The sequence below is a fragment of the Streptomyces coacervatus genome, assembly GCF_029223485.1.
Taxonomy (GTDB): Bacteria; Actinomycetota; Actinomycetes; order Streptomycetales; family Streptomycetaceae; genus Streptomyces; species Streptomyces coacervatus.
Map to the genome: position 1 here is coordinate 1 of NZ_JARHTP010000007.1, position 461,373 is coordinate 461,373.

Below are 461,373 nucleotides of genomic sequence, written 5' to 3' on the forward strand. Positions count from 1 at the left end.
CAGGCTGAACGGCACGCAGCATTCGCCGGCTGGCTGCACACCTACAATCACCACCGCGGACACACCGCGCTGAAGGGCCAGCCACCCGCCAGCCGCGTTCCTAACCTCTCAGGGCAATACACCTAGCCCGCCCGGCCCGCCTGACCGTGCTCGATCTGCTCGGCTGGCCGCAGCACCGGGTGCGGGTCGCCTTCGAGTGCCGCACCAGCGGCGTCCAGCACCACACGTTCGCCGGGCCGCTCCTGTACGACGTGCTGTCCGACGCGGGCCCCGGCTTCGACCCCGTCCGCCGCAAGGACCGGCTGCGCTTCCTGATCGCCGTGAGCGGCACGGACGGTCATCACACGCTGCTGACCTGGGCCGAGATCGACCCCGACTTCGCCCACGCGCCCGTGCTGCTCGCGGCCTCCATCGACGACACCCCCCTCGACCGGGCCGGACCGCAGCTGGCGCTGCCGCAGGACCGGTGCGGGGCCCGCTACATCAGCGGGATCCGGGCAATCCGGGTGGACGGGGGCTACCCGCGTCCCGAAGCCTGAGCCACACCAGGTCCCGCCGTGCCGGACCGACGCGTGCGTGTGATCTATCGCCTGGCCTGGGTCACCCGCCACAGCCTGCGGGGCAGTTCGCCCTCCTCGAAGGCGTGCACCCCGTGCAGATGCCAGCCCTTGGCCAGGTCGTGGATCAGGTCCGCGTCGAAGAAGTGCACGGCGAAACCGCCGTGTTCGTAGATGTTGTCGCCGTGGGAGACACCGGCGCCGAAGTGCGCGTCTCCCGTGTGCCGGACCGTGTAGACGAGGAGCCCGCCGGGGCGCAGCACCCGGGCGGCCTCGTCGACGACGGCCCGGATCTCCCGTGTCGACAACGCCATGCACAGCAGCATGTGCGCGAACACGGCATCCACGCAGCCGTCGGGCAGCGGCAGCGGATCGCGTACGTCGTGCACGGTGGCCGTGACCCGGTCCGCAAGGCCGGACTCCCTTGCCGCGGCGGTGAGTTGGCCGAGGGCGGTGGCGCTGAAGTCGGTGGCGTGCACGGTGAAGCCCTCGCGGGCGAAGAACAGCGCGTCCCGGCCATGCCCGGCACCGAGTTCGAGGACCGTGCGGGCACCGGCGGCGCGGAAGTCGGCGGCAGCGTCCCGGGCGGCCTCGGAGGGCTGCGTGCCGTACATCCGCGGATGCGCGGCGTAGGTCGCCTGCCAGTGTGCGCGCTGGGTGTCGGCGATGCCGGGGTCGTCCTGGCGTTCCTGATCACGCATGGTCGCCTCGTCGGTCCGTGAGTGCGGCGGGGGGATTTGTGAGTACGGCGGGGTGGGAGGGGCCGGCGGGGACACCGGCCCCTCCCACGGGGTGTCAGCCCTTGCCGAGGAGCTTGTTCATCTCCGTGATCTCGGCGGTCTGCGCGGTGACGATGCCGTCGGCCATGGAGGTCGCGGGGCCGTAGGAGCCCTTTGCCTTCTCCGTCCCGGCCATCTCCACGGCACCCTTGTGGTGCTCGATCATCATCGTCAGGAACATGGTGTCGAAGTCCGCGCCGGACGCCTTCGCCAACTTGGCCATGTCCTTGCTGTCCATCATTCCGGACATGCCCGAGTGGGCCGAGTGGTCCATGCCGGGCATGCCGGGCATGGCCGAGGGCACGGACCGGCCCCAGGACTTCAGCCATCCGCTCATGGTCCGGATCTCCGGATCCTGCGCCTTCTCGATACGCGAGGCGAGATCCTTGACCTTGGCGGACGAGGCCCGGCCGGTAGCCAGCTTCGCCATCTCCAGGGCCTGCTGGTGGTGCGGGATCATGCCCTGCGCGAAGGCCACGTCCTGCGCGTTGTGAGCGGCGGCGCCCGACGAGGCCGACGACGAGGCGGAAGCGTGGCCGTCGTGGCCGCCGCTGCCGCTGTCACTGCTGCCACCGCAGGCGGTGAGGACGAGTGCGGCGGCGACGGCGGTGGCCGTGAGACCGGCCCGACGGACCATGGACATACGGGTGTTGCGCATGCTGGAACTCCTGCTGTGCTGCGGAAAAAAGGGATCTGGACGTGCCGAGGCGCACCGCGCGCGTACAGATGGGCGCGGTGCCGCGTGGTGTCTAGATCCGCAGGAGCTGTAGTTCCGCCAGGGAGGGCGGCGCGCGCGCACCGTCCGGGGCCGCGCCCGCGTACGGGCAGGGGACATCGGAGGGTACGGGCACTGCCACCGGGTCCGCGACGAGCGCGGGCAGCGTGGGCCCGCCGCTCAACGCCCCCGACACACAGGTCTGGTCGGCGTGCTGGACATGGCCGCCGCCGCAGTCGGAGCCCGCGCAGTCGTCGTGCACGGCGACCGCAGCCGTCATGTGCCGGGCAGAGGAATGTTCGAGGACGGCCCCGCCGGGAGCCAGACCGTGCATGGCCAGCACCCCGGCCAGCAGCCCGAGCGCCAACCAGAAGGGGTGCGCCCTGAAGGGGCGCGGGGAACTGCGCGACCAGCCACGACGGCGCAGCAGACGACAGGCGGCCCATCGCGCCCCCGCGGCGGAACCGCAATTCGGCCCAGCCGGCGGAGCGCTCAGCACCCGCCACCGCACGGAAGGCGGCGGCGCATCGCGATGCTGTGCGGCGGCTGTCACGGCGCCCATGTTACGCAGCCCGTTCCGCGGGCCGGCCTGTGGACTTGGGGATCCGCAGGGCGGGGCCGTCCCGGCGCATGGCAGGATCGGGCGCCATGACGGCGTCTCCTTCGGTACGCGGGCTGCGCGCGGCGGTGTTCGCCGCGTTGTGCGTGCTGCTCGCCGCCGGAGGGCACGCACTGGCGACCGGGGCGGCGCCGCCCGTGTGGGTGCAGGCCTCAGGGTTCGTGCCGGTCTTCGGGGCCGGATATCTGCTGGGCGCCCGGGAGCGTTCGCTGGCCGCGATCGGCGCGGGGACGCTCCTGGCCCAGGGCGGGCTGCACCTCGCCTTCGACGCCGTACGGCCGCACAGCATGATGCTCATGCAGGGCATGTACGGCATGCATGCCATGAGCATGGGGCACTCCCACGCCCTGACCCCGCACGCCACCGCCGCCCATGTCGGGGCGGCCGTCGTGCTGACCTGGTGGCTGCGGCGCGGTGAGGCCGCGCTGTGGTCGCTGCTGCGCCGGACCGCCACGCTCGTACCGGGCCTCGCGGCCTGGTGGCAGGTGCGCGGCGGCGCGTGGGGCGTGCCGGCCGCGCCGGACGCCGTACGTCCGTGTGCCGACGGCCCGCGGCCGCTGCGGCGACTGCTGCTGCGGCACGCGGTGCAGCGGCGCGGTCCGCCGCCGGGGATGTCGTACGCGATCTGACCTCGACATCCCTTCCTCAGTACGGAGATCCGCCCACCCATGTCCACTGCACGCACCGCCCTGCGCCGCGTCGGCGTCGTCACCGCCCTGTCCGCCGCCGGTGTCCTGACCGCCGCGGCCAGCGCCTCCGCGCACGTCACCGTCCACCCCGAGAGCTATGCGAAGGGCGCCACGGACGGTGTCCTCACCTTCCGTGTCCCCAACGAGGAGGACACGGCCACCACCACCAAGGTGCAGGTCTTCCTGCCCACCGACCACCCCGTCCTCGGTGTGCTCGTCTCGCCGCCGCAGGACGGCTGGACGGCGAAGGTCACGAACACCAAGCTGAAGACGCCGGTCAAGACGGACGACGGCACCATCACCGACGCCGTCTCCGAGATCACCTGGACCGGCGGGAAGATCGGCGCAGGCCAGTACCAGGACTTCAACGTCGCCTTCGGTCAACTGCCCGACAACACCGACCAGTTGACCTTCAAGACCCTGCAGACGTACTCCGACGGCAAGACCGTCCGCTGGATCGAGGAGGCCCAGTCCGGCGGGGGCGAGCCGGAGAACCCCGCACCGGTCCTCAAGCTCACCGCCAAGGGCGCCGAGGGCGGCAGCGCCCCGACCTCGGCGGCGGCACCCGAGAATGCCGGCAGCTCCACGTCGAGCGCGTCCGGCAGCGACTCCACCGCCCGCGGGCTCGGTGTCGCCGGTCTGATCGTGGGCGTACTGGGCCTGGCAGCGGCGGCGTTCGCGCTCGTGCGGGGCCGTTCCAACAAGGCTGAGTAGCCCCGTAGTTCAGTAGCCGACCGTGCTGCGGCGGCCCTCTCGCCGCCGCAGCCCTCCTATGGCCCTACGGCCCCTCGGACTCCCCGGACTCCTTCGCGAGCTCCGGCAGCAGACCGCACATCGCCTCGTGCTGGTCCGGGCCCATGACGTGGGTCAGGGCCCGGGTGACGGTCGAGGCAAGGGTGCTCGAGGCCTCCTCCAGGAGGCGGCGGGCCTTGTCGGTGAGGGCGACCTCGATGCCCCGCTTGTCACCGCAGACCGACTTGCGGGTGACCAGCCCGGCGTGCTGGAGACAGGCGATCTGGTACGTGAGCCGGGTCTTGGGGCGGCCGAGGAGTTCCGCGACACGCGTCATGCGCAGGCCCGCCCTGGGCTGCTCGGCGAGCAGGCACAGGATCAGGAACTCGTCGTGCGAGACGTCCAGCCGCTCCTTCACGACCGAGCGCAGCTCCTGCTCCACCGCCCCCATGGCCGCCAGCATCACCATCCAGGCCCGCAGCTCCTTGGGCAGCAGTCCGCCGCCCTGTGCGGACGGGCATTCGGGCAGGTCGGCGGGGTGCTCCTCGGGGTCGGCCATGGTGTCGAGTCTACCCGTTGTCCAATTTTGGATCGGATGGTTGTCCAGATTTGGATAATAGGCTAGCGTGAAGTCATCCAAATTTGAAGCACTCTGAATGGCGCTGCATCACGGTGCATCGCTGGTCCCCCGAAATTCCCCGCTCACTGGAGAAGACCATGACCGTCGCCGTCGAAACCGGTGTCTGGCAGCTCGACGCCGCCGCTTCCACCGTCGCCCTGCGCCACAAGACGATGTGGGGCCTCGTCACTGTCAAGGGCACCTTCGGTGCCGTCGGCGGACAGGGGGAGGTGCGGGACGACGGCTCCGCCGCCGGCACCCTGACCCTGGACACCGCCACCCTGGACACCAAGAACAAGAAGCGGGACGAGCACCTGCGCTCCGCCGACTTCTTCGATGTCGCGAACCACCCCGAGATCACCTTCGCGGTCCGCAGCGCGAAGGCCGGGGCCGGCGACACCGTCGAGGTCTCCGGTCAGCTGACCGTGCGCGGCATCAGCCGTCCGCAGACCCTCACCGCGCGCCTGGCCGGCGCGGACGCCGACGCGCTCACCCTGGACACGGAGTTCACCGTGGACCGCGCCGAGTTCGGCCTGGGCTGGAACCAGATGGGCATGATCCGCGGCCTGACCACGGTCGACGCCTCGCTCCGCTTTGTGCGTACGGCGGCCTGACCTCCGTCAGCGGGACCGGCCGCCGGCGCTGTCCACCCGGAGGTGGACTTTCATGGTGGACAGCGTTTGCGGGGTCGGCGTGAACACCCGCAACCGGAGCAGGGCTTTCGGCCCCGGCAGCGGGAACCTCCCCTTGACCGGCCGGATCACATAGCTGGCCGTGGTGTGCGCGGGCAGGGTGGCCGGTCCCTTCAGGGTCGTCCAGTACTGGCGCAGGCCCTGCCCGACGGTGAGCATGAAGTGCGGTTCGAGGGCGCTGCCGTCCGTGTTGGTGACCCGCAGGGTCAGCCCGGTGAGGACGTTCGCGTCCTTCGCCGACCGGTGCACGGCGGCGATCTCCGTCCTGAGCGGCGGCTTCCCGGTCACCGCCACGACGGCGCTCACCAGCGCCGGGACGACCATCAGCGCGGCCGTCGCGACCAGCGCCGGACGCCGGTACCGGCCGGTCAGCAGGCGCGGGCGCGGCTGCCAGGCCCGCGCGAACTCGGACGGGGGCGCGGTGATCGCGGCCGCCAGCCACAGCGGGGTCATCATCAGGTAGTACCCGTCCTGGGACCGGGTCGCCAGATAGAAGGCGCACCAGGGCAGCACGGTCGCCGCCGGTCCCAGCCGGCGCATGAACAGGATCAGCAGTCCGAGCAGGGCCGCGGCCAGCAGCATGCTGGCGTGTCCGTACCAGTCGAGCCGGTCGCTGCCGTTCGTGTAGTACAGGGACACGCCCACCAGGCCCTGTCCGTGCAGCGTCGCCCCTTGGATCAGCGGCAGCGCGATGCCGGTGATCCAGGTGCCCGGCTCGCTCACGATGAAGTACGTGTTGATCAGCAGCCACACGGTCGCGGCGATGCCGACGATCCGCGCCACCACCAGCGCGGCGGCCCGTCCGCCCAGCTCGCCCCGGCGCACCGCGTAGACCCCGGCCAGCAGGAACGGCGCCAGGAACCACGGCAGCTGCTGCGCCGCACACGCGGCACCCAGACACGCGGCCCGCGCCACACCGGCCGCCCCGAGCCGCCCGCCCAGCCCGATCCGCGGCCAGCGCACCACCACCGGGATGAGCAGGGCAAGACCGGTGATCGCCGGATAGCCCTCGCGGGCGTACGTCGGCAGGAAGGAGAAGCCGAGGCACGCCATGGTCGCCGCCGAGCGCCACTGCACGGGCAGCATCCGCCACAGCACGACGGTGCCGACGATCAGCGCACCCGTGCTCACGGCCGTCGCCGGGGCGCCGCCGTGGCCGAGGAACAGCAGCGGTGCGGTGAGCAGCGGGGCGAGCGGGGGATAGCCGTACGTGTAGTCGTAGCCGCCGTCGAACGTCGTGGTGAGGGCGATGCCCTTCTTGAAGAGCCAGGGCCACGGCTGCCCGTAGACGTGATGGCCCCCGGTCAGCTCCTTGGCGGCCTGGGTGGTCAGCACCGCCTCGTCGGACCCTCCGTGGTTCATGGCCCACGCGCACAGGGCGAGGACCACGGCGATCACCAGGACGACCGCGTCGAGCCGCACCAGCGAGCGGGCCCGGCGCACGACGAGCGCCAGCACGCCGCTCACCAGGATCGCGGCGTAGCAGACCGAGATGACCACGGCCACGGCCGGACGGTGGGACTCCGCCTGGGTCCAGATCGTGCGGGTGCCGATGAAGAGACTGATATCGGCGAGCAAGGTCAGGACGCGGTGCCACTGCGCGGGCTGTTCCGGGAGGGCGGACACCGCCGACTGCGTCCGCCGACCGGGTGCCACCTGCTGTGTTTCTGCCAAGTGCACGTCATCGGACGGTAGTCGCGCCCGGTGAGCGGCATGTGACCGGAGGTGAAGAGTCCGGTGTGAGCCGGGTAAGACCTTTTTGCGCGGCCCGTCAGGATGCCCGGTTCGGTCGCGGACCGTGTCGCTATTAGGCCGAACGGGTGACTTGGCGTAAGAATTGGCCGGTGCAGGAAATGAGTGCGAGTCAGTTCGGGGGGAGCCGGTGAACAGCCACGACGTCACCGATGAACAGTGGGAGGGGCTCGCCCAGGTCGTGCCGCTGCGGGGACGCGACGCCTGGCCGTCCGCGGTGGACCATCGCTCGCTCCCGGACGCGGTGACGGAGACCCGCCGCCGTTTCGTGGTCCTCAGGGTCAATGTCTTCGCCGACGCCCGCGAGGTCGCCCAGACCCTGATGGCCGGCGTCCCCGTCCTGCTCGACCTGAGCAGCGCGGAGAGCGAGGTCGCCAAGCGCGTCCTCGACTTCAGCACCGGAGTCGTCTTCGGCCTCGGGAGCGGTATGCACCGCGTCGACCGCAATGTCTTCCTGCTGACCCCGGCGGACACCGAGGTCACCGACCTCGTGGAGAGCGCCGGAGTGTCCGGCAACTGAGCCCGTCCCCCGATCGTAGGAAGCTCCCGACGCCGTAACGGTTCACCTCCCGGGCGGAGCCCTACGGTCCGGACATGACCGTGTCATCCGTACCGCCCGAGTTGTGCTCCCCGATCCGCACCCCCGCGGACCGTCCACGCCCGGACCTGCCCTGTGTCACCGAGCTGCGGCTGTCCGCCTTTGCCGGACACCGGCGGGCCGGGTTCGCGCTCGGGCCGGTCACCCTCTTCGCCGGGAGCAGCGGCTGCGGGAAGACGAGTGCGTTGCGCGCGTACGAGGCGCTGGCCCGGCTCGGCGGTGGCGCCGAGGTGGGGGAGGTGTTTCCCGACGCGCGTGACTGTGTGCCGCAGCGGGCGCGGCCCGATGCGCAGCGGCGGCGCGGCTTCCGCATCGGCTGTACGGCCGACGGGCCCGAGGGGCCGGTCCGGCTCGACGTCGCGGTGCAGGCCGAGCCCGAACTGCGCATCGTGGGCGAGCGGCTGACCGCGGGCGGGCTGGTGCTGCTGGAGACCGCCCTGCGCGACCCCTCCCGCCGCACCGTGCAGGCCGCCTGGCACACCGCGGGTTCGGCACCCGTCACGCGGGCCCCGCTGCCCGACGACCGGCTCGGCACCGCGCTGCTGCCGCTGCGCGTGGCCGGCAAGACCGACGGACAGCGCCGGGTGCTCGCCGCCGCCGAACAGATGGTCGTCGCCCTGCGGTCCGTCTTCGCCTGCGATCCGCGCCCCGGCCGGATGCGTCCCCCCGCGCCGCTCGGCTCCGGCCTGCTCCTCGGCGGCTGCGACAACCTCGCCGACGTCCTGTGGCGCACCCGCGCCGAGTGCGGACGACGGCATGCCCAGCTCGTCGACGCCGTACGCGCCGGATGCGCGGGGCCGGTGGCCGACGTGCTCGCCGAACCGCTGGGCGACGGCACCGTCCATGCACTGCTCGACCGCGGCGACGGTTTCCGGACGGCTCTGCGGCGCCTGGGCGACGGCGAGTTGAGATACGTCGCCCTCGCCCTGGTCCTGCTGACCGGGCCGGGCGTCCTGGAAGTGGATGCCGCCGGAGAGGTGCCCGCGGCGATGCAGACGCTCACCGTCCTCGCCGACGGCTTCGACCGTTCACTGGACCCACGGCAGCGACGGGAACTGCTGCGGCTGGCCCTGCGGACGGGCGGACGCGGCCACATCCGCGTCGTGGCCGCGGTCAGCGACGCGTCCTGGGCCGCCGGGGCGGACGGCGTGGACGGGGCGGAGTCGGTCACGGTGGTACACCTGGAGACGTGACCGATCATCTCGACGTGGCGAAGCTGCAGCGCAGGCTGGCCGACTTCGCCGCCGCCCGCAACTGGCAGCAGTACCACACCCCCAAGAACCTCGTCGCCGCGCTGAGCGTGGAGGCCTCCGAACTCGTCGAGATCTTCCAGTGGTTGACGCCCGAGGAGTCGGCCCGGGTCATGGACGACCCGGACACCGCGCACCGCGTGACGGACGAAGTCGCCGACGTACTCGCCTACTTGCTGCAGCTGTGCGGGGTCCTGGACATCGACCCCCTGGCGGCGCTGGACGCAAAGATCGACCGCAACGAGCGGAGGTTCCCGGCGTCGTAGGGAGTGGTTCAGTCCACTTTCACTCTCCGCAGTCAAATTCCAGCCTGAAATCGATTTGTTGTCCACAGATTTCGGTCTTCCTCTGGCTTTTCGTCCCGCACGCCCTCACTCTGGGTAGTGGACAACGGAGTTCGGGCGGACGTGCGGGCAGCGCGTCGTGACAGACGGGGGCAGCGGCATGGACGCTGTGCGGCTCATAGTGACGAGCAGGCGTGCCCTTTTAGGGAGCGGTGGCGCTCCGGAGACCATGACCGAGGTGTGGCAGGCGCAGGCCCTGGCGCAGGCGATAGGCAGCCGCCTCGCGGTCTCCGGCCCGCCCGAACTGCGCGGCGAGGCACTGGGGTTGACGGAGCTGGCGGGCCGCGGCTGCGGTGTCCTGGACACCCCGCACCTCGCCACCGAGGACCTGCGCGCGGCCCAGCTCACCGACCTGGGCGACGCCCGCCAGGCCCTCCTCTGCCTGGGCGGCCTCCTGGGCGAGGTGGGCATCGCCCTCGTGGGACTCGCCTGCGCCGCGGACGACGAGAGCACCTACTGGCAGTGCATGGAGGCCATCGACGCGGCGGACGAGTCCAGAGACCGCGTACGGGAGATGCTGCGCAGACTTGCGGACCGGGAGGAGGTGATACCCGAGCGGGAGGCGGGCTAGGACCCTCAGCCGGCCTCGCTCTCCTCCACACCCCGTCCCGCAGACTGCAGATCCGCATCCAGTGCCGACAGGTCCGCGTTCAGCGCCGCCATCAGCTCCTCCATCTGCTGCAGCAAACCCTTCGGCCGGCCGGCACCCCCCTGCTGGGGAACGGACTCTTCGGACATGACGGCCTCCTCGGCCCCAGGCCCCTCGGGGAGGCCGAACGGGTGACATCCCGGCGACGACCGCCGGCGCGGGCGCCGGGCGGTCCGGCTCCGCACGAGCCAACGACCACCACCACAGCGGGTCACTGGCGGGGGTACGCCCCATGCCCGGCGTCGACGGATTTTCACCCGACCGTGGACGGGAGTGCCCGGAGGGACCGGTGGGGTTGACCGGCACCCTGGCGTGCAGGATGGATGCATGGATCTTCGCATCTTCACCGAGCCCCAGCAGGGGGCCTCCTACGACACGTTGCTCGCCGTGGCAAAGGCCACCGAAGACCTTGCCTTCGACGCCTTCTTCCGCTCCGACCACTATCTCCGCATGGGTTCCGTGGACGGCCTCCCCGGCCCCACCGACGCCTGGATCACCCTCGCCGGCCTGACCCGCGAGACCAAGCGCATCCGCCTGGGCACCCTGATGACCGCCGGCACCTTCCGCCTCCCCGGCGTGCTCGCCATCCAGGTCGCGCAGGTCGACCAGATGTCCGGCGGCCGCGTCGAGCTGGGCCTCGGCGCCGGCTGGTTCGAGGAGGAGCACAAGGCGTACGGCATCCCGTTCCCGAAGGAGAAGATCGGCCGCCTGGAGGAGCAGCTCGAGATCGTCACGGGCCTGTGGCAGACCAAGGTCGGCGACACCTTCGACTTCCACGGCAAGTACTACGACCTCACCGACTCGCCCGCGCTGCCCAAGCCCGCCCAGGAGAAGATCCCGGTCCTGATCGGCGGCCACGGCGCGACCCGCACCCCCCGGCTGGCCGCTCGGTACGCCGACGAGTTCAACATGCCGTTCGCCTCGATCGAGGACAGCGAGCGCCAGTTCGCCCGGGTCCGCGCCGCCGCGGAGGAGGCCGGCCGGTCCGACGACCTCATCTGTTCCAACGCCCTGGTCGTCTGTGTCGGCAAGGATGAGCAGGAGGTCGCCCGCCGTGCCGCCGCCATCGGCCGCGAGGTCGACGAGCTCAGGGCCAACGGCCTGGCGGGCACCCCGTCCGAGGTCGTCGACAAGATCGGCCGCTATGCGGAGATCGGCGCCCGCCGCCTCTACCTCCAGGTCCTCGACCTCACCGACCTCGACCACCTGGAGCTGATCTCCGCCCAGGTCCAGTCCCAGCTGTCGTAGCTGCCGTAGCTGTCGTAGCAAGAGACAGTCGTCAGAGCCGTAGCAATAAACAAAGGCGCCGTTCGACCCCCATATGCAAAGGTGAGACGGTCGTCCTGAAGGCCCCCAGGATCACCATCCTGGGGGCCTTCGCGCGTACGTCACCGCACTCGTCCACCCAGCCGGAGAGGCCCTCCGCATGTTCCTGACCAACAGCCTGACTTGTCTGTCGATGGGGCTTTGAGCTGGTCTCTTGTCCTCGGTGGGGCTCCTTTTCGGATCGGGACACTTCCCGCTTCTGCCTGGGGGTTCCCTGAAGTTCCCGCGCGAGTGTGCACGGGTTGTGCACTGGGGCGAGGCATCCGCCGGCTGGTCGGGGCCGGTGTGAGTCGGCCTGCGGGCGGCCGGAAGCCGGTGCCTCCAGGAGCTGGTCGGTGGGCGCGATGGGTGATCTGATCGACCCTCACCAGGAGCTTGCCCCAAGCCGGCGTGTCGATCTTGATGTGTGGATCCGTCCGCTGTGCGCTCTCGTGGTTGCAGGGGTTGCCGCGTACGCGTCGTATGTCCATCAGCGGAAGTTCGCGCTGCAGGGCGGAGCGGACGAGGTGAGCGCTTCGTTGTGGCCGCTCTCAGTGGACGGTCTCTTGCTGCTGGCTACAGTCGGCTTGTTGAAGCCGTCCGGACCGTGCACACGCCGAGCGCGGGGCGCTGTGTGGTCGGCCTTTCTCTTGGGGATCGGGGTATCGCTGGCTGCGAACATTGCGGCTGCCCCGGCTCTGGAGTGGAAGCCGGTGCTGGTCGCCGGATGGCCTCCGGTGGCTCTGCTGCTGTCGGTCGAACTGCTGGTGCACCGCCCGGTCGATCAGGTGGATGACGAGGTGGGGCAGGCACGAGAGGAGGGCGGCGATCCGAATGGTGACGATCCTCTGCTTGCCAGGGCTCGGATGATCGATGCCCGGCATCGGCGTCTGCATCAGCGCCCTGTCTCGGCTGAGACCTTGCGGCAGCAGCTGCATGTTGGCGCCGGTCGGTCGAGACGGTTGGCCGCTCTTGTGACGGGGAGCCAAAGCCAGGGCAATGATGCTGACGAGCTTCGTGATCCGGTGGACGGATAGAACGGACAGAGCTGACACCGCCCGAGTGACCGGAGTTGGAAACAGCGCCGGGACCGGGAAAGCGGGCTTCCAGTTTTCTTGGCGCTCGATGTCGTGCCCCGATGCGGGCCGCCTTTTCTCGGCGACGGCCGAACGCAGCCGCCGCCGACACCTCCTTGGGGATCTGGGCGATATTGCAGGATCACCATGACAGGCAGCGGCTCTGCGACGCAGCAGTCACATGTCGGCAGAACTGCACAGGTTCGAGTCCCCGGTGGGGCGCCGACAGTGGCGTCTGTACGGCCCCGGAATGGGCCGTGAGCTGGTTGTTTCCGGGATGGTGGCGGTGCCGCGGCAGTGGAGCCGTCGCCGTGGGGGTGGTTCTCGGTGAGCGCCTGGAGCAGGGGGCACGCACCGGGTCTCCGGATGTTCCTGATGTGTCGCCGGAGACCGTCGGCGGCGGTGTCGGGTTGAGCTGTGGATGGGGCGTGGTTGCGCCTGGTGGTGGCGACGGTAGCCGGGTCCGCACTTTTAGAACCCCCAACGAAATGATCTTCGAGGAGGTTGGATCACTCCGGGACTGATGAACCGGGGGTGCGGGGTGGCGCGGCCGGAGCCGTGGGAAGTCGACGACGAGCTATGGGCGGTGATCGAGCCGCTGCTGCCCAAGGTGGAGCGTCGGACCCGGCACCCGGGACGCAAGCGGCATCCGGACCGGCTCGTCTTCCAGGGCATTCTGTTTGTCCTGCACACAGGGATCTCGTGGGAGCATCTGCCGCAGGAACTCGGCTTCGGCTCGGGCATGACCTGCTGGCGCCGCCTGGCCGAGTGGTCCGAGGCCGGGGTGTGGCCCCGGCTGCACGAGGTCCTCCTTGCCAAGCTCCGCAGCGCGAACGCCCTGGGCTTCTCCCGGGCGGCGGTCGACGGCTCCCACATCCGGGCCTTAAGGGGGGCAAGACGGGCCGAAGCCCTGTTGACCGGGGCAGAACCGGTAGCAAACACCATTTGATCACCGATGCGACTGGCATCCCGCTTGCGATCACGCTGACCGGCGGCAACCGCAACGATGTCACCCAGCTCATCCCGCTACTCGAAGCGGTGCCGCCGGTGGGTGACCGCGGCTACGACCATGACAAGTACCGCCGCCTGGTCTGGGATCTCGGGGTGAAGCCGCTGATCGCCCGCCGCGGCACCGAGCACGGCTCCGGTCTGGGCACCCAACGCTGGGTCGTAGAGCGTGCATTCGCCCACCTGCACTGGTTCCGCCGTCTACGGATCCGTTGGGAGATCCGCGACGACATCCACGAAGCCTTCCTGACCCTGGGATGTGCACTGATCTGCTGGCGACGTCTGCGCTCACGCTGTTGACCGGTCTAGCGTGTAGGAGGCGGAGACTGCGGGTCAGGAGTGCATGCTGCTTCCTGGGCTGCCATAACCTCATCGCCGTACTCGAAGGCCCATGCGCCGACGACGTCGATGGGCGCCAGCAAGGTCCGACCCAGAGATGTGAGTTGGTACTCGACCCGTGATGGTGCGTCGGGGTCTGCCTGACGGTCGACCAGTCCGTTGGACTGCAGCCGGCGCAGAGTCTCGGTGAGGACCTTGGAACTGATGCCCCCGATCCGCTCCCGTAATTCGACCGGGCGCCTGGGACCGTCGCGCAGTGCCCAGAGCACCACGGCGTTCCAGGTGTTGGAGAGCAAGTCGAAGGCGAGGCGGGCGCGGCAGTCGGCAAGGAAGGCATCGGTCGTCACGTACCAAATGGTGCCCGAACGGCCTTCTAGCGTCGGTGTGAACGGTCGAAGCAGGCACGGAGAGGGACCACGTGATGAGAATCGGCGTACTGGGAACGGGCAACATGGCCGACGCGCTCGCCATCCACTGGGTGCGGGCCGGGCACGACGTGACCATCGGGGGACGGGACGTACACAAGGCGGAGCGGCTCGCGACGCGCATCGGAGGCAGCGCGAAGCCTGCCAGTCTGCGCGCAGCGGCCGAGTTCGGACAGGTGGTGCTGGCCGCGTTGCCCTTCGGGGCGGGAGTAGAAGTGGCACGGGACCTGCACGCGGCCCTGGAGGGCAAGGTGCTGCTCGACTGCTCCAACCCGGTCGGGCCGGGCTTCCGGCTGCTGACGGAGGGAGGCCCATCAGCCGCGCAGCAACTGGCTGCGGCGGCACCGGGAGCCCACGTGATCAAGGCTTTCAACCTCTGCCACGAGGACGTGTGGCGCATGCGGCCGCCCGTCTTCGACGGGCGACCACTGGCCGTTCCGGTCTGCGGAGACGACGAGACTGCCCTCGCGCGTGTGCGTGAGTTGGTACGGGACGTGGGCTGTGCAGCCGTGGCTGGCGGCGGTCTCGAACGTGCGGGACTCCTGGAAGCGACCGCCGCGCTGTTCATCGCGCTATGGGTCGGCGAGGGAGCGGATGCCCAGGCAATCGCCCCTCCTCTGGCATACGCGGCCGGACCGAGCCACCAGGAAGGGGACGCCGTGCCGCCCGCCCAAACTCAAGGCCCGCCTGGAAAACGGCGTACCGGCGGCTCGTCCGGCTGGCGGAGCTTGTCGGCCCGGAAGCGGTGATGGGCGGTACCGACTGCGGGTTCGCGCAGGGAGCGTTCATCCGCCGCGTCCATCCCTCGATCCAGTGGGCGAAGCTCGCGGCGCTGGTCGAGGGCGCGCGTATCGCCTCGGAGCGGCTGGGATGACCGAGGGCCGCCGTGACTACAGATCCTCGGGCACGAGTTCGAAAGCCGGATGGCCAGTCAGGGGCCGGACCATCCGCAAGCGGAGGTCGGTGGTGAGCGGGGCGTCGGTGCGGTAGGCGGGGACCAGGGCGACGTTCAGCGCGCCCAGGTGCGCGCTGACGAACGGCACTGCGAAGAGGCGGGTTTGCGGCGTTGCGTTCGATGAAGCGAGCCGCGACAAGGGCCTGCGTGGCTCCGGCACAGGTCGCGATCAAGCTCGCGTGCGCATCCTCTGGAGGGCGGCATCGATCTTGTCATCGGTGAGATCGGGCAGACCGAAGCCGGGCAGTTCGGTGTCGCTCAAGGGGACCATCCACGCTACGGGGACGCTGTTCTTGGTGACGGTGGCGGTCTCGCCGCGGGCCGCTGCGGTGGGGATCTGGGAGGAGCGCCGACCGGCCCGTTGCGGCCGTTCCCTGTACGCCATGGCGCACTTCGTACAGGGATCCGCGCCTCGCGCTCCTGCCATGTACGCCTTCACAAATCCATAAGCCGCGGCAAGCGTAGTCGGAAGGGGCCGTGATCCGGCTTCCACTGCGTGAACACGTTGGCCAGGAGGTCGGCATGAGTGCCGTGCAGCCGATGATGTTGCGGCGGGGCACCGCCGCGGTCCGTATGTTCCTGTTCCCCGCGATCGGATCCGGGGCGGCGGCCTATGGACCGTTGGCCGCGGCACTCCCCGCCGATGTGACGGCGTACGGCTTCGACGAACTGCCCGGCGGCACGGTCGCCGAGCGCGCCGCCGGATATCTGGCCGCGCTCCGGCAGCTGGCGTCGGGCGGCCCCTACGTGCTTGCCGGTTGGTCGTTCGGCGGGTTCCTGGCCTGGGAGGTCGCCGCACAGTTGCAACGCGAGGGCGCCCGGGTCGAGTTGGTCGCGGTGATCGACTCGGCCTGGTTGAACGAGGACGGCGGCCGGCTGCCGATGGTGTCGGTGGCCCAGGACTTCGGCTGGCTGCTGTCCCTGGCGGGCGCCGACGGCGAGCGCCGGGCCACGTTGCCCTATCGCCGCCTGGCCGGCATGGCGCCCGCCGCCCAACTGGAGCTGGTGGTCAGGGCGCTTGACGAGCAGGGGTTCTGGAATCCCGAGGCGGCGGCGAAGCTGGACGGCGGGCTGCGGGAGTTCTTCGTGGGGACGAGTGCGCTGCGGGGGCACCGGCCGGGGCCGTATCGGGGACCGTTCCTGCTGTTCCGGGCCACCGACCAGCGCCTCGTGGTGGCCGACGCCCGGTTCCGGCTGTCCGAGCCGGCGCTCGGCTGGCAGCGGTACGCCGATCCGCCGCCGACCGTGGTGCCGCTTCCCGGGAGCCACTTCACGATGCTGTCCGAGCCCTCGCTGTCGATCATCGCCCGGCACCTCGGCGAACGGATCGGAGCACTGGTATGAGCGAGCCGCTGGCCGTCGTCGGGGTGGCTTGCCGGATGCCCGGTGGGATCAACGACCTGAACAGCCTCTGGAATGCCCTGTTGCAACGCCGGGACCTGGTCGGGCGTATCCCCGCGGACCGGTTCGACACCACCCGGCACATCGACCCGGACCCAGCCAGACCCGGCCGCAGCTACGTCGACGCAGGCGGGTTCCTCGACGACATCGTCGGCTTCGACGCCGAACACTTCGGGATTTCACCGCGTGAGGCCGGGCGAATGGACCCGCAGCAGCGGATCATGCTGGAGCTGACCGCCGAGGCCCTGGACGACGCCGCCATCGATCCGGCGACGCTGGCCGGTTCGGACACCGGGGTGTTCGTGGGCCTGTCCAACACCGAGTACTGGCAGATGCAGCACGCCGACCCGGACTCCATCACCGCGTACACCAACCTGGGCGGCCTGATCTGCGTGGTCCCGAACCGGATCTCGTACGCCTTCGACCTGCACGGGCCGAGCCTGGCCGTCGACACCGCCTGCTCGTCGTCGCTGGTCGCCCTGCACCAGGCGGCCGACCATCTGCGCACCGGCCGCGGCCGGGTGGCGCTGGCGGGCGCGGTGAACGTGCTGCTGTCGCCCTACACCTTCGTCGGGTTCGCCAAGGCGTCGATGCTGTCCCCGACGGGCCGCTGCCACGCGTTCTCCGACCGCGCCGACGGATACGTGCGGTCCGAGGGCGCGGGACTCGTCGTACTGAAACGGTTGTCCGACGCGCTCGCCGACGGCGACCGGGTGCACGCCGTGCTGTGGGGGAGCGGCACCAACAGCGACGGCCGGACCGCCGGGATGTCCCTGCCGAGCCCGGCCGCCCAGGAGGCGCTGCTGCGTCAGGTGCACCGGGACTTCGCTGTCGGCCCGGACGAACTGGTCTACTTCGAGGCCCACGGCACCGGCACCGCCGTCGGAGACCCCGTCGAATGCGCCGCGATTGGCGGCGCGATCGGGACTCGCCGGCGCGAGCCGCTCCCCGTGGGGAGCGTCAAGACCAACGTGGGGCACCTGGAGGCCGCTGCGGGGATGGCCGGGCTGATGAAGGCCCTGCTGGTGCTGCGCCACGGAGTGATTCCCGCCTCGCTGCACGGCACGCCGCACAACCCCGGGATCGACTTCGCCGGGCTCGGCCTGACGCCCGTCGACGAGCACCGCCCGCTCGCACCGACCGGCCGGTCGCTGGTCGGCATCAGCGCCTACGGCTTCGGCGGGACCAACGCCCATGCCGTGCTCGGCGCCGCCCCGGCGCAGCCCCCGAGCACGCCCGCGACCGGTCCGGTGCCGATCATGGTGTCCGCGCGCACCGAGACCGCCCTGCGCTCGGCCGCCAAAGCCCTGGCCGAGCGTGCCGAAGCCGCCGAGGACGGCTATGACCTGGCCTGGACCACGACCCGGCGCCGGGGCAGACACGCCCTGCGCGCCGCCGCATTCACCGGCGACTCCCTCACCGAGGCCACCCCTACGCGGGCCGTGTCCGACGGGCGGATCGCCTTCGTGTTCGCCGGCAACGGCTCCCAGTACGCCCGCATGGGCACCGACCTGTATGCCGCCGAGCCCGTCTTCGCCGCGGCCCTGGACGCGGTGGACGCCGAGCTGGCCGGTCTGCTGGGGTGGTCGGTGGTGGAGGAACTGCATGCGCCGCCGCCCTCGTCCCGGCTGGCCGCGACCGAGGTGGCCCAGCCCTGTCTGTTCGCCGTCCAGGTCGGCCTGGTCGAGCTGCTGGCGGACAAAGGGGTGCGGCCGGACGCCGTATGCGGCCACAGCGTCGGCGAGATCGCCGCGGCGTACGTGGCGGGGGCGCTCGACCTGGCGCAGGCGGCACGGCTGGTATGGGCCCGCAGCAGCGCCCAGGCACGGACGGTCGGTACCGGCATGATGGCGGCGGTCGGTCTCGGCGCCGCCGACGCGGAGGCGGCCCTGGCGCCGTTCGCGGGCCGGCTGGAGATCGCCGGGGTCAACAGCGATCGTGATGTGACGGTGGCCGGCGAGTTCGCCGCGTTGGACGAGTTCGGCCTGGCGATGATCGAACGGGGCGTGTTCTTCCGGCCGTTGGCGCTCGACTACGCCTTCCACAGCCACCTGATGGACCCCGCCGAGGCGTCGCTGAAGGTCGAACTCGGCGGACTGAGCCCTGTCATGACCAGGCTGCCCTTCGTCTCCACGGTCACCTGCACCGAGATCGCCGGACCGGAACTGGACGCCGGCTACTGGTGGCGCAACCTGCGGCACCCGGTGCAGTTTGCGGCCGCCGTCAAGACCCTGGTCGGGCAGGGCTTCGGCACCTTCCTGGAGATCGGCCCGCAGCCGATCCTGCGTCACTACCTGAAGAGCATGGTCGACGGAGTTGTGTTCGACACCGCGCACCGGGACGAGCCCGGCCCGGCCCGGCTGCGGGCCGCCGTCGCCGGCCTCATCGCCTGCGGCGCCAAGGTCGACACCGATCGGCACTTCCCGTCACCCGGCCGGGTGACAGATCTGCCCATCTACCCCTGGCAGCGGCAACGGCACTGGAACGGCGGCCCGCGCTGCTGGGACGGCGGGGTACGCGACCATCCGCTGCTCGGCGACCGGACCGACAAAGCCACGCCCACCTGGCAGGGCACCCTCGAACCCGGCCAGGCATCGTGGCTCGCCGACCATGTGGTGGACGGCACCGTCCTCATGCCCGGCGCGGCCTATGTGGAGATGGCCCTGACCGCGGCGGAACGCGCTCTCGACGCTCCGGTCGACCTGCACGCGCTGCACATCCTCGCGCCGCTGTCGCTCGACGGTCGGCCGCCGCGCCTGGACGTCTCCTGCCGCGAGGAGGACGGCGTGGTGCGCGTCGCGGCCCGGGGCGAGGGCGCGGCGGACTGGCGGACCGTCGCGCGCTGCCGGGCCCACCGCCGCGTGGCCGACCCGCCCGCCGACCTCGACCTCGGCATCGCGTCCACGGCGCCCGTGGACCCGTACCTGCGGCTGGCCGAGGTTGGCCTCACCTACGGGGCCGCGTTCCGCGTGCTCACCGGGGTCTGTGTCGGCGACGGCGAGGTACTGGCCACGTATGTCACCGACCTTCCCCTGGACGGCTACCGGGTGCACCCGGTGATCCTGGACGGGGCCTTGCAGGCGGCACTCATGCTGCCCGCAGTGCAAGCCGCCTTCCTGCCTGTCGCGGTCGAGGAAGTCCGGTACTGGCGGTCGCCGGGCGCCACCGGGCACGCCCGGGTCCGGCTGCGGTCGCTGACCGAGCGGGAGCTGTGCGCGGACATCGTGATCACCGGTTCCGACGGTGCCGTCGCGGTCGAGCTGAACGGGTTCCGGGCCCGGCGGCTGGACCGCGCCGGGTGGCCGATCACCCGGCTGGTCACCGAACTGCGGGCCGCGCCGCTGCCGGAGCCGGCGCCTCCCTCGCCGTATCCCGACCTGGCCCTGCCGGAGACGACGGCACCGGCCGACGCCGCGACGGTGGACGCCACTCCGGCGCTGACCGGCCACTTCACCGTGCGGGCGATCCGTGAACTACTGCCCGGCGCAACGGAGTTCACGATGGCCGACCTGGCGGCCGCGGGCGTCCGGAACGGCCGATTCCCTTTTCTGCGTGCACTGCTGAACCTCACCGTCGAGCTGGGGCACGCTGAGCGGGCCGGGGACGGGTGGCGGCTGACCGGCACCGACGGCTTGGACTTCGACACCGCGCTGCGTCAACACTCTGGCAGCGTGGCCCAGTTGACGCTGGTGGGACGCGCCGGACGCCACCTGCCCGCGCTGCTGTGCGGGGATGCCGACCCGGTCGAGCTGTTCTTCGCCGAGACCTCCCTGGAGACGGTACGACACCTCTACGACCTGGACCCCATCAGCGCGACCGCCAACCGCCGTGCCCGCGAGGTGGTCGGTGCCCTGACCGCTCGGTGGCCGGCGGACGGCCCGCTGCGCGTGCTGGAGATCGGCGCGGGCACCGGCGGGCTCACCGGCGCACTGCTGCCCGTACTGCCGCGCGAGCGCACCCGGTATACCTTCACCGACGTGTCCGACGCCTTCTTCGCCAAGGCGGCCGACCGGTTCACCGCCTACGACTTTGTCGAGCACCGGCGACTGGACATCGACTGCGACCCGGCCGAACAGGGCTTCGTTCCAGGCGGATACGACCTGGTCGTGGCCGCCAACTCCCTGCACGCCACACCCGATCTGCGCCGCTCCCTGCGCCACGTGGCCGAACTGCTCGCCGACGGCGGCCACCTGCTGATGCTCGAATCGGAGGACCTGCGCACCAAGTTGTTGCCCTGGGGGCTGTTCGACGACTACTGGACTTTCACCGACACCGACCTGCGCACCGGTGCAGTCCTGCAGGGGCCCCGGTGGCGGACCCTGCTCGCCGAATGCGGCTTCGGCGACATGGCTGTCCCGCACACCGACGGCGACCTGACCCTCACCCTCGCCCGGCGAACCGACGCACCCCTGCCATGCGACGCCGCCCTGCCGGCTCCCACGCAGCCGTGGCTGGTCCTGCTGGAAGAACCGGGCGAGGAGACCCTGGCCGCGGAACTGGCGGTCCTCCTCGGCGGGCAGGTCGTCCGCACGCCGGACCAGTGCGCCCGGGAAGGGGCCGCCATTGTGCTGCTGTTCGCCGACCGGACGGACGACGACCCGGTCGACGTCACCGTGGACCGGGTCACGTTGCTCCAGCGGATCGTGGCCGCCCAGGGTGCCACCGCCCTCGCTCTCGTCACCCGTCCGACCGGAATCCATCCCGCCCCCGACGAGCCGTCCACGCCCGTCGACGCCGCGATGTGGGCCGCGCTGCGCGGCCTGCGTGCCGAGGGCACCGACCTGAGGCTGCGCAAGATCTCCCTGGCCCGCGGTGACGACACCGCGACCCGCCTCGCCCGCGAACTCCTCACCGGGACCACGGAGGACGAGGTGGTGCTCACCCGGGCCGGCCGGTTCGTGCCCCGGCTCGTCCCGCCGCGCCCCGCCACCCGCCGGCCCCCGGCCGGGTACACGGTACGGCTGACCGACCCGGGACCGGCCCACCGGCTGGACTGGGTGGAGATGCCCGTCCCCACCCCTGGCCCCGGCCAGCTGCTGGTCGAGGTCCGGGCCACCGGCCTGAACTACCGGGACGTGCTGCAGACGTCCGGGATCGTCACCGACGAGATGGTCGAGGGCGGCCTCGCCGGAGCGGCCCTCGGGCTGGAGTTCGCCGGCGTGGTCGCCGAATCCGGCGCCGGAGTCAACGGATTCCGGCCCGGCGACCGGGTCTTCGGCTATGCCTCGGCATGCCTGTCCTCCCACGTCCTGGCCCCGGCCGGACTGCTCGCCCGCATCCCCGAGGGCATGAGCTGTGCGGCTGCCGCCACCCTGCCGGTCTGCTACCTGGTCGCCGGATATCTCGACCCGATCGGGCCGGGACGGACCGTGCTCGTGCACGCCGCGGCAGGGGCGACCGGCCTCGCCGCCGTACAGCACGCACAGGCGCGCGGTGCCGCCGTCATCGCCACCGCAGGCACTCCGGAGAAACGCGACTTCCTCCATCTGATCGGCGTGGAGCACGTACTGGACTCGCGCAGCCTCGCCTTCGCCGACCAGGTCCGTCGCCTCACGGGCGGCCGGGGCGTGGACGTCGTACTCAACTCCCTGGCCGGCGAGGCCATCCCGCTGGGCCTGGGCCTCCTCGCTCCCGGCGGCCGGTTCATCGAGATCGGCAAACGCGACCTGTACGCCGACCACTCCATCCCGCTGCGGCCCTTCCGCAACAACGTCACCTTCACCGGGATCCACCTCGACCAACTCGCGCTGCTGTTTCCCGAAGAGACCGCGCGCCGCTTCGCCGACCTGGCCGACCGGGCCCGGGCCGGCGTGTACCCGGCGCTGCCGTACCGCACCTTCCCGGCCGACCGGATCGCGGAGGCGTTCACTGTGCTCCGGCACTCCCGCCACCTCGGCAAGATCGTCATCACCTTCGAGGAGCCGCCCCCGGTCGTCACCGCATCCTCGCTCCCGAGGCTGGACCCGGACGGCACCTACCTGGTCACCGGCGGCACGTCGGGGCTCGGCGCGGCGAGCGTGGACTGGCTCGCCGAACGCGGTGCGCGGCACATCGCCCTGCTCGGCCGCCGCACGGTCACAGCACCGGACCACCCGTCCGCGACGATCACCACCTATGCCGCCGACGTCTCCGACGAAGCCGCGCTGCGGCAGGTCATCATCGGCATCGACGCCACAGGTCACGCACTGCGGGGTGTCGTACACGCCGCCAACACACTGGCGGACGGACTGCTGGCCAATCTCACACCAGACAGGATCAGGGCCGGACTCGCGGCCAAACTCGGCGGCGCCGCGGTCCTGCACCGCCTGACCGCCGGACGCGACCTGAACCTGTTCGTCACCTTCTCCTCCATCAACGGCGTGTACGGCTACATCGGCCAGGTGTCCTACGCGGCCGCCAACGTCTACCTGGACGCACTCGCCCGCCACCGCGCCGCCGCCGGTCTGCCCGCCCTGTCGGTCGCGCTCGGCGGAATCGGCGACACCGGCATCCTCGCCCGCGACGCGAGGGCCGCCGAACTGCTCGCCAACCACGGCGTCGGGCCGATGTCGGCACGGGAGGTCTTCGCGACCCTGGACGAACTGCTCACCCGCGACGTTCCGGCGTCCGTGGCCGCCCGCCAGGACTGGACCGCCGGGGCACCGCACCACCTCCGCAACACCCCGCGACTGCGCTCGCTGCTGCCCGAACCGGACAGGCCGGACACCCCGGGCCCGGACAGCGCCGACGCGGAAGACGTCGAGGGCGCCCTCGCCGCACTGATCGCGCACATCCTGCACACCTCCGTGGACCAGCTCGACCACGACCGCGCCCTGCCGGCGCTCGGCGTCGACTCGCTCATGGCCACGGAGATCTCCGAAGGCATCCGGCGCCGGTTCGACGTCGAGATTCCGACCATGCGCATCATCGGCGGCGCCACCATCACCGAACTCGCCCGCACCTTCCGCGCACCCTGAGAGAGGAATCCACCATGACACACAGCCGTGGCGCCAAGCTGGTCGCCCAGTTCGCCGGCCAGGAAATGGAGGACCGGGTCCGGCAGATGTTCGCCGACGTGGCCCCCGACTTCATCGACCACGTCGTCGCCTTCGGGTTCGGGGAGATCTACGCACGCCCCGGACTGGAGCCGGTCGAACGCCAGATCGCCGCGATCGCGGCACTCACCGCGATCGACAACGGATGGAGCCTGCGCAATCACATCGAGATCGGCCTGCGCGTGGGCATGCCTCCCGAGCAGGTCGTCGCCGTGCTCATGCAGACCATTCCGTACGTCGGCTTCCCCAAGGCCGCCGAAGCCCTGCTCCTCGCCCGCCGCATCTTCGACGAACAGGGCCTTCTGCCGGTACCCGCGGCCGACCCGGGGGACTGACTCTCCGCGAGATCACGGACGGGCTGCCGGGGCGGGTCGTCATCGCATCGGCTGGAGCGTGCAGGTCCCGGCCCGGAAGGCCAGCGAGCGCGACCAGGCGCAGATCGCCGCCTGGAAGGACGAGCGGTGGCTTGTCATCAGAAGCCGTATTCATACCGGTCATCGAGCTTGGGGATCGAACAAGGATCTTGGTCGGATGATCTCGGGCTGGGTGGGCTACAAGCTGGGGGAGACATAGGTATGACACCCGCTGTTGTCACAGTAGGTATGGATCTCGGTCTCGGACGGGGGGACGGTGACGGTTTCTCCCGTGTCGCCTTTCACCTTGACAGGGACCGGCAGGTGGTTGGTCACGGTGGTGCTGCCTGACGTGGAAACCGATGTCCCGGGGGGAGGTGTCGGGGTGACGCAGAACTCCCCGGCGGACGAAGCGACTTCGACCTGGAGGCAAGTGGCGGCATGCGCCGGAGCACCGGTGCATGCCACCCCTGTGACGCTGAGGGCGAGGGCGGCTACGCAAGCGATGCGCCGGGAGAGCCTGATGGGTCGGTGGGCCATTGGGAATCCCCTTTTCTGGCGTTGTCAGGTTGAGGAGCAGTGAGCCTTTTCCAACCTCAGTTTGAGGCGCTGATGTGGAGGGTGAGGACGGCCTGGACGAGGGCTGTGATGTGGGTGTTGCTGCACCGCGGGTTGCGCAGGAATGGCGCCTCCCAGCCCCCACCTCGTCCAGGACCAGGCACCACCACAGAACCGAGGTTGGTTAATCGGACTACCCGACCTCGATTTCAAGCCACTGTGACACCGGTGCGTCATCACGAGGAAGAGGCGCGCGACCGTGTGAATCGGGGGCGCTCGAAGCGCGCAGCAGAGCGCTCCACAACACCAACCCGCTCACGACCCTTTGCGTCAATCGCAACTCCCAGCGACCAAGAACCCGGTGTCGCCGCCCCGCAATCGCCCGACGGGGAACCCGCTTCAACCCGGTTGTCGGCGTACGGAATTACGGCCTGGGGGAAAATTTAGGTCGGGATGTGCTGCCTCGCGGTTGGGCTGGTGTGTGATCGGAAGCCGCATCTCTATCGATCACGAGGACGGTTCTGATCGAACAGGGTCGCTGGTCGGGTGATCTTGGCTGGGTGGAGGCATGAGGACAGGGCCCCTTGGTAGCCCGGGTTTGCGACCACTCGAGTGCCAGGAGGCCCTGTTGATCCAGTCTTGCGCGACTGCCCTTGCCCCGTCCAACTCCCGCGTGTCGTCGTGTGATTGCGTCGCTCACCGGTTCGGGAACGCGGCCGACCGTCCGAACAGGGTGCGGCGGTATCCGTCGGACGTGACGGATGCGGAGTGGGCGGCCGTACGTGACGCGCTGCCGGTGCCGGCCTGGCTGGAGGGCCGGGGCGGCCAGCCGGAGGGCTACTGCCACCGGCAGATGCTCGACGCGGTCTTCTACGTCACCGACAACGGCGTTAAGTGGCGCTCCGTTCCTGCCGACTTCCCCGCATGGGACCGCGTCTACGCCTTCTTCCGCAGATGGCGCAAGGACGGCCTGGTCAAGGAGCTGCACGACCGGCTGCGCGGCCAGGTCCGCGAGGCCGCGGGACGCGACCGCGAGCCGACCGCGGCGATCATCGACTCGCAGTCGGTCAAGGCGGCCGCCTCGGTGCCCGCCAGCTCACGCGGTTACGACGGCGGGAAGAAAATCAACGGCAGGCGTCGGCACGTCAACACGGACAGCCTCGGCCTGCTGCTGATGGTGCTCGTGACCGCCGGGAACGTCACCGACCGCCAGGCCGCGGGCCTGCTGCTACCTCAACTGCGGGCACAATTCCGCAAGATCACGTTGATCTGGGCCGACAGCGGCTACACCGGCCGCCTGGTCACGTGGGCGAAGGAGAAGCTGCAGCTCACCCTCCAGATCGTCAAGCGGAGCGATGACATGACCGGGTTCGTGGTGCTGCCGAGACGGTGGGTGGTGGAGCGCAGTCTGGGGTGGTTGATGCGCTCACGCCGCCTGGTGCACGCCTACGATACCCAGCCCGCCAGCAGCGAGGCGTTCATCTACTTCTCGGCGAGCATGCTGATGGCCCGCCGCCTGGCCCGCACCGCCACCAACAGGGCCGTCAACTCCCCGCGTCAGGATCAGACGACGCCCGCGGCATGAACCGGCCCGACGGCGACGCCATCAAACACTCCCGCTCGACCAGCCGTTTCGCCCTTGACCGCACTCCCTCGATCTTCGCCGGCACCAACTCCAGCCCCAGCCGGCCGGTCAGCTCCTTCGCCGACACCCCCTCGCTGCCGGCCGGTTCGCCCTCCACCAGCTCGATGAGCTGCCGGTGGTCCGCCGCGAGCGCCTCTGCGGGCGTCCCCGGGCGCCATCGCGGAACGATCGAGCCCGCGACCGGGCCCGTATTCGCCTTCATAGCCGTCTCGGCCGCCGCCTGGCGCCGGGCATCCACCGCCTCGTCCGGAGCGGCCAGGGCCTCGGCGAGTTCCGCACGGGCGATCACTCGGCGCTCCAACACACCCTCCGCTACGGCGAGTTCGGCAAGAACCCGCTCGGCTTCCGCGAGAAGCTCCTCCGTCCGCACCCGGGCAGCCGTCTCCCGCTCCTCCAACAGCCCCATCACCGATGTCATCGGTCATCTCCGCATCGCCGAGAACGAACTGATCGCCCCCACCCTCCCGCAACGACACCGGAACTATGCCTGACCAGCGGAAACTCAGCGATCACATCCGGAAAGACAACGGCTTCTCAACACAGGCCTGCATCCTGTCTCCGAGCGGGGTGCGCCTGTTGCTGGTCTTCTGGTGGCCTGCCCTGTGGTGGTCGGATCGGCACGCTGGTTGGGGGGATCGTCCGAGGTGCGGGGCCGGATACGCTGGCGGGGTGATCGAGAATCTTCCTCCCTGTCCGAAGTGCTCTTGTGAGTACACCTACGAGATGAACGCCCTGGTGGTGTGCCCCGAGTGCGGCCATGAGTGGGTTCCCGCCGAAGCCGGTGCCGAGGGTGGCGATGGTGCAGGGGAGCGTGTCATCAAGGACGCCGTGGGCAATGTGCTGCAGGACGGTGACGCGGTGGTTGTCACCAAGGCGCTCAAGGTCAAGGGGAGTCCCTCGGGGATCAAGGCCGGGACCAAGGTGCGCAACATCCGGCTGGTCGACGGGGTCGACGGCCATGACATCGACTGCAAGGTCGACGGTTTCGGGGCGATGCAGCTCAAGTCCAGCGTGGTCAAGAAGGCCTGAGCTGCGGCTGATACCCCCCTCCTCGGAGGGGTTGCCCGGGCGGCAGTCGGATGCCGAATTGCAAAATTTCGCAATTGGTTAGATGCTGTGTTGGCTGTGCTCGCAGGTAGCCGCGGGCACAGCCTTTCGTGTCCGCCCCCGGGGTGGGGTTCGCAGGGGAAGCCGAGGGGCCGTGTCCGTTCCGCTGTACCAGGCCAAGGCCGAGTTCTTCCGGATGCTGGGGCATCCCGTACGGATACGGGTGCTGGAGCTGCTGCAGGACGGGCCGATGCCGGTGCGGGACCTGCTCACGGCCATCGAGGTGGAGCCCTCCAGCCTGTCGCAGCAGCTGGCGGTGTTGCGCCGCTCGGGCATCGTCAGCTCCCGGCGTGAGGGCTCGACCGTGGTCTATGCCCTCGCGAGCGGAGATGTCGCCGACCTGATGGGGGCCGCCCGCCGGATCCTGACCGAGATGCTGTCCGGGCAAAACGAGCTCCTGGCCGAGCTGCGGGAAGCCGAGGTAGCTGCGCGATGACTTCCCCGTTCACCTGGTTCTGGGGCCGGATCGTCGGTCTGCTGCCTGGCCGTACCGATCTGACAGAGATGCGCCGGGATCCGCGCCGGGACCTCCTCGCGGGGCTGACCGTGGCGATCGTCGCGCTTCCGCTCGCCCTCGGCTTCGGCGTCTCTTCCGGGCTGGGCGCCGAGGCGGGTCTGGCGACCGCCGTCGTCGCGGGGGCGCTCGCCGCGGTGTTCGGCGGTTCGAATCTGCAGGTGTCCGGGCCAACCGGCGCGATGACCGTGGTGCTGGTGCCCATCGTCGCGGAGCACGGGCCGTCCGGGGTGCTCACTGTGGGGCTGATGGCGGGCGTGATGCTCGTCGCGCTCGCTCTCCTCAGGGCCGGCAAGTACATGCAGTACGTGCCCGCGCCCGTCGTCGAGGGCTTCACCCTCGGCATCGCCTGTGTGATCGGCCTGCAGCAGATCCCGAACGCCCTCGGGGTGCCCAAGCCCGAGGGCGATCGCGTGCTGGTGGTGACCTGGCGGGCGGTCGAGGAGTTCGCCAAGGCGCCGAACTGGACGGCCGTCGGTTTCGCGCTCGCGGTGGCTGTGGTCATGCTGGCCGGTGCCCGCTGGCGGCCCACCGTCCCGTTCTCGATCCTCGCGGTGATCGCGGCCACCGTGGTGGCGCAGGTCGCGGGCCTGGACGCCGCCAAGCCGATCGGCGATCTGCCGTCCGGGCTCCCGGCCCCCTCGCTGTCCTTCCTCGATCCCGGGGCGCTCGGCTCCCTGTTGGCCCCGGCTGTCGCGGTGGCGGCGCTGGCCGCCCTGGAGTCGCTGCTTTCGGCCTCGGTCGCCGACGGCATGACCGTGGGCCAGAAGCACGATCCGGACCGCGAGCTGTTCGGGCAAGGTCTGGCTAACATCGCGGCCCCGCTGTTCGGCGGGGTGCCCGCAACCGGTGCCATCGCGCGTACGGCGGTCAACGTCCGTACCGGGGCCGGATCCCGGCTGGCCGCGCTCACCCACGCCGCGATCCTCGCGGTGATCGTCTTCGCCGCCGCTCCCCTCGTCTCCAAGATCCCGCTCGCCGCGCTGGCCGGTGTGCTGCTGGCCACCGCGATCCGCATGGTCGAGGTCGGCTCGCTGCGGGCCATGGCCCGAGCGACCCGCTCGGACGCGTTGATCCTCGTCCTGACCGCCGTCGCGACCCTCGCGCTCGATCTCGTGTACGCCGTGATGATCGGCCTGGTGGTCGCGGGCGCGCTCGCCCTGCGCGCCGTCGCCAAGCAGGCCCGCCTGGACCAGGTACCGCTGGATCGCGGTGATCACAGTGCCGAGGAGCACGCGCTGCTCGCGGAACACATCGTTGCTTACCGCATCGACGGGCCGCTGTTCTTCGCAGCCGCCCACCGTTTCCTGCTGGAGCTGGCCGAGGTCGCCGACGTGCGCGTCGTCATCCTGCGCATGTCCCGGGTGACGACCATCGACGCCACCGGTGCCCTTGTCCTGAAGGACGTGGTGGAGAAGCTCAACCGGCGCGGCATCGTCGTGATGACCTCCGGGATACGCGCAGGTCAGCGCCAGGTCCTGGACTCGGTCGGCGCGCTGGAACTGCTGCGCCTGGAAGGGCGCGAGTACGCCACCACGCCCGAGGCGATCCAGGGTGCCCGCACCTACCTGGAGTGCGCCGGAGTCATGCCGCCGCTGCCCGCCCGGACCGCCCGGTCCATCAGCGAGGAAACAGAGGAATCCGTCGGATGAGCACGTCACCCGCAGTCCTGCGCATGGTCGAGGTCTCCGGTGCAGAGGCCCTGTGGCTGCTGGAGGGCAGCGCGCTGGGGCGGCTGGTGTACACCCAGCGGGAGTTGACCGTCATCCGGCCCGGCCGGCACACCTGGGAGTACGGGCGGCTGGTGGTGCGCACGCCTGCGCCGGCGGCCGCGGTTCCCGCGACGGCGACGTATCACGTGGACGAGGTCCGCGCGGCGAGCGGCACCGGCTGGAGCGTCACGGTCGCCGGGCCGGTCGACGTGATCACCGATCCCGACGAGGCCGCCCATTACCAGCGCACCCTCACCGGTTGGACCCACGGTCCGCACGACACCGTGCTGCGCCTGCACCCCAAGACGGTGAGCGGATTCCGTCTCGCCCGCGCGGAGCCGTGATGAGTTCTCGACTCGCCGCTTTGCCCCACCGGCATGTGCTGACCCTGCCCGCCATGCCGTCCGCGGTCCGAACAGCCCGGGAGACTGCCGAGCAGGCCCTGGCCGAGTGGGGCATCAGCCCGCGCCATCCCGCCATCGGCCCGGCGCTGCTGATCCTCAGCGAGCTGGTTACGAACAGCGTCCGGCATGCCGCGGTGGTCTCCCCGCAGGTGACCGTCATCTATGCGGCGAGCAAGGACTGTCTTGCGTTCGGCGTGCACGACCGCCACCCCTTCCAGCCGGCGCTGTACGGCGCGGTCACCGACGCCGGGACGGGCGGCCTGGCCACCGTCATGGAGCTCACGCTGGGCCTGGGCGGCAACGCGGTGGTCCGGGGCGACGCCGACGGCCAGGGCAAGAGCATCTGGATCATCCTTCCCCTTCGAGCCGACAGGCTGACCGCGCAAGGAAGTTGAGCATCATGACGATCGAGTGGCGCTACACCGTCGAGCAGGACCTCGGCATCCTGTCCGTCTCCGGATACCTCGGGCCGGACGCTGTCCGCCGCTTCGCCGGTGCGGTCGGCTGGGTGGTGGGACGCGGGAGCGGTCCGGTCATCGTCGACCTGACCGAGCTGCGCAGCTGGTCGGCCGAGGGCCAGTTGGCGATCACCGAGGCCGTGCGGCGTCTCGCCGCAGCGGGCCGCAGCCTGGAGCTGGCCGCGATCCCCGCCGACGGCTCCCTCGTCCCCCGGGGGGACTGCCCACCCATCCCCGTGCACGCCGACCTGGCCGGCGCGCTCGCGGCACACAGCAGTCGGCACGGTGAGCCGCCGGCGGGCCGCCACCAGTGGCGCACGACAGGGTGGCCGGGCGGAGACGACGCGGGCGAGTGACCCCGCGGGGTTCAGCCGGGGGCGAAGGCACCGTCGCTGTCCCGCACAGGTACGAGGGTGCAGGTGTCCTCTTCCGTGGCGATGGCCACGTCTTCGACGAAGCCTGTCGCAGCGAGTTCGCGGCCGGAGGCGCTGGCGGCGATGGCGCGTGTGAGGTCGGCGGTGCCTTCGTAGGCCGCTTTCGCGGCGGCTGCCTCGGCGGACAGGCCCCCCGCACCCTGGTGGTGCAGCTCGGAGATGAGGGCGCCGGCGCCGAGCAGGTCTTCCAGCGCGGGGCGCAGGCTGCCATCCGGCCATCGCTCGCCCGCGGCAATCACGTCCACCGGGTGTTCGGGCGTGCCGTAGCCGTGGGCGGTGAGCCAGTTGCCGACCGCGGTGATGTTGCGCAGGCAGGCGGCGACCACCCGCACGCCGGGCGGAGCTGCGGCCGCGATGGCCGCGCCGCTCGGGGACGGCAGCACCAGCCGTGCCACGAACCGGGCGCGGCGCAGGTGGGCCGGGGAGATCGACCAGGGGCTGTCGGGCGTGACGGCGTGGCGCGCGACGGCCAGCCGCGCACCCGATTGCCGCGCGTACACGGCGGCGGCCTTCTCCGAGGCCCGTTCGGCCGTGGTGGCGGGGCTGGCCGGCAGCCAGAAGGGAAGGACCCGGATACCCGTCTCGACGGCGACGCTCACCGCCGTGCTGAAGGACAGCACATCGACGACGACCAGACAGGTCGCCTCCGCGGCGAGGCGGCCCGCTCCGGCCAGCCCCCACTCGAATCGGATCCCGCTGCCGGGCTGGACGGCCCAGTCACCCATGACCCAACCCTCCCGTGCGGACCCGCGTGCCGTGCGGGGCTCAGCCCCGGTCACCGTCCGACGCGGACCTGGCACTCCGGCCGCCGAAGGACAGTTTCAGCATCCGGGCCCCACCGCACCGCGGGCACTGCCCGTCCGGGCCGACGGCGGTGGGCCGGCACTTGAGGCGGCAGGCCGGGCACTTGAACCAGGCGACGGCCGCGCCACGCAGCGGAATGATTCTCACGCAAGCCTCCCTCACATCACGTATGGACTTGCTAATCTTAGCAATTGTTGAGGTCGTCACCGCTGATTTCGGGCGGTTCGGTTCTCGTGCGCGGATTCGGCATGGCCACTGCCGCGGGCGAGGATGGGCCGCATGTGTTTGACGAGTGGGTGGATGCGATGCGCCGAGGACCGGCCAATACGGCCGTGCTGCTCCGCCGGGGAGGGGACGGCACGATGAGTACGCCGCTGTATCAACTGAAGGCCGAGTTCTTCAAGACGCTCGGCCACCCGGCCCGCATCCGGGTCCTGGAGCTGCTGAGCGAGCGCGAGCACGCGGTCGCGGAGATGCTGCCCGAGGTGGGCATCGAGCCCGCGCACCTGTCCCAGCAGCTGGCCGTGCTGCGCCGCGCGAACCTCGTCGTGACCCGCAAGGAGGGCTCGACGGTGTACTACTCGCTGACGAGCCCGCACGTGGCCGAGCTCCTGCGGGTCGCGCGGACCATCCTGTCCGGAGTGCTCACCGGGCAGGCCGAACTCCTCGCCGATCTGCAGGCTGCCCAGACGCAGGCGAAACCGCCGTCGTAACGACGGCCCTCGATCGGCGGCCGCCTCTTGGGAGTTGACAGCGCTCCGTGGTGCGGGGGCGGCCGCCTTCACCCTCGTAGCGACGTAACTCCGGTCGCAGGTGGCCTGTTGGACACCCGCGGACAAGACCTCACCGTGTCAGGGAGGGTTCATGGGCCTGTTGCGCAAGATCCGGGACACAGGGCGGGTGGCCGAGCCCGCCCCGCCCAGGCCGGAGGGTGACGTCCTGCCCAAGGCACGGGAGTTCGGCGGTTCGGTGCAGGTGCGGTGCATCGACGCCGGGTCCTGCAACGGCTGCGAGATCGAGATCGCGGCGGCCTTCAACCCGGTCTACGACGCCGAGCGCTACGGCGCCCGCCTGGTGGCCTCGCCCCGGCATGCGGACGTCGCCCTGGTGACCGGCCCGGTGACCCGCAACATGGCCGAGCCACTGCGCCGCACCATCGCCGCGATGCCCGAGCCGCGCCTGGTGGTGGCGGTCGGCGACTGCGCGATCAACTGCGGGGAGTTCGCTGGCGGCTACGGCGTCGAGGGTGCGGTCTCCGATGTCGTACCGGTGGATCTGACGGTGCCCGGCTGCCCGCCGCGGCCGGACGAGATCATCGCGGCGCTGAGGAGAGTGACCGGGCGGTGAGCGTGATCCCGGCCGCCCTCGCGACGGCCACCGCGTTGGGCGTGGCGGGCGCTGTGGCCGGGCTGGTGCTGCCGCAGCGGGTGCGCAGCGCGGTGGTGGGTGTGCTGACGGCGGGTGTGGGGGTGGCCGGTGGTACGGCAGGTGTGGCTGCACTGGGCGGAAGCCGCTGGGCGGCCGAGGTGCCCGGGCTGCTCCCGCTCGCCGGGACACATCTGGCGGTGGACGCGCTGTCCGGACTGTTCATGGCGGTGGCCGGGGCCGTGGTGGCGGCGGTGGCGGTCTACGGCGTCGGCTATGTGGCCGGGCATGGATCGCATGGGGCGCATGGCCTCGGCTCGCGGGGCGCGCAGGCACTGCTGCCGTTGTTCGCGCTGAGTCTGCTGCTGGTACCGGCGGCGGCCTCGGTCTCGACGTTCCTGCTGCTGTGGGAGCTGATGGCGCTCACCTCGCTGCTCCTCGTCCTGGCTGAGCACCGCGCCCGGCCCGCGGTGCGGGAGGCGGCGGTCTGGTACGCGGTCATGACGCACCTGGGGCTCGTGCTGCTGCTGGCGGGCCTGATGGTGTATGCCGCGCAGGCCGGGGGAGAGACCTTCGCCGCCCTGCGTGCGGGAACTGCGGGGATCTCGCCGACCGTGCGCGGGCTGGTCTTCGTGCTGACGGCGGTGGCGTTCACGTCGAAGGCGGGGCTGGTGCCGCTGCACGCCTGGCTGCCGCGTGCGCATCCCGAATCGCCCAGCGCGGTGTCGGCGTTGATGAGCGCGGCCATGGTCAACCTGGGTGTCTACGGGCTGGTGCGGGTCGGGTTCGATCTGCTGGGCGGGGGACCGGCCTGGTGGTGGCTGCTGGTGATGGCCATGGGCGGCCTGTCGGCGGTGTACGGGATCCTGCAGGCCGCGATGGCTTCCGACCTCAAACGGCTGCTGGCGTACTCGACATCCGAGAACATGGGGCTGGTCGTGCTCGGCGTGGGTGCGGCCGGGCTGTTCGCGCATGCCGGTGACAAGGCGCTGGCCGGGCTGGCGCTGGCGGCCGCGCTGCTGCACGTCGTCAATCACTCCGCTTTCAAGGCCCTGCTGTTCACGGGCGCGGGTTCGGTGCTGCGCGCCACCGGGGAGCGGAACCTGGATCTGCTGGGCGGGCTGCGGGCCCGGATGCCGGTCACCGCGGGGCTGTTCGCGGTCGGCGCGCTGGGCGCGGTGGCGCTGCCGCCGGGCAACGGGTTCATCAGCGAGTGGCTGCTGCTGCAGTCGATGATCCACGGGCTGGCCGTACCTGGTGTGACCATGGCGATCGTGCTGCCGCTGGCGGTGGCGGTGATCGCCCTGTCCGCAGGGCTTGCGGCGGCGGTGTTCGTCAAGGCACTCGGCGTGGGCTTCTTCGCCCGGCCCCGTGCCGTAGGAGCCGCGGCGGCGAAGGAGTCGCCCCCGCTCATGTTGGCTGGGATGGGACTGCTCGCGGCCGGGTGCGCCACGCTGGCCCTGGTGCCGGGGCTGCTGGGCGAGGGCCTGGACCGCGCGGTGGCAGCGGTCGGGTTCGCCGGGACGCAGCCGGTGTCCGGCGGCGGTCTGCAGGTCCGCCTGCACGATGTGTCCGCCCAGCTCTCCCCGCTGTGGGTGGTGGCAGCGTTGATGGTGGCGCTGGTCATGGTCACCGCCACGGCAGGCTGGGCGGCGCGGCGCCGACAGCGCCGCACCCAGGCGAGGTTGTGGGACTGCGGCGGAGGAGCGCCGACGCCGCGCATGGCCTATACGGCGACCTCGTTCGCCGAGCCACTGCAGCGGGTCTTCGACGACGTGCTCGCCCCCGAGCAGGACGTGGACGTCACGCCGGTGCGCGAGTCGGCGTATCTCGTCGAGCGGGTGAAGTTCCGCAACCGGGTGCCCGACCGCATCGAACACCGTCTGTACCGGCCAGTCCTCGGCTTCCTCGCTACCGCCGGGCAGTCGGCGCGGCGGCTGGCGGGCGGCAGCGTGCACGCCTACCTGGGCTACGGCTTCTTCGGGCTGGTCACTCTGCTTCTGGTGCTGGTGGTGGGCTGGTGAACACGGTCGGATACACGGCGATCGCCCTCCAGGTGGGCGCGGTGGCGGCCGGCGCGCCCCTGCTGACCGGTCTGATGCGGCAGACCCGAGCCCTGCTGGAGGGCCGGGCCGGCGCCGGGCTGCTGCAGCCGTGGCGGGACATGCGCAAGCTGCTGCGCAAAGAGCCGATCACCCCGGTGGGCACCGGGCCCGCCTTCCGGTGGGCGCCACCGCTCCTGGTTGCCACCTCGCTGGTCCTGGCCGTGCTGGTGCCGCTGGTGTCCACGGTCACGCCGGTCCACGCACGAGCGGATTTGATCGTGGTGGTGGCGCTGCTGGCGCTCGGCACCCTGGCGCTGGCGCTCGCGGGGCTGGACACCGGCACCGCGTTCGGCGGTATGGGTGCCTCCCGGGAGATGACCATCGCCGCGCTGGTCGAACCGACCATTCTGATGTCAGTGTTCGCGCTGTCGATACCGGCCGGGTCCACCAATTTGCCCGTCATCGTGGCCGGAGCAGTGGACCAGCCGGCCCGGCTGACCTCCCCGGCAGGTCTGCTGGCGATCGCCGCGCTTTCGGTCGCGGTCCTGGCCGAGAGCGGCCGGCTGCCGGTGGACAACCCCTCCACCCACCTGGAGCTGACCATGGTCCACGAGGCCATGGTCCTCGAATACGCCGGCCCCGACCTGGCCCTGGTCGAGTTCGGCGCGCAGCTGCGGCTGGCCGTGCTGCTGGGGCTGCTGGCTTCGCTGTTCGCCCCGTGGGGCATCGCCACCAGCGCCTCGCTCACGGCCGTCCTGCTCGCCCTGCTGCTGGTCGTCCTCAAAGTGGCGCTGCTCGGGATGGCGCTGGCGGCGGCCGAGGTCTTCTGGGCCAAGCTGCGGCTCTTCCGCGTGCCCGAACTCCTCGCCGGATCCTTCCTGCTGGCCCTCCTTGCGGTCACCGCCTCCTACTTCCTTGGCGGTGAGCGATGAACAACAGCCTGTTCACCCAGCTGCTCGATCTCGCCTGCGGGGCGTTCCTGCTGGCCGCCGTGGTGGTGCTGTGGCGCCGCGAACTCGCCGCGATCGTACGGCTCTTCGCCCTGCAGGGACTCGCGCTTGCCGCCATCGCCCTGCTGCTCGGACTGCACGAGGACCGCTGGGACCTGATCGTGGTGGCCGCCGGGATCGGCGCCCTGCGGGCGAGCCTGCTGCCGTACCTGATCCGCCGCGCCCTGGACGCACTCGTCGCCGACCGGACCCGGGACCAGGACGGGGCGCGGGCGTACACATACAGCGAGGAGGTACGCGAGACGGAGCCGCTGGTGAACGTGGCCGCCTCGCTGCTGACCGCCGCCGCGCTCACGCTGCTCGCCTACGCGGTCGCCCGCCCCCTGGTCGAACTGGATCCGACACCCGCCACCCGCGCGCTGCCGGTCGGCCTGGCCGTCGTGCTGATCGGCTTCTTCGTGCTGGTGACCCGGCGCCGGGCGCTGGCCCAGGTGGTGGGGTTCCTGCTGCTGGACAACGGCATCACCGCGACCGCCTTCCTGGCCGCCTCCGGGGTGCCGTTGATCGTCGAACTCGGCGTCTCCTTCGACGTGCTGCTCGCCGTCCTGGTGCTGCAGCTGCTCACTGCGCGGGTGCGGGAGGCGTTCGGCACCACCGACATCGACGACCTGCGGGAGCTGCACGACTGATGAGCCCGACTGCTTTCGCGTTCCTCCTCACTGCGCCCGCCGCCGTGCCGCTGGCAGTGGCCGGCGCGTACGCACTGGCCGCCCCGCGCACCCGCCCGACCGCCAAAGCATTCGTCGCGGAGCTCACCGGGGCCCGGCAGCGCGCGTCGGCACAGGGCTCTGTCCTGGTGGCGGAAGCCCCCGAGCCCGACCAGGTGTCCGCGAGGCATGGGCAGGACTGGGCCGGGCTCGTCTCGCCCGCTGTGATCCTCACGTGCGGGAGCCTGCTGGCGGCGGACGTCGTCGACGACGGCCCGAAGGCCGTGTACTCCGGACTGCTGCGCGCGGACGCGCTGACTGCGTGGATGCTGCTGGTGGTCGGCGCCGTCGCGTTGATTGCCTGTGGCTCCGCGCCTGCGTATCTGGCGGGTGAGCGGGCCGCGGGACGGGCAAGCGTCCGGACCGTGTGGCGCTACCACGTCCTCGTCCAGGCGTTCCTGTCCGCGATGTGCCTGGCGGTGGTGACCGCCAACCTCGGCGTGCTGTGGGTCGCGATCGAGGCCACCACCATCGTCACCGCCTTCCTCGTCGGCCACCGCCGAACCCGTACCTCGGTGGAGGCGGCCTGGAAGTACGTGGTGATCTGCTCGGCCGGCATCGCGCTCGCCTTCCTCGGCACGGTGCTCATCTACTACGCGGCCCGGCAGGCCGGCATCGCCGAGGCGTGGGCCCTGGACTGGCCCACCCTCGTCGCCCACGCTGACCGGCTCGACCCGGCGGTCACCCGGCTCGGCATCACCCTCATCGTCCTCGGCTACGGCGCCAAGGCGGGCCTGATCCCATTGCATGCCTGGCTGCCCGACGCCCACAGCCAGGCCCCGGCGCCGATCTCGGCGCTGATGTCCGGCGTCCTGCTGTCCGTGGCCTTCGCCGCGCTCCTGCGCTACCGGGTCATCGCGGATGCCGCCCTCGGCCCGGACTTCACCCGCGTCCTGCTGGCCGGCATCGCGCTGCTCACCCTCACGATCGCGGCCGGACTGCTGCTGGCCCAGCGCGACTACAAACGGATGCTGGCCTACTCCAGCATGGAACACATGAGCCTGATCGCCCTGGCCGCGGCGATCGGCAGCCCGCTCGCCCTGTCCGCAGCCCTGCTCCACATCGCGGGCCACGGGCTCGCCAAGGCCACCGCGTTCTGCGCCTCCGGACAGATCCTGCACCTGCGGGGCACTTCGAAGATCGGCCGGGTGCGCGGGCTGCTGGCCCAAGTGCCGTGGCTGGGTGCCCTGTTCGGGCTCGCGATAGTGGGGCTGCTGGGCTTCCCACCGTTCAGCCTGTTCGCCTCCGAACTGGGCATCGCCCGCGCCGGATTCGCCGCCGACGGCGGCCTGGGCTGGGTGATGGCCGCCGCCCTGCTCCTGGTCCTGATCGCCTTTGCCGCGCTCGCCACCCGCGCCACGCACATGCTGCTGGGGCCAGCCCCCGACGCGGAAACGGCCCAGGCGGAAAGCCCGTCCGCACTGTGGCCCCTCGTGATGGGCCTGGCGGCCTGCACCGCCCTCGGCATCGCCACTGGCCCACTGGGCGATCTGCTCACCCAGGCCGCTACTGTCCTGGAAAGGGCCTGACCGATGCGCACCGTGCACGACGTCCACACCGCCGAACTGCCCAAGCGGGCCGAGACGCTGCTGCGCGACGGACACCGCCTGGCGCTGGTCGCCGCCCACCACGACGCCGACGCCGTCCGCCTCGTCTACCTCTTCGTCTCCGGGCCGCCCGACACCCGCATCGAACTCCACGTACGCCTGGACCCGGTCCGGCCCGAGGTGCCAAGCCTCGCTCATCTGTCCTTCCCCGCCGGGCGGTTCGAGCGCGAGATGCACGACCTGCACGGCATCGTGCCCCTCGACCACCCACTGCCCCGCCGCCTGGTACGCCACTTCCACTGGCCCAAGGGCTGGTACCCGATGCACCCCGACGCCGGGGACCCGCCCGCCTTCGGCGAACAGGAAGGGCCTTACCCCTTCCTGGAGGTCACCGGCGACGGCGTCTACGAGATCCCCGTCGGCCCGGTCCACGCCGGGCTCATCGAACCCGGCCACTTCCGCTTCTCCGTCGTCGGCGAGACCATCCTCAAACTCAAGGCCCGCCTCTGGTTCGTCCACAAGGGCATCGAGAGACTCTTCCAGGGCCGCTCGGTGGCGGCCGGACTCCCGCTGGCCGAGCGCATCAGCGGCGACACCGCCGTCGGCCACGCCCTCGCGTACTGCCTGGCCGTCGAGGAGGCCATCGGCACGGCGGTGCCCGAACAGGCCCAGTGCGCCCGCGCCCTGCTGCTCGAACTCGAACGCCTCCACAACCACGTCGCCGACCTCGGCATGCTCTGCAACGACGTCGGATACGGCATCCTCAACGCCCACGCCCAGCGCATCCGCGAACAACTCCTGCGCCTCAACCACACGGTGACCGGACACAGGCTGCTGCGCGGCGGCGTCGTCCCCGGCGGCAGCGCCCTGCACACCCTCCCCGGCCGTACCCGGCTGGAGGCCATCGGCGAGGACATCCGCGAGATCGTGCGGCTGGCGCTTCGCCACTCCACCGTTCATGACCGCTTCACCGGCACCGCGATCCTGCGCACCGAGGCCGCCCGGGACATCGGCTGCCTCGGCTACGTCGCCCGCGCCAGCGGCCTTGCCCAGGACGCCCGCATTGCCCACCCCCACACCCCACACGGGCACCCCGCGAACGTCCCCATGCACACCGGCGGTGACGTCCTGGCCCGCTTCCTGGTCCGCGCCGAGGAGATCGACGCCTCCCTGGCGCTGATCCGTCAGCTGCGCGACTGCGTCGCCACCGGCGCCGTCCTCGGGCCCCCACCCGCTGCGGGGGCAGGCCCGGGCAGCGGGGTCGGCCTGGTCGAGGGCTGGCGCGGCACCATCGCCACCCGCGTCGAACTCGCCGCCGACGGCACCCTCACGCGGGTCAAGCCTGTCGACCCGTCCTTCTTCAACTGGCCTGCGCTGCCGGTCGCCCTGAACGACACGATCGTCCCGGACTTCCCGCTGACCAACAAGAGCTTCAATCTCTCCTACGCCGGCAACGACCTGTAGACGCCTCAGATGTCTCCTTTCACCAGGGCGTGCAGGTGCTGGTCGTGCCACCCGTCCTCGTGCAGCAGCGCGCTGCGCTGGGTGCCCTCGAAGGAGAAGCCGGCCTTCTGAGCCACGCGGCAGGACGCCGGGTTCGCGGTCGAGTGGCACAGGCGCAGGCGGTGCAGGCCCAGGTCTTCAAGGGCCCACCGGCTGAGGCGCTTCGTCGCATCGACGACGACACCGCCGCCGCGGGCGGCGGGCAGCACCCAGTAGACGATCTCGGCGTGGCCGTCGTCGAGGTCGATGTCGCCCCAGCCGATCAGGCCCACGGCCTTGCCTCCGTCCGCTCCGGCGATGGCCCAGATCGCGGCCTGCTCGGCCCGCCAGCGTTCGTGCATGCGCTCGATCCTTTGGTGCGCGTGCGCCGCCGATTTCACGATCAGGCGGTTCCACTTCCGGATGGCCGGATCCTGGCCGGCGGTCACCAGGACGTCGGCGTCCCGAGTGTGCCACGGGCGCAACTCCAGCCCCTTGGACAGGCCGAGCACAGGCTGGGGGATCCGGGCCATCCGGCCAGCGGGAACGACGGGGGGTATGGGTGAGAACGAAGCCATTCCGAGATCCTGCCAGGGCCGTGGGGACGTACGAAAACCGTTATCTGGTGCATCAAAGGCGAGCCAGCTCTCAAGCCGCCGACTGCGCACCCAGGGGCCGTTTCATCAGGAGCCCGTGTCGCCGCCCACGAGCCGGTACCCGGTCACGATGTCGGCCCTGATCCGCACCACGTGCTCCATCTCCGTATCGACCCAGGGCGTGAGCGCCGTCCGGTAGCGGGCGAGCTTGGCGGGGTCCGAGACGGGACTGGCGGCACCGGTGACGACCACGCTCCAGCCGGTGCGGGTGGCCGGGTCGAGGTCGTCGGCCTCGTAGGCCACCACCTCCGACCGGACCGCCCGGCCCAGCAGCGCGGCCCCGGTGTGCGTGCGGATGACGATGTCCCCGTTCGCCTCCACGAGATGGTTGACCGGGCGGATCGCGGGCAGCGCCTGGTGGGAGAACACAACCCGCCCCAGCGGCGCCTCGGCCAACAGTTTCAGCGCCTCGTCCCGGCCCAGCTCGACCATCCGAACCCGCGGCGGCGTACCAGCTGTCATGACGGCACCTCTCCGAACCCCGACACCCGCTCGGCGCCGTTCGGCCACAGCACCTCGACGTCGATGCCGTGGCTGCGTGCGTAGGCCACCAGGTGAGCGGTGGTGTCCTGGCCGTTGAAGGCGGTGCCGTCCCAGATGGCCACCACCCGGGCGCAGGCCCGCAGCAGCCGTTCGTCGGCGCGGACGCAGGCGTCCCGGTCCGCCGGGTCGTACTCCACCAGCCGCACCTGCCGCGACAACAGCAGCAATTCCCCGGCCGCCCGCCGATCCCGCTCCCGCAGCAGCGCGGGCACCCGGTTCAACGTGGGCACCACCGCCACCAGCGCCAGCCCGGCCTGCTGCGCGGCCCGCCCGAACGCCAACGGCAGCCCCTGCCCGACCCGCACCAGACCCATCCGCCCGGCCTCGGCGCACCGGGCCAGCCGCGCGCCGAGCTCCTCCTCCAGCAGGGCCAGGGTCCATGGCGCGAGATCCGCGTGCCCCACAACAGCGATCAACCTCGGCAGTCCTTTCTCCCCACCTATGCCAGTCACGGCAACTAGCCAATTGATGAAGTCTTCAAGCGCCGTCCAGGGTTTCGGCCGGGCGAGAGGCATGGGCGGCCGCGGGAGAGCAACGGTCGCCCACTGGCTCCGTTGATCCACAGCTTCACCGATGAATCGGTGGTCCCATAGGGGCTGTTCGGCCCCAGTACGAGGCCGGTCAGCCTTTATGTATGGCCGACGGGCCCCTCGGCTTCCCGGTCACTTGTGCGCGTGCTCGCCGAGGTAGAAGAGCAGCCACACGAATCCGGCGAACAGATGGGTGCCGAAGATGTAGAAGCCCGCCCGGATCGCGACGCCACGCTCGATCCGCCACTCCCGGTCCTTGACCTTCCGTTCGCTCTTCCCGCCCGCAGGCTCATTGGCTGCCTGGTCTACCACCGCGTTGTCTCCTTGTCTTACGAGGGCATTCCTACGACGGCATGCGGAACCGGACGAGGACGACCTTGCCGTCATGGTCGATGGCCGGTTCTGCGCTGACGTAGCCGTCGTACTCGGCGGCCAGCTCGGCCACCAGCTGCAGCCCGGCCCCCATCGCGTCCGGTTCGAGGCTGGGCAGGTGTGGCTCGGCGTCGGCGACGCTGATGACCAGCTGCCCCGCGCCGACCGTTATGCCCACGTCGGCGACCGGGGACCGTGACGCGTGCCGCAGCACGTTCACCACCAGCTCGCTGACCACCAGCAAAACGGCGTCGGCGAACGCAGAACCCGGCACCACGCCGACCTCACCGAAGCGTCCGGCCACCGCCACGCGGGCCCGCCGCACCGCCTCCGGTCCCACCGGTACCGAGACGATGTGGCGCCGCACCGGCGACGGCACGTGCTCTATCACCGCCGCGGAGCGGCCTCGCCGCCACGGCGGCCGGAACGGGTGCCCGCCCATCACCGCGCCGACTCCGTGGCGCGCAACTCGTCCAGGAGCTCCTGTCGGCCGGCCAGCAGCACGGAGAGGATCCGGCGGGCCGCGGCCAGCAGTTCGGCCACGTCCCCGCCCGCCAGCTCGTACACCACGGTGGAGCCGGTACGGGTGGCGGTCACGATGCCGGAGCGGCGCAGCACCGCCAGCTGCTGCGACAGGTTCGACGGCTCGACCTCGATCGCGGCCAGCAGGTCGCGCACTGGCTTCGGCCCGTCCTGCAGCAGCTCCAGCACTCTTATCCGCACCGGATGCCCGAGCATGCGGAAGAACTCCGCCTTCGCCTCGTACAGCGGAACCGGCATGCCGCTCACTCCTCGTCCGCCCCTGCAACCGTGACATCGAGCCCGTGCCGGCGGGCGAACCGCACCGCGTCGTCCAGCTCGTCCTGCGCCGCGGCCACGGCGTACGGGTCGTCCGCCGCCACAGCGGCCGCCAGCCCGGCCCGGGCCGCCCGCACCCGCGCCAGCAGCGCCTCGACGACCTCGCCCACCCCGACCTCCATACCTTGGACCATCTGTCGACCACCGCAACTAACCAATTGAAGAACTCTTCAAGAGTACGCTCCGCGTCCGTCGGGATCCGGCGCGGGCAGGTGGGACGGCGCGTTTCAGGCCGACTCGCCGTCCGCCGAAACAGCAGGGGTCGTACAGGGGGCGATGCGCCGCGCGCCGGCCGGCCACAGCACCTCGACCGCGACCTTGCGGTTGTGGGCGTACGTCACCAGATGTGCCACGTCCAGCCAGTGGTCGGCCCGGGACCCGTCCCAGACCGCGACCAAGCCCCGGCAGGATTCGATGATCTGTTCGTCGACGGCGGCGCACGCGACAGGATCGCGGGGGTCGAACTCCACCAGCCGTGCGTGCTCGGCCGCCGTCAACAGCTGCCCCGCGGCCACACGATCCGGCTCCGGCAGGGCCGCCGGCAGCGCTCCAGCCGTCGGAACCACGACCAGCAGCGACCCGCCCGCCCGGTGGACGGCCCGCCCGAACACCAGCGGCAGCCCCGCGGCGGCCCGGACCACGCCTATCAGGCCGTGCGGCTCCAGGCGCCGCAGCACGGCGGGGAGCTCGGCCTCCACGAGCCCCCACGACTCCGCCGTGAGATCACCATGGCCGACCACACCGAACATCGCCTCACCGCTCACCTGTCTGCTTCCTGTCCCGTGGCGTCGTCTCCGGCGCAGGGCGCGGCCGGGCAGGGCCGTATCCGCAGCCGGAGACCGCTCCGTCCGGCCCACGCGACCAGCGCTCCGGTCTCGGCGGCATCCGCCGTGTGGGGGGCGTGGTCACCGTCGGGGTGCAGGAAGGTGATCTCGAAACGCATCTGCGGTGCTCCTGCCATTCCCATGTCGTACGTCTCACAGCCGCCAGGGCAGCCGGAAACGGGCCACCACGGTCTTGCCCCGCCCCCACGATGCAGGCTCCACGCTCACCTCGCCGTCGAAGTAGGCCGTCATCTCCGCCACGGTGCGCAGTCCCCCTCCGACGGACGCCCCAGCCAGGTCGACCGTGTGAGGGTCCTGGTCTCCCACCACCACCACCAGCTGCCCGGCGCCCGTCGACACCGTCACGGTCGCGCTCGGCGAATGGGGTGCGGCGTGCCGTACGGCATTGGTCATCAGCTCGCTGACTACCAGCAGCGCCGCATCCGCCAGCAGCGATCCGGGCGCCAGCCCGAACAGGGTCAACACCTCAGCCGTGCTGATCCGTGCCGCCCGTACGGAGGCCGGCGCCGTGGGCAGGATCAGGGTGCGCCGCTGGACGTGTGGGCGCGTCCCCACCCCGGTCTGCTCGCGGGTGCTGTGCCCGCGTATCACGGCGACGCCTCGCTCTCGCGCAGCTCCTCCAGCAGCTCCCGCCGGCTGCTCAGTAGATCGGACAGGATCCGCCGCGCCGCACCCATCAGTTCCGTCACGTCCCCGCCCGCGAGCGCGTACACGACTCTGGAGCCGTCACGCGTCGCCGTGACGATGCCCGACCGGCGCAGCACCGCCAGCTGCTGCGACAGGCTGGAGGACTCGATCTCGATGGCGGCCAGCAGGTCGCGCACCGGCTTTGGCCCGCCCTGCAACAGCTCCAGCACCTGGATCCGCACGGGATGGCCCAGCATCCGGAAGAGCTCCGCCTTCGCCTGGTACAGGGGAACGCTCACCCCGATCACCCCGATCACCCCGATCACCCCGCACATCCCGCGCCCGCCCCGGCGCCCGGCTCGATGCCGTGCTCACAAGCCAGCCGCAGCATGTCCTCCAACTCTCCGGACTCCACGGCCACCGCAAAGGCGTCCCGAGCCAGGTGCGCGACCTCAAGACCGTCCTGCGCCCCGCGTACCCGCTCCAGAACTGCCTCGGCGAACCCGCTCACCCCAAACCTCCGCGCGCTCTGGACTACCTAACGATCAACGCAACTAACTAATTGAAGAACTCTTCAATTGTAGTCCAGGGCGGGAGAGCACCATTTCGCGCTGCACAGGGGGCGGGGGGTTTGCGGGGCAGGTTCGCTGGTCGAGGAGTTGGAAGCCGCCCTAGTTCCTGCTCAGCGTGCGGGTCACCCCGGCCACCACGGCGGTCGTCAGCATCCAGCCGATCGCGATCAGTGCATAGGCCATCCCTTGCAGCACTCCGCCGGACCAGTGCCATGCATCGCACTGACCGAGTCCGCCGATGGGGATCAGGAAGTCGAGCGTGTAGACGACGGCGTTGAACGGCGGCCCATCGCCCGGCCTGTTCGGACTCGGGGTGTGTGCGCCGAAGGCGCCCGTGCCCAGCAGGGTCAGGACGACGTGTCAGGCACCGGCCAGCCAGGGGCGATAGCCGTAGCCGACGGCTGCGTCGAGCAGATACCCCAGGTACGGCTCCACGGGCGCAGCGAGCGGCGTCGGTGGCGCTGTTCTTCCAAGAGGATCCGGCGTGCCTCGTTGTCGTGGCCGCTTCCGCGGTAGTGGGCCGCCAGTTGTTCGTACGATTGTGGCGAGTTGCCGGGATTGCGGCGGATCCATGCCAGTCTTCCCTTCACCGTGTCCGACTCGGAGCGGATCGAGTCGTAGGTGAAGCCCTCCAGTCGTATCTCGTCCGCCCAGCTGCGGGCGTCGTCCTGGACCCAGGCGGCGTGCGCGCTGCGCAGATCGAGCGCGCCGGCGGGTGGGGCCGCGAAGCGCAGGTCGAGATCCTGGGTGTGCAGTCCGGGCGCGACCAGCGACTGGGGAGTGCCGGTGAGGGCGGCCTCCTCGAAGGAGAGCAGATCGGTGATCTGCGCCCCGCGCAGGTGGACACTCTCGTCGGTCGTGAACCCCATTTTGTTCGTGGCATTCCTCACCCTTGCATGAGTCACGATCACCTCCTGGGCGCCGTGGCGTTGCCGCCGTCCGCTCAGGAGTCCCGTTGTCGCGCCCCAGCGGCGGTATTTCGGGCATACCTCGCCGCGTGCGTGGCATGAGCGCATTGTCGTGTTTCTGGTCTGGCAGTCCCGTAGTTCGCCGCGAGGATGCCCGCCGTGCGGGCGGGGGTGGGGCAGGGCGCTGCGGGTGGGGCCGGAGGTCCGGGATAGGGCGCGAGAAGAGTCGGTCCAACTCAACGGACGGAGATGCTCGTTCAGGCCGGCGCAGTGGTCGACGTCTCGTCCTGTGATCGGGGCGTAGTCGGCACGAACCGTGGATAGGGTGCAGACGTGGCCGAGATCGAACTGAGCGTGGACAACGGTGCGCAGGACTGTGTCGTCGCCCAGGTGACTGGTGACATGGACTACGTGAGCGCGTCCACCTTCCGGCCCCGCGTCCACGAGTTGTTCGACGGCGACCGGCGGTTGGTGCTGGACCTGTCGGGGGTGGACTTCTTCGACTCCGCGGGCCTGAACGAGCTCCTGGCGCTGCACCGCCGGGCCGCCGAGGGGGGCGGTTCACTGGCGCTGGCGAACGTGCCCGGCATGGTGCGCGGCCTGTTGTCGCTGACCGGTACGGATGCCGTTCTGGACGTGCATGCCACCGTCGGCGAGGCCGTGGCCGGGCGGCGGAAGGCTGAGGACGCAGACGGCGTGAGCCCCGGCAGATGATCGCACTCCGGTCGTCAGTGGCCCACACCGTTGCTGCATCGACCGGGCAGGAGCGTTTCTGCGCCAGGTGCGCTTTGTTGGGCTGGGCATGGAACCAGACGAGACGGCGTACCGGCTCGCCGCGTTCCAGCCGGACCGCCGGGCGCGTACCGGCTGGTGGTTAACACTCCCGCGCTGGATCCGTTGGCCCGCTGCCGGATGGCGGATCGGCAGGATGGCGCCGTTGGCCGCAGCGCGAGCCGTGATGGGGACGGCAGCCGGAGGGGCGGTCGCGGGGGACTGTGGGTGATGGCCGCAGCCCAGTGACGGCGGTGGCGTTCAACGAGCCGCCGTGCGTTGCTTGCCGCTCTGAACCGTCGGGCTAGTCAGCCCCGCCGAACGCTCGGATTTCTTCGGCCTCCTGGGCAGAGAGCTCGCGGGGGACCGCGCCGCGGGCGAGTTTCTCGCTCTGCACGTGGTGGCGGATGTCGTCGACGATCTCGGGGTTGGCCAGGGTGGTGACGTCGCCGACGTCCGTGAAGTTGGAGATCCCGGCGATCACCCGACGCATGATCTTCCCGGAGCGGGTCTTGGGCATGTCGGGGACGATCCACACGCCGGCGGGCCGGGCGATCTTCCCGATCTCGCGGTCGATGGCGGCGGCCACCTTGCGTTCGATCTCCGGGCCCGGCGTCTGGCCGGGTTTGAGGGCGACGTACATCTCCACCGCGCGGCCGCGCAACTCGTCCATCACCGGTACGGCGGCGGCCTCCGCCACCTCCTCGACGGTCAGGGCCGCGGATTCGAGTTCCTTGGTGCCGAGCCGGTGGCCGGAGACGTTGATGACGTCGTCGATGCGGCCCAGGATGCGGAAGTAGCCGTCGGCGGCCTGCACCGCGCCGTCCCCGCACAGGAACGGCCAGTCGTGCCAGTCGGTGCTGTGCTCGTCATGGCAGTAGCGGCGGTAGTAGATGTCGACGAAGCGTTCCGGCTGGCCCCAGACGGTCTGCAGCACGCCGGGCCAGGGGTTGCGGATGCAGATGTTGCCCGCCCTGCCGCTGCCGGCCTCGACCGGTGCGCCCTCGTCGTCGTAGATCACCGGGTAGATGCCCAGCGCGCCCGGCCCGCAGCTGCCCGGCTTCATCGGCTGCAGCGCCGGCAGGGTGGTGCCCAGGAAGCCGCCGGTCTCCGTCATCCACCAGGTGTCGACGACGACCGCCTCGCCCTTGCCGACCTCGTCGTGGTACCAGCGCCAGACCTCCGGCTCGATCGGCTCGCCCACCGTCGTCATGTGCTTGAAGCGGTAGTCGTACTTGGCCGGCTCGTCCGGGCCCAGCTTGCGCAGCATGCGGATGGTGGTCGGCGCGGTGTGGAAGATGTTCACCCCGAGCCGCTCGGCGATGCGCCAGCAGCGTCCGGCGTCCGGGTGGCTGGGCACGCCCTCGAACAGCACGCTGGTCGCGCCCAGGGCCAAGGGGCCGTAGACGATGTACGAGTGCCCGGTGATCCAGCCGATGTCGGCGGCGCACCAGTAGGTGTCGGTGGGGTGGATGTCCTGGTAGTACTTCGAGGTCCCGGCCACGTAGGCGAGGTAGCCGCCGGTGGAGTGCTGGCAGCCCTTGGGCCGGCCCGTGGTCCCGCTGGTGTACATCAGGAACAGCGGCGCCTCGGCCGGCATCGACACCGGCTCCACCTGCTGTCCTCGGTAGTGCGGCAGCAGCTCGTCGACGAAGAAGTCCCGGCCCTCGGCCATGATGCTGTCGGAGGCGTACGTCCCGGCGTGGCGGCGCCAGACGAGCACCTTGTCGACCTCCTGGCCGAGCTTGGCCGCGGCGGCCACGGCCTCGTCGGCCTTGACTTTGTGGTCGACCAGGGTGCCGCCCCGGTAGTAGCCGTCCATGGTCACCAGCACGCGGCTGCCCGAGTCGGCGATCCGGTCGCCGCACGCGGCACCGGAAAAGCCGCCGAACACCTCGGAGTGGATGGCGCCCAGACGGGCGCAGGCCAGCATCGCGACCGGCAGCTCGACGACCATCGGCAGATGGAAGGTGACCCGGTCACCGGTTTTCACCCCGGCGAAGTCCCGCAGCAGGGCGGCGAATTCGTTCACCCGCCGGTACAGCTCCTGATAGGTGATCGCCTGTGGATCGGCCTCCTCCGGCTCCGGCACCCAGATGAACGCGGCCTGGTTGCGGCTGCCCGCCAGGTGCCGGTCGACGCAGTTGTAGCAGGCGTTGAGGCGGCCGCCGACGAACCACTTCCAGAACGGCGGATCGCTGGTGTCCAGCGTGGTGTGCCAGTAGGCGTCCCAGCTGAGCAGGTCGGCGTACTCCTTGAAACACTCGGGGAAGTACTCCTCGGCGAACCGTTCGAGAACGGCCGGGTCGCCCACGTTCGCTTGCGCGACGAATTTCGCCGGCGGCCGGTAGTACTCCTCCTCCCGCCAGTGGACCGCGATCTGCGCCTCCGACAACTGGGGTTCGGATTCGTGTGCCATCGACCTGTCCTCTCTGGAATGACCCTGGCCGCCAGGGGCGCTCAGGCCGCCCGTCAGGTGTCCGCCAGCAGCCGCGCGCAGACGCAGAATTCCCGCAGATCCGCGCCGCAGGCGCACTGGCGGACGAAGGCGGGCACGTCACCCCGCCGCAGCGACTCCCGGCACAGTTCGTCGGTCAGCTCCAGCGCACGCAGCGCCACCACACCCAGCCTGCTGACCGGGCCCGTCTCCGCCTCGCGCCGCAGCCGCGCGAGCTCCCGTACGACCCCCGGATCGGCGCCCGACGCCTGAAGCTGCGCCAGGAGCACGGACGTCTCACCGACGAGGTACTGCTGCGTCAATCCGATCACCGCCCAACCGGCGAGCAGGACCACAGCCCCATTCTCCCGCTCCGGCTCGCCCTCCGGCCAGCCTTCGCGGGCATCCAGACGGGGTGCCGGACACCGATCGACTTTACGAACCCATTACGAGCCCAAAAGGTCGCGTCCCTCGACCGTCTGTGACGCCGTGATCGGCCCGAGCCACGAGCGCCATGCGTCGGCGGACTGGGAACCGAAGGCTCGGCTCAACCGGCGTCGCGGGCTTCGATAGCCTGCGGCCGTGCCTGATGCTTCATTGAAGTTCCTGATCGACGCCGATCACGGGCAGTTCTACGTCCAAGACCTTGAGTCGTACGACGCCTGGATGGCCGAACACGCGATGGACCCGGACCTGCCGCCGGTCGGCTGGACTGACGAAGCAGTCCACATCCATCGCATCGGGGTGGAACCGCACTCGATCTCCGTCGGCACCGCCCGGGACGACATGGTCGAGTCGCTGATCACGGTTCACACGTCCGCGCCGATGACGGAGCCGACGGCCGAGCACATCGTGGAGGCCGACCTGGATGCCCCGACGGGCCAGCTCGCCGTGTCCAGCCCGGGAGTCCACCCGGATGACGGACCGGGCATGACGGTTCCTGGCGGGCTGCTGCGCGCCCGGGTCTCCTACGTCCCATCGGAGCCACTGGCTGTCGACACCAACGGAGGCCCCGGTGAGCACTTTCTCTATCGCATCGACCTATGGCCGACAGACCAGGCTCGCGGCTTCGTCATCCTGAAACAGGGGCCAAATCCCTGGGCTGGATAGGTCCTGCCGCCGTCGACTATGCCGAGCAGAACGGCCTCCGCACATCTCACAACCAGGCGCGCTGACATCCTTTCTGAAGGGGGCGGTCAAGGAGACGCCGACCTGGGGCGCGGTGAGGGCTGATGGCTACGGAAAGGGGCCGCAGAACCTCCCGGTGCGCTGGCGGGCCGCCGCGCTGTGAACCCAGTCCGATGCCGCCTCTCAGCTCAGCTCCGGCCTGTGCCCTCGACAGCGGTATGTCTCATCCCTTGATTCCAAGTCCCTTGGTTCCAGAGGGTGGTTAAGGTTGCGTCCATGTCAGGAGCGGATCGCAGTGCGGCTCCACACGTGTCGGATGACGTCTCGGACGTCGTCGTGGTGGAGGGCCGTGCCCAGTCCTACCGAGGCAATGTCCATGAAGAGCTCAAAGTGGTCCTCGTGCTCGACTCCGGCTTCACTGTGCGCCGGCGCGGCACGATCTTCCGGGCGGCCCCGGGTCAGTTGGTCGCTCTCCATGCCGATGACGCGCATTCGGGGGGCCCGGACGGCTCCGGGCCCGCGCGCTGGCTCATCATGTGCGTGGCGCCGTCGTTGATCGCGGAGGTCGCCGCGCCGGACGCGGTGCGGTTCGGGGATCCGGTGATCCGGGACGACGGGGGCCTCGCGGACAGTTTCCGGGCCGTGCACGGGTCCCTGTACGAGCCGTCCGGGCGGTCCGGTTCGGCGCTGACGCGGGAGACGGGGGTCCTGGACTTCGTCGCGGCGCTTGCCCGGCACGCCCCCGAGGCCGCGGGCGGGGACGAAGTGACGGGGGCGGCGCGCCGGGCCCCCGAGACCGTACGCGAGTACTTGCGGGCCCATCTCGCCCGCAATGTGACGCTCGACGAGCTGAGTCTGGTGGCGGGCGTGAGCAAGTACCGGCTCGTGCGGGTCTGTACGGCGTGGTTCGGGCTGCCGCCGCACAAGCTGCATCTGCGTCTGCGGCTCGACAGGGCAAGGGAGTTGCTCCGGTGCGGCAGTGCGATCGCCGAGGCTGCGTATGCGACGGGTTTCCATGATCAGTCGCACCTGACGCGGGTGTTCGCCTCGGCGTACGGCGTGACCCCGGCCGTGTACCAGGCGACGTTTAGTGGCACGGCGTGGACGGGCCGGGCGCCGCGCTGACGTGGGCGGGGCAAGAACGTGCAATACGGCGGACTACCGCCGCTCCTAGTTTTCCTCTTGGGCCGAGGACGCGCCTCGGCACGATGGAAGGGGATTGCACGTGCCGATCGAGAAGGTCGAATTCGACAGTGGCGGTTACCGGCTCGTGGGTGACCTGCATCTGCCCGAACCGGGCGCCGAGCGCGGTGCGGTCGTGCTGACGGGCCCGTTCGCCGGGGTGAAGGAGCAGGTGGTCGGCTATTACGCGGCGCGGTTCGCCGAGCGAGGCCATGTGGCCCTGGCGTTCGACCATCGCAACTGGGGCGACAGCGAGGGCACGGTGCGCCAGCACGAGGACGCCACCGCGAAGGTCGCGGACCTGCGCAGCGCCGTCGGGTTCCTGGCCGGCCGGCCCGAGGTCGACCCGGAGAAGATCACGGTGTGCGGGGTGTGCCTGGGCGGGATCTACTCCGTGCAGCTCGCCGCGTTCGACCCCCGTATCAAGGCGGTGGCGCTGATCGCGGCCGCGTACAACAACCCCACGTTGATCCGTGAGCGGTTCGGGGCGGACAACTTCGCTGCGCTGATGGGGCAGTTCGCGCAGATCGCGCAGGACCAGGCGGACACCGGGGAGGTCGCGTACTGGCCCGCGGTCAACCCCGAGGGCATGCCCGCGGGCAACCCCGGCCCGGAGCCGTTCGCGTACTACGGCACCGAGCGCGGCGCCCGCCCCGGCTGGGAGAACCGGTGCACCGCGCTGTCGGTGCTGCAGGAGCTGACATTGGACGTGGACGCGTATCTGCCGCTGGTCTCCCAGCCGCTGCTGATCGTGCACGGCCGCGGCGACCAGGCCGTCCCGCTGACCGACGCGGAAGCCGCCTTCGCCGCGGCGCCCGAGCCCAAGGAGCTTCTGGTCCTGGACACGAGCAATCACATCGACCTGTACGACGACGACACCCACGTCGTGCCGGCCGTCGACCGCGCCGTTTCCTTCTTCGACGGGAACCTGTGATGCGATACCGACTGCTGGGCCGCACCGGGCTGCGGGTCTCCGAAGCGTTCCTGGGCACGATGACGTTCGGTGAGGACTGGGGATGGGGCGCTGCCGTGGAGGAGTGCCGGGCGATGTTCAGCGCCTACGCGGAGGCCGGCGGGAACGTGATCGACACGGCCAACCGGTACACCGAGGGCAGCAGCGAACGCATCGTCGGTGAACTGCTGGGCTCCGAGCGCGACCGCTTCGTGCTGTCCACGAAGTACACACTGACCATGGACGGCACCGACGCCAACGCGAGCGGCAACCACCGCAAGAACCTGGCCCGTTCGGTGGAGGCGAGTCTGCGGCGCCTCGGCACCGACTACATCGATCTGCTGTGGGTGCACATCTGGGACCCCAACACGCCCATCGAGGAGACGATGCGGGCCCTGGACGACCTTGTACGGGCGGGCAAGGTGCTGTATGTCGGCATCTCCGATGCCCCGGCGTGGTTGATCTCCCGTGCCCAGACCATGGCCGAGCTCCGCGGCTGGACGCCGTTCGCCGGGCTGCAGCTCCCCTACAGCCTGGTCAAGCGCGACATCGAGCGTGAACTGCTGCCCATGGCCGCGAACTTGGACCTGTCGGTGGCCGCGTGGTCGCCTCTGGCCGGTGGTCTCCTGTCCGGCAAGTTCACCCGGCCCGGCACCGACGGCCCCTCGCGGGTGGACCGCGCCAGCGTCTCCGAACGCGACTTGACGATCGCGCGGGCCGTGGACGAGGTGGCCGATGAGCTCGGCGTGTCCTCCTCGCAGGTCGCCATCGCCTGGACCAGGGCGCACCGGCCGTGGATCCACCCAATCCTCGGGGCCCGTAACCCGGCCCAGCTGAGCGACAATCTCGCGGCGATCGACGTGGAACTGCCCGAGGACTCGGTCGCCCGCCTCGACAAGGCGAGCGCGATCGAGCTGGGTTTCCCGATGGACTTCATCCTGGATACGACCGGCGACTTCGTGTACGGGCCCAGCGGGCGGCAGACCGACGGTCGTCGCGGACAGTACTGACAGGCCGCGAGGCCACTGTGCCAAGCCCCCCGGTTACAACCAGGGGGCCACACGCATGAGCTTGTCCGGGTTGAGGACGGCGAAGATGCCGTGGATCAGGCCGTCCTCCCGGATGTCGAGCGCGACGAGCTGACGGCTGCCGTCGACCTCGGTCCACACTGCGGGCGAGCCGTCGTTCACCCCGACCAGCCGTGTCTCGCCCAGGCCGTATCGGGCGAGAAGACCCGCCAGGAACGCCAGGACGTTCACGCGGCCCTCGACCGGTCGCAGCGCGGCGCGGACCCTGCCGCCGCCGTCGTTCCAGCCGGGCTCAGTCTTCGGCAATCCGCACCGTCAGGGTGCTGCGGAGCTACCCCTGTCGGATCAGATGACGATCGGCTTGCGGTAGCGGACGTACTCGCTCTGGCGCCGGAACCCTACGCTCTCGTAGAGGTCGTAGGATCGGTGTGGATTCGCGGTCCCGGTGTACAACCGGGCGGTCTTCGCACCGTGCTCGCGAAGACATCGCATCCCGTCCAGCAGCAGGGCCCGCCCAAGACCCAGACGCCGTGACTCTGCCCGGACGCTCAGTTCTTCGACTTCGCCCACAGTGGGATCGTGCCGACGGATGGAGCACAGGGCTGTCCCGGCCATACTTTCCCCATCCCAAGCAGCCCGCCAGCAGGTCGGGTCGGCAGTGGCGAGGAAGCCCTCGAACGTCCACCTCTGGGTGAAGGCGGCATCTGCATACGAATCGACGACCGTCTTCCAGGCCGCGCGGTAGCTGCTCGGATCGACCGCACCGATTCGGATGCCGGCCGGCAACGGCTTTTCGTCGGGGCGCTGTCGGAGATCGGCCAGTTCCAGCTCTACCAGGCTGAAGACACGCCGGTATCCAGTTTCGAGCAGCAGCGCCGTTGCCTCCTGTTCGGAGGCCATGGCATTCGCGCCGATCACGGCCGTCTGTGCGGTTCCGTGCTGCTGCACGAGCCGGCGGATTCGGCTTTCTGCCCAGTTGAGCATGGCCGAGTCGGTGCCCTGGCCACGGTGCTCGGGCAGCAGGTAGCCGCGGTGCAGGTACAGCCACGTCCCGTCCCGCTCCTGCCACCACCTGATCGTCACGTAGCCGACGACGCCACCGTTGTGCTCCACCAAGACCTGGTTCTGGGATGGGTCGTCGAGCTTGGCGGAGGCTTCGGCGATCTCGGCTGCCGTCGGCAGTCCTTCCACAACCGAGCGGGCGTCGGTCCGATCCCGCTGTGCACAGCCCAGCCGCACAGCGGCCATCGCGTCATGGTCGTCGTGGCCGCGATACGGCCGGAAGACGTAGCCAGGCAACCGTTCCCACGGTGCAAGGCCGCTGCCACTGTTCACGTCCACATCAAGACCCCCCGTTACGTTGAATATGCGGTGTCATCGATCACGGAAGCGTAGGCCGTGCCGATCAGACGGCAGAACTCGTTTTCCGCAACATGACCGTTCGCGGGGACTACCAGAAGCGGGTGGGCCGGTTGCTGCTCGGCCCGTGGACGCTCTCCACCAATTCGGACCTGATGTGGAATCCGGACCGACAGCCCCTCGGGGCGAGGATCGCGCACTGGTACAACACCAGGCTCTTCCGTGTCGCGGTGAGGGACGCGGCGGTCTGGTCGAGGTTCGTGCGGGTGGTGAACATGGTGGCGTCCCCCGCCGTGCTGTTCCATCCCACCGTGGCCCTCAAGGTCCTGTCCACCGCGTTCACCCTGAGGGACTGACCCCTCACACGAGGCCGACGGCGTACCGGCCGGTCTGCGGGTACCAGGCATGGTCGCCCGCCAGCCAGTCCTTGAGACTGTCCGCGTAGGCCGCGATCGACCGGTACGCGTCCGGGCCGAACTCGTCGGCCAGCTTCGGCAGTTCCTCCCGTGCGAGCCGGTCGAAGCAGTCCAGCCGGGCGTTCATCAGATCGCCCACGGTGTCCACCGCGGTCTGCAGTGAGCAGCGCAGGAAGTGCTGGAACACGGGGACGGCGTTGTTGCGCTCCCCTTCCAGTTCCGTCTCCTTGCGGTGGGAGTAGAGGTCGTTGCGCAGGTCCACGTTGTCGGCGAATGCCTCGATGAGCGCCAGCACCGTTGGATGGGTGAGCAGTTCCGCCGGAAGGTCCCGCCCGCGGGAGTGCAGGGGCAGGACGGTGGAGAGCGGGGTGCCGGCGGTGCGGCGGCGCATCTGGACGTACTCGACCGGGTCGGGGACACGGCCGTGCAGGGTGTTGGCCAGTTCCCACAGGTTGGCAGCGGCGAAGTCGAGGGCCGCATCCCGCAGCCGGCGGCACAGCATGGCCGGCAGTGTGGGCTTGGAGCGGGCCCACACGTTGGCGAGCGCGCGCTCCACTGGGTGCCCGGGCGTCGACGCGGGGGTGGAGTCCATCGGCATACAGGCTGCAAGGCGGGCCACGAATCGCTGTGCGCCCGGCTCGTCGGCGGCCGCCTTGTAGGTCAGGAAGTGGTCGTCGACGGCGAAGGCCCAGACGTTCCAGTCGCCGACCAGCAGCAGCTCTTCGCGGGGCAGGCGCGGCTGGGTGAGTGCGGTGAACAGCGCCAGTTCCAGGACGTCGAAGTGCTCCCGGCTCCAGACTCCGCCCGGCCCGGTCAGGCCCGTCTGCCTGGCCCACATCGCGGCCCGCTCGCGGGCGGCAGCCACATACGGGTTGAGCTGGGCGGGATACGGCATGGCGAACACCGGCGGGTGCGGCAACCCTTGCAGGTCGGCAGGAGGACGTGACGGGACAGCACACGCGGAGGCGCCGATGCCTCCGGGCAGGCCAGTGGAGACACCCGGCACTGCCGGGTGGCGCGAGATCATGTCGATGGAACCTCTCCCTTGCGATGACCGCCAGCTTGTCGGAGGTCCTCCCGCTGGTAGGCGGCCGCCGGGCCGGTTCACCCAACCGGAGGACCATGCGGCGTCGGCATACCGGTCGAGGCACGCACAACCGCTGTCGGCAGCAAACTTTGAGTGGCTGAGACGACTACCGGCAGGGTTCAGCAGGAACTGGGCGACCTGACGGCGGGAGACGGCAGACGGCCGTCGTCCACCCCGACGCATCCGAGTTTCGTCTAGGGGTACCAGCTGTCCCGCCATGCCGGGTGGAGTTCGTAGGGCAGGGCCATGGCTTTGAGGACCGCGAAGACAAGGCTTGACTCCAGGGGCCAGACAAGGCCGCACTGACGCTCGCGTTCGAGCTGCTGCTCGTATCGGCGCAGGATGCCTTCGCTGACGCGGACGGCGGCGAGCAGCGACGCGGGGCACGGGCAGGCGCATCCCGCTGACCGCATGGGAGTCACGGAGCAGGGGCAGGCCAGCTCGTGGAACAGGTGGGCGTCGTGCGCGTCCTCGTCCAGGCGGGCGTGGAGAAAGCCCACCAGTTCATCCAAGGATGAGACGTGCATGAGACCTCCCTGGGTTCTTCTGCCCGCCGATCCGGGCAGTCAACACCCCCTGCCAGTAGGCCACTTGCTCTTTGCCCTTCCAGCGTTGCCACTCCCGTGACAATCACGCTCCAGCCCGCAGGGGCGCGGGGCCGATCACGTCGGCCTCGTAGGTGTGGCTAGGGCGGTCTTCAGCGGACCGCGCTGTTCTGAACCCGCGTGCGCCGTACGGCGAGGTCGAGCTCAACATGACCAGCAGGCTCATCCTCGGCGGATGCTGACCCCGTGCGATCCGAGAGCCATCGATTCCTTTTTGCGGTGGCCGGGATCTACATGGTGAGAGGCGCGGCCCGCCCGACGTGCCGGTCGGTCTCTCTCATGTACGCCGAGAAAGAAAGGCTGATCGCCGATGAGCATTCCCGCGACCATGCGTGCGCTGCAGCAGACCTCCCTCAACGGACCGCAGGACATGTGCCTGATCACCGACGCGCCGGTGCCCGTCCCCGGCCAGGGCGAGGTCCTGATCCGGGTCACCGCCGCCGGGGTCAACTTCGCCGACATTTCGAAGGCCCGCGGCACGTTCCTGGACGGCCCGCGGTCACCGTACCTGGCGGGTTTCGAGGCCGCCGGTGAGGTCGTTGCGGTGGGCGAGGCGGTGACCGGACCGCAACCGGGGGCCCGCGTGGTCGGCGTCGGAACCGGCGCTTTCGCCGAGTACATGGTCCTGCCCGCTGCTGCGGCGGTGCCGGTGCCTTCGGGCTGGACGGAGCAGCAGGCGCTGGGTCTGGTCGTGAACTGGCCCACTGCCCTGGCTGCGCTCAAGCCTTTGGGCGGCATTGCTGCCGGGCAGGTTGTGCTGATCCACGCCGCGGCGGGCGGGACCGGTCAGGCTGCGGTGAGAATAGCCAAGCACTACGGTGCGACGGTCATCGCTACCGCCTCGCCGGGCAAGCACGAGACAGTGCGGGCACTGGGAGCCGACCACGTCCTGGACTCTCTCGGCGGCGACCTCGCCGCCGAGGTGACGGAGCTGACCGGGGGTTCCGGCGTCGATGTGGTTTTGGAGTCGGCCGGCGGCGCCACCTTCGCCGCCAGCCTGGCCGCGGCCAGGCGGGTCACCGGCCGTGTCGTCGTCTACGGCGTGGCGGGCGGCGAAGCCCCGATCACCAACTGGGAGTTGGTGTACAAGCACCAGGTCCACCTCATCGGCCTGAACATCGGCGTGCTGATCCAGGCCGCGCCGCAGATCTTTGGCGAGCTGATGGGTGAGCTGTCCGCGCTGATCGCGGCCGGCGTGCTCGCTCCCAGCCGGCCCACCGTGTACGAACTGGCCGACGGCCCGAAAGCGCTAATGGAGCTGGAAGCCAGGGCCACCGTCGGCAAGCTGGCCCTGCTGCCCTGAGGACCCCCCCAGTGCCGAGCCGGTGGTGCGCACACCGGATGTTCCCATGACAGGAGTTGGAACAGATGACCGCAACCGTGGATCCGGCCGCCAAGCCGAGGGCGCGATTCGTCGTGATGTACGACGTCCCCTCCGACGTCGACGCGTTCGAACGGCACTACAACGACGTCCACATTCCGTTGGCGAAGCAGTATCCGGGCCTGCGCCGTTACACGCGCAGTCATGAGCCGGCAGCCGTGATCGGCGAGCCGTGCTACATGGTTGTGATGCTGGACTGGGACGATTTGGCTGCGCTGGAAGCCGCGCTCGGGTCCGAGACCGGCCGGCGCACCGCCGAGGATGCCGCGGTGAACCTGGCCCGCTACGCAACCTTCCGCGGCATGATCCTGCAGCTCGACGAGGTCTGATCGTGGCCGCCGCCTCTGCGAGAGGGTGCCGCGTCGTCGATCGTGGCTGCGGCGGGGCCTGGTGCTGTCGGCGGCGTCGGCCCGTGGACCACGCCTCGACGTGCTGCCGTACTAGGCTCGCGGCGTGACATCGCATCTGCGGGCGGCACCGAATCAAGACCGGTTCACCGCCGAGACTGAGCGGTTTCGCCGGGAGCTGTTGGCGCACTGCTACCGCATGGTCGGCTCGGCGCACGACGCCGAGGATCTGGTGCAGGAGACCTATCTGCGGGCGTGGCGGTCCTACTCCGGATTCGAGGGCCGCGCGTCGATTCGGTCCTGGCTCTACAAGATCGCCACCAACGTCTGCCTGAGGGCGTTGAAGCCGCGCCCGATCCGGCTGCTGCCCTCAGGTCTGGCAGGACCGTACGACGGACCTGATCGCCCGCCGAGTACCGTTGCGCCGGGCGAGGCATCGTGGCTCGAACCCCTGCCGGATGCCTGGATCGCCCCGCCCGCCGACGATCCGGCCGCGGTGGTGGTCGAACGCGAGTCGGTGCGGCTGGCGCTCATCGCCAGCCTGCAGCACCTGCCCGCCCGCCAACGCGCGATCCTCATCCTGCGCGAGGTGCTGGCGTTCTCGACGATAGAGACCGCGGAGATCCTCGACACCACCACGGCGGCAGTCAAGAGCGGTCTGCAGCGCGCCCGCGCCCGGCTGGACGAACTGGAGCCGGAGCCCGAGGAACTGCTCGAACCGACCGACCAACGGGCACGCGCGCTGCTCACCGCCTACATCGCGGCCTTCGAACGCTCCGACGCCGGCCTGCTGGAACAGGTGCTGCGCACCGACGCCACGCTGGAGGCGACGCCATTCCGCGACTGGCAGGCGGGCCGGGCGATGTGCATCCGCATGCTCGACGCGTACGTGGTGGGTACACCGGGCGACTGGCGGATGATCGCCACCACAGCCAACGGCCAACCCGCCGCCGTCGTGTACCGCCGGGATGCAGACGGCGCGCTCCAAGCCGACGGCGTCGTGGTGCTGGCCCCCACCGCCACCGGCGTCTCCCGCGTGATCAAGTTCCACGATCCCACACTGGTCGCGACGTTCGGCTTCCCGGACGTACTCGCGCACTGACCCACCAACGGATACAGCCAGAGCCAGCCTGCTCGAACTCCAGGCGTTTCGCATCGGCGTCGGCAAGTTCCCGCAACTGCTCGGCCGGAGTACGAATCCGGCTGTTCAGGCGACGCTCCGTGCTCCGTGCTCGGTGCTCCGGGCGGGGCCGACCGCGTACACGGTGCGCTCCGGCCGATTCCCGCGGCGCCGTTCTCTTGCGGAACGGCCCAGCCCTCCGCGACGCCGACCGCGATTACGTTGTCGTTCCACATTCGTGGAAGCGGAACGACTCCGCCCCAGCACACCGCGAGGAGAACGACCTGCGCGAACCGACCAGCCAAATGTCGGCTGGTTCACCGTCGCCAGAGCGAGCCGTGCAGGGACCAACACGGCGCCCGTTATCTGACCGAGCGTCACCATGTTCCGCTGAGTGATGCGGCGTACGCGGTCTCAACCCACAGTGCTCCGACGAAATCGAACGCCACGATGGCCCTCCGCGACCGCTCCCCAAATCTGTGCCAGAGCCCGCTGACGTCCGCCCTAGCCACCCTGGAGCTCACCTCCCGCCTGTACCCCAGGCAGACCCACGGGTCGGCGTTGTCGTACGCGTTGAACGAGGGCCTGCGCACGCTGTACCCCTTCACCACGCCCAGCATCGGATGAGCAGATCTGGCTTCGTTCACCTCAAGCAGCAGCGTTTGTCCATCGGTTTGAGCGTCGGTGGGCGGTCTGCGGGGCCGTGAATGTTCGCGAGAAATGACGTCACTTCGTGGGACGGCCCGCAGCCCGTGAGGGCGGCGGGCCGTCGAGGCGGGGCCTGCAGGTGTCAGAACCCGTCTTTGAACCCTTGATCAGGGCGCATCAGCTGAACGGCTGGTCGTTGAGTGGCCGGCCGGCCTTTTCAGCCGGCCCCGAGTGGGCCCTTGCGTCACCTTCGCCAGAACAGGTGGTGCGTCACGCCGCTCGGGCTGGGCACGACCTCCAGGTGGAACCGGTCGAGCAGTTCATCGGGGGACTCCCAGAGTCGTAGTCCGGACCCGAGCTTTACCGGCGAGACCGCCACGTGCATGGTGTCGACGAGGTCGGCGTCGAGGAACTGCCGGATGGTGGTGACCCCGCCGCCGAGCCTGACGTCCTTGCCCTGCGCCGCTTCCCGCGCCCGTTCGAGGACCGTGGACGGGTCGCCGTCGACGAAGTGGAACGTGGTGTCGCAGAGCGTGAACGAAGGACGCGTGTGGTGGGTCATGACGAACACCGGCGTGCGGAACGGGGGCTCCTTCCCCCACCAGCCGCGCCACTCATGGTCCTGCCAGGGCCCGCGCTGGGGCCCGAACTTGTTGCGGCCCATGATCTCGGCACCGATGTTGCGTGCGAAGTCCCGCGTGAAGTAGTCGTCCAGGCCCCGGCTCCCGCCGGGATCCGTGCGCATGGGCCAGCTCGCCGTGGCTCCGGCCCAGGCGAACAGCCTCTCGGGATGGTCGTGGCCGAACGGCCGCTCGAGACTCTGGTGCTCACCGGCACCGATCCCATCGCTCGAGACGTTGAAGTTCATCACTCTCAGCAGTTGATCCACGTGTTTCCTCGTCAGGTCCTGTCGCGTCATCGTGTGGCGAGGCGCCGCACATCATGACGTCGAACGGGACGCGGCCGGATCGACAGCGGCCCGCAACTTTTATCAATGCGCGGATGAGTCTGTTTCTGAACCCCCAAAGCACGCGCTGGGGGGATATCCCCACTCCGATCCTGGGGTTCGCCGGATCGCACCCCGTGAGGGGCGAAACTAGCGTTCAGTCATGAGTTCGATTCTGCGAAAGCACCTCGCCATGGCACTTGGTGTCGCTACGCTGCTCACCGCCTGCGCGGCCACCACCGGCGCCAAGCCCGCCGGACCCTCCCCCGTGGAGCGGTTGCGCCAGGACGCCGAGGCGATCCACGTCCTCGGTATCAGCGGTGTGCAAGTCCGCGTGATCGCACCTGACGGTCGGCAGTCGGTCGCCACCAGCGGCACCGCCGACCTGGACACCGGCCGCCCTGTCCCTTCCAACGGCTACTTCCGCATGGCCAGCACGTCCAAGACGCTGGTCGCCACCGTGGTCCTCCAACTGGAGGCCGAGGGCAGGCTGTCCCTTCACGACACGGTCGACCACTGGCTGCCGGGAGTGGTGCAGAGTAAGGGCAACGATGGCAGCCGGGTCACCATCCGCCAACTGCTCCAGCACACCAGCGGCATCCCTGACGGCCTGCCCGGATACACCACGCCCAAGGAGTACTACCAGCAGCGCCACGACGTCTACGGCCCCGAGCAGCTGGTTGCCCGCGCCGTGGCCCACGCGCCGGACTTCCCGCCCGGCAAGGGCTGGGCGTACTCCAACACCGGCTACGTCCTGCTCGGCCTGATCATCCAGAAGGCCACCGGTCACCCCGCCCACCAGGAGATCGAAGACCGCATCCTGCGCCCGCTCGGCCTCGACCAGACCCGGTGGATGGGCACCTCGCCCACCCTGCCCCAGCCGCACGCCCAGGGCTACCAGCTCTTCGGCCCCGGTTCCCGGGTGGACGTCACCGACCAGATACCGGTGGACCACGAGAGCCTTTCGTGGGTCACGACCACGCGGGACGAGAACGTCTTCCTCCGCGCGCTGCTCGCGGGCCGCCTGCTACCTACGCGGCAGCTGGCCGAGATGAAGCAGACGGTTCCCGTGAACGCGGAGGTCCAACAGCTGTGGCCCGGCGGCCGTTACGGGCTCGGCCTGGTCGAACGCCCCCTGAGCTGCGGAGGAACCTACTGGAGCCACGAGGGCGGGGATGGTGGCTACATCACCCTCAACGGCGTCACCAACGACGCCAGGCGCAGTGCCGTGGTCTCCATGTCCGAGGCACGCGGCGACACCCCGGAGCACATACTGGACCAAGAGAAAGCGGCCAGCTCCCTGATCGACCACGCACTGTGCGCCGAGGGCCACGGCACCCCGTGAGCGGAGGCCGTCGTCGCGGTGGCCAATGGGCAGTGAGCTCGGCGCAACGCTTGCTTGTGCCGCAGATCTGTGTTGCCCCCTCGCCCTCCCACGGCCCCTTTCGGGCCCACCTCTCAGCCGGCCTTGGCTGGCTCCTCCACCCGGGCCCGGGTGGAGGCGAGCCTGTAGGAGGGATCCCGCCCAGCACCCGCAGCGCGTGCACGTGGCCTTCGGAGAAGGCTTCCTGGCCGGCAGAGGCCAACACCCGGTGGACGGCCTTGCCCGAATACGACAGGCGGAAGGAGAACAGGTAGTAGGTCACCAGCTCGCCGGCGAGCCGCACGGCCACGTCGCCGAAGTCGACCTCCGCCCCCATCCCGGGCGGATGGGTCTGCGGGACGAACGCCTCGATGGGCGCCTTGCCCGCCTCCACCGCGATCTGCGGCTTCCGGTCGGCGAGATAGCGCCTGACCATCGGATACGACACGTTCGCGCCGTGCTCCTCGACCAGCCGGTGGAAGATCCTCGTGACCGTGTGCCGCTTCTTACGCGGCGCGTCCAGGTCTGCCCGCAGGATCCCGTCGATCACCGCCTTGTAGGGATCCAGCGCCGACGGCCGCGGCGGCAGCGGCTTTGGTGGGCGACAGCGTGCTGGTGGCCACCGAGGCCGACTCGCTGTACGCGCTCGATCTGCGCACCGGACGGGTCCGATGGCACACCACAGTCGGCACGCCCGTGCCGCTGTCCCAGTTGCCGTGCGGCAACATCGACCCGCTGGGCATCACGGGCACGCCGGTCTACGATCCGGCGACCGGCCTGGTCTTTGCCGTCGCCGAGGTGACCGGCCCGGCGCACCTGCTGCTCGGGGTGGACGCGCGCACAGGGAAGGTGCGAGTGCGCCGCTCGGTCGACCCGCCTGGAGCCGACCCACGGGCGCATCAGCAGCGGGCCGCGCTGGCCCTGTCGCGGGGGCGGGTGTACATCGCGTACGGCGGTCTGCTGGGCGACTGCGGCGACTACCACGGGTGGGTCGTCGCCTCGCGCACCGACGGCAGCGGGCCGCTGACGGTCTATCGGGTCCCGACCACCCGGGAGGGCGGCATCTGGAGCCCCTCCGGGCCTGCCGTCGACGACCAGGGGCGGCTGTACGTCGCGGTCGGCAACGGCGCGGCGACCTCCGGCGCATGGGACCACAGCGACGCGGTACTGCGCCTGTCGCCCGGGCTGCACCTGCAGGACGGCTTCGCCCCCACCCAGTGGGCCGAGGACAATGCAGCCGACGCCGACCTGGGCTCAATGGGCCCGGTGCTGCTGCCCGGCGGGCTGGTCTTCGTCGCCGGCAAGAGCGGCCACGGATACCTGCTGCACGCCGACGACTTCGGCGGCATCGGCGGCCAGGCGGCCGACGGGCAGGTGTGCGAAGCCTACGGCGGGGCGGCCGCGGTCGGTTCCACCCTGTACGTGCCCTGTCCCGGCGGGCTGCGCCAGGTCCGCGTCGACCCCGGCCCCCGGCTTGGCCTCGGCTGGCGGGCACCGGCCGCGGCGACCGGCTCCCCGGCGGCGGGCGGCCGCACCGTATACAGCCTGGACCCGCGCGGCACCCTGTACGCGCTGGATGCCGACCGGGGCACGGTGCGGGCCACCGCGCCTGTGGGGGAGACCTCCCGGTTCGCCACGCCGACTCTGGCCGGCGGGTTGGTGCTGGTCGGCACTCTGACCGGCGTGACCGCGGTATCCCCGCATCCGTAGCAGGTGGGGACGACGGGCGTCATCCCGGGCAGGTCCATCCAAGCAGTCGGCTCCGGACGCGCCGGGACGGCAACTCCCGTTGGGAAAAGAGTCGCTGAACAACGACCCGGAAAATGCGGCCACTTGGGCAAAGGACTCGCTTGCGGAGGCATGAAACCGCGGCTGGTCTTCTGTTGTTAACCTCGCAGGATCTACCCGCATAGACCGCCAGTGTGTTGTCATGCACACACTCGCCCGGGCGACTGTCGGGCCGAACTCGCGGGAGCCCCTCATGCGCCTGAATCGCCGCCTTGCCGCCAGCACCGCCGCCCTCGCCCTCGCAGCCGCCGGACTCGTCCTCGGCACTGGCACCGCCCACGCCGCAAGTTGCAGCCAGTCCTATCTTCCGCTGCAGGACGCCGCCTGCCAGCCCGGCGCCCTCAACTCCGCGGTCACCCAGTCCACGATCAACTCGACGATCTGCGTGTCCGGTTACAGCAGCTCGATCCGCCCGTCGACCAGCTACACCAACGCCCTGAAGGTGCAGCAGATCGCGGAGTACGGCTACAGCGACACCTCCACCGCCGACTACGAGGAAGACCACCTCATACCGCTCTCACTCGGCGGCGCCCCCAAGAGCGCCCAGAACCTGTGGCCCGAGCCCCGTTACGACGTGGGCGGCTACGCCGCGACCGACAAGGACACCGTCGAGTACAAGCTCTACAAGGCGGTCTGTGCAGGAACGATAAAGCTCGCTCCGGCGCAGAACGCCATCGCCACCGACTGGACAACCGCACTGCAGGCAGTCGGCCCCAGCTGATCGCGCCACCGGACCCGAGGATGATGGTGAGGGTCCCCGCTTAAGATGCAGTCGTGGGCAATGCCACGAGGGCGTAGGAATCGCTGTTGATGCAGACGCCGGCTGAGGTGTTGTAGAGCACGCCGTCGTGCCAGTAAGGCCACGCACCGACACCCATGTTCTGGTCCACCTCTTCCGGATACTCGACGGCTGTCGCCATCGCGCCATCCCTGGGGTGTTGAGCGACGCTGAAGATGTGCATGAAGGCAGCGTGCTGGTTGTCGACAGAGTGGTGTGAAACCACCCCGGCGGCCGCCAGGCCGCCGGGGCCTTCATGGTCACGGTGTCGCTTTCGTCGTCGCTCTGCCGCGTGCGTCTCGGTGATGGCGAGGCGGGTGGAGGACTCGTCGGCGAACGCAGCGATGAGGGACTGCAGGGCGATGTTGTTGACCGAGCAGGCATGCCTGGCTGGTGACGTGGGATCAGGTCGACGGCGTCGCCGGAGAACAGCGGGTCCGAGCGGCCCGCGATCGTCAGGTGGTGCTTGATGTAGCTGGCGGTCTCCCGAGCCGATCGACCGGCCGGTGGACAGCACGAGCTCGACCGCGTCCCGCTTGAATTCCTCGGGATACCGGGCAGCACCCGCCTGGACATCTCCTCCTCGGACCCTACGATCCGATCTTCAAGAGATGTCAACAAACGGAGGCAAACCCCAGTCAGGCCCTACCCCCGGCACGGCGGCATGATCCCGCACCCCGTGGCGCCCGGGGATGTCAGGGCTGCGGTGGTGGGGCGATGCCCTGGCTCAACGCCTCCAGGGCCCGGGCCTGCTGTGCTTCCACTTCCAGCGCGGCGATGGAGCCGTCGGCGAAGTGGAGATCCACCCGGTTCGAGAGCGGGGTGTGCCTGATGACGACTTGCTCGAGCTTTCCCGGTGGGATCTCGCACAACTGCCGGGCCTCCCTCAGCTGCGTCCCGGGCGGGACCTTGCCGAAGAGCGGCACCTTCTTGGTGGACACGGTGCACATCAAGAGGACCCGGCGGTCCGTGAAGACCATCAAGGCTTTCTCGTTGTCGTAATCGTTGCGGCCCTCGGGCCTGGTCCGCACGGCGATCGCGAACTGGCCAGCCAGGCTCGCCCACCCTCCGGCGAGCCCGGCGCCGCGCACCGCACGCCGGATCCTGCGGGTGATCCCGAAGTCCAGGAACTCCACGGCGTCCGCCGCCGATGCGGCGCCCTCGAAGGTGCCGTCCAGCGCCCCGAGCATGCCGGTTGGCTGTTTGCCTGGCCGCACTTTGCGGGGCAGGGGGCGGGGGATCAGATCGCCCATTGTGCTCTTCTCGGTAACGTCTCGTGACGGTTCGTGATCTCCGTTCAGGTGGTGACTCCGGTTTCCAGCTGGAGCAGGACGAGGGCCGCGCGGGCGATCCAGGTGATGCTGCCGGGGTCGAGGCTGCCCCGGCGCAGGGCCTTGAAGGTAACCTTGAGCGGGGCGTTGGCGCGTTCGGCGACGCCGTGGATGGCGCGGATGACCCTGTTGAACGTCTTCTGCCTGGTGGTGAGTTCGCGGCCCTGGGGCTTCTTGACTGGGTGGCGGAAGCCGGGGCTGGCGTTTTCGTAGCCCAGGTCGGTCAGGGTGGGAATGTCCAGGATGGCCGCGAGCCGGTTGAGCGCGGCGATCAGCCCGTGGGCGCGGGCGCAGGTGGTGTCGTGCTCCCGGCCGGGGCGGACGGGCGAGACCCAGATCGGCCAGCCGTCGGGGGTGGAGATGACCTGGACGTTGCCGCGGTGGTGCTTGTGTTTTCCGGACCAGCAGAGGTCGGCTTTGTTGGGGCAGGGTGCGGCAACGCGGTCGGTGCGGATGACGGTGCCGTCGAGGTTGAGGTGGCTGTATCCGGCGGCAGCGGCACGTTCCAGCGCGGTGGACAGGTCCGGGGCTTGATCGGCGAGCAGGGTCAGCCCCTCGTGGAGGGAGCGATATCCGGTTGTCCCGGGCGAGTTGGGGCAGGCGTGTGCCGTCGGTGAACCATCGCAGCACGAGCACGGCCTGCTTGAAGACGCCCAGGGACCGGGTGTTCTTGCGGGTTCCGAGCTGGTCGCGATGCCCGCACAGGAGCCGGGCCAGGGTTTCGGCGGTCTCCCTGCGGACATCGAGTACGGCGGTATAGGCGATGCTGGAGGGCACGTGGAGCCTCTGGTTGTACGGAACTTGATCTTGGCGGACCTGTTCCTACCAGGGGCTTCCAGTCTGTCTGACGCCAGGTCACCCCACGAAGCGCCAACCCCACACGACCGTGGGGCGTGAGTGAAACTATCGCTTTATCCTACCTCGGACCGCGAGTATAGCGAAGCCAAGAAGAATCGGCTCACTAAGACGAGAAGCCATCTCGGCGTAAGTGCCGGTGGTCGTTAGATCTTGATTTGATGAGCGGAAGATCACTGAATTTGTCACTACACGTAGGCTTGCTTCAAAGCGCTTGGTGGATATTCGTTCTAATACCGGTCCGGTCGGATTGGTGGGGGCTGGCGAGCTTGTTATCAAGCGAACTTCTTTCCCTGTAATCTTCCCGATTGACTCCGAATTCGGGGTGTTGGCTGGTAACCCCCAGAACATCATTGCTAGCAATGTTCCTGTCATTGCTAGTACCAGCCATACGAGGGCGCGAGTCGCTCGCAGTCCGTAGCCTGACAAGGCCCAATAGATGGTAAGTAGGCTGCGCTCGGCAAAGAGGCGCTCACGATCCTTGCGACGCATCTCCATCTCGCCATAATAGAAATCGGCTGCGTCTGGCTCATTCTTGCTATCTTCAAATGACTTGCGCAATTGGCGATAGGCGGGTGCCAATGTTCGTGGTCCGACATCGTCAGCTCCTGGAATGGCCCCATTCCAGCCCGGTGCCGCAGACGGTTGGCTCGCGCGCCACTTATGCTCCTCGGCAAGCGTTTGGCGCGGCGTAAACCGCCGTGGAGGCCAACCGGTTGTAGGAGGAACCACGCTGAAGGTGCAGTTACCTTCCAGGCGTACCTGATCAAGATGTACAGTCCCTGTTAGCAGACACTGGGATAGATCTACATCGGCAAGAACCAGGTGGGCTGCATCGACACCATGTAGTGTTGCTATGCGTGCCGTAGCAGTGCCACAGTTGGCTAAGAGCGCCTCATTGACCTCCGATCCGCTTGGTAGAGAGAAAGGCGCACGCTCTGTCGAAAGACTCAGTGGATATTCGAAGACTGCCTGAGTAAAATCCACTCTCGCGTAACGCAGTTTGATGGCGGCCCTTGATGACCAAAGTGTCCATCTGCAGACTAGGTCCCGACCTGCGATCATGACCGTTACAGGGCGCCCGAATATTGCTTTTGACAGTGTCATTCGTTTTGCGCAGACCATAGGCCCGAAATTCGTTACCTTGGCAAATAAGACCTCTGTGAAATTTACATCACCATGGAATACGGTTGCGGTAAAGTTGGCATCCCCTTCGAAAATTGCCTTCTCTGTAAAATCTGCATCAGCGTAGAAGGTGGTCGAGTCGAAATCAGCAAGTCCTTTAAAGGTTGCCAGGCCGAATCGCGCTTGGACGTTGAAGTCCACTAATCCGAAGCTTGCATAGCCGAGAAAGGTGGCTGAGCCAAACCAGGCGCCGCGCCCATCGGCCCCTGTGGGTCCTCTATCGCCTTCCTCGCCGAAGACGGCCGTGCCGAAATGAGCATCTCCCTTGAAGACAGTCGAGCTGAAAGAGGTCTCTCTGCCGAAGACAGTTCCAACAAACCCGGCGTAGTCATCAAATCTGACCGATCCGAAGTCGGCCTTACCGTTGAATATTGCGCCGCTGAAGTTGGCTTCACTGCGGAAGATGGCCGAGGCGAAGCTTACGTCACCATCGAAATCTACGTCACTGAAGTCGACCTTACCGAAGATAGGGCGACTGTTACCAGGAGCCATCAACTTGTCCATGATGCTTGTGAGGAGCGACTGGCTAAGTGTGATACCTCGTAGATCCAAGGCGCTGTTGGGATGGAGGCTGGCGAAATATTGATCGCGTTCGGCGCTGTTGAGATGGACGAGGCACGTGGTGCGAGAGCCCACGCGTTGACCGTGACAATCGCTCGACGGATCTCCACTTGCTGGATGGTCGCAGTACGATCGGCCTGGTGATGCTGGATCGGGAGCCATAACAGAAAGGATACTGTGACACTGCCGAGCGGTTGCAGCTATTTGTAGATCGCGTATAAAATCCTAGATCTTGATCTATTCATTAATGGGAAATGCGTCGACTCCCCTGCTGGCCTGCAGCGACTTGATATTCTATGGATTGCGGAACTCCCGCCATCGCGGCACAGCAGTGAGGTCTTCTTGACAGCGCGACGGTTGCGGTGTGTGAGGTCGTGTGGGGTTGGCGCTTCGTGGGGTGACCTGGCGTCAGACAGACTGGAAGCCCCTGGTAGGAACAGGTCCGCCAAGATCAAGTTCCGTACAACCAGAGGCTCCACGTGCCCTCCAGCATCGCCTATACCGCCGTACTCGATGTCCGCAGGGAGACCGCCGAAACCCTGGCCCGGCTCCTGTGCGGGCATCGCGACCAGCTCGGAACCCGCAAGAACACCCGGTCCCTGGGCGTCTTCAAGCAGGCCGTGCTCTTGTTGAGCGAAGGGATGAACTGCGCGCTGTCCGCGGCCTGCCCCGCAGTCAGGACGAACGCCAAGGGGCGGCACAGGAGGTCAGGGGGCGGGGCGTGTGCCGGGCGGGATGGGATCACAGGCCGTTCTTGTCGAGGATCTTCATCAGGTTCGGCCTGCGCTTGAGCTCGGCGCGCAGTGCCGTAAGCCAGCGGGAAAACTCCTCGGGGGTGCCGAGCCGTTCGTGGCAGGCGCGGATGCTGCGCAGCAGCCGGGCGACCTCGTGGTACGCCTTATCGCCGGTCGACTGCTTCAGCGGCTTGAGCAGGCGCAGGTAGACGCCGAGCGCATCGGCCGGGCGGTGGTCCCTCATCCGGTCGGCCAGGGTGAGCAGTTGGCGGTCGTCGGCGCGTCCCGCCGCGGCCTCCCAGGCGGCGTCGACCTCGCCCTCGTCGAGCAGAACGTCGACGAGTATGCAGGCCGGATGCCCGAGCCCGGGGACGAAGCCGCCGCGGCTCCCGTCTGCTCGCAGCAGCGCCAGTGCGGCCTCGCGCTCGTCCTCCCAGCAGCCGCAGGTCCGCGCCGCCGACCGCAGTGACCGGTAGGACGCCAGGGAGCGCCGGGACCGGAAGCGGTCGCGGCGTACGGCGAGGGCGTCGTTCAGCCGCCCGGCCCGCACGTAACGGGAGCAGACCCATTCCAGCAGCTGGTGGTCCAGGTCGCGTCGCTTCCCGGCGGCCCGTAGACCGCGCTCGGCCCACTCCAGGGCGTCCCCAGCGCGGCCGGCCTCGTCCAGTTCCCGCGCGATCCGCAGGTGGGTGGCGCCGTCCGGGGCGAGATCGGCGGCGTAGGCGGCGATCAGCGCGTCTACGTCGCCCCGCGCCTTCAGCAGCCGCTCCCTCAAACGTACCGCCTCGTCGGTGGGGTCACGCCGCCATGCCTCGGTGGCCAGGTCCAGCGCCCGAGTCATGCCGGCCGGGCCGAGGACGTCGCGGTAGTCGACCGGGTCGGCCCGTTTCACATTCCCGACCGGGCCCAGCAGGTGCCCGACGAGCCAGCGCGCTGTCGGCTCCGGGTCCGGGCGGGCCGTCCGGCACGCCCGCAGGTGCACCGCCAAGAGATCGTGCAGGGACGGGATAGGTCCCTCCGCCCCGCTCGCCAGATCGTAGACCTCGCCCAGCCGCCACAGCGCCCACCGGGCCCCGTCGACCGCCTCCGCCGCCCGGCCCACCGCGATCAGCGCGCGCAGGACCGTCACCGCCCGGGCTATCCGCCGTTCGTACGCTTCGGCCTCGTCGTGATCGGTGTACCCACCACGGGCAAACGCCCCGGGATCGAGCAGCCCTTTGACCCGGTCACGGACCTCCGTACGGTCGGCCCGCGCGACCTCGGCCCGCAGCAGCAGGCGGCCGCGCAGGTCGGGGTCGGCAGCCGCCTCCTCGCCCAGCAGCGCGAGCAGGGCGTCCCGGTCCAGCGACTCCAGCCAGGGCGTCAACCGGTCCTGCCGAGCGGGCCGCACGGCGGCAGGGCGCGGCGCCGGGACCGCGTCCGCGGACAGATCCGGCGCAGCCGGGGCGGTCTGCCGCAGGGCCGCCAGGCCCACCGCGACACAGTGCTTGCAGAAGCGGCCGTCGGCTCCGTACGGGCAGTCGCATGACCCCGCCACCCCCGCCTGCCGCGTGACCACAAGCTCGACACGGTACGTCTCCCGGCCCGGCACGGTGGCGCGGATCGTGCCGTCGCCGATGTCCAGGCCGCTCACCGCGCCCACGTAATCCTCACCGCGGCCGAAGGACATCGGTCCCGCCGCGTCCCTCAAGGCGCCCTCGTCGAAACCCAGTTGGATGCTCGAAATCCGCGCCACCCGTCCATTCAAACCGATTCCGACGCCCCGGCGGAGCGGTTCGTGCCCCCGGACCGGCTCACTCGTCGGTGCCCGCCCCCAGGGTAAGCGGCATGGACACTTTGATACGTAAGCCGCGGTGCTGCTGGCACTTCGGCCAGACGCGCCGGAACTGCACGAGGAGGCGCCGGCGCCCTTGCAGGACGCCCACATGGCGTTCCGAGCTGCACCAGGAGAGACACGTGCTGGTGGCCGGGTCGCTGCTCGGCGGGGACAACTGATCGGAAAGAAACAGAGGGCCGTGTCGAATATGCGGGTAATTTCCGGCCTCTTGTAGCGCCAGGGCACTTCGCGTGTGAGGAGCTGACCATGCCGCAGCCGGATCATCCGGATGATCAAGAAGGGGCGCGTTGGCTGACCGACGTCGTGGTCGACGTCATCGTTCGCTACACCCAGCCGCGTGAACGCGTGCTCGTACTGATCTCACATACCGACAGGTTCCGCCAAGTCCGTCTGACCGCGCTGAAAAGCGCCGCCGAGTCCGCCTCCCGACTCGGCAGGACCGTGGAGACGCGTACGGTCGGTCCCGCGTGGCTCTCCTCGGCTCCTCGTGCCAAGGAGCCGACCGAGCCTGAGTCCGTGTGCGGACTGACGTACCCGCCTTCCAACTCGGAGCCACCGGACGCAGTCGCCCATCGGACTCTCGCGCAAGGAACAGACTCCGAGAGGACCGGCCCCAAGTCCTTCGGCACAGTGATCGCTTGTCTGGATTCACGGTCGGCCGACTGGGTTGAGCACATCCCTTGGAACGAGTTGCTTGGGCCGGCCGGGCTTATCGCCTTCATCACGTACAGTCACCGCGGCGGGGGCGGCCCGACGGATCTCGTCGGGCTCGTGACGGGTGTGGCCCGTCGCCTCGGGCTGATGCAGCTCGACGAGATCGTGCTGTCCAACGCACCCCATGAGGAAGGACATGGAGACGGTTCCGGGCTGGCAGGCGGTCGTGGAACAGAGACGGCTCGGGAAGCCGGCACCTCTGAAGGCGGCTGCCAGCAAAGCCTCGATTCCAGTGGGATCGTTCCTCTGGGACAAGTACGAGGGGCACATGGCACGGTGGCGAGCACCGCTGTCGGGGGTGGCACTGCGGAAGCGGGAACGCCGAGGCTCGCCACCCATCCCCACGGAATTCGCCCAGTTGGTCACCTTGAACAAGATCTGGAGGCCGGTGGGCAGCTCGCTGGCCTACGCCTTCGACCGTGCGAAGGAGAAGGTCCGGGCGCGGGGGATCGCCATGCCGGAGGACGCGACGTTCAGGGATCTGCGGCACTTCGTCGACGCAGTGCTCATCTCCTCAGGGGTGGAGCCACGCAAGGTCCAAGCCCGCATGCGGCATGCCCATCTGTCCGAGACGCTCGACACCTACGGCTACCTGGTCTGGCAGGTGGACTGGGAGAACGCTCCAGCCTCCTTTGAAGAGCTCTACGGCATTCCGGCGCCCCCGGGACTGCCAGAGGCCGCATTGGTGCCGCGTGCCGAGCGACTGCGAGCGAGCGAAAAACCCTGAGTGTCCTCGAGGCATTCGCTGTACGTTGATCGGGCGCGCCGGACAAGCGGCGCTCCCGTGGCCGACTGACCGTAGCGCAGCGCCGCTACTGCGTTGAGAAGGGGCCAGGAGCCGTGATCACAAAGGCGCGATCGTCACTTGCCATGGCTCATCAGCAATCTGCGCATGTGCACTCGTTGTGCACCGCGATTCCGGGCAGGGCGAGTATCCGCAGTTCAGAACCCATCTCGAGGTTTCCTCACCATGTTCCTGACCATCACCACCACCGGCACCCCCGAACGCCCCGCCACCGACCTCGGCTTCCTGCTGCACAAGCATCCCGAGAAGGCGCAGGCGTTCTCCACGTCCTACGGCAAGGCGCACGTCCTCTACCCCGAGGCCGATGACCGGCGCTGCACGGCGGCGCTGCTGCTGGAGGTCGATGCCGTGGCACTGGTCAGGAAGGGCAAGGGCAAGGGGCGCGGCGGTGCGCCCGACGCGGCGCTCGCGCAGTACGTCAACGACCGCCCGTACGCGGCCTCTTCGCTGCTCGCCGTGGCGCTCAGCGCCGTCTTCTCCAGCGCCATGAAGGGTGTGTGCAACGCCCGCCCCGAGCGCGCCGCGCAGCCGCTGCCGCTGCGTATCGAGGTGCCCGCGCTGCCCGCCCGCGGCGGCCCCGAGCTTGTACGGAACCTCTTCGAGCCGCTGGGCTGGACGGTCACCGTCGAACCGGTGGCGCTGGACGCCGAGTTCCCGGAGTGGGGCGACTCGCGGTACGTGCGTCTCGTCCTGGAGTCCGAGGCGCTCACCCTCGCTGAGGCCCTGCGCCACCTCTACGTCCTGCTGCCCGTCCTCGACGACGCCAAGCACTACTGGGTAGCCTCCGACGAGGTCGACAAGCTGCTGCGAGCCGGTGAGGGCTGGCTGCCCGAGCACCCCGAGCAGAAGCTGATCACCAGCCGTTATCTCGCGCGCCGCTGGTCGTTGACGCGCGAGGCGATGGAACGCCTTGAGCTGGTGCGGCTCGCGGAGGCCGACGACAGCGAGGTCGAGGACATCGACAACGCCGTCGAGGCGGAGACCGAGGCGGAGGAGAAGCCGACGCCGCTCGCCGTCCAGCGGCGCGACGCGATCATTGCCGCGCTCGGCGCGTCCGGTGCCGCCCGCGTGCTCGATCTCGGCTGCGGACAGGGCCAGTTGGTGCAGGCACTGCTCAGGGACCCGCGGTTCACCGAGATCGTCGGCATCGATGTGTCGATACGCGCACTGACCATCGCCTCGCGGCGGCTCAAGCTCGACCGCATGGGCGAGCGGCAGGCCTCGCGGGTCAAGCTCTTCCAGGGCTCGCTCGCGTACACCGACAACCGCCTCAAGGGGTACGACGCCGCCGTGCTGAGCGAGGTCATCGAGCACCTCGACCTGCCCCGGCTGCCCGCCCTGGAGTACGCGGTGTTCGGCTCGGCCCGCCCGAGGACCGTCCTGGTGACGACCCCGAACGTCGAGTACAACGTCCGCTGGGAGTCCCTCCCGGCCGGCCATGTCCGGCACGGCGACCACCGCTTCGAGTGGACCCGCGAGGAGTTCCGGACGTGGGCGCAGGCGGTGGCCGAACGGCATGGCTACGGCGTGGAGTTCGTGCCCGTCGGGCTCGACGACCCCGAGGTCGGACCGCCGACCCAGATGGCCATTTTTGAAATGGGCACAGCCGTACAGAAGACCGTGAACGAGAAGGAGGCGAAGGCAGCATGACCGAGGCAGCAGAGAACGCATCTGAGAAGAAGGGACGGGTCCTCCCCGTCACCGACCTCTCCCTGGTCGTCCTCGTCGGCGCCTCCGGCTCCGGCAAGTCCACCTTCGCCCGCCGGCACTTCAAGCCGACCGAGGTGATCTCCTCCGACTTCTGCCGCGGCCTGGTCTCCGACGACGAGAACGACCAGAGCGCGACCCGGGACGCCTTCGACGTCCTGCACTACATCGCGGGCAAGCGCCTCGCCGCCGGCCGCCGCACCGTCGTCGACGCCACCAGCGTGCAGCAGGACGCCCGGCGCCAGCTGATCGACCTGGCCAAGCAGTACGACGTGCTGCCCATCGCCATCGTGCTGGACGTCCCGGAGGAGGTGTGCGCCGAGCGCAACGCGGCCCGCACCGACCGGGCCGACATGCCGCGCCGGGTGATCCAGCGCCACATCCGCGAACTCCGCCGGTCCGTACGGCACTTGGAGCGCGAGGGCTTCCGCAAGGTGCACGTCCTGCGCGGTGTGGAGGACATCGAGAACGCCACCGTCGTCACCGAGAAGCGCTTCAACGACCTGACCCACCTCACCGGCCCCTTCGACATCGTCGGCGACATCCACGGCTGCGCGAGCGAACTGGAGTCGCTGCTCGGCAAGTTGGGCTACACCGACGGCGTGCATCCGGAGGGCCGTACCGCCGTCTTCGTCGGCGACCTCGTCGACCGCGGCCCGGACAGCCCGGGCGTGCTGCGGCGTGTGATGTCGATGGTCGGCTCGGGCAACGCGCTGTGCGTCCCCGGCAACCACGAGAACAAGTACGGCCGTTACCTCAAGGGCCGCAAGGTCCAGCACACCCACGGCCTCGCCGAGACCATCGAGCAGATGGAGCGCGAGAGCGAGGAGTTCAAGCAGGAGGTGCGCGCGTTCGTCGACGGACTCGTCAGCCACTACGTCCTCGACGGCGGCCGGCTGGTGGTCTGCCACGCCGGTCTGCCCGAGAAGTACCACGGCCGCACCTCCGGCCGGGTCCGCTCGCACGCGCTGTACGGCGACACGACCGGCGAGACCGACGAGTTCGGGCTGCCGGTGCGCTACCCGTGGGCGGAGGACTACCGGGGCCGCGCGGCCGTGGTCTACGGCCACACCCCGGTCCCGGAGGCGACCTGGCTCAACAACACCATCTGCCTGGACACCGGTGCCGTCTTCGGCGGCAAGCTCACCGCACTGCGCTGGCCGGAGCGGGAGCTGGTCGACGTACCCGCCGAGCAGGTCTGGTACGAGCCGGCCAAGCCGCTGCGGACCGAGGCGCCCGGCGGGCACGACGGCCGGCCGCTCGACCTGAACGACGTGCATGGCCGGAGGATCGTGGAGACACGGCATTCGGGCCGGGTGTCCGTCCGCGAGGAGAACGCGGCCGCGGCCCTGGAGGTCATGAGCCGATTCGCCGTGGACCCGCGCCTGCTGCCGTACCTCCCGCCGACCATGGCGCCCACGGCGACCTCGCACGTCGATGGCTACCTGGAGCACCCGGTGGAGGCCTTCGCGCAGTACGCGGCGGATGGCGTCGCGCGGGTCGTGTGCGAGGAGAAGCACATGGGCTCGCGGGCGGTGGCGCTGGTGTGCCGGGACGCGGAGACGGCGCGGAAGCAGTTCGGGGTCGACGGTCCCACCGGGTCGCTGTACACCCGTACCGGACGCCCGTTCTTCGACGACGAGTCGGTGACCGAGGAGATCCTCGGACGCGTCCGCACGGCTGTCACCGATGCCGGCTTGTGGGCCGAACTCGACGCGGATTGGCTCCTGTTGGACGCCGAGCTGATGCCGTGGTCGCTGAAGGCCTCGGGGCTGCTGCGGTCGCAGTACGCGGCCGTCGGCGCCGCTTCGGGAGCGGTGTTCCCGGGTGCGCTCGCCGCGCTGGAGGGCGCCGCGGCGCGGGGCGTCGACGTGACCGACCTGCTGGGCCGCCAGCGCGAACGGGCCTCGAACGCTGCCGCGTTCACGGAGGCGTACCGCCGCTACTGCTGGACGACGGACGGGCTGGACGGCGTGCGACTCGCCCCCTTCCAGATCCTCGCCGTCCAGGGCCGCAGCCTGGCCGCACTGCCGCACGACGAGCAGCTCGCCCTGCTCGACCGGCTCGTCGAGCACGACGGCAGCGGTCTGCTGCAGACCACCCGACGGCTCTACGTCGACACCGGCGACCCGGAGTCGGTGCAGGCGGGCGTCGACTGGTGGCTGGAGATGACCGGTCGCGGTGGCGAGGGCATGGTCGTCAAGCCGGTCGGCGCGCTCGTGCGCAGCCCGGAAGGGCGGCTGGTGCAGCCCGGCATCAAGTGCCGGGGCCGCGAGTACCTGCGGATCATCTACGGTCCCGAGTACACGCGCCCCGACAACCTGACCCGCCTGCGCAGCCGCTTCCTGAACCACAAGCGGTCGCTGGCGATCCGCGAGTACGCCCTGGGCCTGGAGGCCCTGGACCGGCGGGCGGAGGGTGAGCCGCTGTGGCGGGTGCACGAGGCCGTGTTCGGGGTGCTGGCGCTGGAGTCGGAGCCGGTGGACCCGCGGCTTTGAGCCAATCGTGAGCGGTGTTCACACAAGCTCCATGGAACCCTTGTGTCACACACGTAACCCCGCCTAACTTGAACAACCTTATGAATCCGGGGAGTTCGAGGAGGGCGGGGCAGGCGTGGAGATCAAGAAGGTAGTGGTCCGGGAGGAAGAGAAGACCAACCGGCAGCCGCGCATCGTGGAGAAACGGCCGACCCCCTGACCGGTCGGCGGGGCGGCATGGGCATCACGCTCGTGACGATGCCCTGGCATCCGATCGATCTGCCCTCGCTGCAGGTGGGCCTGTTGCACACCCTGGTCTCGCGCACCCGCCCGCAGGACGAGGTGCGCGAGTTCCACGGTTCCCTGCGCTGGGCGGAGTTCCTGCTGGAACGCTCCGGCGGGCGGCTGCGGCCGGGCGACTACGTACGGGTCGGCAGCGACTCGATCTTCCACGGCCTCGGCGACTGGGTCTTCTCCGGAGCGCTCTACGACGACCCCGACTGGGGCACGGAGCGGCTGCGCGACTACGCCGTGCGGCACGGGATCGACGTCGAAACGGCGTGTGAAATGCGCGCGTATGCGGCCGAGTTCATCGCCGAGTGCGCGGACGCGGTACTCGCCGAAGAGCCGGACGTCGTCGGCTTCACCACCACCTTCATGCAGAACGTGTCCTCGCTCGCACTCGCCCGCGAACTGGGGGTGCGCCGACCGGAGTTGACGGTCGTCTTCGGCGGCAGCAACTGCGACGGCCCGATGGGTCACGCCCTGCACCGCAACCACCGCTTCGTCGACCATGTGGTGCGCGGCGAGGGGGAGTACGCCTTCCCGGCCCTCCTCCGGCACCTCGACGACGGCACGCCGCCCGTGGACGTGCCCGGGCTGTGCTGGTGGGACGGCGAGGTCTCGCGCGCCAACCCCGAGTCGCGGAACACGGTGGCCCCCGCCGACATCCCCTCGCCCGACTACGACGACTGGCAGTCGGCGCTCGACGCCTCCCCGGTCGCCGAGTACGTGCACCCCAAACTGGTCGTCGAAGGAGCGCGCGGCTGCTGGTGGGGCGAGAAGCACCACTGCACCTTCTGCGGGCTCAACGGCTCGGCCATGGCCTTCCGCGCCAAGCCCGGCGAGCGCCTCTGGTCCGAGGTCGACCGCCTGGTCCGCCGGCACCGCCTCCTCGACGTCGTCACCGTCGACAACATCATCGACATGGCGTACTTCAGGGACTTCCTGCCGCGGGCCGCCGCCAGCGGCTGGGACTTACGCATGCACTACGAGGTCAAGTCCAACCTCACCCCCGACCAGCTCGCCCTGCTCGCCGACTCGGGTACCGTGCACATCCAGCCGGGCATCGAGAGCCTCGGCAGCCGTGTCCTCGACCTCATGGACAAGGGCGTCACCGGAGCCCGCAACATCCGCACCCTCCGTGAGTGCGAGAACCACTCGCTGACCTGCTCCTGGAACCTCCTCTATGGCTTCCCCGGCGAGAGCGCCGACGACTACACGTCCGTGATCGACCAACTCCCGGCGCTCGTCCACCTCCAGCCCCCGAGTGGCGCCCACCGCATCCAACTGGAGCGGTTCAGCCCCCACTTCAACGACGCCGGTCTCGGCTTCGGCAAGCGCAGCCCGGCCGAGATGTACCAGCACGTCTACGACCTGCCCGAGGGCGAACTCGCCGAGCTGGTCTATCTGTTCGACACGGAGGACGCCGGCATCGGGGGAGAGGTCGAGGCACGGCTCAAGGCGGGCGTCGAAGTCTGGATCGCCGGCCACGCCGCCTCCCGGCTGACGTTCGCCGAGGACGGGGACGCCCTGCTGGTGCACGACCGGCGGGCGGGGTGGCCGCGGCGCACCCACCGGTTCACGGGCTGGCAGGCGGCCGCCCTGCGCCGGCTGGAGGACGGGCGCAGCGGCGCGGCGCTGCACCGCCTGCTGACCGAGGACGGCCACCGCCGCACGGCCGAGGAGACGGATCAGTGGCTGCAACATGCCCTGGAACTCGGCCTGTTGTTCCGTGACGGGCGGACGTATGTCTCTCTGCCCACGTGGGGCGTGCCGGTGCGCAGGGACGATCCGGGGTATGCAGACGGGATGTTCTACCACCGGCGCGGGCCCGATTTCGTCACCGTCATGGACCGGAGGCAGAAGGGGGCTTCGGCTCGCTACACGCTCGACGACCCCGACCTGCTCGCCACCTTCGACACGCTTCAGGAACCCACGCCACTGGCCGAGTTGAGCGACATCCAGCAGAAGGCGGCGACGCTGCTGGCGGGCGAGGGGCTGGTTCGGCTCGCCGACGGCCGGGCCGTGGCCCTGCCGCCGCGCATCCGGCGCTGGCCCGTGCCCTGCACCGGAATCTGACGGGTGGCCGCCGCCCCGACCGAGACCCGCCCCCTACGACGCCACCGCCCCTTCGTCCTGCTCTGCGCGGAGCAGACGGCAGGCTCCGTGGGCCGCCAGATCACCGCGCTCGCCCTGACCCTGCTCGCCGTGACGGTGCTGGACGCGGGGCCGTTCGCCGCATCCGTGATCCTGGCGCTGACGTATCTGCCCGGAGCGCTGCTCAGCCCCTTTGCCGGAGTGCTGGTCGACCGGGTCCGCCTGCGCCGTCTGCTGGTCCTGGCCACCTCTCTCCAGGCACTGGTGGTCGGCTCCGTCCCGCTCGCCCAGGCCGCCGGGCACCTCACCTGGCCGCATCTCTACGCGGTCGCCGCACTCTCCGGCACCCTGACCTTCACCCTCTCCATCGCCCTCCAGACGGCGCTGCCCCGGGTCGTCGGCCCCGACCGGCTGCTCGCCGCCAACTCCGTGCTGACCGGCGCCCGCACCATCGGCCAGATCGGCGGACCGGCCCTCGGCGGCGTCCTCGTGGGCCTCACCGGCACCGGCACCGCACTGACGGCCGGGACCATCGCCTACGCCGTGGAGGCACTGGTGCTGTTCGCCCTGCCCGCCGCCCTCGACACCCCGGCCGCACCGCAGAAGGCCCCCGGCGCCCCGCCGACTGCCGCTCTGCGGGCGGGACTTGAGGTGGTACGGCGGGAACGGCGGCTGTACCGCATGGTGCTGGCCGGTGCGGGTCTCAACCTCGGCAGCGGCGCCTCGGCCGCGCTCTACGTGCTGTACGCGAGCCGTGAACTCGGCCTCCCTGCCTGGCAGTTGGGCGCGACGTACGCCACGTTCAGCGCGGCCACCGTGCTCGGGATCGTGGTGGCCAGGCGGTTCGGCGAGCGGCTGGGACCGTGGCGGACGACAAGGATCTGCGGACTGGTGGCGGGCGCGGCGGGGTTCCTGATCCCGGCGGCGTCCGCCGGTCCCGCCCTCCCGCTGCTCCTCGCGTACCAGGTCTCCTACGGCCTCGCCGTCACCGTCTGGACCATCTCCCTGACGACCCTGCAGCAGCTGATCGCGCCGGCCGGTCTGCAGGGCCGGGTCGCGGGCTTCAACCAGGCGGCGCTGCTGGTGACGGTGCCGGTCGGCGCGCTGGGCGGTGGGGCGCTGGCGGCGGCGCTCGGGAACGTACCGGTGCTGGTGGCGGCAGCGGCGATCGCGCTGGTCGCCGGTGCGACGCTGTGGGCGCCGATACGGGCGCAGCAGCGGACGGGGCAGGAGCTTCCGCTAGCCGACCAGGCGCAGTGACGTCCCCGCCACGCCCACCCGCACCGACTGCCCCCAGGTCAGCTGCAGCGCGTCCCCCTCCATCCCGTCCCCGAAGACGATCAGCCGCTCGGACTCGACGGTCAGAGTCAGGCGGGCCGAGGCCGCGAGCTCGCCCGCGACCAACGACGTCCCGGTGGCCGGCGACGGCCACGCCTCCCGTACGAACCACAGCAGCCGGTCGTCGGTCGGGCGGGGCAGCGACAGGGCGGTCAGGGCGGTGCCCCGCTCCTGCCACACGGACCGGATCCATCCCGTCGCCCCGGTCCCCGTCCCCACCAGCACCCCGGACGAAGCCTGGGCCTCGACGACACCCCCGTCGCCGTCGAGGCCCAGGCGGTACCTGGCCGTCTGATGTCCGGCGGCGCCCAGGTAGATCTCGTTGAGCGCGACGATCCGCTGTGTGTCGTCGGCGACGGCCTCGACCATGGTGAGTTCGTCCACGGCGCTGGTGAGGACCGCCGGGAGCAGTGCCGCCGCGTCCGCCGGCCGGTGCCGCACCAGGACGCCCGGGTTGCGCCCGGGGTCCGAGTCGATGCCGACCACCGGCTGCCCGGCGAGGTACTTGGCGACGTTCGCCACCAGCCCGTCCTGCCCGACGACCACCACGACGTCCTCCGGCGCGAACAGGAAACGGTCCAAGTCACCCCGCTCGACCAGACTCTGACGCCAGGTCAGCGGAATCGCGGAGGTCACCTCGGCCAGCGCACGCCGGGTGCGTCGGTGCCGCTCGGCGACCTCCCCGATGTCCCGGCCCCGGGAGGAGAGGAAGAAGGCGGCCTGTCCGTGCGTACCGTGGTGGGCCACCAACTCCTCGTACTCCGTGGTGCGATGGACGAGGACGACACGCGGGGCGAGGCTCACGCGGCGCGCTCCACGGAGCGGACGGGCCGGGCGGGCACCCCCGTCGGTGCGACGACGGACGGCGGCTGCCCGGCACTCGGGCCCGCGCCGCAGCACCCGGACGGGTCGGCCGGTGGCAGGCCGATCACCCTCGCTCCGCTCGATCCGGTCCGTCCGGCTCCCGCCTTCACGCCCGCTCCTGCAAGCTCAGCTTGGCCAACAACCCTGTCAGCACGTCCGGCGAAATGGTCACGCTGTCGATGTGCGGCAGGTTCTCCGCCAGCCGGGTCCCGGTGAGGGCGTGCAGGGTCGCGACATCCACCTCGGCGTGCACCTGCAGCCAGGCCGCCTGTGCCTGCGCCCGTGCCGCACCGACCTCGCGTGCCCCCTCGGCCTCTGCGCGGGCCAGCCGTACCGAACGTGCCGCCTCCGCCTCCGCCAGCTTCACCGTCCGCGCCGCCTCCGCCTCGGCCCGTACGGCGTCCGCCGCGGCGTGCTCCTCGGCCTCCCTGCGGGCGTTCGTGCCGCGCTGCTCGACCAACTGCTCCTCGCGGCGGGCGAGTTCGATCTGGCTGGCCAGCTCGTTCTCGGCGATCGCGCGCTCCCGTTCGACGGCCACGGCCCGCCGCTCGTACGTCGCCCGGTCCGCCTCCTGCTGGATCTGTTCCCGGGCCGGAGTGCGCAGGGCCCGCTCCACCTCCGGTTCGGGCCGCAGCGCCACCACGCGTACGGCGACCACCTCGATGCCGGTGGCAGGCAGCCGCGGCTCCGCGCCCAGCCCCGCCGCGACCCGCTCCCGCACCGCCGCCACTCCGTCGACCAGCGCCGACGACAGCGACGTACGGGCCAGCACGTCCAGCGCATGCTGCTGTGCCGTCTCCGTCAGCAGCGTCCCCAGCTGCTCCAGCGGCGTGCCCCGCCACACCCCCGTGTCGGGGTCGACGGAGAAGTCCAGCCGGGCCGCGGCGAGCGCCGGGTCGCTGATCCGGTACGTCACCGTCGCCTGCACCGCCACGTCCTGGAAGTCGGACGTACGGGCATGGAAGGTCATCGCCAACTCCCGGTCGTCGACCGGTACTTCGGAGAGCGCCGCGGTCAGCGCACGGAACCAGAAGCTGAGCCCCGGGCCGTCGTGCAGCAGCTTCCCGGCGCGATGGTGCCGGATGTGCGCCGTCGGCGCCCCGCGCAGGTGGCGCCAGCCCAGGCGCCGAGTGATGTCGGCCATCGGACCCCCTCGTTTTCGTCTGCTCGACGATAACCGCCGCACCTGATTATCGTCAAGGGGACGAAAACGAGTAATCGAAGAAACGGCCGACCGGAGGGTCAACCGGCCCCTCGATGGTCAGGATGGAGACATGGCAATGCATGTCGACTCCGAGGCCGGGCGGCTGCGCCGCGTCATACTCCACCGGCCGGATCTCGAGCTCAAAAGGCTCACCCCCAGCAACAAGGACGCCCTCCTCTTCGACGACGTGCTCTGGGTGCGCCGGGCGCGCGCCGAGCACGACGGTTTCGCGGACGTCCTGCGCGACCGCGGGGTCGCCGTCCACCTCTTCGGCGACCTGCTCACCGAGGCCCTGGAGATCCCGGCGGCCAGAACGCTCGTCCTGGACCGGGTCTTCGACGAGAAGGAGTACGGCGTCCTCGCCACCGACCACCTCAGAGCCGCCTTCGAGACCCTTCCCGCGCCGGAGCTGGCCGAGGCGCTGGTCGGCGGCATGACCAAACGCGAGTTCCTGGACGCGCACGCGGAGCCGACCTCCGTCCGCTTCCATGTCATGGACCTCGACGACTTCCTCCTCGCGCCCCTGCCCAACCACCTCTTCACCCGGGACACCTCCGCGTGGATCTATGACGGCGTCGCCGTCAACGCCATGCGCTGGCCGGCCCGCCAGCGCGAGACGGTCCACTTCGAGGCGATCTACCGCCACCACCCCCTCTTCCGTGACGAATCGTTCCGTGTCTGGTCCGAGGGGCAGGCCGACTACCCGTCCACCATCGAGGGCGGGGACGTCCTGGTCATCGGAAACGGCGCCGTCCTGATCGGCATGAGCGAGCGGACCACCCCGCAGGCGGTGGAGATGCTGGCGCACAAGCTGTTCGAGGCGGGCTCCGCGCAGACGATCGTGGCCCTCGACATGCCGAAGCGGCGCGCCTTCATGCACCTCGACACCGTGATGACGATGGTCGACGGCGACACCTTCACCCAGTACGCGGGCCTCGGCATGCTCCGCTCGTACACCATCGAACCGGGCGCCGGAGACAAGGAACTCAAGGTCACCGACCACCCGCCGGAGCACATGCACCGCGCGATCGCCGCCGCCCTGGGCCTGAGCGAGATCCGCGTCCTGACCGCCACCCAGGACGTGCATGCCGCCGAGCGTGAGCAGTGGGACGACGGCTGCAACGTCCTCGCCGTCGAGCCGGGCGTCGTCGTCGCCTATGAGCGCAACGCCACCACCAACACGCATCTGCGCAAGCAGGGCATCGAGGTCATCGAGATCCCGGGCAGTGAACTGGGCCGGGGCAGGGGCGGGCCGCGCTGTATGAGCTGTCCGGTCGAACGGGATGCCGTATAGAAATGCAAAACGTCGTATAGACTTCCAGCGGTATTTGTCCCCGCATTCCTGGAGCGCCCCCATGGCGACAGTCCCGACCGCCCTCGCCGGCCGCCACTTCCTCAAGGAGCTCGACTTCACAGCGGAGGAATTCCTCGGCCTGGTCGAGCTTGCGGCGGACCTCAAGGCCGCGAAGAAGGCCGGGACCGAGACGCAGTACCTGCGGGGCCGGAACATCGCGCTGATCTTCGAGAAGACCTCGACGCGCACGCGCTGCGCGTTCGAGGTCGCCGCCGCCGACCAGGGCGCCTCGACGACATACCTGGACCCTGCGGGCTCGCAGATCGGGCACAAGGAGTCCGTGAAGGACACCGCGCGCGTGCTTGGGCGGATGTTCGACGCGATCGAGTACCGCGGGCACGGGCAGGGTGTCGTCGAGGAGCTGGCCGCGTACGCCGGGGTCCCCGTCTACAACGGACTCACCGACGAGTGGCATCCCACCCAGATGCTGGCCGACGTGCTCACCATGACCGAGCACAGCGACAAGCCGCTCAACGAGATGGTCTTCGCGTACCTCGGCGACGCCCGCTACAACATGGGCAACTCCTACCTGGTCACGGGCGCCCTGCTCGGCATGGACGTCCGTATCGTCGCGCCCCGGGTGCTCTGGCCGGACGAGACGATCGTCGAGCTGGCCCAGCGGCTCGCCGCGGCCTCCGGCGGCAAGGTCACGCTCACCGAGGACGTGAAGGAGGGGGTGCGCGGCGCCGACTTCGTCGCCACCGACGTCTGGGTGTCGATGGGTGAGCCCAAGGAGGTCTGGGACGAGCGCATAGCGCTGCTCGGCCCGTACGCCGTGACCATGGACGTGCTGCGCGCCACCGGCAACACGGACGTGAAGTTCCTGCACTGTCTGCCGGCCTTCCACGACCTCGGCACGGCCGTGGGCCGCGAGGTCCACGAGCGGCACGACCTGACCGAGCTGGAGGTAACGGACGAGGTGTTCGAGTCCGAGCACTCCGTGGTCTTCGACGAGGCCGAGAACCGTATGCACACGATCAAGGCCGTCCTGGTCGCGACACTCGCCTGACCGGCGCGTCCGTCAGGCGGAACGCCGCTGCTGGGGCACCACCGGCAAGCGGAACCACACGGCCTTGCCCGACGTGGTCGGCCGGTGCCCGCAGGACGAGCTGAGTGCGCGGATCAGCAGCAGCCCGCGCCCGTGCTCCTGCCAGGGGTCGGGCGCCTGAGTGCCCGGCCAGGTGAGATCGAACGGCGGCGCCGGGTCCGGGTCGTGCACCTCGACCTGGCAGCCGCCCGGCAGCAGCTGCACCACGAGCTCTATCGGGCAGTCGCCGACGGCGGTGTGCTCCACGGCGTTCGCCACCAGCTCCGCAGTGAGCAGTTCCGCGGTGTCGCAGTCGGCCCCGTGCGCCAGCTCGGCCAGCGCCGTGCGCACGAGTGCGCGGGCCACGGGCACGGCCGCGGCGGAGTGCGGCAGTGCGATGCGCCAGGAGGCGGCGGACGCGGAGGGGCGTTCGTACAAGGCGGGTCCGTTCATGAGCAGGCTGTCCTGCTTTCAACCTTATGAATGGTACGGCGCCGTCCGGCAGGGTCTTCCGACGGGCACCGCAGGGGACCTTCGGCCCCGTTGACGGGCGGCTTACCCGTAACAACGGCTTGCCTCGCGGCGCTGCTCCCACCGTTGCCGCCCTGTCGATGAGCCGTGACGAAAGTGACCGGACCAGGTCACACCCAAACAGCCTTATCGCGCACTCGTGACGACAGTCACGGATGAGTGATAGCTTCGAGGGGTAGAGCTCAGTGAGGCAGCGCCCGCCCCCCGAGGAGGCCGCACGTCATGAGTCCCTTCACCGGCTCCGCCGCCCGCACCTCCGACTGGCGGCACCTGCGCGTCCAGCACGCCGACGGCGTCGCCACGGTCACCCTCGCCCGCCCCGAGAAACTCAACGCCCTCACCTTCGGCGCCTACGCCGACCTGCGCGACCTGCTCGCCGAACTGTCCCGCGAGCGGTCCGTACGGGCCCTGGTCCTGGCCGGCGAGGGCCGCGGCTTCTGCTCGGGCGGCGACGTCGACGAGATCATCGGCGCGACCCTTTCCATGGACACCGCCCAGCTCCTCGACTTCAACCGCATGACCGGCCAGACCGTGCGGGCGATCCGGGAGTGCCCGTTCCCGGTGATCGCAGCGGTGCACGGAGTGGCGGCGGGCGCGGGCGCGGTCCTCGCCCTGGCAGCTGACTTCCGCATCGCCGACCCCACCGCCCGCTTCGCCTTCCTCTTCACCCGCGTCGGCCTCTCCGGAGGCGACATGGGCGCGGCATATCTCCTCCCGAGGGTCGTAGGCCTGGGCCACGCAACCCGCCTGCTGATGCTGGGCGAACCGGTCCGCGCCCCCGAGGCGGAACGAATCGGCTTGATCAGCGAGCTGACTGATGAGGGCCGGGCGGACGAGGCGGCATCGGCGCTTGCGCGCCGCCTGGCCGACGGCCCGGCCCTGGCGTACGCCCAGACAAAGGCGCTGCTGACTGCGGAGCTGGACATGCCGCTCGCCGCCTCCGTCGAGCTGGACGCCTCAACTCAGGCCCTCCTCATGAACGGCGAGGACTACGCAGAGTTCCACGCGTCGTTCAAGGAAAAACGCCCCCCAAAATGGAGGGGACGGTAACCATGCCCACCCCAGGGGCGCGGGGAACTGCGCGACCAGCCACAACGAACCCGCACCCGCCAACGAAGACCAACCGCCCCCTACAAGTGGCGATCATCGGCGGCGGCCCCGGAGGCCTGTACGCCGCCGCCCTACTCAAACGCCTCGCCCCCGACCGGCAGGTCACCCTCTGGGAACGCAACGCCCCCGACGACACCTTCGGCTTCGGAGTAGTCCTCTCCGACGAAACCCTCGGCGGCATCGAACATGCCGACCCGGTGGTCTACGAGGCCCTCCAGAAGGACTTCGTCCGCTGGGACGACATCGACATCGTCCACCGCAACACCCGCCAAACCTCCGGAGGACACGGTTTCGCCGCACTCGGCAGAAAACGCCTCCTGGAGATCCTCCACGACCGCTGCCACGCCCTCGGCGTAGAGCTCCGCTTCAGCTCCGAGGCCCCGTACCCCGACTGGCTGGCTCGGACGAACGACCTCGTCATCGCCGCCGACGGAGTCAACAGCACCACCCGCGAGGCCTACGCCCATGTGTTCCGCCCCCATGTGGCCACCCACCACTGCCGCTATATCTGGCTGGCCGCCGACTTCGCCTTCGACGCCTTCCGCTTCGAGATCGCCGAGACCGAACACGGCGTGATGCAGCTGCACGGCTACCCATACGCCCCCGACGCCTCCACGGTGATCGTCGAGATGCGCGAAGAGGTATGGCGCGCGGCCGGTTTCGAGGACCTGGACGAGACCGAATCCGTCGAACGCTGCGCGAAGATCTTTGCCGACGCGCTGGGCGGCAGGCCGCTCAGGTCCAACAAGTCGGCGTGGACGACGTTCCGTACGGTCGTCAACGAGCGCTGGTCCCACGGCAATGTGGTACTGCTCGGCGACGCCGCCCACACCGCTCACTTCTCCATCGGCTCCGGCACCAAGCTCGCCGTCGAGGACGCCCTCGCGCTGGCCGCCTGCCTGGAGGAACAGCCGTCCCTGGACGAGGCGTTGACGGCCTACGAGGAGGAGCGCAAACCCGTCGTCGCCTCCACCCAGCGCGCCGCCCGCGCCAGCCTGGAGTGGTTCGAGAACCTGGGGCTCCATCTCGACCAGCCGCCCCGCCAGTTCGCCTTCAACCTGCTCACCCGCAGCCGCCGCGTCACCCACGACAACCTCCGGCTGCGCGACGCGCGCTTCACCAGTGCCGTGGAGCGCGAGTTCGGCTGTCCGCCCGGTACGCCGCCCATGTTCACCCCGTTCCGGCTGCGCGGCCTGACCCTGCGCAACCGGGTCGTCGTCTCACCCATGGACATGTACTCGGCGGCCGACGGCATCCCCGGCGACTTCCACCTCGTCCACCTCGGCGCACGCGCCCTCGGCGGCGCCGGACTCGTCATGACCGAGATGGTGTGCGTCAGCGAGGAGGGCAGGATCACCCCCGGCTGCACCGGCCTCTACACCGGCCGGCAGGCCGAGTCCTGGAAACGGATCACCGACTTCGTGCATGCCCAGTCGCCCGGCACCGCGATCGGCGTGCAGCTCGGCCACTCCGGCCGGAAGGGATCGACCAGGCTGATGTGGGAGGGCATGGACGAACCGCTGCCCGACGGCAACTGGCCCCTCGCGGCCGCCTCCCCGCTGCCGTACAAGCCGGACAGCCAGACCCCGCGCGAGCTCACCCGGGCCCAACTCACCGATATCCGCGAGCAGTTCACGTCCGCAGCCTGGCGGGCCGCCCGAGCCGGCTTCGACCTGCTCGAACTCCACTGCGCCCACGGCTATCTGCTCTCCGGCTTCCTCTCCCCGCTGACCAACCGCCGCACCGACGCCTACGGCGGCTCGCCGGCGAAACGACTCCGCTTCCCGCTGGAGGTGTTCGACGCCGTACGCGGGGTGTGGCCGGAGGAGAAGCCGATGACCGTCCGCATCTCGGCCACGGACTGGGCCGACGGCGGTACGACGGCCGAGGACGCCGTCGAGATCGCCCGCGCCTTCGCCGCCCACGGTGTCGACGCCGTCGACGTGTCGACCGGGCAGGTCGTGGCCGACGAACACCCGGAGTTCGGACGCTCGTACCAGACACCGTACGCGGACCGCATCCGCCACACCGTCGGCGTCCCCGTGATCGCGGTCGGCGCGATCTCCTCCTGGGACGACGTCAACTCCCTGATCCTGGCCGGACGTACGGACCTGTGCGCCCTCGCCCGCCCGCACCTCTACGACCCCCACTGGACCCTGCACGCGGCGGTCGAACAGGACTACGACGGCCCGGGCGTCGTCTGGCCCGCCCCCTACCGCGCGGGCAGCCGCCGCCCGCAGACAGGACGCACGGACGCCCCCAAGCCCCGGCTCACGCTGGGGAGTTAGTCGTCGGTTCCGCCCGGGCGGGCCTGCGCGTGCTCGCCCGTCCCCGCGCATCCTCGCCTCCGCGTCAGGATGCGCGGACGCCCCAAAACCCGGCTCACGCTGGGGAGTTGGCCTGTGCCATGCCTGCCGTGAGCGTCGGAGAGCGTGAAGTCGGTTGCCGTCGCGCTCACACCAGCCCCGGTCCGCCGGCACCGCGTACACCGCGTCCGCCGACTCCTGGGGCGTCTGAAGCTGCGTCGGCAGGACGAGGTCCGGGTCGGCCGGCGGCTCGTACGGGTCGTCGACACCCGTCAGGCCCCGCAGCCGCCCCGCGGCCTGCCGGGCGTACAACCCTTTCACGTCCCGCTCGCTGCACACCTCCACCGGAGTCGCCACATGCACAACGGAGAGGACGCCGTTGCGCGCAAGGACCTCGGAGACGAGGCCGATGCGCTGCACATTGGTGTTGCGGTCCGCCCGGGAGAAGCCGAGCCCCGCGGAGAGGAAGCGGCGGATCTCGTCGCCGTCGAGGACCTCCACGCGATGTCCCTCGGCCTTCAGGCGCTCTCCGAGCAGGCGGGCGACGGTGGTCTTGCCCGCGCTCGGCAGTCCGGTGAGCCAGACCGTGGCTCCCTGAGCCCTAGCCGTGGTGAGGTCACACGCCGGCGAACTCGGCCCCCGCGTCCCTGAGCCGCGCATGCAGGTCCCGGAAGACCCTTGCCGAGCGGACGCCAGGCCAGTCCTCGGGCAGGAGGCGGGCGGGCAGGCCGGGGTCGGTGTACGGGAGATGGCGCCAGGAGTCGAGGGCGAGGAGGTAGTCGCGGTAGGCCTCCTCGGGCGGGGTGTCCGCCCGCTGTTCCCATTCGTGCAGCACGGGCGCGTGCCGGTCGAGGAACGCCTCGTGCTCCTTGGCGATCGCGGCCAGGTCCCACCAGCGGGCGACCGCCTCCTCGGTCGCGGCGAACCCGAGGTGCTCGCCGCGGAACAGGTCGACGTACGGGTCGAGGTGGAGCCGCCGCAGGGTGTGCCGGGTCTCCTCGTACAGCCGGGCGGGGGCGATCCACACCCCGGGCGTCGCCGTGCCGAAGCCGAGCCCGGCCAGCCGGGAGCGCAGCACATGCCGCTTCTGCCGCTCCGACTCCGGCACGGAGAACACGGCGAGCACCCAGCCCTCCTCCTCGGGCGGCGCCGTGGCGTAGATGCGCCGGTCGCCGTCGTCGAGCAACTGGCGGGCGTCCGGGGAGAGTTCGTATCCAGCCGCGCCCTGCGCCGTACGGGCCGGCAGCAGCAGGCCGCGGCGTTTGAGGCGGGAGACCGAGGAGCGTACGGAGGGCGCGTCCACGCCGACCGCGGCCAGCAGCCGGATCAGTTCGGCGACGGGCACGGGGCCCGGCGCGAAGCGTCCGTACGCGCCGTAGAGCGTGACGATGAGAGACCGTGGTGCATGCTGGTCGGACACGTTGATCATCTTAGGTCTTCGGCATCAGTGCTGGTCACCTTCGGTGTCACGTTCGATGGCCCCTTCGACGACATCTGCGACGACATCTGCGACGACACTTTCGGCGGCAGGTTCGGTGCGCAGTCTGAAGCGCTGCAGCTTGCCGGTCGCCGTGCGGGGCAGGGCGTCCAGGAAGACGATCTCCCGCGGGCACTTGTAGGGCGCCAGCTCGGACTTGACGAAGGCGCGCAGGGAGTCGGCGTCCCGCTCGGCACCCTCCTTGAGGACGGCGTACGCCACGACGACCTGCCCGCGCGCCTCGTCGGGCCGCCCCACGACGGCCGCCTCCACCACGTCCGGGTGGCGCAGCAGCGCATCCTCGACCTCCGGTCCGGCGATGTTGTACCCGGCCGAGATGATCATGTCGTCGGCGCGGGCCACATAGCGGAAATAGCCGTCCCTCTCGCGGGTGTACGTGTCACCGGTGACGTTCCAGCCGTCGCGCACATAGACGCGCTGGCGTGGATCGGTGAGGTAGCGGCAGCCGACGGGCCCGCGCACGGCGAGCAGCCCCGGCTGCCCGTCGGGTACGGGCTGTCCGTTCTCGTCCTGCACGCGTGCGTGCCAGCCGGGTACGGGCAGGCCCGTCGTCCCGGGTCTGATGTGCTCGTCGGCCGCGGAGATGAAGATGTGCAGCAGCTCGGTGGCGCCGATGCCGTTGATGATGCGCACCCCGGTCCGCTCGTACCAGGCTCGCCAGGTGGCGGCGGGCAGGTTCTCGCCGGCCGAGACGCAGCGGCGCAGCGACGAGGTGTCGTGGGTGTCGAGCTCGTCGAGCATCGCGCGGTAGGCCGTCGGCGCGGTGAACAGTACGGAGACCCGGTGCTCGGCGACCGCCGCCAACAGCTGCCCCGGATGGGCCTGTTCGAGCAGGAGCGCGCTGGCACCGACGCGCATCGGGAAGACGACCAGCCCGCCGAGCCCGAAGGTGAAGCCGAGCGGGGGGCTGCCCGCGAAGACATCGTCCTCATGCGGTTGCAGCACATGCTTGGCGAAGGTGTCGGCTATGGCGAGCACATCCCGGTGGAAGTGCATGCACCCTTTGGGGCGGCCGGTCGTACCCGACGTGAACGCGATCAGCGCGACGTCGTCGGCCGCGGTGTCGACGGTCGGGTACGGGGTGTCGGGCACCGTGCGGTGCAGGAGGTCGTCGGGGGCGTCGCCGCCGTATGTCGTGATCTGCAGCCCCGGTATCTCGGCCTTGGCGAGGTCGTCGACGGCGCGTATGTCGCAGAGGGCGTACCGGATCAGTGCCATGTCACATATGACTTCCAGCTCGTGCGGCCGCTGCTGGGCCAGCACCGTGACCGCGACCCCACCCGCCTTCAGCACCGCCAGCCAGCAGGCTGCGAGCCAGGGCGTGGTCGGGCCGCGCAGCAGGACCCGGTTGCCGGGGACCACCCCGAGGTCGCCCGTCAGGACGTGGGCGATGCGGTCGACGCGGGCACGGAGGTCGCCGTAGGTCCAGGAAGGACCGCCGGGGGTGTGGAACACCGGGCGGCCGGGGTCGGCGTGGTCCAGCAGCTCGGCGGCGCAGTTCAGCCGATCGGGGTAATGGAGCTCCGGCAGGTCGAACCGGAGTTCTGGCCATTCTTCGGGCGGCGGGAGGTGATCGCGCGCAAAGGTGTCGACGTGGGCCGAGACGTTCATGGCGGTGCGCCCCCTTGCCGTGGTGCCGTTCGGGCGTCGTGGTGGGCTCGCGTCTTGAGCGTATCGTGTTGGTGACGACAGTCAACGGTGCGCGATATCGTCGGGAGAGGCACGGCAAAGAGGGGACCGGCGATGCCCGCATTCTCGCTCGAACCGGAACAGATCGCCTGGTGTGGCGAGCTGCGCACCCTGGCCGCGGAACGGCTGCGCCCGCTCGCCGAGAAGGGTGAGGCCGGGCACGTCAACCGCCCGCTCGTCACGGAACTGGGTCGACTCGGCCTCCTGGAGCGCCTGTTCACCTCGGGCGCCCTCGATCTCTGCCTGATGCGGGAGTCCCTCGCGTACGCCTGCACGGAGGCGGAGACGGCGCTTGCGCTGCAGGGCCTGGGTGCCCACCCGGTCCATGCGTACGGCACGCCGCCCCAGCGGGAGCGCTGGCTGCCCGGGGTGAGCGAGGGCAGCGCGGTCGCCGCGTTCGCGCTGAGCGAGCCGGGGGCGGGGTCGGATGCGGCGGCGCTCTCCCTGACCGCACACCCGGACGGCCCGGGCCGCTGGCGGCTCACCGGTGAGAAGTGCTGGATCTCCAATGCGCCCGAGGCCGACTTCTACACCGTCTTCGCGCGCACCACCCCCGGCGCCGGCGCCCGTGGCGTGACCGCCTTCCTGGTGCCCGCCGACCGGCCGGGCCTCACCGGCAGGGCCCTCGACATGCTCTCGCCGCACCCCATCGGCGCCCTCGACCTCGCTGCCGTACCGGTCACGGCGGACGATGTGCTCGGTGAGGTCGACCGTGGGTTCCGGGTCGCCATGGGAACGCTCAATCTGTTCCGCCCCAGCGTCGGCGCGTTCGCGGTCGGCATGGCCCAGGCGGCGCTGGACGCGACCCTCGCGCACACGGCCGAACGGGACGCGTTCGGCGGCAAGTTGAAGGATCTGCAGTCCGTCGCCCACCAGGTCGCGGAGATGGCGCTGCGCACCGAGGCGGCCCGCCTCATGGTGTACGCGGCGGCGACGGCGTACGACGCAGGCGCCCCCGGTGTCCCGGGGCGCGCGGCGATGGCGAAGCTGCTCGCCACCGAGACCGCACAGTACGTCGTCGACCAGGCCGTCCAGCTGCACGGCGCCCGCGCCCTGCGCCGCGGCCACCTCCTCGAACACCTCTACCGCGAGGTGCGCGCCCCACGCATCTACGAGGGGGCGAGCGAGGTCCAACGCGGCATCATCGCCAAGGAGTTGTACGCGGACGTGGAGACCTTGGAGGCACCCCGGTGAGCACCGAACGCGTCAATCCGCCGGATCTCTCCCCGGCGACCGGCTTCTCCCACGCCGTCGTCGCCACCGGCAGCCGTGTCGTCTTCCTGGCCGGGCAGACCGCCCTCGACGGCGACGGGAAGGTCACGGGCGACACCCTGCCCGAGCAGTTCGGGCGGGCCCTCACCAATCTGCTCACCGCCCTGCGCGCGGCCGGCGGCACCCCTGCCGACCTCGCCCGCGTCACGGTCTACGCCACCGACGTCGCCGCCTACCGCAGCCACGCCCCCGAACTGGGCCGTCTGTGGCGGGAGTTGGCGGGCCGTGACTACCCGGCGATGGCGGTAGTCGAGGTCGTACGCCTGTGGGACGAGAAGGCGATGATCGAGCTCGACGGGTTCGCAGTACTGCCCTGATCGGGGCTCAGGCGGCGACGGCCAGCTGCTCCGCCGGCACCCGGTGCGGCGCGACGGCGCGGCCGTCGGGCGTCAGCTCACCGCTGTCGTCGAACACGATCGCGCCGTCGCACAGGAGGGTCCAGCCCTGCTCGGGGTGGGCGGCGACGACGTGCACGGCGTGGCCGTCGAAGGAAGGGCACGAAGACTGGTGGGAACACATGGCGCACCTCCACGTCGGTCGGGACCATCCGTCCGGCCCCTTGGGTTGACCCCATGGGTAGACCATGCTCCCGTCGCGAACTCACCGGAACGGCCGGACGTGAAGCGTGACAACACGCGGACAACAGCAGGACGGTTCCGCGACCGTCGGTGCGGACTCGCCACCGAGTGGGTGACGATCACGGCCCGGGACGCGCCCGCCGGGTACCAGTGGAAGCCCCATCCACAGGAGGTTTCCGATGCCCAAGCGACCCGCCCTGGCCCTCGCGGCCAGTGCAGTGCTGCTCCTGCTCACCGCGCCCGCCGTACCGGCGACCGCGGCCCCGTACAAGACCCCGGCCGCCTATCTGGACGAGACGGTGACCGTCGACCCGACAGGTCATATCGCCGCAGACGGCACCGTCACCCTCACCGGCACCTACCGCTGCACCGGCGCCACGGGCGTGGCCTTCGTCAGCTCCTCCGTGAGCACCAACCCGAACTCCCCGAACTCCGCGGCCCACGGCACCGTCACCACCCTGATCCAGGGCATCGGCGGCACCGTCGCCGAGTGCGACGGAGCGACGCACCGCTGGGAGAACACGAGCAGGCCGTCGCCGGCCATCGGCCCCGGCAAGGTCAGCGTCGAGGTCACGGTCGCGGAACTCCGCTTCCAGGGCATCCTGCCCCTGCCCAGCATCCACGCCGACGAGCGGCACCAGGTCACCCTGGTCAAGGGCTGACCGCCGCCCGATCGCGCCGCCGGCCGTCAACACTCTACTGATATGTCGCGCAGCGACAAGATATTGTGTAGACAGAGCGGCCGGCGGTCAGGGACCGGCGACGAGGGAAGCGACGAGGCATGGCGAAGGACGCGTCCGCACGGCCGGTGGTCAGCCGGCGCCGCGAGGTCGGTGACACCAGCGCGCGGTCGCTGCTGATGACCGTGCTCGGCGAGTACGTCCTGCCCCGCGGCCGCCCGGTGTGGACGTCCGCGCTGGTCGAGGCCCTGGCGCTGTTCGGCGTCGAGGAGAAGTCGGCCCGCCAGGCCCTCGCCCGGACCGCCGCCGAGGGCTGGCTCGCCTCGGAGCGGGTGGGCCGCCGGGTGCGCTGGGCGCTCACCCCGCCGGGGCGGCGGCTGCTGACCGAGGGCGCGCAGCGCATCTACGACTTCGGCAGCGGGGAGCGGGTCTGGGACGGCAGCTGGCTGGTGGTCCTCGTCTCCGTACCGGAGTCCAAGCGGGACCTGCGGCACCGGGTGCGCACCCGGCTCAGCTGGGCCGGCTTCGGCTCCCCGGAACCCGGCGTATGGATCACACCCCGTGCCGACCGGGAGGCGGAGGCGCTCGGCGTCCTGAAGGAACTCGGACTGGCCGACGGCGCGATGTCCTTCACCGCCAGGTACGGCGCCGTGGGCAGCGAGGCCGCCATGGTGGCGCGCGCCTGGGACCTCAGCGAGGTGGAGGAGCGGTACGAGGCGTTCATCGACGAGTTCACCGGCCTGCACCCGGCCGGCGGTGACGCCGTCCTGCATGCTCAGACCAGGCTGGTGCACGAGTGGCGCCGCTTCCCCTTCCTCGACCCGCGGCTCCCGCCGAAGCTGCTGCCCGCGGGCTGGAGCGGCGCCGGGGCGACGGAGCTGTTCCATGGCAAGCATGCCGAGTGGACTACGGCGGCGCAGCGGCGCTGGGAGTCGCTCGAGGGCTGAGAGCTCCGCGGGATGTCGTCGATCGTCTGCGGCGCCGTCGTGGCTGGTCGCGCAGTTCCCCGCGCCCCTGAAGGGCGCTGCAGACCCCCTTAGTCGCTGTCGCGCACCATGCCGCGCAGCACGTTCCGCCGGATCTTCCCCGTCGGCGTACGAGGCAGCTCGGGCAACGCGATGACCGCGCGCGGCCTCTTGAAGGCGGCCAGTCCTTCCCGGCACCAGGCGACCAGCGCCTCCGCGTCGACCTCGCGCCCGGCTCTCGGCACCACGCACGCGACCGGTTTGTCCAGGCCGTCCGCGTCCCGCGCCCCGACCACGGCGGCCTCCGCCACGTCCGGATGGGCCAGCAGCCGCTCCTCGACCTCGGCGGGCGAGACCCAGATACCGCCCGCCTTGAGCAGGTCGCCCGTGCGGCCCATGCAGGTGTACGTGCCGTCGCTGTTGCGGACGTAGGTGTCGCCCGTGCGCACCCAGTCGCCGAGGAAGACCTGACGGGTGGTCTCGGCCCGGCACCAGTAACCCGTGGCTGCGGACGCCCCGCGCACATACAGCTCGCCCGGCACGCCCGCACCCTCCACCGTGCGGCCCTCGACGTCGCGCAGTTCCACGGCGTACCCCGGAACAGGCTCGCCGGAGGAACCGGGGTGGACCCGTCCCTGCCGGTTGGAGATGAAGATGTGCAGCATCTCGGTCGACCCGATCCCGTCGAGGACCTCCACGCCGAACCGCTCCAGCATCCCCCGGTGGATCCGCGCGGGCAGTGCCTCCCCGGCCGAGACGCCCACGCGTACGGTCGCGAAGGCGTCGTCGGGTACGTCCGGGCTGGCGAGCAGCGCCCCGAGGAAGCCGGGCACGCCGAACAGGACGGTGGCCCGGTCGCCCGCGGCCCGTTTGGCGAACAGTGCGGGGGACGGCCGGGCGGGCTCCAGCAGGGCCGTCCCGCCGACCGCCAGCGGGAAGAACATCGAGTTGCCGAGCCCGTATGCGAAGAACAGTTTGGCCACGGACAGACAGCGGTCCTCGGGCCCGATGCCCAGCACCTGCCGCCCGTAGTTCTCCGCCACCAGCTGGATGTCGGCGTGCCGGTGCATCGCCGCCTTGGGCGTGCCCGTGGTGCCGGACGTGTACAGCCACAGGGCGGGGGAGTCCGGCCAGGTGGCATACGGCTCGTCGTCCGCGTCGGCGGCCTGAAGCTGCTCCCAGTCGCCGCCCAGGAGGACGCGCTCGACCTCCGGGGCCTCCTGCAGAGCCGCCCGTACGGCCGCGGCGAACTCCGCCGATCCCAGCACCACCCGGCTACGGCAGTCCGCCACCAGCCTGCCCAGTTCCGGCCCGGTGAGCATGGTCGAGGCGGGTACGGCCACCGCGCCGATGCGGAAGGCGGCGAGGATGCCGGTGAACAGCTCGATGTCGTCCGCCATGCAGAACAGGACGCGTTCTTCTGGCCGTACCCCGAGGGCCCGCAGCCCGGCGGCCACCCGGCGGACCTCGCCGGACAACTCCTCGTAGGTCAGGCTCCGGGTGGGCGTGACGACGGCCGTGCGTCCGCCGTCGCCTGCCCTCACATGCCGGTCGACCAGCCAGTCCGCCGCGTTGAACAGCTCGGGCATCAAGGCCGCCTCACACCAGTCGGACGTACTCGTAGTCGAACGGTTTGCCGTCGATCCCGTTCACCGGCGGCGCCACCCAGCTCGCGATCTTCCCGCGCTCGTACACCGGCTGCATCAACGACCGTACGAACGCCAGGTCTTCGGTGGTCGGCAGCCAGCGGTGGCGGCTCGCCTCCCAGGTCTCCTCGTCGACGATCGTGCCGTCGGGGGTGACATGGTGTCCGGCGGCGAGGCCGACATGGCGGTTGAAGCCGGGGTGCGGCAGCCGCAGCCGGAGGTCGATGCCGTGCTCGTCCAGGATGCGGTTCCAGCGGTTGACGCCGGTCCTGCAGTCGGCGATGTACTCGTCGCGCAGGTCGAGATTGAGGGCGAGCAGGGCGGGAACCTCCTCGCCGGTCCAAGTGCCGTCCTCGGCAGGCTTGTTGAGCACTACGCCGTCCTCGGTGAGCCGATGGTCGTCGCCCCGTCGCTCCTCCTGCCAGCGGCCCTTGAGCCCGGCGGTGTAGTAGTTCGCCGCGTTGGTGGAGGTCTCGCTGCCGAACAGGTCCAGGGACACCGTGTAGTGGAAGTTGATGTACTTCTGGACGATGTCGAGCGGGATGCCACCGCAGGCGGCGATGTCCAACGTGTCGTGCTCGCGGACGAGTTGGGCACTGCGGGTGACCACCCGGTCGACACCCGTCGTACCGACCATCATGTGGTGCGCCTCCTCCTTCAGCATGAAGGTGCAGGTCCGCGACAGCGGGTCGAAGGCGCTCTCCTTCAGCGAGCCGAGCTGGTACTTGCCGTCCCGGTCGGTGAAGTAAGTGAACATGTAGAAGGCGAGCCAGTCGGCGGTCTCCTCGTTGAACGCGCCCAGGATGCGCGGCGAGTCGGGGCTGCCGGAGTTGCGGTGCAGCAGCGCCTCGGCCTCCTCGCGGCCCTCCCGGCCGAAGTAGGCGTGGAGCAGGTACACCATCGCCCACAGATGCCGCCCCTCCTCGACGTTGACCTGGAAGAGGTTGCGCAGGTCGTACAGGCTGGGTGCGGTCAGCCCGAGCAGCCGCTGCTGTTCCACCGACGCGGGCTCGGTGTCGCCCTGGACGACGATCAGCCGTTGCAGATCGGCGCGGTACTCGCCGGGTATCTGCTGCCAGACCGGCTCGCCCTTGTGCTCGCCGAAGGCCACCCGCCGGTCGGGGGTGGGCTCGGACAGAAAGATGCCCCACCGGTAGTCGGGCACGTTGACATGGCCGAAGTGCGCCCAGCCGTCCCGGCCGACCGAGACGGCAGTCCGCAGATAGACGCCGTGGTTCTCCAGCGCGGGGCCCATCTCGCCCCACCAGCCGAGGAACCCCGGCTGCCAGCCCTCCAGGGCGCGCTGCAGCCGGCGGTCGTCGGCGAGGCCGACATTGTTGGGGATCTTGGAGTCGTAGTCGATGTCCGTGGGCATCGGGTCACACTCGCTTCCGGTCGTAGACCGCCCGCTGCCCGGTGCCGTAGCGGCGCAACGCACCTTCCGGTCCAGAGGCGTTGGGCCTTACGAAGATCCAGTTCTGCCAGGCGCTGAGCCGACCGAAGATCTTGGTCTCCATGGTCTCCGGCCCGACGAACCGGTGGTTGGCCTCCATCCCGGTCAGCGCGTCCGGGCTCAGCGCCGCCCGCTGCTCCAGGACGAGCCGGACCTCGTCCTCCCAGTCGATGTCGTCGGGCGCGTCGGTGACGAGGCCGAGCTCGCGCGCCCGGGCGGGGGACAGGGGGCGCCCGGCCTCGCGGTGCAGCCGGTCGAGGTGGTCGTCGTGGCCGTAGAAGCGGGACTGGAGCCGGGACAGTCCGTTGCCCATGGGGAAGACGCCGAAGTTGGCCTCGGAGAGGGTGAGTCGGGCCCGTTCCTCGCTGTCCGGGTCCTCGATCGGCGGCCCGTCCAGCATGTACTGCAGATCGCAGGCCAGGGCCAGTTCCAGCAGCAGCCCGGTGAAGCAGCTGCCCGGTTCGACCAGCGCGACGAGGCTGCGGCTGGTGACGTCGAGGCGTTTGAGGGTGCGCTTGTAGTAGTGCAGGATCTCGTTCGCCAGCCAGTCGTCCTTGGCGCTCAACAGCCGCTGCTCATGGGCGAGTACGAGCGCGGGGTCGCCCTCGGTGCGCAGCACCCAGGTGCCGGGCTCGGGCTCGTTCGTCCGCAACCGGAGGATCAGGTCGTCGAGTTCGCGGGTGAGGGTGAGCAGCCAGCCGTCCCCGTCGGCGTCGTCGGGCCCTCGTGCGGTGATGTGGACGAGCCCGGCCGGGCGGTCGAACTCGGCGCGGACATAGCGGTAGAAGAGCCCCTGCTCGTTGATCTCCCGTTCCAGCGGGGTCAGTTGGATGCCCCGGATGTCCGCCGCACGGGGACTGCGGGCCGCCGCCTCCCTCGCCCGCTGCTCGACGACCGCGCGAAACTCCCGCCGCGGCACCACCTCGTCCACCAGCCGCCAGTCCACCGCCGTCCTGCCGCGTACGCCGTCGGGGCGGGTGGCGAAGACGTCGGCCAGGTCCTTGCGCACCCGCCGCTTGTCCGTCAGCCGGGTCAGCCCGCCGGTGCCGGGCAGCACGCCCAGCAGTGGCACCTCGGGCAGTGCGACCGAGGAGGAGTTGTCGTCGATCAGCAGGATCTCGTCGCAGGCGAGCGCGAGCTCGTAACCACCGCCCGCGCAGGAGCCGTTGACCGCCGCGACGAACGTGAGCCCCGAGTGCTCGGAGGCGTCCTCCATGCCGTTGCGGGTCTCGTTGGTGAACTTGCAGAAGTTCACCTTCCACTCGTGCGGGGAGGCCGCGAGCATCCGGATGTTCGCCCCGGCGCAGAAGACCTTCTCCTTGGCGCTGGTCACCACCACGGCCCGCACCTGCGGGTGCTCGAACCGCAGCCGCTGCACGGCGTCGTACAGCTCGATGTCCACACCGAGGTCGTAGGAGTTGAGCTTCAGCTCGTACCCCGGGACCAGTCCGCCCTGCTCGTCGACGTCCAGCTCCAGCCAGGCGACCGGGCCGTCGGTCCGCAGTTTCCAGTGCCGGTACGTGTCCGGGCTCCGGTCGAAGGACACCTCCACCATGACGACGCCTCCTCGGGTCGGCAGGGGTACCGATTCAGCGATCCTCTACAGAGTTACGGCACTACGTCAAGGTTCTGTAGAACAAAGAGGCGGAGGTGTCGAGGTGCACCCGGGTGCGAGCGAGGTTCGTACCGGTGTGCGAACCCTGGGGTAAAAGCATTGATCACGGAACAGCTGTGCCGCATATGGCTATCGCGAAGTTCGGGCATGAATAAGGCAGTTGCTGTGCAACACTGGCGCTGAGGGGAGTGCGGCAGTCGCTGTGTGAGATGTGGCGGATTGCTGAGTGATCGGGGGGCCCGGTGGGGGACGAAACGTGGTACCTGGACGCCGACTGGACGTCGATTCCCTTGGGGCGGGGCGAAGGCTCCGCCAAATCGGCGAGAGAACGGTACGGAGACGACGCGGAATGGGTGCGTCGGTGGAGCTGCTATGCGCAGCTGATGAGCGAGGCGGCCGTACATGCGGACGAGGACGTGTACGAGATCCTCGGTGACCTTCATCTGCGGATCTACCAAGACTTGATCGCACCAGATCTGCTTGAGCCGTCCCCCGGGGAGCGGGGCAGGTTCTTGCTCGATTCGGTGATCCGACCAGTCCTCACCAACCTGTACGACGAGAAGGACGCATCACTGTCCCTGGAGGGATCGCCCCAGGTCCAGGTCAAGTCGCGTGAGGCGATCTACGCCTGGTACTGGGCGATAAACGCCCGACGGTCATGGAAAGAAGCGGCCCGCAAATGGCAGGCGGCCATTCCCGGGGGACAAACCTGGCGTCAGCCCGAGCGGACGATCAAGGAGCGCATGTGGGCGGAAGGACTGTTCGACCCTGGGGCCTTCCCACCACTTGCGGCCCCGGGACTCCGCCTCATCACGGAGCGACTGGATGACCTGTTGCGGCCATTCGCCCGTGACCGGGTGTCGGAGGGGACCAGTCTGCTGTCGCGGTTGCTTCCGATGGCGATTGCCGAGAAGGTGGGTAACGCCTCCAGGGACCTTGCGGCGAAACGTGCCCAGTACTCACCGGACGTGCTGGTGAACCTCGGTATCGACGAGCACGGCCAGACCGACCTGATGGCCAAGGCGCTTCCTCGACTGCTCGAATGCATCGCGAAGCAGCGGTCAATGCTCCTGCTCGGCCCCACATCGAGCGGCAAGAGCCGAATCGGGCGGATCGCCGTGTGCCACGCGATCACCCGCGCACGTCGGCGCCATGGCCGTGCGATTGTGCTCATTCCGACCAAGGCCCTGGTCAGCCAGGCTGTCGACGAATGGAAGGAATTCCTCGGGGGAACAGAGTTCGAGCAATGGCGCATCGTGCCGGGCTCTCGGGACTATCCGCAGAACGACGAGGCCATCGTCCGGGGCGAATTCGATGTGGCCGTGATCATCCCGGAGAAGCTCGCGGGTTTGATGGCCGGCGGCATGACGTTGAACGGCTGCGATCTGATCGTCGTCGACGAGTTGCAGAACCTGTCGGATCCAGACCGCGGGCCCCGGCTGGAAATGCTCCTGACTGCTATTCGTGCGTCCTACCAGGTGCCCATCCTGGGCTTGTCGGCGACGCTGACCCCCGCAGCGGCGGAAGACGTGCGGGCCTGGTTGGAGATCAGCGCGGACGACGTCGTACGAGTGCAGAGACGACCGGTCCCCCTCAACATCATCGTCCGCGACGATCGCCAGGTCTGCGAGCGACGCGCTGAGAACGGTCAACTCGAGAGGAGTTCCGAGGACTTGGGGGCCGTGCTGCGGCAGTGGAGGAAGGACCCGCTGCTCAAGGTCCAGCTCGATCGCGCTCGGGTTTACGACCGGGCACTCGCCGTGGCAGTGAAGCTGTTGAAGGATGACAGACGCGGCGTCCGCAGCGTGTTGTGCTTCGTCGGTTCCCGGCAGCATGCCCAGGAACTTGCCGAGGTGGCGCAGGTGCTGCTCAGCCGCGACTCGGACATGGGACAGGTGGATCCGGCGGCCAGCCCTTTCGCGGGTCGGTTCGGGACTCTGAACGAGCAGGACGTGCGTGAACGTCACCGGGCCTTCTTCAGGTTCCCTCAGACCACCGTGCGGGACTCGGTCGAGAAGTCGGTGCGTACGGGGGTCGGCTACCACTCGGCCCGGCTCGAACAAGGCCTGCGCAGCGTGGTCGAGCGAGCGTTTCGGGACGGCCTGATACGCCTGCTGTTCGCCACCGACACGCTGAAACTCGGCATCAACCTGCCGGCCGACGCGGTGGTGGTGGGCTCGCTGACCACGCCTACCGGCGGGCGCACCAGCCAGGTACTCAACCGTGACACGGTTGCCCAGCGCCTCGGCCGCGCAGGCCGTCTCGGCCTCGGCACCGGACCCAGTCCTCGTGGTTACGGCTATCTGGTGATCCCGCAGGCCCGCCTGGCGAAGTCCGCGGTCGACTTCCAGGACACGGACCTGCTCGGTCTGGCGAGTCATGTGACCGCCTTGTACGAAGGCGAGCCCAAGGTCGACCGGGCGTTGCGTGCGCTGTCGGACGTGAACGCCGTATACCGCCACTATGTCGACTACACCTCCGAGGGCGCGACGATCGCCTCACAGGTGGACGACCGTTGGTTTGCAGCCGAACTGCTCCACTGGGCCGTGCAGCACAGGAGTCCGTTCGCCGAGGAAGCCCTTGGCACGCGGCTGGACGCGCTGTACCGGGCGTCGCTGGGCGCCGTCAACGGGGCAGCACCGCCGGACCAGGGCACCGTCGTGGGCATGCTGCGGGACAACCGGCTGATCGGCCGCACCAGCGGCTCGGCCGATGACACGGATTCCCCTCACTGGGTGGTCACCGGCCTCGGCCGGGCGGTCAGTACCTCCGGGTTGCCTTTCGCCGATGCCCGTGTAGTGGAACAGCTCGTGGCGGAGGCGGCTCTCGGAGCCGGCGACCTGACCCTGCTGTGGATCGCCGCGCGGTCACAGCATGTCAGGGACACCATGAGCTGGCTCTCCGTCGTTCCGGCCGCAGGAGACGAAGAGCGTGAGAGAGAGCAGCGTGTGCGCGTACTGCGGTTGGCAGCCGTCCTGGGCGCTTCGGACCTGGATGAACGCAGGAAAAAGGCGAGCTACCTTGCCAACGACGAGTTCGTGCGACACCTCGGGGAGGACGATCTGATTGGCCGAGGGGTGGTCGCCGACGAGCTGAGGCACCTGTTGACAGGGCCCGCCGAAAACCCCGGGTTGGAAGCTGTCACCGCTCTGTTGCGCGCGTGTGTGATGGTGCTCTGGAAGATCGGTTGTCCGCTCAGCCAGATCGCAGCGGCTGTTGAGAAGAACACCCGTGTCACCACCGCACGGCCCATGGGCCCCCGAGAAGTGGCAGTGCACGCCACCGACGTGCGGAACCTGGGAGAGAACGCCAGCTATCTCTTCGACGCTGCCCGCGAGTTGTCGGGAGTGCGACCTCAGGGGACTGTGTTCCGCCGGTTCGAGGCACTGGGCGAGTCGGTGGAGCTCGGCGTGCCGAGCATCCTCGGGCCACTGGCGAGGCTCTCCTTGCCGACCACACACCGCGAGCGCATCGTGCGGCTTGTCCCGTTTCTGCCCGCCGCCATCGGCAAGGGGATCGATCATCTCGGCGATGTCGTCGACCGCTTTCTGAGCCGACCCCGCACGAAGGCACAGAACACCAGCGAGGCACGGTACTTTCACGAGTTCTTCCTCAGCGAGAATGAACGGGCTCAGATCAGGCGCGAGCTGGACGTCCAGGAGCAGAGCCGTAAGCGAGGTGTGCGACTGCCGCCCGGGTTCGGCAGGTTCCGAGTTCCCGGCTACAGCGACCACCGTTTCTCGGACGTGCTCGATCGCCTCTGCCCCGACAACGCCGACACCGCGCTTCAGGATGTTGCAGCCCTGCTGTCCGCCTTCGGGCTGGATACCGAGTTGGATCAGCTGTCCGGCATGCTCACGGTGTCCACGCCGCTGGATTCCCGGTTGCGCCGCAGGATCGCCGTGCATATGGAGGACTTCGGTGTGCAGCAGCTGCTGGCAGCGAGAGGAAACACTGACATCGTCGTGGCCTGCGGGGGAGTCACCTCGGGCGTGAGGTTGGCATTTCCGGAGTCCAACCACAACCCGGTGGTGGTCCAACCGGCCATCCTCCTGGAGACGTTGGGCCGCATCATGCAGCTCGCTCAGGCAGAGGGCTTGATCCACGATCCGGCGGCCTCGCCCATGGAGGCCGCGAAGTCCATTGAGGACCTCCTCAGACAGCGGGCTGAAGGATTCGAGACCGAGAGCGAGGACTGGGAAGACAACGAGGCGGTGACGGATGACCTGGACGAAGCCGGCGACTGGATCTTGCCGTCGGGCACGCCGACGGGTCCGGACGAAGGTGTGCGCACGGTCGGGCACCGGTTGCTTAGGCTGCTGACGGCCGCTCCCCCCATGCTGGGGCGCAGCGAACTCAACCGGTTGGTCGCCGGATTCCAAGTGGCACCGCCACCGGCGGACGAGAGCGCCGAGTCCGTGGTCCGGGGAGCAGACTGATGGGGCGATTCGACCTGGGAGTCTTCGTCGACGCCCATCACCTCTTCGACGTCGGTCCGCACGAACAGAGTGCCTCCGTGGTGCTGTCGCTGATCGAGGCCGCAGCCGAGGAGCAGTGCATGTCGTACGGCGTGGCCAATCGGCTCGTCGTGGCTGATTGCTCCGATGGCCAGGCGAGAGACATTGCCGAGGACTTCGGTACACATGGATTCGTCATCCGACATGTGCCGCGCGACGCACCCCTCACGAGGGCCAGTGTGTTGACGGCTGAGATCGTCCAGGCCACGGTAGGCCGAGAGGAGCTGCGGACGGTCGCCGTCGTCGCCGACCCGGAGGTGCCGCTGTCCGTCGCCGACGCCCTGCATCGGGCCGGCCGGGCGCTGATCGCGTGCATGGCGGGACACACACGGGGCATCCCGGCTGTTGACCGCGTCATCAACCTCGCTCTGGACCGGGACAAGCTCCGCCCCCTCATCCACGCGGCGGCCAGCAGCCTGATCCAGTCCGGTCGGGAGGAGGTACAGGTGCACGAGTTCGCAGGCGTCCTGCGGAGTCTGCAACCCGGATTCGAGGCGAATGCTTACGGCATGCAGTTGAAGAAGCTGGTGCAGCAGTTGTCGGGGCCGGAGTTCCACGTCCTCGAACCCGACCGTATTGTGCTGAGAGCGCGGGCTGCCCCCGGCGCATCCCGGCAGAAGGCTCAGATCGGTATGGGGGCTTCGAGCCTCAACGGTGAAGGTTCCGGATCGTCGCTGACGAGAACCATGAGAGAAGCCGCGCAGGTACTCCCCACGATCTCTCCCATCAACGAGGACTCTGTGGTGCAGGCGCTGCGTTCGGTGCTGGGTGTCGCGGCAGACCGGCACCAGCTGCGTGACGCCGCCATTGAGCAGGGGCTTAGCATTCAAGTGGTGTGCGCGGGCCTGGGCGTCGTTGCCAACGGATACGCAAAGCTCGGCCACAAGACGCTGGAGCTCTGCCATCAGGCGGTCGCCGGCACGGCGTGGCGGGTGGAGCGCAACGAGTCACAACCCGAGCAGATCCGCCTATGGCTGACTGCCGACCCCACCGCGCCTGCATAGCACCGTACGTGCAGCACCCGCCATTCCCCGGTGAGTTCCCCGAGCCGACTCAGGGAGCTCGTCGTCTTCCCCGTTTCCCGCACCCATGCTGGACGCCAGTCCGGAAGGTATCCGGCAGAAACGGAGAATCGACATGAGCAGGAACAAGCGTCGGCGCATGCGTCAGGCGGACGCCTCCGCGTCGGTCACGGATCACACCATCGGTGATGCGCTGACCGGCGGCAGCGACCCACAGGCACGGCACGGGACGGCTGATACCGGGCGACCACCTCGGTGGGGCACTTTGCCGACGTGGCTGCAGGTGCTGGATGCGCTCGTACGCGTCATCGATGTGGTGTTGCGCCTGTTGTGACTACTTCCGGGGGCGGTTGTCGACGCCGCCCCCGGGCAGCGAAAGGAGCTGAGAACGCTGACGCTTCACTCTTTCCCAACTGATGATCTTCCTCCAGGATGGCCGGTTGATCTGGTCGTAGCGGAACTGACCAGGCTGATCGATGCGGCGGTTTGTGACACCGCGCGGGCGGAAGCCTCGGATCTGTGGGCACGAGAGGTCACGCATTTCCTGTACGAGGTCTTCGGAGAAACGGCGCTCCAGGACTGGACCGTCACTCGGGCGGTCGGCGCCTGCAACTACCGGGGGCTCTCTCCGGACCCACAGGTGGAGTGGTTGCGGGACCTGCGTGAAGCCGTGGTCACCATCCCGGAGCGACGGTCTCGCCCGGCCTACTGGACGCAGCGAAGCTCCACGGGCGGTTCGCGTGCGCTGGGGTTGAGGGAGACCGCAGCTGCGGTGGCGGACACCGTTGAGGATCTCGCACAGTCGGGCTATCTGGTGTGGGCGTTCGGCCAGGACTGTGTGGACCGTTTCGTGGAGGGCGAGTTGGGGGCGGACCCGGCGAGCCGGGTGCACGAGGTGCTGGGGCGCTCGGGACTCTGGCCGATCAGGACCTGTCACGCGTCCTACTCGGTGGACGACCTTGCGGACATGATCGAATTTCTGGCGGACCACGTACGCCGTCCGACTCGGTCGGACCTGCATGACTATGCGGATTGCGGTCGTCATTTCAGCGGGTTCGACCCGGAGCGTGGAGCGCAGGTCTACAGGGTGAGGATCAACGCCGTGCTGAGGAGAAGCGACCTGAGACTGGAGCTTGCGGAGAACGGCCGGATCCAGGCGATCGTTCCGCCCGGTCTCCGGGATCTTGTCGACGTATCCCTGACCACGGCCTCGGTCCACACGGCGGACGCGGAAGAACTCGCCCATGCCGTCGAGCTGTTCCGCGCCCGTGATACCACGGCTCTTGACCGGAGGCATGCCGTCATCGCTCTCGCCGGCATTCTGGAACGGCGTCGAGGCTTGGTGTCGGAGCGGCTGCTCACCAAAGACGCCGGGTCGCTCTTCCAGATAGCCAATAACTACGGCATCCGGCACCAGAAGGCCGACCAGCTGACCCAGTACGACCCGGACCTCTATTTGGAGTGGGTTTTCTTTCTCTTCCTTAGTGTCATCCATCTGACCAACCGCATCGCCACCGAGCAGGCGAAAGTGGACTTGGACACCCGTGCCGCAACGGACCCTTCCCCATGAGGACACGTCTGCACCGCGGGGCGGTGCAGACGTGCCGTCGATGGTGCGTGGGCGCCGAAGGCATCAACCTCTCAGATGTCCCGAAAGATCTCGATCTGCGCCCCGATCGTGTTCAGCCGCTCGGCGAGATCCTCATAACCGCGGTTGATGACATACACGTTGCGCAGCACGGACGTGCCGTCGGCCGCCATCATCGCCAGCAGGACGACCACGGCGGGCCGCAGGGCCGGCGGGCACATCATCTCGGCGGCGCGCCAGCGGGTGGGGCCCTCCACCAACACCCGGTGCGGGTCGAGGAGTTGGAGGCGGCCGCCGAGACGGTTCAGATCCGTCAGGTAGATCGCGCGGTTGTCGTAGACCCAGTCGTGGATCAGCGTCTTGCCCTGTGCGACGGCGGCGATGGCAGCGAAGAACGGGACGTTGTCGATGTTCAGACCCGGGAACGGCATCGGGTGGATCTTGTCGATCGGCGCCTCCAGCTTGGAGGGCCGGACGGTGAGGTCCACCAGTCGCGTACGGCCGTTGTCCGCGAAGTACTCGGGCGTACGATCGTGGTCGAGCCCCATCTCCTCCAGGACCGCCAGCTCGATCTCCAGGAACTCGATCGGCACGCGACGCACCGTCAGCTCCGACTCCGTCACCACCGCGGCGGCCAGCAGGCTCATCGCCTCGACCGGGTCCTCGGAGGGCGAGTAGTCCACGTCGGTGTCGATCTGCGGCACGCCGTGCACGGTGAGGGTCGTCGTACCGATGCCCTCGACCTTGACGCCGAGCGCCTCCAGGAAGAAGCACAGGTCCTGGACCATGTAGTTGGAGGACGCGTTGCGGATGACGGTGACCCCGTCGGACCGGGCGGCGGCGAGCAGCGCGTTCTCGGTGACGGTGTCCCCGCGCTCGGTCAGCACGATCGGCCGGTCGGGCCGCACGGTCGGGTCGACCAGGGCGTGGTACTGCCCCTCGGTGGCGGTGATGTCCAGCCCGAACCGGCGCAGCGCGATCATGTGCGGCTCGATGGTCCGCGTGCCGAGGTCGCAACCGCCCGCGTACGGCAGCTTGAAGCGGTCCATGCGGTGCAGCAGCGGGCCGAAGAACATGATGATGGACCGGGTCCGTACGGCGGCGTCGGCGTCGATGGCCGCCATGTCCAGATCGGCGGGCGGCACGATCTCCAGGTCGACGCCGTCGTTGATCCAGCGGGTGCGCACACCGATGGAGTTCAGTACCTCGAGGAGCCGGTAGACCTCCTCGATCCGCGCCACCCGGCGCAGCACCGTGCGCCCCTTGTTGAGCAGTGACGCGCACAGCAGCGCGACACAGGCGTTCTTGCTCGTCTTGACGTCGATGGCACCGGACAGCCGGCGGCCGCCGACCACCCGCAGATGCATCGGGCCCGCATAGCCCAACGAGACGATTTCGCTCTCCAGGGCTTCACCGATTCGGGCGATCATCTCAAGGCTGATGTTCTGGTTACCGCGCTCGATGCGGTTGACGGCACTCTGGCTGGTGCCCAGCGCCTCCGCGAGCTGTGCCTGTGTCCAGCCCCGGTGCTGCCGGGCGTCACGGATGAGCTTGCCGATGCGTACGAGGTAGTCGTCTGCCATGAGGCTGAGGGTATCTCAGATATGAGATGAGGCGCGTGTGGCGGGTCCATTCGGGTGACGGGCCGTCAATGTCGCCCTGCGGTACGGCGGCGAGGTGGGCGCCCGCGCCAAATGTCCCGTTCCGCCGGATAATCACCTGGCAGGGCCAGTCGTGTGGGGCGTCACAAACGGAAGCCGGGCATGACCATCCAGCCCCCGTGTACTAGAGTTATCTCGACATCGAGATATCTGCCGAGGAGCACCACAGCCGCACGCAGCCATCGGGTCTGGCAGTAAGGCTTACCTAACTTAGCCTTACCTTAGCGGATCGGCCAAGATGCCGTGGCGGCAGGATCGTGGTGAGTACGCGCACATCAATGAAGGAGACTGTCGTGTCGGCGAACAGCTTCGACGCCCGCAGCACGCTGCAGGTGGGCGACGAGTCGTACGAGATCTTCCGGCTGGACAAGGTGGAGGGCTCGGCCCGACTGCCGTACAGCCTCAAGGTCCTGCTGGAGAACCTGCTCCGCACGGAGGACGGCGCGAACATCACCGCCGACCACATCCGCGCCCTCGGCGGCTGGGACTCCCAGGCGCAGCCCAGCCAGGAGATCCAGTTCACGCCCGCCCGCGTGATCATGCAGGACTTCACCGGTGTGCCCTGTGTCGTGGACCTCGCCACCATGCGTGAGGCCGTCGCGGCGCTCGGCGGCGACCCGGCGAAGATCAACCCGCTCTCCCCGGCCGAGATGGTCATCGACCACTCCGTCATCGCCGACAAGTTCGGCACCGCCGACGCCTTCAAGCAGAACGTCGACCTGGAGTACGGCCGCAACCGCGAGCGCTACCAGTTCCTGCGCTGGGGCCAGACCGCGTTCGACGACTTCAAGGTCGTCCCGCCGGGCACCGGCATCGTCCACCAGGTGAACATCGAGCACCTGGCGCGTACGGTCATGGTCCGAAACGGCCAGGCCTACCCCGACACCCTCGTCGGCACCGACTCGCACACCACCATGGTCAACGGCCTCGGCGTGCTGGGCTGGGGCGTCGGCGGCATCGAGGCCGAGGCCGCGATGCTCGGCCAGCCGGTCTCGATGCTCATCCCGCGCGTCGTCGGCTTCAAGCTGACCGGTGAGCTCACCCCCGGCACCACCGCCACCGACCTCGTGCTCACCATCACCGAGATGCTGCGCAAGCACGGTGTCGTCGGCAAGTTCGTCGAGTTCTACGGCGAGGGTGTGGCGGCCACGAGCCTCGCCAACCGCGCCACCATCGGCAACATGTCGCCGGAGTTCGGCTCCACCGCCGCGATCTTCCCGATCGACGACGAGACCCTGAGCTATCTGCGCCTGACCGGCCGCAGCGACCAGCAGGTCGCGCTGGTCGAGGCGTACGCCAAGGAGCAGGGCCTCTGGCTGGACCCGAAGGCCGAGCCGGACTTCTCCGAGAAGCTGGAGCTCGACCTGTCGACGGTCGTGCCCTCCATCGCCGGCCCGAAGCGCCCGCAGGACCGCATCGTCCTCGCGAACGCCGCCGAGCAGTTCAAGACGGACGTCCTGAACTACGTCTCCACCGCCGACGAGGCGGGCGAGGAGTCCTTCCCGGCCTCCGACTCCCCGGCCGTCCACCCGAACGGCGCTCCGTCCAACCCGGTCCAGGTCACGGCCCCCGACGGCTCGACCTACACGATCGACCACGGTGCGGTGACGGTCGCGGCCATCACCTCCTGCACCAACACCTCGAACCCGTACGTCATGGTCGCCGCCGCGCTGGTGGCCAAGAAGGCGGTCGAGAAGGGCCTGACCCGCAAGCCGTGGGTCAAGACCACCCTCGCGCCGGGCTCGAAGGTCGTGACGGACTACTTCGACAAGGCGGGGCTCACCCCCTACCTCGACAAGGTCGGCTTCAACCTGGTCGGCTACGGCTGCACCACCTGCATCGGCAACTCCGGCCCGCTGCCGGAGGAGGTCTCCAAGGCCGTCAACGACCACGACCTCGCGGTCACCTCGGTCCTCTCCGGCAACCGGAACTTCGAGGGCCGTATCAACCCCGACGTCAAGATGAACTACCTGGCCTCCCCGCCGCTGGTCGTCGCGTACGCCATCGCGGGCTCCATGAAGGTGGACATCACCCGTGACGCCCTGGGCACCGACCAGGACGGCAACGCGGTCTTCCTGAAGGACATCTGGCCCTCCGAGGCCGAGGTCAACGACGTCGTGGCGAACGCCATCGGCGAGGACATGTTCAGCAAGTCCTACCAGGACGTCTTCGCGGGCGACGCCCAGTGGCAGGCGCTGCCGATCCCGACCGGCAACACCTTCGAGTGGGACGCCGAGTCGACGTACGTCCGCAAGCCCCCGTACTTCGAGGGCATGACGATGGAGACCACCCCGGTCTCCGACATCACCGGCGCCCGCGTCCTCGCCAAGCTGGCCGACTCGGTGACGACGGACCACATCTCGCCCGCCGGCGCCATCAAGGCCGACACCCCGGCCGGCAAGTACCTCACCGAGCACGGTGTGGAGCGTCGTGACTTCAACTCCTACGGCTCCCGCCGAGGCAACCACGAGGTCATGATCCGCGGTACGTTCGCCAACATCCGCCTGCGCAACCAGATCGCGCCGGGCACCGAGGGCGGCTACACCCGCGACTTCACGAAGGGCGACGCTCCCGTCTCCTTCATCTACGACGCCTCGCAGAACTACCAGGCCGCCGGCATCCCGCTGGTCATCCTGGGCGGCAAGGAGTACGGCTCCGGATCGTCCCGTGACTGGGCGGCCAAGGGCACGGCCCTCCTCGGCGTCAAGGCCGTCATCACCGAGTCGTACGAGCGCATCCACCGCTCGAACCTCATCGGCATGGGCGTCCTGCCGCTCCAGTTCCCGGCCGGCCAGTCGGCCGACTCGCTCGGCCTGACCGGCGAGGAGACCTTCTCCATCACCGGAGTGACCGAGCTGAACGACGGCACCACCCCGAGCACGGTCAAGGTCACCACCGACACGGGCGTCGAGTTCGACGCGGTCGTCCGCATCGACACCCCCGGTGAGGCCGACTACTACCGCAACGGCGGCATCATGCAGTACGTGCTGCGCAGCCTGATCCGCAAGTAGGCGGTCAAGTCAGCGGCAGCGCAAGGCAGTTGAGGGCCGCGTCCCCGGTTCGCCGGGGGCGCGGCCCGCGCCGTGTCCGGCCCCGGAAATCCCAGGTCATCAGCCACCCTCAGGTGGAACACAGGGTTCCCTCAGCGGACCGGGACAGTATCGAGACATGTCAGGCATCTCTGCGTCCCGAACCGGCCGGGTCCGCGTGCTCATCGTCGACGACGAGCCCGCGCTCATCGACGTGCTCTCCGTCGCCGTCGCCGAGGCGGGCTGGCGGCCCTACCCGGCCGCCGACGGCAGGAGCGCGCTGCGGATCGCCCGCGGCTGCGCCCCGCACGCCGTCGTGCTCGACGGGATGCTGCCCGACCTGGACGGCATCCAGGTGCTGCGCCGCCTCAGGTACGAGAACCCGAAGCTCCCCGTCCTCATGCTCACCGCCCGCGACGCCCTGGAGTACCGCATCGACGGCCTCCACAACGGCGCCGACGACTATGTGACCAAGCCCTTCTCCCTGGAGGAGGTCGTGCTCCGGCTGCGCGGCCTGCTGCGCCGGGCCGGCACCGAGGGCACCCGGACCGACGACTCCGTACGCGTCCTCGGCGACCTCGTGCTGACCGAGGAGACCCGCGAGGTGCACCGTGCGGGCCGGGCGATCCGGCTCACGGCCAGGGAGTTCGACCTGCTCAGCCTGCTGCTGAACCACCCGCGCCAGGTGCTCGGCAAGAGCCGGATCCTCGACCATGTGTGGAACAGCTCCTTCGACGGCGGCGGCAACCTCGTCGAGGTGTACATCTCCAGCCTGCGCCGGAAGATCGACCGGGGCCGGGCGCCGATGATCCACACCGTACGGGGGATGGGGTACACCATCAGGCCCGCGGAGGACGGCAGATGAGCGCCCGCCCGGTCGGCCGCTCCCTGCGGACCCGGCTGCTGCTCTTCGTCTCGGCCACGCTCGTCGTGGTGTGCGCGGCGATGACGTTCACCACCGCCGTGGTCCAACGGTCCTCCCTCATGGGCGAGTTGGACGGTCGCGTCACCAATGCCGCCGAGCGCAGCCTCGGCGGGGCCGCTCTGCACCGGGACGACGAGGCGAACCTCTCCTTCCTCACCGAGAACGGCCACCCCGTCGGCATGCTCGCCGCCCGGCTCGACAAGCACGGCACGGTCGTGTCCGCGGCCGTCGTCAGCCAGGACGCCCCGCCGCAGAACCTGACCGCCGCCCAGCGCACCGCCCTGAAGGGCATTCCGGCCAACGCCTCCGAACACACCGTCACGGTCCCCGGGCTCGGCACCTACCGGATCAGCGGGCTCGACTCGGACGGGATCCGCGTCCTCGCCGGGCTCCCCATGGACGACGTACAGGACATGATCGACTCACTGGTCGAGGCCGAGGCGCTCGTCGCGGCCGCCGGCCTCGCCGTCGCGGGCATCGTCTGCGCCGTGGTCATACGACGCCAACTGCGCCCCCTCGGCCGGGTCGCCGCCACCGCGGTCGAGGTCTCCCGCGCCCCGCTCGGCCGCGGCGAGGTCACCGGACTCACCCGCGTTCCCGCCCGCGACACCGACCCCGGCAGCGAGGTCGGCCAGGTCGGCGCCGCCCTCAACCGGATGATCGACCATGTCGAGTCCTCCCTCGACGAACGCCGACGCAGCGAGGAGCAGGTCCGCCGCAGCGAGGAACGCATGCGGCGCTTCCTGGCCGACGCCAGCCATGAACTGCGTACGCCGCTGGCCTCGATCGCGGGCTATGCGGAACTGATGAACCGCGGCACGGACCGGATCGAGCCGGTGCTGGCCTGGCGCCGGGTGTCGGCGGAGTCGGCGCGGATGACGGGCCTGGTGGAGGATCTGCTCCTGCTCGCCCGCCTCGACGAGGGCCGACCCCTTCAGTCCGCGGAGGTCGACCTCGCGGCCGTGGTCGCCGAGGCCCTCTGGGACGCACGAGCGGCAGGCAGCGGCCACGACTGGCAACTCACCCTGTCCCTCGACGAGGCCCCGGCCCTGGTCGCCGGTGACGAGGCACGGCTCCATCAGGTGGTGTCCAACCTGTTGGCCAATGCGCGTATGCACACGCCCGCCGGTACGACGGTGGTGGCGGAGGTGGAGGCGACGCCCGAGCGGTGTGTCATACGGGTCCGGGACAACGGACCGGGCATCCCGCCGGCACTTCTCCCCAGGGTCTTCGAACGGTTCACCCGGGCCGACGCCTCCCGCAGCCGCGCACAGGGCAAGGAGGGCGGCTCCGGGCTGGGGCTGGCCATTGCGGCGGCGATCACGGGGGCGCACGGAGGACGCATCGCGGTGGACAGCGTTCCCGGCCGTACGGAGTTCACGATCGAATTGCCGCCGGTGGGCGAGACGGCACGGGCGGCCACCACCTTTTCCATTGGGGCGTAAAAAGCGCGCGCAGGAGAATATCATAGAGCGCCCTTTCTTTGCAAGGATTGCCGCGCGTTGGCGGTGATTGGCTGAAATCATTGGTCAATGATTAGTTGTTGCTTCGTTCAAGCATCTGAGTAGGTTACGGTTGGGTAGCCGGGGCCGTGTGAGGGTGTGAGATGAGGTAAAGAATGACTTGGGGGAGTAATGGCAGGATGCGTCGACGGGGCGTTATTACTGGGCCGCAGTCGCCAATGGGAAAGCATTGAGAAGTTCCTCGCCGAAAGTTCCGGCGACCATGGAAATGTTCTGACCCTCGAGGGACCGGCCGGAACGGGCAGGACCCGATTGCTCCAGGACGCGGAACGGCTCGCCGCCGATCTCGGGTTCGTCACCGCCTCGTTCTCTCTGCCCTCCTGCGAAGGTTCGGCGGACGAACTGGGGCTCAAGTCTTTTCTGGTCGAACTGGAATCCGGATCCCGCACAACCTCGGAGCGTCTCCTGGTCGTGGTGGACGACTTCCACCAAGCGACCGATGCCGTGGTCGACTCCGTGCTCTCGGTGCGTGCCCGGCGCAGCCATCCGCATGTGGCCTGGCTGCTGGCGCTGCGCCCGCGGTGCGGCAGCCGGTCCGCGAAGCGGCTCCTCAGCCACGGCCGCGGTGTGACGCGCGTTGAACTGGAGCCGCTGTCGGACGAGGAGGCCATCGAACTGGCCGCCGAACTGCTGGGCGCGGACCCCGCCGCCGAGATCATTTCCATGATCAAGGACGCCGGCGGCAACCCGCTGCTCGTCACCGAACTCGTCGGCGGACTGTACGAGGAGCAGAACCTCGAGTTCCACGACGGACTGGCCTACCCCAAGGAAATTCGGACACCGCAGCGGATCCGGGAAGTCGCCGCGCGCTGGCTGAATGAGCTGTCCGAGAAGTCGCATCAGCTCATTCAGGTCGCCGCCGCGGTGGGCGGGCCCTTTATGATCGGCGAACTGGCCGCAGTGCAGGGTGAAACGACGGCGTCCATTCTGCCCGCCGTGAACGAGGTCATGGACGCGGGTCTTCTTGTTTTCCCCGCCGAGCAGGCCGTTTTCCAGCACGAACTGATAAGGCGGGCGACGGCGGAGGCGCTGCCCTCGGCCGTGCGGACCGCTCTGAGTGAAGAGATCTCCGCGCTGCGAAGTCACCGGCCACCGAATGCCCTCTTCGCCTCGGAGTTCCATGGATCTCCCGGCGCGGCCACGGTGAAGACGGCGCCCGTTCACATTTCGGTACCGGCTGTCGTGCAGGAGGCCGTCGCACTGAATCCCGCCGATCGCTTCATCCCCGCGCTGCTGCTGGCCCGAAGCACCCGCGACGAGCCGCTGCCGCTGGGACTCGCCGAGGAGATCCGGGGCGAACTCACCCGGACCCTGGCGGACGTCCACGCCGCCGCGCCGACGGAGGTCGACAAGGCGGCCCGCCGGGTCGTCTCGCTCCTGGACGGCGACAGCGGGCGGGTACGCAGGAACGCGCAGGCGATCCTCGACTCCCACACGGGCGGCGGCAGCGACGCGGACGTGGTGACGGCCACGGCACTGATCTCCAATCTGGAATGGGCCAAAGGCGATCTCGCCGCCGGACTGCGCTGGGGCAGGCGCGCGGTGAGCCGCATCGGCGAGTTCACGCCCCCGATGTGGCGGCCGTACGTACGGCTCGCGCTGGCCGCCAAGCTGTCCGACGTCGGGCAGTTCGACGAGGCCGAGGAGCTCATCTCCGCCGCCAGGCAGGAGGTCGACCGGGCCGGTCTCACCGGCCACACGGCGGCGATCCTGATCACCCGAGCCAGGCTGCTGCTCCAGGCGAGCCGCCTCCAGGAGGCGCAGGACGCGGCCCAGGCCGGGCTGGACGCGGCGGTGAAGGCCGGCAGCAGCTGGGTCGTCCCCGTCGGACAGGCCGTCCTGATCCTGGTGGCCCTGCGCCGCGGCGACCTGTCCTCCGCCGCCGACTATGTGTGGCGCACCCGCGCCGTGGTGAGCGCCGACCGGACCGTCTTCCCCTCCATCCAGTACTCCTGGGGGGAGTACCTGGTGTCCACGGCCCAACTCGCGCCGAAGCGGGCGGCGGAACTGCTCACGACCCAGTACGTGGACCTGCTGGCCCAGCCGCAGCTGTACGTGGAGGAGGTGGGAGCGGCACCCTGGCTGGTCAGGATCGCGCTCGCCGCCGACGACACGCCCCTCGCGGCGGCCGTGGTCGCCGGGGTGGAGGCGGTCGCGGCCGGCAACCCCGACTTCCCCTCGGTCGGCGTCTCGGCGGCCCATGCGCGGGGCCTGCTGGAAAAGGACACGGACGCGTTGCGCCGGGCCTCCCGGGAGCATCTCAGCCCGTGCTCGGGGGCGTTGGCGGACGAGGATCTGGGCGCGCTGCTGGCGGCGGACGAGAGCCGCGGCCGCGCCCTCGCCCTGGACCGACTGCGCTCCGCGCTGCACCGGTTCCAGCAGTTCGGGGCGAACGCGGACGCGGCCCGGGTACAGGAACTGATGAACCGTCATATCGCCTTGGCGCCGCCGCCCGCAGCCGCAGCCGCACCTGCTCCGGCACGGGCTCCGGGCCGGCGGTCCAAGGAGCCGGCGTCCCAGTGGGAGTCCCTCAGCGAGACCGAGCGGGCCATCGCCCGTCTGGTCAGCGAGGGCATGACCAATCGGCAGGTCGCCCGCCGGGTGGCGCTCTCCCCGCACACCGTCAACTACCACCTGCGGGCGATCTTCCGAAAGCTCGGCATCAATTCGCGGGTCGAAGTGACCCGTTACGTAACCCAAGGCGTCCATGAGTCGCCGTGATGAAGGGACTGGCATGTCAGACCTGTTCACCGTGAGGATCACCGTCCGCGCCTACGAGACCGACGCCCAGGGACACCTCAACGGAAACATCTATCTGCAGCATGCCGAGCACGCGCGCTGGGAACTGCTGAGGGCGGCCGGAATCGAGCAGAACGCACTGCTGGCCAAGGGAGTCGGCCCGATCAACCTGGAGAGCACCATCCGCTACCGCCGGGAGGTGGTCGCGGGTGACGAGGTCGACATCACCTGCGCCTTCATCTTCGGCGAGGGCAAGTCGTTCCGGGTGGAACAGACCTTCACCCTCCCCGACGGCACCCTCGTGGCCGAGGTCTTCAACGTCGGCGGGCTGCTCGACCTGAAGGCCCGCAAACTGGTCGCCGACCCGGCCGAATACTTCCGCTCGGTGGCCACCGACCCCGGCGTGTTCGGCCTCTGACCCGGTTCCGCCGGGCCGCCGCGGGCGGCCCGGCGGTCCGTCAGACCCGGGCCCGCTCCCGCCACTCCGGCGTGATCAGCTCGCTGGACGGGCATGCGCCCGACACGGTCGAGAAGAACCGCTCGGTCATCACCGGATCGTCCGCGATGGCACGCAGCAGCCCCAGCCGGCGCAGCGGCTTGAGTTCGGCCGTGGCCACGGTGTCCCGGTAGCCGTCCATCAGCAGGTCCTGGTGCTCGCGGGCGTACCGATCGAGGGCGGCGTCCAGCAGGGGCCGGTCCTGCAGCCCGTCGCCCACGCACTCGGTCAGGGCCGTCGCCTGCCGGAACGCGTCGGTGATGCCCTTGCCCGTGATCGAGTCCTTGTGGTGCGCGGCGTCCCCGACCAGCGCCCAGCCGGGCCCCGACGCCTGCCGGAAGAAGTTCCGCTGCTCGCCGGTGCCATAGAGGCGCTCCTCCTGGGAGGCCGATGCCAGCCGTTCTTCGAGGCCCGGCGCGACGGCTGCGACATTCCCCAGGTAGGCACGCCTGACGTTCGCGCGCACGGTGTCGAACTCGGACTGCGGGAAATACGTTCCGACGAGCGTCAGCCCGTCGTTCGTAGGAACGAAACCGACCCACCGGTCCGTCGACTGGTACACCTCGAAGCCGGTCGGCAGACCGGACCAGAAGGTGTAGTAGGCGCATGTCATCAGGGGGTCCTCGAAGACCGTCGGGGCACCGGCCAGGGCCGCCGTCCTGGAGCGCATGCCGTCCGCGCCGACGACCAGCCGGGCCCGCTCCTCGGACCGTCCGGCCGCCGTCCGCAGACCGACGCCCACCACCCGGCCGCCCTCGAAGAGCAGGTCGTCGACCGTGCACTGCTCGCGGAACTCGGCACCCGCCGCGACCGCGGCCTCGGCGAGGATCGGGTCGAGCAGATGGCGGCGGGGCGCATAGGCGGCGCGGATTCCGTCGACCGGCCAGGAGCAGCCCTCCAGCCGGACGTCCGCCACCTGGTAGCCGTGCCGGTCCATGGGAGGACAGCCGGTGGCGGCGACCGCCTCCAGCAGGCCCCAGCGCTGCAGATGGGCCACCCCGGGCTGGTGGATGTACAGGGTGGACATGGTGTCGCGGGGAAACCGCGCCTTGTCCACCATCAGCACGCGATAGCCGGCCCGGGCGAAGAGCATCGCCGTCGGGGCCCCGGCGCAGCGAGCGCCCACCACTATGACGTCGTACACGAGGGGTGTCCTTTCCCGGACGGATGGTTGCGCTCCACGACGGCCGTCACTCGGCGACCCCCGATTTCTCGAACGCCTCGGTGAGCGCGCGCAGTTCACCCAGACCGTCGGCGCCGTGCTCGGGGAAGACCATCGCGGACAGGGTCGTCACGCCCGCCTCGGCATACGCCCGCAGACCGTCGGCGATCCGGTCGACCGGGCCCAGCAGACAGGTTCGTTCGAGGAACTCCTGCGGTACGGCCGCTGCCGCCTCGCGGGGCTTTCCGGCCAGGTACAGCTCCTGCACGCGGTGCGCGGCAGCGCCGTAACCCATCTGTACGGCAAGGCTGTTGTAGAAGTTCTGGGTGCGCGAGCCCATGCCGCCGAGGTAGTGGGTGGTGTACATCCGGACCCGGTCCGCGCACTCGGCGAGGTCCTCGCCCACCACGACGGGGACCGCCGCGACGACATCGAACCCGGTGAGGTCCCGGCCCCGCTTCCGCCGCCCGGCGCGCAGCTGCTCCAGGTGCGTCGCGCCGTGCTCGGGCTGGAAGAACACCGAGAGCCAGCCGTCCGCGATCTCCCCGGCGAGGGCCGTGTTGCGCGGCCCCACGGCCGCCAGATAGAGCGGTACGTCCTTGCGGAGCGGGCGGGTGCCCAGGCGCAGCGGCTTGCCGGGGCCGTCCGGCAGCGGCAGACGGTGGTGTTCGCCGTCGTACACGACGTCCTGGCGGCGCAGGGCGAGGCGCACCACGTCGACGTACTCGCGGGTGCGGGCCAGCGGCCGGTCGAAGCGGGCGCCGTGCCAGCCCTCCGAGACCTGCGGTCCGGAGACGCCGAGACCGAGCCGGAAACGCCCGCCGGAGAGCAGGTCGAGGGTGGCCGCGGTCATCGCGGTCATGGTCGGGGTGCGGGCGGGGATCTGCATCACCGCGGTGCCGAGCCCGATCCGGCTGGTCTGCGCGGCGAGCCAGCCCAGCAGGGACACCGCGTCGGAGCTGAACACCTCGGCCGTCCACACCACGGAGAAGCCGAGCCGTTCGGCTTCGCGCACCTGCACCGCGGAGGTCTGGGGATCGGCGCCGGCGCCCAGCGCGCCGAGGTAACGGAGGTTGAGGCCCAATCGCATCAGCGGACCGCTTTCGTGGGATCCAGGCAACGGTTGAGGAAGTCGAGCACGGTCGAGGTGTACCGCTCCTTGTCGGCCCACATCGCCCGCAGATGTCTTGCGCCGGGCACCACCAGGGTCTCGGCGCGCGGATAGGGGCGCGCGAGGCGCAGGATCTCCTCGGCGGGTACGACGGGGTCGGCGTCGCCCGCGATGAACAGCATCGGCGTGGTGGCGTACACCGGTCCCCGAGGCGTCGGAGGCCAGCCGCCCGACGTGCCCATGGTGACGTGGTTGAGCAGGCGGAACACCCCCTCGACCACCGGCCGGGCGGGGCCTGCCCGCATGGCGTCGGGCACCGGCAGCAGCCCCGTGCGCAGCAGGTTCGGCGAGACCGCGGGCGGGTCGGGGGCCGGGCCGCTGTCGCACACCAGCGCGTCCACGGTGCCGTCCAGATCGGCGAGCGAACGCAGCATGGCGAAGGACGACAGCGAGAAGCCGTACAGCGCCAGCCGCGCGCCCTCGAACTCCGGCAGCGACCGCAGATGGGTGGCGGCCGCGACGGCGTCCTCGGCGAAGCGCCGGTCGAAGCCGCCGAAACTGCGGTCCCGGGAACTGTCGCCGTGGTTGCGGAAGTCGAACAGCAGCACCGTGTACCCGGCCTCATGGAGAAAGCGGGCGTACGGCAGACTGCGCGACTTCTCCAGCCCCAGCCCGTGGCCGAGGAGCACCACCCGCCCCGGGTCCCCCCGGCACAGCCAGCCGCTGAGCCGGAGGCCGGAGGGGGCGACGGGGATGGTGATCTCCTCGGCGCGCAGCCCGAACTGGTCCGGCCTGCGCCGCCCGGCGGGCGGCGGCGGATGGAACGCCGCATAGGCCGCCCTGGTCGCGACCACGGGCGCGGCGCACACCGCCAGCAGCTTCTTGCTCAAGGGGACTCCTCGCAGGGGGCGTTCGGGCTCGGACGACGTGCTCAGGTGACCAACCCGCCGTCCACGCCGAGCACTTGACCGCTGATGTAGCTCGCGCGGCCGGAGACCAGGAAGGACACGAGATCGGCGACGTCGTCGGGGGTGCCGAAGCGGGCCAGCGGGATCCGGCCCAGGATCTGTTCCTTGGCGGCGTCGGCCAGCGCCGCCGTCATGTCCGTCTCGATCAGCCCGGGCGCGACCGAGTTGGCGCGGATCCCGTACTTGCCGCACTCCTTGGCGAGTGCCCGGGTGAAGCCGATGATGCCCGCCTTCGACGCCGAGTAGTTGGTCTGGGTGGCACTGCCGTGCACCCCGGCGACCGAGGACAGCGTGACGATGGCCCCTGTACGCCGCTTCATGAAGGAGAAGATCGCGGCCCGGCAGACGTTGTACGTGCCGTCCAGGTTGGTGGAGACGACGTCCCGCCACTGCTCGTCGGCCATCCTCACCAGCGGGTTGTCCCGGGTGATGCCGGCCGAGGTGACCACGGCGTCCAGCTCCCCGAGCTCGGACTCCGTGCGCTCCACGAAGGCGCGGACCGCGGCGGCGTCCGTGACATCGACGCGCTGGGCCAGCACGCGTGCGCCGGCCCCGGTCGCCTCCTTCACCACCTGCTCGGCGGCCTTCTCGTCGGAGTGGTAGCAGAACGCCACGTCGAAGCCGTCGGCGGCGAGCCGTGTCACCACGGCCCGCCCGATGCCCCGGGAGCCGCCCGACACCAGGGCGACCGGACGGCGGCTGTCCGACATCGTCACTTCCCCCCGGCGAGCTTGGACTCGACCAGGCCGCGGACCTGGAGCAGCGTGCTGAGCTCCTTGAACTCGGACTCGGCGACCTTGATGCCGTACCGCTTCTCCAGGTGCACGACGATCTCCAGCGCCATCAGCGAGTCCACCTGGAGGTCGTTGGCGAAGTGCGCCTCGTCGGTGACCTCCTCCTTGGGCAGTTCCAGGGCGTCGGCGACGATCGCGCGCAGTTCGTCGAGGTCGAGGGCGGTGGTGGTGTTCTCGGACATGAGGGTTCCTTTCGGGAAGTGTTCTCAGAACAGGGAGGGTTGGTCAGACGGAGGGTCGGTCAGGCGGTGAGGAGTTCGCCGCCGTCGACGCCGATGACATTGCCGGTGAGCCAGGACGATGTGCTCATCGACAGCAGGACGATCGCCTCGGCGACGTCCTCCGGCTCGGTCAGCCGGCGGTGCGGGTTGCGGGCGCGGCACTGGTCGGCGTAGGCGGCACTGCCCGGGATCTTCTCCAGGGCCGGCGTCAGGGTGGTGCCCGCGCGCAGCGCGTTCACGGCGACGCCGCGCGGGGCCAGTTCGACGGCCAGCTGGCGCAGATGCGCCTCCAGGGCCGCCTTGGCCGCCGAGACCGCGCCGTAGCTGTTCAGGACCTGCGTGCTGCCCGCGCTGGTCATGCCGTAGATCTTCGCCCCGCGGGTCAGGAGCCCGGCCGCGATCAGGTCCTGGGTCCAGTACACGAGGCTGTGGGCCATCACGTCGACGGTCATCGCCATCTGCCGCGGCGAGATGGTCCCCTGGTCCTGTTCGTCGGGGACGAAGGGCAGCAGTGAGCCGAACGCGAGGGAGTGCAGGACGATGCGCACTCCTTGCATGCCGGCGAGTTCGGCGGCCCTGGAGACCACCTCGGAACGGGTCGAGGCGCTGGCCGCGTTGAGGTTGAAGAAGTGGACGGACGCGCCGAGGTCGCGCAGCTCGTCGGCGAACTTCGCCGCGGCCTCGGCCCCGTCGGAGGTGTCGAAGTGGACCCCGATGACGTTTCCGCCGCGCTCCGCGAGGGCGCGGGCGGTGGCCCGGCCGAAACCGCTGGACACACCGAGGATGAGGGACCAGGATCCCTGGATCTCCGTGATCATTGCCAACTCCCGTGCTGCTGAGGGTGGTTGTGGGGAAGGGTGGTGAGGCGGGCGAAGGCCACATTGCCCTCGGCCGCGGCGGTGACGACGACGTGTTCCGGACCGTCGTCACCGGTGGCGAGCCGGGCGACCAGGTGCCGCATCGGCGAGAGGCAGCCGGCACCGGCCGGGGTGATCGAGACCGTCCCTGCCTTGCCGGCCAGCCAGTCCGCCACGGCCCGGCCCGTGGCCGAGTCGTCGAGGACCGCGTCCACATGGCGGGGGAGCGGACCGTCGGCGGTCAGCGCCGCCCAGGCATCGTCGAGCGCGTCGGCGGGGGCGGCGCCGGGTGCCAGGAAGGCGTTCCGGATACGGCAACTGCCGTACGCAGAGGGGTTGTTGATCCCTTCGGCGCTCGGCGCGCAGACCAGGGCGACCGCGCCGATGTCGCTGCCGTCGGCGCCCGGCTCGGGTCTCGGCAGCTCGTCCTCGGTCGCGCCCACGACCAGGACGTCCGCCCTGCCCCGGGCCAGCGCGCGAGCGCCCGCCTGGAGTGCGTCGAAGCCCGCGGTGCGGGGCGAGTTGGTGGTGAGGGTGAAGCCGTGGACGGTGTGTTCCACGGCGAGCCGGGACGCGAACAGGCTCATCGCGAAGTACGGCGCGGTGATCGGAGTGATCGCGTCCGCGCCCTCCTCCAGGATGCTGCGGTCCTGCTCCTCCATCAGCGCCATACCGGCGTTGTTGGTGCCGACGACGACCCCGCGCCGCTCGGCGGGAACCGCGTCCGGAGCGTCCCCCGCGTCGTCGAGGGCGCTTCGGGTGGCGGCCAGCAGGTACTGGCAGGCCGTCGGCAGCCGCCGGTAGCCGCGTCCGGTCAGCGCGGTCACCACGTCGAACCAGCCGGGTGCGGGCGCGGCCGTCACCGTCCGGGCGTCGGCCGGCTTGTCGGCGCCGGGCAGGACGACACCGAGTCCGAGTACGTCGAGGCTGATCATGGGGCTCCTTCCGGACCGGTCAGTACGAGCGAGACGTTGTTCCCGCCGAACGCGTAGGCGTTGACGAGTACGGCCTGCTCCGACAGGGGCACGGGCTCCTGCTGCGGCAGCCGCACCGGGCACTCGGGGTCCTGCTCGTCCAGGGGCGCGTTCGCGGGAACCCGCCGGTGGTGCACCAGCAGCGCGGCCGTCAGAGCGCCGAAGGCGCCGGCGACCCCCGCGGTGTGCCCGATCAGGCCCTTGAGGCTGAACAGCGGCAGCCCGTCACAGCGGTCCTCGAACACCTCGCGCAGCACGCGCGCCTCCACGGCGTCGTTGAGCGGGGTGCCCGTGCCGTGCGGGACGACCGCGCCGATGTCCTCGCGGCTCAGACCGGCCTCGTCGAGCGCCTGACGGATGCTCCGCAGGGCCTGGCCACCGCTGGGGTCGGGCGCCGTCGGATGGTGTGCGTCGCAGCTCCACGCGGCGCCCGCCAGCTCGGCGTACGCGGTGGCTCCCCGGCGCGCGGCGTGCTCCGCCGATTCGAGTACGAGCATGGCGGCGCCGTCCCCGAACAGCGTGCCCTGCCGGTGCAGATCGAACGGGCGGCACCGCTCGGGATCCAGCGCCCCCAGCCGGTTGAAGACACCCATGCCGACCCGGGTGACGCCCTCCGCGCCGCCGGTGAGGACGACGTCGGCCTCGCCGCCGCGGATCATGTCGGCGGCGACCGCGACGGCGTAACCACTGGCCGCGCAGGCGTTGCCGACGCTGACATTGCCGCCGCCGGCCCCGAGCGCCGCGCCGACCGCGGCCGCGGTGAGCGTCATCGGGGACCAGGTGGCGCCCTCGGCGGCGGATGCGACACCGGCCCGGCGGCTCTCGTGCCACCCCGCGTTACCCATCTCGACGCCCAGGACGACCGCAAGGCGGGCCCGTGTACGGGTGTCGAGCCCGGCGTCGGCGACGGCCTCCCGGGCGGCGGCCACCGCCATCCGGGGACCGGCCGCCAGGGTCGAGCCGGCCAGCCTGGAAGGCTCCGCGGGTACCTCGTCCTGCGGCACCAGATACATCAGCCGGTTGGCCATCCGGGCGTCCGGGTCCGGGATCGGCGCGGGGGTGCCGCCGCCGGCCAGCAGACCCGCCCAGAAGGCGTCAACTCCCGTACCCAGACAGGAGATCGAGCCCATGCCGGTCACCACGACCCGCCGCCCGTCGTCGCGTCCCGCGGTCATGGCGCCGCACCGATGCCGGTGAGCAGCAGCGCCGCCGCGGCGTCGTCCGCCGGGGCACCGCCGCTGGTGGTCAGGACCGAGCCGGAGCCGCCCCGGCCGAGGTGGGCGACGCCCGCCGCGCACTGCAGCACGCCCAGCGCTCCCGAGCAGTGGCCGAGCCGGGCCGTGAGATCCAGCGACGGCACGGCGCCGGTGTCCGGGGCCGCGTCCGACGGGGTCTCCTCGGCGGTGAGCCACAGCCCGACGGGCGGTGCGTCCGCCTTTCGGACCTCGGCGACGGCGGTCCGCAGATCCGAGGCCCGGGCCACCTCGGCCAGTGCCGCGAGCGGCCGGGCCGACCGGGCCCGGGCATGCGTGGCCGACTCGACGACCAGGGCCGCCGCGCCGTCCAGCACCGTCCGCTCCGAGGCCTCCGAAAGCAGGCGGGCGACCGGTTCGGTGTCCGGTTCCACACCGATCACGACGGCCACCTCGGCCCGCCGGACCGCGATCAGGTTCCGCGCCCAGTACAGGGCGTCGGTGCCGCTCGTCGGGCCGTTGCACACGGTGACGTTCGGTCCGCGCATGCCGTAGCGGATGGCGATCCAGCCGGCGATCACATTGCTGGAGGTGTGCGGAAGCCCCAGCGGGCTCAGCCCGGTGACGGTCTGTTCGGCGATGATGTCGGCGAAGTCGCAGACGCTGTCGAGGTTTCCGTAGTTGGTGCTGACCACGACGGCGGTGGCCGACGCGGATCCTGCGTACGCCCCGTCGTCCGAGAGCAGACCGGCGTCCCGCAGCGCGGGTTCGGCGGCCCGCAGCGCGAGCCGTGAGGCACGGTCCTTGTGCCGCATCTCCCGGCCCTTCAGCCCGGTGGCGGGGTCGAACCCGCCACCACCCGAAGGCGGTTCGAGCAGATCCGGCGCCCCGTCGAGGCCCGGGACGGCGAGCCCCACACCCGTGATCACGGCGGTCTCGGGCGTCATGACGCTCCCTTCTCCAGTACGGCCACCGCGTTGATCCCGCCGAAGCCGAAGGCGTTGACCTGCGCGGTGGACAGTTCGGCGGTGGCCGCCCCGCCGCGCACCAGCCGCAGCCCGGACGCCTCCTCGATCGGGTTCTCCAGCCCGAGGACCGGCGGTACGACACCGCGGTGCAGCGCGAGGGCGGCCATGACGAGACTCAGCAGACCGCTGCCGCCCAGGGTGTGACCGGTCATCGACTTGATGGCCGTCAGCAGCGGATCGGCGCCCGTGCCGGCGAACACCCGGGACAGCGCGGTCGCTTCGGCGGCGTCGTTGAGCTGGGTGCCGCTGCCGTGCAGCATCACCAGGTCGATGTCGTCGGCCCGTACATGCGCCCGCCGGTAGGCGTCCTCGACGGCCGCGGCGATGGTGACGGGGTCGGGCGCGGTGGGATGGCTCGCGTCGCAGTTCATGCTGACCCCGCGCAGCACGGCGTGCGTCCCGCCGGGCCGGGCCCCCGACCGCTGTACGACCACGGCGACGGCTCCCTCGCCCATGAGCATGCCGTTGCGTGCCCGGTCGAACGGGCGCAGCGCCAGGGGCGATTCGTTCTGCACCCGGTCCAGCACCCCGTAGGCGCTCTCGGTGATCGAGTCGGCGCCCGCCACCACGACCGTGTCGGCCAGACCCAGTTCGATCATGTCGGTGGCCATGCCGAGCGCATACAGCGTCGCCGCGCACGCGTTGGCGAAGGTGTACGTCCGTGCCGTCCCGAACCGTTCGCGCAGCGCGGTCCCGAAGTGCAGGTCGGACGGGGCGAGTTGGGTCTTCTGCCGCCACCACAGCTCGGCCGAGCGCTGCTCGCGCAGGGTCGTGCCGACCAGCACGGGGACCGCGTCCGCCTGCTCGTCGAGTCCGGCGTCGGCCAGGGCCTGCGCCACCGCCGTCTGAAGCCACCCGGTCGCGCGCAGCGGCCGGTCCTGCCCGGGGCCGTCGCGGTCGTCGATCTCGTAGGCGTGCCGGGCGCGGTAGTTGTCGACGTCGAAGGCGCGCAGCTCGGCAAGGCCGCTGCGGCCCGCGCAGAGCGAGTCGAAGATGTCGTACGGGTTCTGGCCGATCGCGGCGACGGCTCCGATGCCCGTGATGTCCCAGCTCATCGGCGGCCCGCCGATGCACGCAGCTGGTGCCGGGCCAGCTTGCCGGTGGAGGTGACGGGCAGCGCGTCGATCACCTCGATGCGGGAGGGCCGTTTGAACAGGGCGAGTTGCCGGCGTATCGACGTCAGGACGGCTTTGCGTACGACGGCGTGGTCGGCCCCGGCCACCGGTACGGCGTAGACGACGGCCTGTTCGAGGCCGTTCTCGTCGGTGGCGGCGACCACGGCGCACTCGGCGACCTGCTCGGTCTCCCGGACCACAGCTTCGATCTCCGCCGGCGCGACCTTGTATCCGCCCAGGTTCAGCACGTCGTCGGCGCGGCACAGGTGCCAGATGTCGCCCTGCTCCGTACGCCGGACGATGTCACTGGTGAAGGCGCCGCCCTCGGCGAAGGTCCGACGCGTCGCCTCGGGCCGGTTGAGGTAGCCGAGGGCGACCGAGAAGCCCGCGATGTGCAGCCGGCCCTCGGTCCCGTCGGGCACCGTGACCCCGTTGTCGTCCCGGACCGTCACCTCGGTGCCCGGGACCGCGCGGCCGGTGGCGCCGGGCACGATCGCGTCCGGCGGGGTCGCCACGACGATGTGCAGGGCCTCGGTGGCGCCCAGCCCGTTGACCAGCGGCACCCCGAAGGTGCTCGTGATGCGCTCGTGCAGGTGCTCGGGGCAGTGCTCGCCCGCGGTGACGGCGAGCCGTACGGAGGCGAACCCCTGGGTTCCGTGGCTCGCGGCGAGGGCCAGCAGCGCCGCGTACATCCGGGGCACCGAGAAGAACACCGTCGGGCGGTGCCGCCGTAGGGCACTGGCGACGACATGGGCGTCCACGCTGCCGCGCAGCAGCACGGTCCGGGCGCCGGCCGCCAGCGGGAGCAGCACCGAGTTGCCGAAGCCGTAGCCGAAGGACAGCTTCGCGGTGGACAGGACGGTGTCGTCCCTCCGGATGTTCAGCAGGCTGCCGATTCCGGAGAGGACCGCCTCGATGCCCGTCGCGGAGTGCAGAACACCCTTCGGCGAGCCCGTGCTGCCCGAGGTGTACTGCACCAGCGCCGCACGGTCCGTCGGCCACTGGGCCGGCGCGAGCGCCGCCTCCGGCCGGTGCACGCCCGTCCGGTCACCGGCCGTGAACACGGCCCTGACCTCGTCCCCCGTGGTGCGGGTGAGGGAGGGGAACTCCTTCTCCAGCGCCTGCTGTTTGGCCGTAGGGGCGTCGAGGTGCGCGAAGCCGGCCTCGCAGTCCGCCGCCATGAAGCGGATCTCGGCGTCCGACAGGACAGGGCTCACCGGTACCGGCACACAGCCGCTCCACCACAGCCCGAGGATCACGGCCACCGTCGCCACCGAGTCGTCGGCGACCACCAGAGCACGGGTGCCGGGCGCCACGCCCAGTTCCCGGAGCGCACCGGCGTAGCCGCGCGCCGCGTCGTGCAGAGCCGTGTAGGTGACCTCGCCGACGTCGGGGTCCACGTAGCAGACCCGTTCTCCTTCACCGGCCGCGAGGTGCGTGCCCAGCAGCCGTTCGATCAGATCCATTACCGACTTCCCCTTTGCCAGATGACTTCTGCGAGATGACTTCGATGGCGACGGCATTGCCGGCCCCGACGGCCAGCACGAGGACACGAGGATTCGCCGCCCCGCCACGACGGGCCGTCATGGCGGCCGCGGCCGCCAGCGCCGCGAATCCGCCCGCCGCGCCGAGGTCCCCCCAGCGCGACTCCACGTCCAGACAGGGAGCGCCGCACAGCCGGGACACCAGCGCCGCGAGGGCGGGGGCGCCGGGGCCCGCGGCGAGGACCACCCGGCGGGGCGGACCGGTCATGCGGTCCAGGCAGTCGCCGATGAACGGGGCCGGGTCGTCGCCGACGCGGGCCCGGTGCAGCAGCCGTACAGCGGTGCCCGCGTCGCCACCCTGGTCCCGCTCCAGTACGACGCAGGCCGCGCCCCCCGACTGGTCGGCCCCGCCGGAACGCAAGGCCGAACCACCCACCAACACCCGTGCGCACTGGTCTTGTTGGAGCATCCGCACGGCTTCGGCCACGGCGTGCGCGCCCGCGTCCCGTGCACCCGTGAGGTTCAGGTACGGCCCCTCGAAGCCGAACCGCACGGAGACCGCCGTGACCGGTCCGGTGAACGCGGAGCGTGCTGCGCGGCGCGGTGAGACGCGGGTGGGGCCCAGCGCGGGGATGTCGGCGCAGGTCTGCGCGAATTCCTGTTGGCCTGCGGTGGAGCCGGCCCAGACCGTGCCGGTTTGTGAGCCTGACGGCACGTCTTTGCCGCGCAGTGCGTCGGTGACGGCGGCCAGGGCGTGCTGCGTCTCGTCGTCGGGGCGGGGACCCTTCGGGTCGGGGTGTGCGGGGATCAGGTGGACGCCCAGTCCGGTGATCCGCACGGCGGGGGCGTGATTGGTCGTCGTTCGTCCGCGGGCCGGTGGGGGCTTGTCGCGCAGTTCCCCGCGCCCCTTCAGGGCGTCCACCTCCGTCCGGCTCAATAGCAGCGCGGACACTCCGCCACCCAGGCCGAAGGCCACGCTCGCCACGGTGTCGACGGGGGTCGTGCGGCCCAGTGGCCCGACGAGGTCGATGTCCGCGCACGCGGGGTCCGGCCGTCGCAGTGTGGCGTTGCCCGGGATCCTTCCGGCGGCCAAGGCCTTTACGGCCACGACCGTCTCCAGTGCTGCGGCGGCGCCCTGGGTGTGGCCGAGGGATCCTTTGAGGGACGACACGACGGGGCGGCGGCCGGGGGTGCCCAGGGCCGTGGCGATCGCCCGTGCCTCGACGCCGTCGCTCGCCGGGGTACCCGTGCCGTGGGCACACACCCAGTCCACCTGGTCGGCGGTGCGTCCGGCGTCCTTCAGACAGGTGGTCAGCGCCTCGATGAGGGCGTCACCGGTCGGCCGGGGCTGCGTCAGATGGAAGGCGTCCGCGGCGGACGCGTGCCCGAGCAGCACGGCGCGGGCCCGGCCGCCCCGGGCGGCGCAGTGCTCCGCGCTCTCCAGGACCACCACACCGGCCCCTTCGGACGGCAGCATGCCGCGCCGGTCGGCGTCGAAGGGGCGCGCCACGTCCGGGGCGAGCGCCCGCAGGGCGGTGAACATGGCGAAGACCTCCTGCGACAACTCCTCCGCCCCGCCGCAGACCGCCACGTCGACCTCGCCGGCCGCGATCGCGGCGGCACCGCGGGCGACGGCGTCCCCGCCCACCGAGCAGCCCGAGGCGAGCAGCACCATGGGACCGTCGACGCTCACGACCGCGGGCACCAGGTCCAACAGGCGCTCCGGCTCGGTCCATTCGGTACCGAGGGGTGTCAACCCCGTGTCGTCCAGCCCGCGTTCGAGCAGCGGGCGCGTGCCCATGACGGTGCCGACGAAGACCCCGGTACGGCCGGATACCCGACCGGGCACGAGCGCCGCGTCCTGGACCGCCTCGGCCGTCGCGGCGGCGAGATGGCGGGCCGCGCGCGAAGGGTGCCGCGGGACCAGACGGTCGAGCTCCGGCAGGCAGGACGAGGGGACTTCACCGGCGTTCCGCGCCGGGTAACGGGACGTGTCGAACCGCGTCACCGGACCGGTCGCCACACGGCCGCCGGACACCGCCTCCCACAGCGGGGCGCTCCCGATGCCCGCCGGGGAGACGGCGCCGACGCCGGTGACCACGGGTGCCATCAGCCCACCACACCCTTGGCACGCAGAAGAGTCAGCGCGGCCGAGACACTGCTCAGGGCCGCACCGTCCTCGGCCTCGACACTCACGCCGAACTCCCGCTCGATCCGCACGGCGATCTCCACCTTCTCCAAGGAGTCGGCTGCCAGATCGTCGTAGAAAAGCGAATCGACCTGGATTTCCGCCATATCGATCTCGAGAACCTCGGCCACGATTTCCCGCAGCCGGTCGGCGGCGACATGGGTCTGCATCACAGGCACGCGACGGATTCCTCTCGTTCCTCTTGATCGTCTCGATTCCATGATTCGGTGACGGCCAGCGCCTGCCGCATGTTCAAGCGGGGGTCGCACAGAGTGGTGTACGGCCCGTCGCAGTAATCGAGTTGCGATGCGTCCGGCAGGCATTCGGCGACGTAATCCGAAGTGGCTTCCAGGTGAAGACCACCCGGATGCAGACCCAGATCACCGAGCACTTCCCGGAATTCCCGGACCTCCTGTGTGACGGACGACACGAGGCGTGTTTTACGGCCGTTCGTGGCCCGCACCGTATTGCCGTGCATGGGATCGCACAGCCAGACGACGGGGTGGCCCGCGGACCGCACCCGGGCGGCGAGCCGGGGGAGGTGCCCCGCCGCCCGGCCCGCCCCCATCCGTGCGATCAGAGTGAGCCTGCCGGGCTGCCGGGCCGGGTCCAGCACCTCGCACAGCCGCAGCAGTTCGTCCTCCGTCATTCCGGGCCCCACCTTGCAGGCCACCGGGTTGTTGACCGCCGCCAGCAGGCGCACATGCGCGCCGTCCGGCCGGCGGGTCCGGTCCCCGATCCAGGGCCAGTGCGTGGAGGTGAGGACCAGTCCGCCGTCCGTGTCGCGGCGCAGCTGCGGCACCTCGTAGTCGAGGACAAGGGCCTCGTGGCTCGTCCACACCGGCGCGCCGAAGCCGTCCTGCTGCTTGCGCAGAAACGCTGTCGCGACGCCGGCCGCCTCGTGGCAGGCCAGCAGTCGCAGGGGGTCCGGCCTGCGGCTTTCCGCCGTGGCCTGCGGTCCGTTGACGAGATGCCCGCGGTAGACGGGCAGTTCGGTGCCCGCCACCCGCTCCGTGGGGCTCGACCGGGGCTTGCCGAACTGGCCGGCGATACGGCCGACCCGGATCACCGGCAGACCGGTACCGACGCGCATCACGCCGGCCAGGGCGTCGAGCAGCCCGACCTTGCGGGTCAGCGGGCCCGGCGCGCAGTCCGCCGGGTCCTCGGCGCAGTCCCCGGCCTGGATGACCTGGCGCCGCCCCTCGGCCACCTCGCCGAGCAGCAGCCGCAGCGCCTCGGTCTCGTCCGCGTCGATGAGTTCGGGGAGCGTTGCGAGATCCCTGGTGACTTCGGCGAGAAGCCAGTCGTCGGGCCAGTCGGGCTGTTGCAGAGCCGGCAGCGACCGCCACGAGGTGATTTCGTGCTCGGACAGCCTGGCGTGCGATTCGGTGAGACCGGTCCAGCTTATGGCGACGTTCATGAGGCAACGGACCTTGTCGAATCCCCGCGCAGCAAAATCAAGGTTTCTCCATTGAGTCGTCGTAGTCGTCGTAGTCGTCGGAATCGTCGGTCGGCTGTCGAATCAGCGACGTTTCCGCCCCGGATCGAAGCGGTGGACGAGTTCCGACTGTAGTCCGGTGCGCGGTGGTTGAGGCTACTCATGTGAGCAGCCCAGATTCGTTGACACGGCTGCTCGCCCCCCTCTTCCTTACTCAAGTGAGTAGTGGTGGGCGGACCGGCCATGCTGCCAGAATCGTCGGAACAAGGGGCAGAGCCGATCATCACCCGTTCCGTCGAATTCCGATTGGAAGCCATAGTGAGCGAATTTGATATTGCGCGCCTCGACACCCTGTTCACCCCCGAAGCACCCCCGTTCGCCCTGCTGCACCGCCCCTTTTCGGCCGGGCACGACCGGGTGGAGATCCTCGTGGGCGACTGCACCGAGGTGCCGACCCTCGCGGAGCTTCCGCTGCCGGAGGCCCCGGCAGGGCCGGGGCACGAGCTGGTCGTACTCGTCCCCTACCGGCAGATAGCCGAGCGCGGCTTCGCCCACCGGGACGACGACGCGCCCTTACTGGCCATGACGGTCCGCGAACAGAGCACGGTGGATGCCCGCACCCTCCTGGAGCGGATTCCGGACCGTCCGCTGCAACTGCGGGACGAGGCCTTCGACTTGGACGACGAGGCGTACAAATCCGTGGTCCGCACGATCCTCGACGAGGAGATCGGCCGGGGCGAGGGCGCGAACTTCGTCATCAAGAGGTCGTTCACGGCCACCGTCGACGGCCCTCCGACGGACGCCGCACTCACCGTGTTCCGCCGGCTGCTCGCACACGAGTCGGGGGCCTACTGGACCTTCCTCGTCCACACGGGCACCCGCACGCTCGTGGGCGCCACCCCGGAACGGCATGCCGGCCTGCAGGCCGGGACCGTGATGATGAACCCGATCAGCGGGACGTACCGTCATCCGCCGGCCGGACCCACCGTGCCGGACGTCCTGCGCTTTCTGGCCGACCCCAAGGAGACCGACGAGCTCTACATGGTGGTCGACGAGGAACTCAAGATGATGGCGCGGATCTGCGAGCCCGGAGTCCGGGTCGTCGGCCCCCACCTCAAGGAGATGACCCGTCTCACGCACACCGAGTACCTGCTGACCGGCCGGAGTTCACGAGACGTCCGCGACATCCTTCGGGAGACGATGTTCGTACCGACGGTGACCGGCAGTCCGCTGGAGAACGCCTGCCGGGTCATCAAACGCCACGAGGCCGAAGGGCGCGGCTACTACAGCGGAGTGCTCGCCGTCGTCGGCCGCGACGACTCCGGTGCACGGCAGCTCGACTCGTCCCTGCTCATCCGCACCGCGGACATCTCGGCCGACGGCGGGCTGCGGATCGGCGTCGGAGCAACACTGGTCCGCCACTCGGACCCGGACTCCGAGGTCGCCGAGACCCACGCCAAGACGGCCGCCCTGCTGGACGCCGCGCGCGGCACGCACACACCTGCCGGACACCATGCCGACGGCGCCCCCGCGATCGCCCAACACCCGGAGATCCGCAAGGCGTTGGCCCAGCGCAACCGCACACTGTCCCGGTTCTGGCTGGAGCCTCCGGGCGCGGTCGAGTACCACCGGGAGGACTTGGCCGGCCACAGCGTGCTGGTGGTGGACGCCGAGGACACCTTCACCGCCATGCTCGGCCACCAACTGCGCGCCCTCGGACTGCTCGTCACCGTCCGACGCTTCGACGAGCCGTACGAGACGGACGACTTCGACCTCGTCGTCATCGGCCCCGGACCCGGCGACCCACGCGACCGCGAGGCCCCCAAGATCGCCGCACTGAGCCGTACCGTGCACAGGCTGATCGAGGAACATCGCCCCTTCCTGGCGGTCTGCCTCGGACACCAGGTGCTGTGCCGCGAACTGGGCCTGGAACTCATCCGCAAGAACCCGCCCAACCAGGGCCTGCAGCAGGAGATCGACCTGTTCGGCCGCCGCACCCGAGTCGGCTACTACAACACCTTCGCCGCCCTCTGTGCCGACGACCGCTTCGGGGACATCGAGGTCTGCCGCGACCGGCAGAGCGGCGAGATCCACGCCCTGCGCGGCCCCCGCCTGCGCTCGCTGCAGTTCCACCCGGAGTCCCTGCTGACCGAGGAGGGCGTGTCGATCCTCGGCGACGAACTGACGGCACTGCTGCCGGCGGCCGTGCCGGTCCGTTGAACAGACGGCCGGTCAGAATCCGACGAGCGCCTCAAGATCGATCTCGACGGGGTACGGCACCTCGGTGACGAGTTTGTCGTGGTGCACGGGATGCATCGGGGCGGGGATGTACGAGCGGGTGTCCGCGTTGAGCAAGTACTCGTGCACCGCGAGCTTCCGATCCCGGCCGAGTTCTACGCGCCAGTAGTACGGGACCCCGGTGGCGGCGAAGAGGGTCGGCTTGCGCACCCGGTCGTGCTGCCGGGACCCGGGCGAGACGACCTCCACGACCAGGGCGAGATTCTTCACCGGAACGTACTCGGCCTTGAAGAAGTTCATTCCCCGAGGATCGAAAACGATCACGTCGGGAACGGGGATGTTCCGGTCGTCGACCATGACGCGCTGTCCGGTCACCACTCCGTACGGATCGGTCCGCGCGTTCCTCAGAGCCCCCAGCAGGTCGCCCCGCACGTGGTTGTGCCAGACCTTCGTCTCCCCAGTCGCCGCGATCACTCCGTCCACGAGCTTCCAGTCGAACGGCAGCTCAAGGTGCTTGACCTGGTCGAAGGTCCAGCCGTCGGCCGACGGGAACATCCAGGTGTCCTCGGTGGCTTGTCGACGCTGCGGCGCGGTCATCCCTTTCCCCATGGACATCAATGTGGAGAACACCGCACAGCGTGGTCCACTGCGCCCCCGTTTACAACCGACCCAACCGGCGCTACCTTCCCCCACACACGGGGTGGGAGCGCTCCCATACGGCGACGGACCGGAACCCGCCGCCCTCGGGTCGCCCCCACCCCGCTCGCCTCCGCACACCCGCATCCGTACGGCCGTAGCTGAAGGAATGTATCTGTCATGATCCTGACAAGGATGCGCCGACCGGCGCGCCGATTAACGCCCCCAACCACGCCGCCAACCACGCCCCCCACCAGAGCCCTCTTCCTCATCCTCGTCTCCCTCCCGGCCTTCGCCCTCGTCATCACGGCAGGCGGCAGGGCCGAGGCCCACGGCACCCCCATGAAACCCGGCAGCCGTACCTTCCTCTGCTGGCAGGACGGTCTCACCAGCACCGGGGAGATCAAGCCGGTCAACCCCGCCTGCAAGGCGGCCCAGCAGGTCAGCGGGACAACGCCGTTCTACAACTGGTTCTCCGTGCTGCGCTCCGACGGCGCCGGCCGCACCCGCGGCTTCGTCCCGGACGGCGAGCTGTGCAGCGGCGGCAACCCCAACTTCACGGGCTTCAACCTTCCCCGCAACGACTGGCCGCTCACCCATCTCACCTCGGGCGCGACCGTCGACTTCTCCTACAACGCGTGGGCGGCGCACCCGGGTTGGTTCTACGTCTACATCACCAAGGACGGCTTCGACCCGACGAAACCTCTCACCTGGGACGACATCGAGGACAAGCCCTTCCTCACCGTCGACCACCCGCCCCTCAACGGCACCCCGGGCACGGTCGAGGCCAACTACTCCTGGACCGGCAAGCTTCCCGACAACAAGTCCGGGCGGCACATCATCTACATGGTGTGGCAGCGCTCGGACAGCGCGGAGACCTTCTACTCCTGCTCCGACGTCGTCTTCGACGGCGGCAACGGCGAGGTGACGGGCATCCATGACCCGGGCAACCCGACCGACCCCGTACCGGGCAAGTGCGAGGCCACCCGCAGGACCACCAACAGCTGGAGCGGCGGCTATCAGTCCGAGGTGACCGTCACCAACACCGGCGACGTCCCCATGCTGGGCTGGATGGTCGACTGGACACTGCCGGGCGGCCAGAAGGTCGACAGTCTGTGGAACGGCAACCCGACCTACAACGGCCAGGACGTGATGGTCCACAACGCCGACTGGAACGGCTCGCTGGATCCGGGGAAGAGCACGACCTTCGGATACGTCGTCACGGGCGACGGCGGTGACGCCGCGACCGGCCTCCCCTGCCAGGTCGGCTGACGGCCGGTGAACACCCTCTGAACCGCCGCTCGGGGCGGACCCGGTGGCACGGTGGGCCGGTCCACCGGGTCCGCGAGCCGGCTCAGGCCGGGGGAGTACCTGTCCGGGTGGGGCTGGCTTGTGATGCTGCTGGCTTGTGGCGACGTTGCGATGCGGGACAACGTTGTCGAATGGTCTGTACATGACTCTATCGCGTCAACCGACAACGCTGTCAAACCAGTTGACCGCCCGGGCGCACCCGTGCGGGTGTCCCTCCCGCGCGCCCCGGCCCCCGTAGGCACTCTTCCGTGGTACGCGTGTCGCACGCTACTGTCCCTGCGGCTTGTGCGACCCGTGGTGCGCGACCCGTCCGAAGGAGGAGGGGCCGCGTCATGCGTTTCCGTCCTACGTCCCTGCTGCTGGCCGCCGTTCTCACGGTAGGCGGCGCCACTCCCGCCCTCGCGGCGACCGCCGCCCCACCGGATCTCGTCCGGGACCCGACCTCGTACGTCGACCCGCTCATCGGCACCAGGAACGGCGGCAATGTCTTCCCGGGCGCCGTCACCCCGTTCGGCATGCTCTCCTGGAGCCCGGAGAACACCAGAGGCGACGCCACCCGCACGGCCGCGCCCGGCGGCTACCAGTACGACGCCACCCGCATCCGCGGTTTCAGCCTCACCCATATGTCCGGCACCGGCTGCGCGGGCGGCAGCGGTGACATCCCGTTCTTCCCGTACGCCGGTGAGGTCACCTCGTCACCCGCGAGCGACACCAAGGACGCCGTGTACGCGTCCGACTTCAGCCACGCCGACGAGACCGCGGAGCCCGGCCACTACAAGGTAGGTCTCGCCTCCGGAGTCACCGCCGACCTCACGGCGACGGCCCGGACGGGCTCCGGCCGCTTCACCTTCCCGGCCGACAAGCCCGCCTTCCTCCTCATCCGCACCGCCAACTCCGAGGTGGGCTCCACCGATTCGACCGTCCACATCGACCCGGCGACCCGCACCGTCTCCGGCTCCGTCACTTCCGGCGACTTCTGCGGCTACCTCGACCCCGAGGGCCAACGCCCTTACTACACCCTCTACTTCACCGCCCGCTTCGACCGCGCCTTCAAGGCCACCGGCACCTGGCAGGACGACACGCTCAGCCCCGGGTCCCTCGACGGGTCGGGCGGCACCGGAGGCTTCTCAGGCGGCGGGCGGCCCGTCGCCGGCAAGGGCGCCGGCGGCTATGTCGAGTTCGAGCCCGGCGCCGACCCCGTCAACGTCAAGGTCGGCATCTCCTATGTGAGCCAGTCGGGCGCCGAGGCCAACCTCGCCGCCGAGAACCCGCCGTACCGCTCCTTCGACGCCGTGCAGGACGCCGCCCGCCGCGCCTGGCGCCACCGCCTCGGCGCCGTCCGGATCGGCGGCGGCACCGACGCCGAGCGCACCACCTTCTACTCCGCGCTCTACCACGCCCTCCTCCACCCGAACGTCATCAGCGACGCCGACCGCAGATACCGCGGCAGCGACGGCAAGGTGCACGCAGTCGCGCACGGCCATCAGGCCCAGTACGGCACCTTCTCCGGCTGGGACGTCTACCGGGACCAGGTACAGCTGCTGACCCTCCTCAACCCACGCACGGGCTCCGACATCGCGCAGTCCCTGTATGAACTCGCCCGGCAGAACGGCGGGGTCTGGGACCGCTGGCTGCACGGCGCAAGCGGCACCCACGTCATGAACGGCGACCCCTCGCCGACCGCCCTGGCCGGCATCCGCGCCTTCGGCGGCACGGACTTCGACCTGCACGGTGCGCTGGACTCGCTGATGAAGGCGGCCACCGTACCCACCGAACAGGACCTGTCGTCGGCCGGGAAACCCGTGCTGTCCGTCGGCCAACGACCCTCCCTCGACAAGTACTTGAAACTGCACTACATGCCGTCCGTCTCCAACGCCTGGGGCGGCGCGGCCGAAACCCTGGAGATGTCCGGCGCCGACTTCTCCCTCTCCCAACTCGCCACCGCAGCAGGGGAGAAGGAGACGGCAGCCGCCTTCGCCCGCCGCTCCCAGTGGTGGCAGAACAACTTCAACATCGCCGCCGACCCGACCGGCGGCTACATCGCGGGCCGCAAGGCCGACGGCAGCTGGGTCACCGGCTTCACCCCGTCGACCGGCAACGGCTTCGTCGAGGGCACGGCCGCCCAGTACACCTGGATGGTGCAGCACAACCCGGCCGGCCTGTTCGCGGCGATGGGCGGCCAGGACAAGGCGCTCGCCCGCCTCGACACCTTCTTCCACAACAGCGACGGCAGCTGGTCCTTCACCGGCAGCGGCGGCGACAAGTCCGAACTGGACAACGAGCCGTCGATCAACGTGCCCTACCTGTACGACTATGCGGGCGCCCCGTACAAGACGCAGGAAACGGTGCGTGCGGCGATGCGGCAGCTGTGGTCCACCGACCCCGCGGGCATCCCCGGCAACGACGACCTCGGCGCGATGTCCTCCTGGTATGTCTTCTCCGCGCTCGGCATGTACCCCCAGGTCCCGTCCCGCGCCGAACTCACCCTCGCCTCACCGCTGTTCTCGCGCATCGAGATCGACCGCCCGCACGGCAACGACATCTCCATCCGGGCGGAGGGAGCCGCCGTCGACGCCCCGTACATCAACTCCCTGGACGTCAACGGCCGTACCAGCGACCGACCTTGGCTCCCGGCGTCCTTCGTACGGGACGGCGGCACGCTCGACTACACGCTCTCCGGCACGCCGGACAAGGAGTGGGGCAGCGCCCCCTCCGACGCCCCGCCCTCCTTCCGCGAGGGCGAGCAGCCGTACCAGATCGGCGTCGGCCCGACCACGGCGACGATCGCGCCGGGCGGGAGCGCGAAGGTCGGCATCCGTGCGCTGTCGATGAGCGGGGGCGCGGGGCCCGAGGTGCGGTTCAAGGTCGAGGCGCCCGAGGGAATCACTGCAACTCCCCCCGGCGGCAATGTTGTTGACGGCTCACAGGAAATCGTCCTCGACGCGGCCAAGGACCTGCAACAGGGCTTCTACGACATCAAGGTCACCGTGACCTCGGGCGACACCTCGTACGAGCAACCGGTCGCCCTCACCGTCGCCGCCCCCGGCACCCTCCTCGCCGCCTACGACAACACCGGCATGTCCGACGACGCAGGCGACCATGACGAAGCCGACTACGACGGCGGCGGCTGGAGCTACTCCCGTCAGGCCCTCGCGGCGGCCGGCCTCACACCGGGCGGGCAGGGCACGGCCGACGGGCTGACCTTCAGCTGGCCGGACTCGCCGAGCGCCCGTCCGGACAATGTGTCGGCGGACGGCCAGACCGTCGAACTCACCGGCTCTGCAAGCAAGTTGTCCTTCATCGGCAGCGCGGTCAACGGCAACCAGCAGACCAAGGCCATCGTCACCTACACCGACGGCACCACCGACACCATCGACCTCTCCTTCACCGACTGGACCGTCGGCGGAGGCGCCGGGACCGTCCAGTACGGCAACGAGGTCATCGCCAGGACCGCGTACCGGAATGTCGCGGGCGCGGACAAGGACCCGGTGGCGACATACATCTTCGCCACCAAGCCGTTCGCGGCGCCGGAGGGGAAGACGATCGCGCGCGTGAAGCTGCCGGAGAACACAGATCTGCACGTGTTCACCCTCGCGACCGGCTGACCTCCAACACGTCCTGAGACCAGCCGAGCCTTCGAGAAGTCCTGGCCGGTCAGCTCCAGTACGAGACCGAACGGCCCAGGGGCCGCGTCACTCTCGACGCGGCCCCCGAACCGTTCACAGGCCCTTGCCACTTCCTCGCAGGTGACCCCCAACTCGGCTGCTCAGGCCAGCAGTTCGACCTCCGACACGACCGCCTCGCCGTCCAGCACCAGGCGGTACTTCCCGTACGTACCCGGGGACCCCACGGTGAACGCCCGTGTCTGCCGGTCCCACTGGAAGGACTGCCCGGACCGCTGGTCCAGCGTCTTCCAGGTGGCCCCGTCGTCGTCCGAGCCCTGGAGGGTCCAGCCGGTCGGCGCCCTGGTGTGGTCGGTGGACGAAGTGAGCGTGTATTGCAGGCCCTTGACCGGTCCGGGGACCGGCAGGTCCACGCTCGTCACGGTCGCGTCCGTCGCCGAGGTGTTGTCGAACAGCGCACCGTCACCCTTCAGCACGTCCGCACGGGGCGTCGGCACCTTGTCGTCCTGGGTGATGGAGACCGGGGCGTCGTCCTTCCCCGAGCCCCACGACGAGGGCTTCGGGCCCATGTCGAACTCCAGGACCCCGCCCTTGGCCAGCAGCGAGTGGGGGAGTGAAGTCGACGTCCAGGTACGGCCGTTCACCTTCAGGCCCTGTACGTACACGTTCGTCGCGCTGTTCTTCGGCGCCTTCACGACCAGGTCCTGGCCGTTCTCCAGATGCACCGTCGCCTTCTTGAACAGCGGGGAGCCGATCGTGTATTCGCCGCTGCCCATCACCAGCGGGTAGAAGCCGAGCGCCGAGAACAGGTACCAACCCGACTGCTCGCCGTTGTCCTCATCACCGTGGTAGCCCTGCCCGATCTCGCTGCCCACATAGAGCCGGGAGAGGATCTCGCGGACCGCAGCCTGTGTCTTCCAGGGCTGCCCGGCCGCGTCATAGAGGTAAGGGATGTGGTGCGCGGGCTGGTTGGACTGCCCGAGCATGCCCATACGGGTGTCGCGGGCCTCGATCATCTCGTGGATGATCCCGCCGTACGAGCCCACGAACTGCGGCTCGGCCGTCTCCGGGGTCGAGAAGAACCGGTCGAGCTTGGTCGCCAGGGCGTCCCGTCCGCCGTACTCGTTGGCGAGGCCCCTGGTGTCCTGCGGGACCGTGAAGGCGTAGCCCCAGCCGTTGCTCTCCGTGTAGTCGTAGCCCCACACCCGCGGGTCGTACTTCGAGGCGTCAAGGCGCCAGTCGCCCTTGTCGTCCCGGCCCTGGAAGAAGCCGGCCTGCTTGTCGAAGAGCCGGACGTAGTCCTGGGCGCGGTTGAGGAAGTACTCGGACTCCTCCTGGTACCTCTTCTCGCCCGTCTTCCGGTAGAGGGCCCGGCCCATCTGTGCGATGCCGTAGTCGTTGTTGTAACCGTCCATCGCCCACGAGAAGCCCTCGTTCGTGGACGTGGTGGTGTAGCCGAGGAACGGCGAGGTGGCCATGCCCTTGCGGCCCACGCCCGACATCGGCGGCACGACCGTCGCGTTCTTCACGGCCGCGTCGTACGCCGCCTTCGCGTCGAAGTTCACGCCCTTGACGTACGCGTCCGCGAAGGCCACGTCCGACGAGGTGCCGGTCATCAGATCGGCATAGCCCGGGGAGGACCAGCGCGAGGTCCAGCCGCCGTCCTTGTACTGCTGCACGAACCCGTCGACCATTTCGCCCGCCTGACTGGGCGTCAGCAGCGAGTACGCCGGCCAGGTGGTCCGATAGGTGTCCCAGAAGCCGTTGTTGACGTACACCTTGCCGTCCACGATCTTCGCACCGGTGTGGGTCGGGGTGTCCGGCCCGGGCATCGGCGAGAACGGGGACGCGTACTGGTACGTCGAACCCACCTTCTCGAAGCCGGAGTTGGGGTACAGGTACAGCCGGTACATGCTGGAGTACAGCGTGGTCAGCTGGTCCGGCGTCGCGCCCTCCACCTCGACCTTGCCGAGCAGCCTGTCCCAGGTGCGCTGGGCGTCGTGCTTCACCTTGTCGAAGGAGGTGCCGTCCGGGATCTCCTGACGCAGGTTGTCCTTGGCCTGGTCGATGCTGATGAGCGAGGTGGCGAGGCGGAGCGTGACCGTGTGGTCGTCGCCCGCGTCGAAGCGCAGATAGCCCTTGACGCCGCTCGACGAGCCGTCCGTCACGGGCTTGTCGAAGACGCCGTAGACGAAGAGCCGGGTCGCGCCCGCCGACAGTCCGGACTTCACATCCGAGTAGCCGGTGACGATCCCGTTGTCCTTGTCGAGCGTGAGCCCCGCCTGCTCCGTCACGTTGTCGAAGATCACGCTCGCGTCGTCGCCGGGGTAGGTGAAGCGGAGCTCCGCCGCATGGTCCGTCGGGGCCATCTCGGCCTTCAGACCGTTCTCGAACCGCACCCCGTAGTAGTACGGCCGCGCAATCTCGTTCTCGTGCCGGAACGCCAGCTCCCGGGCCTCCCGCCCGGTGTCCGGCGCACCGGACGCGGCGGACGGCATCACCTGGAAGGTCTGCCGGTCACCCATCCATGGGCTTGGCTCATGACTGGCACTGAACGCCTGGATCGTCGGCAGGTTGTCGTCGTTGTTCGCACGTGCGTAGTCGTAGAGCCAGCTCAGCGAGTTCGCGTTCGTCACCGGCGTCCAGAAGTTGAAGCCGTGCGGCATGGCGGTCGCCGGGAAGTTGTTGCCGCGCGAGAAGCCGCCGCTGGAGTTGGTGCCGCGGGTGGTGAGCGCGTAGTCGGAGAGATGCGCCTTCGGCCTCTGAGGCGCCACCGGCTTCAGAGCGATGTCGTCCAGCCAGCCCCGGAACTTCGCCGGTCCCTTCGGGGAGTCGTACCCGACGAGGATCCGGTCGACGGTCCTGCCCGCGGCGACCGACCCGATCTGCGAGACCACGTTGTTCCACTGGTTGGTGTAGAGGATCTTGGCGGCGCCCTGTCCCTGCGGCGACAGCGTGAACCCGTGCTGGTCGGTCGCGCCCAGATCGCTCAGGTAGGTGCCGTCCGTGAAGGCCAGATCCACCGACACGTTGGTGGCGTCGTAGTCGCGGTCGCCGTCCGCCATCGACGGATAGATCCGGTACGACAGCTGGGTGTCGCGGCCGACGGCCACATTCACGTCGAAGATTTTGTTGTACGAGTACGCCCGCCCGCCGGCCGTGTGCCGTCCGGCGTAACGCAGGGCTCTCTTTCCGGTGAACCCTGCGGCCGCCTTCGCGGTCGGCGAACCGCTCGGGCCGCGGTCGACGAGCGACAGCATGTCCTGGGGGACCGGGCCGCCGCTGCCGCCCGTGGAGAGCTGCAGATCGGCGAGCTGGAGGAGGTCGGCGCCGTGGTTCTTCGTGATGTCGAGCCGGAAGTGCTCGTACTCGGCCGGCTCGGCGAGGTCGTACGACTTGGTCTGGAACCGCTCGGAGAAGGACTCGCCGGAGCGGGAGTCGACGGTCTTCCAGTCCTTGCCGTCGGTGGAGCCCTGGAGCGTCCAGTCCTGGGGGTCGCGCCCGTCCTCGTCGTTGGCCGAGGTGAGAGCGTACGTCACGATCTTGACCGGCCTGTCGAGGTCGAACTCGACCCAGCCGGTGGGCGCGAAGGTCAGCCACTTGGTGCCGGCCTCGCCGTCGACGAGGTTCTCCTTCACCTCGCCGCCGCCCGTGTTCTCGGCGCTGGCGCGGACGTCCGTGACATGGTCGTTGACGTTGCCCGGGATGCCGCTGCTGTAGCCGCCGTCGACGCCCGAGGCCCGTTTGGTGCCGTCCGGTGCGCTGTCGACGGTGTTGAGCCAGTCGGGCGCCGGATCGCCCGCCTCGAAGGAGGAGGCGAACTCCCGGTCGGCCTTGGACGGCGCGTCGGGCAGGGCGACCGCGGCCCCCTGCGAGCTCACCGCCATGACAAAGGCGGCCGTGATCACGACCGCCGGACCCCATCTGTGCCGAGCTCTGTGCCGCATACGCCAGCACCCTCCCTGCGCATTGGACAACGTTGTCAGCTAGGACGCGCAAGGACCAGTAGTGGGTCAAGTGGTCAGTGATGTCAAGGGCGTTGGCTGTGGCATTCGGGGCGTATGTCGCGGATTTTTCCGGCCAGGTAGCCACAGGCGGCTCATATTTCCGCGAGGTCTCAACTCGGATAAGACCATTGGCCAACCTTGCATTCGATCTTGCTCCGTTGGCGGGAAGTGGACTATACCTGTCGGCGATTCACCCGATCCGTTCTTCACGATCCGCACTTCCTGCACGACCCTGCTGACCTGACCGCGGTGCCGGGGAGGATCCGGTTCACCGCCTGAGTCCTGGAGAAGGCGAGGACTTGAGCATGGGATCCACTTCCGCCGAGAACAACGGCAGCGCGGGTGTCGGCCGCCGCGATCTGATCAAGCGGTCCGCTGCGCTCGGACTGATCTCCGTACCCACGATGAGCTTTCTGTCGGCCTGCGCCAGCAGCGGCGGCGGCGACAGCACGAGCAAGGCCAAGGCGGGCAAGAAGACCGCCAAGAACCCGCTGGGCGTGAACGACACCGCGGGCATGGAGTTCGTCCTGTTCGACGGCGGCTTCGGCAAGGAGTACGCCCAGGACGCCGTCAAGATCTACCAGACGAACTTCCCCAAGGTGAAGGTGAAGTTCTCCGCCACCCAGAAGATCCAGTCCACGCTCCAGCCCCGCTTCAACCAGGGCACCCCGCCGGACCTCATCGACAACTCCGGCGCCGAGCAGATGGACATGGGCGTCCTGGTCGGCAAGAAGCAGCTCGCCGACCTCACCCCGCTGCTCGACGCCCCGTCCTACGACGACCCGAGCAAGAAGGTCCGCGACACGCTGCGCCCCGGCATCGTGGAGATGGGCCAGTTCGACGGCAACCCGGTCTGGATCATGTACTACGCCTACACGGTGTACGGCGTCTGGTACTCGCAGAAGGCCCTGGACTCGCTCGACGCGCAGTACCCCAAGACCTGGGACGAGATGCTCGCCGTCTGCGAGAAGGCCAAGAAGAAGGGCATCGCGGGCTGGACATACGCGGGCAAGTACCCGTACTACATCCCCTTCTCGCTGTACCCGATGATCGGCAAGGTCGGCGGCCGCGAGGTCCTCGACGCCATCGACAACCTGGAGCCCAACGCCTGGAAGCACCCGGCCGTCAAGGCCTGTTTCGAGGCCTACTACGAGCTCTACAAGAAGGGCTACATCCTCAAGGGCACCCCCGGCCTCGACCACATCCAGTCGCAGACCGCATGGGCCAAGGGCAAGGCGCTGTTCATCCCGAACGGCTCCTGGGTGGAGAACGAGTCGGCCAACGTCATCCCGGCCGACTTCAACCTCGCGGTTTCCGCGCCCACCGGCATCGACAGCTCCGACAAGATGCCCTTCGGCACCATCTGGGCCTCCGGCGGCGAGCCGTTCATCGTCCCGGCCAAGGCGGCGAACCCCGAGGGCGGCATGGAGCAGCTGCGCATCATGCTCAGCGAGGCCTCCTCGAAGAACTTCACCACCAAGGTCAAGTCGCTGACCGCCTTCAACGGCGGCACCAGCGGGATCTCCCTGACCCCGGGCCTCAAGTCCGGTGTCGCCGCGCTGAAGCTGGCCGGGGACAACGTGCTGAACCCGCGGCTCCAGGACTGGTATGTACAGCTGCAGAAGGAGCAGATTGGTGTGGCGGGCCTCGGCGAGATGATGGCCGGCCGGTCCACCCCGGCCGAAGCCATCAAGAAGATCCAGGGCTTCGCCGACGCGGCCGCCAAGGACACGTCGATCAAGCACTACAAGCACCAGTGAGGGTCCGTCACCAGCGGCAGCACTCGGCACCGGCCCGGAGATCGGGGTAGGTAGTAATGCAGCACGGCAAGTACCGGTTCATCGTGGGGTTTCTCGCGCTGCCCCTGGGGCTGTACGCGCTTTTCGTCGTCTGGCCGTTCATCCAGTCCATCTACTACTCGTTCACGGACTGGACCGGCCTGAGCCCCGAATTCAAGATGGTCGGCTTCGACAACTACAAAAGGATGCTCGACGACGAGATCTTCTGGAAGTCGTTGCAGCACAGCCTGCTGTTCGCGTTGGTGCTGCCGGTGGTGACGATCAGTCTGGCGTTGTTCTTCGCCTTCATGATCAATGTGGGCGGGCGGAGAAGACGGGGCGGCCCGGTGATTTCCGGCGTCCGCGGTTCGTCGTTCTACAAAATCGTCTATTTCTTCCCGCAGGTGCTGTCGATCGCGATCGTCGCCCTGCTGTTCGCCTTCGCGTACAACCCGGACAGCGGAGCGATCAACTCGCTGCTGCGCGGGATCGGGCTCGGCAGCGTCCAGCCGCTCTGGCTGGGCGACCCGAGCCTGGCCCTGTGGTGTGTGATGGCGGTGCTCGTCTGGTCCACGGTCGGCTTCTTCGTGGTCCTCTTCTCCGCCGGCATGGCCTCCATCCCGGCGGACCTCTACGAGGCCGCGCTGCTGGACGGCGCGAACCGCGTCTCCACGTTCTTCCGGATCACCCTGCCGCTGCTGTGGGACACCGTGCAGTCCGGCTGGGTCTACATGGGCATCCTCGCCCTCGGCGCCGAGTCGTTCGCGGTCGTGCAGATCATGACGACCGGGCCCGGCGGTCCCGACTACTCGACCACCGTCATGGTCCTGTACGTGTACCAGAAGGCGTTCCGTGACGGACAGGCCGCCTACGCGACCACCATCGGCGTCGCCCTGCTCGTCGTCACGCTGCTCTTCGCGGCGGTCGTGATGCGGCTGGGCCGGCGCGAGCGGCTGGAGTACTGAGCAGATGAAGACGACAGAGACCTCCGCCCCCGTGCCGGCCGAGTCCGGCGCCTCCGTCAGCAAGGTCGACATGCCGACCGATGCGCCCGCAAAGCAGAAGAAGGAAGGAAACGTCCTCAACGTCTTCTCCCACGGCATGCTCGTGCTGTGGGCGTTCATGGTCGTCATGCCGCTGCTGTGGGCGGTGATGACGTCCTTCAAGGACGACAGCTCCATCTTCAGCTCGCCCTGGGCACTGCCGGACAAACTGCACTTCGAGAACTGGGCGCGGGCCTGGACCGACGCCAATATGAGCGACTACTTCCTCAACACCATTCTGGTGGTGGGCGGTTCACTCATCGGCACCCTGGCGCTCGGCTCGATGGCGGCATACGTGCTCGCCCGGTTCGACTTCCCGGGCAACCGCTTCATCTACTTCCTCTTCATCGGCGGCATGAGCTTCCCGATCATGCTGGCGCTGGTCCCGTTGTTCTATGTCGTGAACAACATGGGCCTCCTGAACACCATCCACGGCCTGATCCTGGTCTACATCGCCTACTCGCTGCCGTTCACGGTCTTCTTCCTGACCGCGTTCTTCCGGACCCTGCCGACCTCGGTCGCGGAGGCGGCCTTCGTCGACGGGGCCTCGCACTCCCGGACGTTCTTCCAGATCATGCTGCCGATGGCCAAGCCCGGCCTGATCAGCGTGGGGATCTTCAACTTCCTCGGGCAGTGGAACCAGTACATGCTGCCGACGGTGCTCAACACCGACCCGGACAAGCGCGTGCTCACCCAGGGCCTGGTGCAGCTGGCGGCCAGCCAGGGGTACAAGGGCGACTGGTCCGGGCTCTTCGCCGGCCTGGTGATGGCGATGCTGCCGGTGCTGGCGGCGTACATCGTCTTCCAGCGGCAGGTGGTGCAGGGGCTGACGGCGGGGGCGCTGAAGTAGCGACCCGCGCCCGATTCCGCGCGCCGTTCCCGGGTCCCGGGGGCGGCGCGCCCCCATGTGTCCGAGGACGTGTGCAACGACCCGGAAACGGTTCAACCTCTTGACGGGAGGCGACCCGAACGGCTCAGCTTAGAGTTCACTAGTTGGACATAGACGGGGCCTCATTGAAGCGGTCCCGCGCGCAGGAGGTCGTCGTGGAGACTCCGGGGTCGCAGTCGTCACTGCACCGAGCCAACCTGGAGCGGGTCGTACGGGCCGTCCGGCTGGCCGGGTCACTCACGCAGGCGGAGATCGCGAGGACCACAGGGCTGTCCGCGGCAACGGTCTCCAATATCGTCCGCGAGCTCAAGGACGGCGGAACGGTCGAGGTCACGCCCACTTCGGCGGGCGGCCGCAGGGCCCGCAGCGTCAGCCTCAGCGGTGACGCGGGCATTGTCATCGGCGTGGATTTCGGGCACACGCATTTGCGCGTCGCGGTCGGGAACCTCGCCCACCAGGTGCTGGCCGAGGAGTCCGAGCCGCTGGACGTGGACGCCTCCTCGGCACAGGGCTTCGACCGGGCGGAAGAGCTGGTCAATCGCCTGATTGCAGCAACCGGGGTCGACCGTTCCAAGATCGCGGGCGTGGGCCTCGGCGTGCCCGGCCCGATCGACGTCGAGTCCGGCACCCTCGGCTCGACCGCGATCCTGCCCGGCTGGACCGGCACCAAGCCCGCCGAGGAGCTGCAGGGGCGGCTCGGCGTGCCCGTGCACGTGGACAACGACGCCAACCTGGGCGCCCTCGGCGAGCTGGTCTGGGGCAGTGGCCGGGGGGTCAGGGACCTGGCGTACATCAAGGTCGCCAGTGGTGTCGGCGCGGGCCTGGTGATCAACGGGAAGATCTACCGGGGTCCCGGCGGTACCGCTGGAGAAATCGGACATATTACACTCGATGAATCCGGCCCCGTCTGCCGCTGCGGGAACCGGGGATGCCTGGAAACCTTTGCTGCAGCGCGCTATGTACTCCCGCTCCTCCAGTCCAGTCACGGCACCGACCTCACGATGGAAGGCGTCGTACGGCTGGCCAAGGAGGGGGATCCGGGCTGCCGTCGGGTGATCGCCGACGTCGGCCGTCACATCGGCAGTGGAGTCGCCAATCTCTGCAATCTGCTGAACCCGAGCCGGGTCGTCCTGGGCGGTGATCTCGCCGAGGCCGGTGAGCTGGTGCTCGGGCCGATCAGGGAGTCTGTCGGCCGCTATGCGATCCCCAGCGCAGCGCGTCAACTGTCCGTTCTCCCGGGGGCACTTGGGGGCCGTGCGGAGGTGCTCGGAGCGCTTGCTCTCGCACTCAGCGAGATGGGCGATTCGACCCTTTTGGACGGCACCCTGTCGACCGCGACACCTGCCTTCACTTAGAGAACGCATGACGCCGTTGCCATCTCGTTAAGTATTTACTTCTTGACGTCGCACGTGTGGCCGAGTTGACTTCCAGCCACCTCGGCCGCAGCGTTGCGGCCCTGTCAGGGAGGCACCCCCAAAATGAACGCAACGATGCGTAAGGTCGTGATCGGCACGACCGCCGTCTCGATGGCCCTTGCAGTGGCTGCTTGTGGTAAGGCCGGCGACAACAACAAGAAGTCGTCGAGCACCAGCTCGGGCGGCAGCACGTCGATCGGTCTGCTTCTTCCCGACAACACCCAGACCCGCTACGAGCAGTTCGACCGGCCCCTCTTCGAGGCCAAGGTCAAGGAGCTCTGCTCCGGCTGCACCGTGCAGTACGCCAACGCCAACGCCGACGCGGCCAAGCAGGCGCAGCAGGTCAGCACCATGATCACCAAGGGTGTCAAGGTCATCGTGATCAGCGCCCAGGACTCCGCGGCCATCAAGTCCTCCATCCAGACCGCGGTGAACAAGGGCATCAAGGTCGTCGCCTACGACCGCCTCGCGCAGGGCCCGGTCTCCGCGTACGTCTCCTTCGACAACGTCAAGGTCGGCCAGCTGCAGGGCGAGGCCCTGCTCACCTCGCTGGGCTCCAAGGCCACCACGAAGTCGAAGGTCGTCATGATCAACGGTGACGACGCCGACCCGAACGCCGCTCAGTTCAAGCAGGGCGCGCACAAGGCCCTCGACGGCAAGGTGAACATCGCCTACGAGCAGTCCGGCCTCTGGAAGGACACCGTCGCCGCCCAGAAGATGTCCGCGGCCATCACCCAGCTCGGTGCCAAGAACATCGCCGGCGTCTACTCCGCCAACGACGGCATGGCCGGTGGTATCGCCAACACCCTCAAGGGCGCCGGCATCGCCGGTATCCCGCTGACGGGTCAGGACGCGGAGCTCGCCGGTATCCAGCGCATCCTCGCCGGCACCCAGTCGAGCACCGTCTACAAGGCCTTCAAGCCGGAGGCCGACGCCGCCGCCACGCTCGCGGTCGACATTGCCCAGGGCAAGAGCATCTCCTCCCTCGCCACCACGACGCTGACCAGCGGCTCCGGCGACAAGGTGCCCTCGCAGCTGCTGACCCCGGTCTCCGTGACCAAGGCCAACATCAAGGACACGGTCGTCAAGGACGGGCTCTACACCGTCCAGCAGATCTGCACCTCCGCCTACGCCAAGGCGTGCGCGGCCGCCGGCCTCAAGTAGGCGGCCCGCACCCGAGTGACCGCCCGGACCCCCGGGCGGTCGCTCGACCCGTGACCGCCCCGCGGTCCCGCGAAGCCTGTCCGGCGCCCGCCCCGGCCCAACCACCCCGCTGCCGGGACGGGTGCCGGACGGAACCGTTGCCAAGCGCAGCGGATTCGCGCATGTTCATCTTGTAAACCGCGTGCGGTCCCGCACGCCCCTCCGCGCACTACCCCAAGCGCGGCATCCCCGCCGGTCAGGCGGCGAAGGAGATGGTTCACGTGTCCGCTACGCCCGTGCTGGCGTTGCGCGGAGTCTCCAAGCGATTCGGTGCGGTCCAGGCCCTCACCGACGTAGAGCTGGAGGTTCACGCCGGAGAAGTCGTCGCCCTGGTGGGCGACAACGGCGCAGGAAAGTCGACCCTGGTCAAGACGATCGCAGGTGTCCACCCCATCGATGAGGGCGTCATCGAGTGGGAGGGCAACCCGGTCAGCATCAACAAACCGCACGACGCCCAGGGCCTCGGTGTCGCGACCGTCTACCAGGACCTCGCCCTGTGCGACAACCTCGACGTGGTCGGCAACCTCTACCTCGGACGTGAGCTGCTGCACCGCGGCGTCATCGACGAGGTCACGATGGAGAAGAACGCCCGGGAGCTGCTGTCCACGCTCTCCATCCGCATCCCGAGCGTGCGCATCCCGATCGCGAGCCTCTCCGGCGGTCAGCGCCAGGTCGTCGCCATCGCCCGCGCGCTGATCGGCGAGCCGAAGGTCGTCATCCTCGACGAGCCCACCGCCGCCCTCGGCGTCGAGCAGACCGCGCAGGTCCTCGACCTGGTCGAGCGGCTGCGCGAGCGCAACCTCGGCGTCATCCTCATCAGCCACAACATGGCCGACGTCAAGGCGGTCGCCGACACCGTCGCCGTCCTGCGCCTGGGCAGGAACAACGGCTCCTTCCCCGTGAAGGACACCAGCCACGAAGAGATCATCGCCGCGATCACGGGTGCCACGGACAACGCCGTGACCCGTCGTGCGGGGCGTCGCAGCACGGAGGCGGCAAAGTGAGCGACACGTCCAAGGTTTCCAAGACGGACGCCGCGCCGGAGCAGCAGACAGTGGCTCCGGCGGACGACCCGACGGCCGCTGCGGTCTCCGTGGTCGACCCGCGGCTGCTGGTCCGTGAAGAGGGCTTCAAGGGCTACCTCACCGAGTTCAAGCGCAAGGTGAAGGGCGGCGAGCTGGGCTCGCTGCCGGTCGTCATCGGCCTGATCGTCATCTGGACGATCTTCCAGCTGAAGAACGACCGCTTCCTCAGCGCGGACAACCTCTCCAACATCAGCTACTACATGTCGGCCACCGGCATGCTCGCCATCGGCCTGGTGTTCGTGCTGCTGCTCGGCGAGATCGACCTCTCCGTCGGCTCGGTCAGCGGCCTGTCCTCGACGATCTTCGCCGTGTTCGTCGTCGAGCACGGTATGAACGACTGGCTCGCGCTGGTCCTGACCGTCCTGACCGGTATCGGAATCGGCGCACTGCACGGATTCTTCTTCGCGAGGATCGGCGTACCAGCGTTCGTCGTGACCCTGGCCGGCTTCCTGGGCTGGAACGGTCTGATGCTGTGGCTGCTGGGCTCCAGCGGCACCATCAACATCCCGGCCGACTCCGGCCCCGTGCACCTCTTCGGCCAGAACTCCTTCTTCATGGACCAGGCCGTCATCGGTGCCTATCTGCTGGCCGGCCTCGGCGTCGTCCTGTCGCTGGTGGGCCAGTTCAACGAGCAGCGCCGCCGCCGGGCCGCCGGGGTGCCCTTCCGCCCCACCAGCGAGATCCTGGTGCGCGTCGTCCTGCTCGGTATCGCGTCCTTCGCGGCCGCGGCCGTGCTGAACAGCGCCGCCGGTGTCTCCAACGCCCTGGTGATCTTCCTCGCCTGCCTCGTGATCGTCGACTTCGTGCTGCGGCGCACCACTTACGGCCGCAAGGTGTTCGCGGTCGGCGGCGGCATCGAGGCGGCCCGCCGTGCGGGTATCAGCGTGCCCATGGTCCGTATCACCGTGTTCTCCATCTCCGGCATGTTCGCGGCGATCGGCGGCATGTTCTTCGCCGGCCAGACGGCGAGCGCGACGCTGACCGCCGGTGGCGGCAACACGCTGATGCTCGCCATCGCGGCGGCGGTCATCGGTGGTACGTCGCTGTTCGGCGGCCGGGGGTCGGTGTGGTCCGCGCTGCTGGGCATGCTGGTGATTCAGTCGATCCAGACCGGTCTGGACCTGCTGAACATGAACACGTCCATCCAGTACATGATCACTGGTGCGGTTCTGCTGGGTGCGGTTGTCATTGACTCCGTCTCTCGTAAGAGTCAGAAGGCTGCGGGTCGCGCATAACGCGGTTGCGCCGTGGGGGTGCGGTGGTATTACGGGTGCCGGCCGTGTGTGGCTGGTCGCGCAGTTCCCCGCGCCCCTTAGGGGCGCCCCTTTGGGGCGCCCATGACGCCCGGTACCTCATAGGTGCCGGGCGTTTTTTGTGTCGTACAGCCGATCGCGTGACGTATCACGCACTGCCCGCGCGTCGTCCGCACAGGCGGAACATTAGACTCGACAAGCCCGGCAACAGCTCGATCAGCTCTACTGCAAGGAGGCACGGGTGCCGCTGCTGACCCGCATCAGGGGACCGCGCGATCTGGACCGGCTCAGCCTGGAGCAGCTGGACCAGCTGGCAGAGGAGATCCGGACCTTCCTCGTCGACGCCGTCTCCAAGACCGGCGGCCACCTCGGCCCCAACCTGGGCGTCGTCGAGCTCACCATCGCCCTGCACCGCGTCTTCGACTCCCCGAAGGACAGGGTGCTGTGGGACACGGGCCACCAGTCCTATGTGCACAAGCTGCTCACCGGCCGTCAGGACTTCTCGAAGCTGAAGCAGAAGGGCGGCCTGTCCGGCTACCCCGCGCAGGCCGAGTCCGAGCACGACGTCATCGAGAACAGCCACGCCTCCACGGTGCTCGGCTGGGCCGACGGCCTCGCCAAGGCCAACCAGATCCTGGAGCGCGACGACCATGTGGTCGCCGTGATCGGTGACGGTGCGTTGACCGGCGGTATGGCCTGGGAGGCCCTCAACAACATCGCCGACGCCAAGGACCGGCCCCTCGTCATCGTCGTCAACGACAACGAGCGGTCGTACGCCCCGACCATCGGCGGCCTCGCCAACCACCTCGCCACCCTTCGTACGACCGACGGGTACGAGCGCTTCCTGGCCCGCGGGAAGGACCTGCTGGAGCGGACCCCGGTCGTCGGGAAGCCGCTCTACGAGACCCTCCACGGGGCCAAGAAGGGCCTCAAGGACTTCATCGCGCCGCAGGGCATGTTCGAGGACCTGGGGCTCAAGTACGTCGGCCCGATCGACGGTCACGACATCGAGGCGCTGGAGTCGGCCCTCGCGCGCGCCAAGCGGTTCGGCGGCCCCGTCATCGTCCACTGCCTCACCGAGAAGGGCCGCGGCTACCAGCCCGCCCTCCAGGACGAGGCCGACCGCTTCCACGGCATCGGCCCCATCCACCCCGACACCGGCCTGCCGATCAAGGCCTCCGGCGCCGACTGGACCTCCGTCTTCGGCGACGAGATGGTGCAACTCGGCAAGGAGCGGAAGGACATCGTCGCCATCACTGCGGCGATGCTGCAGCCGGTCGGCCTGAAGAAGTTCGCCGACGCCTTCCCCAAGCGGATCTACGACGTCGGCATCGCCGAGCAGCACGCCGCCGTCTCCGCGGCGGGCCTCGCCACCGGCGGACTGCACCCCGTCTTCGCCGTCTACGCCACCTTCCTCAACCGCGCCTTCGACCAGGTGCTGATGGATGTCGCCCTGCACAAGTGCGGCGTCACCTTCGTCCTGGACCGGGCCGGCATCACCGGCACCGACGGCGCCTCCCACAACGGCATGTGGGACATGTCGATCCTGCAGGTCGTGCCGGGGCTCAGGCTCGCCGCGCCGCGCGACGCCGACCAGGTGCGGGCGCAGCTGCGGGAGGCCGTCGAGGTCAAGGACGCGCCGACCGTGGTGCGCTTCTCCAAGGGCGCCGTCGGTCCCGCCGTAGCCGCCGTGGGACGGGTGGGCGGCATGGACGTCCTGCGCGAGCCCGGCACGGACACCCCGGACGTGCTGCTCGTCTCCGTGGGCGCCCTCGCCCCCATGTGCCTGGAGATCGCCTCGCTGCTCGACAAGCAGGGCATCTCCACCACCGTCGTCGACCCGCGCTGGGTCAAGCCCGTCGACGAGGCCATGGCGCCCCTCGCGGAGCGGCACCGCGTGGTCGTCACCGTCGAGGACAACTCCCGTGTCGGCGGCGTCGGTTCGGCGATCGCGCAGGCGTTGCGAGACGCGGGCGTCGACGTCCCGCTGCGTGACTTCGGCATCCCGCCGCGCTTCCTCGACCATGCCTCCCGCGCCGAGGTCATGACGGAGATCGGGCTGACGGCCCCCGACATCGCCCGCCAGGTCACCGGGCTGGTCTCCAAGCTGGACGGCCGGTTCAACCGCGCCGCGGCGGAGGTCGACTCGGTGGAGCCCGCGCGCGACTGACACATCCGTACGGCCGGACGGGCCGCTTTCACCACCGTCAAGGGTGGCGAAAGCGGCCCATCTGCGTGAATCCGTCCGCGCCGGGGCATACGGCCTACGCCCCCTCTCGATCATGTCGAGGACGACGAAGCGTGGGAGGTAAGCCCGTGAGCAGCACCGTCTTCCGGACGAAGAAGGTCGAGCAGTCCATCCGCGACACCGAGGAACCCGAGCACGCGCTCAAGAAATCCCTGTCCGCGCTCGATCTGACGGTCTTCGGCGTCGGTGTCATCATCGGCACCGGCATCTTCGTCCTCACCGGCACGGTGGCCAAGAACAACGCCGGCCCCGCCGTCGCCCTGGCCTTCGTCGCGGCCGGCGTCGCCTGCGGACTCGCCGCGCTCTGCTACGCCGAGTTCGCCTCCACGGTCCCGGTGGCCGGCTCCGCGTACACCTTCGCGTACGCCTCCCTGGGCGAACTGCCCGCCTGGATCATCGGCTGGGACCTGGTCCTGGAGTTCGCGCTCGGCACCGCGGTGGTCGCGGTCGGCTGGTCCGGCTACATCGCCTCGCTGCTCGACAACGCGGGCTGGCATCTGCCCCAAGCGCTCAGCGGCAGAGAGGGGGCGAGCGGGTTCGGCTTCGACATCCTCGCCGCCGCCCTCGTGCTCGTACTCACCGGCATCCTCGTCCTGGGTATGAAGCTCTCCGCTCGGATCACCTCTGTCGTGGTCGCCATCAAGGTGACCGTTGTCCTGACCGTGATCGTCGCGGGCCTGTTCTTCATCAAGGGCGACAACTACAAGCCGTTCATCCCGAAGTCGCAGACGGTCGAGGCGGGCGGGAGCCTCAAGGCCCCGCTCATCCAGCTGATGTTCGGCTGGGCGCCGTCCAACTTCGGTGTGATGGGCATCTTCACCGCCGCCTCCGTCGTCTTCTTCGCCTTCATCGGCTTCGACGTCGTCGCCACCGCCGCCGAGGAGACCAGGAACCCGCAGCGGGACATGCCGCGCGGCATCCTCGGCTCGCTCATCATCTGCACCACGCTCTACGTCGCCGTGTCGATCGTCGTCACCGGCATGCAGCACTACACCAGGCTGTCCGTGAACGCCCCGCTCGCCGACGCCTTCAAGGCCACCGGGCACCCCTGGTTCGCGGGCTTCATCAGCTTCGGCGCCGCCGTCGGACTGACCACGGTCTGCCTGATCCTGCTCCTCGGCCAGACCCGCGTCTTCTTCGCGATGAGCCGCGACGGCCTCCTGCCCCGCTTCTTCTCCCGCGTCCACCCGCGCTTCAAGACCCCGTACCGGCCGACCATCCTGCTGGGCGGGATCATCGCGATCGTCGCCGGGTTCACCAGCCTCAGCGAACTCGCGGAACTGGTGAACATCGGCACGCTGTTCGCGTTCATCGTCGTCGCGATCGGCGTGATCATCCTCCGCAACACCCGCCCCGACCTGCCCCGGTCCTTCCGCACCCCGTGGGTGCCGGTCGTCCCGATCCTGTCGGTGTGCGCCTCGCTGTGGCTGATGCTGAACCTGCCCGCCGAGACCTGGCTCCGGTTCGGCATCTGGATGGTGATCGGCTTCTTCGTGTACTTCTTCTACGGCCGCACCCACAGCCGTCTGGCGCGCGGTGAGGAGACCAGGGTCGGCGAGGGGGTGTAGTCAACTCTCTTGCTGCGCCTCTCCCTTGATTCGCCTCGGTGTTCCGGCCCCGCGCCTCCTGCTTCGGCGGGGGCTGCGGGGCCGGACGGCGTTCACGCCGGCCTGACGGTGCGCGGTCCTGTCACCTCGGCCCCCAACTCCTGCACCCTGCGCCGCAGTTCCCGGTCCGCCGTCACCACCAGAACCGGCCGTTCCCCGGCCCCGGCGACCAGGTCGACCATGTGGTCGTCCCCGCTGCCCGGCGCCGACTCCACCCGGACGCCGGGTACCGTCTCCACCCCGCGTGCCGCCCCTTCCACCACCAGGACGATCTCCGCGGGAGCGGTGCGGCCCGGGAGTCCGTCGGTCGCGAGCCGGTCGCGGAGGCGTTCCGCGGCCCCCTGCCGGTCACGCCACCAGCCGTCGGGCACCGACCCGACGACGTTCGCGGCGTCGACGATCACGAGCAGCGGGTCGCCGTCACTCATGCGGCACGTCGAAGCTGGCGAAGTACGCGGCGGCCATGTCCTCGTCGCCGTGGCCCTGCGCGGCGGCCCGCTCCATGCGCTCGGCGGTCGCGGCCGCGACATCCAGGCGGACGCCGCCCTGCCGCCCGGCCTCGACGATCAGACGGGCGTCCTTGGCCGCCGTGGCCACCGCGAACTGGGCCGGAGACAGTTGGTCGTTCAGGACCAGGCCCGCCTTGGCCTTGAGATAGCCCATGTCGAGCGGGCCGCCCGCGATGAGGTCGAAGAAGTTCTGCGGGTCGACACCGAGGGCCTTGGACAGGGCCAGCACCTCGCCGGTCGCCGCGGTGGCGGCCAGGACCCAGCTGTTGGCGACCAGCTTCAGCCGGGTCGCGCTGCCGGCCGCGCCGTCGTCCCCGGTCCACAGCGTGCGGGCGCCGACCGCGTCGAACACCGGCTCCACCGCCGCCCGGCAGGCGACGGGCCCGGCGGCCAGCACGGTCAGCTGCCCGGCCTCCGCGGGCTGCCGGGTGCCGAGCACCGGGGCGTCGTAGAAGACGAGGCCGTGCTCGTCGGCGAACGCGGCCAGTTCCGCGACCGCCTCGACGCCTGCCGTGGTCGACTGCACCCAGGCGGCGCCGGAGCGCAGCGCGGGGGCGGCCTCCCGCATGACGTCCAGGGCGGCCGGACCGTCGTACAGCATGGTCAGGACGACGTCGGCGCCCTGGACCGCCTCGGCGGGCGTGCCGGCCACGTACGCGCCGTCCGCGGCGAGCGGCTCGGCCTTGGCGCGGGTGCGGTTCCAGGCGCGGACGGTGTGTCCGGCGCGGACCAGGTTGCGGGCCATGGCGGCGCCCATGATGCCCGTGCCGAGGACGCTCACGGTGAGCTTGTCGGTCATGAGATCGGCTTCCTTCTCACTTCTGTCGCTGGGGTTGCTGTAGTACAGCCTGCCCGCCGGCATCCGGCGCCGCGCACCGGACCGTCGAGCACGGTGGACGCAGGGGCCGGGCCCCGGTCGGCGCAGGGCCCCGCTTAGAGTGAAGCGGTGAACGGCGACTGGCTCCTACGCGGCCGTGACGGCCGGCTGAGTGTCTATCTCCCGACGGACGATGCCGTCCTGACCCGGGCGGAATGCTCATCCGGCGGCCCCTGGACGGCCGCGCGCAGGGTCGGCGGCGAGCAGCAGCTGCACCCGTCTCCCGCGGTCGGACACGGCAACGACTCCTACGCCCATCTGGTCTCCTGGCGGCCCACCGTGTCCGGCGAGGCGGGCCTCGTGCACTCCACCCACTTCCGGCCTCGGCTCGCGGCCCTCGACTGGGCGCCGGTCGGGCACCCGAACAAGAAGGGATCCCGCACCGGCCCGCCCGCCGTCGCGGTCGACGCCGAGGGGCGCGCCCATGTCTTCGTCCGCAACAACGGCGGCGGGGTGAGCATGGTCGCGCAGAAGGCGAAGGGTGGCTGGGACCCGTGGCGTGACCTCAAGGGGCGTGAGATACAAGGGGAGTTGGCGGCGGTGACGGGGGAGTCGGGGCTCGTGGAGCTGTACGCGGCCGTCCCCGGCGGCATTCTGCACTGGCTCCAGGAGGAGGCGGGCGGCCAGCCGGCCCTTGAGGAGGCGATGGAGGCCCCGGTCCGCCCCGACACCCTGTACGCGCTGGCCACCTCCCCGGATGCCACGACCCTCTTCTACACCGACGACTCGGGCGACCTGTGCGCCTGGCGCCCCGGCGCCAAGCCCGTCACCCTGCTGCCCTCCGCCGGACCCGGCCCCGTCTCGGCCGTCCGCTGCGAACTCGACGGCCACGACTGCACGTTGCTCGCCCAGCGATCGGCGAGCGGCCGCGTCGCCTTCGCCGCGTACCCGACCGAGCAGGAGTCGGCCGGCGCCTGGTGGACCGAGTCGGGCCCCGCACTTCCCGCGGACGCCGCGGTGTCCCTCGCGGTGGACGAGGACGGCCGCGTGGTGGCGGCAACGTTGTCCCCGTCGACCGGACAGCTCCTCCTCACCCGCCGCAAGGACGAGCCGGGGCTGGCACTGGAGGCCTGGCGGGAGCTGTGAGCCGGAAAGCAAAGAGGGCCTCCGCCCGAAAGCGGAGGCCCTCTTCACATGCGCCTGTGTGCTACGCCGGAACCGACGCCAGGCCAGGAGCCAGGAACTTCTTGCCGTTCACGCGCTCGGAGACACCCTCGCGGTCCAGGTACGGCGTGATGCCGCCCAGGTGGAAGGGCCAGCCGGCGCCCGTGATCAGGCAGAGGTCGATGTCCTGGGCCTCGGCGACGACGCCCTCGTCGAGCATGAGCCCGATCTCCTGGGCGACGGCGTCGAGGACGCGCTCGCGGACCTGCTCCTCGGTCAGGACGACATCGCCCTGCTTCAGGAGCGCGGCGACCTCGGGGTCGAGCTCGGGCTTCCCGCTGTCGTAGACGTAGAAGCCGCGCTTGCCCGCCTTGACGACGGCCGCGAGGTTCGGGGAGACCGTGAAGCGCTCCGGGAAGGCCCGGTTGAGGGTCTCGGAGACGTGCAGGCCGATGGCCGGACCGACCAGCTCCAGCAGCACCAGCGGGGACATCGGCAGACCGAGCGGCTCGACGGCCTTCTCGGCGACCTCGACCGGGGTGCCCTCGTCGATGACGTTCTGGATCTCGCCCATGAAGCGGGTGAGGATGCGGTTCACGACGAACGCCGGGGCGTCCTTGACCAGAACCGCGGTCTTCTTCAGCTTCTTGGCAACGGCGAAGGCGGTCGCGAGCGACGCGTCGTCGGTCGCCTCGCCCCGTACGATCTCCAGCAGCGGGAGGATCGCGACCGGGTTGAAGAAGTGGAAGCCCACGACCCGCTCGGGGTTCTTGAGCTTCGACGCCATCTCGGAGACGGACAGCGAGGAGGTGTTGGTGGCGAGGATCGCGTGCGCCGGGGCGACCGCCTCGACCTCGGCGAACACCTGCTGCTTGACGCCGATCTCCTCGAAGACGGCCTCGATGATGAAGTCGGCGTCGGAGAAGCCCTCGGCCTTGTCCAGCACACCGGTGACCAGGGCCTTGAGGCGGTTGGCCTTGTCCTGGTTGATACGGCCCTTGCCGAGCAGCTTCTCGATCTCGGCGTGGACGTAGCCCACACCCTTGTCGACGCGCTCCTGGTCGATGTCGGTCAGCACGACCGGCACCTCCAGGCGGCGCAGGAAGAGCAGGGCGAGCTGCGAGGCCATGAGGCCCGCGCCCACGACGCCCACCTTGGTGACCGGACGCGCCAGCGACTTGTCCGGCGCACCGGCGGGACGCTTGCCGCGCTTCTGCACCAGGTTGAACGCGTAGATGCCGGCGCGCAGTTCGCCACCCATGATCAGGTCGGCGAGGGCGACATCCTCGGCGTCGTAGCCCTGCTGCAGGTCGCCGTTCTTGGCGGCGGCGATGATGTCGAGGGCGCGGTAGGCGGCCGGAGCGGCCCCGTGCACCTTGCTGTCCGCGATGAAGCGGCCCTTGGCGACGGCCTGGTCCCAGGCCTCACCGCGGTCGATCACCGGACGCTCGACCTCGACGTCGCCCTTCAGCACCTGGGCGGTCCAGATCAGCGACTGCTCCAGGAAGTCGGCGCCCTCGAAGATCGCGTCCGCGATTCCGAGGTCGAAGACCTGCTGGCCCTTGAGCTGCTTGTTCTGGTTGAGGCTGTTCTCGATGATCACCGAGACGGCCTTGTCGGCACCGATCAGGTTCGGAAGGATCGTGCAGCCGCCCCAGCCGGGGACCAGACCGAGGAAGACCTCGGGGAGGGAGAAGGCCGGGAGCGCCTTCGAGACGGTGCGGTACTTGCAGTGCAGACCGACCTCGACGCCACCGCCCATCGCGGCACCGTTGTAGTACGCGAAGGTCGGCACCGCGATGCCGGACAGGCGCTTGAAGACCTCGTGGCCGCCCTTGCCGATGGCGAGCGCGTCCTTGTGCTCCTTCAGCAGCTCGACGCCCTTGAGGTCGGCGCCGACCGCGAAGATGAACGGCTTGCCGGTGATGCCGACACCGACGATCTCGCCGGCCGCGGCCTCCTTCTCGACCTGGTCGATGGCGGTGTTCAGATTCGCCAGCGAGGCCGGGCCGAAGGTGGTCGGCTTGGTGTGGTCGAAGCCGTTGTCCAGCGTGATGAGCGCGAAGCGCCCGGCGCCGAACGGCAGGTCGAGGTGGCGTACGTGCGCGGACGTCACGACCTCGTCGGGGAACAGCTCGGCCGCACCCTTCAGGAGTTCGGTGGTGCTCACTTGTTGCCTCCGGCGTCCTTGTGGTTCGGGTTCTCCCAGATCACCGTGGCGCCCATGCCGAAGCCGACACACATGGTGGTGAGGCCGTAACGGACCTCCGGCTGCTCCTCGAACTGACGGGCCAGCTGCGTCATCAGACGCACACCCGACGAGGCCAGCGGGTGGCCGTACGCGATGGCGCCGCCGTACTGGTTGACGCGCGCGTCGTCGTCGGCGATGCCGTAGTGCTCCAGGAAGGCGAGCACCTGGACGGCGAAGGCCTCGTTGATCTCGAAGAGGTTGATGTCCTCGATCGACAGACCGGCCTTGGCGAGAGCCTTCTCGGTCGCCGGGATCGGACCGTAGCCCATGACCTCCGGCTCGACGCCCGCGAAGGCGTACGAGACGAGACGCATCTTGACCGGCAGGTTGTTCTCGCGGGCGAAGTCCTCGGAGGCGATGATCGAGGCGGTCGCACCGTCGTTCAGACCGGCCGCGTTACCGGCGGTGACCCGGCCGTGGACACGGAACGGCGTCTTCAGACCGGAGAGGTTCTCCAGGGTGGTACCGGGACGCATCGGCTCGTCCGCCGTCACCAGACCCCAGCCGGTCTCACCGGCCTCCGGGTTGGTGCGGCGCACCGAGATCGGCACCAGGTCCTGCTGGATCTTGCCGTTGGCGTACGCCTTGGCGGCCTTCTCCTGCGAGCGCACGGCGTACTCGTCGGCGCGCTGCTTGGTGATCGTCGGGTAGCGGTCGTGCAGGTTCTCGGCGGTCATGCCCATGAACAGCGCCGACTCGTCGACCAGCTTCTCGCTGACGAAGCGCGGGTTCGGGTCCACGCCCTCACCCATCGGGTGGCGCCCCATGTGCTCGACACCACCGGCGATGACGGCGTCGTACGCACCGAAGGCGATGGAGCCGGCGGTCGTCGTCACGGCGGTCAGCGCACCGGCACACATACGGTCGATCGAGTAGCCCGGGACCGACTGCGGGAGACCGGCGAGGATGCCGGCCGTACGACCGAGGGTGAGCCCCTGGTCACCGATCTGCGTGGTCGCGGCGATGGCGACCTCGTCGATCTTCTTCGGGTCGAGACCGGGGTTGCGGCGCAGCAGCTCCCGGATCGCCTTCACGACGAGGTCGTCGGCGCGGGTCTCGTGGTAGATGCCCTTCGGGCCCGCCTTGCCGAACGGGGTACGGACGCCGTCGACGAAGACGACGTCCCTGACGGTACGAGGCACGATGGCTCTCCTCCAGATGCGGGATGGCACTGCTGCGGCACGCATGCGCTGAGCGCGCGCTCAGGACCCATGCTACTTACGGGTAACGTAGCTGCACAGTCCTGGAGGGTGGAGCGGCGAACGTCACATCGAAACAGGCGGTGGGGTAGCGCCCTTTAAGGGGCGCGGGGAACTGCGCGAGCAACCACAACGCACCCGCAGTCCCGTACGGCGATTACCGAGGCGGCGCTGTGGACCCTCTGGGCGTCAGTACCGGCGTAGGCACCGGATGCGACTCACCCCCGCCGAGCTGCCGAGTGCGAAGACGTTCCGGGTCACCTTCCGCAACGGCCAGTGGCACATCGCGTTCGCCGTCATCCCCGAGCCGATCGACGCGCCCGGCACGGGTGAGGTCATCGGCATCGACCGGGGCGTGAAGATCACCGCCGCCCTGTCGGATGGGCGGAAGCTGAACTGCCCGCAGCTCACCACGAAGGAGCGTGCGCAGCCCGCAAGCATCAGCGGCGGGCCGCCCGCGCGCCGAAGGGCAGCGAGGCCAAGACCGCCGAGTACGCCAAGGTCGCCAAGCTCAGGGCACGTGAGGCCGACCGGCGTAAGGACTGGTGTGAGAAGACCAGCACGATGCTTGCCCGCACCTATCGCCTGGTGCGGTTCGAGAAGCTGAACATCAAGAACATGACCGCCTCCGCGAAGGGGACGGTTGAGCAGCCCGGCAAGAGGGTCGGGCAGAAGGCCGGGCCGCTCCGGACCGGGTCGAGGACGTCCCCGCACCCTTTACGTCTCTGCGTTGCTCCGCCTGCGGGTGGATCGAGAAGAAGGCGCGTCACTTGCAACGCGGATACCAATGCAGCAGCCAATGTCGCGGACTCTTCCTGCTCGCCGCGCTGGTCCCCGGCGTCACCACCCAGGTGGCGACCTTCCAGATCGTCAACAGCTTCGGAATGTTCAACACCCTCTGGGCGCCGATCGCGCTCTACATGGGCACGGACATCGTCTCGATCTACATCTTCCTGCAGTTCGTACGATCCATACCGGCCTCACTGGACGAGGCCGCCAGCATCGACGGCGCCAACGCCTTCACGATCTACCGCAAGATCACCTTCCCGCTTCTGAAACCGGCCATCGCCACCGTGGTGATCGTGAAGGGGATCACCGTCTACAACGACTTCTACATCCCCCTCCTCTACATGCCGTCCCAGGATCTTGGCGTGATCTCGACGTCCCTGTTCCGCTTCAAGGGCCCGTTCGGCGCCCACTGGGAAACGATCTCGGCAGGAGCAATCCTCGTCATCCTGCCGACACTGATCGTCTTCCTGTGCCTTCAGAGGTACATCTACAACGGCTTCACCAGAGGAGCGACGCGGTGAGGTGTTTGTCTTCAGGGGCGCGAGGAACTGCGCGAGCAACCACAAACAACCCGTAGTCGCCGCACAAGAGAACCCTTACGGCGGCTAGGCGGAAAGTGCCGCCACCAACACCGGCGTTACCTGCTCGACCTGCCAAGCCCGTGCGCCGAAACCTGCAAGCGCGGCCCCAACCGCCTCCCCGTCAACAACCTTCGGCGGCTCCCAGCAAACCCTCCGCACCGTATCCGGCGTAATCAGGTTCTCCTGAGGCATGTTCAGCTGCTCGGCCAGGGCGGACACAGCCGCCCGAGCCGCCGACAGGCGAGCCGCAGCAGCCGGATCCTTGTCGGCCCACGCACGCGGCGGCGGAGGCCCGGTGACCGGCTGCCCCGGCGCCGGCAACTGCGCCTCGGCCAAAGCCTTCGCACGATCCACCGCAGCCTGCCACTGCTCCAGCTGCCGCCGCCCCATCCGGTTCCCGAACCCGTTCAAGGCGGCCAGCGCGAGCGCGTTGCCCGGAAGGGAGAGCGCCGCCTCCACAATGGCGGCGTCCCCGAGCACCTTCCCCGGCGACACATCCCTGCGCTGGGCGATCCGGTCCCGCGTCTGCCACAGCTCCCGCACCACGGCGAGCTGCCGGCGCCGCCGGACCTTGTGCATCCCGGACGTACGCCGCCAGGGATCCTTGCGCGGCTCCGGCGGCGGCGCGGACGCGATCGCGTCGAACTCCTGCCGGGCCCACTCGAGCTTGCCCTGCCGGTCCAGCTCCTTCTCCAGCGCGTCGCGCAGATCGACGAGGAGCTCGACGTCCAGCGCCGCGTACCGCAGCCACGGCTCGGGCAGCGGGCGGGTCGACCAGTCGACGGCGGAGTGGCCCTTTTCGAGTACGAAGCCGAGGACGCCCTCGACCATGGCGCCGAGGCCGACCCTGGGGAATCCGGCCAGGCGTCCCGCGAGCTCGGTGTCGAACAGCCGCGTCGGCACCATGCCTATCTCGCGCAGACACGGAAGATCCTGGGTGGCCGCGTGCAGCACCCACTCGACGCCGGACAGCGCCTCGCCGAGGCCCGACAGATCGGGGCAGGCCACCGGGTCGATCAGCGCGGTCCCGGCGCCCTCGCGGCGCAGCTGCACGAGATACGCGCGCTGGCCGTAGCGGTAGCCGGAGGCGCGCTCGGCGTCGACGGCGACGGGGCCGGAACCGGCCGCGAAGGCGGCGACCACCTCCGCGAGCGCGTCCGCGTCGGCGATCACGGGCGGAATGCCCTCGCGCGGCTCGAGCAGAGGGATCGGCTCTGAGGCCGGTTCTGTGCTCGGCGCCCCCGTAACAGATGTTCCGCCGTCTTCCGGAGGGGCGCCTCCGGTGGTTCGCAGTGAGCTGTCTGCTGCGGTCTCTTGGGCGTCGGTCACGTGTCAAGGGTATCTGTGTATGGACAGCGCCCGCCGACGTAACGTTCCGTCGGCGGGCGCCTGGGGGTCGTAAACCAGTCAGGTCGGTGAAAGATCCGGTTCACGACAGGAGGGACACGGGCGGAGAATCAGCGGCCGATTCCGTTCACGTCCGTGAATGGCAGAGATGTACGGGACAGAGACATACAGGGTAGGGGCGTCTGGGGCGGTGGGGTCAGTGGATGATGCCGGTCCGCAGGGCCACCGCGACCATTCCGGCGCGGTCGCCCGTGCCGAGCTTGCGGGCGATCCGGGCGAGATGGCTCTTGACGGTCAGTGCGGACAGGCCCATGGAGACGCCGATCGCCTTGTTCGACTGGCCCTCCGCGACCAGTCGCAGCACCTCGACCTCGCGGCCGGAGAGTTCACGGTAGCCACCCGGGTGACTCGGGGCACCCGGGGGGCGGCGGTGCATACGGGCGGCGGCGGAACCGATGGGGGCGGCACCGGGTCGGGTGGGGAGCCCGACGTTCGTACGGGTGCCGGTGACGACGTAGCCCTTGACGCCGCCCGCGAGGGCGTTGCGTACGGCGCCGATGTCGTCGGCGGCCGACAGGGCGAGGCCGTTGGGCCAGCCCGCCGCGCGGGTCTCCGAGAGGATGGTGAGGCCGGAGCCGTCGGGCAGATGGACGTCGGCGACGCAGATGTCGCGGGGGTTGCCGATGCGGGGACGAGCCTCCGCGATGGACGAGGCCTCGATGACATCGCGCACACCGAGCGCCCACAGGTGGCGGGTGACGGTGGAGCGGACGCGGGGATCGGCCACGACCACCATGGCGGTCGGCTTGTTCGGGCGGTAGGCGACCAGGCTTGCGGGCTGCTCGAGGAGAACGGACACCAGGCCTCCTGGGGTGCGGGACGGCTTTCAAGGTCACAGTCGTCTTCGGCATCAAACCCGAAGTCCTTTAGGGAAAGATCACGATTTAGTGAGTATCAATTAGTGCAATTCGGACACGCGATCGATCACGTGATGAACGAATCGGTTCGTTCGCGGCTCTGTTCGTGACTGAAAGTGGCCGTATCGACAAAGTGACGGCCAGTGGGTGACGGTCAGCGTGACTGCGGGTCCCGCCGCTGCGGCAGCGTCACGATCGAGGCGTCGCCCGGACCGGCCGGCGGCAGGCCCGCGACCTGGGCCAGCAGGTCGCACCAGGAGGCCAGGTGGGACGCAGTGTCCGGGACGCCGCCCAGGCCCTCACGGGGCGTCCAGGAGGCGCGGATCTCGATCTGCGAGGCGGCAGGGCGCTCCGCCAGGCCGCCGAAGTAGTGGGAGCTCGCGCGGGTGACGGTACCGCTCGCTTCGCCGTACGACAGGCTGCGCGCCTGGAGGGCGCCGGTCAGCCAGGACCAGCACACGTCGGGCAGCAGCGGATCGGCGGCCATCTCCGGCTCCAGCTCCGCGCGCACCAGCGTCACCAGCCGGAAGGCGCCCCGCCAGGCGTCGTGCCCGTCCGGGTCGTGCAGCAGCACCAGCCGGCCGTCGGCCAGGTCCTGGTCACCGTCGACGACCGCGGCCTCCAACGCATACGCGAAGGGCGCGAGCCGCTTGGGCGCCGGCGCCGGCTCGACCTCGATCTGCGGCCGCAGCCGCGCGGTCCTCAGCGCGTCGACGGCAGCCCGGAAGGGCAACGGAGGTGCACTGCTGCCATTCCGGTCCCCCTCCTTGGTGTCGTCCATTCCGTCAGCGCCGTCCGACAGTCGTCCCTGAGCCGCAGCCATGCGGGGAAGATTAAAGGGAACGGGGGCTTCGCGCAGGGAGGGACACCCGTGCGGGGGCCGCCTGTCCGGATAGTGCCCCATCAACCGCGGCCTTCGCGCCTCCGGCGCCGTGCGAGACTTGCGGTCGTGAGTGCGAACGAGAGCCCCGCGGGCCAGGCCCAGCCACAGCCGACAGCCACGTACGACTCGGCCTTCATGAAGGCGTGCAGGCGCGAGCCCGTGCCGCACACTCCGGTGTGGTTCATGCGGCAGGCCGGGCGCTCACTGCCGGAGTACCGCAAGGTGCGCGAGGGCATCCCGATGCTCGAGTCCTGCATGCGGCCCGAGCTCGCCGCCGAGATCACCCTCCAGCCGGTCCGCCGGCACGGCGTCGACGCGGCGGTCTACTTCAGCGACATCGTCGTCCCGCTCAAGGCCATCGGCATCGACCTCGACATCAAGCCCGGCGTCGGCCCGGTCGTCGAGAAGCCCATCCGCACCCGCGCCGACCTCGCCCAGCTGCGCGACCTCACCCCGGAAGACGTCTCCTACGTCACCGAGGCCATCGGCCTGCTCACCGCCGAACTCGGCGCCACCCCCCTCATCGGCTTCGCCGGCGCGCCTTTCACCCTCGCGAGCTACCTCATCGAGGGCGGCCCGTCCCGCACGTACGAGAACGCCAAGGCGATCATGTACGGCGACCCCGAGCTGTGGGCCGACCTCCTCGACCGCCTCGCCGACATCACAACCGCCTTCCTCAAGGTCCAGATCGAGGCGGGCGCCAGCGCCGTCCAGCTCTTCGACTCCTGGGCGGGCGCCCTCTCCCCGGCCGACTACCGCAACTCGGTGCTGCCCGCCTCCGCCAAGGTCTTCCGCGCGGTCGAGGGCTACGGCGTCCCGCGCATCCACTTCGGCGTCGGCACCGGCGAGCTCCTGAAGCTCATGGGCGAGGCCGGCGCGGACGTCGTGGGCGTCGACTGGCGCGTCCCGCTCGACGAGGCCGCCCGCCGGGTCGGCCCCGGCAAGGCGCTCCAGGGCAACCTCGACCCGACCGTCCTGTTCGCCTCCCAGGAGGCCGTCGAGGCCAAGACCCGCGAGGTCCTCGACTCGGCGGCAGGTCTGGAGGGCCACGTCTTCAACCTCGGCCACGGCGTCATGCCGTCCACCGACCCGGACGCGCTGACCAGGCTCGTGGAGTACGTCCACACCCAGACGGCTCGGTAAGCAGCGCTCACCACGTGTGCCGGGGCCGCGCCCTTCTGCCGAACAGCAGGCCGCGCGGTTCCGGTGGTGGGGGAGTGCCCGGCTTGAGCGGCCAGGCGAGCAGCATGCCGACGAGGAACCCGACGATGTGCGCCGCGTACGCCACCGTCCCTGCGTCGGAGACGCCCTCGCCGGACGAGTACAGGGCCTGCAGTACGAACCAGAAGCCCAGCACCAGCCAGGCCGGCAGTCTCAGCGGCAGGAAGACCAGGAACGGCACGAGGACCCAGACCCTGGCCTTCGGATACAGCACCAGATAGGCGCCCAGGACACCGGCGATGGCTCCCGACGCACCGATCAGCGGGGCGGACGAGTCGGCGTTGACCAGCGCGAAGCCGTACGACGCCGCGTAGCCGCAGACGACGTAGAACAGCGCGTACCTGATGTGACCCATGCGGTCCTCGACGTTGTTGCCGAAGATCAGCAGGAAGAGCATGTTGCCGAGCAGGTGCAGCCAGCTGCCGTGCAGGAACATCGCGGTGAAGACGCTGAGGGGCGGGGACTTGTCGTAGCCCGGCGGGGCCACCACGCAGCCCGCCCCGTGCGCGCCCACGCCCACGGCGCCCGTAGGGACCACCCGAGGCAGCTGATGGTGGATCAACTCCCGCGGTACGGCCGCGTAGTGGTCCAGGAACGCGTGCAGGTGGCACAGCTGGGACAGGCTGCTGTCGCCCGCCATGGAACCGGCGAGGCCGGGCGTGGACAGGAAGACGTACACGTTCGCGGCGATCAGTGCGTAGGTCACCCAGGGGGTGCGGCGCACCGGGTTCACGTCATGGACGGGTATGACCACAAGGAATTAGTGCCCTCGGTGAACCGGGCGAATCGGTGAACGCGGGTACGCGCGCGTGCGTATGTCTCCTCAACCGCCCGCGGCACGGGGAAGGCGGGTCGCGGGGACGACGTGAGGAACAGGCGATGAACGACCGAGTTACTCCTCCGATGCACGCCACGCCCGACGGGGAGGCGGAGATCTCCCTGGTGGTGAAGTTGCCGTGGGAGGACGTCGCCCGGCTCGGCCAGGAGGCCGGACGGCTGGCTTCGCAGATGCAGCGGCCGGTGACGCTGGACGAGGCGGTGAGTCATCGGTTGCGGTCCGTACGGAGTGCTTCGCATGCGAAGCCGGCGGGGGAGCAGCCGGCGGCCGTGTCGGCCGCCCCTGCCATGACCTCCACCGCCTCGGTGTCCTCGTTGCCGCCGCGGCCTCCGGCGGAGCAGGCGCGGCAGGCGATCGAGAGGATCAACGGTTCCGCGTAGGGGGTTCGCCGTGGGGGCGCGGGTGCGTTGTTGGCTGCGGGTCCGTTGTGGCTGGTCGCGCCCGCGCGGCGGAGCCGCAAATCGACACAGCCCCGCGCCCCTAAAGCCTAAAAGCCTTGCACCACCGCTCTTGCTGCTTTGCGGGCGGCGACCAGGACCGGGTCCCAGACCGGGCTGAACGGGGGCGCGTAACCCAGGTCCAGCGCCGTCATCTGTTCCACCGTCATGCGGGCCGTGAGGGCCACCGCTGCGATGTCGACGCGCTTGGCCGCGCCCTCGCGGCCCACGATCTGTACTCCCAGCAGGCGGCCCGTCCGGCGCTCGGCGAGCATCTTGACCGTCATGAGGGAGGCTTTCGGGTAGTAGCCCGCCCGGCTCGTCGACTCGATGGTGACTGTCTCGTACTGCAATCCGACCCTGCGGGCGTCCTTCTCGCGCAGGCCCGTGCGGGCGATCTCCAGGTCGCAGACCTTGGACACGGCGGTGCCGACGACTCCGGGGAAGGTGGCGTAGCCGCCGCCGACGTTGCTGCCGATGACCTGGCCGTGCTTGTTGGCGTGGGTGCCGAGGGCGAAGTGGCGCTCCTGGCCGGAGACCAGGTCGAGGACCTCGACGCAGTCGCCCCCGGCCCAGATGTTCTCGTGCCCGCGCACCCGCATCGACAGGTCGGTGAGCAGGCCGCCGTGGGCGCCCAGGGGCAGTCCGGCCGCCTTCGCGAGCGCCGTCTCCGGGCGTACACCGATGCCCAGGACCACCACGTCCGCGGGGTACTCGGCGTCCTCCGTGGCCACCGCCCGCACCCGGCCGTCCTCGCCGGTGTGCACCTTGGTCACCTGCGCGTTGTCGACCATGGTGATGCCCATGCCCTCCATGGCCTCGTGCACCAGGCGGCCCATGTCGGGGTCGAGGGTGGACATCGGCTCGCTGCCACGGTTGACGACGGTCACCTCGTAGCCGCGGTTGATGAGCGCCTCGGCCATCTCCACGCCGATGTAGCCCGCCCCGACGACCACCGCGCGACGGCCACGCGTGCGCGTGAGCGAGTCGATGAGCGCCTGGCCGTCGTCGAGGGTCTGCACACCGTGGACTCCGGGGGCGTCCGCGCCCGGCAGGTCGGGGCGGATCGGGCGGGCTCCCGTCGCGATCACGAGTTTGTCGTACGACGTCCAGGACTCGGCGCCGGAATCGATGTCACGCGCGCGTACCCGCCCGCCCGCCACGTCGATCTCCGTGACCTCCGTCCGCATGCGCAGATCGATGTCCCGCGCACGGTGCTCCTCGGGCGTACGGGCGATCAACTCGTCCCGTTCGCCGACGTCCCCGCCCACCCAGTACGGGATGCCGCAGGCCGAGTACGACGTGAAGTGGCCGCGTTCGAACGCCACTATCTCCAGCTCGTCGGAGCCCTTCAGCCGGCGTGCCTGCGACGCCGCGGACATCCCCGCGGCGTCGCCGCCGATCACCACCAGTCGTTCCCTCGCAGCGCTCATGTCCATGCGAACACGCTACGGGGGCAGGGCATTTCAGGCCCGTACTCCTCAGTCTCCTCAGTCTTCGTTCTCGCCGCTCGGCTGCGAGCCCAGCGCGCTCGTCGCGGGCGCGGGTGCGGGGGCGGGTGCGGGGGCCGGGCGGTGCGGCCGCCGGGGCCGGACCAGCCGCAGCCAGGCCAGCGCGATCAGGGCCGCCACCGCGGCGAACGGCAGCACCGCGCCGAACGCCACCGCCAGCCAGCGCAGCATCGTCAGGAACGCGTCCCAGCCGCCGGCCAGCGCGTCCACGAACCCGGGGTTGTCGTCCTTCGCTGCCGCCTTCGCCGGGGTCTGGGAAAGGGAGAGGGTGATCGTCGCGAGACTCGTGCGGTCCTTCAGGGACGCCTGCTGGGCGAGCAGCGCCTCCAGGTCGGCCTCCCGGTTGCTCAACTCGCCCTCCAGCTCCACGACATCGCTGAGCTTGGTGGCCCGGTCCATCAGCTCCCGGACCCGGGCCACGCTGGCCCGCTGCGACTTGATGCGGCTGTCCACGTCGACGACCTGGTCGGTGACGTCCTCGGCCTTCGCGGTGCGGTCGAGGAGCTTGCCCGCGCCCTGCAGATCGGCGAGGACCTCGTCGTACTTGTCGACCGGCACGCGCAGGACGACACGGGTCCGCTCGCGGCCCTTCCCGTCCCGGCTGGTGGTCTCGTCGCCGACGTAGCCGCCCGCGTTCTCGGTCGTGGTGCGGGCCTCGTCGAGGGCCTTCGGTACGTCCTTGACCTGCACGGTCAGCGAGGCGGTGCGGATGATGCTGCTCGCGGTGAGCTTGGGCGCCCGGGCCGCGCGGGAGCCGCCCGCGTTCTTCTCGCCGCCCGGAGCGGCCGCCTTCCCGTCGCTCCGGACGGCCTTGTCGGCGGCGCTGCTGCCGCCGGAATCGGAACTGCTCCCGCTGCATCCGGTGAGCGCGAGTGCCGCGGCGAGCAGGATCCCCGCCAGGGCCCGGACAGGTCGTACGGGACGTTGTGCGCGCATCTGGAGTACCCCCGAGGGTCGTGACGACTGACGCTCCTTCGACGCCCGGACGGGCCTGGACGTTGGACCCGGACGGTCCCGATGCGGTCACGGTCGGGACTCGTGCCGGACACCGGGGCGCGGACGGACTGTCGGTGGGGTCTGAGAGGCTTGAGGACATGCGCGAAGTGGAGAGTCGTACGGGCGCCGGGCGGGTCGTCGTCATCGGAGCCGGAATCGCCGGACTGGCCGCGGCCCACCGGCTGTTGCAGCGCGGTGCGCTGGTGACCGTGCTGGAGGCGTCGGACCGTGTCGGCGGCAAGCTGCTGCCCGGTGAGATCGCCGGCGCGCGCGTGGACTTCGGCGCCGAGTCGATGCTGGCGCGCAGACCGGAAGCGGTGGCCCTCGCGCGCGAGGTGGGCCTCGACGGGAGCCTGCAGCCGCCAGCCACCGCGACGGCCTCGATCTGGACCCGCGGCGCCCTGCGCCCCATGCCCAAGGGCCATGTCATGGGCGTCCCCGGCACCGCCGCCGCCCTGACCGGCGTCCTGTCCGACGAGGGCCTCGCCCGCATCGACCGCGACGCCGACCTGCCGCGCACGGAGGTCGGCGACGACGTGGCGGTCGGGGAGTACGTGGCGGCCCGATTGGGCCGCGAGGTCGTCGACCGCCTGGTGGAACCCCTGCTCGGCGGTGTCTACGCGGGCGACGCGTACCGCATCTCCATGCGCTCGGCGATCCCGCAGCTGTACCAGATCGCGAAGACGCACGACTCGCTCACCGAGGGGGTCCGCGAGATCCAGGCCAGGATGGCCGCCGCCCAGCAGACCGGCCCGGTCTTCATGGGCATCCAGGGCGGCGTGGGCAGCCTCCCGCTCGCGGTCGCGGAGTCGGTGCGGGCCCGCGGCGGCGAGATCCTCACAGAGGCACCGGTGACGGAGCTGCGCCGCGAGGCCCCCGGCGGCTGGCGTGTCGTCGCCGGTGACCGTGTGCTGCACGCGGACGCCGTCGTCGTGGCCGTCCCCGCCCCCGCGGCCGCCGCCCTCCTGCGCCCCGAGGCACCGGAGGCCGCCACCGAGCTCGCCGGCGTCGAGTACGCGTCGATGGCGCTGGTCACCCTCGCCTACCGCCGCACCGACACCGAGCTCCCCGAGGGCAGCGGCTTCCTGGTGCCGCCGGTCGACGGGCGCACCATCAAGGCGTCGACGTTCGCCTCGCAGAAGTGGGGCTGGATCGCCGACGAGAACCCGGACACGGTCGTCCTGCGCACCTCCGTCGGCCGGTACGGCGAGACCGAGATCCTCCAGCGCGAGGACGCCGGCCTGGTGGACGTCTCCCGGCACGACCTGCGCGAGGCCACCGGACTGGATGCCACGCCCCTCGAGACCCGCGTCACCCGCTGGACCGACGGCCTGCCCCAGTACCCCGTCGGCCACCACGCGCGCGTGGCCCGCATCCGCGAGCACGTCGCCAAGCTGCCGGGCCTCGCCGTGTGCGGCGCGCAGTACGACGGCGTCGGCATCCCGGCCTGCATCGCGAGCGCATACGCCGCGGTGGACCAGATCCACGGCGACCTGAGCGGTGTGGACGAGCTCACCGCCAACCCGGTGCAGAGCCTGCACGGCGGAGCGGGAGAATAGCCGCATGAGTGACGACGCCCCCACCACTGCCCCCGAGACCACCGCCCCGGAGCGGATCCCGAACAAGGGCAAGCTGGCCAAGGACCTCAACGAGGTCATCCGCTACACCCTGTGGTCCGTCTTCAAGCTGAAGGACGTACTGCCCGAGGACCGCGCGGGCTACGCCGACGAGGTCCAGGAGCTGTTCGACCAGCTCGCCGCCAAGGACGTGACGATCCGCGGCACGTACGACGTGTCGGGTCTGCGCGCCGACGCCGACCTCATGATCTGGTGGCACGCGGAGACCAGCGACCAGCTGCAGGAGGCGTACAACCTCTTCCGCCGCACCAAGCTGGGCCGCGCCCTGGAGCCGGTCTGGTCGAACATGGCGCTGCACCGCCCCGCCGAGTTCAACCGCTCGCACATCCCGGCCTTCCTCGCCGACGAGACGCCCCGCAACTACGTCAGCGTCTACCCCTTCGTGCGCAGCTACGACTGGTACCTGCTGCCCGACGAGGACCGCCGCCGCATGCTCGCCGACCACGGCAAGATGGCCCGCGGCTTCCCGGACGTGCGCGCCAACACGGTCGCGTCGTTCTCGCTGGGCGACTACGAGTGGCTCCTGGCCTTCGAGGCCGACGAGCTGTACCGCATCGTCGACCTCATGCGCCACCTGCGCGCCTCCGAGGCCCGCATGCACGTCCGCGAGGAGGTCCCGTTCTACACGGGCCGCCGCAAGGACATCGCGGAATTGATCGCGGGCCTGGCCTAAGCACGTCGGGCGGAATCCGCTACGGTTCCCCGCGCCCTGAAGGGGCGCGGGGCCGTGACATCAGCGGCTCCGCCGCGGGGCGCGACCAGCCACGACGGCGCGGTAGACGAAAGAAGTCAGTGTCGGACGGCCTTCCCCTTCAGCGACTCCTTCATGGGCGCCGGGCGGGAGCGGTCGCCCGGCCCGGCCGGCTTCGGCTCCGCGTGCGGCGCGCAGGACGCCCGGTCCACCGGCAGCCGGCCCTCCAGCAGATACGCGTCCAGGTAACCGTTGATGCACCGGTTCGGGCCGCCCGCGATGCCGTGCGTGCCGGCCTCCCGCTCGGTCACCAGGACCGAGCCGCTCAGCCGCCGGTGCAGCTCCACGGCGCCGTCGTACGGCGTGGCCGCGTCCCGCTCGGCGGCCAGGATCAGCGTCGGCGGCAGCTCACCCGGCCCGGTCCGCACGTCGAGCGGCTGCTGCCGGGGCGCCGGCCAGTAGGCGCACGGCAGGTTCATCCAGGCGTTGTCCCAGGTCTCGAACGGCGCTTCGCGCGCAAGCTGCGTGTTGTCCTCGTCCCAGACCTTCCAGTCCGTCGGCCAGGGTGCGTCATTGCATTCGACGGCCGTGTACACCGCGTTGGTGTTCTCCGCCTCGGCCGCCCCCTCCGTGGCGGGCCCGGCCTGCTCGACGAGCGGCTTCGCGTCGCCCTTCAGATACGCCGAGAGCGCCTTTGCGCGGGTCGGCCAGTAGTCGTCGTAGTACCCGGCCGACAGGAACGCGGCCTGCAGTTCCGCCGGGCCCACCTTGCCGCCCGCCGGCTTCGCCGCGAGCTGGGCGCTCGCCTTCTCGTAGCTGCGCTGCACCGCGTCGGCCGTCTTTCCCAGCCCGTATGCGTCGTCGTGCCGGGCGATCCAGTCCCGGAAGTCCGCCCAGCGGTTCTCGAACGCGGCCGACTGGTCGAGGTTGTTGCGGTACCAGATCTGCTCGGGATCCGGGTTCACCGCCGAGTCGAACACCATCCGCCGCACATGCGAGGGGAACAGCGTCGCGTACAGCGCCCCGAAGTAGGTGCCGTACGACGCGCCCATGAACGTCAGCTGCCCCTCGCCCAGCGCCGCCCGCACCACGTCCAGGTCACGGGCGTTGTTGAGCGAGTTGAAGTACTGGAGCCCGCTGCCGGACCGCTTGGCGCAGCCCTGCGCGTAGGCCTTCGCCTCCGCGATGCGCTCCTGTTTGTAGGACTCCGAGGGGTACGTCGGTGCCTGCGAGGGCGCCTTGAAGAAGAGCTTGGGTTCCTCGCAGGACAGCGGTGAGGACTTTCCGACGCCGCGCGGTTGGTAGCCGATCAGGTCGTATGCCGCCGCGAGGGGCTTCCACTCCGGGAGCAAGCCGACGAGCGGGAAGTACAGACCGTCGCCGCCCGGCCCGCCCGGGTTGTAGACCAGGGCGCCCTGCCGGGGCACCCGCCGCTTGCTGTTCTGGGGGTCCTTGTGGGTGGCCGCCACCCGGCTGACGGTCAGCTTGATCTGCTTGCCGCGGGGATGCGCGTAGTCGAGCGGAACGGACACCGTGCCGCACTCCATGGTGCCCGGTGTGTCCTGTGCGTCGGCGCACTTCCCGAAGTCGATGCCGGCGGCCCGGGCGCGCGCGGCGGCCACCGCCGTGCCGTGCAGCTCGGCCGCGTCCGGGACGACGGGTGCGCTGCCGGCCGGGGCGGCCGCGAGGGCGGTCAGGACCAAGGATCCGGCGGCCGAGTAGAGGGCGACAGCTCTCATGAGGTATCCCTTCGGTGCATGGCAGCGACAAAAGGGATGTTTCGTTCGGTGCATGCAGAAGGCAAGCACCGCCCCGGCGGTGTCGGCCTCAATGCCCCCTATGCGCCCCTGATGTGTGGTTCACGCCAGGACTGGTCGCGGTGCGCGAAGGCCGCGCGCAGGTCCGGTTCGCCGATCGCGCGGACGCCCCGTACGGCGACAGTGGTGAGATATGTACGGTCGTCACCGCTCCCGGCGCGCCGGGTCAGGGCGCCCAGCAGCCGCTGCCCGGCCGGGGAGGCCCAGCGCGAGTACGGATGGGCCTCCACCCGGGCGATGGCCAGACAGCTGAGCGTCAGCGCGAGCGGCAGCGCGAACCACAGGGCGACCAGGCCGCGCGGCATGTCCGGCTGGGCGGGCACCAGCAGCGCGATCGCACCCAGCACGAGGACGGCGACCGCGGCGAGCTGCACCTGGCGCACCCCCGCCGCGACGGTGGTCCGGGCGCCGGCGGGCACCGCCAGGCCCGCGTCGACGAGCCGGTCGGCGAGACCGGCGACCGCGTCCGCGGAGGCCGCGGCGGCCCGCACCGGGGCTATGCGGTTCTGCCCCTCGGGCCCGATGGCCCCTATGACGGACCGTTCCATGTCGTCCCGGCCGCGCGGGTCGACCACGGTCGCCCAGCCCGTGTGGGCGAGCAGCAGCCGCCGCTGCCGGGCCATCGAGACCATGGTCAGATCGGCGACCCGGCCGGGCCCGCCGGACAGGAACGCGGCCTCGTAGAGCGTCAGACCATGCCGCCGGACATCCGCTTCGACGTCTGCTTCAACGGCCGCCGCACGTACGGCGGCCAGGCACAACCGCGTGCACGCGGTGCCGGCGGCGGCCCAGGCCAGCAGCAGGAGGAGGACCCAGAACATGCCGCGTTTCTATGCCAGATGCTCGGTGGAACGCCATGCCCTGTTCACAATCCGGACGGAGCGTTGTCGGTACGTGACGTTCCGCTTGGTGTGCAGGTGGGGCTATGGCTGTTGCGGCGCCGGGCTGGAGGCGGCCGGCGGAAGCGTGTAGGTCGCGGACGGCGACGGCTCGACCGGGACGACGGGGCCCGGGCCTGCCGTCGAGCCGGTCAGCGGGGGAGTGCTCGCCGTGGCCATGTCCCGGGCGAGCGCGTCCCAGTCGATGTACCCCGTGGCCTCAAGGACCCTGATGTGGTCCAGCACGGTCGTGTTCGCATCGTCGGCGAGCGCGCGCACCAGCGAGTTTCGGGTGCTCGCACGGACCTGGGCGACGACCGAGAAGACCTTGCCGTGCGCCAGCCGCAGGATGTTGGCGAACTTGCTGTCGTAGTCCGTGCCCTGCGCCGCGTTCAGGGTCGCCAGCCACTGCTTCTGCTGGGCAGTGGGCTGGTTGGGAAGCGGGAGCCCGAGCTTGGCGGCCACCTCCCGGACCCGCTGGTCGAGGAAGGTGTGCCCCTCGACGAGGTGCTGCCCCGCCGTCCGTACGGCCTGGGTGGTGCCCTTCTGCTCGGCCTGCTGCCCGGCGGGCAGCTCCCACAGCCCGGCCAGCCGGACCCTCGTGATGAAGTCGCGGTCGAGAGCGGACAGCGGCCCGTACTGCGTCGACACGGTCTGGGCATTGAGAACGTCGGCGCTGACGCCGGTCCCGGACCGGTCGGCGTACGACCAGATCGGGAAGATCAGCGCTGCCAGGGTGGCCGTCAGGCCGACGATGATGACCCCGGTGCCGCTGAATATGCCTCGGCCGGTGACGGGTGGTCGCGGTCGCATGGTGCCTCCTACGGCACCGCATATTACTAAGCGGTTCAGGTCGCCCCGGCCTCGCGAGCTGTTGTCTCCCGCACACTCAGCGGTGCAGCAGCACCCGCCGCGCCGCCCGAGCCACCCGTACTGCCGGCCGCTGCGACCGCGGCACCGGCCCCGACCGTTCCAGCCACCACTCCCTGAGCTCGCGCCGGGCCCGCCCCTCCTCCTCAAGGCGCCCGGCGAGCAGCAGATGCCCGGCGAAGTCCAGGGCGTCCCTGCGGTAGCCGCCGGTCATCGGGTGACCGTGGGCATACGCGAGGAAGGCGGCCCGGTACGCGTCCCCGAGGATCTCCGGCAGCTCGGGCGCGACCTTCCCCACGACATCCGCCCGCTTCCCGGCGAGCGCCCGCGACTGCACCCCCAGCCGCACCCGGTCGAACCCCTCGGGCACGGGTGTCCCGGCGACGAGCGCGGACAGCAGGGCGGCCTGCGCGAGTCCCAGGCGCTGGCGGGCGGGGTCGGTGGCAGGGGCGACGGTGCCCACGACCGCCGCCCCCACCGCTTCTGCCGCGGCCTCGTCCCGTATCGCCCGTCCCTTCTCCCCCTTTTCCACGGCCCCCCGGATCGCCTCCAACTCCCCCTCCAGTACGGCCGGTTCGGGAAAGTTCTCGTCCCGCTCCAGCAGGACCCCCGGCGGGGAGACCCGCGACGCGAGGTCGGTCAGGATGTCGAGTACCGGGTTCGGCACCGGGTGGGCGTGGCTGTCGTGCCAGACGCCGTCGCGTTCGAAGCCGCCCGCGACATGGACGTACGCGATGGCCTCGAGGGGGAGTTCGGCGAGCGCCTTGGCCGGGTCCTCGCCGCGGTTGACGTGGTTGGTGTGCAGGTTCGCGACGTCGATCAGGAGCCGTACGCCGGTCCGGTCGGCCAGCTCGTACAGGAACTGCCCCTCGGTCATCTCCTCGCCCGGCCAGGCGATCAGCGCGGCGATGTTCTCGACGGCGAGCGGCACCGGCAGTGCGTCCTGTGCGATGCGGACGTTCTCGCAGAGCACGTCGAGGGCGTCCCGGGTGCGCGGCACGGGCAGCAGATGCCCGGCCTCCAGCAGCGGGGACGCCGTCAGCGGACCGCCCGCCCGTACGAACGCGATGTGCTCGGTGACCAGTGGCGCACCCAGTGCCTCCACCCGCTCGGCGAGTGCGGTGAGCCTGCCCTCGTCGGGCCGGTCCGCGCCGCCGAGGCCGAGCGAGACGCCGTGCGGGATCACGGTCACGCCGCGGGTGCGCAGCCGCTGCAGCGACTCGGGGAGGTGCCCGGGGCACACGTTCTCGGCCACGGCCTCGACCCAGTCGATGCCCGGCATGCGCTCCACGGCGTCGGCGATCTCCGGCCGCCACCCGATGCCCGTTCCCAGTCGCTCCATGGTCCGTCCCCTCCCTGCCCTCTTCTTGAAGAACGTGACGGGGGTATGGCCCCGCCGCCCGGACCCGAATCCCGTCCCCGGAACCTTCAGAGCAACATTTGAGGTTCGGCCCGGCTGTCGCGGCTCACCGCAGCACACGCGCGGAGTCCACCGGATCCGGCCGGTTCGTGTTGACCGTGCCCGGTGCGCCCGGCGACGGCCGGGAGGTGGTGCTGACGTCACCGGTGGCCCCGGCGGCCGGAGCCGAGGGCGCCACCTGGCCGGGGACCGGCGCCGACGGGCCGGTCGGGCTGGCGGTGGTGCCGGCCACGGCGTCGTTGGCGATGGCGTCGAAGTCGACCCGGCCGGTCTTCTCCAGCACCGTGATGTGGTCGAGCACCGTCTGGTTGGCGTCCGAGGCCAGCTGCCGTACGAGCGTGTTGCGGGTGGAGTTCCGGACGGTGCCGATGGCCGGGAAGATCTTGCCGTGCGCGGAGCGCAGCAGGTTCACGAACTTGTACTCGTACTCGGCGCCCGTCGCCGCGCTCATCTCCTGCAGCCAGCCCTGCTGCTGCTCGTTCGGCTGGTTCGGCAGTTCGACGCCGAGCTGGGCCGCGACGATCCGGACCCGCTTGTCGAGGTCGGTGTGACCGACGATGAGGTGATCGCCCGCCTCCTTGATCGCCTGGCTGGGGGCGCGCTCGATCGCCTGCTGCCCGGCGGGCAGCTCCCACAGCCCGGCCAGCCGCACCCGCACGATCAGATCGCGGTCTGCGGCGGTCAGCGGACCCCACTGGGTGTTCACGGTCCCCGCCGCGACGTTCGCCTGACCGGTGCCAGACCGGTCGGCGTACGACCACACGGGGAACGCGAGTGCTCCGAGGGTGGCGACGAGGGCCGCGATGAGCAGGGCCGTACCGTTGATCCGCATGCCTGGAGGTACGCGCGGGACATCCGCGTTGTTCAAACAACAGGTAAAGAACCAAACGGTCGGCAAAGTCGTACGTCCGACGGTGCGCGCCCCCGGGTCAGCGCAGCGCCGGATGGTCGGCGACCACTGTGCAGGAGCCGGGCGCGATCTCCGTGAATCCCGCGTCACGTACCAACGGCAGCCCGCTCGACGTCAGTTGGGCCCAGCGCTCCGGGTCGGCGCTCCGCACGGCGAGCGGGAAACCCGCGTCCCGCCAGGCCGTCCGCTCCTCGTCCGACAGCTCCCACCAGGCCAGTTGGGCACCGTGTCCCGCCTGAGCCATCGCCTTGCCGGCCGACATGCCGAGGTCGGGGTTCAGCCACAGCACGGGCAGCGCGGGGTCCGCCTTCGCCGGCGGCTCCGGGTCGTCGAGATCGGTGCCGGAGACCTGCAACTTGGCCAGGTCCTTGGGCCATCCGTCGAGCGGAACCGGCGGAAACACCCGCACCTCCGCCGACTTCCCGCTCACCGTGATCCCGGGCAGGGCCTCGACCCGCCGCCACTCGGCGCCGCGGGCGCGCCGCACCACCTTCCGGATCCGGGCGTCCTGCCAGTCACGCATGACCTGAGCCCACTCCCCGTCCCCGAGGGACCGCTCGTCACTCAGCATCACCAGCACGGACCGGGCGGCGGTCTCCAGCGCGTCGGTACGGGCGGGCGGCGCCGCCTTCTCGATGTGCACGACGAGAGGCAGCACGAACTGCTGTCCCTGATCGCGCTCGCTGGGCTCGGACCGGAAGGGGCTGCCGCTGGTGGACGTATGGTCATGGCTCACGACAGCCAACCTTAAGGGGCGCGGGGCGGCGCCGATTTGCGGGCTCCGCCGCGTGGGCACGGTCAGCCCCATGGGGCCCGCAGCCCGCCTCACACCGTGAACCCCATGGCGCGATCGGCCCCAGCCATCCGCACGAGAAGATGGCTTCATGCAACGTGATCTTCGGCTCGACAACGTCGGCCGCCGCTACGGCTTCCGCGGCCCGTGGGTCTTACGCGGCGTCCACCTCGCAGTGGCGCCCGGCACCCTGACCCGCGTCGAAGGACCGAACGGCACCGGCAAGTCGACCCTCCTGCGCCTTCTGGCCGGCCTGGACGCCCCCACCGAGGGCCGTATCACCGGCCGCCCCCGCACGGCCTACGTCCCTGAACGCTTCCCGTCGGCCCTCCCCTTCACCCCCCACGGCTACCTCACCCACCTCGGCACCATCCACGGCCTCTCCCACCGGACCGCGACCCGCGCCGCCGGGGAATGGCTGGACCGCTTCGGCGCAGCCGCCTATGCCCGCACCCCCATGGCCCAGCTGTCGAAGGGCAGCAGCCAGAAGGTCGCCGTGGCGCAGGCCCTGCTCGCCGAGCCGGAGCTGCTCGTCCTCGACGAGGCCTGGACCGGTCTGGACGCAGCCGCTCGCACCGAGCTGGAGCGGGCCGTCGCCGAGCGCACCGCCGCCGGCGGCGCGGTGGTCTTCGTCGACCACGACCCGCGCCGCCTCGCGGGGGCGCCCGACACCACCTACACCGTGCGCGACGGTGCCCTCGAACGCCGTACCCGGGAGACCACCGCACCCGCCGACGGCCCGCAGGTCGTGGTCGAGGCGCAGGGCCCGCAGGGCGGGCAGCCGCCCACCGACGCAATGGGCGCCCTCGTCTCGGCCGAGGAAGCCGCGCCGGGCACATACCGCCTCACCGTCCCCGCGTCCCACTCGGACATCGTGCTGCGCACCCTGCTGACGGCCCGCCCGCCGTGGCACGTGGTCAGCGTGCACCCTCTCGACAGCCGCCTCGACAAGGACAGCCGCCGATGACCGCCCTCCTCCGCTACCAGGCCGCCCTCCTTGTGCGCTCGCAGCGCTGGCTGCCGCCGGTCATCCTGTACGCGGCGTTCCTCGGCATCGGTGTGCAGAGCGGGCAGCCGATCCTCGACTCGCTCGGGTACACGGCCGCCGCCCTGCTGCCCGTCGCCGCCTGGCTGGTACGGATCTGTGTCACCGTCGAACCGCTCGCGGCACGCGCGTGCGTGGCCGCGGCCGCCGGGCCGGGGCGGGCACATCTGGCCCGACTGCTGGTGGCCCTGATCGCGGCGGCGGGGCTCGGCACGGCCGCGACCCTCGTGGTGACCTTGATCAGCGCCCCGACGAGCACGGACAACCGCACCCGGATCGCCCTGCTCCCGGCCGCCGCGTCCGGGCTGCTCGCCGCGCTGGCCTGCGCACTGCTCGGCGCGGCCGTCGGTGCGCTCACCAACTGGCCGGTGCTGCGGTCGCCCGGTCGGGCGGTTCCGGCGATGCTGCTCACGGCGCTGTTGTCGGCGGTGACGACGGGCTCGCCTGCGCAGGCGACGGTCAGCGGGCTGGTTGCCGGCTCGCAGTCGGGCAAGGTCCCGGTACCCCTGGTGCCGTTGGTCGCGGCAGCCGTCGTTGCGGCGGTGGCGATGGGGGCGGCCTGCGCGTTGACGTCCCGGCGGTCGCCCTGAGCCGGCGCTGCGCGCTCCGCTGGAAGCGGGGTGATTCACGTGCGGGCCGGTGGGGGCTGGTCGCGCAGTTCCCCGCGCCCCTTTGGGGCGCCGATCAGCTGGGACACCTTCACGAACCGGTAGCCCTGCTTGCGTAGTTCGGGCACGATCTGTCGGACGGCCCGTTCGGTCGCGGGGGCCGCGCTGCGTGTGCAGTGCATGACGACGACCGACCCCGGTTGTACGCCCTCCAGCACCTGCCGGGCCACGGCGTCCGAGTCCGTAGCGAACGCGTCGCCGCTCACCACGTCCCACTGCACGGCGGTGACACCGGTCGCGGCCAGCGTCTTCAGGGCCTGCCGGTCGTAACACCCGCCCGGGAAGCGGAAGTACGGCATCGCGTCCTTCACCCCGGCCCTGCGGAACGCGGCGTACGCCCGCTCGACGTCCGACCGCATCCGGTCCGCGGAGACGGTCGGCAGGCCGTAGCAGTTCCCGGTGAAGGCGTAGTGGCTGTAGGAGTGATTGGCGATCTCGAAGAGCGGGTCCCGCCCGATGGACCGGGCCTGCACCGGGTACTCGTCCGCCCACCGCCCGGTCATGAACACGGTCGCCGGCACCTTCAGCGCCCGCAGCGTCGCGATCAGTTCCGGGTTGTCGAATCGCTCCCCGGCCGCGGCCCGCGCCCCCTGGTCGGCGGTCATGTCCGCGTCGAAGGTGAGCGCGACCGTCCTGCCCTGGGTGCGCGGGCCGTTCTTGAAGACGGGAGTGAGGCCTGCGGGGCCGGGGGCGAGGGTCGGGGGCCGGGACGGGACGGCGGACGTCGCGGAGGGAGCCGGGCGGGCGGCGTGGGGCGCGTCCGGGGCGGCGCAGGCGGCGAGCGCGGCGCCGAGTGCACAGGCGGCGGCTGCATGTCGTACGCATGCATGGCGTACGGGTACGTCTCGGACTCGGCGTACTCGAAGTCGACTGATCATCGTATTAACATAACGGGATGAATCGGGCGTATCCCGTATCGCCGCACCGGCCGACGGTCAGCCCGACGGTCACCCCCGACGGTCAGCGCCCGTAGCGGCCGGTCAAGGTGCCGGAGGCGGCGGTGTGGCCGGTCAGTGCGCGTTTCACGTCGTCGGTCGTGGCGTCGGCGGAGAGGGTGAGGGCCTGGTCCGCCGCGAAGACCGAGAAGACGTAGTGGTGGGGCTTGCCCTTGGGCGGGCAGGGGCCGCCGTACGCGTTCTTCTTGAAGCCGTTGCGGCCCTGAGTGGCGCCCTTGGGTACCTGTCCGGCGGCCCAGTGGGTGTCGTGCGGGTCGATTCCCCACATCAGCCAGTGCACGAACGTGCCGTGCGGGGCGTCCGGGTCCTCGACCAGCACGACCAGTTCGGCGGCGGTGTCCGGTACGCCGGACACATCCAGCGGCGGCGAGACGTCCTCGCCGTCGCAGGTGTAGCGGCGGGGGACGGTGCCGCCGTCGGAGAAGGCGCTGCTCGTCACGGTGATCCGCCGCGCGGCACTGGGCGCGGGGACGGACGTACCGCCGCCGTCGTCCCCGCACCCCGAAGCGAGCCCCACGGCCGCCGCAGCGGCGACGATCACGAGCCTGCGGTGCATGGACACAACGCTAGTCGTGTCCCGGTGCCCCCGCCCAGCACGTGTCACGGCTCGATCTGGTGGTCCTGCTGGGGTGCAGGCGAGGGTGGCGGCTGGTGTTCCTGTGCTGCCCTTTCCAGGAACCGCAGCAGCTCCACGGGGAAGGGGAGCACGAGCGTCGAGTTCTTCTCGGCGGCCACCGCCACCACCGTCTGCAGCAGCCGCAACTGGAGTGCGGCGGGCTGTTCGGACATCTGCTTGGCGGCCTCGGCCAGCTTCTTGGAGGCCTGGAGTTCGGCGTCCGCGTTGATGATCCGGGCCCGCCGCTCCCGGTCGGCCTCCGCCTGCCGGGCCATGGAGCGCTTCATCGCTTCCGGCAGGGACACGTCCTTGATCTCGACCCGGTCGACCTGCACGCCCCAGCCGACGGCCGGGCTGTCGATCATCAGCTCCAGGCCCTCGTTGAGCTTCTCGCGATTGGAGAGCAGGTCGTCCAGCTCGCTCTTGCCGATGATCGACCGCAGGGACGTCTGCGCCATCTGCGAGACCGCGAACTTGTAGTCCTCGACCTTGATGAGCGCGTTCGCCGCGTCGACCACCCTGAAGTAGACGACGGCGTCCACGCGCACCGTCACGTTGTCCCGGGTGATGCCCTCCTGGGCCGGCACCGGCATCGTGACGATCTGCATGTTCACCTTGCTGATCCGGTCCACGAACGGGACGATCATCGTGAAGCCGGGCTCCCGCACGGCACGGGCGACCCGCCCGAGCCGGAAGATCACCCCGCGCTCGTACTGCTTGACGACCTTCGCCGCCGCGGCAAGGTAGACGAGGCCGGCGGAACCCGCCACCACGGCCGCCGTCACCAGCTCAGGGAGCATGACGACCCCCTCTGTCAGAGGCGCCTTATGTGTGCTCCTGTAACGATATGCCCGGTGGCTGGTCCCGGGCCACGATGGACCCGGGACCAGCCACCGGTGTGCTACGCGGCCGTGACCCGCACCGGTTCGGTGACCCGCACCGGTTCCGTGCCGACCGCGCTGTGCCGCTCGGCCCAGTTCTCCAGTGCCGTACGGCAGGCGTGGTCGAGGTGGTGCAGCCCGGACAGGTCCAGCTCGACCGGGCGGTCCTGGGGCAGCGCCTCAAGACTGTCGAGGATCTTCGGCAGCCGCAGGAAGGTCGCGTTGCCCGAGAGATACGCCTGGACGGGGCCGGCGCCCTTGTCGACGACCTCCATCTTGAGGTGCGAGGCCTCCCAGGCGGTCTTGACGACGGCGAGAGCCAGGCCGATCAGGACGCCCTCGAACATGCTGACCGCGACGATCGACACGGCCGTGACGACCAGGATCAGCGCTTCGCCGCGGTGCTCGCGCCACAGCGACACGATCTCGCGTACGGGGATCAGCTTGGCGCCCGAGTAGACCAGGATGCCCGCGAGGGCCGGGATCGGGATGTAGCCGAGCACGCCCGGCAGCAGGGCGGCGAACAGCAGCAGCCATACGCCGTGCAGCACGCGGGACGCCTTCGTTCGGGCGCCCGCCTGGACGTTCGCCGCGCTGCGCACGATGACCGCGGTCATCGGCAGCGCGCCGAGCACACCGCAGAGCGCGTTGCCCGCGCCCTGCGCGATCAGTTCCTTGTCGTACTCGGTGCGCGGCCCGTCGTGCAGCCGGTCCACGGCCGCCGCGCTGAACAGCGACTCGGCGGACGCGATCAGCGTGAAGGCGACGATCGTGCCGAGCAGACCGATGTTCGCGAGGTCGCCGAAGGCGCTCAGCGGGGGCGGCTGGACGGAGCCCAGCAGGCCCTGCACCTCGACGGTGGCGACCGGCAGCGAGAACACCAGGGCGGCGACGGTCGCGAGACCCACGGCGGCGAGCGGTCCGGGGACCGTACGCACCTGCTTCGGCATCCGCTTCCACAGCACGAGTACGGCGATGGTGCCGGCGCCGAGGGCGAGCGAGGCGAGTGCGTCCGTCTGCCCGACGGCGTCGATCAGCGCGCCGGGCAGCTGGGCTATCTTCTCCAGGCCGGAGGCCGGAGCCTTCGCGTCCGCCATCGAGTAGAGCTGCCCGGCGATCAGGACGAGTCCGATGCCGGCCAGCATGCCCTCGACGACCGAGACCGAGATGGCCCGGAAGTAGCGCCCCAGCTTCAGGGCGCCCATGAGGATCTGGAGGGCGCCGGTGGCCAGGACGACCACGCCGAGGGCCGGCAGCCCGAACTCCTGCACGGCCTCGAAGACCAGCACGGTCAGACCCGCCGCGGGTCCGGAGACCTGCAGGCTGCTGCCGCGCATGAAGCCGGTGACGAGCCCGCCCACGATGCCGGTGACCAGGCCGAGTTCGGCCGGGACACCGGAGGCGACGGCCACGCCCACGCAGAGCGGGAGCGCGACCAGGAAGACGACCAGGGAGGCGGCGAAGTCCTGCCGCAGATGAGGGTTCCGCGATATCACAGTCATCATCGCGGCGCTCACAGGGCCTTGAAGGCGTCGGTCTGCGGGTCGTGCGCCTGGACGGCGCCGGTGTGGACCTCGTAGAACCAGGCGTGCAGGGACAGTTGACGTTCCTTCAGCTTCTTCTCGATGTACGGGTACGAGCGCAGCCGCAGCAGCTGTGTCAGGACGTGGCTCTGCACGCCCTGCGTCACGGCCGGGTCCTCGACCGCGCCCGCCGGGCGCGGCGTGGCATGCGCGAGCCAGTCGCGCACGGCCGGTACGGCGGTCAGGTCGTCGCCGCGGACGAGGGCGCCGACGGCGCCGCAGTGCGAGTGGCCGCAGACGACGATGTCGCGGACGCCGAGCACCTCCACGGCGTACTCGATGGTGGCCGCCTCGCTGGTGGGGTGTTCGGAGGCGAACGGCGGGACGATGTTGCCCGCGGTGCGCAGCTCGAAGAGCTGGCCGGGGCGGGCGCCCGTGATCAGGGCCGGGACGACCCTGGAGTCGGAGCAGGTGATGAACAGCACCTGCGGGGACTGGCCTTCGGCGAGTTTGGCGAACTCCTCAGGGCGTTGTCCGAACGTACGGGCGTTGTCGATGAGGGGCTGCATGATGTGGTGACTCCTCCTGGCGCGCCGCAATGGCGCGTCGGTGTGGGGTGGGGCAGGACAGGTGTGGGGGAAAACTGCTCTGCTGTCAGCAGCGGAAGACCTGAAGTGCTGCCGGAGAGTGGGATGTCGAGGGTCTCGACGTCCGGGAAGCCCGGGATACGGCCGGTTCTTGAGCGGCCGCCGGGTCCTGGACCAGCAGTGCGCGCTCGGGACCCTCGGGTGTGCAGTCGGCGGCGCGGTGCCGGTCGCGGGGGCGCAGGGGACCGGTCGGGTCCTCGTGACCGCAGTGGCGGTGCGTGACCGTTTCATTGCGCAGAGCCTTGCCGGACAGTTTGATTCCGGGCTGGGCCTTGGCCTCTACCTGACGGATCGTGTGCGCGGGTGCGAAGGATCCGGTCGGTGCGAAGAACTGGAGGGCGAGCAGGACGGCGGCGAGGAACGCCACCGCGGTCCGGATCGTCGTGATGCGGAACATGCGCCCCCCTCCAGGTGGTTCACACCTCTTGTACGTACCAACGACAGCTCAACCGCTGATCAATGACGGGTCAGCTGCTGGTCAATGACTGGTCAAGAGACAGGTTAGCCGTGCAAAGTTGTTTGCAGGGTTAACTGAACGTTTCCAGCTGAAGAGAGCCTGAAATGCGCTGGTGGGGTGGCGTGAACTAGTCGATCTCGGCGAGTCGCTTGCCGTCCCGCGCCAGCGCTGTGAGCCGGGAGATCGCCCGGAAGTACTTCTTGCGGTAGCCGCCGTTCAGCATCTCCTCGCTGAACAGCCGGTCGAAGGGCATTCCGGAGGCCAGGACCGGCACCTCACGGTCGTAGAGCCGGTCCGCGAGCACCACGAGCCGCAGGGCCGTCGACTGGTCGGGGACCGGGCGGACGTCGGTGAGGCAGACCGCCTTCAGGCCGTCGGTCAGCGCGCCGTACCGGCTGGGGTGGACCTTGGCGAGGTGGTCGAGGAGGTGCGGGAAGTCGTCGAGCGAGGCGCCCGCGATGGCGTACGCGGCCTTCGTCACCAGCTCGTCCGAGAAGGGCGCAGGCGCCTCGGGCAGCCCGCGGTGGCGGTAGTCCTCGCCGTCGATGCGCAGGGGGCGGAAGCGGGCGGACAGGCCCTGGATCTCGCGCAGGAAGTCGGCCGCCGCGAAACGGCCCTCGCCGAGCTTGCCGGGGAGGGTGTTGGAGGTGGCTGCAAGGGCCACACCGGCGTCGACGAGCTTGCCGAGAAGGGTCGATACGAGGACGGTGTCGCCGGGGTCGTCGAGCTCGAACTCGTCGATGCACAGCAGCCGGTGGCCGCTGAGGGTCTGCACGGTCTGCTGGAAGCCGAGGGCGCCGACCAGGTTGGTGAGCTCGACGAACGTGCCGAACGCCTTGAGCGCGGGCTCAGCCGGGGTGGCGTGCCAGAGGGAGGCGAGCAGATGCGTCTTGCCGACGCCGTAACCGCCGTCGAGGTAGACGCCTCGGGGGCCTGCCGGGGTCTTCGGCGCCTTGGGCTTCCCGAAGCCGAAGAAGCCGCGCTTTCCGCCGCCCACGGCGTGCGCCCCGCCGAGCCCGCCCGCGAAGCCCTCGAGGACCCGGACGGCCTCGGTCTGGCTGGGCTGGTTCGGGTCCGGTATGTAGGTGCTGAAGCGGACCGAGTCGAAGCGCGGCGGCGGCACCATCTCGGCGACCAGGCGGTCCGCGGGGACGTGCGGCGCACGGGCGCACAGGGACAGCGGGGCCGCGTCGGCTATCGGGCTGAGGCCGGGGGCGGAAGGGGAGGACGACACGGTTCCCCATGCTAAGGGCCGTGCCACACTGCACGACATGCGACGCCTGTTCCCTGTGACCGACGAGACAGTGACCCACCGCGAGTGGAGCCTCGCCGAGCTCGCCGCCGCCTATGCCTACCCCGGGCCCACCGCCGGTGGACGGCCCGTCCCGTGGCTGCGGGCGAACATGGTGTCCACGCTCGACGGGGCCGCCCAGCACGAGGGCCGGTCGCAGCCGATCTCCAGCGCGGCCGACATGCGAATCTTCGGCACGCTGCGGGCGCTGGCGGACGTCGTGATCGTCGGTGCGGAAACGGTACGTCAGGAGGTGTACCGGCCCGCACGCGCGCGTGCGGAGTTCGCGGAGCAGCGGAAGGCGGCCGGACAGGGGCCGGCGCCGGCGATCGCGGTGGTCAGCGGCCGCCTCGACCTGGACTTCTCCCTTCCGCTGTTCACCTCGCCGCTGGTGCCGACCCTGGTCCTCACGGGCGCCGCGGCGCCCGCCGACCGGGTCGCCGCCGCGGAGAAGGCCGGTGCCCGGGTGGTGATCGCCGGCGACGGCGTCGGCGTGGAGCCCGCCCGCGCCGTACGCGCCCTGGGCGACCTCGGGTACACCCGGCTGCTGACGGAGGGCGGCCCCCGGCTGCTCGGCCAACTCGTGGCCGCCGGAGTGCTCGACGAGCTCTGCCTCACCGTCTCCCCGATGCTCACCGCCGGCGACGCGCAGCGCATCGCGGGCGGGCCGTCGGTCGCGGTTCCGCAACGCTTCGTGCTCGCGTCACTGCTGGAGGAGGAGGGGTTTCTCTTCACCCGCTACCAGCGGTCCTGAGAATCGTTCAGCGGTACCGCCGGTCCCGAAAACGGCGGAACCTACCGTTCCGCTTGGCTTGGGGCGGGCACACTGAATCTCGCAGTCCCCGTGACACCACGGGGCAGGATGGTTTCCGCAGAAGGGGCGCCCGGTGTTCACAAGCGTATTGATGATCGAGAAGGCCCTGACGTCCGCAGACGTGGAGTTCGTCACCAGCTTGCACGGGGACGAGGAGGTCTCCTTCCATGTCCTCCTTCAGCCCCGCGGCGACCAGGCGGACCGCCTGCTGCGGGCCATCGACGACGTTGCGCTCGGTGAGCTGGACGAATTCGCGCACGAGCGGGACGTCCCCGAAGGGGCGGCCGCGAAGGATTTCGGTGAGCGGGCACTCGAGGTGTCGCTGCAGGCGCTGACGGCTGCTGGGAGCGGGGCCGAGGGGAGGCTGATCGAGGATCATCCGTTGGATGCGTTGAAGGCTCTCGTGGACGAGATCGAAGCCGATGAGGTGATCGTGCTCACCGATCCCCACTACGTGGAGGAGTTCTTTCATCGGGACTGGGCTTCTCGGGCTCGGCACAAGGTGGGTGTGCCTGTGCTGAAGCTGTTCTCGCACAGTAAGGCGTAGTTCTTCGGGCGCGGGTCGGTGGGGGCTGGTCGCGCAGTTCCCCGCGCCCCTTAGGGGGGTGCAGTCGCGGTAGGCAATAGGCTGGGGCGCTGAATGTCCGCCGTATCTGTACGTACAGGGAGACAACGCATGGCACCCGGCCTTCCCTCCGCCATGGACCGACCGCACTTCATCGGCATCGGCGGCGCCGGGATGTCGGGTATTGCGAAGATTCTCGCTCAGCGTGGGGCCAAGGTGGCGGGCAGTGACGCGAAGGAGTCCGCCACTGCCGAGGCGCTGCGGGCGCTGGGTGTGACCGTGCACATCGGGCATGCGGCGGAGCACCTCGCCGACGACGCCAGCTGTGTGGTCGTGTCGTCGGCGATCCGCAAGGACAACCCGGAGCTGGCCCGCGCGGCCGAGCTGGGCATTCCGGTGGTGCACCGGTCCGACGCCCTCGCCGCGCTGATGGACGGCCTGCGGCCGATCGCCGTCGCCGGTACGCACGGCAAGACCACCACGACCTCGATGCTGGCGGTGTCGCTGAGCGAGCTCGGCCTGAACCCGTCGTACGCGATCGGCGGCGACCTGGACGCCCCCGGCTCCAACGCCCTGCACGGTGAGGGCGAGATCTTCGTCGCCGAGGCGGATGAATCGGACCGCAGCTTCCACAAGTACGCGCCCGAGGTCGCGATCGTCCTCAACGTCGAGCTCGACCACCACGCCAACTACGCCTCCATGGACGAGATCTACGAGTCCTTCGAGACGTTCGCCGGACGGATCGTGCCGGGTGGCACGCTGGTGATCAACGCGGATCACGAGGGCGCACGGGAGCTGACCCGGCGGGTGTCGGGGTCGGTGAAGACGGTGACGTACGGCGAGGCCGAGGACGCCGACGTGCGGGTGCTGGCCGTGCGGGCCCAGGGGCTGAAGAGCGAGGTCACCGTGGTGATGGGGGGCGAGGGACTCATCTTCACCGTCTCCGTCCCGGGGCGGCACTACGCGCACAACGCCGTCGCCGCTCTCGCCGCCGGTGTCGCTCTGGGGGTGCCCGCCGACGAACTGGCGGCCGCGCTCGGCGCCTACACCGGCGTAAAGCGTCGGCTGCAGCTCAAGGGCGAGGCGGCCGGGGTGCAGGTGATCGACTCCTACGCCCACCACCCGACGGAGATGACCGCCGACCTGGAGGCGATGCGCGCCGCGGCGGGTGAGTCCCGGATCCTGGTCGTCTTCCAGCCGCATCTGTTCTCCCGTACGCAGGAGCTCGGCAAGGAGATGGGGCAGTCGCTGGCGCTGGCGGACGCGTCGGTCGTCCTCGACATCTATCCGGCCCGTGAGGACCCGATCCCCGGTGTGACCAGCGAGCTGATCATCGAGGCGGCGCGCGCCGCGGGGGCGGACGTGACGCCGGTCCGCGACAAGGCGGAGGTGCCGGAGGTCGTGGCGGGAATGGCGAAGGCGGGCGATCTCGTTCTCACCATGGGCGCGGGCGACGTCACGGACCTCGGACCGCGCATCCTGGACCGTCTCGCGAAGTAAAGGGGCTGAGCTTCATGTCGTACGACGTCGACAAGCCGGACGAGCAGTGGCGTGCGGAGCTGACCCCGGCCGAGTACGCGGTTCTGCGGCAGGCCGCCACGGAGCCGGCGTTCACGGGTGAGTACACCGACACGAAGGCCAAGGGCGTGTACTCCTGCCGCGCCTGCGGCGCCGAACTCTTCACCTCCACCACGAAGTTCGAGTCGCACTGCGGCTGGCCGTCCTTCTACGACCCGAAGGACTCCGAGGCCGTGGAGCTGATCCAGGACCGTTCGCACGGGATGGTGCGCACCGAGGTGCGGTGTGCGCGCTGCGGGTCGCATCTTGGGCATGTGTTCGAGGGCGAGGGGTACCCCACGCCGACGGATCAGCGGTACTGCATCAACAGCATCTCGCTGAGGCTGACGACCGACGAAGCCTGAGCGGTTCACAACGACGCTCCGGATGAGGCGGAGATCGCGTCGCAAGGGTGCGGGACGCCGGGGAAGGCCCGTCAGTCCGCAGTCTTGACGTACGTGTAGGGGGCGGCGACAGCGCCACTGTGGTGGTCGGCTGCTCGCAGGGCGGCGCCGAGGCGCTTGCGTGGCCTCATGCCGAGGTCGGCGGTGGCGTGGAGGGCGCCGAGGGCGTACTCGTCGCCACAGCCGACTGCGGCGTATGCGTCGGCCGGTTCAGCGACCTGGTAGTCGCCGTGGATGGCGAAGAGCCGGCCGTGAATGCCCACCAGGAAGGTGCCGGCCTGTTCCTGTTCGGACTCCTTGCGTGCCCAGCCGCCGTCCTTGAGGCAGTTGCGGACCGCGTTGACGAACGTGGTGGCCATGAAGCGGTAGAGGTCACCTTCCGGGTGCGGAGGCTCAAGGGCGTAGTGCAGCAACTGCCCCATGCGGAAGGAGGAGGTGAACCCGAGGACATACGGTCCGCTGGTGAACACCTTGGGGTCGCGGCAGATGGTGAGCCGATAGTCGTCACTGCCTGCGGAGTCTCCGGCGAGATGTACTCGCTTGCGGTGGACCAGGCCGACGATGACGGTCAAGTCGGCACCTCCGTAACGGTGTTGAGGCGGGCGTTCGGTGTCCGCCTAGCTGCCGTTCTGCCCTCTGTCCGTGCGGAGCTACCGCTTCCGTGAGTGCGCATCGGGGCGTTGGTGGTGCGCTTGCCGCGGGGCGGGCGCTGGGGCCAGAAGAGGACGTAGGCGGCGGAGCCCACGGCGAAGGCCAGGCGGATGAAGCCCTGGGTCGACGCCGAGGGGACGAGGAGCGCGCTGCCGTAGAGGGAGATGAGGGCGAGCCAGCTGACCCAGGGGACCAGGCGGCGCTGGCCGATGGAGTCCCAGATCAGGGTGCCCAGGAGGACCGAGGCGTTGTAGTACGTGTACACGCTCGGATCCAGGACGATACGGGCGTCGGCGGCGAGCAGCACGACCGCCGGCCAGCGGTTCCGGCGGACGGCCAGGGCGCCCAGGGCGATGCCGAGGGCCATCTGGGCGGGGCGGTCCCACCAGGGCGTCGCGGCGTCATGGACGCCGAACCAGCGCAGGGATGAGGCGGGTTGGTTGGGGATCGTGAAGTGGGCCGCCGCCAGGGTGTCCACGTGGGTGAGGTAGAAGGGCAGCCAAGCCACGGCCACGAGGCCGACGGCCCAGGCGGCGGAGCGCAGACGGGCGGGGCGCGGCAGCGCCAGGAGCAGGGGCAGGAAGCCGACCGCCCAGGGTTTGGAGTCCACCGCCAGGGCCAGGAAGACGCCCACGGCCGTGGCGTTGCCGCGGACCAGCGCGCGTACGGCGAGAGTGGTGAAGAACAGCGCCAGGACGTCGTCGAGATGCGCGAAACGCACCGCGACCTCCACCCACATGGGGATGAAGGCCGCCCCGGCGATCAGTACGCGCTGCTGGAGACGTTTGTGGTTGAGCCCCGTGCCCCGGTAGTGGTCGGCGGCGGCGCGGCCGACCAGCACCAGCATGTACAGCCCCAGGCCGGACATGAACGCGTCGGCGAGCTTCTCGCCGAGTTCGACGGGGAACGGCGCGAACAGCCCGGCGACCAGGAAGCTGACCGGGCCGATCTGCAGCTCGGGGTGGTCGGCGTAGAGGGCGAGGCCGCCGCCGGGGATCTGGTGGAACAGCAGTTGCTGTCCGGTTCTCAGATAGTGCCAGGACACGGCTCCGTGGCGCTCGGCCACGAAGAACCAGACGACCGTCCACAGGGCCAGCAGCGCGTTGTGCCACCGCAGCGGATAGCGGCCGATCCGGCCGATCCGCGCCCCTTCCCTGGGCACGGCCGCCGCCGTCTCCCGGTTCCGCACTTTCCGTCCTCTCCCTCTGCCCGCGTCATCCCTGTAGAGGGGGGCTCGGCGCCGTGGGTTGCCTGTGCGGGGCGGTGGGCCGGGCCACTACACCAGGGACACCTGGGCGGTACGGGCGTCGACGACGGTCGGGTTGCCGACCGGGGCGAGCACGCCGAGGCCGTCGGTGCGGGTGCCGTAGCCGAAGCAGTCCCGCAGGTCCGCGCAGTGCTCGGCCGCGGCACGGACGACGGCCCGGGCCTTGGCCGCCGCCGTCATCGGGTGGCGCACCTCGCCGGTGAGGCGGCCCTCGGCGTTCAGGACGGGATCGGTGGAGACGACGAGGTCGGCGCCCAAGTCGCCCCGCAGCGGGGCCAGGCAGGGCGCGAATGCCTCGGAGACCAGGGCGGTGAGGTGCCCGGCAGCCTGGTGGGCGCGCAGTGCGGTCAGGGTCTGGGTGATGAACGGGGGGCCTATGCGGCGGCCGGCGCGGACTTCCTCGTACCAGTGGCGGCCTTGTTCCATCAGTTCGGTCAGCAGGGTTCCCGTGTAGAGGCGGTAGTACGCCCGCAGCAGGTCGGGAGGGTCGATGCCGAGTGCGGTCAGGGCGCCCAACTGGTCGGCCTCGTAGGCGTATTGGGACTCGCCGAGCCGATAGCGGAGGAAGTCGTACCGGACGGGGGTGGTGAGCAGTGCTTCGTCCACGTCGAAGAATGCGATCACGAGGGCGGGGCGGTGGGACTTGATGGTGTGGCCCTTCGGTTGTGCGGACTTGTCGGGCGGCGGGGAGCCGAATCCTGTTCGGAACTGCGGGCATACGGCTGGGGATACGGCTATGGAGGTCCGGAGGTCACCAGGGCCCACACGGTCTTGCCGTCCGGGCCGCGATGGTGGACTCCCCAGGTCCGGGCGAGGGCGTCGACCAGGCGCAGGCCGCGGCCGCTCTCCTTCTCCCAGGAGCGGAGGGACTGCGGGACGGGCGGGGCCGGGCTGTCGTCGGAGACCTCGATGAAGCACGCGTCGTCCGCCAGCACCGTCACCGCGATCTCGAACTCCTGATCTCGCACGGGCCCGTGGCGGACCACGTTCGCTGCGAGCTCGGAAACCAGCAGTACCGTTTCCTCAGTGAGCTCGCCGTCGGCCTTGTGACCCCATGCGCTCAGGTGCTCCCGTACCCGGCGCCGGGCGTCGGCGACCGATGCCGGATGCCGGGGCAGCCGGAAGGCGTCACGTCTCAGCACGGGAACTCCTCGCTTTGTGCGCGGATTTCACACACACAGAAGCGCAGAGTGACTGGTTGATGTCACTTCGGGTATGACGGTCGTACGGCATTGCGCCAGACCGGATCCGGCCGGAAGGCGTCGTTTCCGTCTCAACTGTCGGTACGACATCTGCTCGTCGCGCCGGGCCGAGGCCGTCACCGCAGGGAAACGTGCAGGTCAGAGCTCTTCTCCCGGGTCGGCTGGATATGTGCCTGACAGGAGCGTCCGCGCTGTCACCCCGTACGTTTGACCAGTCGGACATCCGCATGTCACATGCAGAACGGCCGAAGCCCGACGGTGCCTTCACAGCACCTTCCGCTGCACCAGCGCCGACAGCACCAGTGCGCCCGGCAGCAGAGGCAGCCAGACCGTCAGGACCCGGTAGCCGATGACGGCGGTCGCCGACAGGTCCACGGGCGCTCCGAGCGCGACCATCGCGAACACGACGGCCGCATCCACGGGGCCGATGCCGCCCGGCGCGGGCACGGCACCCATCGCCGTACTCGCGGCCAGGAACGCGAACGCGACCTGTACCCAGGACAACGACAGGCCGAGCGCCGCCCCGACCGCGAAGATCACGCTCGACTGGATCAGCGGGGCAACGGCCGCCCCGCCCCACAGGGCGAGGATCCTCGCCGGCCGGGTGTGCAGCAGTCGTACGTCGGTGAGGGCGCAGCGCAGGGCGTCGAGGAGAGGGCGCCGCAGCGGCCGTACGGTCGTCACGAGCAGGGCCGTGCCGGCGAGGGCGAGCGTCACGGCTCCGGCGATCAGGAGCGAGGTCCGCCGGTCCGGCACGAGTTCGCCGGTCAGCAGCAGGTCGGGGAAGGCCACCAGGAAGACGAGCAGCACCAGAGTCTTCGCGATCGGCTTGACCGCCGAATACAGGGCGAGTGAGGCGGTGGCCCGGGCCAGGGGTATGCCGCGGCCCTGCAGGAAGCGCAGGGTGACGGCATGGGCGCCGATGCTCGCCGGGAGTACGTGGTTGGCGTAGCCGGCGGCGAACTGCGAGGCGATCAGCAGCCCAGCCGGAAGCCGCTCCGGCAGCGCGCCCTGCCGGATGCAGGGGGCGGACAGCCAGCCCAGGCAGCTGAAGAACAGCGCTAGCAGCAGCCACCAGGGGTCGGCCGAACCCAGCCGGGCGGTGCCGTCGTACACGGTCCGCCAGTCGACCGCCGCCCAGGCGCCGATCAGGAGCAGGGGGAGCAGGGCCAGGGCGCGGCGGAGGCGGACGAGGGTGGTGGGGGTGGCGGGGGAAGCGGGGGAGACGGGGGAAGCCGGCGCGGGAACAGGGGAGCGGAGGGCTTCAGGGGCGTCGTCGAGCGGGAGCAGGGACACGGCGCACGTCGTCCTTCCACGTCACGCCCGGGCGGCGGGGAGCGGTGCGCGGGCAGACGGATACGGGGCGAGCCAGGAGGGGACGGCGGAACCGTTCCCGCCTGGCGTGACGGCGTGGTGTCCGGGAGCCGACGGGGTGCGGGCGGGCGGGCGACGGCTGCCTGGTCGACGGCTGCCTGGTGATGAATCATTCATCCAGTGAAGTGTTGACTTTCGGATGAATTAGCCAGAACAATCCAGGAGTGACCTTCGAGCACTTGTCCGTGGGCCCGGCCCTGTCCTCCGTCTCCTCCGACCTGGACGAGGCGGTCCACCGCTGTCTCGTCGCGGGCTTCGAGGGCACGACGGCCTTCCCCGACACCCTCAAGCGGCTCATCGACCGCGGCCTGGGCGGCGTCATCCTGTTCACCCGGAACGTGCGGGACGCGGAGCAGGTCCGGGAGCTCACCGACGCACTGCGGGCGATCCGCCCCGACCTGCTGGTGGCCATCGACAACGAGGGCGGCGGCATCGGCCACCTGGTCGGCGCGGGCGCCCCCGAGGTCCCCGGCTCCTACGCCCTCGGAGTCGCCGACGACCCGAACCTCACCGCCCGCTGCGCCGACGCCCTCGCCGGCCACCTGGCCACCCTCGGCATCACCGCCTCGTACGCCCCCGTCGCCGACCTCCAGCGCCGGCCGGACAACCCGATCGTGCGCACCCGCTCCTTCGGCGCCGACCCCGAGCTCGCCGCCCGCCATCTGCACGCCTGGATCACCGCCACCGAGGCCCGCTCCATCGCCTCCTGCGCCAAGCACTTCCCCGGCCACGGCGGCACCGAGACCGACAGCCACCACGACCTCGCCGTCGACCCGCGGCCGTACGACGAACTCCGCGCCGACCTCGAACCGTTCCGCGCGGCCGTCGCCGCGGGCGTGCCGATGCTGATGAGCGCGCACGTCGTCTACCCGGCGCTGGACGCCAACCGCCCCGCCACCCTCAGCCGCCGCATCCTGGGCGACCTGCTCCGCCACGAAATCGGCTTCGACGGCGTCCTGGTCAGCGACGCCCTGGAGATGAAGGCCATCGCCGACCGCTACGGCGAGGCGGCCGGCGCCCGCATAGCCCTCGCGGCGGGCGCGGACCAGGTCATCGTCGCCGTACCGGACCTGGAGGTCACGCTGGCCTGCCGGGACGAGGTGCTCGACGCGGTGGACTCCGGGCGGCTGTCCGAGGAGCGGGTGTGGGAGGCGGCCGGGCGGGTCCGGCGGCTCGCGGGGCGGTATGCGACCCCCGCCGGGGTGGTGGCCGCCTGGGACGCCGGGGCCGGGCTGGAGGCGGCGCGGCGTGCCGTGCGCAGCGGGGTCCTGCCGGGTGCCGTACGCGGGGCCCATGTCGTCGACCTGTTCCCGCCGCCGCATCCCGCCCTCAACTGGGGCGGTGAGGACCTGCTGACCGAACTGCGGTCCGTCGACCCCTCGGCGAGCGGTACGGCGGTGAGCGGGGAGCCGGCGGAGCCGGCTGCTCTTGTCGATGGGATCCTGCGGATGGCCGCCGGCTCGCCGTTGGTTGTGGCCACTTGCGATGCCGGGCTGTATGCCTGGCAGGCGCGGTTCCGGGATGCCTTGTTGGCCCGGCGGCCGGATGCGGTGCGGGTGGATACCGGGCTGCCGGAGGGTGGGGACTTGTGTTCCTATGGCCGGGGGAGGGTCAATTTGCGGGCTGTGGCGGAGATTTTGGGTCGGTGAATCGGCTGCGGGTTTGTGGGGGCTTGTCGCGCAGTTCCCCGCGCCCCTAAAGGCGTACGGTCTGCATGATTCCCCGCGCAGCCAAGTACCCACTGTCGTCTGTCCGTTCCGCCAGTACCACCGCCGGGCGCTCGCCCTGCTTGCGCCGCCGCATCCACTCCTCGAAGTACTCGCCGCCTGGGCCGGATACGGAACGGGTCGACGGCGTGCAGTCCAACACCAAGGCGGTGTCGCGCGGTTGGGGGGAGGTGGGCTTCGCGCGCAGCTCGGCGACCGTTTCCGCCAGGGCCTCGGCGATCGGCTTGGCGCGGCCCGTCGCGTCGAACAGGCCCAAGGTGTACTCCAGTTCCGGGTAGTCGGCCAGGGAGCGGGCCACGTCGTGGGAGCACCACCAGGTCATGCCCCAAAGGCCTGTGCAGTCGGCCGCGTTGAGGATGGTGGCGCGGGCGAAGTGCGGGGCTTCGGGCGCCGGGATGTGTGGCTCGGGGGCGCCTGTCTCCTGGACCCAGACCGGACGGGACGGATCGTCGGCGTATGCCTTCGCCAGTTCCGTGCCGTACTCGGCGAGGTGCTGCACCTCGAAGGAGGCGGGGCCGTAGCGGCGGGCGCAGTCGGCGGAGAACACCCATGGGTGGACGGTCGTCACGTCGCCCTTGCGGGCCGAGGCCTCCGGCGTGAACGGGTGGTCGTCGCCGTACCAGGCGGCGTCGTAGGCGGAGTGCGTGGCCAGCTGGTTGGGGCGCAGGCCCTCGCGGGCGGCCGTCAGCAGCGTGTCGAGGTAGTGGTCGACCTCGGCCGCCGTCACCGGGTTGTGCTCGACCAGGTTGTTGAGCTCGTTGCCGAGCTGCAGGCCGATGAGGTTCGGGCGGTCGGCGAGGGCGCGGCCGAGCGTGCGCAGCAGCTCCGCCTGCGCCTCGACGGCCTCCGGGTCGGTGAAGACGTTGCGGTGGTGCCAGCTGCGGGTCCACTCCGGGTAGAAGTCGAAGCTGGACAGATGGCCCTGCACGCCGTCCACCATGACGTCGAGGCCGGCCTCGGCCGCCAGGTCGACGAGCTGCACCAGCTGGTCCACGGCGGCGGTGCGGATGAGGGTGCGGTTGGGCTGGAGCAGGGGCCAGAGGTGGAAGACCCGGATGTGGTCCAGGCCGAGACCGGCTATCTGGGCGAGGTCCTCGCGGGCGTGCTGCGGGTCGAAGTCGTGCCAGGCGTGGAACCAGCCGCGGCGGGGCGTGTAGTTGACGCCGAAGCGGAGCGTGGGAATGGGATCCTCCTCGGGTCGCCGACCCTCGTGGGCCGGGGGCTTGTCCTCGCTGAATGTATCAACCACCATGGTCGGTAATGAATAGTGATTTGAACCAAGCTTCCGGTGGATCGGCGGCCGGTCCGGGTCCGGAGCTGGTGGTCGGCCTCGATGCCGGCGGCACCCGTACCCGGGCCGTCCTCGCCACCGCCGCGGACGGCCGCCTCCTCGGCGAGGGCGCCGCCGGTCCCGGCAATGCGCTCACCGTCCCGCTGCCCCAGCTCACCGACCACCTCGCCGAGGCCGTCGCCGGGGCGGTGCCGGAGGCTGCGCGGAGGCATGTCGTCGCCGTGGGCGGCGGTTTCGCCGGCGCCACGGGCGCCGACGAGGACGACCCCGGCCGCCTCAACGCCCTGACCGCGCTCACCGCCGCCCTGCGCCGACTGGGCATCGGCGCCGACTCGATCGCCGTCGGCAGTGACATCGAGGCCGCGTTCGCCTCCGCCCCCGGCGCCCCGGCGGACGGTCTCGCCCTGGTGGCCGGCACCGGCGCCGTCGCCATGCGCATCACCGACCGCCGCTGTAGGGCCACCGTCGACGGCGACGGCTGGCTCCTCGGCGACGACGGCAGCGGCTTCTGGATCGGGCGGGAGGCCGTACGGGCCGCGTTGCGCATGGCCGACGGGAGAGGCGGGGCGACGGTGCTGGTGGAGGCGGTGGGGCAGGCGTTGGGGTTGCCGCAGGAGGTGTTGCCGGGCCTCGGTTCCCGGACCTCCGAGGTGTCGTACGAAAGCCCCGGCGCCCCCGAGTGGTCCCGCACCGACCGCGAGGCCTACCGCATGCACCTGCTCCCCGTCGTCATGGCCGAACCGCCGACCCGGCTCGCCCGGTTCGCCCCGCTCGTGGCCGAGGCGGCCCGTGACAAGGACCCCGTGGCGCAGGCGATCCTCGACGAAGCGGTGGACCAACTCGCCCACACCGTTGCGGCGTTGGACCCCCGCCCGGGCGAACGCATCGTGGCCACCGGAGGCCTGCTCGGCCCCGACGGCCCCCTGACCGCAGGCCTGGCGCCCCGCCTCCGGACGCTCGGCCTGACCCTGGACTGGGTGGCGGACGGCTGCCGGGGCGCCGTGGCCCTCGCCCGACTCGAATCCGGACGCCGACTGTGACGACCTACCGCGACCCCGCCGCCCCCCTCGACGCCCGCGTCCGCGACCTCCTCTCCCGTATGACCCTCCGGGAGAAGGCCGGCCAGCTCAACCAGCGGATGTACGGCTGGGACGCCTACCGCCGCACCCCCGACGGCGGCTACGAACTCACCGACGCCCTGTACGCCGAGACCGACCGCTTCGGGGGACTCGGCGCCCTCTACGGGCTGATGCGCGCCGACGCCTGGTCCGGCGTCGACCACACCAACGGGCCCGGCGCCCACGACAGTGCAGCCCTCGCCGAGCTGGTGCAACGCCATGTCATACGAAGCAGCCGGCTCGGCATCCCCGCGCTGTTCGTCGAGGAGGTGCCGCACGGCCACATGGCCCTGGGCGGCACGGTCCTCCCCGTCAATCTGGCCGTCGGCGCCACCTGGGACCCCGAGCTGTACGAGCGCGCCGCCGCGCACGCCGCCGCCGAACTGCGCGCCCGTGGCGGCCACTTGGCCCTGGTCTCGGCCCTCGACATCGTCCGTGACCCCCGCTGGGGCCGCACCGAGGAGTGCTTCGGCGAGGACCCGTACCTCGCCGCCCGTCTGACGGAGGCACTCGTGCGCGGTATGCAGGGGGAACCCGCCGAGTTCTTCGCCGCCGACAAGGCTCCCGTAGTCCTCAAGCACTTCGCCGGGCAGGGCGCCACCGTCGGCGGCCGCAACTCCGCCGAGTCCGAACTCGGGCTCCGTGAACTCCACGAGATCCATCTGCTCGCCGCCCGCGCGGGCGTCCGCGCCCGGGCCGCCGCCGTCATGGCCGCGTACAACGAGGTCGACGGCATGCCCTGCTCGGGCAACAGGCCCCTGCTCACCGGGCTGTTGCGGGAGCACTGGGGCTTCGGCGGGCTCGTCATGGCCGACGGTCTCGCCGTGGACCGCCTGGCCCGGATCACCGGCGACAAGGCCTCCGCGGGTGCCCTCGCCCTCAACTCCGGGGTGGATCTGAGCCTTTGGGACGAGGGCTTCACGCACTTGGAGGCCGCTGTGGAGCGTGGGCTCGTCGAGGAGTCCGTCCTCGACGCCGCCGTCGCCCGTGTCCTGCGCCTCAAATTCCGGCTCGGTCTGTTCGAACGGCCCTACGGCGGGGGCGAGTTGCCCTCGCCCGAGCAAGGCCGCACCCTGAGCACCGACCTTGCCCGGGCCTCGGTCACCCTCCTCCGCAACAGCGACCGCACCCTCCCCATCGCGCCGACTGTCTCCCGTATCGCCGTCCTCGGACCCCAATCCGCCACCGCCGCCCATCAGTTGGGCGACTACACCGCCCCTCAGCGCCCCGGCACCGGCACCGGCGTGCTCGACGGGCTGCGCAAACTCGCCCCGCCCGGCACCGACATCCGGCACGCCCGCGGCTGCGCCCTCACCGGCGACGATCTGTCCGGCATCCCCGAGGCGATCGCCGCGGCCGCCGCCTCCGACCTCGCCGTGCTCGTGCTGGGCGGCAGCAGCGCCCGTACGCCCGGGACGGACTTCGCCGCCAACGGGGCCGCGCTGTCGGCGGTTTCCGAGATGACCTGCGGTGAGGGCGTCGATCTCGCCGGGCTGCGGCTGGGCGCGGCCCAGTACGTGCTGCTGGACGCCGTCGTCGCGACCGGCACGCCGACCGTGGTCGTGCTGCTGCAGGGACGCCCGCATGTCGTACCCGACACGGCCGCGGCCGTGCTCACCGCCTGGTACCCGGGCCCATGGGGCGGCGACGCCATCGCCGAGGTGCTCCTCGGGCACGCCGAACCCTCCGGCCGGCTCCCCGTCTCCGTCCCCCGCTCGGCGGCCCAACTCCCCGTCCACTACAACCACAAGGACACCGAGTACGGCGGCTACGTGGACGAGAGCGCCGAGCCGCTGCACTCCTTCGGGCACGGGCTGTCGTACACGGGCTTCGCGTACGGCCCGCCGAGCACGGACGGGCACAGCGTCACGGTCGACGTCACCAACACCGGTGAGCGGCAGGGGCGTACGGTCGTGCAGGTCTATCTGCGGCGGCTGATCACGCCCACATGGCCGCGCACCCTCGAACTGTTTGCGTTCGAGGGTGTCGACCTGGTGCCCGGCGAGTGCCGTTCGGTCACCTTGCCGCTCGACAGGGACCGACTCGCCGGGACCAGGACCGTGGAGATCCGGGTCGCCGAGTCCGCGCGGGCCGCGCTCACCGCCGTACCCGCCGTGCTGGATCTCAGAGTTTGACGGCTCCCGAGGAGACGCCCTTGTAGAACCAGCGCTGGGTGATCACGAACAGCACCAGCACCGGGATGACGGAGATCACCGAACCGGCCATCACCACCCGCTGGTCGTAGCCGAACGACGAGCTCTGCAGCCGGGACAGGCCCAGCGTCAGCGTCATATGGCTCTCCGAGCGGAGCACGATCAGCGGCCAGAGGAAGTCGTCCCAGGCGCTGATGAAGGTGTTGATGGTGACCACCATGATCGCGCCCCAGGCGGAGGGCAGATACAGATAGCGGAAGCGCTGCCACTCGCCCGCTCCGTCGAGCATCGCCGAGTCCTCGATCTCGCGCGGGACGGCCAGGAACGCGCCGCGCATCAGCAGGACGTTGATGGCGCCGACGAAGCCGGGCAGCCACACGCCCGCCAGGTTGTCGACCAGGCCCAGGTCGCGGATGCTCAGGAACAGCGACACCATGATCGACTCGAAGGGGAACATCATGGAGGCGACCAGCACCACCCAGACCGCCTTGCGGCCCTTCCAGCCGGGCTTGGAGAGCATGTAACCGGCCATGGTGGAGAAGACGAGCTGGCTGGCTATCGACAGGATCACGACGATCGCGCTGTTGCGGATGTACGTGGCCACCGGGACCTGGTCGAAGACCTGTCGGTAGGCCCGCAGCGTCGGGTGATGGGGCAGGAGCGAGGCGTTCGCGCCGAAGACGTCCTCGCTCGTGCTCTTCAGCGAGGCCAGGAGCTGCCAGACCAGCGGGCCGACCGTGATGCCCAGCACGAAGAGCAACAGCAGGTAGCGGACGACGAGTTCACGGGGGCGGCCGTAGTCGCGCCAGCGCGGCAGCAGGCGCCGGGGCCTGTCCACTGCGGTCGTCATGCCTCGTCCTCCTTCGTCAGGCGCTGCGCCAGCAGGGTCAGGCCGAGGGTCAGTGCGAACAGCGCGACGCTGACGGCCGAGCCGTAACCGGCGTTGCCGGTGAGCGGGTCCAGGCCGACGTCCCGGATGTAGAAGGGCAGGGTGCGGTCGGCGCCGCCGGGGCCGCCGGTGGAGCTGCCCAGCATGTAGATCTCGGTGAAGACGCGCAGCGAGCCGATGCCGGTGAGCGTGCCGACCAGCATCATGGCCTGCCGTACGCCCGGCATGGTGATGTGCCAGAAACGGCGGACCGCGCCGGCGCCGTCCATCTGCGCCGCCTCGTGCAGTTCCTTGGGCACGTTCCCCAGCGCGGCCAGGTAGAAGATCATGTACCAGCCGAGGCCCTTCCACAGCGTCAGGCCCATCGCTGAGAACAGGATCAGCCAGGAGTCGGACAGGAAGGGGACGGCCGACTTGATCAAGTGGGCTTTCTGCAGCCAGGTGTTGACCAGTCCGTCGTCCGCCAGCAGCCACTGCCAGCTCAGGCCGACGACCACGCTGGAGGCGAGGACGGGGGTGTAGAAGGCGGAGCGGAAGAAGCCGATGCCGGGGAGGTTCTTCTCCACCAGGACGGCCAGCATCAGCGGCAGCAGCACCATCAGGGGTACGACGATCACCGCGTAGAGGAGGCTGTTGCGGGTCGCCAGCCAGAAGTCCGAATCGCCCAGCATCCGGGTGTAGTTGTCCAGACCGACGAAGCTCGCGGCGCCGCCGAGCGGCCTGGCGTTCGTGAACGACAGCAGGACTGTGTTGAGGAACGGGAACACGCCGAAGACCACCGCGCAGACGATCGCGGGGGCGGTCCACAGCCAGGGCAGCCACCAACGGCGGTACAGCGCCGCCCCGTTGGCGCCCGGAGCGGGGCCGGGCAGCAGCGCCCGGGTGATGCGGCGGATACGGGACGGGGCCGGGCCCGGCACGGAGGCGGTGCGCTCCGTACCGGGCACGGACACCGGCTTCGCGGTCTCGGTCGCCACGCTCAGCCCGCCTGCTTCAGCAGCTCGTTGGCCTTGGACTGGGCGTCCTTGACGGCCTGTGCCGGGCTCTTCTTGCCCTGCATGGCGAGCTGCACCTGCGCCACGAGCGCGTTCTGCACGGCCGGGGAGAGATTCGTCTGGTAGGCGGTGGCGGTCTTCAGCTGCTCGGCGACGAGCTTGCGGGCCTGGGAGAAGGGGTCGCTGCCGGTGACCTTCTGGAAGAACGGGTCGTTCAGCGAGGCCGTGGTCGTCGGGAAGATGACGACGTTGGGGTCCTTGCACCAGGCCGTCTGGTTCTCGGCGTTGGTGAGGTACTCGCCGAACGCCAGCGCCACCGGCGCATGCTTGCTGGTCGCGGCGACCGAGATGTACTGCGGGGCGGCCGTGGTGTGACCGAGCGCGTCGAAGGGCTGCTGGCCGACGGCCGTCTTGTCGTAGACCGACGGGCTGTTCTGCTTCACGAACCGCACGAAGCTCGGGTTCGTCGAGCCGTAGGCGACCTTGCCCTGGCTGTACAGCGTGGAGGGGTCGTTGCTGGAGGACAGCGAGTCCTTCGGCATCGCGCCCTCCTTGTACAGCTTCGCCATCCACGCCACCCACTGGGTAGTCCTCGGATCATTGGCGAAGACCGCGGACTTGCCGTCGGCGGAGAGCGTCTTGATGTTCATCTGGTCGAAGTCCGCCGGGATCCGCCAGACCGGATTGGCCATCGTCGCGTAGTACTTGCCCTTGGCCGCCTTGGCGATCTTCTCGTAGTCGGCGAACAGCCCGAACATGGTCGTCGGCGGCTTCGCCGGGTCGACCCCGGCCTTCTCCAGCAGGTCCTTGTTGTACGTCAGCAGGACGCCGCCGGTGTACCAGGGGAGCGTGGTGTGGATCGCCGAGCCCGAGGCGTCCTTGAAGGTGCTGGACTTCCAGAACGCCGGGACGAAGGGCTTGGCTACGTCCGGGTCCTTGGTACTCAGGTTGAGCAGGTAGCCGGCCTTGGTGAGGGCGGTGGCCGTCTCGGCGTTGAGGTTGAGCACGTCGGGCAGGGTGCAGGCCTGGGCGTCGGCGACCGTGCGCTGGGTGAACGTGTTGTCGCCCGGATCGTCGATCCACTTGACCTCGGCGCCGGGGTGGGCCTTCTCGAAGGACTTGATCACGCCGTTGAAGAAGTCCCCGAAGTCTTTCTTCAAGTTGGTCGTCTGGAAGGTGATCTGGCCCTTGACGTCACCCGTCAGCTTCCCGGAGCCGACGTTGCCCTTGTCCACCTTGCAGCCCCCGGCGGTCGAGTCACCGCCGGAGGAACCGCCGGACAGGCCGCAGCCGGCCGCCGTGAGCGTCAGGGCGATGATTCCCGCCACGGATGCGGTCAGTCTTCCAGCGCGCATGTCCACCCTCCAGGGATCAGCCGAGTGGCTGGTTCAATCAACCAACTTCGACTCCGATTGATGAAAAGGTGGACCAGAATTCATCGGAGGTCAATGGGTTGCCGTGTTGCGTTTAGGTTCCGCCCGTGATCAGTGGCGGTGTTCGTGGTCCGGGTGGGAGGGGTCGCCGGGGTGCTCGTGGCCGGCCGCGTACACCACTCCGGCGCGTGCCTGGTCGAACCAGTCGAAGAAGGCGCGGCGGCCTGCGGCCTGCGTGAGCTCGCGCGCGATGCGTTCGCGGGCCTGCTCGTACGGCAGGAAGTCCGCGTGTGCCGTCCGGCTGAAGGGGTCCACTCCGCGCCGTAGTGCGTCCGGGGTGAGGTAGCGGTCACGGTTGCGGTCGTAGTAGTCCCGTACAGCGGCCTCGGGGACGTCCTGCTGCTGCTCCAGCTCGGCGAGCAGGGCCCGCGCGGCCGGGGAGTGGGCCAGTGCCGCGGCGACGATGCTGCCCATGTCTGCGACGTCGGTGCCTGCGACTTCCAGTACCTGGGTCGGGGACACCTCTTCCGGTGGTGCCAGGCCCCGCTCTTCGCAGGCTCGGCGGGCGAGTTCGTCGGCGACGACCACTTGGGTGGCCCAGCGGCGCCGTTGGCGCTGTACGCGGGCCGATAGTGCCTCGTTGTGTCCGTTGGCGAGTGCGGCGCCTTCGTGGCTGGTCGCGCAGTTCCCCGCGCCCCTTTGGGGCGCTGCCGGGACCGTATCCATGAAAGCGGCCACCCGGTCCTTCGGGACAGGCTTGCCTCCTACTACGGCCGCGTGTTCCGTCATGGTGTCACCTCCAGCACTACTGCTTCCGTGTAGGCGACCCGGCCGTGCCAGGCGAGCTTTGCCATCAGCCAGTACGAGCCGGGCTCGATTGCGCTGCCGTCCACGTCGACGAAGACGTCCAGGTGTTCCCCGGGGGCGACGGTGAAGCCCTGGCAGGCCGGGTCGACGCCTCCCCAGGTGTGCCAGGAGGACACGGTCCACAGGGTGCCGTTGACCGGGCCGAGGGTGCTGTTGTGCAGTCGTACCGGGACGCGGGATCGTTCGCCCCTGCGTACGCTGATCTGCTCAACTCCCAGAGCGGCGGAGAGAGTTGGTGCTGCGTGGCGCTCGCCCGGAACGTCGAGCGCCACGACATCCTCGTACGTCTGCTCCTCGTAGGACAGACGGGCGGTCAGCCAGTGCCGACCGGGTGGGGCCTGATCGGGTGGCGTCACTGTGACCTCGGAGAGCGTGAAGCCGCCCGGGCCCAGTGCGTACGGCACTTCGGCGGGCTCGGCCCGCCAGCCGGGCGGGACGCCGATGGCCACGGTGCCGGAGACGGGCGCGTCGGTCAGTTCCGAGGCGATGCGGACCGTCGCGGTGACCGGGCCGTCGGAGGCGGTGAGTACGGTCGGTGAGACGTAGGCGGTCACCGGCATGTTGCCGCGGGGTGCCGGGCCGGAGTTGTGCAGCCAGTAGCGGGTGGGGATCGGTTGCGCGGGCTCGTGGGCGGCTACTCCGGGGGTGTACGGCGGTCGGGTGCTCTCGGGCGGAGTGGCGAGGAGCGTTGCCACCTCGAAGCCGGTCAGGGCGACGGCCAGCGCCCCCTGTCCGTCGGGTGCCAGCGCTTCTCCGGGCGTCTCCAGGACGTCCGCCCGGGTGCCCCGCAGCCACTCCTTCGGCCCGCGTATTCGGGCCCGCACCGGACGTCCGTTCACCTCGTGCATCCGTACGGCGACCCCGCGCCCGGGGTCGGTCGGCGCCACGCTTCCGCGGGCGAGTGGCGACCCCGCGGGCTTGAGGGCGTCGAGCAGGACCTCGCCCGCGGGCTCCAGGGTGAGCAGGGCCAACTCCCGTGGCAGGGAGGGGGGTTCCGCGTGGCCGCGTATTCGCCCGGTGAGGGGGTGGTTGAACTCATGGCCGACGCGTGGGAGTTGCTGCTCCCGCCAGTCTCCCTCGCCGCCGACCACCGCGTACTCGAAGGTGTGGGACCAGCGTTGGAGTTGGAACGCCGAGCCGTCGGGGGCCGTGCGGCGGGGCGGGTCGACCCAGATGCCGGACGGCCAGCCCGTGCAGGAGCGCATCAGCGACATGTAGAGGTCGCCGGAGGAGGTGACGACACAGCCCGGGGTGCCCCGGTTGAGGACGGCGAAGCCGCGCCCGTCCCAGGCGTCGCCGGGCGGCAGCGCCTCGCCGCCGCCCGCCGCCGTGGCCGTGACGGTCGCGTCGTCCAGGTCGGCGATCAGCGCGTCGACCGCCTTCGCATCGCCCTCGGCGTCGGCGCCCGCGACCACCAGCAGCGGCAGTCGTTCGAGGTCGCGCAGATCGGCTCCGGGCACCCACTCCTCGCGGAGCGAGGCACGCGGCGCGACCCAGACCGCCGCCACATCGCCCTCGGTGAGCTGCCGCTGCAGTTCGCGTCCGGCGGCCGGGTCCCAGCCGAGCGCCTCGGCGACGACGGAGTTGCGGTCCGGGCCGCCGACGGCGATGCGGATGTCGGGGAGGTTGGAGTCGACCTCCAGGTCGCCGTAGCGCGGACCGCCGGCGATGGTGGAGGTGGCCGTGACCCCGGTGCGGACGAGGGCGGCGGCGAGCGGGGTGCCCAGCTCACCGGCCTCGTCCCAGGAGGCGTAGACGAGTTCGGCGACCCCGATGGACCGCTGCCCGATCAACTCCCCTGTGTCGTCCCGCAGTTCGACCCGGGCCGTCGAGCCCAGCCCGAACCAGGTGTTGGCCGGGTTGTCCAGCGTCCACGGGAACTGCTCGCTGTCCACGTCGACGAACCCGAACCCGCGCCCGATCACCGCGTCCGCCACCTCGTGCACCGGCAGCCCGCCCTGCACGTCGGAGGGCCAGCGCACGCGGATCAGCCGGTCCGCGCCGTCGTAGCCGTCGATGGTGGTGGTCACGTCCAGACGGTCGACGCCCGTCCAGAGGGTCAGCCGCTGGGTGTACGTGAACAGGCCGAGGTCGCCGCGGACGGTGAGCCGGGACCCCGCCGGAGAATGTGTCACTTCCACGGAAGCTGTCACACTTCCGCCGCGTGCCACCGTGGTGCCCGTCGGCGTGAGATGCCAGGGCCCCTCGCCGAAACGCGGGTGCCTCGGGTACTCCTCCTGCACGACGAGCTCATTGCCGATGTCCCCGGCGCGCAGCAGCTCCCGGCCGCCCCCGCCGAGGGCGCGCAGGCTGCTGACGCCGCCGCCGCGCGAAGGGTCGACCGTCACCTCGTAGAACTCGTTGCGGATCGTCATGCCCTCGCCGGGTTCCCATTCGGGGACCGGGCCCTCGCCGAGCGGGAGCGCCTTGAGGCCCATGCCCGGCAACTCGCGCACGACGACGTGGAGTTGGCTGTTCTCGCGGACGGCGGGGAGGCCGAGGGGCACCAGACCCGGGTCGTCGACCGTCAGTACATCCGTCCGCTCCCAGGTCGCCGGGTTGAAGACGACCAGGTCGGCGCCGTCGCCCGGGGTGACCTGGTCGGCCAGGGCCTGGGTCGCGTCGGCGTGCACGGTCTCGGCCAGGTCGTACAGCTCGCGCCAGCCCGTCATCAGGTCGATGTAGACCTGATCGGACTCGGAGCCCGTGATGGCGTCGTGGTGGGCGCCGTAGATCAGCTGCCGCCAGGCCTTGTCGAGCGCCGCGTCGGGATACGGATGCCCGGTGACCAGCGAGGCGAGCGTCGCCCAGGCCTCCGCGTCGGCGAGCAGTGTCTCGCCGTAGCGCTGGGCCTGCTTGGTGTCGATGTAGGAGACGTCCTTGCCGGTGTAGACGGGGTTCATGTCCCGTGTCTGCGGGGAGGCCTTGCGGCCCTCGGCGTCGAGCTGGGCGCGTACGGCGGCGAAGAAGTCGCGGGGGATGCCGCTGATGAACCGCGGCCAGACGTACCGCTCGTTCCAGTCGCGGTGGATGGCCATCACCCAGCGGCACGGCGGCGCGTAGTCCCCGCCCACCGGAAGCAGCACATTGCGCGTGAGCGCGACCTTCTTGAGGCCCTTGAACAGCCTGAACGCGGCCGCCTCCGCCTCCGGGAGGGTGGGCGCGTTGTCGATCGCCCAGCCGGCGCCGTAGTGATTGACCATGTAGGCCGTCAGCAGCCCGCGCCCCGACGGGGCGATCCAGCTGAACTCGGCCGGAAACTGCATGCGCCCGGGATCGCGAGGCTCCTCGCCGAAGACCGACAGAGTGGGTCCCCACTGGTGGAACGGCCCGCGCGCCCACGAGCTGGAGCTGATCCCCGCGTCCGCCATCAGCCCCGGGAACTGCGGATCGTGCCCGAAGGCATCCAGCTGCCAGGCCGTCTCCGGCGACGAGCCCATGATCCCGCGCTGGAACCCGTCGCCGTACAGAGCGTTGCGTACGGTGGCCTCGGCGCCGGTGAGGTTGGTGTTGGGCTCGTTGTAGGTGCCGCCCATGATCTCGACGCGACCGGTGCGGATCAGCTCCCGCAGGAAGGCGCGCTCCTCGGGGAAGGCGTCCCAGTACGGCTTGAGGTAGTCGACCTCCGCCAGCACGAAGGTGTACGCCGGGTCCCGGCGGGCCAGGTCGCAGTGGGCGCGGACCAGGCTCATCCCGGACTGGCCGCGCGAGTCGAAGGTGCGGGCGGGCAGACCGGTGGAGGCAGGGTCGTCGGCGACGTCCCAGGTCTCGGTGTAGGCGGCCTGGGTGTTCCACCACACGGGGTCGTAGTGGAAGTGGCTGACCATGAACATGGTCCAGCCGGGCTCGGCGGCCGTGAAGGGGATGGTGAGCCGGGAAGCTTCGCCGTCGTCGGTCGCGGTGACGGTGACCTCGCACTGCTCGCCCGGGGTCAGCTCGCTCGTCACGGATATCTCGGCGCGCACCGTGCCGTCCTCGCCCGCGGTGGCCGACGCCTCTCCGGTGACGCCCGGGCCCTCGACGGTGAGACGGACCGTCCGGCCCGGGACGTGCCGGATCTCGGCGGCCACGACCTGTCGCGGATGCTCGGCGGTCCCGGCGAAGAGCTCGGTCGACTCGGCAGAGGTGACGCGCATGGGTCTCCTACGAGGATGCTCGGGGGAGACCCATCCTGACATCGGCAGGATGATTCAAACAACCATCTTCACGTTTCCTCGGTGGTTCATCCATGCAACCGAGGTCCGGTTCACCTCGTCCGGCGCGACTTCACCGCGTGTTGCGGGGCGATGTGGTCGGTCAGTGCAAGGGAGGCGCTGGCGCGCTGGTAGGAGAGCTGGCCGACCCGGACGTAGAGGCAGTCCACGATCATCAGGACGGAGTGGCGGCCGCCGATGCTGCCGGTGCGGAAGCTGGTCTCCGAGGTGGCCGAGATCAGCCGGATGTCGGCGGCCCTGGCGAGCGGCGAACGCGGGTCGGTGGTGATGGCGACGGTGGTGGCACCGCGTTCTTTGGCCATCTCGAACGGTTCGAGCGTCTCGCGGGTGGCGCCGGAGTGGGAGATGCCGATGGCCACGTCGGCCGGGGTGAGCAGGGCCGCCGAGGTGGCCGCCCCGTGCACCTCGGTCCAGCCGCGCACCGAGCAGCCGATGCGGAACAGCCGGGTCTCGGTCTCCTGGGCGACCGTGCCGCTGCCGCCGACGCCGTACACATCGATCCGCCGGGCCTTGGCCAGGGCCTGGGCCGCGCGCTCCACCGAGTCGAGGTCGATACGGTCGATGGTCTGCTGGATCGCACGCAGGTCCGCGCTGCCGACGACCTGGACGACCCGCTCCAGGCTGTCGTCCGGCGAGATGTCCGGCCCGATCTCGGCGGAACCCCAGTCGGAGACCTCGCCGCGGCCGCGCTCCTGGGCCAGCTCGATCAGCAGATGCTGGTAGGAGTCGAGCCCGATGGCCCGGCAGAAGCGGGTCACCGTCGCCTGCGAGGTGCCGGTGCGGCGGCCCAGTTCGGCGGCCGAGCAATGCGTGACGGCGGCCGGATCCTCCAGGATCAGCTCGCCGACCTTGCGAAGGGATCCGGCCAGCCGGGGAAGCTCGGTGCGGATCAGCGTGGTGACATCCGTCGAGGGCATGAGGAGAAGGTATCAGCCACCCTTCGGGGTGCGGATTGAATACCAGGACCACTGAGGCGGGCACTGAAGCGGACGCTGAAGCGAGCGATGTCCGGTCATTGCTCGCTGCATGGGCCATGTGATTTATTGATTCACCTGTGGAGTCGTGTGGGGTGGTTCAATCCACCAGTGGGGAGTGTCGCGTGTCCGTCGAGTCTGTGAGCGCCGAGGGCTTCGCGCGGGAGAGCCTGGCCGTCCTGGCGACCATCACCGAGTCCGCACGCGAAGAAGTGGCGGGCGCCGCCGGACTGATCGCCGACTGCGTCCGCTCGGACGGCGTGATCCAGGCGTTCGGCACCGGGCACTCCCAGGCGATGGTCCTCGAAGTCGCGGGCCGCGCGGGCGGGCTGGTCCCCACCAACCGGCTCCAGATCGCCGACCTCGTCCTGTACGGCGGCGACGACCCGAGCGTGCTCGACGATCCGCTCCTGGAGCGCGAGCCCGGTGTGGCCGAACGGCTCTACCGCCTCGCGGAACCGAGCCCCCAGGACCTCTTCGTGATCATCTCCAACTCCGGCGTCAACAACGTGATCGTCGAGATGGCGCTGCACGCCAAGGAGCGGGGCCACCGGGTTCTGGCCATTACCTCGCTCACTCATACCCGGGCCGTCCCTGCGGGGCATCCGAGCGGGAAGAAGCTTGTCGACATCGCGGATGTGGTTCTCGACAATCGCGCTCCGCGGGGGGATGCGGTGCTGGAGCTTCCCGGGGGCGGTTGTGTCGGTGCGGTCTCCACGCTCACGGGCGTTCTGCTCGTCCAGATGGCGGTCGCCGAGGCGTCCAGGCTGCTCCTCGATTCGGGCGAGCGCCCGCCTGTCTACGTATCGGCCAACGTGCCGGGTGGGTTCGAGGGCAACTTGGAGCTGGAGAAGCGGTACGCCGGGAGGATTCGGCGTACCGCCAGTTGAGTGCTCCGATGAGAGGGTTGTGATCGATCTGCGGGACGGTGGGGGCTGGTCGCGCAGTTCCCCGCGCCCCTGGGGGGGGCTGGTGGCACCGCCAGTGGGTAAGCACCCGTGGCGTCAGTTCGGCGCCGGGCCGCTGCTGCGGCGGACCACGAGTTCCACCGGGACCAGCGGCTCCACCGGCACCGGCTCGGTGCGGCCCTCCACGCGGTTCAGCAGAAGCCGTAGCGAGCGGGTGCCGATCTCGGTGAAGTCGGTGCGGACCGTGGTCAGCGGCGGCAGCAGATGGGCCGCCTCGGGGATGTCGTCGTAGCCGACGACGCTCACCTCGTCCGGCACCGAGCGGCCGGTCTCGTGGAGGGCGTGCAGCAGGCCCAGTGCCATCTGGTCGTTGGACGCGAACACCGCCGTGACGTCCGGGCGGCGGGCGAGGAGGCGGCCGAGCTCGTAGCCCGAGTCGGCGCTCCAGTCGCCGAAGAGGGGTTCCGGAACGTCGGCGCCCGCCGCGGCCAGCGTTTCCCGCCAGCTCGCCAGCCGGTGGTCGGCGGAGGTCCAGCCGGCCGGGCCCGCGATGTGCCACACGGTGCGGTGGCCGAGGTCCAGCAGATGCTCGGTGGCCTTGCGGGCTCCGGTCCGCGAGTCGGCGGTGACGACGGACGCGCCGCCCGCGACGTCGTTCTCAAGGACCACCAGCGGTGTGTCGAGGCGGGCGTCCGCGAGCGCCCGGCCGACCCGGCGCTGCGGGGCGATCGCGATCACGCCGTCGGCGCCCTCGGCCGACAGCCGGTCCACCGCCCGTACGACCGTGTCCTGGTCGGCAGTGTCCAGGGCGATGGAGCTCACCAGGTAACCGGCGTCCTGGGCGGCGGTGTTGATCGCCGTGAGGACGGAGGCGGGGCCGTAGCGAGCGGCGTCGAACGAGATCACGCCGAGCATCCGGGTCCGGCCGCTGGCCAGCGACCGCGCGCTGCGGCTCGGGCGGTACCCGAGCGACCGCATGGCCTCCAGGACCGCCTCCCGCGTCTCGGGTCGTACGGAAGGGTGGTCGTTGAGCACCCGCGAGACGGTCTGCTTGGAGACCCCGGCCAGCCGGGCCACATCGTCCATCACGGGCCGCGCCCCGGCGAAGTTCCGTCGGCGACGCCCCTTGGGAGCGGAGTCGTCGGCGGGGCTGGGGGGCATGGCGGCTGTTTCCTCGGAGGTCGTGCTCGGCAGGTCGTTCCCGGCGGCGGGCGGGGCCCACAGCATAGGCCGGGGCCCCGCCCGCCGAGTGCTTCAGAGCCTGCGAACAAAGGCTCTCAGCCTTCCCGGATCGCCCACGTGCGTACGGCGACCCACTCGGCCCCCAGGACAGCAGCAGTCCCGGCGGCCTCGCGGGCCCGACCGGGCAGGTACACCGGAGCGTCGGCGGCGAGCGGCAGCACGCTCAGCCGCAGCGGACCGGGCGGCAGCCGGTCGAGGCCGATGTCCCAGACCCGACCCGAGTAGAACTGGTCGGCGACGAGCGTGTCCGCCACGTACGCGCGGGCCACGTCCCCGGTCCAGCGGACCCGCAGGATCGTGCCGGCCGGGAGGTCCGACGGTACGTCGACGCGGTACTCGGCCGCCACGGTGTCGAAGTACTTGTCCGCGGGCGCGCTCGCCCGGTCCAGTACGCCCGTCACGGTCGCGGGGGCCGCACCGGCGGGGCGCACGAGTGCGACGGACACGGCAGGCGCGTGGATGTTCTCGCCGGGCTCGATCGTGCAGCGCGTGAACACCCCGTCGGCCGTCTCCCGTACGGCCGCCAGGTCGCCAACCACCGGCGCACGCACGGGAGTTGGGAACACCGCGAACGACGGCCGCTCGGCCTGGCTGTGCACCCGCACCTCGCCGTCGCCCTCGTCGAACACCACCCCGTCCGCACACAGCACCAGCCGCTCGGCCCCCCACGCCTCGCCCCGGTAGAGGGTCCGCGCGGTCGCCGAGTCCAGGACCAGCAGCCCGACCCGTCCGCCGTCTCCACCTCGACCAGCGCATCGGTGCCGGGGCGCAGCCCGGTGACCAGCACACGGCCGTCGACGCGGGAGACCTCCCCGGAAGGTGCCGCGACCGCTGTCAACGTGCCTGCGTCCAGGGCGAGTTCGGGCGCGATCCCGTCCGTCGCGGCCAGGACCAGAACCGTACGGCCGTCCGCGTCGACCGTGCAGACCGGCTGTGCGGTGGCCCACTCCAGGCGCAGGCCCGCGATGTCGAGGTGCAGCGGCCAGCAGAAGTAGGCGCCCGTCGGCACGGTCACCGGAGTGCTCGGGAGGGTCAACGCCCCTTCGGAATACGGGAGTTCGACGGTGAAGGATGTCCCGGGACGGTCCGGCAGCGGCTCGTGCGGCTGGTGGTTGTTGACGAAGAGGAAGCCCGAGGCGCCGTCGCTGCGCACGGCCCAGCGCAGGGTGTCCCGGTCGTCCTGCCTGTCCGGCCGCCGCTCGGGCAGCACGGACTCCATGGGGGCGATCAGATGGCCGTACTCCGCCAACAGCAGGTGCTGCAGCCGGAGTTCGTGGTACGAGGGCCGGTACTGGCCGTGCTCGCCCAGCGGTGCCTGGAAGTCGTAGGTCAGGACGGGGAGGTCGTTGGGGTAGCCGGTGGCGTGGGATTCCTGGAGGGTGGTCAGCTCGCCGGCCGGGTTGGTGCCGCCGTGGAACATGTAGTAGCCCTGCCAGACCGAGCCGCAGCCGATCTTCGTGAGGCCGAGCGCTCCGATGTCTGCGGCCGCCACGCGCGGCCGCCGATGGTAGGCGACCGCCATGCCGCCGCCCAGCTCGCAGGTGGCCCAGGGGAATCGGTCCGCGAAGGCGTCCGGGGCGCCGCCCCGGACGGTGGTCGGCCGCAGATCGGCGCCGATGCCCTCGTCGTCGCGCTGGTGGGTGAAGAAGAAGTGCTTGCGGCAGGTGTCGGGCCAGCCGCCGTCCGCCTCGGTCCAGAAGGTCTCGGTGTAGCCGCCGTAGAGGGGGAGCAGTTCGTCGGGCGGGAGCCGGACTCCGCCCCAGGCCGTCGATGTCCAGAGCGGGGCGCTCAGCCCGGCCTCCTGCGCCATGCGCTTCAGCGTGAGGAGGTGGCCGGGCTGGTCGTAGAGCTCGTTCTCGATCTGGACGGCGACGATCGGGCCGCCGTGGGCCCGGTCGAGGCCCTGGAGCTGGTCGGCGACGGCCGTGAACCAGGTGCGGACCGGTTCCAGGTAGGCGGGGTCGTCGGTGCGGGGTGTGCAGTCGCGGGACAGGAGCCAGTCGGGGAGGCCGCCGTTCCTGACCTCCGCGTGCGACCAGGGGCCGATGCGCGGGATGAAGTCCAGGCCGTGGCGGGCGCACAGCTCGGCGAAACGGCGCAGGTCGCGGTCGCCGTCGAAGCGGATGCGGCCCTCGGCCTCCTCGTGGTGGATCCAGATGACGTAGCTCGCGACCGCCGTCACCCCGGCCGCCTTCATCTTCAGCAGCTCCTCCGACCATGCGTCGGCCGGGTGGCGGGAGTAGTGGAACTCGCCGGAGACCGGGAACCAGGGGCGGCCGCCGCGGGTCAGCCAGCGGCTGGTCACCTCGATCGGGTCGGGGACGCCGGGCGCGTCCGCGAAGGGCAGATGGCCGGTCAGCGGGGGTGCGGAGGGGGCGGGGACGCGCAGGTGGTGCGGTCGGGTCATCGGGGCTTCTCCGGGCGGCCGAGGGATGATGATGTTACCGGTAACATCATCATGGGTGGCGCGGAGGCTGTCCCATAAGTGCTCGATGTTGTGGTGTGGGTCACAGCGGGTCTAGGGTGAAAGTGCTTGGAGTAACTGGAGTAATACGCCCGGGCGTGCCGGTCGGCGGCATGTGACCGGGCCTGCTCCAGGTGAGGGAAGTGATCTCCTTGTCCGTCGCCTGGGACGACATCGGCGGACTCGTCGATGCCCACGAACGTTTCCTGGCGGGTGCGCGGGTCGAGGCAGACGTCCGGGGCTCGGTGCTCGAATCCTGGAAGCGCTGCCGCTCCGCGGGGCTCGAACCCGGCCATCTGCTGCTCCCCTACGAGCAGGGCCTCACCCTGGACGAACGGTTCCTGCGCGCGGCCGACCCGGTGCTGGCGGAGCTGGCCGCCTCGCTGGCCGAAATGGGCATGACGATCGCGCTGTGCGACGCACGGGGCCGCATGGTGCGGCGCCTCGACGGCGACCGGCGGCTGCGCGACCGACTGGACGAGGTGAACTTCGCCCCGGGCTTCGACGCCTCCGAACCGGTGGCCGGCACCAACGGTGTCGGCACCGCACTCGCCGAGCGCGGACCGATCTATGTCGTCGGCCGTGAACACTTCGCCGACTGTCTGCAGCCCTTCGCCTGCGCGGGCTCCCCCGTCCGGGACCCGCTCAGCGGACGGATCGAGGCCGTCCTCGACCTCACCTGTCTGCGCGACGACGGCGACCCCACCATGCTGCGGCTGGTCCGCGCGGCCGCCCGGGACATCGAGGGCCGCCTCCTCGAACAGGCCACGGACCGGGAGCGCGCGCTCCTCGCCGCCTACCGGCGGGCCGCCCTCGGCGCGGGCGGGGCGGCACGGCCGCCCGGCCCTCCGGCGCCGGGCCACGGCGACGGGCACGACGGCGACGGCCTCGGCCGGATCGATCTGGCACTGCTGCGCGAGCGGGCCGAGGAACTCATCGCCTCGCCGGGCCGCACCCTCGACGAGGTTGCGCTGTCGGGCGGCCGCATGGCCACGCTGCTGCGGCGTCAGGTCATGGGCGCGGCCGGGGAGACGGGCGTCGCGGTGGAGGCGCGCATCCTGGGCGGGCCGCGGCTGAGCGGGCTCGGGCTGCCGACGTCGCCACCGGTTGCCGGGCCGGTGCCGGTGGCGACCCCGGAGGCGGACGGGTCGACGGCGACCGAACGCGAGGCGCCGGCCCCGACGGTGCCCCCGCCCGCCGTCCTCGTACGAGCCGTCGCGCCCCCGCCCCTGGCACCGCAGCCCGTGGAAACCGTCGGCGACATCCTCGACGGTGCCGAGAGCCGGCTGCTGCTCGTCGGTGAGCCAGGGGTGGGACGGCTGGCCGTACTCGCGCGCAGGCGCCTGGAGTTGCTGCACGAGGCCGGTATCCGCATCGGCACCACCCTCGACGTCACCCGCACCGCGGAGGAGCTGGCCGAGGTGACCGTGGAGCGGTTCGCCGACTTCGTCGCCGTCGACCTGCCCGACGCGGTGCTGCGCGGCGAGGAGCCGGAGTCGCTCGGCGGCCGGTCCGCGCTGCGCCGGGTGGCCATCCGCGCCGTACGCAAGCAGCCCGCCAATCTGTACGACGTCGGCGACACCGTCGAGTACGTTCCGTCCACGCCGCAGGCCCGCTGCCTGGAGCTCACGCAGTCCGTGATGGAACCCGTCCTGGCCGAGGCCGGCGGCTGGCTCGCACAGGACCCGGAGCGGCTGGAACGGGTCCTCGCGGCGGGCGTCCACTCCCTGATCACCGTGCCGCTGCGGGCCCGCGGCACCACGCTCGGCGTGGTCAGCTTCTACCGCTCCGAGAAGCCCGCCTCCTTCGAGGACGACGACCTCTCCCTGGCCCAGGAGCTGGTCCTGCGCGCGGCGATCTGCATCGACAACGCCCGCCGCTACACCCGCGAGCACAACACCGCACTCGCCCTGCAGCGCAGTCTGCTGCCGAAGGGCCGCCCCGAGCAGAGCGCCGTCGAGGTCGCCTACCGCTATATGCCCGCGCAGGCCGGCGTCGGCGGGGACTGGTTCGACGTCATCCCGCTGTCCGGCGCCCGCGTGGCACTGGTCGTCGGGGACGTCGTCGGCCACGGTCTGCACGCGGCCGCCACCATGGGGCGACTGCGCACCGCCGTCCACAACTTCTGCTCTCTGGACCTCCCGCCCGACGACCTCCTCGCCCACCTCGACGACCTGGTGGGACGCCTGGACAGGGGAGAGGGCTGGGCGGTGGAGAGCACCCAGGCCGACTCCGGCATCGTCGGAGCGACCTGCCTCTACGCCGTCTACGATCCGGTGTCCCGGCGCTGCACCCTCACCCGCGCCGGGCACCCCCTGCCCGCCGTCGTCGCGCCGGACGGCACGGTCGAGTTCGTCGACCTGCCGCCCGGCCAGCCCCTGGGCCTCGGCGGAATGCCCTTCGAGACCGTCGAGCTCGAACTCGCCGAAGGCAGCCAACTGGTGCTCTACACCGACGGGCTGGTCGAGGACCGGCTGCGCGACATGGACTCCGGCCTGGACCTGCTCCGCAGCGTCCTGGCCGTCCCCGACCGGGCCCCGGAGGACACCTGCGAGGCGGTCCTCGACGCGCTGCTCCCGGACCGGCCGAGCGACGACGTGGCCCTGCTGGTCGCCCGCACCCACGTCCTGGGCCGGGAACGGATCGCCGAATGGGACCTGCCCAGCGACCCGGCGGTCGTCTCCCGCGCCCGCACCGCGGTCACCCGGCAACTCGCCGCCTGGGGTCTGGACGACCTCGCCTTCACCACCGAGCTGGTCGCGAGCGAACTGGTCACCAACGCCATTCGCCACGCCACCGGCCCTGTCCGGCTGCGGCTGCTGCGCGATCGCGCCCTCCTGTGCGAGGTCTCCGACGGCAGCAGTACGTCGCCGCGACTGCGGCGGGCTCTTACGGAGGACGAGGGCGGGCGGGGGTTGTTCCTGGTTGCTCAGCTCACCGAGCGGTGGGGGACGCGGTATACGCCGTACGGGAAGGTGATTTGGACGGAGCAGCCTTTGCCGTGATGTGTCGTCTGTCGTCTGCTGCGCCGTTGTGGCTGGTCGCGCAGTTCCCCGCGCCCCTTGACGGTGCTGCTGTACCGCAGCGGAAATCGCCGGGCCCGCTTCAGGTCACCAGCCCGTCAGCAGAAGGTGGTTGACCAGCAGCGCGAGGACGGCCTGTGCTGCGAGCCAGCCGCGTGCCCCCGTCAGGAACGCGCAGCTCGGCAGCAGCCACATGGCGAATGGGAGCCAGATGCGTTCCGTTTCCGCCTTGCTCATGCCGGAGGCGTCCGCGACCAGGAGGGCGAGCAGGGCGGCGGCCACGAGGACGGCGAGGCGGAAGGCGGGTGCCGGGGGGCGGCGGATGAGGGTGGTGCCGGTGCGGCACAGTCCTGCCGCCGTGGCCGGGCCGACGATGAACACCGTGCAGGCCAGGTTCGCCCACACCCAGTAGCCGTACGGCCGGACCCCGCCCGCCCCTTGGTAGTAGCGGGTGACCAACAGGTGGTATGCCTCCCACCAGTTGAAGCCCAGTGCGGTGAACACGGCTGGGATTACGGCGAGTCCGGCGAGGAGGAAGGGGAGGGGGCGCGTGCGCTGGGAGCCGAGGAGGAGGACCGCGGCAGCGATCAGGGCGAAGAGGGTCAGGCCGTAGGAGAGGTAGGCGGTCAGGCCGAACAGGAGGCCAGCGGCGAAACCGGTCCATCGCGGGTGGTGGCCCGTCACCGCCAGGGCCAGGAACGCGGTCGCCCAGGCGGCGACCGCCGTGAAGTAGCCGTCGGCGGAGGTCCCCACCCATACCGCCGCCGGGGCCAGGGCGAGGAAGGGGGCCGCGCGCCGGGCGAGCTTCTCGTCGGCGAGTGTCCGTACGGCGACGAGGACGGCGACCGTCGCGGTCGTGCCGACGGTGATGACGAAGGTGCCCGCCCAGCCGCCGCCGCCCAGTCCGATGCGGTCGAGGAGGACGAAGGTGACGGTGGCTCCCGGGGGATGGCCGGCCACGTGCGCGGGCCAGCTGCCGGGAGTGCCGCCGATGATGTGGTGGGTGAAGTCCCGCAGTGTGCCGGGGATGTCGTGGAAGCGGCCGATGACCTGCAGGTATTCGTATCGCGTGGTCAGTTGCTGGGCGATGCCGCGGTACCAGCCGTCGACCAGGGCCAAGGACCATGTCCAGGCCAGTGCCGTCCCCCAGGTGACGAGCAGCAGGGGGCGCCAGGGGAGGCGGGCGGCGAGCGCGGGGCCGTACGCCACGACGGCCACGGCGACGGCGATCGCCGCCGGGGTGCCGGGGCCGATGTGCGGCTCCCAGGTCGCCAGGAGCGGGGGCCAGCCGACGCGCAGTGAGCCGTTGCGGTGCTCGATGCCGGTGCCGATCACCACGGCTGTCACGACGAGCAGTGCGGCGGACGCGGCGGCGTACAGGTCTCGGCGGAGGTCGCGATTCACGGCGCACACGCTAGGCCGCGGGACCTCCTCCGGACGGCTGACATGCATGGACGTCAGAGTTTCGTCATGGTTCGCGGACCCGTTTCCGGGGTGCTCCGGACCTACGGTCGGGGCATGAGACGGACTCCCTTCTCGCCCTCCTTCTGGCGCAGCCCCTTGCGTGGTCCCTGGTTCACCTCGGTCCTCGGCATCGTCCTGCTCGGCGGCATCACCGTGCTGTTCGTGACCGGACTGCTGTCGTACGCCGCCTACAACCCGGACCTGTCACCGGTGAACGACAAGACCCCGGACAAGGGGATCCTCGGCTTCTACCTCTTCTCCTGGCCGACCGATCCGCACTGGCTGTACCGGCTCACACAGGGCGTCCACGTCACCCTCGGGATCACGCTGATCCCCGTCCTGCTGGCCAAACTGTGGTCGGTCGTACCGAAGCTGTTCACGCTGCCGCCCGCCCGTTCCCTCGCGCACGCGCTGGAGCGGATCTCACTGCTTCTGCTGGTCGGCGGCGGCCTGTTCGAGTTCGTCACCGGCGTGCTGAACGTCCAGCTCGACTACGTCTTCCCCGGCTCCTTCTACCCGCTGCACTTCTACGGGGCGTGGGTCTTCTTCGCCGCGTTCGTCGCGCATGCGGTGCTGAAGACGCCGATGGCCCTCCGCAATGTGCGCGGCATGCGTGGGCCTCGTCAACTACCGGAGGGGGAGCGGGAGTTGGTGGCCCCGGACCCCGATCCGCCGACCGTTTCGCGGCGGGGTGCCCTCGGGCTGGTCGGCGGCGGTTCGCTGCTGCTGTTCGGCACGACGGTCGGGCAGGACTTCGACGGGCTGCGCTGGTCCGCCGTGCTCGCCCCGCACGGGGGCGCCGAACCCGCCGGCGGGCCGGGGGGCTTCCAGATCAACAAGACCGCCGCGTACGCCGGCATCAGTGCGGCGGAGCGGAGCGAGGAGGCGTGGCGGCTGATCGTCGCCGGGCGCTCGGGCACCGTCCGGCTGAGCCGCGCCGACCTGCTCCGACTGCCCCTGCACAGCTCGGCGTTGCCCATCGCCTGCGTCGAGGGCTGGTCGACCTCGGACCAGTGGTGGCGCGGCGTACGGCTGCGGGACCTCGCGGCTCTTGTCGGGTACGACGGTGATCCGCCGGACGTCTTCGTGGAGTCGCTGCAACGGCACGGCGCCTTCCGGCGGGCCGCCCTGCGCGCCAACCAGGTCGCCGACCCGCGTTCCCTGCTCGCCCTGTTCGTCAACGGCGAGGACCTGACCCCGGACCACGGCCATCCGGCACGGGTCATCGTGCCCGCGGCGCCCGGTGTGCTCAACACCAAGTGGGTGGCGCGGATGACGTTCGGAGACCTGTGATGAGGCGCCCGCGGTTCGCGCTGCCGGTCGGCAGCCCGCTCCAGATTCTGCTGCTGGCCTGCTCTTTCGCGCTCGCCGGCTATGCGGGGGTGCAGCTGCTCGCGGGGGACTGGTTCGGGGTCGCGCTGTGGTTCGTGGGCGCGGCACTGCTGCATGACCTGGTGCTGCTGCCGCTGTATGCGGCGGCGGACCGTGCCCTGGTGAAGGCGGCGGGGCGGCATCGCGATCGGGTGATGTACGTCCGCGTGCCCACCGCCCTGTCCCTGCTGCTTCTGCTGGTCTGGTTCCCGCTGATCAGCGGGCAGGTGACGGCGCGTTACGCGTCCGCCACCGGCCTGTCCGCGGACCGCTTCGCGGCCCGCTGGCTGCTGGTGACCGCCGTGCTCTTCGGCGGCTCGGCGGTGCTTTTCCTGCTACGGCTGCTGCGGCTGCGCAGGGCGACGAAGCAGCGGCCCCCGGCCGTCCACTGATCGACGGCACGCCAGCGGTTCGCGTGCCGCAGCAGGGCGGATGTGCCGAGCCGGGCCCAGGGGAAGGGGTGCCCGGCGGCGCCCCGGGCGTCGGTGACGTGGACCAGGGCCTGCTCGTCGACGTCCGGGTCCGGGACCGTCTCGGCAATCAACAGGCCTCCTGGGGCGAGGAGTTGGGCGATCCGGTCGAGCAGGGCTTGCGGGTCGCCGCCGATGCCGATGTTGCCGTCGATGAGGAGGACGGTGCCCCAGTGGCCCTCGGCGGGGAGTGGTTCGAAGACGGAGCGGTGCAGGGCGGTGCCGCCGCGGGTGATCGTGCGGGTGATGGCAGCTTCGCTGACGTCGATGCCCAGTGCTACCGCATGCCGTCGGTCGTCTGCGGCGCCGTTGTGGCTGGTCGCGCAGTTCCCCGCGCCCCTTGAGGGCGCCCTGCTCAGGGCGGCGACCAGGCGGCCGGGGCCGCAGCCCACGTCGAGTACCGGGCCCTCGCAGCGGCGTAGGACCTCCAGGTCGGCGGCGTCGGGGGCGGCGCACCAGCGCTCGATCTCCAGGAGGAGCAGCCAGCCGTCTGCGCGGCGCAGGTACAGGGGGCCCTGGCCGGTGCGCAGGGCGTGGGCGTAGGGGTCGGTGGACCAAGTGCCGTCGTCGGGCCCCGCCTGGCGTCCGATCCGTGCCGTCAGCTCCGCCGTGCCGCTCATCGGCCCGCCTCCGTGAGGCGCCGTAGTGCGGTCGCGAACCGGCCTTCCGGGGCTGCCTTGGCGACCAGTTCGGCGTCGTACGCAGTGTCTACATCCCGTAGGCGTGGCAGGTCTCGTACGCGCAGTCCTGCCAGCCGGGAGCGCTGGGCGGCGCCCGTGTGGGGCGTCGACATCGGGACTCCGCGCAGGAGTGAAGGGTCCGGGGCGGCCAGGCCCAGGGCCCAGAAGCCGCCGTCCTCCGCCGGGCCGAAGTACGCGTCGCAGTCGGCGAAGTCGACGGTGAGGAGGTCGGGGGTGACCTGGGGGGTGTCCATGCCGATGAGGAGGGCCGGGCCGTCGCAGTGTGCGAAGGCGGCGGCCAGCCGTTCGTCCAGGCCGCCCGTGCACTGCCGTACGACCTCGAAGCCGGGCGGCAGCCAAGGGCCCGGTTCGCCCTCCAGGACCAGGATCCGGCGGTCGGCCGGGGTGCGTGCGACCGTGGCCAGGGTGTCCGCGAGGGACGCCTCCGCCAGGGCGGCGGCCTCCTCGGGTGTGAACGGCGGCGTCAGGCGGGTCTTGACCCGTCCGGGCCTGGGCTCCTTGGCGATGACCAGGAGGGTGGTGGTCACGGGCGGGCTCCTTCCTGTACCGGCGGCTCGGCCAGTACGCGGCTCATGTCCCGCACCGCCTGCCAGGTGCCGCGCCAGGTGCCGGTGACCTTGGAGGCGCCCGTGCGCGGGCGGTACGGGACGTCGTACTCGGCGATCCGCCAGCCCGCGTCGGCGGCGCGGACGACCATCTGCAGGGGGTAGCCGCTGCGGCGGTCGGTGAGGGCGAGGGACAGCAGCGGCGCGCGGCGGGTGGCGCGCAGCGGGCCGAGGTCGTGCAGGCGCAGGCCGGTGCGGCGGCGGAGCAGGCGGGCCAGGGCGAGGTTGCCGGTGCGGGCGTGCAGCGGCCAGGCGCCGCGCGTCTGCGGGCGGCGGCGGCCCAGCACCAGGTCGGCCTCCCCGGCCCGGATCCGTTCCACGAACGGCACCAGGTCGGCCGGGTCCAGCGAGGCGTCGCAGTCGCAGAAGCAGACGATGTCCGCCGTGGCGGCGGTCAGGCCCGCGTGGCAGGCGGCACCGAAGCCGCGCCGCGCCTCGTGCACGACGGTCGCGCCGAGGGCGCGGGCGATGTCCGCGGAGCCGTCGGCGGAGCCGTTGTCCACGACGAGCGCGCGCCAGCCGGGCGGGATGCGGTCCAGCACCCGGGGCAGAGCCTCGGCCTCGTCGAGGCAGGGGAGTACGACGTCCACGGACGTCGCGCCCGGTTCTCGTACCGGGCAGACGTCAGGGGAGGAAGGGTCAGTAGGGGGCGTCACGGCACTCACCCTACGAGCGGGAAACGGGCAAATCAGACTCCGGCTCCTTACGAAACACGGACGTCAGGGGCAGGAAGCGGCGTACGCGCGCGTGCGGTGCGAGGCTGGCTTCATGGAGCAGCAGCAGTACGGACAGGGCGGCGCCCGGGTGCTCGTCGTCGACGACGATCCGACCGTCGCCGAGGTCGTCACCGGGTATCTCGACCGCGCCGGGTATGTCGTGGACCGGGCCGGCGACGGACCCGACGCGCTCGCGCGCGCCGCCGCGCACTGGCCCGACCTCGTCGTCCTCGACCTGATGCTGCCCGGCATGGACGGCCTGGAGGTGTGCCGGCGGATGCGGGGCCGCGGGCCCGTGCCGGTCATCATGCTCACCGCGCGCGGCGACGAGGACGACCGCATCCTGGGCCTGGAGGTCGGCGCCGACGACTACGTCACCAAGCCGTTCAGCCCCCGCGAACTGGTCCTGCGTGTGGAGTCCGTGCTGCGCCGCACCCGCCCCTCCCAGCCGTCGGGCCTGCTGCGCGCGGCCGGGCTCTCGGTCGATCCGGCGTCCCGCCGCGCCCTGAAGAACGGCACCGAACTCGCCCTCACCATCCGGGAGTTCGACCTCCTCGCCTTCTTCCTTCGCCACCCCGGCCGCGTCTTCAGCCGCGAGGACCTGATGCACGAGGTGTGGGGCTGGGACTTCGGCGACCTGTCCACCGTCACCGTCCATGTGCGGCGGCTGCGAGGCAAGGTCGAGGACGACCCGGGCAGGCCCCGTCTGATCCAGACCGTGTGGGGCGTCGGCTACCGCTTCGACGGCTCGGACGTCACGGAAGCCGAGGCGTGAGCATGCGCGACAACCTTCTCATCGCCCTCTTCGCCTTCCTCGGCGCCGCCGCGGCCGGGCTGGTCGGGGCGTGTGTGCTGCTGCTGATCCGGCGCCGTTCGCTCGCCCTGCATCTCGGTGTGGTCGCCGCCGTCGCCGTCACCGCGATGCTCGCGGGCACCCTGGCAGTCGCCCAGGCCATGTTCCTCTCCGGGCACGATCTGAAGGTCGTCACCACCGTCGTCGCGATGGCCGCCGTCGTCTCCCTGGCCACCGCCCTGCTGCTGGGCCGCTGGGTCGCCGCCCGCAGCCGCGCCCTCACCCTCGCCGCCCGCTCCTTCGGCGACGGCGGCGACTTCACCTCGCCCGTCGGTCCCGCCACCGCCGAACTCGCCGCCCTCAGCCGTGAGTTGGAGGCCACCAGCGCCAAACTCGCCGAGTCCCGGGAGCGCGAACGCGCCCTGGAGTCCTCCCGCCGCGAACTCGTCGCCTGGATCTCCCACGACCTGCGCACCCCCCTCGCAGGTCTGCGTGCGATGTCCGAGGCTCTGGAGGACGGGGTCGCCACCGACCCCGACCGCTACCTCAGACAGATCCGCACCGAGGTCGAGCGCCTCAATGACATGGTCGGCGACCTCTTCGAACTCTCCCGCATCCATGCGGGCACGCTGGCGCTGAGCCCGAGCCGTATCTCCCTGTACGACCTCGTCGGCGACGCGCTCGCGGGCGCCGACCCCCTCGCCCGCGAGTACGGCGTACGGCTGGTGGGTGACGGCGTCGAGCCCCTGCCGGTCGAGGTGGACGGCAAGGAGATGAGCCGGGTGCTGGGGAATCTGCTGGTCAACGCCATCCGCCGCACGCCCGCCGACGGCACGGTCGCCATCGCCGCCGAGCGGGGCCCCGACGGGGTCGTCCTGTCCGTCACGGACGGCTGCGGCGGGATCCCCGAGGAGGACCTGCCGCGCGTCTTCGACACCGGCTGGCGCGGTACGCATGCCCGAACTCCCCCTGCGGGGGCGGGACTTGGCCTCGCCATCGTGCGGGGGATCGTCGAGGCGCACCAGGGGCGGGCGACCGTCCGCAACATCCCGGGCGGCTGCCGCTTCGAGGTGACCCTGCCGGTGGCGGAGGCCTGAACGGTCACTTTTCTTCGGGGCGGCAGTCGATGTCGGTCGGGGACATGCTCCGGCAGGTGAGCCCGCTCCCGGGGCCGATGACATGCGAGAGGAACGGCTTGATGAGCTTCTCGCAGGACGGACCCCCGCCGTCCTCGGCGTCCTCGCTCGCGTGCTTGCAGGCCCTGTCGATGACTTCGCTGCTGTCGATCTTCTGGCCCTGCGGCGGCGGCGTGTCCGCCCAGGCCGAAGGGACGAGGAAGCCCACGCCGAGCACCGGTGCGCTGAGCAGCACGGCGATGCGGGTGCGGGTGAGCTTGAAGGCATGGCGAGTCATTCTGCGGTCCTTTCAGCTGATTTGTGCGATGTAACGCCATGATCGACGACAGCGACGTCGTACAGGCGTGACACGCTCAGTGCGTCCGCGTGAACTCCCGCATCCCCTCCGCGAAGCCGATCTCCGCCTTCCAGCCCAGTTCCGCCCGCAGCCGGGAGGAGTCCGCGGTGATGTGGCGGACGTCGCCGAGCCGGTACTCACCGGTGACCACGGGGTCGGGTCCGCCGTACGCCGACGCCAGTGCCTCGGCCATCTCGCCGACGGTGTGCACCTCGCCGCTGCCGGTGTTGTACGTGGTCAGCGCACCGTCGCGGGAACCCGCCTCCAGCGCCGCCACATTGGCCGCCGCCACGTCCCGTACATGCACGAAGTCCCGGCGCTGACGTCCGTCCTCGTAGACCCGTGGTGCCTCGCCGCGCGCCAGCGCCGAGCGGAAGAAGGAGGCGACGCCCGCGTACGGGGTGTCGCGGGGCATCCCCGGGCCGTACACGTTGTGGTAGCGCAGCGACACCGCCCGGCCGCCCGTGGCGCGGGCCCACGCCGCCGCCAGGTGCTCCTGGGTGAGCTTGGTCGTCGCGTACACATTGCGCGGGTCGACCGGGGCGTCCTCGCCGACCAGCCCGGGGAGGAGGGCCGCACCGCACACGGGACACGGCGGTTCGAAGCGACCGGCGTCCAGGTCGGCGACGGTGCGCGGGCCCGGCCGTACCACCCCGTGCCGCGCACACTCGTACCGTCCCTCGCCGTACACCACCATCGACCCGGCCAGCACCAGGCGCCGTACGCCCGCCTCGGCCATGGCGGTGAGCAGTACGGCGGTGCCGAGGTCGTTGCGGGAGACGTACTGGGCGGCGTCCGCGAAGCCGGTGCCCAGGCCGACCATGGCCGCCTGGTGGCACACGGCGTCCACGCCGGCCAGGGCCGCGCGGACGGAGACGGGGCTGCGCACGTCCGACGCCGGGTCGCCGTGGACGTCGTATACGAGGGGCTCGTGCCCGCGGGCCAGCAGAGCCGTCATGATCTGGGACCCGATGAATCCGGCACCGCCGGTGACCAGTACACGCATACGCCGAACGCTAGGGCCGCACACCCCGTGAACCGGAGGGCCGCGCCCGTCATGTCACCGGTCCGTAAGACCTGCCGGACCCAGCGGAAGGGACACCGTGAACACCGTCGACCCCGGCTCGCTGCTCAGCGCGATCGTGCCGCCGTGGGCGCAGACCAGGGAACTGGCGACCGCGAGGCCCAGGCCGCTGCCTCCGCGGTCGCGACTGCGTGCCTTGTCGACCCGGTAGAAGCGGTCGAAGACGCGCTCGCGGTCCGCGGGCGGGATGCCCGGGCCGCGGTCCGTGACCCGTACCACTGCCGAGCCCTGCTCCAGCGTGGCCGCAACCGCCACCTCCGTGCCGACCGGCGTGTGCACGGCCGCGTTGGTGAGCAGGTTGTCCAGGACCTGGCGGATGCGCTGCGGGTCGACGCGCAGCTTCAGGGAGTCCGGCTGCGCGGTCACCGTCAGGTGGTGGTCGGGGTGGGTCGCGCGGAAGGCGTCGGCCGCCTGCTGGACCAGGTCCACCAGGTCCGTGTCCGCCAGCCGCAGCGGGGCTTCCACCTCCGCCGCGTCCAGTCGGGCGAGCAGCAGCAGGTCGTCCAGGAGCACGCCCATGCGGGCCGCCTCGGCGCGCAGCCGCGCCAGATGCTTGTCGCGCTCCTCGGGGGCGTTGGCGGCGGCGTACTGGAAGAGGTCGGCGTAGCCCCGTACGGACATCAGCGGGGTACGGAGTTCGTGCGAGGCGTCCGCGACGAAACGGCGCAGCCGCTGCTCCGCCTCTGCGCGCACCGCGAGGGAGTCGTCGATGTGCTCCAGCATCGTGTTGAACGCGGTGCGCAGCTCCTCGACCTCCGGGCCGCCGCCCCGCTTGTCGGCGCGCAGCGGCAGCCGGGCCGCCGACTCCGTCAGGTCGTGCGAGGTGATGCCGTGGGCGGTGTGCGCCATGTCGCTGAGCGGGTTCAGGCCCCGGCGCAGCAGCCTCCGGCCGAACACCACCAGCGCCAGCAGGGCGAGCCCGAAGGCGATGACCTGGACCGTGATCAGCCGTCGTACCGTGTCGTCGATGTCGGCCATCGGCGCGCCGCTGACCAGGACCACACCGGGTTTGACCTCGCAGGCGCGCAGCCGGTAGTCGCCGTCGCCCGTGAGGTCCGCGGTGCGCAGGATCTCGGTGTCCGCGGCGGCCTGGGCCTTGGCCAGGGAGGTGAGGGGAGCGATGTCAGAGGGGAGGTCGGTGGTCTCCTCCGGCTTGCGGAGCACCGCCTTGCCGCCCGACACGTCGTACACGGCGTAGTACCAGCCCCAGTACTTCTTGCCCTGGAGAGTGCCCGTCTCCGCGACGTTCTTGGACTGGGCGACCTGGGCGAGCCCCAGCTGGTCGTCGAGCTGGTTCGACAGGTAGTCCCGCATGTACGTCGTCAGGGCCGTGCCGACGACGGCGAACACCACCAGGGCCAGCGCGCCGAGCCCCAGCGCCAGCCGGGTGCCGAGCCGCAGCCTCCGGTACGACCGCAGAAGCCGGCGGATCACTCGGCCGCCTGCCGGATGACGTACCCGAAGCCCCGTACCGTCTGGATCAGCGGCTCGCCCGTGTCGTCGAGCTTGCGGCGCAGTCGGCTGACGACCAGCTCGACGACGTTCGAGCGGCCCCCGAAGCCGTACTCCCACACATGGTCGAGGATCTGCGCCTTGGTCATCACGGTCGGCGACTTGCGCATCAGGAAGCGCAGCACCTCGTACTCGGTGGGGGTGAGCGTCAGCAGCTTCTCGCCGCGGCGCACCTCCCGTGTGTCCTCGTCCATCGTCAGGTCCGCCACCCGCAGCACCGAGCGCTGGAAGCCGGGGCCGGCGCTGCGCCGCAGCACCGTCCGCAGCCGGGCCATCAGCTCCTCCACCGCGAACGGCTTGACCAGGTAGTCGTCACCGCCCCGGGTCAGCCCCGCCACCCGGTCGGCGACGCCGTCCCGCGCGGTGAGGAACACCACGGGGACCATCGTGCCCGAGGCGCGCAGCCGGTCCAGGACGCCGAAGCCGTCCACGTCGGGCAGCATCAGGTCGAGCACCACGATGTCCGGGTGGAACTCGCCGGCCATCCGCAGCGCCTCCTCACCGGAGTTCGCGGTGACGGCGTCCCAGCCCTCGTAACGGGCCACGGTCGCAACGAGATCGGCGATGGGCGGGTCGTCGTCCACGACGAGGAGGCGTACTTTTTCCACCCGCTCATACTGCGGCACCCGGCCGGCCAGGCCATATCGCCGAGCTCACAGCCGGCACATCGATAAGTACTTGTAAGTTGTACGACAGGTTATCGACAGCTCCCGGGGGCCAAGCTCGGTCACCCAGGACCCGATCAAGGAGCTGCCGACCCGTGACGACCGTCCAATCACCCCCTGCGCCCCCCACGGCGATACGCCCCAGGGTGGTGGCCCGCACGGGCCTGTACGCCGTGCTCGCCGCGAACGCGGCCGTGGTCGCCTACTTCTTCGCCCAGGCGGGCTTCGCCTCCAACGCCCTGATCGTCATCGGCCGCCTCTTCGGCCTGTACGGCGCCCTCGTCATGGCCTTCCAGCTGGTGCTGGTGGCCCGGCTGCCGTGGCTCGACCGCCGCATCGGCATGGACCGGCTGACCTCCTGGCACCGCTGGACCGGCTTCGCCCTCCTGTGGACGCTCCTCGCGCACGCCGTCTTCATCAGCTTCGGGTACGCCGACGGCGCGGGCGTCGGCCCCGTCACCGAGCTCGTCGACCTCGCCGAGACCACGGAAGGCGTGCTCCGCGCGATCGTCGCGCTCGGCATCATCCTCGTGGTCGGCGCCGTCTCGGCCCGTTACGCCCGCCGCCGCCTCGCCTACGAGACCTGGCACTTCATCCACCTCTACACCTACGTCGCCGTGGTGCTCGCCTTCACGCACCAGGTCGCGGTCGGTACGACGTTCACCGCGTCGTCCGCCGCGAAGGCGTACTGGTACGGCGTGTGGGGCGTGGCCCTCGGCGCGGTCGTCCTCGGCCGCCTGGTCCTGCCGCTGTGGCGGAATCTGCGCCATCAGCTGCGCGTCTCCGCGGTCGTCCACGAGTCGGACAACGTCGTCTCGATCCACATCACCGGGCGCGACCTGGACCGGATGCCCGCGCAGGCCGGCCAGTTCTTCCTGTGGCGGTTCCTGACCCGCGACCGCTGGTGGCAGGCCAACCCGTTCTCCCTCTCCGCCGCCCCCGACGGCCGCACCCTGCGCCTCACCGCCAAGGCGGCCGGCGACGGCAGCGCCGCCCTGCGGCATGTGAAGGTCGGCACGCGCGTGTTCGCCGAGGGCCCCTACGGCGCCTTCACCGCGCTGCACCGCACGAGGTCCGAGTCCCTGCTCATCGCGGGCGGCGTCGGCGTGACTCCCATCCGTGCCCTGCTGGAGGAGCTGGAGGGCCACGCGGTCGTCATCTACCGGGTCTCCGCCGACCGCGACGCGGTCCTCTACGACGAGCTGCGTGAGCTCGCGGTGGCGAAGGGCGCCGATCTGCACCTGGTGACCGGCCCGCCCGTCCCCGACAGGCTGGCGCCGCGCGAGCTGGCCCGGCTGGTGCCGGACATCGGCGACCGGGACGTCTTCCTGTGCGGGCCGCCGCCGATGATGAACGCGGTGCTGCGCAGCCTGGGCGACCTGGGCGTGCCCAAGCAGCAGATCCACTTCGAGCGCTTCAGCCTGGCCGGCTGAGGAAGACGGGGAAGCAACGTGAAGCGAGCCATACCTGTCGTCGTCCTGAGCATCGCGGGCCTGGTCCCGGTCTGGCGCTACGAGCCCTCGGTCGGCGGTACGACGTCCAGCGCCGAGCCGGCGTCGACGCCGTCTGCGTCTTCTTCGTCCTCTTCTTCGTCCTCCTCGGGCTCTTCGTCCGGCACGGTCGTCAAGGGCACGACGATCAATACGGACAAGGGCCCCGTGCAGGTCCAGGTGGCCTTCTCCGGCGACAAGATCACGGCTGTGAAGATGCTGCAGCAGCCGAACCATCCGCAGACGACGGCCGCGGTGCCGAAGCTGGTCGCGGAGACGCTGAAGGCGCAGAGTGCCGACATCGACACGGTGTCCGGTGCGACGATCACCAGTGACGCCTACAAGAAGTCCCTCCAGGCGGCGATCGACAAGAACGCGAAGTCGTCCTCCTCCTCCTCTTCGTCGTCTTCGTCTTCGCCCTCGGCCTCCGCCTCTTCGTCCGCCGCCTCCACGAAGACCGTGGCCGGGTCGACGGTGAACACCTCCAAGGGCGCCGTGCAGGTGCAGGTGACCTTCACGGGCGACAAGATCACCACCGTGAAGATGCTGCAGCAGCCGAACCATCCGCAGACGACGGCCGCGGTGCCGAAGCTGGTCGCGGAGACGCTGAAGGCGCAGAGCGCGGACATCGACACCGTGTCCGGTGCGACCATCACGAGTGACGGCTACAAGGAGTCCCTCCAAGCCGCGATCGACGCGAAGGGCTGATCCGATGCACCGCGTCGAACACGTCATGAGCTTCCCCGTCTCGCTGCGGATCGACGACGAGGGCTTCGACGAACGAGGGGAGTCGGCCGCCGACGCGGTCTTCGCGTGGCTGCGCGAGGTCGACGCCCGGTTCAGCCCGTTCAAGCCGGACAGTGAGGTGTCCCGCCATGACCGCGGCGAGCTGGAGTCCCACGAGCTCAGCGACGACCTCGTCGAGGTCCTCGACCTGTGCGAGCACTACCGGATCGCGACCGGCGGCGCCTTCGACGTACGGCTGCCCGGCCGCCGCCTCGACCCCTGCGCCGTCGTCAAGGGCTGGTCGGTGCAGCGGGCGGCGGAGCTGCTGCGGGCAGCCGGCGCGAAGAGGTTCGTCCTGAACGCCGGCGGTGACGTGGTCGCCGCCGGCGGCCCCTGGCGGGTCGGTGTACGGCACCCCGAACATGCCGACAAGCTGTGCACCGTCCTGGAGCTCACCGACGGGGCGGTGGCGACCTCCGCGCGCTACGAACGCGGCGACCACATCATCGACGGCCGCACCGGGCTTCCGGCGACCGGGCTGCTCAGCCTGACGGTCGTGGCCGCCACCCTGACGGAGGCGGACTCGGTCGCGACGGCCGCGTTCGCGATGGGGGTGAAGGGGATCGAGTGGGCCGCCTCGCAGGCGGGCTGCGAGGTGTTCGCCGTGGACGGCGGGGGGCATGTGCTGCGCACGGAGGGGTTTCCGGTGGCGGGGGCGTCGGTGGTTGCGTGAGCGCTCCGCTGGGTGTGTTGATTTGCGGCTCCGCAGCGGGGCCGTGAGGTGTCGTCGGCCGTCTGCAGCGCCGTTGTGGCTGGTCGCGCAGTTCCCCGCGCCCCTTAGGGGCGCGACAGGCACCGGAGTCTGTTTAACCTGGCCCGGTGACCATTGAGTTGACCCTGCTGTCCTCCGTCTCCCACCGCGGAGCGGAGATCACCGCGCCCCGGCTGCGGGGGCTGCTCGCTCTGTTGGCCGGGGAGTTGCGGGCCGGGTGCGGTGCTGGGCGGCTGGTTGACGGGCTGTGGCCGGACGAGCGGCCCGAGAACCCGACGAAGGCCCTGCAGATCCTGGTGTCGCGGGCCCGCAAGCAGCTCGGCGCCGAGGTCATCGCCAGCACCCCCACGGGTTACCGGCTCGCCCTGCGCGAGGACCAGGTCGACGCGGGTGCCGCTCTGCTGTTCGCCGCCGCGAGTGCGGAGAAGGCGCGGGCCGGGGACCACGCGGGCGCTCTCGCGGAGGCGGAGGAGGGGCTGACGCTGTGGGACGGCGCCGCGGCCGACGGCGAAGCCTCCCTCGGCGATCCCGTCGGCGAGCTGCGCGCCGAGCGGGCCGTGACGTACCGCGCGCTCGTCCGCTCCCGCGCGCTCGCCCTGGCCCGCACCGGCCGCCGGGACGAAGCCGTCGGGCCGCTCGCCGAACTGGCCGACGGCCGGCCCCACGACGAGGAGCTCCTCCTTGAGCTGATGCGCTGCCGGGCGGCCACCGCGGGACCGGCCGCCGCCCTGGCCGTGTACGACACCCATCGCCGCCGCCTGCGCGACGAGCTCGGCACCGACCCGGGACCGGCCCTCCAGGAGTTGCACCAGGAACTGCTGCGCGGCGAGGCACCCGTCGTACGGCGCGGGGTCCCGCACGAGCCCAACCCCCTCCTCGGCCGGGCCGCCGACGTCGCCGCCGTCACCCGGCTGCTGCACAGCGCCCGTGTCACCTCGGTCGTCGGACCGGGCGGCCTCGGCAAGACCCGCCTCGCGAGCGCCGTCGCCCGGGAGGCCGAGCAGCGCGTCGTGCACCTGGTGCCGCTCGCCGGTGTCCGCCAGGACGCCGATGTCGCCGCCGAGGTGGCCTCGGCGCTGGGCGCCTCCGGTACCGAGCCGGTCGCCGGCATCGTCGGCGCCCTCGGCTCCGGACCGGCGCTGCTCGTCCTGGACAACTGCGAGCAGGTGGTGCGCGGCGTCGCCGACCTGGTCCAGGCACTCGTGTCGAGAACGAGGGACCTGCGGATCCTCACCACCAGCCGGGCGCCGCTCGGGCTGTCCTCCGAGACCGTCCATCCGCTGCCCGAGCTGGACCCCGTCACCACCGTCGAGCTGTTCGAGCAGCGCGCCCGGGCCGCCCGCCCGGACGTCGACCTGCCCGCCGACACGGTGGCAGCCCTGTGCCGCCGTCTCGACGGGCTGCCGCTGGCCGTCGAACTCGCCGCGGCCCGGGTGCGGGTGATGTCCGTCGCGGAGATCGCCCGGCGGCTGGACGACCGCTTCGCGTTCCTGCGGGGCGGGCCCCGGGACGCACCGCAGCGCCATCGCACCCTGCACGCCGTCGTCGACTGGAGCTGGAACCTCCTCGACGAGTCGGCGCGGTCCGCCCTGGCCACACTGTCCGTCTTCCCGGCCGGGTTCACCGCGCAGGCGGCCGGGCAACTCGTCGACGACGCCTGGGAGATCCTGGAGGACCTGGTCGACCAGTCCCTGCTGAAGGTCGCCGACACGACGTACGGCGTCCGCTTCCGCATGCTGGAGACGGTCCGTGAGTTCGCCGCCGCGTACCGGGAAGAGGCGGTCACGGGCCGATTCCTGTGCTGGGCAAGGGAGTTCGGCGTCGCTCACCACGACGCCCCCTTCGGCACCGACCCCTTCGCGTCCTGGCAGCTGATCCGTGCCGAGCAGGACAACCTCGTCCAGGCGCTGCGGCTGGCGCTGGCCGCCGACGACCTGGACACCGTCGCCGCCGTCACCGCCGTACTCGGCGGCCTGTGGACCACGGAGACCAACTACCCCCGGATGATCGCCCTCACCGGGGACACCGCCCGGCCCCTGTCCCACTACCGGCCGGGCCCCGAGTACGTAGAGCCGACCCGCACCGCCGCCGCCCTGCTGACCGCCAACCTGTTCCTGGGCGTCGGACCGGGAGCCGTGCGCACCCTGGTCACCCTGCGCCGGCTGCCGCCCGCGGAGCCGGACACGATGGTGCGTGCCGTCGCGGCGGTGCTGTGCGCCTTTCCGCAGGTGCTCGCGGACCATGATGCGCTGGCCGAACTCTGCGACAGCGACAAGCCGTTGCTCGCGGGCGTCGCCAACTGCGTGGCCAGTTATGTGTGGGAGAGCGAGCACCGGCCGGACCTGGCCCTCGCCGCCGCCCGCCGCATGGTCGAGGCGCTCGGCGACGGTGACATCCCGCTGCTGCGGATCTGGCCGGCCTCCCGCCTCGCCGAACTGTGCCTGCAGACCGAGCGCGGAGGCGAGGCCCTGGCGCACATGGAACGCGCACTGGACGCCTTGGAAAGCCTCGGCGAGTGGAGCGACACGATCGGCATGCGCTGGGGTCTGATGCTCGCCAACCTCCAGACCGGAGACCTCGAAGCGGCCGAGCACTGGCTGGAGGAGGCTCTGCGCAACCAGCCGGAGGGCACCGCATCCGACGCCTTCACCCCCGACCTCGGCGCCCGCGCCGAGATGGCCCTCGCACGCGGCGACGTCGCGACGGGCCTCGGTCTGTGGCGCCGCGCCCTGGAGCGGCTGGAGCGCACTTCGAGCCCGGTCTTCGGCGACGAACTCGTCATGGAGGGCTGGGTGTTGGAGCTCCAGTCGGTCGCCGTCACCGCGCACGCCCGGCACGGCCGCACCGACCTCGTCGCACCGCTCGCCGCCGCGCTGCCCGCCCGCCTCACCGCCCTGCTGACCCGCCCGACGGCCGCCCCGCACTATGTGACGGTGGACTTCCCGGTCTGCGGCGCCCTGCTGCTCGCCCTGGGAGCGGTCGCCCTTGCCGACGGCGACGGCGCTCGCGGCGCCCGCCTCACCGCCCTCGCCGAACGCTTCCGCGCCCTGCGCAACTTCCAGCCGACCATGTCCTCGGCGCGCGCCCGCGAGGACGCCGGGAAAGCCGACAAGGCGGCATACGAGGACGCGGTGTCCACGTACGCCGCCCTGGACCCGGAGGGGCTTCGCGAAGCCGCCCTCGGCCTGGTGCAGGTCACAGCCTGACGGGCAGGCTCAGCAGGTGGAAGCCATCGCCGGGCCAGTGGCCGAACTGCACGTCGGCGCGGTCCACCGCCAACTCCGGTGCGGCTGACCGCCGTACGAGAAGCTCCTCGAAGACCACGCCGGTCACCAGTCGGCCGAGCGCCGCGCCGATGCAGTAGTGCGGGCCGTGCCCGAAGGCGAGGTGGCCGTCGCCGCGGCCGAACTCCCTTGTCACATCGAGGCGTTCGGGGATGTCGTACGCGGCCGGGTCGTGGTCGGCGGCGAACAGGGCGACCGTCACCGCCTCGCCCTTCTTCAGTTGTGCTCCGGCGAACACGAAGTCCTCGGTGGCGTAGAGGGTGGCGCCCATACGTACCAGCGTGACGTGGCGGAGGAGTTCGGGCACCGCGCGGGCGAGCAGCTCGGGCTCAGCGCGCAGCTTCTCCAGCTGGTCGGGGTGGTCGAGGAGGGCGAGGACCGCGTGGGCGAGGAACAGGGCCGGCGGGGTGATACCGGTGTTGATCAGCAGGAAGAAGACGGTGACGATCTCGTCGTCGGTCATGCCGCCGTCCGCCAGCAGCGCCGACACCAGGTCGTCGGTGGGTTCGGTACGGCGCCGGGCGACCAGGTCCTTCGTGTACTCGACGACACCGCCGAGCCCTTCGAGGACGCGGCTGCCGTCGCCGTACGCGAAGTCGCGGATCCAGCCACAGACCTTGTCCTGGTCGGCCGCGTCGACGCCGACGAGAGCGCAGATGACGGCCGTGCTCAGCGGGTAGGCGAACTCGCCCAGCAGATCGGCCTGTTCGCGATCGGCGAGAGTCTCGATCAGCTCTCGCGCCGTCTTCTCCACGAAGGGGCGGAGCGCGGCCACCCGGCGGGCCGTGAAGGCGCGGGTGAGGGGGCTCCGGCGGCGGGTGTGCTCGTCGCCGTCGAAGAGTGCCAGATGCCCGGAGAGGTACTGGACGTACTCCTCGGGGATGCCCTCCAGGCCCGAGGCCAGCAACTCGGCCTGCGGGTCCGGCATTTCGGAGTCCGCGACGGTCGAACGGTCCCGGACCAGACGCGGTTCGGTGAGCGCGGCCTTCACGTCCTCGTGCCGGGTGACCAGCCGCACCGGGGTGTCCAGGCCGGGCAGGACGACGTGGCCCAGGCCGGGGCGGGAGCGCAGGTCGGCGTAGGCGCCTACGGGGTTCTCGACGAGTTCGGGGGTGAGGTGGAGGGCGTCGGTGGTCATGTCGTCTGCCTTTCTTGTCAGTTGGTTCTTGTCAGGTGGTACTTGTCAGTTGGTGGGGTGCTGCTCAGCGGGGGTCGCGGTCGAAGAGGCGGAGCGACCACACGAATCCGAGGACCGCGATGGCCACGCTCCACGCCACGGCCATCCAGCCGTTGTGGCCGATCTCCGTGCCGGTGAGCAGTCCGCGCAGGGTCTCGATGACGGTGGTGAAGGGCTGGTACTCGGCGAACCAGCGGATCCCGGACGGCATCGAGTCCACCGGTACGAAGGTGCTGCTGACGAAGGGGAGGAGGAAGGAGATCGGCAGGGGGGCGTTGCTGGCGCCCTCGGGTGTCTTGCTGAGCAGCCCCAGGGCGACCGAGAGCCAGGTCAGCCCGGAGACGAAGAGGACTAGCAGTCCGATGGCCGCCAGCCACTCCAGGGGGTTCGCGTTCGGGCGGAAGCCGATGGCGAGGGCCACGGCGATCACCAGGGTCAGGTTGATCATCGTCTGGATGACCGACCCGACGACATGGCCGACCAGGATCGACGGCCGGGAGATCGCCATGGTGCGGAAGCGGGCGACGATGCCCTCGGTCATGTCCGTGCACACGGCGACCGCGGTCGGCACGGCTCCGGTGCCCGCGGTCATCAGCAGGATGCCGGGGACGAGATAGGCGAGGTAGGCGGTACGGCCGCCGCCGTGGCCGATTCCGGTGCCGAGCGCGCCGCCGAAGACGTACACGAAGAGCAGGAGCAGGAAGACGGGGATGAGGGCGACCTGGAGGGTCATGGAGGGGTAGCGGCGGGCGTGGAGGAGGTTGCGCCGCAGCATGGTGAGCGAGTCGCGGAGGTGCGGGACGGGCTGGGTCGCGGTGGTCATCGGGCCTGCACCTTCTCGTGGTCGGGGCGGCCGGTGACCGCGAAGAAGACGTCGTCGAGATCGGGGGTGTGGACGGTGAGCGAGTCGACGGTGATGGAGGCGCCGTCGAGGATGTCGAACAGGGCGCGCAGGGTGTGGACGCTGCCGTCGCCCGGGACCTGGAGCGTGAGTGCCTCGTCGTCCCGTGTCCCTACGTCCAACACCTGGGCGGCGCGGGCGAGTTCGGCCGGGTCGAGGAAGCGGAGGCGGACATGGCCGCCGGGGACGAGGCGCTTGAGCTCGTCCGGGGTGCCCTCGGCGACGATCCGGCCGCCGCTCAGGACCGCGATGCGGTCGGCGAGCTGGTCGGCCTCCTCCAGGTACTGCGTGGTGAGGAAGACGGTGACCCCGCCGGCCACCAGGTCGCGGATGATCTGCCACATGGTGTGGCGGGAGCGCGGGTCGAGTCCGGTGGTCGGCTCGTCGAGGAAGATCACCTCGGGGGAGCCCACCAGCGTCATCGCGATGTCGAGGCGGCGGCGCATACCGCCGGAGTAGGTGGAGGCGGGCTTCTTCGCGGCTTCCACGAGGTCGAAGCGGGCGAGGAGCTCGGCGGTGACACGCGCGCCCTCGGGGCGAGGCAGGTGGTGCAGGTCCGCCATGAGGGCCATGTTCTCCTCGCCGGTGATCAGGTTGTCCACGGCGGAGAACTGGCCGGTGACACCGATCGCGGCGCGCACTGTCTGCGCGGCGGCGGCCACGTCGTGCCCGGCGACCCGGGCCTCGCCGCCGTCGGCGCGGATCAGGGTGGAGAGGATCTGGACGGTGGTGGTCTTGCCGGCGCCGTTCGGGCCGAGCAGCGCGAAGACGGTGCCGCGGGGGACATGCAGGTCGATGCCGTCCAGGACGAGTTTGTCGCCGTATGCCTTGCGGAGGCCGGTGGCCTCGATCGCCGGTGCCGGTGTCGTCGGGTTCATGCCGCAGAGCTTGCGCGGGGCCGGATTCAGGGCGGCTTCACGACGGTTTCACCCGGGCGGGCAGGCTGAAACCGGAGGCGGACATGAAGAAGGGCGGGCCGCCGGCAGGGGAGTCCGGCGGCCCGCCCGCTATGGGTGGGGGGATTGGGGGGATGGAGGGGGATCAGCTGACGTCGGAGGCGTCCAGGCGGTAGAGGCCGCTGTAGGCGCTCACGGCCGTGCCGTGCTTCTTGACCCAGGTCGAGATCTCGGAGTTGGTGGACTGGCCGCCGTTGCTGCTGACGACGATGTAGTGCAGCTTGCCCGACCTCACCAGGCTCTTGAGCTTGGCGAGGGTCATGGCGTTGTCGCTGCCGGACCAGCCGCCCATCGAGATGACCGGCCGGCCGGACTCCAGGATGATCGAGGAAGTGGTCTGGTCGGTGGCGACCGCCACCAGCCAGGTGGCGCCGTCCTGGTGCTTCTTCAGATACGTGATCATCGCGGAGCTGACCTGGCTGCCGCCCATGCCGCCACCGCCCGCCTGACCGCTCTCCGTCTTCGACGAGGAGTTGGAGTTGTTGCCGGACGGAGGCGTACCCATCGACTTGCCGCTGCCGGAGCCGCTCGGGGCGTTCCCGCTGGGCTTGGTGCCGCTCGGCGCACCGCCCTTGCTGCTGCCGCTCGGACCGCCGCCCATGCCGCCACCGCCCATGCCGCCACCGGTGTTGGGACCGGCTGTCGGGTTGGTGCCGTTGCTGCTTGCGGTCGTTGCCGCCGAGGCGGAGTACGCGGCGGGTCCGGCGAGCAGGGCCACTATCGCCGCCAGCGCCGCGAAGCCGACCAGCTTCTGCCGCTTCATGAACCGCCCGACCAGCAGACCGAGCACCGCCGCGGCACCCGCGAGGCCGACGACGACCTCCGCGACCGTGTAGATCGCCCCGGACCCGGAGACCCGCTGGAGCAGGACGACCGCCCAGACCGCGCTGACCGCGACGGCCGCCGGGAGCAGCCAACCCCACTTCGCCGCCGAGCCCTCCTCGAAGGCCTTGTAGAGCATGACCCCGCCCGCACCGGCGAGAGCCGCGATACCGGGGGCCATGGCGGTGACGTAGTACGGGTGGAACGTGCCCTCGGCGAGGGCGAAGGTCAGGTAGTGCAGGACGAACCAGCCGCCCCAGAGCATCAGCGCCGCCCGCTTGGCGTCCGTACGCGGAGCCCGGCCGCGCAGCACCAGTCCGCCGACGAGGGCGATGGCCGCGAACGGGATCAGCCAGGAGATCTGGCCGCCCATGATGTCGTTGAACAGCCGGTAGATGCTCGCGCTGCCGCCGAAGCTCGCGCCGTTGCCCTGCGAGCCGACCGACGAACTCGCCCCGAAGATACGGCCGAAGCCGTTGTAGCCGATGACCAGGTCCCAGACCGTGTTGTCGGTCGAGCCGCCGATGTAGGGGCGGGAGGAGGCCGGGATCAGGTCGACGATCACCATCCACCAGGCGCTGGAGACGATCAACGCCACCGTGCCGACGGCGAGGTTACGGATGCGCCTGCCGAGGCTGCACTGAGCCGCCCACAGATAGACCAGGAAGAACGCGGGCAGGACGACGTACGCCTGCATCATCTTCGTGTTGAACGCGAAGCCGATCGCGACGCCGGACCACACCATCGGCATCAACCGCCCGGTGCGCACGGCCTTCAGCAGCGCCGCCGCGCCGAGCAGCATCAGGAAGACGAGGATCGGGTCCGGGTTGGTGTCGCGGTTGATGGCGACGGTGATGGGCGTGAGAGTGAGGGTGAGCGCGGCGATGGTGCCCGCCACGACTCCGAAGTCCCGCTTGACCAGCCGGTACAGCAGGGCGACGGATCCTGTGCCGACCGCCACCATCGGCATCATCAACTGCCAGGTGCCGTAGCCGAAGACCCGGGCCGACAGGCCCATCACCCACAGCGCGAACGGCGGTTTGTCGACGGTGATGAAGCTGCCGGAGTCCAGCGCGCCGAAGAAGAACGCCTTCCAGCTCTTGGTGCCGGAGTAGACGGCCGCGTCGTAGAAGGTGTTGCCGGTGATCGAGGACAGGTTCCAGGCGTACAGGGCCGTGGCCAGGACCAGGATCGCCCACAGGGCGGGACGGGCCCAGCGGGGGTCCTCGGGGGCTCCGGTGAACAGCCTTCTGACCCGCGAGACGGGCGGGGTCGAGGCCCGGTGCCTGCCCTCCTGGGCGGGCGCGGGGGGCGGGGCGAGGGTCGTCATGACGCGTACTCCAGGTGGGAAGAGGCGTTCGCCCCGATGGGCAGGACTTCAGAGGTCTTTCGCGCGGCCGGCACCTGCGGGGTGCTGGTCCGCCGGGGTACGGCGATTCGGGTACGGCCGGTCACCGTGCGGTGCAGCATCCGGCGCATGCCCTTGAGGTCGTCGACGGCGGTACGGACGATGTCGACCCGGCTGTCGGGGTCGTCGGTCCAGTCGACCGGCACCTCGTGGATGCGCAGCCTGTTGCGCTGGGCCAGGACCAGCAGTTCGGTGTCGAAGAACCAGGCGGTGTCCTCGATGTGCGGGGCCAGGGCCCGGAAGACGTCGGTGCGGACGGCCTTGAAGCCGCACTGCGCGTCCGAGAAGCGGGCCGCGAGACCGGCCTTCAGGAGCAGGTTGTAGGAGCGGGAGATGAACTCCCGCTTGGCGCCGCGCACCACGTCCGACTGCCGGTGCAGCCGGCTGCCGATGGCGAGGTCGCTGTGCCCGGACAGAAGCGGGGCGACCAGGGGCAGGAAGCCCTCCAGACCGGTGGAGAGGTCGACGTCCATGTAGGCGACGACGTCCGCCGTGGAGTCGGCCCACACCTGCTTCAGCGCGCGCCCCCGGCCCTTGGCCTCCAGGTGCACGGCGTGCACATGCGGGAGGCGGAGGGTCAGCTCCGTCGCCGCGTCCCACGTGCCGTCCGTACTGGCGTTGTCCGCGACCGTGATGCGGAACGGGAACGGGAAGGACTCTTCGAGGTATGCGTGGAGACGGCCGATGCTGTCGGCGAGGACGTGCGCCTCGTTGTACACCGGCACCACGATCTCGACCGACCGCCGCCGGACGCCTCCCGCGTTCGTTTCGTTCATGGCCATGACGATCGGGGCCGTCCCTGTGGGATCACTGAGCGGCTTCTGAGCGGAGAGTGAGAATCAGTGGACTCACAGGCAGGTCATAGGCGGGTGCTGTCGGACCCCAAGGCTCCGGCCTGCAGAGACGGTTCGCCGCGGCGAATGAATTTGGCCATGCTCCGGCAGGAGTCGTGAAACAAAAGCGGTCTAGACTCTGCCTCCAACGGTCCAGACCCGAAGGGTATTCGGCGTTTTGATACGGATAGATTCAGTCACCAAGCGCTACCCCGACGGCACGGTGGCGGTCGACAACCTCTCCTTGGAGATACCCGACCGCTCGATCACCGTCTTCGTCGGACCGTCGGGCTGCGGCAAGACGACGACCCTGCGGATGATCAACCGGATGATCGAGCCGAGCGAGGGCACCATCACCCTCGACGGCAAGGACATCACGCAGCAGCCGGTCAACACGCTGCGCCGGTCCATGGGGTACGTCATCCAGAACGCCGGCCTCTTCCAGCACCGCACGATCATCGACAACATCGCCACGGTGCCCCGGCTGCTCGGCTGGAGCAAGGACAAGGCGCGGGCCCGGGCACGGGAGCTGATGGAGCGGGTCGGGCTCGACGGCGCGCTCGCCAAGCGGTACCCGTACCAGCTGTCCGGCGGTCAGCAGCAGCGCGTCGGGGTGGCGCGGGCGCTCGCCGCGGATCCGCCGGTGCTGCTGATGGACGAACCGTTCTCGGCCGTCGACCCCGTGGTGCGGAAGGGCCTGCAGGACGAACTCCTGCGTATCCAGGGGGAGTTGGGCAAGACCATCGTCTTCGTCACCCATGACATCGACGAGGCCGTGAAGATCGGCACGATGGTCGCCGTGATGCGCACCGGCGGTCATCTGGCCCAGTTCGCGCCGCCCGCCGAGCTGCTGTCCAACCCCGCGGACGCGTTCGTCGAGGACTTCCTCGGCGCGGACCGCGGCATCCGGCGGCTGTCGTTCTTCTCCTCCGCCGGACTCGACCTGCTGACCACCCCGATCGTGGCCGTCGACGCCACCGCCGAGCAGATCGCCGGGCGCAGCGCGAAGGACGTGCCGTACCTGCTCGTCACCGACGTGGACGGCAAGCCGCTCGGCTGGAGCGAGCCGGGCGCCCTCACCGCCGGTGACATCGACACCGCCCGGCTCCTGCCGTACGGGCGGCCCTTCGAGCACGACAAGGAGTCGCTGCGCGCCGCGCTCGACTGCGCCGTGCTCTCACCCACCGGCTGGGCCGTCGCGGTGGGCGCCGACGGCCGGGTCGCGGGCGTCGTCTCGCAGCAGACCATCGGCGAGGCGATCCGCACCGCGCACGCCGAAGGCCGCAGCGACGCGGACGACGCGGACGACGCAAAGGTCGCGGGATGAGCGGGGGCTTCTTCGACATCCCGAGCGACCTGCAGAACACGTACTGGGGTCTGGTCGGGCTGCATCTGCGCGAGGCCCTGATCCCGGTCGTGGGCGGACTGGTCGTGGCGCTGCCCATCGCCCAGCTGTGCGTGCGGCTGCGCTGGCTGTATCCGCCCGTGCTGTGGGTGACGACGATCCTCTACGCGATCCCCTCGCTCGCCTTCTTCGTCGTCCTCATCGACTACACCGGCCAGACCGAGACGACGGTGATGATCCCGCTTGGCATCTACAGCCTGGTGGTCTTCGTCCCCGCGATCGTCGACGGTGTGCGGTCCGTACCGCAGGAGACGCTCGACGCGGCCACCGCCATGGGCCTGGGGCCCGTACGCCGCTACTTCCAGGTGCAGTTGCCGATCGCCGCGCCTGCCATCATCGCGGGCCTGCGGATCGCCACGGTCTCCAGCATCTCCCTCGTGTCCGTCGGCATGCTGATCGGCAACCAGGGAGCGCTCGGCAATCTGCTCCACGACGGCCAGATCTACAACCAGCCCCGCCTGATCTGGCTGTCCGTCATCGGTACGGCAGTCCTCGCCGTCCTCGCCGACGCGCTGCTGGTGGTCGTACGCATTCTGGTGACACCGTGGATGCCGCGCGGCGGCCGTAAGCCACGTCCCGTGGACGAGCCCGAACCCCTCACGGTCGCCCTGGAGGACGCCGCCCGATGAACGTCCTTCACCTCATCAACGCCTTCTTCAGTGACGGTTCCCACTGGCACGGCTACGACGGCATCCCCACCCGGCTGCGCGAGCATGTCCAGTACACGCTGATCGCCCTCGCCATCGCCGCCGCCATCGGCCTGCCGGTCGGCCTGCTCACCGGCCACACCGGACGCGGCGGCAACACGGTCGCCTTCATCGCCACCGCCGGCCGCGCGCTGCCCAGCTTCGGCCTGTTGGTGCTGATGTTCGTGCTGCTCGGGCTGGGCCTGACCCCGGTCATGATCCCGCTGGTCGTCCTCGCGGTCCCCCCGATCCTGGTCACCACCTACGAGGCGGTGCGCTCGGTCGACCCGTCCCCGGTGGACGCGGCGCGGGGCATGGGCATGGGCGAGTCGCGGGTCCTGTTCCAGGTCGAACTGCCGGTCGCGCTCCCGCTGATCCTCAGCGGCCTGCGCTCGGCGGCCATCCAGATCGTCTCCACGGCGACGATCGCCGCGTACGTCTCGCTCGGCGGCCTCGGCCGGTACATCGTCGACGGTCTCTATCAGCTCAATTACGAGAAAGTTGTGGGCGGGGCGACCTTGGTGGCGGTCCTGGCCCTGCTGACGCTCGGGTTCTTCGGGCTGGTAGCACGGTTCACGGTCTCGAAGGGGGTCCGCAGAAGCGCCCTTTAGGGGCGCGGGGAACTGCGCGACCAGCCCCCACCGGCCCGCAGACCGGCAAAGACCAGATCGCGCGTCAGCCCCCGGTGCGCGCCAGCGCAAGCTCCAGCACAACCAGCAGTGCGTCCCGCACAGATCCACGCTCCCGGGCGTCGAACACGATCACCGGAACCCGCTCGGCGACATCCAGCGCCCAGCGGACCTCGTCCAGGGTGTGCTCGACCCTCCCGTCGAAGGCGTTGACGGCGACGGCGAACGGGATCCGGCGGTGCTCGAAGTAGTCGACGGCCGCGTAGCAGTCGTCGAGGCGGCGCGTGTCCACGATGACGAGGCCGCCGACCGCGCCCTCCACGATGTCGTCCCACATGAACCCGAACCGCTCCTGGCCGGGCGTGCCGAACAGATACAGCTTCAGTGTCGGGTCGATGGTGATGCAGCCGAAGTCCATCGCCACCGTGGTCGTGGTCTTGGCCGGGGTGTGGCTGAGGTCGTCCACGCCCGCCGCGACCTCCGTGATGGCGGCCTCGGTGGTCAGCGGCTCGATCTCGGAGATCGCACCCACGGCGGTGGTCTTGCCCACGCCGAAACCGCCCGCGATCACCATCTTGACCGGCAGCGGCGGTCGTACGGCGGCCACCGAGGGGGCCTGGATCATGCCGGCCGGTTCAGTCGCTGTCACGGAGTACCCCTCGGGAGTCGGGGATGGCGCGCAGGGCGTCGATGACCCTGCGCAGGACGGAGGCGTCGTGCGTGACGCCGGAGTCGGGGATGTGCACCGCCAGGTGCCCGGCGGCGCGCAGGTCCTCGGCGAGGACCCGTACGACGTTGAGGTGCAGCCGCAGCCGGGCCGCCAGTTCCGCGATGGACTGCGGCTGCCGGCATGCGGCGACGATGTCGTGCTGCTCGAAGGAGAGTCCGTCGAGCACGGCGAGACCCTCGGCGGTGGCCACCACCTGGGTCTCCACCGGGACCGGCTTGCCGGACGCGGTGGGTGCCACCCGGCCGGCGGTGACCAGGAACGGCCGTACGGCGGGGGCCGGTCCGACCGGGTCCGGGCCCGGAGGTGGGGAGCCTTCCGCCATGGGGTCGTCGTCCGTCGCTCGGTCAGAGGGCCGTCGGTGAGCCGACGCTGTTCTTCAGCGCGAGCACGAGCTGTGGGCTGAGTGCGCTGCCGGCCCGGTTGGCGAACAGCGTCATCTCGTAGGCGATGTTGCCCAGCTTGGCCTCCTTGTCGGTGACGACGCCGAGCACGGCGCCGCTGCCGATCGCGGAGACCAGGACATGGCCGCCCTCCAGGTCGATGATGACCTTGTTGAGGCCGCCCAGGCCGTAGTTGCCGGACGCGCCGGCGGCCAGGCTGGTGATGCCGGAGACGATCGCCGCCAGCCGCTCGGAGTCGGCGTGCTCGCGCAGCTCCGACACGGCGATGAGCAGCCCGTCCGACGACACCGCGATGGCGTCGACGACGCCCGCGGTCTCGGTCGCGAAACGGTTGAGCAGCCAGGTGAAGTCGGCTGCGGCGGCCTGCAGTTCGGTGGGCGTGGTGGCTCCCGTGGGGGGAGTGTCGCCTGTCGACGTACTCACTGCTCGGCTCCTTCCGGGAGGTGGTTCCGGTCGTGCGGGTCGGTGGTCGCGGGCCGGCCGGCGGCGGCGCTGTCACGGTGCGCGCGCTCCACGGCCGCCTCGAACTCGTCGAGCGCGTCCCGTACGGCATCCGCGTCGGCGGGCCGCGGGGCCTGCCGCGCCGCCTGCTGGGCAGCGGCGTCGACGGTCGTACGGAGAGTGGCACCGCGGACGCGGCGACGCAGGGGGCGGGAGGAGCCGTCGCTCCCGGCCGGGGCGGACAGCGCTGTCGCACCGGGGGTGACCTCGGAAAACAATACCGGTCGGTCAACCCCTGACGGGTGGCCGGGGGTTGTGTCGTCGGTCCGTGAGTGGGTCACATCGACGGCCGCCTCGGTACGGGCCTCGGGGACGAACGGGGCCTGCCCGGAACCGGACCGGGCGGGGAGCGGGGGCGCTGCGTCCGCCGCCGCATTCGGGGCGGGAGCCGTCAGCGCCTCGTCCGAGACCGCCCTCGTGACGGGTGTGCGCTGTGCCGCGTCCATTGCCGTATCCGGCGCCGCGTCCGCTGCCGCTGCCGTGGCGGCTGTGCTCGGCGTCGCGTCTGCTGCCGTGCCGGGCGCGGTCGGCGCTGTGTCCCGGGCCCGGGCCGCTCCCGCGGCGGATGTGCTGGGTGCCGCCTCCCACGCTGTGCCGGGCGCAGGTGCAGTCGGTCTCGCGTCCGCTGCCGCTCCGGTGGCGGGTGTGTTCGGCGTCGTCTCTGCTGCTGTGCCCTGTGCCGGTGCGGTCGGTGCCGCTCCCGTGGCGGGTGTGGTCGGCGCTTCGGCCCCCGCCGTGCCCGGCGCAGATGCGCTCGGCGCCCCCTCCGCCTCCTCCTCCCGCTGCGGCACCCGACGCGGCAGCGGGCCAGGCCGGCCGGTGTGTGTGAGGTCGTCCGCCGGTGTGCCGGGCGCCTCGACGGCGGCGGACCGGCGCGGGCCGGAGACGGCGTCGCGCAGCGGCAGGTCACCGGCTCCGTCGGCGGCGGCCCTCTGGCCGGTGAGCGGCGCGCCGGCCGACCCTGCCGTCACGGCACCCCGGTCCTCCATGGCACCGCCGGAGGCACCCAGCAGCAGCGACGACGGGACCGTCACCTCCGCCGTCATGCCGCCGCCCGGCGTGCGGGTCAGCTCGACCCCGACGTCCCAGCGGCGCGCCAGCGTGCCGACCACGAACAGGCCGAGCACCTTCGTCGGCACCACGTCCAGCCGCTCGCGGCGGATCAGCCGGGCGTTCTCCTCGGCGAGCCGCTCCGCGCTCATGCCGAGGCCGTGGTCGGAGACGACGATCGAGGCGCCCCCGGACAGAGCTGCCTCCGCGCCGGAGGTGTCCCGCACGTAGACCTCGACCGGGCTGCCCGCCGGCGAGAACGACACGGCGTTCTCCAGGAGTTCGGCCACCATCAGCGTCAGGTCGCCGATGATGTCGGGCTCCACCATGACCTCGGTGCGCGCATGCAGCCGTACCCGCTGGAAGCCCTCGATCTGGCCGAGCGCGGCGCGTACGACGTTGGTCAGCGCGGTGGGGCCGGAGTCGAGGACCGTCTCGCGGATGCCGGCCAGCAGCATCAGGCTGTCCGCGTTGCGGCGCAGACGGACGGCGATGTGGTCGATGGAGTAGAGGCGTTCGAGGAGGGCCGGGTCGGTCTCGCCACGTTCCACTGCGTCGATCAGGGCTAGTTGACGGGTCGTCAGGTTGCTGACTCGGCGGCCTACGTTGCCGAACATCTCGGCGACGTTGCGGCGGCTGAGCACCTGCCGTTCCAGCAGCGCGATCGCGGTGGTCTGCACGCGGTTGAACACCTCGGCCAGTTCGCCGATCTCGTCGTCCGCGGTGACCGGCATCTCGCGCAGCATCGGCGGGCTGTCGTCCTCGGCGTCGTCGTCGGCCACCCGGGCCAGCTCGCGGCCCGCCACCTCGGCGACCTCCTGCGCGGCGCCGGTGAGAGCCATCACGGGGCGGACCACCGACCGGCGCACCAGCACCGAGAAGGCGAGCCAGAGGACGAAGCCGAGCAGGGCCGCGGCCAGCAGCAGACCCGCGCGCCACCAGGCCTTGGTGGAGGCGTGATCGGCGCCGTCGGCGATCTGGCCGATCAGGGACGAGGTGATCTTCAGCCGGGCCGCGGCCTGCTCCGGGTAGGCGGGATAGTCGCTCAGCGCCTTCTGGAACGCCGCCTTGATCTCCGCAGGCGTGGTGGACTGCAGGGTGCTGGGGGCGACCTGGAGCTCGGCGTACGCCTCGGCGATGTCCTGCTGGGCGCTGGTGTGCTCGATACCGGAGAGCTCGTCGGCCTGCTGCTCGGTGGCGAACCTGGCGAAGCGCTCGGCCTGGTTGGTGTAGAGCTGGTACGCGCCGACGGCGGTGGTGAACTCGATCTGCGCGTTCGTGTCGCCGGTCGTCGCGGAGAACACGCCGGTCTCGAAGGAGCCGTGCGCGGCGTCGGCGCGCAGCAGCGAGTCCAGCAGGTTGCCGGTGAAGGTGGCTGCCAGCTCCGCGTTGCGGTCGAGGCCCAGACCGGCGATCACGGTCCTGGCGGCGTTGTCGTAGGCGGGGTCGATATTGCTCGCGGGCAGATAGCTCTGCTCGACCGTCCCGCGCAGGCTGGTGAGGCCCTCGACCTCCTTCAGCGCCTGCGCCTCGCTGTCCGGCAGCGCGTCGCCGAAGGTCTCGCGCACCTTCGCGATCTGCGCGTCGACCGCGTCCTGCGCCTTGCGGTAGGCGGTGAGCGTGGACTGGACGCCGCGGCCCTTGGCCTCGTAGCGCACGGAGAGCAGGATCGCCAGCTGGTGCTCGCTCTCCAGGTCGTTGACCAGCGAGGCCACCTGCTCGCTGTTGCGCACGAGATCCGCCGCGGACGCCGCGTCCCGTGCCTGGCCCACCTGGCCGGCGATGAGATAGGAGAGCAGGACGGCCACGACGGCCAGGGGCACGCCGACCAGGAGGTTGAGCTTGCGCCGGAACGACCACCGGTCGGCGAAGCCCCGTATGCCGTCCACCTCGGACGCGGACACAGGGCCTCCTTCATGGGTCATGGGGAGTGGGTCTCCGCGTGCGAGGCCCCCCGGATGCACGCGTATGACCGGTTCTGATCGTTGGGCTGCGTGGAGACTATCGCCTCATTGAACGATCAAGCACGTTGCCCTACGTCAAGAATCGATTACAAGGCGCCTCTGTTTCAACCCCGTTCCGTTCACGCTGCATTCACAACTGATCACGCATTGAGGCCAATCGGTGACCCGGCTGCTCTTGACTGAGTAAGAACAGGCTGGATTGGATCAGTTCAAGAGTTTGCTTCTCATCAATCCCCTGAGTCCGGAACGGGAATCGTGACTTCCAAAGCCGCACGCAGCAGGTCCATCAAGAGCTACTCCGCGACGGCCGTCGCGCTCGCCGCGACCACGGCCCTGCTGGCGGGATGTGGCTCCTCGAAGGGCGACAACTCCTCCAACCCGCTCGACGGGGGGAAGTCCGACGGCAACACCGTCGTCGTCGGCTCGAACAACTTCGCCGAGAGCATCCTGATCGCCGACATCTATGGCGAGGCCCTGAAGGCCAAGGGTGTCAAGGTCACTTACAAGCCGAACATCGGCAGCCGCGAGACGACATACGGGCTGCTGAAGAACGGCTCCATCACCGTGCTGCCGGAGTACAACGGCGCGTTGCTGGCCTACCTCGACCCCAAGGCCGCGCCGAAGACGGTCGAGGCGACCACGGCCGCGATCGAGGCCAAGCTGGACTCCAAGCTGACGCTCCTCGACCCCGCCGCCGCGCAGGACAAGGACTCGGTCACGGTCAACAAGGCCACCGCCGACAAGTACAAGCTGACGTCCGCGTCCAGCATCGCGGACCTCAAGGACATCGCGAAGGACCTGACCATAGGCGCCTCGCCGGAGTTCCAGACCCGGCAGCAGGGCCTGGTGGGCCTGAAGTCGGTGTACGGCCTGGAGTTCAAGGGCTTCAAGGCGCTGGACGCGGGCGGCCCGCTGACCCAGGCGGCGCTGAAGAAGAACACGGTGCAGGCCGCGGACCTCTTCACCACCGACGCGACCATCACCAAGGAGAAGCACGTCGTCCTGCAGGACCCGAAGAACCTCTTCGGCTTCGAGAACGTGCAGCCGCTGGTCTACAAGAGCGGCCTGTCCTCGGCGGGCGTCGCCGCGCTCAACGCGGTCTCGGCCAAGCTCGACACCAAGTCCCTGCTCGACCTGGACTCCCAGGTCACGCTCGAGAACAAGGACCCGCTGGACGTCGCCAAGGCCTGGCTGAAGTCGGCCGGCCTGGGCTGACCCCCGAACGCGTACGACGCGGGCGTCCCCACCCCGGGGGCGCCCGCGTCGTATGTGCGGACCGGCTCAGTGCTCAGTAGCCGACGTAGAAGGTCGCGTCCTGCTTCTCGGTGGTGGTCGAGATCGGGTCGATGCGCAGGACGAAGTCGGAGTGGCGGATGTACCGGGTCGGGTTGTTGTACGAGCGGAAGGACGACCAGGAGGAGTCGGCCAGCCCGGCGGTCTTGTAGAACGTGGCGTCCGCGGCGAACGTCGACGTGCCGTCGTTCACGTCCAGTTGGAGCGCGTAGTTGTAGTGCCGCAGATAGCGGGTCGGGTAGTTGACCGACTGGAAGGACACGCCCGAGCTGTCGGCGAGACCCGGCACCAGCTTCCACTGGGAGTCGGTGTAGGGGTCGAAGGCGTACTCGTCGATCCGGCCCACGAAATTGGAGTGCCGGACGTAACGGGCCGGGTAGTTGTAGGACTTCAGCCGGTTCCAGGCGGGGGTACCCCACTTGGCGAGCAGGTTGTTGTACTCGGTCGAAGTGATCGGCTGGATGCCACAGTGCTTGGAGTTCAGCGGCTGGGTGTAGATCTTCTGGTCGAGGGCCGTCCAGGTGCCGGCAGCCAGGCTGCTGGTCTGCCAGGCGTAGAAGACGCCGTTCGGTGACCAGGTGTCGCCCCACAGGTACCAAGTGCTGCTCGACGCAAGGGACTTGACGAGCGTCGGGGCCTCGGTGCCGTTGTGCGAGACGGCGGTGCTGAACTCGGTGAAGCTGCCCGGGTCCAGTGAGGTGGAGCGCGCGCCGACCAGGGTCGAGTTCTTCTTGAAGTAGAGGTAGTTGACGCCGTTCACACCGACCGCGAGGTCGCCGTCGATGACGTCGTAACCGGGGTCGAAGAAGACCTGGGGGCTGCCCGCGGTCACGAAGTCGCTGGTGTAGTTCACCATGATCACGTTGTGGCCGCTGGAGTTGACGGCCGAGTAGATCACGCCGTACGTGCCGCGGCTCGCGTCCCAGTACGCCTCGGGCGCCCAGCTGTGGGTGTCCATGTCGTGCAGCTTCATCCGCCGGTAGCCGGTGAAGGTGCGCAGGTCGGTGGAGTCCCAGACGTGGATGTACTGGCTGACGTACGTCCAGTCGGTGCCCTTCAGGTCGGTGGCGAGCACCACGAAGGTGCCGTCCTGCTTGCGCAGGATGAAGGGGTCGCGCAGGCCCGTGGAGCCCGCGGTCGGGGTGGCGACCGGGGCGTTCTGGTTCAGCGGCGTCCACTGCAGACCGTCGGGGCTGACGGCCAGGTGCAGGCCGTAGTTGGCGGCCAGCATGTCCGGCGACTCGGTGAAGTAGCACATGACATACGCCGAGTTGGTGGCGGCCCGCGCGGTGCCCGCGCCGAGGGCCAGCGCGCCGGTGGCGGCGAGCGGAACGGTGGCCGCCATACCGAGGAAGGAGCGGCGGGAGGGGCGGGGGTGCTCGGGGTGCGGCGTCGCGTTCATGCGTGCTCCATGGGGGCGTGCGGGGGTGCCCGGCAGTGGTCGATATCTCGAACTAGGTTCGGTAAATCGATCAGAAGTTAAGGATGTGGCGCGTGTGCGTCAATGAAACGGTCGCGCTTGGCTGGTTTTCGCCGTTCACTTCTCCGTTTGCCGTGCGGCACCTGTGTGGACCGCCGACGCGATCAACTGGTCGATCAGCGCGATCAGTACGTCCCGGGACGACTCCCGCTCACGCGCGTCGCACAGCAGCACCTGGACGTCGTCCGGGAGGGCGAGCGCCTCGCGGATCTCGTCGGGCGGGTAGGGGTGGTCGCCGTAGAAGCCGTTGACGCCCACCACGAAGGGGATGTTCCGGCGTTCGAAGAAGTCGATGGCGGCGAAGCTGCTCTCCGGGCGGCGGACGTCGATGAGGACGACCGCCCCCAGGGCGCCCAGGGCCAGGTCGTTCCACATGAACCAGAAGCGCTGCTGGCCGGGGGTGCCGAAGAGGTAGAGGACGAGATCGCGGCTGATGGTGATGCGGCCGAAGTCCAGGGCCACCGTGGTGGCGGTCTTCTCCTCGATGCCGTCGAGGTCGTCGACGTCGAGGCCGGCGGCGGTCAGCCGTTCCTCGGTGCGCAGCGGGGTGATCTCGCTGACCGAGCCGACCATGGTGGTCTTGCCGACGCCGAAGCCCCCGGCGATCAGGATCTTCACCGTGTCGGGCGCCGCCCGGGTGATGACGTCAGAGCCGGCCAAGGCCCTCCCTCACTTTCTGCAGCAGGTCCAGGTCTTCCGGTTTGCAGGAGACGGGGTGCGGGGGGCGGGCGGTGATACGGCCGCTCTCCAGCAGATCGCAGAGCATGATCACGACCACGCTCACCGGCAGGTCGAGCAGTGCGGCGAGTTCCGCGACGGCGATCGGCTCGGCGCAGCGGCGCAGAATGCGCTGGTGCTCGGGCTGCGGCCGGGTGGCCCAGGTCGGCGGCGGGTCCACCGCGGTCACCGTCGTGATGAGCGTGAAGTCGGCGCGGCTGGGCCGGGTCCGTCCGCCGGTCAGCGCGAACAGCCGTACCAGGCGGCCGTCCGTGTCGCCTTCGCCCACCTCACGCGCCGGAGTCGACGGTGGGGCCGAGGCCCGCCCGCGGTGCCGCACTGAGGTGCTCGCCGATCTTCTTCACCAGCATGTTCATCTGGTACGCCACCACACCGACGTCCGCGCCCTGGCTGGTGAGGACGACGAGGTGGGCGCCCGGGCCGGCCGAGGTCAGTATCAGATAGCTGTGCGCCATCTCGATCAGCGCCTGCCGCACCGGGCCGCCGCGGAAGTCCATGCTGACGCCCTTGCTGAGGCTCATCAGACCGGATGCGGTCGCGGCCAGCCGCTCGGCGTCGTCGCGCAGAAAACCGGTGGACTTGCTGACGACCAGCCCGTCCTCGGAGAGCACCACCGCGTGGTTCACCTCGGCGACCCGCTCCACGAGTCCGGTCAGCAGCTGGTCGAGCTGGGTATGGGTGGCTGGGATGGGGCGTGTCATGGCGGTGTTCCTTCGTCAGCGGTCGGCGGGCGGAGTCGAGGGGACGGTGGTGCCTTCGGCGGCGGGGTGCGCACCCGGTTCCCGAGTTACGGGTGCTTCCCCCTGGTCCTGGTCGTACTGCGGCTCGGTGTCGTCGTCACGCGCCTGGAGCGTGCCGCGCTGGAAACCGGCGAGCGAGGAGGCGGCCTGCTCCGCGGTGAACTCCTCGGCGTGACCGTTCAGTTCACCGCCGGTGGGCTCCTCGCGCAGCTCGGCGGCCAGGCTGGTCTGGGGGACGCGGCGCGGCAGCGGGGCGATGCCGTCGCGCCGTCCGGAGGGCGCGGGGGCGGTGGCGGTGCGCGCCGGAGGAGCGGCGCGGGGCTCCCGTACGGGCTGCGCGGGCTCCTCCGCGGCAGTCGGCTCCTCCGTGTCAGGGGCGTCGTCGGCGGAGACGGCCGGTGTCGCCTCCCGTACGACGATCTCGTGCGGGAGCAGCACGATCGCCGTCGTGCCGCCGTACGGCGACGGGCGCAGCGTGACCGCGATGCCGTGCCGGGTGGCGAGCCGGGCTATCACGAACATGCCGAGCCGGAGGTCGTCCGCCAGCGCCACCACGTCGAACTGCGGCTCCACCGCCAGCTGGGCGTTGAAGGAGGCGTAGTCCTCGTCGGACAGACCGAGACCGCGGTCCTCCACCTCGACGGCCAGACCCTTGGCGACCAGTGCCGCCCGCACCCCGACCGGCGCCGGGGAGGGCGAGTACGCGGTCGCGTTGTCGATCAACTCGGCCAGCAGATGGATCACGTCGGCCACCGCGGGCGGCGCCAGGTACACGTCCTCGTCGGTGTGCACCTCGACCCGCTGGTACTCGGCGACCTCGCCGACGGCGCTGCGCAGGATGTCGATCAGCGCGACCGGCTCCCGCCAGCTGCGCCGCGGCTGCTCGCCGCTGATGATGACCAGGTTCTCCTCGTAGCGGCGCAACTGGCTTGCCGTGGAGTCCAGTTCGTACAGACCCTTGAGGACGTCCGGGTCGGAGTGGCTGCGCTCCAGCGCGTCCAGCTTGGTGAGCTGCAGATTGACCAGGTTCTGGCTCTGCCGGGCGATGCCGAGGATGACCTTCTGGAAGCCGCGCCGGGTGTCGGCGAGTTCGACCGCGGTGTGCACCGCCGTGCGCTGCGCCTTGTTGAACGCCCGTGCCACCTGGCCGAGTTCGTCACGGCCGTAATCCAGCGGCGGGGTCGCCTCGTCCGCGTCCACCTTCTCGCCCCGGTCCAGGCGGGCCACCACGTCCGGCAGCCGTTCCTCGGCCAGGCTCAGGGTGGCCTCCCTGAGGCCGCGCAGCCGCCGGGACAGCGAGCGGGTGATCCGCCAGGACATGCCCACGCACAGCAGCAGTGCGATGAGTCCGCCCGCGCTCAGCGAGGCGGCGGTGAGCAGCAGGCTGTCGGCCTTGTCGGCGCTGCGGTCCAGCAGCCCGGACGTCTGCTTCTCGATCAGTTGCGAGTACTGGTCGCCGACCTTGTTCAGTGCGGCCGCCCACTGCTTGCTCACGTCGGGCAGCGGAACCTTCCCGCGGGCGGCGGACGACCGCGCCGCGAGCACCTGGTTCTCGATGTTCTGCAGGGTCTCCCACTCGGGGCTCTGCAGGATCCGCTCCGTCTGCGTCTTCGCGCTGCCGCGCAGCGAGGGGACGACCTGGTCCTCGACGATCCAGCGCCGGGCGTTCACCAGCTGCGCGAACGTGGCCCACGTCTTCTCGCTCAGCTGCCCGGCCGGCCAGGCCACGGTGAGCTGCGCGTCCTCCTGGGAGACCAGCTCCGCCGCGTGCTCCAGCGCGACCAGCGGACCGGCCTGCGAGGTGAGGTCGCCGTCGTCGACCTGGGAGAGCTCCTGGAAGGCGTGTATCTGGTCGTCGATGATCGAGCTGTACTGGTCCAGTGCCTGCGCTGCCGTGATGTCGGTGGGGTCGTCGACCTGGCCCCGGTAGTACTCCAGGCTGCCCACCGAGCCGACGACCGAGTACAGCCGGTCCGAGATGCGCGCGGGCGCCTTGTTGATCGCGTCGGACTGGCCGACCAGCTTCGCGACCGCCTTGTCGGTCTCCCTGCGCTGCGCCTCCAGCGCGGCCCGGGAGCCGTGCGGGTCGGCCAGCCAGGCCGCCGACAGGCTGCGCTCCCGCTGCAGCGCGAGGGTCGCGTCGGTGCCCATGGCCCCGGTCGACCGGCTCAGCTGCGTCTGTCCGCGCAGCCGCAGCCCCTCGTTGAACATCTGCGTGGTCGTCAGGGCCCACATCGCGGCGAGGGTGACGCTGGGCACCAGGGCCAGCAGGATCAGGGAGAGACGTATGGAGCCGAGACGGCGCCGGGCACCTGTCCGTGGAGACATCGTCGTCCTAGGCGGTCAGCGGAGCGGAGGGAGCGGAGTGAGCGGAAGGGGAAACACGGGGATGGCCGTGAGCGGGGAGAGAAGGGGTGCACAGGATGCTATCCGTACAAGTGACCGCACGTGCCACAGGTCTCCGAATCTTTCGCGACATTGATGTACGAAGTGTCGCTCGGTGTGCGGCTCAGCGTGTGCCGCGCGCCGCGAACGCGGCGACCGAGGCCACATTCGCCTTGGTCACGAACGCCGGGCCGGTCAGCACGGGGGTCACCCCGCCGCCGCTGGTGTTGCCGTTGGTCCGGTACAGCCACAGCGCGTCCACCGCGAGATAGCCCTGCAGATACGGCTGTTGATCCACCGCGAACTGCACATCACCGCTCTCGACGGCCTTCACCAGGTCCTGGTTGAGGTCGAAGGTGGCGACGCGGGCCTTGCTGCCCGACTGTTTCACCGACTGCACCGCGTCGAGCGCGAACTGGGCGCCCAGGGTGACCACTTCGTCGATCGTCGGGTCCTGCCGCAGCCTGGCGGTGATCGCGGCGGCGGTCGCGTCCGCGTCGGTGCCCTCGACATAGAGCATCTCGGTCTTGCCGCCGAAGGCCTTCTTCACACCGGCGCAGCGGGCCTCCAGTGCGACGTTCCCGCGCTCGTGGATCACGCACAGGGCGTGCCTGGCCCTGAGGTCGTCGAGTTTGCCGCCGACGGCCCGCCCGGCGAGGCTCTCGTCCTGTCCGAAGAACTCCAGGACCCCTTCGGACTGCCAGGAGTCGATGCCGGAGTTGAGACCGACCACGGGGATGTCCGCCGCCTTGGCCGCAGTGACCGGGCCCTTCATCGCCTGCGGTTTGGCGAGGGTGACGGCGATGCCGTCGACCTTCTGCCTGACCGCGTCCCGGACCAGCTCGGCCTGTCCCGCCGAGTCGGGATCACTGGCGTACGTCAGATCGATGTTGTCCTTCGCCGCGGCGTCCTCGGCGCCCTTCTTCACCAGGTTCCAGAAGGTGTCGCCCTGCGACGCGTGCGTGAGCAGGGCGACCTTGAGGCGGCCGGTGCCGGCCTTGCCGACGGAGCCCGCGCCGGAGCCGGACGTGCCGGCGGACGCGGAGCAGCCGACCGCGAGCAGGCAGACGGCCGCGGCCAGGGCGGCGATGCGCGCGGCTCTGTGGGGAGCGGGCGGTGGGGGAGGAGTGTTCATGAGGGTGCGGCACCTCGCTGTGCGGCCGAGCAAGCGGAACGGCGAGAGGAGTCCCCGGACGACGTCCGACACGTCGTACATCATCCGGATGACTCTCGCTTGCCGGAGCCAATCGCGTGTGACCGCCGGTAGTCAAGTGATCAGCAACCTTGAGTAAGTTGTTGCTGCCGCATCGTGATGATGCGTTCCGGCTGGCAGGGGGCGGGTCTACGGCTTTCGGGCCATGGCATGTCTCGTTACGGCTTACGGGCCACCGCCCCGTACATGGCGATGTCCTCGTCGCGGATCACTTCGCCGTCCGTGCCGTCCGGATGCCACTTGTGGACCTGGACGATACCCGGCGCGACGAGTTCGAGGCCCTCGAAGAACTCCTCGGCCTCGGCGAAGGTGCGCAGCCGCATCGGCATGCCACGGGCCGCGTACTCACGGGCGACCCGGCCGACCTCCTCGGGCGCGAACTCGGCCGTACCGATGGACATCGCCAGATGGCTGCCCGCGGGAAGCGGTTCGAGGAGACGGCGGACGATGCCGACCGCGTCGTGCTCGTCGAGGAGGAAGTGGACGATCGCGACGACGGTCACGGCGACCGGCTCACCCAGGTCGAGGGTGTCGCGGAAGGCGGGACTGTCGAGGATCGCCTGCGGATCGCGCATGTCCGCCTCGACATACGAAGTCCTGCCCTCCGGCGTGCTGTTCAGCAGGCCCTCGGAGAGCGCGAGGACGAGCGGGTCGTTGTCGACGTACACGACCCGGGAGGCGGGGGCCGCCGCCTGGGCGATCTCGTGGATGTTGGGCGAGGTCGGTATGCCGCTGCCGATGTCGAGGAACTGCCGTATCCCCGCCTCCTCGGCGAGCCACCGCACGGCACGGTTCATCCAGTCGCGGTTGGCCCGCATATGGATGGGCAGGGCGGGCCACTCGCGGCACATGGCGTCCCCGGCCTCCCGGTCCGCGGGGTAGTGGTCCTTGCCGCCCAGGATGTAGTCGTAGATCCGCGCGGCGTGCGCGGTCCCGTCCGCGGCAGAGCCGCTGTCGGCTGCAGCGATGCGGCCGGTCGGCCGGGTGCTGTCGTCTGGCACCGTGGCCCCTCCCGTCACGTCGTCGGTCTCCACGAAACCTCGACAACCAACTTCGCCAACTCCCGGGCCGCGCAAACCACTTGGGTCACAGCAGTCACCGCCCGGCCCTCGGCGGGGCGTGTGAGAAATCTGCACCGCGGACGCCACCGATGGAAGGAATCCTCCATCTCGGGCCTCCAGCTGGAGGCCCTCCTCCTGCCGACTCCACGCTGAGCCGTGGCCGGCCGCCGCGCCCCGCTCCCGCGGGCGCCGGACCGGCGTGTCTACGACGGTGGAGAGGACCCCCGATGACTGCTGAGCCCGTGCTGACGCCGACTTCCGCGCCCACGGCGTACCGATGGCGGTGGCTTGCGCTCACCGCCCTGCTGCTCGGTGAGGCGATGAACCTGTTGGACGCGACCATCGTGCAGGTCGCCGCGCCGGCGATCCACGCCGATCTGGGCGGGTCGGTCTCCGGCATCCAGTGGTTCACGACCGCCTACACCCTGCCGTTCGCAGTGCTGCTGATCACCGGTGGCCGGCTCGGGGACATCGCCGGCCGCAAGCGCCTGTTCGTGATCGGTGTCGCGGGATTCATGCTCGCGTCCGCCGCGTGCGCCATGGCGCCGTCGGTGGTGCTGCTGATCGCCTTCCGGGCGGTGCAGGGCGCGGCGGCGGCCGTGATCATTCCCCAGACCATAGGGCTGATCAAAACGATGTTCGCCGGAGGCGAGCTGTCCAAGGCCCTCGGCGGTATCGGCCCGGTGATGGGTCTGGCCGCGGTCTGCGGACCGGTGCTCGGCGGTGTGCTCACCCACGCCGACCTGTTCGGTTCGTCGTGGCGCGCGGCGTTCCTGGTCAATGTCCCCCTCTCGCTGGCCGTACTCGCGATCTCGCCCAGGCTGAGGGAGAACCGCGCACCGAAGCGACCCGCCCTCGACCTGACCGGCACGCTGCTGGCCGCGGCCGGCACCGGGCTCGCCGTGTACCCGCTGATCGGTGCGGACCTCTCCGGCCTGCCGCTTCGGAGCTGGGCGGCCATCGCGGCCGGGCTGTGCCTGATGGCAGTGTTCGCGGTGCACCAGCGCCGGGTGGCCGAGGCCGGGCGCAGCCCGCTGGTGGAGCCGAGCCTGTTCGCCCACCGCGGCTTCCCGGCCGCGCTGGTGACGTCGACGACCTTCTTCGCGGTCACCAATGGCCTGATGACGGTTATCCTGCTTCAGCTCCAACTCGGCGCGGGTGTAGGGGTGTTGAAGGCCGGACTGACGCTGGCGCCCTGGTCGGTCGGGCTGGCCGTCGCGTCCTGGATCGCCGGAGCGCACCTGGTGAAACGGAACGGCCCTCGTGTGATGTCCCTCGGCCTCGCGGTGCTGATGGCCGGCGTGCTGTCGGCCATCGCGGTGTACCGCACGGCGGAGGCGGACGCGGGCTCCTACCCCATACCGCTGCTGTTCGCGCTGGCGGTCGTGGGGGTCGGCGTGGGCCTCTTCAGCCCGGCCTTCTTCACCATCGCCCTGAAGCGGCTACAGCCTCAGGAGATCGGCTCGGCCGCGGGTCTGCTCAATGCGGTGCAGCAGTTGGGGGCCACGCTCGGGGTCGCGGTCCTGGGCAGTGTGTATCTGGGCAGCGCGCACTCCGGCGATGCGGTTGCGGGGCTGCGGGCGGTGCAGACGGCGTTCTGGGGCGCGGTTGTACTGGTGATGGTGAGTTTCGCGGTGAGCCGGATGATGGTTGACGAGAGTGTGTCGGGGGATGGCGGGGAGGGGCACTAGACGGGTGCTGCTAAGCGCCGGTCCGGCATCTTCAGCCCGTCCGGCGTTTGAGGACAAGGCCCCTTCAGGGCCGAACGGGGGTCTGGGGGCGGAGCCCCCAGGGACGGACGGGGCTCGCTGCCTTGAGGCTCTGATGGACCGGGCTGGCCTCCACGGAGTGGATCGCATCCAGCGAGCCCAGCCGCCGCACCAGATAGCGGTGCAGATCGGCGGGGTCGCGGCAGAGGGCCTGTGCGACCAGGTTGGTGGGCCCCGTGGTGGCCGCGACGAAGGCCAGTTCGTCGTGGTCCGCCAGCGTCGTCGCCACGTGCTCCAACTGGGCCGGCCGCACCGACATCCACAGCAGCGCCCGGGTGTTGGCACCGAAGTGGCGGGCATCGATCTCGACGTCGAAGAAGATCGTGCCGCCCGCCCGCAGATCCGCGAGCCGGCGGGCCACGGTCGCCGGGGACCAGCCGGTCGCCCGGGCGAGCTCGGCATGGGTGGCCCGCCCGTCCTTCTGCAGGGCGAGCAGCAACTCGGCGTCCCCGTCGGTGAGTTGGCGCGGTGTCGGTACGTAGGACGGGTCGGCCGTAGCGTGTTCGCGCAGGAGCCGCTGCTGCCGCTCGTCCAGTGCGTCGGCGCTGCGGCGCCAGTTCGTCGGGCCGCCCAGATAGGTGTGCAGCAGACAGTGTGCGGACACCGCGGTGATGTTGCCGGTGCGTGGAATGTCGCGCAGGAGAAGGGGGTTGCCCGCGGCCGCGTCCGTCGGCGCGTGGATGATCGCCACGATCTCCGTACCGCCGGAGGTGAGCTTCACCCACGACGTGTCCTGACGGCGCACCAGCGCCTGTGCCAGATCCTGCGCGGAACTCGCCGCCGCGGTGAGCCGTACCAGCCACTGCGTCTGCCCCGCCCGATGCGGGTCCGACAACCCCACGACCCGCAAGGACGCCTCGGTGCGCAGCCGCCGGTAACGGCGGGCGACCGTCTGCGGCGAGACGTCGAGCGCGGCGGCCATCCGGCTGAAGGGCGCGCGGCCGTCGATGTGCAGCGCATGGATCAGGGCACGGTCCAGGTCGTCCAGCATGCACACATTCTTCAGCCATCCTCCAGCCACCCGGACCCGGCCCCGGACAGGCTCTGGCCCTAGAACTGCACAGCCTCCTGTACGGCCTCCGCTGCCCGCGCATCCTTCCTCCGTTGCCGTCGGCTGCGGCGCGGCTCCTGGTCGGGCAGCCAGCCGAAGACGAGGCAGCTGCCGACGGCCCCCAGGAGCAGGCCGATGAAGAAGCCGCCCAGGTTCGAGGTGAGCCAGGTGCCCAGGGAGGCCAGGATGCCGATGATCGAGTAGAACAGGCGTTGGCCCGGGCTGAAGAGCGTCAGCAGGCCGCACAGCAGCATGACGGCGGGCAGCAGATAACCGGCCAGGCCCTGCATGCCGATGTGCATGATGACCTTCAGCGAGGCCTTCTCGGTGAGCAGGATCTCCGCCCCGCCCAGGGCGAGCAGCAGCCCGCCCCAGAAGGGACGGCGGGCCCGCCACTGACGGAAAGCGGGCCGCGCGCCTTGTTTCGGGGTGTCCGACATCAGCAGCCCGAGTCGCTGAACGACAGCTTCAGGCCGGGAAGCTTGAACACACCTGCGGTGGTGGCGTAGTTCGTCTGCCGCAGGTTGTCGATGTGCACGGTGTCGGCCTGCTGGCTGAAGACGCCCTTCTTGCCCTTGACGCCGGCCTTGGTGAGGGTGCTGGCGTCGTTGCCGATCTCGATGTTGTTGAAGGACGCGTCGCCCGTCAGCTCGGTGGAGTCGGTGGTCAGGTCGGTCGCCTGCACCTTTGACGAGCCGGCACCCGCCTTGATGAGCAGGTTGGTGCCGCCGAGGTCGACACTCTGGCACAGGCTGTCCAGCGTCGCGTTCTTGATGGCGGAGGTGACGATCAGCACCTGGCCGCCGGTGTCTCCCGCGTTCGGGCTGTCCGGGATCATGCTGTCCAGGTCGCCGAACTGCTCGAATCCGGTGCCGTCGAGAGACTTGGCGGTCACCGTGAAGGGCATCCCGGAGATTGAGAAGGACACCCCCATTGCCCCTTCTGCGGTCATGATCGCGAGACCGGCTGCGACCGCGACTGCCGGGACCGCCATCACAGCGGCGCGGCGCAGCCGGACCCGCCCGCGTCTCGCGGGGTCTGGTGCGGAACCGCTTTCCGGGTTCCCCGGGGTGTGGTCGGCGGACGAGTTGACGTCCGAGGACGAGGCCATTTCTGCTCCCATGTGCATAGTCATTGCGGGTTGGGCATCAGCGGCACGTTGTCCTGGCGCGGACAGCGGACTACGGCGTACGCCCCCTCACAACTCCCGGCGGACGCAAGGGCTTTCTCGTACTCCGCAGTAGCCGACGAGGAAGTTACCCGCGGTTAGTTTCGGGGTCAAGGAAGTTGTGAAAAAAGGATGATGGTTGTGCCTCACCTGTGCGTCAGTGGGGTCGGGGGGCTCGCCCCAACGCCTTGAACGATCGTCAACTCCCTTGTTGCGCCTTGACGTTGACTGACCATCAGGTCTAGAACTGCCCCTGGCTTCCCCCAGATCCGTGGCGCCGGATCCCACTGCGCGGCATCGTCCGCGTTCCCGGAAACCCCCACGTCCTTTCGACGGTCCCGCACGGGCACTTCCCCTCTGGTTCGTGCGGGCCGCCTCTCCCCGCCCGGTTCGGCAGGCGGCCCTCCCCACGGGTCTTCGGTCGGTCACCGGCCGGTCGCCGTTGCCGGTCCGTCACGTACGGAGAAGGCGTCACGGACCGGCAACGGCGGACGCGGGCTTGCCACCCCCCCCACGCCACTTACAGCCCCCACACCCCAGAAGAGCCTTCCGCCCCCACGTCTCAGAAAAGAGAGCCCCCGCATGCGTACTCGGACCCTCATCACCCTCGTCGGTACCGTCGCCGCCCTCTCGATCCCGGCGGCCGTCCCGGCCTCGGCGGCCGACACCCCCGTCCTCACCACCGGTTCGGCCGGCGGTACCGCCGTCGCGGTCGGCGATGTCCTCAGCGCGCCGCTGGCCAGCGGCACCAGCGCCACCCTCTACTCCAGCGCGACCGGCACCAGCGGCGTGAAGTGCACGTCGTCGACGTTCACCGCCACCGTCACCGACAACCCCACCGCGCCGGGCACGGCCACCGAGTCGGTCAGCGGGCAGACCTTCGACAGCAGCAGCTGCACCAGCAATGTCATCGGTGTCACCGGCGTCACGAGCATCACGGTCGACAACCTGCCGTACACCACCTCTGTGGCCTCCGACGGCACCATCACCGTGACCCCGGCGAGCGGCTCCACCATCCAGACCACGGTCAAGCTGAAGACCCTGCTGGGCAGCATCACCTGCGTCTACCAGGCCCCCAGCCTGACCGGCACGGCCGACAACACCGACAACAGCATCAACTTCACCAGCCAGCAGTTCACCAAGACGTCCGGTTCGTCGCTCTGCTTCAGCAGCGGCTACTTCACCGCCAAGTACGCCCCGGTGACCGACAACGGCGCGTCGGTCTACGTCAACTGATGTCAGAACAGCGGTAGTTCAGCGTCGACGCAGACGCAGCGCCAGGGCGGCGCCGCCGGTGAGGACCAGCACCGCAGCGGCGCCGCCCGCCAGCATGGGCGCCGACGGGCCCGAGCCGGCGGTCGAGGTGGAGGCCACCGGGGTGCTGTCGGGGGCGGTGGACTCCTGCCGCGGTGTCGCCGCCGCCCCTGCCGTCCGGGAAGGGGTCGTACGAGGTGAGGGCGTGGCCGTAGGACTGCTGCTTGCGCTCTTGCTGCCGCCGCCGGCGTTGTTCCCCGACGCCGCGGAACCGCTGCTGCTACCGCTCGTGCCGCTCCTGGCGGCCCCGAACACCACGTCGGAGCACGAGTAGTACGTGTCCGTCGTGCTGCTGTTCTGCCAGATCGTGTAGAGCACCTGGTGCCCGGTCCGGTCGGACGGCAGCTTCGCGGTGATGCGGTACGCGCCGCTGGTCAGGGCCGGGTCCTTGACCGACGCGAATGGCTTCTCCGGCAGTTCGGACCAGGTCAGCGGCTTCGTCGGATCGTAGCCGGGCTTGGTGAGATAGAGCTTGAACGTCCCGGTGTGCGGGATCGTCGAGGCGTACTTCATCGTCAGGGTCGCGCCCCGCGTCAGGGTCGTCGACGGCCAGTCCGAGCGGGCGAGGTCGAGGCCCTTGTAGGCGGGCAGGCCACCGCTGCACAGCTTTCCGTCGGGGATGACCTGGCGGTCCCTGCCGTTCACGTCCGAGACCCGCAGGTTGTCCCAGAACGTGAAGGGAGCGCCGTTCGCGGCGACGGCCGCCCGGCAGGCCGCCGACTGCGCATTGCTGCCGCCGTCGGGGGAGCAGGCATAGGCCCTGCTGACCGGATCCGTGGGCGCGCCGTGCGCCTGCGCGGGACCCGCCGCCCACAGGGGCAGCAGGAACGGGGTCACGAGGGCGGCCGCCAGGGCGGTGCGGTGTGCGGTCATCCGGGGCATCCGGAACGTCTCCTCGGCCGGCGCGGAACGGTGTGCTCCCGTGAAGTACGGGAACCCGGCCCGACGCGTTCACCGGCCGGTGACAGCAACGCCCCCACGGCCCCCGAGGCCACCCACGTCTCATTGAAAACCAACCGGTCGCCTCATACTCTGGCGGTTCGCCGGCACGGGCACCTCTCCGTCTGGTCTGTCATCCGCTTTCGGGGGACTGAGGGAGGGACATGCCTCAACCGACCATGCCTCAACTGGCCAAATCTCAGGGCCTCTTGACGGCCACCGTGCCTCGTCAGCTCGTCCACCGTGCCGCCGTAGCGGAAACGTTTCTCACCGGCTGGGAGCGGACCGGACCCGACCGATTCAGGCTCTTTGCGCAGTGGCCGCGAGCACATCAGTTACACGTGTCGTCGGACCGGTCGGCCTATGAACCGCTGCTCGTCGCGGAGACCGTCCGCCAGTGCGGAGCGCTTCTCGCGCACGTCGAGTACGACGCCCCGCTCGACCACTGCTTCGTCCTGCAGGAACTGCACCTCACCACGCACCCCGAGCACCTCGCCGTCGCCGCCGCACCCGCCGAACCCGCCCTGGATGTCGTCGTCTTCGACGTCCGCCACCGCGCCGGCCGACCGACCGCGCTCCGCTACGACACCGACGTACGCCTCGGCGGCGAGCGCGTCGCGACCGCGCACATCGCCGTGAGCTGGACCAGTGAGTCCGTCTACCGCCGGCTGCGCGGCGGCCGCACCGCGGCCACCGTCTCCGCGCTGTCGCTCCCGCCCGCCCTGTCGGCCGCCGCCGTGGACCGAGCCCTGCCCGCGGACGTCGTCCTGGCCCCGCCCGACCGGCCCGGCCGCTGGCAACTACGAGTAGATACCGCCCATCCCGTTTTCTTCGACCATCCGCTCGATCACGTACCGGGCATGCTGCTCCTGGAGGCGGCCCGCCAGGCCGCCCGCGCCCGGACCGCCGGACCGGGACCGTCCGTGTCCTTCCACGCGGCCTTCCACCAATACGCTGAGCTGGACAGACCCACCTGGATCGAGGTGACCGACGGGGACGGGGCGGACCTGGAAGTCCGCGGATTCCAGGGCGAGTCGACGGTCTTCGAGTGCGCTGTCGGCGCCGCCACTCGGTGAGATATCGTTCACGGGGAGTAAGAAAAAACAGCACGACCCGTTCGTTCCAGCCCCAGGAGTGTTCAGCCGATGGCGAGGCAGTTACGCGCCGAGCAGACCCGCGCGACGATCATCACAGCCGCAGCAGACCTGTTCGACCGCCGCGGCTATGAGTCGACCAGCCTGAGCGACATCGTCGAACACGCCCAAGTCACCAAGGGGGCCCTCTACTTCCACTTCGCGGCCAAGGAGGACCTGGCCCACGCCATCATGGAGCTGCAGTCCAAGGCCTCGCGCGAGGTGACCAACGAGCTGGACGGCCGGGGCTACTCCTCGCTCGAAACCCTGATGCGCATCACCTTCGGCATAGCCCGGCTGTCCGTCGAGAGCCCGATCCCCCGGGCCGGGCTCCGGCTCGCCACCGGGGGAGTCGCGGTGCGGCCGCCGCTCCAGCACCCCTTCACCGAGTGGCGGGACATCGCCACCCGCAAACTCCTCGGCGCCGTCAAGGAGTCCGATGTCCACCCGGACATCGACGTCGACGCAGTCGCCAACTCCCTGGTCAGCTTCTTCGTCGGCACCCGTGTCGTGGGCCGATCCCTCGAACCCGTCGTCCATCAGCCCCGCAGGCTGGCCGAGATGTGGCACCTCATGATCCGCGGCCTGGTCCCGGTGACTCGCCGGGCCCGCTATGTGAGCCTCGCCGCCCGGCTGGAGCGGGAGATCAGAACCGTCTGACGGAGGGCGGAGGCGGGAGGGCGGAGGACGGAGGGCGGAGGACGGGAGAGCGGAGCTGCCTGACGGAGGATCCGAGGATCTGCCGAGGGGCGGATCCGTCGTCGGGCGGATCTATCGTGGGGCGCATGCCCCACACCCCGTCCGCCCCCGTGATCCTCGGCAACGAGCCGGGGTCGTTCCCCCACAGCGTGCTCGCCGAGCGGCACCCCGCGATCATCCGGCAGGTGCGGGAGGCCTTCCCGTACGGCCCCGCACAGCACCGCGCCCTCGACGCGCTCCTCGCAAGCTGCACCAAAGGTGTCGTCGAACCGCTCCCGGCCGATGCGCACGACCGGGCCCGCTGGACGGCGTGGGGCATGGCCGAGTACGCCGGCCGATCCTGGTACGACATCCCCTGGCTCTGGTCGGAGAGCTACTTCTACCGCCAACTCCTCAACGCCGTGGGCTACTTCGGGCCCGGTCCCTGGCAGGGCATCGACCCGTTCCGCCCCTTCAAACTGGCCGAGCTCGACTCCCAAGAGACGGACGAGGAGCTGGCCGCTCTCGACGCCCTGTCCGCCCAGGACCAGGACCAGGACCGCGCCCTGCTGCACGGCTCTCTCTGGGGCAACCGCGCCGACCTCGGCTTCCGCCTGTCAGCCGTGACCGCCGACGCCGAGCAGCCGGCCCCCGGCCTGGTGGCCGACGACAGCGAGACCCTCTGGTCGCTGCTCCCGCCGGCCGGCGCGGGCACGCTCTGCCTCATCGCCGACAACGCGGGCCGCGAACTCATCCCCGACCTGCTCCTCATCGCCCACCTCCTCGAACGCGGGCGCATCGAGCGTGCCGTCCTGCACATCAAGCCGTACCCGTACTACGTCTCCGACGCGACGACGGCCGACGTGCTCGACGCCCTGAGGAGGCTGACCGGGGCGCAGGGCGCCGCCGTCGAGTACGGCCGCATCCTGTGGTCGGCGATGGCCGACGGCCGTCTCATCGTCCGCGCCCACCCCTTCTCCGCCGCGCCGCTGCCGTACGCGGACATGCCCGACGACCTCCGCGCGGAACTCGCCACGGCCGCGCTGACCATCGTGAAGGGCGACCTCAACTACCGTCGCCTGGTGGGCGATCGGCTGTGGCCCCCGACCACACCCTTCGGTGACCTCACTGCCTACTTCCCCGGTCCGGTCGCCGCCCTGCGCACCCTGAAGTCCGACGTGATCACCGGCCTGGCCCCCGACACGGAGGCCGCACTGGTGGCGGCCGAGGGGCAGCGGTGGCGGACCGGCGGCACGCACGCGCTGATCCAGGTGCGTCCGTGAGCCTCAACCCACCTGCACCGGCAGCGACTTGAGCCCATTGATGAAGTTGGAGGTCAGCCGCCTGGCCGGCCCCGCCGTGCGCAGGGCCGGCAGGGCGCGCAGTGCCTCCCCGTACAGCACCCGCAGCTGCAGCCGCGCGAAGTGCGCGCCCAGGCAGACGTGCGGGCCGTCCCCGAAGGAGACGTGCGGGTTCGGCGTACGGGACAGGTCGAGGCGGTCCGGCGCGGTGAAGACCCGTTCGTCGCGGTTCGCGGAGGCGTGGAACACGACCACCTTGTCGCCCGCGCGGATGTGCCGCCCCGCCAGCTCGGTGTCCTCGGTGGCCGTGCGGCGGAAGGTGAGAACGGGCGGGTGCCAGCGGAGCAACTCGTCTACGGCGATGGGCAGTTCGGCCTTTCCGGCCCGGAGCAGTTCGTACGACTCCGGGTGCTCGGCCAGGGCGAGCAGTCCGCCGGGCGCGGCGCTGCGGACGGTGTCGTTGCCGGCGACGGTGAGCAGGAAGAAGAACATCTCCAGTTCGGCGTCGGCGAGTTCGGGGTCCTGGGCGAGGGTCGTCATCACGTCGTCGGCGGGGTGGCGGCGCTTGTGGGCGGCGAGCTGCTGGGCGTAGGCGAACATGTCCCGGAGCAGCGCGGGGGAGCGGGGATCGACCGGTCTGCCCGCCGCGTCGAGCACGGGTGCGGCGGCCTCGTCGGGGTCCTGGTAGCCGATGACCCGCTGGGTCCAGTGCAGCAGCAGACCGCGGTCGCTTTCCGGGACGCCGAGCAGGTCGGCGAGGTTCAGCAGGGCGTAGTCGTCGGTCACGGCGGTGACGAGGTCGACGGTGCCGTCCGCGGCGCGGGCGTCCCGCAGCGCCTGCCCGAACAGCGTCCGCGCCCGCTCCTGCGCGACGACGGCGAAGCGGTCGACACGGCCCGGGGTGAAGGCACGGCTGACCAGCCGCCTCAACCGCCCATGTCCCGGCGGATCCTGATTGAGCATCATGCGCCGGATGAACGGAAGGTCGGCCGGGTCGGGATCGCGGATCTGGGTCGCGCCGAGGTGTGAGGAGTACGTCGCCGAGTCCTTCAGGACACGCACGACATCTGCATGCCGGGTCACCGCCCAGAACCCGGGCCCGGCCGGCCAGCCCAGCACCTCCGGCTCGTCCTGCCAGGCCACGGGGTGGTGGTCGCGCAGCACGCGGTAGGCGGTGTGGGGCACCCCGGCGGCGTACTGCCGCGGATCGAAGACGTCCGGGACCGGCGGGGCCTCAGAGCCTGCGTCGCGCACATTCATGCGACCACGGTGACGCGGTGGGCGGGGCTCCGGCAAGGGAACGCGCGGCGGAGGGCATGCGGGCGGCGGCTGCGTTGTTGGCCGAGGAGTCAGTGTCGCCGGACGAAGGGAAGCGAACGACATGCTGCGCATCGGAGTGGCACCGCACCGTCTGTGGCCCGCGCGGGAGGCCGAGGTCGACGGGGTGCTGGAAACCGCACGCACGGCGGAGGAGCTGGGCTTCGACCATGTCTTTGTGAGCGGCCATGCGGTCGCGGGCGAGGTGGGCGTGACCCCTGACCCACTCGTGACGCTGGCCGCCGTGGCCGGGGCGACCGGGCGGATCGGGCTGGTGACCAGCGTCCTCGTGCTGCCGCTGTACAACCCGGTCGTTCTCGCCCACCAGACGGCCACCCTCGACCGGCTCTCCGGCGGACGCTTCACGCTCGGGGTCGGGACCGGCTGGGACACGCAGGAGTACGCGGCCGTCGGCGTGCCCTTCGCCGGCCGGGGACGACGAGCCGACGAACAGCTCGCCGCCGTAAGGGAGTTGTGGCGGGGCGAGGGGGAGGTTCGGCTGGGAGTCCTCCCGCGTACCGAGGGCGGACCGGCCGTGTGGGTCGGCGGGCACAGCGACGCGGCACTGCGCAGAGCGCTGCGGTACGGCGACGCCTGGCACGGCTCCGGGGTGGACGCCGCCGGGCTGACGGCGGTACGGGAACGGCTCGTCGGCCTCGGGGAGGAGACCGGGCGGGACCCGCGGACGCTCGCCTTGACGGCGGGCGTCTTCCTCGTGCCGCCGGGTTTCGCCCCGGCTGTACAGGTGCCGGGGCGCCCGCTGGGGGGATCGGACGCGAGCGCCGAGAGCGTGCGGGACGAACTGGCGGCCCTGGCCGACGCCGGGCTCTCCTCCTGTTCGCTGTGGCTGCCGGTCGCGACGGAGGCGCTCGGGGACGGACTCGCCTGGGTCGCCGAGGAAATCCTCTCGCATTTCTCCAAAGAGTGACTGTTCAACCAGCTTTTATGTGGTGATCATGACAATTACCTGGTAGTCATGCCGCATGGCGTTACGTCGATTGCGGACGGGAATCGGGAAAACGGTGGCCGTCGCGGCCGCCCTGACACTGCTCCTCGCGGCCTGCGGCGACGACGGCGGGGGCTCCACCTCCGCGGGCGGACGCACAAAGATCACCGTGGCCGCCCTGCCACTGACGGACTCCGCAGCGCTCTACCTCGCACGGGACCGCGGGCTGTTCACGAAGGAGGGGCTGGACGTCACGATCCAGCCCGTTCAGCAGAGCATCCAGGCGCTGCCCGCCCTGGCCAACGGGCAGGTCGACGTGATCGCGAGCGCGAACTACGTGACGTTCCTGCAGGCCGACGAGAAGGGCACCCTCGACCTCCGCATCCTCGCCGAGGGTGTACGGGTCGCGCCGCACATGATGGACGTACTCGTACCGAAGGACTCGGGCATCAAGAGCGTCGCCGACCTCGCGGGCAAGAAGGTCGCCGTCAACATCCTCAACAACATCCAGTCGCTGACACTCAACGCGATCCTCGACGCACAGGGCGTCGGCCGGCCCGTGTACCGGCAGATCGCCTTCCCGCAGATGGGGCCCGCCCTGGAGCGGGGGCAGGTGGACGCCGTGCACGCGGTGGAGCCGTTCGACAGCGCGATCCAGGGGGAGTTGAAGGCGAGGGTGCTGCTGGACGGCGGGTCGGCGCCCGTCCGGTCGCTGCCCATCAGCGGGTACGTCACCACGCAGAAGTTCGCCGCCGGGCACCCCAAGGAGGCGGCGGCCTTCCGCCGTGCCATCGAGGCCGCTTCGAAGATAGCGGCACAGGACCCGAGCGCCGTACGCGCGGAACTGCCCAAGTACACCAAGGTGACCGCCGACCAGGCCAGGTCGATCGGGCTGCCGGTCTATCCGGCCGCCGCCGATGCCGCACAGCTGCGGCGGCTGACCGAACTCATGGCGAAACAGGGGCTGTTGAAGAAAGCCATCGACCCGGCGACGCTGCTCGTCAAGTGAAGCGGCCGTACGTGAGGTGAAGCAGCTGAAACGACGTCAGGAGCTGTGGCTGGGCCTGCTCGGGGTGCTGCTGGCCTTCGGGGTCTGCGAGGCGGTCGGCCGGGCAGGCCTCGTACGGCGCAGCTACCTTTCGCCCGCCTCCGAAGTCCTCGTCCGCGCCGTGGAGTTGGCGGGCGACGGCGCCTTCCTGGACGGGGTCGGTGCGACCCTGCGGGCCTGGGCGCTGGGGCTCGGCCTCGCCGTCGCGATCGCCGTCCCGCTCGGTCTGCTGCTCGGCAGCGTGCCCGTCGTCGACTCCGCCGTACGCGTGATCGTCGAATTCCTGCGGCCGCTGCCGTCGGTCGCGCTGATCCCCCTGGTCTCCCTGCTCCTCGGCACCGGCACCGAGACCAAGGTCGCCCTGATCACCTACGCGTCGGTCTGGCCCGTTCTCTTCAACACGGTCTACGGCCTCGGCGAGACCGACCCGCTCGCCAAGGACACCCTGCGCGCCTTCGGCTTCGGCCGGCTCTCGGTCCTGCTGCGGGTCGAACTGCCCGGCACGGCCCCGTTCATCGCCGCCGGAATCCGTATCTCGGCGGCCATCGCCCTCATCCTCGCCGTGGCCACCGAACTCCTCTCCGGCTTCGGCGAGGGCCTCGGCATCTTCATCGCCCAGGCGGGCCTCGCCACCGACGGCACCCGGGACGTCCTGGCCGGCGTGGTGTGGGCGGGCGCCCTCGGCCTCGTCATCAACGGCGTCCTGATGTGGGGCGAACGCCGGTTGTTCCCGTGGACACCGGAGCGGAGAGCCACGGCCGGACGGAGGACGGGCACATGAACGACGGCCGGGATGCGGATGCCGGGGGGCCTCCGGCCGGGGACGCGACGTATCCGCAGGCGCCCGAGGCGCCGGACGGAACGGACGAGGCGCCGCCGACCCTCCCCGACGGTTCGACCGTCCCTGGCTTCCGGCGGCCCGCGACATCCGCTGCCACCCCGGCCCGTCACCTCCTCCTCCGCCTGCTCGTCCTCTTCCTCGCCCTGGCCGTGTGGCAGGCGGCCGCCCAGGCCCACGGCAGCGTCTACTTCCCGCCCCCGGGCCGAATCGCGCACCGCGCCTACGAGTTGTGGTTCTCCGGGCCGGTCCGGCGCGCGTTTCTCACCGAGGCCGCCGTGGGGGACGTACTGCCGAGCATCGGACGGATGGCGGCCGGGTTCGGGATCGCCGCCGTGGCCGGGATCGGAGTCGGAGTCGCGGTCGGGCGGTCCCGGTGGGTGTACGCGCTGTGCAACCCGGTCCTGCAGTTCGCGCGGGCCGTGCCGCCGCCCGCACTGGTGCCCGTCTTCGTCGTCGTCCTCGACTTCGGTACGCCGATGCAGATCGCGTCGATCGCCTTCAGCGCCGTCTGGCCGGTGCTGGTCAACACCGCGGAAGGCGTGCGCAATACGGACCCGCTGCGGCTGGACGTCGCCGCCGTCGTACGCCTGAATCCCCTCGAACGGCTCCTCTTCCTGCTCCTGCCCTCCGCCCTGCCCCGTATCTTCGCGGGCCTGCGCCTCAGCCTCTCGCTCTCCCTCATCCTCATGGTGTTCTCGGAACTGCTGCCCGGCACCGCCAACGGCATCGGCTACACCCTCACCGACGCCCAGTCCCGCTCCGACCTGCTCACCGTATGGGCCGCGCTGCTCCTCCTCGGCGTCCTCGGGTACGTCCTCAACACCGCCCTGCTGGCGGTCGAGAGACGGATCGCCGGACAGGGAATCGGACGGGGAAGGAGCACGGCATGACGCTCCGCCTCGACTCCCTCGGCCAGCGCTACGGCGACCAACGCGTCCTGCACGACATCACCCTCACCGTCCCCGACGGCCAACTCCTTTGTGTCGTGGGCCCGTCGGGCTGCGGCAAGTCCACCCTCCTGCGCATCATCGCGGGACTGCAGCCCGCACGCGAGGGCACCGTCACCGTCGACGGCACCCCGGTCACCGGCGTCCCCGACCGCCTGGCCGTCGTCTTCCAGGACTACGGGCGCTCCCTCTTCCCCTGGCTCACGGTCCGCGACAACGTCGCCCTCCCACTGCGCCGCAGCGACCTCCCCCGGTCCGAGCGCCGCGCGGAGGCCGAGCGCATCCTGGAGCGCGTCGGCCTCGACGGAGCCGGCCGCCGCCACCCCTGGCAGCTCTCCGGCGGCATGCAGCAACGCGTCGCCATCGCCCGCGCCCTGGTCTGCCGCCCCTCCCTGCTGCTCATGGACGAACCCTTCGGCTCCCTGGACGCCCAGACCCGCGAGGACCTGGAGGACCTCCTCCTGGAAGTCCACCGCACCGAGGGCACGACCATCGTCTTCGTCACCCATGACATCGACGAGAGCGTCTACGTCGGCGACCGCGTCGTGGTCCTGTCCCCGGCCCCTGCCTCCGGCATCGTCCTCGACCTGCCCGTCGAACTCCCCGGCAAGCGCGACCAGATCGCCACCCGGGGCCTGCCCGAGTTCGTGGCGCTGCGGGCGGAGGTGGGGCGGGCGGTACGGGGCGGATGAGGCCGCGTACCGCAGGTCAGCCGTAGGCCCTGCCGACGTGCGCCGGATTCACGCGATGGTGTGATCATGTCTGGGCTCGCGGATGGCCCCGGAGGGCCCCGGGTAGGGCCCGGCCATGACGCAGCAGCCCTTCGAACTCCCGCACTTCTACATGCCGTATCCCGCGCGGCTGAACCCGCATCTCGACGAGGCGCGGGCGCACTCGACCGAGTGGGCACGCGGGATGGGCATGCTGGAGGGGTCCGGGATCTGGGAGCAGTCCGACCTCGACGCGCACGACTACGGACTCCTCTGCGCCTACACCCACCCCGAGTGCGACGGCCCCGCCCTCTCCCTGATCACCGACTGGTACGTGTGGGTCTTCTTCTTCGACGACCACTTCCTGGAGACCTTCAAGCGCAGCCAGGACCGCGTCGGCGGCAAGGCCTATCTGGACCGGCTGCCCTTGTTCATGCCCCTCGATCTCTCAACTCCCGTACCGGAGCCGCAGAATCCGGTCGAGGCCGGACTCGCCGATCTGTGGGCACGTACGGTGCCGTCGATGTCGGTGGACTGGCGCCGCCGCTTCGCCGTCGCCACCGAGCACCTCCTCAACGAGTCCCTGTGGGAGCTGTCCAACATCAACGAGGGGCGGATCGCCAACCCCGTCGAGTACATCGAGATGCGCCGCAAGGTCGGCGGCGCCCCCTGGTCGGCGGGGCTCGTGGAGTACGCGACCGCCGAAGTCCCCGCCGCCGTCGCCGAGTCGAGGCCGCTGAGGGTACTGATGGAGACGTTCTCCGACGGCGTCCACCTGCGCAACGACCTGTTCTCCTACCAGCGCGAGGTGGAGGACGAGGGCGAGAACAGCAACGGCGTGCTCGTCCTGGAGACCTTCTTCGACTGCACCACCCAGGAGGCCGCCGACACCGTCAACGACGTCCTCACCTCCCGCCTCCACCAGTTCGAGCACACCGCCCTCACCGAAGTGCCCGCGCTGGCCCTGGAGAAGGGGCTCACGCCGCCCGAAGTCGCCGCGGTCGCCAAGTACACACAGGGACTGCAGGACTGGCAGTCCGGCGGCCACGAATGGCACATGCGCTCCAGCCGCTACATGAACGCGCGTGCGCAGTCCACGAACCTGTGGCACGGCCTGACCGGCCCCGGCACCTCTGCCGCCGACGTCGGCGCCCTGCTCGCGGCGGCCGGCGCCGAGCGCCTGCGCGCGTACACGCATGTGCCGTACCAGAAGGTCGGCCCGTCCCTGCTGCCCGACTTCCACATGCCCTTCGACGTCGCCCTCAGCCCGCACGTGGAAGGCGCCCGGCACCGTCTCACCGGATGGATGCACGCCATGGGCATGCTCCAGGAGGGCGTCTGGGACGAGGACAGACTCGCCGCCGCCGACCTTCCGCTGTGCTCCGCGGGCCTCGACCCGGACGCGACACCCGAGGCCCTGGACCTGAGTTCGCAGTGGCTCGCCTGGGGGACGTACGGAGACGACTACTACCCGCTCGTGTACGGCCACCGCCGCGACCTGGCGGCTGCCCGGCTGACCACCCGGCGGCTGTCGGACTGCATGCCCGTCGACGGCGAGGAGGTCCCCGCGCCGCTCAACGGCATGGAGCGCGGCCTCACCGACCTGTGGGCGCGCACCACGGCACGGATGACCCCCGACCAGCGGCGCACCCTCAAGGACTCGGTGAACGTCATGACCGAGAGCTGGGTGTGGGAGCTGTCCAACCAGCTGCAGAACCGCATCCCCGACCCGGTCGACTACCTGGAGATGCGCCGCGCCACCTTCGGCTCCGACCTCACTCTGAGCATGTGCCGGATGGGCCACGGCCCCGCCGTCCCGCCCGAGGTCTACCGCAGCGGCACCGTCCGCGCCCTGGAGAACGCCGCCATCGACTACGGGTGGCTCATCAACGACGTCTTCTCGTACCAGAAGGAGATCGAGTACGAGGGCGAGATCCACAACGCGATCCTCGTCGTGCAGAACTTCTTCGGCATCGACTATCCGACCGCGCTCCTGGTCGTCCACGACCTGATGACCCAGCGCATGCAGCAGTTCGAACACATCGCCGCGCACGAACTACCCGTTGTCTACGACGACTTCGACCTCACGGACGAGGCACGCGAGGTGATGGAGGGCTATGTGAAGGACCTGCAGAACTGGATGACGGGCATCCTCAACTGGCATCGCATGGTGGACCGTTACAAGTCCGCCTACCTGGCCCGCCGCACCCATGGTTTTGCGCCGGACCGAGCCGTCACAGGAGTCAAATGAAGCTTGTGTGACGAACTGTTGCAGATTCGGGGCCTTTATTGGGTACTACATGGGGACACCCGGGCGTCTTCTCGGGTATACCAGCCCAAAGGCCCGGGATCGTACGGGCCGCCGACCGTGCTTCGGGGGGAACGACATGGCACGTACGGCATCGGTGAGCCTGGCACGGTTATCGGAGTCCGCCGGACCGCAGCCGACGCGGGGCAGGTCGACGACGGGGGACGTCGACGACAGCGACGGAGTGCTGCGGGAGGTGCTGCAGCAGGCCCGCGCCCTGGACGGCCGGGGGCCCGCCGTGATCGTGCTGCACGGCCCGCCCGGCATCGGCAAGTTCACCCGGGCCGACCTCGCCGCACACGTCCTGCAGGAGGACGAGGGCGCCGTCGTCCTCGAACTGAGGCCCGGGCGCACCCCCAGGGGGCCGGCCAATGAGTACCGCGAGCTGCTGCGCATGCTCGGAGCCCGGGCCGTGCTGCCCCTGGAGACGGATGCGGACCATCTCGTCGAGGACTACGCCAAGGTCACCCGCAACGTCCGCACGGTGCTGCTGCTGGACGACGTGACGGACTGGTCCCAGGTCAGGCCGTTGCTGCCGGCCGGTCCGCAGGGGCTGGTGATCGCGACCAGCCTGCAGCCCTACGACGGACAGCTCGGGCTCGAACCCGAGAAGGTCCAGCAGGTCCATGTGAAGGGACCCGACGCGAGCGAGTGCGCGGAGATCTTCGCGGCGGCCGTCGGCGGGGCGCGCCCACTGCCCGAGGACCTGCGGATCGCCGAGATCGTCGACGTCTGCGAACGGCGGCCGCTCGCCGTGAAACTCGCCGGGGCTCTCTGCGCGCACCATACGGGGATGTCCGGCGGCCGGTTCGTGGCCGAGTTGCGCAGGAGGCAGAGCGAGCAGCAAAAGCGCTGGCTCCGTCCCAGCAAGCAGTCGTACGACCTGCCGATGGACACCGTCCTGAGCTGGGCCTACGACGATCTCCTTGAACCCCTTCAACGGGACCTCCTGCAGCATCTTGCGCTCCCGGAGACCTCCACCGTCAACGCCTACACCGCCGCCGCCCTGACCGACCACGGGCGGGCCGGCACGCCACGGGCCGACACCGTGCGGGACACCACACGGGTCCTCGACGAACTGGCCGATCTGCACTTCCTGGAACGTCAGCACCATCAGAGGTTCCGCATAGCGTCGGCCGTGCGGAAGTTCGCCGCCGCACAGCTGTCCGTCTCACAGAAGGACTACGAGGACGTCGAGTGCGACGAGGAAGCCGCACTGCGACTGCTCGCCGCCTACCGCCGGCTCACCCTCGCCGCCCAGTCCTGTCTGGACGGCCAGGCCGTCAGCCCGCTCTCGCCGTTCTCCGGCCCCGCCTCGGCCCGGCTCTGGCTGGAGGAGGAACGCGGCGCGATCATGCGCAGCCTGCAGATCGCCGAGCGGATCGACCCCGGCATCACCTACGACGTCGTCAAGACCCTGTGCACCTTCTTCGTCACCACCGGCGACTTCGGCAGCCTGGCGATGCTGGCGGACGTGGTGGGCCGTGAGGGCCAGGAGAGCGAGGACCCGGAGTCGCCCGTGCTGGCCAGGATCCTGTGCGTCGTCGGACTGGCCGTGGGCATCCTGGCCCGCAAGGACGGCCAGCTGCGCCAGTCGTACCTCCAACTCCGCGACGTACGAGAGCAGTACGCGGCCGTCGGCGACCTGGTCGCGGAGGCCTGGGCGACCCGGCACATGGGCGTGACCCTGCACTGCATGGGCGACTTCGCCCTGGCGATGCGTCATCTGCGCTGGGCGCAGGAACTCCTGGAGGAGTCCATCCGACGGCAGGAGCGGGACCCGAACAGCCGCGAGGCCTGGGTGCTGCACAGCCTGGGCGCCCTGTACACGGATGTCGGTGCCTTCGAGGAGGCCAAGGACTGCCTCGACCAGAGCATCCGACTGCACGAGGCGCACGGCAATCTGCGGGGAGGCGCCTGGGCCAAGGTCGTGCTCGCCGCATGTCTGCGCGAGAGGTGCGAGCAGGAGGAACAGCAGCAGGCACAGGGAGCGCTGGATCGGACGAGGGAGCCCCGGAGGCTGCTCGACGAGGCGGCCTGGGGATTCGAACGGACGGGTGACCGGTCCGGTCTCGCCTGCGTACGGCTGGAGCGCGGCCGTATCGAGATGAACCGTGACCCGGCCACCGCCCGGCAGATGCTGCACCAGGCACTCGCAGCGCTCACCGCCGGCTCCGGCGGAGTGGAGGGCGAACAGGCCTGCCCCGACCGGCGCGCCCTCGCGTGGACCCACTTCGAGTACGCGCGCAGTCTCCGCAATCCGGACGAGGCGGAGCAGCGAAACGCCGAACTGGCCGAGTCGGAGGCCCTGTTCGACACCATGGGGGATCGGTACGGCGCGGCGTGCGTGGCCTGGGAACGTGCCACGTCGGAGGCGATGCCCCGCAAGAAGCGACGCGCACGGCTCCAGCGTGTCCGGGAGGCCTTCCGGCAGCTCGGCAATGAGAGGAAAGCAGACATGGTGCGTCGGACACTGGGCGAGGAGCCGGACCAGAACCGCAACCCGGACTCGGTCCTGCAATCGCACTGCACCATCCAGCCGGTGGTCGTCGGATCGGTGCCGGTGGTGCGGGCGCAGCCCTTCAAGGTACGGCTGGAGGTGCAGCTCGATCCCGATTTCGCGCACCTGCTGGAGAGCACACGCGGGGAGCAGGGCCATGAACTGCGGCTCATGACCATGGCTCCGTGCGCCGAGATAGAGCCTTTCGACCAGCTGCTGCCGCCACTGCGTCAAGGCGGGCTGTCCGGCGAGGTCGAGCTGACACCCCGGCTGTCGGGCCGGCAGGAGATGCGGTTCACACTGCTCGCCGAGAGCAACGGCTCCGTGTTGCAGGAGATCGAGTGCGAGGTGGAGGTGAAGGACGCATGATGTGGCCGGGCAAGCCGTCGGGCGAGAGGGAGACGACCCTCGACACCAGGGTGAAGAGCGACACGACCGACCGGCTGTCGCGGGGACACCTTGCGCAGGACCGCCGTCGTGACCTGACCCTCACTATCCGCAGGGCACTGCACAGGAACCACTACGAACTGGAACTCCGGGGCGAGATCCTGCCCAACGGCAACAGCTGCCGCGCCGAGGCCTACGGCGCCAAGGCACTGAGCAACGCCATGGACCTGTTGCGGCAGGAGTGGGAGGACGAGATCCACAAGCCGCGCCCGGCGGACGCCGAGGACGCACACCCGAGGAACCGCCCGTTCTTCGCGGAGGTCGACTTCTCGGACTGTCACTGGAAGCCGTGCCGCGACATGCTGCCCTCGTTGGCCGAGAAGGGCCGTGACACCTTCAACCTGCTCTTCGGGCGCCGTCAGTGCATGGCCGCGGACATGGCCGAGTTGCGCGACACGCTCTGCAGGGCGCTCAACCGCGAAGGGTGCGACGGCAGGGGGCTGCGCATCGAGGTCCGGCCCGACGACTTCCGGGCGCCCTGGCCCGTGCTGTGCGTGCCGCCGCCGGGTGAGGAAACGGAGCCCGGCAAGAACTGGTTCCTCGGCTACCGCCATCAGATCGAGGTCCGCGGCGGCCCCGACAACCTGGACGTGCAGATCCGCCTGGCCCCTCATGAGCGTCCGCTCGTCGCGGCCGTCGTCGATCCCGCGCTGGACGACCAGGCGCCGATTCACCCCCGCACCCGGACCAGGGCCTCGTCGTTCGGGCCGGTGGAGAACGTCGTGAAGCGCGCCTCCGCCAGGCTCACCCTGTACGACACCCCGGGCAAGGTGAAGCAACTTCTCACCGACGGCGCCGACGGGGTCCATCTGCTCTATCTCGCCTGCCACTGCGCATACGACGACAAGCACGGCCCCATGCTCTTCCTGAACTGGAATCGGGGCGACGAGGCACGGCTCGGCCAGCGAGAGGCCGCCAACTGGGGAGCCTGCGCCAGTGCGCCCAAACTCGCCCTGCTCAACACGTGCCGAGGAGGACTGCGCACGCGCCGCAAGGGCCCCGGCTTCGTCGACGAACTCAAGCAGATCGGCTGGTTCAGCGCCCTGGCCGCACCCGAGACCGAGGTGCCCATCCGGTTCCTCGGCGAGTACGGATCCCGCTTCCTCGACGACTTCCTGGCGGACGGGGAGCGGGCCGGCATGGACGTCGGCACCATCGTCCAGCGGCTTGCCCGGTACTTCCTCGACGAGATGGACAACCCGCTGGCCCTGCTCTACTGCGTCCACCGCAACCTGGACACCCATCTGTGCCGGGAGGACCCGTGTCCCATGACCCTCGGCAAGCACAACTGCGGCATGGCAGCCTGAGGCCCCCCATCGTCACACTGGCCCTCGACCGCAAGGGACGGCTGCTGGAACCGCGGGCCAAGGGAGAGAAAGGGACGAAACGGTACGTCGAGGAGCACCGCATCGCGGCCGTGATCGCCGACGCCGTGCCGCTGGGGCCGGACATCCACGACGTGGTGCTCTTCGTGCACGGCTGGAACACCCGGCCGGCCCGGGCCGTGCGCACCGCCCAGTGGCTGTTCACGGATGCCGAACGCCTGCTGCGCGAGCAGCCCCATGTCTACCCCGCGCTGTGCACCGAACCACACCGCCGGCTGTACGTGGTGCTGTTCTGGCCCTCCCGCAGCACGCCGTTCCTGTGGGGGTACCAGCGCATCAAGAAGCGCGCCCACGCCCTCACCAGCGGAGTGGACGGCAACGCCGCCCATGTCGTCGCCGCGCTGCTCGGCTACCTCAACGCCGAGCGGAACAAGCCGGGTGGCGGCACGGCGGGCACGGCGGGCGGCCAGTACCTCACCTGCGTGGGGCACTCCTTCGGCGGGCGGGTGCTGTGCCAGGCGATCCAGGAGAGCGCCCTGGCGGGCGCGGGTGTGGCGGCGCCGGTCCGGGTGGATCCGCGCTACCCCTACACGGTCGACAACCTTCTCGTCTTCCAGATGGCCGCCCGCCCCGACTCGTTCGGCACGGACGGTGTCTTCGGGAAGTTGATGACCGCCGCACCGATCAGCGGCCCGGTGACACTGACCCGCTCCTCGCACGACCGCGCCACCGGGCTGTGGCACCGGCTGGCCGAACGCACCGCCGGAATCGGCCGTACCGGCGTGCGCGGGGTCCGGCCGCCACCCGGCCGGATGGAACTGCAGGCAACCGGAGAACCGTACGACGAAAGGGACTTGAGGCATCTGCTCCTGGAGGTCGACGCAAGCCGGGTGTACCGCGGCAGCCGCTGGAATTTCTTCTCCGGCGGCCACTCCGACATCCGCCACCCGGAGTCGGCACATCTGCTCCTGAGCCTGCTGAACTTCAGCCGCTGAAGCCACCGGCAGTTTCCGGACTTTCGCGTCCGGAACGGGTCATTCAGGCAACTCCGGTGATGAGTCGGGGGTCTTCTGAGGCAAGGGGAACAGACCACAGAACACGGGGGTGTTCAAGCCTTGACCGACATCATCGACAGGATCACCGAGGGCGGCACGGGGGAAGCGGCGCCGGCTCCGGACGAACTGGCGCCGTACGTGACGCCGTTACCCGTACCGCCCGTCCTGCGTCCCGGATCCGGCGAGGTCCTGCGCGAGACGGAGATCGCCCTGCGCCCGACCTGGGTCCGTCTGCACCCGCAGCTCCCGCCGACCCTGATGTGGGGGTACGACGGGCAGGTACCCGGCCCGACCATCGAGGTGCGCCGCGGACAGCGCGTCCGTATCGCCTGGACCAACCGCATTCCCAAGGGCAGCGAATACCCGGTCACTTCGGTGGAGGTGCCGGTCCGCGCGCCCGGCACCCCGCCGCCCACCACCGAGCCCGGCCGGGAGGGCGTCGAACCGAACAAGGACGTCTCCGCCCTGCCCGCCTGGTCGGTGACGCACCTGCACGGAGCACAGACGGGCGGCGGCAACGACGGCTGGGCCGACAACGCTGTCGGGTACGGCGACGCCCAGCTCTCGGAGTATCCGAACGACCACCAGGCAGTTCAGTGGTGGTACCACGACCACGCCATGAACATCACCCGGTGGAACGTGCACACGGGCCTGTACGGCACCTACCTGCTCCGTGACGACGAGGAGGACGCGCTCGGGCTCCCGTCCGGGGAGCGGGAGATCCCGCTGCTGCTCGCCGACCGGAACCTCGACACCGACGAGGACGGCCGCCTCAACGGGCGGCTGCTGCACAAGACGGTGATCGTCCAGCAGCAGAACCCGGAGACGGGCAAGCCGGTCTCGATCCCGTTCACCGGCCCGTACGCGACGGTCAACGGCCGCATCTGGCCGTACGCCGAGGTGGACGACGCCTGGTACCGCTTCCGGCTCGTCAACGCGTCCAACGCGCGCATCTACAACCTCGTCCTGGTCGACGAGGACGACAATCCGGTCCCGGGCGTCGTCCACCAGATCGGCAGCGACGGCGGACTGCTGCCCCGCCCGGTCCCGGTCGACTTCGACGACGCGCTGCCGACGCTGACCGCGGCCCCGGCCGAGCGCTTCGACCTGCTGGTCGACTTCCGGGGCCTCGCCGGCAAGAAGCTGCGCCTGGTCAACAAGGGGCGCGGACAGGCCCCGGGCGTGCCCGATCCGGTGAACGACGTGCGCTACCCGGCGGTCATGGAGTTCCGGGTGGGCGAGAGCGGCGAGACGGACACCTTCGAACTGCCCGAGGTGCTCTCCGGCTCCTTCCGCCGCCTCACCCATGACATCCCGCACGGCCACCGCCTGATCGTGCTCACCCCGCCCGCCACCAAGGGCGCCGGCGGGCACCCGGAGATCTGGGAGATGACCGAGGTCACCGACCCCGGCGACATCCAGGTCCCCACGGACGGCATCATCCAGCTCACCCTCCCGGACGGCACGACGAAGACGTACCGGCGCACGTCCCGGACGTTCAACGACGGCCTCGGCTTCACCATCGCCGAGGGCTCCTACGAGCAGTGGAGCTTCCTGAACCTGGCGCCGATCGTCCACCCGATGCACATCCACCTGGCCGACTTCCAGCTGCTGGGCCGGGACGCGTACGACGTCTCGGGCTTCGACCCGGCGGTGGGCGGCACACGTTCGCCGATCAAGTTCGACGCGGCGACGCAGCTTCCGCTGGCGCCCAATGAACGCGGCTACAAGGACGTGTTCCGGGTGCCGGGCGGTCAGATCCTGCGGGTGATGGGGAAGTTCGACGGCGCGTACGGCCGGTTCATGTACCACTGCCATCTCCTCGAGCACGAGGACATGGGCATGATGCGGCCGTTCGTCGTGATGCCCGAGGAGGCGATGAAGTTCGGCCACGGCGAGGCGCACGGCGGCCATGACGGCCACGGCGAGGGTCACTCGGCCTGACAGACGGCCTCTGCCACCGTGACTCGCGCCTGCGCCCGGACCTCGGGCGCAGGCGCGAGCCGTCGCAGTCTCACTCGTTCGTGGCTCGTCGTGCGCCGGGGCTCCGGGTAGAGCTCCAGCCGGAGGCGATCCATGGAACAGACTGCGTTGCGTCCCAAGCCGATGCCCGGTGGGGAGCCCGGCGGCGGCACCGAGCCCGGCACCGCCCGGCGCCCGCACGCCGTGCCCCGGCGCGGCCGACGGCTCAGGGCCGTGCTGTTCGGCCTGTTCGCCGGAACGGTCCTGGTGCTGTCCGGGGTCGGTCTCGGCACGGTCGGCGCCACGGTGATCGGCATGAGCAAACTCGCCGACCTGCAACGCCAGGCGCAGGCCCCGGGCAGCCCGTCGGCCACGGCGCACCCCAGTCCCACCACGCCACCGACCGTCCCGCCGCCCCTGGCGCCCGCTGTCGCGTCCCTGGGCCTGGAGGTCGTGGACGCCGAGAAGGCGGGCGCACAGGTCGTCGGCGTCCATGTGCCCGGCCCGGGCTATACGGCGGGTCTCGTCCGAGGAGACGTACTCCTCGCGTTCGACAGGACCCGTATCGACTCGGCCGCCGACCTCGCGCGCGCCGTCGCCTGCGCCCGCCCCGGCGCCGGAGTCACACTGACGGTCCGTCACCGAAGCGGCGGCTACCAGCAGTTGACGGCACTCCCGGGCGTCGTCACGTGACCACCCGGCGAACACGCTCGCGGCAGGCGTGTGCGCATGGCCGGTGACCAGCCCGGCCCGCACGCTGTTGCCCGGCCCGTCGGCCGCGGGCTGCCCCAGCAGGGCCTTGCGATACGGCGCCCGGCTGTTGTGGTTGCCCGGGCAGGTCAGCACCGGGAAGGGCGCGTCCACACGCCCCGGCAACTCCCGCAGCCGGTTGCACACCAGTCGGCGATTAACGGTATGGAGGCATCTAACCGTTAGCGCTAATGGTCTGGCGTGCTGTAGCTATTAATGCGGGGGGAAATCACTGGTCCCCAACCTGTAGACCGGTCGCGCCGCCCCCGCGGTACGGGCAGGATGCTGCCCGTAGTCCCTAGTGGTCCCTTCACCCGCCCAGGGAGGCCCGGATGACCGGCAGCACGCGCGCGCCCTTCACCGCCGACGACTACCGGGCCCGCATGGACCGCGCCGCGCGGGCCGCCACCGCCGCCGGTCTCGCCGGGCTCCTGGTGGCACCCGGCCCGGACCTGGTGTGGCTGACCGGCTACACGCCCACCGCGGTCACCGAACGGCTCACCCTGCTGGTCCTCGTCCAGGGACGGGCCCCCGTCCTGGTGGTCCCCACCCTGGAGGCCCCGGACGCCGCAGAGGCCGTCGGCGCGCCCGCCCTGGCCCTGCGTGACTGGACCGACGGCAAGGACCCCTACGCCGCGACCGCAGCCCTGCTCGCCGGCACCGGCCGCTTCGGCATCAGCGACAACGCCTGGGCGATGCACCTCCTCGGACTGCAGCGGGCGCTGCCCGGCACCGTCTACGCGTCCCTCACGGACGCCCTGCCGATGCTCCGCGCCGTCAAGGACACCGCGGAACTGGAACTGATGGCGGCCGCGGGCGCGGCCGCAGATGCAACGTTCGAGGAGATCCGGAAGGTTCCCTTCGCCGGCCGCAAGGAGTCCGACGTCGGCGGCGACCTCGCCGACCTGCTGCGGCAGTTCGGCCACTCCCAGGTCGACTTCACCATCGTCGCCTCCGGCCCGAACGGCGCCAACCCGCACCACGAGGTGGGCGACCGCGTCATCGAACACGGCGACATGGTCGTCCTCGACTTCGGCGGACTCAAGGACGGCTACGGCTCCGACACCTCCCGCACGGTCCACGTCGGAGAGCCCACCGACGAGGAGCGCAGGGTGCACGACCTGGTGCGCGAGGCCCAGGAGGCGGGCTTCAGGGCGGTGCAGCCCGGAGCCGCCTGCCAGGAGGTCGACCGGGCCGCCCGCGCGGTCATCGCGGAGGCCGGGTACGGCGAGTACTTCATCCACCGCACCGGGCACGGCATCGGCGTCACCACGCACGAGCCGCCGTACATGATCGAGGGCGAACGGCAGCCCCTCGTGCCCGGCATGTGCTTCTCCGTGGAGCCCGGCGTCTATCTGCCCGGCCGTTTCGGCGTGCGCATCGAGGACATCGTCACGGTCACCGAGGACGGCGGCCGCCGTCTCAACAACACCGACCGCGAGATGGTCATAGTGGACTGAGCGACCCCAGGAGCCCCAGCACACCTTCGAGTGACTACGGCGCGACCATGACCCAGGCACCGACACCCACCGCGGACACCGTCCGCCGGCTGGTCAGTTCCCTGCTCAAGGACGGCGCAAAAGGCGGGGCCGGCACCGCCGGGCCCGAGGTGCGGCCCGTTGCCGAGGGCGGCGGGCACTCCACCTGGTGGGTCGGCACCCGCCATGTGCTGCGCCTCGCCCCCGACCGCGCGGCCGCCCTCAGCCAGCGCCGCGAACTGCGCCTGCGCGACCTCGTGCGCCCGCATCTGCCCCTCGCCGTGCCGACCAGCGTCGCGCACGGCGAGTGGGCGCCCGGGCTGACGTACACGCTCGACACCAAGGTGCCCGGCGGCACGGCCGAGGAGCACGACGTGTCCGCCGTCGGCGAGGCCGACCTCGCGGGGCTGCTCACCGGGCTGCGCGAGGTGCCCGCACGGCAGGCCGAGACACTCGGCGTGCCGCGCACCGCCCCGCGCTCCCTGGAGGCGTTGCGCCGGGCCGCCGGGCGCGCCGCCGAACGCCTTGCCGCGGCCGACGAGTTCGACCCCGTCCGCCTCCACCAGCTCACCCCGCAGGCCGCCGTCCAGCTCGCCGCGCAGCCCGCCACCGCGGTCCTCGTCCATCACGACCTCAGGGGCGAGCACCTCGTGGTCAGCGCCGACGGCCGGGTGCGCGGCATCCTCGACTGGACCGACGCGGCCGTCGGCGACCCGGCCGAGGACATCGCCGGCCTCGCCATCGCCGTCGGCTCCCCGGCCGCGGTCCGCGCCGCCACGCTCGCCGGCTACGCCGCCCGCCCCTGCCTGCGCGGCCTGTGGCTGGCCCGCTGCGACACCGTCGTACGCCTCGCCGAATGCCTCGACCGGCGTGACGCCGGCCCCCTGCCGCTGCTGCGGTCACAACTCAGGCACGCCTGGGAGGCGATCCTGCTGGAGCGGGTCACGGAGCTCCGGGACGAGGACGAGGACGCCGACGCGGAGCTGTAGGGGCGCGCGGCGGTGCGAGCCGTCAGCTGCGGCCGCCTCACCCCTGCAGCAGCACCACAGCCGACTCCCCGGGCACCTGCAGCACCCCGTCCGCGCCCGGCGCCTCGACGGGCTCCCACGCGGCGAGCACGCGCGCGTGGCGGGGGCCCAGCGGGATCGCCGCCGGTTCCTTCGCAAGGTTCACGGCGACCCGGACGTCCCCGCGGCGGAAGGCCAGCCAGCGTTCCCGTTCGTCGTACGCCACCTTGGTGTCGGCGAGGTCGGGATCCGTCAGGTCGGCCTGCTCGTGCCGCAGGGCGATGAGTGTGCGGTACCAGGCCAGCACGCGCGCGTGCGGTTCGTCCGCGAGCTCCGCCCAGTCGAGGCAGGAGCGGTCGCGGGTCGCCGGGTCCTGCGGATCGGGGACGTCCTCCTCGGCCCAGCCGTGCGCCGCGAACTCCCGCCGTCTGCCCCGCCGTACGGCCTCGGCGAGCTCCGGATCGGTGTGGTCGGTGAAGAACTGCCAGGGCGTACCGGCCGCCCACTCCTCGCCCATGAACAGCATCGGTGTGAAGGGGGCGGTCAGGGTGAGCGTGGCCGCACAGGCGAGCAGGCCGGGGGAGAGGGTCGCCGAAAGGCGGTCGCCCTGGGCGCGGTTGCCCACCTGGTCGTGCGTCTGGCTGTAGCCCAGCAGCCGGTGCGCGGCCACGCGCGTACTGTCCAGCGGGCGCCCGTGGTGCCGGCCGCGGAAGCTGGAGTACGTGCCGTCGTGGAAGTAGCCGCGCGTGAGGGTCCGAGCCACCGCGGCGAGGGGGGCGCGCGCGAAATCCGCGTAGTAGCCCTGGGACTCGCCGGTCAGCGCGGTGTGCAGGGCGTGATGGAAGTCGTCGTTCCACTGCGCCTGCAGCCCGAACCCGCCCTGCGTGCGGGGCGTGATGAACCGCGGGTCGTTCAGGTCGGACTCGGCGATCAGGAACAGCGGCCGGCCCAGGTCGTCCGCGAGGGCGTCCACGGCCGTCGACAGTTCCTCCAGGAAGTGGCACGCGCGCGTGTCCGCCAGCGCGTGCACCGCGTCCAGGCGCAGCCCGTCGATCCGGTAGTCACGCAGCCACGCGAGCGCGCTGCCCAGCAGATACGCCCGCACCTCGTCCGAGCCCGGAGCGTCCAGGTTGACCGCCGAACCCCAGGGCGTGTGGTGCGTGTCCGTGAAGTACGGGCCGAACGCGGGCAGATAGTTGCCCGAGGGACCGAGGTGGTTGTGCACGACGTCCAGGACCACGCCGAGCCCGAGTTCGTGCGCCCGGTCGACGAACCGTTTCAGCGCCTTGGGACCGCCGTACGGCTCGTGCACGGCCCACAGCGAGACGCCCTCGTAACCCCAGCCGTGCTGCCCGGGGAAGGGGCACAGCGGCATCAACTCGACGTGGGTGACGCCCAGTTCGACGAGATGTCCGAGCCGCTCGGCGGCCGCGTCCAGGGTGCCCTCACGCGTGTACGTGCCCACATGGAGCTCGTACAGGACCGCGCCGGGCAGCGGACGCCCTGCCCACTCGGTGCGCCACGCGTACCGCCCGTGGTCGACCACCGCGCTCGGCCCGTCCGGGCCGTCCGGCTGCCGGCGCGAACGCGGGTCGGGCAGCACCGGACCGTCGTCCACCGCGAACCCGTACCGCGAGCCGTCCCGCGCCTCCGCCTCTGTCCGCCACCAGCCCTCCCGCCCCGGATCGCGTTCCAACGCGCGCGTGGCGCCGTCGCACTGGAGCGTCACTCGGCCGGCCTGCGGTGCCCACACCTCGAACTGCACGGACGGTTCCCCTTCGTCTGCTCACCGTGATGTAGCCCGTCCATGGTGCTTCAAACGAGATCAATCCGCTTTTGAATCACCCCTTTTACGGCGGGTGTCGTCAGGTACGCGCGCGTGGCGGCCGTTTTCTCGTTTTCTGGACACCCGGGGTTCACTGACCGACAATCACGAACGTGACGTCGTCCTTCGAGTTCAACACCTACCCCGCGCGGCTCTCCGACGTGGAGCGCGACAAGGCGCTGAAGGTGCTGCGCGACGGCGTCGCAATGGGACGGCTGTCGCACGACACGTTCATCCGGCGCATGGAGCTGGCCCTCGCCGCCCGCCGCTCCGACGAACTCGCCGCCCTGACCGCCGACCTCCCCCAGGAAAGCCGCGTCGCCCGCCTGGTGTTCGGCACCGTGGAGGCGGTCTCCGGCTTCACCGTACGGCTGCGCAGGGCCTGGCAGGCCGAGCGCCTCCCCAAGCTGCTGCTGCCCCACCCGGCGGGCGGCCACCCGCTGCGCATCGGACGCGATCCGGCCAACGGGCTGCGCCTCACGCATGAAACCGTGTCCCGCGTGCACGCCGAACTCAGCCGCCAGGGCGGTATGTGGGTGCTGCGCGATCTCGGTTCGACCAACGGCACGACGGTGAACGGGCGGCGGGTCATCGGAGCCGCCGTCGTCCGCGAGGGCGATCAGGTCGGCTTCGGTCGGATGTCGTTCCGCCTGGCTGCCGACTGAGCCCCGATTGAGTCGCAGCCAAGCTTTGGCCTGAGCATGACACCGCGTTGACGTGCGGCGATGGCTCAAATCGCTTTCCCATCCATGGTGTTGACGTACCCCTCAAGTCGTGACTGACTGTGCGTACGCCATGTACATCAGGTGAACCGACGGCGCCACATTGTGGAGGTGTGCCCTGCCGCCCCTCCTCCGCTACCCGACCGTCGACGAGCTCGGCGCGCGGGCGGCAGCACTCGTCTCCAGGCGCCCTCGTGACGCCCGTCTGCGCCGTGTCGGCACCTCGCGCGCGGGCACTCCCATGTGGCTGCTTTCCGTCGGTCACGGCAGCCGCCAGGCCCTGGTCGTCGCAGGGCCCCACGCCAACGAACCCGTCGGCGGCGGCACCGTGCTGCGCCTGGCCGAACGCGCGCTCGCCGACCTGCGGTTCACCGAGGGTGCCGACGCCACCTGGAACCTGCTGCTGAGCCTCGACCCCGACGGCCTGCGCCGCAACGAGGGCTGGCTGCCGGGCCCCTACACCCTCGGCCGGTACTTCCGGAACTTCTTCCGGCCCGGCTTCCTGGAACAGCCCGAATGGCTGCCCGACGGCGCGGCCGGCGCCGCACTGCCGGAGACCCGCACCCTGCTCGACCTCCAGGACGAACTGCGGCCCTTCCTGCAGTGCTCCCTGCACGGCGTCGACGTCGGCGGCGGCTTCGTCGAGCTCACCCACGACCTCCCGGGCCTCGCGGGACGCGTCGCGCACACCGCCGCCCGCCTCGGCATCCCGCGCGAACTCGGTCCCTACGACACCCTGTACTGGCCGAGCCTCGGCCCCGCCGTGTACCGCATCCCGCCGCCCCGCATCGGCGACCTGGCCGCGGCCATCACCGAAGCCGCCGTCGAGTCGACCTGGTTCCACCCGTACCGGCACGGCACGGTGACGGCGGTCGTCGAGGCGCCCATGTGGGGCGTGGCGGCCGTGGAGGACGGCTCCCCGCCCGCGGACGCGGCCGCCGTGCTGCGCGCGGTCAGCCATACGCTGCGCCACGACACACGGCTCCTCGAGGTGCTCCTCGCGCGGCTGCGGCCCCACGTCGCGGGCACGCCGGACGCGGCCCGTCTGCTCGCCCCGGTGGACGACTATTTACTGGTCTGCCCCGGGCTCGCCGACGCATGGGACCCCGACATCGCCGACGGGGCGCGCCCGCTCCCGCCGCTCAGCACCGCCCACCTGGCCGCCCTGCGCATCGCCGGACGGCGGCTGGCACTGCGCACGGCGGGCCTGCTGCACCAGCTCGTGACACGCGCCGGCCGCGACCCGTCCGGTGTACTGCCCGACCTGGACCGCCTCATCGAGGAGTGGTGCGCCGACTACCGCGACGGCATGGGGGCGCGCTGGATCCCGGTCGACCGCCAGGTGGAGTACCAGTCGCGCGTAGTGCTCGCCGCGTTCGAACTCGCCGTCCGGCACGCGCCCGCGTGCTCCCGTTCGGGTGAGTCGGGGTGGGGTTCCCAGGCCGCCGTGCCGATGCATCGGGAATGACGATCAGCACCACAGTGAAAGCGGTACGAGGCGCGCTGCTGGCCGCCGCCCTCCTCGCCACCGGCGCGGCCCCGGCACAGGCGGCGTCCACGGGCTTCCCGCCGAGCAACTGGCTCTACCTCACGATCACCAAGGGCGACGCCCGGTCCCCCCACACACGCGACACCCTGCTGCTCTGCGACCCGCCCCAGGGACACTCGCGAGCGGCCGACGCGTGTACCGAGCTGGAGGCGGTCGACGGCGACATCTCCCGCATCCCGTCCAAGAAGAACGTTTTCTGCCCGATGATCTACGCGCCGGTGACGGTCCACGCGCGCGGGGAGTGGAGCGGCCGGCGGGTCGAGTACACACAGACCTTCTCCAGCGCGTGCGTGATGGCCGGGCGTACGGGTTCGGTGTTCGCGATGGACGCCTGACACCGCGCCCCGTAGGGGCGCGGGGAACTGCGCGACCAGCCACAACGGCGCCGCAGACGACCGACGGCACATCGTGGCCCCCAGCGGAGCGCTTGGCACCGGTCAGGCCGCCCGGTCGCGCGCATGCAGCGCCGCCGCGACGACCGTACGGGACTGGTGCTCGACCTGGTGCTCCAAAGGCACCCAGCGCGCGCGGAAGCGCTCCGCGAAGGCGTCGCTCCAGGTCGCCACGAGCCGTTCCAGACCCGGTGCCGCTCGGTCGTCGGCCTCCTGCAGGACCCGCAGCAGCATGGCCGCCGCCCGCAGCGGCAGGCGGCGGCCGAACGCGTCCACGCTGCCGACGTACGCCATCGTGTTGTCGGCGGGCGGCGTGTGGATCCAGTCCGCGGCCAGGCCCGGAACCAGCTCCAGCGCCCACCTGGCGGCCCGCAGCAGCGGCCCGTCAAGGCCCTCCAGACGCGGCAGCGCCTCGGTGAGCACCCGCTCCACCTCCAGCGCGTCGCGCAGCAGCCGGCGCGCCAGCCGTCGCAGCGCCGCGGCCGGCGCGGGATGCGGAGCCGGGTCGTCCACCAGGTCGCTCGCCCACATCGGCACCTCGACCACCGCCGTCAGGCCGCCGTAGCGGTGGGTGTCGTACCAGGTGCTGTGGCGTGCGTCGTCCGGCATGCTCGGGTACGCGGCGCCCGCACCGGGGGAGGGCATCACATGCACCCCGGGCCCGGACGCGGCCCAGCCCGCGGCGTCCGAGGCGCCCGTCTCCACCGGGATGTGCAGCTCCGCCGCGGACTTGGCGAACGGCTCGGCGAGACCCGGTATGTCCCGGGTCAACTGAACCCAGCTGCCGCCCAGTTCGGTCCCGTGCAGGGTCACCTGGAGGTAGGGGCGCAGCTCGTCGATCACCCGGGTCAGCGCGCGCGTCTCGGGCGGCAGCCGGTGCGGCGGCAGCACCGACGGCGACCACTCCGGCTGCTCCTCGGCCGCCGGCCGGAAGAACCCGAGGTGGTAGTCGAACAGGCTGCGCGGTGCCGGGGTGCGGTGCAGGCTCGCCCCGTCGGGGTCCGCGCACAGCAGGAAGTGCCAGGACGTGTCCGTACGCAACTCCCGCTCGGACAGCACCCGTTCGGCGAGCGCGAGAAGAGTGGGGCCGCCGGTCGGCTCGTTGGCGTGGGCGCCCGCGACGACGAGCACGGCGCGCCGCGCATGGCCCACGGACAGCAGGTGCAGGGGCCTGCCCGCCCGGGAGACGCCGACCTGTGTCAGTGCGCACAGGCCCGGTCTGTGGGCGGCCAACGCGCGTGCGGACGCGACGAGTTGGGCCAAGGTGGGGTAGCGCAGCTGCGGCAGGAGACTCACCCCCGTCACGTCCGCCCGGCTTCGCAATCCGCAGTACCCCACGCTCTCCGTGAAGTGTCAAGGACACCATGGGGGAGGCTCCAGGGGGCGCCCAGATGCATTTACCGCCAGCTGTAATGGGCATTGCTGCCAGCGGGGGCGCGGACACCGGCGCTCACCGCCCGTGCATCCCTCGTCCGAGGGGGACGCGTCCCGGCGCAGACCGGGCGCGCCGAGCGCGTCGTCGTTCGTCACCACGCGCCGGCCGTCCGGTTCGAGCCCCGGGAGCGTGCGCGGCCGTGATCCGGTGGCCAGGGCAATCCCACGGCGTGCGGCGAAGTCCCGTACGCCCGGCGCAAGTTCATCATCCGGGCCTTGCGCGTACGCACCGTGCCCGCCCCGCCCCGCTCAGTGCGGGTCGACCCGCTCCAGCAGCGCCACCGGCAGCCGTCCGAAAAGCTCCTCCACGCGCGCGTGCCCCGTGAACTCCCGCTCCGGAGACAGCACATCGGACCACCGCCCGGGCGGCAGCGGCAGCCGCGTCTCCCGCCAGCCGCCCGCCTCCGCCAGCCGCAGCGACAGCCGTGTCACGGCCGTGACGACCTCGCCGGAGCGTGCGAACGCCACGCAGTGCGCCGCCGCCTGGCCCTCGGCGGTCAGGGGCGCGTACGTCGCCGTGTCCCCGAAGGCGGCCGGCCGCCGCGCACGGAGCCGCAGCGCCGCCGCGGTCACCGCGTCCTTGTCGCCGGGGTCCTCGGGCGGGAACGCCACCGGCCGCCGGTTGTCCGGGTCCACCAGCGCCACATACTCGCTCTCGGTCCCCTGGTAGACATCCGGCACGCCCGGCATCGTCAGGTGGACCAGGGCGGTGCCCAGCACGTTCGCCCGGATGTGGGGCTCCAGTGCACTCCGCAGCGCGACCACGTGCTCGCCCGGCACCCCGCACGGACCCGCCGCGACGAACACTGCCACCGCCTCTTCGTAGGCGGGTTCCTGCTCCGTCCAGCTCGTGAGCAGCCCGGCCTCGCGCACATGCTTCAACAGGGCCTGCTGAACGCGCTCCTCGGCCGCCGCACCGAGCCCGAACACCGTCTGCCAGGCCGCCCACGCCAGCTGCGCGTCCGGCACGCCCTCGCCCGCCCGCGTCACCTCCGCCAGGACGTCCGCCCAGCGTTGCGGGCACTCGGTGAGCACGGCCAGCGCCGCTCTCACGTCGGCACTGCGCTTCGTGTCATGTGTCGACGCGACGGTCCCGGTCGCCGGCCAGTCACGCTGCACGCGCGCGCAGTAGGCGTGAAAGTCCTCGGGGGACACCGCCGGGCTCCCCGGGTTGCCGCCCACCTCGGTCGCCGACAGCAGCGGCACATAGCGGTAGAACGCGGTGTCCTCCACGGACTTGGCACGCAGGGCGGACGCGGTCTGTGCGAACCGCGCCCGGAACTCCGCATGGTCGGGTCCGTTGCCATGCCGCCCCAGAACCAGATTCCGTACGACGTCGACCGCGCCCGCCTCCTCCGGGACGACGAAGGCGAGCCGGGCCTCGGCCGCGGCCTCCTCGGTGACCACCGAGGCCGCGTCCCCGGAGGCGTACGGCCGGTAGACCTCCAGGCGGACCAGCAGCTCCTGCAGCGCCGTGCGCAGCGCCCAGGGGGCGCGGTCGCGCAGCGCTGGGTCCGGCGCGGCGGCGCAGAGTCTGCTCGCCACCCGGGTCAGCCGGTCGATCTCGGCGGCCAGCTCGTGCGTGAGCACCTTGTACGCCGCCCGCCGCACCGTCGCCGCCCAGTCGCCGCCCCGGTCCGTCTGCGGGGCCGCGAACCGCCGGTACTGGCCGAGGAGTTCCCCGAACCCGGCCGGGTCCGTGAAGAGGCCGTCGATGTGCCGCAGGGCGTCGTAGCCGGTGGTGCCCGCGACCGGCCAGGAGGCCGGCAGGGGCTCCCCGTCCGACAGGATCTTCTCCACGACCGTCCAGCGGCCGCCGGTCGCCTCGTGCAGCCGCCGCAGATACTCGTCGGGGTCGGCGAGTCCGTCGGGATGGTCGATGCGCAGCCCGTCGACCACGCCCTCGTGCAGCAGCTGCAGGATCTTCGCGTGCGTGGCCTCGAACACCTCCGGGTCCTCGACCCGCACCCCGATGAGCTCCGAAATGCTGAAGAAACGCCGGTAGTTGAGCTCCGTGCGGGCCAGCCGCCACCACACCGGGCGATACCACTGTGCGTCCAGGAGCTGTGGCAGCGGCAGCTCCTCGGTGCCCTCACGCAGCGGGAACGCATGGTCGTAGTAGCGCAGCACGTCGCCGTCCACCCGCAGCTCACCGATGACCGAGCCGAGCGGGCCGCCCAGGACCGGCATCAGCACCTGGCCGCCCTGCGCCTCCCAGTCGATGTCGAACCAGCGCGCGTACGGCGACTTGGGGCCCTCCCGCAGCACTTCCCACAGGGCGCGGTTGTGGCGCGGGGCCATGGCCATGTGGTTCGGCACGATGTCCACCACCAGGCCCAGACCGTGCTCCCGCGCGGTGCGCGCCAGCGCACGCAGCCCCTCCTCGCCGCCCAGTTCCTCGCTCACGCGCGCGTGGTCCACGACGTCGTAGCCGTGCGCCGAGCCCGGCACGGCCGCCAGGACGGGGGACAGGTGCAGGTGCGAGACGCCGAGCGAGGCCAGGTACGGCACGGCGGCCGCCGCTGCCGCGAACGGGAACTCGGGCTGCAGCTGCAGCCGGTAGGTGGCCGTGGGCACCACGGGGTCGACTCGCTCAGGTGTCATGCAAACCTACGTACCCGCCCTGCCGCCCTTCGTGTCATCGTCCCCTCCACGGGTCCACGCGCGCGTGGCCGGCTTCGAGCGATGGGGATCACGGGGCGAATGTACAGAGACGTCATCGGCCTGACCGGGCCGCTGCTTCCGGTCGTGTCCTTCCTGGGGCGGCTGCCGACGGCCACCATCCAGTTCGGCAGCGTGCTGCTCGTCGCCCGCACCAGCGGCTCGCTGGCCGCCGCGGGGCTGACCGGCGGGGCGCTCGCGATCGGCCAGGTGGCCTGCGGCCCGCTGGTGGGCCGGCTCGCCGACCGGCACGGCCAGCGGACGGTCGTACTCGCCTTCTCCCTCGCCAACGCCGTCGCGATCGCCGCGCTCGTCGCCGGGGCGCTCGCCGGCCTGCCCGTACCGTTGCTGGCCCTCCTCGGGGTGGTGGCGGGCGCGACCGTGCCGCTCATCGGGCCCCTGGCCCGCGCCCGCCTGGTGGCGCTGGCCCGCCGGTCCGCAGCCCCCGAGTCGACGGTCGGCGCGGCCCTCTCCTTCGAGAGCACCCTCGACGAGATCTCCTTCGTCCTGGGTCCGGCCCTGGTCGGCCTGGCCGCCGTACTCGCCCACCCTGCCTACGCCCTGGGCGCGGCCGCCCTCCTGGTGGCCGTATGCGGCAGCGGCTTCGCACTGCACCCGACGGCGCGGGCGATACGGTCCGGGTCCGTGGTGACGCCTGGGGGAGGACGGTCCGGGTCCGTTGCGACGGCTGCGGCGGGACGGTCCGGTTGCGTTGCGACGCCTCCGGCAGGACGCTCCGGGTCCGTCGCGACGTCTGCGGGAGGACGATCCGGTGCCGTCCCGACGCCCGCGACCGGACGCTCCAGTCCCGTCCCGACGCCCACGATCGGACGCTCCGGTCCCGTCCCGACGCATCCGACGGCCCCACCTGCACACACCAGCCCCACCCGCCCCCACCCCCGCATCCCCCGCTCCGTCCACCCCCTCCGCGCCGCCCTCGCCCTCCAAGGAGCAATGTTCGGAGCCTGTCAGGCCGGCATCACCGCGCTCACCGAGCGGCTCGGGCAGGCGGACCAGGCCGGGCTGGTGTACGCCGCCATGGGCGTGATGAGTGCCGTCGCCGGGCTCTCCATGGCCGCCGTGCCCGCGCGCATCCCCCTCACGGCACGCTGGCGGGCGGCGACCGCGGCCGCGTTCGTACTCTCCCTGCCCCTTCTGCGGACGCAGAGCCTCGTCGGCCTCTACGTCGTCGTCACCGTCCTCGGCATCGCCTACGCCCCGCACCTGGTCACGGTGTTCGGTCTCACCGAGCGCGCGGTGCCGCCCACCCGGCTGGCCGAGGCCATGGCGTTCGCGACGAGTGCGATCGTCGGCGGGCAGGCCCTCGCGGTCGCCGTCACCGGCCGCCTCGCCGAGTCGTATGGTCCCGCGGCCGCCTTCGCGGCGGCGAGCCTGGCCGCCGCACTCTCCTGCGCGATCGCGTGGACGGCGCGCGCGAAGTCGTACACCGAAACGACCCTCCACGCGCGCGTGCCCGACCAGCAGCCAAGTACGTAGGCCAGACCTAGACCGGCCGCTGCAACACGGTCAGGCTCCGGTCCACCAGCGTCAGCCGGTCGCCGGCCTGCACCTTCGGGCCCGTCTCCGGCGGCACCCCGTCCGAGCGGGCGGTGTCGACCACGACCTGCCACTGGCGGCCGTGGTTGACGGGCACCACGAAGTCCAGCGACTTCGGCGAGGCGTTGAACATCAGCAGGAACGAGTCGTCGGTGATCCGCTCCCCGCGGATACCCGGCTCGGAGATCGCGTTGCCGTTGAGGAACACCGACAGCGCCGAGGCCGGCGCGGAGTCCCAGTCCCGCTGGGTCATCTCCTTGCCCTCCGGCGTGAACCAGGCGATGTCCGACAGCTCGTCATGGGTACCCTCCACGGGCCGCCCGTGGAAGAAGCGGCGCCTGCGGAAGACCGGATGGTCCTTGCGCAGCCACACCATCGCGCGCGTGAAGGCCAGCAGCTCGCTGTCGGGTGTGTCCTCCTCCGCTTCGGGGTCGAGCCAGTTCACCCAGGCGAGCTCGTTGTCCTGGCAGTACGCGTTGTTGTTGCCGCGCTGGGTGCGGGCGAACTCGTCGCCGTGACTGATCATCGGCACGCCCTGGGAGAGCATCAGCGTGGCGACGAAGTTCCGCATCTGGCGGGCCCGCAGCTTCAGCACCTCGGGATCGTCGGTCTCGCCCTCCGCGCCGCAGTTCCAGGACCGGTTGTGGCTCTCGCCGTCCCGGTTGTCCTCGCCGTTGGCCTTGTTGCGCTTCTGGTTGTACGAGACGAGGTCGTGCAGGGTGAAACCGTCGTGGCAGGTCACGAAGTTGATCGAGGCGAGCGGGCGGCGGCCGTCGTCCTGGTAGAGGTCCGACGAGCCCGTCAGCCGGGACGCGAACTCCGCGAGTGCCCGCTGCTCGCCGCGCCACATGTCCCGCACCGTGTCGCGGTACTTGCCGTTCCACTCCGTCCACAGCGGCGGGAAGTTGCCCACCTGGTAGCCGCCCTCGCCGACGTCCCACGGCTCGGCGATCAGCTTCACCTGGGAGACCACCGGGTCCTGCTGCACCAGGTCGAAGAACGACGACAGCCGGTCCACCTCGTGGAACTGCCGGGCCAGGGTGGCGGCGAGGTCGAAGCGGAACCCGTCGACATGCATCTCGGTGACCCAGTAGCGCAGCGAGTCCATGATCAGCTGCAGGACGTGCGGGGACCGCATGAGCAGGGAGTTCCCGGTGCCCGTGGTGTCCATGTAGTAGCGGGGGTCGTCGGTCAGCCGGTAGTACGACGGGTTGTCGATGCCCCGGAAGGACAGCGTGGGGCCCAGGTGGTTGCCCTCGGCCGTGTGGTTGTAGACCACGTCGAGGATGACCTCGATGCCCGCCTCGTGCAACGCCCGGACCGCCGACTTGAACTCCAGGACCTGCTGGCCGCGGTCGCCCCAGGAGGCGTACGCGTTGTGCGGGGCGAAGAAGCCGATCGTGTTGTAGCCCCAGTAGTTGTTCAGGCCCATGTCGACCAGCCGGTGGTCGTTCACGAACTGGTGCACCGGCATGAGCTCCAGCGTCGTCACACCGAGCTCCACCAGATGCTCGATGATCACCGGGTGCGCGAGTGCCGCATAGGTGCCGCGCAGCTCCTCCGGCAGCCCCGGGTGCCGCATGGTGAGGCCCTTCACATGGGCCTCGTAGATCACCGTCTCGTGGTAGCCGCGCCGGGGCCGCCGGTCGTCGCCCCAGTCGAAGTACGGGTTGACCACGACGGACGTCATCGTGTGCGGCGCCGAGTCCAGGTCGTTGCGCTTGTCGGGCGCGTCGAAGTGGTAGCCGTACACCTCCTCGCCCCAGCGGATGGAACCGCTGATCGCCTTGGCATACGGGTCGAGCAGCAGCTTCGCCGAGTTGCAGCGCTGGCCGCGCTCCGGGGCGTACGCGCCGTGCACACGGAAGCCGTAGCGCTGTCCCGGCATGATGCCGGGCACGTACGCGTGCCGTACGAACGCGTCGCTCTCGCGCAGTTCCACCGCCGTCTCCGAGCCGTCGTCGTGCAGCAGACACAGCTCTACTCGGTCCGCGGTCTCCGTGAAGACCCCGAAATTGGTGCCGGCGCCGTCGTACGTGGCACCGAGCGGATACGCCTCGCCAGGCCAGACCTGCATGGACTCGACTCTTTCAGGTGGAACGCGCCCCAGGGGGTGCCTTGGCGTCGAGTGTCCCCGAAAGTGATGGAACCACCTATGACTTACGTCCCTCTTACCGCTCGACCAGTGCATACGCGGTATGCCAATACGCGGTATGCCAAACAGTGGGGCAGAAACGTACTCCCGGGGATGAAGGGGGAGTAGGGGGAAGATGTGCGCAAGATAGTGCACCGCCACCTGGGGAAAGTGGTGGCGGGTACGGCCATCGCGGTGGCCGGAACTGCTGTGATGGTCGGGATCACGCTGCCGGGGACGGCGGGGGCCGACGATTCGGGGGGAACCAGGGGCGGGCAGACGGCCCAGCAGGCGGCCCAGGGGAACGGCACGCCGGCACCCGGTGTCGTCGAGCAGGCCCCGGCCGAGGGCGAGAAGGGCAAGGGCCTCGACCCACTGACCGACGACGAGACGAAGCGGGTCGAGCAGATCGCGCTGAACCGGCAGCTGCTCAATTCCGGTGAGAACGTCAAGGGCGCCCGCGGCCCGCAGCGCCTCACCGTGGAGCTGACCGAGCCCGACACGGACCAGCCGGACAATACGAACGCGCCGCGGCGCGCGGACGTGACGTTCTACGACTACCGGAACGACACCGTGGTCACCAAGACCGTCAACCTGGACACCGGCAAGGTCGAGGAGACAAGCACCCAGCACGACGTCCAGCCGCCGCTGAGCATCGCCGAGCAGACCGAGGCGGCCCGGCTGCTGATCGCCGACCCACTGGGCGCGGGCCTGAAGGCGGACTACAAGGACGCCACGGGCAAGGAGCTCACCTCCCCGGACCAGCTGACGCTCACCAGCATGGTGTTCCACGCAACCCCGGGCGTGCAGCCCGCCGAACTCGGCAAGTGCGGCGAGCACCGCTGCACCCGGCTGTTCCCGAAGGTCAAGAACGGTGCCTGGATCGACACCCGGGACTTCGTGATCGACCTGAGCGCCCGCAAGGTCGTCAAGCTCGGCTGAGCCGGCCTCCGTTCACTTTCCGAACTCGTATCTCTTGTACTCGTATCTCCTGTAAGGGAGTCACCTCGTCATGCGCGTCAACAGAGACAGCCGTGCCCGCCGTGGAGCACTGCGCAGGCGGGCCCTGGTGGGCCCGCTCGCGGTCGGGCTCGCCCTCGGCGGCACGGCAGCAGCACCGGCCTTCGCCGACCACAAGGAGGCGGCCGCCGCCGCGGCCCCCCAGTGCAGCGCGGCCTACCAGATCGAACAGAAGCTCTCCTCCGGTACGACCTGGCGGATGTGCTGGCGCTTCGAGAGCAGGTCCGGGGTCGTCCTGGACGACATCTCCTACCAGCCGCCCGGCGAGTCCCAGCCGATCAAGGTCCTCAACAGCGCCAAACTCGCCCAGATCGACGTGCCGTACGACGACGGCAGCATCGAGTACAACGACGTGACGGACTACAACTTCGGCGACGGCCTGCTGAACCTCACGCCCGACGAATGCCCGGGCGGCACCATCAAGACCGTGAAGGTCGCGGCACCCTTCTACTCGGACTCGCCGAACGTCAAGGGCCTGTGCGCCACGACCCGCTCCCGCGGCCACGCATACCACATGCTCTCCGACGCGAACAAGACCTACCAGGCGCAGGGCAAGGACCTGCTCCTCTACACGGTCAACAAGGTCGGCTGGTACGAGTACATCACCGAGTGGCGCTTCCAGGACGACGGCACGATGAGCATGAACGCCGGCGCGACCGGCAGCCTCTCGCCCGACGACTACGACGCGGGCGACGGCCGCGGCTGGCCCATCGGCAAGGGCGCCAAGGCCTATGCCACCAGCCACAGCCACAACATCTTCTGGCGGCTCGACTTCGGCCTCGACGGCTCCTCCAAGACCAAGGTCGAGCAGTACGACTCGACCGTCAGCCCCCCGGTCCACGGCCAGCAGGCGCCGACCAACAAGACGACCCTCACCAAGGTCACCAAGGAACTTGCGGGCGACGCCAAGGACATGCGCTGGTGGCGCGTGGTCAGTACGGCCGGCAAGAACAAGGACGACCACCCGCGCTCGTACGAGATCGTCCAGGGCCCGACCGCCAAGTACCTGGGCCGCAGCTTCACCAAGCACGACGTGTACTTCACCGAGTACAACAAGTGCGAGCAGTACGCCAGCGGCAATCCGCTCAACTGCGGCGCCGGCCACGGCAAGTCCGTCGACACATGGGTCAACGGGCAGACCCTCACCCACCCCATAGTCTGGGTGAACGTGGGCTTCCACCACATAGCCCGGGACGAGGACCAGCAGCCGATGCCGGTCCACTGGCAGGGCTTCTCCATCGCCCCGCGCGACGTCACGGCTATGAATCCGCTCACTCCGGCCGCCCTGGCCGCTCAGAACGGGCACTGGCACTAGGGCAGTTGAGAATCGACCTGTCCATCCGGCTGCACCGCTGACTGCTCCCGGAGTACCCTTCCTTGATCGTTGACACGGGGAAGCTCGGGGGAGCGGAAGGCGGTGCGCGGGTGGGGTCGGGAGGGCTGGAGTTGCCCCCTGGTGACGAGGGTCACGAGGGGAACTCCGCAGACGTCCCGCCCGGCACGGTGTCCCTGGCCCGGCCGATGGCGACGAGTTCCATCGGGCCGGAGCTGGACTGGGATGCCGACGCCTGGCGCGAGGTGCGTACGCGCGCCCAGCGAGCCGGCCGGGCCTACATCTGGCTGAATCTCGTCGAACAGCGGCTGCGCGCGGTCGTGGCCGCTGTTCTGCGGCCCATCTACGAACCCGTCCACGGCGACGACTGGGTGGTCGCCGCCGCCGGACCGGCCGGCCAGGAATGGGTGCAGCGCGCGGTCGCCGTACGCGAAGTCAGCCGCCGCAAGGGCTACTTGCTGGACCCGGCCGACGACAACGTCCTCAGCTTCCTCACTCTGCCTCAGCTGCGCGAGCTGATGGTGCAGCACTGGCCGTGCTTCGAGCCCTACGTCGACGACCGCCGCGACGTCGAACTCGCTCTGGACGAGCTCGAGGTCACCCGCAACGTCGTCTCCCGCAACCGGGCCCTGTCCGAGGCCGTCCTCAACCAGGCCGAGCGGGCCTCGGCGAAGCTGCTGGACATCCTTGGCGCGGCCGGGGACGTGCCGTCGGCGCGCCGGCTGCCCGTGGACGCGGTGGAGGACCTGGTCGGCGACCGGTACGCGGACGTGGTCGCCGTGCACCCCGACCGGGTGCGGCTGCTGCGCCAGTTCCCGGCCGAGGACATCTTCGGCGGCGCCCGCCGCCTCGACGCCGTCGGGATCGGCCTCAACCTGCTCGTACAGAACTTCTCCGGACGCCGGCTGGTCCGCCTGGCCGAGGCGGGCTGCCGCGTCCGGCTGCTGTTCCTCAACCCGGCCTCCAGCGCCGTCAAGCGGCGCGAACGCGAACTCGGCATGAAACGCGGGGAGTTGAGCCGCGCCGTGGAGATGAACATTCTGCACATGCGCCGAGTACGGTCCAGGCTGCGCGACCCGGGCGCCTTCGAGATCCAGGTCTACGACGAGACCCCGCGCTTCACGGCCTACCTCGTGGACGGCGACGGCACGGACGGCGTCGCCGTCCTGCAGTCGTATCTGCGGCGCTCACGCGGGATGGAGGCGCCGGTGCTGGTGCTGCGCAACGGCAACCGGGTGGTCAAGCCGGGCGACATGGACAAAGGGGTCGACAACGGGCTCTTCCCGACCTATCGCGAGGAGTTCGAAGCGACTTGGGTGGATTCGCGCCCGGTGTCCTGAACCGTCCGCAGGCCTGTCCCCACCGTAAGCGGAATGCGGACCTCGGATTGTCAGTGGCACATGGGAAGGTGGAGACCACTGGGGGAAAGCACCACCAAGAAGGGGGGCCGCCCATGGGCTGGCACCAGGAGCTGCTGATCGGCTTCGACCTGGAGACGACCGGGACCGATCCGCGCGAGGCGCGCATCGTCACGGGGGCCGTGATCGAGGTCAGGGACGGGCAGCCCATAGGGCGCCGGGAGTGGCTGGCGGATCCGGGCGTGGAGATCCCGGCGGACGCGGTGGCGGTGCACGGGATCAGCAACGAACGCGCGGCGGCGGAGGGCCGCCCGGCCGACGAGGTGGCGAACGCCATCGCGGACGTCCTCGCGACGTACTGGAAGACGGGCGTCCCGGTCGTCGCCTACAACGCGGCCTTCGACCTGAGCCTGCTCTCCGCGGAGCTGCGACGTCACGGCCTGCCGTCCCTCCGCGACCGCCTGGGCGGCATCGACCCCGCCCCGGTCATCGACCCGTACACCATCGACCGCTGGGTCGACCGGTACCGCCGCGGCAAGCGCAACCTCGAAGCGGTCTGCACGGAGTACGGCGTCACGCTCGACGCCGCCCACAACGCCTCCGCCGACGCCCTCGCCGCGGCCGGCCTCGCCTGTGCGATAGCCGCCCGCCACCCCAAGATCGCGGCCCTCGGCCCGGCGGAACTGCACCGCCGCCAGATCGAGTGGTACGCCGAGTGGGCGGCGGACTTCCAGAGCTTCCTGCGCCGCAAGGGAGACGCGACCGCCGTGGTGGACGGCACCTGGCCGCTACGGGAGTTGACGGACGAGCCGGTCTGAGGGCCGAGTCCGCTCACACGCCGGTGGCTGTGGTGGCGCGATCTCGGACATCGGGTTCGGGCAATGCATCGGGGTCGTCCTGTACGTCGGTCTCGTGCCGGACGCCGGCGGCCGTACGGTGGGCGCGTTCCACGGCCTGCCCCCAGTAGGTGCCGCCGACCATCAGGGCCGCGCCGAGCGCCGTGAGCGCGGTGAGACGCTCACCGCCGAGGGCGATGCCGACAGCCATGGCCCAGACCGGCTCCGTGCCCAGCAGCAGGCTGGCTCGGCTGGCGGAGGTCCGCTGCACGGCCCACGTCTGGACGAGAAAGGCGAACACACTGCAGAACAGGGCGAGATAGACCAGCTGCGTCCAGGTCCCACTGTCGGCCCGGGCGAGCGTCGGAAGGCCGGCCACGCCGGTCGGCAGGAACAGAGCCGTGCCGACAAGGGTCTGCACGGTCGTCAGATGCAGCGGACGGATCGCGCGCCCCACGGTGAGCCGCCCGACGAGCGCGACGTGCACCGCCCGTACCAGAGCGGCGCCGAGCATCAGCAGGTCGCCGAGGCGCGGGGCGTGGAAGCCGTTGCCGGACATCAGCAGCCCGACGGCCAGGACGCACACACCAGCGGCGGCGAAGAAGACGGGAGGCAGCCCGCCGCCCCTGCCGTGCCTGCCGCCGCGGTCGAGGAGCGGGGTGAGCACGATGGTGAGGCTGATGATCAGCCCCGCGTTGGCGGCACTGGTGTGGGCGACGCCGTACGTCTCCACGACGAGAACGGCCACCTGGGTCACCCCCAGAGGCACTCCGACTCGCAGCTCCTCCCGCGTCCACCGCCGCGGCCCACGCCCGAAGGCGACGAGCCCGAGACAGACGAGCGCCGAGAGTGCGTACCGAGCGAAGAGCACCAGCAGCACAGGCAGGGCGGAGGTGGCCGTCTGGGCGGACAGATAGCTCGAACCCCAGACGACGGCGACAAGGAGAAGTATCAGGTCGGTACGGCGTAGCTCGGACATGCACTCACGGTGCACCGACCACCACCCTGAAGCCCAGAACCAACTTCTTAACCAACCCTTTAGCACTTCTACACTGAGAGCATGGACGAACGGCAGCTGCGCATCCTGCGGGAACTCGGCGAACTGGGCAGTGTGACGGCGGTCGCCGAGGCGCTGCTGGTGACGCCGTCGGCGATCTCCCAGCAGCTGCGGCTGCTGCAGCGCGCGATCCCCGTCCCGCTCACGGAGCGGGAAGGCCGACGGCTGGTGCTCACGGACGCCGGGCAGGCGCTGGCGGCTGCGGCCATCGAGGTGGAGACGGCGCTGGAGCGGGCCCGGCACACGGTGGGGGATTTCCTGGACCGCCGCGACGGCGAGGTGTCGGTGGCAGCGTTCAACAGCGCGGCCGCGACCTTCTTCCCACCCCTCCTCAGGGCACTCACCGCAGCGGACGCCCCCACCCTCGCCCTCGCCGACGAGGACGTGGCCCAGGACGACTTCCCCCGCCTGACCCGCGAGTACGACCTGGTCCTGGCCCACCGCCTGGACCACGCCCCACCCTGGCCGACCACGGTCACGGCGACCACGCTCCTACGCGAACCGCTCGACGTGGCCATGCCGGCGACCCACCCCCTCGCCGCCAAGCGCCGCGTGACCCCGAGAGACGTCGCCGACGAACCCTGGATCACCGTCCACGACGGCTTCCCCGTCATGGCCACCATCGAGGCCATCGCCGCCGCGGCGGGCCGCCACCTCCACCTGGCCCACCGCGTCAACGAGTTCGCGGTGGTGGCAGAACTCGTAGCAGCAGGCGGTGGCCTCGCCCTGATGCCCCGCTGGACGATGCGCCCCCACCCCACACTGGCCTTGAGACCCCTCAGCGGAGTCCAGGCAAGACGCCACATCGACGCCCTGTACCGCCCGGAACGAACGGCCCGGAGAGCGGTCCGCACAGTTCTTGAGGAACTCCGTAATGCGGCGAGTGCTGTTCAAAAGGGCGCGGAGAGTGCCCCATAAGGGGCGCGGGGAACTGCGCGACCAGCCCCAACGAACCCGCAGCCGCCCACAGACAATAGGCCCCCACCCCGTAGGCGCTCAGAACGGATACCACCGCACCGTCTCATCCCCGCTCCGCAGAGACCCCACCCTCCGCTCGAACTCGACCAAGGCCTTGGGATTACTCGGCGCATGCTGAGCCACCCACGCACAACTCGCCGTCTCCCGGGCGCCCCGCAACACCGAGCACCCCTCCCACTCCCGCACATCCCAGCCGTACACCTCGGTAAACGACTCGTAGGCCTCACCGGGCATCCCGTACCGATCGTGGGACAGCGCCATGACCACCAGATCGTGCTCCCGCAGATCAGAGGAAAAGGTCTCCAGATCCACCAGCACCGGCCCGTCAGGACCGACGTGCACATTCCGGGGAAGGGCGTCTCCATGGATCGGCCCCGGAGCGAGACGCGGCGCAAGCGCAGCCGCAGCCCCGGCAAAACCGTCCCTCCGCTCCCGCAGATACGCCGCGTCGGTGGGATCGATCGCATCCCCCGCCAGCCGCAACCACCGCTCCACCCCACCCAGCAACTCCCGCGGCGGCAAGGCGAAGTCAGGCAGGGGCAACGCATGCACGACCCGTAGCAGTTCGGCCAAATCCCGCGGCTCGGCCGGCCGCACGGCCTCCGGCATCCGGTGCCACACCGTCACCGGATGCCCCTCGACCAGCAACGGCTTTGCCTCGGCCGCCCGCACCGCCGGCACGCCCTCCTCCGCGAGCCACACGGCGATGGCCAGCTCCCGCCGTGCCCGATCCAGCAGTTCGGCGTCACGGCCCACCTTGACGACCAGGTCACCGGCGGCGAACACCGCGTTCTCGCCGAGGGCGAGGAGCGACGCGTCCCCGGCCGACCCCGGCAGCACCCCCGCCGCGGCCAGTACGTCCCGCGCCCGCGCCTCGTCCATCGCCGTCCTCCCAAGTCCGCGTATGCATCGGTGAACGGCGTCGAGATCGCGCCATCCACCGGCCCAGTCTCGCATTCGCACAGGTCGGGCCGTGTGCGCACTGCCTTGACGGTGCATACCCCCTTCACGACCATGACGGAGGCCCGCCGGGTCCGAACGTCACGAGCCGCGCAGAGGAGCCGAACACGTGACCTTGGTGACCGCGACGAGGCGGTCGGCACAGCGCGCGCCACGCGCCACGGGCGACCGGCGGCTCCCCGACCGCGGGGCCTGGTTCCTGGTCCTGCCCGCCCTGATCCCGATCCTCGTCCTGAGCGTCGGCCCCCTCCTCTACGGCATCCTGCTGGCCTTCACCGACTCCCAGTCGGGCCGCACCCAGCCCACCCAGTGGATCGGCGGCCTCAACTTCCGGGATCTGCTGCACGACACACTGTTCTGGGAGTCGTTCCGGATCGGCCTGGTGTGGGCGGTCGGCGTCACCGTGCCGCAGTTCCTGCTCGCCCTCGGCCTCGCCCTCCTGCTGAACCAGAAGCTGCGCCTGCGCTGGCTGGCCCGTGCCCTCGCGATCATTCCGTGGGCGATGCCCGAGGTCGTCGTGGGCATCATGTGGCGGCTGGTCTACAACCCGGACGCGGGCGTCCTCAACGAGACCCTGCACGATCTCGGCCTCGCGGGCGGCCACGACTGGCTCAGCGGTCTCGGCACCGCGCTGCCCGCCGTGATCGTCGTAGGCGTCTGGGCCGGCATGCCCCAGACCACGGTCGCCCTGCTCGCCGGTCTGCAAAGCACCCCGCGCGAACTCCACGAGGCGGCCGCGGTGGACGGCGCCGGGGCCTGGCGCCGCTTCCGCACGGTCACCTGGCCGGCCCTGCGCCCCGTGGCCCTCGCCATCACCGCGCTCAACCTCATCTGGAACTTCAACTCCTTCGCCCTGGTCTATGTGTTGACCAGCGGCGGCCCCGGCGGCCGTACCAGGCTGCCCATGCTCTTCGCCTACGAAGAGGCCTTCCGCTACGGCCAGTTCGGGTACGCGGCGGCGATGGGCTGTGTGATGGTCGCCGTGATCTCGCTGCTCCTGGCCCTGTTCCTGGTGGGCCGGCTCAGGGGAGGCGACGACGCATGAGGACCCGGACGACCACCCGGATCGGCCAGTACGCGGCCCTGCTCGCGTATCTCGTCTTCCTCGCCTTCCCGTTCCTCTGGCTGCTCTCCACCGCCTTCAAGTCGCCCCGCGAGCTGGGCAGTCTGCATCCCACCTGGATTCCCCGGCACCCCACCCTCGACAACTTCCGCCAGGCCTTCGACGAACAGCCCCTGCTGCACGCGGCCCTCAACTCCCTGCTCGCGGCGGCCGGGGCGGCGATCGTCGCCGTGCTCGTCGCGACCCCGCTCGCCTACGTCATGGCCCGCCGCCGTACCGGGCTGACCCGGGCCGCCACCGGCTGGGTGATCGTCAGCCAGGCGTTCCCGCTGGTCCTGGTGATCATCCCGTTGTTCCTGGTGCTGAAGAACCTGCGGCTGATCAACTCCCTTGCGGGGCTGACACTTGTGTACGTCGTCTGGGCGCTGCCGTTCGCGCTGTGGATGCTCGCCGGTTACGTACGGGCGGTGCCGGCCGAGGTCGAGGAGGCGGCGGCCGTCGACGGTGCCGGGCGGGCGCGGACCCTCATCTCGGTCGTGGCGCCTCTGCTCGCGCCGGGGATCGTGGCGACAGGGCTGTTCGCGTTCGTCACCGCGTGGAACGAGTTCTTCTTCGCGCTCGTTCTGCTGAAGACTCCCGAGAAACAGACCCTGCCCGTGGTTCTCACCCACTTCATCGGCGCGGAGGGCGTCGCCGACCTCGGACCTTTGTCAGCCGCCGCGTTCCTGGCGACCCTGCCCTCACTCGTCGTCTTCGCGATCGTCCAGCGGCGGATCACCGGCGGCATGCTCACCGGGGCGGTGAAGAACTGATGCGCGGCAGACTGATCGGCCTTCTCGTCCTGACCCTGCTGCTCGCCGGCTGCACGAGCGGTGGGGCCGCGAGGGACGGCCGGATCACCCTCCGTTTCCAGTCCCTGGCCTGGCAGGAGGAGTCCGTCCAGGCCAACAAGGAGCTGGTGAAGGAGTGGAACGCCAGTCATCCGGACGTCAACGTCGAGTATGTACAGGGCAGTTGGGACAGCGTCCACGACCAGCTCCTCACCTCCTTCGAGGGCGGTGAGGCCCCCGACATCATCCACGACGCCTCCGACGACCTCGCGGACTTCGCCTACGGCGGCTACCTCGCCGACCTGAGCGACCTGTTGCCCGCCCGCCTCAAGTCCGGCATCCCACCGCACAGTTGGGATACGACGACCTTCGGCGACGGCGTCTACGGCGTGCCCTTCCTCCAGGAGCCACGCGTCCTCATCGCCAACGCGACCTGGCTGAAGCGGGCCGCAGTGCGCATCCCGACTGCCCAACACCCCTGGAGCTGGCCCGAGTTCAGGAAAATCACCGAGCAGCTCAGCGGCAACGGCAAGTACGGCGTCGCCTGGCCCCTCAAGGAACCCGTCTCCGCGACCCTCAACCTCTCCCTCTCCACCGGCGGCGAGCTCTTCCACCGAGGCGCGGACGGCAAGGTGAAGGTCCGCTTCGAGGCGGCCGACCAAGTAGTGCCCCGCACCATCCACGACCAGGCGAACACAGACCACAGCGCCTCGCCCACCACCCTCGGCAGCGGCGGCTCGGACACCCTGCCCGGCTTCTTCGGCGGCAAGTACGCGATGGTGCCGCTCGGCTTCTCCTACCGCCAGCAGATCGTGCAGCAGGCCCCGAAGGGCTTCGACTGGCAGGTGCTGCCCGCGCCCGCCGGCGCCGACGGACCGACCCAGGGCGTCAGCCCGCAGACGCTCTCCATCGCCCAGGACAGCAAACACAAGAAGGAGGCCGCCGAGTTCATCGACTTCCTGCTGCGGCCCAGGAACATGGTGCGGCTGGCGCTCGGCGACTGGATGCTGCCCACGGGCACCCAGGCGCTCAAGGACCCGGCTCTCCGCACGGCCGAGAACGGCTGGGCCACCGGCACCGCCCTCGCCGCCCAGCTGCGCTCGGCACCCGCGCAGTCCGTCCGCGGCTACCCCGAGTGGAAGGACAAGGTCGCGACCCCCGCCTTCCAGGAGTACTACAGCGGGGCCATCGGCCTCGACGAGCTGCGCCACCGCCTGGAGAACGACGGCAACCTGGTCCTCGCCCGCTACCAGCGCTGAAAGTTCCTTGCCGAGCGTGCGCGTACGAGATCGACCGACGCCTCGTCCCCGTACTACGTGACCGCTTCTCCGCCGGGCCCCAAGTCGCCGTCATCAGCGGGGACTTCCGGCGCAGCCGTGGACGCGGAGCACGAGACATCGCCGTAAAAACATTGCACGAGACGTATCGTCTCGCCTACGGTCGCTCGCATGACCAGTCGCTCCCGCACCGCCCCTGCCCACATCGCCATGTTCTCCATCGCCGCCCACGGCCATGTGAACCCCAGTCTCGAGGTCATCCGCGAGCTGGTCGCGCGTGGCCACCGGGTGACGTACGCGATTCCGCCGGCGTTCGCGGAGAAGGTCGCCGAGACGGGTGCCGAGCCGAAGCTGTGGAACTCCACACTGCCGGGGCCCGACGCGGACCCGTCGGCGTGGGGCAGCGAGCTGCTCGACCACGTCGAGATCTTCCTCGCGGACGCGATGCAGGCGCTGCCCCAGCTGATCGAGGCATACGAGGGAGACGAGGCCGACGTACCGGACCTCGTCCTGCAGGACATCACCGCGTACCCGGCCCGTGTCCTCGCCCACCGCTGGGGTGTGCCCGCGATCTCGCTCTCACCGAACCTCGTGGCCTGGGAGGGCTACCAGGAGGAGGTCGCGGAGCCGTTGTGGGCGGAGCCGAGGAGCACCGGGCGCGGAAAGGCTTACTACGCGCGTTTCCAGGCCTGGCTGGAGGAGTACGGGGTTGATCTGCACCCGGATTCGTTCGCGGGGCGGCCCGACCGCTCGCTCGTCCTGATCCCCAGGGTGCTGCAGCCGAATGCCGACCGGGTCGACGAGACCGTGTACAGCTTCGTCGGTGCCTGCCAGGGAGACCGGGCGGCACAGGGTGACTGGGAGCGGCCGGCCGGTGCGGAGAAGGTGGTGCTGGTGTCATTGGGGTCGACCTTCACCAACCAGCCCGGTTTCTACCGGGAGTGCGTGCGGGCCTTCGGGGATCTGCCGGGCTGGCATCTGGTCCTGCAGATCGGGCAGCGCGTGGATCCCGCCGCGCTGGGGGACGTACCGGCCAACGTCGAAGTACGGTCCTGGGTCCCGCAGTTCGCGATCCTCAAGCAGGCCGACCTGTTCGTCACCCACGCGGGAGCGGGCGGCAGCCAGGAGGGTCTGGCCACCGCCACACCGATGATCGCCGTACCGCAGGCCGTCGACCAGTTCGGCAACGCGGACATACTCCAGGCCCTCGGTGTCGCCCGCCACGTCCCCTCGGCGGACGCGACCGCCGAGACCCTGCGCAGCACCGCCCTCGCCCTCGTCGACGACCCCGAGGTCGCCCGGCGGCTCAAGGAGATCCAGGCCGAGATGGCGAAGGAGGGCGGCACTCGGCGCGCGGCCGACCTCATCGAGGCCGAACTGCCAGTGGAACAAGGGTAGTTGCGGACGAGCGAGGGCCCGTTGGCTCCCCTGTGGCCAACGGGCCCTCGGTCAGTGAGGGTTCAACCTCTTCAGCTCAACCCCAGTGAGGGTTCAATCAACCCCTGTGAGGGTTGAACCCCTTCAGACGCCCAGTCGCTTACCCTCGTCGCGCCGCACCGAGTGCGTCACGGCTTCGGCCGACTCGTCGTGTGTGAGGTCCGGCAGCCGGTTCAGCCACTTCGGCAGGTACCAGTTGCGCTCGCCCAGCAGCGCCATCACCGCCGGCAGCAGCACACCCCGGATGATCGTGGCGTCGATCAGCACGGCGGCCGCGAGGCCCACGCCCATCTGCTTCATGGACTGCATGGACAGCGTCCCGAAGATCGCGAACACGGCGACCATGATGACCGCGGCGCTGGTGACGACACCGGCCGTGGTGACCACACCGTGCTGGATCGCGTCCCTGGTCGTACGGCCGCGCATCCGCGCCTCGCGGATCCGGGACACCACGAACACGTGGTAGTCCATGCTCAGCCCGAACAGGATCACGAACAGGAACAGCGGCAGCCAGGTGATGATCGCGCCGACGCCCTCCGCGCCCACCAGGGACGCGCCCCAGCCGTGCTGGAAGACGGCGACGAGGATGCCGTAAGCCGCCCCCACCGACAGCAGGTTGAGCAGGATCGACGTGATCGCGACCGTCAGCGAGCGGAACGACAGCAGCATCAGCAGGAAGGCGAAGACCACGACGAACGCGAAGACCGGGACGACGGCGCCGCCCAGCTGGGCGTTGAAGTCGTGCGAGCCGGCGACCTGTCCGGTGATCGGCGCCTGGACGCCGTCCACCTTGCCGAGCGTGGCGGGCCGTACCTCGTCGCGCAGCTTCTCCAGGCTGGCGCCGGCCTTGTCCAGGTCGGAGCCGCCGACCAGGGGTACGGAGATGTAGGCGATGTTCTGTGCGTCGTGCAGCGTGATCTGGACCGGGCCGCGCGAGGCGCCCGAACTGATCGCCTGTGCACGGAAGTCGGCGAGCGCGGACTTCACCTCGGGCGCATTGATGTCCTTCGCCTGGACGACCACCTGGGCCGGCTCGGAGCCGCCCGGGAAGGCGTCGTTGACGCGGTTGTACGTCTGCACGATCGGCAGCGAGTTGCCGAACTCCTGGTCCAGCGTGAGGTTCTGGGTCTTCATGCCGACCGCGGGGGCTGCGATGGCGAGCAGCGCACCGCCCGCGACCAGGACGGAGACGAGGGGCTTGGCGAGCACCCCGCGCAGGACGGCCGTCCAGAACGGGCTCTCCCCGCCCGTGCGGGCGGCGCGGCGCTCCATGGCCTTGGCCAGGAAGGGGACGCGGCCCTTCTCGACCCGCTCGCCCAGCAGCGAGAGGAGAGCCGGCAGGACGGTCACCGAGCCGACCATGGCGACGGCGACGACCATCAGCGAGGCCAGGCCCATGCCCTGGAACGTGGCGAGACCGGTGAACAGCATGCCCGCCATCGCCACGCACACCGTGATGCCGGAGACGATGATCGCGCGGCCACTGGTCGCGGCGGCGATCCGCAGCGCCGTCTGGCCGTCCCGCCCCGCGGCCCGCTCCTCGCGCTCGCGGCGCAGATAGAACAGGCAGTAGTCGACACCCACGGCCAGACCGACCAGCAGCATCACGGAGTTGGCGGTGTCGGTCATCGGCTGGACATGGCTGACGATGCCGATCAGGCCCATCGTCGCCATGATCGCGGTGATCGCCAGCGCGACCGGCAGCAGCGCGGCCACCAGTGCGCCGAAGGCGATGAGCAGAATGCCGAGGGCCACCGGCACCGCCGAGTACTCGGCCTTCTGGAAGTCGGTGCCGAACGCGTCCTTGAACTGCTTCGTCATGCTCGCGCCGCCGATCTCCTCGATCCGCAGCGTCGAGTGGTCGTGCTGCACGCGCTCGACCGCCTTCAGCACCGGCTCCACCCGGTCGTAGGCGGTCTCGTTGTCACCGCGCATGTCGAACTGCACCAGCGCGCTGTGCCCGTCCTTGGAGATCGTGTGCTCCGTGTACGGCGACTTCACGTCCGTGACCTTGCCGGTCCCGTCGACGGCCTTGACGACCGCACCCACAGCCGCCTTGAACTCGGCGTCCGTGGCCTTGAGCTGACCGTCCTTCGCCTGGATCAGGACCGTCTCACTTGCCCGCTCCTTGATCCCCGAGTCCTCGATGATCTTGGCGGCGGTGTGTGTCTCGCCCTTGAGTTGGTCGCTGTCCTTGAGGTCGACCCGGCCCGCGGCCGAACCGACCCCCATCGCCAGAACGACGAACAGCACCCAGATACCGACGGCAGCCCATCGGTGCCGGGCGCTCCAGCCGCCGGCCCGGGCGGCGATGCCCCGCACCCGCGAATCTCCGTTACCCATGACGGGCTTGCCCCCTTGTGTGCGGTGACAGCCCCCTGCCGCCACCTTTCGCTTCGAAGGTATGGGCGCGATAAGACCGTCTCGTCGTGCTGCCCGGTGAAGTGCGGCGGGCGCGGGTCCTCCCCTCGGACTGCGGCGCCTCACCGCTGGGTAGGACGTCGGCCCCTTACATCTATCGGGACTTCTCGGGGATGAAGATCAGGGTGTCCGGTCCGTCGGCATCGCTCCTTTTGTTATTACGAAGCCTTGTTGAACAAGTCACAGGTGCGTGTATGTGTTGATCCGGACCCGTGATTCGGACAGAGTTTCGGGCAGTCCGCCCCCACGCGGACGCTGCGGCCGTCGTGCCCACCCCCACGGGGCACGACGGCCGCTTTATGGTGTGCGCCATGACGACGACGTATGCGGCACTGCTGCGCGGGATCAACGTGGGCGGCAGGAAGAAGCTCCCCATGGCCGAACTGCGGCAGCTGATGGACGGCCTCGGCCACTCCGGCGTACGCACCCATCTGCAGAGCGGCCAGGCCGTCTTCGCCTCCGGCCACGGCGACGAGGAGTCCCTGGCCGCCGAACTCGCGCAGGCGATCCAGAAGCACTTCGGCTTCTCCGTCGACGTGATCGTGCGCGACCACGCCTACCTCAGGGCGGTCGCCGAAGCCTGCCCCTTCCCGGCCGCCGAGCTGGAGGCCAAGCAGCTCCACGTCACCTACTTCTCCGCACCCGTCGACGAGGCGCGCTTCGCGGAGATCGACCGGGAGGCCTTTCTCCCCGAGGAGTTCCGGCTGGGCGACCGCGCGCTGTACCTGTACGCGCCGGACGGCCTGGGCCGCTCCCAGCTCGCCGTACACCTCGCCAAGCCCCGTATCAACAAAGGCCTGATCGCGACGACCCGGAACTGGAACACCGTCGTGAAGCTGGTGGAGCTCACGGCGGAGTGACCGCCCGGAGGCCGGGCTCGGACAGGGGGCAGCGGCTGTGCGAGGCTCGTCCCATGCGCTACATCATCGTTGGAGCAGGGGCCGTCGGCGGTGCGATCGGCGGGCGGCTGGCGGGCTCGGGGCACGAGGTCGTGCTGGTCGCGCGGGGCGCGCACCACGCGGCGCTGCGGGACGGCGGGCTGCGGCTGAAGGTGCCGGACGGCGAGTTCACGTATCGGCTGCCGACGGTCGAAGGGCCGGACGAACTGGGCGAGTTGAGGCCCGACGACGTGCTCGTCCTCGCCGTCAAGACGCAGGACACCGTGGCCGCGGTGCAGACCTGGGGCCCGGCGCCCGTCGCGGGCGGCGGCACGGCGGCCGAGCGGCTGCCCCTGTTCTGCGCCCAGAACGGGGTGGAGGGCCAGCGCCTCGCCCTGCGCGTCTTCCGGCACGTGTACGGCGTCTGCGTCTGGCTGCCGGCCACCTTCCTCGAACCGGGTGCCGTCCGGGCCGACTGCGGCCCGCTCACCGGCATCCTGCACCTGGGCCGGTTTCCGCACGGCACCGACGAGACCGCCCGGCTGGTCGCTGCGGACCTGGAGAAGACGCGATTCTTCGAGGCACCGGTCGTGCCGGACGTGACGCGCTGGCAGTACGCCAAGCTGCTGACCAACCTCAGCAACACGCTCCAGGCGCTCACCGGTCCCGACCAGGGCCCGGGGCCCCGGGCCGCGTTGCGCGAACGTCTGCGGGCCGAGGGCGAGGCCGTGCTCGACGCCGCCGGGATCGCATACGCGAGCGTCGAGGAGCAGAAGGCGGCACGCGGCCACAAGGTGGACCTGGTGCCCCTCGACGGTGCCCCGCGCGGCGGCGGCTCCTCCTGGCAGTCGCTCAGCCGCGGCACCGGCACCATCGAGGCCGATTACCTGAACGGCGAGATCGCGCTCCTCGGCCGTCTGCACGGCGTACCGACCCCGCTCAACGACCTGCTGCAGCACCTCGGTAACACCTTCGCCCGGGAGCGCCGTGCGCCGGGTTCGATGCCGGTCGAGGAACTCGTCCGCCTGGCCGACGACGCTGTCGCGTTTGTTCAAGAGTCCTGACCGGCCTCTTCCTAGCGTGGGGTGCATGACGTACGACGACCCGAAGCACCTGCACACGTACATGAGCGAGTGTGCCGCCGAGGCGGCCCGCGTGGCGCGCGGCGTCCCGGCGGACCGGCTCGGCGATCCCACCCACTGCCCCGACTGGGACGTCCGCGCCCTGGTCAACCACTGGGTGCTCTACACCTCCCACGGCCTGGAGCACCGCGCCCTGCGCAAACAGCTCCCCGAGGAGCTGACCGCCCGCGACTTCACCGCCGACCCCGACTGGCCCGCGGCCTACGCCGCCCAGCTGGACCGCGCCGTCGCGGCCTGGGCCGACCCCACGGTGTGGGAGGGCGAGGTCGACCTAGGTATGGCGAAGATGCCCGCCGCCCAGATCGCCTCAATGGTCATCAAGGAGATGGCGGTGCACGGCTGGGACGTCGCCACCGCCACCGGCCAGCAGTTCCATGTCTCGGACGACGCTGCCCGCTTCGTCCTCGACGTGGTGGACAAGCACGGCGACCTCTACCGCCAGTACGACGGCTTCGCCGACCAGGTGCCGGTGCCGAACGACGCGCCCGTGTTCGACCGGGCGCTCGCCTCCAGCGGACGGGATCCCAAATTGGGTCACTGAAAGACCTATGAATTGGGCCGAGACTCTGTACCACCTCCCGGCTACCGTCGACGGTATGACCAACACCGCACCCACCCGCGTCGACTTCTGGTTCGACTCCGCCTGCCCCTTCGCCTGGATCACCTCCCGCTGGCTGCTGGAGGTCGAGCGCGAGCGCCCGCTCGACCTCCGCTTCCACCCGATGAGCCTCTACCTGCACAACCTGGGCAATGAACTCCCCGACTGGTACCGGGAGTTGGTCGACAAGTCGATCGGCCCGGTGCGGGTCGCGGTGGCCGCCGCCGAGCGGCACGGGGAGAAGGTCCTGCGCGACCTGTACACGGCGTTCGGCACCCGCATCCACGAACGCAAGGCGGACGACTTCGACGCCGTGATCGCCGATGCGCTGGCGGAACTGGGCCTCCCGGCCGACCTCGCGGCCGCCGCGCACGACTCCTCGTACGACGAGGCGGTACGGCGGAGCCACGAGGCGGGCGTCGAGCCGGAGTCGGGCGGTTACGTGGGAACGCCCACCATTCACGTCGACGGGACCGTGTGGTTCGGGCCCGTGCTGCGAGCGATTCCGCGGGGCGCCAGGGCGGCCGAACTCTTCGACAGCTTCCGGGTGTTGGCGAGGCACCCCGACTTCTTCGAGCTGAAGCGCACCCGTACGGGCGGGCTGTCCTTCGGCTAGTGGCTGCTTCTGAACCGGGGCGGCTATTCCTGTTCTGATTCCGATTCAGTTCCAGGCGTTCAGTGGGAAACTCAGGCACTCACCGCCGCCGGAACCGGCAATGAAGCGCTGTCGTAGCGCTCCAGCAAAACGCGCGCCACCTCCGGTGCCGGGCCGAGTACGTCGGCGAGTACGTCCGCCTGCGTCGCGCCATGCGCGATACGGTCCGGCAGGAAGCCGGGGGCCAGGACGTACGGGGCGACGGCCACCCGCTCGCAGCCCAGCGCCCGAAGCTCCCGCACCGCATCCTCCGTGCGGGGCAGAGATGCGGAGGCGAACGCGGGCCGCACGGCGCACCAACCGGTGTGCCGCCACTCCCGCGCGATTTCTGCGATCACCGCGATCGCCTCCGGGTCGGTGGACCCCGCCGAGGCCAGCACGACCCCGGTCGAGGACTTGTCGCCGGGCGTCAACCCGGCCTCGTACAAACGCCGTTCGAGTGCCGACAGGAGCAGCGGCGAGGGGCCGAGCACCTCCGCCTGACGGATGCGCAGCTGCGGCGGTGCGTCCCGCAGGACGGCGGGGATGTCCGCCTTCGCGTGGAACGCGCGGGTCAACAACAACGGCAGCGCCACGACGTCACGGACGCCCTCCGCCGCCAGTGACTCCAGCACCCCGTGCACGGACGGGATGTTGAAGTCCAGGAAGCCGGTCTCCACCCGTACGTCCGGGCGCAGTGAGCGCACCCGGCGTACGAGGGCGTGCACCGTCGCGGCGTGCCGCGGGTCGCGGCTGCCGTGGGCGATCACTACCAGGACGGGGCGGACCGGCTTCGTACGACGCATGGGCTCAGCTCTTCACCAGCAGGCCGCGGCTGCGCAGGACCCACCGCTCCAGGGGGCTGAAGATCAGCAGGTCGATGGCTATGCCGACGAACAGGATGAGCAGGATGGCCTCGAACACCATGGACATGTCGAGGGCGTTGCGGCCGTTCTCCAGCAACTGGCCGAGGCCCACGCCCAGGTCGGGGAAGGAGGCGATGATCTCCGCGGCCATCAGCGAACGCCAGGAGAAGGCCCAGCCCTGCTTCATGCCCGCCACGTAGCCGGGCAGAGCAGCCGGCAGGGTGACGTGCCAGATGCCCTTCAGGCCGGTCGCGCCCATGGTGCGGCCCGCGCGCAGGAACAGCGGCGGCACCTGGTCGACGCCGGACACCAGGCCGTTGGCGATGGAGGGCACCGCGCCGAGCAGGATCACCGTGTACATCATCGAGTTGTTCAGACCCAGCCACATCACGGCCGGCGGCACCCACGCCACGGACGGCAGCGACTGCAGGCCGGACAGGATCGGACCGATGGCCGCCCGCACGAACCTCACCCGAGCCACCAGCAGACCCAGTGGAGTGCCGATGAGCAGCGCCAAGGCGAAGCCGAGCAGGCCGCGCGAGACGCTCGTCCAGATGTAGCCGAGCAGTTCGCCCTTCAGCCAGGCGTCCTTGAAGACGCCGGCCACAGCGCCCGGCGAGGGCAGCTTGGTCGGGTCGTCGACGATCGGGTAGAGGATGTACCAGACCGCGAGGACCACGGCGAGCGCGGTGATCGGCGGCAGGATCTTGTTGACGAAGGTCTGCCGGAGGGTCGGACGGCCGGTGGCCGTCGTTTCCAGTGCGTCCAGGCCCGCCTCGACGCTCCCGGAGTCCTGAACCGGCGTCGTCTCAGTGCTGGCCATGACGGCGGATCTCCCCACGCAGTACATCGGTGATCTCAAGGGACAGTTCGGCCACGGGGGCGTCCTCGATACGGCGCGGCTGCGGGATCTCGACCGCCCACTCGCGCGCGATCCGGCCCGGACGGGAGGACAGCAGGATCACCCGCTGGGCGAGACGTACTGCCTCGCGCACGTTGTGCGTGACGAACAGGACCGAGACCCCGGTCTCCTCCCAGATGCGGGTCAGCTCGTCGTGCAGCACATCCCGCGTGATGGCGTCGAGCGCCGAGAACGGCTCGTCCATCAGCAGCAGGTTGCTCTCCTGGGCGAGTGCGCGGGCCAGTGCCGCGCGCTGGCGCATACCGCCGGACAGCTCGTGGACGCGCTTGCCGTACGCGCCCTTCAGCCGGACCAGTTCGAGCAGCTGCTCGGCCTTCTCCCGCCGCTCCGGCTTCGCAACTCCCCTGAGTTTCAGGGCGAGTTCGATGTTCTTGCCCGCGGTCAGCCACGGGAACAGGGCGTGCTCCTGGAACATCAGGGCGGGGCGCCCGTCCGTCGTGATGGAGCCGACGGTGGGCTGGTCGAGCCCCGCCACCAGGTTCAGCAGCGTGGACTTGCCGCAGCCCGAGGCCCCCAGGAGAGTGACGAACTCACCCGGTGCGACATCAATGCTGATGTCGTCCAGGACGAGCTGCTGCCCACCCGGAGTCGCGAAGGACTTCGAGACGTGCTCAAGACGTGCCGCGTATTCGACCGACTCGTCGGCCTTGGCTAGCGTCGTGGTCGTGGCCATGGTCGTCACCTCCTGGGAACTCGTCGGGATCTACGTCAGCTGCTGCCGAGACCGGCGTCGTCGACCGTGCTCGCGCCCTCGGCCTTGAGGACCTTGTTGAGGAGCGTGAGGTCGTAGATGCCCTTCAGGTTCGGCTTCTGAAGCAGGCCGGCCTTGATCGCGTGCTCCGCCTCGGTGTTGAGGGTGGAGGCCAGCGGGTCGTCGGTGAACTGGATCGACTTCCACGCCGGGTCCAGGACGTTCGCGGGCAGCGCCTTGCCGGAGTCCGCCTCCAGCTGCTTGTTCGCCGCGGCCTTCGCCGCGTCGGGGTTGGCGTTGATCCACTTGTTGGCCTCGACGGAAGCCTTCAGCACGGCCTCGACGGCCTTCGGGTGGTCCTTGAGGAAGCCGGCCCGCACGATGATGTTCGTGATCACGAACTTCTTGTCCGGCCACAGCGACGCCTCGTCGAGCAGCACCTTGCCGCCCTCGGCGACCAGCTTGGACGCGGTCGGCTCCGGCACCCAGGCGCCGTCGATGGAACCGGACTTGTAGGCGTCCGGGGTGATCTTGTTGTCCGTGCGGACGACCGTGACGTCGCCCTTGCCGCTCTGCGCGTCGACCTTCCAGCCCTGGTCGGCGGCCCAGTTGAGGAACGCCACGTCCTGTGTGTTGCCGAGCTGCGGGGTCGCGATCTTCTTGCCCTTGACGTCCTTCAGGGACTTGATCTTCTTGGGGTTGACGATCAGCTTGACGCCGCCGGACGCCGAACCGCCGATGATCTTCAGGCTCTTGCCGTTGGACTTGACGTAGCCGTTGATCGACGGGGAGGGGCCGATCCAGCCGATGTCGATGGAGCCCGAGTTGAGCGCCTCGATCTCGGACGGGCCCGCGTTGAAGGTGGCGTAGTCCGCCTTGGTGGCGCCCAGCTCCTTCTGGAACAGGCCCTGCTGACGGGCGACGAGCGCGGTGCCGTGGGTCAGATTGCCGAAGTAGCCGATCTTGACGGAGCCGAGACCATCGATCTTCGACGACCCCGCGGCGACCTTCTCCTTGGAGTTGTCGCTCGTGGACTTCGACCCGTAGCCGCAAGCGGCGAGCGTAAGGAGCGGAAGTGCGGCCACCACGGCGATGCCGCGGCGAAGGAACGTTGAGCGGTTGACAGGCACGGGAGGTGTTCCTCTCGGAGGCCCGGCGGTCACGGTCTCTCAGGTCGTGGCCGGGAGGTCGGCAGGTTTTCGTCTACGGCGGTGGGGGGTGAGGGCGCGCAGGCAGTGCGCGTACGTCAGCGCACACATCGCGCCACTCCGCCCTGCCCGCTGCCGAGAGCACCGCTGCCGACGCGGCCGCCCTCCTTCGCGAACGTGGAGTAGTAGTCCAGGGAGTTCATGTCAGAAGTCCCACCCGTCGTCCTCGGCCTCGTCCTTGACCGGCTCCGGGGACGCGAACGACTCGCCGACCATGCCCGCGGTGAGCGTGGTGCCGTCGCTGGGGTCGATCAGGATGAACGAGCCCGTGCGGCGCGAGTCGGCGTAGGAGTCCACCGGCAGCGGCTCCGCGGTGCGGATCTTCACGCGGCCGATGTCGTTGGCGACGAGCTGTCCCGGGTGCGGGTGAAGGGACAGGTCGTCGAGCGTGAGACGGGACGGGATGTCCTTGACGATCGCCTTGACCGTGCGGGTGCCGTGCTTGAGCAGCACCCGGTGGCCGACGGTCAGCGGCTGGTCGGCGACATGGCAGACGGTCGCCTCGATGTCCTGGGTGGTCGGCGGGGCGTCCTTGCTGGGCACGATCAGGTCGCCGCGGGAGATGTCGATGTCGTCCTCCAGGAGGATCGTCACCGACTGGGTCGTCCAGGCGATGTCGACCGGCTCGCCCAGCAGGTCGATGCCGGAGATTTTCGTCGCACGGCCGGACGGCAGGACTGTCACCGCCTCGCCGACGTGGAACGAACCGGCGGCGATCTGGCCCGCGTAGCCCCGGTAGTCCGGGTGCTCGGCGGTCTGCGGCCGGATCACGTACTGCACGGGCAGCCGGGCGTGGCAGTGGCTCAGGTCGTGGGTGACCGGGACCGTCTCCAGGTGCTCCAGGAAGGTCGGGCCGCCGTACCAGTCCATGTTCGCGGAGGGGTCCACCACGTTGTCGCCGGCCAGCGCGGAGATCGGGATCGCGGTGATCTCCGGGACGCCCAGCTCCAGCGCGTACGCCGTGAACTCCTCGGCGATCGCGGCGAAGACGGACTCCTGGTAATCGACCAGGTCCATCTTGTTGACCGCCAGGACCACGTGCGGCACCCGCAGCAGCGCGGCGATCGCGGCGTGGCGGCGGGTCTGCTCGACGACACCGTTGCGCGCGTCGACCAGGATCACCGTCAGCTCGGCCGTGGAGGCACCCGTCACCATGTTGCGGGTGTACTGCACATGGCCGGGGGTGTCGGCGAGGATGAACCGCCGCTTGGGCGTGGCGAAGTAGCGGTACGCCACGTCGATGGTGATGCCCTGCTCGCGCTCGGCGCGCAGGCCGTCCGTCAGCAGCGCGAGGTCGGGGCCTTCCTGCCCGCGCGAGAGCGAGGCGCGCTCCACGGCCTCCAGCTGGTCGGTGAGGACCGACTTGGAGTCGTGCAGCAGCCGGCCCACCAGCGTGGACTTGCCGTCGTCGACGGAACCGGCGGTGGCGAACCGGAGGAGCGTGGTGGCGGAGAGTTCCGCGGTCGTGCTCATGCTTAGAAGTACCCCTCGCGCTTACGGTCTTCCATCGCGGCCTCGGACATCTTGTCGTCGGCGCGGGTCGCACCGCGCTCGGTCAGCCGCGACGCCGCGATCTCGGTGATGACGTCGTCCAGCGTCACCGCGTCCGAGTCGACGGCACCGGTGCAGGACATGTCGCCGACGGTCCGGTAGCGAACGAGACGCTTCTCGACGGTCTCGTCCGCCTTCGGGCCGCCCCACTCGCCGGCGGTCAGCCACATCCCGGCTCGCTGGAACACCTCACGCTCGTGCGCGAAGTAGATCTCCGGCAGCTCGATGCCCTCGCGGGCGATGTACTGCCAGACGTCCAGCTCGGTCCAGTTGGACAGCGGGAACACGCGGACGTGCTCGCCGGGCGCGTGCCGACCGTTGTACAGGTTCCACAGCTCCGGGCGCTGGCGCCGCGGGTCCCACTGAGAGAACTCGTCCCGCAGCGAGAACACCCGCTCCTTGGCCCGGGCCTTCTCCTCGTCGCGGCGTCCGCCGCCGAAGACGGCGTCGAACTTCTCCGCCTGGATCCTCTCGGTCAGCGGCAGCGTCTGCAGCGGGTTGCGCGTCCCGTCCGCACGCTCCTTCAGCACACCGCGGTCGATGTAGTCCTGCACGGACGCGACATGCAGCCGCAGACCGTGCTCGGCCACCGTGCGGTCGCGGTACTCCAGCACCTCGGGGAAGTTGTGCCCGGTGTCCACGTGCAGCAGCGAGAAGGGGACGGCCGCCGGGGCGAAGGCCTTCAGCGCCAGGTGCAGCATGACGATGGAGTCCTTGCCGCCGGAGAAGAGAATCACCGGCCGCTCGAACTCGCCCGCCACCTCACGGAAGATGTGCACCGCCTCGGATTCCAGGGCGTCCAGGTGCGAGAGGGTGTACGGGGCGTCCGTACCCTCCGCCACCGTGGCGACGGTCGTCGTCATGCCAGTCCCCTCTCGGTGAGCAGCGCGTGGACCGCGGCCGCGGACTCCTGGACGGTCTGGTCCTGCGACTCGATCCGCAGATCCGGCGACTCGGGCTCCTCGTACGGGTCGTCGACCCCCGTGAGCCCGGTCAGCTCGCCCGCCGCCTGCTTGGCGTACAGACCCTTCACATCACGTACGGAGCAGACCTCGACCGGGGTCGCGACATGCACCTCGATGTACGCCGCCCCGCCCTCCTGGTGGCGCTTGCGCACCGCCTCGCGGCTGTCGGCGTAGGGCGCGATCACCGGGACGAGCGCCTTGACGCCGTTGCGGGCGAGCAGTTCGGCGAGGAAGCCGATGCGCTGCACGTTGGTGTGCCGGTCCGCGCGGCTGAAGCCGAGGCCCGCCGAGATGAACTCGCGGATCTCGTCGCCGTCGAGCACCTCGACGGCGTGGCCCTCCTCGCGCAGCCGGCCGGCCAGCTCGTACGCGATGGTGGTCTTGCCGGCACTCGGCAGACCCGTGAGCCAGACGGTGGCTCCGGTCGTCACCTGGAACTCCTCAGTGTTCGTCGTCATCCGTGCAGCCCGCACTCGGTCTTGGCGCTGCCCGCCCAGCGGCCGGCCCGTGCGTCCTCGCCCTCCAGGACCCGGCGGGTGCAGGGGGCGCAGCCGACGGAGGCGTAGCCGTCCATCAGCAGCGGGTTGGTCAGTACGCCGTGTTCGGCGACGTAGGCGTCCACGTCGTCCTGGGTCCAGCGGGCGATCGGGGAGATCTTGACCTTCCGGCGCTTCTCGTCCCAGCCGACGACCGGGGTGTTCGCCCGGGTCGGGGACTCGTCGCGGCGCAGACCGGTCGCCCAGGCCACATAGCTCTTCAGGCCCTGCTCCAGCGGCTGGACCTTGCGCAGCTTGCAGCACAGGTCGGGGTCGCGGTCGTGCAGCTTGGGGCCGTACTCCGCGTCCTGCTCGGCGACCGTCCGGCGCGGGGTGAGCGTGATGACGTTGACGTCCATCACGGCCTCGACCGCGTCGCGGGTGCCGATGGTCTCCGGGAAGTGGTAACCGGTGTCGAGGAACACGACGTCCACGCCGGGCATGGCACGCGAGGCGAGGTGGGCGACCACCGCGTCCTCCATCGAGGACGTCACGCAGAAACGCTTTCCGAAGGTTTCCGCCGCCCACTGGAGGATCTCCAGCGCGGAAGCGTTCTCAAGGTCCTTTCCCGCCTGCTCGGCGAGCGCCTTGAGATCCTCGGTCGTACGCTCTTCTTCCTTCACCGCGGTCATATGTCGTCTCCCCCTGCTTCGGAGTGCTGAAGGCCCCGGGCGAGCAGCCCGAGGAACTTCAGCTGAAAGGCCCGGTTGCACGCCGCGCATTCCCACGCGCCGTGGCCCTGCTCGCTCGGACGGAGGTCCTCGTCGCCGCAGTAGGGGCAGTAGAAGGGGGCGGCCCGCTCGCTCATGAGAGGGCCTCCTCGGACGCGCGGGTGACCCAGGCCGCGAAGCGCTCGCCGTCCTCGCGCTCGACCTGGAACCGCTTGAGGACCCGCTCGACGTAGTCGGGCAGCTCCTCGGAGGTGACCTTCAGGCCACGGACCTTGCGGCCGAACCCGGCCTCCAGGCCGAGCGCGCCGCCCAGGTGCACCTGGAAGCCCTCGACCTGCTCGCCCTTGTCGTCGAGGACCAACTGGCCCTTGAGACCGATGTCCGCCACCTGGATACGGGCGCAGGCGTTCGGGCAGCCGTTGATGTTGATGGTGATCGGCTCTTCGAACTCGGGGATGCGGCGCTCGAGTTCGTCGATCAGCGTGCTTCCGCGCTGCTTGGTCTCGACGATGGCGAGCTTGCAGTACTCGATGCCGGTGCAGGCCATGGTGCCGCGCCGGAACGGGGAGGGCTTGGCCGTCAGGTCCAGCGCCTCCAGGGCCTCGACCAGCGGCTCGACCTGCGCCTCCTCGACGTCCAGGACGATCATCTTCTGCTCGACGGTCGTACGGACCCGGCCCGAGCCATGGGCCTCGGCGACCTCGGCGATCTTCGTGAGCGTGGCGCCGTCGACGCGGCCGACGCGCGGCGCGAAACCGACGTAGAAACGGCCGTCCTTCTGCCGGTGCACGCCGACGTGGTCGCGCCAGCGGCCCGAGGGCTCGGCGGGCGCGGGGCCGTCGACGAGCGTGCGCTTCAGGTACTCGTCCTCCAGGATCTGGCGGAACTTCTCCGCGCCCCAGTCGGCGACGAGGAACTTCAGGCGGGCGCGGGTGCGAAGGCGCCGGTAGCCGTAGTCGCGGAAGATGCCGAGCACGCCCGCCCAGACGTCCGGGACCTCGTCCAGCGGCACCCAGGCGCCGAGCCGGACGCCGAGCTTCGGGTTGGTGGACAGGCCGCCGCCGACCCAGAGATCGAAGCCGGGGCCGTGCTCGGGGTGCTCGACGCCGACGAACGCGATGTCGTTGATCTCGTGGACGACGTCCAGGAGCGGGGAGCCGGAGATCGCCGTCTTGAACTTGCGGGGCAGGTTGGAGAATTCCTTGCTGCCGATGTAGCGCTCGTGGATCTCGTCGATGGCGGGCGTGCCGTCGATGATCTCGTCCTCGGCGATCCCGGCGACCGGCGAGCCGATGACCACGCGCGGGCAGTCGCCGCAGGCCTCGGTGGTGGACAGGCCGACGGCCTCCAGGCGCTCCCAGATCTCCGGCACGTCCTCGATGCGGATCCAGTGCAGCTGGATGTTCTGCCGGTCGGTGATGTCCGCGCTGCCGCGCGCGAACTCCTGCGAGATCTCGCCGATGACACGCAGCTGCTGGGTGGTGAGGCGTCCGCCGTCGATCCGCACCCGCAGCATGAAGTACTTGTCGTCCAGCTCCTCCGGCTCCAGGATCGCGGTCTTGCCGCCGTCGATCCCGGGCTTGCGCTGGGTGTACAGGCCCCACCAGCGCATACGGCCGCGCAGGTCGTTGGGGTCGATCGAGTCGAAGCCCCGCTTCGAGTAGATCGTCTCAATGCGTGTCCGCACATTGAGACCGTCGTCGTCCTTCTTGAACTGCTCGTTGCCGTTGAGCGGGGTGAAGTGACCCATAGCCCACTGCCCCTCACCGCGGTGACGACTCACCTTGCGGCGGGGCGCGGAGGCGGCAGGGTTCTGCGGGGTGGCGGCCATGGTTCTACGTCCTTCGGGACAGGCGGGAAAGCGGCTCTGACCTGCGCGTACGGGCGCATGGATATACGTGCGCGGCGTTGCGCAATGTGGACTGGAGGGGATGTCGGCTGTGCTGCGCCCGCGGCCGGAGGCCGCTGTTGGGCTACGTCAGCGCGCCGGACAGATGGCGCTGGACATGCGGCCGAGGTCGACGTGCCGCCGACTCACCAAGGCAATTCCAGTTCCAGACATGACGGAAGCGTGTCACGGCAATCTGGACACAGTCCAGCTTCGTCCACGATGCGGACACCCTTGTCCCGGAATGTGGGACAAGGGTGTCGTCGATCACATCGGCTGCCGCCGGTCTTGTCCATGCAGGTCAGGCGCGGTATGCCCCAGGCCAGGGACCCGGCGCCGCCACCTCCGCCTCCTCCTCGACCTTGGTGTCGAAGAGCCTGAACCCCCGGCGCAGATAGTTGTCCATGGCGTGCTCCCCGTCCAGGCTGCATGTATGCAGCCAGACCCGCTTCGTCCGGGCCAGCCCCGGCCAGCGCTCGGCGAGGTCCCAGGCGCGGGCGGCGCCGTACGACAGCAGGTGTCCGCCGATCCGCCGGCCCCGGAAGGCCGGGATCAGCCCGAAGTAGACGATCTCCACGACGCCGTCGTCCTGCGGGTCCAGCTCCACGTATCCCGCGGGCGTCCCCCGGTCGTACGCCACCCACGACTCCACGCCCGGCCGGTCCAGATGCTCCTGCCACTGCGGATACGTCCAGCCCAGCCGGTCGATCCAGCGGATGTCGCCGCCGACGGACGCGTACAGGAAACGGCTGAACTCGGGAGAGGGGACCTCGGAGCGGACGATCCGTACGTCCCCCTCCGGCGCGGCGGCCGGAAGCAGGTCGGCCGGGGCGGTCTGCTCCAGGGACCAGGTGGTCACGGGAATGTTCGTCATGCCCGTCAGGGAATCATCCGGCCGCCGGCTGTGTCGATCGGCGTCCGGCTCGCGGCACGGCCAAGCGGGTGCGCGAAGTGCGCTGCCGTACGACAGCGCCCCGAAGGGGCGCGGGGAACTGCGCGACCGGCCACGGCGGCGCTGTAGACGGTCGACGGCCCATCGTGGCCCCGCGGCGGAGCCGCAAATCAACACAACCGGCGGAGCGCTAGCCCAGCGACCTGTCGATCGAGCTCAGCGGCAGCGCATACAGCATCCGCCCGGACTGGGACCAGACCTCACCGGTCTCCTCCCAGTAGGAGAGGGACCCAGAGGGTCCGGTCCAGCAGCGGTTCGTCTCGTCCGAGCCGCACTCGGTGGCCTTCGCATCACGCGAGTTCTGCCGCCAGAGCGTGCCGTGGCCGCCCGGAGTGGCCGCCGCGCGGGCCAGGTACCACTGCGAGCCGTACGACAGGATGCCGCCGATGCCGGTCGCCTTCGTCTCGTACGCCTCGGTCGCGACCGCGCCTCCCATGGCGTCGGTGGCCAGCAGACCGGCCCGGGCCGGGTCGCTGCTGAACGCGTAGCGCCACAGGCGGGTGTGCCGTCCGCTGTCCGTGGCCACCCGCTCGCTCGCCACCAGACTGTCGGGCGCCGTGCTGCGGTCGAGGGAGATCGCCGCCGGGCGTGCGGCCTTCCCGGAGAGCCGGTACGAGCCGACGGCCGGCAGTACGTACCGCGCGCCGTACGCCGCCCAGCCGCCGCGCACCCTGCCGACCGCACCGCTGTCGACGGTGGCCCGCTGGATGCGGTGCATGTCGTACACGTACAGGCCGTCGGCGGCGGTGACCAGGAGCTTGTCCTGGTACCAGACCATGCCGGAGACGGGGGAGGTGAGCCCGCGGTAGTCGCGGCCGCCGTCGACCGGGACGACGAGAGTCGCCCAGGCGTAGGTGAGGCGGTCGGCGTCGCCCGCGTCGACGAGGGCGACCCGGGCGAGGCCGGGCTGCGCCGACCTGCCGGTGCGGTGGGTCCAGCCGGAGAGGATCACGCGGTGCTCGCCCCAGTGGCCGTCGTCGTCCGCGTCCCCTGAGGTCGTGACCGCGCCGGCCCGCCAGCCGCGGGTGTCCGCGGCGTCCCAGCAGTACGCGCGCGTGGCCGCCGGCGCCACGGGCAGCGCCGTGCGCTCGGCGGTCGTGCAGTCGGCCGCGCCGCGCAGGGAGTGGTCGGCGTCGGCGAGGACGCTGCTCACGCCGACGGGCCTGCCCATCGCGGCGGTGAGCCGGTCGAGCGTGCTCTGCGGCACCAGGCGCTCCTGGAGCCGCAGCCCGGCCGCCCGGTCGGACGCGGCGAGCGCCTTCAGGGCGCCCGGCCGGTCGCCGACCGTGGCCTGCGAGGCGCTGATCATGGTGGCGGCGGCGGTGAGTGCGAGGGCGGTCCCGGCGAGGAAGGCGCGCAGCGCACGGCCCCGCTTCTGCCTGCGGTGTCGGCCACGTTGCTTCATACGTCCTCCCGAGGCGGGCCAACTGCGGCCATTGGTCCGTGTGTTGACCAAAGGAGCAGGTGGGGTGGCCCGTAGAGGGATGCTACGGCAGTCCGGCGCGGTCGGGGACGAAGACCCTGCAAATATGCGGAAGATGCGGCCGTTGGGTCACTCAGGGGTATGTGTCGGACACGCGCCGGATATGAACCGGACACGAGCCGGTTATGAACCGGGTATGTGTCGGGCGCGCTCAGGGCAGGTCGACCGGCTGCCGTACGTTGATCACCGCGGGTGCCGTCGACTGCGGCAGCAGATCGAGCGGGTCGGCCGGGAGGAGCAGCTCCACCTCCGCGTCCTCCGCGAAGCGGTACGGCCGGTGCTCCAGCAACCCCCCGAGATAGCGCCGTACTCGGGACATCTCGGCGCGCACCGTCACCGTACGGGCCGGGTCGCCGAACATCTCCTCGGCCAGGCCCGCCGCACTGCGCCCGCCGGGGTGCAGGGCGAGCAGATAGAGCAACTCGGCGTGCCGGGGGCTCAGTTCGTGGCTCCAGGAGCCCGCGGACCCGGACACCGTGACCGACCAGCGGCGCGGCTGCGTCAGGTCCAGCACGATGCGTGTGGCGCTGCGCGGCACCGGCTCGTCCGTGGCCCGGATCAGCCAGCCCTCGTCCAGCGGCTCCACCGAGCACGGCCCGAGCGGCGGCAGCCACCGGCGGCCCGCCGACAGGGACTTGGGCAGGGCGATCCGGCCGGTGTACGGCATCCCGGTCACCGCCGCGGTCCAGCCGTCCCGGTCCACCGCGAGGGCCCGGCCGCCCATCCGGGCCAGCACCGGTGCGGCCACCGCGCGCAGCCGCTCCAGCGAGGTCAGATGCAGCTCCCGCAGCCGGGCCTCGGCGAGCTTGGCCACCGAGTCGACCCAGGCGAGCGTGGCCGGATGCATCGTCTCCAGCGGTCCGCTGATGTCCACGACGCCGATCAGCCGGCCGTCGCGCGGGTCCGTGATGGGCGCGCCGGTACAGGTCCAGGAGGTCTGCGAGCGGACGAAGTGCTCGGAGGCGAAGACCTGCACGGGCCGGCGCACCACCGCCGGGGTGCCCACGCCGTTCGTCCCGACGACGTCCTCCCGCCAGTCGGCGCCGAGTTCGAACCCGAGCCCGTCCGCCTTGCGCAGTACGGCCGGGCTGCCCTCGCGCCACAGCACCCGGCCGTCCTCGTCGGCGACCACCATGATGTGGTGGGCGACGTCCGCGACCGACAGCAGCCCCTCCCGCAGCACCGGCAGAACGTGCCGCAGCGTCGTGGTCTCCCGGCGCCGCCGCACCTCGTCGGAGGGCAGCAGCCCGGACCGCTGGTCGCGCTCGGGGTCGATGCCGCTGCGCAGCATGCGCCCCCAGGACTGCTCGATCACCGGGCGCGGCGCGAGGGGGGTGCGCTGTCCGGAGAGCCGGGCGGCGCGGACCTCGCTGAGTACCCGCGCCGCGCGCGCCGTGTCGACCACGGCGAGCTGCGTCACGTCCGGCGGGTGCACCACTGGGCCTCCCGGAAGAAGGGCTCGGGACAACCGGTTTCTCGTCGCGTTTCGGCCACGGAGCCGGAGTCGTCCGCACTGTCCGTCTCATAGTGCCGTTCGTTCCTGACGGACGGGCACACTCCAGCCACAGACAGCAGCAAGTTGCAACCCCTTGCAACCCTGGTGAACGGCTCCGGATTGATTGAATATTGAGCAACGCCGTCCCGAGCGGCGTTCGTGGCCTCGAACGGGCCGGTAGTGCGGGGGTGGTGCCGTGTCGGCGCAGCACCACCCCCGTCATACATCAGCGCAGTTCAGGACCGAGGCCGGGCCCGCTCCACGACCGACGCCAGGTCCAGGGTGTGGGGCAGCGTCCCGAAGGCCGCGCCCCCGTCGCCGCCCAGCCGTGAGGCGCAGAACGCGTCGGCCACCTCCGGTGGCGCGAACCGCACGAGCAGCGAACCCTGCAGCACCAGGGCGAGCCGCTCCGTCAGCCGCCGGGCCCGCCCCTCGATGCCGTCCAGATCGGCCAGTTCGGTCAGCAGGTCCTTGATCGCACCGTCCAGGCGATGGTCGGCGCCTCGGGCCTTTCCGACCTCCTGCAGATAGGCGCCCAGGGCCTGCGGCTCGCGCTGCAGTGCGCGCACCACGTCCAGCGCCTGGACGTTGCCCGCGCCCTCCCAGATCGAGTTGAGCGGCGACTCGCGCACCAGCCGGGGCAGTCCCGACTCCTCGACGTACCCGTTGCCGCCCAGGCACTCGGCGGCCTCGACCGTGACCGGCGTACAGCGCTTGGCCACCCAGTACTTGGCGGCCGGTACGGCGATCCGCAGCAGCGCCCGCTCCTGCTCGCCGCCGACGTCGCAGGCGGCGGCCAGGCGCAGCGCGAGGGTGGTCGCCGCCTCGGACTCCAGTGCCAGGTCGGCCAGGACGTTGCGCATCAGCGGCTGCTCGACCAGCCGGGCGCCGAAGGCCTCCCGGTAGGTGCAGTGGTGCACGGCCTGCGCGACCGCCTGCCGCATCAGGCCCGCCGAGCCCAGTACGCAGTCCAGCCGGGTGGCCGCCACCATGTCGATGATGGTCCGCACCCCGCGGCCCTCCTCGCCGACCCTGCGGGCCCAGGTCCCGTCGAACTCGACCTCGCCGGAGGCGTTGGAGCGGTTGCCCAGCTTGTCCTTGAGGCGCTGGATCAGGAAGACGTTGCGGGAGCCGTCCTCCAGGACGCGCGGCACGAGGAAGCAGGTGAGCCCGCCCGGAGCCTGGGCGAGCACCAGAAACCCGTCGGACATCGGCGCCGAGCAGAACCACTTGTGCCCGGTGAGCTGGTACGTCCCCTCCTCGGCGAGGGGCCGTGCGGACGTCGTATTGGCGCGTACGTCGCTGCCGCCCTGCTTCTCGGTCATGCCCATCCCGAACAGCGCCCCGGCCTTGAGGCGGGCCGGTCGCAGCCCGCGGTCGTAGACCATGGAGGTGAGCCGTGGCTCCCACTCGGCGGCGAGGGCCGGGTCGGTGCGGAGTGCGGGGACGGCCGCGTGGGTCATCGACAAGGGGCAGAGGTTGCCGGCCTCGACCTGCGTCCACACCAGGAACGCGGCGGCTCTGCGGACATGGCCGCCGGGCCGGGCCCAGGCCGCGGTCAGGCCCGCGGCGACGCCCTTGCCGAGCAGGCGGTGCCAGGCGGGGTGGAACTCGACCTCGTCGACGCGGTGGCCGTGGCGGTCGTGGGTGCGCAGCCGGGGCGGGTTCTCGTTGGCCTGGGTGCCCCACTCCTGCAGCTGTGCCGAACCGGAGGCCCGGCCGAGGGCGGTCAGGTCGCCGTGGGCCTCGTCGAGCAGGGCCGGGTCGAGGTGCCGTTCCACGGCGGCGGTCAGGGCGCGGTCGGTGCTGTAGATGTCGTAGCCGACCAGGGGCGGGGGCTGGTTGGTCACGGTGTGCGTGGTGCCTGCCATGCGGCGAAAGTACCCCGGGGTGGGGCGGGGGTCACGCGAGGGACACGGCTCTCGGCCGCCGTGCGGCCCGCGGCGGAGCCGCTGCCGGATACAGCTCGCCCCCGCCGCCCCTGCCCGTCCCGTCCCTGGGGGCTGCCGCCCCCAGACCCCCGCTTTCGGCCTGAACGGCCTCGTCCTCAAACGCCGGACGGGCTGAAAGACGGCGGCCGGGGTGCTGGAGAGGTCACGCCAGTCGAGCCATCGCCGTCGGCGCCACCTCCTGTTCCCTCGTGTCCGCCGGCCAGCCCTCCCGGTACACCGTGTCCAGATAGCGTTCGCCGAGGTCCGGGGCGATCGCCACCGAGGTGAGGCCCTGGTGGCCGTGTTCCGCCAGCCATTGGCCGGCGCCGCTGATCACCGTCCCCGTGGAGCCGCCGAACATGAAGCCGCGGGCGGCCAGGCGGCGGCAGGCGAGGATGGCGTCGGTCTCCTCCACGCGGACCAGGTGGTCCACGTACGACTCGTCGAGCAGCGTCGGCGGCACGCTCGTGCCGAGCCCCGGGATCATCCGGCGCCCCGGCGCCCCGCCGAAGCTCACCGAGCCGACGCTGTCGACGGCGACGATGCGCACCCGGCGCCGCCACTGCCAGAACCAGCGGGCGCAGCCCATCAGGGTGCCGGTCGTGCCGGCCCCGACGAACAGCACGTCCAGGTGCGGGAAGCGGCGGGCGATGGCGGGGGCCGTGGTGCGGTAGTGCGCCTTCCAGTTGCCCTGGTTGGTGTACTGGTTGAGCCATATGTACCGGTCGTCGGACGCGCACAGTGCGCTGACGTACGCCATCCGCGCGCCCAGGAAGCCGCCGCGCGCGTCCGGTTCCTCGATGACGTGCACCTGGCTGCCGAGGGACTCCATCAACCGGATCGTGGGCTGGTTGCAGCGCGCGTCGGTCACGCACAGGAACCGGTAGCCCCGGCTCGCCGCGATCACGCTCAGCGCCACGCCCAGGTTCCCGGACGACGACTCGACCAGGACCGAGCCGGGCCGTAGCAGGCCGTCGCGCTCGGCGGCGTCGACCATCTCGGTCGCCGCCTTGAGCTTGATCGAGCCGGCGAAGTTGAAGCCTTCGCACTTCAGGTACAGCGGCAGCCCCAGTGCGGCCCGAAGGTCGACGTAGAGCTCCTCCTCGTTGAATTGAACGGGATCAGAAATGACGGGCATGATGCCCCCTCCTCATGCGCCACGATGACCGGCAGGTCAGCCGTGCCGGCGCAGCTCGTGGAAGAACCCGTCCACGACGTGCAGCCCGCCCCTACGGGCCACTTCGTCGTGGACGAACTTGCCGACCGCGAGGTCGAGCACCCCCAGTCCGAACGGGGAGAACACCACCGTCCGGTCCTCCGGGACGGTCACCCGTCCGGTCAGTACGTCGTTCAGCGTGCCGTCGAGGAACTCCCGCCCGCCCGTGAGCTGTTCGGCCAGGTGGGGCGAGGTCTCCGCCTTCAGGCAGTGGTCGACGTCGTCGACGTAGTTGGCCGACGCGAGCAGGATCCCCGGATCCAGGTCGCGCAGCGACACATGCAGCACCAGCGGGTGGTGGGAGAACCACGACGGGTCGTGGATGTGCGGTGCGGACGCGACCGTGGCGAACACCAGCAGGTCGCAGGAGCGGACGAGGCTTTCGGGGTTGTCGTGCAGTGTGATGTGCCCCTTGGTGCCCGAGCGCTCCAGGTAGCCGCGAAATCCCGCCGCGCTGCTGGGCGACAGGTCGTACACGCCCGTCTCCTCGAACTCCCAGCCCGTCGCGGTCAGATGGGTGTGGATGTAGCGGGCGATGAGGCCCGTGCCGATGAAGCCGACCCGGGTCGGACGGGAGCGGGTGCGGCTCAGCCGGTCCGCGGCCAGCGCCGCCGACGACGCCGTGCGCGTCGCGCTGATCACCGAACTCTCCAGGCACGCGAACGGGTAGCCCGTGTCCGGGTCGTTGAGGATCAGTACGGCGGAGGCCCGCGGCAGGCCCGACTTCGTGTTCTGAGGGAAGCTGGAGATCCACTTCAGACCGTCGACCCGCAGCGCACCGCCGAGCGACGCCGGCAGCGCGATGATCCGGGACGTCGGGCGGTCCGGGAAGCGCAGGAAGAACGACGGCGGGTTCACCGAGTCGCCCGCCCCGTGCAGCCGGTACACGGCCTCGACGAGCTCGGCGATCTCCTGCTCCCGGCCGTGCAGGACCTGCTGCACCTGCTCGCCGGATATCACCGCGAACGGCGGTGCGCCCAGGCCGCTTCGATCAGAAGCGGCACTTTCGGTGGTCGTCATGCAGTCCTCACCTCGATGGTCGGCGCGCAGTCGGTCAGCCGCACCGAGTCGCCCAGTGCGGCCAGCACCTCGCGCGGCCCGTCGAAGGGCTCCCTGCTGTGCGCGGTGCGGATGTTGTCGACGAGCAGCAGGTCACCGGAGTGCCACGGCTCGCGCAGGGTGTGGGCCTCGTAGACCTCGTTGACGGTCCGGACGATGTCCTCGTCGAGCGGATCGCCGTTCCCGAAACGGGTGTTGAAGGGCAGGCCGTCGGGGCCGTACACATCGACCAGGTACTCCCGTACCTCGGGGTCCATCGTCCACTCGTTGAGGAAGGCGATCTGGTTGAACCAGCAGCGCCGGCCGCTCAGCGGATGGCGTACGACGGCGCTGCGGTGCTGCCGGGTGTGCAGCGAGCCGTCGTCCTGCCAGGCGAACTCGATGGCGTTCGTACGGCAGTAGCGCTCGACGGTGTTCCGGTCGTCGGTGCCGAAGGCCTCGGCGACCGACGCGCCGATCTCGTCGTTGTACGTCCGGGTCAGCAGCCAGCCTTCCCGCTCGAACCGGTCCACCAGTTCCGCGGGCAGCGCCTCCAGCACGGTCGGCCCGTCGGCTACCGCGGTCGCGCCGCCCGTCTCCGGTGCCACCAGGCAGGCGAAAAGCAGCAGGCCCGGGAACTCAAGGGCGTAGCTCAGCTCGTGGTGCATGCACATCTGCTGGTTGGGCGGCCACTTGGAGGACGAGTACACGCCGTCGGCATAGGAGCGGCGGGGCGCGAAGGGCTCCCGGTCGGCCATCAGACGGCCGCTGGAGAGATGCCGGAACACCTCCTCCGTGGCCGTGGGTTCGCTCAGGCCCAGTCCGCGGACCAGCAGGCTGCCGTGCTCGGCGACCGCGGCACGCAGCGCGGCACGGTGCTCGGCGGCCCAACTCGCCGGGTCGCCTTCGGACTTGGCGTGCAGGAGCGGCGGACGGCCCGGGGTCTGTTCGAGGTCCGGCAGGAAGGCCGGGGACGAGTGCGTCATTGCACAGGTTCCTTTCAAAGGCTTTCAGTGGTGCTGGTCGAGCAGCCCCGCCAGGTCGGCGAGGACCGGGTGGCGGGTGACGTCCTTGAGGGTGATCGCCCGGTCCAGGGCGACCGCCAGCTTCACGGCGGACAGCGAGGTGCCGCCGCGGTCGAAGAAGTGGTCGAGGCGGCCGATCCGGTCGGCCGGGATGCCGAGCACCTCGGCCCAGGCGGCGGCCAGCCGCAGTTCGGCGGGTGTGTCCGGCGCACCGGACTCGCCCGCGTCGAGCTCCTCGGCGAGCGCGGTCAGCGTCTTGCGGTCGGTCTTGCCGTTGGCGGTCAGCGGCAGCCGCTCCCGCCAGTGCACGACCGCCGGGACCATGTACGACGGCAGCGAAGCGGCCAGCTTGTTGCGCACCTCGTCGGCGCCCACCGGCTCGGGACCGGTGCAGAACGCCGCCAGCTGCGTACCCCGTACGACGACCACGGCGCCGTCGCGCACGCCGGGCACCCGCAGCAGCTGGTTCTCGATCTCGCCGATCTCGATACGGAACCCGCGGATCTTCACCTGGCTGTCCCGGCGGCCGAGGAACTCCAGCTTCCCGTCGGGCAGCCAGCGCCCGTGGTCGCCGCTGCGGTACAGCCGCTCGCCGGGCCGGTACGGGTCGTCGGTGAAGGCGGCCTCGGTGCGCTCGGGGTCGTTGACGTACCCCCGCCCGACGCACACCCCGGAGAAGACGATCTCGCCGGGCGCGCCCAGTGGCACGGGCACCAGGTCCTCGTCGACGACGTACACCCGCACATTGGCGATCGGCCGCCCCAGCGGCACCCGCTCCTGGTCCGGCACCCGGTCCATGACCTCGTGGTTGGTGTCGTCCGAAGTCTCCGTCAGGCCATAGGCGTTGACGAGCCGGATCCCGGGCAAGGCGTCGAACCAGCGCTGCACCAGCTCCTTCTTGACCGCCTCCCCGGTGACCGACACACAGCGCAGGTCGGGCAGTTCGCGTGGCCGCTGTTCCAACTCGGCGAGCACGGCCTCAAGATACGAGGGCACAATTTGCAGCACGTTCACCCGGCCGCGCACGACCGTGTCCACGAAGCGCGGCACGTCCAGGATGGTGTCCTGCCCGACCAGCAGCGTCCGGCCGCCGACGAGCAGCGCGGAGAGCAGCTGCCACAGGGAGATGTCGAAGCACTGCGGCGCGGTCTGCGCGACCGTCCGCCCGGCATCGATCCCCAGGTCGTCGATCTTGGCGAGGACGTGGTTGACGAAGCCCGCGTGCTCGCACATCGCGCCCTTGGGCTCGCCGGTGGAGCCGGAGGTGAAGTAGATGTACGCGAGCTGGTCCGCGGCGACGGGGATGCCCAGGTCGTCGTCGGCGTGGCCCTCGGCGTACGCGGTGTCGACGAACAGCTTCCGGGCCGCCCGGTCGATGTTGCCGTCGCTGCCGCGCTCGGTGAGAACCAGCCTGCAGTCGGCCCGGGCGAGGGTCCGCGCGATGCGGTCGCCCGGGAAGTGCGGCTCGACCGGCAGATAGACGCCGCCCGCCTTGAGGACGGCGAGCACGGCCGCCAGCCAGTCCAGGTTCCGCTCCATCACCACCGCGACCACGCCCTCGCGGGGCAGCCCGCGTGCCAGCAGTGCCCGGCCGATGCGGTTCGCACGGGAGTCGAGCTCCCGGTAGGTCCACTGGCGCCCGTCCTGCACGGCGGCCACCGTGTCCGGGTGCAGAGCCACCCGCTGCTCGAACAGTTCGTGCACCCGCAGGTCCGGCAGCTCCCGCTCGGGGCCCGCCAACTCGTCGAGCTGGAAACGGAGTTCGTCCTCGGAGAGCAGGGTGGGGCGGTCGGGTTCGGCGAGCGCGGTGAGGTGGTAGCCGGCGATACGGGCGGCGGCCCCGGCGTCGAGGACGTCCGTGCGGTAGCGCAGCCGCAGGATGCCGTCGGCGACGCCCACGTGCAGCGCGGTGTCGTACTCGGTCTGCTCGCCGGTGAGCGCGGTCAGCACCCTGGCATGCGCGGCCGCCAGGTCGGGCGGCTGCACCGATGTGCCTTCCGGCAGCGGGAGTTGGTACTCCGCGAGGCCGGGGACCGGGTCGAGGGTCCATCGCGGGATCGTTTCCATGAGTTCTGTTCCCCCTGTTGCTGTCATGCGTGCCGCGGCGCGACCGCCGGGTTACCGCCCCAGTGCGCACCGGGCGGCATCTCCTCGCCCTTCATCAGGAAGGAGTCGGGTGCGAGTACGGCGCCGTCGCCCATCGAGACCCCGTAGTGGACGAGCGCTCCGGTGCCGAGCGTGCAGCCCGCGCCGATCGTGATGTGCTCGGACTTGAAGGTGCCGTCCTCCTGCGAGTGGGCCTGCACCTTGGTGTGCGCGGCGAGCGTGCAGTCGTCGCCGATCGAGGCGAGCGTGCGCTCGGTGATGTAGCAGCCGTCGTCGAAGACCCGGCGGCCGAGGCGGACGCCCAGCAGCCGCCAGACCAGGTTCTTGAACGGCGTCCCGTTGAACACGACGAGGTGGTTGTCGGGCACCTTCCACAGCCGCTCGTGCCACCAGAAGTACGGGTCGTAGATCGAGCAGAGCTTCGGTTCCAGCGGCCGGAAGCGCCCGATCAGCCGCTCCACCAGCACGTAGTAGCCGGTGCTGAACGCCAGGCCGAGGATGAGGGATGCGCCGATCAGCAGACCGCCGACGGTGCCGTGGGCGCCGTACAGGTCGAAGGCGGCGAAGCCGATCATGCTGAGCATGAACCAGTCCAGCCAGCGAACGAACAGGAACAGACCCATCGAGCGCAGGTTGAAACGGTTCTTCCGGGCCAGCCGGCGCTGTAGTTCGGCGCCCTCGCGCAGATCGTCGAAGCGGGTGTCGCGCTCCACGGTGCGCGGGATCTCGAACGGAGGCGAGCCCAACAGGCCGACGCCCTCGCGCAGTTCGCCGTCGAGCGGGACCATCACCTTGGTCGCCAGCAGGCAGTTGTCGCCGGTGCGGCCGCCGCTGGGGTAGGCGATGTTGTTGCCGAGGAAGTTGTGCGGCCCGATCGTCGCGCGCGAGATGCGGAAGGACGTACCGGAGAAGTCGGCGTTCACGATGGACAGTCCGTCGGCGACCATGGTGCCGCTGCCCACGGTGGCCAGATACGGCGTCTCGTGCTGCACCTCCGTACCGAAGTTCGAGCCGGTCTGCTCGACGGTCGAGAGGTCGTATCCGATGGCCCGCAGGTAGGGGACGATGTACGAGCTGTCGCCGCACAGCCACTTGAAGAACTTGATGTTGGTCATACGGGCGATGGCGCGCTGCACCGAGTAGCGGAAGCCGTAGAGCGGGTAGACCCGGTCCGGCCGCAGCAGCGGGCTCAGCGCACGCGGGAGCAGGGAGACGGCGGCGAGGCCGAGGACCAGGAAGCCGGCGTACGCGGCCAGCGAGAAGCCGAGCGCCTCGGCGTAGAACGCGGCCGAGCCCAGGTCCTCGGCGGTCGGGTCGAGGAGCTTGTCCAGTGCGGGGACCAGCGTCAGCAGCAGGTACGTTCCGCCGACCGCGAGGGGGACGTAGATGACCAGCATCTGCAGCAGACCCGCCAGACCGTACGCCGCCCGGCGCAGGGTGGAGCAGTGGGCCGGCGGGATGCGGACGTAGTCGACGTCCGTGCGCTCGGCCGGGGAGCCGTGCCACCGCTCGCCCGCGGGGACCGTCGCGCCGCCGTACAGGGCGGAGGAGTGGCCGAGCTGGGCGCCGTCGCCCATCGTCGTGCCGATGTCGAGGACGGTCTTCTCACCGACGTACACCTCGCTGCCGAGGGTCACCCGGCCGGTGCGGATGCGGCCGGCCTGGGCCTGGTAGCAGAGGAGGAAGGAGTCCTTGCGGATCACCGTGCCGGCGCCGACGGTCAGCAGGTCGGTGCAGACCGGCACCGAGTGGGACAGGATCGTGACGCCCTTGCCGATCCGTGCGCCGAGCGCCCGCAGGTACAGCACATACAGCGGGCTGCCCGCGAACAGGATCATCGGGTTGGCGTGCAGCAGCGCCTTGACGGTCCAGAAGCGGACGTAGGCGAGGCTCCAGACCGGGAACTCGGTCTCCTTCCAGCGGCCGACCAGCAGCCACTTGGCCACGACCGGCACGATGCACGCACCCGCGAACACCGCGGCGCCGAAGACCAGCGACCGCAGATAGACGTCGACGACCCCGTCGACGGCGGAGATCCACTCGTAGCCCCGGCCCATGACCAGCCCGGCCAGCAGACAGTAGGCGGCGAAGACCAGGAACTGCAGCGCGCCGCACAGGAGATAGCGCGGGGTGCTGCCGGGCAGCGGCGCGGGCGTCCCGGTCCCGGCCGGCGCAGGCGGGGGAGCCGGTGCGGTGTCGAGGGCCGCCGCCAGGCTGCGGATCGTCGGATGGCCGTATACATCCTTCATCGACACCGACGGCAGATCCGGGTGCTTCCGGACGCGGGCACAGAAGTGGGCCATGGTCAGGGAATTGGCGCCGAGATCGTCGAAGAAGTGGCTGTCGACGGGTATGTGTTCCTTGCTGACGACACCTGACAGAACCTCGGCCAGTACATTTTCGGTGCCGGTGTCGATTTTTCCCACCACATGCGCTCCTTACAGGTTTTACAGGCTTTACGACTTTTGCGGCTTGCCCGGTTCCGACACCGACCGGGCTGTTGCCGGGGGCGGACATTCCGCCACCCGGCGCGCCGCGCCCACCTCCGGAGCCGGCATGAAAATCCCCCGAAAGAAATACGGCGGAAATCCGCCGACTGTTCAGGGCGGTGCGGAATTCCGCTTGGGATTGGGATATGAGTCAAGGAGGGTGAATGCTAGTTCAGAATGTTACGGAAGTGTGTGAAGTGGCCGCGTGGAAATGGTGCAGGGCAGCACGGTGCGACCCGCATGGATCGCATGCGGATCGCGCGTAATCCAATTGCTCGAACAATCCGGCCAACGCGGACATGACAGAAAAATGGGGCCGGTCAACCGGCCGTTTCCCGCATGTTGCCCGTGCAGGCAGTGGGGGCGGGGGATGAGTGCACCCGGCCACGGCGGATACCGTTAGGTCGTGCAGCCAGCAAGTGAATCCCCGCAGAGCCCCTCCGGGCGTCTCCACCGGGCGCGTGCCCTCTACCGGAACGTCTCGAAGCGCAGGACTGCCTGGCTGCTGCTCAAGGACACCGTGAACTCCTGCATGGAGTACCGCATCCTGGGCCTCGCGGCCGAGGCCGCGTTCTTCACACTGCTGTCCGTGCCGCCGCTGCTGCTGAGCCTGATCGGTCTGCTCGGCTATGTCGACGACTGGACCGGCGCCCACTCCATCGCCAGCCTGGAGAACAACATCCTGGAGGCGTCCCGCACCGTCCTGTCCGACAAGGGCGTCCACGAGATCGCCCAGCCGATCCTGCACGACGTGATGAAGGGCGGCCGGCCCGACGTCATCTCCATCGGCTTCCTGTTCGCCCTGTGGTCGGGCTCCCGCGCCGTGAACGTCTTCATCGACACCATCACCGTGATGTACGGCCTCGACGGCGTGCGCGGCATCGTCAAGACCCGGCTGGTGTCCTTCGCGCTGTTCGTCGCGGCCCTGCTGATCGGCTCGGTCGCGCTGCCGCTGATGGTGGCCGGTCCCGATGCCGTGGTGAACGTGGTGCCGTGGTCGGAGACGCTCGTACAGGTCCTGTACTGGCCCGTGGTCATCGTCCTGTCGATCGTCTTCCTGACCACCCTCTACCACGTGTCCGTCCCCGTGCGCTCGCCGTGGATCGAGGACGTGCCCGGCGCCCTGGTGGCCCTCGCCATGTGGGTGCTCGGCAGCTACCTGCTGCGCATCTACCTGACCAGCACGGTCGAGGGCCCCACCATCTACGGCTCGCTGGCCGCGCCCGTCGCCGTGCTGCTGTGGATCGGTGTGTCCGCGTTCGCCGTCCTCGTCGGAGCCGCGGTCAACGCCGCGATCGACCGGGTCTGGCCGGCCGCAGCGACCGCCGCGGCCCGCGCCACCAACGAGCGGCTGCGCGAGGCGCAGCTGGCCGAGCACGTGGCCCGCGCGGCCGCGAGCCACGAAACCGACCCGGGCGACCCGGACATGCCCTCCGAGTTCCCGGAGAGATGGTCCCGCTTCCTGCCACCGGAGGACGTGACGTCACGCCTGCGGACACATGTGAAGAGCACACACCCGCACCACCACAAGCCGGACGGTTCCTGAAGCGCCCTGAAGGGGCGCGGGGAACGGCGCGACCAGCCACACACAAGCCGCACTCCGCATACATCCCACAACCCCAACGGCGCTTCCCGCTAAACCTTCCACGTGCCCGCCGCGGCAGCCTCCCGCACGAAGTCCGTGAAGTCCCGCGGCGAGCGCCCCAGCACCCGCTGGACACCGTCCGTGACGCACGCATTGCGCCCGTCCAGCAGCCCCTCGAACACCTCCACCAGGAACTCCGCCTCCTCCGGCGGCACGCCGAACCCGGTCAGCGCCTCGCCGTAAGCCCGCGCAGGCACCGGCGTATAAGCAAACGTCGTGCCGCTCGCCGCCGAGATCTCCGCGACCGCGTCGCGGAACGACAGCAGCCGCGGCCCGGTCAGCTCCACCGTCCGCCCGACGAACCGTTCCCCCGACGTCAGCACGGCCGCGACCACGTCGCCGATGTCCCGCACATCGACGAACGGCTCCCGCACCTCACCGGCCGGAAACACCAGCTCCCCCCTGCGCAACTCCTCCACCAGCGGCCCCTCACTGAAGTTCTGCGCGAACCACGAGGCCCGTACCACCGTCCACTCCGCACCCGACACCTTCAGCGCCTCCTCGGTCGCCAGCGCCTGCTGCTCCCCACGCGCCGACAGCAGCACCAGCCGCCGCACCCCGAGCCCGGCCGCCTCCCGGGCCAGCGCCCCGACGCCCTCCGTCGCCGCGGGGGCGCCGACGTCGGACGGGTACACGAGGTACGCCGCGTCGGCACCCCGCAAGGTCTGCGCCCATGTCGTCCGGTCCTCCCAGTCGAAGCCCCGGGTGCGGGACGCGGACCGCACGGTGCACCCCGCCGTCCGCGCCGCCTGCACCACACGGCTCCCGGTACGCCCCGAGGCGCCGGTCACCACAACCGTCATGTTCTGCGTGTTCGCTGCGTTGTCCGCCATGCCTCCAGTCAAGGTCCGGGCGTCCCAAGACCCCATCGCTGAACGGCTCATTCCCATGCGCAGGCGTCTACGCTGACCGCATGGACGCTCTCGCAGGCCTCCTCGAAGGTCCCCGCGCGCGGGGCGCCTTCATGATCCGGGCGTGTTTCGAACCGCCCTGGTGCGTGCGCATCGAGGACCGCGCCCCGCTCACCGTCATGGTGATGGTCCGCGGCGAGGCGTGGATCATGCCGGACGCGGGGGAGCGGGTGCTGCTGCGGCCCGGCGACCTCGCCATCGCGCGCGGCCCGGACCCGTACACCTGCGCCGACGACCCCGATACGGAGCCGCAGGCGCTGATCCTGCCGGGTGCCGAGTGCCGTTACCCCGACGGGCGTTCCCTCAACGGCGTCATGGACCTCGGTGTGCGCACCTGGGGTGACCGGCCCGACGGCTCGGCCGTGATGCTGATCGGCACCTATCTGTGGCAGGGCGAGGTCAGCAGGCACCTGCTGGACGCCCTGCCGCCACTGCTGTCCCTCACCCCCGATGTGTGGGACTGCCCGCTCACTCCGCTTCTCATGGAGGAGATCGTGCGGGACGAGCCGGGCCAGGAGGTCGTCCTGGACCGCCTCCTCGACCTGCTGGTCATCGCCGCGCTCCGGGCCTGGCTCTCCCGCCCGGAGGCGGAAGCACCGGCCTGGTACCAGGCGCTGGCGGACCCCGTGGTGGGCCGGGTGCTCCGCCTGCTGCAGGACGACCCCGCCCACCCCTGGACGGTCGCCTCGCTCGCAGCCAAGGCCGAAGTCTCCAGGGCGGCCCTCGCCCGCCGCTTCACCGACCTCGTGGGCGAGCCCCCGATGACGTACCTGACCGGCCGGCGTCTGGCCCTGGCCGCCGACCGCCTGCGCGACACCGACGACACTCTTGAGGCGATCGCCCGCCAGGTCGGCTACGGCAGCGCGTTCGCACTGTCCAGCGCTTTCAAGAGGGTGTACGGGGTGAGCCCGCAGGAGCACCGGACGCGGGCGGCGTAGCCTTTCGTACGTGTACACGGAGAGGGCGTCCCGGCTGACCGGGGCCGTCGTGTGGACGAACACCCCGTCCGAGGACGGAGTCGGACGCGTGCTCCCCGACGGCTGCATGGACCTGCTGTGGCACCGGGGCCGGCTGCTGGTCGCGGGCCCCGACACGCACGCGTACGTCACCGCGGGCGACCCCGGAGTATGGGTGGGCGTCCGCTTCTACCCCGGGACCGCGCCCGCCCTCCTGGGCGTGCCCGCGCATGAGCTGCGCGACCGGCGCGTGGCGCTCGCCGAACTGCGGCCGGCCGCGGAGGTCCGCCGCCTCACCGCCCGCATGAACGCAGCCGCCGAACCGGCAAGCGGGCTGGAGGAGTTGGCGCTGCGGCTGGCCGCGGACACCGAACCCCCCGACCCGCTGCTACGGCACCTCGTGACCGCCCTCGGCGAGGGCCGCCCGGTCGCGGCGACCGCCGACGAACTCGGCCTCGGCGCCCGCCAGTTGCACCGCCGTTCGCTGGCCGCTTTCGGCTACGGGCCCAAGACGCTGGCCCGGGTGCTGCGGCTGCAGCGGGCGCTGGGGCTGGCCCGGGCGGGGGTGCCGTTCGCGGAGACGGCGGCCAGGGCCGGGTTCGCCGACCAGGCCCATCTGGCGCGGGATGTGAAGGAGTTGGCGGGGCTGCGGCTCGGGGAGCTACTCGGCCGAGGCTAGCTGCGCGAACAGGTCGACGCCGTTGCCGTCCGGGTCGTGCACGGTCGCGTACCGCTGCCCCCAGAAGGCGTCCCACGGCTTGAGCTCGCCGTGGTACCCGGCCCCCACGAGGTCCTCGTACACGGAGTCGACCTCGGCGGGCGACCCGCACTTGAAGGCGAGCGAGATCCGGCCGCCACCGGACGGCGGCTGCCACCCGGGGTAGAAGGAACGGATGGTGTCCTCGGTGTCCAGGGCGAGGATCAGCCCGCCGGGCAGCTCGGCATTGACATGCGGCTGCTCCTCGGAGCCCTCGGGGAAGACGAGCCCGAGGCGACGGTAGAAGGCGAGCGAGGCGGCCATGTCGGAGGCCACCAGGCCGATCACGGCGAATTGTGGAGTCATGCCGTCACCGTAGGCAGCACCCCGGCGGCCGGTCTTGAAGGAATCGGACACGCTCAGCCGAAGGTCACCGGCCCGCGAGGCGTGTCCACTGTGAACGAAAGGGCCACCGGTCCTTCGGTCACGACGAGCTCGGCCCCGACGGCGGACAGCAGCCGGCGGATCTCGTCGGGGTCCGGGGCGGTGGCCGACAGGCGGAGCAGGGGAGTGACGGGCAGTCCCGTCGCCGTCGGATGGGCGGAGGAACCCCAGTCGATGAGGAAGGGGACCAGACCGGACGGGTGCGCGGTGTCGCCGTCGGTCAGGCGCCACTCCAGCAGCGTGCCGTCCGGCCGGCGGCGGCTCATCGGGCGTACCGGACCGGGGTCGTACCCCCGCGCCCGAGCCGCCGCGACCGCCGCGTCCAGGTCGGGCGGGCTGATCGCCCAGGTCACCGTCCGCGCCGAGGCCAGCTCGTCGACGTCGAACGGGCGGGGGCCCTCCGGCCCGGACTGCTCCGGGTCGGGGCCGATGATCTCCAGATAGCTGGACCCGCCCAGCGACACCAGGTGGTTGCGGGTGCCGAACCCGACATGCGCACCGCCGGGCGCAGGCGTCACACCCGTGCGCCGGGCGAAGTCGGCGACCGTGGCCGCGAGTTCGGGGGTCGCGAGGACGAGATGGTCCAGGTGTGCGGGAATGGCGTTCATCGAAGCCGAGGCTACGCAGGCCGGTACCACAATGGAACACCTGTGCGGCGGCGGTCATTCGTCGTAGGTGAGGGTGCCGTCCTCGTCCATCGTCGGATGCATCTTCATGGGGCCGTACTCGTCGACGTCCGAGGGCCGCGGAGTCTCCGGACCGTCGGGGCCCATCCGGAGCACGCGCTCGACGCGGCAGATCCGGAAGAGCCGGTCGTCGACGCGGAACTCGTCGGCGCGGTCCAGCGCCCGGTACTCCTCGGCGGCCTTCGCGTACCGGGCCTTCTTGGCGTCGTCGAACTTGAACAGCAGCGCCCACATCTCGGCCATGCCGTCGTACAGCATGCGCCGGGCCTCGTGCGGACTCGCCATCAGGCCACCGCGGGGCCGCCAGCCTTGCTCGCCCCGTTCGGCCACACTGAAGCCGGTGGGCAGCAGCACGAGCTCCGGGTGGGTGGCGACCGCCCGCTCGGAGTCCGCGCGCATGTCGGCCGGGAACTGGGCGCGGGTGTACGCGAAGTCCCGCAGCCCCAGTTTGAGTGCGCCCGCGGCCGGCCCGTCAGTGCGTTCCGGATCCAGCACAAAGCCGACGTCCGGGGGCCGGGTGTCGCGGGCCCTGTGGTCCCAGGACCGCTCCACCGGCTCCGGATCGGTGGGCCTCGGCGGCTCCATGCCGCCCTTCCCGAGCCGCCCGAACTCGTCCCCGCGCACAATCCGGTAGCGCGCCCCGCAGGCCTCGACCTCATTGGCCGGCTCGCGCTCCAACACGGCCACGGCCGCCAGCAGTTCACGCCGTACGGCCCGGTCGTCCGTGTCGTCCTTCGCGGTGAAGAACAGGTGCGACTGCAGCCCGTCCCGGGCAACCTGCGGCATACCGTCCACCACGGGCTTCAACACCCGCCACCCGGGCCCGACCGCCGGATCCTGCACGGCAACCCCGAACACCGGCCCGCGCAACGCCAGATGGGGATACCGCCGAGTGGCCTCCACCGCATCGGCCTCCCGCACCCAGGCGGCCGGATCATCACGCCGGATCAACTCCTCGTGGAGCGCATGGATCTGTTGCTGCCAGTCATCGTTCATACACGCATTGTCGCCATACGTATGCGCCGACTGGGGCGGAACCAACCCAACAACCACGGTTGTTGGACTGAGGCAGCCAGGCGGTACTGCACGTTTTTAGGGGCGCGGGGAACTGCGCGACCAGCCACGACGCAGCCGCAGAAGATCAACGACCCATCTTGGCCCTCCCAGCGGAGCGTCGCTCCACCAGCCGCGTAGACAACTCCGTACGCGTCCCCTCCGGCCGATCTCCCTCCATCATCCGCACCAGCAAGTGCAACGCCGTCGCCGCCATCTCCGCCAGCGGCTGCCGGATCGTGGTCAGAGCGGGAGCGACCCAGCGGGACTCGGGCAGGTCGTCGAAGCCGACCACACTGATGTCGTCCGGGACCCGCAGCCCCCGTACGGCCAGGGCCTCGTACACGCCCAGCGCCATGTGGTCGGAGCAGACGAAGACCGCCGTCGGCGGTTCGGGCAGGTCCAGGAGGTCCAGCATGCGGCGGTGCGCAACGGTCTCGTCGAAGCCGGCGTGCCGGACGTACTCCGGGCGGTGGCGGACCCCCGCCGACGCGAGTGCCGAGCGGTACCCGGCGACCCGGGCGCTGCTGCACATCTTGCGCTGGTGACCGGCGATGACGGCGATGCGTTCGTGGCCGAGGGAGAGCAGATGCTCGGTCGCGGTGACCCCGCCCTGCCAGTTCGCCGCGCCCACCGACACGACACCGGGCGGCGGTTCGAGTACCGGGTCGATCAGGACGTACGGAATGCGGTGCGTGTCCAGCCAGGCGTACTGCGACGGCGTCAGCTCGGCCAGGTTGAACAGCACCCCGGAGGAACCGCGCGCGATCAGCTTGTCGAGCCAGCCGCGCTCCGGGCGCCCGCCACGGGTCCGGGTGAGCCCCGCCGAGACGACCACCTCAAGGCCGGCGTCGTGCGCCGCCGCCTCCACGCCCTGCAGCACCGCCCCCGACCAGGAGCTCTCCAGCGAGTGCACGACCAGGTCCACCAGCCCCGGCACCTTCGCCGCGTCGAACCGGGGTCTGCGGACATAGCCGAGCCGGTCCAGTGCCTCGGTGACGCGGCGGCGCGTCTCCGGTGCCACGTCCTCCCGGCCGTTGACCACCTTGGAGGCGGTCGGTACGGACACCCCCGCCTCGCGGGCCACGACCGCCAGCGTCGGCCCGGCCGCCACGCTCGCACTTCCCGTGCGGACCATCGGGAACCACCTCTCCGGCCCGCCCGAGGGCCCTGAAAAGTTTCGACCAGCGCGGAAACAGTAAGCGCTTCCTACACTAGGTTCACCGGATCACGTGGGGAAGAGGCCGGACTTCGCAGGTCTTCACGGTCCCGGGCTTTCGAAACTTCGAACGCGACGGCGGCAGCAGGCAGTTGACGGTGACGGTTACCAGCAGGTGAGCCGGAAGCCGGTGAAGTCGGCCGTGAATGCCGCGTCCACCAGGTCCACGGCATGGATGCCGGCCATCGCCCCCGTGAAACGCAGCCTGGAGCCGTGGTCGTCGGAGAGCTTGCTGAAGTCCAACGGCCCTCCGACCGGCGTACGCAGCCCGCCCCGCAGGCACCAGAACCGCGCCTCCGCCTCGTCGACCGTCACGCCGAGTGTCAGCGGTTCTTCCGTGACGACATCGACGAGGGCTGCCTGGCGGGTACCGGATTCCTCGCGCTCCACAAGGCTCAGCACCGTACGCCCCGCACCCCGCCACTGCTGCCCGCGCTGCCCTTCGCCCTCCGGCTCGGCCCAGGTGACGTCGAGGCTCATGTAGGCCTCCGTGTTGTACCAGAGCACCAGCCCGGCCGCCTGGGTGAAGGTGGTCGGCCGGGCTTCGACGGTGACCTCGGCCTCCGCCCGGTGCTCGGTGATCCGCTGGGCGAGCAGACTGTGCGCCCACCGCGACTCGGGCCCGTGCCGGCCACGCAGCCGGATCCAGCCCGGACGGCTCGTGGTGTCGGCCCAGGACGGATCCGGGGCAGCGCGCAGCGTGCTCCATGGCCAGCCCAACGGGCCCTCGGATGTGGGGAGTTGAGGCGGCAGCGGCTCGGGACGAGTCGGTACGTCGACCTCGACCGCCGGATGCGCACCCCCGTGTCGCATCCTCGGCCAGCCGTCCTCGTCCCAGGCCACCGCCTGGACCGCCGTCTCCCGGCCGAGCGTGCAGCGCGGGCCGTCGGGCGTCTGCAGCGGACGGGCCGTCAGGTGGCTCAACACCCAGTCCCTGTCCGGAGTTTGTACGAGCTCTCCGTGCCCCGCCTTCTGCAATGGCAGCGACGGGTCGTCCCGGCTGGTCAGCAGGGGCCGGGCGGCCAGCTCGTACGGGCCCGTGATCGCGCGCGAACGGGCCACCCGCACCCCGTGCTCGAAACCCGTGCCCCCCTCCGCCAGCACCAGGTAGTACCAGCCCCCCCGCCGCACCAACTTCGGCCCCTCGACGAGCCGTTCGTGCTGCAGCAGCAGATGGGTGCCACCGACCGGGTTCAGCGTCTCCCGGTCCAGCTCGGTCAGGACGATCCCGGCGAACCGGCGTCCACCCGGTCGGTGGTCGTTCTGCAGGTTGAGCAGCCACAGCCGGCCCTGGTGGTGGAAGAGCGCGGGGTCGAACCCATGGCTTGCGACCCGTTGCGGGGTCGTCCATTTGCCGCTCGCCTCGGTGGCCGTGCTGACGTAGGTGTCGATGTCGAAATACGGCGTCCCCACCGACCGTACGACCGCGTACACCACCCAGAACCGCTCACCGTCCCAGCTCAGCGACGGCGCCCAGATGCCGCCCGAGTCCGGCACCCCGGCCAGCGAGTCCCCGGGGGCGGCACCGCGCACATGACCCGCGTACTCCCAGTGGGCCAGGTCGCGGGAGCGGTGGATGGGGATGGTCGGGAACCACTCGAAGGAACTCGTCGCGACGTAGTACCAGTCGCCGACCCGGACCAGCGAGGGGTCGGGGGCGAAGCCGCGGATGACGGGGTTGTGCAGCAGCGTCACGTCAAGGCTCCAAATGGTCCTGGTGGACGGTCACTTGAGGGCCCCCAGCGTCACCCCGGTCCGCCAGTAGCGGCGCATCGCCACCATCATGATCGCCATCGGCACGATGGACAGCAGCGCGCCGGTCAGCACCAGGCTGGTCAGGTCGACCCCGGACTCCAGGCGTTTGCCGGACCAGTTGTACAGGCCGATGTTGAGCGTCCAGTTGTTCTCGCCGCGCAGGACGGTCAGCGGGAGGAAGAAGGCGTTCCAGGTGTTGACGAAGGCGAGCAGGAAGACGGTGGCTCCGCCCGTGGTCATCATCCGCAGCACGATGCTGAAGAAGATGCGCAGTTCACCGGCGCCGTCGATACGCGCCGCCTCCAGCAGCTCGTACGGGATCGTGGCCTCGGTGTAGACCTTGGCGAGGTACACGCTGAACGGGTTGATCAGACAGGGGATCAGCATCGCCCAGGGGGTGTCGACCATGCCGATCTGCGAGAACAGCAGATACAGAGGCAGGGTGAGCAGGGCGATCGGGATCAGGAACGAGCCGACCACGCACGCGAACACCAGGCTGCGGCCCGGGAATTGGAAGCGGGCGAGGCCGTAACCGGTTGCAAGGGCGAGCAGGGTGCCGCCGAGGGAGCCGACCCCTGCGTACAGGAAGGAGTTGGCGGTCCAGCGCAGGAAGATGCCGTGCTCGTAGGTGAACAGCTGATGCAGGTTGTCCCACAGATGCCAGCCGGAGAACCACAAGCCGTTGCTCTGGTAGAGGCCGACGCGGTTCTTGGTGGCGGCGACCATCAGCCACCAGACCGGGAAGAGGCTGTAGACACTGGCCAGCGTCAGGCCGACGAGGAGGAAGCGCTGGCCGCCGCGGGTGCGGGAGGCGGGGTCGGGGCGGGTGAGGCGCCGGACGCTGTGCGGCTCGGTGCGCTCTTCGGTGAGCGTCATCAGTCCGCCTCCTTTGACGTCAGCCGGTAGAAGAGGAAGGAGGCGACACCGAGGATGAGGGCGAGGAGCACCGACAGGGCCGCGGCGTAGTGGTAGTTGCCGGCGTTGAACGCCTGGTTGTAGATGATCATGATCGGGGTGAAGCTGTCGCTGACCGTCTGCGGGGTGATGTTCCGGAACAGCGCGGGCTCGTTGAAGATCTGCAGCATCTGGATGATCGAGAGCATGCCGGTCAGCACCAACGCGCCCCGGACGTAAGGGATTTTGATGCTGAGCGCGATCCGCCGCTCGGAGGCGCCGTCCAGCCGCGCCGCCTCGAACAGCTCGCGCGGGACGCCCTGCAGCGCCGAGTAGATGATCACCATGTTGTAGCCGACGCCGTGCCAGGTGAGCAGATTGCCGATGGACGGCCACACCATCGAGGGCGCGAAGAAGTTCCAGTCGAAGCCGAAGACTCTGCCGAGTGGCGTCAGTGGGCCGACATCCGGGCTGTACAGGTTGATCCATACGATCGCGGCGACCACGCCGGGGATCATGTACGGCACCAGGAGGAGGATCCGGAAGCGGCCGGCCACTTTCGAGGTCAACGCGTCCAGGAACAGCGCCAGTACGAGGCTGATGAACAGCATCACCGGGATCTGCACGCAGGCGAACAGCACCACCCGCAGGACGGATCCCATGAACGCCGGGTCGGTCAGGCCCTGTTGGTAGTTGTCCAGCCCGGCGAACTTCTCCGTCGAGCCGCCGAGCCCCAGCCCGGACTGCTGCTCGCGGTACAGCGACTGGTAGACGGCGTAGCCGATCGGGAGCAGATAGAGGAAGACGAAGCCGAGCTGGAAGGGCACCGTGAAGGCGGCACCCTTCCAGCGCAGGGAGCGAATCATCGATTCTCGTCCTTGCCTGTGGTCGCTAGCCCTTGACGCTGATGCCGCGGGACTTCAGGTCCTTGACCGTCCACTCCTGCATATGCGCCAGGAGATCGGTGACCTTCTCCTGCTTGCCCACGACCTTCGCCCAGCCGGCCTGCATCTCCGTGAACATGGCGGTCCAGTCCGGCCCGAAGGTCCAGTCCGTGGTGATGGTGTTCAGGCTGTCGATGACCACCTTCTGGGCGGGCTGGTAGTTCTTGCCGAGCAGCTTGTCGGAGACCGCCTCGCCGACGTACGAGTTGCTGTCGGCGAGTGCAGGCATCACGCCGTTGCCGGTCGTCGGGCTCGCCATCGTCTTGACCGCTCCGGTGTTGGTGGACAGCCACAGCGCGGCCTCGGCGGCCTGCTCGACGTCCTTGCACTGCTTGGTCACCAGCGTCACGCTGCCGGTCAGATTGGTGCCGGCCGGCGTCTTGGCCGCCTCGCCCTGATACGTCGGCCACGGCGAAAGCGCCCATTTCCCGAAGGACTTGGTGAAATTCTGCACCATGCCGGCCATCTGCCAGGTGGAGATCTGCCGGGTCGCCGTGCCGCCGTTGTCGTAATTGCGCTGCACGGCCGCGTAGTCGGCGAAGGACAGCTTGGAGTTGAGGTCGTTGTCGATGATCTCCTGGATGACCTTTGCGGCCTTCAGGGTGCCCGCGTCCTGGAAGTCGACCTTCCAGGAGTTGCCGTCGATCGCGTACCAGTGGGCGCCGGCCTGCATGGCGAGCACCTCCAGGGTGCTCGGGTCCTCACCGGCGTAGTTGGTGATCTTGATGCCGTGCTTCTTCAGGACCTTGCCCGCGGCGATGAAGTCGTCCCAGGTGGCGGGGGGTTTGATGCCGTACTTCTCGAAGATGTCGGTGCGGTAGATCGTGAAGTTGGGCGCGGAGCTGGTGGGGACGCCGTAGCTCTTGCCCTGCACCTGCGCGCTGGCCCATGCACCGGCGTTGAACTTGTCCTTGCTCGACCCCACGTACTGCGTGATGTCGGCGAGCGCCCCCTGCGAGACCCAACTCGTCACGTACTCGGCGGTGTTCTGCACCAGGCAGGGCGCGTTGCCCGCCTTGACCGCGTTGGTCAGCTGCTTCTGCATGGTCAACTGGTCGGTGACCTTGGTGTACTTGAGCTTGACGTCCTTGTGCGAGGCGTTGAATGCCTTGGCGACGGCGTCCTGACCGTTGGCCCAGCCCCAGAAGGGGAGGGTGACCGGGCCCGACGACTTGGTGCCGTCCCCGGAGTCCGATCCGCCGCAGGCGGAGAGCAGACCTGTGAGTGCGAGTCCCGCGACAGCGGCGTGGGCGAACCTTCTCCGGGGGCTGGTGAAGTTCATCTGACCGTGTTCCTTCGGAAGTTGGGCGTCTGAGAGCCAGACGACGGCGGCTCGGTGCAGGCCGGGAACGGCGGCCGGGAGTCCGTCGGCCGGCGGCTGAGGGAGGTCGCGGCTGAAGGGGGTCAGCCAAGCGGAAGCTGTAGTAAGCGGTTGCCGTGAAGGTAGGCCGACCGATCCAGCTGTAGCAAGGGGTGTGCGCGAACTTATTGCGTCAGGCCGAGGAAAGCGCTGGTAGACGGAGGAAACCGGTTACGAAAACTTCGCTTCCCGGTGGCGTCTCAGCGCCCGGTGGACGGCGGCTGCACGGAGTTTCGTACGACGACATGGGTGCCCAGTACGAGATGGTCGCCGTCGGCGCCCTTGCGGCGGCCCCCGCCGCCCTCGCGCCGGTCGGCCACCGCGCGCAGGGCGACGCGGCCCATCTCCTCGTAGGGCACGTGCACGGTGGTCAGTTGGGGCGTGAGCTGGGAAGCAAGGGGGATGTCGTCGTAGCCGACGATCGACACGTCCTCCGGTACCCGCAGCCCGGCCGCGCGCAGGGCCTGCATGGCGCCCGCGGCGACCACGTCGGTTCCGGCGAGGACGGCCGTGAAGTCCGGCGTCTCGTGCAGGGCCGTCTCGACGGCGCTGTATCCGTGCTCGTCGTCGTACGGCCCGTACCGCACCATGCCCGGGTCGAACGGCACCCCGTACGCCTCGAAGGCCCGCTCGGCGCCCCTCAACCGGCCCTGGGCGGTGGTGAGTTCAGCGGGACCGGGCAGTACCAGGACCCTGCGGTGCCCGGCCGACAGCAGATGGCTGGCCATCGCGTAGGCGCCGCCCTCGTTGTCGTAGTCGACCGTGGTGGCGGGGACGTCGCCCTCCAGGGGCGGCCGGCCCACCAGGACGAGGTGGGAGCCGGCCGCGTCGAGGGAGCGGGCGAAGCGGGCCATGCGCAGCTGGTACTCGTCGTAGTCGTAGGCGCCGCCGAGCAGCACCACCGCGGCCACGCCCTGCTGGCGCATGAGGTTGACCAGCGCGAGCTCCCGCTCGGGGTCGTCGCCGGTGGTGCCGACCAGGGAGAGCCAGCCGCGCAGCGTGGCGGCACCCTCAACTCCCTTGGCCACGTGGGCGAATGCCGCGCCGGTGATGTTGTTGATGAGGATGGCGACCGTCGGTGTGCCGCCGCCGGCGAGGGAGCGGGCGTGCGCGTTGGTGACGTAGTCCAGGTCCCGGACCACCTTCATCACCCGGCGCCGCAGATCCTCCGACACCGGGTAGTTGCCGGACAGTACGCGCGAGACGCTCGCGACGGAGACACCCGCCCGCTCCGCCACATCGCGGATGGTGGCCCGTCCGGCGTCCCCGGACGCCTTGCGCTGACTCACCGCTGCGGCTCCTTCACCCTCACGACTGCTGCCCCGGCCGGCGGGGGATGCGGCCCCTTGCCGTACGGCTGAAGACCGTGCCCATGTCCGGGCCCCTGGCTGGTGCGGAAACCGTATCCCATTGTTTCTCCGGGGTGCGGGGCTGTGGATAACGGGGGAGGAGCGGTACTCGTCGGGGGCAGGCGGAGAGCCGCTGTCCGGCCCTCCGCCGGAACGCGAGCGCCGGCCCTCACGCGACCCGGGCCAGGTCCGAGTGCCGTACTTCGTGGGCCGGGGGCGCGCCCGCGACCAGGCGTTCCAGTTCCTCCACGACGATACGGCCGAGACGTTCCAGCTCATTGCCGAGCGAGCCCGCGATGTGCGGGGTGAGGAAGACGTTGGGCAGGCGGTAGAGCGGGGATCCGGCGGGCAGCGGCTCGGGTTCGGTGACGTCGAGGATCGCGTGCAGTCGGCCGGAGACCAGCTCGTCGGTGAGCGCGTCGGGGTCGACCAGGGCGCCGCGCGAGGTGTTGATCAGTACGCCGCCGTCCCGGATGAGGGCGAGCCGGCCGGCGTCGAGCATGCGGTAGGTCTCGGGGATGTCGGGGGCGTGCAGCGACACGATGTCGCTGTGCCTCAACAGGTCGTCCAGCGGCAGGAGTTCGGCACCGAGGGCGGCGGCCGAGGCGGGGCTGACATAGGGGTCGTGGAGCAGGACCGTGAAGTCGAACGGCCTCAGCAGCTCCAGCAGCCGGCGGCCCACGCGCGAGGCGCCGATGATCCCGATCCGGCGGCCGACGTTGCCCGTATGCGCGGTCTCGGCGTCGCTCGGGTAGGCGTGGGTGGTGCGGAAGCGCTCGCGGTGGGCGAAGGTGTCCTTCCCGGCGAGCAGGATCATCGCGAGGGTGTACTCCGCGACGGGCAGGGCGTTGCCCGTCACCGCGCTGGAGACGGTGATCCCGCGCTCCCACAGGGCCTCGCCGACCAGCGAACGGACCGAGCCCGCGGCGTGCAGGACGGTGCGCAGGCGGGGCGCCGCGGCCAGCACGCCGGCGTCGAGGGCCGGGCAGCCCCACCCGGTGATCAGCACCTCCGCCCGGGCAAGGGTCTGAGCGGCCGCCGGATCGGCGAAGTCCCGTACGACGAACCCGGGGTCGAGGTCGGACGCCTGCTGCAGCCGGGCCATGAGCGGTGGGGGGAAGAGCAGCGGGAGGTGCACCGGATCCATCGCGAACACGGCCCTCGGCGGCTGGGGGTTGGGCATGGCTCTCCTGAACGCTGACGACGGGATGGAAACAGTTTCAGAAAGCGCCTTCTACCGTAGATCTGCCGTGAAGCGGTGGTCAATCGGTGGGAAGGGTGGCGTGGGAACGGGTCGCTCCGATGGTCCAAGGCCCTTGATCCCGCTCTGGGGCGAAATCGGTTACTGCGGTTTCCCGGGTCCAGCGGTGCCTCGGAGCTCCTCGGGCAACCGGTTGCCGCGCTGACCAGCACCGTAGCCACGTGAGTCCCCTGAACCCGGTCGGACCACTGTTTTCGAAAGTTCGTCATGCCTCTTGACGTGCCGTGCTCCCGGACGGAAGCTCCGTGACACCGCGCAGCAACCGGTTCCCGAAACATTCGCACGCCGCATCCATCCCCCCCCGCGTGCCCCGACTTCCGTCATCCATCTCAGCGAAGAGAGTGGGTAGTTCATGCACACCCAGGCCGGTGCTCGGCCGAGTCGCCGCCGCTTTCTCGCCCTGTCGGCGGGCGGCGCCGCGGCCGGCGCGGCAGCGCTGAGCGGCTGCGCCCTGCAGGTGTCCACCGGGGTGAGCGGTTCCGGCGAGACCGTCACGCTGATGTCCAAAGCGGATGATCTCTCCCCGGAACTGATCAAGCAGGCCCAGAAGGACCTCGGCATCAAGATCGTCCGGGTGGACTACAGCATCAGCAAGCTGGTCGCGATGATGACGAACGGCAAGCCGCCGGACCTGGTGCGCGGCGTCGGCGCCACGGACGCGCCGTACTTCGCGGCGCGGGACGTGATGGAGGAGCTGGACCCGTACTTCGCCAAGAGCAGCGTCCTCAGGCTCGACGACCTGGATCCGGTCAACGACCTATGGCGCTTCGACGGCCGTACCCAGGGCAAGGGCCCGCGCTACGGCATGGCGAAGGACTTCTCCCAGGACTCCATGTACTGGTACAACACCGCGCTCTTCGACAAGGCGGGGGTCGACAACCCGCCGGAGCTGGAGCCGGTCACGTTCGACGAGTGGCTGGACACGGCCAAGCGGCTCACGCAGCGCAAGAACGGCCGGACGACAGTGTTCGGCGGAAGCTACAACGGCGTGCTCACCCCCAACCTCCTGGCGAGTCTGGCCGTGGCCGCTGGAGGAAGCATTTTCAGTGACGACTTCACCCGGGTCGACTTCACCACCCCCGAGGCCCGCAAAGCGCTCGGCTGGTACATCGACTACGCCAGGACCAAGGTCGGGCCCAGCATCATCCAGCCCGACCCCAACGCCTGGGACGGCCCCACCTATCAGGCGTCCCGGATGGCCATGTCGGGCAGCGGCTACTGGCTCGGCGGCCTGATCAACACCGACAAGAAGCTCGCGCCGCTCTCCCGGCTGGCCCCCGCTCCGGTCTTCCCCGGCGGCAGGCGGATCAGCCCCTGCCAGGCGGGCACCGGCCTGTGGATGCCGAGGAAGGGGCGGAACAAGGACGCCGCCTGGCGGGTCTTCGAGTGGTTCTTCGGCGAGGCACCGGCCAAGGCCCGCGCCTCCAGCGGCTGGGGCATCCCCACGCTGAAGTCGCTGCGCCCGCTGATGCCGGCCCAGGAGGACTACCAGAAGCGGGAGTTGAAGGTGCAGGAGGCCGAGCTCAAGCACTTCTCGGTGATCGCCTTCACCCCCTACGCCACGGCGGACTCCCTCTATGCCCTCTTCAACCAGACAGCCCCGGCCGCGATGAACGGCGAGATGTCCCTCGACACCCTGGCGCGGCGGCTGAACTCGGCCATGAACGAGCAGCTCAAGCGCGGTAAGGAGCAAGTGGGATGACGGCCGACCAGATCTCCTCGGTCACGCAGCGGCCCGAGTCGGCCGCGCCCGCCGACCGCATACGGGCCGCGGACCGCCCGCGCTCCTCGATGACCTCGCGCAGGCACCGGGCGTTCTACATGTTCGCCTCGCCCTGGATCATCGGTTTCCTGCTGCTGACCGTCTTCCCCATGGCGTACGCGCTGTGGCTGAGCTTCACCACGTTCGACGGCATCTCGCCGAACTGGCGGTATGTCGGCCTCGGCAACTACCGCGAGCTGTTCGCGGATTCGCAGACCTGGGACGCCCTGGGCCGCACCGGCCTGTTCGCGCTCACCTCGGTGCCGCTGTCGATCATCGCCGGACTGGGGCTCGCCGTCCTCGTCAACCGGCCCATCAGGGCACGCGGCCTGTTCCGCACGCTGCTCTATCTGCCGGCCGTGGTGCCGCCGGTGGGCGCGGCCCTCGCCTTCAAGCAGCTCTTCGACCAGAACTCCGGTGCCGCCAACGGCGTGTTGAACATCTTCGGCATCGACGCCCTGGGCTGGCTCGCCGACCCCTATGCACGCTACGTGCTGCTGATGGCAGTGCTCTGGGGCGCCGGAAACATCATGATCATCTCGCTGGCGGGGCTCCAGGACATCCCCCGCGAGCTCCACGAGGCCGCCCGCATCGACGGAGCGAGCGCCTGGCGCAGCTTCCGCAGCATCACCGTGCCGCTGCTGTCCCCGGTGCTGCTCTTCCAGACGGTGACCGGCGTGATCGCCTCGGTGCAGACCATTCTGCCGCTGCTGCTGTCGCCCGACGGCACCCTGAACGGCGCCACCGCGATCCCGCAGTCCAACTACCAGTACATGATGCATGTGTTGGTGGAGTACTTCGCGTTCGGCCGCTACGGCTACGCCTCCGCACTGCTGTGGGTTCTCTTCGCCCTGATCCTCATCGCGACCGGACTCATCTTCAAGTTCACGTCCGGCGTGGTGTTCTACAACGTCGACCCGGAGGCGCAGAAGTGACCGCCGCCAGTCTTCCCCCCAAGTCCGCACTCCGGATACGGGTCAACCGCCTCGTCCTCTACACCGTCCTCGTGGTGATCACCGGGCTCTTCCTCGGCCCCTTCGGCTGGCTGGTCATCAGCGGACTGAAGTCCCCGGCCGAGCTGGCCGCCTCGCCCGTGCACTGGCTGCCCGCACACGTCCAGTGGCACGACTTCGCCGACGCCTACCGCCTCATCGACTTCCTCGGCTACGCCCGCAACTCCCTGGTCATCGCCCTCATCTACGCCACCCTGGTCACCCTCAGCTCCGCCTGGGTCGGCTTCGGATTCGCCCGGCTGAGCGCACCCGGCAAGAAGACGCTCTTCGGCATCCTGCTCGGCTCGATGATGCTGCCCCAGATGATCACCCTGCTGCCGACCTACCTGATCTTCGCGAGGCTCGGCATGGTCGACACGTACTGGCCCTGGGTGCTGTGGGGGCTGGCGTCCGCGCCGTATCTCGTCTTCCTCTTCCGGCAGTTCTTCGCCGGGCTGCCACGCGAGCTGGAGGAGGCCGCGATCGTCGACGGCTGCGGTTACGCCGGTATCTTCTGGCGGATCTTCCTGCCCCAGTCCTGGCCGGTCCTCGCCGCGAGCTTCGTGATCGCCTTCACCTGGACCTGGGGCGACTACATCGCCCCGCAGCTGCTGCTGTCCACCGACCGCACCACCCTCGCGGTCGCCCTCATGACCACCTATGTCAACGGGGCGGGGGTGCCCGTCACCAATCTCAAGGCCGCCGCCTCCGTGATGTACGTAGTCCCGATCCTGCTGATCTTCCTCGTCGCCCAGCGCGGTTTCGTCGCCGGCATGTCGACGTCCGGCCTCAAGTAGCTCTGTCTTTCGACCTGTTGCATCGCGACCAGCCAATTAAACAAGGAGTCCGCATGAACACGCCCCTGTCCCGCCGTACCGCCCTGCAGGCCGCGGGCGCCACCGTGCTCGCCGCCGGTCTGTCCGGCGCTCTGACGGCCACGGAGGCCCACGCCGACGACGGCAACTCCGCGCCGAAGCTGGTCACTTACCCGCTCCCGGCCGGTCAGCCGACGAACACGAGCTTCAGGGTGAGAGTCCGCACCGCCCCCGACGGGGACTGGGGGACCCTCGACGTCTACCGGCCGCAGCTGGAGGAGATCAACCCGACCACCGGTTCCGGCAAGGTCTACAACTCCTCGATGGTGTACTTCGACTTCCGGGGCTCGGTCGAGCTGGAGATCACCTACCTCAAGGGCGGCACCACCAAGGCCCGGGTGAGACCGGACTCGTACGGCATCAAGCCCGAACTCGGCGGCGACACGCTGGTGTTCACCCTCGACGAGCCGAAGGATCTGGTCGTCCAGATCAACGACGAGATCTTCGACTGTCTGCACGTCATCACCAACCACATCGACCCGAACCCGCCCTCCGCCGACGACCCGGACGTCCTCTACTTCGGCCCCGGAGTGCACACCGTCGCCGGCAGTGTCCTCAACGTCCCCAGCGGCAAGACCGTCTACCTGGCCGGCGGTGCCGTCCTCAGTGCCCAGGTGTACTTCAAGGACGTCGAGAAGGCCGCGATCAAGGGCCACGGTGTGATAGCCAGCCCGTACAACGGCATCCTCGTCGAGGGCAGCAAGAACATCTGCGCCGAGGACGTCATCGTCCTCAACCCCAGGGGCGGCTACGTCTCCACCCTCGGCGAGAGCCAGAACGTCCGCTACAAGAAGGTCCGCGGCTTCAGCTCGCGCGGCAACGGCGACGGCATCGACATCTTCTCCTGCAGCGACGTCGTCCTCGACGGCTGCTTCCTGCGCAACTCCGACGACTGCATCGCGATCTACGCCCACCGCTGGGACTACTACGGCGACACCCGCGACATCACCGTGCAGAACTGCACCCTGTGGGCCGATGTCGCGCACCCGGTCAACATCGGCACGCACGGCAACACCGACGCCCCCGAGACGATCGAGAACCTCGTCATCAGGAACGTCGACATCCTCGACCACCGCGAACCGCAGATGAACTACCAGGGCTGCATCGCCCTCAACCCCGGCGACTCCAACCTCATCAAGAACGTCCGCATCGAGGACATCCGTATCGAGGACTTCCGCTGGGGCCAGGTCATCTATATGAAGGTGATGTTCAACCCGAAGTACAACACCTCGGTCGGTCGCGGTATCGAAGACGTTTACGTAAAGAACCTCAGCTATACGGGCACGCATGCCAACCCGTCGCTGTTCCTGGGCTACGACGCCGAGCACGCCATCAAGAACGTCACCTTCGAGAACCTGGTGATCAACGGCGTCGTCATCGCCGACTCGATGAAGAAGCCCAAGTGGTACTACACCACCGACGCGATCCAGTGGTTCTACAACGAGCACGTCACGAACCTGACGTTCCTCACGACCGCCGAGGCCGAGGCGGCCGCCGCGTCATGATCACCTCCGTCCCTGGGGGAGGCCCCAGCCGCCGGGGCTTCCTCGGCGGCGCGGCGGCCCTGCTGCTGGCGTCGGGTGCGAGCGGACTGCTCGTGCCCGGCACGGCCCGGGCCGCCGGCACGGAAACGGACGCCAGGGCCTTCACCCACCCCGGCCTCCTGCACACCTCCGCCGACCTCGCCCGGATGAAGGCGGCGGTCGCGGCCGGGCAATCCCCGGTCCACGACGGCTACTCGGCGTTCGCAGCCCACGCCCGCTCGCAGTCGACGTACACCATCCAGAACACCGGCCAGATCACCTCCTGGGGCCGCGGCCCCACCAACTTCCAGAGCCAGGCCGTCGCCGACTCGGCCGCCGCCTACCAGAACGCCCTCATGTGGGCCGTCACGGGCAACCGGGCGAATGCCGACAAGGCCCGCGACATCCTCAACTCCTGGTCGGCATCCCTGACGGCGATCACCGGCGCGGACGGCCCGCTCGGCGCGGGGCTGCAGGCCTTCAAGTTCGTCAACGCTGCCGAACTCCTCCGCCACACCGGCTACGACGGCTGGACGGACGCGGACATCGCCCGCTGCGAGCGGTCCTTCCTCGACGTCTGGTATCCGGCCGTCTCCGGCTCCATGCTCTACGCCAACGGCAACTGGGACCTGACGGCCCTTCAGACCATCCTGGCCATCGGCGTGTTCTGCGAGGAGCCGGTCCTCTTCGAGGACGCCCTGCGCTTCGCCGCGGCCGGCGCCGGCAACGGCAGCATCCTCCATCGGATCGTCACCGACACGGGTCAGGGCCAGGAATCCGGCCGTGACCAGGGCCATGAACAGCTCGCCGTCGGCCTGACCGGCGACATCGCGCAGGTCGCCTGGAACCAGGGCATCGATCTGTGGGGCCACGACGACAACCGCATCCTCGCCAACTTCGAGTACGCCGCCCGCTACAACCTCGGCGGCGACGTCCCCTTCACCTCCGACCTCGACCGCACCGGCAAGTACATCAAGAAGACGGTTTCCGCGACCGGCCGCGGCACCCTCCCGCCCATCTACGAGATGGCCTACGCCCACTACGCCGGCGTCCGCGGCCTCGACACCCCGTATACGAGGGCCGTCGTCTTCCGCGGCACCGGCGGCTCCCGCATCGTCGAGGGCAGCAACGACGACCTGCCCAGCTGGGGCACCTTCGCCTACGCGGGCGCGACAGCCACCGCGCAGGCCGTGCCGACGGCTCCGGCGGGCGTCACGGCGGTCGGCAACTCCCGGGCTGTGACGGTGAGTTGGCTGCCGTCCACGTGGGCGAGCACGTACACCGTCCGGCGGGCCACCAGGCCCGAGGGACCGTACGAGACGATCGCCACCGGCGTCGAAAAGACCACCCACGGCGACGACGGCGTACGCCCGGGCCGGACGTACTACTACACGGTCACCGCCTCCAACTCCCAGGGCAGCAGCGGGGATTCGATCCTCGCGTCCGCCACGGCTGGGCTCCCGGACCCCTGGTCCAGCCAGGATCTCGGGAGCGTGAAGATCCCCGGTTCCGCCGCCTTCGACGGCGAACGCTTCGTCCTGGAGGCGAGCGGCACCGCCGACACCTATCGCCTGGCGCACCTCCCGCTGCCCGGCGACGGCACGGTCACCGCACGGATCGTGTGGCCGCTCAGCTCGCAGTACTCCAAGATCGGCGTCACGCTCCGCGCCTCCCTCGACGCCGACGCCGACGCCGCGCATGCCGCCATGCTGATCCAGGGGCTTCCGCTGTACACCTGGAGCGGCGTGTGGAGCGTGCGGCCGTCGGCCGGGGCGGACATCTCCGCCACCGGCAGCACACCCGTGCCGCCCGCCCAGCAGGACGCCATCACTGCGGGCGCCGCCTTTCCGATCTCCGACCTCGGCAGCCTCCCGGAGTCCGCGACCCCGCTCGAAGCCCCGTACGTCGAGGGCGCGGGCGACGGCTACCGGCTGCGGGCGCCGTACTGGGTGCGGGTGACGCGCAAGGGCCGCCGGTGCACCGGAGCGATCTCCCCGGACGGCATCCGCTGGACCGAAGTCGGCTCCACCGAGGTCGAGTTGGGGCACACCGCGTACGCCGGTCTCGTCCTCACCTCCTGCCTCGGTGTGGACGAGGACTACGCCGAGACCGGCACCGGCGCCTTCGACAACGTCACCGTGACGTCGGCGTCGGGTGACGTGTGGTCCGCGCCCCGCCCCGCCGCTGCCGCCACCGGTCTGCGCGTGGCCCCGGGCGCCGACGCCGTCGAACTGACCTGGACCGCCCCGGACCCCTCCGCCCGCTTCAGGGTGCTGCGCGCCACGGACGCCGACGGCCCGTACCGCACCATCGCGGCGGGCATCGGCCCCGTCGGCTTCGGCACCCGCATCCGGTACGTCGACGCCACCGGCACGCCCGGCACGACGTACCACTACGTCGTCGCGAAGACGAACACCGGTGGCCGCGGCCCGCTCTCGGAGCCGGCGGCAGCCCCCATGCCGACGCCCTCCGTACCCCAACTCACCTCCGCCACAACGGCGTTCGCGAACAAGGGGGACCCGTTCCGCCACCTCCTCCGCGCCTCGCACGAGCCCGTGCGCTTCACCGCGGACGGGCTCCCCGAGGGTCTGCGCGTCGACCGGCGCACCGGTCTGATCTCCGGAACGCCCGACGAGACGGGGGAGTTCACCGTCTCCACCACCGCGGGCAACGCGGCCGGCGACGGCACCGCCACCCTGACCCTCACCGTCGGCACACCCCCGCCGACCCCGTGGACCTACGGCGACCTCGGCGACGTGATCCTCGACGACCGTGCTTACGGCACGCTTGGCGTGGTCGCGATCCGCACGCCGGGCAGCACGTCGTACGCGGACGGGACCTTCACGGTCCGCGGCGCAGGCGTCGACCTCACCGTCAACAACCAAGGAATGACAGGGCAGTTCGTACGACAGCCCGTCACCGGCGACTGCACGGTCACCGCCCGGCTGGTCTCCCGCAGCGGAGCCACCGCCGACCGGGTGGGCCTGCTGATGGCCAAGTCCCTGTCACCGTTCGACCAGGCCGCCGGAGTGATCGTCACCGGCGGGACCTCCGCGCAGCTGATGCTGCGCAGGACGGTTGCCGGTGCCTCCGCGTTCTCCGGCACCGTGACCGTTCAACTGCCCCTGCTGCTACGGCTGAAGCGCGCCGGGACCGCCTTCGCCGCAGCGGTTTCCACCGATGACGGCGCCACCTGGACCGCCCTCGCCTCCGGCGAGATCCCCGGCTTCGGTGACGCCCCCTTCCACGTGGGCCCGGTGGTCTGCTCCCGCAGCCCGCTGGCCCTCGGCACCGCCAGGTTCGAAGAGGTGAGCATCACTCCCGACTGATCCCCCCACGGATTGGAGTCGCACACGATGAGCCGCAAGAGCTTCGATTCCCCCCACCGAGCCACTGAACAAGGCGAGTTGAGCCGCCGCGGTCTGCTGAGGACCGCGGGCGGTCTCACAGCCGCACTCGCCCTCGGGGGCTCCGCGGCCGCGCTGGCGGGCCCCACCGCCAGCGCGGCCCCGTCCACGTTCACCCACCCCGGCATGCTGCACAATGCCGGTGACATCAACCGCGCCAAGGTCAAGGTCGCGGCGAAGACCGACCCCTGGCTGTCCGGCTGGAACAAGCTGACCGCCAACTCCCACTCGCAGGCCGGCTGGACGCCCAACCCGCAGGCCACCGTCATCCGCGGCGGCACGGGCGAGAACTACGGCATCCTCTACAACGACATCGCCGCCGCCTACCAGAACGCCCTGCGCTGGGTGGTGGGCGGTACGGCCGCCAACGGCGACACCGCCGTCAAGATCCTCAACGCCTGGTCGGCCACGCTGACCACGCTCACCGGCAACGCCGACCGGTTCCTCGCGGCCGGCATCTACGGCTGGGAGTTCTGCCAGGCGGCCGAACTCATGCGCGGCTACGCCGGGTTCGACCTCTCCGCATTCCAGAAGATGATGGTCAACGTCTTCTACCCGCTCAACAACAGCTTCCTGACCAACCACAACGACGCCTGCATCACCAACTACTGGGCCAACTGGGACCTGTGCAACATGGCCTCGATCATGGCCATCGGGATCCTCACCGACAACGCCGCCAAGTACGACCAGGCGGTCACCTACTTCAAGTCCGGTGCCGGCAACGGCTCCATCGCGCACGCGGTGCCGTACCTGTACACCGACTCCGACGGCTACGCCCTCGGCCAGTGGCAGGAGTCCGGCCGCGACCAGGGCCACACCGTCATGGGCATGGGGCAGATGGGCGCCCTGTGCGAGATGGCCTGGAACCAGGGCGACGACCTGTACTCGTACGACAGCCGCCGCTTCATGAAGGCCGCCCAGTACGTCGCCAAGTACAACATCGGCCAGGACGTGCCGTACACCACCTACACCTGGGGCACCGGGCAGAGCTGCGCCCAGTCGTCCCAGACGGTGATCTCCTCCGGCTCCCGCGGCCAGGTCCGCCCGGTGTGGGCCATGCTCCACTTCCACTACAACCGGCGGCTGTACCTGGACGACAAGTACATCTCGGCCATGTACTACGACCTCGTCGCCCCCGAAGGCGGAGGAGGTGACTACGGCTCCACCAGCGGCGGCTACGACCAGCTCGGTTTCGGCACCCTGATGTACGCCAAGTAGTCGCCACATCGCGCTCTGCACCGGAATACCGGGACGATCTGTGGTGCTCTGGTGTTACCGGTGCACGAGCGCGGTGAGGAGGCTGATGGTCGTATGGCGGCAGCAGTCCATGCAGACCCCGTGGTGAGCACGCCTTACGGGGCCGTACGCGGCCGGTCCGAGCACGGGATCGCAGTTTTCCGGGGCATCCCGTACGCTGCGCCCCCCTTCGGCCCTCGCCGGTTCCGGCCGCCGGTGCCGCCCGACCCCTGGGACGGCGTGCGCGACGCGGGCGCGTTCGGGCCGACGCCGCCGAAGCCGCCGTACTCCGAGGCCTTCGAGAAGTACCTGTCCGACCCCGTCGTCCCCGGTGACGACTGCCTCAATTTGAACGTGTGGACGCCTGAGCCGGGCCCCGGGGCCCGGCTCCCCGTTCTGGTCTGGCTGCACGGCGGCGCCCTGACCAGGGGATCCTCCGCCGTGCCGGTGTACGACGGGCGGAACTTCGCCCGCGACGGTGTCGTCCTCGTCTCGGTCAACTACCGGCTGGGAGTCGAGGGCTATGGACTGTTCCCGGACGCCCCCGCCAACCCCGGCCTGCGCGACCAGCTCGCCGCCCTGCAGTGGGTGCACCAGTCGATCGAGGCGTTCGGCGGCGACCCCGACCGGATCACCCTCGCCGGCCAGTCGGCGGGGGCGATCAGCATCGGCGCCCTGCTGGCCGCCCCGCAGGCGCAGGGGCTGGTACGGCGGGCGGTCCTGCAGAGCGGGCCGCCCGAAACGTTCGAACGGGACAAGGTACGGCGCATGGTGCGCCGTATGGCGACCCGGCTGAAGATCCCCGCCACCGCCGCGGCCTTCGCCGAGGTCGACCGCGAACTGCTGCTGCGCACCCAGACCGAGGTCGGCAAGCTCAGCAGCCCGGTGCTCGGCGGCTCCTCCTTCGGCATCGTCGTCGACGGCGACCTGGTGCCGCGCGACCCCTTGGAAGCCCTGGTCGAGGGCGACGCGGCGCAGGGTGTCGACCTGATGATGGGCTGGACCAGCGACGAGTACCGCCTCTGGCTGGTCCCCGGCGGCCTCCTGGAACGCGTCGACCACCTCGGCGCGGTCGCCCTCGCCGGCGCCATGGCCCGCTGCCGCTGCGGCACCGAGGTACCCCGCGGCTACCGCACCCTGCACCCGGAGGCCGGCACCGCCGAGATCGTCGGCCAGATGGTCACAGACCACCTGCTGCGCGTCCCGCTGCACCGCCTGGCCGACGCCCGCCCCGACACCTCGTACGTCTACGAGTTCGGCTGGCCCTCCGGCCTCCCCGACCTCGGCGCCTGCCACGCCCTGGAGCTCGGCTTCGTCTTCGACACCGGCGACGTACCGGAATCGCGCAGGCTGGCGGGCGAGGGCGCACCGCACGAGCTGGCCGACGCCATGCACGGGGCATGGGTGCGGTTCGCGGCCGACGGCGACCCGGGCTGGCAGCGCTGGGACGAGACGCACCCGGTGCGGATCTTCGACGCGGGCGAGCCCCGCACTGCCCACGGCCCGCGCGACGCCGAGCTCGCGCTGTGGGCCGCCGAAGCCCTCAGGACTCAGGAATCCACATCCACATCCACATCCGCATCGGTCCCGGTCGACGGTTCGCCGATGCGCAGTGCGGAACTGCGCTCGGTCGTACGACGTCTGAGGTTGCCCGGATCGGTCCGTCGCCACTGACCGCGCAGGCGCCACTGACCATGCAGGTCACTGTTCTGCCGCCGCCACCGAGTCCCGCACCACCACATGAGTCCCCAGCAGCAGATGCTCGTCCGGGGTCTGAGGGGTGCGGCCCAGGGCGGTGCGGACGGCGAGGCGGCCCAGCTCCTCGTAGGGCACATGGACCGTGGTCAGGGCGGGATGCAGATCGCGGGCGAACGGAATGTCGTCGTAACCGGCCAGCGAAACATCGCCCGGCACGTCCAGGCCGGCCTCGTGCAGCGCGGTCAGCGCACCGGCCGCGACCATGTCCGTGGCGGCGACCACGGCCGTGAACTCCAGCCCGTCCTTGAGGGCCCCGCGCATCAGACGGTGGCCGGAGTCGCGGGTGAAGTCGCCGTGCAGGAGGAGGGCCGGGTCGGGTTCGAGGCCGCGGGCGCGATGGGCGGCGAGATAGCCGCGCTCACGGCCCTGGGCCGTGGTGTGGTCGGACTTGCCGCCGAGGAAGAGAACGCGCCGGTGGCCCTGGGCGAGGACGTGCGCGACCAGGGCATACGCGCCGCCCTCGTTGTCGTACTCGATGACCGTCACCGGGGAGCCGGCGCCGAGCGGCGGCCGCCCGCACAGCACCAGGCGGGAACCGGCGGAGGCCAGCGAGTCGGCGATACGGCGGGTGCGCTCGCGGTACTCCGGGGTGTCGGCGGCACCGCCCACCAGAATCACGGCGGCGGCGCGCTGGGCCCGCATCATCTCCACGAACTCCAGCTCGCGCTGCACATCGCCCTCCGTGCTGCACACCAGACACAGATGCCCGAGCCGGGTCGCCTCCCGCTCCACGCCGTACGCCATGTGCGCGAACGACGGCCCGGTGATGTCCTCCAGCACGAAGGCGAGGGTGGGCGTCCCGACACCGGCGACCGCTTTGGCGCGCGCGTCGGCGACGTAGTCCATCTCATGGACGGCCCGCATCACACGGCTACGGGTCGCAGTGCTCACCGGATACACCCCGCCGAGCACGCGCGACACGGTCGACGCGGACACCCCCGCGCGGGCGGCCACATCCCGGATGGTGCTGCGGCTCGCATCCTCGCTCTTCCTGGTCATGCCCGCCTCGCCCCCTCGGAACTGCGGAAACAGCCCCGGCAACCGGTTCCCACCGGCGAGACTAGCGCCCTGAAGGGGCGCGGGGAACTGCGCGAGCAACCACCGAAAAGCGGCAGCCGCAAGCCAACAAAAGCCCTACGGCGAGAAGGCGAACCGGCTCAGCCCCGCAACGCCCCCGCGATCCCCGCGATGGCCCCCGGCCCCACCCTGCAGCACCCGCCGATCAGCCGCGCCCCCGACTCCCGCCACCCGATGACTTCTTCCGGCGTGAAGGACGAGCGCCCGGCCCAGGCACGGGCCTCGGCGTCCCAGGCTTCGCCGCTGTTCGGGTAGACGACGACCGGCTTGCCGGTCACACGGGCCGCCGTCTCGACCGCTCCGTCGACATCCTGCGGCGCACAGCAGTTCACACCCACCGCGATGACCTCGTCCACGTCGGCAGCCAGCCCGAACGCCTCATCCAGCGACTGTCCCGCACGGGTGCGATCGCCTTCCACGGTGTACGAAAGCCAGGCGGGGACGCCAAGCCCCCGCACCGCCCGCAGCAGCGCCCGCGCCTCGTCGGAGTCCGGCACCGTCTCCAGCGCCAGCACATCGGGACCGGCCGCGGCCAGCACCTCCAGACGGGGCCGGTGAAAGCGCTCCAGCTCGTCGACGCTCAGCCCGTACCGCCCCCGGTACTCGGACCCGTCCGCGAGCATCGCCCCGTACGGACCGACCGAGGCCGCCACCCACAGCGGTCGCGCGACCCCCTTCGCCTGCGCCTGCCGAGCCGCCTCCCGCGCCAACTCCACGCTCAGAGCGAGGAGTTCGGCCGCCTTCTCGCGACCGATCCCGCGCTTCTCGAAGCCCTCGAACGTGGCCTGGTAGCTGGAGGTGATCGCGACGTCCGCGCCTGCCTCGTAGTACGCGAGATGCGCCGCGGTGATCGCCGCGGGCCGCTCGGCGAGCAGCCGCGCCGACCACAGCTCGTCACTCAGGTCGTGCCCGGCGGACTCCAGCTGGTTGGACATGCCGCCGTCGAGCACGACGGTTCCGGCGGCGAGGGCCTGGGCGAGGGAGGAAGGGGTGTCGCTGGTCATGTCATGACGCTAGTCGAAGGGGCGGACGGCGGCCGCCTATGTCCAGTACATGAACAGATCGCCCAACATGTGGCACGCCGGCTTCAGGAGCGGAAGTGCCGGTGTGACGGCCGGGCAGGCCTCAACCCTGCGCCGCATGCCGCCCGCCCCTCCGCCCACCCTTGCGTCCGCGCTTGACCGCCGGGATCACGAGCCCGATGAGCAGCCCCATCGCCAGCACGTACGGCCACCAACCGAGGCCGCTGCTCGCGGTGCTGGCGGTGCGGGGGTCGGCGGCCGCCTTCGCGCCGGACGCCGCCGTGTCCGGGTGCGCGGCGGCGGTGGAGTGGCTTGATGTGGTCGCTGTCAGGGTGACGTCGTTGCCGTCGCCGCCGCGGTAGCTGATGCGGTACATCGTGTCGGCGAGCTTCAGGCGGGCACCTTCCTTCAGTCCCTTGAAGGTGCCGATGGTCTTCGACTGTCCCGCGTGATCGAGGACGGTGATCTTCCGGGCCGGCTTGGTCCCGGCGGCCGAGAGGTCCAGGTCGCCCGCCAAGCGGACCGAGGAACCGGTCACCTTCAACGGGCTGTCGCCCAGGACCTGCTCGCCCTTCCCGCTCTGCGTGTACGCACCGGCGACGGTCACCCCGCCCGCAACCACCCCGTCGTTGGTCACCGCCCCCTTCACCGTGCCCTTGCCGGACAGCGAGGTCGCCACCCGCAGCCCGGCCGCCCCCGCATCCAGCCGCGCCCCGGCCGACGTCAGCCGAATCGCCTTGCTGCGAGCGAGAGTTGCCCCGCCGCGCAGTGCCAGTGTGCCCTTCTTGACGGTCGTCGTGCCGGTGTAGGTCACCGCACTCCCCGTCAGCGTCGAGGTCGCGGCGCCCGACTGGACGAACGCGCCCGACCCGCTGATCCGGGACAGCGACACGCCGGTCGACACGTTCTGCACGACCAGCGTCCCGTCGTTCACCACCCGGCGGCCCGCCGTCCCCGTCATCAGGGAGCCGTCGCCGCTGCCCGACGACCCCAGACCCAGCCGCAGCACCGCGCCCTTCTCCACAGTCGTGGAGCCGTCGTAGTACTGCTTCGCCGCGAACGTCACGTCGTTCCCGCGCGTCCCCGCGATGACGACGTCCCCGGCGCCGGGCGCGGCGAGGGTGTCGTGGTACCTGCCGCCGCCGATCGGGGCGCCGAGCGTGACGGGGCCGTTGTAGTCGAAGGTCAGCTTCGAGCGGCGGCCGCTCGCCTCGTGCAGGTTGATGTAGACGGTGTCCTTCGTCCCCGGCATGAAGATCTTGTGCGTGGTCCCGTCGCCCCAGTACACGTCCGCGCCCTCGATGTTGGTGCCCCGCTTGTTCAACTGGTGGGCGATTGCATGCCAGTTGAGGCTCGGATCGCTGAGCGAGGGGTTGGTGTCGCCGCCCCGGTCGCTGTAGCTGTACTGGCCGGTGAGCACGACCTTGCTGCCGGGCCGGGTGTGGACGTTGACGTCGCTGCCGTACTCGCGCTGGTAGAAGTTCTGGCGCAGTTTGATCGTCTGGTACAGCGGGGTGTCGATGATCCAGGAGCCCTGGTTGACGATCGCACGGGCGGCCGGCAGCGCCACCGGGTACTCGGGGCGGCCGACCGCCATCCCCGTGCCGTTGTCGATGACCCCGGAGAAGGGGTGCGTACCGGCCAGGTCCAGGGTGCCCCACATGTTGCGGGGCTGGGTGACCAGGCCCGAGCCGCTGATGGTGCCGATGTTGAAGGTGCGGGTCAGCGACAGCGTCAATGTGCCGTCGACCCGGACGTTGAGCTGGTTCAGCTGGTAGCCGGGCGTGTTGTACGGGAAGTGGCCGATCAGTCCCGTGCCGCCACCCGTGCCGTACTGCAGCGTCGCCCCGCGCTCGACGGTGATCGCGGGCGGGTCGGGGTTGGTCACCGTGGTGTACGGGTGGTTGCCGCCCTGCGTCCTCACGACCTGCCGCTGACGGGACTTGGGCAGTGTGAAGTCGCTGTCCTTGGTGAGCACCAGTGTCCCGCCGCCGCGCACGGTGAGCGTGCCCTCGCCGTGGAACACGCCGTCGTACGTCGTCGTCCCGGACGGGACGGTGACCACGGTGTCGCCCGCGAGCGTCACGTCCCGGTCGGCGAGCACGTCGGCGGTGACGTCACGGGTACCGGCGGCCGCGGCGGGGTGACCGATGGCGAGCAGGGCGGCGACCGCCGCGAGGGCTCCGGCGACGGCTGCTGTCTTGTGGGTATGGCTGCGCACGTGATCGGAGACGGGCGGGGCGAGCGCCGATAACAAAAAATCGGCAGGAAAAGAAAGCGCCTTCCCCTTTCCCGTCCGACCCGTTGACCTCCTCGTTCCCCAGCCTTACCTTTCGGCTGTTCGCAATAACAACAGATGTTCTCAATACCGAACATCGCTCTCAGGACACCCACCCGAGAGGCAGTCCGCATGAGCCGCGCCCCCGACTTCTCCCGACGACGACTGCTGCTGAAAGGCGCCCTGGCCGCGGGCGCCCTCGCCGCGACCCCCGCAGTCGCCGAAGCCGCCCCGAGTCCGAAAAAGTCCACCCCGTTCGTGAACCCGCTCGTCCGTCAGCGCGCCGACCCCTACATCCACCGCCACGCCGACGGCCACTACTACTTCACGGCCACGGTCCCCGAGTACGACCGCATCATCCTGCGCCGCTCCCGCACCGTGAACGGCCTCGCGACCGCTGCCGAGTCCGTGATCTGGACCAAGCACGCCACGGGTGCCATGGGTGCGCACATCTGGGCGCCGGAGATCCATCGCATCGGCGGCAAGTGGTACATCTACTTCGCCTCCGCGCCCGCCGAGAGCGTGTGGGACATCCGTATCTGGGTCCTGGAGAACGCCAACTCCGATCCCCTCAAGGGGACTTGGGTGGAGAAGGGGCAGGTGAAGACCGCCTGGGAGACCTTCTCCCTGGACGCCACCACCTTCACCCACCGAGGCACCCGCTATCTCGTCTGGGCCCAGCACGAGCCCGGCCAGGACAACAACACCGCACTGTGGTTGTCGAAGATGGCGAACCCATGGACCCTGACGGGCCCTCAAGTCCGGCTCTCCACCCCCGAGTTCGACTGGGAGACCGTCGGCTACAAGGTCAACGAGGGCCCCGCGGTCCTCGCCCGCAACGGCCGTCTTTTCCTCTCCTACTCCGCCAGTGCCACCGACCACCACTACTGCATGGGCCTGCTGACCGTCGACGCGAACGCCGACCTGATGGACGCCGCCAACTGGTCCAAGTCGCCGGTCCCCGTCTTCACCAGCAACGACACCACCAAGCAGTACGGCCCCGGCCACAACTGCTTCACGGTCGCCGAGGACGGGCGCAGTGACGTCCTCGTCTACCACGCCCGCCAGTACAAGGAGATCACCGGCGACCCGCTGCACGACCCCAACCGCCACACCCGGATCCAGAAGCTGGGCTGGAACCCGGACGGCACCCCCCACTTCGGTATCCCCGTGGCCGACACGGTCGCCGGCACGGCGGCCGACTCCGCGAAGGAGAGTGCGTGAGATGAGACGTGCGTACGCGGTACTGCTCGCCCTCTGTCTGGGCCTGCTCGGCGCCCTCGCGACCGCAGGACCGGTCCAGGCGGCCGCCCAGACCATCCCCAACGGCGTTCAGTTCACCGACACTTCGGGCAATGCCGTCCACGCCCATGGCGGCGGCGTCATCAAGGTCGGCTCGTACTACTACTGGTTCGGCGAGGACCGCAACTCCGACAACACCTTCAAGTACGTGGACGCCTACCGCTCCACCGACCTGAAGAACTGGGAGTTCAGAAACCACGTCCTGACCCAGTCCTCCGCCTCCGAGCTCGGCACCGCCTACATCGAGCGTCCGAAAGTCATCTACAACGCTTCCACCGGCAAGTTCGTGATGTGGATGCACAAGGAGAACGGCGTCGACTACAGCCAGGCCCGCGCGGCCGTCGCCGTCTCGGACACCGTCGACGGGAACTACACCTACCAGGGCAGCTTCCAGCCGCTCGGCCAGTACATGTCCCGGGACATCACCACGTTCGTGGACACCGACGGCACGGCATACATGGTCTCGGCCGCCAACGAGAACTACGACCTGCACATCTACAGGCTCACCGCCGACTACACCGGCATCGACAGCCTGGTCGCCAACCCCTGGCCGGGCGGCCACCGCGAGGCACCGGCCCTCTTCAAGCGGGGCGGCGTCTACTTCATGCTGACCTCGGCCGCCACCGGCTGGAACCCCAACCAGCAGCAGTACGCCACCGCCACCAGCCTCTCCGGCCCGTGGACCTCGATGACGAATGTCGGCGACTCCACGGCCTTCGGCTCGCAGACCGCGTACGTCCTGCCCGTCCAGGGCACTTCGGGCACCTCGTACCTCTACATGGGCGACCGCTGGGGCAACTCCTTCGGCGGCACCGTCAACGACTCCCGCTACGTCTGGCTGCCGCTGACCTTCCCGAGCTCCACCTCCATGTCCATGTCCTGGTCCCCGGAGGTCACCGTCGACACGGCCGCCGGGACCGTCACCGGCACCAGCGCCACGTACAACACACTCATCGCCCGGCACAGCAGCAAATGCGCCGATGTGACCAGCCAGTCGCTGTGGCAGGGCGCGCAGATCAAGCAGTACGACTGCAACGGCGGCAACAACCAGAAGTACTGGTTCAAGTCCGTCGGCAGCGGCTACTACCAGCTGGTGGTCAGGAACAGCTCCCTGTGCGTGCAGGAGAACGCGAGCACGGTCACCCAGGAGAACTGCAGCAGTACGGCCACCACCCAGCAGTGGTCGCTGACCACTTCCGGCTCCTACGCCAACATCAAGTCCCGTGCGAGCGGCGAGTGCCTGGATGTGTCCGGCGCGTCCACCGCCAACTCCGCCGCGATCATCACGTACACCTGCAACGGAGGAACCAACCAGCAGTGGACGCGCGGGAGTTGACTTCAGGTCGAAGTCGACCTCAGGCCAGTAGATCGATCGCGTCGATCGACGTGCCCGCGCTGAGGAAGGACGTCGACCCCGAGCCGCTCGCCACGTAGATCTTCAGCGTGTTGTACGCGCCGGTGTCCGTCAGCCAGGCGGACGCCGGCACGCTGTAGGTGAACGTGTTGTTGTTGCCCCGGTACGAGCCCACGGTCAGCGACCGTGTGCTCGGCTGGGAGGGCGGCGAGGGGACGGCGGAGGTCCAGGTGTCGTTGACGACGACCTGCGGCCGGCCGTTCGCGTAGGCCGTCGTCACGCCGAGGCGCAGGGTGTGCGCGGCGGCGGCCTGGGCGGCCGTCAGCTTGAAGTAGACGATGATGCCGCTGTTGACGTCCTTCCAGAGGTAGCAGGGGAAGGCCGAGGTCTCGGTGCCGCTGCCGATGACGACGTTTCCGGTCCAGGACGCGGCCCGGCTGTCGGACGGATGCGCGTACGTCATCAGGTCCGCGTTCTTGAACCCGCTCGGCGAGCCGTTCCAGTCGCCGATGCGCCAGATCGCGCTCGCGTTGCTCGGGTCGTTGGAGGACGGGATCGCGATGGTGTTGAGGGTCGTCGTGCCGCCCGCGGTGACCGTCACCGAGCTGCTGTAGACGGCCAGTTCACCCTTGAAGACGGTGAGTGCGTACGTTCCCGGCAGAACCCCCGGGACGGAGAAGTAGCCGTCCGAGGAGCGGGCCGAACCCCAGTACTGCGCGGCCGAGTTGGCGAGCCCGACGGTGTACGGCAACGCCGTGTTCCGCCCGGTGATCCCGACGCCGGCGACCTTGCCGCGGCCACTCGCGGCGACGTAGCCCGAGATGCCGAGCGAGTCCGCCCACGAGGTAGTGAGGTTCGCGTGGTACAGGGAGGAGGAGGGAGCGCCGCCGTCCGTGAACGCGATGACGTAGGGGCCCTGGAGGCCGAAGCGCTGGGCCTCCGTCTGGTTCTCGCCGTAGTAGAGGATCTCGTACAGGCCGCCGCCGTCGGCGCTCTGGTGGCGCAGGAGGGAGCGGTAGAAGGGGCCGCCGGAGGCCTTCTCGTGGTTGGAGCGGACGACGTACAGGCCCACGCTCCCCGTCGACCAGCCGATGTAGTCGTAGTCCATGACCCGCAGCTTCGAGTAGTGCTTCGAGCGGGTCTGGCCGTCGGACTTCTCGAACACGTCCGAGGCCTCGATGGTGGTCGGCGCGTAGGTGTACGAGTCGGGCTCGTCGTTGAGGAACATGCCCGCCTTGACGCGCACGATGTAGCGGGTCGCGCTGACCGAGTCGTCGGCCTTGTTGGTCCACAGGTAGACGTTGTTCTCGCCGCTGCGGGCCGCGTAGTAGTGCAGAAGCGTGCCGTACGCGACGGAGATCAGGATCGTCGAACCGGACTGTTTGAGGGTGACTGTGGAAGTTCCCAGACCGGATTCGATGTGCGAGTTCTTGCCGCCGTATCCCTGGTACTCGGTGCCCTTGTAGACGAGCGAGGTCAGGTCGCCGTTGGTCTTGCTGACCTTGAAGACCAGGCCGGCGCCCGTGTCGACGACGTAGTTCGAGCCGTCGTCGGAGTAGCCGAAGCTCGCGGCGGACGCGGATGAGGCGAGCGGGCCGGCAAGGGCGGCCGTACCGGCGGCCGCAGCGGTGCCGAGGACGAAGGTACGGCGGCCGACCGGTCTGTTCACGGGTTCGGACATGGGGGTGCCTCCTTCGGGGCTGTGGGGGTGCGAGTGGTTGTGAGAGTGACAGTTGAATCGATTTCGCGAAAGGGCTTTCGCGTGCACGAGGTTGGCAATCTTGTGAAATCAGTCCAAAGACTAGAAAGCGCTTGCGGGGAGCGGTACGGTCCCTGCCGCCAGGCCTTGCCGACCTGTTCGAGGAGCCGTTCATGAGACGTTTCAATCTCGCCGTGCTGGTGGCACTCACGCTGGGGGCGGGCCTGACCGCGATGCCGGCCCAGGCCCATGACGGAACCCGGTCCTCCGGACTCGCGAACTGCACCGCCGGCGCCTGTCACTTCGACGTCCCGCCCGGCACGTACGACGTGCGGGTCCTCCTCGGCGGCCAGGCCGACTCCAGTACGAGCATCAGCGGCGAGACCCGGCGCTCCCTGCTGCCCGAGACGCCCGTCGCGGCAGGCGAGCAGGTGGCCCGCAGCTTCACCGTGAACGTCCGCACGCCGGAGGGCGAGCCGACGGGGCCGGACGGAACTCCCGGCCTGGACCTGGCACTTGGCGGCTCGGCCCCCGCGCTCGCCGACATCCGCGTCACGCCCGCCCGGCACGCCCGCCAGATCCTCCTGATCGGCGACTCCACGGTCTGCGACCAGCCCGCCGACCCCTACTCCGGCTGGGGCCAGCAGCTGCCGCAGTACCTCCGCAAGGGCGTCTCCGTCGCCAACTACGCGGATTCCGGCGAGAGTACGGTGACATATCTGCAGAACCCGCAGCTCTGGGCCACCGTCCAGCCGCTGATCCGCCCCGGCGACCTGGTGCTCATCCAGCTAGCGCACAACGACAAGACCACGGACGAAGCGACATACCGCACGAATCTGGAGACCCTGGTGGCGGGTGTACGGGAGAAAGGCGGGGACCCGGTCCTGGTGACTCCCATCGTGCGGCGCTGGTTCAATGCCGACGGCACTTTGAACAACAACACCGCACTGCTGGTCAATGGCCTCGGTGTGGACCATCCTGCTGTAATCCGTTCGGTCGCCGCCGCCGAGGACGTACCGTTGATCGACCTGACGGCGAAGACGAAGGCGCTGGTGGAGTCCCTGGGCGTCGAGGGCTCCAAGGCGATCTATCTCTACAACGAGAAGAAGGACAACACCCACACCTCCGTCCACGGCGCCACGGTCTACGCGGGACTTGTCCGCGACGCGCTTGTCGCCGAGCATCTGGTGTCCAGGGGCCAGATGCGGGTGGGATGAACCCCTGGGGCGTCTCGACCGGAACCGGGGCGCCCCAGGTCTCACCTTTCGTTCGTTGCCGCAAGTCCCGAAAGAGAGCCGATGCAGCTGCCCCCCGACGACCGCACCCTCAGCCCGCGCACCGGCTACGGCCGCGCCCACTGGGAGGCGGCCGCCGACGCCCTGCTCGCCGCGGTCGAGCCGTACGCTGCGGAGGGCGGTGCGCTCTACCACCTCCCCGGCGACCGGACGAGCTGGTCAGGCCGGCTCTCCGACGGCCTGGAGGGCTACGCCCGTACGCTGCTCGCCGCGGCCTTCCGCCGCGACGAGACCGCACTTGAGCGCTACGCCGACGGACTCGCGGCCGGCGTGGCGGGCGTCTGGCCCCGGATCGAGGACCGCAGTCAGCCCCTGGTCGAGGCGGCGTCGATCGCCCTCGCGCTGCGTCTGACCCGCCCGCTGCTGTGGGACCGACTCGACGACGGCGTACGGCAGCGGGCGACCGCCTGGCTCGGGGATGCGCTGACCGCCGAAGCCTGGCCCTGCAACTGGGAGTTGTTCCCGGTGACGGTGGGCGGATTCCTGAACGAAATCGGTTACGAAACGGACGCTTCGCGCAAGGCGATCGACCGTGGCCTGGAGCGGATCGAGCAGTGGTACGTCGGCGACGGCTGGTACACGGACGGCGACGGCCGCAAGTTCGACTACTACAACGGCTGGGCGATGCACCTGTACCCGGTGCTGCACGCGTGGCTGGCGGATGACGACCGGTTGTTGGACCTGTACGGGAGCAGGCTCTCCCGCCATCTGGAGGACTACGCCCGCCTGTTCGGCGGCGACGGCGCCCCGATGCACCAGGGCCGCTCCCTCACCTACCGTTTCGCGACGACGGTCCCGCAGTGGCTGGGTGCGCTGACGGGACACACGCCGCTGGCGCCGGGAGAGACGCGACGGCTGGCCTCCGGGGCGCTGAAGTACTTCCTGGATCGAGGCGCGGTCGACTCCCACGGTCTGCTGACCCTCGGCTGGCACGGCCCCGACCCGGCGGTCCTGCAAGGCTATTCGGGGCCTGCGTCGCCGTACTGGGCGAGCAAGGGCTTCCTCGGACTGCTGCTGCCGGCGGACCATGCGGTGTGGACGGCGGAGGAGGAGCCCGGGCCGACGGAGCGCGCGGACGCGGTGACGCCGGTCGGACCCCCCAACTGGCTGCTGCAGTCCACGAGTTCGGACGGGATCGTCCGCCTCCACAACCACGGCAGCGAGGATGTCCGCTACGACCCGTACTACACGCGGCTCGCGTACTCGACGGTGACGGAGCCCTCTTCGTCGCCTTCGGCGGCGTACGACAACAGCGTGGTCGTCGGGGACGATCCGAGCCGGACGGAGATCGAGCCGCTGGGCGTGGGCGAGGGGTGGGTGGCCTCCCGGCACACGGCGGGTGGCGGCGCCCGGGTGACCAGTGTGGTGCTGGTGCGCGGGGCCGTGGAGGTGCGGGCCCATTTGGTCGCGGGGGCGGAGCCTGGGACGGCGGTACGGGTGACGGGGTGGGCGGCGGCGGAGGGCGTGCGGGCCGAGCTGCTGCCGGCCTTCGGGCTCACCGACGCGCTGACCGGAGTGACCGGTGACGCCGACACGCTCTTCGTCGCGCTGGCTCGGCTGACCGGGGACGCGGATGCGGTGCCGCTGCGGGAGGCGGTGAGTGTGCGGGCGGACGACGGCGGAGAGCTGCTGGTGCGGTGGAGTGGGGGGCCTGAAGTGCGGGTTCTCCTGGGAGGAACCGGGGCCGAGATGGTCGTAGAGGTCATCCGGACTGGAAGATCCGGTCGGCGGCGGCCGACCAGCAGCGCTTGACGCCCGAACAGTGGGCCCGGTTACGTCTGCGTGCCGCCACCGACCCACGGCTGACGGCCGCCTCGGCGGTACGGCTCCTCGACGATCCGGTCGACCACATACGGAACACGGTCGTACGGCACCCCGACCTGCCGGCCCAAGTCCTCACCCGCCTGCTGCGCGACCCCGACACGGCACGCACCGCCGCCGGCCATCCCGCCCTCCCCGAGGAGGTGCTGCGTTGGATGGCCGAGCGGCTGTCCTAGGCCCCGTCGTCGGCGTCAGGGCGTGAGCCGGGCGATCCTCAGCGTCTTCGAGGTCGGGGAGGCGCCGTTGAGTGCGCTCGCGTACGACGGGGTGACCGGCACGTACGCCCAGGTCAGCGCCCCGTTCGCCGAGACGGCGATATCACCGGTGATCCGGGCCTGGACCACCTTGTCCGCACTCTGGAACTTCCCGTTCCAGTCGATGAGCCGCAGATGCGTGCCCGCGAAGGTGCCGGTGCAGGTGCCCGCCTTGCACTTGGCGTTGTTCAGCGACTCCCACGAGAGCAGCAGCTTGTCCTTGCCGTACGGGGCGAGATGGACGTTGACGTGTTCCGTGCCCTTGGCGCCGGTCAGGTAGATCGCCTTGCCGGCACCGGAGTTGCGGTTCTTCAGGAAGGCGACCGCCACCTGGTGGGTGCTGGTCCTCGGGGTGACCGACCAGCCGCGGCCGGAGGAGTCGGCGGGGTTCTTCTTCGCGGAGGCCGCGCCCCGGGAGGCAAAGGCGGTGGCGTACCGGCCGGTCGAGGACCTCACCAGGTCGCCGGTGCGGCTCGGGAACGTACCGCCGCAGTAGCCCGCCCAGCACTGCTCGCGCTGCACGACCGGCGCCACGTCCGGGGCGGCGATGCCTGTCGACACGAACAGGCCCGAGCGCCAGTCGTCGAAGCAGAGGGAGGTGAAGGCGCCGGACTTCTCGGCGTGCAGCGCGATGCCCTCGTTGTGGCTGCAGCCCCAGTCCCAACCGCCGCTCAGCTTCGAGCCCTTGGCGCTGATGTACGACAGCTTGTCGCCGTAGTGCCCGTCGGCGAAGCCGCCCGCGCCGTGCACGACGAAGTACGCGCCGTACTTGGAGCCGTTCCAGGTCAGCTGGCCGTCCAGCGTCGGGGACGTGTCGTGCGAGGAGGTGCCGGTGAGCTTGGTGCGGAAGCTCTGCCTGCCGCCCGTGTAGCGGACGATCGCGGCCGCCGTGTCGTGCCACTTGTTGGTGTCGGCGACCCGGGTCAGCAGCGCGAATCCGTTGTTGTGCGCGACGAGCCCGCCGACCTCCTTGGCGCCCTTGACGACGGTGTCCGCACCCGAGCGCTTCCCGGCGGAGGTCAGCGGAGTGACATGGACACCGTCGGAGGCCGGCCAGGCCACGCGCAGGGTGCCGTTCGGGGCGACGGCGGTCGCCGTCCGCGTCCACTCGCGCGTGTTGTTGTAACCGGCGGACAGATAGGGGAACTTGGCCGACAGGCTCACCGAGGTGGTGCTGACCGCGAGGTCGGGGGCGGCGGTCGTCGAGGCACCGGCGGTGGCGTACCAGGCGCCGACGAGCGCGGCCGTCGCGGCGAGTCCGGCGATGACGGGCTTACGGGCGGCCCGGACCCGGCGGTGAGTTGTCGTACCTCTTGCAGATGTCATGTCCCCTTGTCGCTGCCGGGCGATCAAAAGGTTGCCGCCCCGGTTTCCCGGGGCGGCGGGCATCACGTCGTGGCGGGCGTCGTGGCGGGGCTCAGCCGCCGAGCACGGGCAGCGTGAGGCCGCACTGGACGGGCAGGGCGTGGGCGGGATCGAGGGCGTTGCGGACGAGTTGGGCGGCGTTGGAGTCGTAGGCGATCGAGACGTGTTCGGAGAAGTCCTGGGGGCAGATGTTCTGGATCAAGATGTTCTTGACGGTCGCGGCCGGTCCCGCGGCCAGGAACTGATGCGTGTACGGGGTGACGACCTCGTCGAACTTGGTGGTGATGACGGTGTAGGAGACGCCCGGCTGCGTGTCCCCGTCCCGGTCCAGCGTCTTGTTCACCTCGGAGCCGACCATCTGGTCCGCGTACGCCTGGCCGAGGACGAGGGAGACGGGCTGGTTGAGACCCAGCTCGGTGCTCAGCGTGCCGAGGCCGGAAGCGGTCGTGCCGTGGTTGGAGGGTGCCAGACCGATGAGGCTGTGCACCTTGTTCCGCTTCGGGTGCGCGGGGTTCGTGCCGCCCGCGAACCGCAGATACCAGCGGGGCGTCAGACCGCCGCCCTGGGAGTGCCCTACGAGGTCGACCTGGCGGGCGCCGGTGGCCTTCAGTACACGGTCGACGTAGGCGGCGATCTGCCGGGCGGAGTCCGGGATGTGTGCCGTTGCCTTGAGCGGGCTGCCGGGCGCCCCGCCGTAGTTGACGGCGAAGACGCAGTAGCCCTGCTGCTTCAAGTACGGGGACAGCATGCCCCAGTTGAGATAGGCGTTCGCCCAGGTCCCGTGCAGCAGGACGACCGGGCGCGGATGCTCACGGGTGGGCTTGCAGTTCCAGTCGTTCGCCCCGGCCGGTGGCGCCTCGGGGTTGACGAGCCCGCCGATCCCCGCCGCCGGGAGGGCGAGGATGTTCCGCGGCGGGGCCGGAGGCGCGGGGCTGTCGGCCGCGACCGCCGCGCCCTGCTGCCCCACGGCCAGTGTCAGGGCGAGCCCCGCACAGACCGTGGCCCACCTGGCGAGCCGCCCGCCCGACCGCCTCCGGGAAACCTTCCGATCCGACATCGGGACCTCCTCGTCTCAGAGTCGGCCGAGCGCCGACGCGGAGATGATCGAGGAGCGGCGTCCGTCTCATGCTCGACAGCCGCGCACAACACCCCTCATGGAGCAGCCCATTTCACCCGTTCATCCGTCCGGACCGTGTTCGGAGCGATCCGGCTCACAGCGGAACGCGGTGACTGCGCGGTACTGTGGATGCTTTCGTGGGTATCAGACCCTTTGGACTCATCTCCGGCGAGGGACCGAGGAACCATGGACATGGACATCCCCGGCGACAAGCGGCTGGCGGCTGCCGTCGTGATGGACGACGAGGGCCGGGTGCTGCTGGTCCGCCGCAGTGAGACGGAGAAGTTCCTGCCCGGAGTGTGGGGCGTTCCCTGCGGCAAGCTCGATCCGGACGAGAGGGCCCGTGACGGTGCGTTGCGGGAGCTGAAGGAGGAGACGGGGCTCCTCGGGGAGGTCGTCCGCAAGGTCGGCGAGTCATCCTTCGTCAGTGAGTACCGAGGCTACGAGATCAAGAACTGGCAGGAGAACTTCCTGGTCAGGCCGTTGAGCGAGCAGATCAGCCTGCCCCGGGCCGACCAGTCCTACGCCTGGCTCGCGCGCTCCGAACTGACCACGGTCGACATCGACGAGTACAACCTCGACATCGTGGACCAGGCCTTCATGAACTCCTGAGCAGTTCGGCGAGTCCGTTCAGCGCACCCAGATAGTCGTCCACCGCCAGCGGCACCTTCGGCACGGCGCCCGGGTGCGGGCCCGCCGAGGTGAACACATCGGTGTGCAGCCGTCGTTCGCTCCCCGTCTCCAGGAACAGCGTCACCGTCGGCACGTCCGTGTCGCACCAGGCGCGGTGCAGCGTGTGCGCCGGCAGGGCGTATGCGCTGCCCGCCGCGTACTGCCCCACATGCGTCAGCCGCAGCCGTGCCGGACCGGTCGCCTCCAGCAGCCAGTCCGCCGAGCCCTCCTGCAGCGACTCCTCGTACCGCGCGGCCGGGATCCCGTCGCCGGCGCCGCCTTCGACGTCGTACAACTCCATGGCGAGCCGCCCGCGTACGACATAAGAGGCAAGCGGGGAACGGTGGTTGTGGATGTCCTCCTTGCCGACCGCGGCGGCGCCCGGGTGCCAGAGATGGGCGCGCAGCATGTGCCGCGGGCCGCCGTCGATCAGCAGCAGTTTGTCGAAGCCGAGGACATGCCGGTACGAGAGCCGGGCACACCCTGCAGGATCGCCCTCGCCGGAGGCCAGCTCGGCGATCAGCTCCAACAACCGCTCGGGCGAACCGAGTTCGGTGACGACGAAACGGGCCGCTGCGACCAGTTCGTGCTCGGGCAGTTCACCGTCCAGTGCCCCGGCCAGCAGTCGTCGCGCCGCCAGAACCTGCCGACCGCCCATGCACACATACCTCCGGGTTCACTGCTTCCGGTTCACAGTTTTTGGCTCACTGCTCTCGGTTCATTCTTCCGGTCATTCTTCCTGTCATTCGTCCGGTCGATACATCCATACGGCATGTGCCCGCAGCGCCGAAAGACCTTGATAGGTCATCCACATGGGATGGCGCAGCTCACTGCTGTCGGACCGGCCCCAGGACCAGATGCCGTCCGTCTGCCCGGCCCATACCGCGGCCGCCGCGCCGTCCAGCCGCTCCCGCCACGCCTCCTCCAGCCCGTCCTGCGCCGCGACCTCCCTGGCGCCCGGGGTCATCAGGGCGCGCAGCACCCAGGATGCGGTGAAGTGCCGTACGTTCAGCACCTCGTGGCGTGAGGGGTCGTCGGTGCGGGGGCGGCGCACCTCCTCGCGCAGGTTCCTCAGGTCCGGGCAGCGGGTGTGGGCCGCGCTCGTACAGGCCAGCAGCCAGCGGACGCCGTCCTCGCGGGCGGAGCGAGCTCCCGCGCCCTCGGGCTCGGCCAGCACCCGGGCGGCCCGGTCGAGGGCCACGACCGCCTGCGCCGTGTGCAGTGCGGAGGGCATTCCGTACGGCGGATCGAGACGGTAGCTCCAGCAGCGCAGGTGCTCACGGCGCGGGTCGCTGATCGCGCCGTCCACCAGGGCCTCGCGCAGCACGGGCAGGACGGTGGAGTCGGGCGCGGCGCGCAGGAGCCCGCGCAGCACGGTCGTGACGACATGGGTCGACTCCCGCCCGGCGCGGTCGAGTTCGCGCGTGAACCCGGCCGTGCAACGGCCCACCTCTTCCGTCAGCCGCTCGCCGGACGCCCCCGCACGGGCCAGCGCGCCCAGCACCAGAGCGGTGACCTCGGGCCGCGCCTCCGCCCCCTGCGACCGCGCGGACCAGCCCCCGCCGGGCAGCCTCAGCCGCCACAGCGTGTCCACGAGATCCCCGGTGCGCAGCCGCCCGTCGGGTACACCGAAGTCGAGCATGATGTGCAGGCCGTACGCCGTGCCGACGGAGGTGGGGCGGGGCGGGCTGTTCTCGCCGAGGGAGTGCGACCAGCCGGTGAGGCGGCCGCGGTCCGGGTCGTCGACCACGCACACCTTGTCGGCGAGTGTGCCGTACGCGGCGGCGAAGAGCTGCGGGAGAGGACCGGGCGCAGCCGGCGCCACGACGACGGCTGTTCCTGCGCCGGGCCCGGCCGTCACCGCACGGGCCCGGACCAGTGCAGCCGCCAGCCAGGTGGCCACGCCGGTCCCGATCCCGCTGACCCCGGCGACCAGATACCTGGCAGCCGCCCCGCCAAGAGAATCGGGCAGCACCCCGAACAGAAACTGGAACACGGCGTACCCGGCGGCGGCGCACCCGAGGCTTCCCAGCCAGCCGACGAACCGTGCGGCCTCGGTCGGCCCGCCGGGTTCCGGTGCGGTGCCGTCCGATCTCAAGGGACCGCGTCCCAGCTGCTGTTGAGACAAGGCGCGCTCCCTCCCCCGAAGCTTCCAGTCTAAGCGGGCGGGCGCCTAAGTGGTCAGCGGGGCTCGTGGGCCGTCGCCCGCAGACAGGGTCTCGGCGAGCAACTCGGCGAAGGCGACGGGATGTTCGGCCACACCGACATGCCCGCCGGGGAACTCGACGAAGCGGCTGCCGGTGCGCTCGGCGAGGAACTCGGCCGTGCGGTGGAGGAGTTGACCGCGGGAGTCGGAGCCGGCGGCGAGGGTGAGACGGGCGGGGGAGGCGGCCAGGGCGGCGAGGTCGGGCGCGTAGGAGGAGAACTGCCGCAGGACGTGGGCGAGGAAGAGGGCCATGGGGCTGGCCAACTCCTCGTTCCGGGAGAGGGGTTGGCCGCCCGTCGGCTCTGCTGCCTCCTGCCCGGTCAGGGCGGCGCCCAGCCGGACGGCGGCCGCCGGTAGCCCGGCGGCGCGATAAGTGTCGTACACCTCCCGGAACACGGCCTGCTGCAGGGCCCCGTCCGGCAGCACCCCCACGCACGGCGGCTCGTGTGCGACGACGTGGCTCAGCCGCTCGGGATGCCGGGCGAGCAGGTCGAGGGCGGCGATACCGCCGGAGCTGGTCCCGAGGACGCAGGCGGATTCGCCCTTCGGCAGGACCTCGTCGAGCACCTGCCGCGCCCCGTCGCTCCACTCCGCCACCCGCTGGTCGACGACGGGTTCACCGAGCCGCCCGTGGGCGAGCCCGAGGGGGTCGTACGTCACGACGGTGAAGCGGTCGGCGAGTGCGTCGGTCAGCTTGTCGAACCCCATGGGGTGCCCGGCGCCGCCGGGGACGACCAGCAGGACGGGCCCGTCGCCGTCGACGTCGTAATGCAGGAGCTCAGTCATGGTTCTTCTCCCCGTTCTCCCCTTCGCGGGGCCAGTGTTCGAGCGCGATGTGCAGGGCGTCCACGGCCTGGTCCCAGGACCTCTGCACATCGCGCGGGGCGCCGAAGCCGCCGGTGGCCTCCAGGGCGCAGTAGCCGTGGAAGGTGCTGCGCAACAGGCGTACGGCGTCGGTGAGGTCCGGTTCCTCCAGGCCGTAGGCGCGGAGCATGCCGTAGGTGATCTCGGCCGTGCGGCGCAGTTCGGGGGAGTCGGCGACGACGGACTGGTCGATACGGATCTGAGTGGCGGCGTACCGCCCGGGCCGCTCCAGCGCGAACTCCCGGTAGGCCCCGGCGAACGCGGCCAGCGCATCCTTGCCGGCCCGCCCGGCCACCGCGGCCGCGATGCGGTCGATCAGCTCGCCGCCGGCCAGGAACGCCATCCGGGTGCGCAGGTCCTGGAGGTTCCTGACGTGCGAGTACAGGCTTGCGTCCTTGACGCCGAAGTGGCGGGCGAGGGCGGACAGCGTGACGTTCTCGAAGCCGACCTGGTCGGCCAGGTCGGCGGCGGCTGCGGTGATGCGGTCGGGTGTGAGGCCGGCTCTGACCATGGGAACGACCTCCGCTTTTCCGCCGGGGGCGTTCCCCGCCGCCCGTACCTAGATATTCTAGGTAAGAGACTAGCTCACCAAGGTCGTCACCGGGTACCCAGTTTCCCCACAGCCCCCGGACATGGGCCTGGTCACGCGGCCCGCGTCCGCCCGTGCACCACCACACCGGCCTGCCGTCCGCCTCGCGCAGATGCATGCCGAGGTCGTGCTCGGTGCACAGGGGCGAGGCCTGCCCGTCACGGAACCGGCCAATTCCCCGTTACCTCGACGCAGATGAGGTTCGGGCGCACGACGGGAGGGGCAGCCGTACCTTGAGCAGGGGGGCAGAGCTTTGAGTGAGGGTGCGTTACACGTACATCGTGTCGGGGCCGACGAGTTGCAGGCCGCGGCCTCCTCGATCCTGGCGCCGCTCGCCGTGACGGCGTCACATCGGGAACGGAAAGCGGACGCCTTCCGGGCCGACATCGACGCGGCAGCGATGGGACGCCTGGCCGTGGCGCGGATCCGCGGATCCGGGCATCTGGTCTCGCGCACGGCCCGCGCGATCACCTCCACCGACCCCGAACTGCTGAAGCTGACCCTGCGCCGGTCGCGGCCCGCGGTCGCGGACCAGGGGCGGCAACAGTCCCGGGCCGGGGTCGGCGACTTCATGATTCTTGACATGACTCGCCCTTACCGGCTCGAAGTCTTCGACGGATGCGACGTCATGGCGGTCGGCATCCCCCGTACGGAACTGGGCCCGCACGCCGACACGGTCGTACGGCAGACGGCACAGCGGCTGCCCGCCGAGACCGGCGCCCAGGCGGTCCTCTCGGCGTTCCTGCAGGGCCTTGGCCGCCACCTCGACGAACTGACGGGTCCGGCGGACGCCTACGTGGCCGATGCGCTGGTGTCGCTGCTGATCGCGGCCTTCACCGAGCGCACGCCCGGCAGGATGGACACCGCGACCGAACTGGTCGACCGCATCCGCGTCTACGCCCTGGCCAACATCTCGGACCCGTCCCTGTGCGTCGGCTCGGTCGCCGCGGCGCACGGCATCTCGGACCGTCAGTTGCACTGCCTGTTCCACGGCACCGGCACCTCGTTCTGGACCTGGCTCCGCCACGAACGACTCTCGCGCATCCACCGGGACCTGCAGGACCCCGTCCACGACGGCCGCACCATCGCCTCCGTGGCCGCCCGTTGGGGTGTCCACGACCCGCGCCATGTGGCCCGCGGGCTCAAGGAACACTACGGGCAGACGGCACGCGAACTACGTCAGGAGCGGGGACCGGACGTCTTGGCGCGACGGCTCAGGCGTTTGGGTTGAGCCCGTTCGACAGTCCCGTATACGCGGGCTTCGGCGCGTAACTCTCGTTGTACGGCAGTGCAGCCCCGTAACCGCTGAAGGTGCCCGGCACCCACGAGTACTTGTCCGTGATGCCCCACACCGTGACACCGGCGCAGCGCGCCACGCCCAGGCAGTTCTCGCTCGCCGTCTTGTAGTCGGCGGACTGCTGGGCCAGTTCGGCGGCGGAGGCCGGCAGCGGGATGCGGATGTCGAGCTCCGTGACGGACACCTCAAGACCCAGGTCGGAGAAGCGCTTCAGGTTCGCCTTCATCGACGAGGGCACCCCGCCCACGACGAAGTGCGACTGGAAGCCGATGCCGTTCAACGGAACGCCGTCCGCGAGGAGTTGCTTCGCGAGCGAGTACAGGGAGTCGCTCTTCGCGTTGTCCGCCTCGATGTTGTAGTCGTTGATGTAGAGCTTGGCGGCGGGGTCGGCCGCGTGGGCCCAGCGCAGCGCGTTCGCGATGTAGCCCGTGCCGAGTTTGGTCTGCCACAGCGAACTGCGCATCGAACCGTCCTCGTTGAACGCCTCGTTGATCACGTCCCAGGCGTACACCTTGCCCTTGTAGCGGCCGACCTCGGTGTCGATGTGGCTCTTGAGGATCGAACTCAGCTCGGAGACCGAGAAGTTGCCGTTCCTGAGCCAGGAGGGCAGCTGCGAGTACCAGGCCAGCGTGTGGCCCCGTACCCCCTGGTGATGCGCCTGGGCATGCGCCACCAGACGGTCCGCGGCGGCCCAGTTGAAGCTGCCCCGGGTCGGCTCCACCGCGTCCCACTTCATCGCGTTCTCCGCCGTCACCGAGTTGAACTCCCGGTCCAGGACGGTCGTGTACGACGAGTCGGAGGTCAGCGGGGTGTCGCCGACCGCCGCACCGATCTTCACACCGCGGCCGTCGGCGTACCCGCGCAGGGTGGTCGCGGCCGAGGCGTCCGGGGTGAGCTGGGGGAGGGCGACGGCCGCGGCGGTGATCAGCGCGCCCGCGGCGGCGAGCGGCAGGGGGCGGAAGACGCGACGGCGGCGGTGGGTCCGGGGGGTGTCCGGCACGGCTGCTCCTGGTGCAGGGGGAGGTGTGAGGTGCGTGGTTATCTCAGTCGCCAGTTGCCGCCGGGGGTCATAAGGTTGCCGGGGATTCGGGGGAGGTACACGTGTCGCAAGGAGCGCAGAAGGACGGCAGCCGAGCTCAGGACGTCACTCCCGGCACCGGCCAACCCCTTTGGCGGCAACGGGACTTCGGCATTTTCTGGACCGCCCAGACCCTCTCCGTCCTCGGTGACTCCTTCGCCCTGATCGCCCTGCCCTTGCTGGTCCTCCAGGCCACCGGATCGGTCGCCCGCATGGGCCAGCTGACGGCGGTAGGCGGAAGTGCCGCGGTCCTTGCGGCGGTGTTCGCCGGGGTCGTGGTGGACCGTGCCGACCGCCGCAGACTCCTCATCGCCTGCGACCTCGTACGGATGGTGCTGTACGGACTGATCCCCGTCGTGTGGCTGTTCGGGCCGCAGCTCTGGCTGCTGTACGCGGTGCTGCCGCTGTGCGAGGCCGTCGGTACGTTCTTCGCCGTCGGCTACGTCACCGTCGTACGCAGCCTGGTGAGCAGCGACCGGCTGACGGAGGCCAACGGCCGCCTGAACGCCACGGCCGCCGCGGCCGGAGTGCTGGGACCGCTGGGCGCGGGACTCGTCGCCTCCTGGACCGGGCCGGCCGCCGCCATCGGCGTGGACGCGGCCAGCTTCGGGGTCTCGGCTGCCTGCATGCTCCTCGTACGCTTCCGCGCCCGCCCCGCCGACGACCGCCCGCCCCGGCGCACCGGCCTGTGGCGGGACCTGCGTACCGGGGTGTCCTTCCTCTACGGCCACCCCGTCCTGCGGTCCCTCACCGCCCTTCTCTTCGTCTTCAGTTTCCTCACCTTCGGCCTGACCGACCTGGTCATCTACCACCTCAAGCACGACCTCGGCCACGACGACGGCACGGTCGGCACCGTCATGGCGTGCGGCGCGCTCGGCACGATCACCGGCTCGCTGCTGGTCGCCCGGATTCGGCGCCGGCTCGGTTTCGGGTGGACCTGGACGGGGGCGGTCGCGGTGTGCGGGCCGGCCCTCGTCGGCCTGGGCTGGGCGCGGGACATCCGCGTGGTGGCCGTCCTGGGCGCCGTCTTCCTGGCCTGCGTCGCCATCGCGGGCACCTGCTCCATGTCCCTGCGCCAGGAGGTCACTCCCGAGCCCCTGCTCGGCCGCGTCACGTCCGCGTTCTGGACCCTCCACTACTCGGCAGCCCCCGTCGGCGCCACTGTCCTCACCTGGGTGGCCGAACGGCACGGCACCGGACCGGCGGCCCTCGCCGCGGGCTGCTGTTGCGCCGGGATCGCGGCCGTCGCCCTGTTCACGCCGGTCAGGGGCGCCTGACACGGACACCGGACCCGTCGAATCACAGGCAGGAGAGGGACATCCCCATGCGCAACGCGGTCGATCATCTGGTCGAGGTGTACGGACTCGGCTCCGGTCCGTGGACGATGACTTCCGTCACGCGCGGTGCGCTGGGGCAGATCTGGAAGCTGTCGGGGCAGAGCTCGACATGGGCCGTCAAGGAGATGCTCTTCGGCTGTGACGAGCACCAGGTCCAACGGGAGGCCGCATTGCGGGACGCCTCGGAGCGACTCGGCATCGCCTCCCCGAAGCTCATCGCGAACCGCGACGGCGCCCATGTCTCCTGGCTTCCGCCCAGGTTGGGCGGATCCTCCGTGAAGCTCTACGAATGGGTTGACGGGACCGAGGCCGACCCTGCCCGGCCGGAGATCCTCAGCTGGGTCGGCCGTACGCTCGCGCTGCTGCATGTGGCCGGAGAAGGCGCGAGCGAGGCGCCGGGCTCCTGGTACGAGACCTGCCCTCGGGAGGCCGACTGGGCAGAACTGCACCACAGGACGGACGCGGCCGGCCTGCCGTGGTCGGACGCACTGGCCCGCTTCGCCGCCGGCCCGGCCGGGGAACTGGCGCGGTTGGTGACCGCGGCCGACCGGAACGCACTGGTGACGTCTCATCTCGATGTCCAGCCGCAGAACGTGCTGTTGGGCCCCGAAGGCCCGGTCCTGATCGACTGGGACAACGCGGGACCCATGGCACCGGAGCGCGAGCTGGCATGGATCGTGTTCGTGTGGTCGGGACGAAACCGCTTGAATGCGGATTCCGCGCGGCGAGTCGTCCGCGCCTATGTGGCGGCCGGCGGCCCCGGGAGGATCCGGGACCCGGGTGCGTTCTCGACGCTCGTCGCGACGAGCCTGAACTACATCCAGGTACAGGCCGAAGCGGCGGTGGACCCGGCGAAGACAGTGGAGCAGCGAGAGTTCGGGGAGACAGAGGTCGCCAAGTCCCTGCGCAATCTGCCGGAGCCGGCCACGCTCTCCCGGCTGATCAAGGAACTCGGACCCGAGTGGCCCTGAGGCCCGCCGCGGCTCATCCGTTCATCCGTTCACCCCCGTGTAGTGGTTCAAGCTCCAGCGCCACAGCAGCCGCGCCCCTAGGTACGCGAGCACGCCGAGCAGTGGTGAGGCGGCCGCCAGCCAGTACGGGACACCCGTGTCATGGCCGTGCCCGGTGAGCACCGCGGCCGGGAAGTAGGCGACGAACGCGAGCGGGAGGCCGAAGGTGAGGAAGCCGCCCACTGCCCGGGGCAGCACGTTCAGCGGGTAGCTGCCGAAGGTGCCGAGCAGCTCCTCCAGCCAGCGGCCCCAGTAGTCGGCGGCCGGGAAGCGGAGCGAGGCGCAGGCGACCGCCGTGAACAGGGCGGCCTCCAGGAGCATGCCGCCGATCAGGCAGGTGATGAGGTACGTGATCCGTCCCGCGGTCCAGTCGAGATGACTGCGGGACAGGGCGCCCGCCATCAGTCCGGCGGCCACCGTGAGGTCGCCGATGGCGTTGGTGGGGAAGTACTGCAGCTGCACCTGTCGGTGGACCGGCATGGGCCGCAGCAGACAGATGTCGATGCGCCCTTCCTGGATGAACCGGCCGAGGCCGTGCATCCGGCCCAGGACCAGCACGAACAGCCCGTGCGCCAGCATCCGCGTCGCGGGGATGAGCAGCACGTCCGAGCTGTCCCAGCCGCCCATCCCGGTGAACCGGGTCAGCAGCACGGTCGCGAACACGATCACCGACACCTGCCAGATCGCGCCGATCGCGACCATCAGCAGGAACTCCGTGCGGTACTCCAGTTGGGAGCGGAAGTTGAGGCGCGTGATGCGCCAGGCGATCCGGACGGCATGCACGGGCCTCAGCCTCCCTGGGAGATCACACGGCGGGCAGCCCGCCGCCACAGGAACCGGGTGAACAGGTGGAGCAGCACGACCCAGCCGGCCTGGATGGCCAACTGCCCGCCCGCATCCGACAGTTGGATCCGACCCACGTAGAGGGACAGCGGCACGTTGAGCGTCGCCTGGAAGGGCAGAAAGGTGCTCAGGGTGCGGAACCACTCGGGGAAGAACCACAGCGGGGCGTACACCCCGGACATCAGGTTCTGCGCGAAGATCAGGATCAGCATGGCCGCGCTGTTGCGCACGGTCCAGAAGCACATCTGGTCCAGCAGGAGCATGACGTGGTACAGCACCAGCTGGCCGAGCAGCAGACTGACCACGAACACCCCGGCCACCGCGGCAGATCCGGGCGGCTCGATCACCCCGGCCACGAGACACACCAGGTATCCGGCGAGCGCCCACGCGGCCCCGTAGACCTGCTCGCCGAGGGCCCGCAGCGCGTGGTAGCGGGCGGGCGGCAGCGGCCGTAGATACCAGTAGACGATGGTGCCGAAGTGCATGTGCTGCAGGACGGTGTCCCGGCCCGCGTACTGGTCCAACTCCCGTAGCCGGGACGCCAGTACGGCCAGCACGGCGTACGAGATGGCCTGGTCGCGGCTCATGCCGGCCGTGGCGCCGGTGTGCGCGTACAGGCCGCTCCACAGGGACGCGACCAGGACCACCTGCACGGTCAGCCGGACCAGGACGGCCGTCATCCGGGGCGGTGCGTGCAACTCGCCCAGCGGGGTGACGCGGGCGGTGCGCCACGCGTGCAGGACCGCCATGTCAGACCCCTTCCGCGGCCGGCCCCGCGTGCGCGTAGGCGACCCGCATCACGTCCTCCAGGTCCGCCTCGTCGATGGCGATGCCCGTCACCTCGTACCGCTCTATGACCGCCTTGAGCGCCTGGTGGACCGTGGGAGCCTCGGATCCGTCCGGCCCGAACACCACCTGCGGGCCGTCCTGCCGCAGCAGCGCGATGCCCGGCGGCGGCACGACGTCGGTGTGCCCGTCGGCGAGTGTCGCCCGCACCTGCCAGGTCGAGCCGAACTTGCGGCGGATCTCGTCGAGGGTGCCGTCCAGTACCAGCCGCCCGTGGTTGATGAGCACGACCCGCTCGGCGAGCCGCTCGACCTCGGTCATGTCGTGCGTGGTCAACAGGACGGTACGGCCACGCTGTTCGACCTGATGCCTCAGGAATTCCCGCACCTGCTCCTTGACCACCACGTCCATGCCGATGGTCGGCTCGTCGAGGAAGACGACCGGTGGGTCGTGCAGGAGAGCGGCGGCGAGGTCGCAGCGCACGCGCTGGCCGAGGGAGAGGTGGCGGACGCGGGTGTCCCAGAAGGCGGACAGTTCGAGGATGTCGTCGAACTCCCGCAGACGGGCGGCGTGTTCGGCCTTCGGCACGTCGTAGATGTCCCGCAGGATCGCGAACGACTCCTTGACCGGCAGGTCCCACCACAGCTGGGTGCGCTGCCCGAACACGGCGCCGATGTTACGGGCGTTGCGCTCCCGCTCCTCGTACGGCACCACGCCCGCGACCCGGGCCTCGCCGGAGGTGGGCGTGAGGATGCCGGTGAGCATCTTGATGGTGGTGGACTTGCCGGCGCCGTTCGGGCCCAGCAGGGCGAGCAGCTCGCCCGGTGCCACGTCGAAGCTGATGTCGGAGACGGCGTGCTTGACGGCCCGCTCCGGGTTGACGAGCGATCTGAGCGCGCCGGCGAAACCCGGGCGGCGCACGGTGGTGTGGAAGGAGCGGGAGAGGGAGCGGACCTCGATACTGCCGATCACTCGATGAACCTCCGGGTGAGTTGGATCAGCCAGACGGTCGCCGCGAGCGAGGCGGCGGAGAGCGCGGTCAGCAACCAGGGGACGGCGTGGATGCCCGAGGCCTCGATGCCCACCCCCAGCAGCGGGGGAGCCGCCACTCCGCCGATCATCGACGCGGCGATGACCCAGGCACCGGCGCGCCTCGCCTGGGGAAGGGCCCTGTTCAGCCAGGGCAGTCCGGTCGGGAAGACCGGTGCGATGAACAACCCAACACCGGCGTACGCCACCGGCGCCACTCCTTTTACACGTGCCAGCAGCAGGCATACGGTCATGCCGGCCGCACAGATCGTGAGGATGCGCTCGGGGGAGTACCTCAGTGTGATCGGTACGACGAGGAAGCGGCCTGCCGTCATCATCAGCCAGTACACCGAGGTCGCCGACGCGGCCACGGTCGCGCTGTAGCCGACGGTCTCCAGGTGGGTGGGTTCCCAGCCGCCCACGCCCGCCTCGACGCCGACGTTCAGGATGTAGAGGGCGAGGAAGCCGATGAGGATGTGGGGGAGGCGGCCGCCCGGCGATCCGGTTTGCTTGTCCGACGGCTCATCAGCGCTTGTACGTGCTGGCTCAACGGCCCTTGTACGTACGCCATTTGAACCCAGCGGGACCAGCACCGCCGCCAGCGCGGCACACGCGCCGAAGGCGTACGCGTACTCGTCCGGGCCCAGCCAGGCCACCACCGCCGGGCCGAGCACCGCCCCGATGCCGAAGTGTGCATTGAGCACGTTCAGCATGGCCGTGGAACGGTCGCCGAAGCCCGCCGCGAACAACTGGTTGAGGCCGTAGTCGATACCGCCGAAGCCGAGGCCGCCGAGGAAGGCGGCGGCGAGGGCGAGGGGCCAGTCCGGGGCGAGCGCGAAGCACGCGGCGCCGAGCGCCATCAGGCCGTAACTCGCCGCCAGCAGCGCCCTGTTGCTGATCCGGGAGTGGACGGCGTTGAACGCGAGGACGCCCGCGACGCCGCCCGAGAAGTGCAGGCTCAGACCGAGTCCGGCGCCGGACGGGGACAGGCCGAACTCCGTGCGCAGGCCCGGGATCGCGGGGCCGTACAGCGCCTGGAGCATGCCGATGAGGACGAAGCCGACGCAGGACGCGACCGCGGCCGGCCGACTGAAGAGCCGGCCGGCCGCAGGGGACCGTATGTCCGTGTCCGTCAACTGATCTCCGAGAAGACGAAGGAGAACTCGGCCGGTTCGGCGTGGAGTTGGTACTGCGGCAGCACACCCGGGCCGCAGGAGCCCGTGCCGATGCCGTGCAGGGCGTGGTCGAGGTTGACCCAGACCGTCTCAACGGCCTTGAGGTCGGTGAGGTGGGCGGCCGCGTCCAGCTGCTCCGTCGTCCAGCGGCGGGCGGTGAGGTAGAACTCCGGGTCGCCCTCGACGCGCAGCCCGCCGAGCTCCGCCCAGCGGACGTCGGCACGGGCGCCGTTCTCCTGCGGGCGCAGGTACGGGGTCTGCAGCCCGTCGACCGTGGACTCCCAACGGCCCACCCTGGAAGCCGACTTGGTGTCCGGGTAGCCCTCGCCGGGACCGCCGCCGTACCACTTCACACCGTCGGCCTGCGCGAGACCGAACCGCACACCGAGCCGCGGCAGCGGCACCGGCCACTCGCCCTCCGGCCCCACGGACACGGTGAGCTTGAGGCGGTTGCCGTCCGACGTCCAGCGGTACACCGCGGCGAGTCCGAACTCCCAGGCGGCCGGCGCCACCCGGGTCCGCACGGTCAGTGCGTCGTCGCCCACCTCCACGCCGTCGAGGCGGTGCCGCATGCGGTGCAGGCCGTACTTTCGCCACAGTTCGGCGTAACGGGTGCCGGTCTGCCACTCGGCGCCCTCGTCGTTGTCGGTGGTCGCCCGCCACACGTCCAGGCGAAGACCGCTCACCTCGACACCGCCGATGGTCCTCAGCGCACCGGTGCGGGCGTCGAAGGAGGCGGGGCCCAGGGTGATCACACCGTCGCCCGTCACGGGACCGTCTGTCGCGGCGACCGAGGGCAACACCCGTGCCATGTCCGGGAGTTGGCCCCACGCCACCTCGTGGCCCCGCGGCCCCCAGGCGGTGTCGGCCGCCAGCAGCGCCCGTACCGTCCACTGCGACTCGCCGCCACCGTGGTCGGCCGGCGGCTCGGGCAGCTTGACGTCGGCCGACGCGCCCGGGGCGAGCGCGGGTACGGGCAGGGAGCCCGACTCGACCGTCTCGCCGTCCACTTGGTAGGACCACTCGAAGGCGAACGCGGAGAGGTCGGCGAAGTCCTGCTTGTTGGTCACCCGCACGGTGCCGTCGGAGCCCTCGAAGGAGACAGGCTCGATGACCTTCTTGAACTCCAGCAGGCCCGGGGAGGGCCGCCGGTCGGGGAAGATCAGGCCGTCACAGACGAAGTTCGCGTCGTGCAGCTCCTCGCCGAAGTCGCCGCCGTAGGCGTAGCCCAGCTCGGGGTGGGTGATGCCGTGGTCGATCCACTCCCAGATGAAGCCGCCCTGGAGGCGGTCGTACTTCTCGAACAGCTCCTGGTAGTCGGCGATGCCGCCCGGGCCGTTGCCCATGGCGTGCCCGTACTCGCAGAGGATGAAGGGGAGTTCGCGGCGCTTGTGCGTACCGCCGTCCAGCTCCTGGCCGATCTGCTCGATCTCGGCGTGGGAGGCGTACATCCGCGAGTACATGTCCGTGTCACGGGAGTTCCAGTCGCCCTCGTAGTGCACGAGGCGCGAGGCGTCGCGGCCGTGGATCCACTCGGCCATGGCGGTGAGGCCGCGTCCGGTGCCGGCCTCGTTGCCCAGCGACCAGATGACCACCGACGGGTGGTTCTTGTCGCGCTCGACCATACGGGCGGCGCGGTCGAGGAGGGCGGGGGTCCAGCGGTCGTCGTCGACCGGGTTGTCCCGCCAGGCCTGCTCGGTGAAGCCGTGGGTCTCCAGGTCGCACTCGTCGATGACCCACAGGCCGTACTCGTCGCACAGGTCCAGGAAGGCCGGGTGCGGCGGGTAGTGCGAGGTGCGCACGGCGTTGAGGTTGTGCCGCTTCATCAGCAGCACGTCCTCGCGCATGGTCTCCAGGTCGAGGGCGCGGCCCTTCTCCGGGTGCCATTCGTGGCGGTTGACGCCCTTGAAGAGCACTGCCCTGCCGTTGACCTTGATGAGGCCGTCGGCCAGCTCCACGGTACGGAAACCGATGCGCAGCGGCACCCGCTCGCCCTCGGTGACCAGCTCGCCGTCGTACAGCTTCGGCACTTCGGCCGACCACGGCTGGACCGCTGCCGTAACCGTTTCCCCGGTCGCGACATCGATGTCCAGGGCGGGCACGGACACCCGCCCGTCGACGTCGGAGTCGACGCGCAGGGTGCCCTCGCCCGTGATGTGGTCGTAGGAAGCGTTGACGAAGAAGTCGAGGACGCTGCCCGCCGGGCGGTGCAGCAGCGTGACGTCACGGAAGATGCCCGGCAGCCACCACTGGTCCTGGTCCTCCAGGTACGAGCCGGCGGACCACTGGTGCACGCGTACGGCGAGCATATTGCCGCTCGGCTTCAGCAGATGCCCGACCGCGAACTCGTGCGGCAGCCGGGAGCCCTTGAACTCGCCGATGTCCGTGCCGTTCAGCCAGACGCGAGCGCAGGATTCGACGCCGTCGAAGCGGAGGACGCAGCCGCCCTCGGAGGGCCAGTCCTCGGGCAGGTCGAAGGTGTGCAGGTGGTCGCCGGTCGGGTTCTCCGTCGGGACGTGCGGCGGGTCGACCGGGAAGGGGTAGAGGTGGTTGGTGTAGATGGGCAGGCCGAAGGCGCCGTCGCCCTGGAGGACCCAGTGGCCGGGGACCGCGACCTCGGCCCAGTCCCCGGCGTCGAATCCGGGCTCGGCGAACGAGTCGTCCTCGGCGTCGGCGGTCGGCGCCACGCGAAGCCGCCAACTGCCGTTCAGTGACAGGGACTTCGCGTCGGAGGAGGCGTACCAGGCGCGGGGCGGAAGGGCCCCGCTGCCCGGTGAGACGTCCTCGACGTAGTCGATGGCCGTGGTGCGGAAAGACATCGGTCTCCAGGTCGTGATGAGGAGGGCGTCAGCCCTTGATGCCGGTCTGTGCGATTCCCTGTACCAGCCAGCGCTGGAGGAAGAGGAAGACGAAGATCAGGGGCAGGATGGAGATGGCGGTGGCCATGAAGATCAGATGGAAGTTGACGGTCTGGTTGGTCATGAAGGAGGAGAGCGCGATCTGGACGGTCCAGGAGCTCGGGTCCTGGCCGATGACCAGCGGCCACAGGAAGGAGTTCCAGGCGCTGATGAAGGTGATCGTGGCGATCGCCGCGAAGAAGTTCAGCGAGTTGGGTACGACGATCCGCCAGTACGCGCCCCAGTAGCCGAGCCCGTCCACGCGTGCCGCCTCCTCCAGCTCTTTCGGGAATCCCAGGAAGTACTGCCGGAAAAGGAAGCAGGTGAAACCACTGAACAGGCCCGGGATGATCAGACCGCGGTAGGTGTCCACCCATCCGAGGGACGAGACCAGCACGAAGCTGGGCACGAAGGTGACGGCCGTGGGGACCATCAGGGTCGCCAGGACCGCGTAGAAGACCTTGTTGGCGTGCCTGTACGGGATGCGGGCCAGACCGTAGCCGGCCAGCGAACAGACCAGGAGGGTGCCGAACGTCGTCAGGACGGCGACGACCAGCGAGTTGATCATGGAGCGGCCGAAGTCGACCGTGGGGTCGTCGAACAGCTCGGAGATGTTGCCCCATTGGAAGGAGGGCAGCAGCTTCCAGTTCTCGCCCGTGATCTCCAGGTCCGTGGAGAGGGAGTTGCGGACGATCAGGTAGAAGGGGATCAGGAAGAGCAGGGCGGCGACGCCGACGGCGATGTACAGCCCTGTGTTGCCGAAGACGCCCCGGCCCTTCTTGCGCTGCTTGCCGACCTGAGGTGCGGTGGTGGTCACTTGGACTCATCCCCCCTTCCGAAGCCCATGAACTTGCCCTGGACCAGAGTGACGAGGCAGATGAGCAGCGACAGGATGACCGCGCCCGCGCTGCCGGCGCCGTAGTCCTGGCTGGTGCCGAGGGCCGATTTGTAGAGCACCATGAGCGGTGTCTGGGCCCAGGTCGCCTTCTGCCCGATGATGTTGAAGAACTCGTCGAACGCCTGGTAGGCGGCGATGAGCAGCAGCAGGATCACTGCGGTCGAAGTAGCGCGCAGCTGGGGCAGCGTGATGTGCCGGAAGGTCTGCCAGCCCGGCTTGGCGCCGTCGATGGCGGCGGCCTCGTACAGCTCGGTCGGGATGTTCTGCAGCGCCGCCAGGAACAGGATCATGTAGAAGCCCGACTGGATCCACAGGCGCAGGGTCACGATGACCAGCCAGTACCAGGGCGGAGTGGGGTTGGACATCCATGCGATGGTGTCGGCGCCGAACCAGCCGATGACCGTGTTCGCGAGTCCGAAGCGGACGCCGCTGAAGATGGACATCTTCCAGATCAGGGCGGCGGCCACGTACGAGACGGCGGTCGGCAGGAAGAACACCGAGCGGAAGAACGCCCGCATGAACCGAAGCCGGTTGACCAGCAGCGCAAGCCCCAGTGACAGCGCCCAGGTGGTCGGCACGATGAACGCGGCGAACACGGTGAACGTCACCAGTGAGCCGGGGAACTCGCTGTTGGTGAGGATCTGCTTGTAGTTGTCGAAACCGATGAAATGGCTCGGCGTGACGGTGTAGCGGGCGTCGAAGAAGCTGAGCCAGACGCTCCAGACGATCGGCACCAAGACGAAGATCGCCAGGCCGATCAGGAAGGGCCCGGTGAAGAGCCAGAAGTTCAGGGTGGCGTTGCCCCGCAGGCCCCGCCGCGGCCGGGCCTGGGAGGCCTTGGCCGGGGCGGGCTGGGCGACCCCGCGTGTGGTGGTGGTCGACATGTCGTGGTCTTCCCGGCGGCCTATCCGAACAGCTTCTTGAGCTCGACGTTGACCTTCTTGTCGCAGGTGTCGAGCGCCGCCTCGGGGTTGCCGTTCTTACGGACGGAGGACGCGATCACGTCGGCGAACGCGGTCTGCATGGTCTGGTCGTAGGCGATGTTGTCGAAGTGGCCGTAGTCGGTGAAGAGCTTGACGCCCTCGGCCGGCAGACCCGACTTGAGCTTGGTGGCCTTGTTGGCGATCGAGGTGCGCGGCGGGATGTGGAAGCCGTACGAGGTGGCCCAGTCCTCCTGGTACTGCGTCTGGTCGATCCACAGCCACTTGATGTACTCCTTGGCCGCGTCGACGTTCTTGCCCTTGGCGTTGACGAAGATCGACCAGCCGCCGTTGTAGACGGACTGCTTGCCGGCGCTGCCGATCTTCGGGAACGGGAAGATGCCGAGGTCGTCGCCGAGCGCCTTCTGCATGGCCGGCATGGACCACATACCGCCCCACTGGATGGCACACAGGCCCTGGTTGAGCGAGGAGGGGTCCCAGAAGTCGGTCGGGGCGTCGAGGAGCACGTTGCCGCTGGTGAACAGCTTGCGCAGCTGCTTGAGACCCCCGACGACGCCGTCCGTGTGGTAGGCGATCTCGTTCTTCTCGTTGATGGTGTCGGCGCCGGCGGACCAGATGATGGGGTTCTGGATCGCACTGAAGTCGTTGCCGAGGAAGACGCCCTTGACCTTGCTGGTGGTGAGCTTGGCGGCGGCCTCGATCAGCTCGTCGAGGGTGGTCGGGACATCGACCTTCGCCTTCTCCAGCATCGACTTGCGGTAGTAGAAGAACTGCGGGTCGTCGATCATCCGTATCCCGTAGATCTTCCCGTCGACCGTGTGGGACTTGATGTCGTTCTGGTTGAAGTCGTCCTTGACCGGGTCGATGATGTCGCTCAGGTCCGCCACCTGGCCGCTCTTGACGAGCTGCAGCTGCGGGTGGAACTCGAAGACGTCGGGCGCCTTCTGGGTGAGCAGGGCAGCGAAGAGCGCGGACTCGAAGTTGTTGCCCGTGATCCAGTTGGTGCTCACATCGGCCTTCTTGTAGGCCGCCGCGTACCGCTTGAGGGCCTGCTCCGTACCGGCCTCGCCGTAGGCGTGGAAGTACTGGGTGAGCTGCGTGCCCGACCCCCCGCTCCCGCCCCGGCCGTTGTTGCTGCCGCACGCGGCCAGCGTGCCGGCGGCGGCCATGCCCGCGGCGGCCCGGAATATGGACCGGCGGGAGAAGTTGCTGTTGCTCATTGCCGACATGCTGACGTCCTTGTCTCGATTGCGGCTGCGGCTCCACGGCTTCAGCGCTACGCGGCTGCTACGTGGCTCGAAATGCGTTGCGGTGCGGGGACGTTAACCTTCGGCTAAGCCTTCGGCAAGGGGTTGGACGAAGTCTGCTCGAAGCGTTGTATCCGGTTCGGAATTACGAACATGGGGTGGTGCAGGGGGGTTGAGGGCCGCCGGGTCAGGGTGTGGCCGGCGGCCCTCGGTCCTGAGAGTCAGGTCGGGGTCAGGGCGGGGTTACGCCTTGTTCCAGGCCTCGTTGGTCCCGCCGTTGCAGCTGTACAGGATCACTTTGCTGCCGTCGGCGGTCGCCTGCCCGCTGACGTCCAGACACTTGCCGGAGGCCTCGCTGAGGATCTGGCCGTTGGCGTTCAGCAGCCAGCGCTGGCCGACGGCACCGGTGAAGTCGGAGGCCGTCGTGAGACCTGAACTCCCGGCCGTGAGATAGCCGTTCACGCCCTTCAGGGCTCCCTTCGCGTCGTACGACCACGACTGCTCGGCCCCGCCCGTGCACGTGTTGATGGCGGCCCCGGACGCGTCCGCGGTCAGGCACTTGCCGGACTGCTTGCCCTGCAGCGCACCCGCGATCGCCGAACTGCCCTTGCCCTTCTGGTCGAAGACGTACGTCGTGATGGAGCGGGCCGCGAGAGTCGAGGAGACCGTGCCGCCGCTCACCGCCGGCTTGGCGACGTTCGCCCAGTCCTCCGTGGCCGACGTCCGTACGGCCTGCGCGGCCCGTACCGGTGACTTGTTATTGAAGTGCAAACTCAGCGGTGTGTCGGTGGAGTTGTGGTTGTTGACCACGACCACCCACTTGCCGTCCCGGTCGTACGACGACACCTCGACGCCGTCCGGCGCCCCGGTCACGTTGTGCGCGACCGAGCCCGGCCGGACGAACCTGCTGTACTGGCCGAGCGCGTAGTACCGCTTGGTGAAGTACAGCTTCTGGTTGCCGTTCGTCGCGTAGTCGGGGTCGTAGTAGATCAGGCCGTCGTTCCAGCCCACGTCGTTCTTCTCGGTGGCGGAGGTGCCGTAGCCGCTGGCCAGGGCCACCCACCACTGGAACGCCGAGTCGTGCGAGCTCGCGAAGTCCTTGTAGATGATCCGGGACATCAGCAGGGCGTTGTCGATGGTGGGGTCGTACTCCTGGTTCCAGCCGGTCGAGCCCTTGCCGAAGCAGCAGATCTCGGTGGCCCAGGACTTCTTGCCGACGGTCCTCGACGTCTCGTAGACATTGGCGAGCTGGCCGTCGTTCGGGTTGTTGTACGTGTGGTGGGCGAGCGCGGACACGTACTGCCCGGTGCCCGGCTGCGAGATCCACTGCGGGAGCTCGGAGGTGAACTGCGTGGTCTTGCTGGACTCGTCCGCGATGATGCCCGTGCGCTGATGCCGGGCCTGCTGCTCGGCGCCCAACGCCCGTACGATGTCGTCGCGTTGGTCGACCGCGACCAGCATGCCCTCCTGGCCGCAGTCCCCGAAGTCGTTGTCCGGCTCGTTGAAGGGACTGATGTAGTCCAGCTTCGCGCCCTGCTTGGCGAAGTGGTCGGTCACATCGGCCACGTACTTGGCGTAGTCGGACTCGTTCTCCGCCTTCAACCGGCCGCCGCAGGACTGACCGTTGGTCGTCCACCGGGCCGGCGCGCTGTTGATGAAGCCGATCAGGTCCTTGACGCCGTACCGGGCGGCGTACTTGAGGAACGTCTGACCGCCCTTGTCCTTGCTCCAGTCGTACGAGCCGTCGGCGTTCAGGAAGTCCTCGGCGGCGCGGGCCGGTGTGGTGACCGCGGTGCCGCCACCGCCGATGTTGTAGCGGTAGGAGCTCAGGGCCAACCCCTGCTGGGAGAACAGCAGTTGGGCGACCCGGGCCTGCACCTCGGGCTTGAAGTGCTGCAGGTCGTTGACCCACCAGGCGCCCGACGCACCGATGTCGTCGATGGTCTGGGCTGCATGGGGGGAGACTTCGGCCGCCGTGGGGGTGGCGGCCGAGGAGGGCGGGGCGGATATCAGGGGTCCTGCGACGGCGAGTGCGGCTGCGGCCGTCAAGAGGAGGGGTCTACTGCGGTGGGGGTGAGTCACGTGCATCCCTTCCGTCGTCATGAAGGTGGTGCGGTACGGCTCCTTGCGGGGGTGGTGCGTTTTGCATTCCTCTGTCCCACCGACTGCAGCGCGCCCTCCAGCGCGAACGTCGCCGCGCCCAGACATGCCGGGTCGGTGGGGATCGGGGAGAGGACGATCTCGGTGGCGGCCATCGGCCGCGGCAGCGCGTGCCGTGCGACGGCCTCGCGCACCTCCGCGACCAGGGGCTCGCCGAGGGCGGCCGCGACCCAGCTGCTGAGCACGACCACTTCGGGGTTGAACAGATTGACCAGGTCGGCGATGCCTGCGCCGAGATAACGGGCGGTGTCCCGGACCACCTTGACCGCCACCGGGTCCTGCTCCCGCATCCCCTGGGCCAGCGCGGCGATGGTGGCCGTCTGGTCCTCCGGGTGCAGCAGTGTGCTGCCGGGGCTCAACTCCCGTAGATTCAGCATGATTCCGGGCGCCCCGACATATGTCTCCACACAGCCGTGGTTGCCGCAGTGGCACAGCCGTCCGTCCAGGACGATGGTGTTGTGGCCCCACTCGCCGGCGCTGTTGCTGACCCCCCGGTGCAGCCCGCCGCCCAGGACCAGCCCGGCGCCCACTCCGGTCCCGAGGTTGACCACGACGGCGTCCCCCCGCCCGCGGGCGGCCCCGAACCACAGCTCGGCCACCGCGACGGCGCGCAGCGGGTTGTCCAGGTACAGGGGGTAGGCGATGTGCTCGGTGAGCAGGTCGAGCAGCGGCACGTCGTGCCAGTCCCAGTTGGGCGCGTACTCCGCGATACCGGTGGCGCGGTCGACCTGCCCCGGCACGCTCACGCCCACGCCAAGTACGCGCGCGCCTTCGATCCCGGCCTGGGTGACCACCGAGCCGACGGCGGCGGCGACATGGCCGACCATCTGCGCGGGGAGGCTCTCGCCGGGACGGACGTCCTCCTCGGCGCGGGCCAGGACGTTCAGCGCGAGGTCGAAGAGCTCGACATGGACGTACGTCTCCGCGATGTCGACGCCGATCAACGCGCCCCCCGACGCGTTGACCGCCACCAGGCCCCGGGGGCGGCCGCCCGCCGAGTCCTCGAAGCCGACCTCCGTGATCATCCGCAGGTCGAGGAGCTCCCCGACGAGTGTGGCGACCGTGGCAAGGCTCAGCCCGGTGGCGGCCGCCAGCTCCTGCCGGGAGGTGGGAGACTCGGCGATGATCTGGCGCAGCACCTCGTAGCGGTTCGCGGTGCGGATGTCACGTGATGTGCGCTTCAAGGGTGCGTACCCCCGTCCCTTCGCTCATGCGGACCGGGCACGTCGGCACCGGCGCGGCGCAAGGCTATGGCCTGCGGGGGACTTTCGACAAGGGGTTAGGAAAGGGGGTTTAGGAAGTCCCCCGGGAGTCAGTCGCCCAGCACCGCCTGCACGAAGGGGTTGGCGAATTTTGCGTCCGGGTCCAGCGCCCGCGCAAGTGCCCGGAACTCGCCCAGCCGCGGATACCGGCCGCGCAGGACCGCCGCGGGCGTGGTGAACACCTTGCCCCAGTGCGGGCGGGCGTCGAAGCCGTCCAGCGCCTCCTCCACCCGCCGCACCACCGGCAGTACCGCCGCCGTGTCCTCCACCCAGGTGAAGTGCGCCGCCACGGTGTCCCGCCCGTATGCGGGGCTCAGCCACTGCCGGTCGGCGGCGACCGTGCGTATCTCGCACGTCTGCAGTACGGGGGCCACCGTCTCCCGGATGCCGTCGAGCGCCTTCAGCATGTCGACGGCATGCCGGCGCGGCAGCAGGTACTCCGACTGCAGCTCGGCCCCGCTGCTCGGTGTGAACTCCGCCCGGAAGTGCGGCAGCCGCTCGTGCCACGGCCCCGGCACACCGAACTGCTCGGTGCAGTTCACGGCCGGCATCCCCGGCACGGGGTGCAGCTTCTCGGTCGCGGGCGTCGCCCACGGGAAGTCCGGGAGCGGCTGGTCGGTGCGCCGCTTCAGCCACACCTGACGGAAGCCGGGCTCCCGCCAGTCGGTGAACAGGCTCACGCTGTAGGCCGCCGCCGCGATCGTGTCGTACGCCGCCAAGTCCAGCCCGGCGAGGGGGAGTTCGGTGAACAGGTGCTGCTCGACGTCGTAGGTCGGCTCCAGGTCGAGGGTCAGGGCGACTACGACGCCCAGGGCGCCCAGCGAGGTCACGGCGCCGTCGAAGCGCTCGTCGCCCCGCCCGATGGTCACCGTCGATCCGTCCGCCGTGACCAGCTCCACCTCGCGCACGGGTGTCGCCAGCGAGCCGTTGGAGACCCCAGAGCCGTGTGTGCCGGTCGCCACCGAACCGGCCACGGAGATGTGCGGCAGGGATGCCATGTTGGGCAGTGCGAGCCCGTGCGCGTACACCTCGCGGGCCAGTTCGGCGTACCGGACGCCGCCCGAGACCCGTACCGTACGGGCCGTGGTGTCCACGTCGATCACCGGTGGCAGCGCGGCGATCGAGAGCAGAACGCCCTCGGGGCCCGGCTCGGCGATCTCGTTGAAGGAGTGGCCGCTGCCCAGCACGCGCACCTTGGCGCTCCCGGCGACCAGGGCCCGCAGTGCGTCGAGCGAGTGCGGACGCTGCAGCTCCTTGGCCGTGTAGGTGATGTTGCCCGCCCAGTTGGTGACCGTCTCCGTCATCCGTGCCGTCCCTCCCTTGGAAGTGCCTGTACGTTGACCCTCTCATCGCGGCTAGAACCTGCACCCCGGTGGGGGCTGGTCGCGCCCCGCGGCGGAGCCGCTGATGTCACAGCCCGGCGCCCCTTGCGGGGCGCGGTACTGCACCGGGACCGCTTAGCTTAGAGAGCGTTTTCTGCAAGTTTCCGACGAAGCCGGAGGGTCACCCCCTTGCCTGAGCGTCCCCAGGCGCTGTTCGCCATGACCGCCGCGAACCTGCCGCTCGTCTTCCCGCCGGAGGTCTTCGCGCGGCTGCGGGAGACGGTGGACATCGACCCGGACCTGGTCGCCGAGGACTTCGCCGATCCGCGCGTCCGGAAGGTGCTCGCCCGCACCGAGATCCTGGTCACCGGCTGGGGCTGCCCCCGCCTGGATGCGGTCGTCCTCGACGCGGCGCCCGGGTTGCGCGCCGTCCTGCACTCGGCCGGCTCGGTCAAGGGCTTCGCCGCGCCGGAGGTCTGGCGGCGCGGCATCGTGGTCTCCTCGGCGGTCGACGCCAACGCGCTGCCGGTCGCCGAGTACACCCTCGCGATGATCCTGCTCGCCGGGAAGGACCTCCTCGGCGCCCGGGAACGCCTGCGCACCGAACGGGCCCACCCCGGCTGGGGCATCCTCCCCGGCATCGGCAATCACGGCCGCCGCGTCGGCGTGATCGGCGCCTCCCGGATCGGCCGCCGCGTCGTTGAACTGCTGGCCCCCTTCGACCTGTGCGTGAGTCTCACCGACCCGTACGTCACCGAGCTCCGGGCGGCCGAACTCGGCGTACCGCTGCTGCCGTTGGACGACCTGCTGCACACCTCGGACATAGTCACCATCCACGCGCCCGAGACCCCCGAGACCCACCACCTGATCGGCCGTCGGGAACTCGCCCTGATGCCCGACGGAGCGACCCTGATCAACACCGCGCGCGGCGGCCTGGTCGACCAAGACGCCCTGGTCGACGAGCTCCGCACCGGTCGCCTGAACGCCGTCCTCGACGTCACCGACCCCGAGCCCCTCCCCGCGGACTCCCCCCTCTACGACCTCCCGAACGCCTTCGTCACCCCGCACCTCGCGGGCTCCCAGGGCAACGAGCTGTCCCGCCTCGGCATCACGGTCGCCGAGGAGGCCGCACGTCTGCTGACGGGCGGGAATCTGGCCCATCCGGTGGATCCGGGGGCGTGGGAGCGGGAAGCCTGAGCTGCGGATTTCGTAGATCGCTGCACGCGTCGCGGGGTTATCCGTAATTCTCTGGTGTTGCAGCTGCGATATCGGTAGCGTCCACCGGTATGACGCTCGGACCACTCCCTGAGACCGACCTCACCCGCCACCGCCGCCTCCGCGAGCAGGGCAGCCTCGACCGGGCCGACCTCGAAGCGATTCTCGACGCGGGGTTCGTCTGCCACCTGGGTGTGGTGGTCGACGGGCGACCGCTGGTCGTGCCGACGGTCTACGGGCGGGACGAGCGGCAGCTGTACGTCCACGGCTCGGTGGCCAGCCGCAGCCTGGCCGGTGGCATCCCCGTGTGCGTCACCGTCACGCACATCGACGGCTTGGTCCTCGCCCGCTCGGTCTTCGAGCACGGCGTCAACTACCGCAGCGCGATGATCCACGGCGAGGCCCGCAAGGTCACCGACCCCGAGGAGAAGCTGGAGGGCCTGCGGCTCCTCACCGAGCATGCCGCGCCGGGCCAGTGGTCGTACGCCCGGCAGCCCAGTCGCAAGGAACTCGCCGCCACGACTCTCCTCGCGCTCTCCCTCGAAGAGGCCTCCGTCAAGATCCGTACCGGCGCCCCCGACGACGGCGACGGCCCCGATGCCGAGCTGGGCCTGTGGGCCGGAACCCTGCCCCTGACCTCGGCCTGGGGCGCCCCCGAACCCGACCCGGCGCTACCGTCGGAGATCCTCATACCCGGACACATCGCGCGCCGCGAGGGGACCCGGCACGGCTGATGTCCGAGCGGAGGCATACGGTGGGGAGTCGAACGCCTGAGCCGGAAGGAGAGTCGGGATGGGCAGCCGTACCGCACTGGTCGAGGATCTGATGGAGCGGTTCCCGCACGTACCGCGGGAAGCCGTCTTCAAAGAGGACCTGCTGCGTGGAGGCGTGGCCTTCGACCCGTCCGCGCTGAGCGACAACGAGTCCGGCGAGGTCAAGCCGAAGTCGTACTTCATCTTCTCCTTCGACCACGGCACCCTGCCCGAGCTCGGCGAGGCCGCGCTCAGGCGCCCGCCGGAGGAGATCATCCTCACCGGTGGCCCGTACGACCTGCGCCGCACCGTGGTCTCCGTGCGCGTGAACCCGACCTCGCCCTACCGCGTCGCCGCCGACGACGAGGGTGTGCTCGGCCTCTACCTCGACGGCAAGCGCATCGCCGATGTCGGTGTGCCGCCCATGCCGGAGTACTACCGGCACAAGCTCTCCAACGGGAAGTCGGTCATGGAGGTCGCCCCGACCATCCAGTGGGGCTATCTCATCTACCTCACCGTCTTCCGGGTCTGCCAGTACTTCGGCGCCAAGGAGGAGTGCCAGTACTGCGACATCAACCACAACTGGCGCCAGCACAAGGCGGCCGGGCGGCCGTACACGGGCGTGAAGGACGTGGAGGAGGTCCTGGAAGCGCTTGAGATCATCGATCGCTACGACACCGCGAAGGCGTCCACCGCCTACACCCTCACCGGCGGCGCGATCACCAAGACCGTCTCCGGGCGCGACGAGGCCGACTTCTACGGCCACTACGCCAAGGCCATCGAGGAACGCTTCCCGGGGCGCTGGATCGGCAAGGTAGTCGCCCAGGCGCTGCCGCGCGACGACGTGCAGCGGTTCAAGGACTACGGCGTGCAGATCTACCACCCCAACTACGAGGTGTGGGACGAGTACCTCTTCAAGATGTACTGCCCGGGCAAGGAGCGTTACGTCGGCCGCGACGAGTGGCACAGGCGGATCCTGGACTCGGCGGAGATCTTCGGCGCCCGCAACGTGATCCCCAACTTCGTGGCGGGCGTGGAGATGGCCGAGCCCTTCGGCTTCAAGACCGTCGACGAGGCGATCGAGTCGACCACCGAGGGCCTGCGCTTCTTCATGTCGCAGGGCATCACGCCCCGCTTCACCACCTGGTGCCCCGAGCCGACCACCCCGCTCGGCAAGGCCAACCCGAACGGCGCGCCGCTGGAGTACCACATCCGGCTGCTGCAGGCCTATCGCCAGACGATGGAGGACTTCGGTCTGTCCTCGCCTCCCGGCTACGGCCCGCCCGGACCCGGTCGCGCGGTCTTCTCCGTCAGCTCGTTCATGGACAGCCTTCCGGCGCAGGAGGCGGCAGAGGTGTGAGTCGACGGGAGTGACGGCCGGGTGCCGTGAGTCAAACGCGGTCTCCGTCCGTACAAGAGGCCGGAGTTGTGGCTCGCGGCCGGTGCACAGGGTTCTGCCAGGTTCTGTCAGGACAACTGAACACGACAACTGAACACAGCGCTTGTCAGTTGTGTTGAAAACGTGAAAGGCTCCTGTCCTGCCGCGAGGTTCCCCCCAACTCCTTTGCCGTCATGGTGAGTTGACCTCGCTTGTGGATGCAGGAGACTCATGCCCGACCTGCCGACCCCGAAGGACTCCGCCGAGGCCGCGCTGTTCTCCGAGTGCTGGGACGCGGTGCTTTCCTACGCCGATCTGTGCACCGCCGGCGCCGCCGCGGCCACTCAGCTGGCCACGGAGGCGTTCGCGCTCGGTATGCGCGAGGTCCGCGCCGCCGAGACCTCAAGCGCCCGGAGCAACGGCCGCCGCTCGCCCCGACTCCCCGTGATCCCGCTGCTGCTGACCGCCGTACGCACCACGGCGGCGGCCTGGGAGACCGGCGGACAGGGCCACGACCTCGACCCCGACCTGCGCCTGTGGCTCAACTCGGACAAGGCCGCCCGCTACACCGGCCCCCCGCTGCAACGCCCGATCGCCCTGCGCGGCCTGCGCGACCTGCAGGAACCGGATGCGGCGCTGCTGTGGCTGGCCGAGGTGGAGGCGCTGCCCCGGTCCGTGGTGGCCCGTCGCCTCGGCCTGGACCCGGCCCTGGTCGGCGACGAACTCGCCCAGGTACGGGGCCTGTTCAGGGACCGCTGCCATCGCAACCACCTCGACACGCCGATGGACGCGCAGTGCCGCAGCTATGCACGCCTCCTCGACGCGATCACCAGGTCGCCCGCCGCCGACATCCCACCGGACCTCTCACGGCACCTCGCCACCTGTGTGGACTGCGCGGAGGCCGCCGCCTGTCTGCGCCCGCAGGGCGCCGGACTGCCCGCCGCCCTCGCCGGCGGTGTGATCGGCTGGGGCGGCCTCGCCTACCTGGAGCGCCGCCGCCGGGCGGCCGAGGTGCGCCTCGGCGCCGGGCGCCCCGAGGCCGGGGACGGCGGCGAACCGAAGACCGGTACGGACCGCGCCCGCGTAGTGCGGGGCGGGCTGCTCGTGGCCGCCGCCATGGTGTCGCTGCTGGCGCTGGCGGCGTCGATGATGCCGTTCGGCGGCAGCGAGAACGATGCCGCCGCCGGCGACGCACCGACCGACAGCAGCCCCGTGGCCGCCCCGCGCCCGTCCCTGCCGTCGGTCACCTCGTCGCCGAAGAGCGCCTCCCCGACCGCGACACGGTCAACCACCTCGCCGAAGCGCGGCGGGAACAAGAACTCCGACCAAGAACCCCAGGGCACCTCCTCGTCCACGGCGAGCAGCGCTCCGGATCCCGGCAAGAGCGCGCCCGCCATCTGCGAGGTCGCCTACGACGTGGTCAGCCAGTGGACCGACGGGTTCCAGGCGACCGTCACCGTCACCACCGCCGACGCCCTCGACACCTGGCGCGTCGCCTGGACCTTCCGGGACGGCCAGAAGGTCGGCCAGATGTGGGACGCGAGCGTCGCCCAGAACGGCTCCCGGGTCACCGCGACCGCCGCCGACTACAACAAGGCCGTCCCCGCCGACGGCACGATCACCTTCGGCTTCCTCGGGTCCTGGCAGGGCAAGAACACCTCGCCGTACGACTTCACGCTCAACGGGCAGAGCTGCACGAAGAGTTGAGGGACGGGCTGCCTGCCCGTAAGGGGCGGCCCGACCGGGTGAACTCGCCTGAGTCACCCGGTCGTCGACTGCGTCTGCCGCTCAGCAGCCCGACTTGTAGAAGTACTTGCTGACCGACGGGTCGTTCATGTTCGCCTTGGTGATGGCGACCATGTTGGTGCCGATCGACTTCTGGACGGACTTGCCCTCGAAGGCGGCGGCCAGCTGGTCGACGGCCTCCTTGCCGATCGACGCCGGGTCCTGGGCGACCAGGACCTGGAGCGTGCCCGCCTTGAGCGAGGCGACCTCGTCGGGCTCGGCGTCGAAGGCGGCGACCTTCACCGCGCCTTCCTTGCCTGCCTGCTTGAGACCGGTGGCGATGCCCTGGCCGGTGTTGGTGTTACCCGCGAAGACGCCGCCCAGGTCGGGGTGGGCCGCCAGCGTCGACTGGATCTGGGAGGCGGCGGTGGCCGGCAGGTCGTTGTCGTAGAGCGTGGGCAGCATCTTGATCTTGGGGTACTTCTTCATCTCCTTCGTGAAGCCCTTGATCCGGGCGTCCGTTGTGGAGACGCCGGGCTTGACGCTGATCACGATCGCCGAGCCCTTCTCGCCCATCAGCTTGGCGAGCGCGTCGGCGGCGACCCGGCCGCCCTTCTCGTTGTCGGACGATATACGGGTGAGGCCGATCGAGGAGTCCGTGACCGTGGTGTCGACGAGCGCCACCTTGGTGCCGGCCGACTGGATCTGCTTCAGCGACGGCGTGAGCGCGCTGGTGTCCACCGGCGAGATCATCAGCCCGTCGGGCCGGGAGGCCGCCACCGAATCCAGGAGCGGGCGCTGCACCGACACGTCCCACTGCGCGGAACCGTCCGCGCCGAAGTCCATGCCCTTGGCCTTGGCCTCCGTCTTGGCCGCACAGGTCATGGTGATGTAGAAGGGGTCGCTCTTCACACCGGTGATCAGCCGCACCTTCTTGTGCGCGGCACCGCCCGACGACCCGGACCCTCCACCGCTGGACGAACTGCACGCGGCGGCCCCGGTGAGGGCCAGTACGGTGCCGGCGGCGACCAGTGCGCTGCGCCTGCTGCGAATGCTCAACATCGAGACATCTCCTTAAGCTTGCTCTCGGGTCTTCCTGCGCATCTGGTCGACGTAGACGGCCGCGACGAGCACCACGCCCACCGCGACGTCCTGCCAGTACTGCTGAACGCCGATGACGATCAGTCCGGTGGTGAGCACGGCCGGGATGAACACACCGATCACGGTGCCCAGCACCGATCCGCGCCCGCCGAAGAGGCTGGTGCCGCCGAGCACCACGGCCGTGATCACCTTCAGGTTGTCGGTGGAGTGCCCGGCGATCGACGTGGTGCCGTACGACGCCAGCCACATCACCGCGCCGAGCCCGGCCAGCAGGCCCATCAGCCCGTACACCTTCACGAGGTGTCGTCCCACGCCAACTCCCGCACGTCGTACGGCAGTCGGATTGGAGCCGATCGCCAGGGTGTGCGTGCCGAACCGCGTCGCGCCCAACACCAGGCCGAACACTGCGGTCACCACCGCGGCGAGCACCACCAGCCACGGAATGCCGAGCACCTTGCCGAAGCCGAGGCTGTTCTGCAGATGCGTGGCCGCCGCACCGGCCGGGTCCTGGCCCCCGGTGGCGAGTTCGGCGATCCCCAGCGCCGCTCCCAGACCGCCGAGGGTCACGATCAGCGGCGGCACCTTCCCGGTCGCCACCACCGCCCCTTGCAGCACGCCCCAACCGGCGCCCACCGCAAGGGCGATGACCACGCAGACCGCGACCGTGCCCCAGCCGGCGTTGGGCCCGCCATGGTGGATGTTGTACTCGCCCGCGGCCACCGCGGCCAGCACGAGCACCGACCCGATCGACAGATCGATCCCCGCCGTGATGATCACGAACGTCATGCCGACGCCCAGCACCAGATAGATGGCCGCGTTCACGGCGATCTGCGTGAGGTCGTACTGCGTGAAGAACTTCCCCGGTGCGGCGATGGTGAAGAACGCGACCAGCACCACGAGGATCACGAAGGTCCACAGTTCGCTGATCCCGGCCGCCCGCCGCAACCAGTCGGGTACGGCCCCGCGCGCCCCTCCCGACGCGGGCGGTTCCTGCTGCTGGGCCGCGGCCGGCCGGACTTCCTTGCTGTCGGCGGTCATCGCCCGTCCTCCGCTTTCCTCGACGACCCGTTCTGCTGGGCGGGTTCGTCCAGCGACCCGGTCATGGCCCCGACGAGCTCCTCGATCGTGGTCTCCGCCGCCGTGAACGAGGCGACCCGCCGGCCGAGCCGCAGCACCTCCACCCGGTCCGAGACCGACAGCACCTCGGGCATGTTGTGACTGATCAGCACGACACAGATGCCCCGGTCGGCGACCCTGCGCACGGTCTCCAGGACCCGGGCGCGCTGTATGACACCCAGCGCGGCCGTCGGCTCGTCCATGAAGATGACCTTGTTCGCGAACGCGACCGCACGCGCCACGGCGACCGACTGTCGTTGACCGCCGGACAACGTTGTCACAGGAGCCGTCACATCTTTCAGCTCCACGCCCAGTTCGGCGAACGCCCTGACCGCCTCCCGCCGCATCGCGGACCGGTCGAGCACACCGAGCCGGCCCAGCAGTCCGCCGCGCACAACCTCCCTGCCCAGATACAGATTGGCCGCCGCATCCAGATCCGGCGCGAGCGACAGATCCTGATAGACGGTCTCAAGTCCGTGCCGCTGCGCGTCCATCGGCCCGCCGAACCGCACGGCCTGTCCCGCCACCCGCACTTCGCCCTCGTCGGGGGCGAGCACGCCCGACAGGACATTCACCAGAGTCGACTTGCCTGCGCCGTTGTCGCCGATCAGGGCGACGACCTCGCCCGCGTACGCCGTGAAGTCGGCGCCCTGCAGCGCCTGGACGTGACCGAAACGCTTGACCACGCCGTGCGCCGCGAGAAGTGGTTCCCTTGCAGAGGCCATGTTGTGCCTTCGCGTTGGTATCGTTAACAGTTCGTCGATTCTGGGAGCCCCATGAGTGGGCGTCAAGGGTCGTGTGTGAACCGGATCTCAAAGGTTGCACACGCGCCCCGCAGGTGCCCGCCCGACTGCCGAGGAGGACTGCGGCGTGGTCGGCCGCCCCACGATGAAGGACGTCGCCGCAGAGGCGGGCGTCAGCGCGATGACGGTGTCCCGGGTGGTCAATGGCGAGGGGAGCGTGGCGCCGCACACCGCCGCGCGAGTCGAGGCCGCCGTGCGCAAACTGGGCTATCAGCGTGACGAGTTGGCCCGGCAGCTGCGCCGCGCGGACCAACCGAGCCAGACCATAGGCCTGTTGGTCGACAACGTTGCCGACCCCTTCATGGCCGCCGTGGCCTCGGCCGCCGAGGATGTCGCCCGCCGGCGCGGCAGCGTGGTGCTCATCGGCTCCAGCCGTGCCGACCCCCGCCGGGAGCGCGAGGTCGTCGCCGCCTTCACCGCCCGCCGCGTCGACGGCCTCATCCTCACCCCGGCCGCGGGCAGCCACCGTTTCCTGCGGCCCGCCCAGGCACAGGGCACCAAGATCGTGTGCGTGGACCGGGCGGCACCGGGCCTGGAGGCGGACACCGTGGTGGTGGACAACTCCGCCGCGGTCGAGGGGGCCGTACGGCATCTGATCGCCCACGGCCACCGCCGCATCGGCTACCTCGGCGGCCGGCAGGACATCTGGACCAATGGCGAGCGTCACCGCGGCTACCGGGCGGCACTGGAGGCCGCGGGCCTCGACACCGTCCCGGGGCTCGCCCGCCACGGCCTGCGCTCGGCCCCCTCCGCCGCCGAGGCCGTCACGGCTCTCCTCGCCTCCCCGGACCCTCCCACGGCCCTCCTCGCCGACAACGAGAACCTCGCCTTCGGCGCCCTGACCGTGCTGCCCCCTGAGATCGCCTTCATCGCCTTCGACGACTTCCCGCTCGCCGCCCGGCTGACCCCGCCCGTCACCGTCATCGCCCAGGACCCCGTCGCCCTCGCGACCACGGCCGCACACCTGCTGTTCGCCCGTATCCACGGCGACACGTCACCGCCCCGCACGGTCGTCATGCCTACGGAACTGATCAGGCGGGGGTCGGGGGAGGTGCCGGGGCCCTTTGCGGGGCGGGGGAGTTGAGCGGCTGCGGGGGCTGTGACCGACCCGACGGCCACACCGCTCCCCTGTGGCGGTGTGACCGTCGGAGCTTCGGGGGCGGGCGTCGGGAGACTGCTGTCGGTGATGTGCGGGGGCCGTACCTCTCCGGCGGTCGGCGCTCCGTCACGATCAGGGATCATGCTGCACCTACTCATGGATGTCAATTGACACCTCGACCATTCCATTGAGGCTCCCGATGGGCTACAAATGTGACCCGTCTGGTGCGGGGTGCGCCTCACTGGCGCTAACCTTCTGTGCGCCGCCCACGCGGGTGTACCGACGACGAGGCAGGAGACCGCCTTTTTATGGAGAGCACCACCGGGGTGGAGGACGTTGCGGCGGCCCTGGCATCGATCAAGGCGGAGCTCGAGGAACTGGGCCACACCATCGAGGTGATCAACTTCGACCGGCTCACCGATGAAACGGGCATCGCCGAGGCGACGGTGCGCAAACTCTTCGCGGGGGACTCCGTCAGCCTCGACGAGGTCGACCTGCCCTTCAAGGACCGCCTGCGGTTCCTCCTGGACACCAGGCTCAAGGAGAACGGCCGTAAGCACACGTTCCAGGAGGTCGCCGATGCCGTCGGGGTGGCCAAGTCGACGATCACCAACCTGTTGAACGGCTCGCGCAACCCGGGATTCGACGTCAGCAAGGACCTGGCGGAGTTCTTCGACGCCCCGGGCTTCTTCACGCTCGGACCGAAGACGGCACTGCTGACGGCCCTTGAGCCCGTTCTGGAGCAGGCACGGCTGATCGCCGAACTCAAGGGCCGGCGGGTGGAGCGCGTGGCGCTGCGGGGAAGCGTGTCGGCCGGCAGCGACCAGTTGTCACGGCAGTTGCAGGCGGCGATCCACCAAGTGGTCGAAACGGCCCAGCGCGCGTCCCAGGCGCCGGCGGCTGCGGACGGTGGCGACGAGGACCCCGAACTCAGCGAACTCGCCGCCACCATGCGCTCGTTGCCGGCCAAACACCGCAGAAGCGTGATGGGCATCCTCAGAAGTGCAGTAGGCCTCGCCAAGCACGACGACTGACGACAGTCGGCCCGGGGAGACCGCCCGTCACCTCGACAGGCGCCGCACCCTTCGCGCGGCGCGGTACTGCCGCGCCAGGACGCCGAGGGCGGCCGGGATCGACGGTCGCGCCCCGCCGTGCAGGAGGGAACCTCCCTTGCGTCGTACGGCCTGAAGATGCAGAACCTGAAGGGAGATCAGGGCCCGCAGGAACGGCCGGTAGGGCGCGTCGACCAGATCGGGCAGTCCCCGGCACGCGGTGAGCGCGGTCTCGGCGAGATCGGCCTGCGCGCCGACCAGCCGCCCCAGCGCGGGAACGCATGCCTGCGACTTGCTTCGCAGATCCTCGAAGGTCAGCCCGTACCGGTCCAGTTCCTCGCGTGCGATGCCGATACGGCCCTGCTCGGCGTCCTCGGCCAGATCGTCCAGGAAGTCGATGCGCTGCCACCCCTCGATCAGCGCCCGGCATCCCTGGAGGAACAGCTCGTCCCCATCTGCCTTCGGCGCCGGCGCGACCAGCGACGCGGTGAGCATCAGGGCGGGCAGCGAGTAACTGTCGATGTAGGCCTGGTAGTCGGCCTCGCTGTCGAAGCCGGTCCATTCGGCCTCGACGGGCGCCCCGTCCAGGAAGTCATGCACGCGTGCAGCCGTGTCCGGGCATCGGCGTGCGGTGTCGGCGAGCGCCCGGAGCAGAGCGGACTCGGGAGCCCCCGGGCCGGAGCCCGCGTCGAGTGCCGCCCCGACCTCACGGTGCCATGAACCCAGCGCTTCCTTGCGGGCGCCGACCTCTCCGGCGTCGATCCGCTCGTCGGTCTCGTGCATGAAGGAGACCAGGGCGACGACGGACGGATGGAGCTTCGCGGGGAGCAGCAGCCGGGTGGCGAGATACTGGTGGAGGGCGAACTTCCGTACCAGGTCGCGCTGGTCGTCGTAGGCTCGCCGCAGCGTCGGGTCAGTGATGCCGGCCTCGGTCAGGGCCGCGGGCCATCGGGACACTGTTCTCCTTCGGTTGGTGGTTCCGGTACGGGCACGGACGGTCAGCGGTCCAGGAGGACGCGCGCCGTGCGCAGCAGGACATGGGCGCGGGTGAGGGTGCGCGGGTGCCGTCGCATGTGGAGGACGTCCATGTAGACGCGGTTGATCTCGGGATCCCGGACCGATGCCTGTGTGATCTTGTCGCCCACCCAGCGGATCAGGGGATAACCGCGTGGATAGGGGCCGGTGACGTGGGGCTGGGCCAGGTCGGCGGTGGTCGACAGTTTCCACCCGGCGTCGATGAAGACGTCCGCGCGACAGAAGTAGTCCCAGGCCGGGGCGTGCGGCGCGGCTCCGGAGCGCAGGTACATGGCGAGCGCATGGGCCTGCAGAGTCGCGAGGGTGAGCCCTTGCCCGTAGACCGGGTTGACGGAGGCCATGGCATCGCCCACCGCGACCAGTCCGCCCGGGAAGCGACTGGTCGCGCGGAACAGTCGGCGTCGGCTCTCGCGGAAGTGGAAGGTGCCGACGTCGCCCTGAAGCTCGCAGTGCTCGGCGACCTCCCGCAGCGGGGCGACGCAACGGCGCATTCTGGCGATGAACTCCCGTGGGTCCCTGGTGGGTCGTTGACCGGCGTAACCCGCCAGGACGACCGTCCACCGGCTGTTCTCGACCGCCGCGAGCGCTCCGGGTTCGCAGCACGCGGGCTGGTAGCCGCTCTCGGGTCCTGGGGTGGAGTGCGCGATCACTGTCCCCGGGAGTTCGCTGCCCCGGTGGAAGGCGGCCGTCGCGTACCCGAGGTCGATCCGCATCCGCTCCACAGGCGGTACGGGCCAGCCCTCCTGGCCGAGCCAACTGCTCAGGCGGCTCGACCGGCCCATGGCATCGACGACGAGATCGGCGGCGAGCGTCGTCTCGTGCTCGTGCCCGGCCGGGGCGTAGCGGACGCCGCACACGCGGTCGCCCCGCACCAGGAGTCCCTGGCCGCGGCCGGCGAGGAAGCGCACATGGGGCAGCTCCCGCGTACGCCGTCGTACGGTGCGCTCGATGAACGGGCGTGTGGCGCCGAGCATTTCGACGTCGTCCAATGGAGGGCGCGGCCTGCCGTCGACATAGAACCGGACCGCTCGGCCGCTGCCGAGCTGGGCACCGCCCGCGGTCAACTCCCCGGTGATGCCGGGAAACCAGCGTTCCAGCTGCGCATGCCCCATGGCGAGCAGGGCGTGCAACTGGTGCCGGTGCGGTGCGCCCGGGCCGGTTGCCTCATCGTCGAGTTGGTCCGGTTCCACGATGACGACCTCTTCGGCGAAGTCGCTCAACACACGGGCTGCCAACAGACCCGCGAAGCTTCCGCCAAGCACAACTGCCCGTTGCACGGGGCTCCCCTCCGAGCCCGTGACGGCTCAGCTCCGTTCGAATGGGTCGGTCACTGAGAAGCGCGACCGGACCGGACACTACAGTGCCGCTGCGCGAGTCCCGGGAACGCCTTCGCCCTCCCGGGCAGAATGGACCACCTGCAGCGATGACTCCACCAGAGGCGAGCGGAGCGCTCGGGCCACGCGCACCAGGCGGGTCCTCTCCTGGGCGGCGGGCGTCTTCTTTCCCGGGGCGAACAGCACGGGCCCGCCGGAAGCGGCCGGTGCCGCGCCGTCAGAGCCTGCCGCCTGAAGGCGTTCCACCGCGTCACGCAGGACCGCGGCCGTGACGGCGGCTTCGAGTTCATGAGGGGACAGGCCCTTCCGCCCTAGGCCCAGCCGGCTTCTCAGGGCGTCGGTCTTCATGGCCTCGTCGTGCAGACTCTCGACCGCCTGCGTCGGCAAGTCGCTGATCCAGGCGCGCCGTTCCAGCTGCCGGATTCCGTCGAGGATCTCGATCACTCGTCGATGAAGTGTCCACCGGACATTGAAGAAGCGATTCGGCTTGGACCGCCCGGGACCGGCCGAGGCCTGCCGGTGATCCGGCCGGCGCTGCCCCGCCCCCAGAGACAGCTCCTGGTCGACCCCTGCGACGACCAGATCCCACAACGGCTGCAGGACCGCGATGTCCCGGCGTTCGCCGAGCCACTTGCTCAACGCCGCTCCGGAGACTCCGTAGCAGGTCATGATGGATCCCACGACGCCGAAGGCGGAGCCCAGCACCCCCACGTCGTCGAGTTGGTGGTGGCCGAGGGCAGCGGCTGCGGCTGCGGGCGCCGAGCACACCACGTACCCGGACGTCACGAGCATGCTGCGCCCGTACCAGCGGACGGAGTGCATGATCGCCTTGTCGTCGGCCCGGGCACGTCGCGTGCGACGCCAGGTGTGCACCGTTCCGCAGGTGAGCATGGTCAGAAACACAGCGAGGAAGACCTGCACCTGCGGATGGTGCACCTCGTCGGTATTGAACTTGAGCGGATCGGCCGGTCCGCCGAAATCCGTGGTCACAAACGCGACGACCATGACCGCGAAGGAGATGCCGTAGGCGACCGCCCAGGCCACGATCTGCCGCGGGACCCGCGACGGCTGATCCGACCGGGACGGGGTCCACAGGATCGTCAACAGGTGCTGCGTCCCGAAGCACAACAGGATGCCCAGATAGATCGGCAGCGTGGGGAACCACGGTTGACCGGTCGCCGAACCGAGGCTCCGGTACCCGAAAGGCGAGGCGACCACATAGACGATGCCGCCCAGTCCGTGGGTGGCGACCTGCAGGCCCAGCCCGAGAGAAGGGGAACGGACGAGGGCCGAGGCCTTCCAGAGGGCGATCGTCAGATGGAGGGAGCCGATGACCAGATAGACCGTGGTCGCGCTGCTCTCAGACACCGGTCCTCCGGTGGGTGAAGCTGAAGGCGAGGCCATGTGCGTCGGCCTCTCGGAGCGCGATCTTGCGGTCCAGTGCCACCGTGGCGAAGGCCTCGACCTTTCGCTCGACCGGCGAGTCGTAGTGGGACCGCTGGAAGAAGGCGGTGACCGTGTCGGGGTTGAGCGCCGGTGTGAGCTGAACCGCCAACTCCCTTGTCAGCGGGCTGCCGTTGCCCGCCTCGACGGGCACCCTGACGTCCTCCGCCTTGTCGAAGAGGAAATGCCCCAGTTCGTGGGCGATGGAGTTCACCTGGGTGAGTTCGCTGGCGTACTCGTCGACTGCGATGTAGTCGTGGTCAGGGGTGGCAAGGGAGAACGCACTGACGGTGGGCGGCATGTCGATGTACAGTACAGCGATGGGGTTGCCGCGCCGCTCGGCGACCAGCTCCACCAGACCGTCGATGCTCTGGACGCTGGAGAGGCCCAAATCTCTGCGGAGCTGCCGGGCAGCCGCGTGGGTTTCGCGGCGTATGGCGAACTCTTCCCTGACCGTGCCGATCCAACGTGACCACTCCGGTTGCCGACGGCCCGTCCTCACCATCGGCTCTCGCAGGCCGGTCGATGTGCGGTGCACCCCGTCATCCGTTCTCCTCACCCTGCCCCGACCACACCCCGGAAACCGCGTTCAAGTCACCGGACCCGGACAGTGGTTCAACGCGTGTCGACCAACGCGTCGTCAACTATAGATTGGGAAGGTCAAGTGGGGGTCGCCGTAATTCGATGGCGTCGCGGCCCAGGCGTCTCTAGGGTCGGTTCTGTTCGAGCGGCGACTCGGGGTTGCCGCGGGTGACTTGGCATGTTTGGGAGGTGTTGACCGATGGCTGTCTTTGCGATGAGCGCTGTCCGCATCCAGATCATCAAGTCCACCTCCGTGGCCACCGGCTGACCTCGACTTCTCAACTCCTTTCGCCGGGGCCGCCCTTGTGAAGGGTCACCCTTGACTTCCAGCTCCGCTTCCGCTGTTTTCGCTGCTTTCTCCGCGCTTGCTCCCTACGGCTGGGACGAGGCATGGGCGGACGAGTTCGCCCCGTACGACACCGAAGGTCTGCTGCCCGGGCGGGTGATCCGGGTCGACCGCGGCCAGTGCGACGTGGTCACCGCCGACGGGGTGGTGCGGGCCGACACCGCGTTCGTCACCCCGCACGACCCGATGCGGGTCGTGTGCACCGGTGACTGGGTCGCCGTCGAACCCGGGGGCAACCCCCGCTACGTACGCACGTATCTGCCGCGCCGTACCGCCTTCGTGCGCTCCACCTCCTCCAAGCGGTCCGAGGGGCAGATCCTCGCCGCCAATGTCGACCACGCGATCGTGGCCGTCTCCCTCGCCGCCGAGCTCGACCTCGGCCGCATCGAACGGTTCCTGGCCCTGGCCTGGGAGTCGGGCGCCCAGCCGCTCGTCGTCCTCACCAAGGCCGACCTCGTACCGGACGCGGTGACGCGCGCGCATCTCGTCCAGGACGTGGAGCTCTCGGCGCCGGGGGTCACGGTCCTTCCCGTCAGTGCCATGGACGGCGACGGGCTCGACGTCCTCGTCGCCACCGTCTCCGGCGGTACGTCCGTGCTGCTCGGGCAGTCCGGCGCGGGCAAGTCGACCCTCGCGAACGCGCTCGTCGGCGTGGACGTGATGGATGTACAGGCCACGCGGGACGCCGACGGCAAGGGCCGTCATACGACGACCACCCGCAACCTCCTCGCCCTCCCGGGCGGGGGTGTTCTGATCGACACGCCCGGGCTGAGGGGGGTCGGTCTGTGGGACGCCGAGAGCGGGGTCGGGCAGGTGTTCTCCGAGATCGAGGAACTGGCTCAGGGGTGCCGGTTCCAGGACTGCGCGCATGAGGCGGAGCCCGGCTGTGCGGTGCGCTCCGCTGTGGAGAGCGGAGAGCTTTCGGTACGGCGGTTGGAGAGCTACCGGAAGCTGATGCGGGAGAACCAGTGGATCGTGGCCAAGACCGATGCGCGGGTCCGGGCGGAGCTTCGGCGGGAGTGGAAGCGGAAGGGTGCCGCCGGGCGGGCGGCTATGGAGCTGAAGCGGGGGCGGCGGCGGTGAGGGTGGCGCCGGCGGTTGGGGGTGCCGTCCCTGGGGGCTGCCGCCCCCAGGCCCCCGCTTCGGCCTGAACGGCCTCGTCCTCAAACGCCGGACGGGCTGAGAATGCCGGGCGGCGCTGAGAATGCTGGACGGCGTTGAAAATGCTGGACGGGGCTGAAGGTGCCGGGCGGCGGTTCAGCTTCACGTCCGATTTCCGCTAGTCCGGCAATCCGGTGCGGCGGAGACTGGATGGTGTGATGGACGAAGACAGCAGGTTCGAAGCCGTGCGGAGTCGGGATGCCCGGTTCGACGGGGAGTTCTTCTTCGCCGTCGAGACGACCGGGATCTACTGCCGGCCCAGTTGTCCGGCTGTGACGCCGAAGCGGCGTAACGTCCGCTTTTTTGCCACGGCCGCCGCCGCGCAGGGCTCGGGGTTCCGGGCCTGTCGGCGGTGTCGGCCCGACGCCGTGCCGGGGTCGGCCGAGTGGAACGTGCGGGCGGATGTCGTGGGGCGGGCCATGCGGCTGATCGGGGACGGGGTCGTCGACCGGGAAGGTGTCGCGGGGCTTGCCGCGCGGCTCGGGTACAGCGCTCGGCAGGTGCAGCGGCAGCTCACCGGCGAGCTCGGTGCCGGGCCCGTCGCTCTCGCCCGGGCTCAGCGTGCGCATACCGCGCGGGTCCTGGTGCAGACGACGGAGCTGCCGATCACGGAGATCGCGTTCGCGTCCGGGTTCGCCAGTGTGCGGCAGTTCAACGACACGATCCGGGATGTCTACGCGTCGACGCCGAGCGAGCTGCGGGCCTCCGCGCCCAGGGGCGGCCGGGCCGGACGGCGTGTGGCCGCCCCGGCGTCGGGGATTCCGCTGCGGCTCGCCCACCGGGGGCCGTACCAGGCCGGTGCCGTCTTCGATCTGCTGGCTGACGAGGCCGTGGCCGGGGTGGAGGAGGTGGGCGGGGTGCGCGGGCGGCGGACGTACCGGCGTACCCTCCGCCTTCCGCACGGCACCGGCATCGGCGTCGTCGACGAGCGGCCGGGTGCGGTCAGGTCCGCGTCCGGTGCTCATCCCGGCGGCTGGCTGGACGCCCGGCTGCATCTCACCGATCCCCGTGATCTGACCACTGCCGTGGGGCGGCTGCGGCGGCTCTTCGATCTCGACGCCGATCCGTACGCCGTCGACGAGCGGCTCGGCGGTGATGGGCGACTTGCGCCGCTGGTGGCCGCACGGCCGGGGCTGCGGTCGCCGGGGGCCGCCGATCCCGAGGAACTGGCCGTGCGGGCGCTGGTGGGGCGGGCGCAGGCCGAGCGGCTCGTACAGCGGTACGGGAAGGCGCTCGACGCGCCGTACGGCAGCCTCACCCGTCTGTTTCCCGAGCCTGCCGTCCTCGCGGAGGCCGAACCGCACGGCACCCTGGGCGCGCTCACCGCCGCCCTCGCCGACGGCACCGTACGCCTGGACCCGGGCGCCGACCGCGACGACGCCGAGGCCGCGCTGCTCGCCGTGCCCGGCCTGGACGCGGCCACGGTCGCCGTGATCCGCACCAGGGCGCTCGGCGATCCGGACGTCGGCCCGCCCGGCCCGGACGTTCCCGACAGCTGGCGCCCCTGGCGCTCGTATGCCCTGCAACATCTGCGCGCGGCAGGGGAGCGCGTCGGCCAGGGCCCGTTCGGCGCTACTCCTCAAGCCCCCAGCTGTGGATCCGCCGCGGATGGATCCGGATCAGCTCCTCGCTGAAGTGCGGGCCCAACTCGTGCGGTCCGGTGAGGAGTTCGGCCTCGCCGCGGATGTCGACGCCGCGCACCTTCCATGGGCGTACGCTCGCGATGTCGTCGACGACCAGGGCGACCTTCGGGTTCTGCCGGAGGTTGCGCCACTTCTTGGTGGTGCCCATGGCGTAGCCGCCGATCAGGATGGTGCCGTCCTCCTGCGGGAAGAAGCCGACCGGGTTGGCCTGCGGCTGCCCGTGCGGGTCGACGGTGGCCAGCCGCCCCAGCCGCTGCGACTTCAGGTACGCGCGCTCGGCCTCGCTGAATTCGGTCATGGCAGCAGCGAAACACGTCTGCCCCGCCCCGCACATCGGATCCTCGGCCTAGTCCGGCCCTAGTTCCTCCGCCCTACGTCAGCCCCAGATCACCGCACCCAGCCACGCCCCCGCGATCAGCAGACAGGTGAACAGCTCCGCCAGCACGCTCGAGCCGCCCTCGCGCATTGCCGTGCGGAGCGCCGCCATCGCCTCGCCGTGTCCGCCGAGGCGGCGGCGTTCGCAGAGGTAGATGCCGCCCATGAAGCCGGGGATCGCGCCCAGCACCGGTATCAGGACGAAGCCGAGGAACGCGCCCGCCCCCGCGTACACCCCCATTCGGGGGGTGGCGCCGCTCGCGCGCAGTCGTCTGGGCGGCAGCGCCCAGCGCACCACCTGCGAGAGGAACAGCGCGAGGGTGGCGCCGACCAGGATCCACCAGGACACCGGCTGGGTGTCCTTCAGCGCCCACCACAGGACCGCGGCCCACACCAGCCACGATCCCGGCACCCCGGGCACCAGTACTCCGCACAGGCCGAGCAGGAGGACCAGTCCGACCAGCAGGAGGTCCCACACTCCCATCTGACCAGAGTGCCGGAGCTGAGGACCGGACGCAGGTCAGCAGGTCAGCCATGGAGGGCCCGAGGTGTGCGGTACGGCTCACAGCTGATCTCCAGGGAAATGGGTCACACTCGGGGCGGTGTCGCCGGGCGGTTCTCCCGTGGGGGGTGGAGCTGCCCGGCGACTTCGCTTCGCACGGTCGTTCGACGAGTCACCCGACGCGGAGGGCCGTGCCGGTTTTTCCTGATGCCCCGTTTTCATACGGCCCATGCGGTGGACAATTAGGGGCATGAGCCAGCAGGGGGGAAGTCCCACCGGTCATGAGGACGACTGGTGGGGGCAGCTGTACGACGACGACTCGACCGGGGACACGGGTCCCGCACCCGCGCCCGACACCGTGGACGACCGGTTCGCGTCGGTGGCCGGGGCCGTGGGTGCCGATGCCGGGGCGGAGGCCGTGGACGAGGGGTTCGCCGCGGGAGCGGGGGTTCCGGCGCAGCGCCCCGGGGACGCGGAAGCGGCTCAGGCGCCGCCCCGCGCCGGGCTCGCCCAGCCGCGGGCACCCTGGGAACGCCCGCCGGCCGCGCCCGGCGGCCGCACCTCCACGGAAGACCCCGTCACGACGGTCCCCGAGTCGCGCATGCCCGCCGAGGCACCTCCGCCGCCGTCCACACCACCGGACGGGGCCGATGCAGCCCCCGCCCCGGACGGCTCGCCGACCGCCGCCGCGGGCCAGGCGGACCCGGATGCGGCGCCTGCCGCTGAGCGTCGAGCGCGCCATGCCGCGGACGCACCTTCGGCCGTGGCCGCGGACAGCCCGCTCGCGCACGCCGCGCGTCATCGCGCCACCCCGCCGGCGCCCGAGGCCGACCCCCTACAGGGCTCCGCGCCCGCCCGTACGGCCACCCATCTCGATCTCCCCCCCCTCCCCCCGGCCCCGGTCGACTACGTCGGCTCGGGCCCGCCCACCTACGACGCCGAACCCACCGCGCTGCCGCCCGCCGACCCCGACGACCTCGACGATCTGGTCGCGGACACCGTGCTGGACGGCGCCCGCTACGGCGCCTGCACCCTCCGGGCCGTCTCCGTGCGCGGGGACTCCGCCCGGTACCGGGGTGAGCCGCGCCGCGACTCCCTCCTCACCGCCCGCTTCGGCACCGGCGAGCATGCGCTGATCCTGGTGGCGATGGCCACCGGCGCCCGTGCAACCCCGGGTGCGCACCGGGCGGCCGCCGAGGCCTGCCACTGGATCGGCCGGGCCGTCGGCCGCAGTCACGCCCGCCTCGCGGAGGACATAAGGGCCGCCCGGCGCGGCGACCTCAAGTCGGGCCTGCACCGCCTGACCGACCGCAGCCTCGGCAAACTCCGCGCCAGCGCCGCCGAGCAGGGCATCGAGCCGGAGGAGTACGCGGCCACCCTGCGCTGTCTGCTCCTGCCCGCCGACCCGGAGTGCCGTACGCGCGTCTTCTTCGGTGTGGGCGCCGGGGGACTGTTCCGCCTCCGCGACGGCGACTGGCAGGACATCGAGCCACGGGTCAGCGAGGTCACCGGCGAACCCGTCGTCGGCTTCGGCTCGCTGCCCCCCGAGACACCCGAGGGCGACCGCCTCACCATGGACCTCGGGATCACGACGCCCCCGAGCCCGTACGACCCCGCCCCCGAACCGTCCCGCGAGCCCTTCCGGTTCCGCGCCTCCGTAGCCCACCCGGGTGACGCGCTCCTGATGTGCACCGGCGGCCTCGCGGAGCCGTTGCGCGGCGAACCCGACCTGTGCCGGTATCTGACCACCCGGTGGTCCGGGCCCACCCCGCCCGGCCTTGCCGCGTTCCTCGCCGACACCCAGGTCAGGGTCAAGGGGTACGCGGACGACCGTACGGCCGCCGCCGTTTGGGAGGCGTGAGGCTTCGGGCTGTGAATTCATGGAACCCGGAGGAATCCTCGGAGACCGAAGGGCATGAGTGCGCCATGGCCAAGCAGAACGTCGCCGAACAGTTCGTCGACATCCTCGTCCGCGCCGGGGTCGAACGCCTCTACGGCGTCGTCGGTGACAGCCTCAACCCGGTCGTGGACGCCGTACGCCGCAACGCCGCCATCGACTGGGTGCACGTCCGGCACGAGGAGACCGCCGCCTTCGCGGCCGGCGCGGAGGCGCAGATCACCGGGAAGCTGACCGCGTGCGCCGGTTCCTGCGGCCCCGGCAACCTCCACCTCATCAACGGCCTCTACGACGCCCACCGTTCGATGGCACCCGTCCTCGCCCTCGCCTCGCACATCCCGTCGAGTGAGATCGGCCTGGGCTATTTTCAGGAGACCCACCCCGACCAGCTGTTCCGCGAGTGCAGCCACTACAGCGAACTCATCTCCAACCCCAAGCAGATGCCGCGGCTGCTGCAGACCGCCATCCAGAACGCCGTCGGCAGGAGCGGCGTCAGCGTCGTGTCCCTCCCCGGCGACATCGCCGACCAGCCCGCCCCCGACAAGGCCGCCGAGACCGCCCTCGTCACCTCCCGGCCCACGGTCCGCCCCGGCGACACCGAGATCGACCGCCTCGTCCGGATGATCGATGAGGCCGAGAAGGTCACTCTGTTCTGCGGCAGCGGCACGGCGGGCGCGCATGCCGAGGTCATGGAGTTCGCGGAGAAGATCAAGTCTCCGGTGGGGCACGCCCTGCGGGGGAAGGAGCACATCCAGTACGACAACAAATACGACGTCGGCATGAGCGGGCTGCTCGGCTACGGCGCCGCCTACGAGGCCACCCACGAGTGCGACCTGCTGATCCTGCTCGGCACCGACTTCCCGTACAACGCGTTCCTCCCCGACGACGTCAGGATCGCCCAGGTCGACGTCAGGCCCGAGCACTTGGGCCGCCGCTCCAAACTGGACCTGGCCGTGTGGGGCGACGTACGGGAGACGCTTCGGTGTCTGATCCCACGGGTGAAGCCCAAGGAGAACCGGCGTTTCCTCGACCGGATGCTCAAGAAGCACGCGGACGCGCTGGAAGGGGTGGTGAAGGCCTATACGCGCAAGGTCGACCGGCACGTGCCCATCCACCCCGAGTACGTCGCCTCCGTCCTCGACGAACTCGCCGACGACGACGCGGTGTTCACCGTCGACACCGGGATGTGCAACGTCTGGGCCGCCCGCTACATCTCGCCCAACGGCCGCCGCCGCATCATCGGTTCCTTCTCCCATGGCTCGATGGCGAACGCGCTGCCCATGGCGATCGGGGCCCAGTTCACCGACCGCAGGCGCCAGGTCGTGTCGATGTCCGGGGACGGCGGGTTCTCCATGCTGATGGGCGACTTCCTGACCCTGGTGCAGCACGACCTCCCGGTGAAGGTCGTCCTCTTCAACAACTCCTCGCTGGGAATGGTCGAGTTGGAGATGCTGGTCGCGGGACTTCCCTCGTACGGCACCGGCAACAAGAACCCCGACTTCGCGGCCGTCGCCCGCGCCTGCGGCGCCCACGGGGTGCGGGTGGAGAAGCCCAAGGACCTCGCCGGCGCCCTGAAGGACGCCTTCAAGCACAAGGGCCCGGCCCTCGTCGACATCGTCACCGACCCCAACGCCCTGTCCATCCCGCCGAAGATCAGCGCGGAGATGGTCACCGGGTTCGCCCTGTCCGCCTCGAAGATCGTGCTGGACGGCGGGGTCGGGCGGATGCTGCAGATGGCACGCTCCAACATCCGCAACGTGCCTCGGCCATAGGCTCCTTCTACTCGTCGGCCGGGACCCACTGGCGCACGCCGTGGCCGTTCGTGCCGTACCAGTAGCGGGGCAGGCCCTTGATGCTGCTGGTGTGGAACGGGCGGCCGTGGTCGTCGATGCGGAGCGTGCCGGTGCGGCCCTGCGAGGACCAGTCGAGTTCCAGATACCAGTTGCAGTCATAGGTCTCGGTCGTCGCGGTGACCAGCAGCACCTCCGGGTCCTGGGCGGAGACGCGGTACGGGAACCGCACGGCGGGGGCAGGGTTTCCTCGGTCGTCGGCGCCGGAGACCGCGCGGGCGATGGGGCGGTTGATGTCGAGGTTCACGTCGAAGTAGCGGGGGCCGAGGCCGCCGCCGCAGCCCTGCGCCATGTCGTACGTGGTGCCCTTGAGCGGGGTGCCGCGGCTGACGATACGGACCCGGAGGGCCTCCAGGACCACGGCCGTGGACGACTTCCCCTGCACCGAGACCTGCACCATCGTCTGCCGCCCGTGCACCGCCCCCTGTGTCGCCGCCCAGGCCGCGGCGTCCTGCGGCACCGGCGGCGGGGGCACCTGGTCCGGTTCCTTGTCGATGACGTAGTCGTGTGCGCAGCCCCCGTCCCAGACCTGAGAGTCGGCGGTCCAGGCGAGGGGCACACCGGTGGCCACGGGTGCGTCGCTCTTCGCGGCTGCCGACGGGCCGTTCTTCGGCCGGGGGCTCGCCGAGTCCCGTACACCTGGCGAGGGGGAGGCGGAGGAGCGGGTGTGGGAGTGGCCGGTCGCCGAGGCCGAAGGGTGGTGCGAGGCGCCCGCTCCGGTACGGGAGCGTCCTGACGCCTGCGCCGAATCGTCCGGCGAGCGATCCGCCGACAGCGCCGACAGACTGCCCAGCGTGACCAGCAGTACGGTCGCCACCGCCGCGCCGAGCAGCGTCCGCCTGCGCCGGTACCAACTCGCGCGCACCACTGGGCCGTCCGGACTCGAAGCCGGTGCCTCTTCGGTCTCCGTCGGCTCTGCGGCTCCCTCGCCCGCCCGCGGGCGCTGCCGCGCCGCCACCGCGAGCAGCCACAGCCGGTGCAGTTCGAGCCGTTCCTCCGGTGTCGCCGCGCAGAAGGCCGCGAGCCGCTCCACGGGAGCGAAGTCCTGCGGTACGGCCTCGCCCGCGCAGTAACGGTGGAGCGTGGAGGTGTTCATGTTGACGCGGCGGGCCAGCGAGCCGTAGCTCCGGTCCGTGCGGTCCTTCAACTGCCGTAACAGCGCCGCGAACGCCTCGACGTCGTTCCGAGTCTCCACTTTTCCCCCGTCGTCCACCGCATCCCGTATCCCAGGCACTCATGTATCTGCACGTCAGAAGGGCTGGGATGGTTCCAGGGTCGCGGATGGGGCGTAGGCCGTTGCACCCGCCCGCCCAGGCCGCCGATGCTCTTGGTGTCGCACTGACCAGGGCCGTCCTCTCGCCACGGGGGTCGAGAGGACGGTTCCCGCATGACCACGCTCAGACGCGACATGACCATGCACAGACAGAAACAGACAGAAAACGGGGAACAGAGATGAGCAGCAAGACCCGCACCGCCCTCACCGCCGGCCTCCTCGCCGTCGCCCTCGGCCTCGGCGCCACCGCCCAGTCGGCCTCCGCCGGCACCCCGCGCAGCGTCAGCGGCAAGTCGTCCGACAACATCACCCGCATCGCCGACTTCTACGGCGCCTACATCGACGCGGTGACCGACGAGGACAGCGGCAAACTCGGCGACGCACTGCGCGCGCACTACCTCACCCCCGCCTTCCAGAAGGAACTGGCGGCCTGGGAGGACAGGGAGCACGCCGACGGCGTCCTGCGCGCCCAGAACGTCCCGCTCGCCTGGAAGGTCACCGACAACGGCAACACCGCCAAGCGCACGGAGGCCGTCGTCACCCTCACCTGGAGCAAGAACAGCGCCACCAAGCTGTTCGTCGACATGACCCGCGGCAGCCGCAAGATCTTCCACATCGGTGAGAAGGGCATCAGCGGGAAGTAGCGGCGGTCACGCCGGTCGCAGCCGCACCGTGAGGATCTGGAACGGCCGCAGCTCGAAGCCCAAGTCGCTTTCGTGCAGCGGCCGTTCCAGCAGGTCCGTCACCTCGGCCCGGCCCACCGGGAACCCGGGCCGCAGCGTGGCCCGCGCCCGCCCGCCCCGGGACTCGTACAGCCGTACCACCACATCCCCGCTGCGGTCCTCCGCGAGCTTGACGGACTCGACGGTCACGCCGGGGTGGTCGACGCGCACCAGCGGCTCCACGGCCGGTGCCTCGGCCACCCGCAGTGGCAGGTTCAGGGCGAGCCCCTCGGCGACCGCGTGCACGACGTCCCCGCCGGGCAGCAGCGCGTAGGTGAACCGGTGCGGGCCCAGATCCGTCTCCGGGTCCGGGCTGTGCGGGGCACGCAGCAGCGTCAGCCGTACGGTCGTGCCGAGGCCGCCCTCGTGCGGGGTACGGGTCACGTCGTGGCCGTATGTCGAGTCGTTGAGGACCGCCACGCCATAGCCCTCCTCCGCGACCCTCAGCCAGCGGTGCGCGCAGATCTCGAAGCGGGCCGCGTCCCAGGACGTGTTGGTGTGCGTCGGGCGGTGGATGTGCCCGAACTGGATCTCCGCCGTGGAGCATTCGGCGTGCACATCGAGCGGGAAGGCGGCCTTCAGCACCTTCTCGGACTCCTGCCAGTCGACGTCCGTGACGATGTCGAGGCGCCGGGCACCGGCCGCCAGCCGGAGCTCCTGAGTGATCCGCGACTTCCCGAACGTCCGCGTCACCCGCACCGCCGCCCTCAGCGGCCCGCTCTCCACCAGCTCCACCGACTCGACGTCCGTCAGGTCCGTGTGCCGCCGCCGGTAGTGCCGGTCGATGTCCCAGGCGTCCCAGGCGTTGGGATGGTCGGGGTGCAGCTGGAGGAGATTGCCCGGCCCGGACAGCACCTCGCGGCCGGCGGCGAGATCGCGTACGGAGGTGATCAACCCCTGGGCGTCCACGGTGACTTGGAGCCGGGAGTTCTCCAGTACGTAGGTGTCGCCGTCCTGTTCCGCCCGGACGACCTCGCCCGCCGCGCCCGCGACCGGCGCGCTCCCCAGCCCCGGCACCGTGACCAGCACGCCCCCGGCGATCTCCGTCCGCTCGTACGGCGAGGCGTTGAACACCGAAGGACCGCCCGCCCCCAGCGCGGCCACCGCCCCCGCCGTGATCTCCTCCACCTCGGCCAGCACCTGCGCGTAGGTGTCGCGCGCCTCCCGGTGCACCCAGGCGATCGACGACCCGGGCAGGATGTCGTGGAACTGGTGCAGCAGCACCGTCTTCCACAGCCGGTCCAGCGCGTCGTAGGGGTAGGCATACGACGGATTGCGTACGGCGGCCGTCGCACACCACAACTCGGCCTCGCGCAGGGCGTGTTCCGAGCGCCGGTTGCCCTGCTTGGTCTTCGCCTGAGTGGTGTACGTGGCCCGGTGGAGTTCGAGGTACAGCTCGCCCGACCAGACGGGGGCCTGGGCGCCGTACTCCTCCTCGGCGGCCGCGAAGAACGCGGACGGCTTCTCGATCTCCACCCGCGGCGAGCCCTCCAGGGAGCGCAGCCGCCGCGCCTTCTCCAGCATCTCGCGGGTCGGACCGCCGCCCCCGTCACCCCATCCGAACGGCACCAGCGACCGGGTGGCCCGCCCCTTCTCGGCGAAGTTGCGTTCCGCGCGGGCGAGTTCACGGCCGTGAAACTGCGAGTTGTAGGTGTCCACGGGCGGGAAGTGCGTGAAGACGCGGGTGCCGTCGATGCCCTCCCACCAGAAGGTGTGATGGGGCATTTTGTTCGACTGGTTCCAGCTGAGCTTCTGGGTGAGGAACCAGCGAATTCCGGCCAGTTTCGCGAGCTGGGGGAAGGCCGCGGTGTAGCCGAAGGAGTCCGGGAGCCAGATCTCCTCCGTCTCCACCCCGAGCTCCTCGGCGAAGAACCGCTTTCCGTGCACGATCTGCCGGGCCAGCGCCTCACCGCCGGGCATGTTGGCGTCGGACTCGACCCACATCGAACCGACGGGCGCCCAATTGCCGTCCCCCACCGCCTTCTTGATCCGCTCCCAGATGTGCGGCTGGTGCTCCTTCACCCAGGCGTACTGCTGGGCCTGCGAGCAGGAGAACACCAGCTCGGGGTAGTCGGCGGCGAGCGCGGTGACGTTGGCGAAGGTGCGCGAGGCCTTGCGGACCGTCTCGCGCAGCGGCCACAGCCAGGCCGAGTCGATGTGCGCATGTCCGGTTGCGGAGATCCGGTGTGCGCTCGCCGCGGCCGGGCGGGACAGGACGTCCGTCAGCGCCGCCCGGGCTGCGGCCGCCGTACCGGAGACGTCGTGCAGGTCGAGGGCGTCGAGCAGGTCCTCCAGAGCGCGCAGGATCTCGTGCCGCCGGGGCCGGTCCATGGGCAGCTCGTGCATGAGTTCCGAAAGCACCTCTACGTCCAGGACCAACTGCCACACGGCTTCGTCGAGTACGGCGAGGTCGGCAGAGCGGAATCGGTAGATGGGCCGATCCCCGGCGGTCCGGACGTCCCCCAGGTGCGTGGGTTCGAAGCCGTGCAGCACGGCCGGATTGGCCGCCGCCTCCAGAAGCAGATGCACCGGTTCGCCTCCGCTCGCCGGAGCGCCGACGGTCAGATGACGGTTGCGCGGGTGAATGCCCTTCAACGGCACGCCTGCGGCGTCGTAGAGCAGTCCCTCCGCCTGGAAACCGGGCCCGTCGCCCGTGAACCCGGGGTCGATCACCGCCTCGACCCGGCGCCCGGCCCATTCCTCGGGGACCCGACCCGCCAACCGGAACCAACTCGTCGACCAGGGCTTTCCCCATACCGTTCCGGTTGTGAAGGTCTCGTAGTCGGCCCCCAGCGCCTGGTCCACGGGCACCGGTTCGCCGGGCACATGCCACACGGACAGGTCCAGTGGCACGCGCTCCGCATACTGCGCGGGTCGCACGAACTGCCCCATGGCGCGCTCCAGGCGCGCCTCCACCAGCGTTCGGTCGTCGTGCACAGCGGCTCCCTCGGCGCTCGGACGGCACTGTCCAGCGTGTCATCTACCCGGCCGGAAGGACCGCATCCGTGGCCGAACACCTGGTCGTTGAGGATTCGACATGACTGCCACGTGCCCAGAGGGGCATGGATCCCGTGAACGTGTTCGACAAGGAGGGGAACCGACATCGGCACGCGGGCGGGGGTCATGAATAGGCAGGCACGAGGGGGCGGTCCCATAGCGATCGGGGCCTTCTCGGCGAAGACGGAGGACAACACCGACGGCGGCCCGGAAGGGGCGCAGCCGTCCCAGCTACGGAAGAGACTCGGACGGTCGGATCTCAAGGCGGTGCCCGAGGCACGCAGGGCGCTGCGCGAGCTGTTACGGCAGTGGGGCAGGCCCGGTCGGTCGGAGATAGCGGAGCTGCTCACCAGCGAACTCGTCACCAACGCACTCATCCACACCGACCACGACGCGGTGCTCACGGCCACTGTCGGACCCCGTGGACTGCGGGTGGAGGTAAGGGACTTCGTCGCCCGCAGGCCCAGACTGCACGTACCGAACGCCGACGACGGTACGCACGGCAGAGGCCTGGTCCTGGTGCAGTCCCTCGCGGACGCCTGGGGGGTACGGGTGCACGGGGTGGGGAAGGCGGTGTGGTTCGAACTCGATGCCGGAGCGGCATAGCACGGGAAGGGGGCGTGACCCGCAGGCCACGCCCCCTTCCCCTGTCAGCCGCTCCTAGCCGAACTGCTGCTCGAGGTCCTTGAGCTTGCGCTCCAGGGAGTCGAGGCGGGGCAGGGCCATGGTGTCGTCCTCCGCGGTGAGGTCGACGGTCACCGGTTCAGTACCGGCCTTGCGGACGGGCTGCAGGGACGGGCGTGAGCGTACGGGCAGCGGTTCCGCGGTGGATATGGCAGGCTCCGCGGAGACCGAAGCGGAGGCTCGCTCCAGAGCCTGGGGCTCCGCCTGGCGGCCGCCGCCACGGCCGATGAACCCGCGGTGGCCCCGGCTGATGGCCTTGAGCTGGGCGCGCTCCAGACGGTCGTGCTCGCGCCGACGCAGCCGGTTCTGCTCCTTCTGCCGCTGGTCCTCGCGCACCTCGTCGACCGCCTCGTCCAGGCTGCGCACGCCCTCCAGGAGCATCAGCGACCAGGCCTTGTAGGTCTCGCGGGGGGCCCGCAGCCAGCGGACGATACGGATCTGCGGCAGCGGACGCGGCACCAGACCCTGCTCGCGCAGTGCGGCCCGGCGGGTCTGCTTCAGTGCGCGGTCGAAGAGGACGGCCGCAGACAGGGACATCCCGGAGAAGAACTGCGGCGCACCGTCGTGGCCGATGCCCCTGGGCGCGTGCACCCAGTTGAACCAGGCCGCGGCGCCCGCGAACGTCCACACAAGTATCCGGGAGCCGAGGGCCGCGTCACCGTGGCTGGCCTCGCGCACCGCGAGCACGGAACAGAACATGGCCGCACCGTCCAGGCCGAACGGCACCAGGTACTCCCAGCCGTCGGTCAGGCCGAGGTTCTGCTGGCCGAAGCCGACCAGGCCGTGGAAGGAGAGGGCGGCGGCCACCGCCGCGCAGCAGAACAGGAGGACATAGGAGGCGGTTCCATATATGGCCTCCTTGCGCCGGCGGCGCTCCTCGCTGCGCTCCCACGAATCGTCCGTCTTCGCGTGCTCCCCGGACCGCTTGCTGCGCGCGAGCACCGCCACCGCCGCCAGCATGCCCAGGAGCAGTACGGCGCCCGGAAGCAGCCAGTCCAGCGATATGTCGGTCAGTCTCATCTGGGGTCCCTTGCATTGGGATAGGGCGTAACGCCCGCCATAGTGGCCCAATCCCACCGGCCCTCAGGGGGTTTCGGGGCAAGAGGCCGCCAAGGAAGTGCAAGGGGATGCCCAGGGCGGCGTTCTGCTCGAACTGCCGCTTGAGGGGCGGGAGTTGAGTTCGAATAAGACTACCCGTACGGATGGTTCCACGGAAAGTTCCTGCGGCAAGTGAGGAAATTGTGAATCGCCTGTAACCGGGCGGGCGCCTTGTCCGCGTTGATCTTACGGGACGTCAGGTGGCTGATCCAACGCTGATCGCGTACATGACGTCTTAGTAGGTAAGGCTAACCTTGCTCAAGATGCTTGGGATTTGAACTGGTGGCTTCTGCGCCTAAGGTGCTTGACGGACGAGTAACAACCCGCCGTAATGACCCCAAGTACTGACACGTCCGGAGGAGGACCCGGTGAAGCAGAGCACGCACGGCTCCGCGGAGACGGGGATTCCGGAGACCCGGGCCGCCGGGGTGCCCCGGGTGCCGCCGCAGCCCAGGGCCCAGGACGTGGACCGGGAGCGTGGCGTCGCCGCGGCGGCCACCCGTGGCGAGCACACGCACAGTGAGCAGCCGATTCCCCGGCCGCGCCCGGTCCAGCGGGCCTCGGTGCGCGGGCAGATCCTCGACGCGCTGCGCACCGCGCTGGTCGCGGGCGAGCTGACGCCGGGCGAGGTGTACTCGGCACCCGCGCTGGGGGAGCGGTTCGGGGTCTCCGCGACGCCGGTGCGGGAGGCCATGCAGCAGCTCGCCCTGGAGGGGGCCGTCGAGGTCGTCCCCAATCGCGGGTTCCGGGTGATCGAGCGGGGGGCCCGGGAGCTGGCCGAGCTGGCCGAGGTCCGTGCGCTGATCGAGGTCCCCGTGATACTGCGCCTGGCTCGTACGGTGCCGGCCGAGCGGTGGGCCGCGCTGCGCCCCCTCGCCGAGGCCGCCGTCCGCGCCGCCGCCTCCGGGTGCCGCGCGACGTACGCCGAGACGGACCGCACCTTCCACCGTGCGCTGTTCGCCCTGTCCGGCAACGGACAACTCGTCCAGATCGCCGACGACCTGCACCGCCGTGCCCAGTGGCCCCTGGTCGGAGGCCCGGCCTCCCGGGGCCACGCGGACCTGGTGGCGGACGCGGCGGAGCATGCGGCGCTGCTGGATGCACTGATCGTGCGGGATCTGGATGCGGTGCGGGGGCTCGTGGCGGGGCACTTCGCGGGGGTGGCCGCGGCTGGGGGCTTGCAGCCCCCAGACCCCCGCTTCCGGCCCTGAAGGGGCCTCGTCCTCAAACGCCGGACGGGCTGAGATGCCGGAGCCGCGTCAGCCCCTGTCGGCCGATCCCGTCGCCGTCTTCGAGTAGCCGTCCTGCCACGCCGCCTTCGCGCCGGAGTCGCCGATGCGGTAGACGTCGACCACTGCGCCCGCCGACACCGCGACGGACAGCACGGCGGCCGCGATCCGGACCGCGGACGCGGACCGGGCGCCGTCGCGCTGTGCCGGTGACCTGCGGGTCGTCCACCACACCGCCGCCGCCAGCACGAACAGGCCCAGCGCCCAGGGGAGCAGCCCGTCGCCGAGTTCCGCGTGCCGCTGTATCAGCGTGTTGCTGCTCACGTGCTTCTCCAGCCACTCGCCGGCCCCGGTGGTCAGCGGCACGCTCGCCAGGGTGACCAGGGCCAGGATCGGCAGCACCAGGCCCATGCGCCGTGCGGCGGGCGGCCACACGGCGCACACGACCAGGGCCAGGGCCGTCAGCGGTACCAGTACGACCACGAAGTGGACCAAGAGGACATGTGCGGGCAGGCCGTTGACCAGGCTCATCGGGCGCTCCTCCAAGGGATCGGGCGCGCCAGCCTGGCACAGCAACCTCTCAGGTTCCTCTCAGCGGCCTCCAGGCCCTCATGCGGTGGCCGCCCCCGCAGCCGGCGGCGCCAACTGCCGTGCCAGCCAGGTCGGTACACCACCCAGCAACCGGAACAGCCGCCGCGCCTCCTCCCGCAGCCGTGAAGCCTCCGGTTCCGCCTCCGCGTCGGCGAGGGATGCCAGCGCCGGTGCCGTACCGACGAGGTAGCCCAGCTCCTCCCGGATGCGGAGGGATTCGGCGAAGCCGTGCCGGGCCTCCGCCAACTCCCCCTCCCGCAGGGCGAGTCCGGCGAGGTGGCGCCAGGTGAAGGACAGCAGCAGCGGGTCGGAGTGCGCCGTCGCCCCCGCGTGCGCCCGCCGGTACGCCGCCCGCGCGGCCTGCGGGGAGCGGGCCAGGTTCTCGGCGAGCAGCCCCCGCCGGAAGTCCAGCACCGCCCGCCCTGCCGCGCCCGGAGGGATGAGCGCCGCCGCCCGCCCCAGCGCGGCCCGCGCCTCGTCGGCCCGGTCGCGCACTCCGTGCAGGGTGGCCGCGTACGCAAGTTGCCCGCGTTCACAAGCGGCCGCGCCCCGCTCGTCGTCGCTGTGGGCCAGCGCCTCGGCCGTACGCAGCGCGTCCTCGGCGTCCTCCCAGCCCTGCTCGGTGTACAGACACCGCTCGACCAGCAGCGCCGCCCGCTGCAGCGCGGCATCCGCGGTGCCGGGCTGGAGCAGTGCTGCCGCGTCGGCCCAGCAGGCGCGCGAGCGCAGCCGCCATACCGCGGTCTGGAGGGGATCGTCACCAGCGGTCGTTCCGTTACCAGACATGGCGGTATGCGCCACGTTGCCCTCCCCGAGCACGCCATCGAGCTATGAGTGGTGGCGGCATCTCAGCACGAATCGCGGCGCCCGGCCAAGGGGGTGGGTGAAGGATTTCACAAAGTCGTGGGACAGCGACGGCACTTGGTGCCACCTCTGTCCCATGCCCCGGTGACCTCAGCTCATCCGCAATGCCAGGAAGAAATCCAGCTTGTCCTCCAGTCGCGACAGGTCACGGCTCGTCAACTGCTCGATACGCCCGACCCGATAGCGCAGCGTGTTGACGTGCAGGTGCAGCCGGGTGGCGCAGCGCGTCCAGGAGCCGTCGCAGTCGAGGAACGCCTCCAGCGTCGGGATCAGTTCGGCGCGGTGGCGGCGGTCGTAGTCGCGCAGGGGGTCCAGGAGGCGCGCGGTGAAGGCCCGCCGTACGTCGTCCGGGACGAACGGGAGCAGGAGGACGTGCGAGGCCAGTTCCTGGTGGCCGGCCGCGCACACCCGGCCGGGGCGGGCCGCCGCGACCCTGCGGGCGTGGCGGGCCTCCTCCAGTGCGCCGCGCAGCCCCTCCGCCGAGTGCACGGCCGCGCTCACGCCGAGTGTGACCTGCCCGTCGTCGTCCAGGCCGGCCGACAGCGGGTCCCGTACGGACTCCAGGAGCACATCGGCGAGGATGCCGGTCTCGGAGCCGTCGTGCTCCGCGGAGACCGCCGGGAGGGGCACGAGGGCGATCGCCTCGTCGCCGGTGTGCGCGACGGCGATGCGGTCGGAGGGCTCGGGACCCGTGGCGAGCGGGTCGACGAGGATCTCCTCCAGGAGCGACTGGGCGACCGGGCCCGCCTCGATCTCCCCGCCCTGCCAGTCGACCCGGGCCACGACCACCTGCCAGTGCGGGGCGGCCCCCAGGCCGGGCAGCAGCACGGGGGCGGCCACCCGCAGCCGGGCGGCGATCTCGGCGGGCGCCGCGCCCGTCTGCACCAGCTCCAGGACCTCCTGCGCAAGCCGGCGCCGCACGGTGCGCGCCGCGTCCCGGCGGTCCCGCTCGACCGAGATCAGCTGTGTGACGCCCTGGAGGAGGTCGAGGCGCTCGGCGGGCCAGTCGCCCGCGTCCGCCTCGACGGCCAGCAGCCAGTCCGACAGCACCGTCTCGCGCACATCCCGGGAGGCCTGCGGCGACCGCCCTCCCCCAGCTACCGCTGGGCGGTGCCCCCAGCTCCGGATCGGGAAGAGGCTGTACGTCGCCGGGCCGAGCGTCACCCGGTGCGGCCCGCGCCGGCCCGTGCGGGCGGCGGCGAGGTGCTCGGCGGCCAGCTTGGCGCACATGTCCGCGGGCAGCGCGGGGCCCGCGACCTTGGTGCCCGCGATGAGCCGTCCGGTGGGGGAGAGCACCCAGGCCCGCAGGTCCAGGTCGGTGCCGAGCAGGTCGAGGACCACGTCCGGGCCGCCGCCCGCCGGGCCCGAGGTCATCATCCGCCGGTGCCGGTCGACGACGGCCGCGAGGTCCCCGGCGCGCTCGCCGGACACCTGCCGTACGACATGCTCGGTGATCGTCGCGAACGCCACCGACTCGTGCACCGCGAACAGCGGCAGGCGGTGCCGGGCGCAGGCCACGACCAGGTCGTCCGGGATGTCGTCGCCCAGCTCCGCCTCGCCGGCGGCCAGCGCGGCCACCCCGGCCTGCGCCAGGATCCGTACGAACGACTCGGAGTCGTCGGCGTCGTGGCGCCAGGCCAGCCCCGTGAGGACCAGCTCCCCGCCCGAGAGGTAGCGGCTGGGATCCCTGAGGTCGGTGGTCATCACACCGCGCACGGTGCGGTCCAGCTCGTCCTCGCCGCCGAGCAGCCGCAGGCCCAGCGCGTCGGTGTCCAGCAGTGCGCGCAGCCGCATTCTCGTCGCCGCCGTTCTTTGTCTCGAAATCTACGATGAGTCTTGAGGATGGTCGGTGGGAGGAGCCCGGCGACCGGTGCGCGCGGCGCATCCTTTGATTGCCAGGCTGTTTCCTGCGTTTCTACAGGAAAACCAAGAGGTTACTGATGACCTCCGTTCATACGAATCTACAAGATGCTCGGCCTGGCCAGCCAACTCCTTCATGGTTTCCGTGACTGACCCCGGTGGAGCACGGCGCTGTGTACTGACTCCACTCCGCGTAAACAGCACATGAACAAGCCGGTCCCGGCGCACCGGATGTGGCTCGATCCGTACGCCCCACGAGACGAAGAGGAGAGCCGGTCATGGACTTCCTTCGCCCCGCCAGCTGGGAGGAGGCGCTCGCCGCCAAGGCCGAGCACCCCACCGCTGTGCCCATCGCCGGTGGCACCGACGTGATGGTCGAGATCAACTTCGACCATCGGCGGCCCGAGTACCTGCTCGACCTGAACCGCATCACCGACCTCACCGAGTGGCAGGTCGGCGAGGAGAGCGTGCGGCTCGGGGCCTCGGTCCCGTACACGAAGATCATGGAGCACCTGCGCGCCGAGCTGCCGGGTCTCGCCCTCGCCTCGCACACGGTCGCCTCCCCGCAGATCCGCAACCGCGGTGGCGTCGGCGGCAACCTCGGCACCGCCTCCCCGGCCGGCGACGCCCACCCCGCGCTGCTGGCGGCGGGCGCCGAGGTCGAGGCCGAGTCGGTGCGCGGCTCCCGGCTGATCCCGATCGACGAGTTCTACACCGGGGTGAAGCGCAACTCGCTCGCCGCCGACGAGCTGATCCGTGCCGTGCACATCAAGAAGGCCGACGGCCCGCAGCAGTTCTCGAAGGTCGGTACGCGCAATGCCATGGTGATCGCCGTGTGCGCCTTCGGGCTGGCCCTGCATCCCGAGACCCGCACGGTCCGTACCGGCATCGGCTCGGCCGCTCCGACCCCCGTCCGGGCGAAGGCCGCGGAGGAGTTCCTGAACGCGGCGCTCGAAGAGGGCGGCTTCTGGGACAACGGAAAGATCATCACCCCGTCGGTCGCCAAGCAGTTCGCGACGCTGTGCTCCGGCGCCTGCAACCCGATCGACGACGTCCGGGGCACGGCGAGCTACCGCCGTCACGCGGTGGGTGTGATGGCCCGCCGCACGCTGACCTGGACCTGGGAGTCGTACCGCGGCGCCCGCCGCCTCACGGAAGGAGCCGCGTGATGCGCGTCAACTTCACCGTCAACGGACGTCCGCAGGAGGCCGACGACGTCTGGGAGGGCGAGAGCCTGCTCTACGTCCTGCGTGAGCGCCTCGGTCTTCCCGGTTCCAAGAACGCCTGCGAGCAGGGTGAGTGCGGTTCCTGCACGGTCCGCCTGGACGGCGTGCCCGTGTGTGCGTGCCTGGTCGCGGCCGGTCAGGTCGAGGGCCGTGACGTCGTCACCGTCGAGGGCCTGGCTGACTTCGCCAAGCAGCGTGCCGAGCACGGCGGTTGCGCCTCCGGAGCCTGCGGTACGTCGCTGCAGGACGCCCGGCAGTGGGCCGCCAAGGGCACCGATTCCCAGACCGGAGAAGGCACCGGGCTCGCCCCGATCCAGCAGGCGTTCATCGACGCCGGCGCCGTCCAGTGCGGCTTCTGCACCCCGGGTCTGCTGGTCGCCGCCGACGAGATGCTGGAGCGCAACCCGAACCCGTCCGACGCGGACATCCGCGAGGCACTCTCGGGCAACCTGTGCCGCTGCACCGGCTACGAGAAGATCATGGACGCGGTCCGCCTCGCGGCCGCCCGGCAGGGAGAGGCGGTCTGACCATGGCCCCCAACGGTGCTCCCATCGGCACTCCCACCAAGGTCACCCAGGGTTCCCGGACCAAGGGCGGCATCGGCGAGTCCACCCTCCGCCCGGACGGCATCCTCAAGGTCACCGGCGAGTTCGCGTACTCGTCCGACATGTGGCACGAGGACATGCTCTGGGGCCAGATCCTCCGGTCGACCGTCGCGCACGCGGAGATCGTCTCGATCGACACGAGCGAGGCGCTGAAGACCCCGGGCGTCTACGCCGTCATGACGTACGACGACCTGCCGACCGACGTGAAGAACTACGGCCTGGAGATCCGGGACACCCCGGTCCTCGCGCACGGCAAGGTACGCCACCACGGCGAGCCGGTCGCCATCGTCGCCGCCGACCACCCGGAGACCGCGCGCCGCGCCGCCGCCAAGATCAAGGTCGACTACCGCGAGCTGCCGGTCATCACCGACGAGGCCTCCGCGACCGCGCCGGACGCGATCCTCGTCCACGAGAACCGCGACGACCACCACATCGGCCACGTCCCGCACCCCAACATCGTCCACCGTCAGCCGATCGTGCGCGGCAACGCCGAAGAGGCCGCCAGGAAGGCCGACTTCATCGTCAGGGGCGAGTACACCTTCGGCATGCAGGACCAGGCCTTCCTCGGCCCCGAGTCCGGTCTCGCCGTACCCGCCGAGGACGGCGGCGTCGACCTCTACATCGCCACCCAGTGGCTGCACTCCGACCTGCGCCAGATCGCCCCGGTCCTGGGCCTGCCCGAGAACAAGGTCCGGATGACGCTCTCCGGCGTCGGCGGTGCCTTCGGCGGCCGTGAGGACCTGTCGATGCAGATCCACGCCTGCCTGCTGGCCCTGCGCACGGGCAAGCCCGTCAAGATCGTCTACAACCGCTTCGAGTCCTTCTTCGGGCACGTCCACCGCCACCCCGCGAAGCTCTCCTACGAGCACGGGGCGACCAAGGACGGCAAGCTCACTCATATGAAGTGCCGGATCGTCCTGGACGGCGGCGCCTACGCCTCCGCGTCCCCGGCGGTCGTCGGCAACGCCTCCTCGCTGAGCGTCGGCCCGTATGTGGTCGACGACGTCGACATCGAGGCCATCGCCCTCTACACCAACAACCCGCCCTGCGGCGCCATGCGCGGCTTCGGCGCGGTCCAGGCGTGCTTCGCCTACGAGGCGCAGATGGACAAACTGGCCGACGCGGTGGGCATGGACCGGGTGGAGTTCAGGCAGCTCAACGCGATGGAGCAGGGGACCGTCATGCCGACGGGCCAGCCCGTCGACTCCCCGGCCCCGGTCGCCGAACTCCTGCGCCGCGTCAAGGCGATGCCCATGCCGCCGGAGCGCCAGTGGGAGTCCAGCGAGGGCGCCGACGTACGGCAGCTGCCCGGCGGTCTGTCCAACACCACGCACGGCGAAGGCGTCGTCCGCGGTGTCGGCTACGCGGTCGGCATCAAGAACGTCGGCTTCTCCGAGGGCTTCGACGACTACTCGACTGCCAAGGTCCGCATGGAGGTTGTGGGCGGCGAGCCCGTCGCCAGCGTCCACACGGCCATGGCGGAGGTCGGCCAGGGCGGAGTCACCGTCCATGCGCAGATCGCCCGCACCGAGCTGGGCGTCGCGCAGGTGACCATCCACCCCGCCGACACGCGGGTGGGCAGCGCCGGTTCGACGTCCGCGTCGCGTCAGACGTACGTCACCGGCGGCGCCGTCAAGAACTCCTGCGAGCTCGTCCGGGAGAAGGTCCTGGAGATCGGGCGCCGCAAGTTCGGTACGTACCACCCGGCTTGGGCCACCGCCGAGCTGCTCCTGGAGGGCGGCAAGGTCGTCACCCACGGCGGAGAGGTCCTCGCCGACCTGGCCGACGTACTCGAAGGCGAGAGCGTCGAGATCGAGGCCGAGTGGCGGCATCGCCCCACCGAAGCCTTCGACCTGCGCACCGGCCAGGGCAACGGCCACGTCCAGTACTCCTTCGCCGCGCACCGCGCCGTCGTCGAGGTCGACACCGAGCTCGGCCTGGTCAAGGTGATCGAGCTGGCCTGCGCCCAGGACGTCGGCAAGGCGCTCAACCCGCAGTCCGTCCTCGGCCAGATCCAGGGCGGCACCCTCCAGGGCATGGGCATCGCGGTGATGGAGGAGATCATCGTCGATCCCAGGACCGCAAAGGTCAGGAACCCGTCCTTCACGGACTACCTGCTTCCGACCATCCTCGACACGCCGATCATCCCGGTCGACGTCCTCGAACTCGCCGACGACCACGCCCCGTACGGGCTGCGGGGCGTCGGCGAGGCACCCACCCTGTCGTCGACTCCGGCCGTCCTCGCGGCGATCCGGAACGCGACGGGGCTGGAGCTCAACCGCACGCCGGTCCGGCCGGAGCACCTCACCGGAACGGCGTAGGCACAGACTCTCCGGGCGGCACCGGGAACGTCACACTTCGCCGCGCCGCCCGGAGTACTCAAGCACCGCACCGCTCGCGGAACTTGAAGCACCACCGCACCACCGTCAGTACCAGAGTGTTCGTTCGTCTCGGGCCGTCCCCCGGGTCGTGCGGCCGAAGCACCTTCCCAAATCCCGCAAACGCAAAGAGCAACCGCGGGTGCCCCTGTGAACCTTGGGAGTAGGCCCACATGACCCAGCAGTCACTGGAGCCAAGCACCACCGCCGACGATTCGGGTGAAGGCACCCGTATCGCGGCCGGCAGGTCCTGGCTCGACCGGTACTTTCACATATCCAAGCGAGGATCCACGGTCGCGCGCGAGGTGCGCGGCGGCGTCACCACCTTCATGGCGATGGCGTACATCCTCCTGCTCAACCCCCTGATCCTGTCCGGCAAGGACGCGGCGGGAGACACGCTCGGCCAGAAGGCCCTCATCACCGCGACCGCGTTCGCGGCGGCCTTCACCACGCTGCTGATGGGCTTCTTCGGCAAGGTGCCCCTTGCCCTCGCCGCCGGTCTGTCCGTCTCCGGTGTGCTTTCGTCGCAGGTCGCGCCCCAGATGACCTGGCCGCAGGCCATGGGCATGTGCGTGATGTACGGCGTCGTCATCATGCTGCTGGTCGTCACCGGCCTGCGCGAGATGATCATGAATGCGATCCCGCTCGCTCTCAAGCACGCGATCACCATGGGCATCGGCCTGTTCATCGCCCTGATCGGCCTGGTCAAGGCAGGCTTTGTGCACCAGGGCAAGGCGACCCCGGTCACCCTCGGCCCGACCGGTGAACTCGCCGGCTGGCCGGTGCTGCTCTTCGCGGCCACCCTCCTCGTCATCTTCATGCTGCAGGCGCGCGGTGTCCCCGGCGCGATCCTGATCGGCATCCTCGGCGGCACCGTGATCGCCGTGGTGCTCAACGCACTTGGTGTCATCGACCCGAAGCAGTGGGCGAGCGGCGCTCCCGAACTGCACGGCAGCGCGGTGTCCATGCCGGACTTCTCGATCTTCGGCAAGGTCGAGTTCGGCGGCTGGGGCAGCGTCGGCGCGATGACGGTCGGCATGATCGTGTTCACGCTGGTGCTCGCCGGTTTCTTCGACGCCATGGCCACCATCATCGGCGTCGGCACCGAGGCCAAGCTGGCCGACGAGCAGGGCCGGATGCCGGGCCTGTCCAAGGCGCTGTTCATCGACGGCGCCGGCGGCGCGATCGGCGGCATCGCGGGCGCCTCCGGCCAGACCGTGTTCGTCGAGTCCGCGACGGGCGTCGGCGAGGGAGCCCGTACCGGACTCTCCTCGGTCGTCACCGGTCTGTTCTTCGCGGCCTGTCTGTTCTTCACCCCGCTGACGGCGATCGTCCCCGGCGAGGTCGCGGCCGCGGCCCTGGTGGTCATCGGCGCCATGATGATGATGAACGCCCGCCATGTGGACTGGGCCGACCGCGCCACCGCGATCCCGGTCTTCCTCACCGTCGTGATCATGCCGTTCACGTACTCGATCACGGCGGGCGTCGCGGCCGGAGTCATCTCCTACGTCGCCATCAAGATCGCCCAGGGCAAGGCGCGGGAGATCGGTGCCTTCATGTGGGGCCTGACACTGATCTTCCTGGTCTATTTCTCCCTCAATCCCATTGAGAGCTGGATGGGCGTGCACTAGACGGCCTTGAATGGCCCTCCACACACACGCCGTTAGGAGACCGACAGATGCTGGACATCGCCGCGCAGCTGAACCGGTGGGTCGAGCAGGGTCGCGACTTCGCCGTGGCCACCGTGGTGGCCGTCGGCGGCAGCGCCCCGCGTCGGCCCGGCGCCGCCCTCGCGGTGGACGCCGACAGCACGGCGATCGGCTCGGTCTCCGGCGGCTGTGTGGAGGGCGCCGTGTACGACCTGTGCCAACAGGCCCTTGAGGACGGCGAAACCGTCCTGGAGCGCTTCGGGTACAGCGACGAGGACGCCTTCGAGGTCGGCCTGACCTGCGGCGGCATCATCGACATCCTCGTCACTCCGGTACGGGCCGCCGATCCGGCCCGCCCGGTGGTCGCGTCCGCGCTGGCCGCCGCCGCCCGTGGGGAGGCGGCGGCGGTGGCGCGGATCGTGTCGGGACCGGCCGGACTGCGGGGCCGGGCGCTCGTGGTACGCCCCGACGGCTCGTACGAGGGCGGCTTCGGCGCACACCCGGAACTGGACCACACGGTGGTCGGGGAGGCGGCGGCCTTCCTGGACACCGGGCGGACCGGCACCCTGGAGATCGGCGAGCAGGGCTCACGCTGCGGAGCCGCGCTCACGGTCCTGGTCGAGTCCTCCGTCCCGCCGCCCCGGATGATCGTGTTCGGCGCGATCGACTTCGCGTCGGCGCTGGTGCGGATCGGCAAGTTCCTGAACTACCACGTGACGCTGTGCGACGCGCGCCCCGTCTTCGCGACACGGAACCGCTTCCCGGAGGCCGACGAGATCGTCGTCGAGTGGCCCCACAAGTACCTGGCGCGGACGTCCGTGGACGCCCGTACCGTCCTGTGCGTCCTCACCCACGACGCCAAGTTCGACGTACCGCTGCTGCAGCTGGCGCTACGGCTCCCGGTGGCGTACATCGGCGCGATGGGCTCCCGCCGCACCCACCTCGACCGGAACGAGCGGCTGCGCGAAGTCGGCGTGACCGAGCTGGAGCTGGCGCGGCTCAGGTCCCCGATCGGCCTGGACCTCGGTGCCCGTACGCCCGAGGAGACGGCCCTGTCGATCGCCTCCGAGATAGTCGCCAACCGGCGTGGCGGCAGCGGGGTCTCACTGACCGGGGCGCACACGCCGATCCACCGCGATGTCACCTCGGTCTCCGCCGGGCGGATCGGTTCGGTGGCCTGAGCGCGAGGGTCACTTCGCGGTCTTCGTCGGGCGGTCCGGCCGTACGGAGAAGGCCGTGTCGCCCGCCACGGCCACGATCGCGTCCTTGACCTGGAGCACATACGGGGTGGTCTCCGACGCCGACTCCCCGGGGTCTGCGATCGCGGCGGTGCGCCAACGGACCGCCCCCGTGGCCCGGTTGAGGGCCAGCAGACGGCCGTACTCGTTCGACAGATACAGCGAGTCGTACTTCACGGACAGCACCGGCGTCGACAGGTTCTCGACGTCGGTCGTCCGCTGCCACAGCCGGGTCCCGTCGGATCCCCTTACGGCGGTGACGGTTCCGTCGGGCCGGACGAGGTAGACGACTGAGCCGACCAGGGCGGCCGTGCCGCGTGTCCCGGTCTGCAGCGGCAGCCGCCGGAACTTGCCGGTGCCCGGGTCCACCCGCAGCAGGGCGGAGTACGGCCGGTCGCCGTCGGGGGTCGACTGGTACTTCTTCGGGTCCGGCACGAGGAGCAGCGGCCGGCCGTTGGCCACACCCAACGCCTGGACGTTCACGGGCAGTTGGGCGATCTCCTGTGCCGTGCCCTTGACCGGGTCGAGGCGCAGCAGGCTGTTCGAGCCGCTGTTGGGATCGTCTCCGTCCGCACACAGGCCGTACGGGGCGCCGTTGAACACGACGGGGGTGCAGTAGGTCCCGGACGACGACTTCGCCGGTGCGGACCACAGCCGGCGGCCCGTCTTGTCGTAGGCGACGAAGGCAGTCTTGTTCTCGTCCATCGCGAGGATGCCCCCGCTGAACAGGACGGCCGGCTCGTCCTCGCTGACCGGGCGGGACCAGAGTTCGGTGCCGGTGCGCGCGTCCAGGGCGACCAGCCGACGGGTGATGTACGTCTCGGTCGAGTCCGGCTTGCGGTAGGCGTAGACGCGCCCGTCGCGGACGCCGATGGGGCGCGAGGTCTCGGGGCTGATGCCGTACCGCCACTCGACGCGGCCGGACGCGGCATCGAGCCTGGTGACCGTGAAGCCGGTGCCGCCGCAGTACACGGCGGTCGAGCCGCTCGGCAGGCAGCCGGACTCCAGATAGTCGAGCGGGTCGCCCTTCTTCTCGGTGCGCAGGCTCGCCCGCCAGGGCTTCCAGCCGGCGGGCAGCCCGGCGGCGGGGGTGCCGGTCGCGGACGCATGGACGGCGGGTGAGCCGTCGGCCGGCACCGGACTGGCGACCATGTGCATCGTCAGGATGCCGGCCGCGCTGACGGCCAGTGCGGCGCCGATGCCGATCAGGATCCGCCGTGTGCGGCCGCCGCCTCTCCGGGCTGTCGGCGGGACGGTCGTGTCCGGCGAGGCGGAGCGGGGAATGCGGCGCCCACGGGACGCGGGCCGGGACCCGGCTCCCCGGAAGTCCGGCACGGTGAGGGCGCTCGCGTACTCCGGCACCGCAAGGGCCTGCGCGGAGTCCGGCAGGGTCCGCAACAGGCCCTGGAGTTCGTCCAGTTGGGGACGGGCCTCGGGGTCCTTGTCCAGGCAGCGCTCGGCGATGGAGCGCAGCGGCTCCGCGACCCCGTCCAGTCGCGGCAGCTCGTGCATCACCTGATAGCCCGTCAAATACGGGCTGCCGCCGTCGAAGGGGCGATTCCCGGTGGCCGCGTACACCAGCAACGAGCCCAGCGAGAACACGTCCGAGGCGGCGGTGACGTCCCGTGGCGCGGCGAACTGCTCGGGGGACATGAAGGGCGGGGTGCCGATCAGCCGGCCGGTGACGGTGAGGTCCTCGTTGTCGGCGGCGCGCGAGATGCCGAAGTCGATGACGCGCGGACCGTCCTCGGCCATCAGGACATTGCTCGGTTTCAGGTCCCGGTGCACCATGCCGACCCGGTGGATGTCCCGCAACGCCTCGACGAGCCCGAGCGCCAGCGTGCGCAACTTCCGTCCGCCGAGCGGCCCTTGCTCGGCCACGACCTCGGACAGCGTGCGGCCCGGCACGTACAGCGTCGCCATCCACGGCAGCTCGGCATCCGGATCGGCGTCCACGACGGGCGCGGTGAACGCCCCGCTCACCCGCCGTGCCGCCGCGACCTCCTGCCGGAAACGAGCCCGGAACTCCTCGTCCAGCGCGTACTGCGCGTGTACGACCTTGATGGCGACCTGGCGGCCCGAGTCCGAGAGCCCCAGATGGACGACGCCCATTCCGCCGCTGCCGAGCCGGTCGAGCAGCTTGTAGCCGCCTATGGACTCGGCATCCCCGGGGCTCAGCGACATGCGCCGGTCACCTTCCCGATTTTCCTCGACTGGCCGGACCGTTCAGAGGCATAAGAATAGGCAGTGTGTTCGCTTGCCCGGACAGTGACCGGCGAACCGCCACCGCGACTCAGGCCGCCGGGCGCACCGCCGGCTGGTCCGGCCAGCGGAAGGCGTACGCCGGGTCGCCCCCGCGGCCGATCCGTACGAAGCGCAGCAGTTCCCGCACGATGCCCGCGTTCCCCATTGCCCACCCGGTGCGGGGTTCGAGGGCGCTCGGGGTGGCCCGGTGCTCGACGTTCGACCAGCGGGTGCCGTCGCTGTCCCGGGTCGCCCGGGCGACGATGTCGGCGACGAGGACCTGGGCGAAGCCGGCGCCGTCGTCCTGCTCGGCCATCCGGTCGCAGGCGAGGGCGAGGACACCGGCCGTGCCGCAGCAGCGGCCGTTGTTGTCCCAGAAGCCGGGGCGCGGCCGCGCAGGGATCCCGGAGTCGACCACGGTGTGCCAGCAGCGGTCCGCGAGGGACGCCCAGGCCGGGTCGGCGGTCACGTCCCGCAGCAGCCGGAAGACCTGGGCGTCGCCCGCCGGGCCGTGGCACCACCCGTAACTGATGCGCTGCACCACGTCGGGGCGGTAGTGCGGGTCGGAATGGGGCACGAGGAAGCCGTCCGGTCCGGCCTCGTCGCGGGCCACCACGTCCGCGGCACCGGCCAGCGCCAACTCGACGAGGTCCGCGCGCCCGGCAGCCCGGCCCACCTCGGCCAGCGCGGCGACGATGCCGAGCGTGCCGTGCGAGATGTGGTGCAGGCGTGACTCCACGTCCGGGCGGTGCGCCCACTGCACGCCCGTCGCGGTCTGCTCGGCCGTACCCAGATAGGGCTCCAGGGCGAGTACGGCCAACTCGGCATCGCCCAGCGCCGACGCGCCGAGCCCGATCCCCGCGTTGCCGCCCATCAGCTCGAACAGCGCGCCCCAGCGCGTCCCGTCGAAGCGCGACCGCACGACCTGAAGGGCCCGGTCCGCGGCGGCACCGGCAGCGCTGTCGCCGAGCTCGTCGTCAACGGCCCGCAGGGCGAGGGCGATTCCGGTGCGGCCGAAGTACAGGGAGTCGTCGTCGACGGCGTCGACGGCCGCGGCCAGGCTGCGGGCCGCACGCAGGGCGGTGTCGCCGTACGAGTCGACGCCGAAGTGCCGCCGCGCCTCCAGGAGGACCGGCACCACCCCGGCCGTACCGCTGTAGAACGCCGGGTCGAGCTCGTCGTCCGAGGGCGTGCGCGCCCACCCGAGCCCGCCGCCTTCCGTCTCCCGTGCCGCCGCGAGCAGCCAGCGCAGGCCGTCCGCCGCAAGCTCCTCGACCTCGTCCACCACGGTGCCGTCAACTGCCGTCATGGCGCCCACTCTTGCATGATCAGCACCGCCCGCCCAGACCGCACCGCAGGTCACGCGGCCAGTCGCCAGACACTCGCAGCACGAAGACACGCAGCGCGCCCGGCGCCAGGTCCCCACACCGGTCCCGCGTCGCCGCCACCGCCGCATCGGCCCAGTCGACGGCCAGGGTGCGGTAACCGAGGCCGGCCAGGGCCGCAGCGTAGGTACCCAGGCCGCGGCCGACGTCCAAAGCCCGGGCCCCGGGCTGCGGTCGTACGGCCTCGCCGAGCAGCCATATCTCGTGGGCGTCGGCCCGGTGGAAGCCGTTGCCCGCCGCGAAGTGGTCCTCCCAGTGGCCTTGGCCGGCAGGCATCACGGCATCCTGAGAAGCCGGTTCGCCGCCCGACCGAACACATGCCGCGCCGCCCGTGCGAGGAGCGGGTCGAAGAAGCCCGGCAGCCACCGGACCCCCAGCTCCTCCCGCCAGACCACCCGGCTACGGCCCCCCGGCCCCGTCCGCACCTCGATCTCCGCCCACCCGGTGACGACCCGCCCCCGCTTCTCCAGCCGGCACAGACCAGGTGTGTCCTCCGTCGGCGGCTGCCACACCGTGACCTCCATCGGGTCCTCGAAGGCCAGCGGGCCGAGCCCCGTACGGGCCACGACGACCGTGCCCTCGCCCGTCGGTGGGGGAGGGGTCACCGTGACGCGGGTCAGGGGGACCACCTCGCCATGACGGGGCCACTCGGTCAGGCGGCGCCACGCCTCGTCGAGAGGGAGCGGTGCCGTGCGTTCGAGGAGGAAGTTGACCACGGAACGAATCGTAGGGAATCCGGGCTGCTCAGAAGGGTGTTCATCCGCGCGTCACGCACTTGGCCCAGCGGCGTAATCGGCGGAAGGCGTAGACAGGACGGTGGGTGTTGAATGCGGCAAGGATGGGTTCACATAAGTCCCATCCCTCTACCATTCCTCCCATGGGCGGGCAATCCGCCTGCCCCCGGGGGAAGTTGGACGTCATGCCACTCAAGGCCTACGGCGTGCTGATCGCGCGCGCGGTCGACACCCGGCGCGAGGGCGCCACCGGCACACCGCACTATCAGATCCATCTCCAGGACGACGGCGGCACGCACTACCGCGCCGCCGTCAATGTCCTCTCCCAGGAGCGGCCCTCCGAGCTGCTGTACCTGGTCGACGAGGACTTCCGGCACCCCGTCACGGACCGCCTGGACGGCCTGCCGAGCGGCTGGAACACCCTGCCGCCCGGCCCCGGCGGCCCGAACCTCGACTTCGTGCGCGGCAACCTCTTCGACCCCGCGAAGCTGCGCACCCTGCCCCCGGACCGCTCCGGCCCCGACAACGACCTGGCCGACCTCCTCGACCACTACGTACGCCGCGCGGTCGACGACACCGCGGCCCGGCTGTACGTCTTCGGTGAGCGCTTCGGCCCCGAACCCACCGTCAGGGACAAGGTGTTCGGCTTCCTGCCCGGCAACGGCGTCCACGACATCCACATGAACCAGGGCAACAGCCGCAAGTTCCAGGGCGACGACGGTGTCTGGCAGGACGGCGGACTGCTCCTGCACTTCCCGGCGCAAGAGCGCTGGGTCGGCATCTTCCTCGCCTTCCAGAGCCAGTCCTGGCACACGGACGACGTCACCGGACACGCCCTTGACGACGTCGACGGCAACCGTCCGCAGCCGGGCGCCCAGCCCGTCCGGATCGTCGCGGCGCTGGTCAACCCGGTCGGCCCGGCCCCCGAGTCGGAGACGGTGACCCTGCTCAATGCCTCGCCCGCCCCCGTCGACCTGACCGGCTGGCACATCGCCGACCGCCTGGGCCAGGCCTCCCCGGTGCCGCCCGGCGCGCTCGCCGCAGGCGCCAGCCTGCTCGTCCCCCTCACCGGCGGCGCCCAACTCGGCAACCACGGCGGGGAGATCACCCTGAAGAACGCGGACGACCTCAAGGTGCACGGGGTTTCGTACACCGCGGAGCAGGCGGCCCGCGAAGGCTGGTCCGTGGTGTTCTGACCCCACCCGAAAGTCCCGTACCGCATGCGGAAGCCCTCTATCGCACTCGCACACCCGTACGGCAGCATGAGCCCCACCCCGTACCACCGCCGGCCGGGAGGGTGTCCCGTGGACCGTGAACTGCACGGCAGGCTCGACGAGTTGCAGCGCCACCCCTATCCGCACTACGAGCGGGCACGGCGCGCCGACGGGCTGACCTACGTGGCCGAGCTCGACGCCTGGCTGGTCGCCCGGGACGCCGACGTACGGGAAGTCCTGCGCCGGCCGGAGGACTTCTCGTCCGGGAACGCCCTGATTCCCGATGTTCTGCCCCCGCCCGCCGCGCTCGCCGTCCTCGGCGGCGGGTTCGGCGGGCGGCCCGTCGTCGTCACAGCCGATGGCGCACTCCACCAGCAGTTGCGCGCGCCGATCGTCCGAGGGCTCTCGCCGGCCCGGGTCGCGGCCGCACTGCCGTACGCCGCCGAGCGGGCCGCCGCCCTGGTCGACGCCTTCGTGAAGGACGGGCACGTCGAGCTGATGTCGGCGTACGCGGGGAAGCTGCCCGGCGAGGTCATCGGCCGCATCGTCGGCCTCGACCCCGCCGATGTGCCCGCCGTCGTACACGGCGGCCGTCGCGCCGAGGAGTTACTGTTCCGCCCCCTGGAAGAGGACGAGCAGGTCGCCGCGGCCGAGGATGTGGTCGCGATGCAGCACATCCTCGACCGGTACGCCCGGGAGCGGCACGCCGAGCCCCGCGAGGACCTCTGCACGGAGCTCGTCACGTCGGTCGTCGGAGAGGGCGAAGGCGAGGGTGAGCTCACCCTGGAACACCGGCACGAACTCGTCGCGCACCTCCAGAACCTGCTGATCGCCGGGCATCTGACCACGACCGCCCTCATCGGCACCACCGTCCTGCATCTGCTCCGGCACCCGGGCCAGTGGGAGCTGCTGTGCGCCGAGCCGGGGCGGATCCCGGCGGCCGTCGAGGAAGCCGCCCGCTACGACGGCGCCCTGCAGGGTTTCCGCCGTATCACCACCGGCCCGGTCACCCTCTCCGGCACCGAACTCCCCGCCGGGGCAACGCTGTTCGTGGCCTTCGGTGCGGCCAACCGGGACTCCGCCCGCCATCCCCGCCCGGACGAGTTCGACATCACCCGCCCGCCGGGACGCCATCTCGCCTTCGGCCTCGGCGTGCACAGCTGCCCCGGCTCCCAGCTGGCCCGCGAGCAACTCCGCCTCACCCTGGAGGAGTTGACCCGCAGGCTGCCGGGACTGCGACTGGCGGACGACCGTCCGGTCACCATGCGGCCGACGATGATTCACCGTTCGCCGCAGGCTCTGAACCTGACCTGGTGAGTCACTGCACCGTCCGCGACCGGGATGCCGAAGTCGGGGGTGCCGTCCGCCCTCCAGTAGATCTTCTGGATGCGGGTGCGGCGGTTTCGAACGCGGTTCGTGATTCCGGCCGAAGATAAAAGTGTGAGCATGTTCCCGTCAACGATTTCGTCACCCCGCTTTACACTCACTTGGCCCTGAGTCGGGGTGGTCTCTCGGCTTCCGGTGGGAACCTCGCTGTCATGGGCCCCATGTCCGCCAACGACCGTGTCCCCGGCCGAGCCGAGCCGCTCGGCTACCGCCTCAAGAGCCTGCTGCTGGGGCCGCCGCTGGCCACCGCGCGCATGCGCCAGGAGAGGCTCGGCAACCGCACCGCCCTCGGCGTGCTGGCCTCGGACTGCATCAGCTCCTCGGCCTACGGCAGCGAGGAGATGCTGCGGGTCCTGGTCCCCGTGGTAGGGGCCGCCGCGTTCACGCTGCTGATGCCGGTGACCGGCGCGATCCTGTGCGTGCTGGTGCTGCTGACGCTCTGTTACAGCGACGTCGTCATGATCTACACCCGGGCCGGCGGCTCGTACGTCGTCGCCCGGGAGAACCTGGGCCCCGACATCGCCCAGGTCGCGGCGGTGGCGCTGCTCGTCGACTACGTCGTCACGGTCGCCGTCCAGGTGTCGGCCGGCACCAACGCGATCATCTCCCTCGCGCATCTGACCGGCGGCGGCTGGACCGGCCTCGACCACCTCCAACTCCCGGTCAGCGTAGGGGTGGTGGGGATTCTCGCGTACGGGAATCTGCGCGGGCTGCGGGAGGCCGGGCGGATGTTCGCGGCGCCCGCGTATCTGTTCATCGGCGCGGTCGGGCTGATGCTCGCCGTCGGCGTGGGCCGCTGGGCGTTCGGCGATCTCCCGCACGCCGACGTGCACGCCGCCGGGGCCGTGCCCCTCGGCACCCAGGGGAACGGCTGGCTTTATGGAGCATCACTGTTCATGGTGCTGCGCGCCTTCGCCAACGGTGGCTCCTCGCTGACCGGTCTGGAGGCGATCTCCAACGGGATCTCCGTGTTCCGCGAGCCCCAGGGGCGCAACGCCCGCCGCACGCTGATCGCCATGAGCTGCGCGCTGGGCGTCCTCGTCCTCGGCGTCTCCGGGCTCGCCCACCTCACCCATGCGATCCCGTACGTCGACGGCACCCCGACCGTCCTCGCCCAGGAGGCCCATCTGGTCTTCGGCAGCTCCTGGGCGGGCTGGGCCGGACTCGTCCTCGTGCAGCTGGCCACCGCGCTGATCCTCTACACCGGCGCCAACACGCCCTTCACCGGCTTCCCGTACCTGGCCAGTTTCGTCGCCGAAGACCAGTTCCTGCCGCGGCAGCTGACCCGGCGCGGACACCGGCTCGCCTTCTCCAACGGGATCATCACGCTCTCCGTGGTGGCACTGGCCCTGCTCCTGGTCACCGACGCCAGCGTGGACCGGCTGGTCGCGCTGTATGCGATCGGCGTGTTCACCGCGTTCACCATGGCGGGCGCCGGTCTGACGGTCTATCACCTAAGGCGCCGGGAGCGCGGCCGGATCTGGAAGGTCGCCGTCAACGCGTCGGCCGCGGTGGTCTCGGCGGCCGTGGTACTGATCTTCGCGGTCACCAAGTTCACCGAGGGCGCCTGGCTGGTCGTGGTGGTCTTCCCGCTCGGCGTGTGGACGCTGATCCGCATCAACCGCGAGTACCGGGCCGAGGCCACCGCGCTGCACTCCCTGCCGCCCGCGGAGGAGAGCGACCGCGCGCACTGGCGCCGGCACATCGTCCTGGTCCTGGTCGACGCCTTCGACCCGGCGGTGTTCCAGGCCCTGCGGTACGCGCACGAGGTGCGGCCCGACGAGGTGCGGGCCGTACATGTCGCCGTCGACCGTCCGCGCGCCGAACGCCTCACGGCCCGCTGGCAGGCGACCGACGCCACCGACGTCTCGCTGGAACTTGTCGACTGCCCGGACCGCAGAGTCGTCCGCGCCCTGACCGAACTGGTCTCCGCGACCACGGCCGACGGAGACACCGCCCTCACCCTCCTCCTCCCGCGCCGCGCCTACCCCAGCCTCCTGGGCCGCCTCCTGCACCGCGGCACCGCCGAACGCCTGGCCCACGCCCTCGGCAGCCTCGCGGCCGTGGCGGTAACGGTCCTGCCGTACGCCGTCGGCGAAGCCCGCAGGGCGGACGAGGGGTCGGTGGGTTGAGGCGACGGGTACGCGGCCGGCCCCTCCGGCAGGTGCTTGCGCGCCGGGGGCGACACGGCCCGCACGGCGCCTGCCCCGGCCTCCTGGGCTGCCTCCTGCACGTGGGCACCGCCGAACGTCTGGCTCACGCCCGTAGGTCCTGCCGTACGCCGTCGGCGAGGCCCGCAGGGCGGACGAGGGGTCGGTGGGTTGAGGCGGCGGGTGCGCGGCCGGCCCCTCGGGCAGGTGTTGCCGCGCCGGGGGCGACACCTCCCGCACCGCGCCTGCCCCAGCCCCTGCACCGCGGCACCGCCGAACGCCTCGCGCACGCCCTCGGCAGCTTCCCGGCCGTGGGATGACACGGCGGGTGCGCAGATGGCCCCCGCCGCAGGCACTTCCGCGCCGGGTACGAATCGGTCTCGATCCCGCCCGCGGCTTGGGCACCCGGAGCCGTCCCGTAATCATGTGGCCATGCACCGGCCGCCGCCCCGCCTCCACGCCCCCGACTGGTTCACGGCCGACGACTCGGCCCTGAATGTCGCGCTCGTGTACCCGATGCAGGGCCCCGCCGGTATCTTCGGGCCCACCTGCGAGGCGTGTGCGCGGCTCGCCGCGGAGGAGATCAACAAGGCGGGCGGGGTGCTGGGGCGGGAGCTCAGGCTGCTTGAGGTGGATGGCGGTGCTGCGCCCGGGCAGGTTGCCGAGGAGGTCGAGGCCCTGGTGTCGACGGGGGTCGTGCAGGGCGTCACCGGCTGGCACATCTCCTCCGTACGGCAGGCGGTCGCGCCGCGCATCGCGCACCGGGTGCCGTACGTCTACACGGCCCTGTACGAGGGCGGCGAGCGCACCGAGGGCGTCTTCATGACCAGCGAGACGCCCGCCTGGCAGCTGCTGCCCGCGATGCGGCTGCTCGCCGAGACCCGGCGGGTGCGGCGCTGGTTCGTCGTCGGCAACAACTACGTCTGGCCGCGCCGCACGGCCCGCGCGGCCCGCCGCTATGTGCGCGAGTGCCGGGGCAGGGTCTGCGGCGAGGCCTATCTCCCGCTGGGCGCCGAGGACTTCGGCGAGGTGCTGCGGCGCATCGAGCACGCGGACGCCGACGCCGTGCTGATGCTCCTGGTCGGCAGCGACGCGGTCCGCTTCAACCGGGCCTTCGCCGCCGCCGGGCTCGATCAGCGCTGCCTCAGACTGAGCACGCTGATGGACGAGAACATGCTGCTGGCCAGCGGCCCCGAAGCCACCGCCGACCTCTTCAGCACGGCCGGCTTCTTCAGCTCGCTCGCGGACCGCAACAGCATGGACTTCCACGGCAGTTACGCCGACCGGTACGGAGCCGACGCCCCCGTCCCCGGCAGCCTCGGCGAGTCCTGCTACGAAGGCGTCCTCCTCCTCGCCGCCCTCATCGAACGCGCCCGCACCGTCGACGTGTCCGCGATCGGGGCGGCCGCCGAGGACGTCTCCTACGAGGGCCCGCGCGGACTGATCGGCCTCGACGGCCGGCATGTGCGCCAGCGCATCTACCTCGCGCAGGCGGACGGGCTCGACTTCACCGTGCTCGGCCAACTCCGTTCGCCGCACGACCTGTTGTGACCTCGCCGTCCCCGTCCAGGGCGTCGCCCAGCCGGGACAGCAGGGCCCGCAACTGCTCGTCGTCCTCCCGCCCGAGCAGCGGCGCCAGCTCCCCCCGGACATCGCGATCGAGCCTGCGCCAGAACTCCGCCCCACGGGGCGTGAGTTGGGCGAGGATACGGCGGCGGTCGGCCGGATCGGTGCGCCGGTACACCCAGTTCTGATCGACGAGCTGGTCCATCAGTTTGGTCAGACTCGGCGGCGGCAGAAAGGCACAGTCGGCTATGGCCGTCATGTTGTGCCCCTGGCCGTCGGCAAGCAGTGCGAGCACCCGCCACGCCTCCAAGGAGCACCCCGACTCGTCCAGTACGTGCTGCAACCGGCGGGTGGTCAGACGCTCGGCCCGGGTCAGCAACTGGAGCAGGTCCTGGGGCCGGGTCGCCATCGCACTCCTCGAATCAACGGGTCCACGGAGGGTGTTGAACAGCGTACCCGCGATCACCGCGAGCCGTAATTAATGCTTCCCCTGGGAAGTATTCGCAACTGTTCATCAATCGCTGCGAAACGCGGGGGAAACAGCACCGGCGCAGTCTGTGGACCGCGCTCCCGCAGCTCAACCACCAAGTGCGCCCCCGCATTTCCCCTCCCGAATTCACGATCTCTTTTCATTTGCCTTCGGGCAAGGAGGTATTGCATGTCCGGGCTCAGCCTCAGCAGACGCGGTCTTCTGGCCGGCGCCTCCGCCCTCGGCGCGTCCGCCGCCCTCACCGCGTGCGGCGCCAAGACCGGCACCGAGACGTCGTCCGGCGCCGGCGCCAAGGCGGACACCTCCGGCAGCACCGTGAAGGTCGGTCTGCTGAACTCGCTCTCGGGCACCATGGCCATCAGCGAAGTCACCGTCCACAACGCGCTGTTGCTCGCCGTGAAGGAGATCAACGCGGCGGGCGGCGTCCTGGGCAAGAAGCTGGGGCCCGTCAGCCAGGACGGCGCCTCCGACTGGCCGACGTTCGCCGAGAAGGCGGAGGCCCTGATCAAGGACGACAAGGTCGTCGCCACCTTCGGCTGCTGGACCTCGGCCAGCCGCAAGGCCGTGAAGCCGGTCTTCGAGCGTTACAAGTCGCTGCTCTACTACCCCGTGCAGTACGAGGGCCTGGAGGAGTCGCCGTACATCTTCTACATCGGCGCCACCACCAACCAGCAGATCGTGCCCGCCCTCGACTACCTCAAGAAGCAGGGCCTGACCCGGCTCTACCTGGTCGGCAGCGACTACGTCTTCCCGCGCACCGCCAACAAGATCATCAAGGCGTATGCGAAGGCCAAGGGCATGAAGGTGGTCGGCGAGGACTATGCGCCGCTCGGCTCCACCGAGTTCAGCACCATCACCAACAAGGTGAAGGACGCCGGCGCGGACGCCGTGTTCAACACCCTCAACGGCGACAGCAACGTGGCCTTCTTCAAGGAGTACAAGTCGGCCGGTCTCACGGCCAAGAGCCTCCCCGTGCTCTCCGTCTCAATCGCCGAGGAGGAGGTCAAGAGCATCGGAACGCAGTACCTGGAAGGCCAGTTGACCGCCTGGAACTACTACGAGACCACGCCGGGCGCCGCGAACAAGAAGTTCGTCGCCGCCTACCAGGCCGCCTACGGCAAGGACAAGCCGACGTCCGACCCGATGGAGGCCGCGTACATCTCCGTCTACCTCTGGAAAGAGATGGTCGAGAAGGCGGGCTCCTTCGACGTCGCCAAGGTCAAGGCGGCCAGCGACGGCATCACCTTCGACGCCCCCGAGGGCAAGGTCACCGTCGACGGCGCCTCCCAGCACGTCTACAAGACGGCCCGGATCGGCAAGGTCGGCTCCGACGGCCTGATCGAGGAGGTCTGGAACTCGGGCAAGCCCATCAAGCCGGACCCGTACCTGAAGGGCTACGACTGGGCCTCCGGCCTGTCCTGAGTCCTCGCTCGCCCCGCGCGGAACCCGGCGCCACCCGCGCCGGGTTCCGTCCCGCGCCCGCACCCCGTCCCCTCCACACGGAGCCCTACGGAGCCGCTTCATGACGGTCGTCCTCAGTCAAACCTTCACGGGCATCAGCATCGGTGCCGTCCTGCTCCTCATCGCCCTCGGCCTGACCCTCACCTTCGGTCAGATGGGCGTGATCAACATGGCGCACGGCGAGTTCATCATGGCCGGCGCCTACACGACGTACGTCCTGCAGAAGTCCATCAGCAGCGCCGGCGTCTCGCTCCTGGTAGCCCTGCCGCTCGCGTTCCTCGTCGCCGGAGCGATGGGCGCGCTGCTCGAATGGCTGCTGATACGGCGCCTCTACACGCGCCCGCTGGACACCCTGCTGGTCACCTGGGGCGTCTCCCTCATGCTCCAGCAGCTGGCCCGGGACGTCTTCGGTGCCCCCAACGTCCAGACCGCCGCCCCGGACATCCTGACCGGCAACATCTCGGCGGGTGGAGTCACCTTCGCCAACAACCGCCTGTTCATACTCGGGTTGGCCCTGCTCTGCGTCCTCGGTCTCACCCTCGTCCTGCGGTTCACCCCGCTCGGCCGCCGCATCCGGGCCGTCGTCCAGAACCGCGACCTCGCCGAGGTCTCCGGCATCGCGACCGGCCGGGTCGACCGGATCACCTTCTTCATCGGCTCGGGCCTCGCGGGTGTGGCGGGCGTCGCGCTCACCCTGGTCGGCCCGATCGGCCCGACGATGGGCACCAACTACATCGTCGACGCCTTCCTGGTCGTGGTCGTCGGCGGCATCGGCCAGCTGAAGGGCAGCGTCATCACGGCATTTGCGCTGGGTGTGCTGCAGTCGGTCCTCGAATACTCGACGACGGTCAGCGTCGCCAAGGTCGCCGTGCTGGTGGCGATCGTCGCCTTCCTCCAGTGGCGACCCCAGGGCCTGTACACACTGCGCACCCGGAGCCTGGCATGACGACGTTCACCGAACGCTTCCGCGTCCCCGGCGCCTTCCTCCTCGGCGCGGTGCTGTTGCTGGGCGTCGCCCCGCTCGCCCTCTCCGACTTCCGGCTCTCCCTTCTGGCCAAATACCTCTGCTACGCGATCGTCGCCGTCGGCGTCAGCCTCGCCTGGGGCCGCGGCGGGCTGATGGTCCTCGGCCAGGGCGTCTTCTTCGGCCTCGGCGGCTACGCCATGGCCATGCACCTCAAGCTCACCGACGCCGCCGCGACCGGCGAGAAACTCCCCGACTTCATGCAGCTGTACGGCACTTCGGACGCGCTGCCCTGGTGGTGGAAGCCGTTCGCCAACCCGGCGTTCGCGCTCGCCATGACCGTGCTGCTGCCGATGGCGGTCGCCGCGGTGCTGGGCTTCTTCGTGTTCCGGCGCCGGGTGAAGGGCGCGTACTTCGCCATCCTCAGCCAGGCGCTCGCGGCAGCCCTCTCCATCTGGCTGATCGGCCAGCAGGCCACCACGGGCGGCACCAACGGCCTGACCGACATCCAGGGCTTCTTCGGCTACTCGCTGGACGACCCGGTCAACCAGCGGATGGTGTACTTCATCATCGCCGCCGTCCTGCTCCTGCTGATGGCCCTGGCCCGCCGGCTGTTCGTCAGCCGCTACGGCGAACTCCTCATCGCCGTACGGGACTCGGAGGAGCGGGTGCGCTTCCTCGGGTACGACCCGGCCAACGTCAAGCTCGTCGCGTACGTCGTCGCAGCGGGCATGGCCGGTCTCGCGGGGGCGCTGTTCGTACCG

The 461,373-nt window shown here is 70.4% G+C and carries 389 protein-coding genes, 1 tRNA gene and 11 pseudogenes (1 of these 401 only partly in view); 191 read left to right on the forward strand and 210 right to left on the reverse strand.

The genetic code is table 11. The annotated features are described in order from the left end of the window. A pseudogene (locus tag P2Q00_RS18155) lies at positions 1–126 on the forward strand (IS481 family transposase); the annotation flags it as partial. Then, positions 117–539, forward strand: coding sequence for a molybdopterin-binding protein (locus P2Q00_RS18160; RefSeq protein WP_275774016.1), 423 nt, complete (start codon positions 117–119; stop codon positions 537–539). The pseudogene P2Q00_RS18155 and the gene P2Q00_RS18160, both read left to right, overlap by 10 nt. A gap of 44 nt (positions 540–583) precedes the next feature. On the opposite strand, the gene P2Q00_RS18165 is transcribed toward P2Q00_RS18160, so the two are convergent. From P2Q00_RS18165 to P2Q00_RS18175, 3 genes are all read right to left on the reverse strand, one after another. Next, complete coding sequence (locus P2Q00_RS18165) at positions 584–1,258, reverse strand: class I SAM-dependent methyltransferase (protein ID WP_275773614.1); 675 nt, start codon at positions 1,256–1,258, stop codon at positions 584–586. Positions 1,259–1,352: 94 nt separating this feature from the next. Continuing rightward, positions 1,353–1,994, reverse strand: a complete 642-nt coding sequence (locus tag P2Q00_RS18170) for a DUF305 domain-containing protein (protein WP_275773615.1) — start codon at positions 1,992–1,994, stop codon at positions 1,353–1,355. Positions 1,995–2,085: 91 nt separating this feature from the next. Beyond that, positions 2,086–2,418: a DUF6153 family protein gene (locus tag P2Q00_RS18175; protein WP_275773616.1), complete on the reverse strand. Its 333-nt coding sequence runs from the start codon at positions 2,416–2,418 to the stop codon at positions 2,086–2,088. 281 nt (positions 2,419–2,699) lie between these two features. Here P2Q00_RS18175 and P2Q00_RS18180 point away from each other — a divergent pair, with 281 nt between their 5' ends. Together P2Q00_RS18180 and P2Q00_RS18185 are read left to right on the forward strand one after the other, a co-directional pair. Further along, on the forward strand, positions 2,700–3,299 hold the full coding sequence (locus P2Q00_RS18180) for a hypothetical protein (RefSeq protein WP_275773617.1): 600 nt from the start codon (positions 2,700–2,702) through the stop codon (positions 3,297–3,299). Between the two features lie 39 nt (positions 3,300–3,338). Continuing rightward, on the forward strand, positions 3,339–4,073 hold the full coding sequence (locus P2Q00_RS18185) for a YcnI family copper-binding membrane protein (protein WP_275773618.1): 735 nt from the start codon (positions 3,339–3,341) through the stop codon (positions 4,071–4,073). 64 nt (positions 4,074–4,137) lie between these two features. Here the strand turns inward: P2Q00_RS18185 and P2Q00_RS18190 are convergent, their stop codons facing one another. Beyond that, positions 4,138–4,650, reverse strand: a complete 513-nt coding sequence (locus P2Q00_RS18190; RefSeq protein ID WP_275773619.1) for a MarR family winged helix-turn-helix transcriptional regulator — start codon at positions 4,648–4,650, stop codon at positions 4,138–4,140. A gap of 158 nt (positions 4,651–4,808) precedes the next feature. Between P2Q00_RS18190 and P2Q00_RS18195 the strand changes: the two genes are divergently transcribed. Continuing rightward, positions 4,809–5,324, forward strand: a complete 516-nt coding sequence (locus P2Q00_RS18195; protein ID WP_275773620.1) for a YceI family protein — start codon at positions 4,809–4,811, stop codon at positions 5,322–5,324. 6 nt (positions 5,325–5,330) lie between these two features. On the opposite strand, the gene P2Q00_RS18200 is transcribed toward P2Q00_RS18195, so the two are convergent. Then, entirely contained in the window at positions 5,331–7,082 is a 1,752-nt protein-coding gene (locus tag P2Q00_RS18200; protein WP_425579513.1) for a hypothetical protein, read from the reverse strand. 202 nt (positions 7,083–7,284) lie between these two features. On the opposite strand from P2Q00_RS18200, the gene P2Q00_RS18205 reads away from it, so the two are divergent. From P2Q00_RS18205 to P2Q00_RS18220, 4 genes are all read left to right on the forward strand, one after another. Continuing rightward, positions 7,285–7,674 carry a cell division protein SepF gene (locus tag P2Q00_RS18205; protein ID WP_275773621.1) on the forward strand — a complete coding sequence of 130 codons (390 nt, stop codon included), beginning with the start codon at positions 7,285–7,287 and terminating at the stop codon, positions 7,672–7,674. Between the two features lie 74 nt (positions 7,675–7,748). After that, positions 7,749–8,945, forward strand: coding sequence for an AAA family ATPase (locus P2Q00_RS18210; RefSeq protein WP_275773622.1), 1,197 nt, complete (start codon positions 7,749–7,751; stop codon positions 8,943–8,945). Beyond that, a complete protein-coding gene (locus P2Q00_RS18215; protein ID WP_275773623.1) occupies positions 8,942–9,268 on the forward strand; it encodes a nucleotide pyrophosphohydrolase in 327 nt (108 codons plus the stop codon). Before P2Q00_RS18210 ends, P2Q00_RS18215 begins: the two co-directional genes overlap by 4 nt. A gap of 178 nt (positions 9,269–9,446) precedes the next feature. Next, the gene (locus P2Q00_RS18220; protein ID WP_275773624.1) at positions 9,447–9,917 is read left to right on the forward strand and encodes a DUF6099 family protein; all 471 of its coding nucleotides are present in this window, start codon (positions 9,447–9,449) and stop codon (positions 9,915–9,917) included. A 5-nt stretch (positions 9,918–9,922) separates the two neighbouring features. On the opposite strand, the gene P2Q00_RS18225 is transcribed toward P2Q00_RS18220, so the two are convergent. Then, positions 9,923–10,084, reverse strand: a complete 162-nt coding sequence (locus tag P2Q00_RS18225) for a hypothetical protein (protein WP_275773625.1) — start codon at positions 10,082–10,084, stop codon at positions 9,923–9,925. Positions 10,085–10,322: 238 nt separating this feature from the next. Here P2Q00_RS18225 and P2Q00_RS18230 point away from each other — a divergent pair, with 238 nt between their 5' ends. From P2Q00_RS18230 to P2Q00_RS18240, 3 genes are all read left to right on the forward strand, one after another. Continuing rightward, positions 10,323–11,243: an LLM class F420-dependent oxidoreductase gene (locus tag P2Q00_RS18230; RefSeq protein WP_275773626.1), complete on the forward strand. Its 921-nt coding sequence runs from the start codon at positions 10,323–10,325 to the stop codon at positions 11,241–11,243. Between the two features lie 422 nt (positions 11,244–11,665). Then, positions 11,666–12,337, forward strand: coding sequence for a DUF2637 domain-containing protein (locus P2Q00_RS18235; RefSeq protein ID WP_275773627.1), 672 nt, complete (start codon positions 11,666–11,668; stop codon positions 12,335–12,337). A gap of 562 nt (positions 12,338–12,899) precedes the next feature. Next, a protein-coding gene (locus tag P2Q00_RS18240; protein WP_275773628.1) for an IS5 family transposase occupies positions 12,900–13,684 on the forward strand; the annotation gives its coding sequence in 2 pieces (ribosomal slippage) (positions 12,900–13,251 and positions 13,251–13,684; 786 coding nt in all). Positions 13,685–13,689: 5 nt separating this feature from the next. On the opposite strand, the gene P2Q00_RS18245 is transcribed toward P2Q00_RS18240, so the two are convergent. Then, the gene (locus P2Q00_RS18245) at positions 13,690–14,070 is read right to left on the reverse strand and encodes a winged helix-turn-helix transcriptional regulator (RefSeq protein ID WP_275773629.1); all 381 of its coding nucleotides are present in this window, start codon (positions 14,068–14,070) and stop codon (positions 13,690–13,692) included. A gap of 74 nt (positions 14,071–14,144) precedes the next feature. Here P2Q00_RS18245 and P2Q00_RS18250 point away from each other — a divergent pair, with 74 nt between their 5' ends. Together P2Q00_RS18250 and P2Q00_RS18255 are read left to right on the forward strand one after the other, a co-directional pair. Beyond that, a complete protein-coding gene (locus tag P2Q00_RS18250) occupies positions 14,145–14,897 on the forward strand; it encodes an NADPH-dependent F420 reductase (protein WP_275773630.1) in 753 nt (250 codons plus the stop codon). After that, entirely contained in the window at positions 14,897–15,022 is a 126-nt protein-coding gene (locus P2Q00_RS18255; protein WP_275773631.1) for a hypothetical protein, read from the forward strand. Before P2Q00_RS18250 ends, P2Q00_RS18255 begins: the two co-directional genes overlap by 1 nt. A gap of 16 nt (positions 15,023–15,038) precedes the next feature. On the opposite strand, the gene P2Q00_RS18260 is transcribed toward P2Q00_RS18255, so the two are convergent. Next, entirely contained in the window at positions 15,039–15,191 is a 153-nt protein-coding gene (locus tag P2Q00_RS18260) for a hypothetical protein (RefSeq protein ID WP_275773632.1), read from the reverse strand. A gap of 81 nt (positions 15,192–15,272) precedes the next feature. Next, complete coding sequence (locus P2Q00_RS18265) at positions 15,273–15,488, reverse strand: type II toxin-antitoxin system prevent-host-death family antitoxin (RefSeq protein ID WP_275773633.1); 216 nt, start codon at positions 15,486–15,488, stop codon at positions 15,273–15,275. A 137-nt stretch (positions 15,489–15,625) separates the two neighbouring features. On the opposite strand from P2Q00_RS18265, the gene P2Q00_RS18270 reads away from it, so the two are divergent. The 5 genes and pseudogenes from P2Q00_RS18270 to P2Q00_RS18290 all read left to right on the forward strand — a co-directional run bounded on the left by P2Q00_RS18270 (position 15,626) and on the right by P2Q00_RS18290 (position 26,034). Next, positions 15,626–16,447: a thioesterase domain-containing protein gene (locus P2Q00_RS18270; RefSeq protein WP_275773634.1), complete on the forward strand. Its 822-nt coding sequence runs from the start codon at positions 15,626–15,628 to the stop codon at positions 16,445–16,447. Continuing rightward, a complete protein-coding gene (locus P2Q00_RS18275) occupies positions 16,444–23,460 on the forward strand; it encodes a type I polyketide synthase (RefSeq protein ID WP_275773635.1) in 7,017 nt (2,338 codons plus the stop codon). The genes P2Q00_RS18270 and P2Q00_RS18275 overlap by 4 nt, the downstream gene beginning before the upstream one ends. A 14-nt stretch (positions 23,461–23,474) precedes the next feature. Next, the gene (locus tag P2Q00_RS18280) at positions 23,475–23,873 is read left to right on the forward strand and encodes a carboxymuconolactone decarboxylase family protein (protein WP_275773636.1); all 399 of its coding nucleotides are present in this window, start codon (positions 23,475–23,477) and stop codon (positions 23,871–23,873) included. A gap of 40 nt (positions 23,874–23,913) precedes the next feature. Next, positions 23,914–24,018 (forward strand): annotated as a pseudogene (locus P2Q00_RS51120) (winged helix-turn-helix domain-containing protein); the annotation flags it as partial. Between the two features lie 1,185 nt (positions 24,019–25,203). Further along, positions 25,204–26,034: an IS5 family transposase gene (locus P2Q00_RS18290; protein ID WP_275773638.1), complete on the forward strand. Its 831-nt coding sequence runs from the start codon at positions 25,204–25,206 to the stop codon at positions 26,032–26,034. Here the strand turns inward: P2Q00_RS18290 and P2Q00_RS18295 are convergent. Beyond that, a complete protein-coding gene (locus tag P2Q00_RS18295; RefSeq protein ID WP_275773639.1) occupies positions 25,994–26,512 on the reverse strand; it encodes a hypothetical protein in 519 nt (172 codons plus the stop codon). The two genes, P2Q00_RS18290 and P2Q00_RS18295, sit on opposite strands and share 41 nt — an antisense overlap. A gap of 251 nt (positions 26,513–26,763) precedes the next feature. Between P2Q00_RS18295 and P2Q00_RS18300 the strand changes: the two genes are divergently transcribed. The 6 genes from P2Q00_RS18300 to P2Q00_RS18325 all read left to right on the forward strand — a co-directional run bounded on the left by P2Q00_RS18300 (position 26,764) and on the right by P2Q00_RS18325 (position 30,645). After that, positions 26,764–27,123, forward strand: a complete 360-nt coding sequence (locus P2Q00_RS18300) for a zinc ribbon domain-containing protein YjdM (protein WP_275773640.1) — start codon at positions 26,764–26,766, stop codon at positions 27,121–27,123. Between the two features lie 172 nt (positions 27,124–27,295). Beyond that, positions 27,296–27,637, forward strand: coding sequence for an ArsR/SmtB family transcription factor (locus tag P2Q00_RS18305; protein WP_275773641.1), 342 nt, complete (start codon positions 27,296–27,298; stop codon positions 27,635–27,637). Beyond that, a complete protein-coding gene (locus P2Q00_RS18310; protein ID WP_275773642.1) occupies positions 27,634–29,367 on the forward strand; it encodes a SulP family inorganic anion transporter in 1,734 nt (577 codons plus the stop codon). Before P2Q00_RS18305 ends, P2Q00_RS18310 begins: the two co-directional genes overlap by 4 nt. Beyond that, positions 29,364–29,771, forward strand: coding sequence for a pyridoxamine 5'-phosphate oxidase family protein (locus P2Q00_RS18315; RefSeq protein WP_275773643.1), 408 nt, complete (start codon positions 29,364–29,366; stop codon positions 29,769–29,771). The genes P2Q00_RS18310 and P2Q00_RS18315 overlap by 4 nt, the downstream gene beginning before the upstream one ends. Then, positions 29,771–30,226, forward strand: coding sequence for an ATP-binding protein (locus P2Q00_RS18320; RefSeq protein ID WP_275773644.1), 456 nt, complete (start codon positions 29,771–29,773; stop codon positions 30,224–30,226). Before P2Q00_RS18315 ends, P2Q00_RS18320 begins: the two co-directional genes overlap by 1 nt. Before the next feature lie 5 nt (positions 30,227–30,231). Next, entirely contained in the window at positions 30,232–30,645 is a 414-nt protein-coding gene (locus tag P2Q00_RS18325; RefSeq protein ID WP_275773645.1) for an STAS domain-containing protein, read from the forward strand. 11 nt (positions 30,646–30,656) lie between these two features. On the opposite strand, the gene P2Q00_RS18330 is transcribed toward P2Q00_RS18325, so the two are convergent. Next, entirely contained in the window at positions 30,657–31,448 is a 792-nt protein-coding gene (locus tag P2Q00_RS18330; protein WP_275773646.1) for a 2-phosphosulfolactate phosphatase, read from the reverse strand. Positions 31,449–31,488: 40 nt separating this feature from the next. Continuing rightward, on the reverse strand, positions 31,489–31,674 hold the full coding sequence (locus tag P2Q00_RS18335) for a hypothetical protein (RefSeq protein ID WP_275773647.1): 186 nt from the start codon (positions 31,672–31,674) through the stop codon (positions 31,489–31,491). Between the two features lie 215 nt (positions 31,675–31,889). Here P2Q00_RS18335 and P2Q00_RS18340 point away from each other — a divergent pair, with 215 nt between their 5' ends. The 7 genes from P2Q00_RS18340 (at position 31,890) to P2Q00_RS18370 (ending at position 39,665) form a co-directional block, all read left to right on the forward strand. Beyond that, positions 31,890–32,240 (forward strand): ArsR/SmtB family transcription factor, encoded by a 351-nt coding sequence (locus P2Q00_RS18340; protein WP_275773648.1) that lies wholly within the window; start codon positions 31,890–31,892, stop codon positions 32,238–32,240. A 151-nt stretch (positions 32,241–32,391) separates the two neighbouring features. After that, on the forward strand, positions 32,392–32,874 hold the full coding sequence (locus tag P2Q00_RS18345) for an NADH-quinone oxidoreductase subunit B family protein (protein WP_275773649.1): 483 nt from the start codon (positions 32,392–32,394) through the stop codon (positions 32,872–32,874). Next, positions 32,871–34,916: a proton-conducting transporter transmembrane domain-containing protein gene (locus P2Q00_RS18350; protein ID WP_275773650.1), complete on the forward strand. Its 2,046-nt coding sequence runs from the start codon at positions 32,871–32,873 to the stop codon at positions 34,914–34,916. The genes P2Q00_RS18345 and P2Q00_RS18350 overlap by 4 nt, the downstream gene beginning before the upstream one ends. Beyond that, positions 34,913–35,869: a respiratory chain complex I subunit 1 family protein gene (locus P2Q00_RS18355; protein WP_275773651.1), complete on the forward strand. Its 957-nt coding sequence runs from the start codon at positions 34,913–34,915 to the stop codon at positions 35,867–35,869. Before P2Q00_RS18350 ends, P2Q00_RS18355 begins: the two co-directional genes overlap by 4 nt. After that, positions 35,866–36,576: a hypothetical protein gene (locus tag P2Q00_RS18360; protein WP_275773652.1), complete on the forward strand. Its 711-nt coding sequence runs from the start codon at positions 35,866–35,868 to the stop codon at positions 36,574–36,576. Before P2Q00_RS18355 ends, P2Q00_RS18360 begins: the two co-directional genes overlap by 4 nt. After that, complete coding sequence (locus tag P2Q00_RS18365) at positions 36,576–38,183, forward strand: proton-conducting transporter transmembrane domain-containing protein (protein ID WP_275773653.1); 1,608 nt, start codon at positions 36,576–36,578, stop codon at positions 38,181–38,183. Before P2Q00_RS18360 ends, P2Q00_RS18365 begins: the two co-directional genes overlap by 1 nt. 3 nt (positions 38,184–38,186) lie before the next feature. After that, the gene (locus P2Q00_RS18370; protein ID WP_275773654.1) at positions 38,187–39,665 is read left to right on the forward strand and encodes a hydrogenase large subunit; all 1,479 of its coding nucleotides are present in this window, start codon (positions 38,187–38,189) and stop codon (positions 39,663–39,665) included. A 5-nt stretch (positions 39,666–39,670) separates the two neighbouring features. Here the strand turns inward: P2Q00_RS18370 and P2Q00_RS18375 are convergent, their stop codons facing one another. The 13 genes from P2Q00_RS18375 to P2Q00_RS18435 form a co-directional block, all read right to left on the reverse strand. Beyond that, entirely contained in the window at positions 39,671–40,216 is a 546-nt protein-coding gene (locus P2Q00_RS18375) for a GNAT family N-acetyltransferase (RefSeq protein WP_275773655.1), read from the reverse strand. 150 nt (positions 40,217–40,366) lie between these two features. After that, positions 40,367–40,801 carry a pyridoxamine 5'-phosphate oxidase family protein gene (locus tag P2Q00_RS18380; RefSeq protein ID WP_275773656.1) on the reverse strand — a complete coding sequence of 145 codons (435 nt, stop codon included), beginning with the start codon at positions 40,799–40,801 and terminating at the stop codon, positions 40,367–40,369. Beyond that, on the reverse strand, positions 40,798–41,298 hold the full coding sequence (locus tag P2Q00_RS18385; protein WP_275773657.1) for a hypothetical protein: 501 nt from the start codon (positions 41,296–41,298) through the stop codon (positions 40,798–40,800). The genes P2Q00_RS18380 and P2Q00_RS18385 overlap by 4 nt, the downstream gene beginning before the upstream one ends. A 246-nt stretch (positions 41,299–41,544) precedes the next feature. Beyond that, positions 41,545–41,724: a DUF6126 family protein gene (locus P2Q00_RS18390; RefSeq protein ID WP_275773658.1), complete on the reverse strand. Its 180-nt coding sequence runs from the start codon at positions 41,722–41,724 to the stop codon at positions 41,545–41,547. A gap of 31 nt (positions 41,725–41,755) precedes the next feature. Then, positions 41,756–42,226: an ATP-binding protein gene (locus tag P2Q00_RS18395; RefSeq protein WP_275773659.1), complete on the reverse strand. Its 471-nt coding sequence runs from the start codon at positions 42,224–42,226 to the stop codon at positions 41,756–41,758. Next, positions 42,226–42,564: an ArsR/SmtB family transcription factor gene (locus tag P2Q00_RS18400; protein ID WP_275773660.1), complete on the reverse strand. Its 339-nt coding sequence runs from the start codon at positions 42,562–42,564 to the stop codon at positions 42,226–42,228. Before P2Q00_RS18400 ends, P2Q00_RS18395 begins: the two co-directional genes overlap by 1 nt. A gap of 5 nt (positions 42,565–42,569) precedes the next feature. Next, positions 42,570–42,764: a hypothetical protein gene (locus P2Q00_RS18405; RefSeq protein ID WP_275773661.1), complete on the reverse strand. Its 195-nt coding sequence runs from the start codon at positions 42,762–42,764 to the stop codon at positions 42,570–42,572. 105 nt (positions 42,765–42,869) lie between these two features. Continuing rightward, entirely contained in the window at positions 42,870–43,406 is a 537-nt protein-coding gene (locus tag P2Q00_RS18410) for a hypothetical protein (protein ID WP_275773662.1), read from the reverse strand. After that, the gene (locus tag P2Q00_RS18415) at positions 43,403–43,585 is read right to left on the reverse strand and encodes a hypothetical protein (protein ID WP_275773663.1); all 183 of its coding nucleotides are present in this window, start codon (positions 43,583–43,585) and stop codon (positions 43,403–43,405) included. The genes P2Q00_RS18410 and P2Q00_RS18415 overlap by 4 nt, the downstream gene beginning before the upstream one ends. A gap of 34 nt (positions 43,586–43,619) precedes the next feature. Next, a complete protein-coding gene (locus P2Q00_RS18420; protein ID WP_275773664.1) occupies positions 43,620–44,078 on the reverse strand; it encodes an ATP-binding protein in 459 nt (152 codons plus the stop codon). Next, positions 44,075–44,413, reverse strand: coding sequence for an ArsR/SmtB family transcription factor (locus tag P2Q00_RS18425; protein ID WP_275773665.1), 339 nt, complete (start codon positions 44,411–44,413; stop codon positions 44,075–44,077). The genes P2Q00_RS18420 and P2Q00_RS18425 overlap by 4 nt, the downstream gene beginning before the upstream one ends. 23 nt (positions 44,414–44,436) lie before the next feature. Beyond that, entirely contained in the window at positions 44,437–44,625 is a 189-nt protein-coding gene (locus tag P2Q00_RS18430) for a hypothetical protein (RefSeq protein ID WP_275773666.1), read from the reverse strand. 408 nt (positions 44,626–45,033) lie between these two features. Further along, complete coding sequence (locus P2Q00_RS18435) at positions 45,034–45,555, reverse strand: hypothetical protein (protein ID WP_275773667.1); 522 nt, start codon at positions 45,553–45,555, stop codon at positions 45,034–45,036. Between the two features lie 372 nt (positions 45,556–45,927). Between P2Q00_RS18435 and P2Q00_RS18440 the strand changes: the two genes are divergently transcribed. After that, positions 45,928–46,308 carry an STAS domain-containing protein gene (locus tag P2Q00_RS18440; protein WP_275773668.1) on the forward strand — a complete coding sequence of 127 codons (381 nt, stop codon included), beginning with the start codon at positions 45,928–45,930 and terminating at the stop codon, positions 46,306–46,308. A 361-nt stretch (positions 46,309–46,669) separates the two neighbouring features. Here P2Q00_RS18440 and acs read toward each other — a convergent pair whose 3' ends face one another. Beyond that, the gene (gene acs / locus P2Q00_RS18445) at positions 46,670–48,784 is read right to left on the reverse strand and encodes an acetate--CoA ligase (RefSeq protein WP_275773669.1); all 2,115 of its coding nucleotides are present in this window, start codon (positions 48,782–48,784) and stop codon (positions 46,670–46,672) included. Between the two features lie 53 nt (positions 48,785–48,837). Beyond that, positions 48,838–49,158, reverse strand: a complete 321-nt coding sequence (locus tag P2Q00_RS18450; protein WP_275773670.1) for a hypothetical protein — start codon at positions 49,156–49,158, stop codon at positions 48,838–48,840. Between the two features lie 226 nt (positions 49,159–49,384). Between P2Q00_RS18450 and P2Q00_RS18455 the strand changes: the two genes are divergently transcribed. The 4 genes from P2Q00_RS18455 to P2Q00_RS18470 all read left to right on the forward strand — a co-directional run bounded on the left by P2Q00_RS18455 (position 49,385) and on the right by P2Q00_RS18470 (position 53,074). Beyond that, entirely contained in the window at positions 49,385–49,912 is a 528-nt protein-coding gene (locus tag P2Q00_RS18455) for a sulfotransferase-like domain-containing protein (protein WP_275773671.1), read from the forward strand. A gap of 294 nt (positions 49,913–50,206) precedes the next feature. Beyond that, on the forward strand, positions 50,207–51,055 hold the full coding sequence (locus tag P2Q00_RS18460) for an AraC family transcriptional regulator (RefSeq protein WP_275773672.1): 849 nt from the start codon (positions 50,207–50,209) through the stop codon (positions 51,053–51,055). A gap of 100 nt (positions 51,056–51,155) precedes the next feature. After that, positions 51,156–52,046: an alpha/beta hydrolase gene (locus P2Q00_RS18465; protein ID WP_275773673.1), complete on the forward strand. Its 891-nt coding sequence runs from the start codon at positions 51,156–51,158 to the stop codon at positions 52,044–52,046. After that, a complete protein-coding gene (locus P2Q00_RS18470) occupies positions 52,046–53,074 on the forward strand; it encodes an aldo/keto reductase (RefSeq protein WP_275773674.1) in 1,029 nt (342 codons plus the stop codon). The genes P2Q00_RS18465 and P2Q00_RS18470 overlap by 1 nt, the downstream gene beginning before the upstream one ends. Positions 53,075–53,107: 33 nt before the next feature. On the opposite strand, the gene P2Q00_RS18475 is transcribed toward P2Q00_RS18470, so the two are convergent. Both P2Q00_RS18475 and P2Q00_RS18480 read right to left on the reverse strand, forming a co-directional pair. Continuing rightward, positions 53,108–53,398, reverse strand: coding sequence for a sigma-70 family RNA polymerase sigma factor family protein (locus tag P2Q00_RS18475; protein ID WP_275773675.1), 291 nt, complete (start codon positions 53,396–53,398; stop codon positions 53,108–53,110). A 39-nt stretch (positions 53,399–53,437) separates the two neighbouring features. Beyond that, positions 53,438–54,433, reverse strand: coding sequence for a GNAT family N-acetyltransferase (locus tag P2Q00_RS18480; RefSeq protein ID WP_275773676.1), 996 nt, complete (start codon positions 54,431–54,433; stop codon positions 53,438–53,440). Positions 54,434–54,525: 92 nt separating this feature from the next. Between P2Q00_RS18480 and P2Q00_RS18485 the strand changes: the two genes are divergently transcribed. Further along, positions 54,526–54,807, forward strand: coding sequence for a hypothetical protein (locus tag P2Q00_RS18485; RefSeq protein ID WP_275773677.1), 282 nt, complete (start codon positions 54,526–54,528; stop codon positions 54,805–54,807). A 4-nt stretch (positions 54,808–54,811) separates the two neighbouring features. On the opposite strand, the gene P2Q00_RS18490 is transcribed toward P2Q00_RS18485, so the two are convergent. Then, a complete protein-coding gene (locus P2Q00_RS18490) occupies positions 54,812–55,762 on the reverse strand; it encodes a terpene synthase family protein (protein WP_275773678.1) in 951 nt (316 codons plus the stop codon). A 386-nt stretch (positions 55,763–56,148) separates the two neighbouring features. Then, positions 56,149–56,481: a DUF6221 family protein gene (locus P2Q00_RS18495; RefSeq protein WP_275773679.1), complete on the reverse strand. Its 333-nt coding sequence runs from the start codon at positions 56,479–56,481 to the stop codon at positions 56,149–56,151. Between the two features lie 388 nt (positions 56,482–56,869). On the opposite strand from P2Q00_RS18495, the gene P2Q00_RS18500 reads away from it, so the two are divergent. The 4 genes from P2Q00_RS18500 (at position 56,870) to P2Q00_RS18515 (ending at position 60,034) form a co-directional block, all read left to right on the forward strand. Next, a complete protein-coding gene (locus P2Q00_RS18500; protein ID WP_275773680.1) occupies positions 56,870–57,862 on the forward strand; it encodes a zinc-binding dehydrogenase in 993 nt (330 codons plus the stop codon). Positions 57,863–57,927: 65 nt separating this feature from the next. Beyond that, positions 57,928–58,269 carry an EthD family reductase gene (locus P2Q00_RS18505; RefSeq protein ID WP_275773681.1) on the forward strand — a complete coding sequence of 114 codons (342 nt, stop codon included), beginning with the start codon at positions 57,928–57,930 and terminating at the stop codon, positions 58,267–58,269. Between the two features lie 124 nt (positions 58,270–58,393). After that, positions 58,394–59,389 carry an RNA polymerase subunit sigma-70 gene (locus P2Q00_RS18510; protein WP_275773682.1) on the forward strand — a complete coding sequence of 332 codons (996 nt, stop codon included), beginning with the start codon at positions 58,394–58,396 and terminating at the stop codon, positions 59,387–59,389. Between the two features lie 468 nt (positions 59,390–59,857). Beyond that, positions 59,858–60,034: a hypothetical protein gene (locus P2Q00_RS18515; RefSeq protein WP_275773683.1), complete on the forward strand. Its 177-nt coding sequence runs from the start codon at positions 59,858–59,860 to the stop codon at positions 60,032–60,034. A 265-nt stretch (positions 60,035–60,299) separates the two neighbouring features. On the opposite strand, the gene P2Q00_RS18520 is transcribed toward P2Q00_RS18515, so the two are convergent. Continuing rightward, positions 60,300–60,944, reverse strand: coding sequence for a dihydrofolate reductase family protein (locus tag P2Q00_RS18520; protein WP_275773684.1), 645 nt, complete (start codon positions 60,942–60,944; stop codon positions 60,300–60,302). Positions 60,945–61,164: 220 nt separating this feature from the next. Between P2Q00_RS18520 and P2Q00_RS18525 the strand changes: the two genes are divergently transcribed. The 3 genes from P2Q00_RS18525 (at position 61,165) to P2Q00_RS18535 (ending at position 64,873) form a co-directional block, all read left to right on the forward strand. Further along, positions 61,165–62,346, forward strand: coding sequence for a serine hydrolase domain-containing protein (locus P2Q00_RS18525; RefSeq protein ID WP_275773685.1), 1,182 nt, complete (start codon positions 61,165–61,167; stop codon positions 62,344–62,346). A gap of 615 nt (positions 62,347–62,961) precedes the next feature. Continuing rightward, positions 62,962–64,074 (forward strand): outer membrane protein assembly factor BamB family protein, encoded by a 1,113-nt coding sequence (locus P2Q00_RS18530; RefSeq protein ID WP_275773686.1) that lies wholly within the window; start codon positions 62,962–62,964, stop codon positions 64,072–64,074. A 271-nt stretch (positions 64,075–64,345) separates the two neighbouring features. Then, positions 64,346–64,873: a hypothetical protein gene (locus tag P2Q00_RS18535; protein WP_275773687.1), complete on the forward strand. Its 528-nt coding sequence runs from the start codon at positions 64,346–64,348 to the stop codon at positions 64,871–64,873. A gap of 40 nt (positions 64,874–64,913) precedes the next feature. Here P2Q00_RS18535 and P2Q00_RS18540 read toward each other — a convergent pair whose 3' ends face one another. The 4 genes and pseudogenes from P2Q00_RS18540 to P2Q00_RS18555 form a co-directional block, all read right to left on the reverse strand. Then, the gene (locus tag P2Q00_RS18540) at positions 64,914–65,447 is read right to left on the reverse strand and encodes a hypothetical protein (RefSeq protein ID WP_275773688.1); all 534 of its coding nucleotides are present in this window, start codon (positions 65,445–65,447) and stop codon (positions 64,914–64,916) included. 178 nt (positions 65,448–65,625) lie between these two features. Continuing rightward, a complete protein-coding gene (locus P2Q00_RS18545; protein WP_275773689.1) occupies positions 65,626–66,183 on the reverse strand; it encodes a hypothetical protein in 558 nt (185 codons plus the stop codon). A gap of 44 nt (positions 66,184–66,227) precedes the next feature. After that, positions 66,228–67,038 (reverse strand): annotated as a pseudogene (locus tag P2Q00_RS18550) (HARBI1 family protein). Positions 67,039–67,164: 126 nt separating this feature from the next. After that, positions 67,165–68,937, reverse strand: a complete 1,773-nt coding sequence (locus P2Q00_RS18555; RefSeq protein WP_275773690.1) for a pentapeptide repeat-containing protein — start codon at positions 68,935–68,937, stop codon at positions 67,165–67,167. Between the two features lie 404 nt (positions 68,938–69,341). Between P2Q00_RS18555 and P2Q00_RS18560 the strand changes: the two are divergent. Beyond that, a pseudogene (locus tag P2Q00_RS18560) lies at positions 69,342–69,494 on the forward strand (IS5/IS1182 family transposase); the annotation flags it as partial. 109 nt (positions 69,495–69,603) lie between these two features. Here P2Q00_RS18560 and P2Q00_RS18565 read toward each other — a convergent pair. Next, positions 69,604–71,331, reverse strand: a complete 1,728-nt coding sequence (locus P2Q00_RS18565; RefSeq protein ID WP_338059323.1) for an SWIM zinc finger family protein — start codon at positions 71,329–71,331, stop codon at positions 69,604–69,606. A gap of 1,084 nt (positions 71,332–72,415) precedes the next feature. Between P2Q00_RS18565 and P2Q00_RS18570 the strand changes: the two genes are divergently transcribed. From P2Q00_RS18570 to P2Q00_RS18590, 5 genes are all read left to right on the forward strand, one after another. Further along, on the forward strand, positions 72,416–72,874 hold the full coding sequence (locus tag P2Q00_RS18570; RefSeq protein ID WP_275773691.1) for a site-specific integrase: 459 nt from the start codon (positions 72,416–72,418) through the stop codon (positions 72,872–72,874). Positions 72,875–73,117: 243 nt separating this feature from the next. Continuing rightward, the gene (locus P2Q00_RS18575; protein WP_275773692.1) at positions 73,118–74,602 is read left to right on the forward strand and encodes a 3' terminal RNA ribose 2'-O-methyltransferase Hen1; all 1,485 of its coding nucleotides are present in this window, start codon (positions 73,118–73,120) and stop codon (positions 74,600–74,602) included. Then, on the forward strand, positions 74,599–77,157 hold the full coding sequence (locus tag P2Q00_RS18580; protein WP_275773693.1) for a polynucleotide kinase-phosphatase: 2,559 nt from the start codon (positions 74,599–74,601) through the stop codon (positions 77,155–77,157). Before P2Q00_RS18575 ends, P2Q00_RS18580 begins: the two co-directional genes overlap by 4 nt. A gap of 216 nt (positions 77,158–77,373) precedes the next feature. Further along, complete coding sequence (locus P2Q00_RS18585) at positions 77,374–79,497, forward strand: RiPP maturation radical SAM C-methyltransferase (protein ID WP_275773694.1); 2,124 nt, start codon at positions 77,374–77,376, stop codon at positions 79,495–79,497. A gap of 3 nt (positions 79,498–79,500) precedes the next feature. Beyond that, on the forward strand, positions 79,501–80,775 hold the full coding sequence (locus P2Q00_RS18590) for an MFS transporter (protein ID WP_275773695.1): 1,275 nt from the start codon (positions 79,501–79,503) through the stop codon (positions 80,773–80,775). Here P2Q00_RS18590 and P2Q00_RS18595 read toward each other — a convergent pair. Then, entirely contained in the window at positions 80,755–81,657 is a 903-nt protein-coding gene (locus P2Q00_RS18595) for a hypothetical protein (protein ID WP_275773696.1), read from the reverse strand. The two genes, P2Q00_RS18590 and P2Q00_RS18595, sit on opposite strands and share 21 nt — an antisense overlap. Before the next feature lie 166 nt (positions 81,658–81,823). Continuing rightward, the gene (locus P2Q00_RS18600) at positions 81,824–82,861 is read right to left on the reverse strand and encodes an SPFH domain-containing protein (protein WP_275773697.1); all 1,038 of its coding nucleotides are present in this window, start codon (positions 82,859–82,861) and stop codon (positions 81,824–81,826) included. A gap of 130 nt (positions 82,862–82,991) precedes the next feature. On the opposite strand from P2Q00_RS18600, the gene P2Q00_RS18605 reads away from it, so the two are divergent. Continuing rightward, on the forward strand, positions 82,992–84,215 hold the full coding sequence (locus tag P2Q00_RS18605; protein WP_275773698.1) for an arginine deiminase: 1,224 nt from the start codon (positions 82,992–82,994) through the stop codon (positions 84,213–84,215). A 61-nt stretch (positions 84,216–84,276) separates the two neighbouring features. Further along, positions 84,277–85,284, forward strand: coding sequence for an ornithine carbamoyltransferase (gene argF / locus P2Q00_RS18610; protein WP_275773699.1), 1,008 nt, complete (start codon positions 84,277–84,279; stop codon positions 85,282–85,284). Positions 85,285–85,296: 12 nt separating this feature from the next. Here the strand turns inward: argF and P2Q00_RS18615 are convergent, their stop codons facing one another. Continuing rightward, positions 85,297–85,755, reverse strand: a complete 459-nt coding sequence (locus tag P2Q00_RS18615; protein ID WP_275773700.1) for an ATP-binding protein — start codon at positions 85,753–85,755, stop codon at positions 85,297–85,299. Between the two features lie 300 nt (positions 85,756–86,055). On the opposite strand from P2Q00_RS18615, the gene P2Q00_RS18620 reads away from it, so the two are divergent. After that, positions 86,056–86,883: an enoyl-CoA hydratase family protein gene (locus P2Q00_RS18620; RefSeq protein WP_275773701.1), complete on the forward strand. Its 828-nt coding sequence runs from the start codon at positions 86,056–86,058 to the stop codon at positions 86,881–86,883. Further along, positions 86,868–89,231 carry a bifunctional salicylyl-CoA 5-hydroxylase/oxidoreductase gene (locus P2Q00_RS18625; RefSeq protein ID WP_275773702.1) on the forward strand — a complete coding sequence of 788 codons (2,364 nt, stop codon included), beginning with the start codon at positions 86,868–86,870 and terminating at the stop codon, positions 89,229–89,231. The genes P2Q00_RS18620 and P2Q00_RS18625 overlap by 16 nt, the downstream gene beginning before the upstream one ends. 174 nt (positions 89,232–89,405) lie before the next feature. Here the strand turns inward: P2Q00_RS18625 and P2Q00_RS18630 are convergent. From P2Q00_RS18630 to P2Q00_RS18640, 3 genes and pseudogenes are all read right to left on the reverse strand, one after another. After that, positions 89,406–89,909 (reverse strand): annotated as a pseudogene (locus P2Q00_RS18630) (adenylyl-sulfate kinase); the annotation flags it as partial. Continuing rightward, on the reverse strand, positions 89,866–90,678 hold the full coding sequence (locus tag P2Q00_RS18635; protein ID WP_275773703.1) for a PaaX family transcriptional regulator: 813 nt from the start codon (positions 90,676–90,678) through the stop codon (positions 89,866–89,868). The pseudogene P2Q00_RS18630 and the gene P2Q00_RS18635, both read right to left, overlap by 44 nt. Before the next feature lie 15 nt (positions 90,679–90,693). Beyond that, positions 90,694–92,358, reverse strand: a complete 1,665-nt coding sequence (locus P2Q00_RS18640) for an AMP-binding protein (RefSeq protein WP_275773704.1) — start codon at positions 92,356–92,358, stop codon at positions 90,694–90,696. A 132-nt stretch (positions 92,359–92,490) separates the two neighbouring features. Between P2Q00_RS18640 and P2Q00_RS18645 the strand changes: the two genes are divergently transcribed. After that, the gene (locus P2Q00_RS18645; protein ID WP_275773705.1) at positions 92,491–93,630 is read left to right on the forward strand and encodes an acyl-CoA dehydrogenase family protein; all 1,140 of its coding nucleotides are present in this window, start codon (positions 92,491–92,493) and stop codon (positions 93,628–93,630) included. Beyond that, complete coding sequence (locus P2Q00_RS18650; RefSeq protein WP_275773706.1) at positions 93,627–94,025, forward strand: RidA family protein; 399 nt, start codon at positions 93,627–93,629, stop codon at positions 94,023–94,025. The genes P2Q00_RS18645 and P2Q00_RS18650 overlap by 4 nt, the downstream gene beginning before the upstream one ends. A gap of 7 nt (positions 94,026–94,032) precedes the next feature. On the opposite strand, the gene P2Q00_RS18655 is transcribed toward P2Q00_RS18650, so the two are convergent. After that, positions 94,033–94,227: a DUF5999 family protein gene (locus P2Q00_RS18655; protein WP_275773707.1), complete on the reverse strand. Its 195-nt coding sequence runs from the start codon at positions 94,225–94,227 to the stop codon at positions 94,033–94,035. Positions 94,228–94,465: 238 nt separating this feature from the next. On the opposite strand from P2Q00_RS18655, the gene P2Q00_RS18660 reads away from it, so the two are divergent. Together P2Q00_RS18660 and P2Q00_RS18665 are read left to right on the forward strand one after the other, a co-directional pair. After that, positions 94,466–94,948, forward strand: a complete 483-nt coding sequence (locus P2Q00_RS18660) for a DUF6299 family protein (protein ID WP_275773708.1) — start codon at positions 94,466–94,468, stop codon at positions 94,946–94,948. Between the two features lie 119 nt (positions 94,949–95,067). Next, entirely contained in the window at positions 95,068–95,913 is an 846-nt protein-coding gene (locus P2Q00_RS18665) for a PaaX family transcriptional regulator (protein WP_275773709.1), read from the forward strand. An 89-nt stretch (positions 95,914–96,002) separates the two neighbouring features. On the opposite strand, the gene P2Q00_RS18670 is transcribed toward P2Q00_RS18665, so the two are convergent. Genes P2Q00_RS18670 through boxC form a run of 3 tightly spaced genes read right to left on the reverse strand, consistent with a single transcriptional unit; the run spans position 96,003 to position 100,585 of the window. Further along, complete coding sequence (locus tag P2Q00_RS18670; protein WP_275773710.1) at positions 96,003–97,520, reverse strand: benzoate-CoA ligase family protein; 1,518 nt, start codon at positions 97,518–97,520, stop codon at positions 96,003–96,005. Between the two features lie 10 nt (positions 97,521–97,530). Next, positions 97,531–98,952, reverse strand: coding sequence for a benzoyl-CoA 2,3-epoxidase subunit BoxB (boxB, locus tag P2Q00_RS18675; RefSeq protein ID WP_275773711.1), 1,422 nt, complete (start codon positions 98,950–98,952; stop codon positions 97,531–97,533). A gap of 4 nt (positions 98,953–98,956) precedes the next feature. Beyond that, positions 98,957–100,585 carry a 2,3-epoxybenzoyl-CoA dihydrolase gene (gene boxC, locus P2Q00_RS18680; protein ID WP_275773712.1) on the reverse strand — a complete coding sequence of 543 codons (1,629 nt, stop codon included), beginning with the start codon at positions 100,583–100,585 and terminating at the stop codon, positions 98,957–98,959. Between the two features lie 443 nt (positions 100,586–101,028). Between boxC and P2Q00_RS18685 the strand changes: the two genes are divergently transcribed. The 4 genes from P2Q00_RS18685 (at position 101,029) to P2Q00_RS18700 (ending at position 107,754) form a co-directional block, all read left to right on the forward strand. Continuing rightward, positions 101,029–105,084 (forward strand): DEAD/DEAH box helicase, encoded by a 4,056-nt coding sequence (locus P2Q00_RS18685; RefSeq protein WP_275773713.1) that lies wholly within the window; start codon positions 101,029–101,031, stop codon positions 105,082–105,084. Next, positions 105,084–106,166, forward strand: coding sequence for a hypothetical protein (locus P2Q00_RS18690; protein ID WP_275773714.1), 1,083 nt, complete (start codon positions 105,084–105,086; stop codon positions 106,164–106,166). The genes P2Q00_RS18685 and P2Q00_RS18690 overlap by 1 nt, the downstream gene beginning before the upstream one ends. Before the next feature lie 133 nt (positions 106,167–106,299). Next, entirely contained in the window at positions 106,300–106,518 is a 219-nt protein-coding gene (locus P2Q00_RS18695) for a hypothetical protein (RefSeq protein WP_275773715.1), read from the forward strand. A 438-nt stretch (positions 106,519–106,956) separates the two neighbouring features. Then, positions 106,957–107,754: a hypothetical protein gene (locus P2Q00_RS18700; protein ID WP_275773716.1), complete on the forward strand. Its 798-nt coding sequence runs from the start codon at positions 106,957–106,959 to the stop codon at positions 107,752–107,754. A gap of 71 nt (positions 107,755–107,825) precedes the next feature. Here P2Q00_RS18700 and P2Q00_RS18705 read toward each other — a convergent pair whose 3' ends face one another. Further along, positions 107,826–109,355, reverse strand: a complete 1,530-nt coding sequence (locus tag P2Q00_RS18705) for a helix-turn-helix domain-containing protein (protein ID WP_275773717.1) — start codon at positions 109,353–109,355, stop codon at positions 107,826–107,828. Positions 109,356–109,726: 371 nt separating this feature from the next. Here P2Q00_RS18705 and acnA point away from each other — a divergent pair, with 371 nt between their 5' ends. The 5 genes from acnA to P2Q00_RS18730 all read left to right on the forward strand — a co-directional run bounded on the left by acnA (position 109,727) and on the right by P2Q00_RS18730 (position 118,067). Next, positions 109,727–112,444 (forward strand): aconitate hydratase AcnA, encoded by a 2,718-nt coding sequence (acnA, locus tag P2Q00_RS18710; protein WP_275773718.1) that lies wholly within the window; start codon positions 109,727–109,729, stop codon positions 112,442–112,444. Positions 112,445–112,601: 157 nt separating this feature from the next. Beyond that, complete coding sequence (locus P2Q00_RS18715; protein WP_275773719.1) at positions 112,602–113,327, forward strand: response regulator transcription factor; 726 nt, start codon at positions 112,602–112,604, stop codon at positions 113,325–113,327. Further along, positions 113,324–114,832, forward strand: coding sequence for a sensor histidine kinase (locus tag P2Q00_RS18720; RefSeq protein ID WP_275773720.1), 1,509 nt, complete (start codon positions 113,324–113,326; stop codon positions 114,830–114,832). The genes P2Q00_RS18715 and P2Q00_RS18720 overlap by 4 nt, the downstream gene beginning before the upstream one ends. A 330-nt stretch (positions 114,833–115,162) precedes the next feature. After that, positions 115,163–117,631 carry a helix-turn-helix transcriptional regulator gene (locus tag P2Q00_RS18725; RefSeq protein ID WP_275773721.1) on the forward strand — a complete coding sequence of 823 codons (2,469 nt, stop codon included), beginning with the start codon at positions 115,163–115,165 and terminating at the stop codon, positions 117,629–117,631. A gap of 13 nt (positions 117,632–117,644) precedes the next feature. Next, positions 117,645–118,067: an acyl-CoA thioesterase gene (locus tag P2Q00_RS18730; protein ID WP_275773722.1), complete on the forward strand. Its 423-nt coding sequence runs from the start codon at positions 117,645–117,647 to the stop codon at positions 118,065–118,067. Between the two features lie 40 nt (positions 118,068–118,107). On the opposite strand, the gene P2Q00_RS18735 is transcribed toward P2Q00_RS18730, so the two are convergent. From P2Q00_RS18735 to P2Q00_RS18800, 14 genes are read right to left on the reverse strand one after another with little or no spacing between them, the layout of a single operon-like run. Then, the gene (locus P2Q00_RS18735) at positions 118,108–119,289 is read right to left on the reverse strand and encodes an NAD(P)/FAD-dependent oxidoreductase (protein WP_275773723.1); all 1,182 of its coding nucleotides are present in this window, start codon (positions 119,287–119,289) and stop codon (positions 118,108–118,110) included. 46 nt (positions 119,290–119,335) lie between these two features. Then, on the reverse strand, positions 119,336–120,397 hold the full coding sequence (locus P2Q00_RS18740; protein ID WP_275773724.1) for an LLM class F420-dependent oxidoreductase: 1,062 nt from the start codon (positions 120,395–120,397) through the stop codon (positions 119,336–119,338). Next, on the reverse strand, positions 120,397–121,308 hold the full coding sequence (locus tag P2Q00_RS18745; RefSeq protein WP_275773725.1) for an alpha/beta hydrolase: 912 nt from the start codon (positions 121,306–121,308) through the stop codon (positions 120,397–120,399). Before P2Q00_RS18745 ends, P2Q00_RS18740 begins: the two co-directional genes overlap by 1 nt. A 41-nt stretch (positions 121,309–121,349) precedes the next feature. Beyond that, positions 121,350–122,096, reverse strand: coding sequence for a 3-oxoacyl-[acyl-carrier-protein] reductase (gene fabG / locus P2Q00_RS18750; protein ID WP_275773726.1), 747 nt, complete (start codon positions 122,094–122,096; stop codon positions 121,350–121,352). Between the two features lie 2 nt (positions 122,097–122,098). Then, entirely contained in the window at positions 122,099–122,362 is a 264-nt protein-coding gene (locus tag P2Q00_RS18755; protein WP_275773727.1) for an acyl carrier protein, read from the reverse strand. A 59-nt stretch (positions 122,363–122,421) separates the two neighbouring features. Continuing rightward, positions 122,422–123,219 carry an SDR family oxidoreductase gene (locus P2Q00_RS18760; protein ID WP_275773728.1) on the reverse strand — a complete coding sequence of 266 codons (798 nt, stop codon included), beginning with the start codon at positions 123,217–123,219 and terminating at the stop codon, positions 122,422–122,424. Further along, positions 123,216–124,193, reverse strand: a complete 978-nt coding sequence (locus tag P2Q00_RS18765; protein WP_275773729.1) for a beta-ketoacyl synthase N-terminal-like domain-containing protein — start codon at positions 124,191–124,193, stop codon at positions 123,216–123,218. The genes P2Q00_RS18760 and P2Q00_RS18765 overlap by 4 nt, the downstream gene beginning before the upstream one ends. Beyond that, entirely contained in the window at positions 124,190–125,407 is a 1,218-nt protein-coding gene (locus tag P2Q00_RS18770; protein WP_275773730.1) for a beta-ketoacyl-[acyl-carrier-protein] synthase family protein, read from the reverse strand. The genes P2Q00_RS18765 and P2Q00_RS18770 overlap by 4 nt, the downstream gene beginning before the upstream one ends. Continuing rightward, positions 125,404–126,372, reverse strand: coding sequence for a beta-ketoacyl synthase N-terminal-like domain-containing protein (locus P2Q00_RS18775; protein ID WP_275773731.1), 969 nt, complete (start codon positions 126,370–126,372; stop codon positions 125,404–125,406). Before P2Q00_RS18775 ends, P2Q00_RS18770 begins: the two co-directional genes overlap by 4 nt. Beyond that, positions 126,369–127,508: a beta-ketoacyl-[acyl-carrier-protein] synthase family protein gene (locus P2Q00_RS18780; RefSeq protein ID WP_275773732.1), complete on the reverse strand. Its 1,140-nt coding sequence runs from the start codon at positions 127,506–127,508 to the stop codon at positions 126,369–126,371. The genes P2Q00_RS18775 and P2Q00_RS18780 overlap by 4 nt, the downstream gene beginning before the upstream one ends. Further along, positions 127,505–129,034, reverse strand: a complete 1,530-nt coding sequence (locus P2Q00_RS18785; RefSeq protein ID WP_275773733.1) for an AMP-binding protein — start codon at positions 129,032–129,034, stop codon at positions 127,505–127,507. The genes P2Q00_RS18780 and P2Q00_RS18785 overlap by 4 nt, the downstream gene beginning before the upstream one ends. Beyond that, positions 128,988–131,162 carry a beta-ketoacyl-[acyl-carrier-protein] synthase family protein gene (locus P2Q00_RS18790; protein ID WP_275773734.1) on the reverse strand — a complete coding sequence of 725 codons (2,175 nt, stop codon included), beginning with the start codon at positions 131,160–131,162 and terminating at the stop codon, positions 128,988–128,990. The genes P2Q00_RS18785 and P2Q00_RS18790 overlap by 47 nt, the downstream gene beginning before the upstream one ends. Then, on the reverse strand, positions 131,162–131,410 hold the full coding sequence (locus P2Q00_RS18795; RefSeq protein WP_275774019.1) for an acyl carrier protein: 249 nt from the start codon (positions 131,408–131,410) through the stop codon (positions 131,162–131,164). The genes P2Q00_RS18790 and P2Q00_RS18795 overlap by 1 nt, the downstream gene beginning before the upstream one ends. Beyond that, a complete protein-coding gene (locus P2Q00_RS18800; protein ID WP_275773735.1) occupies positions 131,410–132,660 on the reverse strand; it encodes a 3-deoxy-7-phosphoheptulonate synthase in 1,251 nt (416 codons plus the stop codon). Before P2Q00_RS18800 ends, P2Q00_RS18795 begins: the two co-directional genes overlap by 1 nt. A gap of 336 nt (positions 132,661–132,996) precedes the next feature. On the opposite strand from P2Q00_RS18800, the gene P2Q00_RS18805 reads away from it, so the two are divergent. Beyond that, the gene (locus P2Q00_RS18805) at positions 132,997–134,898 is read left to right on the forward strand and encodes an anthranilate synthase family protein (RefSeq protein WP_275773736.1); all 1,902 of its coding nucleotides are present in this window, start codon (positions 132,997–132,999) and stop codon (positions 134,896–134,898) included. A gap of 12 nt (positions 134,899–134,910) precedes the next feature. Here P2Q00_RS18805 and P2Q00_RS18810 read toward each other — a convergent pair whose 3' ends face one another. Continuing rightward, positions 134,911–135,513 (reverse strand): Uma2 family endonuclease, encoded by a 603-nt coding sequence (locus P2Q00_RS18810; RefSeq protein ID WP_275773737.1) that lies wholly within the window; start codon positions 135,511–135,513, stop codon positions 134,911–134,913. A 234-nt stretch (positions 135,514–135,747) separates the two neighbouring features. Here P2Q00_RS18810 and P2Q00_RS18815 point away from each other — a divergent pair, with 234 nt between their 5' ends. Further along, the gene (locus P2Q00_RS18815; RefSeq protein ID WP_275774020.1) at positions 135,748–136,824 is read left to right on the forward strand and encodes a lytic polysaccharide monooxygenase auxiliary activity family 9 protein; all 1,077 of its coding nucleotides are present in this window, start codon (positions 135,748–135,750) and stop codon (positions 136,822–136,824) included. A gap of 371 nt (positions 136,825–137,195) precedes the next feature. Then, complete coding sequence (locus tag P2Q00_RS18820) at positions 137,196–140,468, forward strand: GH92 family glycosyl hydrolase (RefSeq protein ID WP_275773738.1); 3,273 nt, start codon at positions 137,196–137,198, stop codon at positions 140,466–140,468. Between the two features lie 161 nt (positions 140,469–140,629). Here the strand turns inward: P2Q00_RS18820 and P2Q00_RS18825 are convergent, their stop codons facing one another. Next, positions 140,630–144,433, reverse strand: coding sequence for a GH92 family glycosyl hydrolase (locus tag P2Q00_RS18825; protein ID WP_275773739.1), 3,804 nt, complete (start codon positions 144,431–144,433; stop codon positions 140,630–140,632). Between the two features lie 365 nt (positions 144,434–144,798). Between P2Q00_RS18825 and ngcE the strand changes: the two genes are divergently transcribed. The 9 genes from ngcE to P2Q00_RS18870 all read left to right on the forward strand — a co-directional run bounded on the left by ngcE (position 144,799) and on the right by P2Q00_RS18870 (position 156,975). Then, positions 144,799–146,253, forward strand: a complete 1,455-nt coding sequence (gene ngcE / locus P2Q00_RS18830; RefSeq protein ID WP_275773740.1) for an N-acetylglucosamine/diacetylchitobiose ABC transporter substrate-binding protein — start codon at positions 144,799–144,801, stop codon at positions 146,251–146,253. A gap of 56 nt (positions 146,254–146,309) precedes the next feature. Continuing rightward, complete coding sequence (locus P2Q00_RS18835; RefSeq protein WP_275773741.1) at positions 146,310–147,236, forward strand: carbohydrate ABC transporter permease; 927 nt, start codon at positions 146,310–146,312, stop codon at positions 147,234–147,236. Positions 147,237–147,240: 4 nt separating this feature from the next. Next, on the forward strand, positions 147,241–148,164 hold the full coding sequence (locus P2Q00_RS18840) for a carbohydrate ABC transporter permease (protein WP_275773742.1): 924 nt from the start codon (positions 147,241–147,243) through the stop codon (positions 148,162–148,164). Positions 148,165–148,358: 194 nt separating this feature from the next. Next, positions 148,359–149,558 carry an ROK family transcriptional regulator gene (locus tag P2Q00_RS18845; RefSeq protein WP_275773743.1) on the forward strand — a complete coding sequence of 400 codons (1,200 nt, stop codon included), beginning with the start codon at positions 148,359–148,361 and terminating at the stop codon, positions 149,556–149,558. A gap of 123 nt (positions 149,559–149,681) precedes the next feature. Beyond that, positions 149,682–150,782, forward strand: a complete 1,101-nt coding sequence (locus P2Q00_RS18850; RefSeq protein WP_275773744.1) for a sugar ABC transporter substrate-binding protein — start codon at positions 149,682–149,684, stop codon at positions 150,780–150,782. A gap of 251 nt (positions 150,783–151,033) precedes the next feature. Further along, positions 151,034–151,825, forward strand: coding sequence for an ATP-binding cassette domain-containing protein (locus P2Q00_RS18855; RefSeq protein WP_275773745.1), 792 nt, complete (start codon positions 151,034–151,036; stop codon positions 151,823–151,825). Continuing rightward, the gene (locus P2Q00_RS18860) at positions 151,822–153,141 is read left to right on the forward strand and encodes a sugar ABC transporter permease (RefSeq protein WP_275773746.1); all 1,320 of its coding nucleotides are present in this window, start codon (positions 151,822–151,824) and stop codon (positions 153,139–153,141) included. The genes P2Q00_RS18855 and P2Q00_RS18860 overlap by 4 nt, the downstream gene beginning before the upstream one ends. Before the next feature lie 259 nt (positions 153,142–153,400). Beyond that, positions 153,401–155,329 (forward strand): 1-deoxy-D-xylulose-5-phosphate synthase, encoded by a 1,929-nt coding sequence (gene dxs / locus P2Q00_RS18865; protein ID WP_275773747.1) that lies wholly within the window; start codon positions 153,401–153,403, stop codon positions 155,327–155,329. A 146-nt stretch (positions 155,330–155,475) separates the two neighbouring features. Then, a complete protein-coding gene (locus tag P2Q00_RS18870; RefSeq protein WP_275773748.1) occupies positions 155,476–156,975 on the forward strand; it encodes an amino acid permease in 1,500 nt (499 codons plus the stop codon). 92 nt (positions 156,976–157,067) lie between these two features. Here the strand turns inward: P2Q00_RS18870 and P2Q00_RS18875 are convergent, their stop codons facing one another. Further along, positions 157,068–157,442 carry a PIN domain-containing protein gene (locus tag P2Q00_RS18875; RefSeq protein ID WP_275773749.1) on the reverse strand — a complete coding sequence of 125 codons (375 nt, stop codon included), beginning with the start codon at positions 157,440–157,442 and terminating at the stop codon, positions 157,068–157,070. Then, a complete protein-coding gene (locus P2Q00_RS18880; RefSeq protein WP_275773750.1) occupies positions 157,435–158,322 on the reverse strand; it encodes an NAD(P)-dependent oxidoreductase in 888 nt (295 codons plus the stop codon). The genes P2Q00_RS18875 and P2Q00_RS18880 overlap by 8 nt, the downstream gene beginning before the upstream one ends. A gap of 147 nt (positions 158,323–158,469) precedes the next feature. Between P2Q00_RS18880 and P2Q00_RS18885 the strand changes: the two genes are divergently transcribed. Next, positions 158,470–159,486: a PLL family lectin gene (locus P2Q00_RS18885; protein ID WP_275773751.1), complete on the forward strand. Its 1,017-nt coding sequence runs from the start codon at positions 158,470–158,472 to the stop codon at positions 159,484–159,486. Between the two features lie 61 nt (positions 159,487–159,547). Here P2Q00_RS18885 and P2Q00_RS18890 read toward each other — a convergent pair whose 3' ends face one another. Together P2Q00_RS18890 and P2Q00_RS18895 are read right to left on the reverse strand one after the other, a co-directional pair. After that, positions 159,548–161,674 carry a 3-hydroxyacyl-CoA dehydrogenase NAD-binding domain-containing protein gene (locus P2Q00_RS18890; protein WP_275773752.1) on the reverse strand — a complete coding sequence of 709 codons (2,127 nt, stop codon included), beginning with the start codon at positions 161,672–161,674 and terminating at the stop codon, positions 159,548–159,550. After that, complete coding sequence (locus P2Q00_RS18895; protein ID WP_275773753.1) at positions 161,671–162,897, reverse strand: thiolase family protein; 1,227 nt, start codon at positions 162,895–162,897, stop codon at positions 161,671–161,673. Before P2Q00_RS18895 ends, P2Q00_RS18890 begins: the two co-directional genes overlap by 4 nt. Before the next feature lie 453 nt (positions 162,898–163,350). Here P2Q00_RS18895 and P2Q00_RS50780 point away from each other — a divergent pair. Together P2Q00_RS50780 and P2Q00_RS18900 are read left to right on the forward strand one after the other, a co-directional pair. Beyond that, positions 163,351–163,521: pseudogene (locus P2Q00_RS50780) on the forward strand (hypothetical protein); the annotation flags it as partial. A gap of 242 nt (positions 163,522–163,763) precedes the next feature. Then, positions 163,764–164,264, forward strand: a pseudogene (locus P2Q00_RS18900) (carbohydrate ABC transporter permease); the annotation flags it as partial. An 84-nt stretch (positions 164,265–164,348) separates the two neighbouring features. On the opposite strand, the gene P2Q00_RS18905 reads toward P2Q00_RS18900, so the two are convergent. The 3 genes from P2Q00_RS18905 to P2Q00_RS18915 form a co-directional block, all read right to left on the reverse strand. After that, complete coding sequence (locus P2Q00_RS18905; RefSeq protein WP_275773754.1) at positions 164,349–165,653, reverse strand: ribonuclease D; 1,305 nt, start codon at positions 165,651–165,653, stop codon at positions 164,349–164,351. A gap of 214 nt (positions 165,654–165,867) precedes the next feature. Continuing rightward, positions 165,868–166,530, reverse strand: a complete 663-nt coding sequence (locus P2Q00_RS18910; protein ID WP_030939825.1) for a response regulator transcription factor — start codon at positions 166,528–166,530, stop codon at positions 165,868–165,870. A 212-nt stretch (positions 166,531–166,742) separates the two neighbouring features. Further along, entirely contained in the window at positions 166,743–167,411 is a 669-nt protein-coding gene (locus tag P2Q00_RS18915; protein ID WP_275773755.1) for a DUF3000 domain-containing protein, read from the reverse strand. 126 nt (positions 167,412–167,537) lie between these two features. On the opposite strand from P2Q00_RS18915, the gene hemE reads away from it, so the two are divergent. Beyond that, on the forward strand, positions 167,538–168,614 hold the full coding sequence (gene hemE, locus P2Q00_RS18920; RefSeq protein WP_275773756.1) for a uroporphyrinogen decarboxylase: 1,077 nt from the start codon (positions 167,538–167,540) through the stop codon (positions 168,612–168,614). A gap of 7 nt (positions 168,615–168,621) precedes the next feature. On the opposite strand, the gene P2Q00_RS18925 is transcribed toward hemE, so the two are convergent. Continuing rightward, the gene (locus P2Q00_RS18925; RefSeq protein WP_275773757.1) at positions 168,622–169,446 is read right to left on the reverse strand and encodes a rhomboid family intramembrane serine protease; all 825 of its coding nucleotides are present in this window, start codon (positions 169,444–169,446) and stop codon (positions 168,622–168,624) included. Positions 169,447–169,571: 125 nt separating this feature from the next. Here P2Q00_RS18925 and P2Q00_RS18930 point away from each other — a divergent pair, with 125 nt between their 5' ends. After that, positions 169,572–169,910 carry a hypothetical protein gene (locus P2Q00_RS18930; protein WP_275773758.1) on the forward strand — a complete coding sequence of 113 codons (339 nt, stop codon included), beginning with the start codon at positions 169,572–169,574 and terminating at the stop codon, positions 169,908–169,910. Between the two features lie 107 nt (positions 169,911–170,017). Here P2Q00_RS18930 and P2Q00_RS18935 read toward each other — a convergent pair whose 3' ends face one another. Next, the gene (locus P2Q00_RS18935) at positions 170,018–171,406 is read right to left on the reverse strand and encodes an FAD-dependent oxidoreductase (protein WP_275773759.1); all 1,389 of its coding nucleotides are present in this window, start codon (positions 171,404–171,406) and stop codon (positions 170,018–170,020) included. A 51-nt stretch (positions 171,407–171,457) separates the two neighbouring features. After that, positions 171,458–172,414 carry a DUF4349 domain-containing protein gene (locus P2Q00_RS18940; protein WP_275773760.1) on the reverse strand — a complete coding sequence of 319 codons (957 nt, stop codon included), beginning with the start codon at positions 172,412–172,414 and terminating at the stop codon, positions 171,458–171,460. A gap of 158 nt (positions 172,415–172,572) precedes the next feature. Here P2Q00_RS18940 and hemG point away from each other — a divergent pair, with 158 nt between their 5' ends. Together hemG and hemQ are read left to right on the forward strand one after the other, a co-directional pair. Then, the gene (gene hemG / locus P2Q00_RS18945; protein ID WP_275773761.1) at positions 172,573–174,033 is read left to right on the forward strand and encodes a protoporphyrinogen oxidase; all 1,461 of its coding nucleotides are present in this window, start codon (positions 172,573–172,575) and stop codon (positions 174,031–174,033) included. A gap of 4 nt (positions 174,034–174,037) precedes the next feature. After that, on the forward strand, positions 174,038–174,784 hold the full coding sequence (hemQ, locus tag P2Q00_RS18950) for a hydrogen peroxide-dependent heme synthase (protein WP_275773762.1): 747 nt from the start codon (positions 174,038–174,040) through the stop codon (positions 174,782–174,784). A 116-nt stretch (positions 174,785–174,900) separates the two neighbouring features. On the opposite strand, the gene P2Q00_RS18955 is transcribed toward hemQ, so the two are convergent. The 6 genes from P2Q00_RS18955 to P2Q00_RS18980 all read right to left on the reverse strand — a co-directional run bounded on the left by P2Q00_RS18955 (position 174,901) and on the right by P2Q00_RS18980 (position 181,433). Continuing rightward, positions 174,901–176,541 (reverse strand): alpha/beta hydrolase, encoded by a 1,641-nt coding sequence (locus tag P2Q00_RS18955; protein ID WP_275773763.1) that lies wholly within the window; start codon positions 176,539–176,541, stop codon positions 174,901–174,903. A gap of 98 nt (positions 176,542–176,639) precedes the next feature. Continuing rightward, positions 176,640–177,440, reverse strand: a complete 801-nt coding sequence (locus P2Q00_RS18960; RefSeq protein WP_275773764.1) for a TIGR04222 domain-containing membrane protein — start codon at positions 177,438–177,440, stop codon at positions 176,640–176,642. A gap of 102 nt (positions 177,441–177,542) precedes the next feature. Beyond that, complete coding sequence (locus P2Q00_RS18965; RefSeq protein WP_275773765.1) at positions 177,543–178,310, reverse strand: DUF4142 domain-containing protein; 768 nt, start codon at positions 178,308–178,310, stop codon at positions 177,543–177,545. A 76-nt stretch (positions 178,311–178,386) separates the two neighbouring features. Continuing rightward, the gene (locus P2Q00_RS18970; RefSeq protein ID WP_275773766.1) at positions 178,387–179,709 is read right to left on the reverse strand and encodes an MbnB/TglH/ChrH family RiPP precursor modification enzyme; all 1,323 of its coding nucleotides are present in this window, start codon (positions 179,707–179,709) and stop codon (positions 178,387–178,389) included. Positions 179,710–179,833: 124 nt separating this feature from the next. Beyond that, the gene (locus P2Q00_RS18975; protein ID WP_275773767.1) at positions 179,834–180,619 is read right to left on the reverse strand and encodes a DUF4142 domain-containing protein; all 786 of its coding nucleotides are present in this window, start codon (positions 180,617–180,619) and stop codon (positions 179,834–179,836) included. A 97-nt stretch (positions 180,620–180,716) separates the two neighbouring features. After that, positions 180,717–181,433, reverse strand: coding sequence for an aminoacyl-tRNA hydrolase (locus P2Q00_RS18980; protein ID WP_275773768.1), 717 nt, complete (start codon positions 181,431–181,433; stop codon positions 180,717–180,719). A gap of 148 nt (positions 181,434–181,581) precedes the next feature. Between P2Q00_RS18980 and P2Q00_RS18985 the strand changes: the two genes are divergently transcribed. Next, entirely contained in the window at positions 181,582–182,457 is an 876-nt protein-coding gene (locus P2Q00_RS18985; RefSeq protein WP_275773769.1) for an ABC transporter ATP-binding protein, read from the forward strand. Further along, positions 182,454–183,125 (forward strand): ABC transporter, encoded by a 672-nt coding sequence (locus P2Q00_RS18990; RefSeq protein ID WP_275773770.1) that lies wholly within the window; start codon positions 182,454–182,456, stop codon positions 183,123–183,125. Before P2Q00_RS18985 ends, P2Q00_RS18990 begins: the two co-directional genes overlap by 4 nt. A gap of 35 nt (positions 183,126–183,160) precedes the next feature. Here the strand turns inward: P2Q00_RS18990 and P2Q00_RS18995 are convergent, their stop codons facing one another. From P2Q00_RS18995 to zapE, 7 genes are all read right to left on the reverse strand, one after another. Continuing rightward, entirely contained in the window at positions 183,161–184,081 is a 921-nt protein-coding gene (locus tag P2Q00_RS18995) for a polysaccharide deacetylase family protein (RefSeq protein ID WP_275773771.1), read from the reverse strand. Between the two features lie 82 nt (positions 184,082–184,163). Further along, the gene (locus tag P2Q00_RS19000) at positions 184,164–184,715 is read right to left on the reverse strand and encodes a YbhB/YbcL family Raf kinase inhibitor-like protein (RefSeq protein WP_275773772.1); all 552 of its coding nucleotides are present in this window, start codon (positions 184,713–184,715) and stop codon (positions 184,164–184,166) included. Between the two features lie 44 nt (positions 184,716–184,759). Beyond that, positions 184,760–185,575 carry a slipin family protein gene (locus P2Q00_RS19005; RefSeq protein ID WP_275773773.1) on the reverse strand — a complete coding sequence of 272 codons (816 nt, stop codon included), beginning with the start codon at positions 185,573–185,575 and terminating at the stop codon, positions 184,760–184,762. Positions 185,576–185,676: 101 nt separating this feature from the next. Continuing rightward, positions 185,677–187,161, reverse strand: a complete 1,485-nt coding sequence (locus P2Q00_RS19010) for a SulP family inorganic anion transporter (RefSeq protein WP_275773774.1) — start codon at positions 187,159–187,161, stop codon at positions 185,677–185,679. A gap of 8 nt (positions 187,162–187,169) precedes the next feature. Further along, positions 187,170–187,748 carry a carbonic anhydrase gene (locus tag P2Q00_RS19015; protein WP_275773775.1) on the reverse strand — a complete coding sequence of 193 codons (579 nt, stop codon included), beginning with the start codon at positions 187,746–187,748 and terminating at the stop codon, positions 187,170–187,172. 85 nt (positions 187,749–187,833) lie between these two features. Next, positions 187,834–188,223: a hypothetical protein gene (locus P2Q00_RS19020; RefSeq protein WP_275773776.1), complete on the reverse strand. Its 390-nt coding sequence runs from the start codon at positions 188,221–188,223 to the stop codon at positions 187,834–187,836. A 187-nt stretch (positions 188,224–188,410) separates the two neighbouring features. After that, complete coding sequence (zapE, locus tag P2Q00_RS19025) at positions 188,411–189,517, reverse strand: cell division protein ZapE (RefSeq protein WP_275773777.1); 1,107 nt, start codon at positions 189,515–189,517, stop codon at positions 188,411–188,413. Between the two features lie 37 nt (positions 189,518–189,554). Here zapE and P2Q00_RS19030 point away from each other — a divergent pair, with 37 nt between their 5' ends. The 4 genes from P2Q00_RS19030 to msrB all read left to right on the forward strand — a co-directional run bounded on the left by P2Q00_RS19030 (position 189,555) and on the right by msrB (position 192,875). Beyond that, entirely contained in the window at positions 189,555–190,328 is a 774-nt protein-coding gene (locus tag P2Q00_RS19030; RefSeq protein ID WP_275773778.1) for a pyrimidine reductase family protein, read from the forward strand. Between the two features lie 151 nt (positions 190,329–190,479). Continuing rightward, a complete protein-coding gene (locus tag P2Q00_RS19035) occupies positions 190,480–190,935 on the forward strand; it encodes an indole-3-glycerol phosphate synthase (protein WP_275774021.1) in 456 nt (151 codons plus the stop codon). A 129-nt stretch (positions 190,936–191,064) separates the two neighbouring features. Continuing rightward, positions 191,065–192,453: a UDP-N-acetylmuramate--L-alanine ligase gene (gene murC / locus P2Q00_RS19040; protein WP_275773779.1), complete on the forward strand. Its 1,389-nt coding sequence runs from the start codon at positions 191,065–191,067 to the stop codon at positions 192,451–192,453. A gap of 14 nt (positions 192,454–192,467) precedes the next feature. Further along, complete coding sequence (msrB, locus tag P2Q00_RS19045) at positions 192,468–192,875, forward strand: peptide-methionine (R)-S-oxide reductase MsrB (RefSeq protein WP_275773780.1); 408 nt, start codon at positions 192,468–192,470, stop codon at positions 192,873–192,875. Between the two features lie 71 nt (positions 192,876–192,946). Here msrB and P2Q00_RS19050 read toward each other — a convergent pair whose 3' ends face one another. From P2Q00_RS19050 to P2Q00_RS19070, 5 genes are all read right to left on the reverse strand, one after another. Beyond that, positions 192,947–193,486: a hypothetical protein gene (locus P2Q00_RS19050; protein WP_275773781.1), complete on the reverse strand. Its 540-nt coding sequence runs from the start codon at positions 193,484–193,486 to the stop codon at positions 192,947–192,949. Further along, entirely contained in the window at positions 193,483–194,754 is a 1,272-nt protein-coding gene (locus P2Q00_RS19055; RefSeq protein WP_275773782.1) for a hypothetical protein, read from the reverse strand. Before P2Q00_RS19055 ends, P2Q00_RS19050 begins: the two co-directional genes overlap by 4 nt. A gap of 87 nt (positions 194,755–194,841) precedes the next feature. Next, positions 194,842–195,456 (reverse strand): haloacid dehalogenase-like hydrolase, encoded by a 615-nt coding sequence (locus P2Q00_RS19060; RefSeq protein WP_275773783.1) that lies wholly within the window; start codon positions 195,454–195,456, stop codon positions 194,842–194,844. A gap of 110 nt (positions 195,457–195,566) precedes the next feature. Beyond that, positions 195,567–195,974, reverse strand: a complete 408-nt coding sequence (locus tag P2Q00_RS19065) for an ATP-binding protein (RefSeq protein WP_275773784.1) — start codon at positions 195,972–195,974, stop codon at positions 195,567–195,569. Between the two features lie 324 nt (positions 195,975–196,298). Next, on the reverse strand, positions 196,299–197,330 hold the full coding sequence (locus P2Q00_RS19070; RefSeq protein WP_275773785.1) for a lysylphosphatidylglycerol synthase transmembrane domain-containing protein: 1,032 nt from the start codon (positions 197,328–197,330) through the stop codon (positions 196,299–196,301). A gap of 242 nt (positions 197,331–197,572) precedes the next feature. Between P2Q00_RS19070 and nagZ the strand changes: the two genes are divergently transcribed. Then, the gene (nagZ, locus tag P2Q00_RS19075; protein ID WP_275773786.1) at positions 197,573–199,057 is read left to right on the forward strand and encodes a beta-N-acetylhexosaminidase; all 1,485 of its coding nucleotides are present in this window, start codon (positions 197,573–197,575) and stop codon (positions 199,055–199,057) included. 46 nt (positions 199,058–199,103) lie between these two features. Here the strand turns inward: nagZ and P2Q00_RS19080 are convergent, their stop codons facing one another. Next, a complete protein-coding gene (locus P2Q00_RS19080) occupies positions 199,104–200,387 on the reverse strand; it encodes a glycoside hydrolase 5 family protein (protein WP_275773787.1) in 1,284 nt (427 codons plus the stop codon). 8 nt (positions 200,388–200,395) lie between these two features. On the opposite strand from P2Q00_RS19080, the gene P2Q00_RS19085 reads away from it, so the two are divergent. Both P2Q00_RS19085 and P2Q00_RS19090 read left to right on the forward strand, forming a co-directional pair. Further along, the gene (locus P2Q00_RS19085) at positions 200,396–201,466 is read left to right on the forward strand and encodes an N-acetylglucosamine kinase (RefSeq protein WP_425579514.1); all 1,071 of its coding nucleotides are present in this window, start codon (positions 200,396–200,398) and stop codon (positions 201,464–201,466) included. Beyond that, on the forward strand, positions 201,463–203,679 hold the full coding sequence (locus P2Q00_RS19090) for a glycoside hydrolase family 3 N-terminal domain-containing protein (RefSeq protein WP_275773789.1): 2,217 nt from the start codon (positions 201,463–201,465) through the stop codon (positions 203,677–203,679). Before P2Q00_RS19085 ends, P2Q00_RS19090 begins: the two co-directional genes overlap by 4 nt. On the opposite strand, the gene P2Q00_RS19095 is transcribed toward P2Q00_RS19090, so the two are convergent. The 6 genes from P2Q00_RS19095 to P2Q00_RS19120 form a co-directional block, all read right to left on the reverse strand. Next, a complete protein-coding gene (locus tag P2Q00_RS19095) occupies positions 203,669–204,547 on the reverse strand; it encodes a carbohydrate ABC transporter permease (protein ID WP_275773790.1) in 879 nt (292 codons plus the stop codon). The two genes, P2Q00_RS19090 and P2Q00_RS19095, sit on opposite strands and share 11 nt — an antisense overlap. Then, positions 204,544–205,563, reverse strand: a complete 1,020-nt coding sequence (locus P2Q00_RS19100) for a carbohydrate ABC transporter permease (protein WP_425579515.1) — start codon at positions 205,561–205,563, stop codon at positions 204,544–204,546. Before P2Q00_RS19100 ends, P2Q00_RS19095 begins: the two co-directional genes overlap by 4 nt. 2 nt (positions 205,564–205,565) lie before the next feature. Beyond that, positions 205,566–206,936 (reverse strand): extracellular solute-binding protein, encoded by a 1,371-nt coding sequence (locus P2Q00_RS19105; protein ID WP_275773791.1) that lies wholly within the window; start codon positions 206,934–206,936, stop codon positions 205,566–205,568. A 129-nt stretch (positions 206,937–207,065) separates the two neighbouring features. Beyond that, a complete protein-coding gene (locus tag P2Q00_RS19110; protein ID WP_275773792.1) occupies positions 207,066–207,743 on the reverse strand; it encodes a peptidyl-prolyl cis-trans isomerase in 678 nt (225 codons plus the stop codon). Then, positions 207,740–211,957 carry a glycoside hydrolase family 38 N-terminal domain-containing protein gene (locus P2Q00_RS19115; protein WP_275773793.1) on the reverse strand — a complete coding sequence of 1,406 codons (4,218 nt, stop codon included), beginning with the start codon at positions 211,955–211,957 and terminating at the stop codon, positions 207,740–207,742. Before P2Q00_RS19115 ends, P2Q00_RS19110 begins: the two co-directional genes overlap by 4 nt. 110 nt (positions 211,958–212,067) lie before the next feature. After that, positions 212,068–212,952, reverse strand: coding sequence for a MurR/RpiR family transcriptional regulator (locus P2Q00_RS19120; RefSeq protein ID WP_275773794.1), 885 nt, complete (start codon positions 212,950–212,952; stop codon positions 212,068–212,070). 182 nt (positions 212,953–213,134) lie between these two features. On the opposite strand from P2Q00_RS19120, the gene P2Q00_RS19125 reads away from it, so the two are divergent. Further along, complete coding sequence (locus P2Q00_RS19125) at positions 213,135–213,899, forward strand: sugar isomerase domain-containing protein (RefSeq protein WP_275773795.1); 765 nt, start codon at positions 213,135–213,137, stop codon at positions 213,897–213,899. 114 nt (positions 213,900–214,013) lie between these two features. Here P2Q00_RS19125 and P2Q00_RS19130 read toward each other — a convergent pair whose 3' ends face one another. Beyond that, on the reverse strand, positions 214,014–215,078 hold the full coding sequence (locus tag P2Q00_RS19130) for a LacI family DNA-binding transcriptional regulator (RefSeq protein ID WP_275773796.1): 1,065 nt from the start codon (positions 215,076–215,078) through the stop codon (positions 214,014–214,016). Positions 215,079–215,194: 116 nt separating this feature from the next. Further along, a pseudogene (locus P2Q00_RS19135) lies at positions 215,195–217,566 on the reverse strand (beta-galactosidase). Positions 217,567–217,766: 200 nt separating this feature from the next. On the opposite strand from P2Q00_RS19135, the gene P2Q00_RS19140 reads away from it, so the two are divergent. Next, positions 217,767–220,628 (forward strand): SpoIIE family protein phosphatase, encoded by a 2,862-nt coding sequence (locus P2Q00_RS19140; RefSeq protein WP_275773797.1) that lies wholly within the window; start codon positions 217,767–217,769, stop codon positions 220,626–220,628. 105 nt (positions 220,629–220,733) lie between these two features. On the opposite strand, the gene P2Q00_RS19145 is transcribed toward P2Q00_RS19140, so the two are convergent. Continuing rightward, positions 220,734–222,098, reverse strand: a complete 1,365-nt coding sequence (locus tag P2Q00_RS19145) for a hypothetical protein (protein WP_275773798.1) — start codon at positions 222,096–222,098, stop codon at positions 220,734–220,736. Positions 222,099–222,164: 66 nt separating this feature from the next. On the opposite strand from P2Q00_RS19145, the gene P2Q00_RS19150 reads away from it, so the two are divergent. Both P2Q00_RS19150 and P2Q00_RS51125 read left to right on the forward strand, forming a co-directional pair. Next, on the forward strand, positions 222,165–223,403 hold the full coding sequence (locus P2Q00_RS19150) for a molybdopterin-dependent oxidoreductase (RefSeq protein ID WP_275773799.1): 1,239 nt from the start codon (positions 222,165–222,167) through the stop codon (positions 223,401–223,403). After that, the gene (locus P2Q00_RS51125; RefSeq protein WP_425579516.1) at positions 223,403–223,873 is read left to right on the forward strand and encodes a hypothetical protein; all 471 of its coding nucleotides are present in this window, start codon (positions 223,403–223,405) and stop codon (positions 223,871–223,873) included. Before P2Q00_RS19150 ends, P2Q00_RS51125 begins: the two co-directional genes overlap by 1 nt. A 125-nt stretch (positions 223,874–223,998) precedes the next feature. On the opposite strand, the pseudogene P2Q00_RS19155 reads toward P2Q00_RS51125, so the two are convergent. The 3 genes and pseudogenes from P2Q00_RS19155 to P2Q00_RS19165 all read right to left on the reverse strand — a co-directional run. Continuing rightward, positions 223,999–224,571, reverse strand: a pseudogene (locus tag P2Q00_RS19155) (class I SAM-dependent methyltransferase); the annotation flags it as partial. After that, on the reverse strand, positions 224,568–225,179 hold the full coding sequence (locus P2Q00_RS19160) for a TIGR04282 family arsenosugar biosynthesis glycosyltransferase (protein ID WP_275773801.1): 612 nt from the start codon (positions 225,177–225,179) through the stop codon (positions 224,568–224,570). The gene P2Q00_RS19160 and the pseudogene P2Q00_RS19155, both read right to left, overlap by 4 nt. Next, on the reverse strand, positions 225,176–225,847 hold the full coding sequence (locus P2Q00_RS19165) for a glycosyltransferase family 2 protein (RefSeq protein ID WP_275774023.1): 672 nt from the start codon (positions 225,845–225,847) through the stop codon (positions 225,176–225,178). Before P2Q00_RS19165 ends, P2Q00_RS19160 begins: the two co-directional genes overlap by 4 nt. Positions 225,848–226,025: 178 nt before the next feature. Between P2Q00_RS19165 and P2Q00_RS19170 the strand changes: the two genes are divergently transcribed. Both P2Q00_RS19170 and P2Q00_RS19175 read left to right on the forward strand, forming a co-directional pair. Continuing rightward, positions 226,026–226,748 carry a response regulator transcription factor gene (locus P2Q00_RS19170; RefSeq protein ID WP_275773802.1) on the forward strand — a complete coding sequence of 241 codons (723 nt, stop codon included), beginning with the start codon at positions 226,026–226,028 and terminating at the stop codon, positions 226,746–226,748. A 2-nt stretch (positions 226,749–226,750) separates the two neighbouring features. Further along, positions 226,751–227,863: a sensor histidine kinase gene (locus P2Q00_RS19175; RefSeq protein WP_275773803.1), complete on the forward strand. Its 1,113-nt coding sequence runs from the start codon at positions 226,751–226,753 to the stop codon at positions 227,861–227,863. Positions 227,864–227,867: 4 nt separating this feature from the next. On the opposite strand, the gene P2Q00_RS19180 is transcribed toward P2Q00_RS19175, so the two are convergent. From P2Q00_RS19180 to P2Q00_RS19195, 4 genes are all read right to left on the reverse strand, one after another. Then, the gene (locus P2Q00_RS19180) at positions 227,868–228,179 is read right to left on the reverse strand and encodes a hypothetical protein (protein WP_275773804.1); all 312 of its coding nucleotides are present in this window, start codon (positions 228,177–228,179) and stop codon (positions 227,868–227,870) included. A 76-nt stretch (positions 228,180–228,255) separates the two neighbouring features. Then, complete coding sequence (locus tag P2Q00_RS19185; protein ID WP_275773805.1) at positions 228,256–229,245, reverse strand: NAD-dependent epimerase/dehydratase family protein; 990 nt, start codon at positions 229,243–229,245, stop codon at positions 228,256–228,258. A gap of 54 nt (positions 229,246–229,299) precedes the next feature. After that, on the reverse strand, positions 229,300–230,757 hold the full coding sequence (locus tag P2Q00_RS19190; protein WP_275773806.1) for a sensor histidine kinase: 1,458 nt from the start codon (positions 230,755–230,757) through the stop codon (positions 229,300–229,302). Beyond that, entirely contained in the window at positions 230,754–231,443 is a 690-nt protein-coding gene (locus P2Q00_RS19195; RefSeq protein ID WP_275773807.1) for a response regulator transcription factor, read from the reverse strand. Before P2Q00_RS19195 ends, P2Q00_RS19190 begins: the two co-directional genes overlap by 4 nt. 152 nt (positions 231,444–231,595) lie before the next feature. Here P2Q00_RS19195 and P2Q00_RS19200 point away from each other — a divergent pair, with 152 nt between their 5' ends. From P2Q00_RS19200 to P2Q00_RS19215, 4 genes are all read left to right on the forward strand, one after another. Continuing rightward, positions 231,596–232,933, forward strand: coding sequence for a ferredoxin reductase family protein (locus tag P2Q00_RS19200; protein ID WP_275773808.1), 1,338 nt, complete (start codon positions 231,596–231,598; stop codon positions 232,931–232,933). 18 nt (positions 232,934–232,951) lie between these two features. Beyond that, positions 232,952–233,698 carry an FMN-binding protein gene (locus P2Q00_RS19205; protein WP_275773809.1) on the forward strand — a complete coding sequence of 249 codons (747 nt, stop codon included), beginning with the start codon at positions 232,952–232,954 and terminating at the stop codon, positions 233,696–233,698. A 4-nt stretch (positions 233,699–233,702) separates the two neighbouring features. After that, on the forward strand, positions 233,703–234,449 hold the full coding sequence (locus tag P2Q00_RS19210; protein WP_275773810.1) for an FAD:protein FMN transferase: 747 nt from the start codon (positions 233,703–233,705) through the stop codon (positions 234,447–234,449). Positions 234,450–234,595: 146 nt separating this feature from the next. After that, positions 234,596–237,694 (forward strand): ATP-binding protein, encoded by a 3,099-nt coding sequence (locus P2Q00_RS19215; protein WP_275773811.1) that lies wholly within the window; start codon positions 234,596–234,598, stop codon positions 237,692–237,694. Here the strand turns inward: P2Q00_RS19215 and P2Q00_RS19220 are convergent. From P2Q00_RS19220 to P2Q00_RS19240, 5 genes are all read right to left on the reverse strand, one after another. After that, complete coding sequence (locus tag P2Q00_RS19220) at positions 237,684–238,910, reverse strand: cytochrome P450 (protein WP_275773812.1); 1,227 nt, start codon at positions 238,908–238,910, stop codon at positions 237,684–237,686. The genes P2Q00_RS19215 and P2Q00_RS19220 overlap by 11 nt on opposite strands. 64 nt (positions 238,911–238,974) lie before the next feature. Continuing rightward, on the reverse strand, positions 238,975–239,772 hold the full coding sequence (locus P2Q00_RS19225) for an ABC transporter permease (RefSeq protein ID WP_275773813.1): 798 nt from the start codon (positions 239,770–239,772) through the stop codon (positions 238,975–238,977). Further along, a complete protein-coding gene (locus P2Q00_RS19230; protein WP_275773814.1) occupies positions 239,769–240,728 on the reverse strand; it encodes an ATP-binding cassette domain-containing protein in 960 nt (319 codons plus the stop codon). Before P2Q00_RS19230 ends, P2Q00_RS19225 begins: the two co-directional genes overlap by 4 nt. A gap of 163 nt (positions 240,729–240,891) precedes the next feature. Continuing rightward, entirely contained in the window at positions 240,892–242,958 is a 2,067-nt protein-coding gene (locus P2Q00_RS19235; RefSeq protein ID WP_275773815.1) for an ArnT family glycosyltransferase, read from the reverse strand. Further along, positions 242,955–243,812, reverse strand: coding sequence for a dolichyl-phosphate beta-glucosyltransferase (locus P2Q00_RS19240; protein ID WP_338059324.1), 858 nt, complete (start codon positions 243,810–243,812; stop codon positions 242,955–242,957). Before P2Q00_RS19240 ends, P2Q00_RS19235 begins: the two co-directional genes overlap by 4 nt. 235 nt (positions 243,813–244,047) lie before the next feature. Here P2Q00_RS19240 and P2Q00_RS19245 point away from each other — a divergent pair, with 235 nt between their 5' ends. From P2Q00_RS19245 to P2Q00_RS19255, 3 genes are read left to right on the forward strand one after another with little or no spacing between them, the layout of a single operon-like run. Then, complete coding sequence (locus P2Q00_RS19245) at positions 244,048–245,196, forward strand: ABC transporter ATP-binding protein (protein ID WP_275773816.1); 1,149 nt, start codon at positions 244,048–244,050, stop codon at positions 245,194–245,196. Further along, positions 245,193–245,903 carry an ABC transporter permease gene (locus P2Q00_RS19250; RefSeq protein WP_275773817.1) on the forward strand — a complete coding sequence of 237 codons (711 nt, stop codon included), beginning with the start codon at positions 245,193–245,195 and terminating at the stop codon, positions 245,901–245,903. Before P2Q00_RS19245 ends, P2Q00_RS19250 begins: the two co-directional genes overlap by 4 nt. After that, entirely contained in the window at positions 245,900–246,571 is a 672-nt protein-coding gene (locus P2Q00_RS19255) for an ABC transporter permease (protein ID WP_275773818.1), read from the forward strand. Before P2Q00_RS19250 ends, P2Q00_RS19255 begins: the two co-directional genes overlap by 4 nt. A 64-nt stretch (positions 246,572–246,635) precedes the next feature. On the opposite strand, the gene P2Q00_RS19260 is transcribed toward P2Q00_RS19255, so the two are convergent. From P2Q00_RS19260 to P2Q00_RS19275, 4 genes are read right to left on the reverse strand one after another with little or no spacing between them, the layout of a single operon-like run. Then, positions 246,636–247,238: a GTP-binding protein gene (locus tag P2Q00_RS19260; RefSeq protein WP_425579517.1), complete on the reverse strand. Its 603-nt coding sequence runs from the start codon at positions 247,236–247,238 to the stop codon at positions 246,636–246,638. Then, a complete protein-coding gene (locus P2Q00_RS19265) occupies positions 247,225–247,641 on the reverse strand; it encodes a DUF742 domain-containing protein (protein ID WP_275773819.1) in 417 nt (138 codons plus the stop codon). The genes P2Q00_RS19260 and P2Q00_RS19265 overlap by 14 nt, the downstream gene beginning before the upstream one ends. A 22-nt stretch (positions 247,642–247,663) precedes the next feature. Further along, complete coding sequence (locus P2Q00_RS19270) at positions 247,664–248,143, reverse strand: roadblock/LC7 domain-containing protein (protein ID WP_275773820.1); 480 nt, start codon at positions 248,141–248,143, stop codon at positions 247,664–247,666. Continuing rightward, on the reverse strand, positions 248,140–251,175 hold the full coding sequence (locus tag P2Q00_RS19275) for a sensor histidine kinase (protein ID WP_275773821.1): 3,036 nt from the start codon (positions 251,173–251,175) through the stop codon (positions 248,140–248,142). Before P2Q00_RS19275 ends, P2Q00_RS19270 begins: the two co-directional genes overlap by 4 nt. A gap of 315 nt (positions 251,176–251,490) precedes the next feature. On the opposite strand from P2Q00_RS19275, the gene P2Q00_RS19280 reads away from it, so the two are divergent. Continuing rightward, on the forward strand, positions 251,491–252,450 hold the full coding sequence (locus P2Q00_RS19280) for an ABC transporter substrate-binding protein (protein WP_275773822.1): 960 nt from the start codon (positions 251,491–251,493) through the stop codon (positions 252,448–252,450). A 73-nt stretch (positions 252,451–252,523) separates the two neighbouring features. Here P2Q00_RS19280 and P2Q00_RS19285 read toward each other — a convergent pair whose 3' ends face one another. The 7 genes from P2Q00_RS19285 to P2Q00_RS19315 form a co-directional block, all read right to left on the reverse strand. After that, positions 252,524–253,930: a glycoside hydrolase family 43 protein gene (locus P2Q00_RS19285; protein WP_275773823.1), complete on the reverse strand. Its 1,407-nt coding sequence runs from the start codon at positions 253,928–253,930 to the stop codon at positions 252,524–252,526. A gap of 135 nt (positions 253,931–254,065) precedes the next feature. Beyond that, on the reverse strand, positions 254,066–254,668 hold the full coding sequence (locus P2Q00_RS19290) for a GTP-binding protein (RefSeq protein WP_275773824.1): 603 nt from the start codon (positions 254,666–254,668) through the stop codon (positions 254,066–254,068). Further along, positions 254,655–255,014 (reverse strand): DUF742 domain-containing protein, encoded by a 360-nt coding sequence (locus P2Q00_RS19295; protein WP_275773825.1) that lies wholly within the window; start codon positions 255,012–255,014, stop codon positions 254,655–254,657. Before P2Q00_RS19295 ends, P2Q00_RS19290 begins: the two co-directional genes overlap by 14 nt. Position 255,015: 1 nt before the next feature. Next, complete coding sequence (locus P2Q00_RS19300; protein ID WP_275773826.1) at positions 255,016–255,447, reverse strand: roadblock/LC7 domain-containing protein; 432 nt, start codon at positions 255,445–255,447, stop codon at positions 255,016–255,018. Positions 255,448–255,462: 15 nt separating this feature from the next. Then, entirely contained in the window at positions 255,463–257,814 is a 2,352-nt protein-coding gene (locus P2Q00_RS19305) for a sensor histidine kinase (protein ID WP_275773827.1), read from the reverse strand. 181 nt (positions 257,815–257,995) lie between these two features. Then, the gene (locus P2Q00_RS19310; RefSeq protein ID WP_275773828.1) at positions 257,996–259,006 is read right to left on the reverse strand and encodes a substrate-binding domain-containing protein; all 1,011 of its coding nucleotides are present in this window, start codon (positions 259,004–259,006) and stop codon (positions 257,996–257,998) included. Positions 259,007–259,242: 236 nt separating this feature from the next. Continuing rightward, on the reverse strand, positions 259,243–260,052 hold the full coding sequence (locus tag P2Q00_RS19315; protein WP_275774025.1) for an SAM-dependent methyltransferase: 810 nt from the start codon (positions 260,050–260,052) through the stop codon (positions 259,243–259,245). Positions 260,053–260,372: 320 nt separating this feature from the next. Here P2Q00_RS19315 and P2Q00_RS19320 point away from each other — a divergent pair, with 320 nt between their 5' ends. Beyond that, on the forward strand, positions 260,373–261,836 hold the full coding sequence (locus tag P2Q00_RS19320) for an MFS transporter (protein ID WP_275773829.1): 1,464 nt from the start codon (positions 260,373–260,375) through the stop codon (positions 261,834–261,836). A 64-nt stretch (positions 261,837–261,900) separates the two neighbouring features. On the opposite strand, the gene P2Q00_RS19325 is transcribed toward P2Q00_RS19320, so the two are convergent. From P2Q00_RS19325 to P2Q00_RS19335, 3 genes are read right to left on the reverse strand one after another with little or no spacing between them, the layout of a single operon-like run. Continuing rightward, on the reverse strand, positions 261,901–262,905 hold the full coding sequence (locus tag P2Q00_RS19325; RefSeq protein WP_275773830.1) for an Lrp/AsnC family transcriptional regulator: 1,005 nt from the start codon (positions 262,903–262,905) through the stop codon (positions 261,901–261,903). A gap of 59 nt (positions 262,906–262,964) precedes the next feature. Next, a complete protein-coding gene (locus tag P2Q00_RS19330; RefSeq protein ID WP_275773831.1) occupies positions 262,965–263,405 on the reverse strand; it encodes a DUF6114 domain-containing protein in 441 nt (146 codons plus the stop codon). Next, positions 263,405–264,076 carry a DUF6230 family protein gene (locus P2Q00_RS19335; RefSeq protein ID WP_275774026.1) on the reverse strand — a complete coding sequence of 224 codons (672 nt, stop codon included), beginning with the start codon at positions 264,074–264,076 and terminating at the stop codon, positions 263,405–263,407. Before P2Q00_RS19335 ends, P2Q00_RS19330 begins: the two co-directional genes overlap by 1 nt. Before the next feature lie 639 nt (positions 264,077–264,715). On the opposite strand from P2Q00_RS19335, the gene P2Q00_RS19340 reads away from it, so the two are divergent. Further along, positions 264,716–265,369: a Tat pathway signal sequence domain protein gene (locus tag P2Q00_RS19340; protein WP_275773832.1), complete on the forward strand. Its 654-nt coding sequence runs from the start codon at positions 264,716–264,718 to the stop codon at positions 265,367–265,369. 18 nt (positions 265,370–265,387) lie between these two features. Here P2Q00_RS19340 and P2Q00_RS19345 read toward each other — a convergent pair whose 3' ends face one another. After that, the gene (locus P2Q00_RS19345) at positions 265,388–266,329 is read right to left on the reverse strand and encodes a lytic polysaccharide monooxygenase auxiliary activity family 9 protein (protein WP_275773833.1); all 942 of its coding nucleotides are present in this window, start codon (positions 266,327–266,329) and stop codon (positions 265,388–265,390) included. 236 nt (positions 266,330–266,565) lie between these two features. On the opposite strand from P2Q00_RS19345, the gene P2Q00_RS19350 reads away from it, so the two are divergent. From P2Q00_RS19350 to P2Q00_RS19360, 3 genes are all read left to right on the forward strand, one after another. Further along, on the forward strand, positions 266,566–267,462 hold the full coding sequence (locus P2Q00_RS19350; protein WP_338059325.1) for a ScbA/BarX family gamma-butyrolactone biosynthesis protein: 897 nt from the start codon (positions 266,566–266,568) through the stop codon (positions 267,460–267,462). A gap of 69 nt (positions 267,463–267,531) precedes the next feature. Next, positions 267,532–268,179: a ScbR family autoregulator-binding transcription factor gene (locus P2Q00_RS19355; RefSeq protein ID WP_275773835.1), complete on the forward strand. Its 648-nt coding sequence runs from the start codon at positions 267,532–267,534 to the stop codon at positions 268,177–268,179. Positions 268,180–268,304: 125 nt separating this feature from the next. Further along, positions 268,305–269,480 (forward strand): damage-control phosphatase ARMT1 family protein, encoded by a 1,176-nt coding sequence (locus P2Q00_RS19360; protein WP_275773836.1) that lies wholly within the window; start codon positions 268,305–268,307, stop codon positions 269,478–269,480. Positions 269,481–269,483: 3 nt separating this feature from the next. Here P2Q00_RS19360 and P2Q00_RS19365 read toward each other — a convergent pair whose 3' ends face one another. After that, positions 269,484–270,758 carry a cytochrome P450 gene (locus P2Q00_RS19365; protein WP_275773837.1) on the reverse strand — a complete coding sequence of 425 codons (1,275 nt, stop codon included), beginning with the start codon at positions 270,756–270,758 and terminating at the stop codon, positions 269,484–269,486. Between the two features lie 121 nt (positions 270,759–270,879). On the opposite strand from P2Q00_RS19365, the gene P2Q00_RS19370 reads away from it, so the two are divergent. The 14 genes from P2Q00_RS19370 (at position 270,880) to P2Q00_RS19440 (ending at position 288,121) form a co-directional block, all read left to right on the forward strand. Then, a complete protein-coding gene (locus tag P2Q00_RS19370; protein ID WP_275773838.1) occupies positions 270,880–271,743 on the forward strand; it encodes a TIGR03619 family F420-dependent LLM class oxidoreductase in 864 nt (287 codons plus the stop codon). Positions 271,744–271,837: 94 nt separating this feature from the next. After that, positions 271,838–272,770, forward strand: a complete 933-nt coding sequence (locus P2Q00_RS19375) for an ABC transporter substrate-binding protein (protein ID WP_275773839.1) — start codon at positions 271,838–271,840, stop codon at positions 272,768–272,770. Between the two features lie 16 nt (positions 272,771–272,786). Next, the gene (locus P2Q00_RS19380; RefSeq protein ID WP_275773840.1) at positions 272,787–273,590 is read left to right on the forward strand and encodes an ABC transporter permease; all 804 of its coding nucleotides are present in this window, start codon (positions 272,787–272,789) and stop codon (positions 273,588–273,590) included. Beyond that, positions 273,587–274,540 carry an ABC transporter permease gene (locus P2Q00_RS19385; protein WP_275773841.1) on the forward strand — a complete coding sequence of 318 codons (954 nt, stop codon included), beginning with the start codon at positions 273,587–273,589 and terminating at the stop codon, positions 274,538–274,540. Before P2Q00_RS19380 ends, P2Q00_RS19385 begins: the two co-directional genes overlap by 4 nt. Further along, positions 274,537–275,289 (forward strand): ABC transporter ATP-binding protein, encoded by a 753-nt coding sequence (locus P2Q00_RS19390; protein WP_275773842.1) that lies wholly within the window; start codon positions 274,537–274,539, stop codon positions 275,287–275,289. The genes P2Q00_RS19385 and P2Q00_RS19390 overlap by 4 nt, the downstream gene beginning before the upstream one ends. A gap of 115 nt (positions 275,290–275,404) precedes the next feature. Then, entirely contained in the window at positions 275,405–277,558 is a 2,154-nt protein-coding gene (gene cyc2 / locus P2Q00_RS19395) for a germacradienol/geosmin synthase Cyc2 (RefSeq protein ID WP_275773843.1), read from the forward strand. Between the two features lie 136 nt (positions 277,559–277,694). Further along, positions 277,695–280,484 carry a tetratricopeptide repeat protein gene (locus P2Q00_RS19400; protein WP_275773844.1) on the forward strand — a complete coding sequence of 930 codons (2,790 nt, stop codon included), beginning with the start codon at positions 277,695–277,697 and terminating at the stop codon, positions 280,482–280,484. After that, complete coding sequence (locus P2Q00_RS19405; protein WP_275773845.1) at positions 280,481–281,869, forward strand: hypothetical protein; 1,389 nt, start codon at positions 280,481–280,483, stop codon at positions 281,867–281,869. Before P2Q00_RS19400 ends, P2Q00_RS19405 begins: the two co-directional genes overlap by 4 nt. Next, positions 281,824–282,882, forward strand: a complete 1,059-nt coding sequence (locus P2Q00_RS19410) for an alpha/beta hydrolase family protein (protein WP_275773846.1) — start codon at positions 281,824–281,826, stop codon at positions 282,880–282,882. The genes P2Q00_RS19405 and P2Q00_RS19410 overlap by 46 nt, the downstream gene beginning before the upstream one ends. 120 nt (positions 282,883–283,002) lie before the next feature. Then, positions 283,003–284,886: an O-aminophenol oxidase PhsA gene (phsA, locus tag P2Q00_RS19415; protein WP_425579519.1), complete on the forward strand. Its 1,884-nt coding sequence runs from the start codon at positions 283,003–283,005 to the stop codon at positions 284,884–284,886. Between the two features lie 132 nt (positions 284,887–285,018). Next, positions 285,019–285,597, forward strand: a complete 579-nt coding sequence (locus P2Q00_RS19420; RefSeq protein WP_275773847.1) for a PDZ domain-containing protein — start codon at positions 285,019–285,021, stop codon at positions 285,595–285,597. A 389-nt stretch (positions 285,598–285,986) separates the two neighbouring features. Beyond that, positions 285,987–287,114 carry an aminopeptidase P family protein gene (locus tag P2Q00_RS19430; RefSeq protein WP_275773848.1) on the forward strand — a complete coding sequence of 376 codons (1,128 nt, stop codon included), beginning with the start codon at positions 285,987–285,989 and terminating at the stop codon, positions 287,112–287,114. A 502-nt stretch (positions 287,115–287,616) separates the two neighbouring features. Next, positions 287,617–287,697, forward strand: a tRNA-OTHER gene (locus P2Q00_RS19435). Positions 287,698–287,782: 85 nt separating this feature from the next. After that, entirely contained in the window at positions 287,783–288,121 is a 339-nt protein-coding gene (locus P2Q00_RS19440; RefSeq protein WP_275773849.1) for a phosphotransferase, read from the forward strand. A 37-nt stretch (positions 288,122–288,158) separates the two neighbouring features. Here the strand turns inward: P2Q00_RS19440 and treZ are convergent, their stop codons facing one another. Further along, positions 288,159–289,904 (reverse strand): malto-oligosyltrehalose trehalohydrolase, encoded by a 1,746-nt coding sequence (gene treZ / locus P2Q00_RS19445; RefSeq protein WP_275773850.1) that lies wholly within the window; start codon positions 289,902–289,904, stop codon positions 288,159–288,161. Between the two features lie 173 nt (positions 289,905–290,077). On the opposite strand from treZ, the gene P2Q00_RS19450 reads away from it, so the two are divergent. From P2Q00_RS19450 to P2Q00_RS19460, 3 genes are all read left to right on the forward strand, one after another. Further along, positions 290,078–290,629 (forward strand): FHA domain-containing protein, encoded by a 552-nt coding sequence (locus P2Q00_RS19450; RefSeq protein WP_275773851.1) that lies wholly within the window; start codon positions 290,078–290,080, stop codon positions 290,627–290,629. A gap of 160 nt (positions 290,630–290,789) precedes the next feature. Next, the gene (locus P2Q00_RS19455) at positions 290,790–292,154 is read left to right on the forward strand and encodes a M14 family zinc carboxypeptidase (RefSeq protein ID WP_275773852.1); all 1,365 of its coding nucleotides are present in this window, start codon (positions 290,790–290,792) and stop codon (positions 292,152–292,154) included. Then, positions 292,151–292,570, forward strand: coding sequence for an SSI family serine proteinase inhibitor (locus P2Q00_RS19460; protein ID WP_275773853.1), 420 nt, complete (start codon positions 292,151–292,153; stop codon positions 292,568–292,570). The genes P2Q00_RS19455 and P2Q00_RS19460 overlap by 4 nt, the downstream gene beginning before the upstream one ends. Positions 292,571–292,672: 102 nt before the next feature. Here P2Q00_RS19460 and P2Q00_RS19465 read toward each other — a convergent pair whose 3' ends face one another. After that, entirely contained in the window at positions 292,673–293,923 is a 1,251-nt protein-coding gene (locus P2Q00_RS19465) for a M14 family zinc carboxypeptidase (RefSeq protein ID WP_275773854.1), read from the reverse strand. 387 nt (positions 293,924–294,310) lie between these two features. Next, positions 294,311–296,665, reverse strand: coding sequence for a malto-oligosyltrehalose synthase (gene treY, locus P2Q00_RS19470; RefSeq protein ID WP_275773855.1), 2,355 nt, complete (start codon positions 296,663–296,665; stop codon positions 294,311–294,313). 99 nt (positions 296,666–296,764) lie between these two features. On the opposite strand from treY, the gene P2Q00_RS19475 reads away from it, so the two are divergent. Then, on the forward strand, positions 296,765–298,219 hold the full coding sequence (locus tag P2Q00_RS19475; RefSeq protein ID WP_275773856.1) for an MFS transporter: 1,455 nt from the start codon (positions 296,765–296,767) through the stop codon (positions 298,217–298,219). A gap of 7 nt (positions 298,220–298,226) precedes the next feature. Here the strand turns inward: P2Q00_RS19475 and glgX are convergent, their stop codons facing one another. Next, on the reverse strand, positions 298,227–300,356 hold the full coding sequence (glgX, locus tag P2Q00_RS19480; RefSeq protein WP_275773857.1) for a glycogen debranching protein GlgX: 2,130 nt from the start codon (positions 300,354–300,356) through the stop codon (positions 298,227–298,229). Between the two features lie 195 nt (positions 300,357–300,551). Here glgX and P2Q00_RS19485 point away from each other — a divergent pair, with 195 nt between their 5' ends. The 4 genes from P2Q00_RS19485 (at position 300,552) to P2Q00_RS19500 (ending at position 304,942) form a co-directional block, all read left to right on the forward strand. Further along, positions 300,552–301,355 (forward strand): Tat pathway signal sequence domain protein, encoded by an 804-nt coding sequence (locus P2Q00_RS19485; protein ID WP_275773858.1) that lies wholly within the window; start codon positions 300,552–300,554, stop codon positions 301,353–301,355. A gap of 70 nt (positions 301,356–301,425) precedes the next feature. Then, on the forward strand, positions 301,426–302,748 hold the full coding sequence (locus tag P2Q00_RS19490) for a copper amine oxidase (protein WP_275773859.1): 1,323 nt from the start codon (positions 301,426–301,428) through the stop codon (positions 302,746–302,748). Between the two features lie 110 nt (positions 302,749–302,858). Then, complete coding sequence (locus P2Q00_RS19495; RefSeq protein WP_275774028.1) at positions 302,859–304,106, forward strand: DUF5919 domain-containing protein; 1,248 nt, start codon at positions 302,859–302,861, stop codon at positions 304,104–304,106. A 113-nt stretch (positions 304,107–304,219) separates the two neighbouring features. Further along, the gene (locus P2Q00_RS19500; RefSeq protein WP_275773860.1) at positions 304,220–304,942 is read left to right on the forward strand and encodes a 3'-5' exonuclease; all 723 of its coding nucleotides are present in this window, start codon (positions 304,220–304,222) and stop codon (positions 304,940–304,942) included. Positions 304,943–304,955: 13 nt separating this feature from the next. Here the strand turns inward: P2Q00_RS19500 and P2Q00_RS19505 are convergent, their stop codons facing one another. Next, positions 304,956–305,939: a DMT family transporter gene (locus P2Q00_RS19505; protein ID WP_275773861.1), complete on the reverse strand. Its 984-nt coding sequence runs from the start codon at positions 305,937–305,939 to the stop codon at positions 304,956–304,958. An 81-nt stretch (positions 305,940–306,020) separates the two neighbouring features. Between P2Q00_RS19505 and P2Q00_RS19510 the strand changes: the two genes are divergently transcribed. Then, entirely contained in the window at positions 306,021–306,935 is a 915-nt protein-coding gene (locus tag P2Q00_RS19510) for a LysR family transcriptional regulator (RefSeq protein WP_275773862.1), read from the forward strand. Positions 306,936–307,013: 78 nt separating this feature from the next. On the opposite strand, the gene P2Q00_RS19515 is transcribed toward P2Q00_RS19510, so the two are convergent. Continuing rightward, positions 307,014–307,877, reverse strand: a complete 864-nt coding sequence (locus tag P2Q00_RS19515) for a phosphotransferase enzyme family protein (RefSeq protein ID WP_275773863.1) — start codon at positions 307,875–307,877, stop codon at positions 307,014–307,016. Between the two features lie 187 nt (positions 307,878–308,064). On the opposite strand from P2Q00_RS19515, the gene P2Q00_RS19520 reads away from it, so the two are divergent. From P2Q00_RS19520 to mgt, 5 genes and pseudogenes are all read left to right on the forward strand, one after another. Then, positions 308,065–309,000, forward strand: a complete 936-nt coding sequence (locus tag P2Q00_RS19520; RefSeq protein ID WP_275773864.1) for a carbohydrate ABC transporter permease — start codon at positions 308,065–308,067, stop codon at positions 308,998–309,000. Beyond that, positions 308,997–309,830, forward strand: coding sequence for a carbohydrate ABC transporter permease (locus P2Q00_RS19525; protein ID WP_275773865.1), 834 nt, complete (start codon positions 308,997–308,999; stop codon positions 309,828–309,830). Before P2Q00_RS19520 ends, P2Q00_RS19525 begins: the two co-directional genes overlap by 4 nt. Then, on the forward strand, positions 309,830–311,107 hold the full coding sequence (locus P2Q00_RS19530) for an ABC transporter substrate-binding protein (RefSeq protein WP_275773866.1): 1,278 nt from the start codon (positions 309,830–309,832) through the stop codon (positions 311,105–311,107). Before P2Q00_RS19525 ends, P2Q00_RS19530 begins: the two co-directional genes overlap by 1 nt. A 20-nt stretch (positions 311,108–311,127) precedes the next feature. Next, positions 311,128–311,226: pseudogene (locus P2Q00_RS51130) on the forward strand (ErmE/ErmH/ErmO/ErmR family 23S rRNA (adenine(2058)-N(6))-methyltransferase); the annotation flags it as partial. An 18-nt stretch (positions 311,227–311,244) separates the two neighbouring features. After that, a pseudogene (gene mgt / locus P2Q00_RS19535) lies at positions 311,245–312,523 on the forward strand (macrolide-inactivating glycosyltransferase). A gap of 123 nt (positions 312,524–312,646) precedes the next feature. Here mgt and P2Q00_RS19540 read toward each other — a convergent pair. Beyond that, on the reverse strand, positions 312,647–314,905 hold the full coding sequence (locus P2Q00_RS19540; protein WP_275773867.1) for an MMPL family transporter: 2,259 nt from the start codon (positions 314,903–314,905) through the stop codon (positions 312,647–312,649). Between the two features lie 389 nt (positions 314,906–315,294). Here P2Q00_RS19540 and P2Q00_RS19545 point away from each other — a divergent pair, with 389 nt between their 5' ends. Genes P2Q00_RS19545 through P2Q00_RS19560 form a run of 4 tightly spaced genes read left to right on the forward strand, consistent with a single transcriptional unit; the run spans position 315,295 to position 318,217 of the window. Beyond that, positions 315,295–315,843, forward strand: a complete 549-nt coding sequence (locus tag P2Q00_RS19545; RefSeq protein WP_275773868.1) for a DUF1697 domain-containing protein — start codon at positions 315,295–315,297, stop codon at positions 315,841–315,843. A gap of 53 nt (positions 315,844–315,896) precedes the next feature. Further along, on the forward strand, positions 315,897–316,925 hold the full coding sequence (locus P2Q00_RS19550) for a ketopantoate reductase family protein (RefSeq protein ID WP_275773869.1): 1,029 nt from the start codon (positions 315,897–315,899) through the stop codon (positions 316,923–316,925). A 25-nt stretch (positions 316,926–316,950) separates the two neighbouring features. Beyond that, positions 316,951–317,544 carry a TIGR03086 family metal-binding protein gene (locus tag P2Q00_RS19555; protein WP_275773870.1) on the forward strand — a complete coding sequence of 198 codons (594 nt, stop codon included), beginning with the start codon at positions 316,951–316,953 and terminating at the stop codon, positions 317,542–317,544. 55 nt (positions 317,545–317,599) lie between these two features. After that, positions 317,600–318,217 carry a mycothiol-dependent nitroreductase Rv2466c family protein gene (locus P2Q00_RS19560; protein ID WP_275773871.1) on the forward strand — a complete coding sequence of 206 codons (618 nt, stop codon included), beginning with the start codon at positions 317,600–317,602 and terminating at the stop codon, positions 318,215–318,217. Positions 318,218–318,288: 71 nt separating this feature from the next. On the opposite strand, the gene P2Q00_RS19565 is transcribed toward P2Q00_RS19560, so the two are convergent. The 20 genes from P2Q00_RS19565 to P2Q00_RS19655 form a co-directional block, all read right to left on the reverse strand. Next, complete coding sequence (locus tag P2Q00_RS19565; protein WP_275773872.1) at positions 318,289–319,041, reverse strand: sirohydrochlorin chelatase; 753 nt, start codon at positions 319,039–319,041, stop codon at positions 318,289–318,291. Between the two features lie 4 nt (positions 319,042–319,045). After that, complete coding sequence (locus P2Q00_RS19570) at positions 319,046–319,924, reverse strand: ABC transporter permease (protein ID WP_275773873.1); 879 nt, start codon at positions 319,922–319,924, stop codon at positions 319,046–319,048. Continuing rightward, the gene (locus P2Q00_RS19575) at positions 319,911–320,696 is read right to left on the reverse strand and encodes an ABC transporter ATP-binding protein (RefSeq protein ID WP_275773874.1); all 786 of its coding nucleotides are present in this window, start codon (positions 320,694–320,696) and stop codon (positions 319,911–319,913) included. The genes P2Q00_RS19570 and P2Q00_RS19575 overlap by 14 nt, the downstream gene beginning before the upstream one ends. A 35-nt stretch (positions 320,697–320,731) precedes the next feature. Beyond that, on the reverse strand, positions 320,732–321,844 hold the full coding sequence (locus P2Q00_RS19580) for an aliphatic sulfonate ABC transporter substrate-binding protein (protein WP_275773875.1): 1,113 nt from the start codon (positions 321,842–321,844) through the stop codon (positions 320,732–320,734). A 222-nt stretch (positions 321,845–322,066) separates the two neighbouring features. Beyond that, on the reverse strand, positions 322,067–323,395 hold the full coding sequence (locus P2Q00_RS19585; protein WP_275773876.1) for a sulfate adenylyltransferase subunit 1: 1,329 nt from the start codon (positions 323,393–323,395) through the stop codon (positions 322,067–322,069). Between the two features lie 2 nt (positions 323,396–323,397). Then, positions 323,398–324,336, reverse strand: coding sequence for a sulfate adenylyltransferase subunit CysD (gene cysD, locus P2Q00_RS19590; protein ID WP_275773877.1), 939 nt, complete (start codon positions 324,334–324,336; stop codon positions 323,398–323,400). Further along, positions 324,333–324,869 carry an adenylyl-sulfate kinase gene (cysC, locus tag P2Q00_RS19595; RefSeq protein WP_275774029.1) on the reverse strand — a complete coding sequence of 179 codons (537 nt, stop codon included), beginning with the start codon at positions 324,867–324,869 and terminating at the stop codon, positions 324,333–324,335. Before cysC ends, cysD begins: the two co-directional genes overlap by 4 nt. A gap of 23 nt (positions 324,870–324,892) precedes the next feature. Then, positions 324,893–325,606 carry a phosphoadenylyl-sulfate reductase gene (locus tag P2Q00_RS19600; protein WP_275773878.1) on the reverse strand — a complete coding sequence of 238 codons (714 nt, stop codon included), beginning with the start codon at positions 325,604–325,606 and terminating at the stop codon, positions 324,893–324,895. Further along, a complete protein-coding gene (locus P2Q00_RS19605) occupies positions 325,603–325,782 on the reverse strand; it encodes a hypothetical protein (RefSeq protein ID WP_099932046.1) in 180 nt (59 codons plus the stop codon). Before P2Q00_RS19605 ends, P2Q00_RS19600 begins: the two co-directional genes overlap by 4 nt. Beyond that, complete coding sequence (locus tag P2Q00_RS19610; protein ID WP_275773879.1) at positions 325,779–327,476, reverse strand: nitrite/sulfite reductase; 1,698 nt, start codon at positions 327,474–327,476, stop codon at positions 325,779–325,781. Before P2Q00_RS19610 ends, P2Q00_RS19605 begins: the two co-directional genes overlap by 4 nt. Positions 327,477–327,623: 147 nt before the next feature. Beyond that, on the reverse strand, positions 327,624–327,707 hold the full coding sequence (locus tag P2Q00_RS50785; protein ID WP_310591794.1) for a putative leader peptide: 84 nt from the start codon (positions 327,705–327,707) through the stop codon (positions 327,624–327,626). 127 nt (positions 327,708–327,834) lie between these two features. Then, a complete protein-coding gene (locus tag P2Q00_RS19615; RefSeq protein ID WP_275773880.1) occupies positions 327,835–328,407 on the reverse strand; it encodes a GNAT family N-acetyltransferase in 573 nt (190 codons plus the stop codon). A 208-nt stretch (positions 328,408–328,615) separates the two neighbouring features. Continuing rightward, positions 328,616–329,890, reverse strand: coding sequence for a hypothetical protein (locus P2Q00_RS19620; protein WP_275773881.1), 1,275 nt, complete (start codon positions 329,888–329,890; stop codon positions 328,616–328,618). A gap of 229 nt (positions 329,891–330,119) precedes the next feature. Further along, positions 330,120–331,388, reverse strand: coding sequence for a helix-turn-helix domain-containing protein (locus P2Q00_RS19625; protein WP_275773882.1), 1,269 nt, complete (start codon positions 331,386–331,388; stop codon positions 330,120–330,122). Positions 331,389–331,699: 311 nt separating this feature from the next. Continuing rightward, positions 331,700–333,334, reverse strand: coding sequence for an acyl-CoA dehydrogenase family protein (locus P2Q00_RS19630; protein WP_275773883.1), 1,635 nt, complete (start codon positions 333,332–333,334; stop codon positions 331,700–331,702). A gap of 223 nt (positions 333,335–333,557) precedes the next feature. Next, positions 333,558–334,532, reverse strand: a complete 975-nt coding sequence (gene sbnA, locus P2Q00_RS19635; protein WP_275773884.1) for a 2,3-diaminopropionate biosynthesis protein SbnA — start codon at positions 334,530–334,532, stop codon at positions 333,558–333,560. 36 nt (positions 334,533–334,568) lie between these two features. Beyond that, entirely contained in the window at positions 334,569–335,630 is a 1,062-nt protein-coding gene (gene sbnB / locus P2Q00_RS19640) for a 2,3-diaminopropionate biosynthesis protein SbnB (protein ID WP_275773885.1), read from the reverse strand. Continuing rightward, a complete protein-coding gene (locus tag P2Q00_RS19645; RefSeq protein ID WP_275773886.1) occupies positions 335,627–336,634 on the reverse strand; it encodes a TauD/TfdA family dioxygenase in 1,008 nt (335 codons plus the stop codon). Before P2Q00_RS19645 ends, sbnB begins: the two co-directional genes overlap by 4 nt. A gap of 24 nt (positions 336,635–336,658) precedes the next feature. Further along, positions 336,659–338,740: a non-ribosomal peptide synthetase gene (locus tag P2Q00_RS19650; protein ID WP_275773887.1), complete on the reverse strand. Its 2,082-nt coding sequence runs from the start codon at positions 338,738–338,740 to the stop codon at positions 336,659–336,661. A 23-nt stretch (positions 338,741–338,763) separates the two neighbouring features. After that, the gene (locus P2Q00_RS19655; RefSeq protein WP_275773888.1) at positions 338,764–341,205 is read right to left on the reverse strand and encodes a Pls/PosA family non-ribosomal peptide synthetase; all 2,442 of its coding nucleotides are present in this window, start codon (positions 341,203–341,205) and stop codon (positions 338,764–338,766) included. Between the two features lie 469 nt (positions 341,206–341,674). Here P2Q00_RS19655 and P2Q00_RS19660 point away from each other — a divergent pair, with 469 nt between their 5' ends. Beyond that, positions 341,675–342,814, forward strand: a complete 1,140-nt coding sequence (locus tag P2Q00_RS19660) for a YihY/virulence factor BrkB family protein (protein WP_275773889.1) — start codon at positions 341,675–341,677, stop codon at positions 342,812–342,814. 89 nt (positions 342,815–342,903) lie between these two features. On the opposite strand, the gene P2Q00_RS19665 is transcribed toward P2Q00_RS19660, so the two are convergent. Continuing rightward, positions 342,904–343,746 (reverse strand): NmrA family NAD(P)-binding protein, encoded by an 843-nt coding sequence (locus P2Q00_RS19665; protein WP_275773890.1) that lies wholly within the window; start codon positions 343,744–343,746, stop codon positions 342,904–342,906. Between the two features lie 80 nt (positions 343,747–343,826). On the opposite strand from P2Q00_RS19665, the gene P2Q00_RS19670 reads away from it, so the two are divergent. Together P2Q00_RS19670 and P2Q00_RS19675 are read left to right on the forward strand one after the other, a co-directional pair. Further along, positions 343,827–344,762: an AraC family transcriptional regulator gene (locus tag P2Q00_RS19670; protein WP_275773891.1), complete on the forward strand. Its 936-nt coding sequence runs from the start codon at positions 343,827–343,829 to the stop codon at positions 344,760–344,762. Positions 344,763–344,772: 10 nt separating this feature from the next. Next, a complete protein-coding gene (locus P2Q00_RS19675; protein WP_275773892.1) occupies positions 344,773–345,459 on the forward strand; it encodes a DUF6597 domain-containing transcriptional factor in 687 nt (228 codons plus the stop codon). Here P2Q00_RS19675 and P2Q00_RS19680 read toward each other — a convergent pair. From P2Q00_RS19680 to P2Q00_RS19725, 10 genes are all read right to left on the reverse strand, one after another. After that, entirely contained in the window at positions 345,442–345,843 is a 402-nt protein-coding gene (locus tag P2Q00_RS19680; RefSeq protein ID WP_275773893.1) for a VOC family protein, read from the reverse strand. The genes P2Q00_RS19675 and P2Q00_RS19680 overlap by 18 nt on opposite strands. Positions 345,844–345,896: 53 nt before the next feature. Then, positions 345,897–346,529: a VOC family protein gene (locus P2Q00_RS19685; RefSeq protein ID WP_275773894.1), complete on the reverse strand. Its 633-nt coding sequence runs from the start codon at positions 346,527–346,529 to the stop codon at positions 345,897–345,899. A gap of 54 nt (positions 346,530–346,583) precedes the next feature. Beyond that, complete coding sequence (locus tag P2Q00_RS19690; protein WP_275773895.1) at positions 346,584–347,603, reverse strand: DUF5954 family protein; 1,020 nt, start codon at positions 347,601–347,603, stop codon at positions 346,584–346,586. A 145-nt stretch (positions 347,604–347,748) separates the two neighbouring features. After that, on the reverse strand, positions 347,749–348,798 hold the full coding sequence (locus tag P2Q00_RS19695) for a LacI family DNA-binding transcriptional regulator (protein ID WP_275773896.1): 1,050 nt from the start codon (positions 348,796–348,798) through the stop codon (positions 347,749–347,751). 186 nt (positions 348,799–348,984) lie between these two features. Continuing rightward, positions 348,985–350,574 (reverse strand): glycoside hydrolase family 43 protein, encoded by a 1,590-nt coding sequence (locus P2Q00_RS19700; protein WP_275773897.1) that lies wholly within the window; start codon positions 350,572–350,574, stop codon positions 348,985–348,987. 30 nt (positions 350,575–350,604) lie between these two features. Continuing rightward, entirely contained in the window at positions 350,605–351,510 is a 906-nt protein-coding gene (locus tag P2Q00_RS19705; protein WP_275773898.1) for a carbohydrate ABC transporter permease, read from the reverse strand. Then, positions 351,510–352,394: a carbohydrate ABC transporter permease gene (locus P2Q00_RS19710; RefSeq protein WP_275773899.1), complete on the reverse strand. Its 885-nt coding sequence runs from the start codon at positions 352,392–352,394 to the stop codon at positions 351,510–351,512. The genes P2Q00_RS19705 and P2Q00_RS19710 overlap by 1 nt, the downstream gene beginning before the upstream one ends. A 25-nt stretch (positions 352,395–352,419) precedes the next feature. Then, a complete protein-coding gene (locus tag P2Q00_RS19715; RefSeq protein ID WP_275773900.1) occupies positions 352,420–353,754 on the reverse strand; it encodes an ABC transporter substrate-binding protein in 1,335 nt (444 codons plus the stop codon). 278 nt (positions 353,755–354,032) lie between these two features. Beyond that, the gene (locus tag P2Q00_RS19720; RefSeq protein ID WP_275773901.1) at positions 354,033–355,121 is read right to left on the reverse strand and encodes a LacI family DNA-binding transcriptional regulator; all 1,089 of its coding nucleotides are present in this window, start codon (positions 355,119–355,121) and stop codon (positions 354,033–354,035) included. A 229-nt stretch (positions 355,122–355,350) separates the two neighbouring features. Further along, positions 355,351–356,364, reverse strand: coding sequence for a hydroxyacid dehydrogenase (locus tag P2Q00_RS19725; RefSeq protein ID WP_275773902.1), 1,014 nt, complete (start codon positions 356,362–356,364; stop codon positions 355,351–355,353). Positions 356,365–356,794: 430 nt separating this feature from the next. Here P2Q00_RS19725 and P2Q00_RS19730 point away from each other — a divergent pair, with 430 nt between their 5' ends. The 7 genes from P2Q00_RS19730 to P2Q00_RS19760 all read left to right on the forward strand — a co-directional run bounded on the left by P2Q00_RS19730 (position 356,795) and on the right by P2Q00_RS19760 (position 367,911). Next, entirely contained in the window at positions 356,795–358,144 is a 1,350-nt protein-coding gene (locus tag P2Q00_RS19730) for an extracellular solute-binding protein (RefSeq protein ID WP_275773903.1), read from the forward strand. Continuing rightward, a complete protein-coding gene (locus tag P2Q00_RS19735) occupies positions 358,141–359,139 on the forward strand; it encodes a carbohydrate ABC transporter permease (protein WP_275773904.1) in 999 nt (332 codons plus the stop codon). Before P2Q00_RS19730 ends, P2Q00_RS19735 begins: the two co-directional genes overlap by 4 nt. Beyond that, positions 359,136–359,993 (forward strand): carbohydrate ABC transporter permease, encoded by an 858-nt coding sequence (locus tag P2Q00_RS19740; protein ID WP_275773905.1) that lies wholly within the window; start codon positions 359,136–359,138, stop codon positions 359,991–359,993. Before P2Q00_RS19735 ends, P2Q00_RS19740 begins: the two co-directional genes overlap by 4 nt. A gap of 53 nt (positions 359,994–360,046) precedes the next feature. Next, positions 360,047–361,576 (forward strand): glycosyl hydrolase family 28 protein, encoded by a 1,530-nt coding sequence (locus tag P2Q00_RS19745; protein WP_275773906.1) that lies wholly within the window; start codon positions 360,047–360,049, stop codon positions 361,574–361,576. After that, a complete protein-coding gene (locus P2Q00_RS19750; RefSeq protein ID WP_275773907.1) occupies positions 361,573–364,923 on the forward strand; it encodes a putative Ig domain-containing protein in 3,351 nt (1,116 codons plus the stop codon). Before P2Q00_RS19745 ends, P2Q00_RS19750 begins: the two co-directional genes overlap by 4 nt. A gap of 27 nt (positions 364,924–364,950) precedes the next feature. After that, positions 364,951–366,219, forward strand: coding sequence for an alginate lyase family protein (locus tag P2Q00_RS19755; RefSeq protein WP_275773908.1), 1,269 nt, complete (start codon positions 364,951–364,953; stop codon positions 366,217–366,219). 93 nt (positions 366,220–366,312) lie between these two features. Further along, positions 366,313–367,911 (forward strand): carboxylesterase/lipase family protein, encoded by a 1,599-nt coding sequence (locus P2Q00_RS19760; RefSeq protein WP_275773909.1) that lies wholly within the window; start codon positions 366,313–366,315, stop codon positions 367,909–367,911. A 27-nt stretch (positions 367,912–367,938) separates the two neighbouring features. On the opposite strand, the gene P2Q00_RS19765 is transcribed toward P2Q00_RS19760, so the two are convergent. The 3 genes from P2Q00_RS19765 to P2Q00_RS19775 form a co-directional block, all read right to left on the reverse strand. Beyond that, entirely contained in the window at positions 367,939–368,994 is a 1,056-nt protein-coding gene (locus P2Q00_RS19765) for a LacI family DNA-binding transcriptional regulator (protein WP_275773910.1), read from the reverse strand. 158 nt (positions 368,995–369,152) lie between these two features. Next, positions 369,153–370,076, reverse strand: coding sequence for a homocysteine S-methyltransferase (mmuM, locus tag P2Q00_RS19770; RefSeq protein ID WP_275773911.1), 924 nt, complete (start codon positions 370,074–370,076; stop codon positions 369,153–369,155). A 121-nt stretch (positions 370,077–370,197) separates the two neighbouring features. Further along, the gene (locus P2Q00_RS19775; protein WP_275773912.1) at positions 370,198–372,315 is read right to left on the reverse strand and encodes an autotransporter; all 2,118 of its coding nucleotides are present in this window, start codon (positions 372,313–372,315) and stop codon (positions 370,198–370,200) included. Positions 372,316–372,504: 189 nt separating this feature from the next. Between P2Q00_RS19775 and P2Q00_RS19780 the strand changes: the two genes are divergently transcribed. Further along, complete coding sequence (locus tag P2Q00_RS19780; RefSeq protein ID WP_275773913.1) at positions 372,505–373,596, forward strand: glycoside hydrolase family 43 protein; 1,092 nt, start codon at positions 372,505–372,507, stop codon at positions 373,594–373,596. A gap of 1 nt (position 373,597) precedes the next feature. Beyond that, entirely contained in the window at positions 373,598–375,010 is a 1,413-nt protein-coding gene (locus P2Q00_RS19785; protein ID WP_275773914.1) for an RICIN domain-containing protein, read from the forward strand. A 19-nt stretch (positions 375,011–375,029) separates the two neighbouring features. Here the strand turns inward: P2Q00_RS19785 and P2Q00_RS19790 are convergent, their stop codons facing one another. Further along, a complete protein-coding gene (locus tag P2Q00_RS19790) occupies positions 375,030–376,709 on the reverse strand; it encodes a rhamnogalacturonan lyase B N-terminal domain-containing protein (RefSeq protein WP_275773915.1) in 1,680 nt (559 codons plus the stop codon). A gap of 191 nt (positions 376,710–376,900) precedes the next feature. On the opposite strand from P2Q00_RS19790, the gene P2Q00_RS19795 reads away from it, so the two are divergent. The 3 genes from P2Q00_RS19795 to P2Q00_RS19805 all read left to right on the forward strand — a co-directional run bounded on the left by P2Q00_RS19795 (position 376,901) and on the right by P2Q00_RS19805 (position 380,019). Continuing rightward, complete coding sequence (locus P2Q00_RS19795; RefSeq protein ID WP_275773916.1) at positions 376,901–377,944, forward strand: rhamnogalacturonan acetylesterase; 1,044 nt, start codon at positions 376,901–376,903, stop codon at positions 377,942–377,944. A gap of 81 nt (positions 377,945–378,025) precedes the next feature. Further along, positions 378,026–379,774 carry a DUF2264 domain-containing protein gene (locus P2Q00_RS19800; RefSeq protein ID WP_275773917.1) on the forward strand — a complete coding sequence of 583 codons (1,749 nt, stop codon included), beginning with the start codon at positions 378,026–378,028 and terminating at the stop codon, positions 379,772–379,774. Next, entirely contained in the window at positions 379,771–380,019 is a 249-nt protein-coding gene (locus tag P2Q00_RS19805; protein WP_275773918.1) for a hypothetical protein, read from the forward strand. The genes P2Q00_RS19800 and P2Q00_RS19805 overlap by 4 nt, the downstream gene beginning before the upstream one ends. A gap of 15 nt (positions 380,020–380,034) precedes the next feature. Here the strand turns inward: P2Q00_RS19805 and P2Q00_RS19810 are convergent, their stop codons facing one another. Together P2Q00_RS19810 and P2Q00_RS19815 are read right to left on the reverse strand one after the other, a co-directional pair. After that, positions 380,035–381,423, reverse strand: a complete 1,389-nt coding sequence (locus tag P2Q00_RS19810) for a hypothetical protein (RefSeq protein WP_275773919.1) — start codon at positions 381,421–381,423, stop codon at positions 380,035–380,037. Positions 381,424–381,514: 91 nt separating this feature from the next. Beyond that, on the reverse strand, positions 381,515–382,519 hold the full coding sequence (locus tag P2Q00_RS19815; protein ID WP_275773920.1) for an esterase/lipase family protein: 1,005 nt from the start codon (positions 382,517–382,519) through the stop codon (positions 381,515–381,517). Between the two features lie 252 nt (positions 382,520–382,771). Here P2Q00_RS19815 and P2Q00_RS19820 point away from each other — a divergent pair, with 252 nt between their 5' ends. Further along, positions 382,772–383,191: an NUDIX hydrolase gene (locus P2Q00_RS19820; protein WP_275774030.1), complete on the forward strand. Its 420-nt coding sequence runs from the start codon at positions 382,772–382,774 to the stop codon at positions 383,189–383,191. Here the strand turns inward: P2Q00_RS19820 and P2Q00_RS19825 are convergent. The 4 genes from P2Q00_RS19825 to P2Q00_RS19840 form a co-directional block, all read right to left on the reverse strand. Further along, the gene (locus P2Q00_RS19825; protein WP_275773921.1) at positions 383,178–383,909 is read right to left on the reverse strand and encodes a hypothetical protein; all 732 of its coding nucleotides are present in this window, start codon (positions 383,907–383,909) and stop codon (positions 383,178–383,180) included. The two genes, P2Q00_RS19820 and P2Q00_RS19825, sit on opposite strands and share 14 nt — an antisense overlap. An 84-nt stretch (positions 383,910–383,993) precedes the next feature. Next, on the reverse strand, positions 383,994–385,379 hold the full coding sequence (locus P2Q00_RS19830; protein ID WP_275773922.1) for a hypothetical protein: 1,386 nt from the start codon (positions 385,377–385,379) through the stop codon (positions 383,994–383,996). A gap of 45 nt (positions 385,380–385,424) precedes the next feature. Then, positions 385,425–386,243 carry an alpha/beta fold hydrolase gene (locus tag P2Q00_RS19835; protein ID WP_275773923.1) on the reverse strand — a complete coding sequence of 273 codons (819 nt, stop codon included), beginning with the start codon at positions 386,241–386,243 and terminating at the stop codon, positions 385,425–385,427. Continuing rightward, complete coding sequence (locus P2Q00_RS19840; protein ID WP_275773924.1) at positions 386,236–386,832, reverse strand: TetR/AcrR family transcriptional regulator; 597 nt, start codon at positions 386,830–386,832, stop codon at positions 386,236–386,238. The genes P2Q00_RS19835 and P2Q00_RS19840 overlap by 8 nt, the downstream gene beginning before the upstream one ends. A 376-nt stretch (positions 386,833–387,208) precedes the next feature. Between P2Q00_RS19840 and P2Q00_RS19845 the strand changes: the two genes are divergently transcribed. Continuing rightward, positions 387,209–388,141, forward strand: a complete 933-nt coding sequence (locus P2Q00_RS19845) for an AraC-like ligand-binding domain-containing protein (protein ID WP_275773925.1) — start codon at positions 387,209–387,211, stop codon at positions 388,139–388,141. Here P2Q00_RS19845 and P2Q00_RS19850 read toward each other — a convergent pair. After that, a complete protein-coding gene (locus tag P2Q00_RS19850; protein WP_275773926.1) occupies positions 388,125–389,207 on the reverse strand; it encodes a glycoside hydrolase family 10 protein in 1,083 nt (360 codons plus the stop codon). The genes P2Q00_RS19845 and P2Q00_RS19850 overlap by 17 nt on opposite strands. A 101-nt stretch (positions 389,208–389,308) precedes the next feature. Between P2Q00_RS19850 and P2Q00_RS19855 the strand changes: the two genes are divergently transcribed. Continuing rightward, on the forward strand, positions 389,309–390,562 hold the full coding sequence (locus P2Q00_RS19855) for an MFS transporter (protein WP_275773927.1): 1,254 nt from the start codon (positions 389,309–389,311) through the stop codon (positions 390,560–390,562). A 47-nt stretch (positions 390,563–390,609) separates the two neighbouring features. Next, the gene (locus P2Q00_RS19860) at positions 390,610–391,593 is read left to right on the forward strand and encodes a phosphotransferase enzyme family protein (RefSeq protein ID WP_275773928.1); all 984 of its coding nucleotides are present in this window, start codon (positions 390,610–390,612) and stop codon (positions 391,591–391,593) included. Between the two features lie 21 nt (positions 391,594–391,614). On the opposite strand, the gene P2Q00_RS19865 is transcribed toward P2Q00_RS19860, so the two are convergent. The 11 genes from P2Q00_RS19865 to P2Q00_RS19915 all read right to left on the reverse strand — a co-directional run bounded on the left by P2Q00_RS19865 (position 391,615) and on the right by P2Q00_RS19915 (position 406,174). Beyond that, complete coding sequence (locus tag P2Q00_RS19865) at positions 391,615–392,415, reverse strand: ABC transporter permease (RefSeq protein ID WP_275773929.1); 801 nt, start codon at positions 392,413–392,415, stop codon at positions 391,615–391,617. 5 nt (positions 392,416–392,420) lie between these two features. Further along, positions 392,421–393,224 carry an ABC transporter permease gene (locus P2Q00_RS19870; RefSeq protein WP_275773930.1) on the reverse strand — a complete coding sequence of 268 codons (804 nt, stop codon included), beginning with the start codon at positions 393,222–393,224 and terminating at the stop codon, positions 392,421–392,423. 1 nt (position 393,225) lies between these two features. Then, the gene (locus tag P2Q00_RS19875; protein WP_275773931.1) at positions 393,226–394,233 is read right to left on the reverse strand and encodes an ABC transporter ATP-binding protein; all 1,008 of its coding nucleotides are present in this window, start codon (positions 394,231–394,233) and stop codon (positions 393,226–393,228) included. After that, positions 394,230–395,333 (reverse strand): MFS transporter, encoded by a 1,104-nt coding sequence (locus P2Q00_RS19880; RefSeq protein ID WP_425579521.1) that lies wholly within the window; start codon positions 395,331–395,333, stop codon positions 394,230–394,232. Before P2Q00_RS19880 ends, P2Q00_RS19875 begins: the two co-directional genes overlap by 4 nt. 89 nt (positions 395,334–395,422) lie before the next feature. Beyond that, on the reverse strand, positions 395,423–398,284 hold the full coding sequence (locus P2Q00_RS19885; protein WP_275773934.1) for a glycoside hydrolase family 2 TIM barrel-domain containing protein: 2,862 nt from the start codon (positions 398,282–398,284) through the stop codon (positions 395,423–395,425). Positions 398,285–398,312: 28 nt separating this feature from the next. Continuing rightward, the gene (locus tag P2Q00_RS19890) at positions 398,313–399,179 is read right to left on the reverse strand and encodes a carbohydrate ABC transporter permease (RefSeq protein WP_275773935.1); all 867 of its coding nucleotides are present in this window, start codon (positions 399,177–399,179) and stop codon (positions 398,313–398,315) included. Then, positions 399,176–400,144, reverse strand: coding sequence for a carbohydrate ABC transporter permease (locus P2Q00_RS19895; RefSeq protein WP_275773937.1), 969 nt, complete (start codon positions 400,142–400,144; stop codon positions 399,176–399,178). The genes P2Q00_RS19890 and P2Q00_RS19895 overlap by 4 nt, the downstream gene beginning before the upstream one ends. 20 nt (positions 400,145–400,164) lie before the next feature. Further along, positions 400,165–401,430: an ABC transporter substrate-binding protein gene (locus P2Q00_RS19900; RefSeq protein ID WP_275773938.1), complete on the reverse strand. Its 1,266-nt coding sequence runs from the start codon at positions 401,428–401,430 to the stop codon at positions 400,165–400,167. Between the two features lie 261 nt (positions 401,431–401,691). Beyond that, positions 401,692–403,536: a glycoside hydrolase gene (locus tag P2Q00_RS19905; RefSeq protein WP_275773939.1), complete on the reverse strand. Its 1,845-nt coding sequence runs from the start codon at positions 403,534–403,536 to the stop codon at positions 401,692–401,694. An 11-nt stretch (positions 403,537–403,547) separates the two neighbouring features. Beyond that, complete coding sequence (locus tag P2Q00_RS19910; RefSeq protein ID WP_275773940.1) at positions 403,548–404,792, reverse strand: ROK family transcriptional regulator; 1,245 nt, start codon at positions 404,790–404,792, stop codon at positions 403,548–403,550. A 128-nt stretch (positions 404,793–404,920) separates the two neighbouring features. Continuing rightward, complete coding sequence (locus P2Q00_RS19915; RefSeq protein ID WP_275773941.1) at positions 404,921–406,174, reverse strand: FAD-binding protein; 1,254 nt, start codon at positions 406,172–406,174, stop codon at positions 404,921–404,923. A 207-nt stretch (positions 406,175–406,381) separates the two neighbouring features. On the opposite strand from P2Q00_RS19915, the gene P2Q00_RS19920 reads away from it, so the two are divergent. The 4 genes from P2Q00_RS19920 (at position 406,382) to P2Q00_RS19935 (ending at position 411,244) form a co-directional block, all read left to right on the forward strand. Next, on the forward strand, positions 406,382–407,389 hold the full coding sequence (locus P2Q00_RS19920) for a hydroxyacid dehydrogenase (protein ID WP_275773942.1): 1,008 nt from the start codon (positions 406,382–406,384) through the stop codon (positions 407,387–407,389). A gap of 89 nt (positions 407,390–407,478) precedes the next feature. After that, a complete protein-coding gene (locus P2Q00_RS19925) occupies positions 407,479–408,141 on the forward strand; it encodes a pyridoxamine 5'-phosphate oxidase family protein (RefSeq protein ID WP_275773943.1) in 663 nt (220 codons plus the stop codon). A gap of 58 nt (positions 408,142–408,199) precedes the next feature. Next, positions 408,200–409,519 carry a radical SAM protein gene (locus P2Q00_RS19930; protein WP_275773944.1) on the forward strand — a complete coding sequence of 440 codons (1,320 nt, stop codon included), beginning with the start codon at positions 408,200–408,202 and terminating at the stop codon, positions 409,517–409,519. A 249-nt stretch (positions 409,520–409,768) separates the two neighbouring features. Continuing rightward, entirely contained in the window at positions 409,769–411,244 is a 1,476-nt protein-coding gene (locus tag P2Q00_RS19935; protein WP_275773945.1) for a cellulose binding domain-containing protein, read from the forward strand. A gap of 81 nt (positions 411,245–411,325) precedes the next feature. Here P2Q00_RS19935 and P2Q00_RS19940 read toward each other — a convergent pair whose 3' ends face one another. From P2Q00_RS19940 to P2Q00_RS19950, 3 genes are read right to left on the reverse strand one after another with little or no spacing between them, the layout of a single operon-like run. Next, complete coding sequence (locus P2Q00_RS19940; protein ID WP_275773946.1) at positions 411,326–412,324, reverse strand: ABC transporter substrate-binding protein; 999 nt, start codon at positions 412,322–412,324, stop codon at positions 411,326–411,328. Between the two features lie 12 nt (positions 412,325–412,336). After that, the gene (locus P2Q00_RS19945) at positions 412,337–413,401 is read right to left on the reverse strand and encodes an ABC transporter permease (protein ID WP_275773947.1); all 1,065 of its coding nucleotides are present in this window, start codon (positions 413,399–413,401) and stop codon (positions 412,337–412,339) included. Continuing rightward, positions 413,398–414,204: an ATP-binding cassette domain-containing protein gene (locus P2Q00_RS19950; protein WP_275773948.1), complete on the reverse strand. Its 807-nt coding sequence runs from the start codon at positions 414,202–414,204 to the stop codon at positions 413,398–413,400. The genes P2Q00_RS19945 and P2Q00_RS19950 overlap by 4 nt, the downstream gene beginning before the upstream one ends. A gap of 145 nt (positions 414,205–414,349) precedes the next feature. On the opposite strand from P2Q00_RS19950, the gene P2Q00_RS19955 reads away from it, so the two are divergent. Then, positions 414,350–415,366, forward strand: coding sequence for a LacI family DNA-binding transcriptional regulator (locus P2Q00_RS19955; protein ID WP_275773949.1), 1,017 nt, complete (start codon positions 414,350–414,352; stop codon positions 415,364–415,366). Between the two features lie 323 nt (positions 415,367–415,689). Beyond that, the gene (locus P2Q00_RS19960; protein WP_275773950.1) at positions 415,690–416,415 is read left to right on the forward strand and encodes a helix-turn-helix domain-containing protein; all 726 of its coding nucleotides are present in this window, start codon (positions 415,690–415,692) and stop codon (positions 416,413–416,415) included. 27 nt (positions 416,416–416,442) lie between these two features. Here the strand turns inward: P2Q00_RS19960 and P2Q00_RS19965 are convergent, their stop codons facing one another. The 4 genes from P2Q00_RS19965 to P2Q00_RS19980 form a co-directional block, all read right to left on the reverse strand. Next, positions 416,443–417,390, reverse strand: coding sequence for a squalene/phytoene synthase family protein (locus tag P2Q00_RS19965; RefSeq protein WP_275773951.1), 948 nt, complete (start codon positions 417,388–417,390; stop codon positions 416,443–416,445). Between the two features lie 41 nt (positions 417,391–417,431). After that, positions 417,432–418,703: an FAD-dependent monooxygenase family protein gene (locus P2Q00_RS19970; RefSeq protein ID WP_275773952.1), complete on the reverse strand. Its 1,272-nt coding sequence runs from the start codon at positions 418,701–418,703 to the stop codon at positions 417,432–417,434. Positions 418,704–418,823: 120 nt separating this feature from the next. Beyond that, positions 418,824–420,170 carry a DUF6545 domain-containing protein gene (locus P2Q00_RS19975; RefSeq protein WP_275773953.1) on the reverse strand — a complete coding sequence of 449 codons (1,347 nt, stop codon included), beginning with the start codon at positions 420,168–420,170 and terminating at the stop codon, positions 418,824–418,826. After that, complete coding sequence (locus P2Q00_RS19980; protein WP_275773954.1) at positions 420,163–420,783, reverse strand: ImmA/IrrE family metallo-endopeptidase; 621 nt, start codon at positions 420,781–420,783, stop codon at positions 420,163–420,165. The genes P2Q00_RS19975 and P2Q00_RS19980 overlap by 8 nt, the downstream gene beginning before the upstream one ends. 363 nt (positions 420,784–421,146) lie before the next feature. On the opposite strand from P2Q00_RS19980, the gene rsgA reads away from it, so the two are divergent. Continuing rightward, positions 421,147–422,256: a ribosome small subunit-dependent GTPase A gene (gene rsgA / locus P2Q00_RS19985; RefSeq protein WP_275773955.1), complete on the forward strand. Its 1,110-nt coding sequence runs from the start codon at positions 421,147–421,149 to the stop codon at positions 422,254–422,256. 236 nt (positions 422,257–422,492) lie between these two features. After that, the gene (locus P2Q00_RS19990; RefSeq protein ID WP_275774031.1) at positions 422,493–423,968 is read left to right on the forward strand and encodes a DNA-3-methyladenine glycosylase 2 family protein; all 1,476 of its coding nucleotides are present in this window, start codon (positions 422,493–422,495) and stop codon (positions 423,966–423,968) included. Here P2Q00_RS19990 and P2Q00_RS19995 read toward each other — a convergent pair. Both P2Q00_RS19995 and P2Q00_RS20000 read right to left on the reverse strand, forming a co-directional pair. Continuing rightward, entirely contained in the window at positions 423,907–424,275 is a 369-nt protein-coding gene (locus P2Q00_RS19995; RefSeq protein WP_275773956.1) for a PPOX class F420-dependent oxidoreductase, read from the reverse strand. The genes P2Q00_RS19990 and P2Q00_RS19995 overlap by 62 nt on opposite strands. 78 nt (positions 424,276–424,353) lie before the next feature. Next, positions 424,354–424,836, reverse strand: coding sequence for a DUF456 domain-containing protein (locus P2Q00_RS20000; RefSeq protein ID WP_275773957.1), 483 nt, complete (start codon positions 424,834–424,836; stop codon positions 424,354–424,356). 268 nt (positions 424,837–425,104) lie between these two features. Between P2Q00_RS20000 and P2Q00_RS20005 the strand changes: the two genes are divergently transcribed. Then, positions 425,105–426,715: a protein phosphatase 2C domain-containing protein gene (locus P2Q00_RS20005; RefSeq protein ID WP_275773958.1), complete on the forward strand. Its 1,611-nt coding sequence runs from the start codon at positions 425,105–425,107 to the stop codon at positions 426,713–426,715. Between the two features lie 65 nt (positions 426,716–426,780). Further along, a complete protein-coding gene (locus tag P2Q00_RS20010; protein ID WP_275773959.1) occupies positions 426,781–428,523 on the forward strand; it encodes a pyruvate dehydrogenase in 1,743 nt (580 codons plus the stop codon). Between the two features lie 7 nt (positions 428,524–428,530). On the opposite strand, the gene P2Q00_RS20015 is transcribed toward P2Q00_RS20010, so the two are convergent. Next, positions 428,531–429,796 (reverse strand): helix-turn-helix domain-containing protein, encoded by a 1,266-nt coding sequence (locus tag P2Q00_RS20015; RefSeq protein WP_275773960.1) that lies wholly within the window; start codon positions 429,794–429,796, stop codon positions 428,531–428,533. Between the two features lie 257 nt (positions 429,797–430,053). Between P2Q00_RS20015 and P2Q00_RS20020 the strand changes: the two genes are divergently transcribed. Next, on the forward strand, positions 430,054–430,518 hold the full coding sequence (locus tag P2Q00_RS20020) for a hypothetical protein (RefSeq protein ID WP_275773961.1): 465 nt from the start codon (positions 430,054–430,056) through the stop codon (positions 430,516–430,518). A gap of 6 nt (positions 430,519–430,524) precedes the next feature. Here the strand turns inward: P2Q00_RS20020 and P2Q00_RS20025 are convergent, their stop codons facing one another. Next, positions 430,525–433,533, reverse strand: coding sequence for an alpha-mannosidase (locus tag P2Q00_RS20025; protein ID WP_275773962.1), 3,009 nt, complete (start codon positions 433,531–433,533; stop codon positions 430,525–430,527). Positions 433,534–433,719: 186 nt separating this feature from the next. On the opposite strand from P2Q00_RS20025, the gene P2Q00_RS20030 reads away from it, so the two are divergent. Continuing rightward, positions 433,720–434,199, forward strand: a complete 480-nt coding sequence (locus tag P2Q00_RS20030; RefSeq protein ID WP_275773963.1) for an ATP-binding protein — start codon at positions 433,720–433,722, stop codon at positions 434,197–434,199. A gap of 54 nt (positions 434,200–434,253) precedes the next feature. Here P2Q00_RS20030 and P2Q00_RS20035 read toward each other — a convergent pair whose 3' ends face one another. Further along, positions 434,254–435,297: a DUF2637 domain-containing protein gene (locus tag P2Q00_RS20035; RefSeq protein WP_275773964.1), complete on the reverse strand. Its 1,044-nt coding sequence runs from the start codon at positions 435,295–435,297 to the stop codon at positions 434,254–434,256. 446 nt (positions 435,298–435,743) lie between these two features. On the opposite strand from P2Q00_RS20035, the gene P2Q00_RS20040 reads away from it, so the two are divergent. Further along, complete coding sequence (locus P2Q00_RS20040; protein WP_275773965.1) at positions 435,744–436,586, forward strand: GntR family transcriptional regulator; 843 nt, start codon at positions 435,744–435,746, stop codon at positions 436,584–436,586. A 48-nt stretch (positions 436,587–436,634) separates the two neighbouring features. On the opposite strand, the gene P2Q00_RS20045 is transcribed toward P2Q00_RS20040, so the two are convergent. From P2Q00_RS20045 to P2Q00_RS20055, 3 genes are all read right to left on the reverse strand, one after another. Beyond that, positions 436,635–437,135, reverse strand: a complete 501-nt coding sequence (locus P2Q00_RS20045) for a DUF2231 domain-containing protein (RefSeq protein WP_275773966.1) — start codon at positions 437,133–437,135, stop codon at positions 436,635–436,637. A gap of 78 nt (positions 437,136–437,213) precedes the next feature. Then, the gene (locus P2Q00_RS20050) at positions 437,214–437,996 is read right to left on the reverse strand and encodes a hypothetical protein (protein WP_275773967.1); all 783 of its coding nucleotides are present in this window, start codon (positions 437,994–437,996) and stop codon (positions 437,214–437,216) included. A 153-nt stretch (positions 437,997–438,149) separates the two neighbouring features. Then, entirely contained in the window at positions 438,150–439,853 is a 1,704-nt protein-coding gene (locus P2Q00_RS20055) for a PucR family transcriptional regulator (protein WP_275773968.1), read from the reverse strand. Between the two features lie 344 nt (positions 439,854–440,197). Here P2Q00_RS20055 and P2Q00_RS20060 point away from each other — a divergent pair, with 344 nt between their 5' ends. The 5 genes from P2Q00_RS20060 (at position 440,198) to P2Q00_RS20080 (ending at position 446,958) form a co-directional block, all read left to right on the forward strand. Then, the gene (locus P2Q00_RS20060) at positions 440,198–441,088 is read left to right on the forward strand and encodes an FAD binding domain-containing protein (protein WP_275773969.1); all 891 of its coding nucleotides are present in this window, start codon (positions 440,198–440,200) and stop codon (positions 441,086–441,088) included. Beyond that, on the forward strand, positions 441,088–441,672 hold the full coding sequence (locus tag P2Q00_RS20065) for a (2Fe-2S)-binding protein (RefSeq protein ID WP_275773970.1): 585 nt from the start codon (positions 441,088–441,090) through the stop codon (positions 441,670–441,672). The genes P2Q00_RS20060 and P2Q00_RS20065 overlap by 1 nt, the downstream gene beginning before the upstream one ends. 2 nt (positions 441,673–441,674) lie before the next feature. After that, positions 441,675–444,071 carry a xanthine dehydrogenase family protein molybdopterin-binding subunit gene (locus P2Q00_RS20070; RefSeq protein WP_275773971.1) on the forward strand — a complete coding sequence of 799 codons (2,397 nt, stop codon included), beginning with the start codon at positions 441,675–441,677 and terminating at the stop codon, positions 444,069–444,071. A 230-nt stretch (positions 444,072–444,301) separates the two neighbouring features. Then, a complete protein-coding gene (locus P2Q00_RS20075; protein ID WP_275773972.1) occupies positions 444,302–445,759 on the forward strand; it encodes an NCS2 family permease in 1,458 nt (485 codons plus the stop codon). Between the two features lie 47 nt (positions 445,760–445,806). After that, a complete protein-coding gene (locus tag P2Q00_RS20080; protein WP_275773973.1) occupies positions 445,807–446,958 on the forward strand; it encodes an XdhC family protein in 1,152 nt (383 codons plus the stop codon). 9 nt (positions 446,959–446,967) lie between these two features. Here the strand turns inward: P2Q00_RS20080 and P2Q00_RS20085 are convergent, their stop codons facing one another. From P2Q00_RS20085 to P2Q00_RS20100, 4 genes are all read right to left on the reverse strand, one after another. After that, positions 446,968–449,199, reverse strand: a complete 2,232-nt coding sequence (locus P2Q00_RS20085; RefSeq protein WP_275773974.1) for a serine/threonine-protein kinase — start codon at positions 449,197–449,199, stop codon at positions 446,968–446,970. A gap of 109 nt (positions 449,200–449,308) precedes the next feature. Beyond that, positions 449,309–450,568, reverse strand: a complete 1,260-nt coding sequence (locus tag P2Q00_RS20090; RefSeq protein ID WP_275773975.1) for a lanthionine synthetase LanC family protein — start codon at positions 450,566–450,568, stop codon at positions 449,309–449,311. Positions 450,569–450,587: 19 nt separating this feature from the next. Then, positions 450,588–450,920: a hypothetical protein gene (locus tag P2Q00_RS20095; RefSeq protein WP_275773976.1), complete on the reverse strand. Its 333-nt coding sequence runs from the start codon at positions 450,918–450,920 to the stop codon at positions 450,588–450,590. Then, positions 450,920–451,360 carry an SRPBCC family protein gene (locus tag P2Q00_RS20100; RefSeq protein WP_275773977.1) on the reverse strand — a complete coding sequence of 147 codons (441 nt, stop codon included), beginning with the start codon at positions 451,358–451,360 and terminating at the stop codon, positions 450,920–450,922. The genes P2Q00_RS20095 and P2Q00_RS20100 overlap by 1 nt, the downstream gene beginning before the upstream one ends. A 203-nt stretch (positions 451,361–451,563) precedes the next feature. Here P2Q00_RS20100 and P2Q00_RS20105 point away from each other — a divergent pair, with 203 nt between their 5' ends. The 4 genes from P2Q00_RS20105 to P2Q00_RS20120 all read left to right on the forward strand — a co-directional run bounded on the left by P2Q00_RS20105 (position 451,564) and on the right by P2Q00_RS20120 (position 457,679). Beyond that, positions 451,564–452,574, forward strand: a complete 1,011-nt coding sequence (locus P2Q00_RS20105; RefSeq protein ID WP_275773978.1) for a DUF2278 family protein — start codon at positions 451,564–451,566, stop codon at positions 452,572–452,574. A 108-nt stretch (positions 452,575–452,682) separates the two neighbouring features. Continuing rightward, a complete protein-coding gene (locus P2Q00_RS20110; protein WP_275773979.1) occupies positions 452,683–453,909 on the forward strand; it encodes a cytochrome P450 in 1,227 nt (408 codons plus the stop codon). Between the two features lie 230 nt (positions 453,910–454,139). Beyond that, a complete protein-coding gene (locus P2Q00_RS20115; protein WP_275773980.1) occupies positions 454,140–456,110 on the forward strand; it encodes an APC family permease in 1,971 nt (656 codons plus the stop codon). Positions 456,111–456,560: 450 nt separating this feature from the next. Then, a complete protein-coding gene (locus tag P2Q00_RS20120; RefSeq protein ID WP_275773981.1) occupies positions 456,561–457,679 on the forward strand; it encodes a substrate-binding domain-containing protein in 1,119 nt (372 codons plus the stop codon). Here P2Q00_RS20120 and P2Q00_RS20125 read toward each other — a convergent pair. Then, positions 457,636–458,103 carry a MarR family winged helix-turn-helix transcriptional regulator gene (locus P2Q00_RS20125; protein ID WP_275773982.1) on the reverse strand — a complete coding sequence of 156 codons (468 nt, stop codon included), beginning with the start codon at positions 458,101–458,103 and terminating at the stop codon, positions 457,636–457,638. The two genes, P2Q00_RS20120 and P2Q00_RS20125, sit on opposite strands and share 44 nt — an antisense overlap. Before the next feature lie 249 nt (positions 458,104–458,352). Here P2Q00_RS20125 and urtA point away from each other — a divergent pair, with 249 nt between their 5' ends. From urtA to urtC, 3 genes are all read left to right on the forward strand, one after another. Next, a complete protein-coding gene (urtA, locus tag P2Q00_RS20130) occupies positions 458,353–459,606 on the forward strand; it encodes an urea ABC transporter substrate-binding protein (RefSeq protein WP_275773983.1) in 1,254 nt (417 codons plus the stop codon). 100 nt (positions 459,607–459,706) lie between these two features. Beyond that, positions 459,707–460,591: an urea ABC transporter permease subunit UrtB gene (urtB, locus tag P2Q00_RS20135; protein WP_275773984.1), complete on the forward strand. Its 885-nt coding sequence runs from the start codon at positions 459,707–459,709 to the stop codon at positions 460,589–460,591. Continuing rightward, on the forward strand, positions 460,588–461,373 hold the 5' portion of the coding sequence (gene urtC / locus P2Q00_RS20140) for an urea ABC transporter permease subunit UrtC (protein WP_275773985.1). Its footprint extends 312 nt past the window's final position; the window shows 786 of its 1,098 coding nt (coding positions 1–786); it begins with the start codon at positions 460,588–460,590; its stop codon lies off the right edge, out of view. Before urtB ends, urtC begins: the two co-directional genes overlap by 4 nt.

Excerpts from the sequence above, each read along its gene's own strand:
- P2Q00_RS18460 (WP_275773672.1), top strand. The coding sequence starts at position 50,207 with ATGTCAGGAGCGGATCGCAGTGCGGCTCCACACGTGTCGGATGACGTC.
- P2Q00_RS19650 (WP_275773887.1), bottom strand. The coding sequence starts at position 338,740 with ATGGAAACGATCCCGCGATGGACCCTCGACCCGGTCCCCGGCCTCGCG.
- mmuM (WP_275773911.1), bottom strand. The coding sequence starts at position 370,076 with ATGACCAGCGACACCCCTTCCTCCCTCGCCCAGGCCCTCGCCGCCGGA.
- P2Q00_RS18995 (WP_275773771.1), bottom strand. The coding sequence starts at position 184,081 with ATGATCAGTCGACTTCGAGTACGCCGAGTCCGAGACGTACCCGTACGC.
- P2Q00_RS19565 (WP_275773872.1), bottom strand. The coding sequence starts at position 319,041 with ATGCGTCGTACGAAGCCGGTCCGCCCCGTCCTGGTAGTGATCGCCCAC.
- P2Q00_RS19925 (WP_275773943.1), top strand. The coding sequence starts at position 407,479 with ATGACGCTCGGACCACTCCCTGAGACCGACCTCACCCGCCACCGCCGC.
- P2Q00_RS19300 (WP_275773826.1), bottom strand. The coding sequence starts at position 255,447 with ATGACACGCCCCATCCCAGCCACCCATACCCAGCTCGACCAGCTGCTG.
- P2Q00_RS20085 (WP_275773974.1), bottom strand. The coding sequence starts at position 449,199 with ATGTCGCTGAGCCCCGGGGATGCCGAGTCCATAGGCGGCTACAAGCTG.
- P2Q00_RS19105 (WP_275773791.1), bottom strand. The coding sequence starts at position 206,936 with ATGCGCGCTGGAAGACTGACCGCATCCGTGGCGGGAATCATCGCCCTG.
- P2Q00_RS19170 (WP_275773802.1), top strand. The coding sequence starts at position 226,026 with ATGGAGCAGCAGCAGTACGGACAGGGCGGCGCCCGGGTGCTCGTCGTC.
- P2Q00_RS19000 (WP_275773772.1), bottom strand. The coding sequence starts at position 184,715 with ATGCACCGCAGGCTCGTGATCGTCGCCGCTGCGGCGGCCGTGGGGCTC.
- P2Q00_RS18840 (WP_275773742.1), top strand. The coding sequence starts at position 147,241 with ATGAAGACGACAGAGACCTCCGCCCCCGTGCCGGCCGAGTCCGGCGCC.
- P2Q00_RS19645 (WP_275773886.1), bottom strand. The coding sequence starts at position 336,634 with ATGACGCACTCGTCCCCGGCCTTCCTGCCGGACCTCGAACAGACCCCG.
- P2Q00_RS18380 (WP_275773656.1), bottom strand. The coding sequence starts at position 40,801 with ATGACAGCTGGTACGCCGCCGCGGGTTCGGATGGTCGAGCTGGGCCGG.
- P2Q00_RS19350 (WP_338059325.1), top strand. The coding sequence starts at position 266,566 with ATGCCTCAACTGGCCAAATCTCAGGGCCTCTTGACGGCCACCGTGCCT.
- P2Q00_RS18220 (WP_275773624.1), top strand. The coding sequence starts at position 9,447 with ATGGACGCTGTGCGGCTCATAGTGACGAGCAGGCGTGCCCTTTTAGGG.
- P2Q00_RS19705 (WP_275773898.1), bottom strand. The coding sequence starts at position 351,510 with ATGACGCTCACCGAAGAGCGCACCGAGCCGCACAGCGTCCGGCGCCTC.
- P2Q00_RS18345 (WP_275773649.1), top strand. The coding sequence starts at position 32,392 with ATGGGCCTGTTGCGCAAGATCCGGGACACAGGGCGGGTGGCCGAGCCC.
- P2Q00_RS18815 (WP_275774020.1), top strand. The coding sequence starts at position 135,748 with ATGCGCCGACCGGCGCGCCGATTAACGCCCCCAACCACGCCGCCAACC.
- P2Q00_RS18800 (WP_275773735.1), bottom strand. The coding sequence starts at position 132,660 with ATGAACGTCGCCATAAGCTGGACCGGTCTCACCGAATCGCACGCCAGG.
- P2Q00_RS19960 (WP_275773950.1), top strand. The coding sequence starts at position 415,690 with ATGGAGAGCACCACCGGGGTGGAGGACGTTGCGGCGGCCCTGGCATCG.
- hemG (WP_275773761.1), top strand. The coding sequence starts at position 172,573 with ATGCGCGAAGTGGAGAGTCGTACGGGCGCCGGGCGGGTCGTCGTCATC.
- cyc2 (WP_275773843.1), top strand. The coding sequence starts at position 275,405 with ATGACGCAGCAGCCCTTCGAACTCCCGCACTTCTACATGCCGTATCCC.
- P2Q00_RS19835 (WP_275773923.1), bottom strand. The coding sequence starts at position 386,243 with ATGACTGAGCTCCTGCATTACGACGTCGACGGCGACGGGCCCGTCCTG.
- P2Q00_RS19555 (WP_275773870.1), top strand. The coding sequence starts at position 316,951 with ATGACGTACGACGACCCGAAGCACCTGCACACGTACATGAGCGAGTGT.
- murC (WP_275773779.1), top strand. The coding sequence starts at position 191,065 with ATGGCACCCGGCCTTCCCTCCGCCATGGACCGACCGCACTTCATCGGC.
- P2Q00_RS18255 (WP_275773631.1), top strand. The coding sequence starts at position 14,897 with ATGGGCGGTACCGACTGCGGGTTCGCGCAGGGAGCGTTCATCCGCCGC.
- P2Q00_RS18635 (WP_275773703.1), bottom strand. The coding sequence starts at position 90,678 with ATGATCAACGTGTCCGACCAGCATGCACCACGGTCTCTCATCGTCACG.
- P2Q00_RS18405 (WP_275773661.1), bottom strand. The coding sequence starts at position 42,764 with ATGGAGGTCGGGGTGGGCGAGGTCGTCGAGGCGCTGCTGGCGCGGGTG.
- P2Q00_RS18810 (WP_275773737.1), bottom strand. The coding sequence starts at position 135,513 with ATGACCGCGCCGCAGCGTCGACAAGCCACCGAGGACACCTGGATGTTC.
- P2Q00_RS20060 (WP_275773969.1), top strand. The coding sequence starts at position 440,198 with ATGGACTTCCTTCGCCCCGCCAGCTGGGAGGAGGCGCTCGCCGCCAAG.
- P2Q00_RS19420 (WP_275773847.1), top strand. The coding sequence starts at position 285,019 with ATGGAACAGACTGCGTTGCGTCCCAAGCCGATGCCCGGTGGGGAGCCC.
- P2Q00_RS18535 (WP_275773687.1), top strand. The coding sequence starts at position 64,346 with ATGCGCCTGAATCGCCGCCTTGCCGCCAGCACCGCCGCCCTCGCCCTC.
- P2Q00_RS18720 (WP_275773720.1), top strand. The coding sequence starts at position 113,324 with ATGAGCGCCCGCCCGGTCGGCCGCTCCCTGCGGACCCGGCTGCTGCTC.
- P2Q00_RS18615 (WP_275773700.1), bottom strand. The coding sequence starts at position 85,755 with ATGAACGGACCCGCCTTGTACGAACGCCCCTCCGCGTCCGCCGCCTCC.
- ngcE (WP_275773740.1), top strand. The coding sequence starts at position 144,799 with ATGGGATCCACTTCCGCCGAGAACAACGGCAGCGCGGGTGTCGGCCGC.
- P2Q00_RS19505 (WP_275773861.1), bottom strand. The coding sequence starts at position 305,939 with ATGTCCGAGCTACGCCGTACCGACCTGATACTTCTCCTTGTCGCCGTC.
- P2Q00_RS20035 (WP_275773964.1), bottom strand. The coding sequence starts at position 435,297 with ATGAGACTGACCGACATATCGCTGGACTGGCTGCTTCCGGGCGCCGTA.
- P2Q00_RS18330 (WP_275773646.1), bottom strand. The coding sequence starts at position 31,448 with ATGGGTGACTGGGCCGTCCAGCCCGGCAGCGGGATCCGATTCGAGTGG.
- P2Q00_RS19945 (WP_275773947.1), bottom strand. The coding sequence starts at position 413,401 with ATGACCGCCGACAGCAAGGAAGTCCGGCCGGCCGCGGCCCAGCAGCAG.
- P2Q00_RS18210 (WP_275773622.1), top strand. The coding sequence starts at position 7,749 with ATGACCGTGTCATCCGTACCGCCCGAGTTGTGCTCCCCGATCCGCACC.
- P2Q00_RS19795 (WP_275773916.1), top strand. The coding sequence starts at position 376,901 with ATGAGACGTTTCAATCTCGCCGTGCTGGTGGCACTCACGCTGGGGGCG.
- P2Q00_RS19255 (WP_275773818.1), top strand. The coding sequence starts at position 245,900 with ATGAACGTCCTTCACCTCATCAACGCCTTCTTCAGTGACGGTTCCCAC.
- P2Q00_RS18195 (WP_275773620.1), top strand. The coding sequence starts at position 4,809 with ATGACCGTCGCCGTCGAAACCGGTGTCTGGCAGCTCGACGCCGCCGCT.
- P2Q00_RS19725 (WP_275773902.1), bottom strand. The coding sequence starts at position 356,364 with ATGCCCAACCCCCAGCCGCCGAGGGCCGTGTTCGCGATGGATCCGGTG.
- P2Q00_RS18310 (WP_275773642.1), top strand. The coding sequence starts at position 27,634 with ATGACTTCCCCGTTCACCTGGTTCTGGGGCCGGATCGTCGGTCTGCTG.
- P2Q00_RS18825 (WP_275773739.1), bottom strand. The coding sequence starts at position 144,433 with ATGCGGCACAGAGCTCGGCACAGATGGGGTCCGGCGGTCGTGATCACG.
- P2Q00_RS18940 (WP_275773760.1), bottom strand. The coding sequence starts at position 172,414 with ATGCGCGCACAACGTCCCGTACGACCTGTCCGGGCCCTGGCGGGGATC.
- P2Q00_RS19430 (WP_275773848.1), top strand. The coding sequence starts at position 285,987 with ATGACCGGCAGCACGCGCGCGCCCTTCACCGCCGACGACTACCGGGCC.
- P2Q00_RS18875 (WP_275773749.1), bottom strand. The coding sequence starts at position 157,442 with ATGAGTGACGGCGACCCGCTGCTCGTGATCGTCGACGCCGCGAACGTC.
- P2Q00_RS18755 (WP_275773727.1), bottom strand. The coding sequence starts at position 122,362 with ATGTCCGAGAACACCACCACCGCCCTCGACCTCGACGAACTGCGCGCG.
- P2Q00_RS18915 (WP_275773755.1), bottom strand. The coding sequence starts at position 167,411 with ATGGCTGCGGCTCAGGGACGACTGTCGGACGGCGCTGACGGAATGGAC.
- P2Q00_RS18695 (WP_275773715.1), top strand. The coding sequence starts at position 106,300 with ATGAGCAGGAACAAGCGTCGGCGCATGCGTCAGGCGGACGCCTCCGCG.
- P2Q00_RS19745 (WP_275773906.1), top strand. The coding sequence starts at position 360,047 with ATGAACACGCCCCTGTCCCGCCGTACCGCCCTGCAGGCCGCGGGCGCC.
- argF (WP_275773699.1), top strand. The coding sequence starts at position 84,277 with ATGGCGACAGTCCCGACCGCCCTCGCCGGCCGCCACTTCCTCAAGGAG.
- P2Q00_RS19995 (WP_275773956.1), bottom strand. The coding sequence starts at position 424,275 with ATGACCGAATTCAGCGAGGCCGAGCGCGCGTACCTGAAGTCGCAGCGG.
- P2Q00_RS18185 (WP_275773618.1), top strand. The coding sequence starts at position 3,339 with ATGTCCACTGCACGCACCGCCCTGCGCCGCGTCGGCGTCGTCACCGCC.
- P2Q00_RS19035 (WP_275774021.1), top strand. The coding sequence starts at position 190,480 with ATGATCGAGAAGGCCCTGACGTCCGCAGACGTGGAGTTCGTCACCAGC.
- P2Q00_RS19530 (WP_275773866.1), top strand. The coding sequence starts at position 309,830 with ATGCGCGGCAGACTGATCGGCCTTCTCGTCCTGACCCTGCTGCTCGCC.
- P2Q00_RS19915 (WP_275773941.1), bottom strand. The coding sequence starts at position 406,174 with ATGACGGAGACGGTCACCAACTGGGCGGGCAACATCACCTACACGGCC.
- P2Q00_RS20090 (WP_275773975.1), bottom strand. The coding sequence starts at position 450,568 with ATGACGGCAGTTGACGGCACCGTGGTGGACGAGGTCGAGGAGCTTGCG.
- P2Q00_RS19230 (WP_275773814.1), bottom strand. The coding sequence starts at position 240,728 with ATGAACCCGACGACACCGGCACCGGCGATCGAGGCCACCGGCCTCCGC.
- P2Q00_RS18505 (WP_275773681.1), top strand. The coding sequence starts at position 57,928 with ATGACCGCAACCGTGGATCCGGCCGCCAAGCCGAGGGCGCGATTCGTC.
- P2Q00_RS19710 (WP_275773899.1), bottom strand. The coding sequence starts at position 352,394 with ATGATTCGCTCCCTGCGCTGGAAGGGTGCCGCCTTCACGGTGCCCTTC.
- P2Q00_RS18370 (WP_275773654.1), top strand. The coding sequence starts at position 38,187 with ATGCGCACCGTGCACGACGTCCACACCGCCGAACTGCCCAAGCGGGCC.
- P2Q00_RS19885 (WP_275773934.1), bottom strand. The coding sequence starts at position 398,284 with ATGTCTTTCCGCACCACGGCCATCGACTACGTCGAGGACGTCTCACCG.
- P2Q00_RS18655 (WP_275773707.1), bottom strand. The coding sequence starts at position 94,227 with ATGTGTTCCCACCAGTCTTCGTGCCCTTCCTTCGACGGCCACGCCGTG.
- P2Q00_RS18760 (WP_275773728.1), bottom strand. The coding sequence starts at position 123,219 with ATGATCACGGAGATCCAGGGATCCTGGTCCCTCATCCTCGGTGTGTCC.
- P2Q00_RS19780 (WP_275773913.1), top strand. The coding sequence starts at position 372,505 with ATGAGCCGCGCCCCCGACTTCTCCCGACGACGACTGCTGCTGAAAGGC.
- P2Q00_RS18835 (WP_275773741.1), top strand. The coding sequence starts at position 146,310 with ATGCAGCACGGCAAGTACCGGTTCATCGTGGGGTTTCTCGCGCTGCCC.
- P2Q00_RS18960 (WP_275773764.1), bottom strand. The coding sequence starts at position 177,440 with ATGTTCTGGGTCCTCCTCCTGCTGCTGGCCTGGGCCGCCGCCGGCACC.
- P2Q00_RS19620 (WP_275773881.1), bottom strand. The coding sequence starts at position 329,890 with ATGAAGCAACGTGGCCGACACCGCAGGCAGAAGCGGGGCCGTGCGCTG.
- P2Q00_RS20000 (WP_275773957.1), bottom strand. The coding sequence starts at position 424,836 with ATGGGAGTGTGGGACCTCCTGCTGGTCGGACTGGTCCTCCTGCTCGGC.
- P2Q00_RS19325 (WP_275773830.1), bottom strand. The coding sequence starts at position 262,905 with ATGCTGGACGACCTGGACCGTGCCCTGATCCATGCGCTGCACATCGAC.
- P2Q00_RS18545 (WP_275773689.1), bottom strand. The coding sequence starts at position 66,183 with ATGGGCGATCTGATCCCCCGCCCCCTGCCCCGCAAAGTGCGGCCAGGC.
- P2Q00_RS19210 (WP_275773810.1), top strand. The coding sequence starts at position 233,703 with ATGCACCGCGTCGAACACGTCATGAGCTTCCCCGTCTCGCTGCGGATC.
- P2Q00_RS19680 (WP_275773893.1), bottom strand. The coding sequence starts at position 345,843 with ATGACTCCACAATTCGCCGTGATCGGCCTGGTGGCCTCCGACATGGCC.
- P2Q00_RS19840 (WP_275773924.1), bottom strand. The coding sequence starts at position 386,832 with ATGGTCAGAGCCGGCCTCACACCCGACCGCATCACCGCAGCCGCCGCC.
- P2Q00_RS19490 (WP_275773859.1), top strand. The coding sequence starts at position 301,426 with ATGCGCGTCAACAGAGACAGCCGTGCCCGCCGTGGAGCACTGCGCAGG.
- P2Q00_RS18315 (WP_275773643.1), top strand. The coding sequence starts at position 29,364 with ATGAGCACGTCACCCGCAGTCCTGCGCATGGTCGAGGTCTCCGGTGCA.
- acs (WP_275773669.1), bottom strand. The coding sequence starts at position 48,784 with ATGGCACACGAATCCGAACCCCAGTTGTCGGAGGCGCAGATCGCGGTC.
- P2Q00_RS18770 (WP_275773730.1), bottom strand. The coding sequence starts at position 125,407 with ATGACCGCGGGACGCGACGACGGGCGGCGGGTCGTGGTGACCGGCATG.
- P2Q00_RS18165 (WP_275773614.1), bottom strand. The coding sequence starts at position 1,258 with ATGCGTGATCAGGAACGCCAGGACGACCCCGGCATCGCCGACACCCAG.
- P2Q00_RS18170 (WP_275773615.1), bottom strand. The coding sequence starts at position 1,994 with ATGCGCAACACCCGTATGTCCATGGTCCGTCGGGCCGGTCTCACGGCC.
- P2Q00_RS19735 (WP_275773904.1), top strand. The coding sequence starts at position 358,141 with ATGACGGCCGACCAGATCTCCTCGGTCACGCAGCGGCCCGAGTCGGCC.
- P2Q00_RS19810 (WP_275773919.1), bottom strand. The coding sequence starts at position 381,423 with ATGACATCTGCAAGAGGTACGACAACTCACCGCCGGGTCCGGGCCGCC.
- P2Q00_RS18985 (WP_275773769.1), top strand. The coding sequence starts at position 181,582 with ATGCAACGTGATCTTCGGCTCGACAACGTCGGCCGCCGCTACGGCTTC.
- P2Q00_RS19895 (WP_275773937.1), bottom strand. The coding sequence starts at position 400,144 with ATGTCGACCACCACCACACGCGGGGTCGCCCAGCCCGCCCCGGCCAAG.
- P2Q00_RS19220 (WP_275773812.1), bottom strand. The coding sequence starts at position 238,910 with ATGACCACCGACGCCCTCCACCTCACCCCCGAACTCGTCGAGAACCCC.
- P2Q00_RS18970 (WP_275773766.1), bottom strand. The coding sequence starts at position 179,709 with ATGGAGCGACTGGGAACGGGCATCGGGTGGCGGCCGGAGATCGCCGAC.
- P2Q00_RS19605 (WP_099932046.1), bottom strand. The coding sequence starts at position 325,782 with ATGAGCGAGCGGGCCGCCCCCTTCTACTGCCCCTACTGCGGCGACGAG.
- P2Q00_RS19950 (WP_275773948.1), bottom strand. The coding sequence starts at position 414,204 with ATGGCCTCTGCAAGGGAACCACTTCTCGCGGCGCACGGCGTGGTCAAG.
- P2Q00_RS19900 (WP_275773938.1), bottom strand. The coding sequence starts at position 401,430 with ATGTCGGCAATGAGCAACAGCAACTTCTCCCGCCGGTCCATATTCCGG.
- P2Q00_RS19080 (WP_275773787.1), bottom strand. The coding sequence starts at position 200,387 with ATGGTGGTTGATACATTCAGCGAGGACAAGCCCCCGGCCCACGAGGGT.
- sbnB (WP_275773885.1), bottom strand. The coding sequence starts at position 335,630 with ATGACGACCACCGAAAGTGCCGCTTCTGATCGAAGCGGCCTGGGCGCA.
- P2Q00_RS19370 (WP_275773838.1), top strand. The coding sequence starts at position 270,880 with ATGCTGCGCATCGGAGTGGCACCGCACCGTCTGTGGCCCGCGCGGGAG.
- P2Q00_RS19175 (WP_275773803.1), top strand. The coding sequence starts at position 226,751 with ATGCGCGACAACCTTCTCATCGCCCTCTTCGCCTTCCTCGGCGCCGCC.
- P2Q00_RS19690 (WP_275773895.1), bottom strand. The coding sequence starts at position 347,603 with ATGAACGATGACTGGCAGCAACAGATCCATGCGCTCCACGAGGAGTTG.
- P2Q00_RS18965 (WP_275773765.1), bottom strand. The coding sequence starts at position 178,310 with ATGCGACCGCGACCACCCGTCACCGGCCGAGGCATATTCAGCGGCACC.
- P2Q00_RS18880 (WP_275773750.1), bottom strand. The coding sequence starts at position 158,322 with ATGACCGACAAGCTCACCGTGAGCGTCCTCGGCACGGGCATCATGGGC.
- P2Q00_RS19250 (WP_275773817.1), top strand. The coding sequence starts at position 245,193 with ATGAGCGGGGGCTTCTTCGACATCCCGAGCGACCTGCAGAACACGTAC.
- P2Q00_RS19030 (WP_275773778.1), top strand. The coding sequence starts at position 189,555 with ATGCGACGCCTGTTCCCTGTGACCGACGAGACAGTGACCCACCGCGAG.
- P2Q00_RS19095 (WP_275773790.1), bottom strand. The coding sequence starts at position 204,547 with ATGACGACCGCAGTGGACAGGCCCCGGCGCCTGCTGCCGCGCTGGCGC.
- P2Q00_RS19015 (WP_275773775.1), bottom strand. The coding sequence starts at position 187,748 with ATGCAGCCCCTCATCGACAACGCCCGTACGTTCGGACAACGCCCTGAG.
- P2Q00_RS18525 (WP_275773685.1), top strand. The coding sequence starts at position 61,165 with ATGAGTTCGATTCTGCGAAAGCACCTCGCCATGGCACTTGGTGTCGCT.
- P2Q00_RS19310 (WP_275773828.1), bottom strand. The coding sequence starts at position 259,006 with ATGAACACTCCTCCCCCACCGCCCGCTCCCCACAGAGCCGCGCGCATC.
- P2Q00_RS20020 (WP_275773961.1), top strand. The coding sequence starts at position 430,054 with ATGAGCAGCAAGACCCGCACCGCCCTCACCGCCGGCCTCCTCGCCGTC.
- P2Q00_RS19790 (WP_275773915.1), bottom strand. The coding sequence starts at position 376,709 with ATGTCCGAACCCGTGAACAGACCGGTCGGCCGCCGTACCTTCGTCCTC.
- P2Q00_RS18500 (WP_275773680.1), top strand. The coding sequence starts at position 56,870 with ATGAGCATTCCCGCGACCATGCGTGCGCTGCAGCAGACCTCCCTCAAC.
- P2Q00_RS18435 (WP_275773667.1), bottom strand. The coding sequence starts at position 45,555 with ATGGGGTTCACGACCGACGAGAGTGTCCACCTGCGCGGGGCGCAGATC.
- P2Q00_RS18955 (WP_275773763.1), bottom strand. The coding sequence starts at position 176,541 with ATGAGAGCTGTCGCCCTCTACTCGGCCGCCGGATCCTTGGTCCTGACC.
- P2Q00_RS19085 (WP_425579514.1), top strand. The coding sequence starts at position 200,396 with ATGAATAGTGATTTGAACCAAGCTTCCGGTGGATCGGCGGCCGGTCCG.
- P2Q00_RS19545 (WP_275773868.1), top strand. The coding sequence starts at position 315,295 with ATGACGACGACGTATGCGGCACTGCTGCGCGGGATCAACGTGGGCGGC.
- P2Q00_RS20075 (WP_275773972.1), top strand. The coding sequence starts at position 444,302 with ATGACCCAGCAGTCACTGGAGCCAAGCACCACCGCCGACGATTCGGGT.
- P2Q00_RS18265 (WP_275773633.1), bottom strand. The coding sequence starts at position 15,488 with ATGGCGTACAGGGAACGGCCGCAACGGGCCGGTCGGCGCTCCTCCCAG.
- P2Q00_RS20010 (WP_275773959.1), top strand. The coding sequence starts at position 426,781 with ATGGCCAAGCAGAACGTCGCCGAACAGTTCGTCGACATCCTCGTCCGC.
- P2Q00_RS20070 (WP_275773971.1), top strand. The coding sequence starts at position 441,675 with ATGGCCCCCAACGGTGCTCCCATCGGCACTCCCACCAAGGTCACCCAG.
- P2Q00_RS19540 (WP_275773867.1), bottom strand. The coding sequence starts at position 314,905 with ATGGGTAACGGAGATTCGCGGGTGCGGGGCATCGCCGCCCGGGCCGGC.
- P2Q00_RS18670 (WP_275773710.1), bottom strand. The coding sequence starts at position 97,520 with ATGCCCGAGCTGTTCAACGCGGCGGACTGGCTGGTCGACCGGCATGTG.
- P2Q00_RS19510 (WP_275773862.1), top strand. The coding sequence starts at position 306,021 with ATGGACGAACGGCAGCTGCGCATCCTGCGGGAACTCGGCGAACTGGGC.
- P2Q00_RS18975 (WP_275773767.1), bottom strand. The coding sequence starts at position 180,619 with ATGCGGATCAACGGTACGGCCCTGCTCATCGCGGCCCTCGTCGCCACC.
- P2Q00_RS18690 (WP_275773714.1), top strand. The coding sequence starts at position 105,084 with ATGGGGCGATTCGACCTGGGAGTCTTCGTCGACGCCCATCACCTCTTC.
- cysD (WP_275773877.1), bottom strand. The coding sequence starts at position 324,336 with ATGACGACGACCGTCGCCACGGTGGCGGAGGGTACGGACGCCCCGTAC.
- P2Q00_RS19600 (WP_275773878.1), bottom strand. The coding sequence starts at position 325,606 with ATGACCGCGGTGAAGGAAGAAGAGCGTACGACCGAGGATCTCAAGGCG.
- P2Q00_RS18395 (WP_275773659.1), bottom strand. The coding sequence starts at position 42,226 with ATGGGCGGGCACCCGTTCCGGCCGCCGTGGCGGCGAGGCCGCTCCGCG.
- P2Q00_RS18990 (WP_275773770.1), top strand. The coding sequence starts at position 182,454 with ATGACCGCCCTCCTCCGCTACCAGGCCGCCCTCCTTGTGCGCTCGCAG.
- P2Q00_RS20095 (WP_275773976.1), bottom strand. The coding sequence starts at position 450,920 with ATGCCTGCCGGCCAAGGCCACTGGGAGGACCACTTCGCGGCGGGCAAC.
- P2Q00_RS20105 (WP_275773978.1), top strand. The coding sequence starts at position 451,564 with ATGCCACTCAAGGCCTACGGCGTGCTGATCGCGCGCGCGGTCGACACC.
- P2Q00_RS19665 (WP_275773890.1), bottom strand. The coding sequence starts at position 343,746 with ATGGCGGACAACGCAGCGAACACGCAGAACATGACGGTTGTGGTGACC.
- P2Q00_RS18515 (WP_275773683.1), top strand. The coding sequence starts at position 59,858 with ATGGCCCTCCGCGACCGCTCCCCAAATCTGTGCCAGAGCCCGCTGACG.
- P2Q00_RS18180 (WP_275773617.1), top strand. The coding sequence starts at position 2,700 with ATGACGGCGTCTCCTTCGGTACGCGGGCTGCGCGCGGCGGTGTTCGCC.
- P2Q00_RS19880 (WP_425579521.1), bottom strand. The coding sequence starts at position 395,333 with ATGCTCCAGGCGCTGTACGGCCCCGCGATCCCGGGCCTGCGCACGGAG.
- P2Q00_RS18225 (WP_275773625.1), bottom strand. The coding sequence starts at position 10,084 with ATGTCCGAAGAGTCCGTTCCCCAGCAGGGGGGTGCCGGCCGGCCGAAG.
- boxC (WP_275773712.1), bottom strand. The coding sequence starts at position 100,585 with ATGGTGGAGGTGTCCTTCGACCGGAGCCCGGACACGTACCGGCACTGG.
- P2Q00_RS18625 (WP_275773702.1), top strand. The coding sequence starts at position 86,868 with ATGGAGGGGACGGTAACCATGCCCACCCCAGGGGCGCGGGGAACTGCG.
- P2Q00_RS19330 (WP_275773831.1), bottom strand. The coding sequence starts at position 263,405 with ATGTCGGACACCCCGAAACAAGGCGCGCGGCCCGCTTTCCGTCAGTGG.
- P2Q00_RS19145 (WP_275773798.1), bottom strand. The coding sequence starts at position 222,098 with ATGCATGTCAGCCGTCCGGAGGAGGTCCCGCGGCCTAGCGTGTGCGCC.
- P2Q00_RS19585 (WP_275773876.1), bottom strand. The coding sequence starts at position 323,395 with ATGAGCACGACCGCGGAACTCTCCGCCACCACGCTCCTCCGGTTCGCC.
- P2Q00_RS19360 (WP_275773836.1), top strand. The coding sequence starts at position 268,305 with ATGCCCCACACCCCGTCCGCCCCCGTGATCCTCGGCAACGAGCCGGGG.
- P2Q00_RS20045 (WP_275773966.1), bottom strand. The coding sequence starts at position 437,135 with ATGAGCCTGGTCAACGGCCTGCCCGCACATGTCCTCTTGGTCCACTTC.
- P2Q00_RS18665 (WP_275773709.1), top strand. The coding sequence starts at position 95,068 with ATGGCGAAGGACGCGTCCGCACGGCCGGTGGTCAGCCGGCGCCGCGAG.
- P2Q00_RS18235 (WP_275773627.1), top strand. The coding sequence starts at position 11,666 with ATGGGTGATCTGATCGACCCTCACCAGGAGCTTGCCCCAAGCCGGCGT.
- P2Q00_RS18275 (WP_275773635.1), top strand. The coding sequence starts at position 16,444 with ATGAGCGAGCCGCTGGCCGTCGTCGGGGTGGCTTGCCGGATGCCCGGT.
- P2Q00_RS20005 (WP_275773958.1), top strand. The coding sequence starts at position 425,105 with ATGAGCCAGCAGGGGGGAAGTCCCACCGGTCATGAGGACGACTGGTGG.
- P2Q00_RS18600 (WP_275773697.1), bottom strand. The coding sequence starts at position 82,861 with ATGGCCGACATCACTCGGCGCCTGGGCTGGCGCCACCTGCGCGGGGCG.
- P2Q00_RS51125 (WP_425579516.1), top strand. The coding sequence starts at position 223,403 with ATGAGGCGCCCGCGGTTCGCGCTGCCGGTCGGCAGCCCGCTCCAGATT.
- P2Q00_RS18375 (WP_275773655.1), bottom strand. The coding sequence starts at position 40,216 with ATGGCCCGGATCCCCCAGCCTGTGCTCGGCCTGTCCAAGGGGCTGGAG.
- P2Q00_RS18415 (WP_275773663.1), bottom strand. The coding sequence starts at position 43,585 with ATGCGTTTCGAGATCACCTTCCTGCACCCCGACGGTGACCACGCCCCC.
- P2Q00_RS19935 (WP_275773945.1), top strand. The coding sequence starts at position 409,769 with ATGCCCGACCTGCCGACCCCGAAGGACTCCGCCGAGGCCGCGCTGTTC.
- P2Q00_RS18280 (WP_275773636.1), top strand. The coding sequence starts at position 23,475 with ATGACACACAGCCGTGGCGCCAAGCTGGTCGCCCAGTTCGCCGGCCAG.
- P2Q00_RS19560 (WP_275773871.1), top strand. The coding sequence starts at position 317,600 with ATGACCAACACCGCACCCACCCGCGTCGACTTCTGGTTCGACTCCGCC.
- P2Q00_RS19730 (WP_275773903.1), top strand. The coding sequence starts at position 356,795 with ATGCACACCCAGGCCGGTGCTCGGCCGAGTCGCCGCCGCTTTCTCGCC.
- P2Q00_RS19820 (WP_275774030.1), top strand. The coding sequence starts at position 382,772 with ATGGACATCCCCGGCGACAAGCGGCTGGCGGCTGCCGTCGTGATGGAC.
- P2Q00_RS18580 (WP_275773693.1), top strand. The coding sequence starts at position 74,599 with ATGACCGAGGCAGCAGAGAACGCATCTGAGAAGAAGGGACGGGTCCTC.
- hemQ (WP_275773762.1), top strand. The coding sequence starts at position 174,038 with ATGAGTGACGACGCCCCCACCACTGCCCCCGAGACCACCGCCCCGGAG.
- P2Q00_RS19020 (WP_275773776.1), bottom strand. The coding sequence starts at position 188,223 with ATGTTCCGCATCACGACGATCCGGACCGCGGTGGCGTTCCTCGCCGCC.
- P2Q00_RS18765 (WP_275773729.1), bottom strand. The coding sequence starts at position 124,193 with ATGATCAGCCTCGACGTACTCGGACTCGGTGTCGTCCTGCCCGGCGCC.
- P2Q00_RS19390 (WP_275773842.1), top strand. The coding sequence starts at position 274,537 with ATGACGCTCCGCCTCGACTCCCTCGGCCAGCGCTACGGCGACCAACGC.
- P2Q00_RS20120 (WP_275773981.1), top strand. The coding sequence starts at position 456,561 with ATGCACCGGCCGCCGCCCCGCCTCCACGCCCCCGACTGGTTCACGGCC.
- P2Q00_RS18190 (WP_275773619.1), bottom strand. The coding sequence starts at position 4,650 with ATGGCCGACCCCGAGGAGCACCCCGCCGACCTGCCCGAATGCCCGTCC.
- P2Q00_RS50785 (WP_310591794.1), bottom strand. The coding sequence starts at position 327,707 with ATGTCTGGAACTGGAATTGCCTTGGTGAGTCGGCGGCACGTCGACCTC.
- P2Q00_RS19500 (WP_275773860.1), top strand. The coding sequence starts at position 304,220 with ATGGGCTGGCACCAGGAGCTGCTGATCGGCTTCGACCTGGAGACGACC.
- P2Q00_RS19785 (WP_275773914.1), top strand. The coding sequence starts at position 373,598 with ATGAGACGTGCGTACGCGGTACTGCTCGCCCTCTGTCTGGGCCTGCTC.
- P2Q00_RS19335 (WP_275774026.1), bottom strand. The coding sequence starts at position 264,076 with ATGGCCTCGTCCTCGGACGTCAACTCGTCCGCCGACCACACCCCGGGG.
- P2Q00_RS18620 (WP_275773701.1), top strand. The coding sequence starts at position 86,056 with ATGAGTCCCTTCACCGGCTCCGCCGCCCGCACCTCCGACTGGCGGCAC.
- P2Q00_RS20055 (WP_275773968.1), bottom strand. The coding sequence starts at position 439,853 with ATGCGGCTGCGCGCACTGCTGGACACCGACGCGCTGGGCCTGCGGCTG.
- P2Q00_RS19305 (WP_275773827.1), bottom strand. The coding sequence starts at position 257,814 with ATGTCTCCACGGACAGGTGCCCGGCGCCGTCTCGGCTCCATACGTCTC.
- P2Q00_RS18640 (WP_275773704.1), bottom strand. The coding sequence starts at position 92,358 with ATGAACGTCTCGGCCCACGTCGACACCTTTGCGCGCGATCACCTCCCG.
- P2Q00_RS20065 (WP_275773970.1), top strand. The coding sequence starts at position 441,088 with ATGCGCGTCAACTTCACCGTCAACGGACGTCCGCAGGAGGCCGACGAC.
- P2Q00_RS19110 (WP_275773792.1), bottom strand. The coding sequence starts at position 207,743 with ATGACGGAACACGCGGCCGTAGTAGGAGGCAAGCCTGTCCCGAAGGAC.
- P2Q00_RS18340 (WP_275773648.1), top strand. The coding sequence starts at position 31,890 with ATGAGTACGCCGCTGTATCAACTGAAGGCCGAGTTCTTCAAGACGCTC.
- P2Q00_RS18785 (WP_275773733.1), bottom strand. The coding sequence starts at position 129,034 with ATGGATCTGATCGAACGGCTGCTGGGCACGCACCTCGCGGCCGGTGAA.
- P2Q00_RS19550 (WP_275773869.1), top strand. The coding sequence starts at position 315,897 with ATGCGCTACATCATCGTTGGAGCAGGGGCCGTCGGCGGTGCGATCGGC.
- P2Q00_RS19235 (WP_275773815.1), bottom strand. The coding sequence starts at position 242,958 with ATGACGACCCTCGCCCCGCCCCCCGCGCCCGCCCAGGAGGGCAGGCAC.
- P2Q00_RS18365 (WP_275773653.1), top strand. The coding sequence starts at position 36,576 with ATGAGCCCGACTGCTTTCGCGTTCCTCCTCACTGCGCCCGCCGCCGTG.
- P2Q00_RS18775 (WP_275773731.1), bottom strand. The coding sequence starts at position 126,372 with ATGACGCCCGAGACCGCCGTGATCACGGGTGTGGGGCTCGCCGTCCCG.
- P2Q00_RS18790 (WP_275773734.1), bottom strand. The coding sequence starts at position 131,162 with ATGGCACCCGTGGTCACCGGCGTCGGCGCCGTCTCCCCGGCGGGCATC.
- P2Q00_RS18705 (WP_275773717.1), bottom strand. The coding sequence starts at position 109,355 with ATGGCAGACGACTACCTCGTACGCATCGGCAAGCTCATCCGTGACGCC.
- P2Q00_RS19610 (WP_275773879.1), bottom strand. The coding sequence starts at position 327,476 with ATGGCCGCCACCCCGCAGAACCCTGCCGCCTCCGCGCCCCGCCGCAAG.
- P2Q00_RS19265 (WP_275773819.1), bottom strand. The coding sequence starts at position 247,641 with ATGGCGGAAGGCTCCCCACCTCCGGGCCCGGACCCGGTCGGACCGGCC.
- P2Q00_RS19185 (WP_275773805.1), bottom strand. The coding sequence starts at position 229,245 with ATGCGTGTACTGGTCACCGGCGGTGCCGGATTCATCGGGTCCCAGATC.
- P2Q00_RS18295 (WP_275773639.1), bottom strand. The coding sequence starts at position 26,512 with ATGACATCGGTGATGGGGCTGTTGGAGGAGCGGGAGACGGCTGCCCGG.
- P2Q00_RS19525 (WP_275773865.1), top strand. The coding sequence starts at position 308,997 with ATGAGGACCCGGACGACCACCCGGATCGGCCAGTACGCGGCCCTGCTC.
- P2Q00_RS19150 (WP_275773799.1), top strand. The coding sequence starts at position 222,165 with ATGAGACGGACTCCCTTCTCGCCCTCCTTCTGGCGCAGCCCCTTGCGT.
- P2Q00_RS19225 (WP_275773813.1), bottom strand. The coding sequence starts at position 239,772 with ATGACCACCGCGACCCAGCCCGTCCCGCACCTCCGCGACTCGCTCACC.
- P2Q00_RS18570 (WP_275773691.1), top strand. The coding sequence starts at position 72,416 with ATGGCACGGTGGCGAGCACCGCTGTCGGGGGTGGCACTGCGGAAGCGG.
- P2Q00_RS19120 (WP_275773794.1), bottom strand. The coding sequence starts at position 212,952 with ATGCCCTCGACGGATGTCACCACGCTGATCCGCACCGAGCTTCCCCGG.
- P2Q00_RS19405 (WP_275773845.1), top strand. The coding sequence starts at position 280,481 with ATGATGTGGCCGGGCAAGCCGTCGGGCGAGAGGGAGACGACCCTCGAC.
- fabG (WP_275773726.1), bottom strand. The coding sequence starts at position 122,096 with ATGTCGGACAGCCGCCGTCCGGTCGCCCTGGTGTCGGGCGGCTCCCGG.
- P2Q00_RS18715 (WP_275773719.1), top strand. The coding sequence starts at position 112,602 with ATGTCAGGCATCTCTGCGTCCCGAACCGGCCGGGTCCGCGTGCTCATC.
- P2Q00_RS18850 (WP_275773744.1), top strand. The coding sequence starts at position 149,682 with ATGAACGCAACGATGCGTAAGGTCGTGATCGGCACGACCGCCGTCTCG.
- P2Q00_RS18585 (WP_275773694.1), top strand. The coding sequence starts at position 77,374 with ATGGGCATCACGCTCGTGACGATGCCCTGGCATCCGATCGATCTGCCC.
- P2Q00_RS18685 (WP_275773713.1), top strand. The coding sequence starts at position 101,029 with ATGAGCGAGGCGGCCGTACATGCGGACGAGGACGTGTACGAGATCCTC.
- urtB (WP_275773984.1), top strand. The coding sequence starts at position 459,707 with ATGACGGTCGTCCTCAGTCAAACCTTCACGGGCATCAGCATCGGTGCC.
- P2Q00_RS19860 (WP_275773928.1), top strand. The coding sequence starts at position 390,610 with ATGCGCAACGCGGTCGATCATCTGGTCGAGGTGTACGGACTCGGCTCC.
- P2Q00_RS19715 (WP_275773900.1), bottom strand. The coding sequence starts at position 353,754 with ATGAACTTCACCAGCCCCCGGAGAAGGTTCGCCCACGCCGCTGTCGCG.
- sbnA (WP_275773884.1), bottom strand. The coding sequence starts at position 334,532 with ATGCCCGTCATTTCTGATCCCGTTCAATTCAACGAGGAGGAGCTCTAC.
- P2Q00_RS19130 (WP_275773796.1), bottom strand. The coding sequence starts at position 215,078 with ATGCCCCCCAGCCCCGCCGACGACTCCGCTCCCAAGGGGCGTCGCCGA.
- P2Q00_RS18930 (WP_275773758.1), top strand. The coding sequence starts at position 169,572 with ATGAACGACCGAGTTACTCCTCCGATGCACGCCACGCCCGACGGGGAG.
- P2Q00_RS18270 (WP_275773634.1), top strand. The coding sequence starts at position 15,626 with ATGAGTGCCGTGCAGCCGATGATGTTGCGGCGGGGCACCGCCGCGGTC.
- P2Q00_RS19685 (WP_275773894.1), bottom strand. The coding sequence starts at position 346,529 with ATGAACGCCATTCCCGCACACCTGGACCATCTCGTCCTCGCGACCCCC.
- P2Q00_RS18935 (WP_275773759.1), bottom strand. The coding sequence starts at position 171,406 with ATGGACATGAGCGCTGCGAGGGAACGACTGGTGGTGATCGGCGGCGAC.
- boxB (WP_275773711.1), bottom strand. The coding sequence starts at position 98,952 with ATGCCCACGGACATCGACTACGACTCCAAGATCCCCAACAATGTCGGC.
- P2Q00_RS19340 (WP_275773832.1), top strand. The coding sequence starts at position 264,716 with ATGCGTACTCGGACCCTCATCACCCTCGTCGGTACCGTCGCCGCCCTC.
- P2Q00_RS19905 (WP_275773939.1), bottom strand. The coding sequence starts at position 403,536 with ATGCACGTGACTCACCCCCACCGCAGTAGACCCCTCCTCTTGACGGCC.
- P2Q00_RS19010 (WP_275773774.1), bottom strand. The coding sequence starts at position 187,161 with ATGATGACTGTGATATCGCGGAACCCTCATCTGCGGCAGGACTTCGCC.
- P2Q00_RS19930 (WP_275773944.1), top strand. The coding sequence starts at position 408,200 with ATGGGCAGCCGTACCGCACTGGTCGAGGATCTGATGGAGCGGTTCCCG.
- msrB (WP_275773780.1), top strand. The coding sequence starts at position 192,468 with ATGTCGTACGACGTCGACAAGCCGGACGAGCAGTGGCGTGCGGAGCTG.
- P2Q00_RS19765 (WP_275773910.1), bottom strand. The coding sequence starts at position 368,994 with ATGACCAGGAAGAGCGAGGATGCGAGCCGCAGCACCATCCGGGATGTG.
- P2Q00_RS19800 (WP_275773917.1), top strand. The coding sequence starts at position 378,026 with ATGCAGCTGCCCCCCGACGACCGCACCCTCAGCCCGCGCACCGGCTAC.
- P2Q00_RS19825 (WP_275773921.1), bottom strand. The coding sequence starts at position 383,909 with ATGGGCGGTCGGCAGGTTCTGGCGGCGCGACGACTGCTGGCCGGGGCA.
- P2Q00_RS19320 (WP_275773829.1), top strand. The coding sequence starts at position 260,373 with ATGACTGCTGAGCCCGTGCTGACGCCGACTTCCGCGCCCACGGCGTAC.
- P2Q00_RS19990 (WP_275774031.1), top strand. The coding sequence starts at position 422,493 with ATGGACGAAGACAGCAGGTTCGAAGCCGTGCGGAGTCGGGATGCCCGG.
- P2Q00_RS18855 (WP_275773745.1), top strand. The coding sequence starts at position 151,034 with ATGGTTCACGTGTCCGCTACGCCCGTGCTGGCGTTGCGCGGAGTCTCC.
- P2Q00_RS18230 (WP_275773626.1), top strand. The coding sequence starts at position 10,323 with ATGGATCTTCGCATCTTCACCGAGCCCCAGCAGGGGGCCTCCTACGAC.
- P2Q00_RS19570 (WP_275773873.1), bottom strand. The coding sequence starts at position 319,924 with ATGGCCAGCACTGAGACGACGCCGGTTCAGGACTCCGGGAGCGTCGAG.
- urtA (WP_275773983.1), top strand. The coding sequence starts at position 458,353 with ATGTCCGGGCTCAGCCTCAGCAGACGCGGTCTTCTGGCCGGCGCCTCC.
- P2Q00_RS18730 (WP_275773722.1), top strand. The coding sequence starts at position 117,645 with ATGTCAGACCTGTTCACCGTGAGGATCACCGTCCGCGCCTACGAGACC.
- P2Q00_RS20115 (WP_275773980.1), top strand. The coding sequence starts at position 454,140 with ATGTCCGCCAACGACCGTGTCCCCGGCCGAGCCGAGCCGCTCGGCTAC.
- P2Q00_RS18400 (WP_275773660.1), bottom strand. The coding sequence starts at position 42,564 with ATGCCGGTTCCGCTGTACGAGGCGAAGGCGGAGTTCTTCCGCATGCTC.
- P2Q00_RS19870 (WP_275773930.1), bottom strand. The coding sequence starts at position 393,224 with ATGGCGGTCCTGCACGCGTGGCGCACCGCCCGCGTCACCCCGCTGGGC.
- P2Q00_RS18320 (WP_275773644.1), top strand. The coding sequence starts at position 29,771 with ATGAGTTCTCGACTCGCCGCTTTGCCCCACCGGCATGTGCTGACCCTG.
- P2Q00_RS18795 (WP_275774019.1), bottom strand. The coding sequence starts at position 131,410 with ATGCAGACCCATGTCGCCGCCGACCGGCTGCGGGAAATCGTGGCCGAG.
- P2Q00_RS20080 (WP_275773973.1), top strand. The coding sequence starts at position 445,807 with ATGCTGGACATCGCCGCGCAGCTGAACCGGTGGGTCGAGCAGGGTCGC.
- P2Q00_RS19345 (WP_275773833.1), bottom strand. The coding sequence starts at position 266,329 with ATGCCCCGGATGACCGCACACCGCACCGCCCTGGCGGCCGCCCTCGTG.
- P2Q00_RS18250 (WP_275773630.1), top strand. The coding sequence starts at position 14,145 with ATGAGAATCGGCGTACTGGGAACGGGCAACATGGCCGACGCGCTCGCC.
- P2Q00_RS18470 (WP_275773674.1), top strand. The coding sequence starts at position 52,046 with ATGCGATACCGACTGCTGGGCCGCACCGGGCTGCGGGTCTCCGAAGCG.
- P2Q00_RS18820 (WP_275773738.1), top strand. The coding sequence starts at position 137,196 with ATGCGTTTCCGTCCTACGTCCCTGCTGCTGGCCGCCGTTCTCACGGTA.
- P2Q00_RS18360 (WP_275773652.1), top strand. The coding sequence starts at position 35,866 with ATGAACAACAGCCTGTTCACCCAGCTGCTCGATCTCGCCTGCGGGGCG.
- P2Q00_RS19750 (WP_275773907.1), top strand. The coding sequence starts at position 361,573 with ATGATCACCTCCGTCCCTGGGGGAGGCCCCAGCCGCCGGGGCTTCCTC.
- P2Q00_RS20030 (WP_275773963.1), top strand. The coding sequence starts at position 433,720 with ATGAATAGGCAGGCACGAGGGGGCGGTCCCATAGCGATCGGGGCCTTC.
- P2Q00_RS19115 (WP_275773793.1), bottom strand. The coding sequence starts at position 211,957 with ATGCGCGTCACCTCTGCCGAGTCGACCGAGCTCTTCGCCGGGACCGCC.
- P2Q00_RS19815 (WP_275773920.1), bottom strand. The coding sequence starts at position 382,519 with ATGTCGGATCGGAAGGTTTCCCGGAGGCGGTCGGGCGGGCGGCTCGCC.
- P2Q00_RS19630 (WP_275773883.1), bottom strand. The coding sequence starts at position 333,334 with ATGGCAGGCACCACGCACACCGTGACCAACCAGCCCCCGCCCCTGGTC.
- P2Q00_RS20125 (WP_275773982.1), bottom strand. The coding sequence starts at position 458,103 with ATGGCGACCCGGCCCCAGGACCTGCTCCAGTTGCTGACCCGGGCCGAG.
- P2Q00_RS19475 (WP_275773856.1), top strand. The coding sequence starts at position 296,765 with ATGTACAGAGACGTCATCGGCCTGACCGGGCCGCTGCTTCCGGTCGTG.
- P2Q00_RS19755 (WP_275773908.1), top strand. The coding sequence starts at position 364,951 with ATGAGCCGCAAGAGCTTCGATTCCCCCCACCGAGCCACTGAACAAGGC.
- P2Q00_RS19615 (WP_275773880.1), bottom strand. The coding sequence starts at position 328,407 with ATGACGAACATTCCCGTGACCACCTGGTCCCTGGAGCAGACCGCCCCG.
- P2Q00_RS19515 (WP_275773863.1), bottom strand. The coding sequence starts at position 307,877 with ATGGACGAGGCGCGGGCGCGGGACGTACTGGCCGCGGCGGGGGTGCTG.
- treY (WP_275773855.1), bottom strand. The coding sequence starts at position 296,665 with ATGACACCTGAGCGAGTCGACCCCGTGGTGCCCACGGCCACCTACCGG.
- P2Q00_RS18490 (WP_275773678.1), bottom strand. The coding sequence starts at position 55,762 with ATGCCGTATCCCGCCCAGCTCAACCCGTATGTGGCTGCCGCCCGCGAG.
- P2Q00_RS19385 (WP_275773841.1), top strand. The coding sequence starts at position 273,587 with ATGAACGACGGCCGGGATGCGGATGCCGGGGGGCCTCCGGCCGGGGAC.
- P2Q00_RS19400 (WP_275773844.1), top strand. The coding sequence starts at position 277,695 with ATGGCACGTACGGCATCGGTGAGCCTGGCACGGTTATCGGAGTCCGCC.
- P2Q00_RS18645 (WP_275773705.1), top strand. The coding sequence starts at position 92,491 with ATGCCCGCATTCTCGCTCGAACCGGAACAGATCGCCTGGTGTGGCGAG.
- P2Q00_RS19285 (WP_275773823.1), bottom strand. The coding sequence starts at position 253,930 with ATGAACGCGACGCCGCACCCCGAGCACCCCCGCCCCTCCCGCCGCTCC.
- P2Q00_RS18605 (WP_275773698.1), top strand. The coding sequence starts at position 82,992 with ATGGCAATGCATGTCGACTCCGAGGCCGGGCGGCTGCGCCGCGTCATA.
- P2Q00_RS18740 (WP_275773724.1), bottom strand. The coding sequence starts at position 120,397 with ATGCGATTGGGCCTCAACCTCCGTTACCTCGGCGCGCTGGGCGCCGGC.
- P2Q00_RS18575 (WP_275773692.1), top strand. The coding sequence starts at position 73,118 with ATGTTCCTGACCATCACCACCACCGGCACCCCCGAACGCCCCGCCACC.
- P2Q00_RS19940 (WP_275773946.1), bottom strand. The coding sequence starts at position 412,324 with ATGTTGAGCATTCGCAGCAGGCGCAGCGCACTGGTCGCCGCCGGCACC.
- P2Q00_RS19005 (WP_275773773.1), bottom strand. The coding sequence starts at position 185,575 with ATGCTCCCTGAGCTGGTGACGGCGGCCGTGGTGGCGGGTTCCGCCGGC.
- P2Q00_RS19460 (WP_275773853.1), top strand. The coding sequence starts at position 292,151 with ATGACGATCAGCACCACAGTGAAAGCGGTACGAGGCGCGCTGCTGGCC.
- P2Q00_RS18485 (WP_275773677.1), top strand. The coding sequence starts at position 54,526 with ATGACCGTTCGCGGGGACTACCAGAAGCGGGTGGGCCGGTTGCTGCTC.
- P2Q00_RS19575 (WP_275773874.1), bottom strand. The coding sequence starts at position 320,696 with ATGGCCACGACCACGACGCTAGCCAAGGCCGACGAGTCGGTCGAATAC.
- P2Q00_RS19180 (WP_275773804.1), bottom strand. The coding sequence starts at position 228,179 with ATGACTCGCCATGCCTTCAAGCTCACCCGCACCCGCATCGCCGTGCTG.
- P2Q00_RS19355 (WP_275773835.1), top strand. The coding sequence starts at position 267,532 with ATGGCGAGGCAGTTACGCGCCGAGCAGACCCGCGCGACGATCATCACA.
- P2Q00_RS18325 (WP_275773645.1), top strand. The coding sequence starts at position 30,232 with ATGACGATCGAGTGGCGCTACACCGTCGAGCAGGACCTCGGCATCCTG.
- P2Q00_RS19240 (WP_338059324.1), bottom strand. The coding sequence starts at position 243,812 with ATGAACGAAACGAACGCGGGAGGCGTCCGGCGGCGGTCGGTCGAGATC.
- glgX (WP_275773857.1), bottom strand. The coding sequence starts at position 300,356 with ATGCAGGTCTGGCCTGGCGAGGCGTATCCGCTCGGTGCCACGTACGAC.
- P2Q00_RS19365 (WP_275773837.1), bottom strand. The coding sequence starts at position 270,758 with ATGAATGTGCGCGACGCAGGCTCTGAGGCCCCGCCGGTCCCGGACGTC.
- P2Q00_RS19695 (WP_275773896.1), bottom strand. The coding sequence starts at position 348,798 with ATGGTCCGCACGGGAAGTGCGAGCGTGGCGGCCGGGCCGACGCTGGCG.
- P2Q00_RS19670 (WP_275773891.1), top strand. The coding sequence starts at position 343,827 with ATGGACGCTCTCGCAGGCCTCCTCGAAGGTCCCCGCGCGCGGGGCGCC.
- P2Q00_RS18780 (WP_275773732.1), bottom strand. The coding sequence starts at position 127,508 with ATGAGCTGGGACATCACGGGCATCGGAGCCGTCGCCGCGATCGGCCAG.
- P2Q00_RS19760 (WP_275773909.1), top strand. The coding sequence starts at position 366,313 with ATGGCGGCAGCAGTCCATGCAGACCCCGTGGTGAGCACGCCTTACGGG.
- P2Q00_RS18495 (WP_275773679.1), bottom strand. The coding sequence starts at position 56,481 with ATGCACGTCTCATCCTTGGATGAACTGGTGGGCTTTCTCCACGCCCGC.
- P2Q00_RS18660 (WP_275773708.1), top strand. The coding sequence starts at position 94,466 with ATGCCCAAGCGACCCGCCCTGGCCCTCGCGGCCAGTGCAGTGCTGCTC.